The organism is Stenotrophomonas sp. 71799_Sma (assembly GCF_056482505.1).
In genome coordinates this window covers 1,229,644-1,680,173 of sequence record NZ_CM151202.1, presented here as the reverse complement: position 1 = coordinate 1,680,173, position 450,530 = coordinate 1,229,644, and the positions used below count along the sequence as shown (strand labels likewise).

Genomic DNA, 450,530 nt, shown 5'->3' with positions numbered 1-450,530 from the left:
AAGCTGACCGACGAGGCCACCGGTGAAGTCGATACCTGGTACTACGAAGACGGCCTGCGCGATTACCTGAAGCTGGAGCTGGGCGATCGCGAGATGCTGCCGGCCGAGCTGTTCGTCGGCAACCTGAAGAAAGACACCGAGATCGTGGACTGGGCCGTGGCCTGGCTGCCGGAAGGCGAGCTGGTGCAGGAAAGCTACGTCAACCTGATCCCCACTGCCCAGCACGGCACCCACGTCAACGGCCTGCGCACCGGCCTGACCGAGGCGCTGCGCGAGTTCTGCGACTTCCGCAACCTGCTGCCGCGTGGCGTCAAGCTGGCCCCGGAAGACGTGTGGGACCGCGTGTCGTTCGTGCTGTCGCTGAAGATGACCGACCCGCAGTTCAGCGGCCAGACCAAGGAACGCCTGTCCTCGCGCCAGGCCGCCGGCTTCATCGAAGGCGCCGCCCACGATGCGTTCAGCCTGCTGCTGAACCAGAACGTGGAGCTGGGCGAGAAGATCGCACAGATCGCCATCGAGCGCGCCAGCGCGCGCCTGAAGACCGAAAAGCTGGTCGTCCGCAAGAAAGTCACCCAGGGCCCGGCCCTGCCCGGCAAGCTGGCCGACTGCATCAGCCAGGACCTGTCGCGCACCGAGCTGTTCCTGGTGGAGGGTGACTCGGCAGGCGGCAGTGCCAAGCAGGCGCGTGACAAGGACTTCCAGGCGATCCTGCCGCTGCGCGGCAAGATCCTCAACACCTGGGAAGTGTCCTCCAACAGCGTGCTGGCGTCGGAAGAAGTGCACAACCTGGCCGTGGCCATCGGCTGCGACCCCGGCAAGGACGACATTGCTGGCCTGCGCTACGGCAAGGTCATCATCCTGGCCGACGCGGACTCGGACGGCCTGCACATCGCCACCCTGCTCACCGCGCTGTTCCTCAAGCACTTCCCGGCGCTCGTCGATGCCGGCCACGTGTTCGTGGCGATGCCACCGCTGTTCCGCATCGATGTGGGCAAGCAGGTGTTCTATGCCCTGGACGAAGAAGAGAAGCGCTCGATGCTGGACAAGATCGAACGCGAGAAGATCAAGGGCGCGATCAACGTCACCCGCTTCAAGGGCCTGGGCGAGATGAATCCGCCACAGCTGCGTGAATCCACCATCCACCCCGACACCCGTCGCCTGGTGCAGCTGACCGTGGACGACGGCGAGCAGACCCGTTCGCTGATGGACATGCTGCTGGCCAAGAAGCGCGCCTCCGACCGCAAGGGCTGGCTGGAGAGCAAGGGCGATCTGGCTTCGCTGGAAGTCTGACCCGACGCGGGGCCTGATCCGTTTCCTGCAGGGAAACGGGTCTGGCCCCATCGCCCGGTAATGCCGGTTCATGTGCCCTTGGCATTACGCCCCCATCGGCAAACCCGGCGGCGCCATAATGCGCGTCCATCTGTGTGGACCATCGTATTGGCCAGCCACTCGCTGCTGTTCCCGGGCCTGCCGCTGCACAGCGCGCGCCTGGTCCTGAGCCCGATCCGCCGCGACGATGCGGCCGCCCTGTTCGCGATCCAGTCCGATCCGGACGTGATGCGGTTCTGGAACCACCCGGCGTGGACACGACCGGCCGAAGCGCGCGCGCAGATCGACGATGACCTGGCGGCACAGGCCACCGGCACCCAGCTCAAGCTGGCCGTGCGCGAAACGCTGGACGGCCCGTTGCTGGGCATCTGCGTGGTGTTCGCCCTGGATCGCGATGCCGCTCGTGCCGAGATCGGCTACCTGCTGGCCCCCGACAGGCAAGGCCAGGGCTACATGCACGAAGCGCTGCAGCATCTGCTGGACTACCTGTTCCAGACTCTGCGCCTGCATCGCGTGGAAGCCGAAGTCGACCCGCGCAACCGGCCCTCGGCACACGTGCTTGAACGGCTGGGCTTCCACCTGGAGGGCGTGCTGCGGCAGCGCTGGCGCATCCAGGGCGAACTGTCCGATTCGGCGGTATACGGCCTGCTGGCTGACGACGACGTGCGCACACCCCTGCCCGCTTGACCCAATCTGGCCAGTGGCGGCCTCGACGCGCGGCCATGCCTTTGGACACATACGACATGCCCTCCACCGGCCTAGCATCGGAACCCCCTTCCGCTGCCAATCCGGTGCCATGAAGTCCCTGCTGCATACTGCCGCGCTCTGCGTCGGCCTGCTCATCGCCCCTGCCAGCGTGCTGGCCGCGCCTGACGCCGAGGCCACGCCCGACCCGAAAGACGACAAGACCGAAGCGCCCGCGCTGCCCGCCGATGCGTCGGCCCGCCAGAGCATGCGCCTGGCCGGCCGCACCCTGGACTACACCGCCACCGTCGGCACCCTGCCGGTACGCGATGCCAAGGGCAAGGTGATCGCCGACGTGGTGTTCACCGCCTACACGATGCCGGGCAAGGACCGGCCGGTGACCTTCGCGCTCAATGGCGGCCCGGGTGCATCGTCGGTCTACCTCAACATGGGCGCGATCGGGCCCAAGGTGGTCACCTTTGGTTCGGAGGGTGACAGCGCATCGGCGCCGGCCACCCTGCACGACAACCCCGGCACCTGGCTGGACTTCACCGACCTGGTGTTCATCGACCCGGTCGGCACTGGCTTCAGCCGTGCACGCATCGGCGATGACGAGGCGAAGAAGCAGCTGTACAACCCCAGCGCCGACATCGAATACCTGTCGCGCTCGATCTACGACTGGCTGCTGCGCAACCAGCGCATGGGTGCACGCAAGTACCTGACCGGCGAGAGCTACGGCGGCTACCGCGGCCCGCGCATCACCCACTTCCTGCAGACCCGCCTGGGCGTGGCGATGAACGGCCTGGTGCTGGTGTCGCCCTACCTGAGCCCGACCCTGGAAGACAACGCCGATGTCTCACCGATGGCGTGGATGCAGACGCTGCCGTCGATCGCTGCAGCGCACCTGGAGCGCCAGGGCAAACTGACCGATGCGGCGATGCGCGACGTGGTGGAATACACCCGGGGCGACTACGCCACTGCGCTGATGAAGGGCCGCAGCGATCCGCAGGCGACCGAGGCGATGCTGCGCCGGGTGACCGAGCTGACCGGGCTGGACCCGCAGTTCGTGCGCCGCGCCGGTGGCCGACTGGAGACGCAGGCCTATCTGCGTGAGGTGTTCCGCGACAAGGGCACGCTGGGCAGCCGCTACGACTCCAACGTGACCGCGTTCGATCCGTTCCCGAATGATCCGGAACAGCGCGCCAACGATCCGCTGCTGGACAGCATCATCGCGCCGACCACCACGGCGATGGTCGACTTCGTCACGCGCGTGGTCGGCTGGAAGGTGGACTCCCGCTACCAGGCGCTGAACTACGAGGTGAACCGGTTGTGGGACCGCAACGGTGATCTGCGCCAGGGAGCGGTGACCCAGCTGCGGCAGGCGGTGGCGATCGATCCGCATCTGCAGGTGCTGATCGTGCATGGCTGGAATGATCTGTCGTGCCCGTTCATGGGGTCGATCCTGACGGTGGACCAGATGCCGGCGATGGGCAGCAATCCGGACCGGGTGCAGGTGCGCAGCTATCCGGGCGGGCACATGTTCTACAGCCGGGCGGACAGCCAGGCGGCGTTCCGCAGGGATGTGCAGGCGTTGTTCCAGCGTAACTGAGGGTGGTGGTGGCCGGGCCTGCGGCCCGGCACCCGCTGGGGATCAACTGCCACTGCAACAGCAAGAGCTGGCATTCCGTGGGTTGGCGGGGTGGGATGGGCAGGCGGGGGACGGCAAAAACTGCTCCTGCGTGCCTCGTAGAGCGCCATCCATGGCGCTCTGCGCCCCCGCCTGCCCATCCCACCCCGCCTTCGACAGTTTCCGTGCGCTGTTGGTGGGTGCCGACCGTTGGTCGGCACGAGGCCGGATCCCTGTTTCTGCTCTGGTAGGTGTCGACCTTGGTCGACACGATGTGTCCGGAAGAATTCTCTGCCCATGAAAAAAGCCCGCCGGTATCCGGCGGGCTTTTTCGTGTGCACCTTGGCGCGGCGATCAGGTCCAGCCGAACAGCTCGAACAGCTTCAGGATCAGGTACGCACAACCACCTGCGGCCGGGATTGTCAGGATCCAGGCCCAGACGATGCGTTCGATGACGCCGAACTTCAGCGAGCGCGGGTTCTTGGCGAAGCCGACGCCCATGATCGCGGTGGAGATGCTGTGCGTGGTCGAGACTGGCATGCCGAAGTGGGCGGCCAGGGTCAGGATGGTGGCCGAGCTGGTCTCCGCGGCGAAGCCGTGGATCGGGTGCAGCTTGACCATCTTGTGACCCAGGGTCTTGATGATCTTCCAGCCGCCCGAGGCAGTACCGGCCGCCATCACCACCGCACAGGTCAGCACGATCCACATCGCGATGCCGTCACCGGCGCTGGCGTCCGGGTGCATGAAGGCCAGCCACGACGGCAGGTCATCCAGCGCACCGGTGGCCTCGGCACCGATCAGTGTCATGGCGATGATGCCCATGGTCTTCTGCGCGTCGTTGTGGCCGTGGGCGAAGCCCATGTAGGCCGCCGAGGCGATCTGCGCCTTGCCGAAGAAGGCGTTGACGATGCGCGGGCGGGCCAGACGACCGATGGCGCCACCGATCCTGGCCAGCCCGGCGATCAGGCCCCACAGCAGCACCATCACCACGATGCCGAGCAGGAAGCCGGCGATCGGCGAGGTGATCATCGGCACGAACACCTTCCACAGCAGGCCCTTGTTCTGCGCCCAGCTGCCCAGGCGCTCGGACCAGATCAGGGCGTCCCAGTTGTTGTGGGCAGCGGCCAGGCCGGCGCCGCAGAGGCCACCGATCAGGGCGTGCGAGGACGAGGACGGCAGGCCCTTCCACCAGGTGATCAGGTTCCAGATGATGCCGCCCAGCAGGGCGCACAGGATCACCTGCGGGGTGACGTCGACCACGTTGGTGTTGAGCAGGCCCGAAGCGATGGTCAGCGCCACCGCGGTACCGGTCAGTGCACCGATGAGGTTCATGAAGGCGGCCAGCATCACCGCCCAGCCGGGCGAGAGCACCTTGGTCGCCACCACGGTGGCAATGGAGTTGGCGGTGTCGTGGAAGCCGTTGATGAACTCGAAGACGAGCGCGGCCAGGATCACCACCAGGACAAGGGTCAACATGCGGCGGCGTCCGTCAGCTGTTCTTCAACACGATCTGGTACGCCACCACGCCGGCCTCGCGGCAGCGGTCGATGGCCTTTTCCAGGATCTCGAAGAATTCCTTCAGCAGGAACATCTGCAGGTTGTCCAGGCGGCCCGAGTAGATGTCGCGGTACAGCTCGAGCATCAGGCGGTCGGCCTCGTTCTCCAGCGAACGCAGCTTCTCGTTGAGAGCGGTCATCCGGTCCAGGTTCATGTGGCGCAGGTCGGCCACCATCTCCACCACCACGCCGGCAGCCTGTTCCAGCATCGCCGCGCGCGGCGCGAAGTCGATGTGCTCCAGGTGGGTCGTGGCCAGCGAATAGCGATCGGCGAACTTCTCGATCTGCTTCGGAATCTTGTACAGCGCCGAGCCCAGCGCTTCGATGTCTTCGCGCTCGATCGGGGTCATGAAGCTGTCCACCAGCGCCTGGCTGATCTTGTCCGAGGCCGCGCGTTCGCGCAGGCGGGCCAGCTTGAACGCGTCCAGCGCGGGCTGGCGGTCGGCCTCGCGCAGCATGGAATGCAGCGCCTTGGCGGCGTCGGAAGCCGCGACGGCAGCCTCATCGAGCAGGGTGTAGAACTGTTTGCCGGAACCGAAAATGGTCTGCAGAGAGAACATTGAGAAACCTGTCAGCCGTCGCGGGAAGGACGGCACCAGACGGAATTATGACGGCTAGATGACCATCACGGGTATCCCTGCCCCCTTCCGGGGCTCTGGAAGCCCCAACCTGAACAGGCGGTTGCCACCCTGCCACGCCCCTTTGCTAAGATGCCAGCGCGCCTTCGGGCGCACCTTATGGACGACGACCCTTACCCCCCTGCGCCGCGCCGGACCCTGTTCCTGAGCGCCAGCCGCCATCGCAAGCACCCGCCCTCCCTGCCACCAACCGGGGACGACGCCCGTGTTTGAAATGATCCTGATTGTCTTCGCGCTCGTTCTGCTGAACGGCTTCTTCGCCATGTCCGAGATGTCGGTCATGACCTCGCGCAAGAGCCGCCTGAAGCAGATGGCCGCCACCTCCAAGCGTGCCGCCAAGGCGCTGGAGCTGTCGGAGAAGCCGGAGAGCTTCCTGTCCACTGTGCAGATCGGCATCACCGTGATCGGCGTGCTGACCGGCTACCTCGGTGGTGAAGCACTGGGTGAAGCCTTCGCCGGCTGGATCCAGGGCCTGATGCCGGGCTTTGCCTACGCCGGCAACGTCGGTACCACGCTGGCGGTCAGCCTGATCACCTTCATCACGCTGATCTTCGGCGAACTGGTGCCCAAGCGCCTGGCACTGACCCGCTCGGAGGCCATTGCCGGCCTGGTGGCGATGCCGATGAGCTGGCTGGCCAAGCTGGCCCTGCCCTTCGTCTGGCTGCTGTCCAAGACCACCCAGCTGGTGCTGCGCCTGTTCGGCCTGGGCAAGGATGAAGTCGCCTCGGTGACTGAAGAAGAGATCCGCATGCTGGTGGCCGAGAGCCACGAGGCCGGTGTGATCGACGCCCACGAGCGCGACATGATGAACCGCGTCATGCGCCTGGGCGACCGCACCGCCGACAGCCTGATGACCCCGCGCAACCGTATCGCCTGGCTGGATACTCAGGCTGGGCTGGAGCGCAACCTGGAAATCATGGCCGAGCACGAGTTCTCGCGCTACCCGGTGCTGCGCGACAACGACATGGACGTGGTCGGCGTGCTTGAACTGAAATCGCTGGCCACACGCATGGCGCGCGGCGACAACGCGCTGTTCCAGACCCTGCGCGAACCGCTGTACGTGTCTGAATCCACCCACGCGATGAAGCTGCTGGAGATCTTCCGCGAGGAACAGCAGTCGATGGCGCTGGTGGTGGACGAGTACGGCGAAATCCAGGGCCTGGTGACCATCAGCGACCTGATGGGCGCGGTGGTCGGCCGCCTGCAGGCGGTGGAGAACGCCGACGAAGATGCGTTGGTGGTGACCCGCGAAGACGGTTCGCTGCTGGTGGACGGCTCGCTGCCGATCGAGGACCTGCGCGAGCTGATCGGCAGCAACGATCTGCCCGATGCCGAGGATGGCGATTACTACACGCTGGCCGGCATGTGCATCCACTACTTCGGCCGCATCCCGCACGCGGGCGAGTACTTCGACTGGGCCGGCTGGCGCTTCGAGGTGGTCGACCTGGATGGTGCACGGGTGGACAAGCTGCTGCTGCGCACGTTGTCCGACGAGCAGGCCGATGAGCTCACCGCCTGAGGCCGGCAAGGGTCCGGGCGACGAACGCCCGGCCTACCGCAACGAGGGCATCCGTACCCTGCTGGAGATGTTCGCCTCTGGCGATCCCGCCGAGCACATGCCGCTGGGCCAGATCCTCGGCAACCTGCAGCAGAGCGCGTTCGGCGTGTTCCTGTTCGTGGCGATCCTGCCGTCGTTCATCCCGATCCCGGGCATGGGCGGCGCGGTCAGCGGCCCACTGGTGGTCCTGATCGGCCTGCAGATGCTGTTCTGCCTGCGCCGGCCCTGGCTGCCCGGCTTCATTGCCCGCCGCGGGCCGAAGCGCGGCACCATGCATCGTTTCCTGGACCGCATCGACCGCCCGCTGCGGCGCCTGGACAAGATGCTGAAACCCCGCCTGCCGCAACTGCTGACACCGCTGATGGCGCACGCCTTCACCGGCCTGCTGCTGGTGCTGCTGGGCCTGCTGCTGTCGTTGCCGATTCCCTTCACCAATTTCCTGTTCGGCTTCCAGCTGCTGCTGTTCTCGCTGGCGCTGCTGGAACGCGATGGCGCGCTGATGCTGTTCAACTGGATCGCCGCCGTGGCAGCGATCGCCTTCTTCGGTTTCAGTTCGGGGCAGCTGGTGGGTTATACGGTGGAGCTGTTCCAGCGCTGGTTCTGATCCGGAATCCGGTAGAGCCGGCCGCTGGCCGGCTGCCACGTTTCCAGGTTTGCCGGCCAGCAGCCGGCACTACCAATACCGGACATCGGCCATCATCGAAGGTCGATGAATCCGTTGTCGGCCAACGCCGCCGGTTCGTCCTGCACGGCTGACAGTACGAAACTCAGCGCTGTGCCCAGCAGCGTGCCCGGTCCATCCCAGTACTCGGCCGAGTCGGCGCGCACCTGGATCAGGCGCAGGTTCGGGTCGTCCTTGCCGCCCGGGAAGAACAGCTTCATCGCTGGCGACCACAGTTCCTCGATCTTCGCGCGATCATCAACCACGCGCGCGCGCCCGGCCAACGACACATAGGTGTTCTTCGATGGCGAGGCATAGGCCACGTTGACGCGCGGGTCGAGCGCAATCTCGGCCACCTTCGGGCTGTCGGCAGTGATGACGAACCACAGATCACCGTCGAAGGTGACCTGCTGGGTGGCCAGCGGCCGGCTGTAGAGGCGGCCGTCGACGCCGGTGGTGGTAAACATCGCCACCTCCACGTCCTTGATCAGTTCTGCCAGTTGGGCAATGTGTTCGGCGCGGGTGTCGGCCATGTGGGGGCTCCTTCGATATGAGCCCCCATCAGACGCGGTTCGGCCGCAATGGGCCGTGACGCAATTGTTCAGCCCGCGTGGCGGGCGTGCCAGGCCTGCATCGCCAGTTCGAACGAGCGCAGGCGCGCACGGTGGTCATACAGGTTGGCGGTGAGCATCAGCTCGTCCGGCTTGTGGCGCTCGACAAACGCGGCGATGCCTTCCGCCACCTGCTGCGGATCCCCCAGCACGGTGCAGGCCAGTGCCCGCTCCACGCCCACTTTTTCGTGCGGCTCCCAGAAGGACTCGATGTCGTCGATGGGTGCCGGAATCTTGCCCGGTCGGCCACGACGCAGGTTCACGAAACTCTGCTGCTGGCTGGTGAACAGGCGCCGCGATTCAGCTTCGCTGTCGCTGGCAACGACGTTCAGGGCCAGCATCGCGTGCGGCTGCTTCAGCGTGGCCGAGGGGCGGAACTCGCGTCGGTATACCGCCAGCGCTTCGTCCATCACGTCCGGTGCGAAGTGCGAGGCGAACGCGTATGGCAGGCCCATCGACGCGGCCATGCGCGCACCGAACAGGCTGGAACCGAGGATCCAGGTCGGCACCCGCAGGCCACCACCCGGAACCGCCTGCACCGCCTGCCCGGGCTGTACCGGTTCGAAGTAATGCAGCAGCTCGCGCACGTCCTGCGGGAACTGGTCGGCGCTGTCGAAATAGCGGCGCAGTGCACGCGCGGTCGGCTGATCGGTGCCCGGTGCACGGCCCAGGCCGAGGTCGATGCGGTCCGGATACAGCGAGGCGAGCGTGCCGAACTGCTCGGCCACCTGCAGCGGCGCATGGTTGGGCAGCATGATGCCGCCGGCACCGACGCGGATGCGCTTTGTGCCACCTGCCACGTGACCGATCAGCACGGCGGTGGCCGCGCTGGCGATGCCGGGCATGTTGTGGTGTTCGGCCAGCCAGTAGCGGCGGTAGCCCAGCGCATCGGCGTGCTGGGCCAGTTCCAGCATGTTGGCGAAGGCAGCGGTGGTGTCACTGCCCTCGCAGACCGGGGCCAGGTCAAGGATCGACAACGGGATCATCAGCAGTTTTCCGTCACAGGATCCCCCATGCATGGGGTCGGTCGGGCGCGGCGGCCAGTGACGGTGGCGGGATGCTGATTCCCGTGGGACGGGTTCAGGGCTGACCGCGCTGATCCGGTAGTGCCGGCCGCTGGCCGGCAGGCAACCTGCCCTGGCAGCCGGCCAGCGGCCGGCTCTACCGGGGAATCGACGTCCCGGCTTAGAACGCGCTGGGGCGCGGCTCCGGCAGCGGCTGGTCGACCATAGGCTTCAGCTCGGCATCCAGCGCTACGCGCTCGTCGAACACGAAGCAGCGGCCTTCGTAACCTTCGCCGCCCACCTCCTCGAAGTAGCCGAGGATGCCGCCGTCGAGCTGCAGCACATTGTCCATGCCATCGTTGACCATCCACAGCGCGGCCTTCTCGCAGCGGATGCCGCCGGTGCAGAAACTGACCACGGTGCTGTCCTTCAGCGCTTCGCGGTGCGGCGCCAATGCCTCGGGCAGGTTGGTGAACTTGTGGATGGGCAGCACCAGCGCATCCTTGAAGGTGCCGTACTCCACTTCCTGCTGGTTGCGCGTATCAAGCATCACCACCGGCTTGCCGGCGTCATCATGCCCCTGCCGCAACCAGCGCTGCACGGTAGCCGGATCGACCGCCGGTGCACGCGGATACTCCAGCGGCTGGCCGTCATCACGGCGGAAGCTGATGATCTCGTCCTTCACCTTGGCCTTCAGCCGCGCGAACGGCTGATGCTCGCTCAGGCTGGTCTTGACCCGCATATCGGCAAAGCGCGCATCGGCATGCAGCGCGGCATAGAAACTTTCGACCGCCTCCGGCGCACCCGCCAGGAACAGGTTCAACCCCTCGCCCGCCACCAGGATCGTGCCGCGCAGCTGCGCCGCCTCGGCACGCGCCAGCAGCTGGTCGCACAGGGCCTGGGGGGCGTCGATGACGGCGAAATGGTAGGCAGCGGTATTGGCGATCATGCCGCCATTTTAGCGCCTCCCGCCCACACAGACAGATTCAGGGGGTCAGAGCCCTCTGCGCGGCAGAGGAATCCGACCCCCGGCAGGTACCCAGAACTTGTCAGAGGCAGGGCGGTGTGGGCAGGCGGGACCGTTGGCGCCATGGATGGCGCCATCGAGCCCCCATGGACGGGTTTACGGCGTGTCCCGCCTGCCCACACCGCCCTGCCCACCACGGATTGCCTGCTGTTGCTGTTGTAGTTGCTGTTGTAGTTGCCCTGGCATCGGCGGGTGCCGGGTGCAACCCGGCCAGAAGCCCCCCTTACCCCCGCAACAGCACGAACGGCAGCAGCACCAGCGCCGCCGCACCGGCCATCGCCAGCAGCACCAGCACCACATATGCCGGCCGGCGCCGGAACAGGCTGCCGAAGGTCTCCGCCGTCCCCTCGCGCAAGGCCTGCTCGCGCTCGGCACGGATGCGCGGCCCGCGTTCGGCCTGGTACTCCGCCATCAGCGCCTTTGCACGCGGATGATCGGCGTCCTCGCGCAGCCACAGGCCACCATTGGAGATGCCCCACGGGCTGGGTTCGGTGCGATACCAGGCGATGCCGTGCTGGTCGAGCAGCGTGCAGACATCGGCATATTCGTCGTCGCCGACATTGCGCAGATTGAGCAGGAGTTTTGCCATGCCCCCATGATACCCGGCGCCGATGCGCTACCCTTGCCGCCCTTGCCCTGCGCCCTTCCGGAGTCGCCCGATGCGCCGCCTGCTGCTTCCCCTGCTGCTGTCCCTCGCCGCCGTTGGCTGCTCGACCGAACCGTCCGGCCCACCGCCGGGTGGCACCCTGACCACCTTCGAGCGCATCGATACCGTCCCGGGCACCGGCACCGAAGCCATTGCCGGCAACAAGGTCACCGTGCACTACACCGGCTGGATCTACGACAACCGCACCGAAACCAAGCACGGCAAGACCTTCGACAGCTCGGTCAGCCGTGGCGAACCGTTCACCTTTGCGCTCGGCGCCGGCCAGGTCATCCGCGGCTGGGATGAGGGCGTGGCCGGCATGAAGGTCGGCGGCAAGCGCACGCTGATGATCCCGCCGGACTACGGCTACGGCGACCGCCGGGTTGGCCCGATCCCGGCCGGCTCGTCGCTGGTGTTCGATGTCGAGCTGCTCGATGTCAAACCGTAATACCGCAACGCCTCCACGGGTCGCCGTCATCGGCGGCGGCCCGGCCGGCCTGTTCGCCGCCGAGCGCCTGCGCGCCGCTGGGTTGCAGGTGGACCTGTACGAGGCCAAGGGTTCGCCCGGCCGCAAGTTCCTGATCGCCGGCAAGGGCGGGCTCAACCTCACCCATTCCGATCCGCGGCCGCTGTTCGACAGCCGCTACCGCGAGCAGGCCTCTACCGTGGGACGCTGGCTGGACGGCTTCGACGCGCAGGCGCTGCGCGACTGGGCTGCCGGCTTTGGCGTGGAGACCTATGTGGGCAGCTCCGGCCGCGTGTTCCCGGTCGACCGCAAGGCAGCCCCACTGCTGCGCGGCTGGGTGCGCCGCCTGAAAGAACAGGGTGTGCGCCTGCACGCCAACCACCGCTGGATCGGATGGAGCGACGACGGCGCCCTGCGATTTGAAACCGAAGACGGCGCCGTTGAAGTGCATGCCGATGCTGCCGTGCTGGCCATGGGCGGCGGCAGCTGGCCGCAGCTGGGCAGCGACGGCGCCTGGGTCTCGCCACTGCAGGCACGTGGCGTGGACATCGCACCGCTGCAGTCGGCCAACTGCGGTTTCGACGTGGACTGGACGCCGTTCTTCGCCGAGCGCAATGCCGGCGCACCGTTGAAGCCGGTGGTCGCGCACTGGCTGGACCTGGCGGGACAACCGCAGTCGCTGCAGGGCGAGTGCGTGGCCAGCGAGTACGGCATCGAAGGCAGCCTGATCTACGCATTGGCCGCAGACCTGCGCGAGACCATCAACCGCGATGGCCACGCGATGCTGTGGCTGGACCTGGTACCGGGCCGCGATGAAGCACGCCTGCTGGCCGACCTGTCACGCCCGCGCAAGGGTCGCAGCTTCGGCGAGCACCTGCGCCGCCAGGCCGGCCTGGATGCAGTGAAAGCCGCACTGGTGTTCGAGATGCTGGGCAAGGAAGCGGGCAACGACCTGCCTGCCGTGGCAGCTACGCTCAAGCGCCTGCCCCTGCGCCTGCTGCGCCCCCGGCCGATGGCCGAGGTGATCAGCACCGCCGGTGGCGTGCGCCTGGATGCGCTGGATGATGGCCTGATGCTGCGGGCAGTGCCCGGCGTGTTCTGTGCCGGCGAGATGCTGGACTGGGAGGCGCCGACAGGTGGCTACCTGCTGACCGCGTGCTACGCCAGTGGCCTGCGTGCTGCGGAAGGCGTGATCGGGTGGCTGGCAGCGCGGTGACACCTGCGTTGTAGAGTCGAGCCATGCTCGACTGCTTTTGATTCAGGCGATAGAGCAGTCGAGCATGGCTCGACTCTACAAAAACCATCGAGCAAGCCCGACGCTACATCACCACGGCCGGCGCATGCTCACCGAGGCCAGCGCCATGCCACTGGGATGCGGATAGGTCTCCTCGCGCACGCTGATGAACCCGTGCCGTTGATAGAACGGCACGGCGTTGAGCGAGGCCGACAGCACTACCTCACGATCACGATCGGCCATCGCCAGCAGGCGCTGCATCAGCGCCTGGCCGATGCCCTTGCCGCCGCGATCCGGATCGACGAACAACGCATCAACCTCGTTGGCATCGGTATCAAACACGCCGAACCCGAGCAGGACACCCTGCCCGTCCTCGGCCACCACGCAGCCCCCCTGCGACAACAGCCGCGCGTACTGCGACGGTGGCGGCGAGGCAGACCAGGGCGCGATGACCTCGGGAGGGTAATGGCTGCTGCAGATCTCGCGCACGCAGCGCGTACGCAGGGCCCACAGCCTGGCCACATCATCCATGGTGCCGGTCCTGAACTGCATGACGCCTCCTTGTAGGGTCGAGCTTGCTCGACTGCGTGGAAAAGCAGTCGAGCATGGCTCGACGCTACAGAATCGTTATCGCGACTTGCTGGCGCGCAGCGCCTGGATCTTCGGCGGCGGCTGGAACGAGTCGCTGCGTGCATCGGCCCAGAACGCATGGAACACCGCATGGTCGGGCACCTTGTGCAGCAGTTCGCCTGGTTCCAGGTAGCGGTACAGCGAGGCCAGCGAACGGATTTCCACCGGTGAGACGCGGCGCAGGATGTGCTCCGGCCCCAGCTCGGCAGGATCGTTCAGGCCCGCCGCACACAGCAGCTCCTTCAGGGCGTGCAGCGTGTGCTCGTGGTAGCTGTACACACGGGTGGCCTTGTCCGGTGCATCCAGATGCTTCCAGCGTGCAGGGTCCTGGGTCGCGATGCCGGTCGGGCACTTGTCGGTATGGCAGCTCAGTGATTGGATGCAGCCCAGCGCGAACATGAAGCCTCGGCCGGCATTGCACCAGTCAGCCCCCAGCGCGATGGTCCGCGCGATGTCGAACGCGCTGGTGATCTTGCCGGCCGCACCGATGCGGATGCGATCGCGCAGATCCAGGCCGACCAGGGTGTTGTGCACCAACAGCAGCGCTTCGTGCATCGGCACGCCGACATGGTCGACGAACTCCGCCGGTGCCGCACCCGTGCCACCCTCGGCGCCGTCGACCACGATGAAGTCCGGCAGCAGCCCGGTTTCCTGCATCGCCTTGGCAATGCCGAACCACTCCCATGGATGGCCGATGGCCAGCTTGAAACCGACCGGCTTGCCACCGGACAGCTCGCGCAGGCGTGCAACGAACTGCAGCAGCTCGACCGGCGTCGAGAACGCCGAGTGACGCGACGGTGACACGCAGTCCACACCCATCGGCACGCCACGCGTCACCGAGATCTCGGCGGTCACCTTCGGCGCCGGCAGCACGCCACCGTGGCCGGGCTTGGCGCCCTGCGACAGCTTGATCTCGATCATCTTGACCTGATCATGGGTGGCATTGGCAACGAAGCGTTCCTCGCTGAAACCGCCCTTCTCGTCACGGCAACCGAAGTAGCCCGAGCCGATCTCCCACACCAGGTCGCCGCCCATCTCGCGGTGGTAGGGCGAGATCGAACCTTCGCCGGTGTCGTGATAGAAGCCACCGCGGCGTGCGCCTTCGTTCAGCGCGCGGATGGCATTAGCCGACAGCGAACCGAAGCTCATCGCCGAGATGTTGAACACGCTGGCCGAATAAGGCTTGGCACAGTTCGGGCCGATCAACACACGGAAGTCATGCTTGGCGATGGCGGTCGGTGCCAGCGAATGGTTGATCCACTCGTAATCCACCGCATAGGTGCTGCGCAGGGTGCCGAACGGCACCGTGTCCATCTCGTTCTTGGCGCGCTGGTAGATCAGTGCACGCTGCTGGCGCGAGAACGGCACGTCTTCCAGGTCGCTCTGCACGAAGTACTGGCGGATCTCCGGGCCGATCGATTCCAGCCCGTAGCGGAAGTGCGCCATCACCGGATAGTTGCGGCGCAGCGTGCTGCGCTTCTGCAGCAGGTCCCAGGTCCCCAGCGCCACCATCGCGGCAGTCAGGCCGACGCCCCAATACCAGGCCGGCCAGATCGTGGCCAGCCACAGGCATATCGGGAACATCAGGATGGCGAGCAGGTAGACGATATACCGGTGCATGGCTTTCCTCGGTTGCAACTGCCCCCGAGTCTACCGCGCCACCCGCTGCCAAGGCTTACAAGCGATCGTCAATCACGTTGCGCGGCCAGGCCGATTTCACGTCGTAGACCAGGCCTCCCGGCGCCAGCAGGCCCCGGATTGCGGATTCATCCATCGCCTTGAAACGGGCGTGGGCCACTGCCAGCACCACCGCGTCATAGCACCCCGCCCCGGGATCGGCCAGCCAATCCAGGCCCTCGCCGGTCAGCGCCGCCGGGCCGACCCAGGGGTCGCTGACCTCCACCTGCGCACCGGCATCACGCAGGCGTTGCGCCAGTTCCAGCGCGCGGCTGTTGCGCAGGTCCGGGCAATCCTCCTTGAAGGTCACGCCCAGCACCAGGATGCGTGCGTCCGCCGGCGCACGGCCACGCTCGGCCAGCATCGCCAGCACCCGCGCCGCCACGTGCTCGCCGACGCGGTTGTTGACCTGTCGTGCGGTGTGGATCAGGTCCGGGTGATAGCCCACGCTCTCGGACTTGTGCAGCAGATAGTACGGGTCCACGCCGATGCAGTGGCCGCCGACCAGCCCCGGCCGGAACGGCAGGAAATTCCACTTGCTGCCGGCGGCGTCCAGTACGTCCTGGGTATCGATGCCCAGCCTGTCGAAGATCAGGGCCAGCTCGTTGACCAGCGCAATGTTGACGTCGCGCTGGATGTTCTCGACCACCTTGGCCGCTTCGGCCACCCGCATCGACGGTGCCGGGAAGGTACCGGCGGCGATGATGCGCTGGTACAGACCATCAATCACCGCAGCAACTTCCGGTGTCGAGCCGGAAGTGATCTTGCGGATGTCGGCCAGGCGCCGCTGGCGGTCGCCGGGGCTGACCCGTTCCGGGCTGTAGCCGCAATAGAAGTCTTCGTTGAAGCGCAGGCCCGAACCCTGCTCCAGCAGCGGCACGCACACTTCCTCGGTGGTACCGGGGTAGACCGTGGACTCGTAGATCACCAGGTCGCCGGCGCGAAGATGACTGGCAATCAGCCGTGTCGCCGAACGCAGGGGCTCCAGGTCGGGCTGCTCGTAAGCATCGATCGGGGTCGGCACGGTGACGATGTAGACGTTGCAGGCATCGAGCAGTGCCGGATCGCTGCCGTACTGCAGCAGCTGCGCACTGGCCAGCTCGTCGGATTCCATTTCCAGCGTGTGGTCCTGGCCGTTGCGCAGCTCGGCGATGCGACCGGCATCGATATCGAAACCCAACGTCGGCCACTGCCGGCCAAACGCCACCGCCAACGGCAGGCCGACGTAGCCCAGGCCGATCACCGCAAACCGGGGTGCGCTGGCCGCCGCTACCGGCGCACTCATCGGCACATCCCGCGCAACGGATGCGATCGCACATACGCTGCCATGGCCTCGGCCAACACACTCATCTGCTGCACCACTCCGGAAAACCTGCGCCAGAAAGGCTACAGCCTACCGGCCCCGGCGCCCTGCCGCCAAGGCGGGCTCAGGACCCCAACGCCACCGCGGCCGGTTCCAGTTCGCCGTCTGCGCCGGTCCAGGCCTGCAGCAGGCGCTCGAATCCACCGCTGCCAAGCAGGAAGCCGGGCCACGCGGCGTCGACGATCTGTGCCAGCAGCTCCGGTTCGATCCGCCGCGTGCCCATCGACCAGCGCGGAAATGCGCGCTGCACCACGGGGGCACGGCACAACACTTTCAGCTGCCCGTGGCTGCGCGCATTGAGGATGCGCTGGAACACCGAATCGATGCCGTCCTCCGGGCCCTCGAGATACTGCAGGAAGCGCGCTCCGTCGAACATCAGCACACCGGTGACACCGGCTACACGATTGAATGCCGTGGCGTCGGCCAGCAGGCGGTCAAGATCGGTTGTCTGCAGATCGGCGCGGGCCTCACTGGCATAGGCAATCGCGTGCAGCGACATCAGGTGGCTCCCCCCCTGGGAACGATGGCAGGGACTATGACATGAATGCGATCGACAGTTAAGCACGCCGCGGCCATGATGCAATCCGGTTGCGGAACCGCAGGTGGGCTACAATCGGCCCCGCGCTGCAGGCCCGGATGGCGAAACTGGTAGACGCATCGGACTTAAAATCCGCCGGGGGCAACCCCATGCCGGTTCGATTCCGGCTCCGGGCACCACACGCACGCAGCACGTCCCGCTTTCAGATCGCCCGCGAATAACGTGGTTGCTCGTGCGCGGCACGCAGATACGGGTCAAAGCACATCGCCAGCAGCCGCAGCAGCGGTCGCCCGGGTTCACTGGCGCGCACCACGCCATCGCGGTATTCGGCCAGGCCGTCTTCCTGCAGCCTCTGTACCGAACGCAGGTCCTCGGCGAAGTACTGCTCGAAATCCACGCCGTGACGCTGCCCCAGCAGCACGCCATCCACCTCGCCCTGGCACATCAGCTGCTGGATCAGTTCCGCGCGCAACCGGTCGTCGGCACTCAACGCCACGCCGCGCCAGACCGGCAACTGACCCTGGTCCACCGCGTCCTCCCACGACGGCAGGTCGCGCGGATTCTGGCTGTAGGTGGCACCGATGTGGCTGATCGCACTCACGCCCAGGCCGAGCAGATCGGTATCGGCGTGGGTGGTATAGCCCATGAAGTTGCGATGCAGCTGGCCGGCGCGTTGTGCGCGCGACAGATCCTCTTCCGGCAACGCAAAGTGATCCATGCCGATGTACTGGTAGCCCGCCGCGGAGAGCTTCTCCACTGCCAGGCCCAGCAGCGCCAGCTTGTCTTCCGGTGACGGCAAGCGGCTTTCGTCGATCTGCTTCTGCGCGCGGAACAGATGCGGCAGATGCGCGTAGCCGTAGACCGCCAGACGGTCCGGGCGCAGCGCCAGCACCAGCTCGAGGGTGCGACCGAAGCCTTCCAGGCTCTGTCCCGGCAACCCATAGATCAGATCGACGTTGACCGATCGCATGCCGCTGTCGCGGCAGGCGCGCAGGATGTCCAGCGTCTGCTGCACGCCCTGCACGCGGTTGATCGATTCCTGCACCTGCGGATCGAAATCCTGCACGCCCAGGCTGGCCCGGTTGAAGCCCAGCCGCGCCAGCATGGCGACGTCGCGGGTGTCGATGAAGCGCGGATCGAGTTCGATCGAGAAATCGCGCTGCGGCGAATCACTGAAATCGAAGCGCCGGCGCAATCCTTCCACCAGCGTGGTCATCGCTTCGGCATCGAGGAAGTTCGGCGTACCACCGCCCAGGTGCAGCTGGATCACTTCACGGCCGTCATCGAACTGCGGCGCCAGCAGGTCGGCCTCGGCCAGCACGCGTGAGACGTAGCTGTGGCCACGACCGCGATCACGGGTGATCACCCGGTTGCAGCCGCAGTAGAAGCAGGGGCTGGAACAGAACGGCACATGCACGTACAGCGACAGCGCGCGGGCCAGCTGGTTGCTGTCGGCGATCGCCTGGCGCAGCGCCGGCGCGTCGAAGCCATCATGGAAATGCGGCGCGGTCGGGTACGAGGTGTAGCGCGGGCCCGGCCGGTCGTGCCGGCGCAGAAGATCGGGGTCGAAGGTCCAGGCCAGGCCACCGGCGGCGGGAGAGAACGTGTCCATGCCGCCAGCATCGCGCCGGGCGGCCCGCGCCGCCTTGACCCAGATCAATCCTTGCCGGGGATCCCCAGCACCGGCAGGCCGACCTGCGGCCAGCGCAGCATCTGGTAGCGCTTCCAGAAGGTGTCACCGATGCGCGCGGCCACGTCGTTGGCCAGCTCCTGCATCGGCGGGTTGTTGCATTCGGCGGTGGTGATCCGGAACAGCACCAGCCAGCGGTCGAACAGGTCCTTGTCCAGCTCGATGGCCATGTGCTTGGACATCGGCGAGCCCTTGAACCGGCGGGTGCCGCGCAGCATCGCCGACCAGAAGTCGACCAGCTGCGCCAGGTGCTCGGGCCAATCGTGGACGTGCGCGCCGAACACCGGCCCCAGCCGCTCTTCCTCGCGCACGCGCGCATAGAAGTCGTGAACCAGGCGGGTCACTTCCTGCTCGGTGCACAACTCGGGCGAGGCGACGGGGAGGACAGGCGGCGGTGTTGCGTTCATCGGGGTACCCAAAGCGTGCCGGCAGTGTGCCGCAGCCGGCCATCACCACCGTTGATCCAGATCAATGTCGGCGCAGTCCGCTGCGCCTAGGCTGGCACGCTTGCAGGAAGCATGCCCTGCGGATGCGGCGCCGACCCTGGCGAAGTATACGCGCCGCCCACTTTTCGATCCGGGACAGCATGAACAGACCTTCTCCCAACCGCCGCCAGCGGCTGATCCAGCAGTGGGGCGCCATCCTCTGGCCCAGCTTCATCGCCGCCGGCGTGGCCAGCGTGGTGTTCTTCGCCTTCGTCGATCCATTGCGCCTGCAGGCCATCAGTTTCCCGGGCACCGCAATCAGCCGCGAACTGGGTTACACGGCGGGATTCTTCATGTTCTGGTCGGTGACGGCACTGTCCAGCGCGGTCACCTGGTACCTGCAGCGGCCCATGCCGAGCGATGACGACGACGAGCTGCCGCTGGGATGAGCACGTCATGTACCCGGACTCCCCGTCCCTGGCACTGGCGCGGCACGCTCAGCGCCGCCCTGCTGGCGCTGTTCTACGCACTGCCGTGGCTGCGCTGGGAGGGCCGCCAGGCGCTGCTGCTGGACATCAACGCGCGGCGATTCGACCTGTTCGGCTGGACCCTGTGGCCCGGAGACGTCGGCGTACTGATCGGCCTGCTGGCGGTACTGGCCGTCGGCCTGGCGCTGCTTACCCACCTCGCCGGACGCATCTGGTGCGGCCATGCCTGCCCGCAGACGCTGTGGCGGCGCGCCTTCGACTGGATCGCCCGCAGCGCGGCCCGCATGCTGCCGGCACCTGCTGTACGCCCGGTCACCCAGCTGGCCTGGGGACTGCTGTCAGTGTGGACCGGCATTACCTTCGTCGGCCTGTTCAGCCCGATCACCGGCTTGCTGGCCGCCGCGCCAAACGCTGGCTGGAGCGGCTGGGAAACGTTCTGGGTACTGTTCTATGCCGCTGCCACCTGGGGAAACGCCGGTTTCCTGCGCGAGCAGGTCTGCCGTTCGCTGTGCCCGTTCGCACGCATGCAGCCACTGCTGACCGATCCGCATACGCCGCGCATGCTGTACGACGCCCGTCGCGGTGAGCCGCGCGGGCCACGTCCATCCGGGCTCGGCGGGGTGCTGGGCCGTGGCCGCGGCCTGCTCGACCCGACCACTGCGCAGGACTACGTATTCCGCGCCGCGCATCCGCTGCTGGCTGGACCGATGCCGACCTTCAGCGCCGACCGTCTGGGTGATTGCACCGATTGCGCGGCCTGCGTCATTGCCTGCCCGATGCAACTGGACATCCGACAGGGACCGCACGCCGATTGCCTGGCCTGCGGTGCCTGCCTGGAGGCCTGCGCACAACAGCAGCACCGGGCCGGTTTCGGTCCGGCGCTGGTGCGCTACTGCAGTCCGCAGGCAATGGCCGGACAACCGAAGCGCCTGTGGCGACCCCGGACGTTGGCGCTGCTGTCCTTGTTGCTGGCGCTGCTTGCCTGCGGCGCCTGGCGCCTGCTCTGAATCAACGCGACCCGCTGGCGTGCGGCGGCACAAGCTGCGCACGCCGGACGATGCCCAGCTGTTCGATGATCAGCGCCATTTCGTTGGTGACTTCGGTACGCTCGGTCCCCTGCGGGACCAGACGGTCCAGCACCTGCTGGTAGGTATCCCAGAACGCCGGACCGCATCCGTGTTTGTGGTAACTGGCTTCCAGTTCGCGGCGTACCCGTTCAGCCAAGCCATGCATGCCGTATTCCATACGACCTCCGTTGGACTTGTTCTGCATTGTTGACGGTCTACCGACTCACTTGCGTGCTACTGAAAGACTCCCAGGCTTCACGCCTGGTTGACTCCAATTAGTCATAGATTTCACGACAGGTCAATTACATGCGGCGACTTTCGCGATTGAAATTATTAATCGTTCACGAAACCACATACGGGACCCCGGGGCCCCCGGATGGGGTGAAGCCGACAGGCCGCGGGAACCATGGACCGATGACTCCAGTAGATTGCGCCGATTGTGACCCTCAGATCGATCGATCTTGCCTATTTCGCTAAGCATACTTAGCAAATTGCGCTTAGCGTGCTAAATGCGACAAAAGGCGGCGCAAGTCAGATGGATTCGCCCGCCGACGCTTCTGTCGTGGGGAACAGGTTCGGATAGCGCTGATGCAGGATGTACTGCCGCAGGGCCGGAATCGGGAAATCCTTCGGCCATTGCGACACTGCGGAACGGCTGATGCCAAAGAAGCGGGCCAGTTCGGCATCGGTCTGGAATCCCAGCCGGGTGCGCACCTGCCGCTTGCTCCAGAATTCGGTCACGGTCGGTCCTTCTGTTAACCAGACTGATTCTTGCGACAAGGCTTCTTCGCAATCCACGCGTTAAGCTGGCTTGCATAGATGAATACTCTCGGCCAACGACTCGCGGCAGCCATGAAGAAGGCCGGGCACCCACGCCCGGCCGATCTGGCACGCGCCGCCAAATCAACGACAGCAACCATCAGCAACTGGCTCAACGACCACGTGAGCGCCTCGCACGTGAAAGCCGAACAGCTGTTCCGCATCGCCGATGCGGCCAAGCTGGACGCACGCGAGCTGCTGTACGGGGTCAGCGGGCTCGGCGTCGGTGAGCCTGGCAGTGCCTACATCCCCAGCCAGGCCCATCTGGATGTCTGGCAGGACGCCTACGAGCTGGTCAGTCACCTGGTGGCCGAGAACGGGCTGGAGATCGACCATCGCCGCCATGCAGCGTTGGATCTGCTCGCGTTCGAACTGCTGATGGATGGCTTCAGCCGCAGCAAGGTCGCCCGCGTGCTGACGACCTCGATGACGTGAATGCACCGCCGCTGGTAGCATGGACCGCGATGGGGATGGGGCTCCCCCGATAACCGCCTGAGAAGGCTGATGGCTCCTGCCAGGACGAACCCGGTGTTCGTCGACGGCAGGTCGTGCCTGCCCTCGGCGTTCGCCATTGACCCTGCGAACCCGCATTCGAGGCACGCCATGCAAACACTGAACAATTATTTCCTGGTCTTCGTCGGAGGCGGCATCGGTGCCTGCCTGCGCCATGCCTGCAACCTGATCGGCGCGCGGGTGGCCGTCGGCAGTCCCTGGCCCTGGTCGACCTTCCTGATCAACGTCAGCGGCGCCCTGCTGATGGGCGTGGTGGTCGAGGTCTTCGCGATGCGCAATGGCGCCTCGCCGCAGCTGCGCCTGCTGCTGGCCACCGGCATCCTCGGCGGCTACACCACGTTTTCCACCTATGCGCTGGAGATCGGCCTGCTGCTGCAGCGTGGCCAGCATGGGCTGGCGGCACTGTATGCCGGCGGCTCGGTGGCACTGGGCCTGGCCGGCCTGTTCGGTGGGATGAAGCTGGCCCGGCTGGTGCTCGGCTGACGCTCAGGCCGCACTGGCACGGGCCTGTCCCCGCCATTCCCGCGGCGACTGCCCGGTGTGCGCCTTGAACGCGCGCGACAGCGCCGCTTCGCTGCCATAGCCCACATCATCGGCAATCCGCTTCAGCGGCCGCCCCTGGCGCAGTGCCTGCTGCGCCAACCCCACCCGCCAGCCCTGCAGGTACTGGCCCGGCGTGGTGCCCATCGCCTCGCGGAAACTGGCGGCGAACACGCTGCGTGACATGCCGGCCACTTCGGCCAGGTCTTCCAGCGTCCACGCCTGCGCCGGCGCTTCATGCATCGCCACCAGCGCCAACCGCAGCCGCGGATGACCCAGCCCGGCGAACAGGCCGCCACGCATCTCGCCGCCTTCCATCAGCTGGCGCAGCACCTGGATCATCACCACCTCGAACAGCCGGTTGACCATCGCCGCCCGCCCGCAACGCTGCTCGAACGCTTCTTCGAACAGCAGTTCCAGCGCCGCGTTGCCGCCATACAGATCGGCCAGCGGCAGGCAGATGAAATCAGGCAGCGCGGCGCTGATCGGATTGAGCCGGCCGCCCTCGAAATGCAGGTTGGCGCAGGCCATGTCGGCGCCCTGCTGCGGGTCGGTGCTGAAGCGATGCGGCATCGGCCGCGGATACAGCAGCAGGCTCGGCACTTCGACCTGCACGGTCTGCTGCCCGTGGCTGACCTGCACCGGCCCGCGCCGCACCAGGTGCAGCTGACCCGCCTCGTCTTCGCCCTCCAGCGTGTTGATGCCGCACAGCGCACCGGCATGGAATACCGAAGCGGTCACCGCAAAGCGTTCAAGCAGTATGGCGAGACGGTCGACCATGACGGGACTCCGGGTCAAGCGAGGCGAGCTCAATGCGACAGATCGTATCGGAATCGCCACCGAGATGGTCGACTGAACGCCGCCCTCTCTGCGCCCTCAAGCCTCCTGTGAATGACGGATCACCACGAAGCCCTCTTCCTGCGCAGGTGCCACGAAGTGACGGGTGATCTGCTCGAAGGCTTCGTCGCTGGCCTGGAACGGGTGCTCGCCGCGCGCGTTGCGGGCATGCAGCCGCGCCTTGCAGATGGCGTCGGCAACATCGAGAAAATGCAGCTGGTGGGCAACACCGGCCGACTCGAACAGTTCGCGGCCCCATGCACGGGCGGCCCGCGTATTGAACGGAACGTCGAGCACGACCGAAACGCCGACCTGCAGGATTGCGCATACATGCTGCATCAGCGCTCCGCGCAGCGCGGCCGCGCGCTGCAGGTAATCGGCAACGGAATGGATCTGGTCGGGATACAGCGCGGCCAGCCAGGCGTCCTCGCTGATCAGCACGTGACGTGGCTGCGCCGCCAGCTGCTGCGACAGGGTGGATTTGCCGGCACCGATCTTGCCGCACACCAGGTGCAGGGTCGGCGCATTGTCGGTCGATGAAAGATGATGCATCTGCGTTCTCCTCGATGGATTCCAGTACCCGGGAGAGCGCCGCATGCAACCCGCCTTCCCGGGCGGGTTGCATGGCCGTGGCGACCGCGCGCTATCCCGCCTTCCCGTGGGGAATGCGGATAATCGACGCGGTGCTGTGCAGGACCATGCCGCCAGCGTAGAGCGCAGCCTGGCCGGCGGGCAATCCCCTGCGGCAGTGCAGCGCGCGCAAGGTTTTGCGGGGATCTATGCTCGGCGCCATTCCCGCATGGAATGACCACGATGCGACCCTTGCTTCGATGCGCCCTCGCCCTCGGCCTTCTGCTGCCTGCGGCATCGCTGCTGGCCGCGCCACCCACGGCACCACGCATGCTCAGCGGCGAGCTGCAGGGCGCCCCCTGGCGGCTGGACGTGCCGGCTGACTGGAACGGCGACCTGGTGATGCTGGCGCACGGCTACGAGCCGGTGGGCGTGCCACGCACTACGCCGATGACCGCCAATGACAGCACCGCAACGCTGCTGTCCGCAGGCTACGCAGTCGCGCAGAGTGCCTACGCCAGCCAGGGCTGGGCAGTGGCCGATGCGATCACCGACATGGAGCGCCTGCGCCAGCACGCGCTGGGCGAACTCAAGCGCGTGCGCCACACCTGGCTGCTCGGATTCTCGATGGGCGGAGCGGTGACACTCGCCAGCCTCGAACGCTTCCCGCAGCACTACACCGGTGGCGTCTCGCTGTGCGGTGCCAATCTCAGTGGCGAACAGATCGCCGCAGATCTGCTGACCACGCTGGTCGCCTTCGATTACTTCTTCCCCAACGCTGCAGGCCTGCCGGCCACCGGACTGGCTTCGCATGAAGCGGCCGTGCTGCCGCAGGGAGTGCTCTATCAGGGCATCGCCGACGCGCTGCAACGGAATCCCCAGCATGCCGACGTGCTCGCCAAGCGACTGCAGGTCGCTCCGGATGCACTGGCCGGGACAATCAGCCTGCACACGCTGGTCCTGCATGAACTGGCCACGCGCAGCGGCGGCATGCCGGCCGGCAACCTTGGTGTGGTGTACAGCGGATTCGGTGACGACGCCGCGTTCAATGCCGGCGTGCAGCGCATCGCTCCCGTGCCTGCGGCACAGGCCGATGTCCGCGCGAAGCTGGCACTTAGCGGCGCGTTGAAGCGACCGCTGGTGGTCCAGTTCAACAACAACGATCCCACCATCGTGCCGCACATGCAGGCGGTGTATCCGCAGATGGCCGCACAGGCCGGCGCGCGACCATTGCCGCGCGTGCTGCCGCCGGTGGGCGAAGGGCATTGTGGCTTCTCTGAAGCACAGGTTGTCGATGCCTTGAAGGCAATCCAGCGTTGAGCTCAACGTGTCGCAGCGCATCAGGGGCGCGCCATAAGGACTGCTATGGTGGCCGGGCCCATTGACGGGCACACAAAGGACTGACGTGATGATCAAGACGACCTTGAAGACCGTGATGTTCCTTGGCATGGCCGTGACCGGGCTGGCCTTCGCCGCAGGCCCCTGTGAATTCTGCAGCCAGCAGTACGAATATTGTCTGCGCGCAACCTCAGGCCCACTGGCCAAGACACCCGCAGAATGCCTGGCCCAGTACAAGATGTGCCGCGAAATGGATTGCCAGTCCTCCTGACCGGCATCCGGCCGGCTCCTGCGGGAGCCGGCTCAGCCGGCCACGCTGCCAAACGCTTACGATGCAGGGACCCGCGCAGCATCTGCCGCCTCCCCTCCCTGCTGACACAACGCATACGATGGCCTTCTTCGAACGACTGAGCGACACCCGCTACCTGCCGACCGAACACACGGGCGGCGCCTGGAACATCCGCGAACAACACATCGCACCTGCGATCGGGCTGCTGGCGCACCACCTGGAACGCGACGCCGCAGCGCGTGGGCACGGTTTTCTGATCGCGCGCCTGTCCTACGACATCCTCGGCACCATTCCGATCGAAGCGATGGAGGCCGACGTACAGGTGCTGCGCGGTGGTCGCACCATCGAACTGGTCGAAGCCACGCTGCGCCATGACGATCGCCCGGCGCTGCGCGTGCGTGCATGGCTGATGCGCCCGAACGATACGCAGGCCATCGCCGGCACGCCGATCGCCGGCATTGCTCCGCCGGAATCAATGCCCGCGTGGGACCCAGGTACGGTCTGGCCAGGCGGTTTCATCAAGAGCGTGGAGATCCGCCGACACGATCAGGGGCCCGGCCGTGCCACCTACTGGGCGCGCGCGAAGCACGCGCTGCTGGACGGCGAGCCGGTCAGTCCGCTGGCCCGTGCCGCCACCCTGTTCGATCTGTCCAATGGCATGGCCGTGCGCGCCGATCCGAAGGAGGTCGCCTTCCCCAACCTCGATCTGACCGCGCACCTGTTCGGCATGCCCGAAGGCGAGTGGCTGGGCTTCGACACGTCGGTGTCGTTTGGCCACCAGGGTCTCGGCTTGACCAGCACCGTGCTGCACGATGCGCGCGGTCCGATCGGCATGCTCGGCCAGGCACTGACCGTACGCCCGTAATCCCCAAAAGGGCGGCGTCAGCCGCCCAGCGTACCCATGGTGAAGGTGTAGCCGGAGCTCATCAGGAATTCGCGCATGCGCATCTCCGCGCGCCGCGGTGAAGCCAGGTTGGCCGGTGCATACAGCGCGTAGACCACGCCCGCGCCTTCGATGGCTTCACGCCGCACGCCACAGTGGCGGGTCTCCGAAGCAATCACCCATCCATCCTTCAGCCGATCCGGTCCGATCGACTGGCCGTTCATCAGCCGGAACGTCAGCCAACGTACTTCCACAGAAGATTTGTTCATTGCCGGCATACCGCCAGCGTGCCGCGATCGTTCATGTCCTTGCTCGCCATTGCAGCTCCCTAAGACTTGGAACTCGACCATAGCGCCTTGCCATGTCGTGGGCGAATGAGACTGGAGGGGCCCTTATGTCGCCAGGCCGAACCGCGTCCACAGCGCTTCGCGCCCCGGCTGCGTCAGGCGCAGTTCGCGTCGACCCTCAACCCGCCGAAGCCAATCGTTCTTCACGAAGCTGTCCAGCATCGCCTCGCCGACCAGCCCGGCCAGATGCGGGCGCCGCTCGGTGCAGTCCAGGCATCCTCGGCAGTAGCGCGCAGGCTTGACCGTCACGGGAAGCCGCAGCAGCTCAGCCAGCGGCTGGCCGAGCTCCTGCAGGAACGCTGCGCCCTCCACACTCACCTGCCAATGCGCCTGGTGCGGGACCAGGTGCCCTGCCTGCAACAAGCGGTCGGTAATCGCCACCGCATGCACACCGGCCAGATGCCGGTAGCAGGAACGCGCCTGGCGCAACGCCGGCATGCTGCGTGATGCCTCAGCGGTGCAGGACGGCGTGCGGTCCGCAACGCGCAGGATGCCCTCCAGCATGTCGGCGACTTCGTGCGAGGCCAGCCGGTGATAGCGATGGCGCCCCTGCGCGACAGCGACCAGCAGGTCGCCCTCGACCAGCCTGCGCAGATGCGTGCTCGCCGTCTGCGGTGTCACCCCAGCCACGCGTGCCAGCTCCGTCGCGGTATACGCACGCCCATCCATCAACTGCAGCAGCATGGATGCGCGCGCCTGGTCGCCAACCAGGGCACCGACGCTGACAAGGGAACCTGAGGTGTGGACCATGCCCGCATTGTGGCACGCCATTGCAGGCCGACAGTTCGATGCAGGCCGAAGCGTCGGCACCCGCTGCCACGGCACAGTGGCCACCCCGATAGTGCAAGGCCTGCCGTGAAAACCGCTCCGATTCCCCGCCGCCGCATCACCCCTTCGGTCCTGTACCCGGGCACGCCTGTGTTGCTGATGACCACGCTGAACGACGACGGCAGCAGCAACATCAGTCCGTTGTCTTCGTTCTGGGCCCTGGGCAACCGGGTAGTGCTGGGCCTCGGCGTGCAGGGTCAGGGCTATCGCAACCTGCAGCTGCGCAACGAGTGCGTACTGAACTTCCCATCCTCCGCGCAGGCCGCACAGGTCGAGGCCATCGCGCGCGCGACAGGCTGCGACCCGGTGCCCACTGCCAAACAGGCGATGGGCTACGTGCACGTCCGCGACAAGTTCGCGCTGGGGGGCTTCAGTGCGGTCGCCTCGACGCACGTCGCGCCAGAGGCGATTGCCGAGTGCCCGCTGCAGGTGGAAGTCAGCGTGATGGCGATGCACCCGCCCGGCGAGGATGACGGTCAGGGCTTCGTGATCGTCGAAGGACGGATCCGTTGCGTGCATGCGCACGAAGCGATCACCGTGGCTGGCACCCAGCACATCGATGTCGCCCACTGGAAACCGTTGATCTATCTGTTCCGCCACTACCTGAGCGTGGGTGAACCAGTCGGGCGCAACTTCCGCGCGCAGATGCCGGTCCACGATCCGGCGTAGAGCGGGTGATTCAAGGTGCCGGCGATGGTGGGTGGCTGGTCACTGAAATCCAGTACGACACCATGTCCACATAGCGGCCGTCGCGCTTCACCGCGCGCGGCTCGACGCCGGATTCGGTGAAACCCAGCGATTCATACAGCGCGCGCGCGGCGGCGTTGTCCGCCAGCACCGTGAGAGTGAGCGATTCGATGCCTTCCGCGCGCGCAGCCGCGAACGCGGCAAGAAGAAGCTGACGGGCGATACCCTGGCCTCGATGGCCAGCACCCACATGGACACTGTGCACTTCCGCCGTATGCCGTCGCGCCATCCGCACCGGGCGTACGTAACGCAGGAAACCCACCAGCATGCCGTCCACGAACGTGCCGAAGTAGCGCGTGCTGGGATCGCCAACCTGGGCGCGCATCACGTCCGCCGAGTCATTCTGCGCCTCGGCCAGCGTGGACAGGAACGCCGCAGGCGACTCGCGAAGGGCCTGCAACCGTGCTTGCCAGAGAATATCGGCGTCGTCAGCGCCGAGTTGCCGGAGAAGCATGCGACACACCTGTGAGCTTGCTGATGCACAGGTGCCCAGCCTAGCGCGGGTTCGCCTGATACGGCGTGCATGCAAGAATGAAGACAGCTCCTTCTTCACTCTCCGCCATTACTGAACTTCAGATTCCCCGCGTTGGATGCGGCGCCGTCGTCCGTGATGCCGACGGCCGCATCCTGCTGATCCAGCGCGGACGCGATCCGGAGCGCGGGCACTGGGGCCTGCCCGGCGGCAAAGTCGACTGGATGGAAACGGTGGAGGCTGCCGTGGTCCGCGAAACTCGCGAGGAGACGGCGTTGGAAGTGACGCTGCTGCGCCTGCTGTGCGTGGCCGATCATTTCGAGCCGACACTTGCGCAGCACTGGGTCGCGCCGATCTTCGAGGCTCGGGCACCTGCCGGTGCCGAGGCCTCCATCCAGGAGCCGGGTGTGCAGACAGGGCTGGGCTGGTTCGCGCTGGATGCCCTGCCCCAGCCGTTGACCCAAGCCACGGTGCAGGCGCTGGCCAAGCTGTAGCGGATATCGATCCGGACGCAGGTTAGCTGGCATCCAGACAAACAAAAAAGCCCTGACCGGAGTCAGGGCTTTTCAATTGGAGGCCTCAAGCGGAATCGAACCGCTGTAAACGGATTTGCAATCCGGTGCATAGCCACTCTGCCATGAGGCCAACGTACTGCGCGCCAGGAACGGAGCCCTGACAAGACAAAACCCCATGATGGGGCCTGTCGGAACATGGAGCGGGAAACGAGACTCGAACTCGCGACCTCAACCTTGGCAAGGTTGCGCTCTACCAACTGAGCTATTCCCGCGTAAGCCGCCATGGTACCGGAAATCCGGAACACACACCAGCGATTTCACTTTTCTGACTGCGCGTAAAGCCTTGTGGCCCAACGTGCCCCGCCTTGCCGTGGCGGGAGAAAAACAAGGCCCCTACCGGGGCCCTGTAGAATCTGGAGCGGGAAACGAGACTCGAACTCGCGACCTCAACCTTGGCAAGGTTGCGCTCTACCAACTGAGCTATTCCCGCAGATTCCGTTCGACCTGCGTCGAAGGAGCGCTATTGTGTCCAAATTCCTTCACGCCGTCAACAGTCTTCACATCATGCGGTCACGGGCGTCCGCACTGGGGTACGCTGCCCCGCCCAGCCCCGTGCGCCCATGTTCCTTCGCGGCAAGCCCCTGTTGATCGCCCTGGCGCTGCATCTGCTGGTAGCGCTGCTGTACTGGGCATTGATTCCGCTGGGAATGAACTGGTATCGCGACCATTTCGGCTTCACCTCCCATCGCGACATCGGCCTGGGCATCGCCCAGTTTTATCTGTTCTGGATGTTCATTGGCGCCCAGCCGCTGATCGCGGTGCTGCGGCCACTGTTTGCCAAGCTGCTGGTCCTGACGATTCCTTTGGCGTTCGCCAGCTGGACGCTGATGCACAACCATCCGCTGCGCCTGCTGTACTTCACCGCCGGGCCCGGCCTGCTGGCACTGGCCGCAATCGTCATCTCCGCATGGTATGCATCACGCAACCGCCTCCCCGCCGCCATGGACACCGCCGATGCCTAGACGCTACGTCCGCCTGTTCTGGTTGCTGGTCGCGCTGACCTGGCTGGCGCTGATCGTCGCGCTGGTCAATGCCGGCTTCACCCCGGACTACTGGTTGCTGCACCGCCTGGAAGGCGCCGAGCTGCCCTACCCGACCAGCACTGTCATCGTGTTCGCGTTGCTGGGCACGGTTGAACTGGTCATGGCCGCCTTGATCGTGCGGCCATGGAAACTGAAGCGACTGTGGCTGCGCCTGTTGATTGCCTTCGTGCTGCTGCTGGCCTGGTCGGTACCATGGCTGCTGTCGGCGATGCACCAACCACCGGTGCAGGGAATGCACCTGCTGTGGTTGCTGCTGTTGGACGTGGGACTGCTGCTGGCGCTGTGCGTGGTGTCGCTGGTCAGTGTCCTGGGACGCATTTCCGGCAGGAAGAAGACCCCGACTGCGGTTCCTTAAGGCGCTGGACCCGAGGGCTTCACCGCTTCATTTTCGGATCTCTTGCATGGATTGCGGCAGGCCGATGCAGGAAGGTTGAGGATCCGCCAGCGACGAACGCCTGCATCGTGCCCCTGCCCATCGCATTCCGTGCTCCCCCTTCCTTCTGGCTGCTGGCATCACTCATCTGGCTACTGCTGGTTGCCGCGCTCATCCATGCCGGCTTCAAGCCAGACTACTGGCAACTGCGTCACACCGAGTCCGGGACACTGCCCTATCCCATCGGCTCGGTGATCACGTTCGCGCTGATCGTCCTCGTGGAAATGACAGCGCTGGGCCTGGCTGTGCAGCCATGGCGGTTCCGCCGCCTGTGGCTGCGGATCCTGATCAGCCTCATTCCATGGCTGGGGTGGAACGTCCTATGGGGCTTGGCTGCCATGCATCAATCCCCCGTGCGCGACGTCCACTCGAACTGGCTGCTCGGCATGAGCGCCCTCCTGCTGCTTGCACTGCTCGTGGTTGTGCCGGCCTCACTCTGGCCTCGCCTGCGACGCTGGCTCGGGAACTGAGGCCCGCGCCTACTTCCGGAACTCCACCCGCACATGCTGGCCGAAGCGCGCCTTGGCCTCGCCGTCGAACTCCAGCACACACTCCACCACCTTGGCCACGCCGCGCCCCGCGTCTTCGGGCAAGCGCGCCTGCGCGAACACCGGACTGATGCGCACCACGCGTGCGGGTGGCAGTGAGCCGGTGTTCTCGGCGCCATCGCTGTCCGGTACGACGGTGGCCTTCATGCCCACCTGCACGGCATCGGCATAGGCGGCGCTCAGTTCTGCGCGCACCTGCAGCGGGCGTGCCGGCAGCAGCGAGATCGCCGGCTTGCCACCCTGCACGAATGCACCGAGGCCCGGCATCTGGCCGACCACGGTGCCGGCTTCCGGCGCGCTCAGCGACATCTGCTGCAGTTTCAGTCTGGCGTGTTCCAGCTTGTGCTGGGCCATGTCGACCTGCGCACCGGCCACATCGACATCGGCGCGCACACCTGCCAGCTGCTGCTTGGCCGCATCGGCCTGCTGGTTGGACGACACGCCTTCGCTGGCGCCGGTGGACAGACGGGTGGCGTTGCGCTCCAGTTCGCGCAACTGCGCCTGGCTGCCCTTCAGGCGGTCGTTGGCCAGGGCCAGATCGGCGGTGGCCATCGCCACTTCCTGCTGCAGCAGGGCGCCATCCAGCGACAGCAGCAACTGTCCCTTCTTCACCGTGGCACCCTCCTTCACCGGCGCGGCGGTGATCGAGCCATCCACCGGCGGTGCCAGCGCGATCAAACCGCCCTCGACGTCGATGATGCCGCGCGCGACCGCAACCTTGTCGGCGGCAGCAGTGCTGGCCTTACCGGCGGATGCTTGGGCCGGCGCCTCTTTGGAACAAGCGCCGAGCAGCAATGCCGCGGACAGGGCCAGGCTGAGGGGAAGCAGGTGCGACGTCTTGGTCATGGGGCGGACTCTACAGTTTCGTTCTGGCGGCGGTCATCACGGACCATGCCGTCTTCCATGGCGATCACCCGATCGGCATGCCGGATCAGGCGCGGATCGTGGCTCACGCACAGCACGGTGGCGCCATGCGCACGTGCGTAGCGATGCAGGATGTCGATCACGCGCTGGCCATTCTCGGCATCCAGCGCACTGGTCGGTTCGTCGGCGAAGATCAGCGTCGGCGACTTGGCGAAGGCGCGCGCAACGGCCACGCGCTGCTTCTCACCGCCGGACAGCTGCGCCGGTCGCATGTGGCTGCGGTGGCTGAGGCCCACCTCGTCCAATGCCTTGCGGGCCAGCGGTTCGCTTTCGCGATTGCTCATGCCGCGATAGCCCAGCGGCAGCTGCACCTGTTCCAGTGCGGTCAGTGCGGGGAACAGATTGAAGCCCTGGAACACGAAGCCGACATGGTGCAGGCGGAAGCGCTCCACTTCACTGCGCGTCATGTGGCCCACATCCTGCCCGAGTGCGTGCACGCGGCCGCCATCGGGCGCAGACAACCCAGACAGCAACGACAGCAGGGTGCTCTTGCCGCAGCCGGACGGGCCCGACACCAGCGTCAGCTCGCCGGGATAGATGTCCAGCGACAGGCCGCGCAGCACCGGCACCTGTACATCGCCGGACATGAAACCCTTTTCAAGTGCGTCGGCCTGCAGGGTCGGGGCGACGGCGCGTATGGAAGTCATCGGCCGGTCCTCAACGCAACAGCAACGATGGATCGGAGCGGACGACACTGCGTACCGCCATGATGCTCGACAGCATGGCCATCACCGCGACCAGTGCAACGCAACCGATGATCACCATCGGTGTCAGCTGCACCGGCACGCGCTGGGTCTGTGCGATCAACAGCACGACGGTACTGAACGCCGCCGCCAGCAACATGCCCACGCCGCCGATCAGCAGCGCCTGCTCGAACACCACCCGCGCCAGCGCATAGCGCCCGGCACCGAGTGCATTGAGCGTGGCGTACTCGCGCACCGAACCGGCCACCACCGAAGCAAACGACTGGTTGGTGATCACCGCGCCGACGAAGCAGACGATGACGGCCATGAACAACACTGCGATGCCGGCACCGGTATCGAACAGCCAGTATTGCTGCGAGCGGCTGGCGAACTCCGGTGCGGTCCAGAACTCGACCGGCGTGGCCTGCCCCATCGACGTGGCCAGGCGGTCGCGCACACGGTCGGCCAGGTCCGGCGAACGCAGGCCCGCCACGAAATAGGTACTGCCCTCGTGCGGATCGGTACTCGCGATGGCGCGCGCGGTATCCAGCGAGGCCAGCACGTTGACGCCACCAAGGCCACGCAGGCCCGGTTGTGCCGCGACCACGCGCACTGCCTTGCCATTGATCCACGCACGGTTGTTCTGCAGGTCCACGCCCAGCGTATCCAGATCGGCGCTATCGACGATCACCGCACCGGGTTCGCGCAGCTGCGCGCGCAGGTCGGCGGGCAGGATGCGCGCGAACATCATCGCGTCGCCTTGGGTGGAGATGCCGGACAGATACACAGAAACGTTACCGGTACCCTGCGCGCTGGAGCGCCATTCGCCATCGACCCACTCGTAGGGTTCGACGCGGGTGACATCCGGATCCATGCGCAGGTGGCTTTCCACATCCGCACTGATTGCATGGCCGTAGTTCACGCTCTGGGTGCCGGGGAAACCGGCCCAGATATCAGCCGACGATGCCTTCACGTAGATCGCGGCGGTACCGAAGATACCCAGCACCAGCGCCGCCTGCACGATCAGCAGCACGCCAGCGAAGCACATCGCCAGCACTACCGGCAGGAACCGGCGCCACTCATAGGCCAGGGTCTTTCGGGCCAGCGCAATCATTGCGACGCGTCCTCGGCTTCGACCGGCAGCGGTGCGCCACCGAGGGCGCGGTACAGCGAAGCAAACGCGAGCACGCGTGCGCCCTGCGCACCGATCAGATCAGCCTGCGAGGCGAGCGCGGCACGCTGCGTATCCAGTCCATCGAACTCGCTGGACAGGCCCAGCTGCACCTGCCGCGCTTGGCGCTTGACCTGCTGGCCGGCGGCATCATTGGCCGCACGCAGCGACTGGATGCTGCTGTCCTGGCGCGCCAGGCTGCCCAGCGCGCCCTCCACTTCGCTCACGCCTTCCAGTACCGCCTTGCGGTAACCGAGCAGTGCAGCATCCAGCTGCTTTTCGTCGGCATGGAAACGTGCACGGCGTTGGCCCCAATCCCACAGCGGGATATCGACGTACGGGCCGATCGACGGACTGGAATCGGAGTTGGAGCGGGCGTTCTGGGTGAGGTTGTAGGCGTACAGGATCGAGCCACCAAGACTGACCCGCGGATACATCGCGGCACGTGCGGAGCCCTTGCTCGCCGCGGCCTGCATCACTTCAGATTCGGCCAGCAGAATCTGTGGGCGGTGGCGCAGCAGATCGGCCGGTACCTGCTGCAGCGAGAACGTGCCCAGCTTCGGCGGCGAGCGATAGGCGCGCCAAGCCGGATCCGGGCCATCACGGCCCAGTAACAATGCCAGCGCACGGGCGGCGTTGTCGGCGTTTTCCCGGGCTTGTGCGATGGCGGCGTGGGTGGCGGCCTGGCGTGCACGCAGGCGATCAAGTTCGCCAGGCTCATCCAGGCGCAGGCGCTGGCGGACCAGGGCCAGGTGCTCGCCGCGGTCATCCACCGATTGCTGGCGGGCCAGCAGGTCCTGCTGGGCCTGTGCAACGGTCAGGTCCAGATAGCTGCGCACCACGTCGGCAATCACCGCCACCTGTGCGGCATTGCGCAGCGCCTCGGCATTGCCGGCCGAAGCCTGCGCGCTCAGCTGCGCGCTCTCGGCGGCGCCGAACAGGCCCAGGTCCCAGATCGCTTCGATACCGGCGTGGAAGTAGGTATCGACAGCGGCAGCATCCTGCACCTGCTTGGCGCTGGCCGAGATCTCCGGCAGGAAGCGCGAGTCCGATGTGCCTGCGACGATCCGCACGGCCTGCAGGCGCAGCGTGGCCTGCTGCAGGTCGAGGTTGCCGGCGATGGCCTGATCAACCAGGCCGTCCAGCGCCGGATCGGACAACACTTTCCACCACTGTTTCGCGTCCACGGCCACGCCCTGGCCCTGCGGAACCTGGGTCCAGGTGCTGGGCGTGCGGTCAGGCAGGTCCGGAACAGGCACCGACATGCAACCGGCCAGGGCCAGGCTTGCCAACAACGCACCAGGGCGCAGCAGTGCATGCAGGGAGAGTCCGTGCCCGGCCTTGGGCACTGCCACTGAAGTGATACGCCTGACCACCAGCCCGCCAACGTGTAGAAGGAGCATGAAGGCTACCGTGCGATTGTGGAGCGAACATGGAGAAATCGTCCGAAAAAGGTCACAGCACGCGTGCGGTTCAGGCAACGCCGACCCAGTCTTTCACTACGCTTTCAATGCGTTCTCGACACGGAACACTGGACGACTTTCACAGCGTATTGCACATTGCGGCATTGTCTTGCTTCGATGCTGCCCGACCGTGAAACACCCCCGCCGCTGGCTGCTGATTGGCTCGATCACGACAGCGACTGTCGGTGTGATCGTGCTCGTCCTGACCACCCCACTGGTCTCGAACGCCGTGCTGCTACTGATGGAGCGCAGCAACTTCATCCCCCGTGAATCTTCGATCTTCACGTTCGAGCCATATGCCATCAACCAGGGCTCGTCGAACTACTGGCTGTACGGAAAGGACCGGACCTACTACTACCACTTCACCTACGAAGATGACGCTCCCTACGTCTACATCCCGCAGGACAACCGCTGCCCCGGTTTCCACCGGCAGGATGCCCGGACCTGGTGCAGCGCCCTGCCCGGCAAGGCACGCTAGCGCGGCGGTGGTGCAACCGGTGTGACAAACGAAAAACGCCCCCTTGCGGGAGCGTTCTTCTTGAATCTGGAGCGGGAAACGAGACTCGAACTCGCGACCTCAACCTTGGCAAGGTTGCGCTCTACCAACTGAGCTATTCCCGCAGATTCCGTTCGACCTGCGTCGAAGGAGCGCTATTGTGTCGATATTGCTGCACGGCGTCAACAGGAATTTTCGCGTGCATTGTGGGGCGGCGTTCAGGCCCCCAGGACCGATACCTCAGGTTCGCAGGCCACGGCGATGGAAGTAGACCTGCTCAGCGATGCGCCGCGTGGTCGCCGTGTGCAGCAGTGCGTTGAGCGGCCAATCGGCCTGAAGGTGATCCATCGCCCAGCGCAGCAGGCGCTTGCCATGGAATGCCGGCGCCACCTGCCGCGCCACCCGTTCCGCTTCCGGCCCCTGGCCACGCAGATGACGGGCAATCGCCTCGCCGACCGCCCAGCCGTGCCGCCACGAGGAGTGGATGCCCCCGGCGGACAATGGCGAGACGATGCCCGCCGCGTCGCCGGTCAGGATCAGCCGTTGGCCAGTGATCGGCCCATCCGGCCGGCCGCAAGGCACCAGGCCGGCACGGGTAGCCGAGGGGCGCGCCGAAGGCGGAATGCCGATCACATCGCGCACGTGCTCAAGGAAGCCATCAATATCAGGCGGGCGTACCTGATTCGGGTCATGGCGCAGCGCCAATCCCACCTGCAGGCCGGTTGGATTCTGCGCGACCCAGCCGATGTAGCCCGGTGCAAAGCGCTTGCTGACGAAGCAATGGAGTGCGTCACCCTGCGGCAATTGCAGGCCGGCGAACTCACGTTCGACGCCGTAGAGATTGTCGCGCACCTGGCCTAGGCCAGTGCGCCGGGCCACGCGCGAACGTGCGCCATCGGCACCGACCAGGTAGGCGCAGCACCCTGCCCCTTCCACCTGCCAGCCGTCACCACTGCGATGGGCGTCGGTAAAGGACTGCTGCAGGCGAAGGTCGACACCGTTCGCGCGCAGCTCGCTGGCCAGCCAGCGCATCAGGTTCGGCGTATCGGTGGTGAGGAAGTAATAGCCCGGCGCGGCCAACAACACGCTGCGCAGGTTCGGCGCATACAGCCGCACATTGGCAACGCGTTGCACCAGGTATTCGGGCATGCGCCCCAGCCAGGTCTGCTCCATCGCTTCCTTCACCACGATGCCGGTGGTGTGCAGGCGTTCGCCGGGATCTGCCTTGCGCTCCAGCACGCAGACGCGCAGGCCGTATTGGGAAGCGGCCAGCGCGCAGGCGGCACCGGCGAAACTGGCACCGACGATGACCACGTCGTGATCGTAGGCGGAGGATTGATGAGGCATCGCGGCGTCACCCTTGGAACGAAGGATGCAGCATCCAACCTTCATGTGGTGGGGCGATGGGGCGACGGTGAAGTGGCAATGAAGCGCGTTGGACGCAAACGAAAAACGCCCCCTTTCGGGAGCGTTTTTCTTGAATCTGGAGCGGGAAACGAGACTCGAACTCGCGACCTCAACCTTGGCAAGGTTGCGCTCTACCAACTGAGCTATTCCCGCTTGGGAGGCGAAATTTTACCTATTCCAAGGATGGCGTCAAGCGCTTTTTTAGGGTCTGCGAGGCACCTTGCATTGCGTATCCACGCATGGCGTGGATCTACTATGGCATCCCCGCAAACCGATGGATCCGCATCATCCGTGGATGCGGCATTTCCAGTTGATCCACGCCATGCGTGGATGGGGCATCACCGTAGATCCGTCCAGCGTGTCGAGTAGATCCACGCCATGCGTGGATAAACGCACCGATGGGGTCAGAGCCCTTTCCTGCAGAAAGGGATCCAACCCCGGGGCTCAGTTGCCCAGCTTCTTCTGCCGCGCACGCTCGCGCGCCGCGCGCTCGTCATCACGCAGGCTCGGCCAGGCGGCGTGCAGGTACTGCAGGCCCGACCACAGGGTCAGCACCGCGGCAATGGCCAGGGTCCAGTCGCCGATATGGAACACCGGCCAGCCCATCCAGATGTCTTCCACCGGCACGTTCGGGGCCACCGAATACAGCAGGCACAGCAGCGCGACCATCTGCGCGGTGGTCTTGACCTTGCCGATCATCGCCACGCGCACCTTGGCACGCTGGCCCAGCTCGGCCATCCACTCGCGCAGCGCCGACACTGCGATCTCGCGGCCGACGATGACCGCCGCCCAGAATGCCATCCACGGCGTCGGATGGCCCTGCACGATCAGGAACAGTGCCACTGCCACCATCAGCTTGTCCGCGACCGGGTCGAGGAAGGCACCGAAGGCCGACTCCAGCTGGTAACGGCGCGCGATCCAGCCGTCGAGCCAGTCGGTGATCGCGGCCAGGCCGAAGATCGCCGCCGAAGCGAAGTTGGTCCAGGTGTAGGGCAGGTAGAACACCAGCACCAGCACCGGGATCATCACGATCCGCAACAACGTCAGCCAGGTGGGCAGGGTCAACTTCATGCTTGCGTGCTTCTCTCTCTACTCGGCCGCATCAGGCGTGGCCAACCCGTGCAGGTTAGCGTAGATACGTGCCGCGAGGGCGTCATTGATGCCTTCCACCTTGGCGATTTCCGCTTCGCCAGCGGCTTTCAGGCCCACCAGGCCGCCGAAATGCTTGAGCAGGCTGGCGCGGCGGCGCGGCCCGATACCAGGGATGTCCTCCAGCTTGCTGGTCATCCGCGCCTTCTGGCGGCGGCCGCGGTGGCCGGTGATGGCGAAGCGGTGCGCCTCATCGCGCACCTGCTGGATGAACTGCAGTGCCGGATTGGCCGCGCCCGGGCGCAGCTCGCGGCCATCAGGCATCACCAGCGCTTCGTGGCCGGCGCGGCGTTCCACGCCCTTGGCCACGCCCACCAGCAACACGCCTTCCACGCCCAGGTCGGCCAGCGCGGCCTGGGCCTGGGCCAACTGGCCGGCGCCGCCGTCGATCAGCAGCACGTCCGGCAGCACGCCCGGCTCTTCCACCGCACGGCGGAAACGGCGGTCGATGGCCTGGCGCATGGCGGCGTAGTCGTCGCCCGGCTCGATGCCGCTGATGTTGAAGCGGCGGTACTGCGCGCGCACCGGACCGGCGGCGTCGAACACCACGCATGAGGCCACGGTGGCCTCACCCATGGTGTGGCTGATATCGAAACATTCAACACGCTTGACCGGCTCGGCCAGGCCCAGCATGTCGCGCAGTGCATCGCTGCGCGCGTGCTGCGCGTTGCGGCTGTTGAGTTCGGTCGCCAGGGTCAGCTGCGCGTTGCGGCTGGCCAGCTCCACGTAGCCGGCACGCTCGCCGCGCACGTTCCACTTCAGCTGTACCTTGCGCTCGGCCGAGGCCGACAGCGCGGCCACCAGCAGGTCGGCATCGGGAATCTCGCGGTCCAACAGGATCTCGCGCGGCGGCTCGAATTCGATGTAGTACTGCGAGACGAACGCGGCCAGCACTTCCTCCGGGCTTTCTTCACCGTTGGTGCGTGGGAAGAACGGGCGGGTACCGAGGTTGCGGCCATCGCGGAAAGCCAGCAGCAGCACGCAGGCCTGCGAACCCTGCATGGCCACCGCCAGCACGTCCAGATCGGCGGCACGGCCATCCACGTACTGGCGGGTCTGCATGCTGCGCAGCGAGGAGATCAGGTCGCGCAGGCGCGCGGCCTGCTCGAACTCCAGTGCCTCGCTGGCGGCCTGCATCTGCTCGCCCAGTTCGCGGGTCAGCTCGTCGCTCTTGCCTTCCAGGAACAGCGCGGCGCGGCGCACCGATTCGGCGTAGTCCGGCGCCGGCACCAGCTCCACGCAGGGCGCGCTGCAGCGACCGATCTGGTACTGCAGGCACGGCCGCGAGCGGTTGCGGAACACGCTGTCCTCGCAGCTGCGCAGCTTGAACAGCTTGTGCATCAGGTTCAGCGTTTCACGCACCGCGGTGACGCCGGGATACGGCCCGAAATAGCGGCCAGGAATGGCGCGCGGGCCGCGATGCAGCGCGATGCGCGGCCAGTCCTCGCGGGTCAGCAGCACATGCGGATAGGTCTTGTCGTCGCGCAGCGAGACGTTGTAGCGCGGCGACAGCGACTTGATCAGCTGGTTTTCCAGCAGCAGCGCCTCGGCTTCCGAGCGCGTCACGGTCACGTCCATGCGCGCGATCTGCGAGATCATCGACATGATCCGCGCGTTCTTCGGGCTACCGTTGAAGTAGCTGCCCACACGGTTGCGCAGTGCGCGCGCCTTGCCGACATACAGCAGGGTGTCGTCGGCGGCGTACATGCGGTACACGCCAGGGGCGGTACTGAGCTGGGCCGCGAAGGCCTTGCCGTCGAAGGCCGGGGCGGGAACGTCTGTCATTCGCTGATCGGGACTTCGCTGAGCACGCCGCTGTCCGGGTCGAATCGCAGCACGGCATGGGCGTCGGTCTCGGCAATCCACACCGCACCGGCGCCTACCGCCAACCCCGCCGGGCCATGCAGGCGTCGTGGCAACGGCTGGGTGGTCAGTTCGCCACCGCCCAGGCGCAGCGTGCGCAGGTGGCCGTTGCCGGTATCGGCAATCCACAACAGCGGCGCATCCGGGCTCAGCGCGATGGCCTGTGGGAACTGCAGGCTGGCGTCCGAACGCGGACCGTCTTCGCTGCCGAAGCGCCAGGGCCCCTGCCCGACCAGCGTCTGCACCAGGTCGCCACGCAGCTGCAGTGCACGGATCGAGGATCCCAATGCGTCGGCGACGTACAGCACCTGCTGCACCACGGCCAGCGCAGTCGGCTGGGCAAAGGCAGCCAGATGCCCGCTGCCATCGCGCTCGTCGATGGAACCACTGCCGGCGCGCCATTGCAGGCTGCGCTGGCCCAGGTGGTAGCTCCAGATGCGGTTGTCGCCGGCCATGGCGATGTGCAGCTGGTTGTCGGCAATGGCCAGGCCGACAGGATGGTCCAGCGCAACCTGCCGCGCCTGCGCGACCGGGCCTTCCACCGGCGCACCGGGACGGCCGTTGCCGCACAGGGTGTCGACGATCCCGGTCAACAGGTTGATACGACGCACCGCGTGGTTGCCGGTGTCGGCGACGTACAGCGAATCGCGCTCCAGCACCAGCGCCTGCGGGCGGTGGAACGCGGCTTCGGCGAGGTTGCCGTCCATGAAATCGGCGGTGCCCAGCCCGAACTGGCGCAGGATGCGGCCACCGTGGCTGCATTCGAGGATGCGATGATGGCCGCTGTCGGCGATGTACAGGCGTTCGGTGCTGACCGCCAGGCCGAGCGGGAAGCGCAGCGCGTGGCGCGGCTCCAGATGCAGTTCGCTGCCACCGCGCGGCGGCGCCGACGGCGCGCTCTGGCACAGCGCGTTCAAGGCACGCTCCAGTTCGCCGGGTGCGCCCTGCCCGACCAGCCGTTGCTGTTCGCGGCCCTGCGCATCCAGCAGCACCAGGGTCGGCCAGGCGGTGATGCCGAAGCGGCGCCAGCCATCCCAGTCGGCATCAAGCAGCACCGGCATCGTCAGGCCCTGGCGACGCAGCAGCTTCAATGCGGCGCCGGCCTCGCGTTCGAAATCGAAGCGCGGCACCTGCAGCACCAGCGGCTGCAGCTTGCCGGGGTGGCGCGACAGCCATTGGCCGAACTCGGCCAGGCGTTGCGCGCTCCAGGCGGAGGCGGCGTTGACAAACAACAGCGCCACCGGCCGACCGCGCAGTTCGGTCAGGGTGCAGGGGGTGGCGTTGAGCCAGGTGGCGAACTCGGGCAGGTCCGGGACGGGCTGGACGTTCATGGCCCGATTATGCCGGAGTCGGCGTCATGCAACAGTCGTGCCACGGCACGTTTTGCTGCATCGTCGACCAATGTCCAGACCTGTTCGAAATGCTCACTGCCGCCGGTGTACGGGTCCGGGATCGCACCCCTGCCCTGCCAGCCAGACCACGGCAGGTACAACGCCAGGCGTTCGCGCTGGGCGGGTGTGGCCAGGCGGCCCGCATCGCGCAGATTGGCCTCATCGGCACACAGGATCCAGTCGAAACGGTCGAAATCCGCGACCTGCAGCTGGCGCGCGCGCAGGCCGCCGATGTCCACGCCATGCCCGGCCGCGCAGGCGATCGCTCGGCGGTCCGGTGGCTCGCCCACATGCCAGTCGCCGGTGCCGGCCGAATCGACCTGCACCCGACCAGCCAGCGGCGAAGCGTCCAGGCGCGCGCGCAGCGCACCTTCGGCCATCGGCGAACGGCAGATGTTGCCGAGGCAGACGACCAGCAGCTTCATCGGGCAGCCAGCGTCTGCAGCAATGCTTCGGCGCGTTCCAGGTCCTCGGGCGTGTCGATGCCCGGCGGGAACGGTTCGGGCGAGATCGCCACGCTGATCGGGAAACCCGCTTCCAGCACGCGCAGCTGTTCCAGCGATTCGACCTGCTCCAGCTGGCCCGGCGGCATCGCCGCGAACTGCTGCAGGAAACCGGCGCGATAGCCGTAGATGCCGATGTGGCGCAGCCAGTTGTGACCGGCCGGCAGCGTGTCACGGCTGCGGGCAAAGCCATCGCGGTGCCAGGCGATCGGGGCGCGGCTGAAGTACATCGCCTCGTTGCGCACGTTGCGCACCAGCTTCACCACGTTCGGGTCGAACAGGGTATGCGCGTCTTCTACGGTCGTGGCGAGGGTCGACATCGGCGCATTGCCTTCAACCAGTGCCTGGGCCACCGCGCGGATACCCGCCGCCGGCGCGAACGGCTCGTCGCCCTGCAGGTTGACCACGACGGTGTCATCGGCCCAGCCGGCGATGCGCGCGCACTCGGCCAGGCGGTCGGTACCGGAGGCATGCGAGGTGGCGGTCATCGCCACCTTCACTTCGGCCAGGCCGGACAGTGCGTCGGCAATGCGTTGATCGTCGGTAGCGACCCAGACCTCGCCGGCACCGGCCTGCAGCGCGCGACGCGCCACGTGCAGCACCAGCGGCTCACCGCCCAGCGGGCGCAGCGGCTTGCCCGGCAGCCGCGAGGCGGCATAGCGGGCCGGGATGGCGACGACGAATTCGGTCATGGGGCGGTACTCAGCAGGCTCGTTACAACGGGAATGCGGCCGGCGGCGCATGAATGCAAGCGCCGCCGCGCCACTCAGTTCGGTCGCAGCTTGTCCAGGCGGTCGGTCAGCGCCACCCAGAATGCGGCAGGCAGCTCGGCGCGCAGCGGGACCGCGTAGTGCCAGTCATTGCCGAACGCGCGGCATTTCACCGCGTCCTTTTCAGTCATCAGCACCGGCAGCTGGCTGCCAAAGGACAGGTCCTGCGGCTGATAGGCCTGATGGTCAGCGAAGGCGTGCGGCACGACGCCGATGCCACGCGCGCGCAGCATGTCGAAGAAGCGCTGCGGGTGGGCGATGCCGGCCACGGCGTGCACGCGCTGGCCCTTGAAATACGACAGCGGACGGGCACGGCCACCGGCCAGCGGTTGTGCGCTGTCGATGTGCAGGGCCATCGGCCACTGGCCGAAGCCGCAGGCCTGTGCTGCAGTCTCCTCATCGGCCTGGCCGAGGTTGACCACGCGGAAATCGCACTCGCTGGCGCGGCTGACCGGCTCACGCAGCGGCCCGGCCGGAATCATCCGGCCATTGCCGTAGCGGCGCTGCGCATCGACCACCTCGATCTCGATGTCGCGTGCCAGCCGGTAGTGCTGCAGGCCGTCGTCGCAGACGATCACATCGCAGCCGGCCTCGATCAGCGCCTTGCCGGCTGCAACACGATCACTGTCCACGCGCACCGGCACGCCGGTCTTCCAGGCAATCAGCACCGGCTCGTCGCCACCCTTGGCGGTCGGCGTATCGGCCTTTACCCACAGCGGCTTGTCGGCATCTTCGCGGCCGTAGCCACGACTGGCCACGCCCGGCTTCCAACCGGCGGCACGCAGGCGCTCCACCAGCGCGATGGTCAGCGGCGTCTTGCCAGTTCCACCGGCGGTGATGTTGCCAACCACGATGACCGGCACCGGCAGCGTGTAGCGCTTGCGCCAGCCACGCCGATAGGCGCGCCGGCGCAGCGCGGTGACGCCGGCATACAGCGGCGCCAGCAGGCGCATCGCCCACGGAACCGGGGTGCCGTCGTACCAGTACGGCGGGGTCTGGGTACCCTTGCCGGCCATCAGTCCTGCCTTTCGCGGAACTGCATGCTGTGCAGATGCTGGTACAGGCCACCCATGGTGAGCAGCTCCTTGTGGGTACCGCGCTCGACGATGCGACCGTGATCCATCACCAGCACCTGGTCTGCATGCTCGATGGTCGACAGGCGATGCGCGATGACCAGCGTGGTGCGCTCGGGCATCAATCGCTGCAGCGCGTCCTGCACCAGGCGCTCCGATTCGTTGTCCAGCGCTGCGGTGGCTTCATCGAGGATCAGGATCGGCGCGTCGCGCAGGATCGCACGGGCGATCGCCAGGCGCTGGCGCTGGCCACCGGACAGCAGCGCGCCGTTCTCGCCCACCGGGGTCTGCAGCTGCTGCGGCATGCGTGCGATGAACTCCCAGGCATTCGCGGCTTCAGCTGCCGCTCGGATCTGTTCATCGGTCGCGTCCATGCCATAGGCGATGTTGGCGCCGATGGTGTCGTCGAACAACATGACCTTCTGCCCGACCATCGCCACCTGGCGACGCAGGTCGGCCAGCGGATAGTCGTCCAGTGCCACCCCGTCGAGGGTGATGCGCCCGCCGCTGGGTTCGTAGAAGCGCGGCACCAGCCGGATCAGGCTGGTTTTGCCGCTGCCGGATCGACCAACGATGGCGGTGACCGTACCCGGCTTGGCCACGAAGCTGATGTCGTCCAGGGCGATGCCACTGTCTTCGCGGTAACGCAGCATGACGTGCTCGAAGGCCAGTTCGCCACGCACGCGCTGCACCGTGTTGCGGCCTTCGTCGCGCTCGACCGGCATGTCGAGGATGTCGAACAGGCGCTCGGCGGCGGACACACCGCGGGAGATCGAGGACTGCACGCTGGTCAGGCGGCGCAGCGACGGGATGATCGCCGTCATCGAGATCATCAGGCCCATGAACTGGCCGGCATTGAGGCGCCCTGCCAGTGCTTCACGAGTCGACACCCAGACGATCACCGCCAGCGCCAGCGCGGCCAGGAACTGGACCACGCTGGAGGCACCGGCACGGGTGATTTCCACCTTCATGTTCAGCGCCAGCATGCGGTTGGCCAGGCGCGAGTAGCGCGACATCTCATGCTGCTGGGTGCCGTGCACCTTCACTTCCTGCTGGGCCGCCAGTGACTGCTCGGCGGTCTGCGCCATCGTGCCCATGCCGTCCTGGATACCGCGGCTGATGCGCCGGTAGCGCTTGCCCACGTAAGACACGATCACGCCGATCATCGGCACCACCACCAGCATGGCCACGGTCACCTTGACGCTCATCTGCAGCATCACCGCCAGCATGGCGATGATGGTCAGGGTGTCGGCAACCACGGTCTTGAGCGCATCGGCGCTGGCCTGGGTGACCTGCTCGGTATCGAAGTTGAGGCGACTGACCATCACCGGCGTCGATTCGGTATCGAAATGCGAGGACGGCAGGTGCAGGTACTTGGCCAGCACCTGTTCACGCAGGTCGCGCACCACGCTGCGACCGGTCTTGGCCAGCGCGTAGTCGCTCACCCAGGTGGCGGCGCTGCGCATCAGGAACAGGCCAAGGATGGTCAGCGGCAGGATCACCGCCATTTTCGGTTCGGGATTGACGAAGCCACGGTTGACCAGCGGCTCCATCAGCTTGGTGAAGTGGTAGCCGGCTACCGACTCCACCGCCATGGCGATGACGGCGGCGACCATCATGCCCCAGTAGGCACGGGTGTATCCCAGCAGACGTTTGTAGATCGGCCACACCGGCGCGTGTTTGGAACTCATGGACGCACCTCGGGTGCTGTTGCAATGGCAATACGGCGGAAGCCGAGCTGACCAAGCGCATCCTGCGCGGTCACCACGGCCTGGTAGGGAGTGCGTGCATCGGCGCGTAACAGCACCGGCTGGGTACGGTCGCTGCCGGCAACGGCCGCGATGGTCTGCTTGACCGACTCGACGTCGCTGCGCAGCACTTCCTGGTCATTGATGAAGTAGCGGCCTTCGGCGTTGATCAGCACGCTCAACGAGCGCGGCGGCTCATTGCTGGGCTGCTGGCTGGCCGTAGGCAGCTCCACCTGGAGTGTCGAGCGCGCATCGAAGGTGGTGGTGACCACGAAGAAGATGATCAGCACCAGGATGACGTCGATCAGTGGCACCAGGTCGATATGCGGCTCATCCTGGGATCGGTCGTTGCCGATACGCATCGATCAGGCCTTCGCCGTGGCCGCGCCGGCCGGCCGCGTGGCAGCGGCAGGGTTCATCACGCCGGGGCGGCCATCCAGCGTATCCAGCAGCGCGCTGGCTTCCTGCTCCATCTCTACCACATAACCGTGGATGCGGCCCTTGAAGTAGCGGTGGAACATCAGTGCTGGAATGGCAACGATCATGCCGGTGGCGGTGCACACCAGCGCCTTGCCGATACCACCGGCCAGCTGGTTCACATCACCCACGCCATGGTCGAGGATGCCCAGGAACATCTGGATCATGCCGATCACAGTACCCAGCAGGCCCAGCAGCGGCCCGGCCGATGCGATGGTGCCCAGCGCGTTGAGGAAACGCTCCATGCGGTGCACCAGGTGGCGGCCGGTGTCTTCGATGCGCTCGCGGATCTGGTCACGCGGACGGTTGCGCGCTTCCAGCGCGGCGGCCAGCAGCGCGCCCAGCGGCGAGTTCGCCCGCAGGGTCTGCAGGTGGGCGGGGTCGAGCTTGCCGCGTGCCGCCCAGTTGCGCACTTCCTGGCCGAGGCCGGGCGGCAGCACTTCAGTACGTCGCAGGGACCAGAAACGCTCCAGGATGATCGCCAAAGCCAGTACGCCCAACAGCAGCAGCGGCACCATCGGCCAGCCACCGGCCTTGACCAGTTCCCACACGTTTCAACCCTCCGGCCCAACGGCCGCTTGTTCGATCGGCGATAGGATAGCAGCCGACCGCGCCCGCCCAGCGGCATCCCACCACCGGGATGCGTGGATGCGCTGTTCACGCAGCTGCAGCCCTTGTGCGCCAAGCCATATGCGGATCGCCCCGGAATCGGCCGTGGCCAGCACCTCGGCCCCTTGCGCCTGCCAGCGCTGGACCACGTCCTGGCGGGGGTGCCCGAAGCGGTTGCGGTGCCCGGCCGAGACCACCGCCAGCCGTGGCGCCACGGCCTCGACCCACGGCGCGCTGGAACTGCCACCGCTGCCATGGTGCGGCACAAGCACCACATCCGCCTTCAGCGCTGCCGGGTATGCCTTCAGCAGCGCCTGCTCGGCCGGGCGGCCGATATCGCCAGGCAGCAGGACCACGCCGTGACGGCTGGCGACGCGCAGCACGCAGCTGTCCTCGTTCTCGGCCTGGCGGCTGCCCGGTGCCGGGTGCAGGACCTGGAAATCAACTCCGTCCCACTGCCACTGCATCCCTTGCTGGCAGGGCGCAGCGCCGGCGATGGTGCTGCCCGGTGGCGCCAGCAGCTGCAGCCCGGGCAGCTGCCTTCGCAGGCTCGGCAGGCTGCCGGTGTGATCAAGATGGTCATGGCTGAGCATCGCCTGCTGGGGCGGCCCCTGTCCGAGCGCGCGCAGGGCCGGGACCAGAATGCGTTCGTTGCCGTCGCCGCCGGTCGGCGGCCCCACGTCGTACCAGAGCGCGTGCCTCGCCGTACGCACCAGCACCGCGGTGCCCTGCCCTACGTCGTGCACCAGCAGCTCCAGTTCGCCTTCAGCCGGTGCATGCCGGGCGGGCCACAGCAGCGGCAGGCACAGCAGCAGGCCTGCCAAGGTACCGCCAGCGCCGCGTGGCAGCAGCCACCAGAACACCCCCGCCACTGCCGCCGGCACCGCCCAGCGCGGCGCCTCGGCCAACCACCACATCGCCTGCGGGTGCAGCGCCAACGGCTGCAGGGCCTGCCAGCTGAGCTCGAACAGCCAGGCGGCGGCGCGCCATGCCCAGCGCCCGGCGCCATCATGCAACGCGTGCAGGCCGGTACCCAGCAGCGACAACGGCACCACCAGCAGGGTCCACCACGGAATGATCGGCAGATTGACCAGCGGCCCCAAGCGCGCGGTGCCGCCGAACAGGGCCACGCACAGCGGCAACAGGCCGAGGCTGGCCACGCCCTGGGCGGCCAGAAAGCCGCGCAGGCCCCCACCGACGCCGTCCGGCCCGGTTCGTGGAAGGCACCACAGCAGCCACAGCACGCCCCCGAAACTGAGCCAGAAGCCGGCCGACAGCACCGACAGCGGCGCCGGCAGCAGCATCACCATCGCGGCCAGGGCCAGTCCCTGCCCCGCACCCACCGGGCGACGCCCGGCACGGGCCAGTGCCACCAGCCCGATCATCAGCGCCGCACGCACTGTTGGAAGCGCGCCGCCGGCGGCCACGGCATAGACGGCTGCGGCCAGCGCCGCGCCCCATGCCGCCGCCTGCGGCCGAGGCCAGAACCGTCCCAGCACCGGGCACAGCCACCACGACACGCGGCACAGCAGTACGCCAAAGCCAGCCACCACGCCAACGTGGAAACCGGAAATGGCGACCAGATGGGTCAGGCCCAGCGCGCGCAGGTGCTCCCAGTCGGCATCGGACAGGCCGCGCGTGTCGCCCAGTGCCAGGGCCTGCACGAACCGCGCGGCAGGATGTGCCACCTGCGTTGCGATGGCGTCACTGCTGCGCTCGCGCCAGGCCGGCAGGCCCTGTGCAGGCGCGCGCTCACGCGCAGCGCCGGGGTCGCGCACCGTGCCATTGCCGGAAATACCGCGCAGCAATGCATGGCGTTCGCCGTCAAAGCCTCCAGGATTGATCCGCGAACGCGGTGCCCGCACCCGCAGCGACAGCTCCCAGTACGCGCCAGCTTGAACCGCATGGCGCCCACCATCGGTGCCGCTCGCAGGCGGTCCACGCCATGGATCGTTCCAGGTGATCTGCAGGCGCTTGCCACGCAACGAGGGCAGCGCATCGGCCTCGTTGACCTTCAACACGAAACGGGTATAGCCGGGGCTACTGTGTGGAAGATCAACCACTCGGCCAAGGACCTGCACGTCCTGCGCGGGCCCTCCGGGTGGAAGCTGGCCCTGCAGGACCCAGTGTCCGTGCAATGCCGCCCACGACAGGCCGAACAGCGCAGCCGTCCAGGCGCGGCCGCGCCAAGGCACGATCCAGCCTGTGGCGCTGGCAATGGCCAACGGCATGCACAGCCACAGCGGCGGCAGCACCGGCAGCTGCACGCAGGCCAGCGCACCCAGCACCAGACCGGCGGCACAACCACTGCCAAACAGCGGTGGAGCGGATCGTTCGGGAACCATTCCAGCAGCCTGCCGAGGGACGTGGCAGGTTGCCTATCGGGGATTTCCCCGCGTGGCTGTCAGCGCCGGACGGTGCCGCGATGGAAGTTGACACGGAAACTGGCGCCACCACCGGCCGCCTCGCCGACGCTGACCGATCCGCCATGGTGCTGCACGATTTCCTTCACCAGATGCAGGCCCAGGCCACTGCCGCTACCCGCTGCGCGCAGACGATGGAACGGCTCGAAGATCGCTTCACGGTCGCCCACCGGAATACCGGCGCCCTGGTCGCTGACCTCCAGCAGGCCACGTGCATCCAGGCGCACGCAGATGGTGCCGCGTCCGCCGCCGTGGACGATGGCGTTGTGCACCAGGTTGGCGATCACCCGCCCCAGCGCCAGGCTGTCGCCATGGATCCACACTGGCATCTCGGGTGCATCCACTTCGAAGCCGTAACCGGCACCCACCACCAGCGGCGCCAGATCGGCGGCCGCTTCGCGCACCAGCAACGCCAGATCCAGCCGCTGCAGTGCGCCGACATTACGATCAAGTCGCTGCAGGTCAAGCAGGTGCTCGGCAACGTTACCGAGCCGCGCCACGTCGGTCAGCAGCTGCGACTTCAGCTCGCCCTGCGGCAACTGCGACAGGCGCGCCTGCACCACTGCAATCGGCACCCGCAGTTCGTGCGCGGCATCGGCGAGGAACTTGTCACGCGCGGCATACCCCTGCTGCACCTTGTCGATCGCGTCGTTGAAGGCTTCCACCAGCGGTGCGACCTCGGTCGACACCAGCTGCGCATCCAGACGCGCCCCCGGCTGGCCGATATCCAGCTCCTTGGCCTGTTGTGCGGAGCGGCGCACGCCGCGCATCGCGCGGTGGATCACGGTCGGCATGACCAGCAGCGTGATCACGATCAGCGGCAGGAAAAACCACAGCCCGATCAGGCGCAGCACCATCAGCGCACCGTCCAGCAACCCGCCCTTCGGCGCCCCACCCACCATCACCGTGATGCGCCGCCCGTCCTCCTTGCGGATCATGACCCGCGCCACGTCCAGGTACGGCGGCACCAGCGAGCCGAGTTCGGTGGCACCCAGCGTCGGCAGGCGCGCGAGCAGCGGGGCGTGGATCGCCGGAATCGTGCCGCGTTCCAGCCAGACACCCTTGTCGTCGACCGCCGCGAACCAGAGGTTGCCCCCGGCCTCGGCGTCGAGCTTGTTCCAGCGCGCCTGGTCCAGCACCAACCGCCCGCCTTCACTGTGCACGGCCTTGGCCACGGCTTCGGCCATGAACATGTCCATGCCCCAGGTGTCCTTGTCGCCCCAGGTCAGGATCAGCGCAACAACGGCGAACAGCACGGTGAAGGCCTGCGCCAGGAACAACCGCCAGGCCAACCCCAGCGTGATGGAACGGATCGGACGTGTCGGACGTGCCATCTCAGGCCTCCGCCAGCAGGTAGCCGACGCCCCGGATCACATGGATTTCAACGCCCGCCCCGGCCTGCTGCAGCGCCTTGCGCAGCTTGGAAATGTGCGCATCGAGCGCATTGGACTGGATCTCATCGTCGAAGCCGTACACCGCGGCCTCCAGTGCCGTGCGGGTGACCGTGCGCCCCTGGCGCATCGCCAGTGCCTGCAGTACCAGCACCTGGCGCCGCGGCAGCGCCAGCGGTTGGCCCTCCACCTGTGCCTGCAGCGATTCGAAGTCGAATTCCAGCCGGCCCAGATGCAGGCTCGGTGTCACCATGGCAGAGGGCCGCCGCGAGACGGCACGGATCCGCGCCATCAGCTCCTCGATCGCCACCGGCTTCACCAGGTAGTCGTCGGCACCGACATCCAGGCCCTCGACCTTGTCTGACAACCTGCCCTTGGCCGTCAGCATGATCACCGCCAGGTTCGGGCGCAGCGCGCGTGCGGTGGCGACGAAAGCCACGCCATCGCCATCGGGCAGCTGACGGTCCAGCAGCATCAGCTGGTGCACCGGCTCGCGCAGCGCAACCGCGGCTTCGGCCAGGCTGCCGACCACGTCGGCGACCACGCCCTGCCGCTCCAGGCCCGACTGCAGGGCTCGGGACAGATCGGGATCGTCTTCGACCAGGAGAATGCGCATCAGGGGCTCGGCTACCGGAAACGGTGCCGATCATAGTGCCTGGCGCCAGGTTTGGGCGTCTTCGTGTGCCAGTTGCGAAGGCGCAATGTTCTGACAATGTTGTGCCCGCACCATGCACAGCCATCCCCCGCAAAGTGGTTGATCGATGCCGTCGCTGTCCCCGACCCTGCTGCGCCCGTTGCTGTTCTCGGCTGCCATCGGCCTGCCGTTGATCACCCACGCCGCCGACCGGAACCCGGGCGTGCAGGCCGGTATCAGTGCCGGCGCGACCTCGGGGGCGTACGCCCACTACGACGTCAAGCCGCTGGTCGTACCGTCCATTGCCTGGCAGGGCAAGCGCTTCTTCGCCAGCCCGGGCTCGCTGGGCATGTACCTGTACAAGCGCGAGGGCCTGCGCCTGTCGGCGGCAGTCACGCCCTACACGCTGCGCTTCAAGACCGACGACGTGAACGACCCGCAGCTGCGTCGCCTGCACAGCCGGCAGATGTCGGCCATGGTCGGCATCAACGGTGAGTACAGCGCCGACTGGGGCATCGTCGAGGCCAGCGTGATGCGCGAGGTCACCGGGCACGGAGGTGGCATGGAGTCGCGCCTGCACTACAGCTATCCGATCCAGGCCGGTCGCTTCACCTGGGTGCCCAAGGTCGGCGTGGTGCACTCCAGTGCGCGCCTGCTCGACTACTACTACGGCATCACCGACGAAGAAGCGCTGCGCTCGGGACTTGCCGCCTACAACCCGGGCAGCGCGACATCACCGAGCCTGCAGATCGCAGTCAGCACGCCCTTGGGCACGAAGTGGCGCGCGACCGGCGTCGTCGCCAACCAGTGGTTCGGCGATGCAGTAAAGGACAGCCCGATGGCCCGTCGCGGTACGCAGACGTCGGCCTTCGTTTCCCTGATGCGCTCGTTCTGATCGAGCGCCCGCAACGGACAAGGACCCCCCCATGGCCTCCGTCTCCCCTGCTGCTGAAGCGCACGCGATCCTGCGTGCCCCCGACCTGGACAGCGCCGAGCGCGTCTACCTGGGGCTGCTGCCCGACCTGGAACACGTGAACGCGCTGACGCGCCGCGCACTGGGCCTTTCGCGTGCTGCCGATGCGGCACGCGGCTACGCGTTGTCGATGACGCTGGTGGGATTGCGCCTGCAGGAACTGGAGATGGGCGAAGCGACCGCAAAGGAACATCGCCAGGCCACGCTGCGCAGCCTGCGCCAGGCCTTCAGCGCCTGAGCGCAGGCCTGCGACGCCGCCGCTGCCGCAGGCAGCGGGAAGACTCAGCGGAACGTGGTCCACGCCAGCACTGCCGCCAGCAGGGCCACCCAGATCACCGCCTTGAAGGTACCCTCCAGCATGTTGCCGCCGAACAGCAGTTCGATGATGGGATTGGGCCGGGAAACCGGAACGTGATCACTCATGCGGCAGCTCCTTGCAGTGACGGCGCGATTGCGCGGTAGACCGGAGTCTACGCCTGCGCGGCCCGGATTCATCGCCCCCCCGGCCGTCTTTGGCGGTTCAATTCCGGCCTTCGTCGCAGGCCGGCTGCAGCACCCCACATGTCATGCCAGCCTGCGTGCACTTTCCCGCTGGAGCACCGTGCCATGCCGATGCTTGCCCTGATGCTGCTGCTCTCCAGCCTGTTCGGCGCTGGCAACGGGCCCACTGAAGAGGCCCTTCGCAGCCAGATCCTGCGTGCCGAAACCCAGCAGCCGGACGTCGTACGACAGGATTGCGGTTCGCCCTCCCTGCTGCTTTACCGGCTGCGCCAGGACCGGGTCCTGAGGCTGGCCAACCAGCCCCTGCAACACGAACCCGGCGTTGCCCAGCCCACGCGTGGTGCGACGGTTCGCGTCGCCCAGCTCTGGGAGCGCGTGGACGGTCACTGGAAGCTGCAGCGGATGATCAGCGTCGAAGACCTGGTCGTGCAACGCTGACCATGTGGAACCGTGATCGATGCCTGAAACGAGAAAAGCCGGCACAAGGCCGGCTTCCGTCGTGATCCACCGCTGCACCGGCAATGCCGGGAGCCAGGTGGTGGGCGGTACAGGGTTCGAACCTGTGACCCCTACCATGTCAAGGTAGTGCTCTACCGCTGAGCTAACCGCCCATCTTGTTCTTGCCGCCCGAAAGCTGGCCTTGCTACGTAAAAACCCGGCGCCAGGGCCGGGCTTTGCAGTTCACGACAGCCCCCTTCCAGGGACTTCGTGGTGGGCGGTACAGGGTTCGAACCTGTGACCCCTACCATGTCAAGGTAGTGCTCTACCGCTGAGCTAACCGCCCGTTTTTGCTTCTGAACGTCCGCGATTGCGTCGGTGCAGGCCGCGTATATTACGGATGCCGGCCGTGAAGCGCAACACTTTTGTGAAGAAGATGCTGCACTGCCGCGTTCAGCCCAGACTCGCTTCCTTCAGCTGCCGGATCTGGTCACGCACGCGGGCGGCATCCTCGAATTCCAGGTCCTTGGCGTGCTGGTACATCTGCTGCTCCAGCGCCTTGAGACGGGACGCCAGCTGGGCCGGGCTGAGCGATCGATAGTCACTCCCCTCCTCGGCAACGCCGGGCCTGCCCTTGCCCTTCTTTGCTTCCTTCTCGGCCGCATCGGAGCGCGCGCCTTCCAGCACGTCGGTGATCGGACGCGCCACCGAGCGCGGCACGATGCCGTGCTGCTCGTTGTACTCGACCTGCTTGGCGCGACGGCGGTCGGTCTCGTCGATCGCTGCCTGCATCGAGCGGGTGATCTTGTCCGCATACAGGATCGCCTTGCCACGCACGTTGCGGGCGGCACGGCCGATGGTCTGGATCAGCGAGCCGGTCGAGCGCAGGAAGCCCTCCTTATCGGCATCCAGGATCGCCACCAGGGACACCTCGGGCATGTCCAGGCCCTCGCGCAGCAGGTTGATGCCCACCAGCACATCGAACTTGCCCAGGCGCAGGTCGCGGATGATCTCCACGCGCTCGACCGTGTCCACGTCCGAGTGCAGGTAACGCACGCGGATGCCGTGCTCGGTCAGGTACTCGGTGAGATTCTCGGCCATGCGCTTGGTCAGCGTCGTGACCAGCACCCGGTCACCGGCCTTGATGCGCGCGTTGGCCTCGCTCATCAGGTCGTCAACCTGGGTGCCGACCGGGCGGATCTCCACCACCGGGTCGATCAGCCCGGTGGGGCGTACGACCAGTTCGGTGATCTCGTCACCGGCCTCGCGGTACTCATAGGGGCCTGGCGTGGCCGACACATAGATGCTGCGGGGGCAGCGCTCTTCCCACTCCTCGAAGCGCAGCGGCCGGTTGTCCAGCGCCGAGGGCAGCCGGAACCCGAACTCGACCAGCGTCTCCTTGCGCGAACGGTCGCCCTTGAACATGGCACCGATCTGCGGAATGGTCACGTGCGATTCGTCAATCACCAGCAGCGCGTCGGCCGGCAGGTAGTCGAACAATGTCGGCGGCGGTTCGCCGGCGTTCTTGCCGGTCAGGTGCCGGGAGTAGTTCTCGATGCCGTTGCAGTAGCCGACCTCGGCCATCATTTCCAGATCGAACTGGGTGCGCTGCGCCAGGCGCTGCGCCTCTACCAGCTTGTTCTGCGCGTACAGCTGCTCCAGGCGCTCCTTCAGCTCGACCTTGATCGTCTCGATCGCCGCCAGCACACGCTCGCGCGTGGTGGCGTAATGGGTCTTCGGGTAGACCGTGAAGCGCTGCATGTTGCGCAGCGTCTCGCCGGTGAGCGGATCGAACAGGGTGATCTTCTCGACCTCGCCATCAAACAACTCCAGGCGCAGCGCCTCGCTGTCCGACTCGGCCGGGAACACGTCGATGACTTCACCACGCACGCGGAACGTACCGCGCTGCAGCTCGTATTCGTTGCGCGTGTACTGCAGCTGGGTCAGGTGGTTGATCAGGTCGCGCTGGTCGATGCGCTCGCCCTTGGACAGGATCAGGCGCAGCGACAGGTAGTCTTCCGGCGCGCCCAGGCCATAGATTGCCGACACCGTCGCCACCACGATCGCGTCCGGGCGCGACAACAGGGTCTTGGTCGCCGCCAGCCGCATCTGCTCGATGTGCTCGTTGATCGAACTGTCCTTCTCGATGAAGGTGTCCGACGACGGTACGTAGGCTTCCGGCTGGTAGTAGTCGTAGTAGCTGACGAAGTACTCCACCGCGTTGTGCGGGAAGAACGCCTTGAACTCACCATACAGCTGCGCCGCCAGCGTCTTGTTCGGCGCCATGATCAGCGTCGGCTTCTGCACGTTCTGGATGACGTTGGCGATGGTGTAGGTCTTGCCCGAGCCGGTGACGCCCAGCAGGGTCTGCTTGGCGATGCCCGCTTCGAAGTTGCTGGTCAGCTTCGCGATGGCATCAGGCTGGTCGCCCGCCGGCGAATACGGCGAGACGAGTTCAAAACGGTCGCTCATGGTGGTGCCAGTTCCCGGGAGTGATGAGTATACGGGGCATGGAGTGACGGCCCGCTGAGGGGTTTCCGGGCAGGTGAGCGCGGCGTTGGCTGATGGTGAATGCCCCGGCGTACGTCGAGGCTGGAGGCATGCCTCATCGTCTTCGCCCTGCCCGGCTCCACCGCGGGCTCCATCTGATCGAGCTGCTGGTCGCCGTCATGGTGCTGTCGGTCCTGCTGGCGTTGGCCTGGGGCCCCTGGCAACGCACGCTGCGGCACTTCCAGGCGGAAGCGCTGCGCGCCGAACTGGTCGCCAGCCTGTCGATGGCGCGCAGCGCCGCCATCACCGAACGCCGCCGCGTGACGGTCTGCGGATCGTCGGACGGCATGATGTGTGACCAGGCATGGAGCCAGGGCTGGCGGGTGCAGGTCGAACCGGCCAACAGCGCGACCGCCGCCGCAAGGGAACTGCGCGTGCACAGGACACGCCAGCGTCATGTCGACCTGCGCACCAGCGATCATCGGCCCGACGTGCGGTTCCGGCCCGACGGCCGCAATGCCGGTACCAACCAGTCCATCGTGTTGTGCGTGGATGGACAGGAGCACAGCCGCGTCATCATCAGCGTCCCCGGACGGGTCAGGAGCCAGCGCCCGCGCAGGTCCACCCCCTGCTGATACCTGCAATGCCATCGTGGAAACGAAAAAAGCCGCGATTTCTCGCGGCTTTTTCGAATCTGGCGCCCGAAGTTGGACTCGAACCAACGACCCCCTGATTAACAGTCAAGTGCTCTAACCGGCTGAGCTATTCGGGCGGGGTGCGCATTTTAGCCAGCGTTTGGCGACCAGCGCAAGCCCTTTTTCCACGTGCGATGCCCAACCGTTACCAGCACTCTGCATTGGTCTTCTTGTCCGGCGTCTTGCGCCCGGCCTGATCGAGTGTCAGCGTGCCGCACACATCCTTGTCCTGGCCGGTTTCCGGCACCGCCTGCAGCGTGTAGGTGCTGGCCGTGGCCTTGCCGTTCAGGGACAGCGTGTAGCGCTTGTTGCCCTGTCGCGGTGACTGGTTGAACGGCAGCGAGAAACCGTCATAGCTGTTCTGCACCGTATGGTAGCGCTCGAGCAACTGTGCAATCTCGACCAGATCGGCCTTGGCCAGGGCCCGGTTCGTCTTCAGCACGTGCCGCTGATAGGACGGCAGGGCCACGGCCGCCAGGACGGCGATCACCGCCACGGTGATCATCAGCTCGATCAGGGTGAAACCAGCTGCAAAACGACGGGTTGAGGATGCGTGCATGGGCGATCTCATGTTCATGGTCATCAGCGGATCTGGCGCCATGACTGGCGACCGCAGGCCCGCTGGCCGTATGCAGTATCCGCGCCCGGAGTGTTCAGCGCCACGATGCACCGGTCAATCGAACCATCGACCGAGCACTTCGGGTCGCTGGGATCGCAGCCCTTCAATGTCGTACTGTTGACGTTGGTGCCCAGTACGGGCGCCCCGGAAGCAACGTCACCACCACGGGTCAGCGCGCCGGCACCACAGTTCGCGCCGCACAGCGCATTGCCACCAACCTCATCGGTAAGGCCCCCCATCGCCGGCTGTCCTGTCAGCATGTTCAGTCGGTAGCGCCAGTTGACACCACCGCCCGTACCGCAGACCGCCTGCCCGGGCACGTAGGTTGTGAACATCACATTGCCGCCCTGCAGGGTCGGATAGCCGAAGAAGCGCTCACCTTCCACGCCTGTACCGACCACCAGGTCCACATACCAGCCTCGCTTGGACGCGTAGTCCACGGCGTAGCCGGAGATGTCACGGAAGCCGGTTCCGTTGGCACTGATGGTTTGTCCGACCAGCACGTCGCGGCCGCTGATCGCACTGGAAAGATCGTCCCATATGCCGTACAGCGTCTGCACCGGCGAATTGCGGGTGACCGCGTTGTCGTCGGCAGTGAAGTAGCGGCCGGTACCAAAGAACAGGCTGACGCCACCGCCCGGGCCGGCCGACACTTCGATCGATCCGGTGATCGGCTGCGCGACGGCGCTGCGAACAGCGGTGAACAATGGTGTTCCACTGAGCGAGACATTCCAAGCGGCGGGATCGCCACCGGTCAGATCGAAGCGCCAGATGTTGCCCTGCATGTCACCACCATACACCGTGTCGGCCAGTCCACTGCTGTTGTGCAATGCCACGGCGGTGACGTGATTGAGGCCGTTGGCAATCGCGTACTTGGTGCCGGTCGGATAAAGCCGCTTGAGCACCTGGCCGTTCTGGATGTCGACCACGTACAGCACTGGCCGACCGGTACTGGAATTGACTCCATTGCCGAACAGGGCGACAAATCGCGGCGGGCCGTCCGGATCAGTGCCAGCGACAGGCACCACGACTGGCTTGCCGAAGGCAAAACCCATGTCCGATTCGGTCTTGCCGGATATCTCCCATAACACCTTGCTGGTATCGAAGCTGGTGGGCGTGCCGATATCCAGACCGAACACCGAACCATTGCCGACCGAGGTCGCCGAAGGGCCGCGCGAGGCACCACCGCCGCCGGTCGAACCAACCAGCACGGTATGCCATGCATCACCGTAGTAGACGTCAGACGAAGTTAGCCCGCCATCCACATAGTAGCGATGCCCATACGTGGGGTTGGCCAGTTCAGCCATGTGCTGCAGCGATGCCGACGGAATGAAGGCGAACTGCTCACTGCCAGCTGCCGTACCCGTACTGGCGTTGAAGCCATGTAGCATTCCGTCATTGGCGCCGACATAGACCATCGAAGGCATGCCTCCTGAGGCCGTCTTCGCGGTCAGATACGCGCGATAACGCGTACCGAGGGTGGTCTTCCAGCCCACTCCACCCTGCGCCTGCCACGCGGTGTAGCCGTAATCGTCCTTATTGGAGACAATCTCGACACCTGAGTTGACGATGTCACCGAGCAGTACGCTGCGGGGACGGAAACCGCTGACCGGGGACCCACGCAGGTAGCTGACCAGGTCGGCCACTGTGTGCGAGCCGAACCAGTTGGGGATGGTGTTGAGCCCCAGGTTGCCCAGCTTCTCGGCGCGATCCCTCCCCGGCACGTTGTCAGCGTTGAAATCGGCTGCCGCAGCGGCCACCAACTGGTTGGATTTGTTCACGTAGGTCGGTGCGGTCGACATCACGATCGTCCGCCCGGAGGCGCTCATCTTGCTTGACGCGCGCCACAGCTCCGCGCCGATGCCACCCGTTGCGGTGACCTGACTTGCAATGAGGTCACCTGTCCAGTCATTGGAGCCCGATGGCACGGTGTAGTGCGCGGCGACAGTGAAGGATCCCGCGTTCACTCGCGCGCCGGTCGCGCTGCCGCCCACCGGCGCCTCGCCTGCAGCGGCACTGTCGAAGATTGATTCCAGTGCCGACTTGAGCTTGGCCGGATTACGCGCCAGGAAATAATTGTCCGGCACGCCAGGCACCTTGCTGTCCCACTTCTTGCCAGCAGGCACGCCGTACTTGGCGGCGTACCACAACGGGCTTTCCAACTGATTGGCCTGGCCACTCCCCAGGCGGTAACGCAAGACAATGGCGCCTGTCCATTCTGCCGGCGGAGCGGAACTGGTCGTCAGTACCGAACCGTTCTTATCGCCAGGCCGCAGCACCAGACGTTGCACGTTGTCGGCCGCATTCGAACCCACGATCGTGTAACCGGTCAGCATCGCGTTGCCGGCATAGGCGGAGAGATTCTCAATGCGGACCAGCACCTCATCGCTGCCCACGGTATTGCGTACGGCGTTGTTGCTGCACTCTGCACTGCTGGAACGCCAGCAGATGTTGCGGAAGTTGGTGTTGTCGCCGTCGCTGCAGGTAGCGCCCACGCAGTAGCTGAGCATGGAGACCACGTCGTTGTCGTGGTCATTGCCCCACAACGAGTCCTCCCATACCAGCGAGAAACTGCCAGCCTTGCCGTCTGCACGGTAAGTACGTCCGTAGACGAAATTCGGCGAGACCGTCGACTGTTTGGTGCCGATGCCGACAGAACCGAGGAAGCAACTGCGCCAGCCATTGCTGGTGATTTTTGCCGAACCGGTGTTGTTGGCCTGGCACAGTGGGGCCAGGGTGATCTTGCCGTTGCCCACCGGAATCTCAAACTTGGGCAGGCTCTCAGCCATCGCCACGGTATAGGTGGTCGCCGTGAGCTTGTAGGTATCCGGCTTGTCCTGCACACGCGGACGCAGATCCGTCTCGGCAGCGGCCTTGGCCAGGCCGGCCATCAGGTAGCTGCCTTCCGTGGACGGGACATCCGGACAGATGCCGCGCACCAGCGACAGGCCCGTAACCTTGGCCGCACGGCAGATATCCTCGTGGGTATTGATCGAAGCATAGCGCTCGGTCAGGCCAACACGACCGGCCATGTAACTGCCGCCAGTGATGCCCTCAAGGTTGCCGATCGCATCCGTTGCCGACGTCGCAGTCGCCAGGCCATTAATCGACCCGATGTTGTCGCTATCGAACGACGGCAGGCCTGAGGACATCACCAGGATGTTACAGGTGGCGCAGTATGAATTGCCGCCATCGTTCGGGGAACGGTAAGGGTCCTTCCAGGCAACCGAATTGGGCAGACCGCTCAGGTCTCCGGACGCACTGTAGATGCCCTTGGTTTCACCCTTGATGTAGCGCACAGCTTCGGCATACATCTCAGCCAGAGGATTGCCCCACGCACTGCATTTCTTCGAAGCATTGCCCGGATCGGTCAGATTGCCTCTGTCACCGAAGCCCTGTCGGTTGAGGATGCTGTAGTCGTTACAGTCATTCCAGTTATTGCTCCAGTTCCACTGGTCGATACGGAAGTTGGAGATGGTGTTGATGATGCCTTCCGCACCACCGGACAAGCTGTTGCAGAACTGACCGTTGGACAGGTTGATTTCGTCGCCGGCCGCACAGAAGCCGGTGCCGTTACCTGCGATCTTTCCGATGTTCCGCCGCACTACGCCACCATCGCGCGGATTGACATAGGTGCCCGTGACCAGACCGAAGCGAAGACGGCCGCTTTCGCCATACGACTGCAGCAGGCCAGCCGGTTTCAGGTAGTCCCTGGTGCCATCGTTGTACTTGCGGCAGAACGCCTCCGGGAAAGCTCCGCTGCCACTGGCGCAGACCTCAACCCGGACATTGAAGTTGGTGGCAGAGCCAGGTGAATCGGCCTTGCCTTCATCGCTTCGGCCAGTGATGCACTGGCGGCTGGCGGTGGCCGCCCACTCGCCCCAGTTGCCCGACGCAGCGCGCATCAGCGGTGCACCACCGGATTCGATGGTAGCGTTGCAGAAGGACATGGTGGTCTTGTACGGGGTGAAACTGTTGATATCGCTACCGCTGTAAACCTTCACCCACGCGTGCAGATCATTGGGGATCTGCGCGCGCTCCAGCACGGTGCTGGCGGCGCTGTCGGTGATGCGATGACCGCCGTACAGCACGTAGCGCATCACGTCCAGGCGGCTCATCGTTGCCCAGTTCAGGAAATTGCCGGACCAGTTTCCACCGCAGCTGTGCTTCCAGGTGCCGCTGGCCTGTGCACTGGCCTTGAACTGGCCGCTGGCATAGGTGTAGCAGAGGTTGGAATCGAAGTAGCCGGAGTAATCGAACTTGTCCTGGTAAGTGGTGTCGAGGGTGCCATCCTCGTCCAGGTCGCTGTAATCGCTGTAAGCCTTGTTGAACAGCTGCTCGTCGCGCGACATCACCATCATCATCAGCGGCGGCTGGGTCTTCTTGCTATACAGCGGCTCCTGCGCGATGTCGTAGTCACCGAGCGCAGCAAACAGCGGGTAGACCAACGCACCCACGCCAGCCAGCACGGCAACAGCAGCGCCCGCGCGCAGCCAGGGAGTCGAGACGATGCGGGAGAAGCGGCGCGAAGTGTTCATGGAATGAAGATCGTGTCGATGACAGCGCTGGAAGAAGGATTGGCCGGATCATCACTGGCCAGGACGGTGATCTGGTAGATGTTCTCGGTCTCTTCGTTCTTGCGGCGCCCGAGCCCCAAAGGTCCGACCGGCACGCATTTATCCAGACGACGGGTATTGATCGCCGTTGCCGCGGTCTTGCCATCGGCCCAGGTTGCCGGATCGAACACCGGGCTGCACTCCTCCTGGTTGGCCTCGAAGATCTTGCCGCTGTTGATGGCGGCCTGGATCGCCGCTTCCTGCACACGCACATCGGATTCGGCGTTCTGGAAGGCCTGATTGGAGCGCAGGTAGTTGGCCGCCATGCGCTCCTGCATGCTGGTGACCTGCATGCCTGCAATACCGATCAGCGCCAGCAGGATCAACATGATCAAGGCGACGTACAGCACGGCTCCGTGCTGGTGGCGGGACGATGCGAACGAAGGAATGCGTCGACGAGGATGCATGGTGGCCTCAGTTGCCAAAGAGGCGGTTGCGAAGGGCGATGGTGGTTTGATAGACGGCGCGCATGCGGCCGTCCGTGGGTGCGGTGTACGTCACACCCATCGACGTCAGAACGGCCTTCTGGTCAGCCTGAGGGGCCGCCGACGGGTCGGGACTCACCATCACCAGCCCCATCTGCACCGCCCCCACGCGACGCCAAGCGTTTGCGGCAGGATTGGCCGACGCCTCCACTGTTTCCGCGGTGCCTTGACGATCGATGAAACCGGTCGGATACACGCTGGTCAGTCCGCGATCCTGGCCATACAACAGCTGCATGTTCTCCACACCCTCGACCAGCGCCTCCGGCGCGCCAGCAACCAGTGCGCCGTTGGGGACCGCACTGAAGCGGACACGATACAACGAGGAGCGGGCGCTAGCCGCATCGTAGCCGACGTAGTAGAGCGCACTCTCGGCACGGTGCAGCATCGCCTGGCCAGCAGTGACCGGCCGGGTGAAGTTGCCGGTGTTGTTCGGCGCGGCTCCGAAGGTGATGGTGCCAGCAGCTTTGTCCACAGCGCGCGCCTGGAAGATGGTGGCGCTCGCACAGTCGGCTGCACCGTACAGGCCCGGATCAGAGAGGCCGCTCTGCAGTACGGCCAGCCGCGCCTTGTCGAAGCTGAAGACCGGCTGCCCGGTGGTGCCTGCGCTGGCGGTGACCGGCACGCCATCCGGCATCAGGTAGCGCAACGCAACGATGTCGCTGCCATTGACACGATTGGTCATCGCCGCCGCGAATTCAGCGGGGAGTGCCGGTTTGTAGTCTGTACCCCCGGTTGCTGGTGTGGCGGTCAAGGTCAGCGCGTCACCCGGCGCAGTCGCAGTCGCCTCGTAGCCTTGGATGGAGGTCTGGAAGTCCAGTGCCGGATGCGGTGCGGCGGCGAACGTGGTGAACAGAGAGGCGTTGTCGGGCGAGTTCCGCGCCTGATCGTTGACACAACCAAAATGTCCGGCCATGCGCAGCTCGCGTTGCAACATATCCATCGCGAAACGGCTGTTTTCCTGTACCCGCGCCAGCCCGTCGGACAACTGGTAGGCCGCACGTGACGCGGCAAACACCTGGACCACACCAAGCATGACGATCACGCCAATGGTCAGCGCGATCATCAGTTCGACCATGGACAAGCCGGCCATGTACCGGCCAGAAGACGGTGCGCGCATCAGAGGCCACTCCTGGCAGTGAACGTGGTGTCGCCAGCATCCGCATTCCAGCGCTCATCCCCCCAGCTCACACTGACCGAGTACTGGTTGCCGTTGCGCGCCACCTTGCCGGTAGCTCCCTCCCCGAGCGCTTTGCCGAGACGACAGCGCCAATCCAGGGTGAAGGCATCCCTGCTGATATCCTTGCCGGTAGGAGGAACGCAGTTCTTGGCCGCCGTCGTTGCTGCGTAGTCACCGACGTAAGCCGGAGCCATTGATCTGTTCACCCGCAGCTGATCCAGCATCTCGTAGGTCAGATTGGTCGCCTGGGTACGGTAGTTGGCACTCTGGACGAAGCGTACGTTCATGGTCTGCATCAGCGCGAAACCGAGCAGGCCAACGCCAAGCACGAGAATGGCGATCAGCACTTCGATCAGGCTGAAGCCCCCTTGCACGCCGCGCGGGGAACGGGATCGGGACGCACTCACTTGCAATCCTCCTTCAACAGCCGGACCTGTCCGGTCGGCGAAATGCGTAACGTTCGTTGCAGCGGTTGCTTGCCGCAGGTGTCCGGGCGCAGGGTCAGGTCCAGCGACGCATTGGCGCGGTTGCGGCCACGCGGGTCAAAACCCACGGACAGATCCGGCGTCCCGATCGTAGTCAGTCCAGGTCGGCCGGCGCTGTAGCGGAGCACGGTCTCCCCAGCGCTCAGCGCACCATCCCCATTGGTGTCCGCCCAGACCAGCCAGCCGTCAGCCCAGCTTTTGCCATCACATGTACTGCCCGCAGACGACGCACAGACACCCGCACCACGACGATTCTTTACCGCCTCGCTGCGAGCCAATGCCAGTGAAGCGATCAACTCGTTGCTCGCGGTAGCGATGCGATTGGATCGCAGGGTGCTCTGGAAACTGGGAAAGGCGATCGTGGCGAGCACGGCCAGGACCATGATCGTGACCATCAACTCAACCAGCGTAAAGCCGTTTTGCCGGCGCAAAGACATTGGACGCTCCCCAGCGTGTTGATGGCCACGATGGGCCATCGCCCTGCCACCGGCAAGCGGCGGCAGGATGAACGGTCATTCCGGGGCGACGGGCGTCAACGCCTTGACGGCCCGCCCTCCCCTGCCTGTCCCGGCGCGATCCCCATCGCGCCGGCGCAGGCTCAGGCCAGCACCTGGTAGCAGGGCTGGTATTCGCCGGAGATCTTCATCCGGCGCTGTTCGACGAAGGCGCGCAGCAGCGCGTCCAGGGCCTGCATCATGTCCGGGTCACCGTGGATCTGGAACGGCCCGAACTGCTCGATGCGGCGCATGCCGTCTTCCTTCACGTTGCCGGCAACGATGCCCGAGAACGCCCGGCGCAGGTCGGCCGCCAGCGCGTGCGGGGCACGTCCGTGGTGCAGGTCCAGCGCGGCCATTGCCTCGTGGGTCGGCACGAACGGCTGCTGGTACTCCCACGGAATCTCGATCGACCAGTTGAAGAAGAACGAGTCCTTCTGTGCCAGGCGGTGCTCACGCACGCGCTTGATGCCGTTGGCCATCTTCTTTGCCACCGCCACCGGGTCGCCGATGACGATCTCGTAGCGCTCGGCGGCTGCATCGCCCAGGGTCAGGCGGATGAAGCGATCGATCTGCTCGAAGTACGGCGCTGCCACCGTCGGGCCGGTCAGGATCAGCGGGAACGGCAGGTCCTTGTTTTCCTCGCGCAGCAGGATGCCGAGCAGGTACAGGATTTCCTCGGCGGTGCCGACGCCACCGGCGAACACGATGATGCCGTGGCCGATGCGGACGAAGGCCTCCAGGCGCTTCTCGATGTCCGGCATGATCACCAGGTGGTTGACGATCGGGTTCGGCGACTCGGCCGCGATGATGCCCGGCTCGGTCAGGCCGATGTAGCGCGTCACGGTGCGGCGCTGCTTGGCGTGGGCAATGGTGGCGCCCTTCATCGGGCCCTTCATCGCGCCCGGTCCGCAGCCGGTGCAGATGTCCAGGCCGCGCAGGCCCAGCTCATAACCCACCTGCTTGGTGTACAGGTACTCGTCGCGCGAGATCGAATGGCCACCCCAGCACACGACCAGGTTCGGGTCGCCCGGGTTGAGGATGCGCGCATTGCGCAGCAGGCCGAACACCGCGTTGGTGATGCCCTCGGACGACTCCAGCTCGGCCGCGTAGGCCGGGCCCATCTCGATGGCCATGTAGGCCAGGTCACGCACCACGGCGAACAGCAGTTCGGCGACGCCGCGGATGATCTCGCCATCGACGAAGGCCATCGCCGGTGCATTGACCAGATCGATGCGCACGCCGCGATCCTGCTGCGCCACCTGGATGTCGAAATCAGGATACAGATCGCGCGCCGCGCGCGGATCGTCAGAGGCGCTTCCGCTAGTCAGCACGGCCAGCGCGCAGCGGCGCAGCAGCTCGTGCATACCGCCGGCAGACGCATCGCGCAGGCGGGCCACTTCGGCCCGCGACAGCACATCCAGCCCACCGCGCGGGTAGATCCGCGCGTCCTGCACCGGCAGTGCACGGGCTGATTTTTCGTTCGTGGTCATGTCCAATTTTTCGCTTCCTTCAAGGTTTCCGACTGTACTGCCGCCCCCTTAAAAAGCAAAACGGCCGGGAAGCCCGACCGTTGGATGTGTGCTTCCCGCGTTCGCCTTTCCGGGACCGCATCGGCGGCGTTGGCACCGCGCACATTTCCGGATGCTACGCCGATGCCAGGTGACCTGCAAGGACTTTCGCATGAACGGAAAACGGCCGGGTTTCCCCGGCCGTTTCCACTTACTGCTTCAGGCTCTGACGGATCAGAACTTGTACTTCACGGTCAGCTGCATCGACCAGCGCGACACGGCGGTGTTGCCCTTGTCGTTGTTGTTTTCCTGGATCGACGAGTTGTCGGTACGGCCGGTGAAGTTGTAGAGGTACTTGCCGGTAGCCGGGTCGATACCCGAGTAGTTGGCAACGCGACGGGTGGCGTAGAAGCCGTAATCGTCGATCAGACCCCACTTCTTGTTGAGCAGATTGCCGACATTCATGATGTCCAGCGCGATCTCGCCCTTGTGGGTCTTCGCAAAGCCCGGGAACTCCTGGCTGATGCGGACATCGAAGCTGTTGACCCACTTGGCGCGGTGCGCGTTGGCCGGGACCACGCTGCCACGGTAGGCATCAAGCTCCGGATTCTGCGCCAGCCATTCGAAGAACTTCTTCTCCATGTCGGCGCCGCCGGTGAAGATCACGTCACCCGGGCCCTTCGGCACGTAGAACAGATCGTTGGTGCCTGCGCCGTCGCCGTTCACGTCGTTATAGAACACGTAGCTGTACGGACGACCCGAACGGCCTTCATAGAACAGGCCGACGCGGGTGGCATTGTCACCGAAGAAGTTGTGCTTCCACTCCAGGGTACCGGTAATGCGGTCCTTGATCGCATAGCGCGAGTTGTACGCAACGTTGTCGTTGGCGTTCAGGCTCAGCGTGTTGTTCCAGTTCGAGGTGTTCTGCGAGCTGGACAGCGGGCTCACCTCCTTCGCCTGAGTGTAGGTATAACCCAGCGACCAGCCCCAGTTCTCGGTCAGCGGCTTGGCCAGCGAGAACGTAGCCTGGGAACCACGACCCTTGTCGGTGTTGCGCAGCAGGATCACGTCACCGATATCGCTCGGACGGTTGACACGGTCACTCGGGCAGGTCTGATCGGTGGCCGAGCAGGCACGACCGTTCTTCTGGCCAGCCTGCATGCCGTTCGAGCCAGCATTGGCACCGTTCATGCCGTAGTCGTTCCAGTACAGCGCACGACCGTCCTGACCAACCGAGCGGTTGGCGTTCGGGGTCATGACGTCCAGACGATCGAAGTACAGACCATCCTTGACCTTGGTGACCAGCAGCTCGGCCGACGCCACGATGCCGTACCACGGCAGTTCGTGATCGAAGGCCAGGTTGGCCTTCCAGACCGACGGCAGGCGGGTACCGGGAGCGATCAGGTCGACGTTCTGACGTGCCGAAGCAAGCGACGGGTCCGGGATGAACGGATTGTCAGCATCGAAGCTGAAACCACCCGGATTGCGGGTCAGGTTGTACTCGGCGTAGTTCAGGCCGGTGTTCTGGTAGGCACCCGCCAGCCACACGTTCGGGGCAGCACCGCCGAACAGGCCCACGCCACCGCGCAGCTGGGTCGGACGGTCGCTATCGAAGGTGTAGTTGAAGCCGACGCGCGGCTGGAACAGCTTCTTGTCGACCAGCTTGGTGTTGTTGAAGCCGTACAGCTGCTCGATGCGCGGGTTGTACAGGCGCTGGGTGCTGAAGTCCGGCATGTCAACGCGGACACCGAACATCAGGCTCAGGTTGTAGTTGATCGCCCAGGTATCCTGGATGAACAGACCCGTGTTCTTCAGGTGGAACTTCGCCGGAATGTCATCCAGGCTGCCACCAGCACGCGGCACGCGCACCTGGTACGCGGACGGGGTGCCGGCTTCAAACGCAGCCAGGTTGGCGAACTCATACGCGCCGTACAGGTTGCGACCGTAGAAGTTCATCAGGTCGTTGTCGGTGTAGTCAAAGCCGAACTTGACGGTGTGGTCACCGACATACCAGGTACCGGCACCGAAGGCGCTCAGTTCCTTCGACTCCACCAGGTTGGTGTGGGTGTTCTGCTCGGTACCCAGGTACAGCGAATTGTTGTTGTCGAAGCGGACGCGGATCTGCGGCAGGTGCGAAGCGGCAACGCGGTTGGACGAGTAGTCCTTGTGCGAGACCTTGAACTCGGTCGAGAAGTTCTCGGACCAGTCACTGAACAGTTCACCCATCCAGGTTTCATACTCGGTCGGCTGGGTGTACCAGAAGTCACTCAGCGAAATTTCGCTGTTGCTGACCTTCGGGAAACGCACCACGTCCTGCTTCATCTTGTTGTAGCGCAAGGCCGCACGGTGGTTCTCGTTGATGTTCCAGTCCAGCTTGACCGCGTACTCTTCGATCTCGGTCTTGTTGTTCAGCGCACCGACGCCGCCGACCTGATAGCCAAGATCGGACATGCGCTTCTGGACGCGGGCGATATCAGCATCGCTGATGCCGCCAGCCTTGTTGTAGGGGCTTTCGCCAAGGCTGACGCCGCCACCGCTACGCTCGTACTTTTCGTAGTTGGTGAAGAAGAACAGCTTGTCCTTGACGATCGGGCCGCCGAAGGTCATGCCGTAGGTCTTCTCGTCCTTGAAGCCGTTGAAGTCCTGCTTGTCACCTTCCAGGCGCGAACGGACCATGTCCTTGTCGCGGTACGAACCGTACACGGTGCCGTGGAATTCATTGGTACCCGACTTGGTCACGGCGTTGATCACCGCACCGGTACCACCAGCGATGGTGGTGTCGTAGTTGGCCAGGTCGATGTTGATTTCCTGGATGGCGTCCATCGACACCGGCTGACGCTCGGTCGGCAGGTTGTTGGAGCCCAGGCCGAACGGATCGGAGGCGCTGATGCCGTCGATGCGGATGGCGTTGTAACGGGTGTTCTGGCCACCGGCCGAGATCGCGCCGTCAGCCTTGCTGACCTGCGAGATGCGCGGGTCCAGGCGGATGTAGTCCTGGATGTTGCGGTTGGCCGACGGCAGCGCGTCCATCGTTTCGCGCGTCACGTTGGTGCCGCTGCCCATCTTGGTGGCGCTGAACAGGTCCAGGCCGCCGGCGGTGGCGACAACGTTCACGGCGTCCAGGTTGGTGGCGGCCAGATCGCCGCCGAGGCTGGCGTTGACCGTGTTGACCTGGTTCAGGTTCAGGTAGACACCTTCTTCGGTCTTGGTGCCTTCACCGGACTTGGTGATGGTGATGGTGTACGGGCCACCCACGCGCAGGCCGCGCGCGTTGTAACGACCCGACGCGTCGGTGGTGGCACGCGAAACGGTGCCCGACTCGGTGTGGGTGATGGTGACTTCAGCGCCAGCGACAGGCTGGCCTGCAGAGGACATCACCTGGCCGCCGACACCGGCAGAGGTGCTCTGGGCGAAGGCGGGAGCGGCGGCGAGCGCAGCCACGAGACCAAGGGTGAGCTTGGACATCCGGAGTGGGTGGGTCATTTTTCGGTAGCCTCGATGCGAGTTGGCGATGGCGGAAAAAAAGCGCATCCAAACAGCCCTGCGGGTGGCTGGTCGGACATTTATCTGGGGTTCCCTACCGCTTGGCTGAAGAAAGCCACAACGGTTAACACTAGATTAACACGCTACGCCATCAATGTGACGGTTGTGCGACAAACGGCACCCGATCGCAACGCAATCGTGACGGGTTCTTCACTCCGCCTTTCCCTAGCACTCACTCGGCCGGGGACGCCCCGCTGGCATCGAGAATCCGGCCGCGCCAGGTGGCGCCAGCACCGGACAACAGGGTCACGGCCGCAGCGGCGGCGGCCTCCGGGCCTTGGGCGGCCGGGTCCTGGTCGACGGAATACGCCCGGGCCCGCAGGGCTGTGCGCAGCGGGCCGGGGTACAGGCCACTGACCCGTATCGGGCTGCGGCCGAGTTCGTCATGCAGGCTGGCGATCAGGCCACGCAGGCCATGCTGGGCCACACCGTAACCGCCCCAGTAAGCCTGCCCGACCCGGTCGGGGGCATCGACCGCAAACACCAGCGCCGCATCTTCGCGCTGCCGCAGCAGTGGCAGGCAGGCCTGGGCCAGCCAGGCCGGCGCGGTCAAGGTAACGTGCACCGCACGGGCGAAACTGGCCGGGTCGGCCAGCTCGAACAGGGGTCAGGCCCGGGAAGTGGGCGGCACAGACCAGCAGGCCGTCCAGCCGCCCCAGCTCGCGCTGCAGGGCCTGGGCCAGCTCGGCATAGTCATCGGGGCCGGCGCCTTCCAGGTCCAGCGGGTACAGCAGGGGTTCCGGGCCGACCGCCTGGACCTGGGCGTAGACACGGTCCAGGCGGCGCGGCTTGCGGCCCAACAGGACCACGGTGGCACCGGCCGCTGCGGCCGCAACGGCCGCCGCACTGCCCAAGCCACCGCCGGCGCCTGCAACCAGTACCACGCGATCCTGCAACGGGCGGCCATCGAGCGCCCCGTCGGTCGGTGACGTCGATGGCCAGGCACTCATCCCTGGGTCGCCTCTTCGACGATGCGCTTGAGCTCGCCGGCTTCGAACAGCTCCAGCACGATGTCGCAGCCGCCGATCAACTCACCGTTGATGAACAGCTGCGGGAAGGTCGGGAGGTTGGAAAAGCGCGGCAGGTTGGCGCGGATCTCGGGCTCTTCCAGCACGTTGACGGTGCGCAGGGTGACCGCGCCGGCCGCCATCAACGCCTGTACGGCGCGGCTGGAGAAGCCGCACATCGGGTATTGCGGGGTGCCCTTCATGAACAGCACGAGCGGGTAACGATCGACCTCGGCCTGGATTTGCTGCATTACCGCCACAACCACACTCCTTGCTTCGCCGGACAAACCGACCGTGATGGTCGGCTAGACTGCCCACGGTAGCCGCCATTGTAAGCGGATGGAACCGGCTGCCGCCGCCCCCTGGCAACGAACCTGTCCATGCCTGTCGAATTGCCTGCCCTGCCCTACCTCTCCGGCTCCCTGCAGCCGCACCTGTCCGCACAGACCGTGGAACTGCATCACGGCCGCCACCATCGCGCCTATGTGGATGCGGTCAATGCCGGCATCCTCGGCACCGAGTGGGAGGAAGCGTCGCTGGAGGAGATCGTCCGCCACGCCCAGGGCACGCTGTTCGATGCCGCTGCACAGGCCTGGAATCACAGCTTCTACTGGCAGTGCCTGCGCCCGCGCGGCGGCGGTGAGCCGCAGGGGCGGCTGGGCGAGCTGGTCAAGCGCCAGTTCGGCGACGTGCAGCGCCTGCGCGAGGAATTCAACCGCACCGCACTGGGCCTGTTCGGCTCGGGCTGGGTGTGGCTGGTGCAGCATCCGGGCGGGCAGCTGGGCCTGCAGGCCACCCGCAACGCCGGCACGCCATTGACCGGCGAAAGCACCCCACTGCTGTGCTGCGACGTCTGGGAGCACGCCTACTACACCGACTACCAGAATGATCGCGCGCGCTACCTGGACGCGTTCTGGCAGATGGTCAACTGGGAATTCGCCGAAAGCCAGCTGCGCTGAGGCAGCGGCTCCGCCACGGGGTAGTGCCGGCCGCTGGCCGGCATCCCCATACGCGCACGGACATACCCGATCTGCCGGCCAGCGGCCGGCACTACCGGGAAACAGTACGGAGCTTCACGCGCTCTCGTGCGCGGCCACCGCGTCCATGACCCGCGCCGAGTACACCAGCGCCGCGCCTGCATTGAGCGACACTGCCACGCCCAGCGCCTCGGCGATTTCCTCGCGGCTGGCGCCGTGCTTCAGCGCTGCATCCACATGCACGGTGATGCAGCCGTCGCAGCGGGTGGTCACTGCCACGGCCAGCGCGATCAGCTCGCGGGTCTTGGCATCCAGGTGGTTGGTCTGCGCGCCGGCATTGGCCAGGGTGGCATAGCCCTTGACCGTATCCGGCGAGAGCTTGCCGATCTCGCCGATGCGGCCCTTCAGTTCCTTGCGGTAGGCATTCCAGTCGAGCATGGTCGTGACTCCTGTGAAAGGAGCTCCACGCTACCACCGGGAATGTTGCGCCGATGCCTGCACCGGCGCGTCACAGCGTTGCATTGCCGGCCAGCGGCCGGCACTACCGGGTTCAGCAGTTGCGCAGCGCGTGTACCGCCGGCGCCACCTGGGCCTGACGACCCAGCTCCAGACCCACCTGGTCCAGTGCATCGGCCAGTGCATCAGCAGCATCATCGCGCAGCGTGGCATGACCGACCTTGCGGCCCTCACGCGGCTCCTTGCCGTAGTCGTGCCAGTGGCCGCTGGCCTGGGCCAGCACCGGCGCCGGGTCCGGCATCGCGCCCAGCCAGTTCAGCATGCAGGCATGGCCGAGCATGCGGGTGCTGCCCAGCGGCAGGCCCAGCACAGCGCGCAGGTGATTCTCGAACTGCGAGGTCTCGCTGCCTTCGATGGTCCAGTGGCCGGAGTTGTGCACGCGCGGCGCCATCTCGTTGGCCAACAGCTCGCCATCGCGGCAGAACAGCTCCAGCGCGAACACGCCGACATACTGCAGGTGCTCGGCGACGCGACGGGCATAGCCGATCGCGGCCTCGTGCTCGGCGGCCGACAACACGGCCGGCGCCACGCTGGCCGACAGCACGCCGTCGACGTGCCAGTTGCCGGTGACCGGCCAGGCCTCGAAGCTGCCATCGCGGCCACGCACGGCAACCACGCTGACCTCCCGCTGGAAGGCCACGAAGCCTTCCAGGATCAGACCGGCACGCTCGACCTGCGCACCCAGCGCATCCCACGCAGCATCGATGTCGGCCTCGCTGCGCAGGCGGAACTGACCCTTGCCGTCGTAACCGAGGCGGCGGGTCTTGAGGATGCACGGCAGACCGAACTCGGCAGCCTTCGCGGCCAACTCGTCACGGCTGCGGATGTCAGCGAAGGCCGGCAGCGGAATGCCCAGCTGCTGGAACAAGGTCTTCTCGCTCAACCGGTCCTGGGCCACGGCCAGTGCGGCCGGCGGCGGGTAGACCGGCACGCGGTCGGCCAGGAACTGCGCGCTGTCGGCCGGCACGTTCTCGAAATCGAACGTGACCACGTCGACCTTGGCCGCGAAATCCGCCAGCGCCTGGCGGTCATCGAAGGCACCGACGGTGAGCGGCGCCAGCGGGCCGCTGCAGGCGTCGGCTGCGGGGTCGTACAGTTCGAAGCGCAATCCCAGCGGCGCACCGGCCAGTACCATCATGCGGGCGAGCTGGCCGCCACCCAGGATGCCTACGGTCAGGCTCATTGGCGCGGATCGTCGTGGGCCATCACGTCTTCGGTCTGGCGTGCGCGGAACGCGTCGAGCGCCTGGCCGATCGCCGGCTGGTCACTGGCCAGCATTGCGGCGGCGAACAGCGCGGCGTTGGAGGCGCCGGCATTGCCGATGGCGAAGGTGGCGACCGGGATGCCGGCTGGCATCTGCACGATCGACAGCAGCGAATCCATGCCGTTGAGGGCCTTGGACTGCACCGGCACGCCCAGCACCGGCACGGCGGTCTTGGCGGCGATCATGCCCGGCAGGTGCGCGGCCCCGCCGGCACCGGCGATGATCGCGCGCAGGCCACGCGGGCCCGCCTGCTCGGCGTAACTGAACAACACATCCGGCGTCCGATGCGCGGACACTACCTTCACTTCGAACGGAACACCCAGGGCTTCAAGCTTCTGGGCGGCGTGCTGCATGGTTTCCCAGTCGGAACGGGAACCCATGACGATGCCGACAAGCGGCGCGATCGGGTTGGGGGTCATTGGCCGTCACCTGCCTTAAAGACGTATTCTAGCCATCTTCCACGCAAGACGAAGAACCATGGATCGCAAGCTGCTCGACCTGCTGGTGTCACCGGACACCCGCCAGCCCCTGTCCCTGCTGGATGGCAAGGGCCTGGAAGCCCTCAACAAGGCCATTTCCACCGGCGCGGTGAACAAGGCCGATGGCAACCCGCTGGCGCAGCCGCTGCGCGAAGCGCTGGTCACCCGCGACCGCAAGCAGGTGTTCCGCGTTGACGACGGCATCCCGGTGCTGCTGGCCGAGGAAGCCATCCCGACCGCCCAGATCGCCGACTTCCCGGCCGCATGAGCGCGCTGCCGACGCCGGATGCGGCCGTTGTCGCCGCCGATGTCGCGCGTGCGCTGGCCGAGGACCTGGGCAGCGGCGACGTCACCGCCGCCCTGCTGCCCGACCAGGCCGACAGCGCCTACCTGCTGTGCAAGCAGGACGGGGTGATCGCCGGCCGCCCCTGGTTCGACGCCACCCACCGCGCGCTCGATCCGGACGTGCGCATCGAATGGCATGTCTCCGAGGGCGACACGGTCACCGCCGGCACCGTACTGGCGCTGCTGCACGGACGCAGCCGCAGCCTGGTGAGCGCCGAGCGCACTTCGCTGAACTTCCTGCAGACGCTGTCCGGCACCGCCACGACCACCGCGCGTTACGTGGCGGCGGTGGCCGGCACCGGCACGCGCATCCTCGACACCCGCAAGACCCTGCCCGGCCTGCGCCTGGCGCAGAAGTACGCGGTGCGCTGCGGCGGTGGAGAGAACCATCGTTTCGGCCTGTACGACACGGTGATGCTGAAGGAAAACCACATCCGCGCTGCCGGTTCACTGGCCGCAGCCGTGGCTGCCGCACGCCGGCAATGGCCTGGGTTGCCGCTGGTGGTCGAGGTCGAGGATCTTGCGCAGCTGCGCCAGGCGCTGGAAGCTGGTTGCGAACGCATCCTGCTGGATGACTTCAGCCCCGACCTGCGCCGCGAGGCGGTGCGCATCACGGCGGGCCGCATTCCGCTGGAAGTGTCCGGCAGCGTGGGCCTGGGTGGCCTGCGTTCGATCGCCGAGGACGGCGTGGACTGCATCTCCATTGGCGGCCTGACCAAGCACGTGCAGGCGATTGATCTGTCGCTGAAGCTGGGCCCGCCGCCGGGCTGAGGCCTGACCCGGTTCTCACACCCGGCGTTCACGACAGCGCTGCGACGCTGCGGTCATCCCCCACAGGAGCCGCGCATGCGCCGGATGCTCTTGCCTGCCTGCCTGCTGCTGGCCGCAGCCCCCTTGTCCGCAGCGGCCGCCGAAGCCTGCGATGTGCCGCCCCGCTTCGGCCTGAGCCCGTTGGCGGTGGCCATCCGCAATACCGCCTGCAACGAGCACCGGCTGTGGTTCCGGCCCTTCATTGATCGCGATGGCCGCGCCGCCAGCCTCAGTGTCACCGAGGCCGAAAGCGATCACCTGGCCGACAACGGCCTGATCGCCTGGCAGCGCGTGGCCGGCTACTGGCGCAACAGCGGCACGCTCAACGCAATGGGCAGCATCGCCGGCGCCAGCAGCTGCCTGGCACCGCTGGGTACGCGCTACACCGACAGCGACTGCCGCGCCTTCCTGGTCGACAACCCGTGGTCAGCCGCGTTCATTTCCTGGGTGATGGTGCAATCCGGCGTTCCTGGCTTCAACACCTCGCCACGCCACATCGACTACATCCGTGGCGCGTACCAGGGCGGCCCCTCGGGCGTGCCGTACCGGTTGGTCGATCCCGCGTCCGCAAAACCCGCACCGGGCGACCTGCTGTGCTTCCTGCGCGACCGCAGCACCACGCTCAGCTACAGCGGGCTGGTGCAGGCACTGGGCAATGGCTCGGTGGGCCACTGGAAATCACATTGCGAAGTGGTGGTAGCGGCCAATCTTGGCGGCGACCAGACCCTGTACCTGGTCGGTGGCAACGTGATGAACACCGTGGCGATGCGGTTGCTGCCGCTGGACCGCACCGGGCTGATCAAGCTGCCGCCCGCGCGCGAACGCAACAGCACCGGCATCGACCCCAGCTGCACGCCGGGCCGCGAGGACGAATGCAGCTTCAACCGGCAGGACTGGGCAGCGCTGCTGCAGTTGATCGCCACATCACCGCTGGTGATGCCCTCTCCCACTGCGACGCCGATGCAGCCCGCCCCGACACCGCAACCGGTCATCGTGCCCGCGCAACCGGTATCCAGCGAACCGCAGCCGCGGCGGTGAATCCAGCGCTTGATCCAGCGCACGTTCGCCGCCATCTTTGCGGAATCGACCTCTGACGGCTGACGCCATGCCCACCCTGCTGCTGTTGCTGATTGCCGGCGGAATCATCTACTTCTTCTGGAACGCTGCGCGTTCGGCCGCCGAGCGCGCGGTCGAGCTGGGACGCAATGCCTGCCGCGCAGCCGACGTGCAATGGCTGGACCAGGCGGTGCATGCCACCGGCCTGCGCCTGTCGCGCGGCGAGGATGGCCGGCTCGGTTTCGAGCGCACGTTCAAGTTCGAGTATTCCTACGATGGCATCGATCGCCACGTGGGCCGCATGGTGCTGCGCGGCGACCAGTTGATCTCGTTCACTGGCCCGGGCGCGGCGCGGATCAGCCAGATCCGGCCGGATGCGGAGGATGCCGAGGATGTCTAAGGGCTTTGAGTGCCGACCAACGGTCGGCACCCGCCGGTAAATCCTGTAAAGGAAAACGCCGCCCATCGGGGCGGCGTCAGAGGGATTACTTGACCACGCGCAGGTTCGGGCGACCCTTGGGCGGCGGACTGGCCGGCGGGGTATCGTCCGGCGGCGTGCCTTCCTCGTGCAGCAGTTCGTCGCTGGTCGGCGCAGTTTCGCTGCCCGGAATGTCATCCGGCAGTGCCATGCCCTGCCCGGTCTCGCGGGCGTAGACGGCCAGCACGGCGCTGATCGGCACCTGCACCGGGTAGCTGGTGCCGGAGAAGCGCGCCGAGAAGCTCACCATCTCGTTGTCGATCATCAGCCGCACGACAGCGCGTTCGGCGATGTTGAGCACAACCCGGCCATCCTTGACCGCCGAAGGCGGGACCTGCACGCCGGGGACGCCGGCGTCGACCAGGATGTGCGGAGTCAGCTGGTTGTCGTTGATCCATTCCACCAGCGCCCGCAGCAGGTACGGGCGGTGGCTGGTCATGTGGAAGAAGTCTTCGGTCATGCGTGAAGTGTACGCGCCCGGCGCCCCGCCGGGGCAGATCGTCTGCACGCCGGTCGGCGTGCAGACGGGTAAAGCAAGACGGGATCAGCCCGGCAGATCGCGCAGCTTCTTTTCCTGGTCGGTCAGGCTGCGGACAAAACCCGGATGGCGGAAGATGCGGTTGCCGTAGTCTTCAATCGCCTTGCCGTCCTTCGGCAGCGGCACATCCAGCGACTGCAGGCGCCAGATGATCGGCGCCATCGCGCAGTCGGCCAGGCTCATTTCCGGGTTGAGGAAGAACTTGCTGGCCTTGAACAGCGGCAGCGAGGCCGTCAGCAGTTCTTTCAGGCGCTTGCGACCGGCCTCGGCCTGGGTCTTGTTGCCCAGCTGGATGGCCTGCACCTGCGGCACCCAGTCGTGCTCGATGCGCAGCATGGCCAACCGGATGCGGGCACGCGACAGCGGATCGACCGGCATCAGCGGCGGATGCGGATAGCGCTCATCGAGGTATTCGCTGACCACCGACGCGGCGTAAAGCACCAGTTCGCGTTCGACCAGGGTCGGCACCGAGTGGTACGGATTGAGGTCGATCAGGTCTTCAGGCGGGTTCTGTGGATCGACCGGAACGAAGTCGAAGGTCACACCCTTGGCCGCCAGCACCAGGCGTACACGGTGGCACAGTACGTCGTCGTTCGAGGAAAACAGCGTCAGTGTATTGCGCATGCGTACGCTCGCCGCCATCAAAGGCTCTCCCACGACAGGAGACCGCCTGCCGCATCGGCGCCGCCGGCACCGTGCCAGCGATCGACTCCTCCCCGAGTGTGCAACCGACCATCACAAAAGCCAATAGGCCCGTGTGATGGTCGGCGGCAGATTCAGTGAACGTCCTTCCAGTATTCCTTCTTCAGCAGGTACAGCAGGAAGGTCAGCAGGGCCAGGAACAGGATCACCCACACGCCCAGCTGCTGGCGCTTGAGCGCGGCCGGTTCGCCGGCGTATTCGAGGAAGTTGGTGATGTCACGCACGGCCTGGTCGTACTGTCCGGCATCGACGTTGCCTGGCGTTTCCAGGCGCAGGCCGGTCACCGGCGGGTCCATGCCCGGCGCCTCCGGCTTGCCATGCACGGCATGCTGCAGGCCCTGCATTTCCCACAGCGGGTTGGGCATGGACGCGTTGGCGAACAGCGCGTTGTTCCAGCCCAGCGGCCGGCTGCTGTCCAGGTAGAACGACTTGAGGTAGGTGTAGACCCAGTCATTGCCGCGCACACGCGCAATCAGGCTGAGGTCCGGCGGCATCTTGCCGAACCACTTCTCTGCGTTCTCCTTGGGCATCGCCACCGGGATCGGATCGCCGATCGCCGAGCCGGTGAAGTTGAGGTTGTTCATCACCTCCTCTTCGGTCAGGCCCAGGTCCTGCGCCATCCGCGAATAGCGCAGGTATTTCAGCGCGTGGCAGCCGGAGCAGTAGTTCATGTACAGCTGCGCGCCGCGCTGCAGCGAAGCGCGGTCTCCGAGGTCGTTGCCGGCCTGCAGCAGCTTGGTGCCGCCCTCGGCGGCGGAGGCCAGGAAACTGCCCAGCATCAGGGCGGCCGTCAGGGCCAGCCGGACCATCCAGCGTTCAGTCATGGGTGGTCACCCTCTCCGGTACCGGCTTGGTCCTGTCCAATCGTGTCCATAGCGGCATGGTGATGAAGAACGCGAAGTACAGGAAGGTCAGCACCCGCCCGATGTAGGTCTCGTGCACATCGGTGCCTGGGCCGGAACCGATCACGCCCAGCCAGACGAAGCACACCGCCAGTACGCCCAGCATCACCTTCGAGATCCAGCCGCGGTAGCGCACCGATTTCACCTTCGCCTTGTCCAGCCACGGCACCAGGAACAGGATCGCGATGGCCGAGAACATCACGAGCACGCCGCCCAGCTTGTTCGGCACCACGCGCAACATCGCGTAGTACGGCGTGTAGTACCAGACCGGCTTGATGTGCTCCGGGGTCACCAGGCGGTTGGCCTCGGTGAAGTTGTCGTGCTCCAGGAACAGGCCGCCGAAACCGGGCGCGAAGAAGATGATGAAGGCGGCGATGATCAGCAGGAAGCCGGCGCCGACACCATCCTTGAGCGTGTAGTACGGGTGGAACGGAATGCCGTCGGCCGGTGCGTTCGGCGACCAGCGGTTGCCCTTGGGCCCCTTCTTGATCTCCACCCCGTCCGGGTTGTTCGACCCCACTTCATGCAGCGCACCCAGGTGCAGCACCACCAGCAGCAACAGCACCAGCGGCAAAGCGATGACATGCAGCGCGAAGAAGCGGTTGAGCGTGGCGTCACTGGGCAGGTAGTCGCCCATGATCCACTCGGTCAGGCCGTTGCCGATCACCGGTATGGCGCCGAACAGCGAGATGATCACCTTGGCGCCCCAGAACGACATCTGGCCCCACGGCAGCACGTAGCCCATGAACGCTTCGGCCATCAGCACCAGGTAGATCAGCATGCCCAGGATCCACACCAGCTCGCGCGGCTTCTGGTAACTGCCGTACAGCAGGCCGCGGAACATGTGCAGGTAGACCACGATGAAGAACAGCGAGGCCCCGGTGGAGTGCATGTAGCGGATCAGCCAGCCCCACTCCACATCGCGCATGATGTATTCGATGGAACCGAACGCCTCGGCGGCGTTGGTCTTGTAGTGCATCGTCAGGAAGATGCCGGTGACGATCTGGTTGACCAGCACCAGCAGCGCCAGCGAACCGAAGTAGTACCAGATGTTGAAGTTCTTCGGCGCGTAGTACTCGCTGACGTGCTTGCGGTACACCGGCATCAGGCCCGGTGCCCGGGCATTGACCCAGTCGGCCACGCCGCTGGCGGTACGGCTGAGGATATTGGCCATCAGGCAGCCCCCTGCGGATCGACACCGATGATGATGGTGTTGTCGTCCTGGTAGTGGTGCGCGGGCACCTTCAGGTTGATCGGCGCCGGCACGTCCTTGAAGACGCGGCCGGACATGTCGAAGCGCGACTTGTGGCAGGGGCAGAAGTAACCGCCCTTCCACTGCGGGTCGTAGGGTTCAGGCCGGATCTCGGCGACCATTTCCGGCGAGCAGCCCAGGTGCGTGCACAGGCCGACCAGCACGGAGATGTCCGGCTTGATCGAGCGCAGCTCGGGGTTCTGCTTCAGCACGTACTCCGGCTGCTGGTCCTTCTCGCCGGACTCGGGGTCCTTGAGACGGCCGTCCAGCCCGTGCAGCGCATCGAGGATCGCCTTGGACCGTTTGACGATCCAGATCGGCTGGCCACGCCATTCCACGATCAGGCGTTGGCCTTCCTGCAGGGCGCTGATGTCGGCCACCACCGGTGCGCCGGCAAGCTTGGCGCGGGCACTGGGGTTCCAGGATTTGATGAAAGGAACTGCGGTGAATCCGACGCCGACGGCGCCCACCACGGCTGTGGTGGCAGAAAGAAAACGCCGACGTCCGGTGTTGACTGGATCGTGTACCCCATCGTTGGCCATCCGGCACTCCGATATTGATTAGGTAGCTTTAAGGCTGCCAGCGGATCCGGTGGGGGCCAGAGCCGCATTGAATCACGGTCGAGTGTAGCGGAACCGTCGCGCGCCACACAACGCATTGCAACAACATTGATTGCGGGGTTGCCGGCCAGCGGCCGGTCGGTACCGGCCATTGCCCAGGGGTTGCCGGCCAGCGGCCGGCACTACTGGTGCGTCAATGCGGTGCGGTAACGCTCGGCCAGCTGCCCGACCCGGCGCACGTAGTACTGGGTTTCGCTGTAGGGCGGTACGCCACCATGGCGGTCGACCGCGCCTTCGCCGGCGTTGTAGCCCGCCGCCGCCAGAGTCAGATCGCCATTGAAGCGCTTCAGCAGCCATGCAAGATACTGCACGCCGCCACGGATGTTCTGCCCGGCATCGTAGGAATCACTGACCCCGAAGCGGGCAGCGGTTGGCGGCATCAGCTGCATCAGGCCCTGCGCACCCGCGCGGCTGAGCGCGGTCGGGTTGTAGGCCGACTCGGCGTGGATGATCGCGCGCACCACAGCCTCTTCCACGCCGAACTCGCGCGCGGCCGAGGTGATCTCGGCCTGGAAGGCCGAGGTGTTCAGGCGCACGGTGCCGAAGTCCACGCGTGGATTGACCCCGCACGCGTAGCAGCGCTCCATGAAGCTGTAGCGGATGGTCCGCACCGGGCCGAGGTTGGCGACCTGGGTCGGGCGCGCACTGGTGTAGTGGCGCACGCCGTCCTTCATGAAGGAATAGACCTGGCCGCTGACCATGCGTCCGGCGCGCAGGGCGACCGGCTGTGCTGGAGCAGCTGCGGGTGCGGATGCGGGTACGGACGCAGGTGCGACCGTTGCCGGCGTTGCGGCGCTGGCGGCAACGGCCACCGGCTTGCGTTCGATGCTGGCCACTGCGGTCGGCGTCGGCCTTGGCGCGGCCACCACCGGGCGCGGCGCCGGACGGGGGTCGCGGCTGTAGCTGATGGTACTGCAGCGCGCACCCGCCACCCGCTTGCTCACATAACTGGTGACGCCGTCAGGGCCCTGGCACTTGTACAGGGTTCCGGCGCTGGCCGGCGCAGCGGTCAGCGCAGCGATGATGATCGCCGTTGTCCCCAGTATCCCCTTCATGGCGGCGAGTGTCCCAGCTTCGCCGGGGCTTGCCAAGCGATGTGGCTCAGCCTGTGACCGGCGGCACAGCCAGCACCTGGCCCAGCCCGGCCAGGCGCTGGGCCAGTTCGTCGCGCAGGCCCGGCGGCGTGGTCCACAGCGCCACCGGCACGCGGTCCAGGCTCAGGATCTGCGCCAGCATCATGCCCCGGCTCTCAGCACCCATGCGCAGCAGGCAGTGCTCGGCGCCGTCCGCCTCCAGCACCCCGCACCAGGGCGGAATGCGCCCTTCCAGCTCGGCGCGGCTGCCGGCCAGGCGCAGGATCGCCTGCAGCGCGAACGGGGCCTGGCTGACTGCCTGCCGCACCATTACATCCGGCGGTGCCGGGGTGCGTCGGTGCATGCCCGGCTCGGAGCATTCGCGTACCGCGCCCATCCGGTCCACGCGCAGGGTGCGCCAGTCCTGGCGGCCCAGATCCCAGGCCAGCAGGTACCAGCGCCGCCCGTAATTGACCAGGTGCTGGGCCTCGACCTCGCGCTGGGTCACCGCGTCCTGCGCACTGCGGTACTCGAAGGCCAGCCGCGCCGCCTGCCGGCAATGCAGGGCCAGCCGGCCCAGCAGGCGTGCATCGGTTGACGGAAGATCGGACAGGGTAGCCGTCGCTGCATGCACCTCGCCTGCCTGCTGGCGACGGCGGGCCGGCACCAGCGGGTCGAGCTTGGACAGCAGGCCACGCGCGGTGTCGTCGATCCCGGCGACGGTGGCCGAGGCCGCACGCAGCGCGATGGCCAGGGTGGTCGCCTCCTCCTCGTCCAGCAGCATCGGCAACACCGGCGCGCCGGACCCCAGCTGGTAGCCGCCACCAACGCCGGCCGAGGCCTGTACCGGGTAACCCAGCTCGCGCAGGCGCTCGATGTCACGGCGGATGCTGCGCCGGTCCACACCCATGCGCTCGGCCAGTTCGGCCCCGGACCACTGGCGGCGGGCCTGCAGCAGGGCGATCAGGCGCAACAGTCGATGGGCGGTATGGCGCATGAAGGATCGAGGACAGAAGTCGTCCGCAATAGTGCCCCAGGATGAGCTCCAGTTCACCACCCACCGCAAGGAGCAATGCCATGACATCCCGCCAGATCACCCTGTACCACGCCGCCCGTTCACGCTCGAGCGGCGCCGTGGCCCTGCTCGAAGCGCTGGGTGCCGACTACCGCATGCAGGTGCTGGACCTGAAGGCCGGCGCCAACCTGGCCCCGGCCTACCTGGCCATCAACCCGATGGGCAAGGTGCCGGCCATCGTCCACAACGGCGCACTGGTGACCGAACAGGTGGCGATCTACCTGTACCTGGCCGACCTGTACCCGGAAGCCGGGCTGGCCCCGCCGATCGGCGACGCCCTGCGCGGCCCCTACCTGCGCTGGATGGCCTTCTACGGCGCCTGTTTCGAGCCGGCGATGATCGACAAGGCGATGCATCGCGAGCCGCCGCCGCGCCTGATGTCGCCCTACAACGACGCGGAGACGGTGCTGCAGGTGATCGAAGCCCAGCTGGCGCAGGGGCCGTACCTGCTCGGCGAGACGATGAGCGCCGCCGACGTGCTGTGGGGCAATGCGCTGGCCTGGACCACCGCCTTTGGCCTGGTGCAGCCGGCGCCGGCCACGGCTGATTACATTGCACGGATGAGTGCGATGACCGCTTTCGACCGTTCGCGGCAGATCGATGCGGAGCTGGCAGCGGCCTGAGGCATGCCGACGGGCGCGGCCGGGCGCTACCGGGGGGGACCCGGAATTCCAGTAGATCCACGCCATGCGTGCATGACCCGCCCGCCGTGCCTGCGGGACGGAAAGCAGCCAGGCATGGCCTGGCTCTACTGGGCCGGCGCGCGCGCTGGGATGCGGGTAGAATTGCCCGCTTTCCCGCCACCCGAATGGATTAAGCGCCATGACCGGGACGCCAGACGTCTTTCCGCCCGCCACGCCGGGCGGTACCCCGCTCGTTGCCCTGCCCGCCGGTCCGCGCAAGCCCGACCAGGTGAAAGGCAAGCTGTACATCAAGACCCACGGTTGCCAGATGAACGAGTACGACTCGGCCAAGATGGCCGACGTGCTTGCCGCCAGCGATGGGCTGGAACTGACCGACAGCCCGGACGACGCCGACGTCATCCTGGTCAATACCTGCTCCATCCGCGAGAAAGCGCAGGAGAAGGTATTCAGCCAGCTGGGCGTATGGAAGAGCCTGAAGAACAAGGGCCGCGAGGTCATCATCGGCGTGGGCGGCTGCGTCGCTTCGCAGGAAGGCGAGGCAATCATCAAGCGCGCGCCGTTCGTCGACCTGGTGTTCGGCCCGCAGACCCTGCACCGCCTGCCGGAATTGATCCGTGCACGGCGCGAGCAGAAGCGCCCGCAGGTGGACATCAGCTTCCCTGAGATCGAGAAGTTCGACCGCCTGCCCGAGCCACGCGCCGAAGGTGCTTCGGCCTTCGTCTCGATCATGGAAGGTTGTTCCAAGTACTGCTCGTTCTGCGTGGTGCCCTACACCCGCGGTACCGAAGTCAGCCGCCCGTTCGAGGACGTGGTGGTGGAGGTGGCGCAGCTGGCTGCACAGGGCGTGCGTGAGATCAACCTGCTCGGCCAGAACGTCAACGCCTACCGTGGGCCCTATGGGGACGGCGAGTTCGCCGACCTCGGCCTGCTGATCCGCACCATCGCCGAGATCGATGGCGTCGGCCGCATCCGCTTCACCACCTCGCATCCGCTGGAGTTCAGCGATTCGCTGATCGACGCGTTCCGCGACGTGCCGCAGCTGGCCAACTTCCTGCACCTGCCGGTACAAGCAGGCAGCGACCGCGTGCTGTCGGCGATGAAGCGTGGCTACACCGCACTGGAATTCAAGTCGAAGATCCGCAAGCTGCGCGCGGTGCGCCCGGACATCTCGATCAGCTCGGACTTCATCGTCGGTTTCCCCGGCGAGACCGATGCCGACTTCGAGAAGACCATGAAGCTGATCGAGGACATCGGCTTCGACCACAGCTTCTCCTTCATCTATTCGCGTCGCCCGGGTACACCGGCTGCGGATCTGGAGGACACGATCAGCGATGCCGAGAAGCACGCGCGCCTGTCGCGCCTGCAGGAACGCATCAATGCGCATGCCGCCGGCATCTCCGAGAAGATGGTCGGTACCGTGCAGACCGTGCTGGTGGAAGGCCCTTCGCGCAAGAACCCGAACGAGCTGACCGGCAAGACCGAGAACATGCGTTCGGTGAACTTCCCGGCGCCGGCACGATTGATCGGCCAGTTCGTGGACGTGGTGATCACCGAAGCGCTGACCAATTCGCTGCGCGCGCGCGTGGTGGCGGAATAAGGTTAGGGTGTGCCGACCAACGGTCGGCACCCACCGGAGTTGATGCCGGCCAGCGGCCGGCACTACCGGATGGCATGCCCTAATCCAACCGTTTGCGGAAGCGCAGGATCGCCAGGGTCATCATCACCACGATGAAGGCCAGCAGCGCCAGTGCATCGTGCCACAGCTCCCACAGCGAGGCGCCGCGCAGCATGATGCCGCGCACCAGGCGCAGGAAGTGGGTCAGCGGCAGCACTTCGGCCAGCCACTGCACCGGCCGTGGCATGCCGGCGAACGGGAACATGAAGCCCGACAGCAGGATCGACGGCAGGAACAGGAACAACGTCATCTGCATCGCCTGGAACTGCGAGCGCGCGCGCGTTGAGATCAGCAGGCCCAGCGCCAGGTTGGCCAGCACCAGCAGCACCGCGGCCAGATAGATGTCCAGCAGGCTGCCGCGGATCGGCACCTGGAACAGCCAGGTGCCCAGCACCAATACCAGCGTGGTCTGCAGCAGACCGATGGCCGCATAGGGCAGCACCTTGCCGACCATCAGTTCGCTGCGCGACACCGGTGTGGCGATCAGCAGTTCCATGTTGCCGCGCTCGCGTTCGCGCACCACCGCTACGGCCGTGAACATCACCAGGGTCATGGTCAGGATCACCCCGATCAGGCCCGGCACGATGTTCACCGCCGAACGCCGCTGCGGGTTGTAGAAGCTGGTCACGCTGATCGGACCACCAGCGATGCTGCCTTCGCGCAGCGGCCGCGTGTTGCTGGTCGGGCGCGTATCCAGCGGCACCTGCGCCAGCTGGATCGCCGCGCTCTGCACCACGGTGTCGCTGCCATCGACCAGCACCTGCACCGCCTCGCGTCCATCGAAGCGACGACGCTCGAAGTCGGCCGGCACCACGATGCCGACACTGATTTCGCCACGGCGCAGCGCCTGCATCAGTTGATCGGGCGTGTACGCCTCGCTGCGCGGCGTGATCACGCCGGTGGCGACCATGTCCTGCACCAGCGCGCGTGACGCCGCGCTGTTGGCCTGGTCGGCGACACCGGCGTTGAGATGGCGCAGGTTGAGATTGATCGCGTAGCCGAACAGCAGCAGCTGCATCACCGGAATGCCGACGATCATCGCCAGCGTGATGCGGTCGCGGCGCAGCTGCCGCAGCTCCTTGAGCATGATCGCCCACAGGCGGCGCAGGTTCATGCCGCCGGCTCCCGGCCACGGCCGCGGGTGGCCGCCACGAACACGTCTTCCAGGTTCGGTGCCACCGCCTCGATGCGGGCCTGAGGATCGGCGCTGGCCAGCGCGCGCCGCAATGCGGCGGCGTCCGCGACATCCTCGCTGCACAATACCCGCAGCTGGGTGCCGATCTGCGCCACGCTCAGCACGCCGGGCAGCTCAGACAGTGCGCGGCTGGCCTGGCGCGGCTGCGTCGAGGTGACCTGCAGCGTGCGGCCGTCCAGCCGTGCACACAGTTCGGCCGGCGTGCCATCGGCCACCAGCGCGCCTCGATCGAGGATCGCCAGCCGGTGGCAACGCTCGGCCTCGTCCATGTAGTGGGTCGACACCAGCACCGTCGTACCGGCATCGGCCAGCTCGAACAGGGCTTCCCAGAAATCGCGGCGCGATTCGGGATCGACCGCACTGGTCGGCTCGTCCAGGAACAGCAGTTCGGGCGAATGCACCACGGCACCGGCCAGGGCCAGGCGCTGCTTCTGGCCACCACTGAGCGTGCCAGCCAGTTGTGGCTGGCGGTCCTGCAGCCGGTATTGCTGCAGCAGTTCGTCGACCCGCTGCCGGGCCTGTGCGCGCGGCAGGTCCTGGATGGCGGCGAGGAACTCCAGGTTCTCGCGCACCGACAGATCTTCGTACAACGAGAAGCGCTGGGTCATGTAGCCGATGCGTCGGCGCAGCGCTTCGGCCTGCTCGGGAACCGCCAACCCCAGCACCTCGATCTGCCCTGCGCTGGGTTCCAGCAGGCCGCACAGCATGCGGATGGTGGTCGACTTGCCAGACCCGTTCGGGCCCAGAAAACCGTATACCTGTCCGCGCGGTACGGTCAGGTCGACGTTGTCCACGGCCAGCAGCTCGCCGAAGCGGCGGGTCAGGCCCTGCGCATGCACCGCGATGTCCGCACCGGTGTTCAGAAGCGCACCTGTACCGGAAGACCCGCTGGCAGTTTCTGCATGTCGCTGTTCCCGTCCACTTCAATCTCGGCCAGATAGCTCAGCCGTTCGACGTCATCGCCGGTCAGTGCGTAGTACGGCGTGAACGATGGTTCGCTACGGATCGCACGTACATGCCCCTTCAGCACGGTGTTGCCGCCTTCCAGCTGTATCTGCGCGGCCTGCCCGACGGTGACCTGCAGACGCAGCGGTTGCGGCAGGTAGACACGCGCATAGGGGCGCTCGCCGACCAGCATCACCGCCAGCGGTGCGCCGATGGGGGCCTGGTCACCCTGCCGGTACGGCAAGGCATCGACCACGCCATCGCGTGGCGCGCGCAGCTGCAGTTTCTGCAGGTTGACCCCCTGCACTACCTGTTGTGCCTGTGCGGCTTCGGCGGCGGCCTGGCCCTGGGCGATGTCCTGCGCGCGGCTGCCATGCACCAGCTCCAGCCAGGCCTGTTCGGCGGCACGCACGCTGGCCTCGGCATTGCCGGCGGCGGCACGTGCGCGATCCAGTTCGGCGGCGGCGATCAGGCGCTGCTGCGCCAACGGCTGGACCCGTCGGTAATAGGCACTTGCTTCGGCAGCCTGTGCGCGCAACGCGGCCAGTTGTGCCTGGGCCTGAGCGATCTGCTCCTGGCGTGGGCCGATCTGCAGTTCTTCCAGCTGCGCCTGCGCACGCGCCGTATCAGCCTGCGCTGCGGCGAACTGCGCGTCTCCCCGCGCCGGGTCCAGCTGCATCAGCACGGTCCCGGCCTTGACCTGCTGGCCCTCGCGCACCTCCACCGTGGCGATCACTTCGGCCGCCGGTGCCGGCACCGTGATCCGGTCCCACTCCAGCGTGCCCAGCGCAGTCGGCGTTGACTGCCCACACCCCACCAGCAGGCCGATGCCCGCCAGTCCGATTCCACGCATCCCGTTGCCGATGCCCATGCCATCCCCTCCTGCGACGGCGACACGGTGCCATGTGCCCCGTGCACCCTCAATGATTCCAATCAGCCCTGACGGTTTTTTCACCACGCGTGGGCAAGCCTTTTGCTGCAAGGCTCCGCACCACCTATCCACAGGTTGATTCGGCATCATTCCACAACCGTTGTGGAAATCCGGCAGGACCCGGCGCTGTTGCTCGCCCGGCAACGAAACCTGCACTGCCATCACGATGAATGCCCCCCGTGCAGGCGCCCCGTGGCAGTGCTGCCGTAGCGACCGGCGACCATGACGCTTTTTTCACCAGGACCTCATGGGCCTTGTGGCACAAGCATTGCGAAGGTCTATCCACAGGTTTCCGCGTGCCCCGTCCACACCGGGTGTGGAAAACGCTGTATCGACCGTCTGCTGGCCGTGTGCCCCGCACGCGCGCTACCCTTGTCCTCCCTGAATACACTGCGGTGGAAGGCGTCCGCCCCACCCCAAGCAATGAAAAGCATCGATCATCGAGACTTCACCCTGTCGCCGGAAGACAACGAGCGACTGGCCAACCTGTGCGGCCCCTTCGACGGGCACCTGCGCCAGATCGAGCTGAAGCTCGGCGTGGAGATCGCAAATCGTGGCTTCGTGTTCCGCATCAGCGGCCCCAACGAAGCCATCGTCGAGGCGCAGAAGCTGGTTGAAGCGCTGTACGCCGAAGCCGGCGAAACGACCTTCGACAACCACGCCATCCACCTGCGCCTGGCGCAGGCCAATGTCGAGCAGATCGCCGAGCGCTCCTACGAAGCGCAGGAGGTTGCGATCAAGGTCAAGCGCGGCACAGTGCGCGGCCGCGGCGCCAACCAGGGCCGTTACCTGCACCAGATCGCCACCCACGACATCAACTTCGGCATCGGCCCGGCCGGCACCGGCAAGACTTTCCTGGCCGTGGCCAGCGCGGTCGAAGCCCTGAATGAATCGCGGGTGCAGCGCCTGATCCTGGTGCGCCCGGCGGTGGAGGCCGGCGAGAAGCTTGGCTTCCTGCCCGGCGACCTGAGCCAGAAGGTCGATCCCTACCTGCGACCGCTGTACGACGCCCTGTACGAGATGATGGGCGTGGAAAAGGTGGTCAAGCTGCTGGAGAAGAACGTCATCGAGATCGCGCCGCTGGCCTATATGCGCGGCCGCACGCTCAACGATGCGTTCGTGATCCTGGACGAAGCACAGAACACCACCATCGAGCAGATGAAGATGTTCCTGACCCGCCTGGGCTACGGTTCCACTGCGGTGGTCACCGGTGACCTGACCCAGACCGACCTGCCCAAGCACGTGAAGTCCGGCCTGCGCGACGCCATCGACGTGCTGCGTGAGGTCGAGGGCGTCAGCTTCACCTTCTTCGAATCCCGTGACGTGGTCCGCCACCCGCTGGTCGCGCGCATCGTGAGCGCGTACGACCGCCGCGACCTGCATCAGATCCAACCTGGAGCAACTCCATGACCCGTGGTCCCGTGCGATTGGACGTCGCCGTCAGCTATGCCCTGCCGCGCGCCGGCCTGCCGGCGGCAGTGAGCTTCCGCAAGTGGGTGGCCGCCGCGTTGAAGGGCCGCATCCGCGAGGCCGATCTGGCCATCCGCGTGGTCGATGCCAAGGAAGGACAGTCACTGAACCGCCATTACCGCGGCAAGGACTACGCCACCAACGTGCTCAGCTTCCCGGCCGAAGTGCCCGAAGGCCTGCCCAAGGGCGTCAAATTCCCGCTGCTGGGTGACCTGGTGATCTGTGCTCCGGTCGTGGCACGGGAGGCCGATGAACAGAGCAAGGCGCTCAATGCCCATTACGCGCATCTGACCGTGCACGGCGTGCTGCACCTGCTCGGCTGGGACCACGAGGACGACAAGGAAGCCGAGGCGATGGAGCAGCTGGAGCGGGAAATCCTGGCCGAGCTGGGCATCGACGATCCATACGCGGGCGAGCGCTGAGCGGGCCACCGCCCGTCGCCAGGAACACGAGAGGAACAAGGATGACCTCGGGAAACGGCTCAATGATGTTTGTGATCGGCGCCACCTTGTTCGCCATGCTGCTGGTGCTGGGCGCGTATGCCGTGCGCCGCATCAGCGCCCACGAACCCAGCGGCAGGCACTGGCTGCTGCGCAGCCTGGCCCTGCTCTCGCCCTTGTGCCTGCTGGCCGGGCTGGCGATCGGCATGATCGGCCCGCACCTCAGCGGACGGTTGGAACCGGCCCATCTCCCCGGTCTGCTTGAAACGTCGATGGTGCTGACGCTGGTGGGTGCACTGACCCTTCCGCTCCTGTGGCGGATGATCGTGCACCGCCGCCTGGGCCGCTCCGTGAACGCACTCCCGTTCTTCCACGCCAGCCGTACCTCGCTGCTGGTGCTGTTCGTGCTGGCTGTGATCTACATGAAAGTGGCCAGGACCGCGGCAGTGGAACTGATGCCCTGGCTGACCAGCCCGGGCCTGTGGCCGGCGGTGGCGCGCATCGCGGGGCAATCGATGCAGGTCGCCATGCTTGCGGTCATGTTGACGCTCTCACTGATGGTCGTACGGCGGGCGATGACCGGTTTCCTGCGCCTTCTCAACGGGCTGTTCCGGCGCTCGCCGGGGCTATGATGGCGGCCCTTCGCCTGCGGAAACCGACCGTGTCACTGCGCTGCTGCCTGCCCCTGCTCTGTGCCCTCGCCGCTCCCTCCGCCTTCGCCACCCGCCTGGACCTGCCGGCCCTGATCGAATGCCGCCAGGGCGTGGCCGAGCAGGCCGCGCTGGCGCCGCTGCTGGCCGATCCGCTGAAGGCCGTGGCCCAGGGCCTGCAACCGCTGCCGCAGGGCAACCAGTTCATGAGCGAGTTCCGGCTGGCCAGCCCGATCACCGTCTTCGGCCAACAGACCGAGCGGGTGGCGGTGGCCGGCGCCAGCATCATGGCGGTGCTCGACCAGGCCGACCCACGCCCGCTGGCCAAACGGCTGGAATTGGAGACCGGCTACGACCAGGACGGCAAGTTCATGGCCGGCCGCGAACTGGTCAGCCGCGACGTGACCGACCCGAAGACCGGCGAGGCCCAGATCGAGTCGATCATCCTCAGCGTCTCCACCGTGGCCTCCCACCCCGGCAAGACCCTGGCCGGCTGCACCTACAGCCTGGACCTGCCCGAGGAGGAGCCGGCCCCGGCCGCCCCAACCCCGGCCACCGGCAGTCACTGACAGGCCGTCACATCCTGCTAGACTTGGGTCAACGCCCGGCCTGCCGGGTGCCTTTTTTCCAGAGATGTCAGAAGACGACAGTAGTAGCTCCCCTGCGGAGCACAGTGAAAAGAAGCGCGGCTGGCTTGAACGCCTGACCTCCGCCTTCTCCGGCGAACCCCATACCCGCGACGAGCTGGTCGCTGTCCTGCACACTGCGCAGGAAGAGGGTCTGATCGCCGCCGATACCCTGAAGATGATGGAAGGCGCCATTTCAGTGGCCGAGCTGACCGTGGGCGACGTGATGATTTCGCGCTCGCAGATGGTCTCGCTGCCGGTTGAAGCGCCCTTCCTGGAACTGATGAAGCAGGTGGTCGAATCCGGCCATTCGCGCTTCCCGGTACACGGCGAGAACAAGGACGACATCCTTGGCATCCTGTTGGCAAAGGACCTGCTGCGCGGCGTGGTTGCCGACAACGGCCCGGCCAACGTGCGCGAGCTGCTGCGCCCGGCGGTGCTGATCCCGGAAGCGAAGAAGCTCAACGTGCTGCTGAAGGAATTCCGCCTGTCGCGCAACCACATGGCCATCGTGGTGGACGAGTACGGCGGTGTCGCCGGCCTGGTCACCATCGAGGACGTGCTGGAACAGATCGTCGGCGAGATCGACGATGAGCATGACGAGGCCGAGGATCCCTCGGCGCAGATCGCGATCCAGTCCGACGGCCAGTACGTGGTCGACGCGCTGACCCCGATCGGCGACTTCAACGAGCGTTTCGGCGCGACGTTCTCCGACGAGGACTACGACACCATCGGCGGCCTGGTCACCGAGGCCGTGGGCCACCTGCCGGAAGTCGGTGACGAGCTGGCGCTGGACCGCTTCATGTTCCGCGTGGCCCGCGCCGATGCGCGCCGGGTACAGGCCTTCCACGTGACCGTGCTGCCGCCGGACGCGCAGGACGACGCTTGAAGCGCCGCGGCCTGATCCTCATGGTGTGGCTGGCACTCTACGTGCTCGCCATGGCCCTGCCGCTGGCCGCCGTCGCGCAGGCGGCGCCGGCCACACCTGCCGTGCCCGCGGCCAGCGCTGAAGCCCCTGCTCCGCGCATCGGCGTGGTGACCATGCAGCCGGGCACGGTGTTCTTCGAACGCTTCGGCCATGACGCCATCGTGGTGGTCGATCCGCTCAGCGGTGAAGCGACCTCGTACAACTTCGGCTACTTCGATCCGTCCGAGGACGATTTCATCAGCCGCTTCGCGCGCGGCGACATGATGTACTACCTGGTGGCGCTGCCGCTGCAGCAGGACCTGTCGTACTACGACGAGACCGGCCGTGGCGCCAGCGTGCAATGGCTGGACCTGCGCCCGGACCAGGCGCGCTCGCTGGCCGCCGGCCTGGCCGAGCGGGCCAAGCCGGAAAACGCGCGTTACCACTACGATTACTACACCGCCAACTGCGCGACGATGGTGCGCGACACGCTGGACAAGGCGCTCGGCGGCGGCCTGCAGTCGCAGCTGTCGGGACGCTCGCGTGGCAACACCTATCGCAGTGAATCGGTCCGTCTGGCCTCGCCGGCACCATGGATGTGGCTGGGCTTCGATGTGGGCCTCGGACCGTTCGCCGACCAGCCGCTGTCGCGCTGGCAGGAAGCGTTCGTCCCGATGCGCCTGGCCGATGCCCTGCGCCAGGCACGCAACAGCGATGGCCGGCCGCTGGTGCAGTCCGAACAGGAACTGTTGCCGCACCGCATCGATCCGGAGCCGAAGGAGTTCGCACGCCGCTGGTGGCCGTGGCTGCTGTGCGGCCTGGTGATCGCCGCTGGCGTGCTGGCACTGCGCAACCGCCCGCGCCTGCTGGCCGGGCTGGCCCTGCCGTTCTGGCTGCTGTGCGCCCTGTTCGGTGGCGTGCTGGTGTTCCTGTGGGGCTTCAGCATCCACTACGCCGCATGGGCCAACCGCAACCTGCTGCTGCTTTCGCCACTGGCCGTGCTGCTGCTGCCGGGCGCGATCGCACTGCTGCGCCGGCGCGTGCCGGGACGCATGTTCAGGATCGTGCTGTGGCTGCTGGCGGTACAGGCGGTGGCCGCGCTGGTGCTGCACTGGCTGAGCCTGCAGGCGCAGTACAACGTGCAGTGGATCGTGCTGCTGCTGCCGGTGCACGTGGCACTGGCGTGGGTGCTGGCGCGTCGTCCTCACTTGTCCGAAACACGGCCCTGACGCACGATGGCGGGCATGTCATTGCCCGCCTCCGCTTCCGCCCCCGCTTCGGCCAACCCTACCTGCGTCATCAACTGCGTCCACTACGATGACGAGGGCAAGCGCCACGACATCAGCCTGGATGCCATCAGCGATGTCATTGCCAGCGGCAACGGCTTCGTCTGGGTCGGCCTGTACGACCCCAACGAAGACGTGCTGCTGAAACTGCAGGAAGAATTCTGCCTGCACGACCTGGCCATCGAGGATGCGCGCAACGCGCACCAACGGCCCAAGGTCGAGACCTATGGCAACTCGTTGTTCGTGGTGGTGACCACCGCGCAGATGGTCGACGAACGCATCCAGTATGGCGAAACCCATGCCTTCCTCGGCCCGCGCTTCCTGGTGACGGTCCGCCACGGCGCCTCGCTGTCCTACGCGCCGGTGCGCGCACGCGTCGAGCGCGAGCCGCAGCTGCTGAAGATGGGCCCGTCGTACTGCCTGTACGCGGTGACCGACTTCGTGGTCGACAACTACCTGCCGATCGTGCACCGCTTCCGCGACACCCTGGACCTGCTGGAAAAGGACATCTTCGCCGACACCTACAAGCGCAGCACGGTGGTGCGGCTGTACGAGCTCAAGCGCGAACTGAACAAGATGCGGATGGCGGTGGCGCCGCTGCAGGATGTGCTGGCGCAGCTGCGCCGCTACCAGGGCGAGCTGATCCCCGACGAAGTGAAGCTGTACATCCGCGACGTCCACGACCACGCAGTACGCATCAGCGATGTGATCGACACCCTGCGTGAGATGCTGGGCACCGCGCTGAGCGTGAACCTGTCGCTGGTGACGCTGGCGCAGGGCGAGACGGTCAAGCGCCTGGGCGCATGGGCCGCGCTGCTGGCGGCGCCGACGCTGATCACCAGCTGGTACGGCATGAACTTCAGCCACATGCCGGAGTTGAGCGAGCCGTGGTCGTACCCGCTGATGATCGTGGGCGTGGGCGGTGTGTGCGTGGGGCTGTACCGGTTGTTCAAGCGCGCGAAGTGGTTGTGAGGGGTATCGACCAACGGTCGATACCCACCGCGCAGGTAGGCCACGACCGTTGGCCGTGGCGCATGACCCGCTTCTGGTAGTGCCGGCCGCTGGCCGGCAACCAGGCAATGCCGGCCAGCGGCCGGCACTACCGTTCGGCATCAAGCCACGTAGACGGTCTTGATGTTCATGAACTCATGGATGCCGTGGTCGGCCAGCTCCCGGCCGAAACCGGACTGTTTGCTGCCGCCGAACGGAAGCCGCGCGTCGCTCTTGACGATGGCGTTGACGAACGCGGCACCGCATTCCATGCGCTGCGCGAAACGTTCGCCGCGCACCGGATCGCGCGTCCACACGCTGCCGCCCAGGCCGAAGCGGGTGTCGTTGGCCACGCGCAGTGCCTCGGCCTCGTCAGCGACACGGATCACCGCAGCCACCGGCCCGAACAGCTCCTCGTCGTAGGCCGGCATGCCCGGGCCGACCTGATCGAGCACGGTGGCCGGATAGCCGGCATGTGTACCCGCAATCGGCTCACCACCCAGCAGTACCCGCGCGCCCTTGGCCACGCTGGCCTGCACCTGCTTGTGCAGTTCGTCACGCAGATCGGCACGGGCCATCGGCGCCAGCGTGGTACCGCGCTCGTCCGGATCACCGTACTGGCGCTCGGCCGCGGCTTCCACGAAGCGCCGGGTGAACTCATCGGCCACCGCCTCGACCACGATGAAGCGCTTGGCCGCGATGCAGGTCTGCCCGCTGTTATCGAAGCGCGACTTCACCGCAGCCGCCACGGTCTTGTCGAGGTCGGCATCGTCGAGCACCACGAAGGCATCGCTGCCACCCAGCTCCATCACCGACTTCTTCAGCTGGCTGCCCGCGTTGGACGCGATCGAGCGCCCTGCCCGCTCGCTGCCGGTCAGTGTCACCGCCTTCACCCGTGCGTCGCGCAGCACCTCGGCCGCCTGGTCGTTGTCGATGTGCAGCACATCGAACACGCCGTCAGGCAGGCCACCGTCACGGCATACCGCCAGGATCAGGTCGGCGCACTGCGGCACGTTGCTGGCGTGTTTGAGCAGGGCCACGTTGCCTGCCATGAACGCCGGGGCGAGGAAACGGAACACCTGCCAGATCGGGAAATTCCACGGCATCACCGCGAACACGCAGCCGATCGGCTCGTAGCGCACATAGCTGCGCTGGGCTTCGGTGTCGATCAGCTGCGGCTTGAGATAATCAGCTGCGTGGTCGGCGTAGAACTCGCAGGCCGCCGCGCACTTGTCGACCTCGGCCAACGCCTCTGCCTTGAGCTTGCCCATCTCGTGGGTCATCGCCTGCTGCAGATCATCGCGGCGCGCACGCAGTTGGCCAGCGATCTGCTTGAGGATCGCCCCCCGCTCCTGCAGCGAGCGCTCGGCCCAGCCGGGGAAGGCATCGGCAGCAGCCTGCAGGCGCTGCTCGATGTCGGCAGCACCCATCAGTTCATGGCGGTAGGTCACCTGGCCGGTGGCCGGGTCGACAATCTCGACGGTCATGGGGGATCTCCATCTGGAAGACCCCCATTGTGCGCCGCCGGCCGTGAGCCGGATGTTGCCGACGCTGTCGACAAACCGTGTGCTCAGCCGTTTTCCTGCCGCGCCAGCTGCAGGTCGCGCTGGCGCCGTTTCTCGGCGCGGGCGTTGATGTACCAGCCGATCACCGCGGCGATCGATACCGCCGACACCAGCAGCGTGGCCAGTGCATTGATCTTCGGGCTGATACCCATGCGCACCGAGGCGAACACCTTCATCGGCAGCGTGGTCGAGCCCGGCGTGGCGACGAAGCTGGCCACCACCACGTCATCCAGCGACAGGGTGAACGCCAGCAGCCAACCGGCCACCAGCGCCGGCGCGATGATCGGCAGGGTGATGCGCCCGAACACGGTCAGCCGGCTCGCGCCCAGGTCCATCGCGGCTTCTTCCAGCGACAGGTCCATTTCCTGCAGCCGCGAGGACACCACCACGGTGACGAAGCACAGGGTGAAGGTGACGTGGGCGATCCAGATGGTGGTCAGGCCGCGCGCCGGGAAGCCGGGAATCGCGCCCATCGAGGCCAGCAGCGCCATCAGCGAGAAGCCCAGGATCACATCCGGCATCACCAGCGGCGCGGTCACCAGCGCGCCGAACAGCGGCTTGCCACGGAAGCGCTTGAAGCGCGTCAACACCATTGCCGCCAGCGTGCCCAGCACGGTGGCGGTACAGGCGGTCCAGAACGCGACCACCAGGCTGGTCCACATCGCATCCATCAGCGCGCGGTCGGCGAACAGGTCGCTGTAGGCGCGGGTAGAGAACCCGGCCCAGACCATCGCCAGCCGCGAGCTGTTGAACGAATAGAACATCAACAACAGGATCGGCAGGTACAGGAAGGCGAAGCCGAGCAGCAGCACACCCAGCCCGAGGCCCTTTGCGCTACGCGGGCTCATGCCTGCTTCCCTTCCAGCAGGCGCTGCTGGGAACGGTTGAACAGCAGGATCGGCACCAGCAGCAACAGGATCATTGCCACCGCCATCGCCGAGGCGCCCGGCCAGTTGCGGTTGTTGAAGAACTCGTTCCACAGCTGGCGGCCCACCATCAGCGTCTCCGAGCCACCCAGCATTTCCGGGATTACGAATTCACCGATCGCCGGGATCATCACCAGCATGCAACCGGCGATGATGCCGGCCTTGGACAACGGCAGGGTGATGCGCAGGAACGCCTGCCACGGCTTGGCACCAAGGTCGTAGGCGGCTTCCAGCAGGCGGTGGTCATGCTTGACCAGGTTGGCGTACAGCGGCAGCACCATGAACGGCAGGTAGCAGTAGACGATGCCGATGTAGGCGGCGGTCGGGGTGTCGATCAGCTGCAGTTTCGGCAGGCCCATCGACGTCATCAGCGTCTGCAGGCCGGTGAACTGCAGGAACTGGTCGAGCAGGCCGTTGCGGTCCAGGATCGCCTTCCATGCATACACGCGGATCAGGAACGAGGTCCACGACGGCAGCACCACCAGCATCATCGCCACGTTACGCGCGGCCGGCGACAGGCGGGCGATGGCGTAGGCCATCGGGTAGCCGATCAGCAGGGTCAGGAAGGTCGAGATCGCCGCGATCTTGATCGAGCTCAGGAACGCCTGCGCATAGATCGAGTCGCGGAACAGCGCCAGGTAGTTTTCCAGGTTCAGCTTCAGCGAGAAGCCGCCATCGGCGTACTGCAGCAGCCAGGTGTACGGCGGCGAGCCGACCCGGCTGAGCGAGAAGCTGATCATCAGCACGATCAGGAACGGCACTGCGAAGAACAGCAGCAGCCACAGATACGGAATGCCGATCACCGTGCCACGCAGCCCCGGCAACCAGCGCTTCAGGCCGGCGACGCTCATGAGGTCAGCACCACGCCGTCGTTGTCGCGCCAGTGCACCCACACCTCGTCGCCCCAGGTGAGGCCATCACTGGCCCAGCGCTGCGAGTTGGCGAAGTTGGCCAGTACCTTGGCACCGCTGGGCAGGCGCACGTGGTACACCGAGTGGCTGCCGAAGTAGGCAATGTCCTCGATCACGCCCTGCGCCTTGTTGGTGTGCCCTTCCGGCTCGTCCTTGCCGATCATCACCTTCTCCGGGCGCAGCGCGAACGCGACCGGCTGCCCTTCATAGCCGGTGATGCCATGGGCGATGTAGATCGGCGCCGGGAACAGCGGCGAGCGCACGGTCACGTACTCGGGAAGGTCCTCGTCGATCACCCCGTCGAACAGGTTGACCGAACCGATGAACTCGGCGACGAAGCGGTTGGCCGGCTGCTCGTAGACCTCGTCCGGCTTGCCGACCTGCTGGATCCAGCCGGCATCCATCACCGCGATGCGGGTGGCCATGGTCATCGCTTCTTCCTGATCGTGGGTGACCATCACGCAGGTCACACCCGACGATTCGATGATGCTGACCAGTTCCAGCTGCATCTGCGAGCGCAGTTTCTTGTCCAGCGCGCCCATCGGCTCGTCCAGCAACAGCAGCTTCGGCCCTTTGGCCAGCGACCGCGCCAGCGCCACGCGCTGCTGCTGGCCGCCGGACAGCTGATGCGGCTTGCGCTCGCCCAGGTGGCCCATCTGCACCAGGTCGAGCATCTCGCCGACGCGCTTGCTGATCGCGTCCTTACCCAGGCCATCCTGCTTCAGGCCGAAGGCAATGTTCTGCTCGACCGTCATGTGCGGGAACAGGGCATAGGACTGAAACATCATGTTGACCGGCCGCTGATACGGCGGCAGCGCGTCCAGGCGCTGGCCGTCGAGGGTGATGCTGCCCTTGGTGGGCGTCTCGAAGCCACCCAGACAGCGCAGCAGGGTCGATTTGCCACTGCCGGAGCCACCGAGCAGGGCAAAGATTTCGCCCTTGCGCACGTCCAGATTGACGTCGTCAACGGCGACGAAACCGTCGAATTCCTTGCGCAGGTCACGAATGGAGAGATAGCCGGGCGCACCGGTCGTGTCGACGACGGTGGCTACCGGCTGGGCTTCAACGGGCATGGGGGCTCCGGGAGCGGGCGGTGGACAGCGGCCGCCATTCTAACGGCCGGGGGCCGCAGGGGATATGACGGGAGCTGGCAAGAGGACGCCGAGGCATTGCCCGCGGCCCCGTCATTCCCGCCCGCTCCCCCACGCACCAGTACAATTGTTACAAAGTAACACCACCCTTCACGCGCCGCCGATCAGTTCTCATTGCCATGATTGTCAGCAAAGTACTCGTATCCGTATGAGTGCTCAGATGCCAGATCACGCGCCGTCCTAGCGACGTAGCGCGCGTCTTCCGGGCTTGGAAACTGCTCGTCCAAATCGGTCGTTCCAAGTGCGAAGGTATCGGAAAAATGAGTTACCTCATGGTAGATGGTCGCCGCCTTTGACCCAGAGGGCACATTGGGACCTACCGGGAGATCGAAAAAACGTGGGCAATAATTCACAACATAGGGAACTGCAGTGGAGATCCAGGCATTAGTGTCTCCAACCATCTCTTCCGGGCAATCGCAAGAAGGTTGCTTGAGCAATGCGAACCGGGTAGCGACTCCCGAGACTGTCTTTCTGATCCGGTCATTGACCGGATTTGCGATGTTAGGATCACCATGCTCACCGAACCACGACCTGTAGCGAGCAGTCTCTTTGAACGTCACGATAATGGATGATTCTCCAAACTCATATCCATAAAGCGACTCCAGATAGTTCTTCGAACTGCGGGCGATACCCGCCGCAGCGGCAATTCCCGCCGTTACCTCCTTTAATCGGGCTGGCGGGCAGGATGCCACTCGGGATGCCTCCTGCGGCGCAGTTTCGGCGCGCTGGCCTGCACGAGGCAGCGGAGCGACGATCAGCATCGAGACGGGAGATGTGGAAGCCTCCTTGTCGATCGCGGCCGCTCCTGCGGCCGCCGTACCGTCAAGAATCCGGTATCTAAGAATCGGAGCGGAAATCTTGTATGTCTGACCTGGACGAAGCTCATAGTTAAGGGAAAGATTGACCTGTCGAACAAGCCGCTGCCCAGGCTCCAGCGTCAGCGTCTTCTCTCGAGCTGCGGCACTCAAGTGGGCAATGATTCCGCGATATGCAGCTGCATCTCCATCTTGCGAAACGACAAGAAACGCATCATTCCACAGCCTTCCATCCTGCAGGACTCTGGGCAGCCCCCTCTCGGGAATGCTGAGCGCCTCTGCGCCGGAATTGATGTAGGTGACGTGGACCACGACGTCAGCCATGGCGGCTCCTGCTGCCTGCTTCATCTGCACGGACAACTGCGCATTTGCGGAAGCAGCCCCAGCCAGAAATATGATTGCGGAACCAATCCAGGATATGGCTTTCATTGTTCACTTCCTTGAGATGTATGGACGACGAGATGCATGGACGACAAGCATCCGTGACATGAGGATGAAAATGCAAGAAGTCGACGAACGAATACTGATCCACTCGCCATTTTCCCGCGTTTTCTGACACTGCGCCCCTGCTCCACGGAATTCTCAGCGGGGGAAAAGCGGCTGCACCCGCTTCACCCCTGCGCCCCCGCAGCGCTTTTCATCGTGGCTGCTTCCATCGCTGATGGACTGCACGGCATTCGCCTTCACTTAAAGGCGCGCTGACCAACGATCGGCAACCACCCGGGCGGTGGATAGCGGCCGTCCCGCCATGCCCATCGGGGCCATCAGCGGATGGCCACCGGCGGCGCCTCCTGCCAGCCCAGGCCCAGGCTCTTCTGCAGGGCCACATAGCGCACCAGCAGCTGCAGGCGCGCCTGTGCGGCGGCATCCTGGGCCTGCAGGCGCTGGCGCTGCACGTCCAGCAGGTCGATCTGCGAGGTCGCCCCAGCCTGCCGACGCTGGCTCATCAGGCCCAGCGAGCGGTCGGCCGAAGCCTCGGCACGGACACTGGCCTGCAACTGCTGCCGCGCAGCGCCGAACCGCGCCAGCGCGGTGTTCGCATCCTGCAGCGCCGCCAGCACCGTGCCCTCGTAGGCCGCCAGCCTGGCCTCGTTACCCGCCCGGGCCTGCGCTACACGGGCCTTGTTCACGCCGAAATCCAACAGCGACCAGCGCAGGAACGGAGCAACGATCGTGGCCGCCGAATCCCGCCCCAGGTCGGACAGCGAAGTGGCTCCGGCGCCGATGCTGCCCAACAGCGTCACCTGCGGAAAGTACGCCGAGAGGGCCTGGCCGATCTGCGCCGACGAAGCTGCCAGCTCGCGCTCGGCCTTGCGTACATCCGGCCGGCGCTGGATAAGCGCGCCCGCATCATCCACCGGCACGCGGGCCGGCAGCGCTGGCAGCGGCTGGTCCGCCGCCAGCCGCGCATCCAGTGCACCGGGCTCGCGGCCAACCATCAGGGCCAGCACATCGCGCGCCTCATCGGCCTGTGCCTGCAGTGGCGGCAGCGCGGCCTGCTGCTGTTGCAGCTGGGCCTGCGCACGTTCCACCTGAAGGTCCGAATCTGCACCGCGCTGGCGGCGCTGGCGGATCAGCTGCAGGCTTTCATCGGCGGCGCGGAGGTTGTGTTCGGCCAGGGCGATACGCTCGCGGCTGCTGCGGTAGCCCAGGTAGACCTGGGTCAGCTCGGCGGCCAGCTGCACCTGTGCGTCGGCCAGTGCTGCCGCATTGGCCTCGGCCTCGGCGGCTGCCTGCTCGGCTGCGCGGCGTCGGCGCCCGAACAGATCCAGTTCCCAGCTGGCGTCGAAACCGGCCACGTACAGTTCGGTGTCAAGATCGATATCAGCGAACTGCTCGCGCAGCTGCGTAGCTTCCTGAGGGCGGCCGTTGGCTTCGGCCACGCCGGCGATGTTCTCGCCAAGGCCGCGCACGCTGTCTTCCAGGGAATCGGGCGCCGTGACGTTGGCGTAGCCGGCGACTGCCCCCACCTTGGGCAGCTGCTCGGCGCGGCGCTGGCGCTGCAGCGCGCGCGAGGCCAGCAGCTTGGCCTGAGCCGCACGCAGGTTGGGGCTGTTGCGCAGCGCCTCGTCCACCAGCTGGTCCAGCAGCGGGTCATTCAGCGCGCGCCACCATTGGCTGGGTGGCGTGGCCGGCTGCACGTCGGCCTGCACGGCGCGTGGCAGCCGTGCCTGTGCGGTGGCATCGCCGGCAACGTCCGGCTTCACGTAATCCGGCCCCAGCATGCAGCCGGCCAGCAGCAGCGGCACCGTGGCAGGCCACAGGCGGCGCAGGCGAAGGGACAGGGCCGGGGAAACAGGCAAGGTCGTCGAAGTCATCAGTGCATCGCCAATGGAACGCCCTTGGGCAGGGGCTTGAGCAGGAAAACCAGTGGCAGGGTCGCCACCACGATCAGGCCGAAGATCCAGAACAGGTCGTTGTAGGCCATCACCATCGCCTGCATCTGCACGGTCTGGGCCAGCACCGCCAGCGCCTGCGTGGCGTCGCCCAGCTGTTGGCCGTAAGCATGCAGCGCATCCTGGGCCACGGTCGAATTGGCGGTGACGCTGCTGCCGATGGCATCCACGTGCAATGTGGTACGGCGCTCCTGGAAGGTGGAGATGATGGCCAGGCCGATCGAACCGCCCAGATTGCGCGCGGCGTTGAACAGGCCCGAGGCATCGCTGGTGTATTCGCGCGGCACCGAGGTGATGGCGGCCTGGTTCAGCGCCATCATCGCCAGCGCCAGCCCGCAGCCCTGCAACAGCTGGCCGATGACAAAGTGCGGGCCGATGCTGTCCGGGGTCAGGCCCAGATTGACGAAGCAGGCGGCGGCAAAGCACAGCATCCCGCCAAACACCATGATGCGCACGTCCACCGTTTCGAGCATCTTCGGCATCAACGGCATCAGCAGGATGGTCGGCAGGCCGGCCAGCAGCAGCACGTAACCGGCCTGTTCGGTGTTGTAGCCGGCGATGATCGCCAGGAACTGCGGGATCATGTACATGACACCGAACAGGATCATGCCCACCGCCATCACCATCACGAACACTGCGCCGAAACTGCGCTGGAACAGGATGTTGAGGCGGATGACCGGCTCCTTGCTGATGAACTGCGAGAGCGCCAGCAGTGCGAACCCCAGCAGCGAGACGATGCTGAGCACCACGATCATGCTCGATTCGAACCAGCGCTCGCGCTGGCCGTCTTCCAGCACCACGGTAAGCGCGGACAGGCCGGCGGTCATGCCGACGATGCCCAGCCAGTCGGCCCGCAGCAGCCCGACCCAGTTCGATTTCTCATGCGGCAGCCCCAGCAGCAGCAAGGCAATCAGGCCAGCGCAGATGGGCACATTGATGAAGAAGGCGTAGTGCCAGCTGACGTTCTCGGTCAGCCAGCCGCCCAGCAGCGGGCCGATCACCGGGCCGAGGATGACGGTCATGCCGAACAGCGCGGTGCCCAGCGGCTGCTGTTTCGGCGGCAAGCGCGTGCCGACGATGGTTAGCGCAGTAGGGATCAACGCTCCGCCGGCAAAGCCCTGCCCTACCCGGCCGGCGATCATCATCGGCAGCGAATCGGCCAGGCCGCACATCACCGAGAACGCGGTGAACAGCGTGGCGCAGATCAGCAGGAACGTGCGCAGGCCCAAGGTTCGAACGAACCAGCCGGTCAAAGGAATCATCACGATTTCCGAGACCAGGAAGGCAGTGGAGATCCAGGTGCCTTCGGTGCCGCTGGCGCCGACCTCGCCCTGGATGGTGGGCAGTGCCGCGTTGACGATGGAGATGTCCAGCGTGGCCATGAACGAGCCGATGGTGCCGGCCGCCACGGCCAGCCACGCACCGGCATCGGCCTTGCCTTCGGCGGCGGGCCCTGCGGAGGCAGTGGTGGCATTCATCGCGCCGACGTGGCCGTGGCCTCGGCCTCGTCCTGGGTGCGCTTGCGCGCGTCCTTGGCGTTGCGGGTGTCCACGGTCACTTCCACCGACATGCCCGGCACCAGCACCTTGCGCGCCTCGGCACCGGCGTCCACCCAGATGCGCACCGGCACGCGCTGCACGACCTTGGTGAAGTTGCCGGTGGCGTTCTGCGGCGGCAGCAGCGCGAACTGCGAGCCGGTGCCGGGCGAGATGCTTTCCACCGTGCCGTGCAGGGTCGTGCCCGGCAGCGCATCGACCTTGATCTCGGCCGGCTGTCCGGCACGCATCAGACCCACCTGGGTTTCCTTGAAGTTGGCACTCAAGTACAGCGACTCGACCGGCACGATGGTCATGGTGCGCGTGCCGGCGGCGACGAACTGTCCCACCTGTACGGTCTTGTTGCCGACACGGCCATCGATGCGCGCGCGAAGCTCGGTGTCCTCGAAGGCGACACGCGCTTGTGCGGCATCGGCCTGGGCCTGCTTCAGACCGGCCTGAGCCTGTTCCAGCTGCGCCTGGCTGGCTTCGATCTGGCTCTGCGCGCCCTGGATCTGCGCCCTGGCCGCATCGTACTGTGCCTGTGCGCGTTCGACGTCGTGACGCAGGCTTTCCACGTGTTCGTGGGTGTCAGCACCGCTGGCAGCCAACGGGGTGAAGCGGGCCAGCTCGGCCTTGCCGAAGCGCAGCGAGGCGGTGGCAGCGGTGAGTTGGGTGCGGGCCTGGAGCAGGCTGGACTGCTGGCCCTGTACGCCGGCGGTGGCCGCCGCGATATCGGCCTCGCGCACGGCGATCACCGCCTCGGCCTGGTCCAGGGTGGCGCGATAGGTGCGCGGGTCAATGCGCAGCAGCGGTTCGCCGGCCTTGACCCACTGGTTGTCCTGCACCAGCACCTCGGTGACGTAGCCGTTGATGCGCGGGGCGACCGCCACGGCGTCGGCCTGCAGGTAGGCATTGTTTGTGTCCTGCAGGTAGCGGCCGACCAGAAGGTGATAGGCCAGCCAAGCGATCAGCACCAGCACGACGAGGATGCCGATGATCGCCAGCATCCACCGCACCTTGGGGTTCTTCAGCGGTGAGGGCTTGGCGTACTCCTTCTGCCGCTCGTTTTCATCGTCGTGGGCGGTGTCGTCGCGCTGGGGCTGTTCGGTCATCGTCTCGTGGCTGTGGTCAGTGCCGTACGGGAAGGTAGGGCAGACGGCGCCGACGCGGAGTGAACGTGGCCATCGCATCAGCGTGAGAACCGACCATCGTCATGTCGCCAATGGCCCGTTGGCAGAACGATACCGACGCCCGGCGACCAACGCCTCCGCCTTGGCCCGTGGCCAATCCATGCAGATGCAACGTTTTTCAGAGCGGAAATCATTGACCCGGCACGCGCTGTCATTGGGGAATCACATCGACCCTCCAGGGAATCCGACATGGCCCAATCCGAATCATCACCGGTTCTCCCCTGCTGCCCGCCCGCATCTACGCCGCTTGACGTCGTGATCATCGGCGCCGGCCAGGCCGGGCTGTCCCTCAGCGCGCTCCTGCAGGAAGCCGGCGTCGAGCATCGCGTGCTGGAGGCCGAAACCGTGGGCGCCAGCTGGCAGCGGCGCTGGGATTCGTTCCAGACCAACACCGCCAACGCGACGATGGCCCTGCACGGCCATGCCTATGCAGGTGACGACCCGGAAGGTTTCATGGGGGCCCCGGAGGTGATCCGGCGGCTGCGCGACTATGCCGACGAACGTTCGTTGCCGATCAGCGAAGGTTGTGCGGTTCAGCGGGTCACGCCCGAATCGGGCGGCTATGCCATCGAAACCAGCCACGGATTGATCCGGGCTGGGGCGGTTGTGGTCGCTACCGGCGAATACCGGCGCGCGCGGATGCCCCGGGTCCCCTTCGCGCCCGCACCGGGTCTGACGGTGCTGCACTCCGGCGACTACCGCAGCCCCCGCCAGCTGCCCGACGGCGGCGTGCTGGTCATCGGCGGTGGCCAGTCCGGCGCGCAGATCGCCCAGGACCTGCGCGACAGCGGTCGCAGCGTGCACTGGTCACTGGCCCAGCGGCATTCGCATACCCGCCGGCTGCGCGGCAAAGACTCGATGACCTGGTGGGACATGGCCGGGCGCATCCACCAGCACGTGAGTGAAGCGGCCGCCGTCCTGGCCGGAGAACCGGATGCGCTGCGCAAGGCCCGCACCGCGGAGTTTCCGCTGATTTCCGGCAAGGGACGTGCCGGCCTGGGCAGCTCGATCAGCCTGCTGGCGATGCACCGCGCAGGCATCAGGTTGCTGGGCCGGTTGCAGGGCTTCGATGGAAACGTCGCCCGCTTCGCCGATGTGCGCCCGCAGCTGCGCACCGCGATCGAGGCGACACGGACCGAATATGCCTATCTCGATTCGCTGGCCAGCGCGTACTACGCCACGCGCCCCGAACCACGCACCGACGATGCCCGCTACATTCCCGACGAGGTCTATCTGCACTGGGAGCCGGACGCCGCCCCGCGTGAACTGGATCTGCAGGCCGCAGGCATCCGCTCGGTGGTGCTGGCCACCGGCTTCGTCGCCGAATGGCCCTGGCTCGACGTGCAGGGCGTGCTGGACGCACATGGCTATCCGCTCGGCGAGTTCGGCGTTTCACCGCATCCGGGGCTGTTCTTCATCGGCATGCACAACCTGCAGCGGATGAGTTCGTCGTTCCTGTGCAACGGCGGTCGCGATGCACGTGACCTGTTGCCGGCGATCCTGCGGCACCTTGACCAGGGCGGCGGTACCGCGCCCGGCCAAGGATGAAGCAATCCGCCGGGCATGGCCCGGCGGCGCCAGACCGGCTTAACGGCCGGTCTTCACCTCGGTCCACAGCCGGGTGTAGAGCTTGTCGGTTTCCGGCGTGTTGATCGAATAGGTGAACATCTTGTCGGCCACGTCGGCCGGCGGGTAGATGGTCGGGTCGGTACGGATCGCCTCATCCACCAGCGGGGTCGCGGTCGGCACCGGATTGGCGTAGTGGATGAAGTTGGTGTTGGCCGCGGCAACCTTCGGCTGCAGCAGGTAGTTGATGAACGCGTACGCGGCTTCCGGATGCTTGGCATCCTTCGGGATCGCCAGCATGTCGAACCACTGCGGGGCGCCTTCCTTCGGGATCGAGTAGGCCACGTGCACGCCATTGCTGGCTTCCTCGGCGCGATCGCGGGCCTGGATGATGTCACCCGACCAGCCGACCACCAGGCAGGTACCGCCGTTGGCCAGCGAGCCCACGTACTGCGAGGAGTGGAAGTTCTGCACGTACGGGCGGATCGACTTCAGCAGGTCGGCCGCCTTCTGCAGCTCGGCCGGGTCGCCGCTGTGCGGGTCCAGGCCCAGGTAATGCAGCGCGATCGGGATCATGTCCGCCGGCGTGTCCAGGATGGTCACGCCGCAGTCCTTCATCTTGCTGATGTTCTCCGGCTTGAACACCAGGTCCCAGCTGTTGGCGATGTCGGTGCTGCCGCCGAAGCGCTGCTTCAGCATCTCCACGTTGTAGCCGATGCCGGTGGTGCCGATCATGTACGGCACGCCGTACTGGTTGCCCGGGTCCTGGGTGGCGATGCGCTTCATCACCGCCGGATCGAGGTTGGCCAGGTTCGGGATCTTGCTCTTGTCCAGCGGCAGGAACACGCCGGCCTGGATCTGGCGACCGAAGAAGTTCAGGGTCGGCACCACCACGTCGTAGCCGCTGTTTCCGGCCAGCAGCTTGGTCTCGACCATCTCATCACTGTCGAACACATCGTAGGTCACCTTGATGCCGCTCTCCTTCTCGAAGGTCGGGATGGTGTCCTCGGCGATGTAATCGCTGTAGTTGTAGACGTTCAGGACCTGGCTGTCCTGCGCGCCGCCGTTGCCACCGCTGCAGGCGGCGAGCATGGCGGAGGCCAGGCCGAGCGTGAGGATACGCAGCTTCATCGGGTGCTCCAGAATGCGGAAAGGGGGGCCGGCGGGGCCGGCGACGGGTGCCAGCCTACCCCCCGGCGGCGGATTTTTCTATTCCAGATGCTCAGACGTTCAGCAGCAGGAACTCGCGCTCCCACGAGCTGATGACGCGGAAGAAGGTCTCATATTCCTTGCGCTTGACCGAGATGTAGGCGCGGCAGAAGCGCTCGCCCAGCAGCGCCTGCAGCTCGCTGCACTGCTCCAGCCCGTCCAGCGCTTCGCCCAGCGAGCGCGGCAGGTTGTAGCCCAGTTCCTTGGCGCTGCCGGTCACCGGCGCATCCGGTGCCAGCCGCTCGCGAATGCCCAGCAGGCCGCAGGCCAGGGTCGCCGCCATCGCCAGATAGGGATTGGCGTCAGACCCGGCGAAACGGCTTTCCACGCGCATGTTCTCCGGCGTGTCCAGCGGCACACGCAGCCCGCAGGTGCGGTTGTCATAGCCCCAGTGCACGTTGCTCGGCGAGACCTCGCCGAACACCAGCCGGCGATAGGAATTCACGTTCGGCGCAAAGAAGGCCATCGCCTGCGGCACGTACTTCTGCAGGCCGCCCAGGTAGTGGCCGAACACCGGGCTGAACTCGCCCTCAGCATGGGTCTCACCGGCGAACACATTGCTGCCATCGCTCACCCGCACCAGGCTCTGGTGGATGTGCATGGCACTGCCCGGCTCGTTTTCCATCGGCTTGGCCAGGAACGTGGCATACACCCCGTGGCGCATCGCCGCCTCGCGCATGGTGCGCTTGAACAGGAATACCTGGTCGGCCAGGTCCATCGCATCGGCGTGGGTGAAGTTGACCTCCAGCTGCGCGGCGCCGGATTCGTGGATCAGCGTGTCCACGTCCAGCTTCATCGCATCGGCGTAGTCGTACATCAGGTCGAGAATCGGGTCGAATTCGTTGACCGCATCGATCGAGTACGACTGCCGCGCGGTTTCCGGACGCCCGGAGCGGCCGGCCGGTGGCAGCAGCGGGAAGTCCGGGTCGGTGTTCTTCTGCACCAGGAAGAACTCCAGCTCCGGCGCCACCACCGGGCGCAGGCCCAGCTCGGCGTAGGCCGCCAGCACGCGGCGCAGCACGTTGCGCGGTGCCAGCTCGTGCGGCTCACCGCTCTTGGTGTAGCAATCGTGGATGACCTGCGCGGTGGCATCGGCCGCCCACGGCACCATGCGCACCGTGTCCGGATCGGGGCGCAGCATCATGTCCGAGTCCGACGGCGAGGTCAGGTCGTAGTAATCGTCAGGGAACTCGCCGGTGACGGTGGTGGCGAAGATGCCTTCGGGCAGCCGCGTGCCGTAGTCGTGCGAGAACTTGTCAGCCGGAATGATCTTGCCGCGCGCGTTGCCGGTGATGTCCGGCACCAGGCACTCGACCTCGGTGATGCGCCGCTCCTTCAGCCAACGCAGCAGACTGCTTTCCTGCGGTGCGGGGGGCGTAGCCGTCTTGCGCGGGCGCGTTCGGGAACTCATCGGGAATCCAGTCGGTTCTGTTGGTGCTGCCGGCAAGCTTGGCCGAACGCACGGAAAATAGCGTGATAGAACGGCGAATCCATGACACGCCACTCCGGGTGCCACTGTACGCCGAGCACGAAATCATGGTGCAGGCTGCGTGCCGCCTCGACCAGGCCATCATCGGCCACGGCTTCGACCTGGAGCCCCTGCGCCAGACGAGCGATACCCTGCCCGTGTACCGAATTGACCTGCGTCCGGTCACTGCCGCTCCACCGCGCCAACCAGCCATCAGCGGCCAGGGTGACCGTGTGGGCCGGCCCGTACTGCACCTCCACCGGCGCCTGCGGGTCTTCGCGATGGTCGGCCAGACCAGGCACCGCGTGCACCTGCGGATGCAGGTTGCCACCCAGCGCGACGTTCAGCTCCTGGAAGCCGCGGCAGATCGCCAGCACCGGCAGGTCCAACGCCAGCGCTTCGCGCAGCAGCCCGAAGGCATTGGCATCGCGGGCCGGGTCGTGCGGATTGCCTGGCCAGCTGCGGCCGCCCTCGTAGTGCTGCGGTTCGATGTTGCTGACCGCGCCGGTCAACAGCAGGCCATCGAGCCCCTGCAGCCATTCGCCAGCCGGCAAAGGAGGCTGCAGGCTCGGCAACACAACCGGGGTCACCTCGGCCGCCTCGGCCAGCGCGCGCACGTACTTCTCGCCGGCCACCGCGAAGCGGTGATGGCCGAGCACGGTGCTGTCGGTGGGCAGGCCCACCCAGGGCAGGCGGCGCATGGGAAAACTCCTTGGCGTGCCGACACGTTACCCGTCGCCCGGCGAACGCGGCAAGTCGTCGCCGTCACACCATGGCCGTCACGCATCGGCGAAACTAAGCGCGTGAACGCTGATCGCCCTCCCCGCGCTCCGCCCGTCCGTACTGCGCCCGCAAGGCCTGCGATGAGCGCCGCCTTCCCGCCCAGCTGGTACGCCGCCAGCTTGCCCGAGCCGCCCGCACTTCCCTCGCTGCAGGGGAATGTGCAGGCCGATGTCGCAGTGCTTGGCGCGGGCTACACCGGCCTGACCGCAGCACTGGAACTGGCTACGCGTGGCCAGCGCGTGGTGGTGCTGGACGCGCAGCGGATCGGTTGGGGCGCGTCCGGTCGCAACGGTGGCCAGGCGCTGGTGGGCTATGGCTGCGAGGTGGACGAGCTGGAGCGCCAGCTCGGCCGCGACGATGCACGCCACCTGTTCGACTGGTCGCGTGACGCGGTGCAGGCGATGCGCACCCGCATCGATCGCCACGGCATCGACTGCCATTGGGTGGAAGGCCATGCCAGCGTCGCCATCCGCGAACGGCATGAGCGTGAACTACTGGCCAACTGCGAGCACCTGCAGCGCCACTACGACTACCCGATGCAATGGTGGAACCGTGATGCCCTGCGCGCGCAGCTGGACAGCCCACGCTACCGCGCCGCGATGTTCGACCCGCTCAGCGCGCACCTGCAACCGCTGGCGTATGCACGCGGGTTGGCCGACGCGGCGCGCGCCGCCGGCGTGGTGATCCACGAGAACTCCGCGGTGACCCGCGTGCAGCGGGGACCACAGCCTTCCCTGCATACCGCTCAGGGCAGCGTGCGCGCTGCGCATCTGGTGGTGGCCGGCAACGCCTGGCTGCAGGGCCTGCTGCCCGTGCTGGAGCGGCGGATCATGCCGGTCGGCACCTATATCGGCGCCAGCGAACCGCTGGGTGCTGAACGCGCCCGGGCGCTGATCGGCAACAACATGGCCGTGGCCGACACCGCATGGGCTCTGGACTACTTCCGCCTCAGCCACGACCACCGGCTGCTGTTCGGCGGCCGCGCCAGCTACTCGGCCCTGCCCCCACCCGGCCTGCGCGGGGTGATGCAGCGGCGCATGCATCAGGTGTTCCCGCAGCTGGCCGACGTGGCACTGGACCAGGTCTGGGGTGGTTATGTGGACATTACCCGCAACCGCGCCCCGCATTGGGGTCGGCTGGACGGCAACCTGTACTTCGCGCAGGGGTTCTCCGGCCATGGGGTGGCCGCCGCCGGGCTGGCCGGCGAGGTGATCGCCGCCGCCATTGCCGGCCAGAGCGAGCGTCTGGACGTGTTCCAGCGCCTGCGGCACGCGCCCTTCCCTGGTGGGCGGCTGCTGCGGATGCCGCTGCTGGTGGCAGCGATGTCGTGGTACAAGCTGCGGGATGCGTTGTGGTAGCGGAACCCTTCCCGCCCACATAATCGGTGCAGGAGCTGGGGGAGCACGTGGATGCAGTGGTGGAAAGACGGCCTGCTGGTGAGGATACGGGTCAGCCCCGAGGGGCTGGTGCTCGCACTCGTCTATGCCGTCGCCTGCTGGGGTGCGCGCAAGCTGTCATTGGACCAGTTCTTCCTGCCTGCCGGCGTACGGGTGGCCGCATTGCTGTTGTGCCCGCCTCGACTGTGGCCCTACCTGCTGATTGGTGAATACGCCTACTTCGCGCATCTGCGCATCCCCCTGATCAGCAAATACAACCTGACCTGGGTGATCCTGGCCTCGGTGTTCCTGATGCCCGCCGTGATGCTGATCGTGCGCCTGCACCGGAAGCTGCTTGCGCGCACCACGATCCTCGGCGTGATCTCCATTGCGGTATGCGCCGCGACGGTCATCAGCCTGCTCAACCTGGGAATCTCGTACCTGCTCTGGGAGCCGTTGCAGAACGCATCATTCATCACCAACGTGTTGCGCTATGCGCTGGGCGACTTCACCGGCATCCTCATCCTGGCGCCACTCGCACTGCTCTGGATCCGTCGCGCCGAGGAGCAATGGACGCCCCGGTCAGTTGCTGCTGTGGCAGGAGCACTCGCAGCCATGCTGGTCGTTGGCCTGCAGGCGACTCCGGTACCTGCCTCGATCACGGCGCCTGGCTCGCTGCAGTTGTTGTTGATCCTGCCTATTCCCGCAATCGCCCTGACCTGCCTGCTGGGATGGCGCGGTGCGGCCATCGGTGTCGCCGCCGTTAACATGATTCTTGGCGTCAGCACCCCCGCCGACCATCCGACGGCATTCGACCCGGCCACTTTCGCTACCCAGCAGGCCATGGCCATCGCCAGCATCGCCCTCCTGCTGCTTGGCGCACGCATCACCCACTTCCAGAACCAGCACCGGTTGCGCGAGGAAGATGGCAGAGCGGCCCTGCAGCTCGCACGGAATTCACATCTGGCCAGCGAGATGGACCTGCGTGAGCGCGCGGCCCATCTGCGCCAGTTGGGCGATGGCATGGACCTGTCGCTGAACGAAATGGTGAACTGGCTGCATGCGCAGGGCCATCACGCCGTGGCCGACAGCCTGCGGCATACCTCGGAGGTGCATTCACGCCTGTTCCGGGCCCAGGCCAGCATGATCTATCCCGCCGCCCTGGAACGGCTGGGCTTGTACGTGGCCTTGCAGGCGGGTGGAGTGCGTGAGGCGTGGAATGCCACGCATCGAATCGGGCAACCCAGGTTGGTGGGTGATCCGTGTCAGCTCAGCCCCGGCTTGCAGCTGGCAGCCTATCGCTCGATCGTCGAAGCAGTTTCGATCCTCCTGGGCAGCGAGAAAGGCCAGCTCATGGTCCAGGCCCGCTGCGGGCAACGTGCCGGCCACCGCGGCATCGTCGTTGTGGTTGCGGCGATGGATCCGCATCAGACGCTGTCAACGGCAACCCTCGATCTTGCAACGTCCCAATTATCTGCTCGGATAACCGCCTATCGTGGTGCGCTGCATTGTGGCCGTAGGAGAATCAGGCTGATGCTGGTTGAAGCAGCCGATGCATCACAGGGCGAAGAGGCCTCGGTCTGGGGAACCGGTGTACCTGCCGGACTGCAGCCGCCCGGGACAGCCCCCCACTCTTTGTAGCCCGGTGAAAAATGCGATGAATATCACAACCTTGTCGTGACATTCTCCAAGTCTCCTTTTCGTATGTCCGCATCACGGATAGTAGGGTGAGATTGCGCCCATCTGAATCTATCGATACTGTCGCGCTGAAGGGAGTGCGTCATGTATCGACTGGACAGCGATAGTGTTCGACGAGCAGGGGAGGCTTGCGTTTGAAGTGGCTGAGAAATGGGTTTGAGCTGAGTTTCCGTATCCGCCCGGCAGGCCTTGCGCTGGCGGTACTCTACGCTGTCGCGTGCTGGACCACCTGGCACCTTTCCGTCGATCAGTTCTTCCTTCCGGCTGGAATCCGTGTTGCGGCGCTCTTGCTGACCCCGAAGCGAATGTGGGCCTATCTGGTACTTGGCGAGTATGCCTACTTCGCCCACATGCGCTATCCGATGATTGAAGATTACGGAATGGCCTGGGTCATTTTCGGATCCGCATGCCTCATACCAGCAGTGGCGCTGATCGTTCATCTTCATCACAAGCTGATTGCTTCCACTACCGAAAGCTGGTTGCTTTCGATCGCGGCATCCGCTGCGCTGGTGGCCACTGCTCTCAAGCTCGGTCTGATTCACATGCTGTGGCCAGTTCCGCCGAGCATGCCGTTCTACACGAACGCGATGCTCTACGTGCTCAGCGACTACATTGCAATCCTTACGGTCGCGCCCCTGGCGCTGCTCTGGATACGCCGACACAGCGGCTATGACTGGACGACCTGGCGACGCCGACCGACCATCGCAGCCCTCACTTCGCTGGGCATGCTGGGCGCCCTGCTGCTCCAGGTCAGCACGGAGGATCACTCGGCACGAGCAACGCTGCAGTTGTTGCTGGTGCTGCCAGTCATCGCACTGACTTGCATGCACGGTTGGCGAGGGGCGGCTGTGGGTGTTCCTCTGATGAACATCATCCTCAGCCAGACCATGCCAACCACAGGTCTGCCCGGGTCATTCGACGAGACCACTTTCTTCACCCAGCAGATCATTGCCATCACTAGTACAGCGCTTATCGCGCTGGGACCGCGCATCACCCATCATTACAATCAGCGCACACCTGTAGCGATGTCAGCATCGCGGGTCAATGCACTCTCGCGCTCGGCGCATCTTGCCAACGAGCAGGACCTGCGCGAACGCGCGCTGGGCCTGCGCCAGATTGCAGATGACATCGAAGAGGCTCTGGGAGAGACAGTGCAACAACTCAAGGCCGATGGCCATGAAGTTCCTGCGTCTGATTTGCTCCGCACCTTCTCGCAACGCTCACGACGATTCCGTGAACTGACCAGTATGGTCTATCCCACGGAGCTCGAGCATGCAGGCCTCTATGTCGCCTTGCGTGCCGGGGGACTCAGCGAAACCTGGAACGCCAGCCATCGCATCGTCCGTCCGATACTTGGCGGGGATCCATGCCAGCTGAGCATGGGCCTGCAGCTTGCCGCGTATCGCACCTTTGCCGAAGCCGTATCCCTTTTCCTGAAGGACGAATCCGGCCAGATCCAGATCAGCGCTCGCTGCGGTCGCTATAGAGGCGTGCACGGTATCGTGCTGAGGGTCGCGCTGCTGGACCGACATCGCACACTCGCCTCGCGAACCATGGAGAGCGCCATTGATCGCCTCTCTGCACGCGTGCACGCCTATTCCGGACGCGTGCAATGCCGGGGCCACCGCATCACCATGGTGTTGCTGGACACTGCAGGCGAGGCCGAGCGCGGAACACTTCCATACAAGCGAAACGACATTTGCGAGACGCCCGCGCGCCAGTGATCGCAGACGGACGATCGATAGCCCAGGCGACGCCTGTGGCTCGCCCCCCGCAGAGGTGTTTCCTCGCTCTGCGAAGCAAGCCACAGGCAGGCCACCTGTATTCAGCCCGTCATTTGCTACTGACCTCGCGCTCGACGGACCAGACTGCCCCACGGCCCTCTCCATAGACGACCAGAGAAAAATCAGGCCCGCGGAAGACAACGCTGCGGCGAGCATTCTTCGGTATCGCCAAAGGTTTGGACGGCAACGACACGCGAGCTACGGTCTTGCCGGCCGGCAATGCCCAGAACGTCGATTCGATGTTGGCAACGATCAGATTGACCTGGCCGGTCAGATCATTGACCTGGTAGTACGACACTCCATCCCGCTCGAATGCGTAGACAAGCCATGCGGGATCTGAACTCAGATCAAGCGCCGCAGGCTGGCTCTCTCCCAACCCAGCCGTTGCCAGTGGTACACCCTGCCCTCCGCCGGGACAGCATGCAAACGACAGCGCAGGAACGACCAGCAGCGCAGCAGCGGCGCTCAACTTCGACAACCGGGAAAATCTCACAGGCATCTCCATGATTGAAAGGTGGACAACATCAAGGCAACACAGGCGCGGCCTTGGTAGATAGTGCAATATCCCCTGAGTGCCCCCCTGGCGACGTGAACAATCTCAGGACACGCTTCCCTGTCAGCATACTTGCGCCGCTCACAACCCCGCCGTTCGCATCACTCGCCCTACGTGGATACGGACAACGGCGGAGTTTCTGCCAATACCGTTGCACACCCCGCGAAGTACCGCTACTTTCGCCGCTGGACCGTTACCGCCCCGAGGGAATGTGAGCGTTGCTCGCGTACCAGCCCATCCGAGATGGAGCGCCGTGAAGAACATGGCACTAGCCGGCATTCCAGTGCACCCGGCCGGGCTTCTCTTGGCTGCCGCGTACGCTATTGCCTGCGTTTCCGCCCGACAGTTTTCCCTGGACCAGTTTTTCCTTCCCGCCGGTATCCGCGTGGCAGCGCTTTTGATCGTTCCACAACGCCGATGGCCTTATGTATTGCTGGGAGAATTGGGCTACTTCGCATATCTGCGCATCCCTACGATCGACGAGTACGGTCTGGAATGGGTCATCCTGGCGTCCACGCTGCTGATGCCGATGGCGATGCTGGTAGTTCACCTCCATCTGAGAAAAACCATATCCGAGGCAGCCACCGGATTCTGGCTGCTGTCCCTTTCAATCTCGGCAGCGGTTGCGGTTACCGGCCTCAACCTGAGCCTTTCTCGCCTGCTGTGGCCAGTTCCTCCCCCGGACACCCTGCTGGATGCTGCCGAAAGAGTCGTATTTGGTCATTTTGCCGCGATCATTACCATGGCCCCCCTGGCCCTTCTTTGGGCCCGGCGGCGCTCCGGTTCTCCATGGCAGAAGAGGTTGCTCGTTCCATCCCTCGTGGCCATTGCTCTGATGCTGGCCCTGGGGCTGTGCATGCAGCTGATTTCGACGGATGCCCATTCGACCCGTACCCACCTTGTGCTATTGGCGGCACTCCCAGCCATCACCCTGACCTTCATGCATGGATGGCGTGGCGCTGCCATCGCGATTCCACTGTTGAACCTTCCACTTCATTTCGCCACCCCCAGCACCGGCCTGCCGGCCTCGTTTGATCTGGGCACGTTTTCCACCCAACAGAACATGGCGGTGATGAGTGTCGCGCTGCTTGCGCTCGGTTCCAGCATCAGCTATCACCATCAGCGCGCCCGATCCCGCGGTCTGGCCGAGGAAACGACGCTGCGCCTGACACGCAGTTCTCACCAGACCAGCGAACGTGAGCTGCGTGAACGGGCCGCCCATCTGAAGCGTCTGGGCGACGGCATGGACAGCTCGCTCGTTGAAATGGTCAGCTGGCTCAAATCGCAGGGCCATCATGCCGTGGCGAACAGCCTGCAACACGCGTCATCCGTGCACTCACGTCTGTTCCGCGAGCAGGCCAGCATGGTCTACCCCACTGGATTGGAACAGGTCGGGTTGTACATCGCGCTGCAAGCAGGCGGCGCATGCGAGATCTGGAACAACACGCATCGCGTCATTCCGCCCAGGCTGGCGGGTAACCCCTGCCTGCTGACTGTGGATCTGCAACTGGCCATCTACCGCTCCTTGATCGAGGCGGTGTCACTGCTGCTGGAGCTGGAGACTGGGCAGGTCTGCGTGCGTGCCCGAAGTGGCCAGGCGGGCGGACGTCGCGGCATCGTTGCTATCGTGAGCCTGCTCGACCGTGACTGCACGCTGTCGACACGCACCACCCAACAGGCCGTCGAGCGTCTGGCCGGACGGATGCTTGCCTACGGCGGAACGGTCCACTGCCGGGGCAATCGCCTGCGACTGGTCCTGCATGAATCGATCACCCACACCTCGCCAGCGGCGGCCTGACACGGGATCTGGCCCGGCGCGCAACGTTCGCCGCTAAAGTTACACCCGAAACCGCCGCTATCCGTGCCGAGCCCTCCTTCGTGAGCCACCGCATCATGCCCGTCCTGCCGCAGGCCGCCGTCGATGGCGACCTGGCCGATCCGCTGCCGCAGCGGATCCTGCTGGTCGAAAATTCCCGTGCCTTTACCGGCATGCTGCGCGAAGCCATCGAGCAGCGCCTGGAACTGCCGGTGGTGATCGCCTCCACCCTGGCCGAGGCCGATCGCCTGCTGAGCGAGGGTGGCGGCTGGTTCCTGGTGCTGACCGGGTTGGTGCTGGCCGACGGCGACCGCGATGCGGTGGTCGAGTTCTTCCTCAAGCGCGACCTGCCGACCGTGGTGGTCAGCGGCGTGTACGACGAGGACCTGCGCAAGCGCGTGCTGCAGCAGCAGATCATCGACTACGTACTGAAGAATACCCCCGGCAGCATCGACTACCTGGTGTGGCTGGTGCAGCGGCTGGAACGCAACCGCCGCATCGCGGCGCTGGTGGTGGACGATTCCCCGTCCGCGCGCGGCTATGCCGCCGCCCTGCTGCGCATGTATGGCCATGAGGTGCACGAAGCGGCCGATGGCAACGAGGGCCTGGCCGCGATCGAGGCGCATCCGGCGATCCGCCTGGCGGTGGTCGACCAGGAGATGCCCGGCATGCAGGGCGTGGAATTCACCCGCCGCCTGCGCACCCTGCGCTCACGCGACAAGGTGGCGGTGATCGGCATCTCCGGCAACACCGACGCATCGCTGATCCCGCGCTTCCTGAAGAACGGTGCCAACGACTTCCTGCGCAAGCCATTCTCGCGCGAGGAATTCTTCTGCCGGGTCTCGCAGAACGTGGACCAGCTGGAACTGATCGGCACCCTGCAGGATCTGGCCACCCGAGACTTCCTTACCGGCCTGCCCAACCGCCGCTGCTTCCTGGAACAGAGCCAGCGCCAGCTGCCGCAGCTGCAGCTGCATGGCCAGTGCGTGGCGGTGGCGATGATCGACATCGACCACTTCAAGCACATCAACGACACCCACGGCCACGAGGCCGGCGACGATGCGCTGCGTGCGGTGGCCGGTGCGGTGGCCGCGCATGCACGCAGCCAGGACCTGATCGCACGCTTCGGTGGCGAGGAGTTCTGCCTGCTGGTGCCGGACATGGAACAGGACGAGGCACTGCAGTACTTCGAGGAACTGCGACAGCGCATCGCCGCACTGGAAGTGGACATTGGCACCGCGACGCTTCGCATGACGGTCAGCATTGGCCTGTGCTGCCTGCGCCCGCAGCGTGATGCGCTGCATCGGCTGATCTCCGAGGCCGACCGCCAGCTGTACCTGGCCAAGGCCGGTGGCCGCAACCGGGTCAGCTGCACCACGGTGGCCAGCCCGCTGCGCCCGCGCGAGCCGGCCCTGCCCTGACCGGCCCGCTTTGATCCAGATCAACGCCGCACCCGCGCGGCGGCTCTACAGTCGGCCCCGACATACGCACGAAGGGGAGCCGGGGATGGCACTACTGGTCTGGCAGGACGATCTGAACATCGGCATCGATGTGATCGACCAACAACACCGCCGCATCATCGAGATGCTCAACCACCTGCACGTGGCCCAGGCCAGCATGCAGCGTGCGGCGGTGGGTGAAGTGATCGACGAGGTCGTGGACTACACCATGTCGCACTTCGCATTTGAAGAAGAGTTGATGGAAGAAGCGGGCTACCCGTTCTGTGCCGCGCACAAGCGCGTGCATGAGGTCTTCATCAAGCGGGTATCGGAATACCGCATGCGCTTCCAGGCCGGCGAGGACATCAGCGACGAACTGCGCACCATGCTCTCACGCTGGCTGTTCAATCACATACGCGGTGATGACCAGGCCTATGCCGAACAGGTCAAGGCGCACCTGAACCAGTTCGCCCGCGAGCACCAAGGGGGCGGTTGGCTGGGGCGTACGCTCAAGCGCTTCTTTGGTTGAGCCTCAGGGCGCGCCGGTGCAATGCCACCAGCGCGCACAGGGTCGCCACCGCAGTCAGGCACAGGTAGTAACCCACCGCGACCAGGCCGAAGCGTTCGGCCAGCCAGGTGGCCAGGTACGGCGCCGGTGCCGCGCCAAGGATGCCGGCCAGGTTGAAAGACAGCGACGCGCCGGTATAGCGCACCTCCACCGGGTAGATCTCGGCCAGGAAGGTGCCGCAGGGGCCGTAGGTCAGGCCCATCAGGAACAGGCCCAGGCACAGGAAGCCAGTGACCAGCCACGGGCTGTGCGGCTGGAACAGCGGCGCGAACAGCACACCGAAACCGACGATCAGTACGCTGGCGACGATCATCGTGCGTCGCGTGCCCCAACGGTCGCCATAGCGCGCCGACAGCGGGATACCCAGCGCGAAGAACAGCATGCCGGCCATCTGCATCAGCAGGAACTGCTCGCGGCTGTAGCCCAGCACCGCGGTGCCATGGCCGAGACTGAACACCGTCATCAGGTAGAACAGCACGAAGGTGGCGAACGCGCCCAGGGTGCCCAGCAACATCGGCACCGGATGGTCACGCAGTACCGTCCACATCGGCAGCCGCACCGGCGCCTTGCGCTCCAGCGCCTTTTTGAAATCGGGCGTCTCGTGGATGTTCAGGCGCACCCACAGGCCAAGGCCGACCAGCAGTGCGCTGGCCACGAACGGGATACGCCAGCCCCACTGCAGGAAGTCATCCTGGCTCAGGCAGCGGCCGAGCACCAGGAAAATGCCGGCCGACAGCAGGAAGCCGAGCGGCGCACCCAGCTGCGGGAACATGCCGTACCAGGCACGTTTGCCCGGCGGTGCGTTCTCGGTGGCCAGCAGCACTGCCCCACCCCACTCGCCGCCCAGCCCCAGGCCCTGGCCAAAGCGGCACAGCGCCAGCAACGCGGGGGCCCACAAGCCAATCTGCGCGTGGGTCGGCAGCAAACCGATCAGCACCGTGGACAGGCCCATGGTCAGCAGCGCGGCCACCAGCGTGGCCTTGCGGCCGATACGGTCACCGAAGTGGCCGAACACTGCCGAGCCCACCGGACGCGCGATGAACGCGACCGCGAACGTTGCCAGTGACTGCAGCAGCGCCGCCTGCTCACTACTGTCCGGAAAGAACAGGTGCGGGAACACCAGCACGGCGGCCGTGGCGTAGATATAGAAATCGAAGAATTCGATGGTGGTGCCGATCAGGCTGGCCAGCAGGACTCGACTGGGGGAATTCACGGACGGCGCGGCAGCGGTGATCGTCGACATCGGCAACACGGGTAACGGCGGATCGCCCGATTCTGCCACGGGCCGGTGGCCGCACGGGGCGATGGTTTCAGCCGACACCGATGCCAACGGAATTTTTCGGGCCACCCGCTAGGCTGCGCCACCGGTCCCTGCATGGATGCTTTGCCGATGACTGCAGTCGCGCTGTCGTGGTCCGATTCGCCGAAGCTGCCGCGCATGGCGGCATGGCTGGTGGTGCTGCTGGTGCATGGATTGATGGCAGTGTGGCTGCTGGGCAGCGGCAGGATCATGCTGCGCAGTAACGACGACGCAAGGATCTCGCTGCGCTGGCTGCCGCCGGAACCGCCGACGCTGGCGCCTCAACAGCCTACCCTGCGCTCCGCACAGGTGACGCGTCCGGCCGCTTCGGCGATGCCACGTCCTGCCCCGGCTGCCCAGACAGATTCCACCCTACCAGCCGCAGAGGAAACGGCCGTTGCGGCGCCGCTGATCCTGGGCCTCCCGGCGGGCAGCATCGACGGTGGCGACGGCATCAGCGCTGCGGGTGTCGCTCCGCGCCTTATTGGTCGCCGCGAGATACACCCGGCATTCGCGCCGCGCCGCAATTACTTCCGGATCCGCCGGCAGATGACGCCGGAGCAGATCGTGCATGGCGTAGCGCAACTGCTGGGTTTGTGGCCACCGGGGTACATTGTCGACCCCTGCGAGCTGGGCAAGCAGGACATGGAGTATTTCCAGAACGCCGTCGAAGAAGCCGACCGCGACATGCTGCGTGCGGCAGTGCTGCAGGTGAGTACCCGCTGCCGGTAGCTCGACAGCTGTCTGCCTTCTGTAGAGTCGAGCCATGCTCGACTGCTCTTCGCGAGAAGCAGCCGAGCATGGCTCGGCTCTACCGAAGAACGAAAAGTAGTCGAGCAAGGCTCGACTCTACAAAGAGCGAACAGCGGTCAAGCAGCCACGTCGTTACAACTGGATCCAGGTGGCCTTGATCTCGCTGTACTTATCGAAGGCGTGCAGCGATTTGTCCCGGCCGTTGCCGGACTGCTTGTAACCACCAAACGGTGCGGTCATGTCGCCGCCATCCCAGCCGTTCACCCATACGCTGCCGGCGCGCAGCTGGCGCGCAACCCGATGCGCGCGGCCCAGATCGCGTGTCCAGAGACCGGCGGCCAGTCCGTAGCGGCTGTCGTTGGCCAGGCGCACCGCTTCGGCCTCGTCGTCAAAGCCAAGCACCGCCAGCACCGGCCCGAACACTTCCTCGCGTGCCAAGGCCTGCTCCGGGCGCACCTGGTCGAACACCGTGGGCTGCACATAGCTGCCACCCGCCTCCACCTCGGCACGATGCCCCCCCAGCAGCAGGCGGGCACCTTCAGCTTCGGCGCGTGCGATATCCCGCATCACCTTGTCCAGATGCGCGGCGTCCACCAGCGCGCCCATCGGCGCGTCGGCGTCCAGCGGATGCTGCGGCTGCATGTGCTGGCCATAAGCAACCACCTGGTGCACGAAATCCTCACGGATCGAGCGCTGCACCAGCAAGCGCGACCCGGCGGTACAGACTTCGCCCTGGTTGAAGAAGATGCCCTGCGCCACGGCCTTGGCCGCCGCGTCCAGATCGGGAGCGTCGGCGAACACCACGTGCGGGCTCTTGCCGCCGCATTCCAGCCAGACCCGCTTGAGGTTGGATCGCCCGGAATACTCAAGCAACTTCGCGCCGGTGGCAGTGGAACCGGTGAACGCCAACACATCCACGTCCATGTGCAGGGCCAGCGGTTCGCCAACGCGCGCGCCATGGCCCGGCAGCACGTTCAGCACGCCCTCCGGCAGGCCCGCCTCGGCGGCCAGCGCCGCCAGCCGCAGCGCACTCAGCGGCGACCGCTCCGAAGGCTTGAGCACCACCGAGTTGCCCATCGCCAGCGCCGGTGCGATCTTCCAACAGGCCATCAGCAACGGGAAATTCCACGGCACGATGGCCGCCACCACGCCAGCGGCTTCGCGGGTGACCAGTCCGAGTTCGTGCGGGCCAGTCGGCGCGATCTCGCCATACAGCTTGTCCACCGCTTCGGCGGTCCAGGTCAGGCACCGCACCACACCGGGCAGGTCGATACGGCGTGCGTCACGAACCGGCTTGCCCATGTCCAGGGTTTCCAGCAGCGCCAGTTCATCGACGTGCGCTTCCACCAGCGCGGCCAGCGCCAGCAACACGCGCTTGCGATGCGCCGGGCTCGCCTGCGACCAGTGGCCCGCCTCGAAGCTGCGCCGCGCGGCCAGTACCGCGCGTTCGACATCCTGCGCGTCGCAGTCGGCAACCGCGCCCAGCACGCGACCATCGATCGGGCTGATGCAGTCGAAGCGGGCGCCGCTGGCGGCATCGACATATCGGCCATCGATGAAGGCCTGGCCCGGCATCGAGAGCTGAAGGGACAGCGCCTGCCAGTGGCTGCGGTTGGGGAAATCGGCCATGGGAAGCTCCAGCGGTCAACGAGCTTTGGTTATACCGGGACCGCCGCGACTCCACCGTGACGCGGCTGCGCTACATTCGTCGCATCGGACCCGATGGAGCTGGCATGAAGCGTCCCGAAAGCGACCTGCACGACCTGGCCACCCAGCGCCCCGAGTCACTGGACGCGTACTGGATGCCGTTCACCGCCAACCGCCAGTACAAGGCCGCGCCGCGCATGCTGGTACGCGCCGAAGGCATGCACTACGAGGACGTCGACGGCCGCCAGATCCTCGACGGCACTGCCGGCCTGTGGTGCTGCAACGCCGGCCACGCCCGCCCACGCATCGTCGACGCCATCGTCGAGCAGGCACGTACCCTCGACTACTCGCCGGCCTTCCAGATGGGCTCGCCGCCGGCCTTCGCGCTGGCGCAGCGGCTGGCCGCACTGGCGCCTGCCCCGCTCAACCATGTGTTCTTCACCAGCTCCGGCTCCGAGGCGGTGGATACCGCGATGAAGATCGCGCTGGCCTATCACCGCCAGCGTGGCGAGGGCCAGCGCACCCGCTTCATCAGCCGCGAGAAGGCTTACCACGGGGTCGGTTTCGGCGGCATGGCGCTGGGTGGGCTGCCCAACAACCGCAGGGCGTTCGGCCTGCAGCTGGGCGGCGTGGACTACCTGCGGCATACCCTGGACCTGCCGCGCAATGCGTTCAGCAAGGGCCTGCCACGCCAGGGCGCGGAGCTGGCCGACGACCTGGAACGGCTGATCGCGCTGCACGATGCCTCGACCATCGCGGCGGTGTTCGTCGAGCCCATTGCCGGTTCGGCCGGGGTGATCCTGCCCGCGCCCGGCTACCTCCAGCGCCTGCGCGAGCTGTGCGACCACCACGGCATCCTGCTGGTGTTCGACGAGGTCATCACCGGTTTCGGCCGGGTCGGCATGCCCTTCGCCGCGCAGCGCTTCGGGGTCACCCCGGACCTGCTGACCTTCGCCAAGGCGGTCAGCAACGGCGCGGTACCGCTGGGTGGCGTGCTGGCCAGCGACGCCGTGCATGCAACCCTGATGCAGGCACCGCCGCAGGCCATCGAGCTGTTCCATGGCTATACCCATTCCGGCCATCCGCTGGCCTGCGCCGCAGCGCTGGCCACGCTGGAGGTCTATGCCGAGGAGCGCCTGTTCGAGCGTGCCATCGAACTGGGCGAATATTGGCAGGAACGGCTGCACGCGCTGCAGGGCCTGCCCAACGTGATCGACATCCGCAACTTCGGGCTGGTCGGCGCGGTCGAGCTGGCGCCGCGCCGCGATGCCCCCGGCAGCCGTGGCTACGAGGTGTTCCGGCGCTGCTTCCAGGACGGCCGGCTGCTGGTGCGCTGTACCGGCGACATCATCGCGCTGTCGCCACCTCTGATCGTGGACAAGGCACAGATCGACCAGATCACCGGCACCCTGGGCGAGATGATCAGGGCCACCGCCTGAGCCCGGGCCGGCGGTGGCGAGCGGGTACAATGGGCGGTTCCGCTCCTGCTCGCTGCCGTGCCCATGGATATCGTCGTCAAAGAAGAACTCAAGGCCTACATCGACCCGCTGACCGCGGACGAACATGACGCGCTGGAGCGCAGCATCCTGGCCGAAGGCTGCCGCGATGCGCTGGTGCTGTGGGGTGATGTGCTGGTCGATGGCCACAACCGTTTCGGCATCTGCCAGAAGCATGGCCTGCCCTTCAATACCGTGCAGAACACCCGCTTCCAGAGCATGGAAGACGTGCACCTGTGGATGATCGAGCAGCACCTGGGCCGCCGCAGCGTGTCCGACTTCCAGCGCGGCGTGCTGGCGCTGCGCAAGCGCGACATCCTGGCCGCCCGCAAGCAGATCGAGCAGGCGCAGCTGCAGCGCGAGAGCGACGGCACCGCCGAAGCCATCGAGGACGCGGGTGAGGACAGCCCGCCGTGGGAACCGGCACCGAAGATCAGCCGCGCCGAGCTGGCCCGCGAGGCCAAGCTGAGCACCAGCCAGGTCGGCATGATCGAACGCATCCACGCCCAGGCCGCGGCCGAGGTGGTGGAAGCGGTGAAGGCCGGCGTGATCTCGATCAGCGCTGCTGCTGCCGTGGCCGACCTGCCGGAAGACGAGCAGCGCGCCGCTGCCGCCGGTGGCAAGGATGAGCTGAAGCAGGCCGCCAAGCGCGTGCGCGAGTCCAAGCGCAAGCCGCGTGCACCGAAGCCGGAAGCAGCCGAGATGGACTTCGAGGAAGCGGACGAAGAGCAGATCGCCAGCCGCGACGCCGAGGTGCTGTCGGCACTGGAGCAGCTGGGCGAGGATGCCCCGGCGCTGCGCCGCCGCGTGGTCGCGCTGACCCGCGAGAACGACACCCTGCGCGCGCAGCTGGCTGCGTTGCGCAAGCAGCTCGAAGCGCTCTGAACCAACGGGTAGTGCCGGCCGCGGGCCGGCAACCCCATGAACGTTCCGGGTGCGTTGCGGATGCCGGCCAGCGGCCGGCACTACCAGATGCTCATGCCGTGCCGGTTAGACTTCCGGCATGACGTCTGCCAACGATCCGCGCCGCGCACAGCTGCGGCGCCTGAAAGCCCTAGCGCTGGGACTGCTGCTGTTGATGCTGGCCGGTTTCGCGGTCAGCCACTGGCAGGGCGAGCGCGGCATCTGGGCCTGGGTCTCGGCCTTCTGCGAAGCAGCGGCCGTCGGCGCACTGGCCGACTGGTTCGCGGTCGTCGCGCTGTTCCGGCGGCCGATGGGCCTGCCGATCCCGCATACGGCAATCATCCCACGCAGCAAGGAACGCATCGGCGACAGCCTGGCCCTGTTCGTGCGCGACCAGTTCCTTGAACCACAGGTCCTCTTGGCAAAGCTGCAGGTATTCGACCCGGCCAGCCGTCTCGGCAGTTGGCTGGCCGACCCTGCACGCTCACGGATGCTGGCCGACATGGCCCGCGGCTGGGCCTTGCAGGCACTGGACTTCTTCGACGAAACCGCGGTGCGCCGGCAGCTGCACGCCTTCGTGGTGCAGCAACTGCGGCAGTGGAATGCCGCCGCCACCGCCGGTGAGCTGCTGGCCCTGCTGACCGCCGATGGGCGCCACCAGCGCGTGCTGGACGAGGGCCTGCAGCGCTTGGGGCGCTGGCTGGAGCAGCCGGAAGTGAAGGAGCGCGCCTCGCAGCTGATCGTGCGTTACATCCAGCGCGAGTGGCCGACGCTGTCGAGCACGGTGAACTGGGTCAAGCCGATCGACGAGATCGGCGACAGCCTGGCCGAGCGACTGGCGCGGGCGGTGCTGGAAGAACTGCAGCAGGTGCTGGCCGAGCCGCAGCATCCGCTGCGCCAGGACTACGAGAGCTGGCTGCAGAACTACGTGCAGCGCCTGCGCGAGGACCCGGCCCTGGCCGAGCGCATCGAACAGCTCAAACAGGAAATGATCGATCACCCCGCCCTGCAGGAGTACGTGCAGGGGCTGTGGGCGCGCATCCATGCCAGCCTGCGTGCCGACCTGCAGCGTGAGGATTCGGCGCTAGTCGGGCACCTGCAGCGCAGCCTCGCGTCACTGGGCAGCAGCCTGCAGGCCGACCCGGCCCTGCGCGACGCGCTGAACCAGCATCTTCTGGAGGGCGCCCAGCGCCTCACCGGCCGCCTGCGCGAAGGCGTGACCACGCATATCGCGCAGACCGTGAAGAGCTGGGACGAACGGCATCTGGTCGAGCAACTGGAACTGAGCGTGGGCCGCGACCTGCAGTTCATCCGCTTCAACGGCACCCTGGTGGGTGGACTGATCGGCCTGCTGCTGCACGCCGCGACGGTGGTGTTCAGGTTCTAGGACCCCATCCGGCAGTCGATCCATGCCCTGCGTGGAGACGGAATTCGTCACGCTTGATTAACGAAATGCGAATGCCTATCATTTGCCGATCGGTTGTACGCTTAGCCAAGCGGGGCACGGAAGCACGCACCCACCCGCCCCTTCGCCCGTGTACATCCCCCGACTACCGGGTCGCCCGCACCAAGCGGGTGGCGCACCGTCGATGGGACTCGCTGGGCGACGTGCGCGAAGCGCATGGCTGCTGCGTCTGCGCATTCCATCGCTTGTTTCGTCCTGCATGGAATCGCACCGATGGCAATGCCGCTGAACCCCCCTCGTCCCACTCTGCTGGCCCTGGCCGTGACCGCACTGATGATCGCCCCGCTGGCCCACGCCGACGGCACTGCCGATCCTTCCGCGCGCACGCTGGATACGGTCCAGGTCACCGCTGACGGCGATATCGTCGACAGCTATACGGTCAAGCGTGCCAGCACGGCCACCAAGCTCGGCCTGTCGCTGCGCCAGACACCGCAGTCGATGACCGTGGTCACCCGCCAGCGCCTGGATGACATGGGCTTGTTCTCGCTGTCCGATGTGATGGGCCAGGTCACCGGCGTGGCGGTATCGGTCACCGACAGCGAGCGCATCAACTACGTCTCGCGCGGCTACAACATCACCAATTTCCAGGTCGATGGGATGCTCAACACCTTCGGTGGGTACATCAAGACCAACACCGACAGCGTGATCTATGACCGCATCGAAGTGGTACGCGGCGCAACCGGCCTGACCACCGGTGCCGGCGATCCCTCGGGCACCATCAACTTCGTGCGCAAGCGTCCTACCGACAGCTTCCAGATGAGCGCCAACCTGACCCTCGGGCGTTGGGGCAACCAGCGCCTGGAGGCCGATCTCGGTGGCCCGGTTGCGCTCGACGGCCGCATCCGCGCGCGCGTGGTGGCGGCCAAACAACAGAGTGACTCGTTCCGCGATGTCTACAAACTGGACAAGGACGTGTTCTACGGCATCGTCCAGGCCGACATCACCGACACGACCCTGCTCGAGGCCGGCTACGAATACCAGTCGCCGCGCACTACAGGCGTGACCTGGGGCGTGGTGCCGTACTGGGGGTCCGATGGCCAGCCCGCCAAACTGCCGCGCTCGACCAACCTGTCCGCCCGCTGGAGCAGTTGGCCGATCATCGAAAAGAGCGCATTCGCACGCCTTGAGCAGCAGTTGGGCAACGGCTGGACCGCCAAGGCCGCCTATACCCGCTCCAAGCGCGAAACCGACGGTGCGGTGTGGTACGGGGCCTCCGGCTACCCGAATGCCGATGGCAGCGGCATCAGCGCCTTCGTCGGCAGCTTCGGCGAGAACGGCGACATGCAGGTGTTCGACTTCAACGTTGGCGGTCCGTTCCGGCTGTTCGGCCGGGAACACGAGCTGGTGCTCGGTTTCGGCCAATCCGTGCGCAAGGGTGACGTGCCTGCCACCGACACTGCTGCCTACCCGGACAGCTACACCCGTGTACCGGATTGGCATCGCTGGAACGGCGACGTCGCGCCGCTGCAGGTCACCCGCCTGGGCTATCTGGCTTCTGAAGACGAACTGCGCCAGCGCGCGGCCTATCTGGCGACGCGCCTGCAGCTGGCCGATCCGTTGACCGCGGTGCTCGGCGCGCGCTACGGCAGCTGGGAAACGCGCACCTGGAACTACACCCATGACGCCGCCGGTCGCCTGACCGATACGCGTCGTGGCGGCTACAAGCCGGACGACTCGCTCACTCCGTATGCCGGCTTCATCTACGACTTCAACCGCTACTTCAGCGGCTACGTCAGCTACACCGACATTTTCCAGCCGCAGAACTACCGTGACCGGGACAACAACTACCTCGAACCGGTGGTCGGTGACATGTGGGAGGCCGGCGTCAAGGCCGAGTTCTTCGACGGTCTGCTGAATGCTTCCGCGGCCGTGTTCAAGGGCCAGAAGGACAACGTTGCCGAGCTCGACGACTCGGTGCCGGAAAACTCGCTGCCGGGTGGGGTCAGTGCCTACCGCTCCACCGGCAAGGGCAACAAGGTCAAGGGCTGGGAGATCGAAGCACAAGGCAGCCTTGGTGAGAACTGGAACCTGGCGGCCGGCTTCACCCACACCGTCAGCCGCAATGCGCAGGGCGTGCGCCAGAACACCGTCATCCCGGTCGATCTGTTCCGCCTCAACGCCAGCTGGCGACCGGGCGGCGCTGAAGGCCGTTTCTGGCTGGGCGGTGGCGCCACCTGGCAGAGCGGTATCTGGAGCCTGAGCAACAAGCCGCGTGCGGATTTCCTGACCAGCGGCAAGCGCGACCGCGTGGCAATCGAACAGGGCGACATCTACCTGCTCAACCTGTCGGCGGGCTATCGCTTCAACGAGAACTTCACCGCGCAGGTAAACGTGAACAACCTGCTCGACAAGAAGTATTACAACCGCGTCGGTTTCTATGACGGCGTGTTCTGGGGCGAACCGCGCAATGTGACGATGACACTGCGCTGGAAGCTCTGACCCTCGATGGATGGCACCGGTTCTGCGACCGGTGCCCGGCCACGGATGGCCAACCCCGGCGCGCTGCGGTGCGCCGGTTCCTTTTCACTGAAACCTGCAGGAACGCCGTGGACCGCTCGCCCGCAACCGCCAGCCCCCGCACCTTCTTCTCCAACCCGCGCTGGGGCGTGCTGTCACGCTCGCTGGCGGCGATCTTCGGCGGCTACGCGCTGGCTTCCGTGACCAGCGTGTTCTGCGCGGTGGCGCTGCCCGGCGCTCGAGGCCAGACCGTGCTGACCGGCATGCTGCTGGCCATTCTGGTGGCCGCCTGCGCGGCGCTGTGGGCGTTCGCCACGCGCAGTGCGCTGCGTGCGTGGGTCGGCATCCTCGCCCCCACCCTGCTGATGGCAGTCATCGCGCGCATGCTGGGGGCCTGGGCATGAAGAACGGATTCCGCCAGTCGATGGCCTGGCTGCACACCTGGACCGGCCTGCTGGTCGGCTGGCTGCTGTTGCTGATTTTCATGGCCGGCACGGCCAGCTACTACCGCGAGGAAATCAGCCGCTGGATGCGCCCGGAACTGCCCTCCAGCAACGTCAGCATCGATGTGGCCGCGCAGCGTGCCGTGGACTACCTGCAGGCCAACGCCGCGCAGGCCGAGAACTGGTTCGTCACCCTGCCACAACCGCGCAACCCCGCCATGCAGATGTTCTGGCGGCTGCCGCCGGAGCTGGTCGACCCCAGCCGTGGCCGTCGAGGGGGCTTCGGCGACGCAACACTGGACCCGAACACCGGGCAGGCACTGAAGGCCCGCGAGACCCGCGGCGGTGATTTCTTCTACCGCCTGCATTTCGACCTGCACTACATCCCGGTGCTGTGGGCGCGCTATCTGGTCGGCTTCTGCGCGATGTTCATGCTGGTGGCAATCATCACCGGCGTCATCACCCACAAGAAAATCTTCAAGGACTTCTTCACCTTCCGCAAGGACAAGGGCCTGCGTTCCTGGCTCGATTTCCACAACGTCAGCGCGGTGATGGCCCTGCCCTACCACGCGATGATCACTTACACCGGCATCGTCACCCTGATGATCATGTACCTGCCGTGGGGCGTGAAGGTGGCTTACCCTCAGGACGAGGACAAGTTCTTCAGCGAAGCATTCGGCGGCATGCCGGAGGTGACCGCGCCGGCCGAAGGCCGCGCCACGCCGCTGCCGATCGCGCAGCTGCTGGACAGCGCGCGAGCGCATTGGCACGGCGTGGAAGTGGCCGGCTTCACCGTGTCCAACCCTGGCGCGGCCAATGCAGTGATCGACATCCGCCAGCGTGACGGCAAGCGCCTGTCCACCGACACCCCGGCCGTGCGCTACGACATGGTCAACGGCACGCTGCTGGAAGAAACACCGCCTTCCGGTGGCGCCACCGCCACCCGCGGCGTGCTGTACGGCCTGCACCTGGCGCGCTTCGCCGACTGGGGCCTGCGTGCACTGTTCTTCCTGTCCGGACTGGTCGGCTGCCTGATGGTGGCCAGCGGCGTGGTGCTGTGGGCGGTGAAGGAACGGCCCAAGCACGCCAAGAGTGGCCGCACAGGCTTCGGCCTGCGCCTGGTCGATGCGTTGAACATCGGTACCGTGGCCGGCCTGCCGATCGCCTTTGCAGCGTACTTCTGGGGCAACCGCCTGCTGCCGCTGGACATCGCCGAGCGCTCCAGCGCCGAGGCCAACATGTTCTTCTACGCCTGGGGCGCGGCACTGCTGGCCGCCTTCATCTGGCCGAAGCGGATGATGTGGGCCTGGCAGCTGTACCTGGGCGCAGCCGCGTTCGCGCTGGTGCCGGTGGTCAATGCGCTGACCACGCATGCGCATCTGGGCAACACCCTGCGCAACGGGGACTGGGTGCTGGCTGGCTTTGATCTGTCGATGATCGCGTTCGGCGCGATGCTGGCGCTGTGCGGCTGGCGCATGCAGCGCTGGACACCACCGCTGAGCGCGGCCGAGAAGAAGAAGCGTGCAGCGGCGGCGGCGGCGCCCAAGGCCCCGGTGGACGCTGCAGAAACCGCCGAAGCGGAGGCCAGCGCATGATGCTGCTCGCGTTGACCCTGTCGTTCTCTGCGTTCACCGCGCTGTCGCTGGCGATGGAGAAGCACCAGCACGACCTGCACGGCAAGGCTGCAGCCACCCCGGCACAGCGCACGCAGTGGCGGGTGCTGGGTTGGGTGCTGCTGACGGTAGCGTTTGCACTGTGCGTGGTCGACCACGGCTGGGCGATGGGCCCGGTGCTGTGGCTGGGCGTGATGACCGTGGGCGGCGTGGTGCTGTCGTTCGGGTTGTACCCGTACCGGCCGAAATGGATCGCGCCGCTGGCGATCGCGCTGCCCGTGGCCGGGCTGCTGGTGGCGTTGCTGTAACCGCCATCCACGCATGGCGTAGATCTACTGAACAATCCTCCACGCATGGCATGGATGTACCGGCCAGAGATGGGGAGTGCCGGCCGCTGGCCGGCATCCCATGAACCCTCTGCGGATCTGACACCGTTGCCGGCCAGCGGCCGGCATTACCGGACTTACCCCAACCGCTTCAGTTCCCACGCGCGGTGGATGCGCGCGTTGCGCTCGAAATCCGGGCCGATGGTGCGTGCGGTGATCTCGCGGCACTGGGCAAATTCGGCGATGGCGTTCTCTTCCAGCTTGAAGCGGCGGAAGTTGTTGGAGAAGTACAGCACGCCGCCCGGTGCCAGCCGCGCAACCGCCGCGCGCAGCAGCTTCAACTGCTCGCGCTGCACGTCGAAGTCATCGGCGCGTGCGGAGTTGGAGAACGTCGGCGGATCGCAGAAGATCACGTCGTACTGGCCACGGTCGCCTTCCAACCACGCCATCGCATCGGCCTGCACCAGCAGGTGCTGGTTGCCGCCCTGCCCGTTCAACGCCAGGTTGTCGTAGCACCACTGCAGGTAAGTGGCCGACAGGTCGACGCTGGTAGTGCTGGCGGCACCGGCCACCGCCGCCTGCACGCTGGCCACGCCGGTGTAGCAGAACAGGTTGAGGAAACGCTTGCCACGCGCCTGTTCGGCCATCATCCGGCGCAGCGGGCGGTGGTCGAGGAACAGGCCGGTGTCCAGGTAGTCGAACAGATTCACCTGCAGCAGCGCGTTGTTCTCGCGCACCACGATGAATTCGTCACGCTGCTCGAAACGGCCGTACTTGCTGCCGCCCTTGCCGCGCTCGCGCGACTTCATCGAGACCTGCTCCGGCGGCACGCCGAATACTTCGCGCGCGGCCGCCAGCAGCTCGTTGCGGCGGCGGCGCACGTCGTTCTCCGGAATCGCCGCCGGTGCGGCGTATTCCTGCACATGCAGGAAGGTGCGGCGCTTGCCACCGTCTTCCTCGTAGACATCGATGGCCGCCGCGTACTCCGGCAGATCGGCATCGTAGGCGCGGAAGCAGGTGATGTCCTCGCGGGCACGCCAGCTCTTGAACTTCTTCAGGTTCTTGCGCAGGCGGTTGGCCACCATCTGCGCACCTTCGCTGAGTTCGCGCGGCTGCGCCGGGTCACGGCCCGGCACGGCGATCGGGTCGCAGACGATCAGCGCGCATTCCAGCGCACCGTTGAACATCTGGTACTTCTTGCCCGCACGCAGGCCGGTGGCAAAGGCCAGTTCGTCGTTGCCGCACAGCAGGCTGGCGCGCCACTGCGGCACCGCTTTCTGCAGGGCATTGCCGAGTGCGCGGTACAGCGCCGGGTCGGCGGCCAGGCGTTCGTCATACGGCGGGTTGCAGACCACCGCACCGATCTCCTGCTCCGGTGCGGCCAGGTCGGCGACGTCGGCGCGGGTGAAGCGGATCGCGTGGGCGACACCGGCCACCTCGGCATTCTCGCGTGCCGCCTGGATCGCGGTCGGGTCGATGTCGCTGCCGTGGATGACCGGCTTCAGCGCGGCCAGGCCAGCCGCTTCGCGGTCACGCGCCTCGCTCTGGATGCTCTTCCAGGCGGCCTTGTCGAAGCCCAGCCAGCGGCTCGGCGGCAGGCTGCCGTGGCGCATCAGGCCGGGAGCAACGTCGGCGGCCATCAGCGCGCCTTCGATCAGCAGCGTGCCGCTGCCGCACATCGGGTCCAGCAGGCCGCCACCGGCGGCGTGCAGCCGCGGCCACTGCGCGCGCAGCAGCAGCGCGGCGGCCAGATTTTCCTTCAGCGGTGCCTCGTGAGCGGCGCCGCGCCAGCCACGGCGATGCAACGGGCCGCCGCCGAGGTCGATCGACAGCGAGGCACGGCCTTTGCGCAGTGACAGGTTGACGCGCACATCCGGCAGGTCGGTGTTGACCGACGGGCGCTCCAGGCCTTCATCACGCATGCGGTCGACGATGGCGTCCTTGATCCGCTGCGCGGCAAAGCGGGCATGGGTGATCTTGTCGCCCGACACGTGCGCGTCCACCGCCAGGGTCATCTCCGGCTTGAGGTGCTCGTGCCACGGCAGCGCACGCACGCCGTCATACAGGGCCTGCTCGTCCGGGCACTCGAACTCGTCGATCGGCCACAGCACGCGGCTGGCCAGGCGCGACCACATCACGATCCGCAGCGCCTGCTCCAGTTCGCCCTCGGCGTTGACGCCGGCAATGGTGGCAGTGGCCTTGCCAAGGCCCAGGGCCGACAGTTCATCGGCAAGCAGGTATTCCAGGCCCTTGGCGCAGGAGACGAAGAATTTCACAGGATCGGTTCGCAGGTGGTCGGGCGCGGCACTGGGGCCGGGCCAGTCGGAAAGGAGGGCCGTAGGCACGGCCGGCAAGCCCGCGCCGGGGGCGGCGGGGCTGCCATTGTAGTCAATGCGGGCGGGCGCGCCGTGCGCCCGGGCTTCACAGTTGCCGCAGCAGGCGCTCGAAGGCCTGCGCGGAGGCCTCCACGTGGTGCTCCAGGCGGTGGCCGTCGTCGACCAGCAGCAGCTGCGCGGAGCGCGCCTGGGCCCAGGCGATCACTCCAGCGGCCGGCACCACGTCGTCATGCCAGGCCTGGACCACGGTGGTCGGCACGGCGGCGGCGTCCAGCGCCGGCATCGGGCCCATCGTGGTCGGCGGCACCATCAGGAACAGGCCGGCGACCGGGACCTGCAACGAGGCGATGGCGGAGATGTAGGCGCCCAGGCTGGAACCGGCCAGCACCACCGGACCCTGCCGGGCGGCGATGGCGGTGCGTTCAACCAGGCGGCGCAGGCGGGTCGGCACGTCACCTACGCGGCTGACCTCGCTCATCGCGTCCAGGTCTGTATAGTCCGGGCGCTCATGAGTCCAGCCCAGGCGCTGCGCCACGTCGGCCAGCGCGGTGACCTTGGTCGCCTCCGGGCCGCTCTCGAAGCCATGGGACAGGATGCAGTGGCCGCGGCTCATGCGCGTGCTCCGTGGGCGCGGGCCAACGAGGAAAGGGAAGGCAGGTTCATGCCGCAATGCTAGCATCGCCGGATGCCCAACCCGCTCCTGCCCGGCCTGCAACTGCAGCCCCTGCCCTACGAAGACCGTCTGCCACTGCGCGACCCGGCCACGCTGGAGATGGTGGTGATCCACTGCACCGAGCTGCCCGACCTGGCGATGGCCCGTGAGTACGGCGAGCGCGTGCTGTATGACAGCGGCGCCGGCAACAGCGGCCACTTCTACATCGACCGCGACGGCAGCGTGGTGCAGTACGTGGCGCCGGAGCGCGTGGCGCATCACGTGCGCGGCATGAACGCGCATACGCTGGGCATCGAGCTGGTCAACACCGGGCGCTACCCGCACTGGTTCGACAGCCGCCAGCAGGCGATGGACGAGCCCTACACCGAGGCACAGCTGCAGGCGCTGGAAGGCCTGCTGCAGGCGCTGGTGGCGCACTATCCGTCGCTGCGGCGGATTGCCGGGCATGACCAGCTGGACCTGGAGCAGATGCCGGCCAGCGATGACCCGGCGCTGATGGTGGCACGCAAGCGTGATCCGGGGCCGTTGTTCCCGTGGGCGCGGGTGCTGGCGAAGGTGCCGTTGCAGGGGTTGGAGTAAGCAGCAGGGCTGCGCCCTGCACCTGCAGAAGCCGAAGCCAGAGCAACAGCAGAGGCTGACTTCCTGAGGGGAGGCGGGGTGGGTCCGGTTGCGGGGGACGCTGCAAGTACGTCCATGTAAGCTCGGTCGCCGCATCCATGCGGCTCACGCCCCCGCAACCGGACCCACCCCGCCTTCGACAGATTCCGGCTGCTGTTGGTGGGTGCCGACCGTTGGTCGGCACGGGATCGAATCGATCGGAGGGTGCCTTTGTAGAGTCGAGCCACGCTCGACTGCTCTTTGCGTGCGAATCGGGCACGAGGGGGGTCAGAGCCGTTTTCCGTTGGAAAACGGATCCGACCCCGCGCGCCTCAGGCGCCGGTCGCAACCGGGCGGGTGCTGTCGCTGACCCAGCCGCTCCAGGAATCGGCGTAGATGCGTGCGCCGGACAGACCGGCCGCTTCCATCGCCAGCAACAGGTGGCAGGCGGTGACGCCGGAGCCGCACATCAGCACCACCTGCTGCGGATCACGGTTGCCGATCACGCCCTGCAGTTCGGCGCGCAGTTCCTGTGCATCACGCAGGCGGCCGTCGGCGACGTTCAACGCAAACGGACGGTTGACCGCGCCGGGCACGTGGCCGGCGACTGGGTCCAGCGGCTCCACTTCGCCGCGGAAGCGCTCACCTGCGCGTGCGTCGACCAACCAGCCCGGCGCGTGCTTCAGGCGTGCGCTGATTTCCTCGGCATTGGCGATCTGGGTGGTGTCGAAACGGCCCGGGTAAACCGGCAGCGCGGTCACCTCATCCTGCCCCGTCGCCAAGGGATGCCCTGCGCCCTGCCATGCGGCGATACCACCATCAAGCACGGCCACCTTGCTGTGCCCGATCAGGCGCAGCAGCCACCACAGGCGCGAGGCGGCCATGCTGCCATCGCTGCCGTCGTAGACCACCACCTGGGTGTCGGGACCGATGCCCCACTGGCCCAGTTTCGCGGCGAAGGCATCGCTGTCCGGCAGCGGGTGACGGCCGTGGCCGCTGCGGGTCAGATCCGACAGGTCCCGATTGAGGTCGGCATACACCGCGCCCGGAACATGCCCCGCCAGATACTGGCCGTTACCCGCCTGCGGATCGGCCAGCGAGGAACGTGCATCGACCACGCGTACGGCGGTACTGGCGGTGGCACGTGCGTCGACCACACGCACACCTTCGCCCAACACTGCGGCCAGGGTGGTGACATCGACCAGGGTGGTCCACGGCGGATCGATCGGCTTCATTGCACTTGCTCCAGTCGGCGACGCAGGTTGTAGAGAATGGCGGCGGTTGCGCCCCATATACGCTGGCCGGGCCAGCCGTACTCGAGGACGTGGCGGATGCGGCCGCGGTGATTGATTTCGACCTGGCGCAGATTGTCTGCGGCCATCAGGTAGGCCAGCGGCACTTCGAACACTTCGGCCACTTCGCTGGGCTGCGGCACCGGCACGAAGTCCGGATCGACCACGGCCACCACCGGCGTGACCCGGTAGCCGGTGATCGTCACGAAGGGATCGAGATAGCCCAGCGCCTGCACCTGGCCGGGCGCCAATGCGATTTCCTCCTGGCTCTCGCGCAGTGCAGCGGCCAACGCATCGCGGTCATCGGGTTCGGTGCGGCCACCGGGGAAGCCGACCTGGCCACCATGCTGGCGCAGGGTTTCGGTGCGACGGGTGAGGATGACCTGTGCGCCGTTGGCGCGTGGCACGATGCCGGCCAGTACGGCAGCTTCCACGGGTGGCCCCGGCGGCAGCAGGTCACTCAGTTCGCTGCGGTTCCAGCCGTCGCCGGCCGGCGGCTCGGCCAGTGGATGCAGCGCGCGCATCAGGCGCTCGTGATCAGCCAGCGAGCCGCGCAGTGATTGCTGCAGCTGTTCACGCAGAGGTTGCACGCGATGCAGGATGCGGCTGCGTTCCTCGTTGCTCATCGACGACCACCGCGCGATCTCATCGATATGCCGCCCGCAGCCGGTGCATTGCCGGTGCGGATCCAGCGTGCACACTCCGATGCAGGGACTTGCGACAACACGCGCCGTTTTTTCCATTGTTTGCACCCGACAACAGTAGCGCGATCGGGCTGAATTTGCGCGGGGTCAATATGCAGTGCACGGCAGCGTCGCGCTCCGCGCAAACAAAAACGCGCCGGTGGGATCACCGGCGCGTTTCGTTTACCGCTTCGATTTACTTGACGCTGACCAGCTTGATCTCGAACTGCACAGCCACGTTCGGCGGGAACGGGGTGCGCGGGTCGGCACCGTAGGCCTGGTCCGGCGGCAGGGTGACTTCCCACTTCGAGCCAGCCGGCATCTGCAGCAGGGTCTCGCGCATGGCCTTCATTTCGACTTCGCTGACCTTGATCGACGGAATCTGCTGGGCCGGGCGGGCTTCAGTCGGGCGCTGGCCGTACGGGAACGGACCGGCCACTTCCAGCTGCACGGTGCTGGCCTGGGTCGGCTTGGCGCCCTTGCCGGCTTCAATCACGCGGTACTGGACGCCGCTCGGCAGGGACTGCACGCCGGCCTTGGCCTTGTTCGCCGCGATGAACTGATCGCTCTTGGTCTTGTTTTCGGCAGCAGCCTTTTCGTACTCGGCCTTGGCAGCCTGGGCACGGCCCTGCTCGCGCTTCTGGAACGCTTCAACGGCCGGCTTCAGCTGGTCGGCGGTGATCGCCGGCTGCTTCTTGGCGTAGGCGTCCTGCAGACCCTTCACCACCGAGTTGATGTCCAGCTGCTCACCACGACCAGTCAGCTCCGCCAGGTTGTTGCCGTAGTCGTAACCGAAGTAGTAGCTCAGCTTGCCCTTTTCGGACGAGACGTCCTGGGCGAAGGCATTGCCCGTCAGGGCCAGGGCCGCGACGGCGACCGCGATAGAACGCAACTTCATCAAACAGTTCTCCAGGGGTGGTAACTCAGGGACGTTCTGCGCCGCCCTGAGGCGACGGGTTAGGATAACGGGCACAACGTGTAACCGCTACTCACGATGCAGGCTAAGACCCGTCTGCGTTGGCGGAGTTCAATCTCACTTTTTTTTAACGTTTCAGGAGTTTCCCCGTGGCCGATGCCCTGATCGCTGTCGCCGACGACGGCGCCATCCGCACCGTGACCGTCCAGCGCCCGGACAAGCTCAACGCCTTGAATGCCGCGACCCTGCAGGCGCTGACCGAGGCGTTCAGCGCCGCCGCCGCCGACCCGGACGTGCGCGTGGTGGTGCTGACCGGTGCCGGTCCGAAGGCTTTCGTGGCCGGGGCCGACATCGCCGAGATGAACACACTCAGTGCGGTTCAGGGACGTGATTTCTCCCTGCTCGGCCAGGCCCTGATGCGCCAGATCGAGCGCATGCCCAAGCCGGTGATCGCACGCGTGAACGGCTTCGCCCTGGGCGGCGGGCTGGAGCTGGCCATGGCCTGCCACCTGCGCATCGCTGCCGATACGGCCAAGGTCGGGCAGCCGGAGATCAATCTCGGCCTGATTCCCGGCTTCGGCGGCAGCCAGCGCCTGCTGCGCCTGTGCGGCCGCGCCGCCACCCTGGAGCTGTGCCTGCTGGGTGCACCGATCAACGCCGCGCGTGCGCTGGAACTGGGCATCGTCAACGAGGTGGTGCCCGCCGATGCGCTGGACAACCGCGTGCAGGACATCGCGCGCCAGCTGGCACGCTCGGCCCCGCTGGCCCTGCGTGGCCTGCTCGACGCGGTACACGTGGGTGGCGAATGCAGCCTGGAGGCTGGGCTGGAGTACGAAAGCGCGCAGTTCGGCCTGCTGTTCGCCACCGAAGACATGCGCGAAGGCACCAGCGCCTTCCTGCAGCGCCGCCCGCCGGCCTTCCAGAACCGCTGACGCCATGGCATCCCGACCCAACCCCGCGCAGCTGTTCGCCCGGGTCCAGGCAGACGATCTCGATGGCGCCCTGCAGGCCGGTCTCATGGACTACGTTGCCCGTGCCGGCGACGAACAGCTGCTGCCCGGCCACCCGGACCTTCCACGACGCCTGCAGCAGGCCCAGCAGCAGCTGCACGCGGCCTGGGCCGCACGCGAACGCTACCGTGCCCGTGCCGTGCGCCTGGCGCGCCGCGAGGCCGAACGCGATGCGCGACGCACGCCAGCCCCGGCGCCGGACGTGAAGCCCGCCCTGCCCCCGGCCGCCGCCGCGATTCTCGCCCGGGCCAAGGCCCGCGCCACCGGCAAGGAGCAGTAATGGCCGCTGCGAAGAAGACCCCGCGCGCGCCGGCGCGACGCGGTGGCAGCATGCCGCGCGCCGATGTGGTGGAAATGTTCACCCGCCTGCGCGAACTCAATCCGCACCCGAAGACCCAACTGGAGTACAGCTCGCCGTTCGAACTGCTGGTGGCGGTCGCGCTGTCGGCGCAGGCCACCGACGTGGGCGTCAACAAGGCCACGCGCCGCCTGTTCCCGGTGGCCAATACCCCGGCAAAGATCCTCGCGCTTGGCGAGGACGGGCTGAAGCAGTACATCGCCACCATCGGTCTGTTCAACGCCAAGGCGAAGAACGTGATCGCCACCTGCGCGATCCTGCTGGAGAAGCACGGCGGTGAAGTGCCGCGCGATCGCGATGAACTGGAAGCGCTGCCGGGCGTGGGCCGCAAGACCGCCAACGTGGTGCTCAACACTGCGTTCGGTGAGCCGGTGATGGCGGTGGACACGCATATCTTCCGCGTCTCCAACCGTACCGGCCTGGCCCCGGGCAAGAACGTGCGCGAAGTGGAAGACAAACTGGTGAAGGTGATTCCGGCCGAGTTCCTGCTCGACGCGCATCACTGGCTGATCCTGCACGGACGTTATGTGTGCAAGGCGCGCAAGCCGGATTGCCCGGGCTGCGTGATCGCCGACCTGTGCCGGTTCAAGGAAAAGACCACGGCCGAGGCGTGACGCGGATCGTGTTGTGACGAAACGAAGACGGCGGGCACAAGGCCCGCCGTCTCCCTTTCAGAACCGTGCTTCAGGTGATCAGAACGACAGGTCGCCCCAGACGCCGAATTCCTTGGTCTTGTCGTTCTTCTTGTCGCCGGCGTTGGCCAGGTGCGTGTACTTGTACACGGTCGACAGCTTGAGGTTCTTCATGACCGGGAACTCGACACCGACGTTCCAGTACTTGTCACTCAGGGTCGGGTCCAGGGTCTTGCTGACGTCGGTGTCATCGTAACGACCGAACACGTTGATGCCGCCGTCGGTGACACGCACGCTGCCCCAGACCGACCAGCCGCTGGTCTTGTCGGTGGCAACGGTCATCACGTTGTTGAGGTTCTTGGCCTGGAAGTACTCGCCACCGACGCGGAAGTCGCTGCTGGCGTAGGCGACCATCGCGTTGGCGCGGGTGTAGGTGTTCTCGGCGCTCTGGATGTCGGTTTCCTTGCCCAGCTTGCCGCTGTAGCCACCGACGGCAACCACGAAGTTCTCGTTCGGGGTATAGGCCGCGCGGCCTTCCACGTCCATGCCCTTGCTGCGGGTCGGGTTCTTGTAACCGGCGCCGGACACGACCGAGACCGCGTAGTTGAAGTTGTTGCCCAGGTTGCCGAAGCCATGCAGGCCCCAGTCGGACGAGTTGCCGTACTTCAGGCGGTCGGTCAGGGTGTTCTCGACATAACGCATGCCGTAGAACTTCTCGACGTACGGAATCCACGGCATGTCGGCGGCACCGACGCGCAGGTTGAAGGCCGGGTCGAAGCTACCCTGCACGTAGGCCTTCTTGACGAACAGTTCGGTGTTGCCGATGGCCGAGCTGTACTGGAAGTCGGTGGTCAGGTTGGCCGACCAGATGTCGTTGAACTTGTGGTCGACGGTCAGGTAGAAGCGCTTGACGTCCAGACCGGTGCCGCTGGCGGCGGTGTCCTTGCCGTTGCTGGTCTTGTCGATGTTGGTCAGGTCGAAGAACATGCGACCGCCGATCTTGTTGTCATTGACCAGCTTGGCCAGCTTGTCGACGCTGGTCTGGGTCTTCTGCGCACCTTCCAGGGCCTGGGCCTGGGTGATGTTCACTTCGGACTGCGCATCGGACTGTGCCTGCAGCGCCTGCGAATCGTTCTGCAACTGCTGGACCTGGGCCTGCAGGGCAGCGATCTGCGCCTGCAGCTGCTGCAGCTGTGCCTGGGATACGCCCGTGCTGGCGGGAGCTGCGAAGGCGTCGGCGGAAACCAGACCGAGGCTTGCAACGACCGCGGCGGCGAGCAAATGGGAACGCATTTTGGATTTCTCCAGAGGGTTGGAATGGCTTGGGCAGAACGCCACGCCGGCGGGCCGGTCAAGCGTTTTGCGAACATTCCGTTAAAACCATGACAGCCGAATGACAACCTGAGCACCAACCACAGATTTCTTCGTGCGGTCATGCGTACGACTCATTTGCCGCCACATGCTTGTCGATCCCTTGCGGCATATGGCGTCACGTATCAGCGTCCCGGGCCGACCGCCGCGCAGCGCTCACCTGCATTGATGGTTTCGTGTGGATGACGCGGCATCACTGCGGAATGCCAGGCCGGGATGGCATTGACGACCACACCGGGCAGTCCATCAGCGACATATAGAACGTGATCGCAACCGGGCCACGTCCGTCTCCGGCGCATGGTCATCACGTTGCCCGCAGCACTCAGAACCTTCACGCCCCTGGCTGTGCGGGCGCCGGGTAGCGCTGTAACGGTTGCGTCATACAACGGTCCCTGCGCTGTCATCGAACCGTTATGGAATGTGCGCCGGGCGGGTAACCCCGCATCCCAATCAACCCAGGAGCCACCCCGTGATCCACGCCTTCAAGTCGCGCGTTGCCGTTGCCGTCTTCGCAGCGTCGTCCGTGTTCGCCGCCAACGCCGCTGAAATCACCGGCGCGGGCGCCTCGTTCATCTACCCGGTGATGTCGAAGTGGTCGGCCGACTACAACGCCGCCACCAGCAACAAGGTCAACTACCAGTCGATCGGTTCCGGCGGTGGTATCGCCCAGATCAAGGCCAAGACCGTTGATTTCGGCTCCTCCGATGCTCCGCTGAAGCCGGAAGAACTGGCCGCTGCGGGCCTGGCGCAGTTCCCGTCGGTGATCGGCGGCGTGGTGCCGGTGGTGAACGTGGCCGGCATCGCCCCGGGCGCGCTGAAGCTGGACGGCACCGTGCTGGCCAACATCTTCCTGGGCAAGATCAAGACCTGGAACGACCCGGCCATCGCCGCACTGAACCCGGGCGTGACCCTGCCGAGCGCCAAGATCACCGTCGTGCACCGTTCGGATGGCTCGGGCACCACCTTCAACTTCGTCAACTACCTGTCCAAGGTCAGCCCGGAGTGGAAGAGCTCGGTCGGTGAAGGGACCTCGGTCCAGTGGCCGGCCGGCATCGGCGGCAAGGGCAACGAAGGCGTTGCCGCTTACGTGAAGCAGATCAAGGGCGGCATCGGCTACGTCGAACTGTCCTATGCGCTGCAGAACAAGCTGTCGTACACCGCGATGAAGAATGCCGCCGGCCGCTTCGTGCAGCCGAGCGACGCGTCGTTCGCTGCCGCCGCTGCCAGCGCCGACTGGGCCAGCGCCAAGGACTTCTACCTGGTGATGACCAATGCCCCGGGCGCCGAGTCCTGGCCGATCACCGCCACCAACTTCATCCTGGTGCACAAGAAGCCGAAGAACCCTGCCAACGGCAAGGCCACCCAGGAGTTCTTCCGCTGGGTCTACAAGAGCGGCGACGCCCAGGCCCGCCAGCTGGACTACGTGCCGCTGCCGGACAGCCTGGTCCGCCAGATCGAGACCTACTGGTCGCAGAACCTGAAGTAAGCAAGCGCGTTCCCCCGCAGGAACGGGATCGGCGGGTCCTCTCTCCCCCGCCGATCCCACCCCGGGCGCGAGATCCTCGAGATCTCGCGCCTTTCTCGTTTGCGGTGCACGGGCGTGTAGAGTCGAGCTTGCTCGACTGCTCGCGGCGGACATCAGTCGAGCAAGCTCGACTCTACGAAGGGCCAAAGGCAGTCGAGCAAGCTCGACGCTGCACGGCCAACCGGCGGTCATGCCGGTGCGCAGATCCGGGGTCTCCGGGGGTCTCCCGGACCGTGGCCAACTCCGTGAAACCCTTGTCAGAACGTGATCCAGGACACCTCTGTCATGGTCGTAATACGGCTGTAACAAAAACATCATTTCATAGCCGCATCCGCCGACGACGTCGGCTCTTCCCCGCTATGGAGTGACCATGAAACTGCACTCGGCCGGCCTTGCCGCCCTTTCCCTGGCCATCGCCCTGGGCCTGTCGGCCTGCGGTGGCGACAAGCAGGCCGCGCAGCAGCCGGCTGCCGACGGTGCCGCCGCCCCGGCCGCTGCCGGTGCCAAGGTGACCGCCGAAGTGTCCGGCGCGGGCGCGTCCTTCATCTTCCCGCTGGTCTCCAAGTGGTCGGCTGACTACAACGCCAGCACCGGTGCCAAGATCAACTACCAGTCGATCGGCTCCGGTGGCGGTATCGCCCAGATCAAGGCCGGCACCGTCGACTTCGGTTCCTCCGACAAGCCGCTGAGCAGCGAAGAGCTGGCCCAGGCCGGCCTGGCCCAGTTCCCGTCCGCCATCGGCGGCGTGGTGCCGGTGGTCAACATCGAAGGCCTGGAAACCGGCAAGCTGCGCCTGAGCGGCGCCCTGCTGGCCGACATCTTCCTGGGCAAGGTCAAGACCTGGAACGACCCGGCCATCGTCGCCGCCAACCCGGGCGTGAAGCTGCCGGACGGCAAGATCACCCTGGTCCACCGTTCGGACGGTTCGGGCACCACCTTCAACTTCTCCAACTACCTGTCCAAGGTCAGCCCGGAGTGGAAGACCAAGGTCGGCGAAGGCACCTCGGTGCAGTGGCCGGACGGCGTCGGTGGAAAGGGCAATGAAGGCGTCGCCTCGTACGTGAAGCAGATCAAGGGCTCGATCGGCTACGTCGAACTGGCCTACGCGCTGCAGAACGGCATGCCGTACACCGCCATGCAGAACGCCGCCGGCAACTGGGTCGAGCCGAGCGCGGAAACCTTCGCCGCTGCGGCCGCCAGCGCCGACTGGGCCAGCGCCAAGGACTTCAACCTGGTCATCACCAACGCCCCGGGCGAGCAGGCGTGGCCGATCACCGCCACCAACTTCATGCTGATGCAGAAGCAGCCGAAGGATGCCAAGCGCAACCAGGACACCCTGGCCTTCTTCAAGTGGGCCTTCGAGAACGGCCAGGCCCAGGCCAACGAGCTGCACTACGTGCCGCTGCCGGCCGAACTGGTCAAGCAGATCGAGGCCTACTGGGCGACCGACCTGAAGTGATGGACACGACGGTGCCCGCCCCGCGCGGGCACCGCTTCTTCCACGCCGTGCCGCCCCGCCCCTTCCTGGCCCTGCCGTCCCCATGAATGCCATCGCCCAGCCTGTAGCCGCCCCGTCCACGCGTGATGCGCGTGATGCCCGCAACGACAAACTGTTCCGATGGGTGCTGGTCGGCACCGTCATCTTCGTCCTGATCGCCCTGGCCTGCGCCGCGCTGTCCATGCTGTGGGGCGGCCGCCATGCCCTGCAGATGCAGGGCCTGAGCTTCTTCTTCTCCGCCGACTGGAATCCGGTCGAAAACAAGTTCGGCGCCCTCGCTCCGATCTACGGCACCCTGGTCACCGCGCTCATCGCGATGGTCATCGCCGTGCCGGTCAGCTTCGGCATCGCCTTCTTCCTCACCGAAGTCGCGCCGCGCTGGCTGCGTGGCCCGGTCGGTACCGCCATCGAACTGCTGGCGGGCATTCCTTCGATCATCTACGGCATGTGGGGCCTGTTCGTGCTGGTGCCGGTGATGACCGAGTACGTCACTCCGTTCCTCAACGAAACCCTGGGCGAGATGCCGATCATCGGCCCGCTGTTCCAGGGCCCGCCGCTGGGCATCGGCATGCTCACTGCCGGTTTCGTGCTGGCCATCATGGTCATACCGTTCATCTCCTCGGTGATGCGCGAAGTGTTCCTGACCGTGCCGACCCGCCTGAAGGAATCGGCCTATGCACTGGGCTCCACCAAGTGGGAAGTGAGCTGGGACATCGTCCTGCCCTACACCCGCTCGGCGGTGATCGGTGGCATCTTCCTCGGCCTCGGCCGCGCCTTGGGCGAGACGATGGCGGTGGCCTTCGTGATCGGCAACAGCGTGCGCCTGTCGCCGTCGCTGCTGGAACCGGGCACCACCATCGCCGCGCTGATCGCCAACGATTTCGGCGAAGCCACTGAAACCTACCGCTCGGCCCTGCTGCTGCTCGGCTTCGTCCTCTTCATCGTCACCTTCGTGGTGCTGGCCATCGCCCGCCTGATGCTGATGCGCCTGTCCCGCAAGGAGGGCAACTGATGTCCACCACCGCTGATTCGCTGTACCTGCGCCGTCGCATCGGCAATGTCGTTGCGATCACCGCCTCCTGCGCCACCGCCCTGTTCGGCCTGTTCTTCCTGGGCTGGATCCTGTTCACCCTGGCCTCCAAGGGCCTGGCCGGCATCAACTGGGATCTGTTCACCAAGATGACGCCGCCGCCGATGCAGGAAGGCGGTCTCGCCAACGCCTTCTTCGGCAGTGCGGTGATGTGTGCGCTGGCGATCGGCATCGGCACCCCGCTGGGCGTGCTGGCCGGCACCTGGCTGGCCGAGTACGGCAACGCCCGCAAGGCCGGCACCGTGGTCCGCTTCGTCAACGACATCCTGCTGTCGGCCCCATCCATCGTGCTTGGCCTGTTCGTCTACACGCTGTACGTGATGCAGACCGGCGGCAACTTCTCGGCGTTCGCCGGTGCACTGTCGCTGGCCTTCATCGTGCTGCCGGTGGTGGTGCGCACCACCGACGAAATGCTGCGCCTGGTGCCCTCGCAGATGCGCGAAGCGGCCCTGTCGCTGGGCATCCCGCAGTGGAAGGTGATCGTGCAGGTGCTGTATCGCAGTGCGTCGGCCGGCATCATCACCGGCATCCTGCTGGCGCTGGCCCGCATCTCCGGCGAGACCGCACCGCTGCTGTTCACTGCCTTCGGCAACCAGTACTGGAACAACAACATCTTCCAGCCGATGGCCTCGGTGCCGGTGGTGATGAACCAGTTCGCCGGCAGCCCGTATGAATCCTGGCAGGTGCTGGCCTGGGCCGGTGCCCTGGTGCTGACTGTCTTCGTGTTGCTGGTCAGCCTTGCCGCCCGCGGCATCCTGCTGCGCAACCGTATCTCCCATGACTGACCTTTCCGTGGATAACGCCATGAACGACCTTTCCAACGCCGTGCCGATGCAGCGCATCGCCGTGCCGTCCTCGCACGAGAGCCTGCACACGCCGTCGCCGGTGAAGCTGGCTGCGCGTGGACTGGACTTCTACTACGACAAGTTCCATGCCCTGAAGGGCATCAACCTGGAGATCCCGGAAAAGCGCGTGACCGCGCTGATCGGTCCCTCCGGCTGCGGCAAGTCGACCCTGCTGCGCATCTTCAACCGCATCTACGCGCTGTACCCGAAGCTGGAGGCGCGTGGTGAAGTGCTGCTGGACGGCGAGAACATCCTGTCGCCGAAGTACCCGATGAACCGCCTGCGCAGCAAGGTCGGCATGGTGTTCCAGAAGCCGGTGCCGTTCCCGATGACCATCTTCGAGAACGTGGCCTACGGTATCCGCCACCACGAGAAGCTGAGCAAGGCCGACATGGCCGACCGCGTCGAGCAGGCACTGCGCCAGGGCGCACTGTGGGACGAAGTGAAGGACAAGCTGGGGCAGAGCGCACTGGGCCTGTCCGGTGGCCAGCAGCAGCGTCTGTGCATCGCCCGCGCCGTGGCCCTGCGCCCGTCGGTGCTGCTGTTGGACGAGCCGACCTCGGCGCTGGATCCGATCTCGACCAGCCGCATCGAGCAGCTGGTGGAAGAGCTCAAGCACGAGTACACCATCGTCATCGTCACCCACAACATGCAGCAGGCCGCGCGCGTGTCCGACTACACCGCCTTCATGTACCTGGGCGACCTGATCGAGCACGACCGCACCGAAGTGATCTTCTCGCAGCCGTCGCAGCGGCAGACCGAGGATTACATCACCGGTCGCTTCGGCTGAAGCGTCAGTCGAGTTACAGCTAACGTCAGTCGAGCGTGGCTCGACTCTACGGATAACGTCAGTCGAGCATGGCTCGACTCTACAGAGTGGAATGAACATGAATCTTCCCAACGACCACATCGTCAAGAGCTACGACGAAGAGCAGCAGCGCCTGGTGGCCGAAATCGTGCGCATGGGCGAGATGGCCGTCGCCCAGCTCGAAGCGGCGATGGACGTGATCGAGAAGCGCGACGAGAACGCTGCCCATCGCATCATTGCCAACGACGAAGCGATCGATGCGCTGGAGCAGCAGATCAGCCACGACGTGATGCGCCTGGCGCTGCGTGGCCCGATGGCGCGTGACCTGCGCGAGATCCTGGCCGGCCTGCGCATTCCGGCCGACATCGAACGCATTGGCGACTATGCGGCCAATGTCGCCAAGCGCTCGATCGCGCTGGGCAAGGTACCGCCACTGCCGCAGATCCAGGGCCTGCGGGCGCTCGGCCGCCTGGCCGCGCAGCAGGTCCGTCGTGCCATTGCCGCCTACCGCGACAACGATGCCGATGCCGCGCTGGCGTTGCGCGAGGACGACGCCCGCCTGGACGCGCAGTACACCGCGCTGTTCCGCGAGCTGCTGACCTACATGATGGAAGACCCGCGCAACATCACCCCCTGCACACACCTGCTGTTCATGGCCAAGAATCTGGAGCGCGTGGGCGACCACGCCACCAACATCGCCGAGAACGTGTGGTTCCTGGTGCACGGTGAGCAGCCGCTGCCGCCGCGTGAAAAGCGCGACGAGACCTCCAGCACCGGCCAGCCCTGACGCTGCACTGCAACACCGGAGTTGACTCCAAGGTGGCCGCTGTCCTGGTGACAGCGGCCTTCTTGTTTCTGGACATTCCGGCAATTCATCCACGCATGGCGTGGATCTACCGGAAACCGTGTTCCTCTTCTGTAACAAACCTCACGAAAATTTGAGGTCTTGGCGAGGATTCGTTGAGTAGGATCGCTGCACCATCGCTTCCACCGGCATCCCTGCCGGCGACCCGGGCAGCCGCCCACACCACCCAGGAGCACCACCGATGAGCAGTTCCAACAAGACCCTGTCCCTGCTGACTGCTACCGCCCTGGCCGCCGGCCTGGGCATGACCGCCAGTGCCTCGGCCCTGAGCATGAGCGACCTGGCCCAGGGCTATCTGGTCGCCGGCCAGGCTGCCAAGACCAGCACCGATGCCAAGGCAGCGGACACCAAGATGGCCGCGGACGCGACCAAGCACGCCGAAGGCAAATGTGGTGCCGACGGCAAGAGTGCCGAAGGCAAGTGCGGCGCCGACAAGGGCAAGGCCGCCGGTGCTGCGGCAGGCGCCAAGGCCAAGAGCGGCGACAAGAAGTCGGCCGAGGGCAAGTGTGGCGAAGGCAAGTGCGGTGGCAAGCACTGACGTCCGCGCCAGCGTTGTCCACCTGCGGTCGCCGCTTCGCGCGGCGGCCGCCGGGTTGGGCCTGCGCCGGGCGCTGCTGCAGGATCTGCGTGATGCACCGGCCGGCGACTTCGACTTCCTCGAATGCGCACCGGAGAACTGGATCAACGTCGGTGGTCCCGCCGGTGACGCGCTGGCCGAACTGGCACAGCGCCATCCACTGAGCTGCCATGGCCTGTCACTGTCACTGGGCGGCAGCGCACCACTGGACATCGAGCTGCTGGAGCAGGTCGGCCAGTTCCTCGAAAAGCACCGCGTGCCGCTGTACAGCGAGCACCTGAGCTACTGCAGCGACGATGGCCACCTGTACGACCTGCTGCCGATTCCGTTCACCGACGAAGCGGTGCGCCATACCGCCGCGCGCATCACCCGTGTGCAGGACCTGCTGGGTCGCCGCATCGCGGTGGAAAACGTGTCCTACTACCTGGCACCGGAACCGGCGATGGACGAACTGGCCTTCACCAATGCGGTGCTTGCCGAAGCCGACTGCGATCTGCTGCTGGACGTCAACAACGTCTACGTCAACGCCTGCAACCACGGCTACGATGCCGACAGCTTCATCGCCGGACTACCCGCAGAGCGCATCGTCTGCCTGCACGTTGCCGGGCACCTGGACGAGGCACCGGACCTGAAGATCGACACCCATGGCAGCGCGGTGATCGATCCGGTCTGGGCGCTGCTGGCGCGCACCTATGCGCGCATCGGCGCGCGTCCGACCCTGCTCGAGCGCGATTTCAACTTCCCCCCGTACGCCGAACTGCAGGGCGAACTGCAGACCATCCGCCGCCTGCAGGCGACGCACGCGGGGACTGCACATGACTGACGCTCCCGGCACCCTGCGCGCGCAGCAGCATGCATTCACCGCACATCTGCGCGATCCGCAGGCGGTGGCCGCACCCGCCGGGCTGGAACCACGCCGGGTGGCGGTGTACCAGCGGCTGCTGTTCAACAACCTGCTCGGCCTGTTGAGCAACGGCTTCCCGGTCTGCGTGCGCCTGCTCGGCGAGCCCGCCTGGAGCGCGCTGGTACGCCACTACTTCGCCACCCATCGCTGCCAGACACCGCTGTTCACCGAACTGGCCGCCGAATTCGTGCAGTGGCTGCAGGCGCAGCCACAGCTGCCGCATCCGGCGTTGGCCGAACTTGCTCATTACGAGTGGGTGGAAACCGCGCTGTACCAGCTTCCTGCCGAGCCGCTGCCGGTGCGGGGTGAGATCGATCCGCTGCGGGTGCCACTGCAACGCTCGCCGCTGGCGTGGCCGCTGCTGTACCAGTGGCCGGTGCACCGGCTGGGCGCCGAGGATGCACCGACGCAGCCGCCCACCGAACCGACCGGCCTGCTGGTGCGCCGTGAGGCTGACGGCGAAGTGCGCTTCGCCGTGCTCAGCCCTCTGGCGGTCTACCTGCTGTCCAGCATCGGCGAACAGCCTGGGCTGGAAGGACATACCTACCTGCAGCAGCTGGCCAGTGCACACGGGCTGGCCGAGGATGCGCTGGCCGAACCCGGTGCCGCGCTGCTGCGGCAGTTCCTGCAGGCCGGCGTGATCGGCCCGCTCACCGCCCCTCCCTGACACCTCATTCGCGGAGATCCCCTGATGAACCTTCCGACCCTGGCCACCGCGCGTGGCCAGCTGGACCGCCTCGCCCCCTGGTTGGCGCCGCTTGGCCTGCGCCTGCTGCTGGCCTGGGAGTACTTCGAATCCGGCCGCGAAAAGCTGCACGGCCAGAACTGGTTCGCCGACCTGCAGGACGCCTTCCCGTTCCCGTTCGACCAGCTGCCAGCGGCGCTGAACTGGCAGCTTGCCACCTGGTTCGAGCTGATCGGCGCGGCCTGCCTGCTGGTCGGGTTCGGCACCCGTTTCGCCGCCGCCAGCCTGCTGGTGCTGACCGTGGTGGCCACCTATGCGGTGCATTGGCCGATGGAGTGGAACTCGCTGGCCGACCTGGCCATGGGCTACGCGATCAGCGACCAGGGCTTCGGCAACTTCAAGCTGCCGGTGCTGTTCATGGCCATGCTGCTGCCGCTGATCTTCACCGGCGCCGGCAAGCTGAGTGTGGATGCGTGGTTGACGCGGTGGTCTCCCTCGGCCACGCCTGCGCGGCCAGCAGTCCGGTAGATGCCGACCTTGGTCGGCGCGCACCGTGCCAACCAAGGTGGGCACCTACCGGAATCCTGAGCGCGCGGTGCCCCGGCAGGCTGAGCGTGGATGCGTGGTTGGCGCGGTGGTCTCCCTCGGCCACGCCTGCACGGCGAGCAGGCCGGTAATCGCCAAACCTGGTCGGCGCACCGTGTGCCAACCAAGGTTGGCACCTACCGGAATCCTGAGCGCGCGGTGCCCCGGTAGGTGTCGACCTTGGTCGACACACGCCCGCGCAGGGAACGCATGCACCGAGGGCTGGCCGGGCGCTCAGGGTCGCTCTGCTAGAATTCACGCATGACTGACCCCACCCCCGCACCTGCCGCCGCTCCCGATTCCGCAGTCCCCCAGGCGCAGCGCGCGATGTCACAACGCTTCCGCGGCTTCCTGCCGGTGGTGGTGGACGTGGAAACCGGCGGCTTCGACAGCCAGCGCAACGCGCTGCTGGAAATCGCCGCCGTGCCGATCGAGATGGACGAGAACGGCCTGCTCTACCCCGGCCAGACCGCCAGTGCCCACGTGGTGCCGGCCGAGGGCCTGGAGATCGACCCGAAGTCGCTGGAAGTGACCGGCATCATCCTCGACCACCCGTTCCGGCTGGCCAAGGAAGAGAAGGCGGCACTGGACCACATCTTCACCCCGGTACGCGCGGCCATGAAGAAGTACGGCTGCCAGCGCGCGATCCTGGTCGGCCACAACGCGCATTTCGACCTCGGCTTCGTCAATGCCGCCGTGGCGCGCACCGGCCACAAGCGCAATCCGTTCCATCCCTTCAGCGTGTTCGATACGGTGACCCTGGCCGGCATCGCCTACGGGCAGACCGTGCTGGCGCGTGCGGCCACCGCCGCCGGGCTGGGCTGGGATGCCAACGAGGCGCACAGCGCGGTGTATGACACCGAGCAGACCGCGCGGCTGTTCTGCACCATCGCCAACGCCTGGCCGCGGTAAGCCAGCCAACGGCGCAACCGCATCCACGCAGTGCGGACCAACGGTCCGCACCCACCACTCACCGGACGGTAGATCCACGCCATGCGTGGATGCGATCAACCAATGCTCGTTCGGTCGCGGCCGTCGCTCTTGGCGCGGTACAACGCGCGGTCTGCGCGCTGGTACAGCAGTGCCGGGGTGCGGTCGTCGGCATCCAGTTCCACCAGGCCCGCGCTGAAGGTCACGCGCAGGCCGTCCACGCCGGCCCAGTCGGGGTGGTCATGGAACAGACCGCGCAGGCGCGCGCACAGCTGTGCGGCTTCCTCCAGACGGGTGTCGTTGAGCAGCAGCGCGAACTCTTCGCCGCCAGTCCGCGCCGGCAGGTCCGAGTCGCGGCTGGCGGCGGCGATCAACCGCGCCACCTGCACCAGCACGGCATCGCCGATGCTGTGGCTGTGGCGGTCGTTGACGTCCTTGAAGTGGTCGATATCCAGCACCACCAGGCACAGCGGATGACCGCTGCGCTGCGAACGCGCGAAGTCACGCGCCAGCGTTTCATCGAAAGCACGGCGGTTGGCCAGGCCAGTCAGTGCATCCTCGCGGGCCTGCCGTTCGAATGCCTCGGCCTGGCGTGCGAGGCGCTCGGCCAGTTCGGTCTTTTCCTGGTTCAGCGCCTGCAGGTGCACGGTCTTGGCCTGCAGGTCGAAGGTCGCCTCGTCCACGCGCCGTGCCAGGCGCAGGTTGCTGGCCTTCAGCTGCTGCAGCAGCAGCCGGTACAGCGCCACCAGCCCGGCCAGCAGCAACAGGCCACCCAGCACCTGCACGCTGCGTCGCTGCCACCAGAACGGCTCCACGGTGAAGCTCCATACCGCTTCCTGCTGGCCCCAGCTGCCACTCGGATGGGCAGCGGCCACGTGCAGGGTGTAGTCGCCCGGCGGCAGGCCAACGAACTCCACGCTACGCTGCGGGCCGCGTTCGACCCACCCCGTATCCAGGCCGTCCAACCGCGTGCGGTAGCGGATCCGGTCAGACATCAGGTAGCTCAGGCCGACATAACTCACCGCCAAGCGGCGGCCGCCGGGAATGTAGTTGCGGTCCGGGCCTTCCCAATGCACCGGTGCGCCATCCACCTGCACGCTTTCAATCGCTGCCGGCGGTGAAAGACGCTCGCGGAAACGCTGCAGGCGTTGCGGATCGACGGTGCTCAGGCCTCCGGCGGTGACCACCCAGAACGTGCCGTCCTGGCGCAGGATCGCCGATGGCCCGGAGCTGCCGTTGGCCTGCGCGTTGGCCATGCCATCAATCTCGTTGTAGCGCTCCACCACCACCCGCGGCGCGCGCCCGTCGGCAACCGCATTGAGCGTGGCCATGTCGGTGCGCAGCACGCCGCGGTTGCTGCTGATCCACACGTTGCCAAGGCGATCCGGCACCAGTTGGAACACCGCATCCACCGGCATGCCCTGCTCCAGCCCCACCCGTGCCAGCCTGCCGTTGCGCCAGCGGTACAGGCCACGGTCGCTGCTGATCCACATCGCGTCACCCAGCTGATGGAAGCCGAACACGCTGCGGCCACCGCCCATCGGCGCGAGGTCGATCGACTGCACGTGATCGCTGCGCAGTACGCGGATGCCCTCGATGGTGCCGATCCACAGGTTGCCCTGGTGATCGTGCTCAAGCGCGGTGATCAGGCCGCTGGGCATACCCGCAACGCTTGATACCTGCACGCGGTCGCCGTCGATGCGGACCACGCCCTTCTGGGTGCCGGCCCAGACCACACCCTGCGGGTCCACGCTGATCGCGCGGATGTTGCCGCCCGGCATGCCATCGGCGGCGGCATAGTTGTGCCGCAGCCGGCCATCGGGGCCAAGACGGTAGACGCCATCACCGAACGTTCCGACCCACAGGTCACCGTCCGGGCCCTGCGCCAGGCTGAGCACCGAAGGTGCCTTGCCGCCGCGGTTGTGCAGCGGCATCGCGCGGAAGCGGCCATCAGCAGCCTGCAGGTCGAGGCCGCTGGCACTGCCGACCCACAGCTGGCGATCGCGGTCCTCGAACACGGTGCGCACATAGTCGCCACTGAGGCCATCGCGCTCGGTGTAGCTGCTGAACAGTGTTTCGCGCAGGCGGTACAGGCCACCGTTGGCACCCACCCAGATGCTGCCCTCGGCATCCTCGCGCAGGCTGACCACGCGCCCACCCGGCAGGTTCAGGCCCGCCGGCAGGCGCTCCAGGCCATGCGCTGAGATCCGCAGCAGGCCCTGGTTCTCGGTGCCCAGCCACAGGTCGCCATGGCGATCCTGCAGCATCGAGGTCAGGTGCAGCTGCCCCGGCAGGCGGTGCATCAGCACCAGCTGATCATCCTCCACCCGGTACAGGCGCTCGCCGGCGACGATCCACAGCGCGCCATCCGGAGCGCGGTACGGCCACGACAGGCCACTGCCGGCGCCCAGCCCCCACGCCGCGGGCGCCCGCTTGAGCACCCCGTCCTTGTCGCGCAGCACCAGTCCATCCAACGTGCCGACCCAGACCCGGTCCTGCGCGTCGACCACCAGCTTGGTGAAGCTCATCGCCATCGGCAGGTCGGCGGCCGGAGCCTGGTAGACGATGCCGGTGTCCGGCGTCAGATAGCCGATGCCCTTGCCTTCATACAGCAGCCACAGGCGGCCCTGGCTGTCCATCTGCATGGACTGGATCAGGACCTGCGGGGTATCGGCCTGGTGCTCCCAGACACGCCACTGGCCATCGTTGCCGCGATGGCTGACATTGCCCCGCGAATCACTGATCCACAGCCCACCCTGGCGGTCGACGAACAGCGCGCCGATGCCGTTGTCGCGCAGGCCCGGGCGGGTACTGCGGTCGAACACGGTGAAATCCAACCCGTTGTAACGCACCAGGCCTTCCCAGGTGGCGAACCAGAGGTGGCCTTCGGGGGTCTGCGCGATGTCGCGCAGCGAGTTGTGCGGCAGGCCGTTGCGCGACGTCCATACATCAATGGCGTAGTCGCGCAGTGGCGGAGCCCCCTCCTGCGCTGCCACCGGCAGTGCAAGGGCCAGCAGCAGCCACAGCAGGCCCTGTCGCAGCCATCGACCGATATCTGATCCGCGGCGCTCCACCCAGCGCCCGATGTCCCCCTGTCCGGCCATCAGTGCAGCGGCGGCGGCCAGGCAGGGCTGCCGGGCCTGGCAGCATGCGGGAACTGCCGGGCAGCGCGGGACGGCATGCCGGCGGGAACGGGCTGGCTCATCGGGGGGGAACTGGGAAGATGCGCAGATGATAGGCCAAACCCGGCCCAGGGCGTCACCATCGCCAGCCGCGAAGGCTCAGCCCGCGCGGCCCGGCGGCGTCACCTGTGCACTGGCCGGCCACTGCACTACCGCCTCCAGCCCGCCTTCGACGCGGTTGCGCAGCCACAGCCGCGCCCCGTCTTTCTCAGCCAGGGCGCGGGCGATGGTCAGGCCCAGACCGGCGCCGCCGGTTTCGCGCGAACGCGAGGTTTCCACCCGCACGAACGGGTCGAACACGGCTTCCAGCTGATCCTCGGCCAGGCCCGGGCCGTCATCGGCCACCACCACGGTGATCGCGCCACCACTACGCTCGACCCGTACCCGCACCCGGTAGGCATACATCACCGCGTTGTCCACCAGGTTGGAAAACAGGCGATGCATGGCCAGCGGACGCAACATCAACACCGCTCCGCTGCCACCTTCGAAGACGACATCACCGCCGCCCTCGGCCGTGTCTTCAACGATGCTCTCCAGCAGCGAATCCAGGTCCAGTGCGGCGCGCTGCTCGGCGCTCTCCGCGCTGCGCGCCAGCTCCAGGCCTTCGCGCACCAACGCCTGCATCGCGGCCAGATCGCCGATCAGGCGCTCGCGCAGCACCTCGTCGCTGACATTCTCCAGGCGCAGGCGCAGCCGGGTCAGCGGGGTCTGCAGGTCATGGGTGATCGCCGCCAGCATCTGCGTGCGCTCGGCCAGGTGCCGCTGCAGGCGATGCTGCATGGCGTTGAAGGCTTCGGCGGCGCGCTGCACTTCGCGCGGGCCGCGCAGCGGCAGTGGATCGCGCTGCAGGTCGTCGCCCAGGTCTTCGGCGGCTGCGGCCAGTTCCTGCAGCGGCGCGCTGGCCATGCGCGCGACGATATAGGCCAGCACCGCGATCGCCAGCACCAGCAGGGTCAGAAACCACGGGTCCACGGCGAGGATGCCGTTGTGTGCCACCGCCGGCGAATCCAGCGCCAGCTTCAGCAGCGTGCCGTCGTTGAGGGTCACGTCGACCGCACGGCACTTGGGCGGGATGAACGCCGGATCACGTTCGCGCGGATGCTTGCGATGCCCCGGTGGCGGCGGGGGCAGCAGGTCCTGCAGCTTGGGAATGCAGGAGCGGAACGAAGCGAAGTGCACATGCGCGCGTGCGACCGGGCCGGGCCGGTCATCGAGTACTTCCATCAACGCGGTATCGGCCCGCCCCAGGCGTGCGCCTGGTTGCAGCGCACGTACGCTCGGCCCACCGATTTCGAGCAGGCGCTCGCGCAGTTCGGGGTTGCCGTCGAGCAGGTTGACGTAGCCCTGGAGGCGGTCGGCGATGCGGTTCAGGTTCTGCCGCTCGAACTCCTGCTGGCGCTTGGAGGTGGCCAGCATGGTCGCGCCGATCGCGGCCACGCTCATGCCCAGCAGCAGGATCACGAACAACCGCCCGACCATCGAGGACAGGAAATGGCGCAGGCGCTTCATCGCGGCTTATTCCAGGTTCACCGAGGAGGCCAGTACATAGCCTTCGTTGCGAACGGTCTTGATCAGTCCGTCCGGGCCACCGTCGTCGCCCAGCTTGTTGCGCAGCCGGCTGACCTGCAGATCAATGGCGCGGTCCTGTGCCTCGTAGTTGCGGCCGCTGCTGAGCGCGACCAGCTGCTCGCGCGACAGCACCTTGTTGGCGTGGGCGATGAACACCCGCAGCAGGCGGAACTCGGCGCCGGACAGCACCACCACGCGATCGTCCGGATCGACCAGGTGGCGATGCTCCAGATCGAACACCCAGCGCGAGAAGCGCGCACGGCGCACCGCCAGCGGCTCCAGGTTCGCCGGCAGCGCCTCGGTCCGGCGCAGCACGTTGCGGATGCGTGCCAGCAGCTCGCGCGGTTCGAACGGCTTGGCCAGGTAGTCGTCGGCGCCCATTTCCAGGCCCAGCACGCGGTCGATCGGCTCGGCACGCGCGGTCAGCATGATCACCGGTGTGTTCGAGCGCGCGCGCAGGTCGCGGCACAGGGTCAGGCCATCCTCGCGCGGCAGGTTGAGGTCGAGCACGATCAGGTCCACGTGTTCGCGGTCCAGCAGCTGGCGCATGGCGGTGCCGTCTGCGGCCGTGCTCACCTGGTAGCCGGCCCGGCCGAGCTGTTCGGCCAGCAGGGTGCGGATGTCGTTGTCGTCGTCGACGATCAGCAGTCGATGCATCGTGTTTTCAGTCTCCATGTCGCGATCATCCCGTGTCGGCAGCTGAACCGCATCCGGGGCAATGCGTACCAGTGTATCCAGCCATGGGCGGGATACCTGTGGTTACGCGTATTCACCGACAGTGTTACATAGAGACATACCCCGAGGATTGAGCCGCCCATCGCCCGGTCTTCACAATGCCCATCAACGCCGCCACCGCGGCCCCGAGAGTGAAGCCACGACGTGACGTTCCGCCTGCTGCCCGCGACCCGCCGGGGTCGCCTGATACTGATCGCCCTGCTCGCCCTTGCCGTTGCCGCAGCCGCCTGGTGGCTGCTGCGCAAGCCCGCCGCCCCGGCGGTGGCCACCTCGCCGGTCAGCCGTGGTGACATCGAGCAGACGGTGGACGCCACCGGCGTGATCGACGCCTACAAGCTGGTCAGCGTCGGTGCCCAGGCCTCGGGCCAGATCAAGTCGCTGAAGGTGCAGCTGGGCGACACCGTGAAGGAAGGCGACCTGATCGCCGAGATCGACGCCACCACCCAGCAGAACCAGGTGCTCAATGCGCAGGCCTCGCTGGACCAGGTCACCGCCCAGCGCGCCGTGCAGCAGGCCACCCTGCGCCAGGCCGAACTGGAATTCGCGCGCCAGCAGCAGATGCTGGCCGCCGAGGCCACCTCGCGCCAGGAATACGATGCCGCCGAGGCGCAGCTGAAGACCGCCCGCGCCCAGCTGCAGTCCTACGAGGCGCAGATCAAGGGCCGCGAAACCGAGCTGGGCACCGCCCGCGCCAACCTGGCCTACACCCGCATTACCGCGCCGATGGATGGCACCGTGGTGGCGGTGGTGGCCGAGGAAGGTCGCACCGTGAACGCCAACCAGACCGCACCGACCATCGTCATGCTGGCGCGGCTGGACGTGGTCACCGTCAATGCCGAAATTTCCGAAGCCGACGTGGTCAAGATCAAGGCCGGCATGCCGGTGTACTTCACCACGCTGGGCGACCCGGATCGCAAGTACCACGCCACGCTGCGCCAGATCAATCCGGCGCCGGCCTCGATCGCCAACGAGAGTTCGTCCAGTTCCAGCAGCTCGTCCAGTTCCAGCTCCAGCAGCGCGGTGTACTACAACGCGCTGTTCGACGTGGAAAACCCGGATGGCACCCTGCGCATCGACATGACCGCGCAGGTCTCGGTACTGCTGAAGCAGGCCAAGGGCGTGCTGATGGTGCCGGCGGTGGCACTGGGGCCGAAGCGCCGTGGCGACGAGCGCATGGTGCGGGTGCTGGACGACAAGGGCCAGCCGCAGCCGCGCAAGGTTACCGTGGGCATCAACAACGGCGCCTCGGCCGAGATCCTGTCGGGACTGAAGGAAGGCGAGCGCGTGGTGGTCGGCGAAGCCGGTGCGGCCGGTGCCAGCGCCGGCGGCGGCAACCGCGGCGGCATGCAGATGCGGGTCGGCGGCCCGGGCATGGGGCGCCGATGAGCACGACGGCGCCGCTGCTGCGCCTGCGTGACCTGCGACGCGAATTCCCGGCCGGCGACGATGTGATCGCCGTGCTGCGTGACGTCAACCTCGACATCCACGCCGGTGAGATGGTGGCCATCGTCGGCCAGTCCGGCTCAGGCAAGTCGACGCTGATGAACATCCTCGGCTGCCTCGATCGTCCCACCCGTGGCAGCTACCAGGTGGCCGGCCGCGAAACCGGGAAGATGGAGCCGGACGAGCTGGCCGAACTGCGCCGCGAGCATTTCGGCTTCATCTTCCAGCGCTACCACCTGTTGGGCGACCTCGATGCGCGCGGCAACGTGGAAGTGCCGGCGGTGTACGCCGGCAGCCCCGGCCCGGTGCGCAACGCGCGTGCCGAGCAGCTGCTGCAGCGGCTGGGCCTGAGCGACCGCATGCACCACAAGCCGGGCCAGCTGTCCGGCGGCCAGCAGCAGCGCGTGTCGATCGCACGTGCCCTGATGAACGGCGGCGAGGTGATCCTGGCCGACGAACCGACCGGCGCGCTCGACACGAAATCCGGCGAGGAAGTGATGGCGATCCTCGGCGAGCTGCACGCCGAAGGCCACACCATCATCATCGTCACCCACGACATGAGCGTGGCCGAACACGCGCAGCGCATCATCGAGATCCGCGACGGCGAGATCATCGCCGACCGCGCCAACCCGAATGCACCGACCTACCGCGCGCAGCGCGAGGCCAGCACCGGCGTTGCCCGCGGCAACAGCTGGCGGGCCGCGCGCGACCGCTTCACCGAAGCATTCCGCATGGCGTTGCTGGCGATGAACGCACATCGGCTGCGCACCTTCCTGACCATGCTCGGCATCATCATCGGCATCGCCTCGGTGGTCTCGGTGGTGGCGCTGGGCAACGGCTCGCAGCAGCAGATCCTGCAGAACATCAGCGCGCTCGGCACCAACACCATCGATGTCTACCCCGGCCGTGGTTTCGGCGACATGCGCTCGGCCCGCGTGCAGACGCTCAAAGCCAGTGATGCCGATGCGCTGGCCCGGCAGAGCTACGTCGACAGCTCCACGCCCAGCGTGTCGACCTCGGTCACCGCGCGTTACCGCAACCAGTCCTCCACCGCCCAGGTCAGCGGCGTCGGCGAGCAGTTCTTCCGGGTCAAGGGCGTGACCCTGCTCAGCGGCAGCTTCTTCGATGCCGATGCAGTGAAGGGCCTCGGCCAGGTGGCGGTGATCGACGAGAACACCCAGGCCCAGTTCTTCCCCGATGTCGATCCGATCGGCCAGGTGATCCTGCTGGGCAACGTGCCGGCGCGCGTGGTCGGCGTGGCCAAGCGCCAGAGCTTCGGGTTCGGTGGCAGCACCAGCCTGAGCGTGTGGCTGCCGTACACCACGGTGATGTCGCGCATGCTCGGCCAGAGCCACGTGTCCAGCATTACCGTGCGCGTGGACGACGCCACGCCGATGGACGCCGCACAGGAAGCGATCACCCGACTGTTGACGATGCGCCATGGCACCGAGGACTTCTTCCTCAGCAACAGCGCCGAGATCCGCCAGACCATCGAGCAGACCACGCGCACGATGACCCTGCTGATCGGCGCCATCGCCGCCATCGCACTGCTGGTCGGTGGTATCGGCGTGATGAACATCATGCTGGTGTCGGTGACCGAGCGTACCCGCGAGATCGGCGTGCGCATGGCCGTCGGTGCACGGCAGAGTGATATCCGCCAGCAGTTCCTGATCGAAGCAGTGCTGGTGTGCCTGCTCGGCGGCGTGCTCGGCATCGGCCTGGCCCTGCTGCTGGGCTCGATGATCGGCCGCTTCGCCAGCGACTTCCAGGTGCTGTTCTCCACTGCCTCGATCGTTGCCGCGTTCGCCTGCTCGACCCTGATCGGCGTGGCGTTCGGCTTCCTGCCCGCGCGTAACGCCGCGCAGCTCGACCCGGTGGAGGCCCTGGCCCGCGAATGAAGATGATGACCCGACTGCCCTTCCCTGCCCCCTCGCGCCTGTTGCTGGCGGGCGCTGTACTGCTCGCTCTGTCAGGCTGCGCATCGATGGGCCGCTATCCGGTGCAGGCCCCCGACGTGGCGGCGACCTACGGTCGTGGCGATGCCACCCTCAATGCGCCGGCCGACGATCCGCGCAGCAGCCTGGATACTCCGGGCCGCGACATCCGCCAGGACACCTGGTGGACCGGTTTCGGCGATGAACGTCTCGACCGTCTGGTGGCGCAGGCGCTGGCCGCCAACAGCGATCTTGCCGCCGCTGGCCTGGCCGTGCAGCGTTCGCGCCTGCAGGCCGGCCTGGCCAGCAACGCGTTGTGGCCGCAGCCTTCGTCTTCGGGTGTGAGTGGTAGCGCCAGCCGCGCCACCGACCAGGCCGACGACTGGCGCCGCAGCTATTCCACCGGCGTCTCGCTGGGCTGGGAAGTGGACCTGTGGGGCCGCCTGCGCACCCAGCGCGACATCGCCCGCTGGGAAGCCGAGGCCAGCGAGGAAGACCGGCAGAACACCGCGCTGCTGGTGATCAGCGACACCATCAACCAATACTGGAACCTGGCCTATCTCAACCAGTCCATCGCCACCGGCCAGGCCAACCTGGAGCGGCTGGAACGTACCCGCGAACTGGTCCAGGCCCGCTTCGACGCCGGTGCAGTATCGCGCCTGGAAGTACGCCAGGCACTGCAGAACCTGCAGTCGCAGCGTTCCTCGCAGAGTGCGCTGGAACAGCAGCGGGTGGAGGCCCGCAATGCACTGACCGTGCTGCTGGACGGCACGCCCTGGCCGCAGCAGGACGAACCGCAGGACCTGCTCGGCGCACGCAGCCCCAGCATCGCGGAGGGCCTGCCGACCGACCTGCTCGGTCGCCGTCCCGACCTGCGCGCGGCCGAACTGCGCCTGCGCAACAGCCTGAAGACCATCAAGGTGACCGCTACCCAGTACTACCCGGCGCTGAGCCTGACCGGCAGCCTCGGCTCCAGTGCAACGTCGCTGGGTGACGTGCTGCGCAACCCGGTGGCCACGCTGGGCGCCGGCCTGTCGCTTCCGTTCCTCAACCTGCAGCGCGCGCAGCTGGATACCGATATCGCCGGCACCGCCTACCAGATCGCCGCGACCAATTTCCGCAAGACGCTGTATACCGCGCTCTCGGAAGTGGACAACGCGCTGTCGGCACGCGAGCAGCTGGCGCGCCAGGTGGCGGCCTCGCAGGCTTCGTACGACGAAGCGGTGGAAGTGGAACGGGCGCAGGAAGTGCGCTACCGCGTGGGTGCCACCGACCTGCGCACCTGGCTGGAAGCGCAGCAGACCCGGCGCGATGCCGAGCTGTCGCTGGCGCGCGTGCGCCAGGGCCAGCTGAACAACGACGTCACCTTGTTCAAGGCACTGGGCGGCAGCGCGGGGTGAGGCGGCAAGAGCGCCAACCAAGGTTGGCGACTACCGGTAGGTGTCGACCTTGGTCGACACGGCCGATCCACGCCATGCGTGAATCGGATCGCCGGTAGCGCCGGGCCATGCCCGGCGAAGCAATCCGCCGGGCATGGCCCGGCGCTACCGGAAAGCCGATCAACCGCGCTGGCGCACGGCCTCGAACAGGCTGACGCCGGCAGCGACGGAGACGTTCAGGCTCTCGATCTCGCCCGGCATCGGGATCTTGACCAGGCCATCGCAGTTCTCGCGGGTCAGGCGGCGCAGGCCATCGGCTTCACCGCCCAGCACCAGCGCGATGTTGCCCTTCAGGTCCAGCTGGTACAGCGAGGCGGTGGCTTCGCCGGCGAGGCCGTAGATCCACACGCCCTGCTTCTGCAGGTCCTTCAGGCAGCGCGACAGGTTGGTCACCGCCACCACCGGGATCAGATCGGCGGCACCGGCCGAGGTCTTGCGCACGGTAGCATTGACCGTGGCCGACTTGTCCTTGGGGATGATCACGGCAGTCGCGCCGGCGGCAGCCGCCGAGCGCAGGCAGGCACCGAGATTGTGCGGGTCCTGCACCTCGTCCAGCACCAGCAGCAGGGCCTTGCCCTCGGCTGCAGTGACCAGGCCTTCCAGCTCGTTCTCGCTGTAGGTGCGGGCGGCGGCATAGCGCGCGGCCACGCCCTGGTGGCGTACCGAACCGCCGACACCGTCCAGCGCCTGGCTGTTCACCTTGCGCACGTCGATGCCCTTGCGGCGGGCGTTTTCCTCGATCTCGGTCAGGCGCGGGTTCTTCGCACCGGCCTCGACCAGCACTTCGCGGACGTTCTCGGCGTCGTTCTCGATGGAGGAGGCGACGGCGTTGACGCCGACAATCCACTGGCTGTTCTTGCTCATGCGGGCGGGGACCGGAAAGGGGGTGGCTATGGTAGAGCATCGGCGCCGACCGCGCTGCGCGCTCGCCGGGCACGGCCCGGCGCTACCCGCAGCTCAGCCTTCGGCGGAGCGGCTGCGCGGCGGCCAGTGCGGGGTGTCGTGGTCGGGGTGCTGGTGGGACACGATGGTGGCCAGGAACTCCAGCGCCGCGACGTCTTCCTCGGTACGTCGCGCCGGCTGGCTGGACAAACTGTCGACGAACGGCAGCTTGCGCTCCACCCCGTACTGGATGGTCGGTGGCAGGCGTTCCGGCTCGTCGAAGGCACCGGCGGCCACGGCCACGCCATCCGGGGCTTCGTAGGTCAGGGGCGTTCCGCAGTCGGCGCAGAAGCCACGCCGCACCACGTTGGACGACTGGAAATAGCGTGGCTGGCCGCGGGTCCAGCTGAACTGCACGCCGCGCACCGACACCAGCGGCGCATAGTAGGCACCGAAGGCCTTCTGGCACATCCGGCAATGGCAGATCGAGCTGTCGGTCAGCTCGCCTCGCGCCTGGAAGCGGATCGCGCCGCACTGGCAGCCGCCGCTGTATTCGGGTTGGCCCTGCATTGTGAGTTCCTCCGAAACGTCGTGCCAACCAACGGTTGGCACCTATCGGGTGAGGTGGGTGCCGACCGGGTGAGGTGGATACCTACCGGGTGAGGTGGGTGCCGACCGTTGGTCGGCACACCTTTCAATACTGCTTCTTGGCGCGCTTGGCCGGCTTGCCACGCTCGGGCAGCGGCGGCAGGCCATCGCCTTCATCCTCACCCTTGTGCTCGACCAGGCGGAAGTCGATCTTGCGCTCTTCCATGCTGGCCTTCAGCACCAGGATGCGCACGCGATCACCCAGCCGGTAGCTGCTGCCACGGCGCTCGCCGGTCAGCGTCTTGCGGGTCGCGTCGAACTTGTAATAGTCCTGCGGCAGCTGGGTCACATGGACCAGGCCCTGCACCTTTGACTCGTCCAGTTCCACGAACAGGCCGAAGCTGGTCACGCCGCTGATCACGCCATCGAACTGGCCGCCTACGTGCTTTTCCATCCACGCGGCGCGGTAGCGCTCGTCGACCTCGCGCTCGGCCTCATCGGCACGGCGCTCACGCTCGGAGCACTGCAGCGCCAGCGCAGCCATCTCGCGTGCGTTGTAGGTGAACTTGTCCAGCGGCTTGCCGGACAACGCGTGCTTGATCGCGCGGTGCACCAGCAGGTCAGGGTAGCGACGGATCGGCGAGGTGAAGTGCGCGTACGCCTCCAGCGCCAGGCCGAAGTGACCGTGATTCTCCGGGCTGTAGATCGCCAGACTCTGGCTGCGCAGCAGCACCGATTCCAGCAGCGTGGCATCGGGGCGATCCCGGATCTTCTTCAGCAGCTTGGTGTAATCGCCCGGACGCACCTTGGACCACGGCGGCAGGCTCAGCTTGAACTCCTTGAGGAATTCCAGCAGGTCGGCGTACTTGGTTTCCGGCGGCTTCTCGTGGATGCGGTACGGGGCCGGCACATGGCGCGACAGCAGGTACCTGGCCGCCTCGACGTTGGCCGCGATCATGCATTCCTCGATCAGCTTGTGCGCGTCATTGCGCACCAGCATGCCGGCCTGGGTGACTTCACCGCGGTTGTCCAGCACGAAGCGCACTTCGCTGCTTTCGAACTCGATGGCGCCGCGCTTGGCACGTGCCTTGGACAGCACCTTGTACAGCTGGTGCAGGCGCTGCACCTGCGGCAGCAGGTCGCCCATCCAGGCCTTGGTATCGGCATCGTCCTCGCCCACCGCCTTCCACACCTGGGTGTAGGTCAGGCGCGCGTGCGAGTTCATCACCGCTTCGTAGAAGCGCGAATGCGTGACCAGGCCGTCGCGGTCGATCTGCATGTCGCAGACAAAGCACATGCGGTCGACCTTCGGCATCAGCGAGCAGATGCCGTTGGACAGCGTCTCCGGCAGCATCGGCACCACGAAGCCCGGGAAGTACACCGAGGTGGCGCGCTTCTGCGCCTCCTCATCCAGGGGCGTGCCGGGGCGCACGTAGTTCGAGACATCGGCAATCGCCACCACCAGGCGGAAACCCTCGGCATTCGGTTCGCAGTACACCGCGTCGTCGAAGTCCTTGGCATCCTCGCCATCGATGGTGACCAGCGGCGTGCTGCGCAGGTCGACGCGGTCGCCGATCATCGCCGGTTCGACCACCAGCGGTACCGAGGCGGCTTCGTCCAACACTTCCTGCGGGAACTCGAACGGCAGCTCATGACCGTGGATGGCGGTTTCCACCACCAGCGAGGCGGTCAGCTTGTCGCCGAGCACGGCGATGATGCGGCCGATCGGCGGGCGGCGGCTGTCCGGCGCCTGGGTCAGTTCACAGACCACCAGCTGGCCATCGCGCGCACCACCGGTCTGGTCCGGCGGCACCTGCACGTTGCGCTGCACGCGCTTGTCGTCGGGCACCACGTAGTTGATGCCCATCTCGATGCTGAAGCGGCCGATCAGGCGGGTCATGCCGCGCTCGAGCACGCGGGCGATGCTGCCTTCGCGACGGCCACGATGGTCGATGCCGGTCACACGGGCCAGCACCTTGTCGCCGTGCATGACCTTGCGCATCTCATACGGCGGCAGGAACAGGTCGTCACCGCCCTCGACCGGGCGCAGGAAACCGAACCCTTCCGGGTTGGCGATCACCACGCCAGTGACCAGATTCAGGGTCTGGATCGGGGCGAAACCGCCGCGACGGTTCTGCACCAACTGGCCGTCGCGGACCATGGCACCGAGCCGGCGCGACAGCGCCTCGGCCCGGTCCGGCGCGGTCAGGCCCAGGCGCGCGCCCAGTTCTTCGGCGGTCTGCGGCCCTTCGCAGCGCTCCAGCAGGGCCAGGATGGCCTCGCGGCTGGCGATGGGCTGTTCGTACTTCTCGGCTTCGCGGGCGGCATAGGGATCGTCGATCACCTTGCCGGTCGGCGGCAGCTTGCGGCCCGGGGCCGGGCCCGGAGCGGCGGCATCGGCGCTGCGGACCTTGCGACCACGCGGTGGTGCGCCGCCTTCATTCAATTCGGGGAACCAGCCCGGCAACGGCTTGCCCGGCTTGGTGGTGCGGGCCGTGCCCGCCTTGGCGCCCTTCTTCGGGGCCTGGCTGCGGGAGGTGCTCCCGCCCTTGCTTGGTTTTTTGGTAGTCATCGCCCTACATGGTAGCCGCTGACGGCGTGCAGAACGGGTCAGCGGCTGTCTTGAAGGCCTTGCATGAAAAATATTCAGGAAGTCGTTGACAGCCTGCGGATTCATCTTCACAATTGCGCCTCTGGAACGCCCAGGTGGCGGAATTGGTAGACGCACTAGTTTCAGGTACTAGCGGGTAAAACCGTGGAGGTTCGAGTCCTCTCCTGGGCACCAACGAAAAAACTCCTCGCTTCGGCGGGGATTTTTTTTGCCTGTAATCCGGCCCTGAGGCTCGACTCTTTCTCCTCCAGGAAGGAACTCCGACCCGGTATCGGCAATGATCTTCACAAGCGTGTTGACACCCCCGTAACAACACCCCATAATCTCGCTCCTCGACGCCCAGGTGGCGGAATTGGTAGACGCACTAGTTTCAGGTACTAGCGGGTAAAACCGTGGAGGTTCGAGTCCTCTCCTGGGCACCACGTCGAGAATGAGAAAAACCCGCGAAAGCGGGTTTTTTCATGCCCGTGATTCGGCATCGCCGCGACCGGCGGCCGGCATCACAACAGCGGCCGCAGCACCAGCTCCAGCCCGAGCAGCAGCAGGAAACCCAGGAAGCAGGCGCGGAACACCCGCGCACTGATGCGCTGCCGGATCACCTGCCCCAGCCACATGCCCAGCAATGCCGGCAGCACCGCCAGCGTACTCAGCCCCAGCTGCTGGATGCCGAATGCGCCGTGCAGCACCAGGCCAGTGGTCAGCGAAATCGTCGACACAGTGAACGCCAGTCCCAGCGCCTGCACCAGCTCCTCGCGCTGCAACCCCAGCGACTGCAGGTACGGCACCGCCGGCATCACGAACACGCCGGTGGCGCCGGTCACCACACCCGACAACGCCCCCACCAGCGGCCCCAGCCATCGCTCGCGCCGCTGCGGCACGCGGAACACCGGCGCAAGCAGGGCATAGGCCGCATAAACCACCAGCGCAACGCCCAGCGCAACACGCGACCAGGTGCGATCGACCCGCACCAGCAGCGCTGCCGAACCCAGCGTCACCACCACCACGGCCAGCATCATCGGCCACAGGCGCCGCACGATGTGGCCCAGTGAGGGGCCGGACAACAGCTGCCACGCATTGGTGACGAAGGTGGGGATGAACAGCATCGATGCCGCCGCCACCGGCGACAGCGCGCCACCGAGCAGACCCATCGCCACTGTCGGCAAGCCCATGCCGGTCACGCCCTTGACCACACCGGCCAGCACGAACACCACCACCAGCAGCACGTAGAAGTACATCGATTCATTCATGCCTTCATTGGATCGGCCGGCCGCTCGGCGCACAATGCGGTCTTCCCGGCCTCGCCTTCGGCTGATCCGAAGGCGCAGGCGTTGCGATGAGGGCATCACATGCGGATGGATATCGCCGACCTGCGCCTGTTCCTGGCCATTGCCGAGGCGGGCAGCATCACGGCCGGTGCCGCGCAGGCAAACCTGGCACTGGGCTCAGCCAGTGAGCGCCTGCGCACGATCGAAGCCGATGCCGGTACCCCGCTGTTGAACCGGCACCCACGCGGCGTCAGCCTGACCGAAGCCGGTGCCGCGCTCGCCCACCATGCACGCTTGATCCTGCAGCAGCAGGCACAGCTGCGCGGTGAACTGCAGGCGTTCGCGCACGGTGCGCGCGGCACCCTGCATCTGTATGCCAACACCGCAGCGCTGACCAACTACCTGCCTTCGCGGCTCGCACCATGGCTGGCCGAACGCCCGCGCCTGCACGTGGAACTGCTGGAGCGCACCAGCCCTGAAGTCGTGCGTGCGATCAGTGCTGGCCAGGCCGAGGCCGGCATCATCAGCGATGCCGTCGACGCTGCCGGCCTGCAGCAGCATGTGGTCGCCGAAGATCCGCTGGTGATGCTGCTGCCCGAAGACCACCGCTTCGCATCGCGGCGCAGCGTGGCCTTCACCGATGTTGCCGGCGAGACCTTCGTCGCACTGGCCGATGGCAATGCACTGCAGACCTACATCGAGGACCAGGCGCGCGACATCGGGCGGCGCCTGGATGTACGCATCCGCATGAAGACCTTCGAAGGCGTATGCATCATGGTCGGCCACGGCATTGGTGTCGGCATCGTGCCGCGGACCATCGCCCGCCAGCATCGGCGCAACACGCATACCGTCGCCGTACCGCTCGCCGATGCATGGGCACAGCGCCGCCTGTGTGCCTGTTTTGCCGAGTGGGCGCAGTTGTCATCGGCGATGCGCAGCCTGCTGCTTCACCTGGGCGTACAGCCGCAGAAAAAGGTGTGAAATGTTGTTGACACATCTTCTGTCGCTCCCCATAATTCATCTCCTGAGTCGCCCAGGTGGCGGAATTGGTAGACGCACTAGTTTCAGGTACTAGCGGGTAAAACCGTGGAGGTTCGAGTCCTCTCCTGGGCACCATGACTCAAGATGATCAAACCCGCGAAAGCGGGTTTTTTCGTTTCCGGGGTTTGGCGAGCCTGGCATCGCATCTACCGCTGGAACTGTCGTATCTAGCACCACCCGGCAGTCGCCTGCTGCTGCATACCGCCTCCCGGCGCGTCGTTACCAGACCTTGAACGGCCTCCTTTTGGGGCGCATTTCACGTCAGCCGTTCATTTCGTACTTTTCCTAGTCGAGATTTACCCGATTCCTTTTCGGTGGAAGGCAGATTTACAGAAGCCGGTTGCAGGTGTATCGCCACGACCTGACCAGCGCCCTCCCCCTTCCCCAAAGGACGCACCCATGCAGCGCAGCATCATCTGCCCTCACTGCCATACCGGCTCGAACCACGGCGTACGCGTATGCGTGGGATGCCAGGCCGAGGTCCACTACGGCGCATCGAAGGAGGCCGTAATGCTGGTCTTTGTTGCCGCCATCATCTGCGGCGCACTGGTCGGCAGCCGATTGCAGGCCACGGCTGGCTGGCTCACATGCGGCGCCGTACTTGTGGCGGGAATGTGGGCCATCTCCCGATTGTTCTGCGATCGGGTGGAGTTCAAGCGCGTCTATCGCACGCGCTGAACCTGCGCCACGGCAGGACCCCAAGGGCAGGGCCTGTGCGACCCGCGGTGCACAAACAAAAACCCCGCCTTGCGGCGGGGTCAAAATACAGCACGTGTTTCCAGGGAGTTTCAGTGTCCGCCACCGGCGGCCGCACCTGCGCCTGCGCCAAACGGCGGTTTGGCCAGCCACAGGAACGCGATGATCGCCAGGAAGATCCAGCCCAGCAGGAAGAAGATGTCGTTGAAGCCCATCTGCGATGCCTGGTGGTTGATCATGTTGTTCAGTACCGCTGCGCCATGTTGCAGGTCGCCCTGCCCCATCGCTGTCACCTGGTCCTGCATGCCCGGCTGATAGACCGAGATGTGCTCGGTCAGGTCGGCGTGGTGCACCTGGGTGCGCCGCGCCCACAGCCACGTCGTCAGCGACGCCGCGAAGCTGCCACCCAGCGTGCGCAGGAAGGTGGCCAGGCCTGAGCCCGCCGCGATCTCGCGTCCATCCAGGTCCGACAGCAGGATCTGCAGCACCGGCATGAAGAACAGCGCGACGCCGATGCCCATGATCAGCTGCACGCCCGCCACATGGTTGTAGTCCACCTGCAGGTTGAAGTTCGAACGCAGGAAGCTGGTCATCGACAACACAATGAACGCAATCGTAGCCAGCATGCGCATGTCGAAGCGCGATGCATACTTGCCCACGAACGGGGTCATGATCACCGGCAGGATGCCGATCGGCGCTGTCGCCAGGCCCGCCCAGATCGCGGTGTAGCCCATGTCACGCTGCAACCACTGTGGAATCAGCAACGCCACGCTGAAGAACGCCGCGTAGGCCACCACCATCGCCAGCGTACCGGCGCGGAAGTTCCGATGCCGGAACAGCTTCAGGTCGACGATCGGATCCTTGTCGGTCAGTTCCCAGATCAGGAACACCGTCAGCGTGACCACGGCCACACACGCCAGCACCACGATCTTCATCGACGAGAACCAGTCCTCGTCGTTGCCCAGGTCGAGCACCAGCTGCAGCGCACCGACACCGATCACCAAGGTGACCAGGCCGACGTAGTCCATCTTCGGCTTCTCGATGTGCTCCGGGCGCCCCTTCAGCTGGTTGCCCACAACGAGCGCAGCGAAGATGCCCAGCGGCACATTGATCAGGAAGATCCATTCCCAGCTGTAGTTGTCGGTGATCCAGCCACCGAGAATCGGGCCGCAGATCGGCGCCACCACCGTGATCATCGCCAGCAGCGCCAGTGCCTGCCCGCGTTTCTCCCGTGGATAGATCGAGACCAGCAACGACTGCGTGATCGGGTACATCGGGCCGGCCACGAAACCCTGCAGCGCACGCGACAGCACCAGCATGCCCATGCTCTGCGCCAGGCCGCACAGCAGCGAGGTGATGACGAAGGCCAGCGTGGCCCAGACGAACAGCTTGCGTTCGCCGAAGCGGCGGCTGAGCCAGCCGGTCAGCGGCAGCGCGATGGCTGTGCTGACCGCGAACGAGGTGATGACCCAGGTCGCCTGCTGCGAACTGGCGCCGAGGTTACCGGCGATGGTCGGCAGCGAGACGTTGGCGATGGTGGTGTCGAGCACCTGCATGAACGACGCCATCGCCAGGCCGACGGTGCACAGGGCGACGCTGGGCGGCAGGAACCCGGAGGCCGCACCCGGCGCCGCCGGGGCGCCCGGAGCACCGGGCGCGGCTGGAGCTTGTGCGGACATGGCGACCTCAGCCCACCTTCGCCTGCTGCGGCAGGTTGCCCTGGATGATCGTGTGGATCACCTCGTCGGCATCATGCAGCTGCTTGGCATACACGTCGGTGTCGAACACCGTGCCCTTGGCCGGGGTGCTCGGCAGCACTTCGCCCTTCTGGTCGCGCAGGCTCACTTCGGCCTTCATCGACAGGCCGATGCGCAGCGGGTGTTCGGCCAGCTGCTTGGCATCGATGGCGATGCGTACCGGCACGCGCTGAACGATCTTGATCCAGTTGCCGCTGGCATTCTGCGCCGGCAGCAGCGAGAACGCCGAGCCGGTGCCCAGGCCCAGGCTCTGGACGCGGCCCTTGTACTTCACGTCACCGGCATACAGGTCCGACTTCAGCTCCACTTCCTGGCCCAGGCGCATGTGGCGCAGCTGGGTTTCCTTGAAGTTGGCCTCGACCCACATCTGCTCGGTCGGCACCACCGCCATCAGGGCATTGCCCGGCTGCACGCGCTGGCCGACCTGCACCGAACGACGGGCGACGTAGCCGGTGACCGGCGCAACGATGCCGGCGCGGGCGTTGTTGAGGAAGGCCTGGCGCAGCTGCGCGGCGGCGGCCTGCACATCCGGCTGGGTGGCGATCACGGTATCGTCGACCAGCGCGCGGTTGCGCTCGACCGTCTCGCGCGAACCGGCCACGGCCGCTTCGGCAGCGGCCAGCTCATCGCGGGCGTGGGCCAGTTCTTCGTTGGAGATGGCGCCGGTGGCGGCCAGATCCTTGCGGCGGGCGAAGTCGTCGCGCACGCGCTTCAGGGTCACCTGGCGGGCGTTCAAGTCCGCCTGCGCACCTTCCACGCTGCGGTACAGGCCGCGGGTCTGGCGCACGGTCTTGGCCAGGTTGGCTTCGGCCTGCTGCAGGGCTACTGCGGTGTCGGACGGATCCAGCTGCACCAGCAGCTGGCCGCGCTCCACGCGCATGCCGTCATCGGCGTTGATGGCGACTACGGTACCGGCCACCAGCGGGGTGATCTGCACCTGGTTGCCCTGCACGTAGGCGTCGTCGGTCTCTTCGAACCAACGGCCGAACATGAAGTACCACAGCGCCAGTGCGGCAAGCAGCAGCACGACGATCACGAACAGGCCGCGCAGCAGGTTGCCGCGGCGGTTGGGGGCGGCCGGGGCCGCAGTGTCTTGGGTCTGGCTCATGGCGGAAGTCTTCAGGAATGCGAGGAATCGGAATGGGAGGCGATCGGTGCGCGGTCGGCGTCAGAGGGCTGGAAACCACCGCCCAGCGCCTTGCTCAGGCGCACCGAGGTCTGCACCTGCTGCGACTGCAGGCCGGCCAGCTGCTGCTGCGACTGCAGCAGGGTGGACTGCGCGGTCAGCACGTCCAGGTAGCTGCCGATGCCGGCGCGGTAGCGCTGCTGGGCCAGGTCGAAGGCCGAACGTGCGGTATCCACCGCCTGCTGCTGCGAATGCGCCTGCTGTGCCAGCGAACGCACCGCGTTGACCTGGTCGGCCACGTCGCGCAGTGCATCGAGCACGGTCTGGTTGTAGTTGGCCACCGCCAGGTCGTACTGCGCATCGGTGTTGGCCAGGTTGGCGCGCAGCTTGCCGCCTTCGAAGATCGGCAGGCTCAGCGCCGGTCCGATGTAGGCGAAGGTCGAACTGCTTTTCAGCAGATCGCCCACGTTCGGTGCGACGACGCCAGCCAGTGCGGTCAGGTTGAAGCTCGGGTAGAACTTGGTCCTGGCGACCTTGATCTGCTTGTCGGCCGCTTCCACGCGCCAGCGCGCGGCAACGATGTCCGGGCGACGACCCAACAGTTCGCTGGGCAGCACGCCCGGCAGCTGCAGCGCCATCGGATTCAACGCCTGCGGGCGCTGGATCGACAGGCCACGGTCCGGACCCTTGCCGACCAGCGCGGCCAGCGCGGTGCGGGCCGCATCGATGCGCTGCTGCGCGGCCTGCACCTGCTGCTGCGCGGCGGGCACGCGGGCCTCGGCCTGGCGCACCTGCAGATCACTGTCGATGCCGGCGCTGCGGCGTTGGCGGGTCAATTCCAGCGACTTCTGCGAGCGGCCCAGCTCTTCTTCGGCCACGTCATTGAGCTGCCATGCATACGCCAGGTCGGCATAGGCCTGGGTGATGCCGGTGGACAGGTTCAGGCGTGCAGCCTGGGCTTCGACAGTGGCGGCATGGGCGCCGTCCACGGCCGCTTCCCAGGCAGCGCGCTTGCCGCCCCACAGGTCCACGCCATAGCTGAAATCAAACGCGACCTGGCTGCTGCCAGCGTAATGGCCACCCATCTCGCTGCCGGCCATCGACTCGGGCAGGCGCAGACCGGTGTAACCACCGGACACCGACAGGCTCGGCAGGCGATCGGCACGCGCGGTACCGACCTGCGACTGCGCCTGGCGCAGGCGCGCATCGGCAGCGTCCAGGCTCGGGTGGCCAGCCAGGCCCTCGGCGACCAGCGCGTCCAGCTGCGCATCGCCCAGGGCCTTCCACCAGTCCTGCGCCGGGAAGCCGGTGGCGCTCAGGTCGGTGTCGGCCAGGGTGCGTTCGCTGTGCAGGCTGTCCACGTCGAGCACGTGGCCCTGCGGGTTGAGGCCACGACTGCTGGCGCAGGCGGCCAGGGCCAGGGCCAGCGCTGATACCAGCAGCGCGCGCCCGGACCGGCGGAGAGTGGATTGCGGGATCGGGTTCATGGGGTCGTCAGGGAATCGCGGATTCGGGTGAGGAGGGACAGCAGCTGCGTGCGCTCGTCGGCGGAAAGATCACGCAGGGCGTAATCCATCACCGCGTCGCCACGCAGCTTCAGCCGCGCCCACAGTGCGCGGCCTTCATCGGTCAGCACGATCTGCAGCGCACGCCGGTCCTGGGCATGCGGTTCGCGGCGGACGCAGCCCAGCGACTCCAGCTTGTCCAGCAGGCGGGTCACCGCACTGGGCACCTGGTCGATGGCCTGGGACAGCTCGTTGGCCGTGCACGGAGCCATGTTGGAAAGCACCTTCAACCCGATGTAATGGGTGAAGCCGATACCCAGGTCTTCTTCAGCCATGGACGCGTCGAGTTGACGGACCAGGCCATCGCGCACCTGGCGCAGCAGCAGGCCGAAGCTGGGGGGAGTGGTTGCAGGACAGATCATGGGGGAGCATTCTCTTCCAAAAAAAATATTTCTCAATGGAAATATTCGATCTGGCATCGAATGCTGTGTTGCAGCAGCGGGCTGGATCAACGAAGGCGCCTACCTTAATGATCTGGTCAGGTGGCCCGGTAGTACAATTCAGCCAATGGATGACACATTTCAGCCAGCGGATATGATGAACAAGGCAGAAATCCCCCCTCCCAAGCGGTTGCTGCGCGACGACGCCCTGGATTGGTTCGAGCGCAATGACGGGCCACCGGTTGTCGCCTTCCGCTTCGACAGCCCCTTGGGCCTGGTCCGTGAAGTGGACTGGCACCACCATCAGCGCGCGCAGCTGATCTGCGTCGAACGCGGCCTGTTGACCACCCGCACCTCGCACGGAACGTGGTCACTGGCGCCGGGCTCGGCCGGCTGGATGCCGCCGCTGGAGCCGCATACGGTCACCCTCGACGGCCCGCTGCGTGGCTGGGGCATGGCGCTGGCCGCACCGGCCTGCGCCACCCTGCCCGCCGATCCCTGCGTACTGGGCCTGTCCAAGCTGGCGCAGGCGCTGGCCGACCGCATCTGCGAATGGCCGCTGGGCTACGACACCACGCCCGAGCGCCAGCACATCATCGAGGTGCTGCTGGACGAGATCCGTACCGCGCCGCGCCAGCGCATGCACCTGCCGATGCCGCATGACCGGCGCCTGCTGAAGATCGCCTCGCAGCTGCTGGCCGACCCGTCCGACGAGCGCAGCCTGGCCGAATGGGCGCACTGGGCCGGACTGTCGCCGCGCAGCCTGACCCGCCACTTCCGCGACGAGACCACGCTCAGCTTCGCCCAGTGGCGGCAGCAGGCCCGGCTGTCCGAAGCCCTGCGCCAGCTGACCGACGGCCGCAGCGTGGCCGATATCGCCCACGCGCTGGGCTTCAGCAGCGCCAGCGCCTTCGTCACCGTGTTCCGCCGCCACTTCGGGCTGCCACCGGGGCGCTACCTGGCACGGGCCGGACACGGCCTGGAAACCGGGCTGGACCCTGCGCGCGGCTTGGCATCCCCCGCCGCATCCGGATAATCACAGGATTGCGAGCGGCGACCGCCGTCGCCGCCTCCCGACAACAGGTAACAACGCCGCATGACCGAACTTGCCCGCCCCGTGTTCCACGGATTCGAACAACTGCCGCTGCGCGAGTACGCCGAACGCGCCTACCTCGACTACTCGATGTACGTGGTCCTGGACCGCGCCCTGCCGTTCATCGGCGACGGCCTGAAGCCGGTGCAGCGCCGCATCATCTATTCGATGAGCGAGCTGGGCCTGAATGCCGCGTCCAAGCCGAAGAAGTCCGCGCGCACCGTCGGTGACGTCATCGGTAAGTACCACCCGCATGGCGACAGCGCGTGCTACGAGGCGCTGGTGCTGATGGCGCAGCCGTTCTCGTACCGCTACCCGCTGATCGAGGGCCAGGGCAACTTCGGCTCCAGCGACGACCCGAAGTCGTTCGCGGCGATGCGTTACACCGAATCCAAGCTGACCCCGATTGCCGAAGTGCTGCTGGGCGAACTGGGCCAGGGCACCACTGACTGGGCACCGAACTTCGACGGCACCCTGCAGGAACCGACCTGGATGCCGGCACGGCTGCCGCACCTGCTGCTGAACGGCACCACCGGCATCGCCGTGGGCATGGCCACCGACGTGCCGCCGCACAATCTCAACGAGATCGTCAGCGCACTGCTGCACCTGCTGGACAACCCCGATGCCAGCGTGCGCGACCTGTGCGAGCACGTGCAGGGCCCGGACTATCCGTCCAGCGCCGAGATCATCACCGCGGCCAACGATCTGCGGAACATCTACGAAACCGGCAACGGCAGCGTGCGCGCACGTGCGACCTTCACCAAGGAAGCACACAACATCGTGGTCACCGCGCTGCCGTTCCAGGTGTCGCCGTCGAAGGTGATCGAGCAGATCGCCGCGCAGATGCGCGCCAAGAAGCTGCCGTGGCTGGAAGACATCCGCGATGAGTCCGACCACGCCAACCCGGTGCGCGTGGTGCTGGTGCCGCGTTCCAACCGCGTCGACGCCGAGCAGCTGATGGGCCACCTGTTCGCGACCACGGACATGGAACGCAGCTACCGCGTCAACCTCAACGTGATCGGGCTGGACGGCCGTCCGCAGGTGAAGAACCTGAAGATGCTGCTCAGCGAATGGCTGACCTTCCGCAGCAACACCGTCACCCGCCGCCTGCAGCACCGCCTGCAGAAGGTCGAGCGCCGCCTGCACCTGTTGGAAGGCCTGCTGGTCGCGTTCCTCAACCTGGACGAGGTGATCCACATCATCCGTACCGAGGACGAACCGAAGGCCGCGCTGATCGCGCGCTTCGGCCTGTCCGACGACCAGGCCGAGTACATCCTGGAAACCAAGCTGAAGCAGCTGGCCCGCCTGGAGGAGATGAAGATCCGTGGCGAGCAGGACGAGCTGGCCAAGGAGCGCGAGAAGATCCTCGGCATCCTCGACAGCAAGGCCAAGCTGAAGAAGCTGATCCGCGACGAACTGACCGCCGATGCCAAGAAATTCGGCGACGCGCGCCGTTCGCCGCTGGTGCAGCGCCAGGCCGCGCAGGCCATCGACGAGACCGAGCTGGTGCCGAGCGAGCCGATGACCGTCGTGCTATCGGAGAAGGGCTGGATCCGCGCCGCCAAGGGCCACGACGTCGATGCGTCCGCCCTGTCCTACCGTGATGGTGACGCCCTGCAGGGCGCGGTGCGTGCGCGCAGTACGCAGCAGGTCGCGTTCCTCGACAGCGAGGGCCGCGCCTACTCGACGCCGGTGCACACCCTGCCCTCCGCGCGTGGCAACGGTGAACCGCTGACCGGCCGCTTCTCGCCGGCACCGGGCACCAGCTTCGTGACCCTGGCCAGCGCCGAGCCGGACACCCGCTTCGTGCTGGCCTCCACCCACGGCTACGGCTTCGTCACCCGCTTCGAGAACCTGATCGGCCGCAACAAGGCCGGCAAGGCGATGCTGAACCTGTCAACCGGTTCGACCGTGCTGACCCCGTCGGTAGTGGCCAACGTCGCCACCGACCGCATCGTGGCGGTGACCAGTTCGGGCAACCTGCTGGCGATCGCCGCCAACGACCTGCCGGAACTGGACAAGGGCAAGGGCAACAAGATCATCGAGATCCCCAAGGCCAAGCTCGCCACCGAACGCGTGGTCGCCATCGTAGCGATCAGCCCGGGGCAGACCCTGCAGGTGCGCAGTGGGCAGCGCACGATGGGCCTGAAGTTCAACGAGCTCGACGCCTACCTCGGCGCCCGCGCCACCCGCGGCCACCTGCTGCCGCGCGGCTGGCAGAAGGTCGAAGGCCTGTCGGTGGAATGAGGGCTGGGGGTCGGATCCCGTTCCGTCGGAACGGGCTCTGACCCCGGGCAACGTCCCTGGTAGGTGTCAACCTTGGTTGACACGCCTTGCCGGAGACCAGACACGAAAAAGCCGGGGCATTCCCCGGCTTTTTCGTTGTCGGCTGGCGGGCGGTGGAGCGGCTGGCTGGCGAAAGCTGGCTGGCGATGCTCCGGTGCTGGCGGGCGACAGAACGCTGTGCTTCTTCTGGTAGAGCCGACCGCTGGTCGGCTGCTTTTTGCCTCTGGTAGAGCCGACTGTTAGTCGGCTGCCGTTTGGAGAGCGGCCGACTAACAGTCGGCCCTACCGGATCGCGGTGCCGGCTCAGTGCGCCGGGGCGCCGTTGCCGTCGATCTTGCTCAGCTGGTACAGCTCCAGGCCGATGCGCTTGATCAGGCCCAGCTGCTGCTCCAGCCACCAGGCGTGGTCTTCCTCGGTGTCCTTCAGCTGCGCCAGCAGCATGTCGCGGCTCACGTAGTCACCCTTCTCTTCGCACAGCTTCATGCCGGCGGCGAGATTGTTCCGAACCGCGTATTCAGTGTCGAGATCCTTCTGCAGCATCTCTTCCACGGTCTTGCCCGGCTCGGTGGCATGCGGGCGCATGTCCGGGTCGCCGCCGAGGAACAGGATGCGGCGCAGCAGCGCGTCGGCGTGCTGGGTTTCCTCTTCCATCTCGTGGTTCAAGCGTTCGTACAGCGCGAACAGGCCCTGGTCCTCGTAGCGGCGGGAATGGATGAAGTACTGGTCGCGGGCAGCAAGCTCGCCGCGCAGCAGTTCCTTCAGGCAGGCGATGACGTCCGGGTTGCCTTTCATGGGGGGCTCCTGTGAATCGATGTGGCATAGGGTGCCGCATTTCAAAATACGGTGATCTAATCGGAATCAGTCGCAGTTGCGCCTGCGGCTACAATCGGCCCACGAGTTCGGAAAGGACGTGCGATGCGACGTACATGGCGTTGGGTGCTGGGTGTGTTGGTCGCCATCGTGCTGGTCACCGCACTGGCCCTGTGGCTGCTGCTGCGCGGCAGCCTGGCCGACCTGGACGGCGAGCATGCGCTGCCGGGCCTGGCCAAGCCGGTCACCATCGAGCGCGATGCGCTGGGGGTGGTCACCATCACTGCCGGCAGCCAGGCCGACGCGATGCGCGCACTCGGCCATGTGCATGCGCAGGAACGCTATTTCGAGATGGACCTGATGCGCCGCAGTGCCGCCGGCGAGCTGTCGGCGCTGTTCGGACCGAAGGCCATCGACGCCGACAAGCGCATGCGCGTGCACCGCCTGCGCGCCCGCACCGAGGCGCATCTGGATACCGCGCTGGGCGACAACGGCGCGGTCGTGCGCGCCTATGTGGATGGCGTCAACGAAGGCCTTACCGATCTCTCCGTGCGGCCATGGGCCTACCTGCTGCTGCGGCAGTCACCGCAACCGTGGCAGGCCAGCGACAGCGTGCTGGCCGGGCTGGCCATGTACGCCGACCTGCAGGACCCGAACAACCAGACCGAGCTTGCCCTCAGCCGCATCCGTGCGGTGGTGCCGCCGGCGCTGTACGCGCTGATTGCCCACGACGGCACCGAATGGGATGCACCGCTGTTTGGCGAAGCCACCGGCAATGCGATTCTGCCCGATGCCAGCCAGCTCGATCTGCGCACATTGAAGGGAAAGCCGGGCACCGAGCAGGAGGAGGCGGACGTCATCGGCAGCAACAACTTCGCGGTGGCCGGCGCACTCACCGCCGACGGCCGCGCGATCGTTGCCGACGACATGCACCTGGGCCTGCGTGCGCCGGGGCTGTGGTTCCGGGTGCGCCTGCGCTATCCGGACCCGCAGGCCGCCGGCGGCCAGGTCGACGTCACTGGCTTCTCGCTGCCTGGCCTGCCGGCGGTGATCGTCGGCAGCAACGGCCACGTCGCCTGGGGCTTCACCAACAGCTACATCGACACGGCGGACTACCGCACGGAACCGGCCAACGCCACGGTGACCGTGCACGAAGAACGCATCGCGGTGGCCGGCCAGGCCGACGTGCTGTTCCCGGTACGCGAAACCGCCTGGGGGCCGATCCTGCACACCCATGCCGATGGCAGTGGCGATGCCCTGCGCTGGGTCGCACACCTGCCCGGCGCCGTACGCCTGGATTTCGCTGATCTGGCCCGCGCCGGTGACCTTGACGGTGCACTGCACTTCGCCGACCGCGCCGGCATTCCCGCGCAGAACCTGGTGGTCGGCGACCGCAGCGGCCGCATTGCCTGGCGGCTGATCGGCGCCCGCCCTGACCGCGGCCCCGGCTGTGCGCCGGCCGGCTTCAATGCCGCCAGCAACCAGGACTGCGCGCCGTGGCCGATCCGCAGCGATGCCTCGCCTGCATTGATCGATCCCCCCAACCATCGCCTGTGGACCGCCAACGGACGCGTCCTCGACGGCGAGGCGCTGGCTACTGTTGGCAACGGTGGCTATGACCTCGGCGCGCGTGCGCAGCAGATCCGCGACCTGCTCGCCATCCAGGACCGCTTCGACGAACACGACCTGCTGGCGATCCAGCTCGATGATCGCGCCGTGTTTCTGCAGCGCTGGTGGGCGTTGCTGCATGACGTCATCGAACGCAGTGACGACCCTGCTCTGAAGCGCTTGAAGGCGGTCAGCCATCAATGGGGCGGCCGGGCCTCGGCCGGCTCGGTCAGCTACCGGGTGGTGCGCGCGTTCCGCACGCAGGTGATGGATACCCTGTCCGAAGCACTGCTGGCACCGGCCAACGCGCAGCTGGGCGATGACTATCTGGACCCGCGCCTGGCACAACTGGAAGGCGTGGCCTGGCCGATGCTGCAGCAACGCCCCGCCAACCTGCTGCCACCGGCCTACGACAGCTGGGACGCGCTGCTGCTTGATGCCGCACGCCGCACCGAGAGCGAGCTGGCCAAGCAGGGCCCGCTGGCCCAGCGCACCTGGGGAGAGCGCAACACCGCGGCGCTCTGCCATCCCATCGCGCGTGCATTGCCGGACATCGCCAAGCGCTGGCTGTGCATGCCCGCCGACCCGCTGCCCGGCGACCGTGACATACCGCGCGTGCAGACGCCGAACTTCGGCGCCTCCGAACGCATGGTGGTTTCGCCCGGACATGAGGCCGACGGAATCGTGCACATGCCCGGCGGCCAGAGCGGGCACCCGCTGTCGCCGTACTGGGGCGCCGGCCACGAAGACTGGGTGCATGGGCGGCCGACACCGTTCCTGCCCGGCAAGGCGCAGCACACGATGACGCTGGTACCGGCGCGGTAGTGCCGGCCGCTGGCCGGCAACCTCATGATGCTGGACACACCAGCCTGGATGCCGGCCAGCGGCCGGCACTACCGTCCAGCGCTCAGCCCCGGCGTCGCTCGATCAGGTTCAGCAGCGGCCCGGTCATCGCCGTGGTCACCAACGCCATGATCACCAGCACCGCGAACAGCCGATCGCCGAGCAGGCCCAGCTCGTAGCCCAGGTTGAGCACGATCAGCTCCATCAGACCACGGGTGTTCATCAGCGCCCCCAACCGCCACGCTTCGCGCGTGGGCATGCCCGCACTGCGCGCGGCACTGAAGGTGCCCAGCAGCTTGCCGGCCGTGGCCACCGCGATCACCACCACGCACAACACGATATCGCTGGCCTGCAGCGCATCGGCGCGCATGCGCAGGCCGGTCATGGCGAAGAACAGTGGCAGCAGCAGGGTCACCGCGAACGGTTCGACGCGGGCCATCAACAGGTCGCGCAGCTGCGCGTTGGACGATACCGCGACGCCCGCAGCGAATGCACCGAACAACGCGTGGATGCCCAGCATCTCGGTGACCAGCGCACTCGCCAGTGACAGCAGCAGGATACCCAGCAACCAACGTCCCTCACGGCCCGGCGCAATCTGCTGGCGGGCAAACCACGGCTTCACCAGCCCCAGCATCAGCGCCACGAACACGACCACGCACAGCAGGTTGAGGCTGGCCGGCAACCAGCCGCTGGCCTGGGCGGCGGCGACGATCAAGGCCAGCAGGCACCAGGCGGTGGCATCGCCCAATGCCGCGCAGGCGATCGCGGTCTGGCCCAATGGCGTTTGTGTGATCCCACGATCGGCAAGGATGCGCAGCAACACGGGGAACGCGGTGATGCTCATGGAGATGCCGACGAACAATGCGAAAGCAGTAAAGCCCACACCCTGCGGACCGTGCTGCGGATACAGCCAGATCGCCAGCGCCACGCCGAGCACGAACGGCACTGCAATACCGGCATGGCTGACCGTGAAGGCGAAGCGCCGGCGGCCACGCAGCGCCGCCAGGTCCAGCTCGGCACCGGCTACCAGCAGGAACATCAGCACGCCCAGCTGGCTGAGCATGCCCAGCGGACCCAGCGAGCTGGCCGGGAACAACGCACCATGCAGCTGCGGCAGCAGGCTGCCGAGCACCAGCGGCCCCATCATCAGGCCAGCGGCCATCTCGCCGATCACCGCCGGTTGTCCAAAGCGCTTGAGCAGCGCGCCCGCGCCCTTGGCCACCAGCAGCAGCACCAGCAGCTGCAGCAGGAACAGGCCCAGCGGTGAGGCAAGGTGCTGCGCCCAGCTGCCTTCGGCGGCTACCGAGGCACGGGCGACCGCCGCAGGCGCTGCCGGCCCGGCATACCGCGCCAGTAGCACCCCGGCCAGCAATGGCACGCCGGCCCAGGCCAGATAACGCCATCCCCATTTCATCGGCGGCGCCTGGCCCCCGGTCTGTACGCCCATGAACATTCCCCAATGTGCAGGGGGCGATGATACGAAAAAAGGGGACGGAGGGGATTAAGTCGTTTGTGGCAAAAACGACTTAATCCCCTCCGTCCCCTTTTTGGGACTTAGGCCAGTGCCTGCTCGTGCACGCCGGCGATCGCGCGGCCCGAGGGGTCCGCCGCCGCGGCGAAGCTGGCGTCCCAGGCAATGGCGGCCGGCGACGAACAGGCGATCGACTTGCCGCCCGGCACGGTCTCGGCCGCCGCGCGGCTCGGGAAGAACTGCTCGAACAGGTGGCGGTAGTAGTACGCCTCCTTGGTCTGCGGCGGGTTGTGCGGGAAGCGCTTGTCGGCCGCCGCCAGTACACGGTCGCTCACCTGTGCTTCGGCATGCGCCTTCAGCCCGTCGATCCAGCCGTAGCCGACGCCATCGCTGAACTGTTCCTTCTGCCGCCACAGGATGCTGTCCGGCAGGTAGCCCTCGAATGCTTCGCGCAGCACCGCCTTCTCGATGCGGCGCCCACCGAAGCCGGCACCGACCATCTTGTGCGCGGCATCGAAGCGCATCGCCACATCAAGGAACTCACGATCGAGGAACGGCACGCGCGGCTCCACGCCCCAGGCCATCATCGACTTGTTGGCGCGCAGGCAGTCGTAGTTGTGCAGCGCGTCCAGCTTGCGCACCAGCTCGTCGTGGAATTCACGTGCATCCGGCGCCTTGTGGAAGTACAGGTAGCCACCAAAGATCTCATCGCTGCCCTCGCCGGACAGCACCATTTTCACGCCCATCGCCTTGATCCGCCGTGCCAGCAGGAACATCGGCGTCGAGGCGCGGATGGTGGTGACGTCGTAGGTTTCGATGTGGCGGATCACTTCCGGCAGCGCGTCGAGGCCTTCCTCGAAGGTGTATTCGAAGCCGTGATGCACGGTGCCAAGAGCCTCGGCAGCGATCGCCGCAGCAGCAAGATCCGGCGAACCCTTCAAGCCGATCGCGAACGAATGCAGGCGCGGCCACCAGGCTTCGGTCTGCCCGCCATCCTCGATGCGGCGACGCGCATAGCGCGCGGCAACGGCCGCCACCAGCGACGAGTCCAGGCCACCGGACAGCAGCACCCCATACGGCACGTCGCTCATCAGCTGGCGCTCCACCGCATGCTCGAAGGCCTGGCGCAGTTCGGCCAGGTCGGCCTGGCGGCCCTGCACGTCGGCATAGTCGCGCCACGGTTGCTGGTAGTAGCGCACCAGCTCACCGCTGGCACTGTCGAAGTAGTGACCCGGCGGGAACTGTGCGACGTCGGCACAGGTATCGACCAGCGCCTTCATTTCCGAGGCCACGCGCAGGCGCCCCTGGGTATCGTGGCCCCAGTACAGCGGCACCACACCGACCGGGTCACGCGCCACCAGCACGCGCCCGCTGTCGCGGTCCCACAGCGCGAAGGCGAAGATGCCGTTGAGCTGTTCCAGCCACTGCGCCGGCGAACTGCCCTGGCGATACAGCGCATTGATCACCTCGCAGTCCGAGCCGGTCTGGAAGTCGTAGGCGGTGGTCAGCGCCGCCTTCAATGCCTGGTGGTTGTAGATCTCGCCGTTCACCGCCAGCGCCAGCTGGCCATCGGCCGACAGCAGCGGCTGCGAACCACCGGCCGGGTCGACGATGGCCAGCCGCTCATGGACCAGCAGCGCACCTTCGTCGAGGTACACGCCGCTCCAGTCCGGGCCACGGTGGCGCTGGCGCTGCGACAGTTCCAGCGCATGGCGGCGCAGGGCGGGAAGATCGTCACCGGCCTGCAGGCCGAAGATTCCGAAGATCGAACACATGGGAGAGCTCCTGTTGGGGGATTTCACGGGTGGGAGGGTGTTCGACCGGCCATCCAGGCCCGGGTGGGGCTGCGCCCGGGCACAAAAAAACCCGCATCGGCTGATGCGGGTTTTCTGGTGTCCGGGCGTGTGTTGCCGTCTATCTACCCAGGGCGCAGTCCCGCATCGGCCGCGCACGATTATTCGCGCGCAGATTATTGCGGTTGTTGTTATTGACGGCGGTGACCAGACGGATCGACATGGCATCGACCCTACCCCGGTTTCCGGCACGGCGCAACCGTTGCGTTGGCAACCACTCCCCGGCGCGCATAATGGCCCGCCGTGAAACGTGTAATGGAAATGCAACACCGCACTGGACGCAACGCGGCGCTGGCCGCCCTGCTCTGCCTGGGCCTGGCCGCCTGCCAGACCCTGCCTCCGCCCTCCACGTTGCCGCTGGCGCAGCAACAGGCACTGGAGCAACGCGGCACCGACGGCAGCTTCGACGGAGCCTGGGACACCGCGCAGACCTTCGAACGTTTCAACGATCCGCGCGCCGTTACCTACTACGAGCGTGCTGCCGCGATCACGCCCTGGACCTTCCACAACACCAAAGCGGAAGAAGCACTGGGCCGGATCTGGATCTCCGGCAGGCTGCAGCATGCCGACAGCCCCCATATCAACCCTGCACCTGTCCTGCGCGCGTCCTGGCGACGTGGCGAACGCGCCTATCTGGCGGCTGCCAACCACGGCAATCCCTATGCGTTCTACGGGCTCGCCAAGGCCTACCGCCAGCGAGGCGACGCGCAGCAGGCGCTGCGCTGGGACCTGCGCGGAATGATCTACGAGCGCTACCCGAGTTCGTCGTCGCGACTGCCGGATGCGGTGGCCGCACAGGGTGACACCGTGCATCCGCTGGTGGCGCAGATCCAGCGTCGTGCCGAGCACGGCGACGCCGAAGCGCAGGTCGACCTGGGCGCGCTGCTGGAGAAAGGCATGGGACTGCCGCGCGATCCGGCGCGTGCGCTGCAGCTGTACCAGCGCGCCGGTGAGAAGGGCAATGTGTTCGGCCAGTACTTCGCCGGTCTGCTGCTGGGCCGCAGTGCGCCGGGTGTGGAGAAAGACACCGACGCGGCGGCGCGCTGGTTCGCCAGAGCCGAGGCGCAACACTTCTACATGGCCGCGCCAAGTTACTGGAAGAAAGCGGTCGAGCCGCCGTTCTTCATTTTTTCAGAGTAGAGAAGCGGCCCCGGCGGGAGGCGTGCCGACCAACGGTCGGCACCCACCCTCGCGGGATTCATTCCGTCATGGGGTTCCCACCAGCAGCCGTTCCACCAGGCGCTGGTACAGCCCCGGCAACGCTTCCAGATCGTCCACGCGCACGTTCTCATCCACCTGGTGGATGCTGGCGTTGACCGGCCCCACTTCGATGCACTGCGCACCCAGTGGCGCGATGAAGCGTGCATCTGACGTGCCGCCGCCGGTGCTTTCTTCCGGCGCACGGCCGATGTGCTCGGCCAGCACCGCACGCGCGGTGGCGCGCAGCGTGCCTTCCGGGGTGTAGAACGGCTCGCCGCTTCGGTGCCACTTCAGCGTGTACTGCAGGCCATGGCGGCCCAGCAATGCGGTGATCTCCGCCTCCAGCTTCGGTGCATCCCAGTGCGGGTTGTAGCGGATGTTGAAATCCACCTCCAGCTCGCCGGGAATCACGTTGTTGGCACCGGTGCCGGCATGGATGTTGGAGATCTGCAGGCTGGTCGGCGGGAAGCTCTCATAACCTTCATCCCAGCGCCTTGCGCTCAGGTCGGACAGTGCCGGTGCCGCCTGATGGATCGGATTGCGCGCCTTTTCCGGGTACGCCACATGCCCCTGCACGCCCTGCACGCGCAGCTTGGCCGACAGGCTGCCACGACGGCCTACGCGCAGCAGGTCACCCAGCGTCGAGGTAGACGATGGCTCTCCGGTAATGCACCAGTCGATGCGTTGGCCGCGCTCGGCGAACAGCCGTGCAACGTGACGCACACCATCGATGGCATCGCCTTCCTCGTCGCTGGTCAGCAGTACCGCCAGCGTGCCAGGGTGATCGGGATGCGCAGCGACAAACTGCTCGGCGGCGACCACGAACGCCGCCACGCTGCCCTTCATGTCGGCGGCGCCACGGCCGTACAGCACGCCGTCACGGATCTGCGGCGTGAACGGGTCGCTGGCCCAGGCCTCGCACGGGCCCGTCGGCACCACGTCGGTGTGGCCCAGCAGCACCAGCACCGGCGCGCCCTGGCCGTGGGTCGCCCACAGGTTGTCGACCTCGCCCAGGCGCAGGTGATCGCACTGGAACCCGGCCTGCTTCAGGCGTGCCGCCAGCAGTGTCTGGCAGCCAGCATCATCCGGCGTCACCGAGGGTCGTGCGATCAGTTCGCAGGTCAGGTCGAGGACCGCACTCATGCGTCACCCACGCCGAAGCGGGCCTTGAAACCGTTGTCGCTGAAGCCTTGGCTGACCGTGCCATCGGCCGTGACCACCAGCGGACGCTTGATCAGCTGCGGGTATTCACGCAGCAGCAGCTTCCATTCGGCCTCGGAGTCGGCGGCCTTGCGGTTGTCCGGCAACTGCCGCCAGGTGGTGGACGACTTGTTCACCATCGCGGCCAGGCCCCCCAGCTGCCCAGCCCACGCCAGCAGTGTTTCCGGGCTCGGCTTGTTCTCGCGGTAATCGACGAAGGTGTAAGGCACGCCGAAGCGGTCCAGCCACTTGGTCGCCTTCTTGCAGGTATCGCAGTTCTTCAAACCGTAGACAGTGGTGCTCATGGCCATCTGTGATGCTGGAAAACAGAGGGCCAGAATCTCACAACAGGCGCTCGGACACGACCCGGAACGGCACCCGTGGCAGCCGGAAGGCCAGCCCTTCCTGCAGCGCCAAGTCCATCGCCTGCAGCCGCGGACACTGCTGCTCACCGATCAGGCGCAGGGGCTGCAGGCTGTCGATCTCCACCGGCAGCGCGATGCGGGTGCTGGCCCAGCGGCCGTCGCAGGTACGGGCGACGGCCTCGTCCTGGCAGGTCAGGAAACGCAGCAGGGCCTGATGGCTGCCGAAGGCCGCCGCCCACCCGGCATCGTCCCAGCCCGCGGCGGCCTGCCACTGCAGGTGCAGCGCCGGGGCACTGCCCTGCCCGCCCTCGATCCGTGTGTGGCCACTCCCTTCGGCATCCAGCGCATGCGTGAAGCGCACCGACAGATGCGGCTGCATGGCATCGCTGAAAACGCGCGCGCCGGCGACGAAGGCCAGCTGGTCCATCACGTTGCGGTCGAACAGCACCACCGGCGTCCCGTCCGGATCGTCGTCACGACGCAGGTACCAGCGCCAGTTGCTCTGCCGTGGTGACGGCATCAGGGAACGCAGCGGCCCAGCCAGCGCGGGCCCGAAGTGGCCGTGACGGTAGCTGAGGATGGTGTAAGGCGTGCGTCCGGCATGGACCACGTAATGATGGCCCGGCGGTGGCATTGGTGCGTGACGCACGTCGACCCACCAGCTCACGTAGACCACATCGCGCACGTCACTGACCAGCGCCGGCATCGGCCAGCGCCGCGACAGTGCACGGCGCAGCCGGGTCCAGCGCGGGGCGTGCAGCAGGCGCGGCAGCATCCGCCCGACCAGGGTGTCGGACGGATGCCGGTAGATCGCGGACTGCGCCAGATCCTCCGGCGCAGTCACCTTCAGTCGGCCAGGCCGCGCAGCAGGTCGTTGACGCTGGTCTTGCTGCGGGTCTTGGCATCAACCTGCTTGACGATCACCGCGCAGTACAGCGAATGGGTACCGTCCTTGCTCGGCAGCGAGCCGGACACCACCACGCTGTACGGCGGGATGTAGCCGTAGGTGATTTCGCCGGTGGCACGGTTGTAGATGCGGGTGCTCTGGCTGAGGAACACGCCCATGCCGATCACGCTGTGGTGGCCGACCACCACGCCTTCCACCACTTCCGAGCGCGCACCGACGAAGCAGTGGTCCTCGATGATGGTCGGGCTGGCCTGCAGCGGTTCCAGCACGCCACCGATACCGGCGCCGCCGGACAGATGGCAGTGCTGGCCGATCTGCGCGCAGGAGCCGACGGTGGCCCAGGTATCGACCATGGTGCCTTCGCCGACGTAGGCGCCGATGTTGGTGAAGCTCGGCATCAGCACCACGTCCTTGCCGAAGTAGGTGCCGCGGCGGGCGATCGCGCCCGGCACCACGCGCACGCCGCCACGGCGGAACTTCGCCTCGTCATAGCCGGCGAAGCGCGATTCGACCTTGTCCCAGAACGGCGCCGGACGGGCGTCGACCACGGCCATGTCATTGACACGGAAGTACAACAGCACGGCCTTCTTCAGCCACTCGTTGACCTTCCAGCCACCCTGGCCGTCCGGCTCGGCAACACGGAACTCACCGCTCTCCAGGCCGTCAATCACGCGGTTGACCAGCGGCTTGGTCGAGCCTTCCAGCTCGTGCAGGGTCAAGGTAGCGCGGCGCTCGAAGGCACTCTCGATGCCGAACTTCAGCTCTTCCACGCCCGGGGCTGAAGGCTTGCGCAGCGACTTGCGGGCGATGGTTTCGGCGCGGACCGCTTCGGCACTCTTGGACGGCGCCGGCTTCTTCACAGCACGCTTCACCGCAGCCGCTTTCTTCGCCGGGGCCTTCACCGCAGCGGCCTTCTTCGGCGCTGGGGTCTTCTTCGCGGCCGGTGCGGCAGCAGCAGGTTTCCGGGCCGCTGCGCTCTTGGGGGTCGCGGCGGTCTTCTTGGCGGGCTTGGTGGCCATCAGGCGGGGTCTCCGGCGTTTCGATCAGGGTCCAGGCAGGCCAGCATCGCGTCATGCAGCTGCTGCCGGGCAGGTTCAGTCAGGGGGAGGTCGTGTTCGTCACTGATCACGAAGGTGTCTTCGGCGCGTTCGCCGAACGTGGCAATGCGCGCATCATGCACGCGCAGGCCCTGATTGCGCAGCACGAACGCCACATCGGCCAGCAGGCCGGGGCGGTCGGGGGCGACCAGGGCGAAACGGGTTGCGCCCGGCTCATCGCGGAATTCGATGCGCGGGGCGAAGCGGAAGTGCCGCAGCTGCCGTGGCACCACCCGGCGTGACGGCCGCAGGCGCGACAGGTCACCACTGAGTGCCTCGCGCAGCGCCGCTTCCAGGTTGGCACTGCTGCCATCGGCGAAGGTATCGGCCGGGTTCACTTCGAAGGTATCGAAGATGGTATCGGCCGGACCGTCCAGCACGCGTGCGCGGTGGATGCCGTAGCCCTTGCGGTCCAGCGTCATCACGATCGCGGCGAACAGCCCGTCGCGGTCCGGCGAATGCACGAAGACTTCCAGCGCGGGATCGTCGACACTGATCCGGCGTACCTTCACCAGCGCCTGGCCCTGCTTCACCGGCACCAGCGCGGCAGCCTGCCAGGCCAGCTGCTCCGGGCGCAGGCGGATGAAGCCTTCGTCGGGCATCACCGCGAACTGGCGATCGATGGTGGCATCGTCGTAACCCCGCTCGCGCACCAGCGCGCGCACGCTGTCACGCGCTTCGGCCACGCGCTCGGCCGCCGGCACCGGGTGTTCCAGCCCCTCGCGCAGCGCGCGCCGGGTGGCGAAGTACAGGTCGGCCAGCAGGCGGTCCTTCCATGCATTCCACAGCTTGGGGCTGGTGCCGGCGATGTCGGCGCAGGTCAGCAGGTACAGGTAATCCAGGCGGTCGCGGCTGCCGACCAGGGTGGCGAAGCGATGGATCACCTCCGGATCGGCGATGTCCTGCTTCTGCGCGGTCACCGACATGCGCAGGTGCTGTTCGACCAGCCACGCCACCAGTTCGGTGTCGGACGTGCTCAGCGCATGCGCCTGGCAGAACGCGCGCGCGTCCACCGCGCCCAGCTCCGAATGGTCGCCGCCACGGCCCTTGGCGATGTCATGGAACAGGCCGGCCAGCAGCAGCAGCTCGGGCTTGCGCAGGCGCGGCCACACTTCGTGCGCGATCGAGAAGCGCTCGTCGGCACGACTGCTGGCGAACAGGCCGATATTGCGCAGGACCATCAGCGTGTGCTGGTCGACGGTGTAGACATGGAACAGGTCGAACTGCATGCGCCCGCTGACCTGGGCGAACGCGGGAATCCACTGGCCAAGCACGCCCAGCCGCGCCATGCGCGAGAGCGTATCGACCGGGCGCTGGCCGCGCAGCAGCGCCAGGAACTGCTCGCGTGCATCGGCATCAGCCTGGTCGTAGGCCGGCAGCAGTGGCAGCGCTTCGGCCAGCGCACGCGCGGTCAGAGAATGCAGGCCGCGCACCTGCGGGTTGTTGGCCCAGCTGGCAAACAGCGCGAACACCTGGCCGATGTCGCCGCGCGGCCAGTCGGCTTCGTTGGCCGCCAGGTAACCACGGCGCAGGGAAAAACCCACGGTCAGCGGCTCCGGCTGCGCCTCGCCATCGAACTGTTCCTCGAAGCGCTGCAGCAGGCGGTCGCTGATCCGGCGCACGACCAGCGCGGCGCGGTAGAACCCCTGCATCATCTTCTCGACACCGAGATTCTCGGCATCGTCTTCAAAGCCCAGGCGTGCCGCCAGGGTCTTCTGGTAATCAAAACGCAGGCGCTCTTCCGGGCGACGCGCGACCAGATGCAGGCCAAAGCGCAGCCGCGCCAGCACCGCACGTTCGCGCTTCAGCGCTGCGGCTTCGTCTGCGCCCAGATGGCCGAGCCCGACCAGCGCCTCCAGGTCACGCACACCGAACGCACGCAGTGCCATCCAGCCCAGCGTGTTGAGATCGCGCAGGCCACCGGGGCCATCCTTCAGATCCGGCTCCAGGTTGTCGGCGGTGTCGCCGAAGCGCTGGTGTCGGTTGCGCAGCTCTTCCAGCTTGGCCAGAAAGAAGGTGCGCGCCGGCCACAGTTCACGATCGTCGACGGCCTCGCGCAGCGCGCGGCGCGCCACATCATCGGCCAGGATCGGGCGCGCCTCGATCAGCGCGGTCAGCACGGTCTGGTCCGCTGCCGCCTCGCGGCACTGCGATGCAGAACGCACCGCATGGCTGACGGCCAGCCCGCAGTCCCATAGCAGCGCGAACAGGCGCGCCAGCGCCGCCTCATGGGCCAGCTGTGCCGGCGGATCGCCGAACACCAGCAGGTCGATGTCCGAACGCGGAAACAGTTCACCGCGGCCATAGCCGCCGACCGCGAACAGCGACAGCCCGCTGTCGGCCGGCAGGCAGCGCTGCCAGGCCAGGCGGATCAGATGGTCGGCAGCGCGCGCCCGCAGCGCCAGCAGGCGCTCGATGTTGTCGCCCTGGTCGAAGCGGCGGTACAGGCGCGCGTCGGCCTGCTGCAGCGCCTGGCGCGCGGCAGCAGCCCAGTCCGGGTCGTTGAGCGACGCGGCCGGCGTGTCCAGCAGCGAACTCGCCGGCAGCATCCTCAGGAGACCTGCGACTCGCCCGGCGACAGGGTCAGCACGTCCACGCCGGTCTCGGTGACCGCGATCATGTGCTCCCACTGTGCCGACAGCTTGCGGTCCTTGGTCACCACGGTCCAGCCATCCGGCAGCACCTTGTTGTAGCGGGTGCCCTCGTTGATCATCGGCTCGATGGTGAAGGTCATGCCAGGCTGCAGCACCAGGCCCTGGCCCGGGCGGCCGTAATGCACCACCTGCGGCTCATCGTGGTAGACCTTGCCGATGCCGTGGCCGCAGTACTCGCGCACCACGCTGAAACGCTCGCCTTCGGCATAGCTCTGGATGGCATGGCCGATGTCGCCCAGGGTCGCGCCCGGACGCACCGCACGGATGCCGCGCCACATGGCTTCGTAGGTGGTTTCCACCAGGCGGCGGGCCATCACCGACGGGGTGCCGACGAAGTACATGCGGCTGGTGTCGCCGTGCCAGCCATCCTTGATGACGGTGACGTCGATGTTGATGATGTCGCCATCCTTGAGCACCTTCCCTTCGCTGGGGATGCCATGGCAGATGACGTTGTTGACCGAGGTGCACACGGTCTTCGGGAAGCCGCGGTAGCCGACGTTGGCCGGAACGGCGCCCTGCACGTTCACGATGTGGTCGTGGCAGATGCGGTCCAGTTCCTCGGTGGTGACACCGGGCTTGACGTGGGGGGTGACGATGTCGAGCACTTCGCTGGCCATGCGGCCGGCGATTCGCATCATCTCGATTTCCTGCGGGGTTTTCAGATTCACGCTCATGGCCCCCATTATCGCCGATCCGGCCGCAATCTGAACGAACGCCACCCAACTGGCGATCCGGGCCATGCACGGTTCCGGCAAGGAAAGTGAAAGCGTGATCGTCGCCACCCTTTCGCCTCACTGTTTATCACGGAATACAGACACTTACGCCTCCTAAGCTGGGGTCACCGTCGCCGAAGCGGTGCCGAACGTGCCGCCTTCGCCTTGTTCAACGGACCTTCGGGTCAGGGAGGTTGTCCATGCGATCCGCGCTTCGTTCCCCGCTTGCCTGGGCCTTGGCCGGGGTCCTGCTGTCCGGCCCGGCCTTGGCCGCAGACACCACCACCTTCAATGTCACCCTGGTGGTGACCAAGGCCTGCACGATCACGGCTGCTGCCGCCACCAACGTTGACTTCGGCACGGCGGCCTCGACCACCGCGACCCCCACCCTGGGCCAGGGCACGGTGACCGCCCAGTGCTCGGCACTGACCCCTTACACGATTTCACTGAATGCGGGTGCCAATGCCAGCACCGCCAATGACGTCACCACTCGCCGGATGAAGAACACCAACGCCGCGGTGACCGCCAACAACTACGTCGGCTACCAGCTCTACCAGGACGCCGCGCACACCCTGGTCTGGGGTGCCACCTCCGGCACCAACACCCAGGCTGGCATCGGCACCGGCCTGGCCGTGCCCTACATCGTGTACGGCCAGATCCTGAACCTGAGCACCAACAACCCGGCGACCGGCAACTACCTGGATACGGTTACCGCCACGATCACCTATTGATGGAGCACGCCCGCATGGCCGGACCCCGCCCGTGGCGCGCCACCGGCGTGGCGCTGCTCGTCCTGAGCCTGGTATTCGCCGCCCCGGTCGAAGCCACCAGCCTGCAGGTCGCCCCGACCAGCCTGCAGCTGGAAGCGCGCCAGCGTGCCGGCGAGCTTTGGCTGACCAACAGTGGCACCTCGCCGGTGAAGCTGCAGGTTCGGGTGTTCCGCTGGGTGCAGCAGGACGGCCAGGAGCAACTGTTGCCCACCGATGAACTGGTGGTCACCCCGCCGATGCAGGAACTGGCTGCCGGGCAGCAGCAGCTGGTCCGGGTGATGCGTCCGGACAGGACGCCACCGCCGGCACAGCAGTACTACAGGCTGATTGTTGACGAGGTGCCCGACCTGGCCACCCGCGCCGACGGCATGCAGTTCGTGCTGCGCTATTCGATACCGGTGTTCGTGCAGCCCGCCGCCGGCAAGCTTGCGCCGCAGCTGCAGGCCCGCCTGGTGCAGTTGCCCGATGGCCGCAACGGCGTCGAGGTGGCCAACGCAGGCAACAGCTATGCGCAGATCGCCGATCTTGCGCTGGGCAGCCCCACGCGCCCACGCATCGTGCATCCCGGACTGCTGGGTTACGTGCTGCCCGGGCAGGTGATGCGCTGGCCGATCGAGCGCACGGCGATCGACCGCGACAACGACCAGATCACGGCCAAGCTCAATGGCGAGTCGGAACAGACGCCGCTGTCGCCCCCATCGGCTCGCTGAGGCGTTGATGGGCGCGCTGCTTGCTGCCCTGGCTCCTGCGGCGACCCAAGCCGCCGATGTGTCCGGTGCAGCGGCTACCGCCACCGCCGATGTATCAGGCATCTCCGCCGATGCGATGCTGCCACCGCCCACACCGTTGACCGCCAACCAGACGCTGTACCTGGACGTTTCGCTCAACAGCACCCCACGCGGACTGCTGCCTTTCATCGAGAACCGTGGCCGCCTGCAGGCCAGCCCCGACGTACTGCGCCAGCTCGGCTTCAACGCCCACGGCGATGCACCGGTGTACCTGGACCAGATCAGCGGCGCGGTGGTGCGCTATGACGCACGCCTGCAGACCCTGGCGCTGGACGTGCCACTGGACCAGCTGACCCTGCCAACCACCGTGCTCAGCCGCCCGCAGACACACGCGCCCGCAGGTAGTGCCTCACCCGGACTGCTGCTCAACTACGACGTGTATGGCAGCCGGGTGGATACGCTGGGCAACCTCAGCCTGAGCTCCGAACTGCGCCTGTTCGGCGTCGGCAACGGCACCTTCGAAAACACCGCGGTCAGCAGGCGCTACCAGCAGCCTGGCGACCGTCGCTGGCGAGGGGAGAGCGTGCGCCTGGATACGCGCTGGAGCCTGGATTTCCCCGACCAGGCGATGACGCTGGAGGTCGGCGATTTCTACAGCGGCTTCGTCGACTGGACCCGTCCGGTGCGCCTGGGTGGCCTGCAGATCGGTCGCAACTACGGCCTGCAGCCCTATCGCGTGCTGACCCCCACGCCCAGTTTCCTCGGCCAGGCGGTGGTGCCGTCCACGGTCGAGCTGTACGTCGATGGCCTGCGCCAGTACAGCGGCCAGGTCCCGGTCGGCCCGTTCCAGCTGGCCGCACAGCCGGGCATCAGCGGCACCGGCAGCGCACAGGTGGTGGTCACCGACGCATTCGGCCGCATGCAGACACTGGATTTCAGCTTCTATGGCACCCAGCAACTGCTGGCCAAGGGCCTGTCGGACTGGTCGGTCGGTGTTGGCCAACTGCGCGAGGACTTCGGCCAGCGCTCCTTCGCCTACGACGACCGCACCGTGGCCAGTGCCAGCTGGCGCGGCGGCATCAGCGATACCTTCACCGGTGAAGCGCATGCCGAAGGCGGTGGTGGCCTGGCCCAGGCCGGCATCGGCGGCGGGTGGCTGCTGGGTGGCGCGGGCGTGTTCAACGCCGCCTATGCGCACAGTGACTATCACGGCCTGCAGGGCGGGCAATGGGCACTGGGCTACAGCTGGAACAACCGCCGACTCAACGTCAATCTGCGCACCGTGCGCAGCCATGGTGATTACCGCGACCTGGGCGCACTGCAGGGCAACCTGCCGCCGAGCATCAGCGAACAGGCCACGGTCGGCGCCGACCTGCTGCGGCTGGGCACGCTCAGCGCCAGCTACCTGCGCCTGCGCTACCCCGATGGCGAAGACAACCGCTACGCCAGCCTGTTCTGGTCGCGGACCTGGAGCCAGCGCTGGTCAGCCTACCTCTCGGTGAACCAGAACCTGGACCAGAGTGATGACCGCAGCATCTATCTGTCGGTAACCGCCAGCCTGGGCAACAACCGCCAGGCCAGCCTGTCCAGCCAGCGCAATGGCGACAGCCAGACCTGGGTGGCCGACGTTACCCAGCCGGTGCCCGGCGATGGCAGTGCAGGCGGCATCGGTTGGCGCGCGCAGGTGCGCCACGGCGAGGACGGCAGTGGCGGCCTGGCCGAAGTCGGCATCCTCAATGACGTCGGCCGCTACTCCTTCGGCGCCTCGCGCCAGGGCGGGCTCAACTATGCCTACGGCAGCGCCAGTGGCAGCCTGGTCTGGATGGGCGGGCACGCGTTCGCCACCCGCGAGGTCTCCGATGCATTCGCGGTGATCAGCACCAATGGTGTCGGTGGCGTGCCGGTGCGGCTGGAGAACCGCCTGATCGGCGTCACCGATGATCGTGGCCTGTTGCTGGTCAGCCCGCTGCTGTCCTGGCAGCGCAACCGGGTCTCGATCGACACCCTGGACCTGCCCGAGGACATGCGTGCCGACCGCATCGAGGACTGGGTGACGCCGCGCCAGCGCGCTGGGACCCACGTGACATTCCAGTTGCGCTCGCGGCCCTCTCTGAGCCTGACGCTGCAGAGCATGGACGGGCAGCCGCTGGAAGTGGGCAGCGAAGTGCAGTTGCCCGGCGGACGCCAGGCCACGGTGGGCTATGACGGCCTGCTGTATCTGGAAGACGTCGCTGCCGGCAGCGTGCTGTACATCACCACCAGCCGCGGCCAGTGCCGGGTGAAGGTACCCGAGCAGCCCAAGGTAGTGGCGTCCGGCGCCCGGCCGAAGCCGGCACCGCTGCCGTGCATCCCGGAGGTGGCGCAATGAGAGTGCTGCTGCTCGGCATGCTGCTGTTCGCCGGCCTGCTCGTGGCACTACCGGCCCAGGCGACAGCGGTCTGCACGGCAACCGCGAACCCGACTCTGCCGTTCGGCAACATCAACAGCAACGCTCCCGGCCCTACGGCGGCGACGCTGAACATCACGGTGACCTGCACCACCGCCGCACTGAGCCTGCTGGCCACCACCGGCGTCCGCGTCTGCGTGGGTATCGGCGCAGGCAGTGGCGGCGGCAGCACCTCCACCTTCCGCACGATGTCCACTTCCAGCAGCGACACCATGAATTTCCAGCTCTACAACAACGCCAGCTACGGCCAGGTCACCGGCCTGGTGCCACGCGGTACGCCGCCGGCACAGGAACTGACCATGAGCTACAACGTGCCACTACTGACCGGCGGCAGCGGTGCGCAGTCCGTGCAGCTGTTCGCGCAGATCCCCGCCAACCAGATCCTCGCTTCGGGTGCTTACAGCAGCACCTTCAGTGGCGCCAACGTGGTGCTCACCTGGGCCTGGAACGAAGTCCTGCTCGGCAACGCCACCGTGCCGGCCGCCTGCAACGGCGGCGCAACCGGCACCAACAGCACCAGTGCGGCCTTCAGCTTCACTGCCACTGCCAACGTGCTGCCGCAATGCGGCAGCTACGTCACCACCAACATGGACTTCGGCAACGTCACCGGCAGCATTTCCGCCAACATCGACCGGACCGCCACGCTCACGCTGACCTGCCTGAAGAACACCGCCTACCAGATCAGCCTCAACAACGGCCAGAACAACCCCGCCGCCTCCACCACCCGGCGCATGGCCACCACCATTGGCAGCGGCACCTACTACCTCCCCTATGAGCTGTACCGCGACGCCGCGCGCAGCCTGCGCTGGGGCAATACCCTCAATGTCGATACCGTTGGCGGCACCGGAAATGGCAGCGCGCAGCAGCTGACCATCCATGGCCGGGTGCCGCCGGTCACCGGCCAGCCCCCGGCCGGTACCTACAACGATCTGGTGCAGGTGACGATCACTTACTGACCTGTGTGCCGACCAACGGTCGGCATCCACCGGGATGGATTGGAATGGTCGGCATCCACCGGGATGGATTGGAATGGTCGGCACCCACCGGGGTGGGTTTGGAATCGTCGGCACCCACCGGGGTGGGTTCCGGTAGATCCACGCCGTGCGTGGATGTGCGCATCCCTCCTGCGCCAGGACCAGTCGACTGGCAGTCGAGCCTACAGATTCGGCCGATCCGGCCGATACCGCGCAACGGGTCCTACAGTACGGTGGATGGCAGGTGGTTCGCGCACTTCTGATCGGGGCGATGCTGGTCGCCAGTACGCCCGCGTGGGCCGATCCCGGCAGCACCTCCCTGCAGATCCGGCTGACTGTGGTCGAGGGCTGCAGCAGTGATGCCGGCAACACCCGATGCACGGCACCGCACCGGCGCAGCGACGCGCCCGAGCTTCCGCAACAGATCCGCGACCTCGCGCCGCCGGCCGACAGCGACGACGCGGCGCCTGCCGTGACCCTCATCTACTGATGCGCATCCTGCTGAGCCTGCTGGCACTGCTGCTGGCACTGCCCGCTGCGGCGCTGGACCTGGTGCCCACCACCCTGCAGCTGCCCGCCGAAGGGGGGCACGGCGAGCTGTGGCTGTACAACCCCGGGCCCGGCCGCTGGCAGGGCGAGGTTCGGATCCTGGCCTGGGAACAGCAGGTCGATGCGGAAAAGCTGCGGCCCAGCGACCAGATCCTGGCCAGCCCCGCCCGGCTCGACCTCCCGCCCGGCACCCGTCAACGCATCTGGCTGCTGCCTCGGGAGACGTCGCCCGTTGCCGTCGAGCAGGCCTACCGGGTGATCCTGAGCCCCAGCGGACCGGGCCTGCCACGCTACTCGCTGCCCTTGTTCCGGGGGCATGCGGCGCCCCTGGCGCGGCCGGACCTGCATGCCGGAATCGAATCCGGCACGTCGCAGCCTCTTCTGCGACTGCGCAACGCAGGTTCCGTTCACGCCCGCCTGCACGATCTTGCGTTCGTCGCCGGCGATGGACGCCGCACCCTGCTGCTGCCGGGACTGGCCGGCTACCTGCTGGCGGGCCGGGAACGCCGCTGGGCCCTCCCCGTCCATGCCGACAGCTATGCCGGTGGCCATTTCCAGGCCCGGCTGCAGGACGGCCGCGTGGTCGATCTGACCGCGCCGGACCCGGCAATTGCAGCGAGCGCTCCCAGCGGGCTATAATCGACCGGATTCCTGCCGCCTGCGTGCGCGGGAGACCGTCCACACCGGACGTCACCGGTGAATCCACACCTGCTGCCCCCATCCGTGCCGGGGTGCTCCGCAAGGAGTTCGGCCACGGAGGCAACAGGGAAGCCCAACCCCGGAACCATCCGCGCTTCCACGCGTCCCGCATACCTATCCCCGCGGGCGGAATCGCCGGTTCCATATCAGGAGTATTGCAATGCCCCAGGTCACCATGCGTCAGATGCTGGAAGCCGGCGTCCACTTCGGCCACCAGACCCGCTACTGGAACCCGAAGATGGCTCCGTACATCTTCGGCGCCCGCGGCAAGATCCACATCATCAACCTGGAAAAGACCGTCCCGCTGTTCAACGATGCGATGAACTTCATCTCGTCGGTTGCCCAGAAGCGCGGCACCGTCCTGTTCCTGGGCACCAAGCGCAGCGCCCGCGAAACCATCAAGGAAGAAGCCGAGCGTTGCGGCATGCCGTTCATGAACCAGCGTTGGCTGGGCGGCACCCTGACCAACTTCCGTACCGTCAAGCAGTCTGTTGCCCGCCTGAAGGAACTGGAAGCCGGTGAAACCGACGGCACCTTCGAGAAGCTGGTCAAGCACGAAGTGCTGGGCCTGCGTCGCGAGCGCGACAAGCTGGAAGCCTCGCTGGGCGGCATCAAGGACATGAACCGTCTGCCGGACGCCATCTTCGTGATCGACATCGGCCACGAAGACATCGCGATCAAGGAAGCCAAGAAGCTGGGCATCCCGGTCATCGCCGTGGTCGACACCAACTACAACCCGGAACTGGTGGACTACGCCATCCCGGGCAACGACGACGCCATCCGCGCTGTGCAGCTGTACGCCCGCGCCGCTGCCGACGCCGTGCTGGAAGGCAAGGCTGCTGCGCCGCACGCTGCTTCGGTGCGTGAGGAAGAGTTCGCCGAAGCTGCTGCCGAAGGCGAAGAGAAGCCGGCCCGCCGCGCTCCGGCCAAGAAGGCTGCCAAGAAGGGCGACGACGCCCAGGCCTGATCCAGGCCCCGGGGTGGACGCCCGGCGTCCACCCTCCCTGCGCGCAGCCTTTGGCGCGTGACAGGACCGTGTCACACGGGCCGGCCACCATGCCGGCCCAACCCCTTTCTTTCGTGAGGTAATCCCGTGGAAATCACTGCTTCCCTGGTCAAGGAACTGCGCGAGCGCACCGGCGCCGGCATGATGGAATGCAAGAAGGCTCTCACCGAAGCCAACGGCGACATCAACGCTGCTGCTGAAGCCATGCGCAAGTCCGGCGCTGCCAAGGCCGACAAGAAGGCTGACCGCGTGGCCGCCGAAGGCCGTCTGGGCCTGGCCCAGGATGGCGGCAAGGCCGTGCTGGTCGAAGTCAACTCGGAAACCGACTTCGTCGCCAACGATGACAACTTCAAGTCCTTCGTCAATGCCGTCGCCGCTGCCGCCCTGGCATCGGGCGCCAACGACGTCGAAGCCGTGAAGGCTGCCAAGCTGGCCGATGGCCGCACCGTTGAAGAAGCCCGCGCCACCGCCGTGCAGACCCTGGGTGAAAACATCCAGATCCGTCGCATGGTGAAGGTTGATGGCAACAACACCATCGGCGCCTACGTCCACACCAACGGCAAGGTTGGCGTGCTGGTCGACCTGGTCGGCGGCGACGTCGAGCTGGCCCGTGGCCTGGCCATGCACGTGGCAGCCCTGAAGCCGCCGCACAACAAGGCTGCGGACGTCCCGGCCGAGTTCGTCGAGAAGGAAAAGGAAATCGAGCTGGCCAAGATGTCCGAAAAGGACAAGGCCAAGCCGGCCGAGATCCTGGAAAAGATCATCAGCGGCAAGATCAACAAGATCGTCAGCGACGTGACCCTGTACGGCCAGACCTACGTGCTGGGCGACACCACCGTCGAGCAGGTGGTCAAGGCCGCTGGCGCCGACGTGGCTGGCTTCAAGCTGCTGATCGTCGGCGAAGGCATCGAGAAGGTGGTGGAAGACTACGCCGCTGAAGTTGCCAAGGCGATGCAGGTCTGATTCCAGCCTTCCGGCTGTGAAGCGACCAGAAGGAGCCGCGGGAAACCGCGGCTCTTTTTTTATGTATGGGCCAAGGGATGAACTCATGCCCCATCGGCCGGTGCGCACCGTTGGTGCGCACAACCGGCACCTTTGCGTTGCGCGCGAATCAAGCCGATACTCGGCGCAGGGAATCCACAGTCACATAGCAGGAACGAAAATCGCGGACTGTGATGCATTCCTAGGTATTCTTGTCCCAATGGAATTGAACGACCCGACATGCCTCCCGAGCTGACAGCTGCCCTGGCGCTCTGCCGCAACCTGCCCTCGCCACCCGGTATTGCCCTGCGCATCATCGAGTTGGCCCAGGACCCGGAAGCGGACATCGCCACCGCCGCCGACATCATCGCCATCGACATGGCGCTGAGCGCTCGCATGCTGCGCATCGCCAATTCGCCACTGTACGCCAGCCGCCGCCGCATCGAGAACCTCGGCCAGGCGCTGACCATGCTCGGCCTGAATGCCACGATCAGCCTCGCCCTCGGCTTCACCGTGACCCAGGGCTTGACCGGTGGCGGCGGTGCCGACCACGACCTGCGCCAGCGCGCGTGGAAGCGCAGCATTCTCAGCGCCCTGGCCGCCAGCCAGCTGGGCCAGGCGCGCGGCCTGCGCCGGCTGGAGGAACTGATGCTGGCCGGGCTGCTGCAGGACCTGGGTGTGCTGTGCCTGGCCCAGGCCGAATCGGAGCGCTACCTGCCACTGCTGCGCGAAGCCCGTGACAATACCGATCTGGTCGCACGCGAGCGCGAGGAACTGGGCTGCAGCCACGCCGATGTCGGCGCCTGGGTGGCCGAGCAATGGGGCCTGCCGCGCTACCTGGTGGAAAGCATCAGCCACAGCGAGGACGACGACGCTGCCGATTCGCCGTTCCAGGCCTGCGTGCAGCTGTCCGGCGCTGTCGCTGACATCTGGCTGGACGAAGACGCCGATGCCGCCCGCGAACGCGCTCTGCACCAGGTGCATGACCGGCTGGAGCTCGACAGCGCCCGTTTCGATCAGGTACTGACCCGCATCAGCGATGCCCTTCCAGATATCGCCAGCCTGTTCGAGGCCGGCCTGAACTCGCCCTCGCGGGTCCGGGAGCTGATCGACCACGCGCAGGAGCTGGCCACCCTGCGCAACCTGCGCGAGCTGCAGGATGCCGATCAGGCACGCCGCCGCGCCGACGAATTCGAGGCGCGGGCCAAGCGCCTGGCCGACCAGGCCCACCGCGACGCCCTGACCGGCGTGCTCAACCGCCGCCAGCTGGAGGCGGTGCTGGAACAGGAGTTCCTGCGCGCCGGGCGCCAGGGCTGGCCGCTGTCGGTGGCCTTCATCGACCTGGACGACTTCAAGAAAATCAATGATGCCCACGGCCACCTGACCGGCGACGAGGTGCTGCGCGCCTTTGCCGGCAAGCTGCAGGGCCAGCTGCGCAACAGCGACACCGTGGCCCGCTTCGGTGGCGAGGAATTCGTCGCGCTGCTGCCCAACACCAGTGAATCGGTGGCGCTGGACGTGATCCGGCGTGTGCTGGCCAACATCGTCGCCACGCCGATGGCCGAGCTGGAAGGAGGCCCGCTGTTCGTCACCTTCTCCGCCGGCGTGGCCACCCAGGGCGGCTACGAACGCTTTGCCGACGTGCAGGACCTGCTGCGCGCAGCCGACGATGTGCTGTACCGCTCGAAGAACCTGGGCCGCAACCGGGTGATCGCCCGCTCCCCCGGCGCCCTCGGCCACGACGAGCTTTCAGCCACCGCCGGCGCCGAGCTGGGCTGAACGGGACGCCCCGCGTGAGCGGGGCGGACGGCAGGATTTCGCGCCGCAGTGCACAAAACACTTTGGCCCAACGCCGCATGCGCGTAGAATCGCCCGCGATTTCCACGCACCCGAGGTCCCCATGTCCAAGCTCGCCTATCGTCGCATCCTTCTGAAACTGTCCGGGGAGGCGCTGATGGGAGATGAGGACTACGGCATCGACCCGAAGGTCATCAATCGCCTGGCCCGTGAGGTCATCGAAGCCCAGCAGGCCGGTGCCGAAGTGGCGCTGGTGATCGGCGGCGGCAACATCTTCCGCGGCGCCGGCCTGGCCGCTGGCGGCATGGACCGGGTCACCGGCGACCAGATGGGCATGCTGGCCACGGTCATCAACGCCCTGGCCATGCAGGACGCCCTGGAAAAGCTGGGCGCCAAGGCCCGCGTGATGAGCGCGATCAAGATCAACGACGTGTGCGAGGACTACATCCGCCGCCGCGCCATCCGCCACCTGGAAAAGGGCCGCCTGGTGATTTTCGCCGCCGGCGTCGGCAGCCCGTTCTTCACCACCGACTCCGGCGCCGCGCTGCGTGCGATCGAGATCGGTGCCGACCTGCTGCTGAAGGCCACCAAGGTCGATGGCGTGTACGACAAGGACCCGAACAAGCACAGCGACGCGGTCCGTTTCGACAGCCTGAGCTACGACGAAGTGATCCGCCGCGGCCTGGAAGTGATGGATACCGCGGCCTTCGCACTGGCCCGCGACAGCGACCTGCCGATGCGCGTGTTCGACATGGGCCAGCCGGGCGAGCTGCTGAAGATCCTCAGCGGCGCGAACATCGGCACCCTGGTCCAGGGCCGCGACCCGGCCTGAGCCTGAGCGCCAGGCGAGCTCCGGGCCGATTCTGGCCCGGCAGCGTCCCGTATTCGCCTATAATCGCCCGATTCCAGTTACACCCAGGACCGGGCGATGCTCAACGACATCAAGAACAACGCGCAGACGCGCATGGCCAAGAGCATCGACGCTCTGAAGCACACCCTCACCTCGATCCGCACCGGCCGCGCCACCCCGGCCCTGCTGGACCGCGTCACGGTCAGCGCCTATGGCAACGCCAGCACCCCGCTGAACCAGGTCGCATCGATCTCCAACGCCGACGCCCACTCGCTGCTGGTCACGCCGTTCGACAAGAGCATGATCAAGGAGATCGAAAAGGGTCTCTACAACGCCGAGTTCACCCCGAACACCCTGGGCACCGCGATCCGCATCAACATGCCGCCGCCGACCGAAGAGCGCCGCAAGGAGCTGGCCAAGCAGGTGCAGAAGGAAGGCGAAGGCGCCAAGATCGCGATCCGCAACATCCGTCAGGACGCAAACAAGGAAATCGCCAAGCTGGTCAAGGACAAGGCGATCAGCGAAGACGAGAAGAAGCGCGGTGAGGACGACATCCAGAAGTTGACCGACACCAACATCAAGGACGTCGACAAGGTCGTTGCCGACAAGGAAAAAGAACTCCTGTCGGTCTGAAGTCGATGCCTTCAGTCCCGCCTCCGTTGCCGGCCGCCCTGCCCCGCCACATTGCCATCATCATGGATGGCAATGGGCGCTGGGCACAGCAGCGCCGTCGTCCGCGCGTGATCGGCCACCGGGCCGGCGCGCGTGCGGTCAACCGCACCATCGAGCGCTGCCTTGAGCTGGGCATTCCGGCGCTGACCCTGTTCGCGTTTTCCAGCGAGAACTGGGGCCGGCCGCAGGAAGAAGTCGATGCGTTGATGAAGCTGTTCCTCGGCGCGCTCGACCGCGAAGTGGACGAGCTGCATCGGCGTGGCGTGCGCGTGCGCTTCATCGGCGAGCGCGAACGCTTCGGTGCCGGGCTGGTCAGCCGCATGCAGCTGGCCGAGCAGCGCACCGCAGACAACACCACCCTGACCCTGTCGATCGCCGCCAGCTACGGTGGCCGCCAGGACATCGCCCGTGCCGCGCGCGCGCTGGCCGCTGAAGTCGCCGCCGGCCGCCTGCTGCCCGAACAGATCGACGAATCGCTGCTGGGCAGCCAGGTCGCCCTGGCCGACCTGCCGCCACCGGACCTGTTCATCCGCACCGGTGGCGACACCCGCATCAGCAACTTCCTGCTGTGGCAGCTGGCGTACACCGAGCTGTGGTTCACCGAGGCGCTGTGGCCAGACTTCGATCCCGCCCTGCTGCAGCAGGCGCTGGACGCCTACGGCAGCCGTGAGCGTCGTTTCGGCCTGACCAGCGCCCAGATCGCCGCACTGGCCACCGAGACTTCCAGCCCATGACCAAGACCCGAGTCCTTGCCGCGCTGATCATGGCGCCGGTCGCCATTGCCGCGATCCTGCTGCTGCCGACCCAATGGCTGGCAGCGGCGGCCGCTGCGGTGCTGCTGATCGGCCTGTGGGAGTGGCTGAAGCTGGCCGGCATCGAAGACACCCTGGCGCGCACCGTGCTGCTGGTACTGAACCTGCTGCTGATGGTGCTGCTGGTGTGGGCCGATGGCAGCACGCTGGTGCTGTTCCAGATCACCACATTGGCCGGTGTTGCCTGGTGGCTGGCGGCGCTGGTCTGGCTGCGCTTCTTCAATTTCGGCGCGCAGCCGTCGGCACCCTCGCGCATCGTGAAGATGCTGGCCGGTACGCTGGCCATCGTTCCGGCCTGGGCCGCGCTGGTGCTGATCCATGCCGGCGGCGATCCGCCGGGCAAGCAGGGCCACCTGTGGCTGCTGGCTGCGCTGGCACTGGTCTGGGCGGCCGATTCGGGCGCCTATTTCGCCGGCCGTCACTTCGGCAAGCACAAACTGGCCCCGCGCATCAGCCCCAACAAGACCTGGGAAGGCCTGTTCGGCGGCCTGCTGGCCGGTGTCGCCGTGGCCGTCGGCCTGGGCTGGCTGGCCGGCATCGATACCGCACACCTGCCGGGCCTGCTGATCACTTCGGTGGTGGCGGTGTTCGCCTCGGTGCTGGGTGATCTGTTCGAAAGCCTGATCAAGCGCCACGCGGGCGCCAAGGACTCGGGCCACCTGATTCCGGGCCATGGTGGCGTACTCGACCGTGTCGACGGCGTCCTGGCTGCAGTGCCGGTGTTCGCACTCGGCAAGGAAATCTTCGGGTTCTGACCATGAATGCTGTCGCAGACCTGCGCCGGGTCGCCGTATTCGGCGCCACCGGCTCGATCGGTGCCTCCACGCTGGACGTGATCGCCCGCCACCCGCAGCGCTACCAGGCCACCGTGCTGGCCGCCGGTCGTCAGGTGCAGGCGTTGCTGGCACTGTGCCGCCAGCACCGGCCCGCGCACGCGGTGATCGCCGACGAATCGCTGTTCGCTGAGCTGCGCGATGGCCTGCGCGATGCCGGACTGGCCACCGAGGCGCATGCCGGCCATGCCGCGCTGGACCAGCTGGCCGCCAGCGATGCCTGCGACACCGTGGTCGCCGCCATCGTCGGTGCGGCCGGGCTGTCTTCCACCCTGGCCGCCGCCGCCGCGGGCAAGCGCATCCTGCTGGCCAACAAGGAATCGCTGGTGCTGGCCGGTGAGCTGCTGACCCGCACCGCAGAACGCGCCGGCGCCGAGATCATCCCGATCGACAGCGAACACAGCGCGATCTTCCAGTGCCTGCGCTCGCGCGATGCCAGCGTCGATGGCGCCGGCGTGCGCCGCATCCTGCTGACCGCCTCCGGCGGCCCGTTCCGTGGCCGCAGCCGCGCCGAGCTGGCCCAGGTCACCCCGGCCCAGGCCGTTGCCCACCCGAAGTGGTCGATGGGGCCGAAGATCTCGGTCGATTCGGCGACGTTGATGAACAAGGGCCTGGAAGTGATCGAGGCCCACCACCTGTTCGGCATCCCCGGTGAGCGCATCGAAGTGCTGGTGCACCCGCAGAGCCTGGTCCACTCGCTGGTCGAGTTCGTGGACGGCTCGACTCTGGCGCAGATGGGCCTGCCGGACATGCGCACCACACTGGCCGTTGGCCTGGGCTGGCCACAACGCATTGAATCGGGCGTATCCGGGCTGGATCTGCTGGCCCAGGGCCGGCTCGATTTCGAGGCCCCGGACACCGACGCCTTCCCCTGCCTGGCCCTGGCCTGGCAGGCGATGCAGGCCGGCGGCACCGCCCCGGCGGTGCTGAACGCTGCCAATGAAGAGGCGGTTTCAGCGTTTCTTCAGGGCCGGATCGGTTTCCTGACCATCCCGGAGCTGGTTGCTAACGCTCTTTCAACACTGCCGACCCAGCCAGCCGATACACTGGAGGTCCTGTTGTCCGCCGACCAGCGGGCACGCCAGCTGACCCTGAACGCCATCGACGCCGCCTGAACGACCGCCTCGCCCAGCATGACGACGCCGCCCCTGCCCGCCACTGTGAGCCTGCATGACTGACTTCATCGGATCGGTCTGGTGGATGATTGTCAGCCTCGGGCTGCTGGTCACGTTCCACGAGTTCGGGCATTACTGGGTCGGGCGCCTGTGCGGGGTAAAGATCCTGCGCTTCTCGGTCGGCTTCGGCCGGCCGCTGTGGTCGCGCCGGGACAGGCACGGCACCGAGTTCGCCATCGCCGCCATCCCGCTGGGCGGTTATGTGAAGTTCCTGGACGAGCGCGAGGTCGAAGTGCACCCGCACGAGCGCGGTCAGGCCTTCAACCACAAGACCGTCTGGCAGCGCATCGCCATCGTCGCCGCCGGACCGATCGCCAACCTGCTGCTGTGCATCCTGCTGCTGTGGGCGATGTTCGTGATCGGCAAGCAGGATTATTCGCCGACCATCGGCCGTGTCAGCGGCATCGCCGCCAGCGCCGGCCTGACCAGCGGCGACCGCGTGCTGCGCGTGGACGAGCGCCCGGTGGTCACCCTCGGCGAGGCCAGCATGGCGCTGACCGCCGCCGCGATGGACCGCCGCGACGTGAAGCTGGAAGTGCTGGACCCGGCCGACCAGGTGCGCGTGCGCAGCCTGCCGCTGTCGCAGCTGCCCCCCGGCTTCGATGAACGGCGCGTGCCGATCCTGGCTGGCCTGTACTGGCAGTCGTGGCTGCAACCGGCGCTGGTCGAGTCGCTCACCGCGGACTCCGTGGTGGCCGGGCAGCTGCAGCCGGGCGATCTGATCGTAGCGATCGACGGCCAGCGCATCGACGGCGCCGACCAGGTCATCGGCGAGATCCAGACGCTGGGCCGCGCCGGCGGCCCGGGCATGATCGAGGTCCTGCGGGGCGGCGAGCGCCTGGCGCTGGAAGTCACCCCGCGCCAGGGCAAGGATTCAAAGGGCGAGCCGATCTGGCAGATCGGCGTGCAGTTCCCGACCTCGTTCAGCCCTCCCTACGACACCCTGCTGCGCTATGGCCCGCTCGACGCGGTCACCGTGGCCGTGCGCGAAACCGGCCGCCTGGCGGCCGATTCGCTGGGCATGATGGGCCGCATCGTCACCGGCAAAGCCTCGCTGCAGAACGTTTCCGGGCCCGTCACCATCGCCCGGGTAGCCAACATCTCGGCCAAACGCGGCCTGGACTGGTTCCTGCAGTTCCTTGCCCTGCTGTCACTCAGCCTGTGCATCATCAACCTGTTGCCGATCCCGATCTTGGACGGCGGCCACCTGCTGTATTACCTTATCGAGTTGGTCAAGGGCAGCCCGCTGAGCGAGCGTGCCATCGCCGCCGGCCAGTACATCGGCCTGGCGTTGCTGGCCGGGCTGATGGGGTTGGCGTTCTACAACGACATCCTCGGCCTGGTCCCGCGATGAACTTTTCCACGTTGTTGCCGTCTACAGCGTCGGCATCCCGCACCAATGAAATCGACCTTCCTACCGGACGTGACATGACGCGACTCCCCAATCGCCGCCTGCTGGCCCTCGCCCTCGCCGCCGTCACCGGCGCTCCCGCCCTGGCCCAGGCAGCCGAGCCCTTCACTGTCAGCGACATCCGCGTGGATGGCCTGCAGCGCATCAGCTCGGGCACGGTATTCACCTACCTGCCGGTGGAGCGTGGCGAGACGGTCACCGACAACAAGGTCGGCGAGACCATCCGCGCCCTGTACAAGACCGGCTTCTTCGAAGACGTGCAGCTGGACCGCCAGGGCAGCATCCTGGTGGTGACCGTCAAGGAACGCCCGGCGATCAACAAGCTGACCGTGACCGGCAACAAGGACATCAAGTCCGAGCAGCTGCTCAAGGGGCTGTCCGACATCGGCCTGACCGAGGGCGGCACCTTCGATCGCCTGAGCCTGGACCGCGTGACCCAGGAACTGCGCCGCCAGTACAACGACCGCGGCAAGTACAACGTCGAGATCACCCCGACGGTGAGCCCGCTGGACCGCAACCGCGTGGACATCGCGATCGCCATCAAGGAAGGCAAGGCGGCCAAGATCCGTCACGTCAACCTGGTCGGCACCGAGAAGTTCGAGAGCAAGGACATCCTGGAGACCTGGGAGTCCAAGGAGCACAACTGGGCATCGTGGTACCGCCGTGACGACCAGTACTCCAAGGAAAAGCTGTCCGGCGACCTGGAAAAGCTCAATTCCTGGTACCTCGACCGCGGCTATGTCGACTTCAGCATTGATTCGACCCAGGTGTCGATCAGCCCCGACAAGCGCGACATGTTCCTCACCGCCGGCGTGACCGAAGGTGCGCAGTACAAGATCTCCGAGATCAAGGTCAGCGGCGACACGATCCTTCCGCAGGAGGACGTCGAGCGCATGGTGATCCAGAAGTCCGGCGACACGTTCTCGCGTGCGCTGCTGGAATTCAGCTCGGACACCATCACCAACTCGCTGTCCAACATCGGCTACGCGTTCGCCAAGGTGAATCCGATCCCGACCACCAACCGCCCCGAGCAGACCGTGGCGATCAACATGCAGGTCGTGCCCGGCCCGCGCGTATCGGTGCGTCGCATCCTGTTCCGTGGCAACACGCGTACGTCCGACGAAGTGATGCGTCGCGAAATGCGCCAGTTCGAGAACAGCTGGTACTCGCAGGCCGCGATCGACCGCTCCAAGATCCGCCTGCAGCGCCTGGGCTACTTCGAGTCGGTGGACGTTGAAACCCCGGCCGTGAGCGGCAGCAACGACCAGGTCGACGTCGTCTACAACGTCAAGGAAACCACGTCCGGCAGCTTCGTGTTCGGCCTGGGCTACTCGCAGTCCTACGGCATGACCACCTCGGTGCAGCTGTCGCAGAACAACTTCCTCGGCGGCGGCAACCGCGTGTCGGTCGAAGCCTCGCGCAGCAGCTACCTGCAGCGCTACGGCTTCAGCTACACCAACCCGTACTTCACCGATGACGGCGTGTCGCTGGGCTACAACCTGTCCTGGCGCGAGCTGGACTACTCCGACTTCAACACCGCGCAGTACAACAGCACCAATGGTTCGGCGCAGGTGGTGTTCGGCGTGCCGATCACCGAGACCGATACCGTCTCGCTGATGTTCGGCATCGACAGCAACCAGATCACCACCTACCAGGGCTCGACCCCGCAGTCGATCATCGACTACATCAACGCCGTCGGTAAGCGCACGTTCCATGCCTGGCGCACCGAGCTGGGCTGGGCGCGTGACTCGCGCAACGACTACTTCATGCCGACCCGCGGTACCTACCAGCGCATCGGCCTGGAAACCACGCTGCCGGGTTCGACCATCGAGTACTACAAGCTGAACTACCAGATCAGCAAGTACTGGCCGATCATGCCGTCGCTGGTGATCAACACCCGTGCCGAAGTGGGCTACGGCGATGCCTATGGCAACGACTACACCCGCACGCTGACCAACCCGGACGGCACCACCCGTACGGTGACCGCCAGCGGCCTGCCGTTCTTCGAGAACTTCTACGCCGGCGGTACCAACTCGGTGCGTGGCTTCGAAGACAACACCCTCGGCCCGCGCGAAGTCACCAACGGCTATCCGGAAGGCCAGCCGCTGGGTGGTTCGCTGAAGACCGTTGGTTCGGTCGAAGCCTACTTCCCGCGCCTGTTCGACAGCCCGTCGGCACGTGTGTCAGCCTTCGTCGACTTCGGCAACGTTTACAACGGCGTGGACAACTTCAAGGCCAACGAACTGCGCGTGTCCACCGGTGTGGCCCTGCTGTGGCGCGCCCCGGTCGGCCCGATCTCGATCAGCTACGCCTTCCCGCTGAAGAAGAAAGACGATGACAAGATCGAACGGCTGCAATTCACGTTCGGTGGCCAGTTCTGAGGAACGTTGTTCCCCAGAACTGATCCACCTCCGGTGAATTGCCCGCGCATTTCACCTATCCCCCGCGCCGCTGGCGCGCCCCCTTAACAAAGGGGGGCTCTCCACCAGACGGGATGCGAAGCGCCGGGCTCTGCCCGGCGTTTTCGTTTGGCCTGGATGCCGGAAGCGCCCGCTCTGCTTTTGATCTTTTCTGTTTTTCCGTGGCTGGCACTCGCGCCACGCCCTCGGAGGTCGGACGGGGTGGGGCTGCGGGGGTGTGAGCCGCATGGATGCGGCGACCAAGGCTACATGGACGTACTTGCGCCGCCCCCCGCAGCCCCGCCCCGTCCGACCCAGCCCATGACACTGGCTCTGCCGGCCGCGAGGGGCCCTGCCGTTGGCTGCATGACCGCCCCGCATGACCGCAATGCCGTCACACGTTAAACTCCCGCCGTGAATACTCCCACCTACACCGCCCAGCAACTCGCCGAGCAGTTCGGCCTGCAGGTCCACGGCGACCCCGCCACCGCCATCCATGGCGTGGCCACCCTCGCCCATGCCGGTCCTGGCCAGCTGACCTTCCTCGCCAACCCGCGCTACCGCGCCCAGCTGGCCGACAGCCAGGCCTCGCTGGTGGTCCTGCGTGCCGACGACGCCGAGGCCGCCCCCGGCGCCGCGCTCGTGGCCAAGGACCCGTACACCACCTTCGCCAAGATCGCCGCGCTGTTCGACATCGCGCCGACGCGCCCGCCGGGCATCCACCCCAGCGCCGTCATCGATCCCAGCGCGCAGGTCGCCGCCAGCGCGCATATCGGCCCGTTCGTCTCCGTCGGCGCACGCAGCGTGGTCGGCGAAAACTGCATCATCGGCACCGGCAGCGTGATCGGCGAAGACTGCAGCCTGGACAACGGCTGCGAGCTGATCGCGCGGGTCACCCTGGTCACCCGGGTCAAGCTCGGCAAGCGGGTTCGTGTGCACCCCGGTGCCGTGCTCGGCGCCGATGGCTTCGGCCTGGCCATGGACGCCGGCAAATGGATCAAGGTGCCGCAGCTCGGCGGCGTGCGCATCGGCGATGACTGCGAGATCGGCGCCAACACCTGCGTCGACCGTGGTGCGCTGGAAGACACCGTGCTGGACGAAGACGTGCGCCTGGACAACCTGGTGCAGATCGCGCACAACGTGCAGATCGGTGCGCACTCGGCCATCGCCGGCTGCACCGGCATCGCCGGCAGCGCCAAGATCGGCCGCTACTGCCTGCTCGGCGGCCACGTTGGCGTGGTCGGCCACCTCGAGATCTGCGACAAGGTCGTGATCACCGGCAAGTCGGTGGTCCGCAATTCCATCCATGAGCCGGGCGAGTACTCGTCCGGCACCCCGTTGACCGACAACCGCACGTGGCGCAAGAACGCCGCGCGCTTCAAGCAGCTGGACGCATTGGCTCGCCGCGTCCTGGCTGCTGGCAAGGAGAAAGAATGAACGACACGCTGCAGCTTCCGATCGACGTCTGCCAGATCCAGGAACTGCTCCCGCACCGCTACCCGTTCCTGCTGGTGGACCGGGTGCTTGAGCTCGACATCGACGCCAAGCGCATCCTTGCGCAGAAGAACGTCAGCATCAACGAGCCGTTCTTCCAGGGCCACTTCCCGGGCCGCCCGATCATGCCCGGCGTACTGATCATCGAAGCGCTGGCGCAGGCCGGTGGCGTGATGACCCAGCTCACGCTCGGCCGTGACTCGCAGTCCAAGCTGTTCTACATGGTCAAGGTGGAAAACGCTCGCTTCAACAAGCAGGTCGTTCCCGGCGACGTGCTGATGCTGGATGTGCAGATGAAGCGCCTGATCCGCAACATGGGCTGGTACTACGGCGAAGCCAAGGTCAACGGTGAAGTCGTTGCCTCGGCCGAAGTCATGTGCGCCGGCGCCAAGGGCTGATCCACTGGAGGCAGGAATGACTGACAACGCACCGCGGATCCACCCGACCGCCGTCATCGACCCGGCCGCGCGCCTGGCCGATGACGTCCAGGTGGGCGCGTTCACCCTGATCGGGGCCGATGTGGAAATCGGTGCCGGCACGGTGATCGGCCCCCACTGCAGCATCCACGGCCCGACGAAGATCGGCCGCGACAACCGCTTCATCGGCCACGCAGCCGTCGGTGGCGAACCGCAGGACAAGAAGTATGCAGGGGAGCGCACCGAGCTGGTGATCGGCGACCGCAATGTGTTCCGCGAGTTCGTCACGCTGAACCGTGGCACCGGCGGCGGCGGCGGCATCACCACCATCGGCGACGACAACTGGATGCTGGCCTACACGCACGTGGCGCATGACTGCCATGTCGGCAACTTCTGCGTGTTCTCCAACAACACCACCCTGGCCGGCCACGTGACCGTGGGTGACTACGTGATCATCAGCGGCTTCGCCGGGGCCCACCAGTTCTGCCGGATCGGCGCGCATGCCTTCCTCGGCATGGGCGCGCTGACCAATGGCGATGTTCCGCCGTTCACCATGGTCGGCACCGATTCGTTGGGCCGCCCGCGCGGCATCAACAGCGAAGGCCTGAAGCGCCGCGGCTTCGACGCCGAGCGCATTTCCGCCATCAAGCGTGCCTACCGCACGCTGTACGTGGCGGGCCTGCCACTGGCCGAAGCCAAGGTGCAGCTGACCGAACAGGCGCGCGACAGCGGTGACGTGAAGGCCATGCTGGACTTCATCGAGCACGCCGAGAGGCCCTTGCTGCGATGAGCAGCACGACCGGCCAGGCGCCGGCCGGCGCCGCCGTGATTCCGCTGGCCTCGATGGCCGGCAGCGTCCCCGCGCAGCGGGTGCTCAGCGAGCGCCCGTTGCGGATCGCGCTGGTGGCCGGTGAGGCCTCCGGTGATCTGCTGGGTGCGGGCCTGGTGCGCGAACTGAAGGCACGCTTTCCGAATGCCGAGTTCGCCGGCATCGGTGGCGATGCCATGCGCAGCGCCGGCTGCCTGACCTGGCACGATGCCAGCGAGCTGGCGGTGATGGGCCTGACCGAAGTACTGCGCCATCTGCCACGCCTGCTCAAACTGCGTTCCGCGTTCCGCCAGCGTGCGCTGGAATGGCAGCCGGACGTGTTCATCGGCATCGACGCGCCCGACTTCAACCTGGGCATCGAACGCTGGCTGAAGCAGCGCGGCGTGCGCACCGTGCATTACGTGAGCCCCTCGGTCTGGGCCTGGCGCGAGAAGCGCGCCGAGAAGATCGGCAGCAGCGCCGACCTGGTGCTGTGCCTGTTCCCGATGGAACCGCCCATCTATGCCAAGCACGGCATCGACGCGCGTTTCGTTGGCCATCCGATGGCCGATGACATCCCCCTGCAGGGCAACCGCGAGGAAGCGCGCGCCGCGCTTGGCCTGCCGACGTCGGCCAAGGTGCTGGCGGTGTTGCCAGGCAGCCGCCTGGGCGAAATCTCGCGCCTCGGTGAACCCTTCTTCGAAGCCGCCTGGCAGGTCTCCGAGCGCATCCCCGGCCTGCACGTGGTGGTGCCTGCCGCCAACCCCGCATGCAAGCGGCTGATCGAAGAGCAGCTGTCGCGCTCGGCGCTGCCGGTCGCGTACTCGCATGTGCTCGACGGCCAGGCGCGCAACGCCATGATCGCGGCCGACGTGGTGGTGTTGGCGTCCGGTACCGCGACCCTGGAGGCGATGCTGGTGAAGCGGCCGATGGTGGTCGGCTACCGTGTCAACGAGCTGACCTATCGTCTGGTCAAGGCATTCGGCCTGATCAAGGTCGACCGCTTTGCCCTGCCCAACATCCTGGCCGGCCAGGACCTGGCACCGGAGCTGATGCAGCATGACTGCACGCCGGACAAGCTGGCTGCGGCCATCCAGCAATGGTTCGACCACCCGCAGCGGGTGACCGACCTGCAGGACACCTATGCCCGCCTGCATGAGCGCCTGCGCCGCAATGCGTCGGCACGTGCCGCCGACGCCGTCGGCGAGCTGCTGATGCGCGACCAGGCCCAGGCATGAGCCGCCGCTACGCCGCAGCGGCCAGCCTGACCCTGTTCGATGGCGCGGCGGTGGTCGAGCCGGAGCGCCTGGTCGCCGGCGTCGACGAAGCCGGTCGTGGCCCGCTGGCCGGGCCGGTCGCGGTGGCGGCCGTGGTGTTCGACCCGGCACGGCCGCGCATCAACGGCCTGGACGATTCCAAGCAGCTGACCGCGGCGCGCCGCGAGCAGCTGCATGACCGCATCATCGAGCGCGCCCTGGCCTGGCATGTGGTGCTGGTGGACGTGGACACCATCGACCGTCTGAACATCTACCAGGCCACCCTGCAGGGCATGCGCGACGTGGTCGCAGCGGTCGCCCACGTGGCCGGCTTCGCGCGCATCGATGGCAACGTGGTGCCCAAGGGGCTGGTACTGCCGGCGCAGGCGCTGGTCGGCGGCGATGGCATCGACCGCGCGATCATGGCCGCCTCGATCCTGGCCAAGGTCTCGCGCGACCGCTACATGCAGGAGGTGCATGCCCGCCATCCGCAGTACGGCTTCGAGCAGCACAAGGGCTACGGCACCCCGGCCCACCTGGCCGCCCTGCGCGAGCACGGCCCCTGCGTGGAGCACCGGCGCAGCTTCGCCCCGGTGCGCGAGTGCCTGGAAACAGCGCCAGCCCCCGCGATCACAGCCATCGCTTGAACAACGGCTGCCGGGTATCGTCCGGCGCTTTCACGGCAATGTGAACGCCTCCGCTGGCGCCGGGCCATGCCCGGCGACATTCGCGCAATCGGCGCACCGTCAAGTCCTTGTCGCTTCCCCCTGCCCTCGCTACCCTGACCGGGCACTCCAGCGCATCCCGACCCCGGCGACGATCTTCCGTCAGCACCCGGGGCCCGCGCGCTCCAACCTGGTCCGGCATGTCCAACTCCCGCTTCGTACATCTCCACGTCCACACCGAGTTCTCGCTGGCGGACTCGACCATCCGCGTGCCGGCCAAGCCCGACCAGGCGGACCCGAAGAAGGCCAAGCAGGCCAACCTGCTGTCGCGCTCGGTCGAGCTCGGCCTGCCCGCGCTGGCGGTGACCGACCTCAACAACCTGTTCGCGCTGGTCAAGTTCTACAAGGCCGCCGAAGGCGTGGGCATCAAGCCGATCGCCGGCGCCGACGTGCTGATCGCCGAGGAAGGCCAGGACCCGTGGCGGATGACCCTGCTGTGCCGCGACCGTGAGGGCTACCTGAGCCTGTCGCGCCTGCTGACCCGCGCCTGGATGGAAGGCCATCGCCCGGAAGGCGGCGTGGCAATCCACCCGGACTGGCTGAAGGCCGGCAACGCCAACCTGTTCGCACTCGCTGGCCGGCAGAGCCTGGCCGGGCGCCTGGCGTTGGACGGCAAGCATGAACTGGCCGAGCAGCAGCTGGCCGACTGGCAACGCGTGTTCGGCGACGGCCTGCACCTGGAGCTGACCCGCACCGGCCGCGAGGGCGAAGAAACCTTCAACCAGTTCGCGCTGATGGCCGCAGGCCAGCGTGGCCTGCCGGTGGTGGCCAGCAACGACGTACGCTTCCTGTCGCCGACGGATTTCAGCGCGCACGAAGCGCGCGTATGCATTTCCACCGGCCGCGTGCTGGACGATCCCAAGCGCCCGCGCGAGTACAGCGACCAGCAGTACCTGAAGTCGGCCGAGGAGATGTGTGCGCTGTTCGCCGACATCCCCGATGCGATCGACAACACGCTGGCGCTGGCCGAACGCTGCAACATCGAGATGCGGCTGGGCACCTACTTCCTGCCCAACTACCCGGTGCCCGACGACGAGACCCTGGACACCTGGATCCAGAAGATGTCGCGCGATGGCCTGGAAGAGCGCCTGGAGAAGAATCCACTGGCGCCGGGCAAGACCCGCGAAGAGTATTTCGAGCGCCTGGAGTTCGAGCTCAACACCATCATCAAGATGGGCTTCCCGGGCTACTTCCTGATCGTGGCCGACTTCATCCAATGGGGCAAGAACCAGGGCATCCCGATCGGTCCCGGCCGTGGTTCGGGTGCCGGCTCGCTGGTGGCGTGGGCGCTGAAGATCACCGACCTGGACCCGCTGCCGTACAACCTGCTGTTCGAGCGATTCCTCAATCCCGAACGCGTGTCGATGCCCGACTTCGACATCGACTTCTGCATGGACCGCCGCGACGAGGTGATCGACTACGTCGCGCGCAAGTACGGGCGCGAGCGCGTCAGCCAGATCATCACCTACGGCACCATGGCCGCCAAGGCGGTGGTGCGCGACTCCGGCCGCGTGCTCGGTTTCCCGTATGGCCTGGTCGACGGTGTCTCCAAGCTGATCCCGAACATCCTCGGCATCCACCTGAAGGATGCGCTGGGCAAGGGCAAGGAAGGCCCGAGCTCGGAAATGGCGTCGGCCGAACTGATCCAGCGTTACGAGACCGAGGACGATGTCCGCGACCTGATCGACCTGGCGCTGCAGCTGGAAGACCTGACCCGCAACGCCGGCAAGCATGCCGGTGGCGTGGTGATCGGGCCCGAGCCGCTGAGCGAGTTCTGCCCGCTGTACGCCGAACACGACGAGAACGGCCTCGGCAAGAACCCGGTCACCCAGTTCGACAAGAACGACGTGGAAGAAGTCGGCCTGGTGAAGTTCGACTTCCTGGGCCTGCGCACGCTGACCATCATCGACTGGGCGGTGAAGGCGATCAACAAGCGCCATGAGCGCGCCGGCATCCCGCCGGTGGACATCGCCGCGATCCCGCTCGACGACACGCCCACCTACAAGGACATCTTCGCCAACGGCAACACCGGCGCGGTGTTCCAGTTCGAATCCTCGGGCATGCGCCGCCTGCTGAAGGACGCGCGCCCCGACCGTTTCGAAGACCTGATCGCGCTGGTGTCGCTGTACCGTCCCGGCCCGATGGACCTGATTCCCTCCTTCAACGCGCGTAAGCACGGCCAGGAAGAAATCATCTATCCCGATCCGCGCACCGAAGCGATCCTGAAGGACACCTACGGCATCATGGTGTACCAGGAGCAGGTGATGCAGATGGCGCAGATCGTCGGCGGCTACTCGCTGGGCGGCGCCGACCTGCTGCGCCGCGCGATGGGCAAGAAGGTGCCGGCCGAAATGGCCAAGCACCGTGAGATCTTCCGCGAAGGCGCGGCCAAGGACGGCGTGGACGAGGCCAAGGCCGACGCGATCTTCGACCTGATGGAGAAGTTCGCCGGCTACGGCTTCAACAAGTCGCACGCCGCTGCCTACGCGCTGGTCAGCTACCAGACCGCATGGCTGAAGCGCCATTACCCGGCCGAGTTCATGGCGGCCACGCTGTCCTCGGACCTGGACAACACCGAGAAGGTGGTCGGCTTCCTCGACGAGGTGCGCAACCTCGGCCTGACCGTGCTGCCGCCGAAGGTGAACCACTCCGCCTTCATGTTCGAAGCCGTGACCCCGGACACCATCCAGTACGGGCTTGGCGCGATCAAGGGCGTCGGCCAGGGTGCCTGCGAGGCCGTCGTGGACGAGCGCCTGAAGGGTGGCGACTACAAGGACCTGCTCGACTTCTGCACCCGCGTCGGATCGGCCAAGCTCAACCGGCGCACGCTGGAAGCGATGATCAACTGCGGCGCACTGGATGAGCTCGGGCATAACCGCGCCTCGCTGATGCTGCAGCTGCCGGAAGTGATCAAGGCCACCGACCAGATGGCGCGCGAACGTGCGTCCGGGCAGAACTCGCTGTTCGGCGGCCCCGACCCGAGCGCGACCACGATCCAGCTGGACCTGCCCGAAGCCGAGGAATGGCCGCTGCTGCAGCGCCTCAATGGCGAGCGCGACACGCTGGGTTTCTATCTCAGTGGCCACCCGTTCGATCCCTGGCGCGACGACGTGCGCGACCTGGTCGGCAACGACCTGGGCTCGGTGGAGAAGATCTGGAGCGCCAACAGCGGTGGCGGCGGCGGCGGCGAGAAGCGCTGGCGCCCGGAAGTACAGACCGTGCTGGCCGGCCAGGTGGTCGGCGTGCGCCGCAAGGGTGAGAGCCAGATCTTCATCCAGCTCGAGGACGGCCGTGGCCGCGTCGAGTGCAGCGCGTTCTCCGACGCGATGGCCGAGTTCGGCCACCTGATGACCAAGGACCGCATCCTGGTGGTCAAGGGTGGCCTGCGCGAGGACGAATTCAACGGTGGCTTCGCGCTGCGCATCCGCCAGTGCTGGGACTTCGACGAAGTCTGCGCCAACTACGCCACCCGGCTCTCGCTGCGCCTGGACCTGCGCCAGCAGCGCCCGGTCTGGGAACGCATTGATGCGCTGCTCGACCGCCATCGCCCTGGCCGCACGCCGCTGCGCCTGGACCTGCTGCTGAAGGGGCCGCACGGCGGCGTCGCCGGCATGCTCGATGTGTCCGGGCAGAGCGCGGTACGCATCGATTCCAAGCTGATGGAGGCGCTGCGCGCCGACCCCGCCGTGCGCACCCTGAAGGTGCGCTACAGCCCGCCGTGGGCCAGCTGAAGCTGGCTCCCTGGTTTTTGCTGAAATCCCTGCTTTCCCGTTCCATGTATCAAGGACGATTGCCGATGAAGACCCTGCTGTTCCCGTTCGCCGCCGCGCTGGCCCTGGCCGCCTGTTCGCCCTCGAAGGTCGAGTTCCAGATCGACAACCCGACCGACACGCCGCTGGCACTGAGCATCGATGGCAAGGACCTGCCGGTGGCCGCACAGGGCTCGCGCCCGATTTCGCTGGCCGTCGGCGAGCATCGCCTGCATACCGACAAGCTCGGTGATGTGCGCTTCATCGTCTACGTCGATGGCCGTGGCGGCCTGATCAACCCGACCCTGAGCGAGTACGTGGTCGCCCGCGAGATCTACGTCACCGACGAGAGCAAGCTGAAGAACTTCGGCACCGGCAAGGCCGGCATCGAGCTGGGTGGCGTCGACTTCGAAGGCCCGTTCGAGAAGCACCACGAACTGTTCATCGACAAGACCTGGACCTACGGCGTGCGCGAGCCCTTCCCGAAGGAAAAGGTGGTGGCCCACGTCGACGCCAGTGGTGGCCAGATCGTGGCCAAGGTGTTCACCGCCCCCGCCTTCATCGCCTACGTCGAAGAAGGCATGGGCGAGCCGGGTGCGTTCAAGCGCGAGCAGCCGGCCGGCTACGTGGCCCCGGCGTTCAGCCTGGAACCGGCCCCGGCCAGCCTGCCGGCGCTGGTGCCGGCCTTCGAGGCGCATGCCGCGCCGCTGCGTGAGGTCTATGCGCGCTGGCTGAAGGCCACCACCGCCGATGAACAGAAGGCCCTGCGCAAGCAGGACTTCGCCGCGCAGATGGCCTTCACCTCGGCCACCGCCACCCTGGGCAGCGGGCTGGGCCGGGAGGCCAACGAGGCCTACAACGACTTCGTTTCCCAGCGCAGCCAGCTGATGGGCCGCAGCGCCCTGGTGGTGCCCTGAGCTGACTGGCGCCCCCTGCCCGGCTGCGCTACCGTCGCCTTCCAGACGAAGGCGTACGGGTGGTTTGCACGCATTCGGCTAGAATTCCCCTCTTCTTTACACGACGGCTTCCGATGAATCCGAACTACCTCGACTTCGAGCAACCCATCGCCGACCTGGAAGCCAAGATCCAGGAACTGCGCAACGCCAGTGCCGGGCCGGCGGTCAATGTCGAGGCGGAAGTGCACGCGCTGCAGGACAAGCTGCGCATGCGCACCGCGCAGATCTTCCGCAACCTGACCTCGTGGCAGGTACTGCAGCTGGCCCGTCATCCGTCGCGCCCGTACACCGCCGACTACCTACGCGTCATGTTCGATGAGTTCCAGGAGCTGGCCGGCGACCGTGCCTTCGCCGACGACAAGGCGATCATGGGCGGCCTGGCACGCATCAACGGCCGTGCAGTGATGGTGATCGGCCACCAGAAGGGCCGTGACACCAAGGAAAAGATCAAGCGCAACTTCGGCATGCCCAAGCCGGAGGGCTACCGCAAGGCCCTGCGCCTGATGAAGATGGCCGAGCGCTTCGGCCTGCCGGTGCTGACCCTGATCGACACCGCCGGCGCCTGGCCGGGCATCGATGCCGAATCGCGCGGCCAGTCCGAAGCGATCGCACGCAACCTGATCGAGATGGCCGAACTGAAGGTGCCGATCATCTGCACCGTGATCGGTGAAGGTGGCTCCGGCGGCGCGCTGGCGCTGGGCGTGGGCGACCGCACCGTGATGCTGGAGTACTCGGTGTACTCGACCATCACCCCGGAAGGCTGCGCCTCGATCCTGTGGAAGGATGCCGGCAAGGCCAAGGATGCCGCCGAACAGCTGGGCCTGACCGCCCCGCGCCTGAAGAGCCTGGGCCTGGTCGACAAGGTCGTGCGCGAGCCGACCGGCGGCGCCCACCGCAACCCGACGCAGATGGCCAAGCGCCTGAAGGCGGTGCTGCTGAACGAGCTGGACGCGCTGGACAAGCTGTCCACCGAGCAGCTGCTGGAACAGCGCTACGCCCGCCTGCGCAGCTACGGCACGTACGAAGCGGCCTAAGCCCGGTAGTGCCGGCCGCTGGCCGGCAACACGCAGGTGATTGCAGAAACGAAAGAGCCGGGCAATCGCCCGGCTCTTTCGTTTGCGCCCTGGCGGCATCCACGCATGGCGTGGATCTACCGGGTGCAGATGACCCCGCGTCAGAATGGCTTGGCCAGCACCAGCCACACGATCGGGATGAAGGCCAGCAGCGGGATCTCGTTGATCCAGCGCAGCGCGCGCGACGACGGCAGCGCCCTGCCCTTGGCCACGCCCTTGAGCAGGCGCCCGATCCAGATGAAATACGCCAGCAGCAGCACCACCAGCCCCAGCTTGGCATGCAGCCAACCGGCGCCGCCCGAGGCAACCATCGTCGGGAAATCCGGAATGACCTTGTAGCCCAGCCACAGCACCAGACCCAGCAGGAATGCCAGACCGAACATCGAGTGGCCGAAGCGGTACAGGCGCAGGCCCATCAGCTGCAGGCGCTCGGTCACCGCCGGCTGGCCAGCGGTCTCGGCCAGGTTCACCAGGATGCGCGGCAGATAGAACACCGTCGCCATCCACGCCACCACGAACACGATGTGGAAGGTCTTGACCCAGTAGTAGCTCTGCATGCGCTCGCTCCGGCGGCTGGCGTAGGTTGGCGGCCATTCTCGCATGCCGTGGCCGGGCCACCCCACGCCCCAGCGCCGCGACACATCGACGCATGGCACGCCGCAACGCCGTACGATAAGCGCCGTTTTCACCACTGCGACCGCCCCATGGACAAGACCTACGACGCCGCCTACTTCCAACGCTGGTACCGCAGCGCCGACATCGGTGGCAGCGCCCGCCTGGCACGCAAGGTGGCATTGGCTGTGGCCAGCGCCGAGTACTACCTGGAGCGACCGATCCGCAGCGTGCTGGATATCGGCTGCGGCGAAGGCGCCTGGCGCGCGCCGCTGCTGAAGCTGCGTCCGAAGGTCGAATACCTCGGCTTCGACAGCAGCGAGTACGCTGTGCGCCGCTACGGCCGCACCCGCAACCTGCACCTGGCCCGCTTCGGTGATTTCGCCTGGCTGCGGCCCTGCGCCCCGGTCGACCTGCTGATCTGCTCGGACGTGATGCACTACGTGCCCGACCGTGAGCTGCGTGCCGGACTGGCCGGCGTGGCGGAGCTGACCGGCGGCGTGGCCTTCCTGGAGACCTTCGCCGCCGAGGACGCGTTCGAGGGCGACCACGAGGGTTTCCAGGCCCGCCCGGCGCGCTGGTACCGGCGGACGCTGGCCCGGCACGGTCTGCAGCCGGTAGGGTCGCATTGCTGGCTCGGCCCCGCCCCGGCAGGCGATGCGGCCGCGCTGGAACGGATGTGAATCCGGATTCATTATTTTCAGCCAACTTAACCTGCGGGACACCCGGATGGGATATGCTGCGCGGCAACATATGACCATACATATTCGGTCGTCATGCTCTATCAACTGCACGAACTGACCCGCAACCTGCTCGCCCCCTGGGTGCACCAGGCCCAGGCCAACGCCAGGTTCTTCGCCAACCAGGGCCACTGGTGGTCGCAGATGCCCGGCGCTGATCGCCTGGCGGCGGTCAATGAACTCTTCCATCGCATCGGCAAGGATTACGAGAAGCCCGAGTGGGGCATCAACGAAATCGACGTCGATGGCGAGCGCGTGCCGATCGTCGTGCACGAGGAAGTGAGCAAGCCGTTCTGCAAGCTGCTGCGCTTCAAGCGCCACAGCAATGAAGCCGACCAGCTGCACACCATGCTCAACCAGCCGTTCGTGCTGGTGGTGGCGCCGCTGTCCGGCCACCACGCCACGCTGCTGCGCGACACCGTGCGCACGCTGCTGCGCGACCACCGCGTGTATGTGACCGACTGGGTCGACGCGCGCATGGTGCCGGCCAGCGAAGGCGAGTTCGGCCTGGACGACTACATCGCCTACATCCAGGAGTTCATCCGCCACCTCGGCGTGGAGCGCCTGCACGTGGTCAGCGTGTGCCAGCCGACCGTACCGGTGCTGGCGGCGGTTTCGCTGATGGCCAGCCGTGGCGAGCCGACGCCGCGCACGCTGGTGATGATGGGTGGCCCGATCGACGCGCGCTGCAGCCCGACTGCAGTGAACAACCTGGCCACGCAGAACCCGCTGTCGTGGTTCGAGAACAACGTCATCCACACCGTGCCGGCCAGCTATCCCGGCGCCGGCCGCCGCGTGTACCCGGGCTTCCTGCAGCACGCCGGGTTCCTGTCGATGAACCCGAGCCGCCACTTCAGCTCGCACTGGGATTTCTACACCGACCTGGTCAAGGGCGACCTGGAAGACGCCGACGCGCACCGTCGTTTCTACGACGAGTACAACGCGGTGCTGGACATGCCGGCCAAGTACTACCTGGATACCATCCGCGTGGTGTTCCAGGACTTCCTGCTGCCGCGTGGCGAGTGGGTGGTCAACGGTGAGAAGGTCGATCCGTCGGCGATCCGCGACACCGCGCTGCTGAGCATCGAGGGTGAGCTGGACGACATCGCCGGCCTCGGCCAGACCGAAGCCGCGCAGGCGCTGTGCACCGGCATCGACGCTGGCCGCCGTGAGCATTTCATCGTCGAAGGTGCCGGCCACTACGGCATCTTCAGCGGCCGTCGCTGGCGCGAAGTCGTGTACCCGAAGGTGCGCGACTTCTTCGCCGCGCATGCCGAAGCACCGGCGGCGAAGGTCACGAAGAAGAAGAGCAACGTCACCCCGTTGCGGCGAAAGGCGGGGTAACTCGCCCAGGGTGGGTGCCGACCTTGGTCGGTACGCCCTGATAGATGCCAACCTTGGTTGGCGCTCTACCCTGAATCCCGGTATCTGAAGGATTGTGCCGACCAAGGTTGGCACCTACCAAAGCGAATTCCGCCAAGCGCCCCTGCACTGATGGATCGTGCCAACCAAGGTTGGCACCTACCGGAGCGTCCGCACCCGCTTACAGCCGCACGAGCAGGTTCTTGGCGATCAGCCCATGCAGCTTGCCGATGCCGCGTGCCAGATGCATCGTCAGCAGCAGCAGCAGCGCCCCCGCCGCGGCAACCGCGATTGCCACCAGCGGCGAGGCCGCCATCGGCAGTACGTTCACGTCGTTGATGTACACGCCGGGGATGTCGCCACTGAAGATCGCCGCGACCGGCGCCCAGATCAGGCTCAGCGACAGCGACAGCAGCGTCACCGCGATGGTGAAGTAGATGACGCCCAGCGGCAGCATCAGCACGAAGTACAGCAGCGTCAGCCAGGTGCGGCCATCGGTGAACATGTCGCCGATGCGCTGCAGCCAGGTGCGGCTGCGGTCGGTGTAACGCGGACGACGTGGCATGCGCTCGCCCAGCAGCGCTTCCACCAGCCGCCCTTCCAGCAGCGCCAGCCCGCGCACCGAACCGAAGAACAGCACGGTCAGCGGGATGCCGATGATCAGGATCAGCAGGCCCAGCGACAGCGACAGGCCAGTCACCACCCAGGTGAAGAAGAAGATGCCGGTGGCCAGCGACAGCAGCATGTAGAACAGCGCACCGTAGGTATGCGGATCCGTCACCACGCCGAAGAAGCGCGCCAGCAGCGAACGCGGCACCGGTACCGGCGGGGGTGCGGCCGGCTCGACGCCACTGGCTTCCGCCGCCGCACGCAGCACCGGTGCGGTATCCGCACGCGGTGTACGCAGCGCGCGATTCACCGTCACTTCGGTCTCGCGGTAGATTTCGGCTACCTCGTCCGGCGCACCGTAGCTGCCGGCAACGTCGGCGATCACCTCGGCCTCGCTGCGGCCGGGCTGCGCCGCCAGCTCCGAGCGCAGGTATTCCTCGGCGTCGTACAGCGCGTCCTGCACCATCGCCGGGTCGGCGCCTTCCAATGACGCGCGCAGCTGCGCCAGGTACTGCGGGATGGTCGTGGGCAGGGCTCGGCCTGCCAGGCTCGGGTCGTTCATTGCGGTACCCCCTCCAACACGGAATCGACGGAATCGCGTGTGGCCTGCCAGGCCCGGCGCCATTGCGCCAGCACCTCGCGGCCACGTTCATTGATGCGGTAGTAGCGCCGCGGCGGCCCGCTGCTGGACGGCTCCACATGGCTTTCCAGCAGGCCGGCGCCCTCCAGATTGCGCAGCACCGGGTACAGCGCGCTCTGCTTGCCGCTCAGCACGCCCTCGCCCACCCGCTCCAGCTCCTTGGCAATGAGGTAGCCGTACAGCGGCTCCCCGGCCCGGGCCAGCACCGCCAGCAGGGCCAGCGACACCGTTCCGGCGCTGAGCTCCTTCTGGAACTTCTTCAGCTGGACATCGTCCTCGGACATGACCGGCCCTCCACTACGTTGAAGTCCACAGTAGTGCGAAGTTCGGTATAGCGAGTGTGTCGTTAGTCACTCTGCCGGTTGGCGTGGCCGGGCCGCTCACGCAGAATCGAAGCCTCGTTCATGTTCCGGGGTTCCCATGCCGCACCGCCGTCGCCTTGCCCTGACCGCCCTCGCCCTGTCCTGCCTGCTGCCCGTCCTGGCCGGCGCGGCCACGCCCTACCGCAGTCCGCAGCAGATTCTTGATGCTTCGGCGGCCAGCGACTGGCGCACCCCGGACCCGGCCAACCTGCTGTACATGGACCTGCCGGCCGGGCGGGTGATCATCGAGCTGGCGCCGCAGTTCGCCCCGCGCCATGTCGCCAACATCCAGACCTTCGCCCGCGAGCACTTCTGGGACGGCACCAGCATCTACCGCTCGCAGGACAACTTCGTGGTGCAGTTCGGCGATGCCGACGCCGATGACGCCGCCAAGGCCAAGCCGTTCGGCAGCGCCGCGCGCAAGCTGCCGGCCGAATTCGAACGCGCCAGCGCCGGCCTGAAGGTCAGCGTGCTGCCGGATCGCGATGGCTGGGCCGCGCAGACCGGTTTCGTCGACGGCTTCCCGGTCGGCCAGGACCCGCAGGCCGGCAAGGCCTGGCTGGCGCATTGCTACGGCATGCTCGGCGCTGGCCGCAGCAACGAGGAAGACAGCAGCATCGGTGCCGAACTGTACGTGGTGACCGGCCAGTCGCCGCGCCAGCTGGACCGCAACATCACCCTGGTCGGCCGCGTGCTGAAGGGCATGGAGCTGCTCAGCGCGACCCCGCGCGGCCCGGCGCCGATGGGCTTCTACACCGACCCGAAGCTGCGTACGCCGATCGTGTCGATCCGCCGTGCCAGCGATGTGCCGGTGGCCGAGCGCACGCCGATCCAGGTACTGCGTACCGACTCGAAGACCTTCGCCGATACGGTGGAAGCGCGGCGGAATCGCGTGGATGATTTCTACAAGCGCCCGGCGGGGCATATCGATCTTTGCAATGTTCCGGTGCCGGTGCGGTGATGGTTTCCGCACGTTACGCGTGCTGAAGGCGCTTCATCGTTCATGGGCGTTACTTTTCTTTGTACGCAAAGAAAAGTAACCAAAAGAAACGTTCCGCCGGCCGCGAGCCGGTGCTACGCACCGGTGCCCTGCGCTCCTCGGCCCGTCGAGGGACGGCGCGGGAACTCGCTGCGCTCAGACACCCGCGCCTCTTCGCCCTCGCCGGACCTGCGGTGCTCGGCTCGCTCAAGGCGGACTGGAAGGTCAAGATCAACGGCAAAGGCATCCACGCATGGCGTGGATCTACTGGGTGCAGCTGCGGTCTTTGATCTGGGTCCGCCTTGAGTGAGCCGAGCATCGCAGGGGAATCAGGGGCGAAGAGGTGCCGATGTCTGAGCGCAGCGAGTTCGGCACCGTCCCCTGATTCACGAGAAGCGCAGGGGACCGACGTGCGAAGCACGGCGGCTCGCGACCTGGCGGCGCGTTTCTTTTGGTTACTTTTCTTTTCGCGCGAAAAGAAAAGTGACGCCCATGAACGATGAAGCACCTTCAGCACGCGCCACGCGCAAAACGCCAACGCATCAGCCCTTCTGACTCACCGCCACACTACCCAGGATCAACGCACCGGCAATCAACATCTGCACCGTCACCGCTTCCCCCAGGAACAACCACGCGAACGCAGCGCCGAACAGCGGAATCAGATAGGTCACGGTCGACGCACGCGACGGGCCGATACGGCCGATCAAACGATAGAACATCAGGAACGCCAGGCCGGTACAGGCCACGCCCAGGGCAATCGCCGCGCCCCACGCCTTGGCCGGAATCACCGCCTGCGGCCAGTGGCTGACCGCCATCGGCAGCATCCACATCGAAGCGCAGGACAGCGTTGCTGCCGCAGCGGCCGCCGACGGCAGCCCGGTCATGTGTCGCTTCACCAGGTTCACGCCCAGGCCGTACAGCAGCGAGGCCGCCGCACCGGCCAGCACCGCGGTGCCGATGCTCAGGCCAGAGACCTTGGCGGTGGCCAGCACCACCACGCCGGCGAAGCCGACCAGCAGCGCACCGGCACGGCGCATGCCGATCTTTTCACCGAAGAACAGGAAAGCGATCAGCGCGGCGAACAGCACGGTCATCGCATTGCAGATCGCACCGATCGCGGCCGGTGCCTGTTCGGCGGCATAGGCGAACAGCACGAACGGCAGCGCCGAGTTGATCAGGCCGATCGGTGCCAGCCACAGCCAGCGCCGCGGCGGGAACTGCGCGCGGGCGCGCCACAGGAACGGCAGCAGCACCAGCGCGCCCAGCACCAGCCGCACCTCGACCAGCGCGAACGGGCCGAACGACGGCACCGCCACCCGCATGAACAGGAACGAGCAGCCCCAGATGGCGCCCAGCAGGGTCAATTCCAGCGGCGTGCGCCAGTCGCGCTCGGCCGCCTGTGGGACCGCATTCATGCCCTGCCTCCGTCCATCGTCTGTTCCTCGCCAAGGCAGACAGGATCGGGCGCAGACGCCCGCCGTACAAGCGCGTAGTATCGCTGCCAGCCACAAATATGGTTTGAGGCTGGACATGCAGCTACGCCCTTCCCTGCTCCCCGCACTGGCCGTGTTCGCGGTTGCAGCGCGCCACCAGAACTTCGCCCAGGCCGCCCAGGAGCTGCACCTGACCGCCAGCGCGGTCAGCCACCATGTGCGCCGGCTGGAGGAGGTGCTGGAAACCCGGCTGTTCCTGCGCCACGCCCGCGGCGTGCGCCTGACTGCCGAGGGCCGGCAGCTGGCCGACGCCGCCAGCGCCGCCTTCTCCGATGTCGCGGCCGTCGCCCATCATCTGCAGCCGGATGCCGACAGCGTGCCGCTGCGGATCACCACGCTGCGCTCGCTGTCCTACTGCTGGCTGTTGCCACGGCTGCCACGCTTCACCCAGGCCCATCCGCACATCCGCATCGAACTGCACACGGGCAGCGGTCTGGACCGCTACGACGACAACGGTCCGGAGGTCGGCATACGCTATGGCCTGGGCCAGTGGCCAGGCCTGCGTGCACAGCACCTGATGGATGACTACCTGTTCCCGGTGGCCTCGCCGGCGCTGGCCGGGGTCGAAACGCTGGTCGATCCGGCGCGCATCGCCGACCTGCCGCTGCTGACCGATCTGTCGCCGCAGGGCTGGCGTGACTGGTTCCGCCATGCCGGCGTGCGCCCACCCTCGCCACTGCCGCCGATGCACACCTTCGCCGACAGTACCGATGCGATGCGTGCCGCGGTGTACGGCATGGGCACGGTGCTGGCACGTACCCATATCGCGCAGCCCTACCTGCAGCGCTACGAGGTGGTACGCCTGCCTGGCCCGGCGCTGAAGGCGCGCTACGCGTATCACGTGGTGCATGCCGAAGGGCAACCGCCGAGCCACGCCGCGCGCCTGTTCATCGACTGGTTGCTGGAGCAGGCGCAGGACGAACGCACGCCGATTCCCGCGTTGCCGGAAAGCCTGCTCGGGCGCCCGGCCACGCACGGCTGACTGCGCCCTCACCCGTTCTTTGCTTCACGCTGGCTAGGCTGCAGGCAACCCCACACCGTATCGACGCCATGGCCATGCTGCGACTGCGCATCACCGGAACCGAAGACGACGCCCGTGCCATCAGCGACCTGCTGCTCGGCCTGGACGGCATCGAACATGTCGAGGAAACCGACGACCTGATGCCGCACATGGACGACGACGATTCCAGTTCTGCCGGGCTGTCCGATGACATCGGCCCGGGCATCCACGAACTGGAGGTGGAAGTCGGCAACGAAAGCACCGCGCAGAAGGTGCGCGATGCGGTGCAGGAACTGGCGCTGGAGCTGGATGTGTTCGTCGAGTACGAGACCGACGAGGGCTGATGCCGGCTGGCTGCCGGCATCAACCTTGTCCTCAAAGGGTGGGCGGCAGCGTGCGACGGCGGCGACGCCACCACGCCCGCACCCCCCAGGCCGCGATCAACGCCAGCACCGCTACCGGCAGCAACGCGGCCGCGGCGCGGATCAGGAACGCAATACTGGTGCTGAGGATGCTGCCCGATTCGCTCAGCGCCTCACCGATCTCGCTGCGGCTGCGCTGGCCCGAGGTGGTGTCGAAGTGCATCGTCACCAGCTGGGTATCGATGCGCCGGCGCTGCTGGGCGGCATCCTTGTTGGCCTGCTCGACGCCCGCTTCGATCTCCGACAGGCGCGTGGTGATCGCCATCAGGTCTTCGATCTTCAGGTCCTTGCGGTCCTGGTAGGACAGCAGCCGCGCATGTTCCTTCTCCAGCCGCGCCTTGGTCAGTGCGGTGTCTGCTACCTCCTGCGCCAGGTCCTCGGCGCGCGTATTGCGCGACTGCAGCGTGCCCCCCTCACCGGCCAGAGCGATCAACGGCTCGGTGCCCTTCGGCGCAATGCGCACCTTGACCTCGCCGCTGGGCTGCTCGCCACTGCGCTGGTCGACCTGCAGCACCGCGCAGTCACCGAACTTCGCGCTCTGGCAGGCCTGCGCCACCTGCTGGATGCGCGGTGCAATCTGCGCCGCTTCCAGCTGGATCTGCACGTCATGCTCGTAGGCCAGGAACGCACCTTCCGGCGAAGCGACAGCAGCATCGGCAGCGGCCGCACCCGCCTCCTGCGCCCTCTCGCCGTTCTTGGCACAGGCCGCCAGCGCCAGCAGCAGCACCGGCATTGCCACCACACGCGTCCACGCGCGCAGCGGCGTCACAGTGCCGCTCCGTCGTAGGACATCACCGCCAGCGTGGCCAGGTCTACCTGCGGTACGCAGCGCACGTTCACCGCCACCATCGGCGTACCGGTGCGCGGGTCCACCGCTTCGCTGTAGGGGGCAACGCCGCACTCGCGGCAGTGGTGATGATCGATGTGGGCTTTGTTGAAGTGGTAGGTGGCCACGTCCGCGGGATTGGTGCTCAGCTGGAACGCCTCGCGCGGGGCAAACCACAGCAGGCTGCCGCGGCGACGGCACATCGAGCAGTTGCAGTCGATGACGTCGCTGATCGGCGCCTCGGCCTGTACGGTGAATGCGATCCTGCCGCAATGGCAGCTTCCCTGGTATTCCATGTCCTGCGCTCCGCTGGAGGGTCCTTGTCAGTGCCCATGGTAATCCTATGGCACGGGGACAAAGCAGCCCCGGAGGCCTATGCTCGGGAATTGACCCCAGTACAGGAACGCCGATGCGCCCGCATCTTCTTGCCCTCGCCCTGGTCGCCGCCCTTGCCGGTTGCCAGCCGGCCGACGCCCCGACCAACGGTTCCACCCCGGCCGCCAGCCAGCAGGCCGGTGACGCGGCGGTTGATGCCGCCTTCGCCGACCTGTCCAAGCGCGCCCTGGACACCTGGATGCAGCTCTCGCCGGTCAGCGCCACCCAGATCGGTGACCACCGCTACGACAGCGAGATCGACGACCTGAGCGCCGCCGGCCAGCAGAAGACCCTGGCCGCCTACAAGGCGCTGCTGGGCGAGCTGGACAAGATCGAGGTGGCCAAGCTCGGCCGCGAAAACCAGGTGGACGCGGCGATCCTGCGCAACCAGCTGCAGTCCGAGATCTGGAATGCCGAGGTCATGCAGTCCGGCAAGTGGGACCCGCAGCTGTACAACGGCGTGGCCGGCAGCGCGATCTACGGCCTGATGGCCCGTGAGTTCGCACCGCTGCCCGAGCGCCTGAAGTCGGCCACCGCGCGCATGGAGAAGCTGCCGGCGATCTTCGCCCAGGCCCGCGAGAACCTGGATCCGGCCCGCGTGCCGAAGATCCATGCCGAGACGGTGGCCAAGCAGAACAAGGGCATCCTCAGCATCGTCGATACCTTCATCACCCCGCACATCGGCGAACTGCCGCAGGCCGACCAGCAGCGCCTGCAGGCCGCCATCGATGGCCTGAAGAAGGCGGTGGACGAACAGCAGACCTGGCTGGACAAGACCCTGGTGCCGAACGCCAAGGGCGACTTCCGCATCGGTGCGGAAAAGTACGACCAGAAGCTGAAATTCGCGCTGAACTCGTCGCTGTCGCGCCAGGAGATCGGTGAGCGAGCACGCGCCGAACTCAAGCGCGTGCGCGAAGACATGTACGGCATCGCGCAGACCGTGCTGAAGGACAAGCCGGGCGCACCGGAGATGCCGTCACAGCCGACCGACGAGCAGCAGCAGAAGGCGATCGAGGCCGCGCTGGAGCTGGCCTATGCCGACAAGCCGGCGCGCGACAAGGTGGTCGACGATGCCAAGGCCGCACTGGAGCAGTCCACCGCATTCGTGCGCGAGCACGATCTGATGACCCTGCCCGACGCGCCGGTGGACATCATCCTGATGCCGGAATTCCAGCGTGGCGTGGCCGTGGCCTACTGCGATTCGCCGGGCCCGCTGGACAAGAACCTGAAGACCTTCTACGCCGTGTCGCCGATTCCGGACGACTGGAACGACAAGCAGGTCGACTCGTTCCTGCGTGAGTACAACTCGCGCATGATCCACCTGCTGAGCATCCACGAAGGTACTCCGGGCCATTACCTGGAAGGCTGGCATTCGGCCAAGTTCCCCTCCACCCTGCGTGCGGTGCTGCGTTCTGGCCTGTTCGCCGAAGGCTGGGCGGTCTACACCGAGCGGATGATGCAGGAGCAGGGTTACCTCAACAACGACCCGCTGTTCCACCTGGTGCAGCTGAAGTTCTACCTGCGCACGATCTCCAACGCGATCCTCGACCAGGGCGTACACGTGGACAACTGGGATCGCGAGAAGGCGATGCACCTGATGACCCACGACGCCTTCCAGCAGGAGAGCGAAGCCTCGGGCAAGTGGGTGCGCGCGCAGCTGACCTCGGCACAGCTGCCGACCTACTTCGTCGGTGCGCAGGAACACTTCGACACCCGCAAGGCGATGCAGGACAAGCTGGGCGACAAGTTCAACCTCAAGGCCTATCACGACCAGATGCTGTCCTACGGCGCGCCGCCGGTGCGTTTCGCACGCCAGCTGATGCTGGACCAGCCGATCGAGTGATCGCGCAGGTGTGAGTTGGAAACGGAACGGCCCGGGGAAACCCGGGCCGTTTTCTGTTCGGCGTCCCGGGATGGACCCATCCACGCATGGCGTGGATCTACTACCCGCCTGCCAGTAGATCCACGCCATGCGTGGATGGCATTCAATTCACCGCGCGATGCAGCACGCGCTCGAACTGCACGTCACTGCATCCATTCTGCCCACACCCGGGAAGCGCGAGCTCCACCCGACCGGGTGGCTGTACATCGCTCAACGGCAGCGCATCTCGCAGTTGCGCGGTGGTCGGGTAGACGTAGGCCAGGCGGAAACGCACTTCGCCGGCCCCACGATCACGCCAGCGTTCAAACTGCAGCAGGCCGCCGATCGGTGTCTTCTCATACTGGCCCGGCAACGTGTAGTCCGTGATTCCCAGCGCCGCCAGCACGGAACCGATGTTGGAATCGTGGCCGACCAGCAGGCTCACCTTCGGTGACGCCGGATCTTCGAACAGCCCGTTTATTCTTGCCAAAAGCGGCGCAGCCACGTCACGCGCCACCTCGGGTGTTCCGAACAGGATGTCCTGGTAGCGGTTGCGGACCTGCGCCAGCGCCTGCCATTGGTCCTCCGTGTTCAATCGGCCCCAGCCTTCGCCGGGAATGCCACTTCCCTGGTAGTGCTCCATCAACAAGGCATCGACCAACCCGCTTGCCAGGGCCAGCGAACCGGAAGTACGCGGTTCTTTGCCCGGCTCTGCGCTGAAAATGGAATCGGCCGGCGTCAGGTGGCATTCGCTGCGGCCTGCGCATGCAGCCGACTGCGGGTAGCGGGTGATCGCCTCCACCGCCGCCAGCGCCGGTGCCAGATCCGATGCGGCCTGCGCCTGTTGCATCGCCGACAGCGCACGCTCGCGGAAGAGCGTGTCTCTGTTGTGGATCACCGGATTGAACAATGGATCCATCGTGCCCAGCGGCATGCGCTGTTCCACCGTCACGTGGCAGCCCGGGAAGGCACCTGCAACGAAGAACTGTGCGGTCGCCTGGGTGCGCTGCAGGCTGTTGGCGTGCGCGTGGAAGTCGCTCGGCTGCGGACAGCCCGTTGCCGGCATCAACTTTGCCTGCCGCAGCCATTGGCCGATGTAGCGGCCCATGTAGACCTCCAGCACGCCGCCCTTGGTGGTCAGCTCGCCGGCGCCTACGTCCCAGCTCGGCCAGCGCTCCGGAGTCGCATTGGCCAACGCACCCGATGCCACCACCGGTGCGCGCAGGTTGTGGCGGCTGAGAAGGATGACCTGCTCGAGGGCTTCGCCTTCCACTGATGGCGATGCAGCGGCTGCGGCAGTGGCGACCAGTGCCAGCACCAGCGCCAGCAGCAGGGGGCGTAGAGAACGAATCATGCGGGCCTCCGACCCCAGGGAATGCATCCACGCATGGCGTGGGTCTACTGGTCTGCAGCCACAAAACCACCGGTCTGCCGCGCCCACAAGCGCGCGTACAGGCCACCGGCCGTAATGAGCTCGGCATGGGTGCCGGTCTCGACAATGCGGCCCTGGTCCATCACCACCAGCCGGTCCATGCGTGCGATGGTCGACAGCCGGTGCGCGATCGCGATCACCGTCTTGCCGCCCATCAGCTGGTCCAGGCTGTCCTGGATCGCCGCTTCCACTTCCGAGTCCAGTGCCGAGGTCGCCTCATCCAGCACCAGGATCGGTGCGTCCTTCAGCAGCACGCGGGCGATGGCGATGCGCTGGCGCTGACCACCGGACAGCTTCACGCCGCGCTCGCCCACGTGCGCGTCGTAGCCACGCCGGCCCTGCCCGTCCACCAGCGTATCGATGAAGGCTGCGGCGCGCGCCTTGGCCACGGCGGCATGCAGCTGCTCGTCAGTGGCATCGGGGCGGCCATACAGCAGGTTGTCGCGGATCGAGCGATGCAGCAGCGAGGTGTCCTGGGTGACCACGCCGATCTGCTGGCGCAGGCTCTCCTGGGTGACATGGGCGATGTCCTGATCGTCGATCAGGATGCGGCCGCTTTCCAGGTCGTACAGGCGCAGCAGCACGTTGACCAGGGTCGACTTGCCGGCACCGGAAGGACCGACCAGGCCGATCTTCTCGCCCGGCTTCACCACCAGATCGAGGCCGGCAATCACACCGCCCTTCTTGCCGTAGTGGAAGTGGATGTCCTGGAAGTGCACGCCACCACGGGTCACCTGCAACGGCACTGCATCCTCGCGGTCCTGCACGGTCAGCGGCTGGGCGATGGTAGTGATGCCATCCTGCACCGTACCGATGTCCTCGAAGATGCCGTTGATGGTCCACATGATCCAGCCGGACATGTTGTGGATGCGGATCACCAGGCCGGTCGCCAGCGTGATCGCGCCAACAGTGATGTGGCCACCGTTCCACAGCCACAGCGCGAGCCCACAGGTACCGGCAATCAGGAAACCGTTGACGATGGCGATGGTCAGGTCCATGCCGGTGGTGATGCGGGTCTGCGCACGGTGCTTGACCGCCAGTTCCTGGATCGACTCGGCCACATAGGCCTGCTCGCGTCCGCCATGGGCGAACAGCTTCAACGTGGGAATGTTGGTGTAGCCATCAACGATGCGGCCCATCGCCTTGGAACGCGCTTCGGAGGCGATCCATGCGCGTTCCTTCGCGCGCGGAACGAAGTAGGCCAGGATCACTGCATAGGCCAGCAGCCACAGGATCAACGGCACCATCAGGCGCCAGTCGGCCTGCGCGAACAGGTACAGCGCGGTGCCGGTGTAGACCACGATGTACCAGAGCGAGTCGACCATCTGCACTGCCGATTCGCGCAGCGAGGTACCGGTCTGCATCACCCGGTTGGCCACGCTGCCGGCGAAGTCGTTCTGGAAGAAGTTCAGGCTCTGCCGCACCACGTAGTTGTGCATCAGCCAGCGCGAGCGGTTGCTCAGGCCAGGCACGATGGCCTGGTTGACCAGCAGGTTGTGCAGGCCGACCAGGATCGGCCGCGCGATGACCGTGATGAACAGCATCCAGCCCAGCTCATTGGCATGGCGCTTGAAGAAATCGCCCCCCGGCTGCTCGGCGACCATGTCGACGATGCGGCCCAGGTAATCGAACATTGCCACTTCCACCAGCGCCAGCAGCAGGCCGGCGATCAGGGTGGCCAGCAGCACCGGCCACACCGGGCGCAGGTAGTGCAGGTAGAACGGCACCACCTTGCGCGGCGGCATGCGCCCGTCCACGGGCGGGAACACCGGAATCAGGGATTCAAACCAACGGAACATCGCATTCCCTCGCCATCAATAGCCGGCGGAGTATCCCACGCCGCGTGTGTACGCCAGCCGATGATCGCCGCGGTTCCGGTAGTGCCGGACGCTGGCCGGCCCCCTCGCGACGCTTCCGGGGATCATCAGGTTGCAGGCCAGCGGCCGGCACTACCGATGGGATTCGTCAAACGGCAGCGCCGGGCCACGCCCGGCGACGTCATTTCACCGGGGCGAACAGCAGGTCCTGGAAATCGAAGCTGAAATCGGTCAGGTCGGAGATCGACTGCATGCGCACCTCGCGCACCTTGCCGTCCGGATCCAGGCTGAAGTTCACGAACGCGTCGGCGTTGAGCGAACGGTCGTCCCAGCGCACGATGAAGGTGTCGTGCTGCCAGTGCTCCAGCCGACCGCTCAGCTGTGCAGTCTTCATGAAGCGCAGGCGCAGGCCCTTGCCCTGGGCGCTGATCTGCATGTCGCCATACCAGCGGTCGCGGAACGTGCCGGTGTAGCCGGCCAGTGCCAGCGATGGCTTGCTGCCCTTGTCGCGCGCGTTCTGGTGCTTGGCCCAGGCCTCGTCAGCCTTGTCCTGGCCCTTGGCCACGGCCTTGGCATAGGCATCCACCCAGTCGTGCTTCTCGCCGCCCAGATAGGCATCAAGCACGCTCAGGGTGATCGCGTTGAACGCCGCGCCCACTTCCTGGTTGGTCAGCACCACCACGCCCAGCTTCTCGCCCGGCACCAGGGTCAGCCGCGAAACCATGCCCGGCCAGCCACCGGTGTGCCAGACCAGCTTCCGGCCACGGTAGTCGCTCAGGCTCCAGCCTTCGCCGTAGCCGGCAAAGTTGGCCCGCGCCGGCGCCAGCTCCGGCACGCTCGGCGCCGGAATCGACTGCGGCGTGATCATCCGCCACATCTGCTGCTGGCTCTTGTCGCTGAACAGCGCGGTGCCATCGGCCAGCTTGCCTTCGTCCAGCTGCACCTGCATCCAGCGCGCCATGTCGTGCGCACTGGAATAGATGCCACCGGCGCCGGCATTGTTCGACCAGGTCAGCGGTGCAACGGTACGCAGGTCCTTGAAATCGTACTTGGCGTGGCCGACCGCGGCCTTGTCGCCCGGCTTCAGGTGATCGGCGTTGTAGCGTGTGCCGGCCATGCCCACCTTGTCGAAGATGCGGGTCTGCAGGAACTGCTGGTAGCTCATGCCGGAGACATGCTCGATCACCTGCTGGGCAACCGCGTACAGGATGTTGTCGTACGCATAGCTCTCGCGGAAACCGCCCTTCAGCGGCACCTTGCCCAGCCGCTCCACCACTTCGGCATTGCTGTAGGAGGTGGTCGGCCAGAACAGCAGGTCACCTGCGCCCAGGCTCAGCCCGCTGCGATGCGACAGCAGGTCGCGGATCGTCATCTGCCCGGTCACGAACGGATCGGACATGCGGAACGACGGCAGGTGGTCGATCACCTTGTCGTCCATCTTCAGTTTGCCGTCCTCGGCCAGCAGGTTCAGCGAGGTGGCGGTGAACGCCTTGGTGTTGGAAGCAATGGCGAACAGCGTATCGGCCTGCACCGGTTCCGGCTTGCCCTGCTCGCGCACGCCCCAGCCGCGTTCCAGCACCACCTGGCCATCCTTGACCACGGCCACGGCAATGCCGGGCACGTCGAACTGTGCGCGCACGCGCTCGACGGTGGCATCCAGGTCCTGCAGCTGCGCCGGGGTGGCAGCATTCGCCATGGTCGTGCACGCCAGCAGCACGGCTCCTCCAATCCAGGTTTTCATCCAGCACGATCTCCGAACAGGGGTGGCGGCCATGTGCAGGCCGTCACCAGGGTTTCGCGCGATGGTAACGGCCCCGGGTGCAGCCTGCCCTGTGCCATAGGAGGGGTGTCATGGGCGAGAACGGACAACCGAGCAACGGGTCGACCATCATTCCGTGCCTGCGCTACCGCGACGCGCAGGCCGCCATCGAGTGGTTGCAACGCGCCTTCGGTTTTCACGTCCAGGCGGTGTATGCCGACGGCGATACGGTGTTCCATGCGCAGCTGACATACGGCAACGGCATGATCATGCTCGGCTCGAGCAGCAGTAGCGGCGAATGGTCCAAGCTGGCGGTGATGCCGGACGAGGTCGGCGGCCGCCAGACGCAGAACGCCTGCGTGATCGTCACCGATGCCGATGCGCACTATGCACGGGCCAAGGCCGCCGGTGCCCGCATTGTCATCGACATCGCCGACCAGGACTATGGCGGACGCGGCTACGCCTGCGCCGACCCGGAAGGCTATCTGTGGTGGTTCGGCAGCTACGACCCGTGGCGCGCGGACCACGGCCAGTGACCGCGACCGCCCGTCCGGCGGAGATCCGCTGCGGCATCGGTGGCTGGGTGTTTCCCGAATGGCGCGGCGGCATGTTCTATCCGCCAGGCCTGCCGCAGCGCGAAGAACTGGCCCATGCCAGCCGGGCCCTGCGCTGCATCGAAATCAACGGCACCTTCTACCGCACGCCCACCGCAGCGCAGTGCGCGCAGTGGGCCGCACAGACACCCCACGGTTTCCGGTTTTCGATGAAGGCGCCACGCTACCTGGTACAGCGCCGTGACCTGTCCAGCACCGTGGAGGCCGCCGCACCGTTCCTTGAGGCGGCGTTGGCACTCGGTGACCGGCTCGGCCCGTTGCTGTGGCAGTTCGATCCGCGCCATCCGGCCGATGCCGATGCATTGGGTGCCCTGATGGCGCAGCTGCCGAAGCAACTGGAAGGGGTGACGCTGCAGCATGCGCTGGAGGTCCGCAACGCCGAGGTACATGGCCCCGCACTGGTTGCTGCCGCCCGTCGACACGGCGTGGCGCTGGTGATCGAGGACAGCGACGAAGCGCCACTACACGGTGATGTCAGTGCCGGCTTCGTCTACGCCAGGATCAAGCGCAGCCAGGCCCGCTTGAACGAGGGTCTGCCGGCACCCGTGCAGCAGCGCTGGGCCGAACGCGCGCTCCACTGGTCACGCGGCGAACCGGTGGACGACCTGCCCTGCCTGGCCGCGCCGGCACCGTCAGAGCCGCGCGAGGTCTACCTGCTGTGCATTGGTGCGGGCAAGGCACGCAACCCGGCGGCGGCGATGGCCCTGCAGCGGCGGGTGGATGGGGCCAGCAATTCCTCACGCGGATAGCGCTGCGGTCATCGCCTTGCCTCACAATAGGCGGATGAGCACACCCGACACCCGCAAAGCGCTGTGGCAGATCCACTTCTGTGTCCTGCTGTGGGGCGTCACCGCCATCCTCGGCAAGTTGATCACCCTGCCCGCACTGCCGCTGGTGTGGTGGCGCATGCTGCTGGTAACGGCAATGTTGGCGCTGCTGCCGCGGGTCTGGCGCGGATTGCGCACCCTGCCACTGCGCCTGGTGGCGGGCTACGCCGGCATCGGCGCGCTGGTCGCCCTGCACTGGCTGACGTTCTACGGCGCGGTGAAGCTGGCCAACGCCTCGGTGGCCGCCACCTGCATCGCGCTGGCGCCGGTATTCACCTCGATCATCGAACCGTGGGTAGCCAAGCGACCGTTCCAGCTGCGTGAACTCGCCTTCGGCCTGGCCGTGCTGCCGGGTGTTGCACTGGTGGTCGGTGGCGTGCCCGATGGCATGCGCCTGGGTGTACTGATCGGCGCGATCTCGGCGCTGCTGGTGGCGGTGTTCGGCTCGCTCAACAAGCGCATGGTCAGCCACGCCGATCCGCTTACGGTCACCGCACTGGAGCTGGGCGCCGGCACCCTCACCCTGACCCTGCTGGCACCGCTGATGCCCTACCTGCTGCCGGCGCTGGCCAGCCCACTATGGGTGGTTCCGGACCTGCACGACGGCATCCTGCTACTGGTACTGGCCGGGTTCTGCACGCTGCTGCCGTTCGCCCTGGCCTTGGTCGCGCTACGCCACCTGAGCGCCTACACCGTGCAGCTGGTGACCAACCTGGAACCGGTCTACGCGGTGGTGCTGGCAGTGGTGCTGCTGCGCGAGCAGCACGAGGTCACGCCGTGGTTCTACCTGGGCGTGGCGATCATCGTCGGCGCGGTGTTCCTGCATCCGTTGTTGAACCGCCGCAAGCCGGTGCAGCACCCGGAGATTCTCGGTACGTCGGAAGCACGCAACATCGCCGATTGAGCGTATCCGCGCAGGGTGCGAATCGCCTTGTCAGCGCTGCGGCCAGTGCCATGCCGGGGCATCCAGCAGGCCCTGCCCGCTCAACAGCGTGCGCCCCTGTTCCTTGTGCAGATGCAGCGAATGACAGCCGGGCGCCTGCTCCAGTGCTGCGATCAGTCGGCTGGCGTGTGAGACCACCCACACCTGGCTGCGCGCACTGGCCGCGATGATCAGCCGCGCCAGCGCCGGCAGCAGGTCCGGATGCAGGCTGGTCTCCGGTTCGTTGAGCACCAGCAGCGGCGGCGGGCGCGGCGTGTGCAGTGCCGCGGCCAGCAGCAGGAAGCGCAGCGTGCCGTCGGACAGCTCGGCCATCGACAACGGCCGCAGCAGCCCCGGCTGGTGGAAGCGCAGGGCCAGCCGGCCATCCAGTTCCTCGAACCCCACCGTGGCGCCCGGGAACGCATCCTCCACGCTGCGCGCCAGTGCGCCCGGATCACCGATCTCGAGGATGGTCACCCAGGCCGCCGCCAGATCGCGACCGTCGTGATGCAGCACCGGCGTGCGCGTGGCCATCGCCGGTTGCCGTGCCGGGGCATCGGCGTCGCTGCGGAAATGGTCGTAGAAGCGCCAGCGACGGATGTACTCGCGCAGGGCGATGGTTTCCGGCATGCGCTGCGGATCGCCAACCTGGGTGAACAGACTGTCGAACAGCGACAACCGGTCATCGACCAGATCCCAACCGCGCGCATGGCGTTGCCGCACCATTGCCCCACGTCGGTCGACCAGCAGGTTGGCGCTGCGCAGGAACGGCCCGGCCCAGATCGCCTCGGCCTTGATCTGCGGGTCCAGTGCGAAGGCCGAACGGCTGGGCGGTGGGTAGCCCAGGTCAATGGCATAGCCGAACTCGTCGGTGGTGAAGCCCAGCTTCAATCCCACCGATTCCTGACGTGGGCCGCCCTGCAAGGGGATTTCGCCGGCAGCAACCCGACGGTCCATTTTTCCGGCCCCGCCCACAGCGCCGAACCGAGCCCACCTTCGCGGGCCAGAACCGCCGCGACGCCGCCCTGCGCGGTCTCTGCCAGCAGGCGCAGCGCGCGGTACAGGCTGGACTTGCCACTGCCATTGTCGCCGGTCACCACATTCAACTGCTGCAGCGGCAGTATCAGCCCGTGCAGCGAGCGATAGTGGGCGATGGCCAGGGTCTGCAGCATGGTTGTGTCCGTGGGAACAGGGACGTCATGCTGGCCGGTTCTGATCGCAGGAGCTGCGACGCGACGTGAATCGGGAAGAGCATCCACGCATGGCGTGGATCTACTGGAACGGCATCGAATCATCCACACGTCGCATGCGTTCAGCGCGCGAGTCGCCGGTGTCTCAGCCCGCCCGTTCCACCCGGTTGCGACCATTGCCCTTGGCCCGGTACAGCGCCTTGTCGGCGCGCGCCAGCATGTCATCCACGCTTTCACCTGGCTGGTGCTGGGCAACACCGATGCTGATCGTGACCGGGAATCCAAGCGGCAGGTCAGCCACGGCCAGGCGCAGGAACTCGCATTGCAGTTCGGCCGTGTGCAGGTCGGTGCCCGGCATTACCGCCACGAACTCCTCGCCGCCGTAGCGCGCGGCCATGCCGCGGCCGGCGAAGTGCGAGCGCAGCAGCACGCCCAGCTCGGCCAGCACCCGGTCGCCTGTAGCGTGGCCCTGGAAATCATTGATGTGCTTGAAATGATCGATGTCGAGCAACGCAACGCAGGCGACGCCCGGTTGCCCATCGATCTCCACCACCGCCTCTTCCAGTGCCGCCGCCATTGCGCGGCGGTTGGGCAGGCCGGTCAGCGCATCGGTGCGGCTCTGCTCGGCCAGGTCGGCATTCTGCGCCAGCAGCACGTCCTGGTACTCCGCCAACAGGCGCTCGTAGTCATCGCGCTCCAGCATGTGCTTCTGGATGTCGAGCGCGAAACGGCGCAGCTCCATCACCAGCATCACCTGCCGTGACAGCGCGGCCAGTGCCTCGGCCTTGTCGCTGGGCAGGTGCTGCGGATGTGCATCGAACACGCACAGCGTGCCCAGAGGCAGGCCATCGGAACTGATCAGTGGCGCACCGGCGTAGAAGCGGATGTGCGGGTCGCCGGTCACTACCGGATTATCGTGGAAGCGGATGTCCTGCAACGCGTCCTCGACCACCATGATTTCCTGCGGCTGCAGGATGGCGTGGCCACACATCGATTCGCTGCGCAGGTTTTCCGCCGCGTCGATGCCCTGGATCGACTTGAACCACTGCCGTTCGACGTCGATCAGGGTCACCGCCGCCATCGAGGTACCGCAGACCGCCTTGGCGATCGCGACCAGGTCGTCGAAGGATTTCTCACGCTGCGAATCCAGGATCCGGTAGCGGTACAGCGCCTCGAGCCGAAGGGCTTCGTTGGCAGGCTTGTCGGGCTTGATCATGCAGCGTCACATTCCGGCAGGTCACTGCGGAGTCTAGCTGATGCCGGTGCGCAATCCGCACAACGGGGAGTGCCGGCCGCTGGCCGGCATCCCGCGCTCATTCGATGCCTGGTGCAGCCGGCCAGCGGCCGGCACTACCGCGCGTTACCAGTCCAGCTGCTTCGGCAGCAGGCCCTGCAGTTCCTGCTCGGTCAGGTTGCGCCACTGGCCCGGCTTCAGCGCGCCGATCTTGATGTTGTCGATGCGCACGCGGCGCAGCTGGGTCACGCGATAGCCGAACTCGGCGGCCATCAGGCGGATCTGCCGGTTCAGTCCCTGCTGCAGGGTGATGCGGAATCCGAACTTGGCGATGCGCGAGGTCTTGCACGGCAGCGTCATCTGGTCGTGGATGCGCACGCCGCGCGCCATGCCACGCAGGAACTCGTCGGTGACCGGCTTGTTCACCGCCACCAGGTACTCCTTCTGGTGGCCGTTCTCGGCACGCAGGATCTGGTTGACGATGTCGCCGTTGCTGGTCATCAGGATCAGGCCTTCGGACTCCTTGTCCAGGCGGCCGACCGGAAAGATGCGCTGTTCATGGCCGACGAAGTCGACGATGTTGCCCTTGACCGAGGTTTCGGTCGTGCAGGTCACGCCCACCGGCTTGTTCAGCGCGATGTAGACGTGGCGGCGGGCGCCGGGCTTGCGTGCCACGCGCGCGCGCAGCGGCTGGCCGTCGACCAGCACCTGGTCTTCCTCGCCCACCACCGCACCGGTGCCGGCCGCGTGGCCGTTGACGGTGACGCGGCGGGCGGCGATCAGGCGATCGGCCTCGCGGCGGGAGCAGAAGCCGGTGTCGGCGATATGTTTGTTGAGTCGGGTGGTCATCGGTCCATTATCCGGCATCGCCGCCCGCTGCGCTTCATGCCGGGGCCGGCGGATCGAGCTCTTCGCCGTCGAACACCCGGTTGCGACCCGCCCGCTTGGCCACGTACATGGCATGGTCGGCCCGCCGCAGCAGCCCGGCCAGGTCATCCTCACCCGGCCGCCACTGCGCCAGTCCGATGCTGGCGGTCACTTCCAGGCCCGGCACCTGCAGGGCCTGGCCGGCTTCGGTGATGCGCTGGCGCAGGCGGTCCAGGCGCGCCGACGCCGCCTCGCGCGGCATGCCCGGCATCAGCAGCAGGAACTCCTCGCCGCCCATCCGCACCACTTCGTCCTGGCTGCGGACTGCCGTGCGCAGGGCACGCGCTACCGCCACCAGCACCTGGTCGCCCACCGCGTGGCCATGGCGGTCGTTGATGTCCTTGAACAGGTCGATGTCGAGAAAACCGATCACCAGCGGGCCGCGCTCACGGTCGACCTGTGCCAGGTGACGGGCCAGCTGCTGCAGGCCGGCCCGGCGGTTGGGCAGCCCGGTCAGGCCATCGGTTTCGGCCAGCTGGCGCAGTTCATCGCGCTGCTGGCGCAGCCGGCCCAGCCGCTGGTTCATGGCATAGGCGGCCATCATCAGCAGCCAGGTCACCGACAGCTGCAGTGCTTCCACCCGGTACTCCAGCAGCCACCCCGCACTGCTGGCATCGGCTGCGATCATCACCAGCAGTGGCACCAGCGCCGCCAGGCCCGCCAACGCCCAGCAGTCACCGCGCAACCAGGCACGCATGCCAGCGGCCAGTGACAACAGGCAACCGAGGATGAAGGTCAGCTGCAGGCTCTGCGCGACCAGCGCCAGGGTGTCCCAGCGCAGCCACGGCACCAGCGCGGCCAGTCCCATCAGGCCCCACAGCACAGCCTGCTGTGCCGGCCGCGAGCGCGGCAGCAAGCGGTCCCCACCGTTGAGGCGCCACAGAGCGGGCAGTACCAGCGCCTGGGTCGCGGCGGTCAGCGCCAGCAGCCACCATGCGCCGCGCTCGCCCACCGGCAGCCACGGTTCGGGGTAGCCGCTCAAGCCGCCAAGAACCGCCTGCCACACCACCACCACGATCGTCGCGCCGATGTAGACCAGGAAGCTGCGGTCACGGGTGGTCAGGTAGGCCATCAATGCCGACAGCGCCAGCGCGATCGCCACCGCGATGCAGGCCGCGCGCACCAGCAGGCGGGCGGTATCGTTCTGCTGGACCGGACTGGGCGCCCCCAGCCGCAAGGTCGGCACCCAGCGCGCTTTCAGCGGCGCCTGCCACGACACCAGGAACGGCTCATGGCTGCCTGCCGCTGGCACCGCCACCAGGCCGATGCCGGCGCGGAAGCGCGAATCACGGGTGCGCGCATCGTGCATGTTGCCGCAGATCTCGCGGTCACCATGCTGTACGCGGACTTCGCCAGCGAACACGTTGAACACATCCAGCGCCTGGGGTTGCCCCGACCAGCCCCCGGGCGGCGCCGGTACCTCTACCTGCTCGCGCGGCCCGGCCAGCATCGCGGGCGTACAGCCACGATGGGGTGTCGGTTCGTCCGTCGGTGCGCCAACCAGCAGGAAATCCCGGCCGGCCTCGGCCAGGCGCGCGTGCACCAGACCGGGAAGCAACACTCCCATCAGCAGGACGACCAGCAGCGCCCCTGTTTCGTACCGCCACTGCCTGACGCCCACGCCACATCCTGTTCCTGCTTACGTCCGCGCCCACTGCGCGTCGCCCCTGGCGCGCATTATCGCAGCCGGGCACGCCACGCATGTGTAGACCAAAGTCGCCGTGCGCCGTTCAGCCAGCGGCCGGAGGCCCCTTCACCGCCACCAGGCGGACCGGCCTCAGGTCACTCAGGGTCATCCGTTCCAGCGGCTGCGGCCGCTCGATCGCGTAGCCCTGCAGGCCCTGCACGCCGAGCCGGGTCAGTGCGCCAGCCACCTCGGCGGTTTCCACCCATTCGGCCACCACCTCCATCTGCAGTTCCCGCCCGAGCTCGCTGATCGCCCGCACCGTGGCGTGGCTGACCGGGTCGGTGTCCATGTCACGCACGAAGGTGCCGTCGATCTTCAGGATGTCCGCAGGCAGCTGGCGCAGATAGCCGAACGAGGACAGGCCGGAGCCGAAGTCATCCAGTGCCATCCGGCAGCCACGCGCTTTGACCGCATCGATGAAAGCGCGTGCCTGGCTGAGGTTGCTGATCGCCGCGGTCTCGGTGATCTCGAAACACAGTTTCGAGGCCAGCGCGCGGTTGCGCTCGAGCAGGTCGCAGACGAAGGCGAGGAATCCCGGCTCGGCGATCGACTGCGCCGAAACGTTGACGTTGCACAGGCCCAGCTGGCGCACGTGTGCCGGGCAGACCTGCAGGTGGCGGAACAACAGCCCGAGCACGTGCCGATCCAGCGCCACCGCCATGCCGTATCGCTCCACCGCCGGCATGAACTGACCGGGCAGATGCAGGCTGCCATCGGTACCACGCATGCGCACCAGCACCTCGTAATGCAGGTAGGACGGATCGCCCACGCGGGCGATGCGCTGCGCGTACAGCAGCATGCGATTCTCCGCCATGGCCAGGCTGACACCCTGCAGACGCTCGGCCTCCTGCCGCCGCTCCTCCAGCGCCATGCGGTTCTCGTTGAAGCAGTGCACACGGTTGCGACCGGCCTGCTTGGCCGCATAGCAGGCGCTGTCGGCGGCGCTCATCAACCAGTTCGCGTCCGGCGCCTCGGCACTGACCTCGACCACGCCGATGCTGCAGCTCAACTGCGGGCTGCCCTCGCTGATCGGGAACGTGGCCTGGCCCAGGTTGCGGATCACCCGCTGCAGTACCCGCTTGGCTTCATCCTGGCCGGCGTGGGCGAGAAACACCGCGAACTCATCGGCCCCCAGGCGGCCGACCCAATCGCCATCACGCACCGCCGCCACCAGATAGTCGGCGAAACCGCGCAGCATCTGGTCGCCGGCGGCATGACCGAAGCTGTCGTTGACCAGCTTGAAGTGGTCCAGATTGATGTAGCACAGCGCATGCGTACCACCGTCGGTCCGGACCTGCAGCAGCGCGCGTTCCAGCAGGCGTTCGATCTCGCGGCGGTTGATCAGGCCGGTCAGCGGATCGTGGCTGGCGTGATGCTCGATCTCGCGCGCCAGTGCATGGTTCTGGCTGACATCCTCGATGATCGCGAACACCGACAATCCACCGCCCGAGCTGCGAACCGCGGTACCGCTCCAGCGTCCCCAGACGAGGCTGCCATCGCGCCGCCGGAAACGCAGCTCGCTCGGCCGCAGCTGCCGGTCCCAGTCGATGCGGCCGACACCGTCGAGGACCAGTTCCCCCTCCATCAGCAGGTCACCCAGCAGCATCTGCAGCAGCACATCGCGCCGGTAGTCGAGGATATCCGCCATCGCCTGGTTGGCCTCGACCACGCGGCCATCGGTGTCGAGCTTCAGCATGCCGACATTGGCCTGGTAGAACGCCGCGCGGAAGCGGCTCTCGTGCTCGGTCAGATCCTTGCCGACACGACGCGCCAGCGCCACTGCCATCAGGCTGATCACCAGCACCGACAGGCCGCCAACCATCAGCGTGGCGATCCGGACCATGGTGGCCATCCTCAGCAGCGCCTGCGAGAACGCCTGGGCCTGCACCTGCAGGCGGCGGTCGAGATCCCGCAGCTGCTGCAGGTAGCGATTGCGGTCGGCCACGGGCAGTTCACCTGCCGCATGCCTCCGTTGCAGCTCGGCGACCAGGGCCTGCACAGCCTCCAGATCACCATCGGTCTGCCGCCACAGTGCAGTGGCTTCGCGGAATGCTCCCAGGTCACGGGCGTAGCGGAACGAGAACACCAGGCGTGGAATATCGGCGCGCGCGTTGCCGCCCTGCAGGAAACCCTGCCGGGCCTTCTCCTCGTCCGGTACCGCCTGTTCCAGCGCCAGCCGGGCCTGCAGATCCCCCAACGGAATCCGCAGGGCCTGGCGCGCGTCATCCAGGTCCTGCGCATCGCCACGCGCCAGGTAGCGGCTCAGCGCAGCGGTCGCATCCTGCTGCCCCCGCGACCAGTAGCCCTGGCCGGCAATCCAGGCCGTCGAGGCCGCCTGCAGTTCCTGGATCAACGCGGACAGCGCGACCAACCCGATCGCCATGCCCGTCAACAACGCAAAGCGCAATCCCAGGCCACGGGTCATCGGCACCCGCCGGCTCTGCTGGTCCGTGCCACTTCTACCCATCCCGGATCCCCCCGAATGTGCTGCGGTGACAACCTCCCTTGGAACCGGCCCAGCCTATGACCGGCAATGTGTTTGCCATGCGAAAAGGGGACGGAGGGGATTAAGTCGTTTTCGGCATAAGCGCACTGCCGGGCATAAACGACTTAATCCCCTCCGTCCCCTTTTCCAGGCCCATAACGGACAACGCCAACCCGGAGGCTGGCGTTGTTCAGGACCGCAGGTGCGGCTTAGAAGCTGCGCGGGCCGCGCGGCTTGAAGCCGTCACGACGCGGCGGGCGGCTGTCGCGGTCACCGCCGCGGTCGCCACCGTGGCCACCCGGACCGCCCGGGCCACCGCGACGCGGGCCACCCGGGCCGCCCGGACCACGCTTGTCGAAGCGCGGCTTGAACGGACGCGGGGCCGGGTTGGTGTCTTCACCCGGAGCCAGCGCACGCATCTGCAGCTGCTGGCCGGACACCCACACCTTCTGCAGGTGCGACAGCACGTCCGGCGGCATCTGTGCCGGCAGGTCCAGCAGCGAGAAGTCGTCGTGGATGTCGATGCGGCCGATGAAGCGGCTTTCCAGGCCAGCTTCGTTGGCAATGGCGCCAACGATGTTGGCCGGCTTCACGCCGTGCTGGTGGCCGACCGAAATGCGGTAGGTCTCCATGCCCTGCTCAGGCGCACCACGTGGCGGAACCTCACGGCGCGGACGCTGCTCGAAGCCACCTTCGGCGTCGTCGCGGCGCGGGCCACGCTCGAAGCGCGGACCACGCTCGTTGCGGTCGAAGCGATCGCCACGTTCCGGGCGGTCACCACGGTCGAAGCGTTCGCGCGGTGCGCGCTCTTCACGCGGGGCACGCACCGGCGGCTGCAGCAGGAACGGGGTGTCACCCTGCAGCATCTTGGCCAGCGCGGCAGCCACTTCGATGGCCGGCACGTTCTGCTCGTTCTCGAAACGCTCCAGCAGCTGGCGGTAGAAGTCCAGGCCACCGGCGCCGAGGGTTTCGCTGATGCGCGAGGTGAACTTGTTGATGCGGGTGTCGTTGACCGCTTCCACGCTCGGCAGCTGCATCTCTTCGATCGGCTGGCGGGTGGCGCGCTCGATCTGGCGCAGCATGCCCTTCTCGCGCGGGGTGGCGAACAGGATCGCCTCGCCGCTGCGGCCGGCACGACCGGTACGGCCGATGCGGTGCACGTAGCTTTCGGTGTCGTACGGGATGTCGTAGTTCAGCACGTGGCTGATGCGCTCCACGTCCAGGCCGCGGGCAGCCACGTCGGTGGCGACCAGGATGTCCAGCTTGCCTTCCTTCAGCATGGCGATGGTGCGCTCACGCTGGGCCTGCTGCATGTCACCGTTGATGGCGGCAGCGGCCAGGCCACGGGCCTGCAGCTTGCTGGCCAGTTCTTCGGTGCCGGCCTTGGTGCGCGCGAAGATGATCATCGCGTCGAACGGCTCGACTTCCAGGATGCGGGTCAGCGCGTCCAGCTTGTGCATGCCGCTCACCCACCAGTAACGCTGGCGGATGTTGGCCGAGGTGGTGGTCTTGGCCGCGATGGTCACTTCCACCGGGTCCTGCAGGTAGGTCTGCGCGATGCGGCGGATCTGCGGCGGCATGGTGGCCGAGAACAGGGCCACCTGGCGCTGCTCCGGCAGCTTCTTCAGCACGGCTTCGACGTCGTCGATGAAGCCCATGCGCAGCATTTCATCGGCTTCGTCCAGCACCAGCGTCTTCAGCTCTGACAGGTCCAGGGTGCTGCGGTCCAGGTGGTCGATCACGCGGCCGGGGGTACCGACCACGATGTGCACGCCGCGGCGCAGGGCCGACAGCTGCTGGCCGTACGGCTGGCCGCCGTACACCGGCAGCACGCGGAAGCCCGGGATCTTCGACGAATAGGACTGGAACGCCTCGGCAACCTGGATGGCCAGTTCGCGGGTCGGTGCCAGGATCAGGGCCTGCGGCTTGATCTGCTGCAGGTCGATGTTGGACAGTACCGGCAGCGCGAACGCTGCGGTCTTGCCGGTGCCGGTCTGGGCCTGGCCCAGCACGTCGCGGCCTTCCAGCATCGCCGGGATGGTGGCGGCCTGGATCGGCGACGGGGTTTCGTAGCCGATGGCGGTGACCGCCTGCATCACGGGCTCGGACAGGCCGAGCTGCGCAAACTGCAGCGGCGCTTGGGAATCTTGGGACATGGGGAACTCCGAAGACACTGCCGTCTTCCTGGCAGTGCGATAAAAAAGGTGATGGTCCGCGCTTTGGGCGCCCTTCTTATCGCGTGCCCTGGCGCTGCTCGGTTGGAGGAGATTTCACTCGCTCAGAGCGGAATCATACCGCATTGATCCTGAACAAGGCGTACAGCTTGCCGTGCGCGTACCGTCATGCCCCAAGCTGGCGCACAATACGCGCCCTCTTCACCGGCCCGGCCGCTGCTGCGCCCTTCCCCAGGAACCCCGCTCCATGCAGATTCTCGAATTCGACCTCGACGGTGACTACGTCGAACTCAAGCAGCTGCTCAAGCTGGCCGACCTGGTCACCAGCGGCGGCGAGGCCAAGATGGTCATCAGCGACGGCCAGGTGCGGGTCGACGGCGAGGTCGAACTGCGCAAGGCCTGCAAGATCCGCGCAGGCCAGGTGGTTGAATTCGCCGACAGCCAGATCCGCGTGCTGGCCGCCGGCTGATCTGAACGGGCTGATCTGAACCGGTTCAGGCCACGCGCTGGGTCAGGTGCGAGGCGATCAGCTGCCTGAACGGCGCAACGCCCTGCGCCAGGCGCAGGCCGGCCGCGCGCAGCAGCCGCGCCGGGCGGCGATCGTCGGTATACAGGCTGGCGATCGCGTTGGTGGCCTCGTACAGCGGCCTCGATGCCAGCCGATGACCGCGCTGGTAGCTGGCCAGCATGCCGGCGGCGGCGATGTCGGCACCGCGACGCTGCTGTTCGACGATGCCCCGCGCCAGCCGCTGCGCACTGGCCAGGCCCAGATTGAAGCCATGTGCGGTGACCGGATGCATTCCCACCGCGGCATCGCCGATCAGCGCCGAACGCTCGCCGATGAAGCGATGCGCGTACACCCCAACCAGCGGATACGCCTGCGGCGTGGCCACCGGCTGCATCCGGCCCAGGCGGTGTTCGAAGCAGGCACCGATGGCCTCACCGAAGGCCACCTCGTCCATCGCCAGCAGTTCTTCAATCTGCCGCGGTGGCAGCGTGATCACTGCTGATGCCTGGCCTTCGTTGAGCGGCAGCAACGCCATCGTGCGGCCGTAGCCGAACCATTCCCAGGCAGTGTGGTGATGATCACGCTCAACCTGCATGCGGCACACCAGCATCGACTTGCCGAAGTCGCGCATCTGCGCGCCGATGCCGAGCATGCGGCGGGTTGCGGAGAAGCGGCTGTCAGCGGCGACCAGCAGGCGCGCATGAAGTTGGCTGCCGTCATCGAGTTTGACCACGTGGCCCTGCGCATCGGCCTGCACGCCCAGCACCTTGCGCCCGTCGAACAGCTCCAGGCCGTCCTGCCCCTGCACGGCATCCCATGCAGCGCGGCGGATCAGATGGTTGGGCACCAGCCAACCCAGCGGCTGACCGTCCACCTGGCTGCTGGCGAAGGTCAGCGCGAACGGCGAGCCGCCGTTCATCACCTTGGCATCGCGCAGTTCAGCGACTTCGGCCTGCGGCAGGCGCTGCCACAGCCCCAGCTGCTCCATGCTCTGCCGCGAGGCATGGGTCAGCGCGATCTCACGGCCATCGAAGGCGGCCTCGGCAAGGGCCTGGCGCGGTTGAACTTCGACCAGCCCGACCTGCAGGCCGCTACCGGCCAGCGCACGCGCGAAACACAGCCCCGCCGGTCCGGCGCCGACCACCACCACGTCCATCCTGCGCATGCGCGCCTCCTGCCGTTGATTCAGTCCGCGCCAGCATAGCGCCGCGCACCTGACCGGCCTTGATCTGGATCAGGCCGGGATCACAACAACGCGAACACCAGCGCCAGGATCGACAGCAGCGACACTGCCCAGACCAGGCTGCGCACGTAGGGCACGCCCGCGGCATACAGCGGCAGGTAGACCACGCGCGCCCAGAAGTAGGCCTGCGCCGCCAGCGCCGTGGTGTCGTTGCCGCGCCCGGCCACGACCACTGCGATGGCGGCGGCAGCGAAGAACGGGAACGTCTCCAGGAAGTTGGCCTGCGCACGTTGCAGGCGCCCGGCCAGCGGGCTGAGTGGCCTGGCTTCGCCATCACGCGCCGAGGCATTCCACTTCATCCCGCGCTCGCGGGTGACCACGGTGGAGGTAGCGAAGATGTAGACAAAGCCCAGCAGCACCGACCAGGCCAGCATCGTCAGTTCAGTTGCCATCGATCATCTCCTCAGGGTGCCGACGCACGCAGGCTGTAACCGGCCAGGCGCCACACCTGGTCCTCGTCGAAACGGAACGAGACGAGCTCGCGTACCGGCTGCGCGCTGTTGGCGAAACGGGTCGGGAAGCTGACGTTGATGTACAGCCCCTCCGGCACCGCGGCACCGGCGCTGTACTTGACCCGGGTGATGGTCGGCTGGCCACGCCCGGCCAGCGCACCCAGGCGCGTGCGCTCGGCGGTCAACTGGCTGACGAAGGCGGCCTTCGGTACTGCGCGGCGCGCGACGGCCGAAGCGCCATCCCACAACTCGCCTGCGCGGTTGGCATCGACCAGCTGCGCCGCCTTCACTGCGGCCGCGCCCATTTCCGCATCCTGCTTCTGCACCTGCGCCTGCTGCGCGGCAGTCAACGCCGGAGCGCCGGCCGTGGCCGGTTTCGCAGCCGCCGGCGATGCCGGTGCGGGGCGCGCGGGTGCCGGTGCAGGCGTGGCCGGCGCGGGTGCCTGCGCCAATGCGGTCAGGGGCAGCAGGGACAGCAGCAGGAGCACGCGCTTCATGGACACCGCCGGTTCTCGGGAAACAACCGCAGTCTACGCCAGCGCGGTGAGCTGTTCGTCAGCGCGCGTGGGCGCTGCCTTCCACCGCTGCGGCATCGGCCTGCGCGGCAGGCGTGCCGGTGTCTGCTGGCGCCTGTTCGGCCACCGGCGGCGGCTCCGACGGTGCCGGCGGCAACGTTGCCACATCGATTTCCGACAGCGGGCTTTCTTCCGGGCACACCGCATCCGGGAAACCGAAGCGCTGCTTCAGTGCCTGGCCGCAGCTGTTGATCGATTCCATGTCGGCGCCTTCGCGCTTGCACTGCTGGTCGAAGGCGATCAGGAACGCATCCTTGCGCTGCACGAAGTCATCGCCGCAGGCGCGCATCTGCTTGATCCGTTCCAGATCGTCCTGCACCGCGTTGGTGCCATCCAGACCGTACTGGCGTAGTTCGTCCGGCGTCAGCAGGCGCAGGCTGCGGTTGGGCACCGTCATCATCAGATCGGCCACGCCCACCGCCACGCCGTTGCGCTGCAGGTAGTCCTTTACGTTGTCGTAGACCTCGTGCAGCTCGCGGTTGAGCTCAGCGCGCGAAGTGGCCTTGGAACTGATGCGCATCATGCGGTGGATGCCGACCTTGCCCGACAGCAGGCGGTTGTCACCGGCGGCCAGCACGAACACGCACGCGCTGTGGCAGATCGAGCCCTCGCGCACCCAGATGGTCCAGCCCGATTCACCGATGCTGTCACCGGCGACGATCGCCGATTCCACCTGGCCGCCGCTGGAGTCCAGATCGAGGATGCGCTTGTGGATCTTCTGTTCATCGGCGACCACGGCAAGTCGCCACATCATTTCGGCGAAGCCCGGATTGATCTTGCCGGCGTAACGCACCCGCATCAGACCACGCTCGGCACACGGCGCCAGGGCCTGGGCAATCTGCTCGCGCTGCAGGCCCTCCAGCTCGACGCCATCGCCCGCCTCACCGGCGTACTCGGTACTGCAGCTGACCCAGGCGCGGCCATTCTCCAACTGCGCCTGCGGCCACGGCCGATCCGCCCGGCTGCGCGGCGGCGCCGGCGGTGGCGGTGCGTCAGCCGCATTGATCGACACCATGTTCTCGCCATCGCTGGCCGGCGCCCGCGCCGCCTTGTCGGCAGCCGTCACATTGCCCGGATTCTCCAACTGACTGCAGCCCGCCAGGGCCAGGCACAACAGGGGCAACCAGCGGAATTTGGCGGACATCGGGCAACCGGGATTCATGGGAGCAAGAACCACAGTCTACCCGTCCAGGCCGCGCATTCAGCGCGTGGCACTGAACCCCCTCTGACCCTTGGGAAAGTGTGTGGGCCAAGGTCGACACCCACCAACAGCATTGCGGAACGCCGTACCAACAGCTCGCAGGAACCTGTCGAAGGCGGGGTGGGTCCGGTTGCAGGGGCGTGAGCGCCATGGATGGCGCGACCGAGCTTACAGGGACGTACTTGCAGCGCCCCCTGCAACCGGACCCACCCCGCCCACCCGCAGGAAGCCCGCTGTTGCTGTTGCTCTGGCCTCGGCGGGTGCAGGGCTGCAAGCCCTGCCAGCCCCCCCCTCCAGCATCCATGTCCGAATCCGGCGAGTATCCCCGCCCGCACACGCCTAGACTGGCGCCATGGACACCGCCCTCGCCCTCGACACCGCCGCCTGCGACCGCGCCCGCCTGGCCCGCGACGCACGCTTCGACGGCGTGTTCTTCACCGCCGTGCGCAGCACCGGCATCTATTGCCGCCCCATGTGCCCGGCACCGCCGCCGAAGCCGCGCAACATCACTTACTACCCGACTGCGGCCGCTGCCGCGGCAGCCGGTTACCGCCCGTGCCTGCGGTGCCGCCCCGAGCTGGCACCGCAGGCGCAGCAGGCATTGGCCGGGCAGACCGTACAGCGCGCCTTGGCCCTGATCCATGGTGGCTTCCTGCAGGAACAGCCGGTAGCCGACCTCGCAGAGAAGATCGGACTCAGCGCGCGCCAGCTGCAGCGCCTGTTCGTCGAACATCTGGGCGCAACGCCAGGGCAGATCCACGCCACCCATCGCCTGCTGCTGGCCAAGCAGCTGCTGACCGAGACCACGCTACCGGTGACCGACGTCGCGCTGGCCGCCGGCTACAACAGCCTGCGCCGTTTCAATACCGCCTTCCTGCAGGGCTGTGGCATGGCACCGACGGCACTGCGTCGCCAGCACCAGCCGCTGGCCGCCGACGATGGCTGCCTGGTACTGCGTCTGGCATACCGGCCACCACTGGATTTCCCACGCATGCTGGCCTTCCTGCGCAAGCGCAGCCTGCCCGGCATCGAGCTGATCGGCGAAGACAGCTACCAGCGCGTGCTCGGCACACCCGAGCGCCCCACCCTGCTGCGCGTCACTGCCGACCCCAAGCGCCCGGAACTGCGCCTGCAGCTGGGCGCGGTCGATCCGCGCCTGATCCCGGACATCGTGCGCCGCGTACGTCGCGTGTTCGATCTGGACGCCGACCTGCAGCAGGTACACGCCGCGCTCGGCGAAGAGCCGCTGCTGGCGCGCGGCATTGCCGAGCGTCCCGGGCTGCGCGTCCCGGGCGGCTGGGATGGCTTCGAAGTGGGCGTGCGCGCGGTGCTCGGCCAACAGGTCAGCGTGGCCGCGGCCACCACCTTCGCGCGGCGGCTGGTGGATGCCTATGGCGCGCACCTGCCGGGCATGCGGTCGGAATTCGATCGCCAGTTTCCGGCGCCCGAGGTACTGGCCGAGGCGCCACTGGAATCAATCGGCCTGCCGCGCAGCCGCGCCGCCACCGTGCGTGCGCTTGCCGCCGCCTGTGCCAGTGGCGCGCTCGACTTCGGCCCGGGCCAGGCGCTGGAAGAGTTCGTTTCCCGCTGCGTGGCACTACCCGGCATCGGTCCGTGGACCGCGCAGTACATCGCCTTGCGCGGGCTCGGCCAGCCCGATGCCTTCCCGGCCGGTGACCTGGTACTGCAGCAGGTGCTCGGCCATGCGCAGGGCCAGCGCCTGAGCGAACGCGCGACCGAAGCGCGCTCGCAACCGTGGCGCCCCTGGCGTGCCTATGCCGTGCTGCACCTGTGGCACCTGTCCGGCACTTTCGTTGGAGAACCGACATGACCTTGTTGTTCGACCGTTTCGACAGCCCGATCGGCGTGCTGACCATCGCCGGTGACGAGCGTGGCCTGTCCCACGTGCTGTTCCCGGAAAACCGCCACCCGGCACGCGGGCGCGACGACTGGCACTACGCGCCGGATGCGCTGCCGGAAGCACGCGAGCAGCTGCTGCAGTTCCTGCACGGCGAACGCAGCAGCTTTGACCTGGAGCTTGCGCCACGCGGCACGCCGTTCCAGCTGCGCGTGTGGCAGGCGCTGGCGTTGATCCCGTTCGGCCAGACCTGGAGCTACCTGCAGCTGGCGCAGCACCTGGGCCAGCCCAGTGCGACCCGCGCCGTCGGCGCTGCCAATGGGCGCAATCCGCTGCCGATCATCCTGCCCTGCCATCGTGTAATCGGCAGCAACGGGGCACTGACCGGCTTCGGTGGCGGCCTGGAAACCAAGGCCGCACTGCTGCGACTGGAACAACGCCAGGCCCCGCTGTTCGCCTGAGGGGCAGGTTTTCCGGCAGGGCTGCGCCCTGCACCCGCCGAATCACCGTCAACGTCAACGTCAAAAGCGGGCTATCCGTGGGTTGGCGGGGCGGTGTCGGATTGCGGGGACGCCGCAAGTACGTCCTTGTAGCAACTGTGTTGCTGGAGAGTCTCAGGCCCTCCAGGTAAACGGGCACGGTAGTGCCGGCCGCTGGCCGGCAGCCTTTGGTCTTTCGCCCTGGCTCGCCTCAGGCGGGGACTAGCCCGCTTTCAGCGTCGCGCACACGGGCGTTGAGGATGACCAGCATCTTCCGCATCACTGCCACGATGGCCACCTTGCCTTCCTTGCCGCGGGCTCGTAGCGACTGGTAAAAATCGCGCAGCCGAGGTTCATGCCGCATGGCCGACATTGCCGCCATGTAGAGCACTTGCCGGATTTCGGCTCTTCCACCGTGGATGCTTCGTTTTCCTCTCATCGTGCCGCTGTCGTGGGACATCGGGGCTACCCCGACCAGGCTGGCGATGCGCTTGCCAGTGATCCTGCCAAGCTCTGGCAGATAGCTGGCTAGAACTGCCTGCAGCACAGGCCCTACGCCCTTCATCGACTTCAGCATCTTCAGTTGAGGCTGCTGACCAACCTGCTCGACGATCTGCTTGCCCAGACGCTCAACCAACGTTTGTAGGCGGGTGATGTTGCCCTGCAGTAGTCGGCGCAGTTCACGATCAAGCACCATTTCCTGCTGTTGCCGCGCGATGGTCAGGGCGTCCATCGCCTGCCGACGTGCCCGAACGAACTCCCGCATCTTCTGCTGCCAAGACTGCAGCGGCTGATAGGGAGGCAGCTTCACCAGGGCGGCCATCTGCGCCAACGCGTAGGCATCCAAACGGTCGGTTTTGGCAGTCTGACCCAACCCCTGAGCCAGTTTCCGGGCGCGCAAGGCATTGGCACGGGCCACCGGATGACCGGCCTTGTGCAGGAAATCCAGCACCGGCTGCTCATAGCCACCCGTGGCTTCAAGCACGATCTGGCGGGTCGGACGCTTCTTCAGCCAAACATCCAGCTCAGAAAACCCGGAGCGGTTGTTGCTGACCTGCAGGGTTTCTCCGTCCGTCGTACCGATATCCAGCTGACGCTTGCTGACATCAATCCCGATCCCGTTCATCACCTGACTCCGTATAGTCTGGAAGGGTCGAGAGCTCCCCCGCTTGCCCAGTCTTATCGCTTCGAGTGGTCGCTCCAGCAACTGTTCGGGCGGATCAAGGGAGATTCCGGCGTGGGCGCCAAGCTACATGGCGATCGTCGCGATCCTGGTTACGGATCGTCGAGATCTAGGCTCGCACGGCGGCCCACGCCGGCTCTCGACGCCTACGCTGCCAGATTCCGATCAGATAAGGCTTGGCCGCGGCATCCATGCCGCGGACACCCCGCAATCCGACACCGCCCCGCCTGCGACAGGTTCACGCGGCTGCTGGTAACGGCGATTATTGGTACGCGCGGCTGTGGGTAGGTGTCGACCTTGGTCGACACGCTCCGGCCGCATCAGGGGTGGAATGCAATCGACGGGGTATGTCTGGTGAGGAGCCCCCTTGTTGTTCAAGGGCGCGCGTCGATGGCGCAGGGATAAGGAAAAATGCGCGGACACGCTGCGCCCTTCGGCGCAACGTGTCTTGGGGTGGTCATTGCACCGGCTTATCATGGGCGGATGACTTCCGTACGCCTGACCTGCGCGCTGGCGCTGCTGCTGCCATTGGCCGCCTGCACCACCGCGCCCGCCCCTTCCGCCTCCGCTCCCACCGCTGTCGCTGCGGCTGCGCCGCCGAAGCTGCTGCTGATCTCGATCGACGGCCTGCGCGCCGATGCTCTGGACCGCGGCCTGACCCCGAACCTGCAGCGCCTGATCGACGGCGGCGTGCGTGCACGCTGGATGACCCCGTCCTATCCGTCGCTGACCTTCCCCAACCACTACACCATCGTCACCGGCCTGCGCCCGGACCACCACGGCATCGTCAACAACAGCATGGACGATGAAGCACTGGGCCGGTTCGAGCTGAGCAACCGTGAGGCGGTCACCACCAGCGGCTGGTGGGGCGGCGAACCGATCTGGGTCGGCGCCGAGAACGCCGGGGTGCGTTCGGCCACCACCTCGTGGCCGGGCAGTGAATCGGAAATCCGTGGTGTGCGCCCAAGCCAATGGCGCGTGTACGACGGCAAGGAACCACTGGAGCAGCGCGCCGGCATCGTGCTGGACTGGCTTGCACAGACCGATGCCGATGCCCCCCGCCTGACCACGCTGTACATGGAGCACGTGGACAAGGCCGGCCACAACTACGGCCCCGAATCGAAGCAGTACGCCGACGCCATCGTGCGCGCCGACCAGATCATCGGCCAGGTACTCGACGGCCTGCAGCAGCGCGGCCTGGCCGCGACCACCAACGTGATCGTGGTCTCCGACCATGGCATGGCCAGCGTCCCGGTCGGCCAGGTGATCTCCACCGAATCAATGGTCGACCCGGCCATCGCGCGCAACGTCAACCAGGGCCAGTCGGTGGGTTTTGCGCCGTTGGCCGGTCACGAAGCCGCCGCCGAGCGCGCCCTGCTCGGTCGTCACGACCGGTATGAGTGCTGGAAGAAAGAGAATCTGCCGGCGCGCCTGCACTACGGCACCCACCCGCGCATTCCCGCCATTGTCTGCATGATGGATGAAGGCTGGGATGCCCTGCACCAGGAGAAGATCGCCAAGCGAGACCATCAGGATCGTGGCTCGCATGGCTACGACAATGCCCTGCCCTCCATGCGCGCGGTATTCGTGGCCAGCGGCCCGTCGTTCCGCCAAGGCCTGGTGATCGATGGCTTCGACAATGTCGACGTCTACCCGCTGCTGGCCGACCTGCTGCAGGTGCCGGCTGCACCGAACGACGGCAATCCGGAAACGCTGAAGAAAACCCTGCGCTGATCCGGTTGTAGAGCCGAGCCCACGCTCGGCTCGCCGGACAGGCATAAAAAAACGCGGCGCCAGGCGCCGCGTTTTTCGTTGAACCGGTCCAGGCCGGATCAGGCCTTGGCGACGGCCTTCTTCGCCACAGCCTTCTTCGCCGGAGCCTTGGCCACGGTCTTCTTGGCAACCGGAGCGGCGGCGCCTACGGCGACCTTGCTCGCGGTGTGCGAACGGGCGTTGCCGTAGCTGGCGTTGTAGCGCTTGCCCTTGGCGGTCTTGCGGTCACCCTTACCCATGTCTTCAACTCCTCAAATGTGAAATCTGGTTACCCCGTACTGACACGGGTTCGGCGGGGCCGCCTTGCTGGGCGCCCCCGCGCACGATCGAAAATCCTATCACGGAGCGCCTAGTGCGCGCAGCTGGCGTCGTGCACGTGACCGTGGTTGAGGCGCAGGTTGACCAGATGGGCGACCCCCACCAGCAGGCCGCCGATGGTCATCACCACCGCGTGTGGCACCGCATTGTGGTGCAGCGGGTCGTACAGCACGCCGGCCCACAACGCGACCAGGCCGGGAATCAGGAAGCCCAGCGCACGCAGCGCACCGTGCCGGCGGTAGCCCCAGACCAGGCTGAACAATCCGAGCAGGGTGACGAACACCACCAGCGCCTGTTCCACCCCATCGCTCAGCCAGAACGACAGGCCCAGCGACGGCGCCGCCGCCAGCAGCACGGGGATCACCGCGCAGTGCACCGCGCACAGCATCGAACCGGTGGCGCCGAAACGGTCTAGCAGGTGGCGCAGGCGTGAGGACAGGGACATGACTTCCAGCAGGGTCGGCGAATCGTTATGGAATAATATAACATCTGTTCCCGACCCGCACGGTTTCCCTCCCCCTGTCCCGCTGACGGGATACGTGCGCCCAGCGATTGATACACTGTAACAAAGGACCCGCTCCATGCCCGCCCACACCCCGCGGTTGAAGCCGCATTCCCTCGCTCTGGCCCTCGCCGCCCTGCTGCCTTCGGTTGCCTTTGCCGCCGGCGATGACAGCGCTCATCGTGACCGCCACCTGACCGAACTGTCGTCGGTGCAGGTGACTGCGTCGCCGCTGCAGGGCGATGCCGAATCGCTGGCGCGCCCGGTAGAGGTGCTGGCCGGCGAACGCCTGGACGAGCAGAAGGCCGGCACCCTCGGCGATACCGTGGCCAAGCTGCCGGGCGTGCAGAGCACGTTCTTCGGCCCCGGCGTCGGCCGCCCGATCATCCGCGGCCAGGAAGGCCCGCGCGTGGCCGTGCTGTCCAATGGCATGGGCAACATGGATGCCTCCACCGTCAGCGCCGACCATGCGACCAGCATCGAGCCGTTCCTGGCCGACCAGATCGAAGTACTGAAGGGCCCGGCCACGCTGCTGTTCGGCAGTGGCGCCATCGGTGGCGCGGTCAATGTGGTGGATGGCCGCATCGCCCGCGAGCTGCCGGAGCGCCCGCTCAGCGGCCGCGCCGAGCTGCGCGGCAATTCGGTGAACAACGAGCGCAGCGGCATGTTCCGCCTCGATGGCGTCAGCGGCAATGTCGTGCTGCATATGGACGGCCTGGTGCGCAATGGGGACGACTACCGCATTCCCGGCTATGCAGTGATCGACAGCCTTGAAGACCATCACGATCACGACCATGACCACGCGGGCGAAGAAGGCGAAGAACCGCGCCGCGGCCGCCTCGACAACAGCTCCATCCGCACCCGCGCCGGCGGCGTCGGCGCGACCTGGCTGGGCGACGGCGGCTACTTCGGCGTATCGGCCAGCACCTACCGCACCAACTACGGCATTCCCAATGGCGCGCACGTGCATGCCGATGGCGATGATCATGGCCATGACCACGGCCACGACCATGGTGATGAAGAGGAAGGCGGCGACGAGCATGACGTGCGCATCGACATGGTGCAGAACCGCTTCGAGACCAAGGCCGGCATCTACAACCCGGTCTCGTTCCTGAAGAACATCAATGCACGCGTGGCCTACACCGACTACGAGCACGTGGAGCTGGAAGCCGGCACGCCGTCCACCCGCTTCACCAACCGTGGCATCGAGGCGCGCCTGGAAGCGGTGCAGCAGCAGATCGGTGGCTGGGACGGCGCGTTCGGCCTGCAGTTCGGCAACAGTGATTTCGGTGCCAAGGGCGAAGAGGCGTTCGTTCCGGATACCGGCACCAAGAACATCGGACTGTTCGTACTGCAGGAAAAGCAGTTCGGCCCGTTCAAGCTGGAGCTGGGCGGCCGCCACGACCAGGTCAAGCTGGACCCGACCGGTGACTATCGCCGCCGCACCTTCGGCGCCACCAACCTGTCTGCGGCCGGCATCTGGAAGCTCAACGATGCCGTTGACCTGCGCATCGGCGTGGACAGCTCCGAGCGTGCACCGACCAACGAAGAGCTGTATGCCGCCGGCGCGCACATCGCCACCCGCTCGCTGGAAATCGGCGACGCCAACCTGAAGACCGAGCGCGGCCAGCGCGTGGAACTGGGTATCCACACCCACAGCGAACGCCTGGACTTCTCCGCGTCGGTCTACCAGACCAGGTTCAAGGACTTCATCTACCTGGCCGACACCGGCGTTACCGAGGGTCTGCCGGTCCGCGCCTGGACGCAGCAGGATGCGGTGTTCCGCGGTGCCGAAGCCGAAGCGCTGGTGCACCTGTTCGAAGGCGGCGCCGGTGATTGGGATCTGCGCGTGTTCGGCGACTACGTGAAGGCCAAGCTGGATGGCAGCGGCAGCCGCAACCTGGACATCGCCGTGCCGCATGGCGACCACAACCACAACTACAGCGTGGAGCTGGCCAACACCGGCTACCTGCCGCGCATCGCCCCGGCCCGCGTCGGCGCCGACCTGCGCTGGTCGAAGGACGGCTGGCGCGCCTCGGTCGGTGCGGTCCGCTACAGCCGCCAGAAGGATGTCGCCCAGAACGAAGCGCCGAGCGACGGCTACACCCTGGTCGACGCGCATCTGGCCTACCGCTGGGATCGCAACGCGAGCAACAGCTACGAAGTGTTCCTGGATGGCAGCAACCTGACCAACCGCGAAGTGCGCCCGCATACCTCGCTGCTGCGTGATTACTCGCCGCTGCCGGGCCGTGGTGTCGCATTCGGCATCCGCGCGTTCTTCTGATCGCGTAGTGGAGTCGGATCCCATTCCAGAGGAATGGGTTCTGACCCCAGCCTCAGCCCACGCATGGCGTGGATCCAATGCAAGCAGATCCGATGGGGGCCTTCTGGCCCCCATCTCTTTATGGAGCATCCATCACGCATTCGTCACAAAGATGTGCGTACCACAACAAGCGGACAATCCCGTCACTCAAAGTCTCGCCAATCGGACACTTTTGTCCGAAAATAATTCCATGACTGCCCAACGTGCCGATGCTGCTGCCCGCCGTGCCCTCATCCTCGACGCCGCCGATCATGTGTTCGGCCAACACGGTGTCACCGCCCCGCTGGACCTGGTGGTCGAACGCGCCCAGGTGGGCCGCGCCACCCTGTACCGCAACTTCCCCGACCGCACCGCGCTGATCCAGGCACTGCTGCAACGTACGGTCGACCGTATCCGGCGCCAGATCGAGCAGCTCGGCGACCGCGACGATGCCCTTTTCGAAGTGTTCGAGGGTATGGCCCAGCGCATCATCGATTCGCCGGCACTGGCCGATTACTGGCGTGCAGTCGATTCGGACGTGCCAGCCATGCGCACCGCGCGCGAGACCGTGCGCGATCTGCTGGAAGCACCGATCGCCCGTGCCAAGGCCGCCGGCCTGTGCCGTGCCGACCTGGAGAAGACGGACATTTCACTGATCTCGGGCATGCTGGGCGCAGCCCTGCGCGGCAAGACCCGCGACGAGCGTGCCCACCTGGCCGGGCGTGCCCTGCAGCTGCTGCGCGGGGGTCTCCAGGGAGCAACCAGCGAGGCCCGCTGATGGTCCAGCCGTATCTGAAGCCGGTTCCGGATTGGGAGGAGCACGAGAAGCCGACCATGCCCGGTTCGGCGTCGATGCCTTGGCACCCACCGTATCGACGTGTGGCCTATGCACTGGTGTCGCTGCTGGTGGCGATCACCGGTGGCCTCGGCAATGCGCTGGTCACCGCCAACCTGCCCTTCCTGCAGGGCCAGCTGGCACTGACCCCGACCCAGGGCAGCTGGCTGGTGGCGGCCTATGCAATGGTCAACGTCACGGCCAACCTGCTGGCCTTCAAGTTCCGCCAGCAGTACGGCATCCGCCTGTTCGCCGAGATCGGCCTGGGTCTGTACGCAGCACTGGCGGTGCTGCACCTGTTCGTTGGCAGCTTCGAGACCACGATGCTGACCCGTGCCGCCAGCGGCTTCGCTGGCGCCGCCTGTTCGACACTGGGCACGCTGTACATGCTGCAGGCGCTGCCACGCCGCTTCACCGGCAACCTGCTGGTGGTTGGCGTGGGCCTCTCGCAGCTGGCGGTGCCGATTGCCTGGATCGTCTCGCCAGGCCTGGTCGATACCGGCCAGTGGCACCAGCTGTATTCGTTCGAAGCCGGGCTCGCCCTGTGCGCGTTCGCGGCAGTGGTGGTGCTGAAGCTGCCGCCCGGCATCCAGGTGAAAGCCTTCGAGCCACTGGACTTCCTCACCTTCGCCCTGCTCGCACCGGCTGTCGCGCTGCTGGTGATCGTACTGGCGCAGGGCTACACGCGCTGGTGGCTCAACACACAGTGGCTGGGCTGGGCGCTGATCGCCTCCATCGCGCTGACCACCGTCGCACTGATCATCGAACACTACCGGCGCAATCCGCTGCTGCAGATCCGTTGGCTGTCGACACTGCCGGTACTGCATTTCATCGTCGGTGCCTTCCTGATCCGCTTCCTCACCACCGAGCAGTCCTACGGCGTGGTCAACCTGATGCGCACGCTGGGCATGGGACCTGACCAGATGCGGCCGCTGTTCGTGGTGATCCTGGCCGGGGTGATCGTCGGCATCGCCGGCGCTTCGCTGACCTTCGGCCCGAAACGGCTGATCGCCCAGCTGCTGATGGCGATCCTGCTGCTGGGCGCCGCCGCGTTCTTCGACCAGCACCGCACCAGCCTGGACCGGCCGCACGACTTCTACGCCAGCCAGTTCCTGGCCTCGATCGGTGCCGGCATGTTCATGGGCCCGTTGATCATGCTCGGCATTTCCGCGGCGCTGAAGCAGGGTGTGGACCACATGATCACCTTCCTGGTGACGCTGTCGATCACACAGACGCTGGGCGGCCTGGCCGGTTCGGCGGTGCTGGGTACCTTCCAGCTGCACCGCGAGCAGCTGTACTCCAGTGCATTGACCAGCCAGCTCGACCCGGCCGACCCGGTGGTGGCACAACGCCTGCGCCTCCAGCAGCAGCTGTACAGCGCACAGATCACCGACCCGGTGCTGCGCAGCGCGCAGGGCAGCGCGCAGCTGGCGCAGACCACGCGCCGCGAAGCCAACGTGCGAGGCTTCAATGACGTGTTCACGCTGAGCGGATGGCTGGCGATCGGCTTCCTGTGCTGGTTGCTGCTGCTGTCGCTGCGCACCGCCGTGCTCAAGCAATGGCGCAAGCGCCACCCCACTTCCCCCGCTGCGGTCACGCCGGCCGCGCCCCGCTGAGTCCTCCTCCATGCCTCCCGTCCCGCCCCGCCCCGACGACATCGACGCCGACAACGTCACTCCACCGCCGCCGACCGATGCGGCGCCTGCGCCCACGCCCGCGACACCGGCTGCCGCGCCGAAGTACCTCAAGCCCAGCGCGCGCAGCGTGGTGGTGATGGTGGTGGTGGCCTTGCTGGGCATTGCGCTGATCCTGCGCGCCTGGCACCTGTGGCCGTTCACCAGCAGCGTGATGGTGACCGACAACGCCTATGTGCGCGGGCAGATCACAGTGATGGCGCCACAGGTGAACGGCTACGTGACCGAAGTGCTGGTGAAGGACTTCCAGCACGTAAGGGAGGGCGATCCGCTGCTGCGCATCGATGACCGCATCTACACGCAGCGTGTCGCCCAGGCGCAGGCAACGCTGGACAGCGCACGTGCGGCACTGGCCAACTCGGACCAGTCGCAGGCACAGAATCGTGCGCAGATCGCTTCGGCGCACGCCACGCTGTCGGCCGGCCAGGCCGAGCTGCAGCGTTCGCGCAATGAATTGAAACGCTACGAGGAACTGGCTGCGCAGCAACTGGTGTCGGTCAACGACCGCGACAAGTTCCGCACCACCCAGGCCTCGGCACAGGCCAGCGTGCAGCAGTCGCAGGCGCAGATCCGCATCGCCGAGGAAACGCTGGTGTCGACCCAGGTGGCGCGCAAGAGCCTGGAGGCCCAGGTGGAAAGTGCACAGGCACAACTGGAACTGGCGCGCATCGACCTGGCCAACACGGTGATCCACGCACCGCGCGACGGCCAGATCAGCGAAGCCAGCGTGCGCGTGGGCCAGTACGTCGCCGCCGGTTCGCAGCTGCTGTTCCTGGTGCCTGACACGCTATGGGTGGTGGCCAACTACAAGGAAGGCCAGACCTGGGGCATGGCGATCGGTCAGCCGGCCACGTTCTCGGTGGACGCGTTCCAGGGCCAGGTGCTGCGCGGCCGCGTGCAGGAGATCGCACCCGCCACAGGTTCGGAGTTCAGCGTACTGCGCCCGGACAACGCCAGCGGCAACTTCACCAAGGTGGTGCAACGGCTGCCGGTGCGGATATCGATCAATGAAGGTCAGACGCTGGCCGCGCAGCTGCGGCCCGGCATGTCGGTGATCGTGCGGGTGGATACCCGGTCCAAGCCGATGGACTAGGGTGCAGGCTGCTGACTGCCTTCACCCCATTGATCCGCTACCGTTGCGGATCTGGATCAGGATCGCTGGAAGACGATGAAATTCGAGACACTGGCCAGGCGGGCGGCCAAGGACATGCTGGAAGCGGAAGATCTGATCGCCTTCGTGCAGGAGCACGGCGCCGAAGGTGGCGAGGAGATTGAGCGGCTGCGGATACTGCACGGTTGGCCGGATGATGGCCTGCTGGGCGATGGTAGCCGGGTCGTACCGTTCGGCGGCTGGGCCAAGGCCTGCACCGCCTGGGGACGCCAGGGCATTGAGGGCCTGCGCGATATGCTGGGTGACCCCCAGCTGGCAGTGTTCGCGCTCGGCACACTGGCCGATGTGGGTGGCCCCGCCGCCATTGCCATCCTGCTGGACTTTGCCGAACGCGCTGACTGGTCGCGTGCGGGCACACCGCGTGATCTGCCCTGCCAGGCGCTTTACTGCCTCAATACCGCGCTTTCGGGGAAGACCGGCGTTGAGGTTACACCCGGCATGCAGGCGTCGATGCTGCGTATCGCCAAGCTCATCTGGGACGCCAGGGTGCCCAATGTGCATTTCCTGGCGCAGGCACTGTATTTCGTGCGCCATGCCGACCCGGTACCAGCGCTCGCCTGGGTCGAGCAGTTGCGGGTGGACGACCCTGTACTGGTCGACGCACAGCGCAGCGCCCTGAAGCGTCTGAAAGAGCACGCCGCCCGGGACTGAGCGTGCAGCTCAGTCCGGGTACGCGCCGCGACTCAGCCCGCGCAGCGCGCGCAGAGGCCGTGCACTTCCAGGGTCTGCGCCTGCGGCTGGAAGCCCAGCTCCTTGGCGCGCTTCTCCAGCTGGGTGACGATCTCGCGGTCTTCCAGCTCCACAGCACTGTGGCAGCTGTTGCAGATCAGGAACGGCACCGAGTGCGCGGCACTGCTGGGATGGTGGCAGGCCACGAAGGCATTGACCGATTCCAGCTTGTGCACGAAGCCATTGGCCATCAGGAAGTCGAGCGCGCGGTAGACGGTGGGCGGGGCGTCAGCGCCCACGCCCTTGCCGTTGCGCACCCATTCCAGCAGCTCGTAGGCCTTGACCGGCTTGCCGGCCTCGGCGATCAGCTTCAGCACATTGGCGCGGATCGGGGTCAGGCGCAGCCCGCGTTCGCGCGAGACACGCTCGACCACCGCCACGAAATCCGATGCGTCGTGGACGTGGTGGTGCGGGGCGGTACAGGCAGTGGCGGTCTTGGCGGGCATGCGTGTTCTCCGGTTCGGGCCTGGCAAGGATGCCTCAGGCCGTTGCTACCTTGGTGATGGCCACATCAATGCGTTTCAAGGCCTGCTCGCGGCCGGCCAGGTAAACGGTATGGGAAATGTCAGGACTGACTTGGGTGCCGGTGATGGCCACGCGCAGCGGCTGGGCCACCTTGCCCATGCCGATTTCCAACGCTGCGGCCGCGTCGTGCAGGGCGACGCCCACCGACTCGGCGGTCCATTCCGGCAAGGCGGCCAGCAGCTCGCGGGCCTTGCCCAGCGCCACTTCGGCACCGGCCTTGAAGTGCTTGGCCACCGCCGCTTCGTCGTACTCGGTCAGCGGCTGGTACCAGACCACCGCCTTCTCGGCCATTTCCTTCAGGGTCTGCACGCGTTCACGCAGGGCGATCACCACATCCTCCGGGGCGGGGCCGGCGGCCACGTCCAGGCCCAGCTTCTGCAGCTGGTAGACCAGGTGCGGCACGATCGCGGCCACGTCCTCGGTCTTCAGGAAGTGCTGGTTGACCCAGCCCAGCTTGGCCATGTCCAGACGCGAGGCCTTGGAATTGCAGTCCTTCACGTCGAACAGGTCGATCAGCTCCTGGCGGCTGAACAGCTCCTGGTCACCGTGCGACCAGCCCAGGCGGGCCAGGTAGCTCAGCAGCGCGTCCGGCAGGTAGCCGGCGTCCTTGTACTGCATCACGTCGGCCGCGCCGGTGCGCTTGGACAGCTTGGCGCCCTGCTCGTCGAGGATCATCGGCATGTGGCCGAACTTCGGCACCGGCGCGCCGATGCTTTCGTACAGGTTGATCTGGCGCGGGGTGTTGTTGATGTGGTCGTCGCCGCGGATGACCTCGGTGATGCCCATGTCCCAGTCGTCCACCACCACCGCGAAGTTATAGGTGGGGTAGCCGTCCGGGCGGAAGATGACCATGTCATCCAGCTCGCTGTTGGCGATCTCGATGCGGCCCTTGATCAGGTCGTCGAACACCACCGTGCCTTGCAGCGGGTTCTTGAAGCGGATGACGCGGTTCGGGTCGTCCTTGCGCGGCAGGCCCAGTTCGCGTGCAGCGCCGTTGTAGCGCGGCTTCTCCTGCCTGGCCATGGCGGCCTCGCGCATCGCGTCCAGCTCTTCGCGGGTCTCATAGGCGTAGTACGCCTTGCCGTCGGCCACCAGCTGCTCGGCCACTTCCAGGTAACGGGCGACGCGGTCGGTCTGGTAGATCGGGCCTTCGTCATAGTCCAGGCCCAGCCACTCCATCGCCTCCAGGATCGCGTCGATCGCGCCCTGGGTGCTGCGTTCACGGTCGGTGTCCTCGATGCGCAGCACGAACTCGCCGCCACGGTGGCGGGCCTCCAGCCAGCAGTACAGCGCGGTGCGGGCACCGCCGATGTGCAGGTAACCGGTGGGGCTGGGGGCGAAGCGGGTGCGGCAGGTCATGGACGGCTCGAGGAACGGGAATCCCCCGATTTTACCAGCCCACCGCCCCCGACGGAAAAAGGGGACGGAGGGGATTAAGTCGCGATTGCCCAGCTCCTGGGGCTGCGACCGGGAAACGGAGGGGAGAAACGACTTAATCCCCTCCGTCCCCTTTTACGGTTCTACCTTGCGCGGGAAGGACTGCTCGCGCATCGCGGCGTTGTAGGCGAACGAGGCGACGATGGCCGCGGCCTGCTTCAGGTCTTCCGGTTCGGCGTGGTCCCAGGTGTCCAGGTGGCTGTGGTGGACGTTGGTGAAGTAGTCCAGCCGGTCCTGGATGAACTGGAAGCCCGGCAGGCCGATGCGGTCGAAGCTGATGTGGTCGGTGCTGCCGGTGTTGCGGGTGGCCACGGTGGTGGCGCCGACGTCATGGAACGGGGCCAGCCAGGCTTCGAAGATCGGCATCGCCGCCAGGTTTTCCTGTGCATAGATGCCACGGAAGCGGCCCGAGCCGTTGTCCATGTTGAAGTAGACCTGGAACTTGCCGTAGTCGCGGGTCTTCTGCAGCGCGCCGGTCGGCTCGCGCAGCGAGGCCGGCAGCGCCTTCTGCGCCGGATCGGTGGGTTCCGGGAAACGGCCGAAGTGCTTGGCCACATAGGCCTGCGAGCCGATCAGGCCCTGCTCCTCGCCGCTCCACAGCGCCACGCGGATGGTGCGCTTGGGCTTGGCGCCGGTGGCCTTGAGGATGCGCATCGCTTCCATCATCACCGCCACGCCGGCCGCGTTGTCGGCCGCACCGGTACCACTGTGCCAGGAATCCAGGTGCGCGCCGATCATCACCACTTCATCGGGCCTGCTGCTGCCGCGGATCTCGGCCAGCGTGTTGTAACCCGGCTGGTCGGCCTCGTCGGTGAAGCGCGCAGCCACATCCACGCGCAGGCGCACGGTCTGCTTGGCCTCCAGCGCGCGCACCAGCGGATTGAAGTGTTCGCTGATCATCGCCAGTTCGGGGATGCCCACCGATTCACCGGCCTTGCGCGAGCCGCCACCGGCAACGCGGATGATGCCGTTGTCCCAGCTGCTGATGCTGATCGAGGCCAGCGCGCCTTCTTCCACGAAGAACGCATTGACCTTGGTCGCCAGCTGCTGGCGTTCCTGGTATTCCTTGACCCGCTTCGCACGCTCGGCGGTGGCGTCCTTGTCCTTGGGCAGGGTGAACTCCTGCAGGCCCTCCAGCGAGGTGGCGTCGTGGCGGTGCGAATCCGCCTCGGTGCCGCGCTTGTACTCGCGCGCCTCGCCCAGCAGCAGGATCTTGCCGCGCAGCTTGCCGCGGTACTTCTCGATGTCCTCGGGCTTCTTGATCTCGACCTGCACCAGCTCGCCTTCAACCGGGCCCTTGGTACCAGGGGTCCAGGCCTTGGGCAGCGCATGCAGCGGCTGCACGCGGTCACCGAGCATCTCTACGCTGGCCGAAGTGAACTCCCAGCCACGCCCGAAGTCGTCGAAGGCTTCGTCGTGGACGTTGTCCAGCTTCCATTCGTTGAACTTGCCACGCGTCCACGCATTGGCGCGGCCCATCGCCGGCGAGTTGGTCAGGCGCGGACCGATGCGTTCGGTGAGGTAGCTGAAGGTGTCCATCACCTGCGAACGGTGGAAGGCCTCCTGGCGGATGCGGCTGACCATGTCCAGGTCCACCGGCTCGCGCTGCTGCGCGCCTGCATTGCCACCCATCGCCAGCGCTGCGGCCAGCATGCCCCACTTCAACACATCGCACCCCTGCCCTTCGGCTCGATCATCAACCCATCGAGTCTAGCCAGCAGGGGCGCGCGGATACCGTCCCATCGGTCATGGACAGCGACAGTAGATCCACGCCATGCGTGGATGAACAACCGAATCATCCACTCCATCCCAGCCACAACTGCGCCCGCTCGGGCAGCAGCAGCAACCAGTGCCGCCGGTCGATGCTGCTGCAGCCGTACACCGCCGCGTGTGCCGGCCAGCCATCCGGAAGGCCGCCGATACCTATCTCGGCCAGCGCCTCCGCCCCGGCCTTCCATGGCCGGTAGCGCGGCACCCTGCCGGCCAGCGCACCGCGTCCCTGCCGTGCGCCCTGCAGCCAGGCCAGTCCCTGGCCCTGCAGTCCCTCGCAGGTCGCCGCCGCCAGCTGGAAGCGGACCAGGCCGGGGGCGATCCGTGCCCCCGGCAGGGCCGCCAGCACGCCATGTGCCTGCAGCAGCGCATCCACTTCCAGCAGGGCCGGAATGCCCTGCCGTGCCCGTTGCCGCAATCCCTGGCGCCAGCTCATGGCGTGCTCCTTACTTCAGTTCCGCGCCAAGCGCGTACCAGTCCACCCGGCGGGTCACCCACATCGCCAGCGCCAGGATCACGAACAGCAGCAGTGAACCCATCAGCAGCGCGTTGTTCTCCGACACCAGCAGGCCATACAGCGCGCCATACAACACGGTCAGCAGCGCAGCGAAGCCGAGGCCGCGCTTCCAGTGGCCCAGCACGTTGGCCAGGTACACCGCCTGTAGGCCGATACAGGCCACCGCCGAGACCAGGTAGGCCTTCCAGAACGCGATGTGCTCGGACAGGCTGATCAGCAGCAGGAAGAAGATCGCCAGCGCCAGGCCCACCATGAGGTACTGCAGCGGGTGGATGCGCAGCGACCTGATCAGCTCGAACAGGATGAAGCCGACGAAGGTGAGCAGCACGAACAGCACGCCGTATTTCGAGGCACGGTCGGCCTGGGTGTAGGCATCGACCGGATCAACCAGTGACACCGTCACCGCCTGCGACTCGACCGCACCATCATTGCGCAGCTGTCGCTGTGCATCGGAGGCCAGCGAAGACACCGCCCAGCGCGCATCGAAGCCCTGTGCGTCGACGCGACGCTCGTTGGGCAGGAACGCACCGCTGAATGACGGATGCGGCCAGCTCGAACGCAGTGCGATCTTGGTGTCATCGCCCACCGGCACCACCGACAGCATGCGGCTGCCATCCAGGCGCAGCTCGAGTTCGACGGTGCTGGCAGCCAGCGTGCCGCCATGGTCTTCGGCGAATCCGGCCACCGGTGCGTGCAGGCCTCGCCCCACCTCGCTGGCCGCACCAACGCCAGGCAGCAGGCGCAGCTGCTTGCCATCCACGCGCAGGTTCGGCGTACCGACCAGGCCACGCACATCGGAAATGCCCACCGCCACATACGGCTGGCCATAGCTGCGGCCGGCCTTCACCGGATAGTCGTCTGCAGCGAACGTCGCCTTCATCTGGCCGTTCCAGCTGTACACCGGCACCTTGAACAGGCCGACCTCACGCTGGCTCGGCAGCATCTCGCCGCCCACCTCCAGCGACGCCGGCATCTGCAGCCAGTGCCCCTCGGTGACCTGCACCTCGGTCTTCTTGACGCCCAGCGGGTCGACCAGTTCAACCTGCTTGCGTTCCACCCACGGCACCACCCGCACCGGGCCCACCAGCTGCTGTGCACCGGCGCGGCTGTCGGCCACCCGTGAGAAGGCCTCGTCGCGGTACGCGCTACGTTCGTTGATGACCCCGCGGATCATCGTCAGCGGCACCAGCAGCAGCAGGATCAGCCCGCCGACAATGGCGAACCGCAGCAGCATCTTCAGGGATTTCATGGTCCATCCTCGTTGGAGAGGGCTGCAGGATGGACCGCCGCGGTGAGCAGGGTTTGTGGCGAATTTGAAGCGAGTGTGAAGTCAGCGGCGCGGGCGCTGGCCTGGCACACCCAAAGGCAGCCACAGGCTGGCCACGGTGCCGCCGCCCTCGCGGATATCCACGCTGGCACGCCCATCATGCAGGCGCGCGACCTCCTGCACGAACGGCAGGCCCAGGCCGGAGCTGCGCCGCCCGCTGCCGGGGCGGGCCAACGAATAGAAGCGCTCGAACACCCGCTCACGCGCGTAGTCGGGAATGCCGGCGCCACGGTCGGCCACCTGCAGGCGCACGCCCTGCCCGTCCACCTCGGCCTGCAGCGCGATCTCCGCGCCGGCCGGCGAGAAGGCAATCGCGTTGTCGATCAGGTTGTGCAGTGCCTGCCGCAGCAGGTAGGCGTCGCCCTGCACCCGCAGGTCGGGCACGCTGCCGATGCGGACCTGCACGCCGGCCGCCTGCGCGCGCACCTGCGCGGCCGCCGCCGCATCGGCCAGCAATGCCGGCAGCGCGATCGGGTCACGCGTCTGCAGCCAGCCGTGCTGTTCCACTTCGGCCAGCGCCAGCAGCTTGTCGATGGTCTCGGTCAGCCGCTCCTGCTGGTCGACGATGCTGCGGGCGAAATGCACGCGATCGGCCTCCGGCAATGGCTCCTGCAGCAGCTCGGCGGCACCGCGGATCGCCGCCAGCGGGCTCTTCATCTCGTGCGTCAGCGACTGCACGTACTGCTCGACGTAGGCCTTGCCTTCGAGCTTCTGGCGCATCGTTTCCAGCGCCTGGCCGAGATCGCCGATCTCGTCGCGGCGGCGCCGTGGTGGTGGCACCGGTTCGCCCGCGCTGACCGCGCGTGCATAGCGGCTGAGCTGGCCGAGGCCGGTGGTCAGCCACATCGTCACCAGCACGCCGACCAGCGCCGACAGCCCGATCAGCCACGCACCACGCTCGATGATGGCGCGCTGGCTGGCAGCGATGAACGGATCGATGCTGCGGTTCGGCTGGGCCAGGCTGAGCACGCCGATCAGCGTGCGGCCGTCGGCCGGGTCATATACCGGCGCCGCCACATGCATCACCGTATCGCCCTCTTCGCCGGCAATCTCGGGGCTGGAACGCGCGCCGTACTCACCGCGCAGGGTGCGGTAGACATCGTTCCAGCGCGAATTGTCGCGGCCCAGGTCACGACCCAGCGAGTCGTAAATGACGATGCCCTTGGCATCGGTGATGGTCACCCGGTAATCCAGCGAGCGCTTGGGGAAACGCCAGACCATTGCCTTCAGGTCGCGCTGCCGCGCCTTGGCCAGGTTGCGGGTGAAGCTGCCGCTGCGGATGGTGCCGTCCTTGACGTCGGCGGCGGCCATCTCGGCCAGCACGTTGGCCGCATCGACCAGGGTCGATTCCATCGCCTGGCGCACACCGGGCTTCACCTCGTTGACGAACACGCGCATCACGAAGAACGCGGCGATGCCGGTGATCAGGAAGAAGCCGAGGAACAGCTTCAGTACCAGGCGCATCGGCTAGACCTCCAGCGCGTAGCCGAGGCCACGGTGGGTGCGGATCGGGTCGTCGCTGGCACCGGCCGCGCGCAGCTTGGCGCGCAGCGTCTTGACGTGGGTGTCGACGGTGCGGTCGGCACTGTCGGCACTGCTGTCCCAGCCCCGGTCCATCAGCTGCGCGCGGCTGAGGATGGCACCCGGGCGCTGCAGCAGCGCTTCCAGCAGTGCGTACTCATAGCGGGTCAGGTCCAGCGCATGGCCGCGGAAGCGGATGCGCCGGCCCTCGCGGTCAATGGCGAACGCGCCATGCTCCTGCCAGCCCGCATCGGCGCTGGGCGCTGCGACGACCGGCGCCGCACGGCGCAGGCGTGCACGCACCCGTGCGACCAGCTCGCGCGGCGAGAACGGCTTGGTCATGTAGTCGTCGGCGCCCAGCTCCAGGCCGAGCACGCGGTCCACTTCGTCGTTGCGCGCGGTCAGGAAGATCACCGGCAGCTGCGCCGCCGGCCCCGGCTGCGCACGCAGCCGCCGGCAGACCTCGAAGCCGCCAAGATCGGGCAGGCCCACGTCCAGCACCAGCACATCGATATCGCCGGCCTGCAGCCGCTGCAGGGCCTCACCGCCCAACAGGCAGTGACTGGCGGCATAGCCCTCGCTGCGCAGCGCATAGAGCACGGTTTCGGCGATGGCGGCTTCGTCCTCGACCACCAGGACATGGGCAACAGGAGCTGTCATGGCGCGCAGCATAGCCGCTGCGGCCGCCGCCCCGTACACTGCCGCCCATGAACTATCGCCACGCCTTCCATGCCGGCAACCACGCCGATGTGCTCAAGCACATCGTGCAGCTGGCCCTGATCGACAGCTTCAAGCGCAAGGACAGCCCGTTCTTTGTGCTCGACACCCACGGCGGCGCCGGCCGCTACCTGCTGGCCAGCGAAGAGAGCCGCAAGACCCTCGAGGCTGAATCCGGGATCATGCGGCTGATGGCCCAGCCCAAGCTGCCGGAGGTGGTCGAGCGCTATCTGAAGGCGGTGCAGGCCGATAATCCGGTGGGCGCCCTGACCAACTACCCGGGCTCGCCGCTGCTGAGCGCGCAGGCGATGCGCGCGCAGGACCGCATGGCGGTCTGTGAGCTGCAGGAAGCCGAAACGGCCACGCTGAAGGCCCTGTTCGCCCATGACAGCCGCGTCGACGTGCGGGCGGGCGATGGCTATGCGCTGCTGCGCTCGCTGCTGCCGCCGAAGTTCAACGGCAGCAAGATCGGCCGCGGCCTGGTGCTGATCGACCCGCCCTACGAGGCCCAGGACGCCGAATACCAGGCCGTCCTGGCCGCGCTGGCCGAGACCCTGGCGCGCTGGCCGCAGGCTACCTGCGCGGTGTGGTTCCCGATCAAGCAGCGCCGCACCATCCTGCACTTCCTGCGCAAGGCCACCGCCCTGCCGGTGAAATCGGCGATGACGATCGAGTTCCTGGTGCGGCCGGACGACTCGCCGCTGCGCCTCAACGGCAGCGGCATGCTGCTGCTCAACCCGCCCTGGCAGTTCGACCGGGTGGTCGGCCCGGCCCTGCCGGCGCTGCGCCAGCACCTGGGTGAACCCGGTGCCAGCACCCGCCTGGATTGGCTCAAAGCCCCCGAATAACGGCCTTCACGAGGCTGTACCGCTGTGAGCCTTTCGTTCACGGAATGCAGCCCCGGTGATGCCACAATCGATGGACCACCAAGGAATCACCCGGTATGGCCACTCGCAACCGCATGCCGCCCTGGCATGAGATCTTCAAGGCTCCCAGCGGCCACGAGCTGCTGATCCGCCCCATCCGCCCGGAAGATGGCGCGCCGCTGCAAGCGGCGTTCAGCCTGTTCGGGCCGGAAGAAATCCGTGATCGTTTCCTGCAGGCGGTGACCGAGCTGTCGCCGGAAACCACCCAGCGCCTGACCCACCCGAATCCCAAGACCGAGATCACCCTGGTCGCAGCCGAATCCCTGCCCGCTGGCGAAGCGGTGGTCGGCGCGGTCGCCCGGGCCTCGATCATCCCCGGTACCCGTGAAGCCGAGTACGCGATCCTGATCAGCCGCTTCCTCATTGGCCAGGGCCTCGGCCGGCAGCTGATGCGCAAGCTGGTGAAGTGGGGCCGCGGCAAGTACCTGGACCGTCTTTACGGCGACGTTGCCGCCGAGAACGAGCCGATGAAGCAGCTGGCCGCCTCGCTGGGCTTCAAGCCGGTCCCGCACCCGACCGGTGCCGAAGGCCTGGTGCGGATGGTGCTGGAGCTGGACAACTGATGGATGCGCCGGGCATCGCCCGGCGCGTCATTCCGGTAGTGCCGGCCGCTGGCCGGCATTGCGTTCCCCCAACCGCACATGAGGCGGCCGGCCAACGGCCGGCACGACTCGCCGGGCTTCGATCGGGCTTCTGCTAAAATCCGGGGTCCATGTCGCGTACCTCATACCCCGCCCCGCCGCTGCCGCGCGCCGGCCAGCTCCGCGCCTGGTGGCGCGCCCCCGCATCGCCGACCGCCCTGGCCTGGTATCTGGCCCAGGCCGCGCGTGCGCACGACGCCCCGCTGCTGGTGATCGCCCGTGACAACCACGGAGCCAACCAGCTTGAAGCCGACCTGCAGACCCTGCTCGGCGGCGATCCGGCCCTGCCGGTGGTGGCCTTCCCGGACTGGGAAACCCTGCCCTACGACCGCTTCAGCCCGCATCCGGACATCATTTCGCAGCGCCTGTCCGCCCTGCACCGCCTGCCCACGCTGAAGCGCGGCCTGGTGATCGTGCCGGTGCAGACCCTGCTGCAGCAGCTGGCCCCGCGCAGCTACGTGATCGGTGGCAGCTTCGACCTGAAGGTCGGCCAGCGCCTGGATCTGGAAGCCGAGAAGCGTCGCCTGGAAAGTGCTGGTTACCGCAACGTGCCGCAGGTGATGGACCCGGGTGACTTCGCCGTGCGCGGCGGCCTGCTCGATGTGTTCCCGATGGGCGCCGACGAGCCGCTGCGGGTGGAGCTGCTGGACGAGGACATCGACTCGATCCGTGCCTTCGACCCGGAAAGCCAGCGCTCGCTCGACAAGGTCGAGGCGGTGCACATGCTGCCGGGCCGCGAAGTACCGATGGACGAAGCCAGCATCGCCCGCGTGCTGGCCACGCTGCGCGAACGCTTCGATGTCGATACCCGGCGCAGCGCGCTGTACCAGGATCTGAAGTCCGGGCTGGCCCCGGCCGGCGTCGAGTACTACCTGCCGCTGTTCTTCGAACGCACCGCGACCCTGTTCGACTACCTGCCCGACGGCAGCCTGCCGGTGGTCTGCGCCGGTGCCGGCGAAGCCGCCGAGGCGTTCTGGGCGCAGACCGGCGAGCGTTACGAGCAGCGCCGCCACGATGTGGAACGGCCGCTGCTGCCGCCGTCGGCGCTGTATCTGTCGCCGGAACTACTGCGCGAGCGTCTGAACGATGCCCCGCGCATCGAAGTGTGGTCGGCTGACCACGCGCGCATCGCCGATGCCCATGCGTTGGGCGACCAGCCGCTGCCGCCGCTGCCGGTGGCCGCGCGCGAGGCCCCCACTGGCGACGCGCTGAAATCCTTCCTCGGCCATTATCCGGGCCGGGTGCTGATTGCCGCCGATTCGCCCGGGCGTCGCGAGGCGCTGCTGGAAGTGTTGCAGGCCGCCGAGCTGAAGCCGCCGGTGGTGGCCGACTTGCCCAGCTTCCTCGCCGACGATGCGCGCTTCGCGATCGCGGTGGCGCCGCTGGAGGATGGCTTCGCACTGGACGATCCGCGCATCGCGGTGCTGACCGAGCGCCAGCTGTTCCCCGAGCGCGCCGGCAGCACCCGCCGCACGCGCCGTGCCGGCCGCGAGCCGGAAGCGATCATCCGCGACCTCGGTGAACTGACCGAGGGTGCGCCGATCGTGCACGAGGATCATGGCGTCGGCCGCTACCGCGGCCTGATTGCGATGGACGTCGGCGGCATGCCCGGCGAGTTCCTGGAAATCGAATACGCCAAGGGCGACCGCCTGTATGTGCCGGTCGCCCAGCTGCACCTGATCAGCCGCTACTCCGGTGCTTCGGCGGAAACCGCGCCGCTGCATTCGCTGGGCGGCGAACAGTGGAGCAAGGCCAAGCGCAAGGCCGCCGAGAAGGTGCGCGACGTGGCTGCAGAGCTGCTGGAGATCCAGGCCCGCCGCCAGGCCCGTGCTGGCCTGGCGCTGCAGGTAGACCGCGCGATGTACGAACCGTTCGCGGCCGGTTTCCCGTTCGAGGAAACCCCGGACCAGCTGGCCGCGATCGACGCCACCCTGCGCGACCTGGCCAGCAGCCAGCCGATGGACCGCGTGGTCTGCGGCGACGTAGGCTTCGGCAAGACCGAGGTGGCGGTGCGTGCGGCATTCGCCGCCGCCAGTGCCGGCAAGCAGGTGGCCGTGCTGGTGCCGACCACGCTGCTGGCCGAACAGCATTACCGCAACTTCCGCGACCGTTTCGCCGATTACCCGCTGAAGGTCGAGGTGCTGTCGCGCTTCAAGACCACCAAGGAAATCAAGGCCGAGCTGGAAAAGGTCGCCGCCGGCACCATCGACGTCATCGTCGGTACCCATCGCCTGCTGCAGCCGGACGTGAAGTTCAAGGACCTGGGCATGGTCATCGTCGACGAGGAGCAGCGTTTCGGCGTACGCCAGAAGGAAGCACTGAAGGCGCTGCGCGCCAACGTGCACCTGCTCACACTGACCGCCACGCCGATTCCGCGCACGCTGAACATGGCCATGGCCGGCCTGCGCGACCTGTCGATCATCGCCACGCCGCCGCCGAACCGGCTGGCGGTGCAGACCTTCATCACCCAGTGGGACAATGCGCTGCTGCGCGAAGCCTTCCAGCGCGAGCTGGCGCGTGGTGGCCAGCTGTACTTCCTGCACAACGACGTGGAAAGCATCGGCCGCATGCAGCGCGAGCTGTCCGAGCTGGTGCCGGAGGCGCGCATCGGCATCGCCCACGGGCAGATGCCCGAGCGCGAGCTGGAAAAGGTGATGCTTGATTTCCAGAAGCAGCGCTTCAACGTACTGCTGTCGACCACGATCATCGAATCGGGCATCGACATCCCCAACGCCAACACCATCATCATCAACCGCGCCGACCGCTTCGGCCTGGCCCAGCTGCACCAGCTGCGTGGCCGCGTCGGTCGTTCGCACCACCGCGCCTACGCCTACCTGGTGGCGCCCGACCGCCGCTCGATCACCCCGGATGCGGAAAAGCGCCTGGAAGCGATCGCGTCGATGGACGAGCTCGGTGCCGGCTTCACCCTGGCCACGCACGATCTGGAAATCCGCGGTGCCGGTGAACTGCTGGGCGAGGACCAGAGCGGGCAGATGGCCGAGGTCGGCTTCAGCCTCTACACCGAGCTGCTGGAGCGCGCGGTGCGCAGCATCAAGCAGGGCAAACTGCCCGACCTGGATGCCGGCGAGGAAGTGCGCGGTGCCGAGGTCGAGCTGCATGTGCCGGCGCTGATTCCGGAAGACTACCTGCCGGACGTGCACACCCGCCTGACCCTGTACAAGCGCATTTCCAGCGCGCGCGACAGTGATGCGCTGCGCGAACTGCAGGTGGAGATGATCGACCGCTTCGGCCTGCTGCCGGATGCGGCCAAGCACCTGTTCGCCATCGCCGAGCTGAAGCTGAAGGCCAATACGCTGGGCATCCGCAAGCTGGACCTGGGCGAGAACGGTGGCCGCATCGTGTTCGAGTCCAAGCCGAACATCGATCCGATGGCGGTGTTCCAGCTGATCCAGAAACAACCCAATCTCTACGCCATGGAAGGGCCTGACAAGCTGCGCATCAAGCACCCGCTGCCGTTGCCGGAAGACCGCTTCAATGCGGCCCGCGCCCTTCTGACCACCCTCGCCCCGGGTTGATCGCCCCCGAATACCCCGCACCGGTCCCCACCCGGTGCGGGCGGATGACCATGTTTCCTGACGCCGTACCCGCCCCCGACCTGCTGCACGCGCAGGCCTGCCTGATCGATGCCCTCTCGATGTCGCTGCAGATGCGCGACGCCTACACCCGCCACCACTGCGATCGCGTCGGACTGCTCGCGCAGCGCCTGGCCGCACGCTGCGATCTCGACGATGAAGCCTGCGCGCAGATCGGCCTGGCCGCCCGTTTCCACGACATCGGCAAGATCGGCATTCCCGACGATGTGCTGCTGGCCCCACGCCGGCATACCGACGAGGAGCGCGCGATCATGCGCGAGCATCCGGTGCGTGGCGAGCACATTTTCATGGCCACCGGCCGCAGCGATGCCGTACCGGTGGCACGGCTGATCCGCACCCATCACGAGGCCTTCGATGGCAGTGGCTATCCCGATGGCCTGCGCGGCGAAGACATTCCACTCGGTGCACGCATCGTCACCATCGCCGATGCCTACGACGCGATGACCAGCGTGCGTCCCTACCGCACCGCGATGGAGCACGAAAAGGTGCTGCGGATCATTGACGAGCAATCCGGCGGCCTGATCGATCCCTACGTGCTGCAGCGCTTCCATCGCATGCTGGCGCAGGAGCCGGCGCTGGCCTGAGACGGGCATGGCCCGGCGCTACCGATCAGACAAACAAAAGGCCCGGCGTTCGCCGGGCCTTCTGCATCACGCATCACCTGCGATCGGTTACCAGATCACCACGCGCTTGTCGTCGGCACGCACCATCGCGTCGCCGGCCTTGCACTGGAACGCAGCGGCATACGACGGCATGTTCGACGGCGCGCCGTTGGCACGGAAGTTGGCCGGCGCGTGCGGGTCGGTGTTCAGGCGGACGCGCAGCTCACCGTCGGTGAAGTTGCGGCGCCACACGGTAGCCCAGTTCATGAAGAAGCGCTGGTCCTGGCTGTGACCATCGACTTCGACATTCGCCTTCGGATCTTCCTTCAGCGCCATCTGCAACGCGTCGTAGGCCACGGTCAAGCCGCCCAGGTCGCCGATGTTCTCGCCCAGGGTCAGCTTGCCCTTCACGAACACGCCCGGCACCGATTCATAGCCATCGAACTGCGCGACCAGCTGGTCGGTACGTTCGGTGAAGGCCTTGCGGTCGGCGTCGGTCCACCAGTTGTCGAAGTTGCCGTTGGCAGCGAACTGGCTGCCCGAGTCGTCGTAGCCGTGCATCATCTCGTGGCCGATGACCGCACCGATGCCGCCGTAGTTCAGCGCCGGATCGGCCTTGGCGTCGAAGAACGGTGCCTGCAGGATCGCCGCCGGGAACACGATCTCGTTCTTGGTGGCGTTGTAGTAGGCATTGACGGTCTGCGGGGTCATGCCCCACTCGGTCTTGTCCACCGGCTTGCCGATCTTGTCCAGCATGTAGCGGTAATTGAACGCACGCGCCGCCTGCATGTTGCCCAGGTAGCTGTCGCCGTTGGTCTGCAGGCCCGCCCAGTCACGCCACTTGTCCGGGTAACCGATCTTCGGGGTGAAGCTGGCCCACTTCTCCAGGGCCTTCTTCTTGGTTTCTTCGCCCATCCACGGCAGCTGCTCCAGGCGCGCCTTCAGCGCCTGCGACAGGTTTTCCACCAGGTGCTGCATGGCCACCTTGGATTCGGCTGGGAACACGGCGTCGACGTACAGCTGGCCCAGGGCTTCGCCCATGCCACCGTTGACCGACTCCAGCACACGCTTCCAGCGCGGCTGCATTTCCTTCTGGCCACGCAGGGTGGTGCCGTAGAAATCGAAGTTGGCCTTCTCGAACTGGCTGCTCAGGTACGGCGAGGCGTCGTCGATGGTGTGGAAGCGCAGGTAGGCCTGCCAGGTGCTGGGCATGGTATCGGCCAGCATCTTGTCCATTTCACTGAAGAAGCCCGGCTGGGCCAGCGAGAACTTCTGCGCGGCCGGCACCTTCAGGGTGTCGAACAGCGCGGTCCAGCTGAAGTTCGGGGTCAGCTTGTCGGCGTCGGCGGCGCTGAGCGGGTTGTAGCGCTTGGCCGGGTCACGCATTTCGATGCGCGACATCGAGGCCTTGGCCAGGCGGGTTTCAAAGGCCATCACGGCCTTGGCCTGCTCGGCGGCCCGTGCCGCGTCCACGCCGGACAGGGTCAGCACCTGTGCGATGTAGGCCACGTAGGCATCGCGGATCTTGGCCTGCGCATCGTCGAAGTAGTAGCCCTTCTCCGGCAGGCCCAGGCCGCCCTGGCCGACGTAGGCGATGACGTTGGCCGAATCCTTGTAGTCGGCATTGGCGAACAGCGAGAACAGCACGCCCTTGCCCTCGGCCTGGCTGTCGCGCAGGTACTGGGTGATGGCGGCGGTGTCGTTCAGCGCGGTGATCTTGTCCAGCTGCGGCTGCAGCGGCGCCAGGCCGGCGGCTTCAATCTTGGCCTCGTCGTTACCGGTCTTCCAGATGTCACCGATCTTGGCTTCCACCGAGCCGGCCTTGGCCTGGCTGGCGGCGGCCTGCTGCACCAGCGTGTGCTGCACTTCCAGCGAACGCTCGCGCAGGATCTCGAAGCTGCCCCAGGTGGTCTGGTCGCCCGGCACCGGGTTGGCCTTCAGCCACTTGCTGTTGACGAAGCCATTGAGGTCGGTACAGGCCGAAATGGCCGGATCCAGGTCGGCGCTGTTGAGCGAGATCAGCGGCGTCTTGATCTGCGACAGGTCGAAGGCCGGCTTGGCGTCGGCGCTGGCCGCCGGCGCGGTTTCATTCTTGCCACAGGCCGCCAGTGAGGCAGCGATGGCGATGGTCAGGCCCAGCGGGACCAGGTTGCGGACGTTCATGAGGCTCTCCTGCGGGTAATTTCACAGGGTAGCCGGGGAGGCCTGCGGTGGGACCGGCCAAAGGTCACAGGACGCGCTTATGTAGAGTCGAGCCATGCTCGACTGCTCTCCGTTCCGGGTTTATTGTCCTTGCGGCAAGAGGCCAACAGCAGTCGAGCATGGCTCGACTCTACAAAAAGCGAAGGCCGGCTTGCGCCGGCCTTCTGTTTTATTTCGCCTTGCCCTGGTTGGCCACGGCTTCAGCGGCCTTGCGCGCTGCTTCCGGGTCGCCCAGGTAGCGGAACGACTTCACCGTCAGGTCGTCGTTCAGTTCGAACAGCAGCGGGATGCCGGTCGGGATGTTCAGCTCGAGGATTTCCTCGCGCGAGACGTTGTTGAGGTACTTGTACAGCGCGCGCAGCGAATTGCCGTGGGCGGTGACCAGCACGGTCTTGCCGTCCTTCAGCTGCGGCGCGATGGCGTCGTGCCAGTACGGCAGCACGCGGTCCAGCGTGGTGGCCAGCGATTCGGTGCCCGGCAGTGCGTTGCGGTCCAGGCCAGCGTAGCGGCGGTCATGGATCGGGTGGCCCGGATCTTCCAGGTCCATCGCCGGCGGCGGGATATCGTACGAACGACGCCACACCTTGACCTGGTCCTCGCCGTGCTTGGCGGCGGTCTCGGCCTTGTCCAGGCCCTGCAGGCCGCCGTAATGGCGTTCGTTGAGGCGCCAGGACTTGTTCACCGGCAGCCAGTCCTGTTCCAGCTCGGCCAGTGCACCCTGCAGGGTGTGGATGGCACGCTTGAGTACGGAAGTGTGGGCAACGTCGAACTGCAGGCCTTCCTCGCGCATCAGGCGACCCGCGGCAGCCGCTTCCCGGCGCCCCTGCTCGGTCAGGTCGACATCGACCCAGCCGGTGAAGCGGTTGTCCAGGTTCCACTGGCTCTGGCCATGGCGCAACAGTACGAGTTTACGGGTCACTGCAGGGTCTCCAACGCGAGGAAAGGCAGGCCGCCATTGTAGCCCCGGGCGCCGCTCACCGGGCCGTGGCACCGCGCATGCGATGCTGTGACCAATGAATACGGTGATCGACCCCGGGCGCTGGGAAGGCAGCGTCGCCGCGGCACGCAAGCAGCAGATCCAGCTGGCTGGCCGCGTGGAGCGCCAGGACCGCCTGCCACGCAACGTGCGCTGGCTGGCCGGGCTGGATGTCGGCTTCGAGGACGATGGCGCCATCACCCGCGCCGCGGCGGTACTGCTGGACGCAGAGACGCTGCAGCCCGTGGCGCAGGAGATCGCGCGCATCCCCACGGTGATGCCCTATATCCCCGGACTGCTCAGCTTCCGCGAGCTGCCGGCACTGCTGGCCGCGCTGGCGCTGCTGCCGCATACGCCGGACCTGGTGTTCGTCGATGGCCATGGCATCAGCCACCCGCGACGATTGGGCGTGGCCGCGCATCTGGGCGTGGTCACCGACCTGCCGAGCATCGGCGTGGCCAAGTCGAAGCTGGTGGGCAGGTTCGTCGAACCGGGCGCCGAGGCCGGTGCGCATACGCCGCTGCTGGATGGCGATGAACAGTTGGGCTGGGTGCTGCGCAGCAAGATTCGCTGCAAGCCGCTGTTCGTGGCCGGTGGCCATCGGGTCAGTGCGGATACCGCGCTGGACTGGGTACAGCGCACCCTGCGCGGGTACCGGCTGCCGGAACCGACCCGGCTGGCGGATCGGCTGGCCTCGCGACGGGACGAATGACCGCACCGGGCATCACCCGGCGCGGTCGCCATCCTCGTTCAGCGATGCACGTGGCCGCGGTGGCCCTGCGCGTCCTCGCCGTGGTCATGGCCTTCATGGCCCTCGTGCTCGCCGGCCTTGGCCGGCGCCGGCTCACCACAGGCTTCGCCGCAGTGGTCCGCTTCGATCTGCAGTGTCACGTGCTCGATGCCGAAGTCATCGTGCAGGCGCCCGCCCAGATCACGACGCAGCGCATCGGCATCGGTGCCGTCGCGCATCACGATGTGCGCGGTCAGCGCCGGGGTGCTGGAGGCCAGCGCCCACACATGCAGGTCATGCACGTCCAGTACCGCAGCGTGGCCGGACAGGCTGTCGCGCACCTTGGCCACGTCCATGCCCTTGGGCACGCCTTCCAGCAGCACGTTGATCGCCTCGCGCATCAGCACATAGGTGCGCGGCAACACCCACAGGCCGATCAGCACCGCCAGGATCGGGTCGATCGGCTTCCAGCCGGTCCACTTGATCAACAGCGCGCCAGCAATCACGGCCACCGAGCCGAGCATGTCTGCCCACACTTCCAGGTAGGCGCCCTTCACGTTGAGGCTCTCGCCGCTGCCGGCCTGCAGCAGGCGCATCGAGATCAGATTGATGACCAGGCCCGCCGCGGCAATCACCAGCATGCCCGACGAGGCAATCTCCTGCGGCTCGCGGAAACGTCCAATGGCCTCCCACAGGATATAGCCGGCAACCACGAACAGCATCGCGCCGTTGATCATCGCGCCCAGCGCTTCCAGGCGCGCATAGCCGTAGGTGCGGCGCGCGTCCGGCGGGCGCCGGCTCAGCCGCACCGCGACCAGTGCGATCATCAGCGCCAGCGCATCGGTGGCCATGTGCGCCGCATCGGACAACAGTGCCAGGCTGTTGGTCCAGAACGCGCCCACCACCTCGACGACGAGGAAGGTGGAGGTCAGGCCGAGTGCCCACCACAAGGGTTTCTCGTGGCGGATCTCGGATGGCAGGTGATCGTGGTCGTGGCCCATGGCAACAGCTCCTTTGCGATGGGAGGCAGGCTACGCCGGAGGGCGTTGGGAAACTATCACGGTGTTTATAACATTGCAGGCCACGCGGTCCCTCACCGGGCATGGCCCGGTGCTACCGGAGCGCGGCCGGCAACGCCAGGCCACGCCTGGCGAACGCAGCGGACCGACGTCCGCCTGCGGTCAGAACCCGAAGCGCAGGCTGGCCCAGTACGCGCGGCCCGGCTCGTTGTAGGTCGCCGCGCCGGCATCGCTGCTGTTGGCCTCGCGGAACAGGCGCTTGTCGGCCAGGTTGTTGACGCCGAAACCGAAGCTGACCGTCTCGGTCACCTTGTAGCGCGCGCTCACGCCCCAGATGTTGTACGCACCACGGTCCTGCAGCGCGATCGACGGATCGCAGGTGCCGGTGCAGCGCGGATCATTGTTGATGTTGGTGGTGGCCGGCTTCTGCTTGCCGTAGAAGGTGCCGGTCAGCAGCAGCGACAACTTGTCGGTGGCCTGCCAGTCCAGCATCGTGTTGACGGTGTACTTCGGAATCACCGACAGCGGCTGGCCGGTGCTCTTGTTCTCGTTCTCCACCATGTAGGTGAAGTTGTTGCTCCACTTCAGGCGGTTGCCCTGCTCGCCCAGCAGCGGGACCACCAGGTTGCCTTCCAGACCCTGCACGATCGCCTTGGGTGCGTTCTCCCAGCGGAAGATGCGGCCCTTGGTGTCGGCGGTCAGCCCGATCTGGTTGTACCCGGCCTGGATCTTGTCCTTGTAGTCGTTGTGGAAGTAGGTCAACGACGCTTGCCAGCCGCTCTGCGGTGCCCACTCGATACCCAGTTCCTTGTTCAGGCTGGTTTCCGCCTTCAGGTCCGAGTTGCCGCGCATGTAGCAGCCGGCGCCCAGGCTCGGCAGTGCATTCGGGCAGCCATTGCCCCGGGTGTAATACAGATAGTCCGGATTCGACTGGTACAGGTTCGGCGCCTTGAATGCACGGGCGATACCGCCCTTCACCACCCAGTCGCTGTTGATGCGGAACTGCGCGTTGAGGCTGGGGCTGGTGTTGTTGCCGAACTGACTGTGGTGGTCGAAGCGCAGGCCCGGGGTGACGATCCAGCGCTCGCCCAGGTAGATGTTGTCTTCCACGAACACGGCGGTGGTCTGCGCGTCGGACTTGCCGCGTGCGCGATCGGCCGACAGCCCCGGGATGCCGCCGCCGCTGCTGCTGGACTGGCTCATCGAGTACGGGTCGGTCAGGCGGCTGTCCAGGTATTCAAAGCCCAGCGTCCAGATGTTCTCGGCACCACCCAGCGTGGTCGGGAAACTGACTTCGCCGTCCAGCTGGTAGTTGCGCAGGCGCGAGGTCGACCAGTCGGTGCCGTTGAAGCTGCCCTCCGGGCCACCGGCCAGGCCTTCGTTGATGCGCGAGTTGTTCACCGCCTCCACTGCAGCCGTTACCCGCGAGGTCACATCACCCCAGCGGCCGCGATGGGTGATCGCGCCGGTGTTGCGGTACATGCGGTTGGTCTCGGCCTGCTGCTCGGCCAACGCCCCCAGATCGATCGGTGTCGAGGTACCGGTGGTGCTGACCGCGCGGTCGCCAGCATAGATGTTGCCCTGGCGACTGGTGCCGGCTTCGAATTCGACCACCTGGTTGGCGGTCACGTCCCAGCGCAGCAGCGCGTTGACATCGCGGTTCTTGACGCCCTCGCGACCGGCCGGCGGCACCGCGTTCGGATTCGTCGCGAAGTCACGATTGAGTTCCAGCGAATCGGCGTCGGTCTTGTTGAGATTGCCGTACAGGCGGAACGACAGGGTGTCGGTCATCGGCCCGCTCAGCTGCAGGCCGACGCGCTCGCTGCCGCCTTCGGCGCTGTGCTCGGGCACCAGGCCATACAGGTCGACCGCGCCGGTCAGGTCGCCGGTCGGGCGCTTGGTGATGATGTTGACCACGCCACCGGAAGCACCCGAGCCATAACGTGCCGCTGCAGGGCCACGCAGCACTTCGATGCGCTCGATCATTTCCGCCGGCACCCAGTTGGTATCGCCGCGGGTATTGCGCTCACCGCTGCGGCCCATGCGCACGGCATCACGCGCACCGATGCGCTTGCCGTCGACCAGGATCAGGGTGTTTTCCGGGCCCATGCCACGCAGATCGATCTGGCGGTTGTTGCCGTACTGGCCCGAGGCACTGTTGCCGGTCAGGTTGACGCCGGGCATGGTGCGCAGCAGCTCGGCGATGTCGTTGGCCGGCGGGCGCCTGGCGATGTCCTCTGCGGTGATGGTCGAGGTACCCAGGGCCTGGCGCGCGATCTGCGAGGCGGTGACGTGCACCGTGTCGATATCGGTGGCGTCGGTTTCGGCGTGGGCGGTCAGGGCGCTGCCGGCCAGCAGGGCGGCAACGGCAAGCGCCAGCGGGCGCGGCGAAAGGACAACGGCAGGGGACATGATCAGGACCTTCTGGCAGGGCTACGGGGCCTCTGGCAAAGGGCTTGAGGCAACGACGAGGGGGAGGCGGAGCAGTCCTGCAGCAGGCACCTGCAGCCCGTTCCGTGCGCGCATTCTCCCATCAATGCGATTGATTCTCAAATGCGTTCACTCATTGCCGCAGCGGCGCCGATGTGGTTTGCGCACCGTGCAACCCTGCACCGCGCGTAAACTGGCCGGCTAACCCGCCATCAACCGTATGCCGCCGCGGCCGATACCCGTGGTTTGCCGTACGCAGTCAGAGATCGACGTGGAACCACCCCAATTGGACGATGCCAGCCAGCCGCTGGCCGAGGCCTGGCAGCAGTGTCTGCTGCAGGCCGGCCCTGCCGCCACCGCGCTGCTCACGGCCGCTGCTACCGATGCCCCACCCGCGCTGGCCCAGCGCTTTTACGAAGTACTGCTGCAGGACACCCGTGCGCGCCGTTTCCTGTCCCACGACCAGGTCAAGCAGCGCCTGCAGCCGGCCATGCAGCGCTGGCTGGCGCAGCTGCTGACCACTGATGCCAGCGGCATCGCCAACACCGTGGCCTCGCAGCGGATCATCGGCGACGTGCACGCCCGCGTCGGCATTCCGGTCGACCTGGTTACCCGCGGTGCGCGTGTGCTCAAGCACGAACTGTTCGTGCGCCTGCGCGACGATGCACCGGACAGCGACACCGCATTTGCCGCCATCGACTGCCTCAGCGCGATCATGGATATCGCCATGGAAGGCATGACCCTGGCCTACACCCACGCGCGCGAGCGCTCCACCCGTGCCGACGCCGCCTACCGGCTGTTCTCGCTGGTACAGAACGTCGGTACCGAACGCGAGCGCCAGCGCGCACTGCTGCTGGACTGGGAAAACGCCCTGCTCTACGCGTTGGCCGGCCACGTGCAGGCCAGCGACAACGCCAGCCTGGCTACCTCGGAGTTCGGCCTGTGGTTCACCCACAAGGGCATCCCCAGCTTCGGCGAAAGCAGCGAAACGCAGCAGGTGGGCCAGTTGATGGCCCGCATTGATGGCCACCTGCAGCGCGCGAGCGGCGATGCTCCGGCGCAGCGACTGGCGGTGCTGCCGGCCATCCGCGAGGACCTGGCCGCCATCCGCACCCTGATGACACTGCTGTTCGAGCGCATCGGCGAACTGGATGCCGGCAGCGACGCGCTGACCAACCTGCTCAACCGTCGCTTCCTGCCCACCGTGCTGCGCCGGGAAATCGAGCTGGCCACACGCAACCGCACACCATTCTCGCTGCTGCTGCTCGACCTGGATCACTTCAAGGCAATCAACGACGGCCACGGCCACGATGCCGGCGACCGCGCGTTGCAGCACGTCGCCGGCCTGCTCGGCCAGCTCACGCGCGGCAGCGACTACCTGTTCCGCTATGGCGGCGAAGAATTCGTGGTGGTACTGGTGGCTGCCAGCGAATCGCAGGCGACCGTGATCGCCGAGAGCCTGCGGCGGCAGATCGCACAGTCGCCGGTGGCACTGGCCAACGGCCAGGTGCTGGCACTGACCGCCAGCATCGGCGTGGCCGGCCACGACGGTCATCCGGACTACGAGCGGCTGATGGCCCGTGCCGACGCGGCAATGTACGAGGCCAAGCGCAGCGGCCGCAACCGCGTGGTGGTGGCCAGTGCGGACCTGCAGGAAGCGCCGGGACGGCGCGCACTGCAGCGATGACGGCAGGACAGGTAGAGTCGACCGCGGGTCGACTATCGCGCGCACCGCGGGGTTTTTCGCGCGCAGGGCGAAGAGCAATCGGCTGACAGTCGACTCTACTGACAGCCGGCACTACCGATACGGCCGCCGGCCGCTGCTTTCACCGCCACCACCCACCACGCTGCCCACCAGAGCAGCGCCAGCAACGCGATGCCCGCCCCCAACAGGCATACCGCCGGCCAGCCATGGCGCGCCTGCATCCACGGCCCGGCCGCTGCACCGGCACCACTGCCCACCGCATAGAACAGCATGTACAAAGCCACCAGGCGTCCATGCTGTTCAGCCGGCGCGCGCAGCAGCAATGCCTGGTTAGATACGTGCAGTGCCTGCCCACCCAGGTCGAGCACAATCACGCCCAACAGCAGCAACGACAGCGACTGCGGCAGGCCCAGCAAGGGCCACCACGCAACCAGCATCAACAACAGCGCACCGACGCTGACCGGATGCGCGAAACCACGGTCCATCCAGTGCCCTACCCGCGCCGCCAGCAGCGCACCGATCACCCCGGCCAGGCCCAGTGCACCGATGGCGGCGGTCGACCAATGCAGCGGTGGCGCCGAGAGCGGCAAGGGTGCCGCCGCCCAGAACACATTGAGGCCGGCAAACAGCAGCAGTGCCAGCGGCCCACGCTCGCGCAGCGTTCGATCGCGGCGCAGCATGCCCAGCATCGAGCCCAGCAGCTCGCGCCAGCGTGGGGGAACCGACGGCACCGGCACTGGGGGCAGGCGCCGCCACAGCAGCGCCGCCAACCCCGCCATCACCATCGCTGACAACAGGTAGACCATCTGCCAGCCAAAGGCCGCCGCCACCGTACCGGACACCACGCGCGCCAGCAGCAGGCCGATGAACACGCCACCCTGCACCACACCGACCACGCGACCGCGCTGCTCGGGCGGTGCCAGCATGGCGGTATAGGCGATCAGGCCCTGGGTCAGCGCCGTGCCCAGCAAGCCGGCCAGCAGCATGCCCGACAACAGCCAGCCCGCCGTGCGTGACGCTGCCAGCCACAGCAGCGCCAGCACCAATGCGATCAACTGCAGCCGCAGCAGGCGTCGCCGGTCACCACGGTCCGCCAGCGGCAGCAGGCCAAGCAACGCCAGCACGCTACCGGCCTGGGTAGCAGCCAGCACCGCGCCAGCCACGGCCCGGTCCAGCGCAAAGGCGCGTGCAAGCTGATCCAGCAGCGGCTGCGCGTAATAGACGTTGGCAACGCTGGCACCTGCGGCAACCGCGAGCAGGACCAGCAGCGGGCGGGGAAGCGATATGGCACTCATGATGTGGTTGCAATTTGAAACTTGATGCAGGCTACTGCCATTGGTTTTAAACTGCAACCACATCAGAGAGGTCCACCATGCACGCCGACAGCCCCTGCCCCGTCGCCCGCAGCGCCGATCTGCTCGGTGACCGTTGGGCGCTGCTGGTCATCCGTGATGCCTTCGATGGCGTCACCCGTTTCGGTGATTTCCAGCGCAGCCTCGGCGCGGCCCGCAACATCCTCAGCGACCGCCTGCGCCGGCTGGTAGAGGCCGGCGTCCTGCAGCTGCAGCCGGCCTCCGATGGATCGGCCTACCAGGAATACGTGCTCACCGCCGCTGGCCAGGAACTGTTCCCGCTGCTGGTCGCGCTGCGCCAATGGGGTGAACGCCATCGCTTCGAGGCCGGTGAAGCCCATTCACAGCTGATCGAATCGGCGACGCGGCGGCCGCTGCCCTACATGCAGCCGCGCGGGCGCGACGGCCAGCCACTTCAGCCCACCGCCACCCGCGTGCGCAAGCTCAGGGACGGCGGGCGCGACACCTGATCCGCCCATTCGCGCACACCGACGAACACCCGCGCCGGTTAGCATCGGGTCTTTCCGCCACTGGATGCCGCCGATGTCGCGCGATCGCCCTTCCCTGCTGACCGCCCTGCTGTTGCCGCTGCTGGCCTGCGCCACAGCAACCACGCAGGCCCGCGAGGTTGCCGCGCCCGCCGACCACGTGCAGGCCGATGGACCCTATGTGTTCCGCCAGGGCGACCAGCTGCAGGCCAAGTGGATCTGCGACGACAAGGTCGAGTCGCACACGCTTGCCACGCAGGCCGCAGGTACCGACATCGCCCCGCGCTGCGGCTACGAGCACACGGTGCACGTGGCTGCCCCGAATGCGCCTTCGGTTTCCGTGCTGCCGGCCGTGCCGCGCATCGTTGCGCTGTCCGACATCCATGGCCAGTACGGGTTGCTGGTGCGCCTGCTGCGCGCCCACCAGGTCATCGATGCCCAGGATCGCTGGGCGCTGGGCAAGGACACGCTGGTCATCGCCGGCGATGTGTTCGACCGCGGCCCGCAGGTGACCGAGGCCTTCTGGCTGCTGTATGGCCTGCAGCAGCAGGCGGCCGCCGCCGGCGGCGCGGTGCACTTCGTGCTCGGCAACCACGAAACCATGGTGCTGTACGACGACCTGCGCTACGTCAACCCGAAGTACCTGCGCAGCGCGCAGCTGCTCGGCCGCAGCTACCCGCAGCTGTACGGTGCCGATTCGGTGATCGGGCAGTGGCTGCGCACCCGCCCGGTGCTGCTGAAGATCGGCGACACCCTGTTCCTGCACGGCGGCATTTCGCCCGAGGCAGTGCAGCTGGCGCTGGACCCGGCGCGCACCAATGCGGCCTACCAGGCGTCACTGGGCCTGCCCAAGGCCGAAGTAAAGGCCGACCCGGCCACCGCACCGCTGTATGACGGCAAGACCAGCCCGATCTGGTACCGCGGCTACTTTGATGGCCGCCTCGACACCGCGGGGGTGCAGACCGTACTCGACCGCCTGCAGCTCAAACGCATCGTGGTCGGCCACACCTCGATGCCACACGTCAGCAGCTTCCATGGCGACCGCGTGATCGCCATCGACAGCAGCATCAAGAACGGCGAGAACGGCGAACTGCTGTTCATCGAAAATGGCAGGCTCAGCCGTGGCCTGCTGGATGGCTCGCGGGTGCCGTTGGCGCCAGGTGAGCCGGGCCTGCAGGACTGAATGAAGGGACAGCGCGACGGCACCGGGCGGCGGCGGCGCGCTCCACCTTCACCCGGTTTGCGGCTACCCTCGGCAGCCGAGAGAGGCCCACCCCATCCATCCGGTGGGCCTGACCGTTACAGGAGCCCCCGCGCATGCGCGTTCTGATTGCTGAAGACGACCCGGATATCGCCTCCGGCCTGTGCGCCTCGCTGCGCCGGCAGGGGCACGTGGTTGACCACGTCGACAACGGTGCGCACGCCGACGCGGCACTGGGCTCGACCCAGTACGCATTGCTGGTGCTGGACCTGGGCCTGCCTCAGCTGGATGGCCGCGATGTGCTGCAGCGCCTGCGTCAGCGCGGCGATGGCCTGGCGGTGCTGGTGGTGACCGCCCGCGACGGCCTGGCCGAGCGCGTGCGCGTGCTCGACCTCGGTGCCGACGATTACCTGGTCAAGCCGTTCGCGCTGGACGAGTTCGAAGCACGCGTGCGTGCGCAGCTGCGGCGGGTCACCAGCAATGGCAACCCGGACCTGCGCATCGGCCGCCTGCGTATCGATCTGGCCGGGCACCGGGTGTGGATCGACGACCAGTCGCTGGAACTGACCGCGCGCGAGTTCGGCCTGCTATCGGCACTGGCGGTACGCGCCGAGCGCATCGTGTCGCGCGCGCAACTGGTGGAAGCGCTGTGCGACTGGGGCCAGGACCTCACAGACAACGGCCTGGACATCGCCCTGCACCGCCTGCGCCGCAAGCTGCAGCCCGGCGGCATGGGCATCCGCACCGTGCGCGGGCTGGGCTACATGCTGGAAGACGCGCAGGACGACAGCGCCCCGTGATCAGTGGACCACCCAGCCTGCGCCGGCGCCTGCTCGCCTTCCTGGCGTTGCCGATGCTGGGCCTGCTCACCTTCAACACGATCCTGGCCTACTACGTTGCGCTGGACTATTCCAACCGCATCCACGACCGCAACCTGATCGACGACACGCATTCGTTCGCGCAGATGCTGAGCACCATGCCGGTGACCAGCGACCTGTCTCCGCAGGCGCGCTTCCTGATCGAGTACGACCCCGACGGCCATCGCTACTTCAACGTCGACAGCAGCCGCATGGGTACGCTCAGCGGCAATGCAGACTTCAGCCCGTACGCCCCTTCGCAGGACTGCACCGGCGTGCATCCGGCGCTGTACGACGGCAACCTCAATGGCCAGCAGGTGCGCATGGCCACCGTCTGCACGCAGGCGATGAACGATCCGCAGGACCAGCTGGCGGTGACCGTGGCCGAGAGCATGGCCGACCGCCGGCAGCGTGCGCGCGAGATCCTGATGATCATCATCCCGCTGATGACCATGCTGGCGCTGGGTACCGCAGCGCTGGTCTGGTTCGGCGTGACCTATGGCCTGCGTATCCTGACCCCGCTGAGGACCCGCCTGGCCCAGCGCCGCGGCGAACTGGCGCCGATCTCCGATGCCGACGTGCCCGAGGAGATCCAGCCACTGATCAGCACCATCGATGATCTGTTTGCCCGCCAGGCGGAAATGATCACCCTGCAGAACCGTTTCATCGCCGATGCCGCGCACCAGCTGCGTTCGCCGCTGGCGGGCATGGCCCTGCATGTGGACCAGGCACTGGCACATGGCGACCCCGATACAGTGCGCGAGGCGCTGCAGCACATCCGCCGGCTCAACCAGCGCACCGCCCGGGTCAGCACCCAGCTGCTGGCACTGAGCCGGGCGCAGACCGTGCCCGATACCGTGGAGGCACTGGACCTGTGCGAGCTGGTACCGCAGTGGGTCGGCATGCGCGTACCGGAGGCGATCCGCGATGGCATCGATCTGGGCTACCGCGGCAGTCCCCATCCGCTGCGTGTACTGGGCAACGGCGCCATGCTGCAGGAAGCGCTGGACAACCTGATCGACAACGCCCTGCGTTATGCCGGCCGCAATGCAACCGTCACGGTGGGCGTGCACGCGCTGGACGACAATGATGTCGAACTGTATGTGGAAGACAACGGCCCTGGCGTGCCCGACGACGTGATGCCACGGCTGGGCGAGCGCTTCTTCCGGGCGCCGGGCACCGCTGCCAGCGGCACCGGCCTCGGCCTGGCCATCGCGCACGAGGCGGTGGAGCACTTCGGCGGCCACCTGAGCTTCCTGAACCGCCCAGGTGGCGGACTGAAGGTCGCCATCACGCTGCCGCTGCTGAAGGCGCCCTGACCCGGCCCGGGGCGCTGAAAGGCTGGCGAAAATCGCGCTTGCGATCCTGCCATCCCCACTGCCGTCCCGGAGCCGCCAGGTGACCGAATCGCACGACTTCTTCCTCCCCGGTGGCCCACAGGGCGTGCTGCTGGTCCATGGCCTGACCGGCACCCCGGCGGAAATGCGCATGCTGGGCAAAGGGCTGAACAACGCCGGTTTCACCGTGCACGGTGTGCAGCTGCCCGGCCATTGCGGCAGCGTGGATGACCTGCTGGCGACCACCTGGGAACAGTGGTACCAGGGCGTGGAAGATGCGGCGGCAACCCTGCGCGGCAAGGTCGACCAGCTGTTCGTCGGCGGCCTGTCGATGGGCGCGGTGCTGTCGCTGGCACTGGCTGCACGTCGCCCCGAGTGGGTGTCCGGGGTTGGCGTGTACGGCGCCACCTTCCGCTATGACGGCTGGAACATCCCCGCCGTGGCCCGCTTCTCGTTCCTGCTGCCGTGGTTCAAGCGCTTCAACATCGGCCGCGACCGCATGTTCATGGAAGAACCGCCGTACGGCCTGCGTGACGAGCGCCTGCGTGCACAGGTCAGTGCCGCCATGCTGTCCGGCGACAGCGCCGCCGCCGGCCTGCCGGGCAACCCCTGGCACGCCCTGGCCGAAATGCGCGCCCTGAGCAACTGGACCCGCCGCCACCTGCACCAGGTCACCGCGCCGTGCCTGGTGATGCACGCCCGCGAGGACGACGTGGCCAGCATGGGCAACGCCGAGCTGGTGATGTCGCGGGTCAGCGGCCCGAAGGAACTGGTGGTGCTGGAAGACAGTTACCACATGATCACCATCGACCGCGAACGCCGCGATGTGATCCGCCGCAGCGCGCGCTTCTTCACCGAAATCGGTGAACGCACTGGCGTGCTCAAGGCGGTGGCCTGACATGGGGGCACTTGCCACGCTGCTGTGGCTGGCCAATGTCGTGCTCGATACCGGTGGCCAGCTCGCCTTCAAGGCCGCCGCCAGCGATCCGCAGGAGGGCGAAGGACTGCAGCGCTGGAAACACATGCTCAGCCGTCCCTGGCTGTGGATCGGCATCGCCTGCTACGTGCTTGAGTTCGTCGCCTGGATCGCGTTCCTGTCGCTGGTGCCGCTGTCCAAGGGCGTGCTGCTGGGCTCGATCAACATCGTCGCGCTGATGATCGCCGGCCGTTTCCTGTTCCGCGAGAAACTCACGCCGCTGCGGGTGACCGGCATGCTGCTGGTCACCGCCGGCGTAGCCGTGGTGGGGGCCGGCTCATGAGGCGCCTGTATGTGATCGGCTTCCCGCTGCTGATGGCGTTCGACACGCTGGCCCAGCTGTGCTTCAAGTACGCCGGTGACGCCGCGTTGCCGGTCGAGGCCAACACCGCCTGGCTGCTGCGCGTGCTGTCGCAGCCGTGGGTTTACGGCGCCATCCTCGGCTACGTGGGTGCATTCTTCACCTGGATGAGCCTGCTGCGCCATGCGCCGATCGGTCCCGCCTTTGCTGCCTCGCACCTGGAAGTGATCAGCGTGCTGCTGCTGTCGGCGTGGCTGTTGAACGAGCCGCTGACCCTGCACCATCTGCTCGGTGCGGTACTGATCGTGGCCGGCATCGTCTGCCTCGGCCGCGCCGAGGCGCACGACCCGCACAGCCCTGCCGAAAGCACCCCGTGAGCGCGCTGCGATGAGCCTGTTCGCGCGCGAACTGCCACCAACCGCCGGCCTGCCGATGCAGGCCAGCGATTTCCTTCCCGGTGGCGGCGACCTGCGTGACATCCTTGCCAGCCAGCTCGGCACACCGCCGCTGCAGCTGACCTGTTCCGGCACGCACGCGCTGCTGATCGCCCTGCGCACGCTGCGCAAGCGTGCGCCAAAGCGCGACACCGTGATCATGCCGGCCTATACCTGCCCGCTGGTGCCGATCGCGGTGCACAGCCTGGGCCTGCGCGTGCAGTTGTGCGATACCCGGCGCGGTCATTTCGACTTCGACCCCGGCCAGCTCAAGCGGCTGGCCGATGCGCGCACGCTGGCGATCCTGCCCACCCACCTGGGCGGGCGCATTGCCGATGTCGAGCTGGCCTGCGAAGTCGCCCGCAACGCCGGCGCCTGGGTGATCGAAGATGCCGCGCAGGCACTCGGCGCACGGGTCGGCAACAGCAGTGTCGGCCTGCGCGGCGATATCGGATTCTTCAGCCTGGCCGCCGGCAAGGGCCTGAGCCTGCATGAAGGCGGCCTGCTGGTCAGCCGCGATGACGAACTGCGTGCTGCGCTGGCCGAACATGCCGTCCAGCACGTTCGCTCCAGCCTGCGCTGGGAGCTGCTGCGGAGCCTGCAGTTGCTGGGCCTTGCTGCCTGCTATCGCCCTTCGCTGCTGTCACTGGTGTATGGCAATCCACTGCGCAATGCGCTTCAGCGTGGCGATCTGGAAGATGCGGTCGGTGACATTTTCCCGCTGGATATCCCGCAGCACCGGGTCAGCCAGTGGCGGCAGAACATCGGCGCGCATGCCGCGCGGCGCTTGCCGGCATTCCTTCAGGCCGGTCGGCTGCGTGCGTTGCAGCTGCGGGTGCAGCTGGCACAGCTGCCCGCCGTTGAGGTGGTCGATGGGCTGGCCGGTAGCGGTGGCACCTGGCCACTATTAATGCTGCTGCTGCCCAGCCAACGCGCCCGCGATGCGGTACTGAAGGACTTGTGGCCACGCGGGCTTGGCGCCAGCCGCATGTTCATCCATGCCCTGCCCGGCTATGCCTACCTGCGCGGCATCGTGCCGCAGGACGACATGCCCAACGCACGCGACTTCGCCGCACGCATGCTGACCCTCGGCAACAGCGCCTGGCAGACCCGTGAAGAGACCGCCGAAATACTGCGGGCACTGGCCCGCGCGTGACGCCAGGACGCACGGATGGAGTGCGCCTCACGCATTCATCCATGCACCTTCCTGAACGCTTTCCGCGCCCTGCAATGCAGGCTTTCAACAGGAAAGGAACGAGAAAGGCTGCCTGCCTACATTGAGCCTGGCCCGGCATCGCGCCGGACGTTCCTTTCATCGACGGACCTGCCCATGCACTGGAGCATCCTGTGTGACTTCGACGGCACCATCAGCCTAGAAGATGTCATTGACTCGCTGCTGGAGAAATACGGCCAGCCGGGCTGGCAGGAACTGGAAGACCAGTGGAAAGCGGGAAAGATCGGCTCGCGCGAATGCATGCAGGGCCAGGTCAGGCTGCTGAAGCTGGACCCGGCCACGCTCGACGCCCACCTGGACCAGGTGCAGATCGATCCGGGCTTTGCCGCCTTTGTCAGCCGTGCCGAACAGCTGGGCGTGCCGCTGCGCATCGTCAGCGACGGCCTGGACCATGCGATCCACCGCATCCTCGCCAACCACGGCCTGTCGCGACTGCCGGTGGTGGCCAACCACCTGCGCTGGTGCGATGACCACTGGGAACTGGAATCGCCCTACCAGGCCGAAGGCTGCCGCAGCGGCACCTGCAAGTGCACCTGCGCTGCGCAGGCGCGCGCCAACGAAGCACCGCGTGTGCTGATGATCGGCGATGGCAGTTCGGATTTCTGCGTCTCCGAAGATGCCGACTTCGTGTTCGCCAAGCGTCGCCTGATCACCCATTGCACCCATGCCGGCATCGAGCATGCCGCCATCGATACCTTCCACGATGCAATCGCACTGCTGCCGCGCTTGCTCGATGGCAGCCTGCTGCAGCCACGTCGTATCGACGCCAGCCCGCAGCCCGCCGTACTGCCCCTGCTGCTGGCCACCGCCTGAGCACTCCCTTCCAAGCACGCCCCCGCTACCTCTTTCGAACGTCCTTCACGGAACCGAACTGCATGAACATTTTTGACAAGAACGCCGACGCCGCTGCCTCCGACGCGCAGCTGCTGGCCGACGAAGCCCGTTACAGCTCCTTCGGCGATACCGTCCACTACGTCGACCCGCCGAAGATCTTCCAGCGCGGCGAAGGCAGCTACATGTTCGACGGTGCGGGCGTGCCCTACCTCGACCTGCAGATGTGGTACTCGGCCTGCAACTTCGGCTACAGCAACAAGCGCCTGAACGACGCGCTGAAGGACCAGATCGACACCCTGCCGCAGGTCGCCAGCCAGTACCTGCACCCGACCCGCGTGCAGCTGGCCAAGACCATTGCCGTGGACATGCACGAGAAGTTCGGCCTCGACGGCCGCGTGCATTTCAACGTCGGCGGCGCGCAGGCCATCGAAGACTCGCTGAAGATCGTGCGCAACGCACGCGGCGGCAAGAGCCTGATGTTCGCCTTCGAAGGTGGTTACCACGGCCGTACCCTGGGTGCGTCGTCGATCACCTCCAGCTACCGCTACCGCCGCCGCTACGGCCACTTCGGCGAGCGCGCGATGTTCATCCCGTTCCCGTACCCGTTCCGTCGCCCGAAGGGCATGACCCCGGAAGAGTATTCCGACCACTGCGTGTGGCAGTTCGAGCGCCTGTTCGAAAGCGAATACAACGGCGTGTGGGATCCCAAGGTCGGCCAGGCGGAGTACGCCGCGTTCTATGTCGAGCCGATCCAGGGCACCGGCGGCTACGTCATCCCGCCGCGCAACTTCTTCACCGGCCTCAAGCGCGTGCTGGACAAGTACGGCATCCTGATGGTCGTCGATGAAATCCAGATGGGCTTCTGGCGCACCGGCAAGCTGTGGGCCATCGAGCACTTCGGCGTGACCCCGGACGTGCTGGTGTTCGGCAAGGCGCTGACCAACGGCCTGAACCCGCTGTCGGGCCTGTGGGCGCGCGAAGAGCTGATCAACCCGACCGTGTTCCCGCCGGGCTCCACCCACTCCACTTTCAACTCCAACCCGCTGGGCACCCGCCTGGGCCTGGAAGTGCTGAAGCTGGGCAAGGAAATGGATTACGAGCGCACCGTGCCGGAAAAGGGCGCGTACTTCCTCGACGGCCTGCGTGGCCTGCAGAAGCGCCACCCGGAAATCGGCGATGTCGACGGCCTGGGCCTGGCCCTGCGTGCGGAAATCTGCCAGACCGACGGCTACACCCCGAACAAGGAACTGCTGGACCGCATGGTCGACATCGGCCTGGCCGGTGACCTGCTGCACGACGGCAAGCGCATGGGCCTCGTGCTCGACGTGGGTGGCTGGTACAAGAACGTGATCACCTTCGCGCCGTCGCTGGACATCAGCTACGAAGAGATCGACCTGGCGATCACCCTGCTCGACCAGGCGCTGACCAAGGCCAAGGGCTGAGGTCGGATGCGCTGCCGGTTCCCGTGCCGATGGAGATGACGTCACTTGCGTCCAGCACTGCGCTGGAACCGGCCGCGCTGCTGGAGGGCTTCCTGGCCCACCCGCCGCTCGGATTCGAGGCAAGCCGCCTGCCCAGCGGCCTGCCGACCTTCCGTGCGCCGCTGGACCTGACCACCACCATGGACGACGCACTGCGCGGCAAGCTGCTTGGCCTGCCGCTGTCGCGCCTGTGGCGGCCATGGATCACCTGGCAAACCCGCTTCGTCGGTGCCACCAGCACCGAGTACACCCCGCTGCCAGCGCACGTCGCGCCTGAGGCGCTGGCCGAGGACGTGACGCGTCACGCGATCGGCGATACCCGGCTGCTGGTGGTCAAGGACCTGGCGATCGATTCGCCGCTGCTGGACGACGCCGCCAACGCACACAGCGGTGCCTTCCTGCAGGCGCTGCTGGCACGCGGCTTCGTCGAACTGGAAGGCATGCCGCTGGCCTGGGTGGCCATCGATTTCGATTCGATCGATGGCTATCTCGGCCGCCTGTCGTCTTCGCGCCGCAAGAACATCCGGCGCAAGCTGCGCTCGCGCGACGACCTGCAGATCGACTGCATCGCCACCGGCGATCCGGCCCTGGCCGACCCGCAGCTCCAGGCCGAACTGTATGCCTTGTACCTGGGCGTGTACGCGCAGAGCGCGGTGCATTTCGACCAGCTCGACCTGCCCTACTTCCAGCATCTTCTGGCCGACAGCCAGGGCCAGGGACGGATGTTCCTGTACCGCCACCAGGGCCAGCTGATCGGCTGGAACCTGTGTTACGTGCATGCGGGCAAGCTGGTGGACAAGTACATCGGCCTGGCCTATCCGCAGTCCCGCGAGCACAACCTGTACGCGGTGAGCTGGATGCACAACCTCGAATACGCGCTGCAGCACAGCCTGAGCCACTACGTGGCCGGCTGGACCGATTCGCGGATCAAGGCCGAACTGGGTGCCAGCTTCACCTCCACCCGGCATGCGATCCACGCCCGTTCCCCGCTGCTGCGTGCAGCCCTGCGCAGGCTGGCCCCGTACCTGCAGGGCGAACCGGACGGAGGCGGCTGAGCGATGCCATTGCGTTCCCCGCTGATCCTGGACCTGGACGGTGGCGTGCTGCCGCTGCCCCAGGCGCAGACGCTGGCCCTGCCGCAATGGCACGGTCCACTGCGCTTCGCCTGCAGCAATGCCACCCTCGACCGTTTCGCCGCTGAAGTGCTGGCACCGCTGCCGGCCCAGCTCGGCACGGTGATGCTCGGCAGTGGCGACTTCCACCACCTCAGCCTGCCGCTGCTGCAGCGCATGCGCACGCAGGCGCCGTTCCAGCTGGTGGTGCTGGACAACCATCCGGACAACATGCGCTTCCCGTTCGGCATGCACTGCGGTTCGTGGGTGAACGCCGCCAGCAAGCTGCCGCAGATCTCGCACATCCACGTGCTCGGCATCACCTCCAGCGACATCGGCCTCGGCCATGCCTGGGAGAACCACTGGCGCCCGCTGATCGGCAGTCGCCTGACCTACTGGTGCATGGATGTGGACGTGGGCTGGGGGCATCGTCTCGGCATGGGCCACGCCTTCCGCCGTTTCGAGCATCCCGAAGCGCTGGTGGCCGCGTTCGCCGCCGAGCAGGCCAAGTCGCCGCAGCCGACCTACCTGTCGATCGACAAGGATGTGTTTGCCGAGGACGTCGCCCGCAGCAACTGGGACCAGGGCCGCTTCCAGCTGGAACACGCGCTGGTGGTGATTGAAGCACTGCGTGCCGGCGGCCTGGTCGGCAGTGACATCACCGGCGAAGTGTCGCTGGCCAACTACCAGAGCCGCTTCAAGCGCTGGTTGTCGTCGCTGGATGGCCAGCCTGACGTCAGCGCCGGGGATCTACCGCTGTGGCAGGCGCGGCACCAGCAGGTGAACCGCGAACTGCTGGCGGCGATGGCCGCGGTGCCGACCGCCTGTTGAGCGCCTCGGTAGTGCCGGGCCCATGCTCGGCTATCGCTATCGCTTTCTGTAGAGTCGAGCCATGCTCGACTCAGCGGACGGCAAACAGCAGTCGAGCATGGCTCGACTCTACAGGGGGCGATGGCCGAGCATGGCTCGGCACTACACTGGGTTCCCGCCCCAGGAGCCGCCACCATGGCCCAGACCGTCATCCCGCAGCTGCGCATGCGCCACGCCGACACCACCCTGCCGTTCTACGTGCAGGGGCTGGGCTTCGTGGTCGACTGGGAACAGCGCTTCGAACCCGGCTTCCCGCTGTTCGCCCAGCTCACCCGCGATGGCCAGACGATCTTCCTCACCGAACACAGCGGCGACTGCGAGGTCGGCGGCGCGGTGTACTTCATCGTCGAGGACGTCGACGCCCTGCACCGCGCCTTCAGCGCCGCAGGCGTCCCCATCGAACAGCCGCCGCATGACACCGAATGGGGCAGCCGCGAGATGCTGCTGCGTGACCCCGACGGCAACCGCCTGCGCTTCGCCACCGACGCGAGCTGAACCGGGCGGCCTTGAGCCGGATATACGAAACATATACGCTTCGTATACCCCCTCCTTCAGGACCGCCCATGGGCATCGTCAACATCGATGACACCCTGCACGACCAGCTGCGCCGTGCCTGTACCGTCTCCAGCCGCTCGATCAACGCCCAGGCCAACTTCTGGATCCGGGTCGGCATGCTGTGCGAGCTGAACCCCACGCTGAGCTTCCAGGACATCGTCGCCAGCGAGCTGCGCGCGGCCGGTGTGCAGCCGCCGCTGCTGCCGCCGGGACAGGTCTGAGCCGATGGGCATCATCAAGCGCCCCGACGAGATCGCGCTGATGGCCGAATCCGGCCGCCTGCTGGCGGAGGTGTTCGCCGCACTCGACCAGCTGCCGCTGCAGGGCCGAAGCACCATGGAGATCAACGATTTCGTCGAACGCATGATCGTTGATGAGCTGCAGGCGAGGCCGGCCAGCAAGGGCCAGTACGGCTTCCCGTACGTGCTCAACACCTCGATCGACAACGTTGTCTGCCACGGCGTACCCAGCACCACCGACGTGCTGCGCAACGGCCAGATCGTCAACCTCGACATCACCCTGGAGAAGAAGGGCTACATCGCCGACTCCAGCACCACCTATCTGGTCGGTGAGGTCGACTATGCCGCGCGCAGGCTGGTGCAGACCACCTACCAGGCGATGTGGAAAGGCATTGCCGCCGTGCGTCCTGGTGCGCGGCTGGGCGACATCGGCCACGCCATCGCCCGCCACGCGCGCAGCCACGGCTACAGCGTGGTGAAGGAATACTGCGGCCACGGCATCGGCCAGGAGATGCACGAGGAACCGCAGATCCTGCACTACGGCCATCCCAACACCGGCATGGTGCTGGAAGAAGGCATGGTGTTCACCATCGAACCGATGCTCAACCAGGGCAAGCCGGCCATCCGCCAGCAGCCGGACGAATGGCCGGTGTACACCCGCGACGGCAAGCTGTCGGCGCAGTTCGAGCATACGGTGGCGGTCACCCGCACCGGCGTGCGGGTACTGACCCTGCGCCCCGGAGAGACGCCGTTGTGCTCGGTGGATGCCGCCTAGAGTGGCCGTTGCTGCATCCCGGCACCCTCGTGCACGGCGCGCTTCCGTGCCGTCAGCGGTTCGCGTACCCGCTGTGCCACATAGCCGACGCTGGCTGCGAGAATGAAGGTGTAACCAAGGAGTTCGGTGGTCTCCTCGATGGTGTTCTTGAACACGCGGATGTACTGGTCACCCAGCAGTCCGGTCCACAACGACGTCATGCCGATCAGACGCGAATAGAACAGCAGCAGAACCAGGCCGATCGTCATCACGGTACCCGGCCGGGATACGAGAAAACGCACCAGCGCCGGCATGGCCCGGCGCCAGTCGCGGCTGGCCCAGGCCAGTGAACCGATGATCAGCACGGCCACCGGGTACTTCCAGAAGCCGTGTGCGATCAGGTCCAGCGCCTCATCCATTTCACGCAGGAGCATGCAGGCGAACAGCGCGGCCGCCAGAACGGCAAAGGCCCGATCATCGGCACGTCGCAATGCAAGCCGGACGAAGGCAGCCACGCTGGCGACCAGGAAGCCTTCCTGGGTCAGTTCGACCAGCGACCACTCGCCGACTGCATTGCCCAGCCAATGGATGTCGAGCCAGGCCAACGCAGGCGGAAGCGCCATCATCAGGCCGAACAGGAAGGTGCGCCCCAGGTGGGACAGGAGCAGCTGTAGATTGTCTTTCATGCAACACCGATGCCGCGCCGTGGCGGTCGTACAACGAGAACACAGGCGACCGGGGGGCTGCCGAACGACGGCATGCGCGGCGGGGTCGCGACCAGGCGCGCATTATCCGCGCTGTATCCGGCCACGTGAACCGTACCGGTGGAACACACACGCAACACCGGCGTACGTCACGCACTCATGGCGATAAAGGACGCAACAGCAACAACGTCGCAAGGCAGAACATGAAGATCGCCACGCCTGCATCCAGCACACGCCAGGCAACCGGCCTGTGGAACACCGGCTGCAACAGGCGCGCGCCATAGCCCAACGTGCAGAACCAGGCCACACTGGCAATGCAGGCACCGGCGGCGAAGGCCCAGCGCAGATCGCCCGGGTAGCGCGTGGACAGGCTGCCCAGCAGCACCACGGTATCCAGATAGACGTGCGGGTTGAGCAGGGTGAAGGCCAGGCAGGTCAGCAGTACCTGCCGTCCGCTGCCGCCCTGCGCCTCGGCGGCGGCCAGCGCACTGCCACCGCGCCATGCGCGCAGCCCCGCCTGCAGGCCATACCAGAGCAGGAAGCCCGCACCACCGAAGCGCAGCACCTGCAGCAGCAGCGGCCACTGCAGCACCAGCGCGCCCATGCCGCCGACGCCGGCCAGGATCAGCACGATGTCCGCGCCGGCACAGGCCAGCACCACCCTGCCCACATGGCGCTGCTGCAGGCCCTGGCGCAGCACGAAGGCGTTCTGCGCACCGATGGCGATGATCAGGCCGGCACCTGCGAACAGGCCGGCGGCGGTAGCGGCGATCCACATCAGGACAGGCCAGGCAGCGAGAGGACGCGCAGGGTGCGGCCGCTGACCCTGTTTAGACAATCTGATTTTTCTTTATCCTGTGCAGGAAAACTGAAGAGGCACCGGCATGGATCTGGTACATCCGCAACTGGCCGCGTTTGCTGCGGTGCTGGAAGAAGGCAGCTTCGACGCCGCGGCACGCCGCCTGTCGATCAGCCCGTCGGCCCTGTCGCAACGGATCAAGGCGCTGGAGGACAGGCTCGGCCAGGTACTGGTGGTACGTCAGGCACCGTGCCGGCCCACCGCCGCAGGCGAAGCGCTGCTGCGCCGGGTCCGGCCGATGCAGGCGCTGGAGGCCGAGGCATTGGCCGAACTGCTGCCCGAACGCGGCAGCGATGCCGCGCGCACGCCGATCCCGTTGGCGGTCAACGATGACTCGCTCGATACCTGGTTCGTACCGGCCATCGCCGACCTGCACCAGCGCCATGGCTACCTGTTCGACCTGCGCATGGATGACCAGGACCATACCCTGCAGCTGCTGCGCGATGGCAGCGTGCTCGGCGCGGTCACTGCCGAAAGCCAACCGGTGAAGGGCTGCAACGTGCATCCGCTCGGCGCCATGCGCTACCACGCTGTCGCCTCGCCCGGCTTCGCCCGCCAGTACTTCCGCGACGGCATGCAGGCCACGGCCCTGGCGAGCGCACCGATGCTGGTGTTCAACCGCAAGGATGAACTGCAGTGGCGCTTCGTGCGGCGGCTGACCCGCGCGCGACTGCAGCCGCCGCTACACTACCTGCCCTCCTCCACCGGTTTCGTCGAAGCCGCTGCGTGCGGACTCGGCTGGGGCATGGCCCCGGAAACCCTGGTCGCGCCCGCCGTGCGCGCCGGCCGCGTGGTGGTACTGGAACCCCGCCGCTGGCTCGACGTGCCGCTGTACTGGCAGCATGCTGCCGTGCGTTCAAGCACGCTGCAGCACATCACCCAGGCGCTGCGCACTGCAGCCAGCGGCACCCTTCGTTGAGGACAATCCAATGACCGCAGACCCGGGCTTCACGCCGCGCGCACTACCGTTTGCGCACTTCTTCACCATTGGGACGGCATGAGCGTGATCGGCCGACGTACAAGGATGCACTGCGCGAAGGCCGCGCTGGCGCTGGCGCTGACGACCTGCCTGCCACTGGCTGCGCAGGCGCAGACCCTCACCGATGCACCCGCATTGGACTGGGAGCAGGCACGGCAGCGCCTGGAGCAGGTCTCCGATGCACTGGCCGCCGCCGATGCAGCGGTACGCAACAAGCAGGACCTGCAGGACGCCACCCGCCTGCTGCGCCTGCCGGAGATCACCGGCGAAGTGCGCCGCCTGCAGTTCCAGAAGACCCTCACCCTGCCACTGGGTTCGCTGGCACCGGTGGCCGAGGCCTATGGCATCGACTCACCGCTGTCATTCACCGAACGCGACTGGCGTACCCGGCCCGTGGTTACCGCGGTGCTGCCGTTGTACACCGGCGGCGTGATTCCGGCCGCGCAACGCGCGGCCAGCGCCGCCCACGAACAGGCCAGTGCCGAACGCGAAGCACAACGCCAATCGCTGACCGTGCAGCTGGCCCAGGCCTATTTCGGCCAGCGCCTGGCCGAGCAGGCAGTGGATGTGCGCCGCGACGTACGCGATGGCCTCAACCGCCACCTGTCCGACGCGGAGAAGCTGGAACGCGAGGGCTTCGCCACCCGCGCCCAGCGCCTGCAGGCCACCGTGGCCCGCGACAAGGCCGAGCGCGAATACCAGAAAACGGTGAACGACCTGGCCACGCTGAAGGCGGCGCTGGCCACGCTGCTGCGCAGTGGTGGCGAGGTACAGCCGGTGTCGCCGCTGTTCGTGCAGCGCGTGCCATTGGAACCGGTCGCCAGCTTCGAGCGCACTGCGCAGGCGCGCCAGCCGCAGATCGCACGCCTGCGGGCGATGGTGGCGCAGGCCGAACAGGGCGTGCGCGTGCAGCAGGCCAAGCTGAAGCCGCAGATCTTCGCCTTCGGCCAGTACGACTTCCGCCGCCGCGATGAGATGCTGACCGATCCGGACTGGGCGTTCGGCATCGGCCTGAAGTACACCTTCCTGTCGCCGAACTCGCGGCCGGCGCAGATCAGCGCCGCGCGTGCGCAGCAGGACCAGGCTGAAGCGGGCCTGCGCGAGGCCGAGAACCAGGTCGCACTGGGCGTGCGCAAGGCCTGGAACGAGCTGGAAACCGCGCGCCAGCAGTACGTGCTGCTCGACAGCAGCATTGCCCAGGCACAGGAAAACCTGCGCCTGCAGGAGCTGGCGTTCCGCGAAGGCCAGGCCACCTCGCTGGATGTGATCGACGCGCGGCTCGGCCTCGGCGGCGCCCGTGTCGAGCGCGCACAGGCCGCCTACCAATACGATATTGCGCTGGCACAGTTGCTGGAGGTCAGTGGACAGATGGACCGTTTCGAAGAGTTCCGGCGGCGTGCGGACGAGGTGATCGACCATGAGTGATGTGCTGCACGACGATGCGACGACGCCCCCGGGCAAGCGCCGGTTGGGCCCGATCCTGATAGTGGTGCTGCTGGTCGTGGTGGTGCTCGGCCTGTGGCTGGCCTGGCGCAGCCCGGCCGACCAGATCCAGGGGATGGCCGACGCCGATACCATCAACGTGGCCGCCAAGATCACCGCGCGCGTGGCCGAACTGAAGGTGCGCGAGGGCGACCGCGTGCAGCCCGGGCAGGTGCTGTTCCTGCTCGACAGCCCCGAAGTGGCCGCCAAGGAACAGCAGGCGCACGGCGCATTGGCCGCCGCACAGGCGGTGGCCGACAAGGCCGACGAAGGTGCGCGCAGCGAAGACATCCGCGCCGCTGAAGCGAACTGGAAGCGGGCTGAAGCCGGTGCGACGCTGGCTGAAGCCACCTACCAGCGCGTGCAGAACCTGTTCAACGAAGGGGTGATGACCCGGCAGAAGCGCGATGAAGCGCATGCCCAGGCCACCAGTTCGCGCGAACTGGCGCGTGCCGCCCGCGCGCAGTACGACATGGCCTTGGCCGGCGCACGCGAGCAGGACAAGCGTGCCGCGCAGGGCCAGGTGCAGCAGGCACAGGGCGCGGTGGCCGAAGTCAACGCCGCGCGTGTCGAAGTGGAAGGGCGCGCGCCGGTGGCCGGCGAGATCAACAAGCGCATGGCCGACCCGGGTGAACTGGTGCCGGCCGGCTACCCGGTGTTCACCCTGGTCGACATCGACCGCATGTGGGTGGCGATGAACCTGCGCGAATCGCAGATGCAGGGCCTGAAGGTCGGCAGCAAGCTGCAGGGCAGCGTGCCGGCGCTTGGCCAGGACGGCGAGTTCGAGGTCTATTTCATCAATCCGGCCGGTGACTATGCGACCTGGCGGACCACCCGCCAGTCGTCCGGCTACGACGTCCGCAGCTTCGAGGTGCGGGTGCGCCCGGTACGCCGCATCGAGGGCTTCCGCCCCGGCATGAGCGTGCTGTTCGCATGGCCCCAGCACTGAGCCCCGACAGCAGCAGCTTCGCCGCCAGCTGGCGGCGCGAGCTGCGGTCGCTGCGCGGCAACCGCGCCGACCTGCTGCTGGTCACCCTGCTGCCGCTGCTGATGCTGGCCGTGATGGCGTGGATGTTCACGCCCTCGGTGATGCGCGACATCCCGATCGCCGTGGTCGACCTCGACCACAGCAGCGACAGCCGCCTGCTGCTGCGCATGCTCGATGCCAGCCCCGGCGTGCGCATCGCCAGCCAGCCTGCGGACATGCAAGATGCACGTTCGCAGCTGCGTCGGCTGGATGTGTTCGCCATCGTACTGGTGCCGCGCGATGTCACCCGGCAGGCGTTGCGTGGGCGCCAGGGCACGGTGTTCGCCTATTACAACGCCACCTACATGACCACCGGCCAGTCCGCGGCGCGCGATATCGGCGACGCGGTCTCGGCCTGGAACGCACGCCTGCTGCGCGAGCGCATCGGCCTGCAGGTCGGCCCGGGCAAGCTGCGTGCGGCACCGATCGCGGTGCAGTCGGACATCCTGTACAACCCGGCGCGCAGCTACGAGCTGTTCCTGCTGCCGCTGATCTTCCCGGCGGTGTTGTCGCTGGTGCTGGCACTTGCGGTGGCCGGCAGCCTCGGCCGCGAGATTCGCGACGGCAGCCTGCCCGCCTGGCTCGGCCGCACACCGTGGCCGGCGATTGCCGGCAAGATCGCGCCGTACGTCCTGCTGTTCTCGCTGTATGGCGCGCTCGGCATCGGTTACCTGGCCTGGCTGCGCGGCGATGGCGTGGCGGGCAGCGTGCTCATGCTGCTGCTCGCACAACCCTTGTTCTATCTGGCTACCGCCGCCTACGCGCTGTTCTTCGTCGGCGTCACCCGCGACATGGGCACCGCACTGTCTGCGGTCGGCCTCAGTATCGGCACCGCGCTGGCGTTCTCCAGCGCCACCTTCCCGGTGCTGGACGGCCCGTTGTTCACCCGCATCTGGCACCAGCTGCTGCCATTGAGCGCCTACATCAAGCTGCAGACCCAGCAACAGTTCATCGGTTCGCCGCTGCAGGTTTCGGTATGGCCGCTGGCCACGTTGCTGCTGATGTCAGTGGTGGCTGGCGGCATCGGTGGCCTGCGCCTGATTGCCTTCGCGCGCACGCCCGAAGCCGCACAACCGGCAGGAGCCGACGCATGAGCGCACTGTGGCGCAGTCTGCGGCAGACCCTGATGGCGGTGCTGTGCGACCGCTATGCGATCGTGGTGATGGTCGGCGCGGTGATCCTGTACTCGTTCTTCTACCCGGCCGCGTATCGCCACCAGGTGGCCGGCAACCTGCCGGTACTGGTGGTGGACGAAGACCACAGCGCGACCAGCCGCGAGCTGCTGCGGAAGCTCGACGCGTTGCGGGTCGCACGCGTGGTCGGGCAGCCTGCGGACATCAACAGCGCGCGCCAGCAGCTGGAAGCCGGTCATGCCGAAGGCATCGTGCTGATCCCGGCCAACCTGGAGCGCGACATCCTGCGCGGCCACCCGGCCAAGCTGGTGCTGCTCGGCAACGGCGCCTACCTGGGCCGCGCCAGCTGGGTGCTGGGCAGCGTGGCCGATGCACTGGGTGCGTTCGGACGTGAGGCGGTGGTCGGCCAGGCCGCCTTCATGGGCGCGCCGCAGGCACCACCGGTGACCCTGGTGCAGCGCCCGCTGTACAACACCCAGGAAGGCTACGGCAGCGCCATCGTGCCCGGCGTGGCCGAGCTGATCGTGCACCAGACGCTGCTGATGGGCATCGGCGTCCTGCTCGGCGGCCGTCGTCTCGCGCTCGGCCGGCGCCTGCGCTTCGACCTGCCGACGCTGGCCGGCATGGCACTGGGCTTCGGCCTGATCGGCCTGTTCGGCCTGTTCTACTACGCCGGCTTCACCGCCTGGGTGCAGGACTATCCGCGCGGCGGCAACCCATTGGGCCAGCTGCTCGGCGGCACCTTGTTCATCGCCGCCACCGTGGCCTTCGGCCTGTTCGTCGGCAGCTTCTTCCGAACCCGCGAACGCGCCTTCCAGTACATCATCGCCACCTCGATCCCGCTGTTCTTCCTGGCCAACCTGTCGTGGCCGGCGGTGATGACGCCACAACCGCTGGTCTGGCTTGCGCAGCTTCTGCCGACCACCTCGGGCATCAACCTGATGGTGCGCCTGAACCAGATGGACGCCCGCCTGACCGAAGTCAGCCACGAACTGATCACCCTCACCGCCCTGCTGCTGCTCTACGGCAGCCTCGCCAGCTGGCGCCTCCTCGCAAAAAAGGGGACGGAGGGGATTAAGTCGTAAGCGGCCGGTTTGGGGAATTACGACTTAATCCCCTCCGTCCCCTTTTCCTGCAACGAAGAACGCCGGCGCGAGGCCGGCGTTCGGATACTGCATCGTGGAAGGGCCAACCAGGTCGGTCAATCAGCGGTAGACGCGTTCGCAGCGACGTTCCACCACGCGGTCGCCGTTCTTCTGCTGGCTGTTGCCCTGGATCTGGCGACCGGCCGCACCACCTGCAACGGCGCCTGCCACGGTGGCCAGCTTCTTGCCGTTGCCGCCACCTACCTGGTTGCCGAGCAGGCCGCCGATCACCGCGCCGGTAGCGGTACCCGTGATGCGGTTCGGATCGCGCGAGTTGCGCTGCACTTCCACGTTCTTGCAGACCACGCGGCTGCCGTCGTTGAACTTGCGTCCCTCATCGCGCGGGCCATAGGTCTGCGCGCCGGCCACCGACGAAGCTGCCAGCAGGGTGCCCAGCACAAGCAATCGGGTCGAGGTCTTCATGGCCATCTCCTGAGTTCCGGTATGGCGCCAGTGTCCTCCCGCGGTTGGCAACCGGAAGTGAAATGCGCGTGTCCGCCACTTCATCGGCCATCGCACGTTCAGGAAGAAAATCCGCGCCCATCGCGACCAGCCGTCGCGATGGGCGCCGTCTCCCTGCCGGCCTTGCTCTCTTCTAGAACTCTTCCCAACCACCCGCATTGGCGGCCAGCGTCGGCTCGATCCGCGGCGACAGCACCGCGGGCCGGCGCACCGGCGCAACCGATGCCGCCACGGCTGCCAGCGCCGGGCGCACCGCGGCGGCAGCGGTCACCGCCCCCGTGCGGAACACCGAAACCGCCTCGGCCAGCAGGTTGGCCTGCTCCTCCATCGAGCGTGCCGCCGCACTGGCCTCTTCTACAAGCGCCGCATTCTGCTGCGTGGTCTCATCCATCTGCACCACCGCCTGGTTGACCTGTTCGATGCCCGAGCTCTGCTCCTGGGAGGCAGCAGAGATATCGGCCATGATGTCGGTCACGCGCTGCACCGAGGCCACGATCTCGCCCATCGTGGTGCCCGCCTGGCGGACCAGCGCCGAGCCGTCGGCGACCTTGCCGACCGAATCCTCGATCAGCCCCTTGATCTCCTTGGCCGCCCCCGCCGAGCGCTGCGCCAGCGTACGCACTTCGCTGGCCACCACTGCAAAGCCCCTGCCCTGCTCGCCGGCACGCGCAGCTTCGACCGCCGCGTTCAGCGCGAGGATATTGGTCTGGAAGGCGATGCCGTCGATGACGCTGATGATCTCGGCGATTTTCTTCGACGATGCCTCGATGGCCGACATCGTGGTGACCACCTGGCCCACCACTTCACCGCCCTGGGAGGCAACACCATGCGCGCCGATGGCCAATTGGTTGGCCTGCCGTGCATGCTCGGCATTCTGCTTCACGGTGGAGGTCAGTTCCTCCATCGATGCTGCCGTTTCTTCCAGGTTTGCCGCCTGCTGTTCGGTACGCCGCGACAGGTCGGTGTTGCCCGAAGCGATTTCACCTGCGGCCAGATTGATGCTGGAGGCGCTGGACTGGATGCGGCCGACGATCTGCTTGAGCTGGTCGACGGTGGCATTGCAGTCATCACGCATGCGCGCGAACACGCCATGGAAATCACCCTGCATGCGCACGGTCAGGTCGCCGCGCGAGATGGCCTGCAGCAGGGTCGAGACCTGCACCAGGTTCTCGTCGGTGGTCTGCATCAGGCGATTGAGCCCAGCCACCATGTCGCGGAAATCATAGGCGAAGCGATCTTCGTCGCCGCGCAGGCTGAAGTCGCCTGCCGCAGCCGCTGTCGCCAACCGGCGGATCTCGCTGTTGATCGCCGACAGGCTGGACTTGGTTTCGTCCATCGCCTGGGTGATCGCCGCCTTCTCGCCGGGCAGCGGGTCCATGTCCACCGACAGATCGCCGCGTGCGTAGTGTTTCATCACCTCGATCAGCCGGTTCTGTACCTGCACGTGCGATCCAACCAGCGCATTGGTCTCATGCACCATGCGCCCGTAGTCACCGGGGAACGCGCTCTCGTCCATGCGGTAGCTGAGGCTGCCGGCATCGTGCTGGCGGGCCAGCTCCCCCTGTGCCGCCATCACCGACTGCAGCTGTGCCTGCATGCGCTGCATCGACTTCAGCAGCTGGGTCACCTCATCGTTGCCGGTGGCGTCGATGCTGCTGTCCAGGCGGCCACTGGCGATGCCGTCGGCCAGCTTCACCGCTCCTTCCAGCGGGCGGGTCAGGCTGCGGGTGATCGCCCAGGCCGCCAACGTCCCCAGCAACAGGCTCAGTGCCCCGAACGCGATCGACAGCGTGCCGGTCCACGATTCGGTTGCGCGGTACTCTTCGCGGCTGCGTTCGGTCAGTGCTTCCTGGTGGCGCAGCAGGGCCGAAATGGATTCATTCCAGGCCGTTGCCAATCCGTGCTCGGCCAGCAGCTCCTTCGCTGCACCATCGAAATCCCCCGCCTTCATGCGCTCATGCAATTGCTGGGTTGATGCATCGGTGGCCTTGCGGGCCGCCTCGATGCGCGCGACCAGGGTATCGCCGGTAGCGTCACGCGGAATCTTGATGTACTTGGCCCAGATACCGTCATAGGTCCGCGACAACTCCTGGGCACGCTGGTAATCCTTGTCGAACTCGTCACCCCGCTTGATCACCATCAGGCGACGATGCATCAGCACCGCGTTGTTGGTATCAAGCATGTCATTCAACAGGCGCATCTTCACCATGTTGACGTCCACCACTTTCTCGAACTGGGCGGATTTCAGCTGATTCCCATACAGCACCAGGCCGACGATGGCCATGATGAACAGCAGCAGCAGACCGAAGCCGGCGCCAAGCCGGGATCCCACACGGAGATTACGTAAGGCAAGCATCTCAATTCCCTTGATCGTGGCCGTACGTTCGATGGCGGCGCAGCGGAGGGAAACTTTACGGGACTTTATATATGGACCGATCCAAATATATGGAACTGTGCAGGCAGTCAGAAAATGCGGCGACCGATAATGGCGCCATATCCTTATCGAATAGCGCTGACACGCCAGCGTCCGATGAAAATCACGCAGGATTAACACCATAATAACGCCCCCCCATCCAGCGCGGCCCGGATTATCTGCGCCGGACACAACCGTCGCCCCGGAGGGCTACAGTCTGCAGATGACACGGATCCTGCACATCGAAGGCGCGTCCATCAACGACATCGCCAGCCTCTACGTGGAAATCAATCGTGTGTTCATGGCCGACGAAGACTGGCAGCTGGGCGCAAGCCTGGACGCGCTTGATGACCTGCTGCACGGGGGCTACGGCGCGCTCGCCGGTCATGCCACCGCCACGGTGGTGTGGCGCGACATCGCCCACAGCCGCGAGGCACTGGGCCGCGAGACCACACGCGCCTGGCTGCAGTCGAAACTCGATCAGGGCGGCAGGTTCAACGGTCCAGCCATCCACGCTCAGTTGACGGCACTGTCACTTGGCCAGGGACAGACCTACTTCGAGATCGTCATGGAGATCTTCGGCAGCCATCCGCAGATCACCCTGGTGCCAGGCTGAGCACTCTGCAGCAACCAGCCGCATCAACTCAAAGCTTGGCCAGGGCCTCGCCCAGCCGGCGTGGGAACGCCACTTCGCTGGCCAGGTGCCATGCGCGTGCATTGGCGCCCAGCCGGGTCCACTCGGCCTCATCCATCGCCAGCGCACGCTCGACGGCCTGTTCCAGCGCCTTCTCATCCACATGCCAGGTCCTGGACAGATGACAGGGCTCGCCCTCGTGCGCGTCAACCAGGATGCCGCGGCTGTCGTCGATCATCTGGTTCATCGGCGCGCCATCGCAGGTGATCACCACCGCCCCGCAGCTCATCGCTTCCACCAGGTAATGGCCCCAGCCTTCGGTCTGCGACAGGCACAGGTGGAACGCATGTTCGTTCTGCAGGCGCTGCACCTCCTGGTCGGGCAGCCGCTCGCGGACGATCCGCAGGTTCGCGGCCCCGCCCTCATCTTCGTCCGAAGGGCCGCCGCGCAGGATGGTCAGCAAGGGCCACTCCGGATGGCGCTTCCAGACCTCGACCAGCGTTGCCGTCCCCTTCATGCGGCTGGTACCGGCCGCATGCAGGAAAGTGCGCGGCCTGCGCGGCACCGCCGGGTCGTAGCGGTCACGGCTGCAGAAACCGACTTCCAGCGCGCGCATGCCCAGTGCGTTGAAGATGCGCGTGGCGTCTTCGGTCTTGGTCAACAACGCATCGAACCGCGGCAGGATCCGCAGGCTGCGTGCGGACACCCATTCCGGATTCGGAATCAACAGATTGACCTCGGCCAGTCCGAAGCTTGCCGGCCGGACATGCTCCAGCGAGATGTTGATGTCGAACCGGGCCGGCGTGCGCCCCAGGCTCAGCCACGAGGCCAGCAGCCTGCGCAGGCGCATCCCGCGGAGCTTCCAGGCCCCCCCATTGCGCACCGCGTCCAGACGGCTGACCGTCACCGTGTGCCCGAGCTGCTGCAACGAGCGCTCGATCACCTGGATGTCATGGGACAGGCCACGCTGGTTGTCGGCGGCCAGCAGGTGGATATGCGCCATCAGGAGGGACTCCCTGGCCGGCGCAGGTCGCGCGCAGGCAAGGCGGTCGCCAGCATGAAGCCCAGCACCAGGTAGAAATAGAACGAATGGGGCATCGCCCGGTAGAACACGTTGTCCGTGAACGCCGACAGCGCATAGACGATGACCACGGCAAGTCCGGCGGTGGCGATCATCGCGGTGATGTCGTCGGCGTGGCCGAGGCGCCGCACGAAATGAATGCCGGGCAGGATGAAGACCAGCAGCATGATCAGCAGCAACGGCACGCCACCGGTCACCGCCGCTTCCAGGTACTCGTTGTGCGGGTGGTTGTAGCGGAAGATCGACTCGGACACCTCGCCGCGGGCGATGCCCTCACGTGCATAGGTACCGAACTGGTTCAGGCCCACCCCCGCCACGGGATGCTCGGCGAAGGCGTCGACCGCCACGCCCCACATGGCGATGCGCTCACGGACCGAGCCGACCTCGTTTTCCTGGTTGAAACCGGAGATCTCGCCACTGACCTCACCGAAGCGCTGGATCACCTCATGGTTCAGCACCGAGGTGGCACCGACCACGCCAATGACCAGGGCACCGACGAAGACCAGTGCCCCCCGCCAGCGCCGGGTGCGCCGGACGTGCACCGCAATCACCATCAGCATGGCGGGAATGAACGCCAGGATCGGTCCGCGGCTCTGCGCCAGGATCGAACCGTAGACGCCGACGGCGATGGCCACGCCGTGCAGCCAGCGTTCGGCCGGATGCACATTGGGCTGGATCAACCGGATGACCGAGAACAACGCCATGCACAGCGTCACCATGGTGAACTCGATGGCCGTCCATTCGCCGCCACTGAAACCGTGCGCGCGTTCAAGGCCCATCACGTGGTGCTGCACGATGCACGACCCGCCGAAGACCAGGGTGGACACGGCGAAGATCTTCCAGATCAGGCGCCAGTCCAGCGCAGTGGCGAACACGGCAGCGGTACCCAGGTAGAGCAGTGTCTGCGCCGGCAGATCCAGCTCGTTCCAGCGCAGCCCGTGCCAGAGGATGCTGTAGAAGGCATAGGCCAGGCGCAGGAAGCAGACGATCACGATGAACCGGGCGATGCGGTAGCGCAGGCGGACATCGGGCTGGCGGCGGATCAGAACCACGCCGGTGACCAGCAGGGCCAGCAGCAGCACCGCCTTCAGCAAGGTGTAGGGTGCGGAGCCGGCAAGCGGAACGATGGCGACCAGGATGCTCAGCAGGACGGTACGCCAGGTGTAACGAGGTTCGGCGGCCATGCAGGCTGCAGTCATGCTTGTTCTTTCCATCAACGCCCGCCCGGGGGATAAGTCGCCCCGGTTTCCATGGAGGCCGCTTGGCGGAAATCGCCGGGGCTGACACTACCGTGGGCCCCTGGGGAAATCAACCAAAGTGCCGGCGCAGGGGCGCAGGCGTTGGCACACGGACAGCCCCCGGGCCCAGCGCGGGTGCCGCGGATCATCGACCGCCCCAGGTCGCTACACTAATGTCCTCTCCGGCCATGCCTGCGCGTAGCCACGCCCCGACGCCCTGCCAAGACGCGAAACGCCCCAAGTGACTGATACAAAAGACAACACCAGCAACGCCAAGGCGTCCAAGGAACACACCCCGCTGATGAAGCAGTTCTTCGCGGCCAAGTCCGATTACCCGGACCTGCTGCTGTTCTTCCGCATGGGTGACTTCTACGAACTGTTCTATGACGACGCCCGCAAGGCGGCGCGCCTGCTCGACATCACCCTGACCCAGCGCGGCAGCTCCGGCGGCGCACCGATCCCGATGGCCGGCGTGCCGGTACATGCCTATGAAGGCTACCTGGCACGGCTGGTGGCGCTGGGCGAGTCGGTGGCGATCTGCGAGCAGATCGGCGACCCGGCGCTGGCCAAGGGCCTGGTCGAGCGCAAGGTGGTGCGCATCGTCACCCCCGGCACGGTCACCGACGAGGCGCTGCTGGATGAACGCCGCGACACCCTGCTGATGGCCCTGTCGCGCAGCAAGCAGGGCTACGGCCTGGCCTGGGCCGACCTGGCCGGCGGCCGCTTCCTGGTCAACGAGGTGGAAACCGACGACGCGCTGGAAGCCGAACTGGCACGGCTGGAACCGGCCGAGCTGCTGGTGCCCGATGAAGAGAACTGGCCGGAGTTCCTGCGCCAGCGCACCGGCGTACGTCGCCGCGCGCCGTGGCTGTTCGATGCCGACAGCGGCCGCCGCCAGCTGCTGAATTTCTTCAAGCTGCATGACCTGAGCGGCTTCGGCATCGACGACAAGCCGCGCGCCACCGCTGCGGCCGGTGCCCTGCTTGGCTATGTCGAGGAAACCCAGAAGCAGCGCCTGCCGCACCTGACCTCGATCGCGATGGAAACCGCCGGCGAGGCGATCGCGATGAACGCCGCTACCCGCCGCCATCTGGAACTGGATACGCGTGTTGATGGCGACACCCGCAATACGCTGCTGGGTGTGCTCGACAGCACGGTTACGCCGATGGGGGGGCGCCTGCTGCGGCGCTGGCTGCACCGCCCGCTGCGCCTGCGCGAGGTGCTCGTACAGCGCCACCATGCGGTGGAAACCCTGATCGATCGCGGCAGCGATGCGGACATCCGCGAGCAGTTCCGCCGCCTCGGTGACCTGGAACGCATTCTCACCCGCGTCGCGCTGCGTTCGGCGCGGCCGCGCGATTTCTCCACCCTGCGCGACGGCCTGGGCCTGCTGCCTGCGGTGCGCGAGGTGCTGGCACCACTGGATTCGCCGCGCCTGCAGACGCTGCACGCCGCGCTGGGCGAACACGACGAGTGCGCGCAGCTGCTGGCCAGCGCCATCGCCGAAATGCCGCCGCTGAAGCTGAGCGATGGCGGCGTGCTGGCCGATGGCTTCGATGAAGAGCTGGACGAGCTGCGCCGCCTGTCCACCCACGCCGACCAGTTCCTGGTCGACCTGGAACAGCGCGAGCGCGAAAGCAGCGGCATTCCCACCCTGAAGGTGGGCTACAACCGCGTGCACGGCTACTACATCGAGATCAGCAAGGGCCAGTCCGACCGCGCGCCGGTGCACTACACCCGCCGCCAGACGCTGACCAATGCCGAGCGCTACATCACCGAAGAACTGAAGGCGTTCGAAGGCAAGGTGCTGTCCGCGCGTGACCGCTCGCTGTCGCGCGAGAAGTACCTGTACGAGCAGCTGCTGGACACCCTCGGCGGCCAACTGGAACCGCTGAAGCAATGCGCCGCCGCGCTGAGCGAACTGGACGTACTGGCGGCCTTCGCCGAACGCGCGCAGGCGCTGGACTGGGCGCGCCCGGAGCTGCAGGCCGAGCCGTGCCTGAAGATCGAGCGTGGCCGCCACCCGGTGGTCGAGGCGGTGCGCGAGCAGCCGTTCGAACCCAATGATCTGGATCTGCATCCGGACCGTCGCATGCTGGTCATCACCGGCCCGAACATGGGCGGTAAATCGACCTACATGCGGCAGAACGCGCTGATCGTACTGCTGGCCCACATCGGCAGCTTCGTGCCGGCCAGCCGTGCGCTGATCGGCCCGATCGACCGCATCCTGACCCGCATCGGCGCCGGTGACGACCTTGCCCGCGGGCAGTCGACCTTCATGGTCGAGATGGCCGAAACCAGCTACATCCTGCATCACGCCACCGCCCATTCGCTGGTGCTGATGGACGAGATCGGCCGTGGCACGTCCACCTACGATGGCCTGGCACTGGCCGACGCGGTGGCCCGTCACCTGGCCTACCAGAACCGCTGCTACACGCTGTTCGCCACCCACTACTTCGAGCTGACCGCGCTGGCCGACGAGCAGCACGAGGGTGGCCGCAGCGGCATCGCCAACGTGCACCTGGATGCCGTCGAGCACGGTGAGGCGCTGGTGTTCATGCACGCGGTAAAGGATGGCCCGGCGAACCGCAGCTTCGGCCTGCAGGTGGCGGCACTGGCCGGCCTGCCGCGCGCCACCGTGGCACAGGCACGGCGTCGCCTGGCCGAGCTGGAACAGCGCGGTGGTGAAAGCCATGCCGCCGAGTTGGCGCCGCAGGCGTTGGATGCGCCGCAGCAGTTCGGCCTGTTCGCAGCACCGTCGAGCAAGGCGCAGGACGCGCTGGCCGCGATCGACCCGGACGAACTGACGCCGAAGCAGGCGCTGGAAGCCCTGTACCGGTTGAAGGCACTGCTGTAGCCGCAGCGCACGCCCATGGCCTCCCGCTCGCCTTGCGGGAGGCCTGTTGAAAGACTGTTCAAATCCGATTCTGCGTTTCAATTGACAGAGCCTATCAATCTGAACGGATCATTCGATTATTCATTTCATCTGGCCATAGCTAAGGTCGAGTGAAGATGTTTCTCCCACGTCTTCACCGCCACCAGGAGCCAGCCGATGAGCCAGTCCGACAACAACAACGCCAAGTGCCCGTATCACACCGCCCCGTCGCCGGAGCAGGGCGCCGAGCAGCAGCGCGAGCTCAGCACCACGCCCAAGCAGAAGCACGGCGATGATCCGGTCACGCCGATGACCACGGCCTTCGGCGCACCGGTGGTGGACAACCAGAACAGCAAGACCGCCGGCCCGCGTGGCCCGCTGCTGATGGAAGACGTGTGGCTGCTGGAAAAGCTGGCCAACCTCAACCGCGAGATCATTCCCGAGCGCCGCATGCATGCCAAGGGCTCGGGCGCGTTCGGCACCTTCACCGTCACCCACGACATCAGCAAGTACACCCGCGCCAAGCTGTTCGAGAAGGTCGGCAAGCAGACCGAGATGTTCGCCCGCTTCACCACGGTGGCCGGCGAGCGTGGCGCCGCCGACGCCGAGCGTGACATCCGCGGCTTCGCGCTGAAGTTCTACACCGAAGAAGGCAACTGGGACCTGGTCGGCAACAACACGCCGGTGTTCTTCCTGCGCGACCCGCGCAAGTTCGCCGACCTCAACAAGGCGGTCAAGCGCGACCCGCATACCAACCTGCGCAGCGCGCGCAACAACTGGGACTTCTGGACGCTGCTGCCCGAAGCCCTGTTGCAGGTGACCGTGGTGATGAGCGACCGCGGCATTCCGCGCAGCTTCCGCCACATGCACGGTTTCGGCTCGCACACCTACAGCTTCACCAACGCCGACAGCGAACGCTTCTGGGTGAAGTTCCACTTCGTCAGCCAGCAGGGCATCGAATCGCTGACCGACGCGCAAGCGCAGATCCTGGTCGGCCATGACCGCGAAAGCCACGGCCGCGACCTGTTCGCCGCGATCGAGAAGGGCGACTTCCCGAAGTGGAAGCTGTTCATCCAGGTCATGCCGGAGCTGGACGCGGAAACCTACCGCGTGCATCCGTTCGACCTGACCAAGGTGTGGCCGAAGAGCGACTACCCGCTGATCGAAGTGGGCCAGTTCGAACTGAACCGCAACCCGGTCAACTGGTACCAGGACGTGGAGCAGTCGGCGTTCGCACCGAGCAACCTGGTGCCGGGCATCGGCCCGTCGCCGGACAAGATGCTGCAGGCGCGCCTGTTCGCCTATTCCGATGCGCAGCGCTACCGCCTGGGCGTGAACCATCACCAGATTCCGGTGAACGCAGCGCGCTGCCCGGTACACAGCAACCACCGCGACGGTGCGATGCGCGTGGACGGCAACTACGGCGGCCTGCCGCACTACGAGCCGAACAGCTACGGCCAGTGGCAGGAGCAGCCGCAGTACCGCGAGCCGCCGATGAAGATCCGCGGCGACGCCGACTTCTGGAATTTCCGCGAGGACGACGCCGACTATTTCAGCCAGCCCGGTGCGCTGTTCCGCAGCTACAACCAGGCACAGAAGGACCGCCTGTTCGCCAACACCGCCCGTGCCCTGGGCGATGCGCCGGACTTCATCAAGCAGCGTCACATCGACAACTGCAGCAAGGCCGACCCGGCCTACGGTGCCGGTGTTGCCGCGGCGCTGAAGGCGCTGGCCAGCCAGCCGTCGGATCCGTTCAAGCCGGCGCAGCCGGAAGCGGACTTCCCCACCGCCACCCCGGGCGCCGAAGACATCGAGCTCTGATCGCCCTGCCCCGTGTACGGCACGCCGCCTCCCAGTGAGGCGGCGTCGCCGTTTTAACGGTCCGCGTCGTACCTTCTGCACGCCCAACCCCAATCAAGGATTCCGCAGATGAGCCTGACCGATGAACTTCTCGCCAAATTGCAGGGCGCCCCGCTGCAGCAGGTGTCGCAGCAGCTCGGCATCAGCGATACCCAGGCTTCCGGCGCGATCAGTGCCGCGCTGCCGGTGCTGATGGGCGCGCTGGGCAACAACGCCTCGCAGCCGCAGGGCGCGCAGGCCCTGCTCGGCGCCTTGCAGAACAACCACAGCGGCCTGGACCTGGGCAGCGTGCTCGGCTCGGTACTGGGTGGTGGTGGCGGTGGTGCCGCCAGCGACGGTGCCGGCATCCTCGGCCACATCTTCGGCGGCAGCCAGCAGAAGGTGGAGACCGGCCTGGCCCAGGCCACCCAGCTCGACAGCGGCCGCACCAGCCAGCTGCTGCAGATTCTTGCCCCGATCGTGATGGCCTTCCTCGCCCAGCGTCTCGGCGGCGGCCAGGCCGATGCCGGCTCGCTCAGCCAGGCCCTGGGCCAGGAAAAGCAGCAGGTGCAGCAACAGGGCGGTCTTGCCGGTGGCCTGCTCGGCAGCCTGCTGGACCAGGATGGTGATGGTCAGCTGGGCGTGGGCGATCTGCTCAAGCTGGGCGGCAATCTGCTCGGCGGCAAGCGCTGAGGGAAAGCCTGGCCGGACATGGGCCGGCGCTACCGGCATCGCCATGGGTAGCGCCGGGCCATGCCCGGCGGCTTACCGGTTGCCCGCCTTCAAACGCTGCAGGATCGGTGCGAACAGGGGCGCCTGCATCGAACGCGGCGGCTCGACATGGCCGCCCTTTTCCTGCGCCTGCCAGTACGACCACGGCAGCGGCTTGTCGCCCAGTTCGTAGTCCATGCCGTCCCAGCCATCCTCGCGGAAGGCGTAGAAGGCCCAGTGCACCTTGTCCTGCTCCAGCACCTGCAGCACATCCTGCAGGTAGCGGCTGCAGTCCGGCCACCGCCGCATGCAGCCGAATTCGGCCACCACCATGCGGTTGGCACCGACGCCATGCGAGGCGGCCCACGTCATCGGCTGCTGCAGGTAACGGCGTACACGCGCCGCATCCCAATGCTCGCTGCCTGCACCGAACGGCACCTGCGCCGGATAGCGCCAGGGTTTGGCACGCGTCTGGTTCGGTGCACTGGTTGCTGCATACGGCTCGTACATGTGCACGCTGTACAGCAGCTTCGAATCCGCCAGCGGTGCCGGCCAGTAGTTGAAACCGTCGGCGGCGGCATACCAGCCCGCATCCAGCATCAGCGGCATCGCGGTGTCGACCTCGCGGATGCTGGCGATCAGTTCCGAGTAGAAGCGGCGCAGATCGCGTGGGCCGTCCTGCACACCGGCATACCACCGCTGCATCGCCTCAGTGGACGCATGCTCGGCCAGGCCTGCACCGTACTCGGGCACCGGCTCATTGATGAGGTTGTAGGCGGCCAAGGCAGGATGACCCTTCAGCGCCGTGGCCAGGTCATGCCAGAAGCGACGGGCCGGCACATGGTTGTCGAAGGACTGCCACAGGCGCTGGTCGACCACATCGCCGTTGTGCTGCTTCCAGCGCAGCAACGGCAGCGACAGCGGCGTCAGCACCACTTTCAGTCCGGCCGCATCGGCGTCATCCAGCACCCGCCGCAGCGTGGCCAGATCGGCCGGAACCAGTCCGCGATAGTCATCGGCGTTGCCGATCAGGAAGTCACGACCGCCCTGCCCCTTCCACTTGTCCGGCACCAGCCGCACCCAGGTCGCACCGGTCGCACGCAGCGCCTCGAAGTATTTCCGGTCCGGAGGCGACATGTTCATGCTGTTGCCACCGCGTTGCGGAACGTCCCAGAAGGTGATGTCGGCAGCGTGCAGTGGCGCAGCAGCAAGCAGGGACAGGCATAACAGCAGACGACGCATGGGCAGGCCTTCGATAGGTGAAAAACCAGCCTGCCCAGCGCAATCCGAACGTACCGTGACCGGCGCCTTGTTTCGCACCGCGATAGGAACAATCCGTTGGAATCAGGATTTCGCTAGAGCGCGTCGATGTCACCCAAGGCCCGGATCAAACGCCGCGCGCGCTTGTCCGGCTTGTGTTCCGGCGGCTGGAAACCATCGCGTGCGGCAATGCGCAGTGCACGCTGTTCGGCACGGCGCGCCTTCGAAGCCTCGCTCTCGGCGTACAGCTGCTGTGCCGTTGGCGCCGGCCCGCGCTGGTCGCTCAGGCCCAGCACCTGGATCTCGAAATGCTCCTCGCCGCGGTCGACCTGCAGCTGCTCACCCACGCGCACCGCGCGCGAGGACTTCGGGCGCTGCCCGGCCACGCTGACCTTGCCGGTCTCGATGGCCTGCTTGGCCAGGCTGCGGGTCTTGAAGAAACGGGCCGCCCACAGCCAGATGTCCAGGCGGACACTGGGCGACAGCGGGGAAAGCTCGGTCATCGGCAGGGACTACTCCGTTCGCTTGTTCAGGGGACGCGGGTTGTCGGGGTCGGTGCGGCAGCCGCTGCCCCCGATCAGGGTGGGAACGCCGGCGGAAAGATCCTGGCGCTGGCTGCCGACCAGGCACTCGGCGCGGTCGGTTGGCCGCACCTGGGTATCGCCCAGCCGGTCACTTGTCGAACATGCGGCCAGCGCGGCGCCGATCAAGGCCAGCGCCAGCCTTCGCTTCACCTGCAGTCGTTGATGCATTGCCACATCCTGCAAACCGGCTTGGTGCTAGTGTGCGCCTCCCGGGATTCGATCACCACTCCATGGCCAAAGCGCCGCTTGACCTGACCTCCGGCCCGATCGGCCGCAATCTCCTGTTGTTTTCCCTGCCGATCCTGGCCGGCAACATCGCGCAGTCGCTGAACGGTTCGGTGAATGCGGTCTGGGTCGGGCGCTTCCTCGGCGAGGCGGCACTGACCGCCACCGCGAACGCCAACAACATCATGTTCTTCCTGATCGGCTCGGTGTTCGGCTTCGGCATGGCCTCGACCATCCTGATCGGCCAGGCGATCGGTGCGCGCGACATCGCGCAGGCACGGCGCGTGGTCGGTACCAGCGCCACCTTCTTCATCGGCCTGTCGGTGATCATCGCCATCGCCGGCTGGTTCATGGCCCATCCGCTGCTGGCGGCGATGGGCACGCCGGCCGCCTCGCTGCCGCTGGCCGAGGCCTACCTGCAGATCATCTTCCTGGCGATGCCGACGCTGTACGCGTTCGCCTTCCTCACCGCCGCGCTGCGCGGTGCCGGTGATTCACGCACGCCGTTCCGTTTCCTGATGGTGTCGGTGGCGCTGGACATCGTGCTGAACCCGGTGCTGATCTTCGGCATGGGGCCGTTCCCGGCGCTGGGCATTGCCGGTTCGGCCTGGGCCACGCTGGTCGCGCAGACGCTGTCGCTGGCCGGCCTGCTGCTGTACATGCGGCACAAGCGCCACACCCTGTGGCTGGGCCGCGCCGACATGCGCCTGTTCAAGCTCGACCTGACCATCCTCAAGGCGCTGGTCATCAAGGGCGTGCCGATGGGCCTGCAGATGGTGCTGATCTCGCTGTCGGTGATCCTGCTGATGACCATGGTCAACCAGTACGGCACCGACACCGGCGCCGGTTACGGCGCTGCCCTGCAGCTGTGGAACTACCTGCAGATGCCGGCGATGGCGATCGGTGCGGCGTGTTCTTCGATGGCGGCACAGAACGTCGGTGCGCAGCGCTGGGATCGCGTGCGCGGCACCGCGCGCCAGGGCGTGCTGTTCAACTTCCTGTTGACCGGCGCGCTGATCCTGCCGCTGGTGGTGTTCGATCGCCAGCTGCTGGCACTGTTCCTGCCACCGGCCAGCCAGGCGCTGGACATCGCCCGCCACCTCAACCACGTGGTGATCGGCTCGTTCCTGTTCTTCGGCGTCAGCTTCGTGATCTCCGGCGTGGTTCGCTCCACCGGCGCAGTGATTCCGCCGCTGCTGATCCTGGCCGGTTCGCTGTGGGGCGTACGCGTGCCGTTCGCCGAACTGCTGCAGCCGTACTGGGGCGCCGATGCGATCTGGTGGAGCTTCCCGGTCAGCTCGCTGGTGTCGATGCTGCTGTCGCTGGCCTATTACCGCTGGGGCGGCTGGCGCAAGGCGAAGATGATGGGCAAGCCCTCGCACGCCGAGGAACTGGCCACGCCGTCGGAGATTCCGGCCTGCCCGCCGTCGCCGGTGGCCGACCCGGATACCGCGCCACTGCGGTAGTGCCGGCCGCTGGCCGGCAACCTCATGGGCCGTTCAATGCGCGGTACTGCCGGCCGCTGGCCGGCAACCTCAAACTCCTCCGGAAGCATCGCGCAACAGCCGACCAGCGGCCGGCTCTACCGTTTCTTCTTTTTGGCAACGTTGAACGTGGCCGCCGCGCGCAGCAGTGCCTTCAACGCGGCGGCATCCGGCATCGCGCCTTCATGGATGTCGATCGCACGTCGCGTGTTGCCGTCCAGGCTGGCGTTGAACAGACCCTTCGGATCGGCCAACGCCGCACCGTTGGCAAAGGTCAGCTTCACCGCCTGTTTGTAGGTTTCGCCGGTGCACAGGATGCCGTTGTGCTCCCACACCGGTGTACCGCGCCACTTCCAGGTTTCCTGCACGTCCGGCAGCGCCTCGTGGATCAAGGCACGCACGCGTGCCAGCGCCTCGCCACGCCAGTCGCCCAGCTCGGCGATGCGTGCATCGATCAGTTCAGCGGCCGGGGTTCCGGCATCGGCAGGGTTCGGTGCATGCGTGGCCATCAGCGGTTCTCGTCGGCAGGGAGATCGGAACGATGCACTTACATGCGCTCGCCGGGCAATGCCGCGGCCTGGCGCACCCAGTCGAGGAACTGCGCCTCATCCAACGCACCCTCCTGCTGGATGTGCAGGTAGCGCGTATCGGCACTCCTGGACGGCTCGGGCGGCACCGGCTTCAGCGCAGCGCCGCGGAAGAACGCCACCTTGATGTAGCGGGTGAAGCAGTGGAAGCTGAGAAACCAGCCTTCGCCCGGCGCAACCGCATACATCGGCGAATTCCACTTCACTGCCTTGTGCACACCGGGTACAGCCTGTTCGATCAGCGCGTCCAGCTGTGCTCCGATCGGCCGCTTCCAGTCCGGCATCGCCGCGATATAGGCCTGCACCGGCGCATCGCCTTCGCCCTTGGCGATCTGCGGGTTGCCGCCTGACAACAGCGCGGGCGCGGTGGAAGGTGCGGTTCGCTTGGCAGGCATCGCACGGCACGTCCATCGGGATGAAACCGCAGCCTAGCGCGGCCTGTCCCCAACGGTCACGGCGCAGTGCGCCATCGGCTCAGTCCGCTTGCCGCGCCCGGAACTGCTGCCAGTCCGGCAGCTTGCGGTGGCGGCGCAGCGAGCGCATCAAGGCCGCCATCACCACGCCGAACAGCGCACCGGCCACCAGGCCGGCCGCCAGCAGCAGGGCCAGCGGGCGTTCACTGCCCTGCCACAGCATCAGCCACATCAGCGCGGTCCAGAACAGCCCGAACAGCAGGCCCTGCACCAGCGCATTGGTGCCGAAGCCGGCCAGGATCGGCGGTGGCAGTGCGATGCCCATGCGCCACAGAAGGCGATGCAGCAGCGGTGCCGACTGCACGCGCGCCAGCCCTTTTCCGTCGAGGAAGCGCAGCGCCGACTGGATCACGGCGGGGTAGCGCGGGTTGATGTCGTTCATCACCTGATCGTGGCCGATGCGATACCGGAAACGCAAACGGCCACCCGAAGGTGGCCGTCGCGGCAACAACCGAAGTTGTTTATCAGGCCTTTTCGGCCAGACGGGCAGCCTTGGCGGCAGCAGCGGCAGCCAGGTCTTCCTTGATGCGGGCAGCCTTGCCTTCCAGGCCACGCAGGTAGTACAGCTTGCCGGCGCGGACCTTACCACGACGCTTCACTTCGACCGAGTCGATGATGGCGCTGTGGGTCTGGAAAACGCGCTCGACGCCGTAGCCGTGCGAGATCTTGCGGACGGTGAACGAGGAGTTCAGGCCGGCGTTCTTGGTGGCGATGACAACGCCTTCGTAGGCCTGCACGCGCTCGCGGCTGCCTTCCTTCACCTTCACGTTGACGACAACGGTGTCGCCCTGGCTGAACTTCGGCAGTTCACGGGTGATCTGGGCGGATTCGAATTCCGCGACGATGGACTTGTTCAGCTTGCTCATGGGTTACACCGATTCTTGTTCGGGTGGGCGTGTCGTATCGACAACGTAGGCTCATGCAGTCACCGGACTGTGCTGCACGTTTGTTTTGGGTACTGCGCGCGCCGGCCGGGGCCGACGGGAATTGGCCATGATAGCCGATAACGCCAGCCCTGCGCTAGGGGCTGGCCTTGTGTTTCTGGGCCTGACGGCCCTGCTCCAGCAGCTTGCGGTCGGCCTTGCCCAGCGCCTGTTCATCCAGCAGGTCCGGGCGCCGCTGGGCGGTACGGACCAGCGACTGCTGGCGGCGCCAGGCCGCGATGGCCGCGTGGTTGCCCGAGCGCAGCACGTCCGGCACATCACCCAGCGGGTGCTGGGCCGGCTGGCTGTAATGCGGGCAGTCGAGCAGGCCGAGGTCGCCCTCGAAGCTGTCCTGCGCCGCCGATTCCGCGTCGTTCAGGGCACCGTCCTGCAGGCGGGCCACGGCGTCGATGATCACCGCCGCGCCCAGCTCGCCACCGGACAGCACGTAGTCGCCGAGGGAAATCTCCTCGTCGACATTGGCCTCCAGGAAACGCTCGTCGATGCCTTCGTAGCGGCCACAGAGCAGGACCATGCGCGGCAGTGCCGCCAGTTCCCGCACCTTGGCCTGGGTCAACGGCGCCCCCTGCGGGCTGAGGTAGATCACCCGCGTCGGGGTCGGATCAGCATCACGGATCGCCTGCAGGCAGGCCTGCAGCGGCTCGATCAGCATCACCATGCCCGGGCCACCACCGAACGGACGGTCGTCCACCCGGCGGTAGTTGCCTTCGGCGTAATCACGGGGATTCCAGCCATGCAGGCTGAACAGGCCCTTCTCCTGCGCGCGCCCGACCACGCCCAGTCCAGCGGACTGGGCGAGGAACTCGGGGAACAGGGTGATGACGTCGAAACGCATGCTCACACTCAGAACTCGGGATCCCAGTCGACCACGACCAGGTTGGCCTCGAAATCGACCGACTTGACGAAGTCCGGCTGCACGAACGGGATCATCCGCTCGCGGTCACCCCGGACCACCACCACGTCGTTGGCGCCGGTGCTGAACAGGTGCGAGACCTGGCCCAGGGCAACGCCCTCGGTGGTCTTCACGTCCAGGCCTTCCAGGTCCACCCAGTAATACTCATCGGGCTTCGGCGGTGGCAGGGCACTGCGGGCCACGTAGATCTCGGTGCCGCGCATCGCTTCGACGGTATCGCGGTCCTCGACGCCGGGGAACCGGGCGACCAGGTGCTTGCCACTGTCGCGGCCACGCACACCTTCAATCGTGGTTTCCACGCCGGACGGGCTGCGCACGATCCACGGCTGGTAACGGAAAATGGCGGAACGTGGCTCGGTCCAGGACTCGAGCTTGATCTCGCCGCGCACACCAAAAGCGCCGACAACCCTGCCCAGCAGGATGCGGCGCTCGATATCTTTCATCTGCTTCAACCAAGAGGGCCACGCCGAAGCGTGGCCCGTCAGGATCAGGCCGCAGCGGCCTGGGACTTGGTCGCTTCCTTGATCAGGTTGCGGACCTTGTCGGTCGGCTGGGCGCCGTTCTTGACCCAATGGTCAACGCGGGCCAGGTCCAGCTCGATGCGCTTCTCGGCGCCCTGGGCGACCGGGTTGTAGAAGCCAACGCGCTCGATGTTGCGGCCGTCGCGCGCGCTGCGCACGTCGGTGACGATGATGTGGTAGAACGGACGCTTCTTGGCGCCGCCGCGGGTCAGTCGAATCTTGACCATGGTGTTTTTCCTATTGCCCAGTCGCCAGGATGGCGAGGTAAGCGGGCGATTATAGCGGCAGAGCCCGGCCGAGCCAACCCCAAGGATGGCCTACCTTCACGGTAGCGCCGGGCCATGCCCGGCGGCATTCGTTCAGCAACGTGATGAATCTCCAGCTGACCCCGCCGACGTCCCCAAGGCAATAACGTCAGAGTGCTCCAGTGACAGGCTCCCGATGCAAGTCCAGCACGTCCATCTCCTGCTGCTGCAGCAGGTCATCAAATGCTTCGCTGCCAATCCGCTCGACAAGTTGTCGCTCGGATTCGTGGATGGCGATGCACTGCAGCCAGTTGATTGCCACCGGCGGGAACTGCAGTCCCGGGAACCTGGCGTCATTCCAGAAGAAGGGCGGCACCAGATAGACGTGCGGCATCCGGGTCGATGGGAAGTAGTCCTGCAGGATGTCCGGAATCACGCTACCAGGCCGCACCGCCGTACGATCACGCATGATCGCGAAAGCCGTCGAGGCGGCGACGTTGTCCCAATGCAGCGCGTCCTGTTCTGCACACGCGCACAGCTCGACGCGGGTTTCCAGTTCGTGACCCTCCGCATGACGTAGAACAAAATCCGACAGGCCGATGGAGGAGATGGACTTCAGCCCTGTTTCCGGAGAGCTGAACGTCGTGAGGATATCGACCGAACGCTGGCGATGATCATCGTGAAAGGCCTGGACCATGGGCCGCCCCTCACCGCCCATGATCTTGATTGCGTGCATCGCTACCGCGCGATGCTGCTCGGTGACCGTGCCCATATCTGATTGGAACTCCTGAGTGTTGTTCGCTGCGGAAGCATCCGCCGGGCATGGCCCGGCGCTGCCCGCTACAACGCTTCAAGGTAGCGCCGCGTCATGCCGAAGGACCGGCAGCCCGCGCGCCTCGTTCAGGAAAGCGGCTGCCACGGCACGCCCGCCAGCACCGCCCTGCCCTGTTCAGCCAGCGCCTGCGAGCCGGGCAGGACATGCCCGTCGATAGCTTCCAGCGCCCACAAGCCACTGGCATTGCACGCAAAAGCGGCCTTCACGCTATCCAGTTCAGCCAGTGCCAACGGCCGCGTCAGCTGTACCCCCGGCCAATGCTGCTTCAACAACGTCTCGGCAGTACCGCGCAGGGCCGGTGCCTGCGGCCAGAGCAGGCGCTCACCATCGTGAACGGCCAGGTTCCAGGTGCTGCCTTCGCTCACGTCGCCATCGGCGGTCACGAACAGCACATCGTCGAACCCTTCCGCCATCGCCGCACGGCGCTCGGCAAACAGTCCAAACGTACCGACGTGCTTGATCTGCGGCAGCTCGCGCTGCCACACCACGCTGCGCACCCGCTTTGGTGCGGTCAGCGCCACCGGCGCGGACACCGCCACCAGCACGTCCACCGGTACGGCCGCCAGCGGATTGCGGAAATCGAAGCGGCGCGAGTACACCGTCACCCGCAGCGAGGCATCGGCCAGGCCGGCCTGCTGCAGCGCCTGCGCCATCCAGCCCCGCACCTGCGCCGCGTCCAGTTCGCTGCCGAACAGTTCGCGCGTGGCCTGCGACAGCCGCGCCAGATGCAGGTCCAGTCCCTGCACGGCGTGACCGCGCACCTGCAGCGAGGTGAAGTGGCCGTAGTTGACCAGCGCAGGCAGCAGATCCTCCACCTGCGCCGGTTGGCCGTTGCAGGTCACGGTCATCGCAACAGCGCCTGCGCTTGGCTCCACATGCCGCGCAGCACGTCGGCGGCCGGTTGTGCTGGCGCCATCCACGCCGACTGCCCGGCCCAGGCCTGCATCGCGGCCAGCCGGTTTTCCTGCACGGCCTGCTTGCGCATCGGCGCGGTCAGGCCACGCTGCACCGGGTACGGGCGTGGCGCCGGTGCGCCTTCTGCAGCGGCGGCGCGCACATAGGGGGTCGCCAGGCCACGCCCCAGGCGGCCGCTGAAGGCGCGGGTCGGCCAGGTATCTTCGGGTTCGCTGGCCGCCAATCCATCGGCCCACGCCGAAGCGATCGCCGCTTCGGGCGTGCGCAGGAAGGCAGTGCCGATCTGCACGGCGCTGGCCCCCAAGGTGAGTGCGGCAGCAATGCCACGGCCGTCGGCGATACCGCCGGCGGCGATCACCGGAATCTGCAGGTGATCGGCCAGGCGTGGCAACAACGCAAACAGGCCGACCAGCTGGCGCTCGGCCATCGCCGGATCGAACGCACCGCGATGGCCACCGGCCTCCACGCCCTGTGCGACCACCGCGTCGGCACCGGCGTCCTGTGCCGCACGCGCTTCGGACAAGGTGGTCGCACAGGCGATCCAGGCAATGCCGGCATCCTTCAACTGCTGTACGTGGCGCGGCAGCAGCACGCCCATGATGGTCGAGGCCACCGCCGGGCGCGCCGCCAGCAGTGCGGCGAACTGTTCTTCGAAGTCGGCGGGCGTGGCATCGGCGGCGCTGGCCGGCACGTCCGGACCCCACTGCGCGAGGAAGGCGCGGCTGGCGGCTTCAGCGGCGACATCACGGGTCGGTGCCGGGTCCGGCACCCATAGGTTCACCTGTGCGGGGCCCGTCGAGGCAGCGCGGAAGTCATCCATCCAGTGGCCGATATCGGCCGATGACGACAGCACCGCGCCCATCGCCCCCATGCTGCCGGCATTGGCCAGCGCAGCCGACAACGGCACCGGGCAGGCGCCGGCCATCGGGGCCAGCAGGATCGGAACGGAAACGCCAAAGCGCCGGCAGAACGCCTCGACGCGGGAAGATACAGCGGAACTCTGCATGACGGCCCATCGTTTCGGACAGGCCCCCATGGTGCGCGCAGGACGGGGGTAGAGTCGAGCTTGCTCGACTCTACCTCGACCGGGGCACCGACAGAAAAGCAGTCGAGCATGGCTCGACTCTACAAAAAAAGCCGGTGTTCAACGCATCAACGGAACGGCATGCCGCGGCCGCCCATGGCGCCCATCATGCCCTTCATGCTGCGCAACATGCCCTTCATGCCGCCGCCGGCCATCTTGCTCATCATCTTTTCCATCTGCATGTACTGCTTCATCAGCTTGTTGACGTCGGCCGGGGTCACGCCCGAGCCCTTGGCGATGCGCGCGCGGCGCGAGCCGTTGAGCAGGTTCGGGTTGCGCCGTTCCTTCTTGGTCATCGAGCTGATGATGGCGATCATGCGCGGCACTTCCTTGCCCTGGCTGACCTGCTGCTTCAGATGGTCGGGGATGTTGCCCAGGCCCGGCAGCTTGTCCATCAGGCCGCCGATGCCGCCCATGTTCTGCATCTGCTCCAGCTGGTCACGCATGTCGTTCAGGTCGAACTTCTTGCCCTTGGCGACCTTCTCGGCCAGCTTGGCCGCCTTGTCCTTGTCAACCTGCTGCTCGACCTGCTCGACCAGCGACAGCACGTCGCCCATGTCGAGGATGCGGCTGGCGATACGGTCCGGGTGGAACACGTCCAGGCCTTCCGGCTTCTCGCTGACACCGACGAACTTGATCGGCTTGCCGGTGATGTAGCGCACGCTCAGCGCGGCACCGCCACGGGCGTCACCGTCGGTCTTGGTCAGCACCACGCCGGTCAGCGGCAGGGCGTCGCCGAAGGCCTTGGCGGTGTTGGCCGCGTCCTGGCCGGTCATGGCGTCGACCACGAACAGGGTTTCGGCCGGATTCACCGCCGCGTGCAGGGCCTTGATCTCGGCCATCATTGCTTCGTCGATGGCCAGGCGGCCGGCGGTATCGACCAGCAGCACGTCGACGAACGACTTGCGTGCATCGTCGATGGCGGCGCGGACGATGGCTTCCGGCTTCTGGTCGGCGCTGGACGGGAAGAACAGCACGCCGACCTGCTCGGCCAGGGTCTTCAGCTGCTCGATCGCGGCCGGACGGTAGACGTCGGCCGAGACCACCATCACCTTCTTCTTGCGCTTTTCCTTCAGGTGCTTGGCCAGCTTGCCCACCGTGGTGGTCTTGCCGGCGCCCTGCAGGCCCGCCATCAGGATGATGGCCGGAGCGGGCACATTGAGGTTCAGGTCGCTGGCTTCGGCGCCCATCACCGCGGTCAGCTCGTCGCGCACGACCTTGATCAGGGCCTGGCCCGGGGTCAGCGACTTCAGCACTTCCTGGCCGACCGCCCGCACCTTGATGCGTTCGATCAGGGCCTGCACCACCGGCAGCGCAACGTCGGCTTCGAGCAGCGCGATGCGGACCTCACGGGTGGCCTCGCGGATGTTCTCCTCGGTCAGGCGGCCGCGGCCACGCAGGCGCTCGATGGTGCCGGAAAGGCGCTGGGTCAGGGACTCGAACATGCGGTACGACCTGTCTGAAAACGGGGGACAATAAGGCAGACAGTATAACGGGTCCGCTCCCCTCTCCGGACTGCGACCACGGGGCCGTCGCCAGCATCACGGGGGTATGCGAAACTGCAACGATGTTAATCGTTCTCATCGCCGCCCTGCTCTACCTGGCCGCCAGCGCCCTGCTGGTGCGTGCGCTTGGCCGCGATGAAAGCACCGGCTCCCCCGCCTGGCTGTGGCCCGCCCTGCCGGCGATGCTGCTGCACGGCGGCTACCACGTGATGGTGGCCATGCGCACCAACGGCGGGCCGGACATGCACTTCTTCGCCGCACTGTCGCTGGTCGGCCTGGGCATGGCCTGGCTGACCTCGCTGGTCGGTGCGCGCGGGCGCATGTCGGCACTGGGCGTGGTGGTGTTCCCGCTGGCCGCGGTACTGCTGCTGGCTTACCACGGCTACGGCCACGAACCGAGCAAGGTGCTGGGCTGGCGCCTGGCCAGCCACGCCTGGCTGGCGCTGCTGGCCTACGCCACGCTGAGCATCGCCGCGCTGCTGGCGATCATGCTGTGGCTGCAGGAACGCGCCCTGCGCCGCCGCGAGTTCCGCCCGTGGCTGCGCGCCCTGCCGCCGCTGGCCGACCTGGAATCGCTGCTGTTCCGGGTGATCACCGTCGGCTTCGCGCTGCTGACCCTGACCCTGGTCACCGGTGTGCTGTTCGTCGACGACCTGCTGGCGCAGAAGCTGGTGCACAAGACCGTGCTGAGCGTGCTGTCGTGGATCGTGTTCGGCGTGCTGCTGATCGGCCGTCGCCGCTACGGCTGGCGCGGCATGAAGGCGGTGCACTGGACGCTGGCAGCGATGCTGTTGCTGCTGCTGGCCTTCTTCGGCAGCCAGTTCGCGATCGAACTGGTGTTCGGGCATTCGCGATAGCGGTGTGCCGGCCAACGGTCGGCACCCACCCCGGTAGTGCCGGCCGCTGGCCGGCAACAGGACCGCACCCTGCGTGGATGCCGCAGACGGTCAAGGCAGCGGCTGGGCCAGGATCTTCCGTACCGAGCGACCGCTGTTGGTGAGGATGTCGTCCACCTGCCAGCAACCCTGGCCCTGGCGCACCATCGGCAGCCGGGTCACGTAGGCCGTGTTCCATACCGAATAGCGCATCTCGACCTGGCCGGACGTCGCCGAGGCCTCTTTCCAGATGTAGCGCACCGGACTCTCGATGTCGCCATCCTGCGCATCCAGCCACGGGTCCGAATCGACGGTGCAGATGCCTTCCTCGCGCGTCTGGCAGGCGCGCTCGCCACGCAGGGCCTTGCCGAAGGCCGGGCTGACCAGCGCCGGCGGCGGTTCCAGCAGATCGCCATTGCCGGTGGTTGCCTCGTAGAAGGCACGGGCGACAGCCACTGGTTCCTGGCAGGCCGGTGCGGCCTGCACGGCGGGGGCCAGCAGCAGCCCGGCGATCATGAACATCCCTGTCTTCCGCATGTATTTCTCCTTGAGGTAGTGCCGGCCGCTGGCCGGCAACACAGGATATCCCGGCGCTGCCGGCCAGCGGCCGGCACTACCCGATACCCGGCTTACAAGCCGTAACGCTCGATCACGTCCAGGTGCGGCTGGCGATCCTGGTCGCAGGCTTCGGCCAGGCGCAGCCAGCAATGCGGATGCGGCCACTTCGCGGTTTCCTGCTGCAGGAAGCGGTGCAGCGCCAGCGGCGCATGGTCCTGCGGCTGGGCGACCGTGAACAGCAGGCCCGGCAGCGTGCCCTCCTCCTCGCCCGGATCGGTCACGGTGTAATCCGGGCGGCTGTGCGACCACACCTGCCAGCCCTGCGCCTCGGCCGCTGCGACGAAAGCATTCCACGCCTCTTCGCCCGGGTGTGCGCCGTCAATCAGCCAACTGCGGGCGAAGCCGCCGCGCTCCAGCACATGCACCTGCGCATAGGTCGGGATGAAGTGCTCGCGCGCTTCTTCCTCCTCCGGCGCCGGGTGCACCAGCGCAGCATCGAACACCACCCAGTCGCCCACCTGCTGGGCGCGGTTGGCCGGTGCGTTCTCGACGATACGCGCGGTGACCGGGCCACTGCGGCGCGCGTAGTACTCCATCGGCTCGCCGTTCTCTTCGCTGCGGATGATCACCCAGCCCCACGGCTCCTCGACCACGCCGTCCTGGCTGGACAGCTCCATGCCGATCGCCGCCGCCGAGCGGCGCACCGCATCCCAGTCGCGTGCCGCGCTGGCCGCGCTCATGTGGTCCCAGTGTGCGGCGTTGGGTTCTTCCAGCAGCTCCACCAGCTGCGCATAGCAGGCCTGCGCCTCGCTGAAGCGACCGGTTTCCATGTACATCCGCGCCAGCGTACCGCGTGCGCCATGCGAGCCCGGCGAGGCCGCCAGCAGCGCCTGCGCGGCCTGCTCCAGTGCCGGCCAGTCGGACACGCGACGGGCGCGCTGCACCTCGCACCAGTGCGCGAACACCGGCACGCTGCCACGATAGAGATCAGCCAACTGGCGCAGGCCTGCATCGTCGCCCTGCTCGGTCAGCCAGCGCATCAGCGTGTAGGCGGCCGGGCCATCATCCTGCGTGTGTGCGCGCACGAAGCGCCACAGCAATGCGCGCGCTTCCGTCTGCGCCCCACAGGCGCTCAGCGCGGAGGCAGCCATCTCGGCCAGCGCCTCGTCATCTGGCAGCTGCGCCTGTGCCTGCAGCAGCCACTGCGCCTCACGTTCGGGATCGCGCGACTGGTTCTGCTCTCCCTGCTCGTTCAGCCAAACCAGTAGTTCAGCGGCTGGCACCGGCAGCGGCGCCACATCCGGCAATGCATCGATGCGTGCCGCCAGGCCGGCCACCAGCGCAGCCGCCCCACGGTCCTGGCGCAGCTGTGCCAGATGGGTACGCGCCAGTTCCAGCTGGCGCATCGCCACCCAGCGTGCGCCACGCTGCAGGGCCAGCTCCAGGCTCAGCGCAGCGACTTCGATCAGCAGGCGGTGCGAGCCAACCTCGGCAAAGTGTTCGATGATGGTGTTGAAGCGCGTACCCAGGTCCCAGGTATTGCGTGCGGGATCACGCCGGCACAGCGCTGCGGCGGTGTTCGCCCACAGCCGCCAGTAGGTAGGCGTCAGCTCGCTCCACGGCACCAGCTGCTGCAAGGCCTCTTCGTCGCGGTCCAGCTGGGCCAGCGCCCACGCCTTGGACAGGCGGCGCGGCACCGTGCAGTTGGCCGGCTCGTACTCGCCGGACGCGGCCACTTCGGCCTCGCGCTTCTCGATCAGCAGCAGCGCTTCTTCGGCGCGGCCCATGCCCAGCAGGATCTTGATCTGCATCTCCGGGAAGCTGTCGAACACTTCCTTGCCGCAGGCCTCGATCGCGTCGGACTGCACCTGCAGGTAATCCAGTGCCTCCTGGCCGCGGCCATCATCAAGCAGTGCATCGGCCTTTTCGCAGCTCAGGCACTGGAAGCAGGCCCAGCTCGGGTCGATGCGGCCCAGCGTCTCGTCGCACACCTCGATGCGCTCCGGCACCCAGCCGGGGCCATCGATGTTGCCGTAGCAGGCGGCAAGATCCTGGGTCACGCAGATCGACTGCGGGCATTCCAGGGTGTCCTCGCGATGCGCACGCTCGAACAGCGCCACGGCTTCGCCCAGCGCGCTCTCGCCTTCGACGCGGTTGCCGACGCGGTTGCGCAGCGCCCAGTGGCCGACGTAGACGTCGACCCACGGGTTGTCCAGCGCCTTGCCCAGCGCTCGCGCTTCGGGCAGCAGCGCGTCGACGCGGTCGACACGCAGTTCACTCACCTCGTCGGCGAGGCGGTTCAGCAGGTGCGCATTCTGCGCCTGGCCGGCCTGGCGCAGGTCACCCTGCAGTTTTTCGACCCAGTTCCAGATGTCCATGGGGTAAGTACTCCTGTCTAGCGAAGGCTGGATGAGAGGATGCGGTGCTCAGCGCAGCATCTGCTGCAGGGCACCGGCGATATCGGTGAAGGCGCCGTTGAGATCCGGGCCGGGCGTGGCGGTCGCGCGGGCCAGTGGACGGCCCTGCGCGGCGACGATGATCTTCAGTGAGCGCAGCAGGCGCGCTGCGGCTTCGGCCTGCGGGTGGCCGTCGCGCTGGGCGCGCAGCAGCGCCTGCACCGCCGGGTTGTCGAGGTTGAGGTACAGCCGCGATGGCGCACGCGATTCGATGCGCGCGGTGAACTGACGCGCCAGGCGCAGCGCCGCCATTGAAACGCGCTTGTCGTTCTCATCGTCTTCCAGGCGCTGCTTCAGCTCGGCTTCGCGGTCGGGCACCACCACCACCGGCAGCGACTCGGGACTGAAGCGTGCCGGCAGCAATTGTTCGCCGTCACCCAGCTGCTCGCGCAGCCATGCCAGCTGCGCCTCGTCGAGGCTGTCATCGCTGCGGAACAGCGCGCGGTTGCCCTGCTCGGTGCCGAGCTCGACCAGACGCAGTCCCTTGGCCTGGGCCCAGCGGCGCAGGAATGGCACCACCGCATAGCGATGGCCATGCGCGACCGGCACGCCCATCGCACGGAACAGCATTTCCTCGAAGCCGCCGCCGTTGTCGAGGATCACGTGCACGGCACCGCGTGCGGGCAGCGCACTGGCCGGCAGGTCACCCTGCGAAGTCGGCACGCGCACGTGCTCCAGCAACAGGTCGAACAGGCGGTCATCGCACAGCGCCGCGCCCAGCAGGGCCTCGTTGTGGCGGCTCAATACGCGTCGCCACGCCTCTGGCTGCTGCCGCGCAACGTCGGCCAAGCCGTCGATCAGCGCCTCCAGCAACGCATGCTGCACGGCGCGGTACTGGTCATCGCGCTGCAGGTCTTCGCGGCTGGCGGTGGGCGTGAGCCGCGAGGATTCGATCACCCCGCCGATGAAGCCCGCCCACGGCGGCAGCAGGTCGCGGGCGTCGTCGTCCAGCAGCATGCCGCGCACGAACACCGACAGGTTGCGGTTATCGCTGGTGCCGTAGGTAGCACCGTCCTGCACCCACAGCAGGCCGGTGGCATCACTGCTGCTATCAGCGCGCAACGGCACGGTGACGATCGGCTCGAAATCATGTTCGAAACGCGCCGCGAACTGCAGCGCCTGGCGACGCGCCTGCACCGGATGCAGGGCCACATCGCCCTGGCCGCGCCACGGCGGCGGCTCGGGGTTGAGCGCCTCGCCTGCAGCACCGATGAAGATCGGCTCGGACAGCAGCGCGCAGTAGCGACCCAGCACTTCGTGCAGGCGCGCCTCGTTGGCCAGCGGCAGGAAGTCCGGATGCAGCTCCAGTTCCACCTCGGTGCCGACCGCGCGTGCCGGCACTTCGCTGACGGTGTACTGCTCGGCGTTGCTGGACACGTACAGATGGCCCAGTTCCGGCGTCTGGTACGAGGTGGTGCGCACGCTGACCCGGCGCGCCAGCACGAAGGCCGACAGGAAGCCGAGGCCGAACATGCCGATCAGGCCCTCATCGTCCTCGCCACCCTGGCGCAGGCCGCGGGTGTAGCCGACGCCGACGGTGGCCAGGTAGTCATGGATCTCCTGGCGGGTCAGGCCGGCGCCGGTATCGATGATGCGCAGCACGCCGGCAGCGGCATCGACCTGCACCGAAATGCGCGATGGCACTTCGATGCCGGGCTGTTCGATGCGGCGGCGGATGATCGAGTCGTGCGCGTTCTGCACCAGCTCACGCAGCGCCACCACCGGGGTGGAATAGAGGTGCTTGCCCAGCACCGTCATCAGTCCATTGAGATCGACCCCGGCGCGACGGATTTCGGCGTTGGGGGCGGTGAGCGCGGTGTCCTGCATGTAATCGTTTACTCCTGGGCACGGAAAGACGCCAGAGGGCGTCTTCGTCGAGCGGGAAAAACTAGCACAGGGAGGCTGACCGTTACCGTGTCGGCCGCCGTATTCCACGTGCGCGGTGGTGACGCCGGGCCATGCCCGGCGCGATCACGCCGCGTCGATAGCCTCGGACAGGCGCTCCACCGCGATCACTTCCATGCCCTTCACCGAGCCGCCCTTGGGCGCATTGGCCTTGGGCACGATGGCGCGCTTGAAACCATGGGTGGCGGCCTCGCGCAGGCGGTCTTCGCCATTGGGTACCGGTCGGATCTCGCCGGACAGGCCAACCTCGCCAAACGCAATCGTCTTTTCCGCCAGCGGCCGGTCCTGCAGCGAGGACAGCACCGCCAGCAGCACCGGCAGGTCGGCTGCGGTCTCCTGTACGCGGATACCCCCGACCACATTGACGAACACGTCCTGGTCGCCGACCAGCACGCCACCATGACGGTGCAGCACGGCCAGCAGCATGGCCAGGCGGTTCTGCTCCAGGCCGACTGCGACACGGCGCGGGTTCGACAGCGGCGAGGCATCCACCAGCGCCTGCACTTCAACCAGCAGCGGCCGGGTGCCCTCGCGGGTGACCATCACGCAGCTGCCGGGTTGGTGGGTACTGCCGCCGGACAGGAAGATCGCCGACGGATTGGAGACTTCCTTCAGGCCCTTGTCGCCCATCGCGAACACGCCCAGCTCGTTGACCGCACCGAAGCGGTTCTTGAACGCGCGCAGCAGGCGGAAGCGGCTGCCGCTCTCGCCTTCGAAGTACAGCACCGCATCGACCATGTGTTCGAGCACGCGCGGGCCGGCGATACCGCCCTCCTTGGTCACGTGGCCGACCAGGAACACGGCGGTGCCGGTCTCCTTGGCGAAACGCACCAGCCGCGCCGCGCTCTCGCGCACCTGGCTGACCGAGCCGGGCGCGGCGGTCAGGCTCTCGGTCCACAGGGTCTGCACGGAGTCGGCCACGATCAGCCGTGGGCCGGCCTTGGACGCATGCTGCAGGATCGACTCGACGCCGGTCTCGGCCAGCGCGTTGACACCATCCAGCGGCAATTCCAGCCGGTGTGCGCGGCCGGCCACCTGGGCCAGCGACTCCTCGCCCGTGACGTACAGCACCGGCAGCTCGGCCGCCATCTTCGCCACCGCCTGCAGCAGCAGGGTCGACTTGCCGATGCCCGGGTCGCCACCAACCAGTACCACCGCGCCCTCGACCAGGCCACCGCCCAGCACGCGATCGAACTCGCCGATGCCGGTCGAGACACGGCGATGCTCGGTCTGCTCCACGTCCTTCAGAGCGGTGATCTTCGGCGGGTCGATCTTGCCGGCCCAGCCGGCCCGGCGCGACGCGGGCGCCTTGGCCGCCGCCGCGCTCTCCAGCACGATTTCCGACAGCGAGTTCCAGGCGTTGCACTCGGTGCACTGGCCCTGCCACTTGCTGAATTCGGCGCCGCAATCATTGCAGACGTAGGCGGTGCGGGCTTTTGCCATTGGATGATTTCCAGCAACGGGAACAGGCGTGGCAGGATAGCCGAGCCGGGTCGCAGGTGCTGCGACCGCTCAAGTCCCGCCCACCCGCGCCGATAGCTGTCGCGGGCGTGCGCCTTGCGGGCGCCCCTCCCTCCCCCTCTGGATTCAACATGACTGGCAGTTACAGTCAGAGCCTGGTCGCCATCTCCCTGCTGGTGGCCATTCTTGCTTCGTACACGGCGCTGGACATGGCCGGCCGCCTGGCCACGGCCGAGGGCCGCGTGGCCCGCTGGTGGCTGGCCGGCGGCGCGGCGGCGATGGGCCTGGGTATCTGGTCGATGCATTTCATCGGCATGCTGGCCTTCGACCTGCCGATCCCGGTCGGCTACGACCTCGGCATCACCCTGTATTCGCTTGCAGTGTCGATCGGCGCTTCGGCCTATGCGCTGTGGCTGGTGTCGCGACCCAGCCTGCCCTGGCGACGACTGCTGGCCGGCGCCGTGCTGATGGGCCTGGGCATTGCCACCATGCACTACCTCGGCATGGCCGCGATGCGCATGCAGCCGGGTATCGACTATCACCCGGGCTGGTTCGCCGCCTCCATTGCAGTAGCCATCGGTGCCGCCGGCGCGGCGCTGTGGATCGCCTTCCGCCTGCGTTCCGAGCAGCGCCACACCACGCGCCTGCGCGCACTGGCCTCGCTGGTGATGGGCCTGGCCATCGTCGGCATGCATTACACCGGCATGGCCGCCGCACGCTTCCCCGAAGGCAGCATCTGCGGCGCGGTCGGCAGCGGCGGCATCGACACGCGCTGGCTGGCAGTGCTGGTGATCGTCACCACTGTAGCCACGCTGGGTATCGCCCTGGTCGCCTCGCTGTTCGATCGGCAGATGCGCGTGCGCACCGGGCTGCTGGCCGATTCACTGGCACACGCCAACGACAAGCTGATCCAGGCCGCCCTGCATGACCCGCTGACCCAGCTGCCCAACCGCATGCTGCTGCAGGACCGCATCGAGCAGGCCATCGAAAAGGCGCGCCGCCGCGGCCGCGCAGTGGCGGTGATGTTCTGCGACCTGGACGGCTTCAAGGCGGTCAACGATGCCTACGGCCACCAATTGGGCGACCGCCTGCTGGTGGCGGTGGCACAGCGCATCGGCGGCCTGCTGCGGCCGCAGGACACGTTCGCGCGCCTCGGCGGCGACGAGTTCGTGATCGTGCTGGCCATCGACACCCCGGACGATGCGGTGGTGGTGGCCGAACGCATCATCGCCGCTGCCGGCGAACCATTCACCCTGGATGCCGCCGAACTGCAGGTCAGCGCCAGTCTCGGCATCGCCCTGTACCCGGATGACGCCAGCAACGAGCGCGAACTGATGGCGCACGCCGATGCGGCGATGTACCACACCAAGGAAACCGGCCGGAACGGCTATACCTTCTTCACCCCGTCGATGCAGCTCAGCGCCAACCGCCAACTGCGCCTGCTGCAGGACCTGCGCAAGGCGATCGCGCGTGACGAGCTGCTGCTGCACTACCAGCCGAAGTTCCCGGCCGCTGGCGCACCAGCTACCGGCGCCGAGGCGCTGCTGCGCTGGCAGCACCCGGAACTGGGCCTGCTGGCGCCGGATGTGTTCATTCCCATCGCCGAGCGCAGTGGCCTGATCCTGCCGATCGGTGACTGGGTACTGGACCGTGCCTGTGCACAGCTGCGTGCATGGCACGAGGCCGGGCATACCGGATGGTCGATGGCGGTGAACCTGTCGCCGCTGCAGTTCTCCTCGCCGGCCCTGCTGGACAGCGTGCGCGAGGTGCTGCAGCGGCACCGGATCGAGCCGGCGCGGTTGACCCTGGAGATCACCGAGACCACGGCGATGAAGGATGTCGACGCCAGCCTGGCGATTCTCAACGATCTGACCGCGATGGGCGTGCATATCGCCATCGACGATTTCGGCACCGGCTATTCCAGCCTGCTGTACCTGAAGCGGATGCCGGCCACCGAACTGAAGATCGACCGTGCGTTCGTGCATGACCTGGAACGCAACGACGAGGATGCCGCCATCGTGTCGTCGATCATCGCGCTGGGCCGCACCCTGCAGCTGCAGGTGGTAGCCGAAGGCGTGGAGACGCAGGCGCAGCGCGAATACCTGAGCGAACTGGGCTGCGACCAGCTGCAGGGCTATCACCTGGGCCGGCCTATGGATGCCGAAGAGTTCCTGCGCCGGGTGGCGGGGTAGAGCCGGCCGCCGGCCGGCTTCCCGCGATTGCCGGCCAGCGGCCGGCACTACCCATATCCGCAGACAAACAAAAAGGCCGCCCGAAGGCGGCCTTTCTGCGTGGCAACGTCGCGTGGACGTCAGTGCATCATGTGCACGTTCATGTTGTGCATGACCCACAGGGTACCGACCACGATGATGCCGATCACCACCACGGTGAAGGCCGCAGCGTTGACGTTCCAGCGGCTTTCCGAAGAGCGGTCCAGGTGCAGGAAGAACACCAGGTGGACCAGCATCTGCAGCACCGCGGTGATCGCGATCACCACACCGTTGACGGTGCGCGAGAAGTCGCCCGACATCACCATCCAGAACGGGATGACGGTCAGCACCACCGCCAGCACGAAGCCGATCAGGTACGACTTCACGGTGCCATGGCTTTCGCCGCCGGTGCCGTGGTCGTGTGCATGGTTGTCATGTGCCATTACAGGGCTCCATTGAGGTAGACGACGGAGAACACGCCGATCCAGATCAGGTCCAGGAAGTGCCAGAACAGGCTCAGGCACGCCATGCGGGTCTTGTTGGTCGGGGTCAGGCCGTACTTCTTCAGCTGCACGAACATCACCAGCAGCCACAGCAGGCCGACGCTGACGTGCAGGCCGTGGGTACCGACCAGGGCGAAGAACGCCGACAGGAAGGCACTGCGGTCCGGACCGTAGCCCTGATGGATCAGGTGCTGGAACTCCCACACTTCCATGCACATGAAGCCGAAGCCCAGCAGCCAGGTGATGCCCAGCCACAGGTACATCTGGCCCATCTGCTTGCGGTGCATGGCAATCATGCCCAGGCCGAAGGTCAGCGAGGAGGTCAGCAGCAGCGCGGTTTCCCATGCCACGAACGGCAGTTCGAACAGGTCCTTCGCGGTCGGGCCACCATCGGTACCGCCGGCCAGCACCACGTAGGTGGCGAACAGCGAGGCGAAGATGAGGCAGTCGCTCATCAGGTACACCCAGAAACCGAAGACGGTGTTGCCGCCGGTGTCGTGGTGCTCGTGGTCGTCATGGCCATGGGCCGCCGCTTGCGCGGCGTGCCCGTGGCTCAGGGTCGAGGTATTGGTGCTCATGCCTTCAGCTCCGACTTCACCAGGCCCTGGTTTTCCAGGTGCTTGCGGTGTTCGTTCTCGATGCGTTCCACCTCGGCGGCCGGGACCCAGTAGTCCACGTCCTGGTCGAAGGTGCGGTAGATGAACGTGGCGATCATGCCGACGAAGCCGACGATGGCCAGCCACCAGATGTGCCAGATCATCGCGAAGCCGAACACCAGGCTGAAGGCACCGATGACCACGCCCGTGCCGGTGTTGCGCGGCATGTGGATGTCGGTGTACTTGGCCGGCTTCGGCCAGGCTTCACCACGCTGCTTGCGCTCCCAGAAATCGTCCAGCTCGGTGACTTCCGGCAGGCTGCCGAAGTTGTAGAAGGCCGGCGGCGAAGAGGTTTCCCACTCCAGCGTACGGGCATCCCACGGGTCGCCGGTCAGGTCGGCGGTCTTCTTGCGGTCGCGGATCGACACGGCCACCTGGATGATCTGGCACAGGATGCCGGCACCCACGATGAAGGCACCTGCGGCAGCGACCAGCAGCAGCGGCTCGTAGGCCGGGTTGACGGTGCTCTGCAGACGACGGGTCATGCCCATGAAGCCCAGCACGTACATCGGCATGAAGGTCACGTAGAAGCCGATGAACCAGCACCAGAACGCGCACTTGCCCCAGAACTCATTGAGGCGGAAGCCGAACATCTTCGGCCACCAGTAGGTGATGCCGGCGAACATGCCGAACACCACGCCGCCGATGATGACGTTGTGGAAGTGGGCGATCAGGAACAGGCTGTTGTGCAGCACGAAGTCGATGGCCGGGATCGCCAGCATCACGCCGGTCATGCCGCCGATGGTGAAGGTGACCATGAAGCCGATGGTCCACAGCACGGGCGTGGTGAACTGCACGCGACCGCGGAACATGGTGAACAGCCAGTTGAAGATCTTCACGCCGGTCGGGATCGAGATGATCATCGTCGTGATGCCGAAGAAGGCATTGACGTTGGCACCCGAGCCCATGGTGAAGAAGTGGTGCAGCCACACGATGAACGACAGCACGCCGATGCAGGCGGTGGCGTAGACCATGCCCTTGTAGCCGAACAGCGCCTTGCGCGAGAAGGTCGCGATGACTTCGGAGAACACACCGAACGCCGGCAGGACCAGGATGTACACCTCCGGGTGACCCCAGATCCAGATCAGGTTGATGTACAGCATGGCGTTGCCGCCACCGTCATTGGTGAAGAAATGCGTACCCAGGTAGCGGTCCAGGGTCAGCAGCACCAGGGTGATGGTCAGCACCGGGAAGGCAGCGACGATCAGCACGTTGGTCACCAGGGCGGTCCAGGTGAACACCGGCATCTGCATCAGCTTCATGCTGGGGGTACGCATCTTCAGGATGGTGATGAAGAAGTTGATACCGCTCAGCGTGGTACCCAGGCCTGCGACCTGTAGACCCCATATGTAGTAATCCATGCCGACGCTTGGACTGTATTCGATGCCCGACAACGGCGGGAACGCCAGCCAGCCGGTGGCAGCGAACTCACCGATCCACAGCGACAGCATGATCAGCACCGCGCCGGACACGAACAGCCAGAAGCTGAGCGAGTTGACGAACGGGAACGCGACGTCGCGCGCACCGATCTGCAGCGGCACGGCCAGGTTCATCAGGCCGGTGATCAGCGGCATCGCCACGAAGAAGATCATGATCACGCCGTGGGCGGTGAAGATCTGGTCGTAGTGGTGCGGCGGCAGGTAACCCTCGGACCCGCCGACGGCGAGCGCCTGCTGGGTACGCATCATGATGGCGTCGGAGAAACCGCGCAGCAGCATGACGAAGGCGACGATGAGGTACATCACGCCGATCTTCTTGTGATCCACCGAAGTGAACCACTCCTTCCACAGATAGCCCCACAGCTTGAACTTGGTGATCAGGGCCATGACGCCCAGGCCACCCAGCACCGCGCCGACCAGGGTGGTCAGCACGATCGGATCGTGGGGGATCGACTCAATTGAGAGTTTACCCAACATGTTCATTCTCCCGAGCCCGCATGGCCGGCGTGGCCTGCGTGTTCGTGTTCGTTGGCATCCAGGTTTTCACCCGATTCCTTGGAATCATGCGCGTCACTGGGGGCATGGCCCTCGTGCGCTTCATGGCTGGCGGCATCGGCAGCGGCGGCACCGGCGTGTTCGTGCTTCATGCCGTAATGCTTGTTGTCGCCCATGTGCTTGGCGATGACCCAGTCGAACAGGCCTTCTTCGGTCTTGCCGAAGTAGGTGACCGGATACCACTCGGCGTTGCGTGCTTCACCCAGCGCCTTGAACGAGGCCTTGTCCAGGGTCTGCTCGCCGGCGCGGACCTGGTCCAGCCACTGGCGGTATTCGGCATCGGTGACCGAGTAGGCGGTGAAGTGCATCTTGGCGAAGCCCGCGCCGCTGTAGTGCGAGGACATGCCCGGGAATTCACCGGTCTCGTTGGCGATCAGATGGAGCTTGGTCTCCATCGCAGCCATCGAGTAGATCATGCTGCCCAGGTGCGGGATGAAGAACGCATTCATCACCGAATCGGACGTGATCTTGAAGTTCAGCGGCGTGTTGACCGGGAACTTGATTTCGTTGACGACCGCCACCTTCTCTTCCGGATAGATGAACAGCCACTTCCAGTCCAGCGAGATCGCCTCGATGGTGACCGGCTTGACGTCCGAATCCAGCGGCTTGTACGGGTCCAGTGCGTGCGACGAGCGCCAGGTCAGGACCGCCAGCACCAGCACGATCATGCAGGGAATGGACCACACCACCACCTCGATCGCCGTCGAGTGGGACCACTTCGGCTCGTAGCGGGCCTTGGTGTTGGAGGCGCGATACTTCCACGCGAAGGTCAGGGTCATGATGATGACCGGGATGACGACCAGCAGCATGAGCACGGTGGCCGTGATCAGCAGGGTCTTCTCATCCTGGCCGATCTGGCCCTTCGGACTGAGGATGGCCACCGCATCGCAGCCAGTGAGCATCACCAGCAACGACAGCAGCAGGCCCGGGCGCAACCAGCGCCCAAGGGTTTTCAACGGAATCATCGGTCGATCCAATTGCGAGGGAATGCCGTTCCCCGTCCTGCCTGTTCCGGCCAAAGCCGGTCCCACCGGTCCGGAAGACAGGTAGGGAGGTGGGGTCGAGTCAGCCTTTCAATTTTAGGCCGTCACCCACCATTTAAGAAAGGCATTGACAATGATCGAGCGCAGGAAAGGCCCGTTTCTGGCTGCGACACGTTGTCGCACCGCGCAACCGCGGCGGGCAGAACACCCGGGGGCGGCATCCTAGCATCGGGCGATGGCGGCTGCTCCGCCCGTGTTCGGCAAAGTCGCCTGAACATGTTCAGGCATGCCTGCGAAAGCAAGGCGTGGGATGCTCGGCACAGGAGGAAGGTGCATGGACAAGATCGACTTCAAGAAACGCGACCGGGCGCTGTACCAGCCACCGGCAGGCCAGTTCGTTCCGGTGCAGGTGCCGCCCCTGCCCTACCTGATGGTCGACGGCCACGGCGATCCGAATATCGCGCCAGCCTATCTGGAGGCGGTGCAGTGGCTGTACGCGGTGAGCTATGCACTGAAGTTCGCACTGAAGGCCGGGGGCCAGGACTACGTGGTGCCACCGCTGGAAGCCCTGTGGACCGCCGAGGATCCGTCGAGCTTTGTGGCTCGCCGCAAGGATGAGTGGAAGTGGACGGTGATGATCCGCACGCCGGACGGGATCAGTCCAGCGCAGTTGGAGGCTGCCATCGCCAAGGCGGCGGAGAAACTGGGCGACGTTCCGGCCAGCCTTCGCCACGAAGTTCTTGAAGAAGGCCTCTGCCTGCAGACCCTGCATGTAGGCGCCTACGATGACGAGGGTCCGGCCCTGGCCCATCTGCACAACGAACTGATGCCTTCGCTGGGCTACGCCTTCGCCGGCCCCCATCACGAGATCTACCTGAGCGATCCGCGCAAGACCGACGCGGCGCGGTTGAAGACCGTGCTGCGGCAGCCGGTGCGCGCGCTTGGACCTGATTGAGGTTCGCGCTCATGACACAAGGAATGCCATGCGCCTGATCAGCCGACTGCTGCACTGGACCACCCTGCCCGCCGGGCGCCGGCTATTGGCCACGCTTGGGGCTGCGCTGGTGATCGTGCTGGCCTGCAATCCGGCGCTGTCGCCGTTGCTGCCGGTGTTGGATGCGCTTGGGCTGGACGTGCTGATGCTGTTGCTGGGTGCGCAGGTGGTGGCGGTACTGCCTTGGGTGCGGGAGCGAGCCGCGCGCGGGACCAGAGTGCTCGCACGCCTGCTGATCGGCGCATCGGCGGGAGCAGCAGGTGGCTATCTCCGGCAGCTCGCGTGGTGGCTGGCACGAGGCGCAGGGATGACGAGGCGTTGATGAAGGCTTGCAGCCTTCGGTGAGGTGGTAATCCAATGATCACCGGCGGGCGCAAACAAAAAGCCCCGACCAAGGCCGGGGCTTTTCATTACAACTGGTGCCGGAAACAGGAGTCGAACCTGCGACCTACGCATTACGAATGCGCCGCTCTACCAACTGAGCTATTCCGGCGGAGCCCGCGATTTTACGGGCTGGGCGCCCCGGCGGTCAATCCATCCGGCTCAGCCCACCTCTACCCGGTTGGCGCACACCCGCCCGGCCACGAAATCCTGCAGGTTCCCCAGCGTGATCGCCGAGATCTCCTGCAGCGCCTCCACGGTGAAGAAGCCCTGGTGGCCGGTCACCAGCACATTCGGGAAGGTCATCAGGCGCTGGAAGGCCTCGTCGTCGATGATCTCGCCAGACAGGTCCTGGAAGAACAGCGCGCTTTCCTGCTCGTACACGTCGATGGCCAGATGACCCAGCCGGCGCGACTTCAGCGCGCGGATCACGGCATGGGTATCGACCAGTGCGCCGCGCGACGTATTGACCAGCATCGCGCCCGGCTTCATCCGCGCCAGTGATGCATCATTGATCAGGTGATGAGTCTCAGGCGTCAGCGGGCAATGCAGCGACACGATGTCGGCACGCGCCAGCAGTTCATCCAGCCCGACCATTTCGCCGATACCACCGAACGCGGGTGACGGATAAGGATCGTGCCCCAGCACGGTGCAGCCCATGCCGTTGAAGATGCGCGCGGTGGCCAGCCCGATCTTGCCGGTGCCGACGATGCCGACCGTGCGCCCATGCAGGGTGCGCCCGAGCAGGCCATCGAGCATGAAGTTGCCCTCGCGCACGCGGTTGTAGGCGCGATGGGTCTGCCGGTTGAGGGTCATCACCAGCGCCAACGCATGCTCGGCCACCGCCTCCGGGGAATAGGCCGGTACGCGTGCGACGAACAGATCCAGCCCTTTCGCGGCTGCCAGGTCCACATTGTTGAAGCCGGCGCAGCGCAGCAGTACGGCCCGCACGCCCAACGCATGCAGGGCGTGCAGCACCGGCGCATCCAGGCGGTCGTTGACGAACACGCATACGGCTGCGCAATCCTGCGCCAGCGCGGCCGTGTGCACGTCCAGCGCCACATCGAAGTACACGAACGCAAAGCCGTCCCCAGCCGCATCGCGCTGGTTCGCCTCATCAAGGAAACGACGGTCGTAGGGGCGGGCACTGAAGACGGCGATCTGCATGGACGGGCCTGGGTGGAATGGCATATCGACCATACCGCAGCAGCACCCGCGTTGGGATGGCACCGGCGATGCCTTCATCGCCGGTGCCGGGTGCCACTTAGAACTTGTAGCCCAGGCCCAGCATCACGCCGTTCTGGATCTGCCCGTCGCGGCGCTCACCCACGTAATCGGCCATGATCGACAGCCGCTCGCTGGCACGGCTGGTCACGCCCAGGTTCCAGGCCAGCACCTGCTCGCCCACCGCCTGGCTGCTGGCGCCGAACACCAGATCCGGGGCCGCGGCGAAGCCGGTGCTGTAGCGGGCCTGCGAATCGCCCAGTTCCTTCTGCCAGACCACCCGCGCGCGCGGGGTGATGCGCTCGCCGTTGTTGCCTTCGAAGGTCTTGAACAGCTGCAGGCCCGCACCCACGCGGATGCTCTCCAGGCTGCCGCTGCGGCCAACCAGCGCACCGGCGCCCTGCCCTTCGTTGAAGCGGGTGGCCGAGGTGCGCGCGTAGTCCACCACCGGCAGCAACGGCTGGATCACCAGGCCCTTGGCGGTGGTGAAGGAGAACGCATGTTCCACCCGTGCGGAGATCGCATCGTTGCTGTACTTGGCGCGCAGTGGCTGCTGCAGGCCATCGATGCCGTTGATGCTGCGACGCGTATCGTGGCGCAGATCGGTGTAGCGCACGGCCGCCGACAGATAGCCGCGCGCGTACGTCGCATCGAGGTAGCCGCCCACGTCCAGCGCACGCACGTCACCAGTGAAACCAGAGCCATCGCTGGCCTTGGTCGACATGTCCGCCGCGGCCACGCTGACACCCAGGGTCACGCGGTCATCGGCCACGCGGGTATCGGCACCGACCACGATGCCACCGATGGTGTGGCTCAGGCCGGCCACGCCACCGTCGCCATCGAGGCGGCCATGGCTGGCGAAACCACGCGCCCAGATGCCATGGCTGCGTCCAGCATCAGCGCTGCCCGCAACGCTGCCCGACGCCGGCTCGACCAGGTGCATCGCCAGCTGGTTGAACAGGCTGCCATGGCGCATGCCCGGCTGGGAGGAGACCGACTGCGCCACCTGCGAGGCCAGGCCATCGGCATCACCGCCGCTGCGCATGGCCGACTGGTGCTGCTGCACGACGTTGCCGATGCTGCCCACCAGCGCGGTGTCGGCCAGTCGCAGGCTGGCGTGCGCATCACCGCGCAGGGCACCGGCCTGTTGTGCGATCACATCGCGGTCGGCGAACTGCAGTGCGCCCAGCAGCGATCTCAGTCCCTTGTCCTGGCGATCGGAGGCGGTCGCCAGCGCGCGGCCCAGGCCGTCGCCGGACGTACCGTTGGCAAACAGGCCCAGCTGGTCAAAGCCCGGGTTGGCGGTCAGCCACAGGCCATCGGCGGTCTGGTTGACGTTGAAGCTGAGCAGCGAATTGTGGCGCGGGCGGAACACTTCACCGGCAGTGATGCTGGCACTGTATCCGGCGTCCCCCAGCCGCACGACATCCTGGAAGCCCCCCTGGTAGATCGGCCCTTCCACCAGATCGCGGCGGTAGGCACCGGCATAGAAGCCCTGGGCCACATTCAACGCAAGGTGTGCGCCCTGCGCGATCACCAGCGCGCCCTCCTCAGTGCCGCCGTCGTAGAAGCTGCCGACGCGCAGGCGGCCACTGCCGGTACCACCGGCTTCGGTAACATCGAACAGCACCTGCCCGCCGGGCATGATGTTGACATAGCCGTGGGTCACCAGATCCCCACCGCGCGGCATCAGCGTGCCGAACACGCGCAGGCGGTTGAAGCCATCTTCGCGGTAGGACGGGCCGGTGCCATCCAGCAGCGCATCGCTGTCGGTGCCGACCGATGCGATATCACCGTGGCCCACTACGATGCTGCCCGGCATCACCCGCAGCTCGGGGGTGCGCAGCGCACCACCCTCCAGTGCGATGGTGCCGTTGTCCACCAGAATGAAATCGGCGCCGGTGGTTTCAGCGGTGCGCCAGGTGGCGCCATTGCTGACACGGATCACGCCGGCGGAGTTGGCCAGGGTCGAGGCATCCAGATCGGCCAGCCGCAGCTGGCCGCGCAATTCATCCTGGAGGTCGGGGTCGGCGAGCAGCTGCTGCAACGACTGCGCGCCGATACCGTTCGCCCCCCGCGTGGAGAAGTTGTACAGGCTCACCGCATAGTTGATGTAGGTGCTGGCCCAGTCGGTATTCCAGCGCGCGAAATCGTCGTCGACGAAGGATTGCAGCTGGCGCGCGGTACGCAGGTAGCCCGGGTTGATGTCGCCGCTGACGTTGCTGGTGACACGAAGGGTGTCGCCCGGATCGCGATAGCCCGCCGTGTTGATGATGCTGTTGCTGCGGATGTCCTGGCCCGGGAATGACTCCAGCTTGCTCCCACTGCCATCCGGATCGAAGGTGACCGACGTACCCGTGGTACGCGCCGGGTCGCGGAATACCAGCAGGCCATTGGGCTGCACCACTTCATACATGGCCTTGTGCAACAGGCCCGCATCCATGCCACCGCCGTAGTTGCCTGTGTAGATCTGGGTCATGCGCGGCGACGGCGCATAGGTGATCCTGCCACCACTGCTGGCGGCATGGATCTGCACCGAGTCGACCAGCGGCAGATCGCCGCCGAGGTAACGGTTGACGCCACCGGACTGCATGATCGAGCAGGACGAAATGCAGTGGCCGGACACGATGGTGTCCAGGCCCTGGGTACGGATCACCGCCTGCAGCCACTCGCCGGCGATCAGCGCGCCACCGTTGGACGTTCGCAGCACGACTTCGCGGATCGGACGGCCTTCAGCCTGCGCCTTGGCCAGCAGTGCGGGCAGCGCCACCACATCGGCGACGGTGACGCCGCCGCTGAGGAAGACGCGATCGTCCTGCACGTGATAACTCATTGCCATGACGTCATCAGCTGCCGCGATGGCGCCAACGCCCATCAGCCCGGCCAGGGCCAGGCTCAACTTCGAATACTTCATGCGTTCTCTCTCTCCACCCGCAACACGCGGGTAGAACGATCAACGCCGCAGCGGGGCGATCTCCCCCAGTGGAACGGATCCTGAAAAATGAATACATTCACAATGAGAATCCGATCGATGCACACTCTTCCCCATCCGGTCATCGTCGCGTAAAACTCGATGACGCATTCGCCACCGACAGTCGAGGCCAGCCCTGTCCACCCCGTCTCCCCTGATCCATCACGCGCCGGAGCCGCCCGCACCTGCGGATGCCTTCATCGCGTTCGTACGCGAAGAGCGCGCACCGCTGTGCGCGTTCCTGCGCACGCGGGGGGTCGGGCCTGAGGATGCGGAGGATATCGCGCAGGACTGCATGGAGCGGCTGATCCGCTATCGCGCACAGGGCCCGGACGAACTGCGCCTGCTGCTGTATCGTATCGCCCGCAACCGCCTGGCAGACCGCGGCCGCTCGCCGCAGTCGCGGCCGCATCTGCCGCTGGCCGAACACGATGGCAGCGACGAACCGTCCAGTTCCTCGCCCGATCCATTGCGCCAGGCCGAGTCAGGGCAGATGCTGTCCCTGCTGCGGCAGGCCCTGTTCAAGCTGCCCGAACGCGCACGCGAGGTCTATCTGCTCAACCGCATCACCGGCATGAGCTACACGCAGATCGCGCGGCATTGTGGAATTACTGCCAAGACCGTGGAAAAACATATCGCCCGGGCCCTGCAGGGCCTGCGTCAGGAGTTGGGATCGGATCCGCTGCACAACGACAGGGACGGCCAATGAGTGGCACCCCGCACAGGGATGATGCACAGCTGTTTGAACGCGCCAGCGCCTGGGTAGCCCGCCTGGAAGCCCCGGACTGCACATCGGCCGAACGCGAAACGTTCGAGGACTGGCTGGCCGAAGATCCGGCCCACGTCAAAGCCTGGGTGCAGGCCGAAACCCTGTTCCAGCAGGGTGCGGAGCTTGCGGCTGACCCCTGGCTGCGCACCGCCGCGGCACGGGCGGCGCGTCCGCCGCGCCGGCGCTGGTTGCCGGGCGTGGCCGCTGCCGCCGGTGTCTGCATGGCGATCGGCATCGGCTGGATGGTTGCCGTCGACGGCAACCCGACGCCACAGGTCTACGCCAATGATTCGCACCAGGCACAGCAGCAGACGCTGGCCGATGGCAGCGTCGCCATGCTGGATGCCGGCACCACCCTCCGCGCCCGCTTCGGCTGGCGTCATCGTGATCTGGTGCTGGAGCGGGGTCGGCTGCAACTGCAGGTCGCTCCGTCGAACAAGGCGCTTCAGCTGCACGCCGGCGGCAGTACGATCCGCGACATCGGCACGACCTTCCAGGTGGAACGCCTGCGCGACGGCCTGGTCGAGGTCGCGCTGCTGGAAGGTGCCGTGGAAGTCAGCAACGGCGCAGCGCAGCACACGCTGGCACCCGGCCAACAGCTGCAGGTATTGCCCTCCGGCCGTATCCAGCCGGGCCCTGCCCTCTCGTCCAACGCAGCCGCTGAAGGCTGGCTGCGTGGGCAACTGGTGTTCGATGCCACGCCACTGTCGATCGTGGTCGAGCGCATGAACCGTTATGGCCGCACGCCACTGGTGATCGTCGATCCGGAGATCACCGACCTGGCTGTAAGCGGCACCTTCCGCGCCGGTGATGCACAGGAGCTGCTGTCGGCGCTGGAACTGGGTTGGTCCGTGGCTGGCCAGACGCGTCCGGATGGCGCGCTGGAACTGCGCCGCACCTACTGAGGAGACCGGCAGTGAAGGCAGGTCCGGGTGCGCTGCAGTGGGGGCTGCTCCGCGCCCTGCTATGCCTTGCACTGGGTGTTGCCGCACTACCGATGGCCGATGCCGGCGAGCCCGCCGGCACGCTGGAGATCGACGTGGGCGCCGGCCCACTGGTGCCGGCACTGCAGCAATGGGCCCGGCAGAGTGGCACCGCCCTGCTGTTCGACGCACGTGAACTGGATGATCTGCGCACCGGCGGCAGCCGTGGCCAACGCGATACCGGGGCCTCCCTGAAGCAGCTGGTCGCCGGCCTGCCGGTGAACATCCTGCGCACGTCATCCGGCGCCTTTGTCGTGCGGCGCGTCCATCCCGAGCCCCCTGCCACGCCGCCGAAAGCGGTCGCAGCCCCGCGCCTGCCGCGCCCGGCTCCCAAGTCCGCCGACACGCCACACCAGGTGGAACTGGCGCCCATCCATGTCACCGGCAGCCGGCTGCCGCGCTCTTCGGTGCAGACCACACTGCCGGTCACCACCATCGATCGCGACGATATCCTGCGCAGCGGCTACGGCAATCTGTTCGACCTGCTGCGGCACCTGCCCGGCATGAACGGCCATCCGGCCATGAGCACCTCGCGCGGCGGCGATTCGCAGTACCTGCCGGTGGGCGCAGCGGCCACCACCAGCCTCGACGGCATGGGCCCGCGGGCGACGCTGTTCCTGGTCAACGGCCGGCGCCTGCCGCGCTATCCGATGGTGTCGCTGGAACAGGGTGGGCTCACCGACCTCGGCGGCATTCCGCTGAGCTTCGTCGACCGCATCGAACTGGTACGCGGTGGTGCCTCGGCCATCTATGGGGCCGACGCCATGTCCGGCGTGGTCAACATCATCCTGCGTGACCAGGCCGATGGGCCCGAAGCCATGCTGCAGACCGGCCTGAGCAGCCGCGGCGATGCGGGCCAGTACCGCCTGCAGGCCGCCACGGGCGGCGCGCGTGGCAACGGGGACCGCTGGTTTGCCGGACTCGATCTGCACCGTGTCGAACATGTCGCCGGTGACCAGCGTGACTGGCACGCGGAAACCTCGCTGTATCCGATCGGCGCGATCTTCGGCAACTGGTACGTGCCCGCCCGGCGCTGCGAGCCGCCCCTGAAGCGGCGCGAGGATGGCTGCTGGTTTGACAGCGCGCGGCCGCGGTCGCTGCAGCCCGCCTCGGATACCGCGTCGGCCTTCCTGCACTACCGGCATGAACGTGGTGAGGGACGCTATACCTATGTCGAGGCGCGGGCCAGTCACAACCGCCAGCGCTTCGATCTGGGCCCGACCGCCGTTGCGGTGGTCTCGCGCGGAATCACCTTCAACAGTGTGCTGCGTGAGGCCGGCAACGTGCGCCCCAGCGTCCGCGCCACCGATGCCGACCTTACCTTCGGCATCGGCCGCGACCAGGGCCGGCGCAGCTGGGAGGCGGGCATCAGCGCGCAGCGCAGCGACGTGACCTTGTCCACTGCAGGCACCGTGCGCACGACACGCCTGCTTGAAGCAACGCAGGCGCGCAGGTTCACTCCCGGTTTCGACGCGCCGCCGGCGGCCGAGGCGGACACGCTGTTTCCGTCCATCCGCAACCGCGGCAGCACCGCACAATGGCAGGGCTGGTGGGGCGTGCAGCGTGAGCTGATGGCAATGCCCGGCGGCAATGCGCAGCTGGCCACCGGCATCGACCTGCGCCATGAACGCTGGACCTCGCGCCCGGACGCACTGCTGAGCCAGGGCGACCTTGCGCTGGGCCTGCCACAGCAGCGACGCCGCCTGTCGCGACAAAGCAGTGGCGTCTACGCCGAGCTGGGCCTGCCGCTGGCCCCCACGCTGCGCGCGGACCTGGCTGCACGCTGGGACCGCGACGGCGGCTTCATGGCGTTCTCGCCTCGTGCCGGGCTGCGCTGGAGCCCTACGCCGCACTGGTCGTTCCTGCTGGCCAGCGGGCGCGGCTATCGTGCACCGAGCCTGTTCGAGCAACGGCGGCCGCCCGGCTACTTCGGCTCGATCACGCTTCCGGTGTCCAGTGCCCTTCCGGAATGTGCGATCGCCACGCGTGGTGGCGGCTGCAGCGTCACGGCCAACGTGGTTGAGAACGATGCACTGAAGGCCGAACGATCACGCAGCCATTCGCTGGCAGCCACGTGGACGCCCGACGACACGTTCTCGCTGTCGCTGACCCACAACATCGTGGAACTGCGCAACGAGATCCTCGCCCTGCAGCCGAGCGATGCGGTGTGGAACCGCAGCACGTGGGAACTGGATGAAGACGGCCACCTGGGCAGCCTGCGCCTGTCGTTCGACAACATCGGCCGCACCACCTCCCGCAACTGGGTGCTGCGTGGCGAGTACCGCATCGACAGCGGCAGCAACGGCCAATGGTTGTTTTCGCTCGATGCGCTGAAGCAGCAGGAACTGCTTCGCCGCCGTGACCATGAGGCCGCCGTGGACCTGCGTGGCCATGTGACACCCGAGCTGGCTGCGGTGTTGAACGTGCAATGGCAGAACAGCAACTGGGACATCGCGCTGCGCGGCAACCAGATCGGGCGCACGCGTGCCTGGCTGCCGGGGGCGGAGTGCCCGCAGAAGCAGGTCGACCGGAACCACTGCATGAACCCACGGCAGCTGCGCTGGAACCTGCACCTCGCACGCCGGCTGGGGCCGCGCATCGTTGCAGCGCTGGACGTGCACAACGTGCTGGACACGCAACCGGTGAACTATCTGGTCGGCAACGGCGGGCAGATGCCCGGGCTGGACGATCCGCTCGGCCGCTACTACCTGCTTACCCTGCAGTTCCGCTGAAGCGTAGTAATCTACGCGCCCTGTTCCACCGCGGTCCCCTTCCCCCATGAAAGCCTATCTCTGGTTCTGGGGCGCGTTCCTGCTGTTCTTCGCGTTGCCTTTTCCCTGCATTCTCTATTTCGGCACTTCGTGGCCGGTGGCGCTGGTCGACCGCAGCGCACCGTGGCTGGCACTGTTGCTGCTCGCACTGTCGATGGTCCTGTGGCTGACGCTGCTGTTCGCCTTCCTGCACTACCTGTTGCTGGGGCCGCCACGCGCACTGCACCGGGTGCAGTCGATCCTGGCCGACGGTGAACCGCGCAGTGCGCTGATCGAACAGGCCGAACAGACCGGCGTGCAGGTGCGTGGGTTCGCGCAATGGAAACTGCAGTTGTCCTTCAAGAACCTGTCCGGTACGCCGGTCTGCGAACAGATGCTGGTGGTCGACAGCAAACCCCAGCTGCATCGCTTCGAGGCCGGCAGGCACATTGATGCACGCCTGGGGCGGACACCCGGGGCATTCCCCAACATCGTGCTGGACGGTGCCCAGCCCGAACTGAATGTCGCCAGCCTGTGGCGGCGCGGCATCGGTGCAGCACTCGGCATCGCCATCGTTGCCGCTGCCTATGTGTGGGCCTACCAGCTGCAGAGCGAGGGGCTGGGCTGGACCTTCCTGTCGTTCGGTCACCCGCTGCTGGTGTGCCCGCTGGTGCTGTGTGGCTATGCGCTGGGCCTGCGCCTGCTCGGCCGCCTGCTGCACGCCGATGCCCGCGGCGATGCACTGAAGTATCGCGGCATCGGCGTGGAGGCCAGGGTGTTGAAGGTGCGTCAGACCGGCACCTACCTCAACGAACAGCCACAGGTGGAGTTCCAGCTGGAATACATCGATCGCGAAGGCAACATGCAGCAGGCCCGCGTGCGCCGCTTCATCCCGCTGATTGAACTGGCCAACATCCCGCGCGAGCATGTGACGCTGCTGTACGACCCGGATGACCGCAGCAACGTGCGCCTGGAGGGAGTATGAAACAGCCGCCCTCAACCCGCACCGTGTTCCTGGTACTGCTGCTGGTTCTGGCGGGCGTGGCCGTTGCCGGAGGCGCCCTGCAGACCATCAGCGAAACGCTGGGGCATTCGGTACAGCCGGACCGGTTGCCTGCCTCCGTCTCGTCCCAGTCGCCGCGCGAGCAATCCGCATCGCTTGTGCCGTCCCCAGCGCCCTTCCCCGCCGCGGGCACCGCTGGAGCGCCCGAGCGCAACAACCGTCTGTTCGATGCGGACTACCTGCTGGCTGCCCGTCAGGCACTGGAGCAGATGCCAGCGCTGGCCGGCCAGCGGCTGACGGTCTTCCACAGCATCCACTTCTACGACGATGGCCGCATCAACCTCGATCTGGTCGATCCGCAACAGCCGGGCCACGTCGACAGCTATCACTTTGAACGTGGCCAATGGCGCAAGGGCAATCCGGTGAACCCGCAGCAGTTTGCGCCGACCATCAGCCTGCAGCGCAGCAGCACATCCCTGGCCAGCATCGATTTCGAGGCTGTTCCGCGCGTGGCGCAGGCGCTGCAGGAACAGCGCAATGCGCTGCAGAACCCCGCATCTGAAGTCGGCCACGTCTACGTGATCGTGCGCAAAGCCGGCAAGCTGGTATGGCTGCCGGACGAAGTCGCCGGTGACCGCGAATCCGTGCGCCTGCAGTTCGATGCGCAGGGCGCCCTGCGCGGCGTGAGCCGCCGGTAGGCCACACAAAAAAGGGGACGGAGGGGATTAAGTCGTATGTGCCTTGGTGCGCTTTGCGACTTAATCCCCTCCGTCCCCTTTTTCTATTTCACCGAGCGCGCGATGGCGTACTGCGCGGCGTAGTATGTGGACAGCACCAGCAGGCTGGCCAGCGGCAGGCCGCCGGCGAAGCGGTCCCAGGCCAGCAGTGAATCGCTGGCGACGAACAGCAACGCACCGGCGGCGGCCCAACGGGCACTGGCGGCCTCCATGGCGTCAGGCTGCGGGCGGCGCCACTGCCGTGCCAGGGCCAGCACCGCCATCGATGCCAGCACCACCACGTACGCCAGCACCGGAATACGCATCGGTGCAGGCAGGTGTGGCCACAGGCCCAGCACGTTGAGCACGGCAAACGCACCGAGCAGGACGCTGGCGCCGACCAGCCCACGCCCGGCACGCAGGCCTCCGCGGAAGGCGATGATGTAGCAGACATGCGCTAGCAGGAATGCGACCAGCCCCGGTACGAACGCATCCATTGGCAACATCAGCGCGATGTCACCCACGCACGAGAGCAGCATGCCGGCCAGCACCGCGCGGCGGTAGAACGGCTGCACCGGATCATGCACGCGCCAGACGATGGCAGCGATCAGCAGCGTGGTGGCCGGCTTGGCCAGCCAGTGCAGCCAACGCCCATCGCTGTGCAGGAATGCGCCCACGATGGCGAGGATCGCCATCAACAGGATCACGCCATCGCGGGCGCGCGGCTTCATCGCGCCTTCCACAGATCCGCCAGGCGGTCAGGCTTGCCGGCGATGCGCTCCAGCACCGGGTACTGCAGGCCACCGTGGTAGGCGATGCTCATCGTTTCGATGCGATCGAACTGCTTCACCAGCAACACGATCGGCGCCTTGTCCTTTGCTGCGGCGGCGACTGCATCCTTCAAGCGCTGGCTGCTGTATTCACGGCCGCCAACCGCGATCACCTTCATGCCCGGTGCAAGACCGGCGTTGAACGCCGGACTGTCCCAGATCACGTCACCGACCGTGCCGTTGTCGAGCACGGTCGCACCCAGTGAGTACGCCAGCAACGCTGCCTTGGCGCGCTTTTCCTGCGCCTTGTAGGCGTCGTTCGGGGTATCGCGGTAAACCAGCTTCCAGCCCGCCAGTTCCAGGCCACCGGTCAACGAACCATGGCCATCCAGGCGCCCGCGCAGGAACGTCGCCCAGTCGTACGGCGCGATACCGTTCAAGGTCGCGACCACGTCATCAAAGGTGTACGGATTGACGTCCCAGTCGCCATTGCCGACGCCGAAGAACGCACGCGCGAAGTCGTCCAGACTGCGACGGTTGCCACTCAGCTCGCGCAGCTTGCCCTCCACTTCCAGCCACAGCATCTGGCCGCCGGAGTAGTAGTCCTCGCTCATCTGGTAGTTGCGGTAAGGCAACGTGCGGCGCTGGGCGATGGTCGGGTCGTTGGTGGTGTCCTGCAGCGGCCGCCAGGCCAGGCCCGGGCGACCACGGTCATAGGTCGCGGCCACGTTGGCCAGCATGTCGCGCGCCTGTGTGGTCGACCACAGGCCCGACCGCGCCGCCAGCACCTGGCCCCAGAACTGGGTCTGGCCCTCGTACACCCACAGCAGGCTGTCGCCCATCGGCACGTTGAAGTTGGCGGTGGCCAGATCGGCGCCGCGACGGTACTTCCCGTTCCACGAATGGGTGTACTCATGTGGCAGCAGGTCGCGCATCCACGCGTTGCTGTCCCACTCTGTGAAGTAGCCTGGATCGGCACTGTTCTCGCTGGAGCGGTGATGCTCCAGGCCGATGCCGCCAAGGCGGTCGGTCAACGCCAGCAGGAATTCATAGTGGTTGTAGTGGCGCGCGCCATAGAGTTTGTCGGCCTGCTGCACCAGCGCGCGGTGCATCGTGATCTGTGCCTCGCTCGGCTTCAACGACTTGGCCTCGTCGGCGAACACATTGAGGTGCACCGGCACCTTCGCACCCGGGTCGAGATCGATGCGCTGGTAGTGCTCGCCGGCGAACAACGGCGAATCGACCAGATGGTCATACGAGATCGGCTTGAACACCACGGTGTCACCGTCGCGTCGCGCGGTTTCCAGGGCAGTGGCGAACGACCAGCCCTTGGGCAGGGTCACGCTGGCCTGCGCCTGCAGGTTGCGCGCATCGACGCCGGCCGGATACAGCGAATTGGCGTTCCACTGCAGGTTGAGCATTTCCGGGGTCATCACCACCCGGCCCTGGCTGCCGCCCTGCGAGGACAGGAAATCGAAGTGGGCGACGATCTCGCTCACGCCCTCGGGCACGTTCACCTTGAACGCATAGACGTTGAACTGGTCGCGCTGCCAGGCCAGCGGCTTGCCGTTGGCGGTCACGCGCAGGCCGGCCAGCTTGTCGATCGGGCCGGTGGGCGAATGGTTGCCGGGAATCCACTGCGGGTACAGCAGGGTCATCGGGCCAGGCTTGGCCGGCACGGTGGCGGTCACCTTGAAGATGCGCCGGGCCAGATCGCGCGCGTCCACGTCGATGCGCAGCAGGCCGGGAGCCGCCGCGTTCGCCGGTGGCGAGGTCTGCGCCAGTGCAGGCGTGGCCGCCAGCGCGAACAGCAACGACATCGCCAAGGCTCGGGTCTTCATCGGACAGCTTCCAACAACGGAGAATCTTCCGATGCTAGGCCTGTAAAGTGCCCCGCCCCATGGCCAAAGGTCATGGGCGCGCGCCCATCCGTGCATGCCCAGAAGCGTGCGAACCAAGGTTCGCACCCACCTTGTGCTGGTTTGCAGCCACCAGAGCAGTTTCAGTAGATCCACGCCATGCGTGGATGAGGCGCTTCGCGGTCAGTCGACCAGGCGCAGGCGCAGTTCCTTCGGCAGCGCGAACACCATCGATTCCGGTTCGCCGTCCAGCTCGCCCACGCCGCTGGCGCCCAGCTCGGCCAGGCGCGCCAGCACGCCATCGACCAGCACCTGCGGCGCCGAGGCACCTGCGGTCACGCCGATATGCTGCTTGCCTGCCACCCACGCCGGGTCGATCTCGTGCGCGCCGTCGATCAGGTACGACTCCACGCCCTCACGACGGGCCAGCTCGCTCAAGCGGTTGGAATTGGAACTGTTCGGCGAGCCGACCACCAGCACCAGGTCGCAGCGCTTGGCCAGATCGCGCACGGCGTCCTGGCGGTTCTGCGTGGCGTAGCAGATGTCGTCGTTCTTCGGGCCCTGCATCGCCGGGAAGCGCTCACGCAACGCATCGATGATGCCGCGCGTATCGTCCACCGACAGCGTGGTCTGGGTGGTATAGGCGAAGTTTTCCGGCTGGTTGATGTGCAGCGTGGCAACCTGCTCGACATCCTCGACCAGATAGATCTGGCCGGTGCCGGCTTCGCGGTTCCACTGGCCCATGGTGCCCTCCACTTCCGGGTGACCGGCGTGGCCGATCAGCACCACGTCACGGCCGGCACGGCAGTGGCGGGCCACTTCGAAGTGGACCTTGGTCACCAGCGGACAGGTGGCGTCGAACACCTTCAGGCCACGACGCTCGGCCTCCTGGCGCACGGCCTGGGACACGCCATGCGCGCTGAAAATGACCGTGTTGTTGTCCGGCACTTCATCGAGTTCCTCGACGAAGATCGCACCGCGCTGCTTCAGGTCGTCGACCACGAAGCGGTTGTGCACCACTTCATGGCGGACGTAGATGGGCGCGCCCAGCGTTTCGATCGCGCGCTTGACGATCTCGATCGCACGATCGACGCCGGCACAGAATCCACGCGGGTTGGCGAGCAGCACATCCATCAGTTCAGTCTCCCGGCAGCGGCCGGCTTACGGTTTCGGATTGGCATTATCCGCCTTTTTGGCGGACTTGCCGTCGAACAGGCCAAACAGGGCGATGCCGATGGCACCCACCACGATGGCCGAATCGGCGATGTTGAACGAGGGCCAGGTGTAGCTGCCCACGTACCACTGGATGAAGTCGACCACATGGCCATGCACCTGGCGGTCGATCACGTTGCCGATCGCGCCGCCGATGATCAGCGCGTACGGCACCGCGGCCTTCCAGTTGCCGCGGGCAGTGCTACGCAGCCACCAGGCCATCAGGCCGCTGATGACGATCGCCAACACGGTGAAGAAGTGTTTCTGCCAGCCACCGGCGTCGCTCAGGAAACTGAACGCGGCACCAGTGTTGTAGGTGCGGTACCAGTTCCAGAAGCCGTCGATGACCACCACCGGCTGGAACTCCGGCAGGCTCGACAGGACCCAGGCCTTGGACCACTGGTCCAGGCCGATGATGGCGGCCGACAGCAGCAGCCAGACCAGGGCGTTCGGATGCGGACGGGGCGCGGCCATCAGAACCAGCTCCGCACTTCACCGGCGCCGGTGATGTTGCTCACGCAGCGACCGCACAGTTCCGGGTGGTCGGCGTTGCTGCCGACGTCTGCGCGGTGGTGCCAGCAGCGCACGCACTTGGCCTTGGTGGTCGGCTGGGCGCTGACGAACACCTCGTCGGTGGTCGCCGGGCGCACCTGCACGTCGCCACTGATGAACAGGAAACGCAGTTCATCGGCCAGCGGCTGCCAGCGCGCGGCCTGCTCTTCGCTGGCGGCGATCGTGATTTCCGCTTCCAGCGCGGCACCGATCGCGCCGTTGGCACGCATCGGCTCGAGCACCTTGGCCACCTGCTCGCGCACGGCCAGCAGCTGGTCGAAGTCGGCGGCGTTGAGCTGGGCATCGGCCGGCAGCGGCGCCAGGCCGTCGTACCAGGTGGTGAACAGCACATGGCCGGCATGCTCGCCCGGCAGATAGCCCCACAGCTCGTCAGCGGTGAAGGTCAGGATCGGCGCCACCCAGCGGGTGAACGCTTCGGCGATGTGGTACATCGCGCTCTGTGCCGAACGGCGACCGTGCGAATCGGTCGGCATCGTGTACAGGCGGTCCTTGGTCACGTCCAGGTACAGCGAGCCCAGGTCCACGCTGCAGAAGTTCAGCAGCAGCTGCACGATCTCGGCCATGTTGTAGCCGTCGTAGGCCGCCTTGATCTTCTCCTGCAACTCCCACGCGCGATGCACGATCCAGCGGTCCAGCGCGACCATCTGGTCGAGCGGCTGCAGGTGCTGGGCCGGATCGAAACCGTCCAGGTTGCCGAGCAGGAAGCGTGCGGTGTTGCGCAGGCGACGGTAGGCGTCGGCGTTGCGCTTGAGGATCTCCTGCGACAGCGACATCTCGTTGCTGTAGTCGGCCGAGGCGATCCACAGGCGCAGGATGTCCGCGCCCAGCTTGTTCATGATGTCCTGCGGCTCGATGCCGTTGCCCAGCGACTTGGACATCTTGCGGCCGTGCTCGTCCACGGTGAAGCCGTGGGTCAGGCACTGCTTGTACGGCGCGCGCTTGTCGATCGCCACGCCGGTCAGCAGCGAGGACTGGAACCAGCCGCGGTGCTGGTCCGAACCTTCCAGGTACAGGTCGGCCGGCTTGCCGAAGCCACGCGCGGCGAGCACGCCTTCATGGGTCACGCCCGAATCGAACCAGACGTCGAGGATGTCGGTGACCTTCTCGTAGTCGGCCGCTTCGGCGCCCAGCAGTTCGGCGGCATCCAGCGAGTACCACACGTCGATGCCCTCGGCTTCGACGCGGTCGGCCACCTGCTGCATCAGCTCCACCGAGCGCGGATGGATCTCGCCGGTCTGGCGGTGGGTGAACAGTGCGATCGGCACGCCCCAGGTGCGCTGGCGCGAGATGGTCCAGTCCGGGCGACCGTCGACCATGCTCTGGATGCGCGCCTTGCCCCAGGTCGGGAACCAGCCGACGGTGTCGATGGCGGCCAGCGCATCGTTGCGCAGGTTGGCCTTGTCCATCGAGATGAACCACTGCGGGGTGGCGCGGAACACCACCGGCGTCTTGTGGCGCCAGCAGTGCGGGTAGCTGTGGCGGATCGGGTGGAAGGCCAGCAGCGAACCGTTGTCGCGCAGCACGCCGACGATGGCCTCCTGCGCCTTCCACAGGTGCTGGCCAGCCAGCACCACGTCACCGGCCGGCGGGGTCGATTCCAGGTACACGCCACGGCCGTCGATCGGGGTCACCTGGCCGGCGTTGTACTTGTCCAGCAGGCCGTACTTCTGGCTGACCACGAAGTCTTCCTGGCCGTGGCCGGGGGCGGTGTGCACCGCACCGGTACCGTCCTCGTCGGAGACGTGCTCGCCGTTGAGCACCAGGATCTCGCGCTCCGGGTAGAACGGGTGCGCCAGCAGCTGGTTCTCCAGCGCGGCACCGGTGGTTTCACCGTGCAGCACCACGTTTTCGACGCCATAGCGCTGCAGCGCGCGCTCGGCCAGGGCCGCGGCCAGCACCAGCCAACGGCGCTTGCCGTTGTGCGCCGGGCCTTCGGCCAGCACGTAGTTGATCTCCGCGCCCAGCGACACCGCCAGCGAAGCCGGCAGCGTCCACGGGGTGGTGGTCCAGATCGGCACGGCCACTTCCACATCGGCCGGCACGCTCACGCCGAACGCCTGGCCGATGGCCTGCGCATCGCGCGCGGCGTAGGCCACGTCGATCGCCGGCGATTCCTTTTCCTGGTATTCGATCTCGGCCTCGGCCAGCGCCGAGCCACAGTCGAAGCACCAGTACACCGGCTTGGCGCCACGCACCAGGTGGCCGTTGGCCACGACCTTGGCCAGCGCACGGATTTCGTTGGCTTCGAAGTCGAAGCTCAGGGTCTTGTACGGGTTGTCCCAGTCACCGGTCACGCCCAGGCGCTTGAAGTCCACGCGCTGGATGTTGATCTGCTCTTCGGCGAACTCGCGGCACTTCTGGCGGAATTCGACGGCGTCGAGCTTGGTGCCGACCTTGCCCCACTTCTTCTCGACCGCGATCTCGATCGGCAGGCCGTGGCAGTCCCAGCCCGGCACGTAGGGCGCGTCGAAGCCAGCCAGGTAGCGCGACTTGACGATGATGTCCTTCAGGATCTTGTTGACCGCGTGGCCGAGATGGATGCGGCCGTTGGCGTACGGCGGGCCGTCGTGCAGCACGAACAGCGGGCGGCCGGCGGCGTTGTCGCGCAGCTGCTGGTAGAGCCCCTGTTCTTCCCACCGCGCCAGAATGCCCGGCTCGCGCTTGGGCAGGTCGCCGCGCATCGGGAATTCGGTGGCTGGCAGGTTCAGGGTGGTCTTGTAGTCCTGGCTCACGCAGTGGCTCGCAATCTATGTTCGGAAAGGATGGCGCGCGCCTGTTCGGCATCGCGGTGCATCTGGTCGGTCAGTGCCGCCAGATCATTGAATTTCTCTTCGTCGCGCAACTTGGCGACGAACTCTACGTCGATGTGGCGCCCGTACAGGTCGCCCTGGAAATCAAACAGGTGCGCTTCCAGCAGCGGCTCCACGCCGTCCACCGTCGGCCGCGTGCCGAAGCTGGACACCGACGGCCACGGCTGGTCGAACACGCCGTGCACCCAGGTCGCGTAGATGCCCGACAGCGCCGGGGTCTTCGGGAAACGCAGGTTGGCGGTGGGGAAGCCCAGCGTGCGGCCGAGCTGGCGCCCACGCACCACCCGCCCGCTGATCGCGTAGGGACGGCCGAGCAGATCGCCGGCACGGGCGAAATCGCCGTCCTGCAGCAGCTGGCGGATGCGGGTGCTGGAGATGCGCTCGCCGTGCAGATCGACCGCTTCGATCTCGCCGGCGCTGAAGCCGAGCTCGGCGCCGAGCTGCTGCAGCAGGGCCAGGTCGCCGCGGCGGCGGTTGCCGAAGCAGAACTCCGGCCCGATCCAGACCTCACGCGCACTCAGGCGATTGACCAGCAACTGGCGCACGAAGGTCTCGGCCGGCATCGCCGCCATCGCCGCGTCGAAACGCAGCAGGCCGATCGCATCGACACCCAGCTCGCGCAGGATCTCGACCTTGCTGCGCGCCAGGGTCAGCCGCGGCGGCGGCGTGCCCTGGGCGAAGAATTCACGCGGCAGCGGCTCGAACGCCACGGCCACCGCGGCCACGCCCAAGGCGCGCGCGCGGGCAACCGCGTGGCGGACCAGCGCACGATGGCCCAGGTGGAGGCCGTCGAATGCACCGATACAGACCACGCTTCCGTTGGGGAACAGCTCCCCGCCCTCGACGCTTCTGAACAGCCTGCTCATCAACTCTCGTTCCGGCCCGACCGGGGCCGCTGCTTCAATGGTGTAACCCTGAAGTATAGCCGCCACGGGCCGCGATCAATGCCCACGCAGGTCGCGCGGGCGGAAGCCCATCGCCAGCATGGCCACCGCATAGGTCGCGCCACCGCCGCCGACCAGCAGCATCAGGCCACCGATACGGTGCCATTTGTCCATGACGGTGAAGTCGGGAACCCAATGCAGCAGGGCCAACAGCACGCCGACCATGGCCGCACAGGCCAGCAGCAGCCGCACCAGATAGCCGCCCCAGCCCGGCCGGCGCTGGTAGACATCGGTCTTGCCCAGCCAGTACCAGAGCAGGCCCAGGTTCAGGTAACTGGACAGTGCGCTGGCGATGCCCAGCGCCAGGTGCAGGCCCGGCTGCTTGCCGATGGCCGCCATCACGCCCTGCGCCTTCAGCTCGTCCGGCACCATGACCTGGTACAGCACGGCCAGCAGGGCGAAGTTGAACACCATGTTGGCCACCAGCGCGGCCACACCGGCACGGACCGGGGTCTTGGTGTCCTGGCGGGCATAGAACGCCGGCAGCACCACCTTCAGCAGGGCGAACGCCGGCAGGCCGAAACTCAGGCCGTACACCGACAGCGCGGTCATGCGGGTATCGAAGGCGGTGAACTGGCGGTACTGGAACAGAGTGGCGATCAGCGGCTCGGCCAGTAGCAGCAGGCCCAGCATGGCCGGCACCGAGATCAGCAGGGTCATCCGCAGGCCCCAGTCCAGCGAGCGCGAGAAACCCTCGCGGTCGGTGCTGACGTGATGGCGGGCCAGCGCCGGCAGGATCACCGTGCCCAGCGCCACGCCGAACACACCCAGCGGCAGCTCCAGGAAGCGATCGGCCAGCGACAGCCACGACTGCGAGCCGTCGGTCAGCTTGGCCGCGATGAGGGTATCCAGCAGCAGGTTGATCTGCGCCACCGACGAACCGAACAGGGTCGGCACCATCAGCGTCAGCACCTTGCGCACGCCCGGATGGCGCCAGCCCCAGCGCGGCAGGGTCAGCAGGTTGATGCCCTTCAGCGAGGGCAGCTGGAACAGCAGCTGCAGGATGCCGGCGGCGAGTACCGCCCAGCCCAGCGCCAGGATCTGTTTTTCCGGGGTGCCGCCCAGCTGCGGCGCCAGCCATAGCGCACCGGCGATCATGCACAGGTTGAGGATGACCGGGGTCAGCGCCGGCATCGCGAAACGCTGGAAGCTGTTCAGCGCGCCACCGGCCAGCGCGGTCAACGAGACGAACAACAGGAACGGGAAGGTCAGGCGGAACAGGTCGACCAGCAGGGTCTGCTTGACCGGGTCGGTATCAGCACCACTCGAGAATGCGACCGCCAGCTGCGGCGCGAAGATCAGCGCCAGCGCGGTAACCAGCATCAGCACCCCACCCAGGGTGCCGGCGGTGCGGGCCATCAGTTCACGCAGCTCGGCATGGCTGCGGGTTTCCTTCACTTCCGTGAACACCGGCACGAAAGCGGTGGCGAAAGAGCCTTCGGCGAACAACCGGCGCAGGAAATTGGGTACCCTGAAGGCAACCCAGAACGCATCGGTAACCGCATTGGTGCCGAACGTGGTGGTGATCACCTGGTCACGGACAAGTCCGAGCACCCGCGAGACCATGGTCATGCTGCTGAACGACAGCAGGCCTCGCAACATCTTCGGTGAACTCACTCAGCGTCCCTCTTGACAATCGACTTGACGTGCATTTCTCGGGCCATCATACTAGCTAGCTTGCTGTTCCCATAACACCGATTTTTTCAGGAAACCACCACCGTGGCCAATATCAAGTCCGCCAAGAAGCGCGCCAAGCAGACCGTCGTGCGCAACGCGCGCAACGTGGCTCAGCGCTCGATGCTGCGCACCGCTGTCAAGAAAGTGATCAAGGCGCTGGACGCCAACGATGCCGCCGGCGCCGAAGCCGCCTTCGCCGTTGCCCAGCCGATCCTGGATCGCTTCAGCGCGCGTGGCCTGATCCACAAGAACAAGGCTGCTCGCCACAAGAGCCGCCTGAACGACCGCATCAAGGCCCTCAAGGCCGCCTGATCCGGCGTTGCCGCCCTGCCCCTTCGGGGGTCGGGCAGCAGAAAAGAACCCGGCCCCGGCCGGGTTTTTTGTTGCCTGCGATCCACGCGATCCGGTAGTGCCGGCCGCTGGCCGGCAACCCCGAGGAATGCCGGCCCGCGGCCGGCACTAATGGAAAATGAAAAACCCGGCCGAAGCCGGGTTTTTCGCATGGAACCACAACAGCATTACTGCGCGTTGCGGGCTTCCAGCTCGTCTTCCTTCTGGCGATCGAAGAAGGCCATGATCCGGCTCATGATCGGGAAAGTACCTTCGCGGCCCAGCGCGGAGACCAGGAACCACGGCTCCTTCCAGCCCAGCTCGGCAACGATCTGTTCGGCCGCAGCCTTCGCTTCGTCTTCGAACATCAGGTCGGCCTTGTTCAGCACCAGCCAGCGCGGCTTCTGCAGCAGCTCCGGATCATGCTTTTCCAGTTCGCGCTCGATCGCGCGCACCTGCTCGACCGGGGAAATGCCTTCCACCCCGCCCTCCATCGGCGAGATGTCCACCAGGTGCAGCAGCAGGCGGGTGCGCTGCAGGTGGCGCAGGAACTGCGCACCCAGGCCGGCACCGTCGGCAGCGCCTTCGATCAGGCCGGGAATGTCGGCAATCACGAAGCTGCGGTAGTTCTCCACCTTCACCACACCCAGGTTCGGGTACAGCGTGGTGAACGGGTAATCGGCCACCTTCGGCGTCGCCGCCGAAACGGCACGGATCAGGGTGCTCTTGCCAGCGTTGGGGAAGCCCAGCAGGCCGACGTCGGCCAGCAGCTTCAGCTCCAGCTTCAGCGTGCGCTCTTCGCCCGGCTCGCCCGGCAGCGCCTGGCGCGGCGAGCGGTTGGTCGAGCTCTTGAAGTGCATGTTGCCGAGGCCACCACGACCGCCCTGCGCCACCAGCAGGCGATCACCATGCTGGGTCAGGTCGCCGATGATTTCATCGGTGGCGACGTTGATCACCACGGTGCCGACCGGCACGGTGATGGTCAGGTCTTCGCCGCCCTTGCCATAGGCCTGGCGGCCCATGCCGTTCTCGCCACGCTGCGCCTTGAAGATGCGGTCATGGCGGAAGTCGACCAGGGTGTTCAGGTTTTCGTCGGCGCGGATGTACACGCTGCCGCCCGCACCGCCGTCGCCGCCGTCCGGGCCGCCGAGCGGAATGAACTTCTCGCGACGGAAGCCAATGCAGCCGTTGCCGCCGTTGCCGGCGAACACTTCGATTTCTGCTTCGTCTACCAGTTTCATTGTTTCGATGCCTGCGATGGGCGCGGCCTGCCAGCCGTCGCCTTGAATGTTATGCCAGCCGCTGGCCGGCAACTCGGCCTGGCCGGTCTTGCTTTCACTCTAACGAAAAGCCCCGCCGAAGCGGGGCTCTTCATGCAGCACCCCCATGCCGAGGCACGGGTGCCGGCGATGCCTGGATCAGGCGTCGGCCGAGACGATGCTGACGGTGCGGCGCTTCTTGGCGCCCTTGACCGAGAACTCCACCTTGCCGTCCACGAGGGCGAACAGGGTGTGGTCACGGCCCAGGCCAACGCCCGAACCCGGGTGGAACTGGGTGCCGCGCTGACGCACGATGATGTTGCCGGCTTCGATGGCCTGGCCGCCGAAGATCTTGACGCCCAGGTACTTCGGGTTGGAGTCGCGACCGTTGCGCGAGGAGCCTACGCCCTTTTTATGTGCCATGACTGCTTCTCCTGATGCTTAGCCGGCGATGCCGGTGATCTCGATTTCGGTGTAGTACTGACGGTGACCCTGACGCTTCATGTGGTGCTTGCGGCGACGGAACTTGATGATCCGGACCTTGTCAGCACGACCCTGGGACAGGACCTTGGCGGTGACGGCAGCGCCCTTCAGCGCATCGCCCAGCTTCACGCCGTCGCTGTCACCCAGCATCAGGATGTTGTCAAACTTGATCTCGCTGCCGACTTCGACTTCGAGCTTTTCAATGCGGAGCTTTTCGCCCTGCGCCACGCGGTATTGCTTACCGCCGGTGACCAGTACTGCGTACATGACCAGGCCTTCCTCTGTAGTTATTGTGGTCTGAGCTGCCGCCATCGAGGGCGGACAGGAGCGGGATTGTACGCAGATCAGCGGGCGCGGGTCAAGTCAACCCCTGAACGGCCCGGGGGCCCGGCCGGAACGGGGTCAGATCCCTTTTCACGTTGTGAAAAGGGATCTGACCCCTGCCTGTCGGCCTGTCTCATCAGGTGAGACATCGGGCTGGCATTGTCGCCCATTGCCCCCATCTGGTCACCTCGGTAGGCTGACCGATTGCCGTTCCCTGCTGGCCCGGCACCCAGCCAACGCCCCCACAACCGGATCCCCCATGGCGATGGATTTCATCCGCATCCGCGGCGCGCGGACGCACAATCTGAAGAACCTCGACCTCGACCTGCCCCGCGACAAGCTGATCGTGATCACCGGCCTGTCCGGTTCGGGCAAGTCCTCGCTGGCGTTCGACACCATCTATGCAGAAGGCCAGCGCCGCTACGTCGAGTCGCTGTCGGCCTATGCGCGCCAGTTCCTGAGCGTGATGGAAAAGCCGGACCTGGACCACATCGAAGGCCTGTCCCCGGCCATCTCGATCGAGCAGAAGTCGACCTCGCACAACCCGCGTTCGACGGTCGGCACCATCACCGAGATCTACGACTACCTGCGCCTGCTGTACGCCCGCGTCGGCACCCCGCGCTGCCCGGACCACGGCTACCCGCTGGAAGCGCAGACGGTCAGCCAGATGGTCGACCAGGTGCTGACGCTGGACCCGGAACAGCGCTACATGCTGCTGGCGCCGGTCATCCGCGACCGCAAGGGCGAACACGCACAGGTGTTCGACCAGCTGCGTGCGCAGGGCTTCGTGCGTGTGCGCGTGGACGGCGAGCTGTATGAAATCGATGCGGTGCCGCCGCTGGCGCTGCGCCAGAAGCACACCATCGAGGCGGTGATCGACCGCTTCCGCCCGCGCGAGGACATCAAGCAGCGCCTGGCCGAGAGCTTCGAGACCGCACTGAAGCTGGGCGATGGCATGGCCTCGGTGCAGAGCCTGGACACCGCCGACGCCACGCCGGCGCTGTTCTCCTCCAAGTACTCCTGCCCGGTGTGCGACTACTCGCTGCCGGAACTGGAGCCGCGCCTGTTCTCGTTCAACGCACCGATGGGCGCCTGCCCCGGCTGCGATGGCCTGGGTATCGCCGAGTTCTTCGATCCCTCGCGCGTGGTGGTGCATCCGGAGCTGTCGCTGGCCGCCGGTGCGGTGCGCGGCTGGGACCGCCGCAACGCCTACTATTTCCAGCTGATCGCCTCGCTGGCCAAGCACTACAAGTTCGACGTGGACGCCGCCTGGAACTCGCTGCCGGCCAAGGTGCAGCAGGCCGTGCTGTACGGCAGCGGCGACGAAACGATCACCTTCACCTACTTCACCGAAGCTGGCGGCCGCACCCAGCGCAAGCACCGCTTCGAGGGCATCATTCCCAACCTCGAACGCCGCTACAAGGAAACCGAGTCGCCTGCGGTGCGCGAGGAGCTGTCCAAGTACATCAGCGAACAGCCGTGCCCGGAATGCAATGGCGCGCGCCTGAACAAGGCAGCACGCAACGTGTTCGTGGCCGATCGCCCGCTGCCGGAGCTGGTGGTGCTGCCGATCGACGAGGCACTGAAGTTCTTCAGTGAACTGAGCCTGCCGGGCTGGCGTGGCGAGATCGCCGCGAAGATCGTCAAGGAGATCGGCGAACGCCTCGGCTTCCTGGTCGATGTCGGCCTGGATTACCTGACCCTGGAGCGCAAGGCAGACACCCTGTCCGGTGGCGAGGCACAGCGCATCCGCCTGGCCAGCCAGATCGGCGCCGGCCTGGTCGGTGTGATGTACGTGCTCGACGAGCCGTCGATCGGCCTGCACCAGCGCGACAACGAACGCCTGCTCGGCACCCTCACCCGCCTGCGTGACCTGGGCAATACGGTGATCGTGGTCGAACATGACGAGGATGCGATCCGGCTGGCCGACTACGTTCTGGACATCGGCCCGGGCGCGGGCGTGCACGGCGGCGAGATCGTCGGCCAGGGCACCCTGCAGGACATCCTGGAGGCACCGCGTTCGCTGACCGGCCAGTATCTGTCGGGCAAGCGCGCGATCGAGATTCCGGCGCGCCGGCACACGCCGAACCCGAAGATGACCCTGCACCTGCGCGGGGCGACCGGCAACAACCTGAAGGGCGTGGACCTGGCGATTCCGTCGGGCCTGCTGACCTGCGTGACCGGCGTGTCCGGCTCGGGCAAGTCGACCCTGATCAACGACACCCTGTTCTCGCTGGCCGCCAACGAGATCAACGGCGCCTCGCACCCGATCGCTCCGTACAAGGAAATCGATGGCCTGGACCTGTTCGACAAGGTGGTGGACATCGACCAGTCGCCGATCGGCCGCACCCCGCGCTCGAACCCGGCCACCTACACCGGCCTGTTCACGCCGCTGCGCGAACTGTTCGCACAGGTGCCCGAAGCGCGTGCACGCGGCTATTCGCCGGGCCGCTTCAGCTTCAACGTGCGCGGCGGCCGCTGCGAAGCCTGCCAGGGTGACGGTCTGATCAAGGTCGAGATGCACTTCCTGCCGGACGTGTACGTGCCCTGCGACGTCTGCCATGGCAAGCGCTACAACCGCGAGACGCTGGAGATCCTGTACAAGGGCTTCAACATCAACGACGTGCTGGAAATGACCGTCGAGGATGCGCTGAAGCTGTTCGAACCGGTGCCGTCGATTGCGCGCAAGCTGGAAACACTGGTCGACGTCGGCCTGAGCTACATCAAGCTGGGCCAGAGCGCGACCACGCTGTCCGGTGGTGAAGCGCAGCGCGTGAAGCTGTCCAAGGAACTGTCGCGCCGCGATACCGGCCGCACCCTGTACATCCTCGACGAGCCGACCACCGGCCTGCACTTCCACGACATCGAAGCGTTGCTGGGCGTGCTGCACAAGCTGCGCGACGAGGGCAACACGGTGGTGGTGATCGAACACAACCTGGACGTGATCAAGACCGCCGACTGGATCGTTGATCTGGGTCCGGAAGGCGGCCATCGCGGCGGCACCATCCTGGTCACCGGCACGCCGGAAGACGTGGCGGCCTGCCCGCAGTCGTACACCGGCCAGTTCCTTGCGCGCATGCTGCCGTCCACCCACGCGCGCCCGGAGCAGCCGGCCGCCGTGGCCAACAAGCCCGACGCCCGCCCGCCGCGCAAGGTGAAGCCTGAAAAGGCCGAGAAGCCGGCGAAGAAGGCCGTGGCTGCCAAGAGCACCGGCAAGACCAGCAAGACCGCCACTGCCAGCAAGAAGAAAAAGGACGCCTGATGAGCAGCGAACACAAGATCCTGGCCCGCATCCCGATCAGCGTGCGCTGGCGTGACATGGACAGCATGGGCCATGTGAACAACGCCAAGTACATCTCCTACCTGGAAGAAGCGCGCGTGCGCTGGATGCTGGGCGTGGAGGGTGTGTCGATGACCGACCGCATCGCACCCGTGGTGGCCGCGACCAACGTCAACTACCGGCTGCCGATCGTGTGGCCCAACGACATCCTGGTCGAGCTGTTCGTCGAGCGCCTGGGCAACAGCAGCGTGACCATCGGCCACCGCATCGTCGACCAGCAGGACGAATCGAAGCTCTATTCGGACGGCAACGTGGTGGTGGTCTGGATGGACACCCAGACCGGCAAGAGCGCACCGCTGCCGGAGGCGATCCGCAGCGCGTCGACCTGACGCGCCTGTGGTAGTGCCGGCCGCTGGCCGGCAACCTCCAGATGTATCGCGGATGCCGGCCAGCGGCCGGCACTACCGATCCAATTCAAAGGACTGACATGATCCACCAGACTGAACTGCGCGACCTGCTGCCCGGCATGGTCGCCTTCCCCACCGATGTCTTCCCCTCCGACCAGGCCTGGCTCGGCCAGCACCTGCTGCCGCTGCTGAAGATCGACCTCGGCGTGCTGCGCCCGGAACTGGCCGGCCAGGTGGCAACGATGCTGTGCCCGATCGAGCCGTATGACGGCTGCATCGGCGAGACCACAGAAGAACACCACAACGATTTCACCGGCACCAACTGGATCGCCTTCGAACTGACCGCCGGCAACGAGATGCGCTTCCTCGGCAACGCGGGCTATTTCATCGGTGATGCGGTGCAGGACAAGGATGCGCAGGAACACATCGCGCAGATGCGCGAGAGCTACGCCAAGGCCCGCGATTACCATGCCACGCATGGCCGTCTCGCCTGCTACTCGCGCTATGGCAAGGGTGAGGCCAGCGAGCGCGATTATCTGGATACGCTGGGTGGCCCGATCAGTTTCGGCAACTGGACCGAAACCGCAGAGATTCCCGCGGCATTCGAGCTGGGTTTCACCGAAGCTGCCGATGACCCCAACGCTGCGGACGATGCCGAAACAGTGATCATCACCCGCAATGGCAACAAATTCTTCGCCGTGGCCGACGTGGCCGGCTACAACTGGTGCGCCACCGGTGCCGATGCGATCGTGATGCTGTACGAGCCGGAAAGCCGCACGGTGCTGTTCTCGTTCGACTGGTCGTAAGCCCCCTGGTAGTGCCGGCCGCTGGCCGGCATTTCGCGTCCTGCCGGCCAGCGGCCGGCACTACCGGATATTCCGTTCGCGCCCAGCGTCCTCAAAGCTACGGCAGCCATCCCAATCGTCGCTTCATCCGTAGAGTCGAGCTTGCTCGACTGCTGCAGGCCGGGGCCGTCGAGCAAGCTCGACGCTACGACGGCCATCCCAACCCCTTGCGTCAGCAGCAGCGTGCCGTTTCCCCGCGCGCTTACGGCGCGGCCTTGCGCACCACCAACGTCGCGCTCGCTTCGCCACCGCCTTCCAGCTGCAGCCGCAGCGGCAGCGCCTGGCCTTCCTTCAACGCGCCCTTGCCCTGCATCAGCATCAGGTGCAGACCACCGGGCTTGAGCTCGGCGCGCGCGCCCGGTGCCAGCGGCAGACGCTCGATCGCGCGCATGCGGCTGACCCCATCGACGATCGTGGTCTCGTGCAGCGACACATCATTGAAGCTGCTGCTGGTCGCGCCAGTGATCGCCACCGCCTTGCTGCAGCCGTTGTGGATCACGCCGTAGCCGGCGGTCATCGGCATCGCCGGATTCGGTGGCAACCGCGCCCAGCCCTGCTCCACCGTGACGCAGTCCGGTTCCGCCGCCGACGCCGATGCTGCGGCCGCACACAGAACCAACAGTACGCCAACGAATGGTTTGGTTATCATCGCCCAGGTTCCTTCTTCGCAACGAGACCGCAGCATGACGACGCTCATCGAGGTGATCAACCATGGCCCCATCCGCGAACTGCGCCTGGCGCGGCCGCCGGTCAACGCACTGGACACCGAACTGTGCCGGCAGTTGATCCATGCCATCGAGCTGGCCATGGCCGAAGACGCGCACGGCATCGTGCTGTCGGGCAGCGAGCGCATCTTCACCGGCGGTATGGACGTGCCGCACCTGCTCTCGCATGGTGATGACAAGCACAAGTTGCTGGACACCTGGAACGCCTTCTTTGGCGCCGTGCGCACGCTGGCCGAGAGCCGGATCCCGGTGGTCGCGGCGATCACCGGCCACGCACCGGCGGGCGGCTGCGTGCTGGCCCTGTGCTGCGACTACCGGGTGATGGCGCGCAGCGCCGATCCGTCGCGGCCGTATGCCATCGGCCTGAACGAAGTGCAGGTGGGCCTGATCGCGCCGGAGGGCATCCAGCGCCTGCTGCGCCGCGCGGTGGGCGTACACCGCGCCGGCGTCCTGCTGACCACCGGCTCGCTGGTGCCGGCCGAACAGGCGCTGCAGATCGGCCTGGTCGATGAACTGGCCGAAGGCGACCTGGTGGTGGCGCGCGCCATCGCCTGGCTGCAGAACCTGCTCAAGCAGCCGCGCCAGCCGATGCTGCTGACCCGCGCCATTGCCCGTGCCGACCTGCACGAAGCCCTGCACCCGGACCTGATTCAGCTCGACCGCTTCGTCGAGGCCTGGTTCGCCCCGGACGCGCAGAATGCCCTGCAGGCGCTGGTCGCCCGGCTGGGCAAGTAACCGGTAGTGCCGGCCGCTGGCCGGCAACCGCAGGTGCCCCAGGAGGATCATGAGGTTGCCGGCCAGCGGCCGGCACTACCAATGATGGACTGGCCTGCAACGGTATAATCGGGGCCTCTTCATTGCTGTGGCCGCCCCCTTGAACGACACGCCCGAACCCGTCGTCTCCGAGCTGATCGACCTGCTCACCCTGGAGCGGCTGGAGGACAACCTGTTCCGCGGGCAGAGCCGCGACATCGGCACCAAGTACGTGTTCGGCGGCCAGGTGCTGGGCCAGGCGCTGGCTGCGGCGCAGGCCACGGTCGACAATGGGCGCCACGTGCACTCGCTGCACGCCTACTTCCTGCGCGCCGGCAACATCGACCACCCCATCGTCTACGACGTGGACCGTACCCGCGACGGCGGCAGTTTCTCGGTGCGCCGCGTCACTGCGATCCAGCACGGCAAGGTGATCTTCTTCTGCGCGGCCTCGTTCCAGCAGGCCGAGACCGGCGCCGAGCACCAGCACAAGATGCCCGAAGTGCCGCAGCCGGAAGACATCGAACCGAACCGCCCGCTGCCGGCCGAAGTGCTGGAGCGGCTGCCAATCAAGGTGCAGCGCTGGCTGTCGCGCGGCGGCCCGTTCGAGTTCCGCCACGTCTACCCGCGCGATGAACTCAACCCGCCCAAGCGCCCGCCCTACCACCAGGTGTGGCTGCGCCTGAGCGAGCCGGTCGGCGATGCGCCCGAGCTGCACCAGGCGCTGCTGGCCTATGCCTCCGACTTCCACCTGTTGGGCACCGCCACGTTCCCGCATGGCATCAGCTACTACCACCCGCACGTGCAGATGGCCTCGCTCGACCACGCGATCTGGTTCCACCGCCCGTTCCGCGCCGACGACTGGCTGCTGTACTCGCTGGACAGCCCCAGCGCGCAGGATTCGCGCGGCCTGGCCCGCGGCCAGTTCTTCACCCGCAATGGCGTGCTGGTGGCCAGCACCGCGCAGGAAGGCCTGATCCGCGTGGTTCCCGACCAGGCCGCGGCCGCCGCCGTGCCGGCCAAGGACTGATCCGATGCGCCAGATCTTCAGCAGCCAGCGTGTGGAAACCGTTGAAGGCGTCGCCGAGCTCCTGCGCGGGCATGGCATCGACGTCAAGGTGACCAATGGGCGCTCGTACAAGACCCGTCGCCGCGGCCAGTTCAGCTATACCGACCTGGGCAACGCCAACGCCTACCCAGCGGTGTGGATCGTGCGCGCCGACGACCAGCCGCGCGCGCGTGAAATCCTGCGCGAGGCGCGACTGCTCGACACCACCCGCCGCGACCATCCGACCGCCGAATTCGCCTTCCGCGACACCGCAGAGACGACCGGCGGCGGCCGTGGCTGGGCCTGGCGCATCCGCATCGCCCTGCTGGTGGTGATCGCCGGCGTGGCGCTGGTGATCGGCCTGCGCCATCGTGGCGCCCCGGCGCCGGTCGCACCGGCCCCTGCCCCGCAGACCCAGCCGCAGCAGGCGCAACCGGCTCTGCAGGCCGCACCGGAAGAGGAAGAAATCCGGGTTCGCATCCAGCCCTCGAAGTGACGCACGGGTAGTGCCGGCCGCTGGCCGGCAGCCGAAAAAAGGGGACGGAGGGGATTAAGTCGTTTGTGGCACAAACGACTTAATCCCCTCCGTCCCCTTTTTTTGTCATGAGGTTGCCGGCCAGCGGCCGGCACTACCGTGCAGAAGGCCGGTCACATTCGGCGCGCGGCTCCGTCTTGGGACACAATCCCAGCAGGAGAGCCGCCGCCATGACGACGTTCGCCGCATCGATCGACCAGACACTGGAACGCGAACTGCCTGCCGCCGCCAGCGGTTGCCAGCACGCCTATGGCCGCATCGTGCTGGCCTGCCAGAACACGGTTACCGCCATCGCGCTGGCCATCACCCGCGATCGTCAGGCCAGCGAGGACATCGCCCAGGAGGCCTTCGTGAAGGGCTGGCAGCAGCTGCACCAGCTGCGCAGTTCGACCAGCTTCCTGCCGTGGCTGCGGCAGATCACCCGCAACCTGGCCCGCGACTGGCTGCGCGCGCAGCGCGGCCGGCCACTGACCGGCGAGGCCGCCGAGGTGGCAATGGGCATGGCGGCCGACCCGGCCCCGGGCGCGGCCGACCGGCTGCAACGGGTGGAAGAAGAGATCGCCGCCGAGGACATCATTTCCGCGTTGCCGGCCGACAGCCGCGAAGTACTGTTGCTGTACTACCGCGAAGGCCAGCGCTCGCAGCAGGTGGCCGACCTGCTTGGGCTCAGTGACGCCGCCGTGCGCAAGCGCCTGTCGCGTGCCCGCGCGCTGGTGCGCGACGGCCTGCTGCAGCGCTTCGGCGAGTTCGCGCGCAGCAGCGCGCCGAGCGCGGCATTCGCCACAGCCGTGGTGTCGATGGTGCTGGTGGCTGCGCCCGGCACGGCCAGTGCTGCGGTGCTGCTCGGCACCGGTGTCGGCATCGGCGGCAGCAAGCTTGGCCTCGGCGGCGCCAGCGCTGCGGGCGGAACCGCGATGGGCTCGTTGACCGCCACGCTGGGCCAACTGCACGTGCTGCCGGCCGAAAGCTGGGGGGCGGTCATTGGCGGCGTGGTCGGTGGTGCGATCGGCAGCTATCTGGGCGGACGCTTCCTGATGTCGTACACGGAAACGGCGTCCGAGCGCGCCGACGTGCGCCGCTTCCTCTACCTCAACATCATCACCGGCATGTTCTGGTGCCTGGCGATCCTGCTTGCGGTTCTGCTGCAGACACCGGTCTGGGCACAGCTGACGGTACTGGCCGTGGGCCTGGGGGTGGTCAACTACCAGTGCCTGGTGCCGCTGCAACGGGTGATGGCACCGATGATCGCGCGCGATTCGGCACGGCGCGGGCGCACCGGGACCAACTGGAAGTACGAATCGATGTACGGCCGCACCGGCATCATCGCCATGAACCTGATGGTCATCGCGCTGGTGGTGTACTCACTGATGCGCAGCGGCCGCCTGTAACGGACAACGCCGGCAGTGCGCCGGCGTTGTCGTCATTCACTGCGTTGAACCTCAGCGCTGCGGCTTCGGCGCCGCGCCATCGCGCGGACCGCCGTGGCGCGGGCCACCGTGCATCGGGCCCTTGGCCGCGTCGAACTCGGCCTTGCTCAGCTGGCCATCCTTGTTGGTGTCGGCGGCGGCGAACCAGGCATCACGACGCTGCTTCATGCGCAGCTCGCGGTCGGCCTTGTCCAGGTAACCGTCCTTGTTGGGGTCGAGCTCGTCGAAGCGCGCGGCCAGGCGCGGATCGGCCTTGGCTTCCTCGCGGCTGATGCGGCCGTCCTTGTTGACGTCCAGCTTGGCCCAGCGCTCACCGCCGTGGCCACCACGGCGACCGTGCTGCCAGCGCGGCAGCTCATCGCGCGAGAGCTTGCCGTCCTTGTTCTTGTCCAGCTCGTCGAACTTCGCGGCCAGGCGCGGGTTGGCAGCGGCTTCGCTGCGGTCGATGACGCCGTCGCCGTTGGTGTCCAGCTTGGCCGGGCGCTGCGCCGGCGCAGTCGGGGCATCGGCGGCCAGCGCGATACCGGTAGCGGATGTGCCGAGCAGCAGGGCCAGCAGCAGGGGGGTACGGATCATGAGGTCACTCCTGGGGATGGGAACAGTGTCGGGGTGATCACGTCACCCTCGGGGAACAACAACGCCCGGGCGCGACATCGGTTGACGCCACTGCCGGTTCCATTCATCCGGCGGACAGTCGCCACCACTGCGACAGGCTGGGGCTATGCTGTGCCCATGGCGATTCACGGCGACAGAGACGACGAACTGCGACTTTTCCAGACCGGCGAGCACCCCTGCGGGTACTGGTCGGACCGGGTGGCACGCGACCTGGTGCTGGATCCGCACGACCGTCGTCTCGGCGGCCTGTACCCGCTGGCATTGAGCTGGGGCTTCCGGCGCAGCGGCGACCTGGTCTACCGCCCGCACTGCGCACATTGCCAGGCCTGCGTGGCGGTGCGTATTCCGGTGGCCCGCTTCGCCCCGGACCGCAGCCAGCGCCGCTGTGCCGCCCGCAATGAAGACCTGGAAGTACGCATCACCGCGGCCACCGCCCGCGATGACCTGTTCGCGCTGTATCACCGCTATCTGGTGCATCGCCACGCCAACGGTGGCATGGACGACCATGGCCCGCACGAATTCGAGCAGTTCCTGATCGGCAGCTGGTCGCACACCCGCTTCATGGAGATGCGCCTGCCCGGCCACGACGGCCAGCCCAGCCAGCTGCTGGGTGTGGCGGTGACCGACGTCACCGAGCACGGCCTGTCGGCGGTCTACACCTTCTTCGACCCGGACCATGCCGCGCGCGGGCTGGGCACCTTCGCGATCCTGCAGCAGATCGAATGGGCCCGCCGCGAGGGCCTGCCGCACGTCTACCTGGGCTACTGGATCCGCGGGCATCAGAAGATGGACTACAAACGGCGCTATCGACCGCTGGAAGCCTATGACGGCCGCCGCTGGCACGATTTCGACGACGAACTGGACGGACGCTGACAAACCACTGACACCGGGCCGGGTGCACAATACGGCGCATGAACCTCCGACCCCAGATCCTCGCCCTGGCCCTGCTCTGCGGCGCCACCGCCCCCGCCTTCGCCACGTCACCTGCGATGACCGAAAAGCCGTCCGCTGCGCTGCGCCTGGCCACCTACAACACCTCGCTGTACTCCGATGAGACCGGTGGCCTGATCAAGGAACTGGAAGGCGACAGCGAGCACGCGCGCAAGATCGCCGCGGTGCTGCAGCAGGCGCGCCCGGACTTGGTGCTGCTGAACGAATTCGATTTCGACGACGCCCACCGCGCCGCCGACCTGTTCCAGAAGCGCTACCTGGAAGTGGCCCAGCCCGGCGGCGGCAAGCCGCTGCACTTCGCCTACCGCTACCTGGCCCCGGTCAACACCGGCGTGCCCAGCGGCCTGGACCTGGACAACAACGGCGTGGTCGGCGGCGAAGGCCGCAGCCGCGGCAACGATGCCTGGGGCTACGGCCTGCACCCGGGCCAGTACGGCATGCTGGTGCTGTCGCGCTACCCGATCGATGAAGCCAAGGTGCGCAGCTTTCAGCTGCTGAAGTGGAGCGCGATGCCGGGCGCGATCCGTCCGGTCGACCCGCGCACCGGCAAGAGCTTCTACAACGACCACGTGTGGTCGCAGCTGCGCCTGTCGTCGAAGTCGCATTGGGACGTGCCGGTGAAGACCCCGGTCGGCGTGGTCCACGCGCTGGTCTCGCACCCGACCCCGCCAGTGTTCGATGGCCCGGAAAAGCGCAACGCCGCGCGCAACCACGACGAACTGCGCCTGTGGCAGGAATACCTGTCCAAGGGAGACAAGCCGTGGCTGTGCGACGACAAGGGCCAGTGCGGCGGCCTGGCGCAGGACGCGCGCTTCGTGATCCTCGGCGACCTCAACAACGACCCGGTCGACGGCGATGGCCGCCATGAGGCGATCGTCGAACTGATCGAGAACGCCCGCGTGTTGCGCTACCCCACCCCGCGCAGCGTTGGTGGCGAGCAGACCAGCCTGGCCTATGCGGCCAAGGGCATCGAGCGCAAGGGCGCACCGTTCCATGCCACCGGCGATTTCGGCCCGAAGTCCGGCACCATGCGCCTGGACTACGTGCTGCCCTCGACCGGTTTCGAGTACATCGGCAGCGGCGTGTTCTGGCCGGCCAATGAAAGCCCGGAAGCGAAGATCGCCGATGGCAGCGACCACCACCTGGTGTGGGTGGATGTGAAATAACAAAAAGGGGACGGAGGGGATTAAGTCGTTTGTGCCACAAACGACTTAATCCCCTCCGTCCCCTTTTTGCTTTACGGGCGCAGTTCGACGCCGATTGCGTCGGCGGCATCACGCGCGATGGCGCGCGCTTCGTCGATGGTTTCCGCGCGCGCCAGGGTCACGCCCACGCGGCGATGGCCGTGCACGCTCGGCTTGCCGAACAGGCGCACGGCGGTGTCCGGCACCTGCAGGGCGGCGGCGACGTTGTTGAAGTACGGCACGCCCTCGCCATGCGCCAGCAGCGCGCACGAGGCCGACGGGCCGCTCTGGCGGATCACCGGGATCGGCAGGCCAAGGATGGCGCGCGCGTGCAGCGCGAACTCGCTCAGTTCCTGCGAAACAAGCGTCACCAGGCCGGTGTCGTGCGGGCGCGGCGACACTTCGCTGAACCACACCTCGTAGCCCTTCACGAACAGCTCGACACCGAACAGGCCCCAGCCGCCAAGGTCGTCGGTGATCGCGCGCGAAATCTCTTCGGCACGCGCCAGCGCGGCGCTCGACATCGGCTGCGGCTGCCAGCTTTCGCGGTAATCACCATCCTTCTGCAGATGGCCGATCGGCGCGCAGAACGAGGTGCCACCGGCATGGCGGACGGTCAGCAGGGTGATCTCGTAATCGAAGTCGATGAAACCTTCGACGATGCAGCGGCCGGCGCCAGCGCGGCCACCGGTCTGTGCGTACTCCCACGCCGGGGCGATGTCCGCCTCGCTGCGCAGTGTGCTCTGGCCCTTGCCCGAGGACGACATCACCGGCTTGACCACGCACGGCAGGCCGATGGCGGCCACGGCGGCGCGGTACTCGGCTTCGGTATCGACGAAGCGGTACGGCGAGGTCGGCAGGCCCAGGGTCTCGGCGGCCAGGCGGCGGATGCCTTCGCGGTCCATGGTCAGGCGTGCGGCGCGCGCGGTCGGGATCACCCGCAGGCCCTGCTCCTGCTCCAGCTGGACCAGGGTCTCGGTATGGATGGCCTCGATCTCCGGCACCACAAGGTGCGGCTGCTCCTGGGCGATCAGCGCGCGCAGGGCCATCGCATCCAGCATGTCGATCACATGCGAGCGGTGCGCGACCTGCATGGCCGGGGCATCGGCATAGCGGTCGGCGGCGATCACTTCCACGCCCAGCCGCTGCAGCTCGATGGCCACCTCCTTGCCGAGTTCGCCCGAGCCGAGCAGCAGCACGCGGGTGGCGGAGGGGGACAACGGAGTTCCAAGCTTGGCCATGGCGGTTCCAGCAGCGATGTGAAGGCGGGTGGGCATTCTAGCTGGCCGACCGTCCCGGCCACGGCATCCGACGAACGGTAGTCTATAAGTGATATCACTTTGATATCTTCATTCCGAACCCTCAAGGACGTACCGCCATGAAAGAGAAGTCGCTGTCTTCGCTCAACGGCCTCGGCACGCTGGCCGGCGCCCTGCTTGTCGCCCTCGCCGGCGGCGCCCTGTTCGTACTGGGGGTAGCAGCCAAGGCCAGCACCGGTTCCCCCAACCTGCTGCTGATGCTGGCCGGCATCCTGGTGGCGGCGCTGGCGATCTTCGCCCTGGCCGGCCTGTACACCGTCCAGCCCAACCAGGCGGCGGTGCTGAGCCTGTTCGGCAAATACGTGGGCACCGTGAAGGACAACGGCCTGCGCTGGAACAACCCCTTCTACGCCAAGCGCCGGGTCAGCCAGCGCGTGCGCAACTTCGAGAGCGGCAAGCTGAAGGTCAACGAGCTGGACGGCAGCCCGATCGAGATCGCCGCGGTCATCGTCTGGCAGGTGGTCGATGCCTCCGAGGCGGTCTACAACGTGGACGACTACGAGAGCTTCGTGCACATCCAGTCCGAATCGGCGCTGCGCGCGATGGCCACCAGCTACCCCTACGACCAGCATGAGGATGGCCAGCTGGCCCTGCGCAGTCATGCCAGCGAGATTTCCCAGCACCTGAAGAACGAACTGGCCGAGCGCCTGGCCGACGCCGGCGTGCAGGTGATCGATGCGCGCATCAGCCACCTCGCCTACGCCGCTGAAATCGCCCAGGCGATGCTGCAGCGGCAGCAGGCCAACGCGGTGATCGCCGCACGCACGCGCATCGTTGCCGGTGCGGTCGGCATGGTCGAGATGGCCCTGGTCGAACTGCAGAAGAACGGCGTGGTGCAGCTGGACGAGGAACGCAAGGCGCACATGGTCAGCAACCTGCTGACCGTGCTGTGCTCGGACCGCGGCACCCAGCCGATCGTCAATGCAGGCTCGCTGTACTGAGCCACCCTCGCAACGGGGCGCCCCACCGCCCCGCCAGGAGCCCCCATGAGTGAGAAGAAAGCCTATCCGCTGCGCATCAATGCCGAGGTCCTGGCCGCGGCGCAGCGCTGGGCTGATGACGAACTGCGCAGCCTCAACGCTCAGATCGAATACGTGCTGCGCGACGCGCTGCGCAAGGCAGGACGCCTGCCCAAACCCACGCCATCGTCGGAGGACAAGGAATGAGCAAGCGCTGGAGCTACCAGACCATCGAGGTCAAGACCTCCATGATGGGCGTACTCAAGGCCGAGGATGTCCAGGCCGAGCTGAGCCGGCAGGGCCAGCTGGGCTGGGAGCTGGTCAACATCATCATCCCGGCGCCGATGCGCCCGGCGATGCTGGTGTTCAAGAAGGAGGCCTGAACCATGGGCGGCAGTGACCCGAAACCCTTTGACGTGGCCGAGAGTTCGCCGCTGCGCGTGCTGTGGATCGTGCTGCCGCTGCTGGCTGCCTTCGTGGCCTGCCTGTATGCGCAGCTGTACAAGGCACCGGCGAACGCACCCTGGATCGAAGTAACGCTGTCGCCGCCCTGGTTCCGGATGGGCGGCAGTGCGGCATGGAGCCTGATCGTCATCGCTGTACTCGCTGTCGGGCTGGGGGCCGCCTTCTTCCGTCGCCGGGTGGAGCTGGCCGGCAACGTGCTGGACGTGCGCTCGACGATGTACCGGCGGCGCGTGCCGGTGGCGCAGCTGCGGCTGGACCAGGCCGAGGTGGTCGACCTGCAGCGTGACCGCCGCTATGGCATCCGTGTCAAAACCAATGGCTATTCAATGCCGGGCTTCTACTCGGGCCACTTCCGCCTGCAGGGTGGCGGCAAGGGCTTCGCGCTGGTCACCGACCGTGCGCGTGTCCTCGCCCTGCCGGTCAGTGATGGCAGCACGCTGCTGCTCAGCGTGGACCGGCCGCAGGCGCTGCTCGATGCGCTGCGCAAGGTGGCCGCGTCGGCACCACGGCAGTAAGCTGAGGCGATGCAACGACGCCCGCCCCTGCTGATCAATACCGAGGCCATCGAACTGTGGCCTGCCGACCTGCTGCGCGCGCGCAGCAACCAGGACGCACGCTTGCTGTCACAGGCGCGTTGGGTGCTGCGACGCAAGCGCGATGGCCGCTATCTGGCGGCGGTACTGGCGCAGGGTGTGCACGCCATGGTGCCGCACCTGCCGCGCGAACCCGGGGTCGAGGAAGCATTGGCGCTGCTGGATGCCGCGGCTGCACGGCCCTTCGGCGCCGGACTGGAAGATCAGTGGCTGCCGCTGACGGGGCTACAGCAGCGCCTGCAGCAGCTTGGCCTGGATGCACAGCGCTATGCCGACCACAGCGGCCTGCCGCTGGAACCCGAACCCTGCCTGCTGCATTTTGCCGGCCGCGATCGCTTCGCCCGCCCGCTGTGGCTGCGCCGTGGCGCCGCGCAGGGCTGGCGACGGATGCGACTGCATGCGGCACAGGATGGCATTGCGCTGGACGCCATCTCCGGCTTCCGCAGCCATGCCTACCAGTTGGGCATCTTCGAACGGAAGCTGGCGCGCGGCCTGAGCGTGGCGGAGATCCTGAAGGTGAATGCCGCACCGGGTTTCAGTGAACACCACAGCGGCCATGCGCTGGACATCGGTACACCGGGCGACGCCCCGGCTGAAGAATCGTTCGAAGCCACCGACGCGTTTGCGTGGCTGCAGGCGAATGCCGGTGGGCATGGCTTCCAGCTGAGCTACCCGCGCGACAACCCGCATGGGATCGTCTACGAACCCTGGCACTGGTGCTGGAGACCGGCCAACGGCTGAGCCCCTCGTGGCGGCTGCACGGCGAACTTCATGGAGCTGTCCGGGCGGATTCCGCGTGTGCCCGCCACGAAATGGGACAAGAAGGCAAAGGCAAAGCTCGAAGCCCCTGTAACGGATCAGCGCGCAGCTGTTGGGTCCGCCTTCAAGCGAGCCGAGCACCGCAGGTCCGACGAGGGCGAAGAGGTGCGGGTGTCTGAGCGCAGCGAGTTCCCGCACCGTCCCTCGACGGGCCGAGGAGCACAGGGGACCGGTGCGCAGCACCGGCTCGCGGCCGGCGGCGCGTTTCTTTTGGTTACTTTTCTTTTCGCGCGAAAAGAAAAGTAACGCCCATGGACCATCACGATCGCATCGGCATGGATCGGAGCGACAGCCCTGCGACCGTCACCGCCTCAACGCATTGATCGCCAGCAGCACCCATCCAGCCATCATGCTGGTGCCACCGATCGGTGCCATCCGTGTCGGCCACTGCCACAACGCACCGCCCACCAGGCTGCCGGAAAACAGCAGCACGCCCAGCAGCAGCACGTACAACGCCAGGTGCGCGATCGCGCCCTGCGCGCGCGGCCCGAGCGCCACCAGTACCGCGCCATGCGCGAACGCATAGAGCGCCGCCATGTTCAGATGCTGCTGCGCCAGCGGGTCGGCCACACCGTGCGAGGCATAGGCCGACAGGCCGATAGAGGCGGCGGCCAGCAGCGCCCCCAGGCAGGCCAGCAGTGATGGCTTACGTGCGCGACGTTCGAGATTGAACATGTGGGCTCCTTGCGCAGCGCCCTTGCCGGGCGCCAGATGAAAAAAAACGCGCCGCAATGAGCGGCGCGTTTTCGTGTCCAACACTACATGGGTCAGCCGAGGCTTACTTGACGGCCCAGTAGATGTCGTAGGTCGCTTCCGGGGTGAACGACTTGTCCAGACCGTCCTTCCAGGTTTCGTACGGGCGATCGACCACTTCCGAACCGTTGGTCACAGCCCAGGCACGCAGGCCGTTGCGGGCCACGTCCAGACCCGCCATGTGGCCGGTGTAGGCGGCATGCGCCGAACGGTGCGGGGCCACGTGCACGTACTTGACCGGAGCGCCGCCGTCGATCTTGACGGTCAGCTCTTCAGCGGTGGCACCTTCAGCACCCTTCTTCTTCACCGGCTGGGCGATGTCGAAGGCGTACTTCTCCTGACCGAAATCGGTGGTGATGATGCGGAACGGACCGGCGGCTTCAAGGCCGTTGGCCTCCATCACGCGCTTGATCCACTCCTGGTTGTCCTTGATGGACTTGGTGATCGTGTCCTGACCGCGGTCCACGTTACCGGCGTTGACGACCAGCAGGTCTTCAGCCGGCACATTGACGATGGCCAGATCGGTCAGCGGGGCTTCCGGGGTGCGGTAGTCCACGTTCGGAACGCTGGCCAGCATGTTGGCCATACGCGACAGACCCATCTTGATGTCGTCGCCGATCTGGCGGCTGACATACAGGCCTGCATAACGACCGAACAGGTCGAAGCCGTACTTCACCGAGTAGTCCTGGGTGATCTTGACGTTGCGGCCACCCTTGCCGGTCGGCTCCAGCGTGAAGGTGGTGATCTTGTCGTGACCCTTGGTGGCGTCATCGATGGCGATCGCAACACGCTTGTTCTCTTCGGCTTCGGTGATCTTCCAGGAACCGGTGCCCAGGTCCTTGGAGGTGAAGTCGAGGGTGGCACCGACGCCGGAGGCCGGGCCGGACAGCTTCAGTTCAACGGCGGGATCGCGCAGTACCAGCGGGTTCCAGTCCTTGAAGCGGCGCAGGCTGCTGACCGTGTCGTACACGATCGTCATCTTGCGGTTGGTCTCGATGCTTTCGGTGATGTGACGCTCGCCCGGCAGACATACGCCAATGATGACGAACAGGCCAGCCACGATCCCCAAGGCGATCAGGAACTCGATAATACGGGTCATTCAGAGAGTCTCCGGGGCCGATCCCACGGCCGGGTTGATTGAAGCGAAGCGCCAATCCTAGCAGGCTTCGCGGGCATTGTTTATCGGGATTGGCGCACCGGTTTCCCTGCCGGCTGCGTATTTGTATGGACAAAGAATTCGAAGGGTACCGCATACCGATACCCGTGAAGTAGGGGGCAACCCCACCCGAGGGCCATGACTGGAACTCAAGTCATTGTCCTGAAAAGGTTTTCCTCAGACCAGCTGGAGTTCGAACGCCTTCAGTACGGCGCGCGTACGGTCGCGCACGCCCAGCTTGGACAGGATGTTGGACACGTGGTTCTTGATGGTGCCTTCGGCCACACCCAGCGAGTTGGCGATCTCCTTGTTGGAGAAGCCACTGGCCATCAGGCGCAGGATCTCGGTCTCGCGGTCGGTCAACGGGTCCGGGCGGTCCAGGCTGACGAACTCGTTGCGCATGTGCTCCAGGCCGGACAGCAGGCGCTGGGTCACGGCCGGCTGCACCAGCGAACCGCCGTCGGCCACGGTGCGGATGGCACCGACCAGCTGCGCCAGGGTCACGTCCTTGAGCAGGTAGCCCTTGGCTCCGGCCTTGAGCCCGGCCAGCACCAGCTGGTCGTCATCGAAGGTGGTGAGGATGATGGTCGGTGGCAGCTGCTCCTGGCGCGACAGCACCTGCAGCGCCTCCAGCCCGGACATCACCGGCATGCGCATGTCCATCAGCACCACGTCGGGGCGCACCTGCGGTATCAGTTCGACCGCCTGCCGGCCATCGCCGGCCTCGGCCACCACCTCGATACCGTCGTCGAGCGCCAGCAGGGAGCGGATTCCCTGCCGCACCAGGGTTTGGTCGTCGACCAGGCAGACGCGAATCATCAACGCACTCCTTCAGGAACCTTGGTAAGGGCGGCCACCAGCACCGTTGCCGGCACCGTCGCCCGCAGCCGGAAGCCTTCACCGGGACGGGTTTCGACCTGCAGCTGGCCACCACATTGTTGCAGGCGCTCGCGCATGCCGCGCAAGCCATTGCCCACATTGACCATATCCGCGCCGACGCCGTCGTCGCGGGCCTCCACCACCACCCGGTCGGGGGCTTCACGGTACACCTTGATCCACAGGTGGCGGGCGCCGGCATGGCGCACCGCGTTGGTGATGATCTCCTGGGTACAGCGCAGCAGCACGTGGGCCCGCTGCGGGTCCTCCACGTTCAGCGGATCCTCGATCTCCAGCTGGATGTCCAGCGAGGGCACGTTCTCGGTCAGCGGGCGCAGCGCCGCCGCCAGATCGATGGCGCCGGTCTCGCGCAGCTGGCTGACCACCTCACGCACGTTGCCCAGCAGCAGCTTGGCCAAGGCATGCGAGCGCTTCACATGGTCCAGCGCCTGGCCCTCGGCCAGGTGACCGGCCACTTCGAGGTTCAGGGTCAGTGCGGTCAGCTGATGCCCCAGAAGATCGTGCAGCTCACGCGAAATGCGGGTTCGCTCGTTGACGCGGGCGCTTTCGGCCAGCAGGGCACGAGTGGCACGCAGCTCCGAATTGAGCCTGCGCTGCTCGTCGCGGGCCTGGGTCTGCTGTCTCGCGACAAGGCTGGTCACGAAGATGAACATGGAAAAGCCGCCATACAGCAGCGATTGCATCACGGCTTCGAACAGCGGGAAGTTCAGCAGTATGTAATAGACCGGGGCCACCGCCAGCTGGCTGACCAGCAGCCACAGCACGCACAGGCGCGCCGACAGCATCCACGGAATGACGCCGGCAGCCACCATCATCAGGATGCTGCCCAGGCCCGAACCACTGAGGAAACTGACGCCCAGCGCCGAAACCGTCAGCAGCAGCAGCAGGCCGCGGTCCAGCCAGGTGGTGTGACTGTCGCTGTCACTGCGCAGGAGGCGGGTCAGCCAGTAGTACGCGGCGCCGAAGGACAGGTAGGCGACGAACAACAGGATCGCCCAGCTGCCCATATCGCTGCGGCTGTGCAGGTTCTCGAATTGCGAGTACGCCAGTGGCAGGCCGACCATGACCCAGGTAAACAGGCCGGCCAGACGGAGGACGCGGGTATGGCTGAGGACTCCCAACATGCCAGCACTCTACGGGCCCGGCCCGCGTCGCGCACTCCCACGGAAGTCATGCATCCGAGGTCCCCTGTTCATGCCGCAGCCCACCCCGGGCATGCAATAATCGTGCGCAGGGTCCAATTTGACGGACCAACCGCGTTACCCCACGGAGTCACAATGTCGATTGTCATCCGCGACGTGCGCGAGCACGAGCTCGATTCCGTCCTGGCTTTGAACAACAACGCTGGCCTGGCCATCCTTCCCCTGGATGCGGCCCGCCTGCGCCTGTTCTACGAAACCGCTGAGTATTTCCGCGTCGCCGAGCGCGACGGCAACCTGGCCGGCTTCCTGATCGGCTTCGGCAGCGACAGCCAGCACGACAGCAGCAACTTCGCCTGGTTCAAGCAGCAGCTGGACACCCCGTTCTTCTATATCGACCGCATCGTGGTCGCCAGCCGCCGTCGTGGCGGTGGCGTCGGCCGTGCGTTCTATGCCGACGCGCAGAGCTTTGCCGAGCTGCGCTACCCGCAGATGACCTGCGAAGTCTTCCTCGACCATGGCGCCGATGCCGCCCTGCTCTTCCACGGCAGCTTCGGCTTCCGCGAGCTGGGCCAGAACACCATGCCGCAGGTCGACGTGCGCGCCAGCATGCTGGCCAAGGAACTGTGCAGCTACCCGTGGGTCCAGGAGACCTACGGCGGCAAGCTGCCGGATGTGGCATGGACACGTGCCCGGCATCTGCCGGCGCAGGCACAGCGGCCGACGGGGACCTGAGCGTGGCGGTGAATTTCGATTACGAACAGGCCGGTGAACTGAAGATCGGCCAGGTGGGCATCGCCAACCTGCGCATCCGTACCCTTGATGTCGAACGCCTCGTGCAGGAAATGCGCGAACGCGTCACCCGTGCGCCGAAACTGTTCGGCCGCGCCGCGGTGATCCTCGACTTCGGCGGCCTGAGCCAGGTGCCGGACGTGGCCACCGCGCAGGCGCTGGTCGATGGCCTGCGCAGTGCCGGCGTGCTGCCGGTGGCGCTGGCCTATGGCACCAGCGCGGTCGACCTGCTCTCGCAGCAGCTCGGGCTGCCACTGCTGGCCAAGTTCCGCGCCCAGTACGAGCGTGCCGAGGCCGAGCCGGCCCCGCCGCCGCCGCCCGCGCCGGAACCGCGTCGCGCAGCCCGTGCCGAACCGAAGCCGGCACCGGCCACGCCGGTGGCCAAGGTTGCCGACGCCGCCGCACCGCAGCCGGGCCGCATGCAGCTGGGCAACGTGCGTTCGGGCCAGCAGCTGTACGCAGAAAACTGCGACCTGACCGTGATGGCCACCGTCGGCGCCGGCGCCGAGGTCATCGCCGATGGCAGCATCCACATCTACGGCACCCTGCGCGGCCGCGCGCTGGCGGGGGCACAGGGCAACACCGCGGCACGCATCTTCTGCCGTGATTTCCATGCGGAACTGGTCGCCATTGCAGGCCACTACAAGGTACTGGACGATGTCCCGGACTCCCTGCGCGGCAAGGCCGTGCAGGTGTGGCTGGAACAGGACCAGATCAAGATCGCTGCGCTGGACTGACGCAGCACCCAAACAGAATCATCAGGAGAAGTCCTTTGGCTGAAATCATCGTAGTCACCTCCGGCAAGGGCGGCGTCGGCAAGACCACTTCCAGCGCGAGCCTGGCCTGCGGCCTGGCACGGCGCGGCAAGAAGGTGGCGGTGATCGACTTCGACGTCGGCCTGCGCAACCTCGACCTGATCATGGGCTGCGAACGCCGCGTGGTGTACGACTTCGTCAACGTCGTGCACGGCGAAGCGACCCTCAAGCAGGCCCTGATCAAGGACAAGCGCTTCGAGAACCTGTACGTGCTGGCCGCCTCGCAGACCCGCGACAAGGACGCACTGACCCAGGAAGGCGTGGGCAAGGTCCTGAAGGACCTGGCCGCCGACGGCTTCGACTACATCATCTGCGACTCCCCGGCCGGCATCGAGAAGGGCGCCTTCCTGGCGATGTACTTCGCCGACCGTGCGGTGGTGGTGGTGAACCCGGAAGTGTCGTCGGTGCGCGACTCGGACCGCATCATCGGCCTGCTCGACTCGAAGACCCACAAGGCCGAGTCCGGCCAGGACGTGCCGGCCTTCCTGCTGCTGACCCGCTACACCCCGCTGCGCGTGGAAAGCGGCGAGATGCTCAGCATCGCCGACGTCGAGGAAGTGCTCGGCCTGAAGGCGATTGGCGTGATCCCCGAGTCGGGTGACGTGCTCAACGCCTCCAACAAGGGCGAGCCGGTCATCCTGGATGTCGAGTCCGCAGCCGGCCAGGCCTACGACGACGCCGTCGCGCGCATCCTTGGCGAAGAACGCCCGATGCGCTTCACCAACGTCGAGAAGAAGGGCTTCTTCAGCAAGCTGTTCGGAGGGTAAGCATGGGCCTGTTTGATTTCCTCAAAGCGAAGAAGACCACCGCCGAAACCGCCAAGAACCGCCTGCAGATCATCATCGCGCAGGAGCGCAGCAACCGCGGCGGCCCCGATTACCTGCCGCTGCTGCAGCGCGAGCTGCTGGAAGTGATCAAGAAGTACGTGAACATCGACGTCGATGCAGTGAAGGTCGACCTGGTGAAGGATGGCCAGCACGATGTGCTGGACATCTCCGTGGCGCTGCCTGAAGGCCCGGACAAACCCTGAAGCTCTGCCCCGCCCGTGCCTGCACGGGCGGGGCTGCCTGACCCGCATGACCGATACAACAACCGCCGTGGACATCACCTGCGTGGGCGACATCGCCTTCGCTGATGCGCAGTGCCTGCTCGCCGCGCATGGCCTGCAGCTGCACCACGTCGCGGCCGGTGAACCGATTCCCGGCAGCTACTGGGGCGAGCCCGAGGCCGGCATCATCGCCAGCAACGTGTACGTGCGCGATGACACGCCCGTGCACTCGATGCTGCACGAAGCCTGCCACCTGATCGTGCTGCCGCCGGAGCGGCGTGCGCAGGTGCATACCGACGCCACCGACTCGGTGGCCGAGGAAGATGCCACCTGCTACCTGCAGATCGTGCTGGCCGGGCAGCTGCCTGGCGTTGGCTGTGCGCGGTTGATGGCCGACATGGATGCCTGGGGGTATACGTATCGGCTGGGGTCGACACAGGCGTGGTTTGAGCAGGATGCCGAAGACGCGAAGGCGTGGTTGATCGAACGCGGATTGCCGGTGGCGTAACGCATCGGTAATGCCGGCCGTTGGCCGGCAACCTCATGAACCCGTGCAGCATTACCTGGTTGCCGGCCAGCGGCCGGCACTACCCCATCAGCCCTGCCCTGCCAGCGCGCGCAGGGTAATGCCGACGATGTAGGCCAGGTAGGTGCCGGTGGCGTAGCCCATCGTGCCCAGCAACACGCCCACCGGCGCCAGGGCCGGATGGAACGCTGCAGCCACCACCGGCGCCGAAGCCGGGCCACCGATGTTCGACTGCGAACCGATCGCGAAATAGAAGAACGGCACCTTCAGCAGCTTGCCCAGGCACCACAGCAGCGCGATGTGCACGGCAATCCAGATCAGGCCGAGCAGGAACAGCCACGGGCGGTCCAGCAGCGCCAGCAGATCCATCTGCATGCCGATGCAGGCAATCAGGAAGTACAGCAGCAGCGAACCCAGCCGCGAGGCGCCCGCACCTTCCAGCGTGCGTGCACGGGTGAAGCTCAGGCTCAGGCCCAGCGTGGTCGACAGCACCACCACCCACACGAACGGCGCATCCAGGCTGAACTGCGAGGCCCAGCTGACATTGGCCTTGAACCATGCCGCCAGCGGCGCACCGATCGCGTGTGACAGACCCACGCCGCCGAAGGCCACCGCCACGATCAGCATCAGGTCGGTGAGGCTGGGAATACGCTCGTGCTCGGCCTGGAAGCGCGCGATGCGCTCCTTCAGCTCATCGATGGCCGACGTGTCGGCACCGCTGCGCGCGTCGATCTTCGCTGCGCGCCCGGCCAGGAAGATCAGCGCGGCCATCCACACGTAACCGACACCGACATCGACCACCGCGAACTGGCCGAACGTGGTGGCGTTGACGTCGAACACTTCGCGCATCGCCAGCATGTTGGCCCCGCCACCGATCCAGCTGCCGGCCAGTGCGGCCATGCCGGCCCAGGTGTCACCGGCCACCGTTTCCGGATGCAGCGCGCGCATCACCAGGAACGCCACCACCGCACCCAGCATGATGCTGGCGGACGCACCCAGGTACATCAGCACCAGCTTCGGGCCGAGCCGCAGGATGCCCTTGATGTCCACCGCCAGGGTCAGCAGGATCAGCGCTGCCGGCAGCAGGATGTCGCGTGCGATCGGGTTGTAGAGCTTGGTGTTCTGGCCGTCGATCAGGCCGACGGTGTTGTAGATGCCGGGAATCAGGTAGCACAGCAGCAGTGCCGGCACGAAGGTGTAGAAGCGTTTCCACAGGCCCTGCTCGCGCGAGGCGGTCCAGAACACGGCGCCCAGGGTGGCGGCGATCAAACCGAAGACGACGATGTCGTTCTGGATCAGGGCGGTCGAGGGCATGCAGGCGCTCTGGGTAGAGCCGGCCGCTGGCCGGCTGCTGTTGGCGGCAGATCAGGAAGGTGTGCCGACCAACGGTCGGCACCCACCGGTACAGCAGATGGCGAAACAAAAGCGCCGCCCCGAAGGGCGGCGCTGCCGTCATCAGTTGCCGATGTGCTGCTTCAGCCAGGCATTGACGGTGTCATGCCACAGGATGCTGTTGTTCGGCTTCAGCACCCAGTGGTTTTCATCCGGGAAGTACAGGAACTTCGATTCGATGCCCTGGCGCTGGGCAGCAGTGAACGCGGCCAGGCCCTGCTCGACCGGAATACGGAAGTCCTGCTGGCCGTGGATGACCAGGATCGGCTTCTTCCAGTCCGCCACGTGGTTGACCGGGTTGAACTTCTCGTAGTTCGCCGCCTTCTGGTACGGCGTACCGCCCTGCTCCCACTCGGTGAACCACAGTTCTTCGGTGGCGTAGCCCATCATGCGCTGGTCGAACACACCGTCATGGTTGACCAGGCACTTGAACGGGCCGTTCCAGTTGCCGGCGATCCAGTTGACCATGAAGCCGCCGTAGCTGGCGCCCAGCGCACAGGCCTTGTCACCGTTGAGGAAGGAATACTTCTTCAGCGCCGCATCCCATCCCTTCTGCAGGTCTTCCAGCGGGCGGTCGCCCCAGTGCTGGCTGATCGCATCGGTGAAGGCCTGGCCATAGCCGGTGGAGCCGTGGAAGTCGATCATCACCACGGCGTAGCCCTGGCCCGCATAGGTCTGCGGATTCCAGCGGTAGCTCCAGCCATTGCCGAAGCTGCCCTGCGGGCCGCCGTGGATCAGGAACGCGACCGGGTACGACTTGCCTTCCTGGTAGTTGTGCGGCTTGACCACATAGCCATGCACGGTGTCGTTGTTCCAGCCCTTGAACTCGAACTGTTCGTAGTCACCGAAGCTGACGTCCTTGAGCACGTCGCCAGCGGCCGGGGTCAGCGCGCGCAGCTCGCCGATGGCTTCGCCGGCGGCCGGCAGCAGGCCGACCAGCACCTGGTCGTTGCTCTTCAGGCTGTTGCGGGTGATCGCCACGCTGGTGCCGGCCACGTCCACCGAGGTCACGCTGCCGTCGCCGATCAGCTTGGTGGCCTTGCCGCTGGCCACGTCGATCTGGAACAGCGGGTGCTCGCCGAGGTCATCGGCAGTGGTGTAGATGCTGCTGCCATCCGCGGACAGGGTGATGCCGCCCGCCGAACGATCCCATTGCGGCGCGATCTCACGGCTCTTGCCGCTGGCCAGGTCCATCGCCATCAGGCCGAAACGGTCGGCCTCGAAGCCCGGGCGCTTCATCGCACGGTAGAACAGGGTCTTGCCGTCGGCACTGAACACCGGGCCGGCATCCCAGGCCGGATTGGAGGCGGTCAGGTTGACCGGCGCCTGCTTGCCCGCAGCGTCGAAGCGGTACAGGTCGAAGTTGGTCGACCACGGCTCCTGCTTGCCGGCCACGCGGATGCTGGCCACCACGCTGGCGCCATCCGGCGACCACGCGAAATCGTCATTGCCACCGAACGGCTTGGACGGTGCATCGCCGTCGATGGTCGCGCTCAGCGCCGAGGCGCCCTTGACCGCCCCGGCCTTGCCTGCCGGCAGCGGTGCCACGAACAGGGTGTTGCGGCGGCCGTCGTTCCAGGTATCCCAGTGGCGCACGAACAGCGAATCCCACACCTGGCCGCTGGCCTTGGCGTCCTTCTTTTCCTTCAGCTTCTTCTCGGTGCATGCCAGATCCGAGGCACAGGCCTGGAACACGCCGGCACTGAACAGCACGCGGTCGTCCTGCGGCGATACGTGGTAGCTGTCCACGTCCACCGGGAAGTCGGTCAGCTGACGCGGGGTGCCGCCGTTGATCGGCTGCGCGTACAGCTGCTGGCTGCCGTTCCTGGCGCTGAGGAAGTAGACGGTCTGGCCATCGGCCGACAGCGACGCGGAATTGACGTTCCAGCCGGCCGGGGTGATCTGCTTGGGCGGTGCCGCATCGCGGGTGCGCAGGTTGCGCGCGAACAGCGCGGTGGAGGCCTTCAGGTTGGCGTCCACGCTGCGCTTGGCGAACACCACAGTGCCACCGTCCGTGGTCAGTACCGGCGCGGAGACGCGGTCCATGGCCACCATGTCGCGGACTTCCAGGCCACGGGCAGCGGCAACGCTGGGCAGGGCAGCCAGCAGGCTCAGTGGCAGCAGGGCATGACGCAGTTTCATCGGGGTCTCCGCAGGACGGCAAAAAACCGATGGTAGGCCCGTGCGGCCGGGGCTGCCAAGGCCATCGGTCATGGCTGCCCGCGGGGTTGGCCCCGCCGCCAGAAAAAGCAAACCGCGCCGTAGCGCGGTTTGCGGTAGTGCCGGCCGCTGGCCGGCAACCAGGGGTATCACGGGATTCCGGGATTGCCGGCCAGCGGCCGGCACTACCCGTCCCTTACGCCTTGGTGTACTTGCCGGTGCGGTAGATCAGCCAGCCCACCAGGAACAGCACGGCCAGGCCGATCCACTGCGCGCCCGGCAGGTGGAACGGCACGGCCAGCACGTCGGCGCGGCTGCTGACCACGATCGGAATCGCGATGGCGATGCCCATCAGTGCCTCACCGGTGATCAGGCCCGCAGCGAACAGCACACCCGGCTTGTGCACGCGGTCGCGGCCTTCTTCGTCATCGGCGCGCACCTTGTGGAAGCGCTCGACCAGGTGGGCGATCAGGCCGCCGAGGAAGATCGGCACCATCAGCTCCAGCGGCAGGTAGATGCCGATGGCGGCGGCCAGCACCGGCACGCGGAAGCGTGCGTTGCGCGACTTCAGCCAGCTGTCGAAGGCAATGATGGCGGCACCGACCACGGCACCGATGCCGATGAAGGTCCACGGCAGTTCGCCACCGAACAGGCCCTTGGCCACCGAGGCCATCAGGTTGGCCTGCGGCGCAGCCAGCGCGTTCGGGTGCAGCTCGGACTTCACGCCGATGCCGTAGGCGGTGGCCAGCAGGTTCAGCACCGGGGCCATGATCAGCGCACACGAGAAGGCACCGATGCCCAGCATCAGCTGCTGCTTCCACGGGGTGGCGCCGACGATGTAGCCGGCCTTGAGGTCCTGCAGGTTGTCACCGCCAACCGCTGCGGCGCAGCACACCACCGCGCCGATCATGATCGCCGCCACCGCGCCCAGCGGCGCACCGCCGGCACCGACCGGCTTGAGGCCATCGGCGCCCAGCAGCACCACCAGCACGGCCGAGGCGAACAGGATGGTGGAGATGGTGATGCCCGACACCGGGTTGTTGGACGAACCGATCAAGCCGGCCAGGTAGGCCGACACCGACACGAACAGGAAGCCGGCAACGATCATGATGATGGTCATCGGGATCGACACGTGCCACTGGCCGACGATGGCCTGGTACAGGGCCAGCAGCGGCAGCACGAAGACCACCAGGGCCACCAGCATCCACTTCATCGGCAGGTCGCGCTCGGTGTGCGCCAGCACCGGCCCACCGCTCTTGCGGGCAGCGGCAAAGCCGCTCTTGACGCCGTTGAGCAGCGACTTGCGCAGCGAGATCAGGGTCCAGATGCCGCCAATCAGCATCGCGCCCACACCCAGGTAGCGCATCTTCGCGCCCCAGATGGCGAACGCCGCCTCGGTGGAGGATGCGGTAGCCACCGAGGCGGCCAGGCCCGGATCGGTGTTCATGAAGAACGCCTGGTAGATCGGAATGGCGATGTGCCAGGTCAGGATCGAACCGGACACCACCACGATGCCGACGTTGAGGCCGACGATGTAGCCCACGCCCAGCAGTGCCGGCGACAGGTTGGTACCGATGAAGGCGGTGACCTTGGAGCTGCCGACGTAGGCCGAGGTGGCCCAGGCGTCCGGGATCAGGCGCATGCCGCTTTCCGCGGCCAGCTTGACGAAGGCACCGATCACCGCCGACAGGCCGAGGATCTTCAGGCCCGGGCCCGGATTCTCACCGGCCTTGAGCACTTCCGCCGCAGCCTTGCCTTCCGGGAACGGAAGCGGGTCTTCGACGATCATCGAACGGCGCAGCGGCACCGAGAACAACACGCCCAGCAGGCCGCCGAGGCCGGCGATGCCCAGCACCCACCAGTACTTGAAGTCCGGCCAGTAGCCCATGATCACCAGCGCCGGGATGGTGAAGATCACACCGGCGGCGATCGACGAACCGGCCGAAGCACCGGTCTGCACGATGTTGTTTTCAAGGATGGAGCCACCGCCCAGCAGGCGCAGCACGCCCATGGAAATCACCGCGGCGGGAATGGCGGTGGCGATGGTCAGGCCTGCGAACAGACCGAGGTAGGCGTTTGCGGCCGACAGCACCACCGCCAGCACGATGGCCAGGGCCACTGCGCGGAAGGTGAGCTGCTTTGGCGCAGCGTCGTGGTTCATGGAAGCCCCTGCTGGCAAAAAATCCCTGCCACGCTAGCGTTCAGGGCAGATCAAGTCCAGCGTGCCAAAGGATGGGGGCGTGTGCTGCAGCGCAATGGGCCAGTACGTGGACCGGCAATCGACCGACCCGGCAAAGTCCGGCTGGGCGCACAGCAAATGATATGTTATATCTTAACGCTACCTTGCTGTTACTGCATCGCATGCCCCCTTCCCCCTCCTCTCGCCTGGCCTCCATCGACCAGCTGCGCGGCACCGTGATGCTGTTGATGTTGCTCGACCACGTGCGCGAGACCTTATTCCTGCAGCATCAGGTAAGCGACCCGATGGACGCAGCGACGGTCTCCCCTGCGCTGTTCGCCTGCCGTCTGCTGGCGCATCTGTGCGCACCCGTGTTCGTCCTGTTGACCGGCCTGTCGGCCTGGCTGTACGGCCAGCGCCAGGCGGATCCGCGCCGGGCCACGGCCGCGTTCCTGCTCAAGCGCGGGCTGTTCCTGGTCGTGCTGGAACTGACCCTGGTGAATTTCGCCTGGACCTTCCAGCTGCCGCCGGAAACCCTGTACCTGCAGGTGATCTGGGCCATCGGGCTGAGCATGATCGCGCTGGCCGGGCTGCTGTGGCTGCCACGCCCGGCCCTGCTGGTGCTGGCAATCGCGGTGGTGGCCGGGCACAACCTGTTCGACGGCTTACGGGTGCAAGGCAATGGCCTGCTGGCGGTGCTGTGGAAAGTGCTGCACCAGCGCGACTGGATCGAGGCCGGCGCGCTGCGCCTGCGCACCTCCTATCCGGTGCTGCCGTGGATCGGGGTGATCGCTCTGGGTTATCTGTTGGGACCGTGGTTCGCCCGCGAGCGCGACCCGACGCAGCGCCAGCACTGGCTGCTGTGGGCAGGCGTCGGTGCGCTGGCCATGTTCGCGCTGCTGCGGTTCGCCAACCAATATGGAGATGCACCGTGGCAGTACCAGACCAGCGCGCTGCGCACCTGGATGAGCGTGCTCAACATCACCAAGTACCCGCCGTCGCTGCAGTTCCTGCTGTTGACTCTGGGCGTAGGGCTGTTGCTGCTGCGCCTGTACGAATGGCCGCCACTGGCGCGTGCGCTGCGCCCGCTGGCCGATATCGGCGCCGCGCCGATGTTCTTCTACCTGCTGCACCTGTATGTGCTGAAGGCGCTGTACCTGGGCGCGCTGGCGGCCTGGGGGCCGACCCATGGCGAGTTGTATGCCCTGGACTCGGTCAGCGGCCTGCTGCTGGTGGCCTGCGCGCTGGCGGTGGTGCTGTACCCGCCGACCCGGGCATTCGCGCGGTTCAAGGCGCGAAGGCGTGACCTGGCGTGGTTGCGGTACCTGTGATCGCCCAGGCCAGTCCGGCAATCCACGCATGGCGTGGATCTACTGAAAGCGGATCGGGCCACAGGCCTATAATTCCGCGATGAATTCCACCGCTATCGCTTCCGACGACTTCCTGGGCCACCCCAAAGGCGTCTACGTCTGCTTCTTCACCGAAATGTGGGAGCGCTTCTCCTTCTACGGCATGAAGGCGCTGCTGCTGCTGTACCTGACCAAGTACCACCTGTTCGGCGACAAGGCCGGCCTGGACCTGCTCGGTGCCTATGGCGGCCTGGTGTACTGCATCCCGGTGTTCGGCGGCATGCTGGCCGACCGCTGGCTGGGCATGCGCCGGGCGGTGCTGTTCGGCGGCATCCTGCTGGTACTCGGCCACCTCGGCATGGCATTCGAAGGTCACGCGGCCTACCGGGTCAACGGTGAAGTGGTGCGCGATACCTCGGCACTGGCGGTGACCTACCTGTCGCTGGCGCTGATCATCATGGGCGTCGGCTTCCTCAAGCCGAACATCTCCACCATCGTCGGCAAGCTGTACGCCAAGGACGATCCGCGCCGCGATTCGGGCTTCTCGCTGTTCTACGCCGGCATCAACCTGGGCGCGCTGTTCTCGTCGCTCGTGTGCGGCTTCCTCGGCGAGGCCTATGGCTGGAAGTACGGTTTCGGTGCGGCCGGCATCGGCATGCTGGCCGGCCTGGCGATGTTCCTGTGGGGCCAGAAGTACCTGCAGGGCCACGCCGAGCCGCCGCAGCCGGCCGCGCTGAAGCAGAAGGTGCTGGGCCTGCCCCGCGAATGGCTCATCTATCTGTGCGCGGTGCTCGGTGTGTTGCCGGTGGCGTGGCTGATGTGGGCGGCCGGCAACGGCGCGTTCGCGCTGGGCGGTGAAATCAGCCTGGCACTGATGCTGATGGTGGCGGTGCTGGGCGGCGTGCTGGTCTGGTTCGCCTGGTTCACCGGCAGCAAGTGCACGCCGGTACAGCGCCAGCAGATGATCGCGCTGATGGTGCTGATCTTCATGGCGCTGGTGTTCTTCACCATGTACGAGCAGTCGTATGGCTCCTGGGTGACCTTCACCGACCGCCTGCTGACCAAGGACATCGTGCCCTCGCTGGTGATCACCGGCGGTACCCCGCTGCCGTGGTCGATCATCTCGCTGCTGCTGGCACCGCTGGGCTTCGTGGTCAGCGCGCGGCTGTCCGAGCGCCGTCCGGGCTCATCTGCGCCGCGAACATTCTTCGCCGCCATCGTCGTGCTGATGCTGGTGCTGCTGGTGCGCGACTGCCTGGTGATTCCGCAGACCGCCGGCTCGCTGACCTACCTCGGCGGCCTGTTCCTGGTGCTGCTGGCGCCGGCCTTCGCCGCACTGTGGACGTGGATGGACCGCCGCGGCTGGGAACCGGGCAAGCCGGTCAAATCGGCCTGGGGTCTGGTGATCGGCGCGCTGTCGTTCGTGCCGCTGGCATTGGCCGCACAGCAGGTCGGCGCCACCGGCGAGATGGCCAGCGTGTGGTGGCTGGTGCTGGCCTACTTCCTGCTGGCCAGCGGTGAGATGTGCCTGTCGCCGGTCGGCCTGTCGGCGGTGACCCAGCTGGCCGTGCCGCGGGTGATGAGCCTGATGATGGGCACCTGGTTCCTGGCAACCGCGTTCTCGGAAACGCTGGCCGCGCTGTTCGGCAAGCTGGCCGCGATCGAGGTACCGGAAGGCGAATCGCTGGACATGGTGGCCGCGGCCGGTGCCTATGCGCACCTGTTCTGGCTGCTGATGTGGATCGGCCTGGGCTGTGCGCTGGCCGCCTTCATCGCCGCGCCGCTGCTGAAGAAGATGATGCACGGGGTCAAGTAAGCACGATGCAGGCGAACTCCGGGGGCGGCGGATCGATCATCCGCCGCCCCCGGCTTGTTCAGGGCGCGCTGCTCTTCTCCGCAGGTGCGGCCTGCCCGGCCACCTGGCCCCCCAGGCTGCGCGAGAGGAAGGCCAGCAACCTGCTGTAGTACGCACGTTGGTTGGCAGGGGAATAGAAACCATGCCCTTCATTCTTGACGTACAGGGTTTCCACCGGCGTGCCGGCCTTCTTCAACGCAGCTTCCATGCGTTCGCTGTGCACGATCGGCGCACGTTGATCCTGACCACCCGCGGCCAGGAATACCGGCACCCGCACCTGCGCGGCCAGATTCACCGGGGAACGCTCTGCAAGATCCTTGGGCGATCCCAGCCAGTTCCGCAGGTAGGCCAGGCCTGACTCGTCGCTCTGGATGTCTCCGCGGGCGTACATCAACGGCAGGTCGTAGATGCCGACGTAGCCGGCCGCGCACTGGTACAGGCCCGGTTCGCGCACCGCCCCATCATCGCCGCATAGGCACCGTAACTGGCCCCATAGATGCAGATGCGGTTCTTGTCGGCCACGCCCTGTTCGATCGCCCAACGCGTGGCATCGGTGACGTCATCCTGCATCGACAGCCCCCATTGCTTTCGCGCGGCCTGCATGTGGGCCCGGCCATAGCCGGAAGAGCCGCGGAAATTCACCTGCAGTACCGCGTAACCTGCCGCCGCCAGCATCTGTGTCTCGGTGTCATAGGCGCCCTGGTCGGCAACACCGATCGGACCTCCGTGCGGCACCACCACCATCGGCAGCGCACGGGCCTCGCGGCCATGCGGGACGGTAAGGAAGCCATGCAGCGAACGCCCATCACGCGCCGTCAGGCTGATCGGACGCACCTCCGCCGCCAGCGCGGGGTCGATCCAGTCGCTGCGGCTGATCAGGTGCCGTGCACTCTTGCCAACCGTGTCATAGAGATAGAAATCGCCCGGATTGCTGCCTGACCAGGTTTCCACCAGCACCGTCTTGCCATCGCGCGTGCTGGAGGTGATGTAGACCGCTCCGCCAAGGCCGGCTTCGAGGCTGCGGTACAGGCGAGCGTCGTCCGAGGCGTCATCGAAGAATGCCGTTCGCGGCGCACTGCCAAGGAACAGGGCCCCGACCGGCACGCGGCTGCCGGGGCGCCGGATGATGCGCGCCGGGTCGGCACTCCCATCGCGCAGCACGGTGCGTCGTTCATTGCTCTGGGGGTCCCAGCTGACAATGGCATCAGGTCCATCTGCCTGCTCGACCTGCAGGTACGCCAGGCGACCATCGGCCGAGAAGCCGAGCGGCGCCTCGATGCGCTTGCTCAGGGATTCATCATTGAGCAGGACCCAGTCGCTGTTGCTGCCCGTGCGGTAGTAGAGCTTCTGCGTGCCATCGGTAACGACAGCGCGTGCGAAACGCACCTCGCCCTGCTCATCGGTCGTGAAGTCCGCATCGGGAATGGGAGCGCGCGCCACGGCGTTGCGGCGACCGGTGATCACGTCCATGCGCTCGACCTGCGCATGCGAACTGCCGACCAGCGGGATCACCGTCACCAGCGCGTTGCGGTCATCGTCCTTGAGCTCATCACTGAGGTAGGCGGCCACCAGGCCTGCCGGCTTGACCTTGATGTTGGTGCCCAGGCTCTGGTCGGCAACCCGGTACCCCACCAGCAGCTCGCCGCCCTTGCCGTTGGCATTGATACCGAACAGTTCACCGGTCGGCGTCGGCCGGTCCAGCACGCCGAACTTCTGTGCCATGCCCACCAGCAGCCGCTCGTTGCTGACCCAGTCGAAGGTGTGGGCGTGATCGTTGCGGGGCGGGCGGAAGCTGCCGACCATCTTCATGTCGGCAATGCGGTAGATCGCCAATGCGGTTCCCGCCTCCAGCGGAACCGTCGCGGCGATGTACTCGCCCCCTGGTGAAATCTTGATGTCGGTAAACGACTCCTGCCGCAGATAGCGATCCAGGTCCAGCGTTGCGGCCGATGCCCCACCCACAACCGCGCCCAGCAGTACAGCCAGCACAATCCTGCGCATCCTTCCCCCATGGAAAACCGGACACCCTGTCCGGATGTACGATTCTAGGCACGTGACCGTTTGCCGCGCCACATCGGCAGAAAAAACGACGGCACCGTTGCCGGTGCCGTCGTTACCACTACCTTGGAGAGAGAGTCAGGACGTGGGTTCGGGGGGCGTGCGCCGGGTCAGTGGACCCCGCGCACCGCCAACGTAAGGGCCAGGATGCTGAGGATCACGGCGATGGTGCCGTCGAGCACGCGCCAGGTACTGGGCTTGGTGAACAGCGGCGCCAGCAGGCGTGCGCCCAGGCCCTGCGCGGTCAGCCACAGGCAGCTGGCAGTCACCACACCGGCGGCGAAGGCCATGCGGGCGTTGCCGAAGTTCTCGGCGATCGAGCCGATCACCATCATGTCCAGCCAGAAGTGCGGGTTGATCAGCGAGAAGCCGACCGCGGCCATCAGCACCGCGCGGCGGCTGCCGTCGTCGCTGTCAGCCTCGCCCATGCCGCCGCCACCGGCAATCGCACGGCGTGCCGACTTCATGGCGTACCAGGCCAGGAACGCGACGCCGGTCCACAGCACGGCGGTGGTCAGCCACGGCAGCGCCGAAGTGAGCGTGCGCAGGCCAGCCACGCTGGCAAAGATGAAGATCGCATCGATGGCCGCACAGGTGGCAACCACCGGCACGATGTGCTTGCGCAGGATGCCCTGGCGCAGAATGAAGGCGCTCTGGGCCCCGACCACGGCGAACAGGCCGATGCCGGTAGCTGCACCAGAGAACCAGGCACCGAGGCCGGTGCTGGCGGAGATGACCGAGAACATGGGATTCACTGCCTTTACTTGCTTGGGGGGACGGTGCCTCGCGAAGGCGGACAGCACCGGAACGAGCGCCATTGTCGCGCCGCAACATGAAAAAGACGAGCTAAACTTCCTAAACCAACATTAGCGGAACTTAATTCGATGCGTATCGACCATGCCCAGCTGCGCGCCCTTGCCGCAGTGATCCGCGAAGGCAGCTTCGACCGCGCCGCGCAGTCGCTGAATGTCACCCCGTCCGCCATCTCGCAGCGGGTCAAGGCGCTGGAGGACCGGATCGGCCGGCTGCTGGTCAAGCGCGGCACCCCGGCCACCGCCACCGCCGAGGGGCAGTTGCTGGTGCAGCTGGCCGAGCAGACCGCCCTGCTCGAGCACGATGCGCTGCACCGGATGGGCCTGGCCGATGAGGACCTGCCGCAAGCCAGTATTCCGGTGGCGGTGAACCACGACAGCCTGGAAACCTGGTTCCCGCAGGCGGCCTACCAATTCGCGCAGACCACCGGCACTACGCTGGACCTGCGCGTGGAGGACCAGGACCACACCGTCGAACTGCTGCGCCAGGGCACGGTGCTGGGTGCGGTGACCACCCTGGACGAGCCGGTGCAGGGCTGCCAGATCCATGCGCTGGGCAGCATCCGCTACGCCGCCACCTGTACCCCCGAGTTCCGCGAGCGTCATTTCGCCAAGGGCGTGACCGCGCAGGCGCTGGCGCAGGCCCCGGTGCTGGTGTTCAACCGCAAGGACGACATGCAGTCGCGCTTCGCCCGGCGCATGGCCGGCGACGACCTGCCCAGCACCGCGCCGACCTGGTGGATTCCGTCCACGCGCGCCTTCGTGCAGGCCAACCTTGGCGGCATGGGCTGGACGATGAATCCGTTGCCGCTGGTCAAGCGGCACCTGGACGCGGGCCGCCTGGTCTACGTGCGCCAGCGCGCGTGGGAAGACGTGCCGCTGTACTGGCAGCACTGGAAGGGTGACGTCCAGACCATGGCCCTGCTGACCCGCGCCGTGCTGGACGCCTCATCAGCGCTGGTGCGGCGCAAGCGCTGAGGCAGCCCTGCAAAAAAGGGGACGGAGGGGATTAAGTCGTCTTTGCCCAGAATGTCGTATAGGCCTTAAACGACTTAATCCCCTCCGTCCCCTTTTTGCTCCATCCAATCTCCACGAAGTCTCCACACCAGGTCCATGCGCGATGCGGATACTGGTCGGCCGATCACTGCAAGGATGCCCTGCATGCCTGTATTCGTCCGCGATGCGCGCCCCGAAGATGCCGCCGCCTGCATCGACCTGCGCGGGCGCACCCGCGAAAACGCCTTCAGCGCCGCGCAGTTGGCAGAGCTGGGCATCACCGAGGACAGCTGGGCGGCCGGCATCGCCCAGGGCGATTCGATCGGCCGCGTCGCCTGGGAGGGCGAGCGCATGGCCGGTTACTGCTTCGCCGACCGCGACACCGGCGAAGTGCTGGTGCTGGCCCTGCTGCCGGACTACGAAGGCCGTGGCGTCGGTCGGCAGCTGCTGCAGGAAGTGGTCAGCCTGACCCGCGATGCGGGCCATACCCGGCTGTTCCTGGCGTGCTCGGCCGACCCGCGTTCGCGCTCGCATGGCTTCTACCGGCGCCTGGGCTGGCGCCCGACCGGGGAGATCGATGAGGCCGGTGACGAGATTCTGGAGCTGGTCTGATTGAAGGCGTCGCCAGGCATGGCCTGGCGCTACTGGGGCTACGATCGCCAGGCTTGGGCCCGCCGCTCACGTGACGGGGCCGCGAAACGTCGGATGCTGCGTTGCATCAAAAACGGACCGGATCCGGTTAGAATCGCGGATGGATGGCGCAAGGCGTTGTTTCTTCACGCCCTTTCCCTGCCCCACGCGCATCCTGACCCCTTCCCCTCCGCCAACGATCCCGCCCCCATGAAGAAATTTGGCAAGGCCCTGCTCGCCCTGCTCGTGCTGCTGTTGCTGGCCGCCGCGCTGTTCCTGTACTGGCCGCTGACCCAGCGCTCGGTGCCCGCCGCCAGCAACGACAAGCCCGTCGACGTTGTGCTGGTCGGCGCCGGCATCATGAGCATCACCCTGGCCACCTACCTGCAGGAACTGCAGCCGGACTGGAACATCCAGGTCTACGAACGCCTCGACGGCGTCGCCGGTGAAAGCTCCGACGGCTGGAACAACGCCGGCACGGGCCACTCGGCCTTCGCCGAACTGAACTACACCCCCGAACTGCCCGACGGCAGCATCGAGACCAAGCGCGCGGTCGGCATCGCCGAATCGTTCGAGGTCTCGCGCCAGTTCTGGTCGCACCAGGTGAAGGAAGGCCGGCTGAGCCAGCCCAGCGACTTCATCAACCCGACCCCGCACATGAGCTTCGTCTGGGGCGATGACAACATCGCCTACCTGCACAAGCGCCAGCAGGCCCTGGTGAAGAATCCGCTGTTCTACGGCATGCAGTACTCCGAGGATCCGGCCCAGATCAAGCAGTGGGCCCCGCTGCTGATGGAAGGCCGTGACCCGAAGCAGAAGGTTGCCGCAACCTGGATGCCGCTGGGCACCGACGTCAACTTCGGCGTGATCACCCGCCAGCTGACCGCCGGCCTGCAGCGCAGCCCGAACTTCAGCCTGCACCTCAACCACGAAGTGAGCGCGCTGCGGCAGAACGCCGACAAGAGCTGGAACGTGACGGTGAAGGACCTCAAGGCCGGCACCGAGTCCACCACCCACGCCCGCTTCGTGTTCATCGGTGCCGGTGGCGCTGCACTGAAGCTGCTGCAGATGTCCGGCATTCCGGAATCGAAGGACTACGCCGGCTTCCCGGTCGGTGGCCAGTTCCTCGCCTTCCAGGGCCAGGACGTGACCTCGCGCCACGGCGTGAAGGCCTACGGCATGGCCGAGACCGGTTCGCCGCCGATGTCGGTGCCGCACCTGGATGCGCGCAAGCTGGACGGCAAGCCGGTGGTCCTGTTCGGGCCGTTCGCGCTGTACAGCACCAAGTTCCTCAAGCACGGCTCGTGGTGGGACCTGTACTCGTCGGTGAACCACAACAACGTCGGCCCGATGCTGGAAGTGGGCAAGGACAACCTGGACCTGGTGCAGTACCTGATGGGCCAGGCGCGCCTGAACGATGCCGACCGCCAGGCCGAGCTGGTCAAGTACTTCCCCACTGCCAAGCCGGGTGACTGGAAGCTGGTCACCGCCGGCCAGCGCGTGCAGATCATCAAGCGTGATCCGCTGAAGGGCCCGGTGCTGCAGTTCGGTACCGAGATCGTGACCGACAAGGACCACACCCTCGCCGCCCTGCTCGGCGCTTCGCCGGGTGCGTCGACCTCGCCGCCGATCATGCTGGACCTGATGGCCAAGGCCTTCCCGGACCAGATGAAGGCCGGCTGGGAAGCCCGCCTGCGCGAGATCGTGCCGTCGTACGGGCGCAAGCTCAACGACAGCGCCGCGCTGGTCAACGAGATCCGTACGCTGACCAGCCAGACCCTGCGCCTGCCGTACCTGGAGGTGCCGGTGGACGCGGACGCGGGATCGCCCGCTCCTGCGGTGGTGCCGGCAGCGGTTCCGGCACCAGCCAAGGAAAAGCGCAACGCCAATGAGGAACTGCAGGCGCTGTAAGCCTGGCAGATTCCCTGTAGCAGACACGGACGGCCACCTTCGGGTGGCCGTTCGCGTTTGGGCCGCTCCCTGCTGCAGAAAGCGATGCCCGGCGCCGGGAATCCTATGCACAATGACGCGAATTGTAATGTTGTTAAGAATTATTTACATTTGCGTCCTACGCAGTGACCGCGCCCCTCCCAGATGGACCTGATGTGCCCGAAGCCGCCGCCCCGGGTGCTGGACGACTGTTGCCGCCCCCTTCCCGTCTCCGAGCTTCGAACCCACCATGTCCCTGACGTTCCGTAACCGCCTGCCCCGCCGTGCGCTGCTGCCGGCTGCCCTGCTCTCTTCGCTCGCGCTGGTCGCGTCTCCGGCGTTCGCCGAGGCCGCCGCCGATGCATCCGATGCCAAGACCCTGGACCGGGTCAGCGTCCGTGCCGAGCAGTCCGCTCCGCCATCCAGCACCACCCGCCTGCCGATCACACTGCAGGAAACCCCGCAGTCGGCCACTGCGATCAGCCTGAAGCGCCTGCAGGACGAGTCGCTGTTCAGCATCAACGACGTGATGCGCAACGTCACCGGCGTCAGCGTGTCCTTCTATGACACCCAGCGCCCGCTGTACTACGCACGCGGCTTCGCCATCACCGACTTCCAGGTCGATGGCATTCCCACCTACAGCGGTTCCACCAACCAGGAATACGACACCGCTTTCTACGACCGCATCGAAGTGATCCGCGGTGCCAACGGCCTGCTCAGCGGCGCCGGCGTGCCGTCGGCCACCGTCAACCTGCTGCGCAAGCGGCCGGGCAAGGAGTTCGATGCCTCGTTCGCGATCAGCGCCGGCAGCTGGGACTATCGACGCATGGAGGCGGACGTGACCGCGCCGCTGACCGATGACGGCCGTTTCCGCAGCCGCGTGGTCGCCGCCTATACCGATCGTGGCCTGTATTACGACCGCTACGACGAGAACAAGATGGCCGGCATGGCGGTGCTGGAAGGCGACGTCACCGACAGCACCACGATCACCCTCGGTTACCAGAGCCAGGACAACAATCCGACCGGCTCGACCTGGGGCACCGTGCCGTTCTTCGACAACCAGGGCAATTTCGCGCACCTGCCGCGCTCGACCAACCTGTCGCCGAAGTGGAGCTACTGGAAGCGCGAGAGCAACACTGCCTTCGCCAACCTGGAACAGCGCTTCGGCGACAACTGGCTGCTGAAGATCAACACCGCCTACACCCGTGGCAATGTGCAGAACGTGCGCCTGTACGGCACCGGCAACCCGGACCCGGTGACCGGCTCGGGCATCTTCCTGCGCGCGGCCGCCGGTGATTCGAGGGACACCCGGCGCAACGTCGATGCTTACCTGACCGGAAGCTTCGATCTGTTCGGCCGCGACCACGATGTGACCCTCGGCGCACAGTGGTCGGACCTGGAAGGCACCACCAACACCCTGGCGCTGAACTTCCCGAACGATTGGGCACGCTGCGGCGGCGAACGCTGCTACTACATTCCCAACGTGTACAGCTGGAACGGCGACATCTCCGAGGTCACCTACCGCCGTACCGGCGCGCGCCGCGTGGCCAAGACCACGCAGAGTGGCGTCTATCTGGCCACCCGCCTGCGCCTGGCCGATCCGCTGTCGCTGATTGCCGGCGCACGCCTGAGCCGCTGGGAAACCCTCAGCCGCTCCTACAACGCCGCAGGCGCCTACACCGGCACCAGCGGCGCGTACAAGGTGAGCGATGAAGTCACTCCCTACGTGGGCCTGGTCTACGACATCACCCCGAACGTCTCGGCGTACGCCAGCTACACCGAGATCTTCAACCCGCAGAACTTCAAGGACCGCAACGAGAACCTGCTGGCGCCAGTACAGGGCTCGAACCTGGAAGCGGGCATCAAGACGCAGTGGTTCGATGGCCGCCTGACCGCCAATGCCGCCGTGTTCGAAGCCAAGCAGGACAACTACGCGGTGCGTGACATGGGCGTGCCGGAGGGTTCGCTGAGCGATGGCACCTCCGCCTACGTCGGCGTCAACGGCACCAAGGCGCGCGGTTGGGAGATGGACGTCAACGGCGAGATCCTGCCGGGCTGGACGGTCAACGCCGGCTATACCCACGTCAAGGTCACCCGCGCCGCCACCGATCTGCTGTACGCCAACCCGCCGAAGGACCTGCTGCAGCTCAACACCCAGCTGCAGCTGCGCGGCGCGCTGGAGCGCCTGAGCATCGGCGGTGGCGTGCAGTGGCAGAGCAAGGTGCAGGGCTACAACATCGCCTACCCGCTGGGCGGCACGGTGACGGTGAACCAGCCGGCCTACATGCTGGTCCAGTTCAACGCCAACTACCGCATCAGCGACAACTGGACGGCAACGCTGAGCGTGCGCAACGCGCTGGACAAGACCTACTGGGCGAATCTGGACTACAACAACTACGGCGAACCGCGCTTCGTGTCGGCCAGCCTGCGCTGGAAGTTCTGAGCCACCAGAAACGGTAGTGCCGGCCGCTGGCCGGCTCCAAGCGATGCATCGATGACGCGGAGCCGGCCAGCGGCCGGCACTACCCCGATCGATGCGGGTCATCCTCCATTTCAATCTGAATGGGCCCGCCTTCGCGCGGGCCCTTCTTTTTGCTGCAGTGCGGGTTGCATGCCCGACTGTAATTATGCCGTAATTACATCGACACCAATCGGAAGCCGGTCGATGAACCCGAGCTGGGATACGTTGGAACGCAGCCGCCAGGCCCGCCTGGAACGTGCCGCGCCGTGGGCCCGGGGACGTGAGGTCGCCGCCACCGACGTGGGCGAGCTGCTGCACGCACTGCTGGAGCCAGGCGACAAGGTCTGCCTGGAGGGCAACAACCAGAAACAGGCCGATTTCCTCGCCCAGGCCCTGGCCGACCTTGACCCGGCCCGGGTGCACGACCTGCACATGGTGCAGTCGGTGCTGTCTCTGCCGTCGCACCTGGATGTATTCGAGCGTGGCATCGCGTCGAAACTGGACTTCTCGTTCTCCGGCCCGCAATCGGTGCGGCTGGCCAACCTGGTGGCCGAAGGGCGCATCCAGATCGGTGCCATCCACACCTACCTGGAACTGTTCGGCCGCTACTTCATCGACCTCACGCCCCGCGTAGCGCTGGTCGCCGCGCAGGCCGCCGATCGCCACGGCAATCTCTACACCGGCCCGAACACCGAAGACACCCCGGTCATCGTCGAGGCCACCGCGTTCGGTGGCGGCATCGTCATCGCCCAGGTCAACGAGATCGTCGACACCCTGCCCCGCGTCGATATCCCTGCTGACTGGGTCAACTTCGTAGTGCAGGCCCCGAAGCCGAACCACATCGAGCCGCTGTTCACCCGCGACCCGGCGCAGATCTCCGAGATCCAGGTGCTGATGGCGATGATGGCGATCAAGGGCATCTACGCCGAGTACGGCGTGAACCGCCTCAACCATGGCATCGGCTTCGACACCGCGGCCATCGAGCTGCTGCTGCCGACCTACGCCGAATCGCTCGGGCTGAAGGGAAAGATCTGCCAGCACTGGGCGCTCAATCCACACCCCGCACTGATTCCGGCGATCGAATCGGGCTTCGTCAAATCGGTGCATTCGTTCGGTTCCGAACTGGGCATGGAGAAGTACATCGCCGCACGCAGCGATGTGTTCTTCACCGGTGCCGACGGCTCGATGCGCTCCAACCGCGCGTTCTCGCAGACCGCGGGCCTGTATGCGTGTGACATGTTCATCGGTTCCACCCTGCAGATCGACCTGCAGGGCAACAGCTCCACTGCCACCCGCGACCGCATCGCCGGCTTCGGTGGCGCACCGAACATGGGCTCCGATGCACGTGGCCGCCGCCATGCCAGCGAGGCCTGGATCAAGGCCGGCCAGCAGGCCGCACGCCCCGGTGAGATGCCGCGTGGCCGCAAGCTGGTGGTGCAGATGGTGGAAACCTTCCGCGAACACATGGCACCGGCCTTCGTCGATCGGCTGGACGCCTGGGAGCTGGCCGAGCGCGCGGACATGCCGCTGCCACCGGTGATGATCTATGGCGACGACGTCAGCCATGTACTGACCGAAGAAGGCATCGCCAACCTGCTGCTGTGCCGCACCCCTGAAGAGCGCGAACAGGCGATCCGCGGCGTGTCCGGCTATACCGCCGTGGGCATGGGGCGCGACCGCGCGATGGTGGAGAACCTGCGCGACCGCGGCGTGATCCGCCGTCCCGATGACCTCGGCATCTCCGTGCGCGATGCCAGCCGTGACCTGCTTGCGGCGCGTTCGGTGAAGGACCTGGTGCGCTGGTCCGGCGGACTGTACGACCCGCCCAAGCGCTTCCGCAACTGGTAAGGGGCTGAGCATGGAAACCCTCGACTATCGATTCGAAGGACACACGGCGGTGCAGTTTCCGCGCGATGCAGTGCTGGTCGGCGTACTGGCCTCGGGCAACCTGGAAATCCTGCTGGAACCGGCCGCACTGGACGGCGCGATGACGGTGCGCATCATCACCGCCGCGCAGGGCTTTGGCCGCGTCTGGGAGGCGGTGATCGGTGATTTCGCACAGCGCCATCCACTGCGCGATGTACGCGTCTCGATCAACGATGCCGGTGCGACCCCGGCGGTGGTCAGCCTGCGCCTGGACCAGGCAGTGGAAACCCTGCTTGCTGGAGATCCACGATGAGCCGGACGCAGCGCCACAGTTACTACGAAGCCGATGCACGCGAGCGCATCGCCGGCCTGGCCGACGCCGGCTCGTTCCGTGAATTCCTCGGCCCGGCGCGGCGGATGATGAGCCCGCACCTGGCACAGCTCGACCAGCCCGCGGCGTTCGACGACGGCATCGTTGTCGGCGAAGCCACACTGCGCGGCCGACGCGTGCTGCTGGCTGCACAGCAGGGTGAATTCATGGGCGGCGGTGTGGGCGAGGTGCACGGCGCCAAGTTGACCGGGCTGCTGCACCGTGCAGCGGAAACCCGACCTGACGGTGTGCTGCTGCTGCTCGATACCGGTGGCGTGCGCCTGCACGAAGCCAATGCAGGGCTCATCGCCATTTCCGAGATCATGCGCGCCACGCTGGATGCGCGCGCTGCAGGCGTGCCGGTGGTGGCGCTGATCGGCAGCGGCAACGGCGCATTCGGTGGCATGGGCATCGTCGCCCGCTGCTGCAGCACAGTAGTCATGTCCGAGGAAGGCCGGCTGTCACTGTCCGGGCCGGAAGTAATCGAGACCGTGCGTGGTGTGGAAGAGTTCGATTCCCGCGATCGTGCGCTGGTCTGGCGCGTAACGGGAGGCAAGCACCGCTACCTGATCGACCAGGCACAGGTGCTGGTGCCCGATGCCATCGAGGCGTTCGCGCAGGCTGCCAGCAATGCGCTGCAGCCCGATACCAGCAGCACCGATCCAGATACTGCACTGGCCGCGCTGCAGGAACGCCATGCGGCACTGAAGGCGCGCGTGCAGGCCTGGGGCGATTGCCGCGATGGCCTGGAGATCTGGGCGCGGCTGGGTATCACTGCCCCCGAGCGACTGCCGCTGCTCGACACCGATGCGTTCCTCATCGCCACCGCCGACCGGAGCCTGCCATGAGCATGCCGCTGCAGACCCTGCTCGATGCCCTGTTCCCGCATGGGCATGCCATTGCCGTGAACGATTCGGTGCTGACCGGCAGCGCCACCACCGAGGATGGCGAGGTGACCGTGATCGGTACCGCCGACAAACTCGAAGTCGGCGTGGACCACGCATTGGCACTGGCCGAAACCGTGCTTGCCAGCACCGCCGCGCTTCCACAGCGACCGATCGTGATGCTGGTGGACACCGCTGGCCAGCGCCTGGCGCGGCGCGACGAACTGCTTGGCATCAACGGCTGTTTCGCGCATCTGGCACAGACGCTGGATCTCGCGCGTCGACGTGGCGCGCGGCTTGTCACGCTGGTCTATGGTGAATCCGTCAGTGGCGGCTTCCTATCATTCGGCCTGATGGCCGACCACATCCACGCCCTGCCCGATGCACAGGTGCGGGTGATGGACCTGCGCGCGATGGCACGGGTGACCAAGCAACCGCTGGAGAAACTGCAGGCACTCAGCCAGAGCTCGCCGGTGTTCGCGCCGGGCGTGGAGAACTACGTGGCGATGGGTGCGGTGGAATCGCTGTGGGAGGGGGATCTTGCCCAGCACTTGCTGCAGGCGCTGCGCACGCCCGCCGAAGGCGACCTGCGTGCCGCACGCGGCGCACAGCGCGGCGGTCGTGCCCTGGCGGCAGGGGTTTCGACTGCGGTGGCCCACGGCGATGCCTGAGCGGCCCGCCCGCCACACGCTGGCCTGGCTGTCGGCCGATGCCGACTGGCGGGCTGACGTAACTGCACACGAACCGCGCCTGGCAGCATGGTTCGCACAGGGCCTGCCAGGCATGGTGGCACGCAGTGCGGCGGATGATCCCGACCCGCGGCTGCGCCTGGGGGTGCCGCTGCCGCCAAGCGAAGGCAAGCAACGGCTGGCGCTGCGCGTGGCCCTGCAGGACATCCAGCACCTGCAGCCTCCCCCTGCCCTGGATGAGATTCTCGCCGGCGGCGTTCCGGCTGATTGGCAGGCGGCACTGCAGGCAATGCTGCGGCTTGCACCGGCCCGCGTGTTCGGCGCCTTCGCCTGGCGGCACCTCAGCGGCCTACCCTATGTGCACCCGCGCTCGGACATCGACCTGCTGTGGCAGGTGGATGACGCGCGCCAGGCCGACCTGCTGGTCGAACGCCTGCAGCACTGGGAAAGCGCCTACGGGCATCGCGTGGATGGCGAACTGTGCCTGGTGGATGGTGGCGCGGTGAACTGGCGCGAATACGCCGGTCGCAGCCGCGAAGTACTGGTCAAACGCATTGATGGTGCCGCTCTGGAACTGCGCGAGGCCTTGTTCAACGCCACTGGAGTTGTCGCATGAACGCTGTCGTGAAGCGCGTCGCCCGGTCCACTCCGGCGGTGGACAGCGCGCGCCTGGGGCGCCTTGCCATCGCCAGCCTGCACGCCGAACTGACCCTTGCCCCCAAACCGGGACTGGTTACACCGTTCGATCGCGGCAGCCACCACGACATGGATGCCGGCACCTTCCTGCGCAGCCTGTTCGCGTTGCGCCACTATTTCATCGCCGTGGCCGACGCCGGTGCCGGCGCGGCGCCGTTCCAGACGCTGCGCCGGCATGGCATCGCCGCCGAGATATCGATGCTGAACGCCACTGCGGGCATCAACACCCATCGCGGTGCGATCTTCAGCCTTGGCCTGCTGGTGGCCGCGTCCGCTGCCTGCTGGGGCCGCGCGGGCCGTGTCGCCGCAGCCGAGCAGGTCTGCCAGGAAGTGCGCCGTTGGGCGCCCGAGCTCGCCGACGCGCCTCTGGATGCGAACAGCCCTGGCCAGCGCGCGCGTGCACGACACGGCGTGCAAGGTGTGCGCGAACAAGCGGCCGCCGGCTACCCGCTGCTGCGCGAAGTGGCACTGCCTGCCCTGCGCCACGCACTGGCCAGCGGCCTGCCACGCGAGGCCGCGATGTGCCAGACCCTGATGCAGCTGATCGCGTGCGTGGATGACCTCAACCTGCTGCACCGCGGCGGCGCCGACGGCCTGCGCTGGGCCCAGCGGCAGGCACGCACCTTCCTGGACGCCGGTGGCACGTTCGCGCCGGACTGGCAGGTACATCTGCGTCGCATCGGTGACGGCTTCGTCATGCGCCGGCTGAGCCCGGGCGGCAGCGCAGACCTGTTGGCCTGCAGCGTGTTCCTGCTGCAGCAGGAGCAGGCATGAGCCTGGCCCTGCTCTGCCCCGGCCAAGGCGCGCAGCACGCGGCGATGTTCGATCGCGTGCGCGATCTGGCTGCCGCGCGGCCGGTGCTCGATGCCACGAGCGAACTGCTTGGCCGCGATGTATTCGCCGCTGCGGCGGCCGACGACCGCTTCGACAATGTGCGGGCGCAACCACTGCTGTGCGCAGCAAGCCTGGCGCATTGGCAGGGCCTGCGCGAGGTATTGCCAACGCCGACGGTGATCGCGGGTTACAGCATCGGCGAGCTGGCCGCACATGCCATCGCCGGCGGCGTCGATGCGGCCACCTGCCTTGCCCTGGCTGCGCAGCGCGCGCTGTTGATGGACAGCGCCAGCCCCGCCGATGCAGGCCTGCAGGCAGTGCTTGGCCTGGAACGCCATGTACTGCAGCCGCTGTGCGATCTGCACGGAGCGCACGTGGCCATCGCCAACGGGCAGGACCATTTCATCGTGGGCGGCACGCACGCCTCATTGCAGCGGCTGGCCGATGCCGCGCGGCCGCAGGGTGCGGACATCCGTCCACTGCCGGTGCACGTGCCTGCACACACACCGTTGCTGACAGCGGCGGTCGCACCGTTCGCTGCCGCACTCGACGCCTCGCCACTGCAGGCCCCACGCCTGCCGCTGCTGGCCGGCATCGATGCGCGACCGGTGCGGGATCGCGCAACGGCAGTCCACACGCTGTCGGCGCAGCTCGTGCAGACCATCGAATGGGCGCAGGTGATGCGCCAGGCCTTCGAGCGTGGCGCGCGGGTATTCCTGCAGCTGGGCCCGGGCAACGCATTGGCGCGCATGGTCGCGCCGGCCTATCCGTGCTGCGAGGTGCGCGCGGTGGAAGAGTTCCAGAGCCTTGAAGGCGCCGCGGCGTGGGTCCGCAGCGCGCTGGAGCGGCTGCAGTAACGGGTTCGAGCAGTACGTATCACGCAACACGTAGTACGTCGCCTTACCCCGGGATGGCGGGTCTCCATCCGCGCTGTACGTGAGTCACGTGTCTGGGAGGGCGCATGAGTCCACAAATCGCAACGATCATCGGTCTGGTGATCATGTTCATCGTCGCCACCGCGATGCCGATCAACATGGGCGCCGTCGCCTTCGCGCTGGCCTTCATCATCGGCGGGCTGTGGGTCGACATGGGCGGCAAGGAGGTCCTGGCCGGCTTTCCCGGCGATCTGTTCCTGACCCTGGTCGGCATTACCTATCTGTTCGCCATCGCGCAGAAGAACGGCACCATCGACCTGCTGGTGCACTGGGCAGTGAAAGCCGTGCGCGGCCATATCGTGGCCATTCCGTGGGTAATGTTCGTGATCACCGCGGTCCTCACTGCGTTCGGTGCACTGGGCCCGGCGGCGGTCGCGATCATCGGCCCGGTCGCGCTGCGCTTTGCCAAGCAGTACAACATCAATCCACTGATGATGGGCCTGCTGGTCATCCATGGTGCGCAGGCGGGCGGCTTCTCGCCGATCAGCGTGTACGGCAGCATCACCAATGGCGTGGTGCAGAAAGCCGGGCTGGAAGTGACCGAGATGGCGGTGTTCCTGACCAGTCTGGGCTTCAACTTCATGATGGCGACGATCTGCTTCTTCGCCTTTGGTGGCATCGCCCTGCTGCGCCGTGGCTCGATCACCGCAGCAGGAACACTCGGCAATGCCGAGCTGGCGATGGCCGGTGGCCCGCAGGCGTCGTCGCGCCAGTTCGCGATCGAAGGTCATGGCGCACTGGTGGCCGCTGGTGGTGGCACCCTGTCCAATGATCCGGTGGCACTGGATGCGGTGAACCTGACCCGCGAGCGGTTGTTCACCCTGATCGGCCTGCTCGGCCTGGGCGTGGCCGCGCTGATCTACAACCTCAACGTCGGCCTGGTCTCGATCACCGTGGCGGTGGCGCTGGCGCTGTTGTCCCCGCAGAGCCAGAAGGGTGCGGTCGATGGCATCAGCTGGTCCACCGTGCTGCTGATCTGCGGCGTGGTGACCTACATCGGCGTGCTGGAACATGCCGGCGCGGTGGACTTCATCGGCAACGGTGTCTCCGACATCGGCATCCCGCTGCTCGGAGCGCTGCTGGTCTGCTATGTCGGCGGCATCGTCTCCGCATTCGCTTCGTCGGCAGCGGTACTCGGCGCGACGATTCCATTGGCGGTGCCATTCCTGATGCAGGGTCACCTCAGCGCCGCCGGCGTGATCTGCGCGCTGGCGGTGTCATCCACCATCGTCGATGTCAGCCCGTTCTCGACCAATGGCGCACTGGTGGTGGCCTCGGCCGCGAAGGAAGAGCGCGAGACCCTGTTCCGCCGTTTCCTGGTCTACAGCGGCCTGGTGGTTGCGCTCGGACCGCTGCTGGCCTGGCTGGTGTTCGTGGTGCCGGGCTGGATGTAACCGCCCAGCGGTAGTGCCGACCGCTGGCCGGCACTCTCATGAAGCCATCCAGCGATCATGGGTTGCCGGCCAGCGGCCGGCACTACCTGGCGGTACACTTCCACCATGGCCATTGCCCCTGCCCCGCGGTCACCGAAGAAGCGCGCACCTCTGTACGAAGAGGTGGCCGAACACGTGCGCGAGCGCATCTACGATTACCGGCTGCCGCCGGGAGAATGGATCGACGAGCCCGCGCTGTGCGAGGAACTGGGCATCAGCCGCACGCCGCTGCGCGAGGCGCTGAAGCTGCTGGCCGCCGAAGGCCTGGTGCAGATCGATGCGGGTCGTGGCAGCCGGGTCACGCGACTGACGCTGGAAGACCTCAACCAGCTGTTCCCGGTGATGGCGATGCTGGAAGGCCGCTGCGCGCATGAGGCGGTGAAGCACATCGACGATGCAGGCGTGCAGCAGTTGGAAGACCTGCATGCAGCGATGGAAACCGCGGCGGCCGAGGGCAACATCGCCGAGTACTACCGCAACAACTACCTGATCCACGAAACCGTGCAGCATTACGCGGGCAACCCGTGGCTGATCCGCATCACCCACGACCTGCACCGCATCCTGAAGATGCATCGTGGCCGTCAGCTGCTGACCCCGGGTCGCACCGCGCAGTCGCTGGCCGAACACCGCGAGCTGATGGAATGCTTCCGCCGCCGCGACGCGCAGGCTGCCGAACGCACCATGGAACGCCATCTGCTGAGCCAGGGCCAGGCACTGGCCGCCTATGTGGCGGCGGGCGGGCTGTTGAACGTGCCGGCGCCGTTGCCGACCGAAGGCGGCGGCTGAGCTGTTGGGGTTGCCGGCCAGCGGCCGGCACTACCGGCCGCAGCCAACCGCTGTTCTGTAGAGTCGAGCCATGCTCGACTGCCTTTCGATCAGGCACCGCGGCGTTGGAGCGAAGTGCAGTCGAGCATGGCTCGACTCTACAGAGACCTCAATCGCTGCAGCTGCCACCACCACCGTCACCGCTGCCGCCGTCGCTTCCACAGTCGGAGCTGCTGTAGCTGTGATGACTGTGGCTGTCCCCGGAATAGCCACCGGAGAAATCGGCGGGCCCACCGCCACTGCCATCGCTCCGCGCGGGTGAGCCATCGGCCGTGGCCACTGCCATGCACAGGATCGCGCCGACCAGCGGCAGCAGCCAGACCAGCAGCAACTGCACTGTCCGGCCACCCGCCGACAGGCCATCGCGCCTGACGATCACCACGGTAGCCACCACGTTCAGGCCCAGCACCAGCAGGACCAGCAGAAGGGCAACGATCAGCATTCGGCGGTTCCGTGCCTGGACTGGGGGCATTATGGCCTGCCTCCCCGGCAATGGCCCTGCCTGTCATGAAGATGGGACAATGTAGGGCGCGCCGGCCTGCCCCGTGGCCGCCGGCGCCCCCCGCACCACACGGAAGAAGAAGAACAACAACATGCTGAAAGTCATTTTCGATACCGACCCGGGCGTCGACGACGCCCTGGCCCTGCTGTACCTGCACAAGCACGCCCAGATCGACCTGATCGGCGTCACCACCACCTTCGGCAACGCCTCGGTGGAGTCGACCACCCACAACGCGCTGTACCTGAAGCAGGCCTGGGGCTTTGCCGCTCCGGTCGCGCGCGGTGCCGGCGGCCCGCTGCAGCCGGAAGCCACCCCGGAAGCCTGGCCGGTGCACATCCATGGCCACAACGGCCTGGGCAACCACCCGGTGCCGGCCAGCCTGGACGTGGCCGCCGATGCGCGCCCGGCCCATCAGCTGATCATCGACCTGGTCCGCGCCCATCCGGGCGAGGTGACCCTGGTCGCGGTCGGCCGCATGACCAACCTGGCCCTGGCCCTGCAGCAGGCCCCGGACATCGCCGGCCTGGTGCGCGGCGTGGTGATCATGGGTGGCGCTTTCCACGTCAACGGCAACATCACCCCTGCCGCCGAGGCCAACATCTGGGGCGATGCCGAAGCCGCCGACGTGGTGTTCACCGCCAGCTGGCCGGTTACTGCGATCGGTCTGGACGTGACCACCCGCGTGGAAATGGACCGTGACGGCCTGGACAAGCTGGCTGCCATCGGCGGTGCCGACGCCGAGCTGGTGCGTGCGCTGTCGCAGGATTATGTGGACTTCTACCTGCAGGCCGGCCACAAGGGCATGGTCGTGCACGACTGCTGCGCGTGCATCGCGCTGACCCGCCCGGAGCTGTTCCAGTTCGAGCGCGCCAGCGTGCGCGTGGCCACCGACGGTGTCGCCCGCGGCATGACCATTCCCAAGCCGGAAGGCCTGGCGTTCGGTCCCAGCGTGTGGGATGGCCACGTGGTGCAGTCGATTGCCATCGGCGTGGATGCGGCCGCGGTACTGGCCGACATCGAGCAGACCCTGAAGGTCTGACCCGCTAGCGCCTGGCCCTGCCCGGGACCGTCTCGGGCAGGGTCCACAGCACCGGCAGCACCAGCACCGCCACCAGCGCGATCATCGCGCCCGGTGCCGCTGCCCAGCCGCTGCGCTCCACCCACCATTGCGCCAGCCATGGCGTTGCCCCGCCGAAGAAGGCGGTGGCCATGGTCACCCCCAGTGCCAACCCGCTGACCCGGCCCTCGCCCGGGAACTGCTCGGCCGTAGCCGGGGCCGCGACCGCGCTCACGCCACCGGCCACGCAGGCCAGCAGCACCGCCGCCAGCGCGATGCCCAGCGCCGTCGCCTCCGCCATCCACGCGAACAGGGACAACGGCAGCAGCGCCGCCAGCAGAGTCAGACCCAGCAGCATCGGGCGTCGCCCGACGCGGTCGGACAATGCGCCGCACAGCGGCGTGATCGCAATGACCGCCACTGCCGCAATCGTCGACAGCCACAGTGCATCACCTTCGTCATGACCCTGCGCATGCAGGAATGCCGGCACATAGGTGATGCCGACGTAATAAGTGATCGATCCCAGCGCCGAGATCGCAAACGTGCGCGCTACTGCCAGCGGGTGGTTACGCAATACGTGGCGAAGCGGCGTAGCCGGAATACTGCCCTCGCGACGCTGGCGTTCGAACTCCGGCGATTCGTGCATGCCCGAGCGCGCAACCAGGATCACCAGTGCCAGCGCGGCACCGAAGAAGAACGGAATGCGCCAGCCCCAGCTGTCCAGCTGCGCCGTGGGCAGCAGCGCAACCGTAAGCGCCGAGATCGCCACCGCCAGCAGCGCGCCCACCTCGCTGGCCGCCGATGCCAGCGAGGTCACCAGGCCGCGTCGCCGTGCTGGTGCGCTTTCCAGCAGGTACGCCACCACGCCGGTGTACTCACCGCCCACCGAAAATGCCATCACGCAGCGCAGTACCAGCAGCAGCACGCCCGCCGTAGTGCCCGCCGTGGCCGCTGTCGGCAGCAGCGCGGTGGCCAGCATCGCCGCTGCCATCAAGGCCATCGATGCCAGCAGCATCCAACGCCGGCCCAGCCGGTCCCCCAGGTGGCCGAAGCACAGTGCGCCCAGCGGACGCATCAGGTAGGACACCGCGAAGCCGGCCAGGGTGACCAGCAGCGCCTGTTCGCCGCCGCCGAAGAACACCCGCGACAACACCGTCGCGAAGTACAGGTACAGGGTGAAGTCGTACCACTCCACCACCGTGGACAGGCCCGCCACCCACATCGAGCGCTGCCGCGCCACGGTCATTGCGTATTCGCCTTCAACAGCCTCGATCCCGGATGTACAGGTTCCGCGCAGCGTGGCATGGACGGGGTGAAATGCCGGTCATCAGCTATCCACTGCCTGCATGTACTGGGTTTCATGGCCGGTGAAACGCTCACCGTCAAAGCCGAAACAGAAGCGCCCTTCCTCGAACACGCGGTACACCAGCAACGTGCCATCGAGGCAGAACTGCTGCTGGTCCACGCCCGTTTCCAGTGTCCCGTATCCGGTTGCATCACCGCCCTTCCCCGCCGGCCCGGTGAAGGCATCGAACGGCAGTGGCGTCGCCCTGCCCGTGCGGGTATCGACCAGCATCAGCGTGCGCTGGAAGTACTCTGGACGATCATCGACCTGTACCAGCAGGTAGTGCTGGTTGAAATTGGGCTCCTGGTGCTGGAGCGCATCGTCGATGGCTGCGCGGTGCCGCGCATCGCAGAAGTCGACCGGGCTGTAGCGGTAGCTGCAACCGTCGTGGTCGTAGGGCAGGTTCATGCCCGAGTAGCTGACGCCTGCCTGGCTGCCCACGTCGTCTCCCGGTTCCGGCGTGCTGCACAGCAGCCACGAACGCTGCGCATCCTCGGGGTCGGCCAGCAGCTTCGGCTCTCGGCCCTCCTCGTAAGCCGCACCACCCGGGAAGTCCTGGCCGAAACGCTGGCGGACGATGGGACGTGCCTTCTCCAGCGGCAGGCCGATCTTCACGCCACGGAACGAGACGAAGGTCATCGTCGGCAGGATCACCTCCTCCACCGGCAGCCCCTTCCACTGCCCCTGCACGCAGAACGTGGCGATCTCGCTCTCTTCGTCCACCTTGCAGGGTTTCGGCGCATTCGCGGCCAGCCAGGGATGTGCCGGGCGATCGGTCTGAACGTCGATGTACCAGCCGTCCAGCGCGCAGCTCGGCAGCGCATCGAGCAGCGGAGAGAGGTCTTCTGCCATGGCTGGGGCGGCAAGCGGTGTGCCCGCTGCGGGTGCTCCGGTCGGCGCATCCGTTGTGCGCTGGCATGCCGCCAGCGCGAGCAGACCAACCAGCAGCGCGACGTGGCGCGGACGCCGGATTGAATGATGCGCTCCCTGCATTGCGTGTTTCCTGGTTTCAGAACCCAGTGCAGATGATCGCCGATCCGGGGCCGGCTGGGACGCTGGGTGCTGCGCGACCTCCACGCATGGCGTGGAGCTACCCGGTGTGCTGGCTTGCCGCCCTGTAAGCGGCGTAGGCATCGAGGATCTTCTGCATCCGGGCCTGCTGCTTCACACCCATCGGTGCCCGTTGCACACGCTTCAGCAGCGTCTTCCACATATATCCGGAACGGAAGAAGTAGGGCCGCACCTCAAGGAAGGTCAGCACGACATCCACCGTATTCGGATCCTGCTCAGCCAGTTGCTTCAGTGCATTGGCGTAGCCACCCGGGAACGCGAGCTGTTCATAGCGCTGGTTGTATTCCGCGCAGGCTGCTGTGTGCCGCTGCATTTCTTCCGGGCCACGCCAGCGCGCGCCAGCGGCTTCGCGGATGGCTTGGCGCAGCCGATTGATCTCGTCCGCATTGGCGCGGATCAGACGTTCCATGGGTGCGCGGGGATGGGACATGGTTCCTTCCCTGTGGTTTGTCAGGGGTCACGGGGCGCGGCGCAGGGTGATCAGGGTGATCTCCGAAGGAACGCCGATGCGTGCCGGGAAACCGGCCCACAGGCCAGCACCATTGCTCACGTACAGTGTCATACCATCCACCTCGTAACGCCCGGACACATAACCGCCATTGGCGCGCTTCACCAGCTGGTCCATGCCGATGATCTGGCCGCCATGTGTATGCCCGGACAGCTGCAGCTTCACCCCGCGTGCGGCAGCCTCGCGCGCATTGCGCGGGCGATGGTCGAGCAGGATCACCGGCGCGCCCGGATCAGCACCGGCAAGCGCGGCCTCCAGATCCGGCAGAGGCAGGCCATAGCGCGCCGCCACCGGGTCGGTGACGCCGGCAATGGTCAGCGCCGCATCGCCCCGTCGTACCTGCAGGTGGCTGTTCTCCAGCACCTGCATGTGCAGCGCGCGAAACGCCTGCATCCACTCCTGGTACTGCGCGTAGTACTCGTGGTTGCCGGTGATGGCGATGACACCATCCGGTGCATGCAGGTCGGCCAGTGGCCGCGCGTCGTCGCGGCGGGCCTCGACGCTGCCATCGATCAGATCGCCGGTAATCACGATCAGGTCCGGCTTCAGCGCATTGCTCTCCTCCACCACCCTGCGCACCCAGTCGCCGGTCAGCAGGCGACTGGCATGGATGTCGGTCAGCTGCAGCACGCGATAGCCATCGAACGCGGCAGGCAAGCCGGCAATGCTCACCTCGATCTGCCGGGGCTTGGGTACCGCCATGCCCTGGCTGACGCCATAACCGCTCACGAGCAGGGCCAGCAGACCTGCCGTCGGCCGCAGCTTCGGCGCGCGCAGGACCGATACAGTACGCGGCCAGCGCAGCAGGTGCGACAGCAGCAGGCCGGCGTCCAGCACCAGCATCACCAGCGCCAGCAGCAACACGGCGGTGGAGCCGGTGGCCAGCGTGGCGATGGCCAGCTTCGGTATCTCCGGCGAGGCCATCGTGCCCCAGAAGGTGGCTACGATGCGCAGCTGCACGGCAACGCCCACCAGCAGCAGCGACAGCACGACCTTCATCCAGATGGGCATGCGCAGTGGCCAGAACAGGCGCCAGGCCACGTACAGGCCCATCAACAAACCGATCGTACTCAGCACTGCAACCATCCGGGAAAGAAAGCGGGCCCGCCATGGTGACGGTTGCCGGCAGTGTTGTGTAGAGCCGAGCCCATACCCGGCTGCTCAGGAAGCAGTCGAGCATGGCTCGACTCTACAGAGGGCCAGTCGGGCATGGCTCGACTCTACAGAGGGCCAGTCGAGCAGGCTCGACTCTACGAAAGCCCGATGCGTTCCACCCGCAGGCGGGCGATGCGACGCTTCTCCATTGCCAGTACGGTGATGCGTACATCCGCAATCTCCACCGTGTCACCGATGTCCGGCAGGCGCCCCAGACGCTCCAGCACCAGACCGGAGATGGTCATGTAGTCGGCACTGCGTGGCAGCGAGACGCCGGCCAGGCGCTGCAGGTCGTCCAGGGTCAGCGCACCGTCGGCCTCCCACTGGTTCTCGCCCTGCGCCTCCACGCCATAGCGCTCGTCCTGGGTGTCGACCAGGTCACCGGCAATGGCCGCCAGCAGGTCGTTGGCGGTCACCAGGCCTTCCACACTGCCGTACTCGTCCACCGCTACCGCCAACGGCACCGGGTGCTGGCGGATCAGTTCCAGCGCCTGCAGTGCGCTGGCGCTGGACAGCACGTACTGCGGCTCGCGCAGGTTGCCCTCCAGCTGCAGCGGCCTGCCCTGCAGCAGGTCGGCCAGAAGGTCGCGGCTCTGCACCACGCCGCGCAGGCTGTCCAGGTCGCCATCACCCACCAGCAGGCGGGTGTGCGGCGATGCTATCAGGCGCGCCACCACGTCCTCCTGCCCACGTGCCAGGTCGATCCACTGCACGTCGGCACGCACGGTCATCACGCTCGACACCGGCCGATCGGCCAGGCCCAGCACGCTGCGGATCATCTCGTGCTCGGCCGGCTGCAACCGCTCTTCCGCATCGACGTGTTCGTCAGCGTTTTCGTCGTCGTGGCCATTGGCCGGGCGCGCGCCCAGCATGCGCAGCACGGCGTCGGCGGTACGCTGGCGGAACGGCTGGCGGCGCTCGTTGCGCTCACGATTGAAGCGCACCCACTGGTTGAAGGCTTCAACCAGGATCGAGAAGGCGATCGCCGCGTACAGATAACCCTTCGGGATCTTGTAGCCCAGGCCTTCGGCCACCAGGCTGAAACCGATCATCAACAGGAAGCCCAGGCACAGCACGACCACCGTAGGATGCTTGTTGACGAAACGGGTCAGCGGCTTGCTGGCCACCAGCATCAGCACCATCGCGATGGTCACCGCGGCATACATCACGCCCAGGTTGTCGACCATACCAACTGCGGTGATCACCGAGTCCAGCGAGAACACCGCATCGAGCACCACGATCTGTGCCACCACCATCGCGAAGCTGGCGTAGACCTTCTTGCCATCCTCGTGATGCTCGCGGCCCTCCAACCGCTCGTGCAGTTCCATCGTGCCCTTGAACAGCAGGAACAGACCACCGCCCAGCAGGATCAGGTCACGCCCGGAGAAGCTGTGGTCGAACAGCGTGAGCAGCGGTTCGGTCAACTTCATGATCCATGCCAGCGCGGCCAGCAGCACCAGCCGCATCAGCAGGGCCAGCGCCAGGCCGATCACCCGCGCGCGGTCACGCTGGTGCGGCGGCAGTTTGTCGGCCAGGATCGCGATGAACACCAGATTGTCGATGCCGAGAACGATCTCCAGCACGACCAGGGTTGCAAGGCCCATCCATATCGAGGGGTCAGCCAACCATTCCATTTCAGGTCCGTTTCGTCAGTAGGTAAGGGAAAAGGGGAAACACTCAGTCAGCCTCCTGCGCCTGCGCCGGGTCATGCCCGAGCAGGTCACCGGGCGTGCACTGCAGCTCACGGCAGATCGCATCAAGTGTGGAAAAGCGGATGGCGCGCGCCTTGCCGGTTTTGAGGATCGACAGGTTGGCCAGGGTGATGTCGATGCGCCCGGCCAGCTCGGACAGGGTCATGCCCCGTTCCTGCAGCATGCGGTCCAGGGTGATGACAATCGCCATCAGATGACACCGTCGAGGTCATCGCGCATTGCCGCACCCACGACAAACACGCGTGCCAGCACGAACAGCATCAGCACCGCGACCAGGCCGGTGATCGACATGCCGCCGCCCACCTCCATCCAGGTGAAGTCCGGGCCCATCCAGGCGGCGTAGGCGCCGATCAGGATCGACAGCACCTCCATCGACAGCATCAGCCAGGCCATGCGCTGCAGGCGCTGTGCATTGGCGTGGGTGAACGGCCGCTCGCGCGCCGCCGACTTCAACAGCCGCAGCAGGTGGCGCAGGAACATCAGGCACAGCACCAGCAGCGCGACGATCGCGCCCAGGCCCAGGCAGAAATGCAGGAACAGGCCGCTGCCATGCACGGCAGCGGCATCAGCGTCGTGGATGCTGTCGAGCAGCCAGCTGCGGTCGTGGGCGACCAGCGGCACGGCCAGCAGTGCGGCCAGGATGCCCAGCCAGCACATCGCCCGCACCGCCTGTACGGCGGCCTGGGCCAGGGTGAACAAGCCTCGCGCGGGTCTGGCGCGGGCGGGACGAGCGGTCAAGCGGCCTCCGGCATTGGGGTGGCCTCGCCGCCCCGGGTGAATTTATCGATAAACGATATACCACTTGCCGCGTGAAAGGCTGAATCGCGAGCGTGGGCCCTTCAGGGCCCAGGCGCGCCCTGCGCCAGCATCGCTTCGCCCGGGGCCGCCGAGGCCATCGCCTGCACGCCGGCTTCGGCCGCCTGCCGTGTGACCAGGCGGAATCGCACCTGCAGCTTGCCCTGCCCCGGCGTGGCCCAGCCGTACTGGATGGCCACCTGATCGGCCGACAGCGGCCCACGCCCTGGCAGCGACCGCACCTGCAACGGCTTCGGTGCGGCCTGCACCAACCGGGCGAATCCCTTCTGCACGACCGCCGCGTCGGCCTTTTCGGCGTAGACAGTACACGTGCCATCGTCAGCCCAGCTCACCGCATAGCGGCCACTGGCCAGAGGCACCATCCAGGCCACGCCCGATTGCCCCTGCAACAGCGTCGCGGCTTCGGCGGGCTGCAACGGCGACAGCCCATTGGATTCCATCAGCGACTGCAACCGCGCCGGGGCACCGATGTGCTGCATGCAGGCGGTGTCGAACAGCTCGCTGAAGGGATCCTGCGCAGGGGCCTTGGCCTTTGCAGTACGCGCGGGTTGCGCCACCGCCAGGGTGGGCAGCAGGGCCAAAGCCAGCCAGAACACAGGACGCATCGGAATTCCACGCTACGGAAAACAGCAGGGAGGATGGCAAAGCCCGGGCGCCACGCGCAACGGGTCATGGCTTGACATGCGTAGATGACGCCCCCGGGTGCACCGATGATGCCGGCCAGCGGCCGGCACTACCGGGTGCTGTAGCGGTAGACCAGATCATCCGCATCGCTGCGCACGGCGTTCGCATCCAGCACCCCGCCCAGGCGCCGCGCGACGGCCTGCGATGCCAGGTTGTCCGGCGCCATGTAGCTGACCAACGTCGGCAGCCGCACAACCACGAATGCCCAATCGCGTAGTGCACCGGCCGCTTCAGTGGCAAAGCCCTGCCCTTCATGGCCGTCGTACAGCAGCCAGCCCAGTTCCTTTTCCGGGAACAACGGACCGTGGTTGATACCGACCTGGCCGATGCAGGCACCACTGTCGCCGCGCTCGATCATCAGCGCACCGTGGCCGAACAGCTGCCAGCTGGCCAGGTCGTGGCAGAACTGCCCCCACGCGGCGACCTCACCAAACGGACCGCCCATGCCGCACGCACGCGGCGACGCCAGGAATGCGGCGTAGACCTCGAAGTCATCGAGCCGTTGCGGGCGAAGCCGCAAGCGTTCGGTGTAAAGCGTGGGAATCTCGAGCATACCGTCGCGCGACCTCAATACACCGCCAGGTGGCCACAACCGCGGCGCTGTGGCTGCCCTTCCATCGTCACCTGCACGCTGGCCAGGGTGTCCACACCTTCGGCAGTGCGGCACGACTCACGCTTGATCTCGACGATGGCGGGCTGCTGGCCAAGCTCGCCGTTGAGCACGATCAGCGAGCTCGGTGCATCGGCCGGCTGCCCCGGATAGCGCAGCGTGCCCTTGAGGGTACGGCCGTCAGCGCTGAGGCTGGCATCGTGGTTGCCCTGGCCGGTGGAGGCGATCTCAATGCTCCAACCCGCACCGCCGCCGGTGAAAGCCGGCACCGGGCTCAGGTCGGCGGCAACCGAGGGGTGGCGTGGCGCATCCGCAGCGGTCTGCGACGAAGTGGAGGTACAGCCGGCCAGCATCCCGGCCAGCAGCGCTGCAGCAACGACGGGGCGAACGGTCATGATGCGCTCCTGCCAAATGGTCGAAGGTCCAGTCTAGGCGGCCATGCGTGCGCCAGCGATGAACATGATGTTTCAGCGTGGAATGCGCCCACCACCGGCGACCCGCACGCGGTCGCGGCCCTGCGCCTTGGCCTGGTACATGGCCGCATCGGCGGCACGCAGCAGGGTCCGCCAGCCCAAGGCGTCGGTAGCACCGCGGGCCACGCCGAAGCTGGCGGTCACCCGCAGCACGGTACCGCCGGCCACCACGATGTCCAGCTGCTGCAGCGCAAGCCGCAGCGATTCGGCCAGCTGTCGGCCAGCGGCCAGGTCACCGTCGGCCAGCAGCACCAGGAACTCCTCGCCACCATAGCGGGAAATGCTGTCGCTGCGGCGAAGATGGCGCTGCAGCAGTTGCGCCACCTGTACCAGCACTTCATCACCCGCATCGTGGCCATGACCATCATTGATCGATTTGAAGCGATCAACGTCCAGCAGGATCACCACTGCGCTCATCCGCCCCTCGTCGTGGCGCTGCTGCACCAGTTCCTCCAGCGCGCGACGGTTCAGCAGTCCGGTCAATTCATCGGTGCCGGCCAGCTGGCGCAGCTCGCTGGTCAGCGCCGAGCGTTCGCGCGACTTCTCGCGCAGCACTTCAATCGCATCGAACAGGCGCTGCATCTCGGCCAGCGGATGGGTGACATGCTGCTCGGGCCCCGGCGCTTCGGAGGCAATCTGGATCACCTGCCGTTGTGCCTGCAGCAGAGGCCGCAGGATCTGCAGATGCGCGATACGCAGCGCCACACCCAGTACCACCAGGGTTCCCAGCGCGGTGGCCAGAAGTACCGCCAGCCGCGTGGCCTCCCGGTTGCGGGTGTGCTCGAACCTGGCGATGGACACACTCAGGTAACCGTCACGCAGCGCCTCAAGCGACTGCAGGGTCGGCACGTAGCGCGTGGTGAACTCGGCAGCGGTCCACGGCGGCGGCAGGCCACGCCGTCCGTCGTCGATCAGCTGTTCGATCATCGGCAGTGACTCGCCGAAGAACTGCCGGCGCGCCATATCCCAATGCCAGGACAGCGTCGGATCACTGCGGAACACCGACTCGTGGCTGCCGGCCAGCCGCCACAGTTCCAGCAGGCGGCCCTCGGTCTGCAGCGCCGCGCGCACCTGTTCGTTGCGCCAGGCACCGGGTACCGCCACCGGCGCCATCACGTTGGAGGCCAGACGCCCGCCGTGCTCGCGCAGGTCGATCAGCACCTGGCCCTGCATGGCTGGAATCGCCGCTTCGCGGTCGGCCCTGACCAGTACGTTGATCTGTGCCGAGGTCAGCAGGTGCAGGCGGTCGACCACGGCAAACATGCCGCTGATCGCGCGCTCCACGTCTTCGACGCGTCGTGCGTCGCGCGGCTGCGCTGCCACCCGGTCCACGCCCGCGCGTGCCGACTGCAGGCGACGTTGCGCGTCCGCCAGCATCCCATGCTCATCCACCACGCCCGGATCAGCCGTGAACACGGCATCCAGCTGCTGCAGCGCGGTGTCCACACGCCTGCGCACCACCGCCAGCTGCAGCGTAAGCCGCGCATGCTCGCTGGCATCGGCCGGGTCGGCACCGAGCAGGCTGTTGGCCGGGCCGCGTTCGGCCGAGACCAGGTTGGCCAGGTCGAAGGTCTGGCGCAGCTGGCGCAGGCTGACCAGGTTGTCCTCGGCAGCGCTGTAGCGCAGCGTGCCCTGGACCAGCGCGATGGCCATCAACGGCAGCGTACAGACCACGAACGACCCCGCCAGGATCCAGACCCAGGTCCGCAGTCCGATGGGCGATGCCTTGCCGGCCATGCAAATTTCCCCTGAAGTGCGGATCACTGTAGCCGCCGGTCCCGGCAGCGCCAAGCCAGTGCCGCGCGAACCGTGACCATGGGTATACCGCAGCCACCGCGAACGCGCCGGCAAGGTCTCACCCCGCGCCGGGCTGGGGCGAATGCGTCACACCCTGCCGTACTAGATCCAGCGCTGGTCGACCAGTTCGCGCTTCACGTAGGCGTAGAACACCGGCGCCGCCACCAGGCCGGGCAGGCCGAACGCCGCTTCCATCACCAGCATCGCCAACAGCAGCTCCCAGGCGCGGGCCTGGATTTCGCCGCCAACGATGCGCGCATTGAGGAAGTACTCCAGCTTGTGGATCACGATCAGGTACAGCAGCGCCGCCACGGCCACGTAGAACGAGACCGACAGCGCGACGATGGTGATGATGGTGTTGGAAATGATGTTGCCCACCACCGGCAGCAGGCCGGCGATGAAGGTGATCAGTACCAGGGTCTTGGACAGTGGCAGGTGCACGCCGAACAACGGCAGCACGCCCAGCAGGAAGATGGCGGTGAACACGGTGTTGAGCAGCGAGATCTTCACCTGCGCGAACACCACCTGGCGGAACGCAGTGGCCAGGCGGCTGGTGCGGCCGATCAGCTCCTGCGCCAGCGGGCCCATCTTCGGCAGCGGCAGTTCGTCATACAGCGCGATCATCGCGCCCAGCACCATACCGATCAGTACGCGTACGCCCACCTGCACCACCGAGGTACCGGCCACGCCCAGCTGGCGCTGATGCTCGGCGGCCCAGTCGTTCAGTGCCGTGCGCAGCGCCGGCATGTCCTCGGGGATGTACGGCTGCAGCAGCGCCGGCACCTGGTGCCGCGACGAATTGAGGATCTCCATCAGCCGCGCCAGCAATGCGTCCGGTCCACCGGTCTCGTTGCGGAAAAATGACGCCACGCCGATCCCGGCCAGCACCAGCGCGCTGATGATCACCGCTGACAGCACGATCACCGCGATCGCCCGCGCCCGGCCTGGCGGCAGCTTGCCCTCCACGGTGGAGGCCAGCAGGTGGGTCAGCTGGAACACCAGCAGGCCCGACAGCAGGGTCACCACCAGGCCCAGCTTCAACGCCAGCCACATGCCCAGCAGCATCATCAGCCAGGCCGCGATCCTCGGGACGGGGGGCTTGGGCTGGGCAACGAGGGCGTCTTGCATGGGCGGCACGTCCGGGCAGGGTGGCCCATGGTAGAGGATTGGCGGCGATGATTCCGGGTGCAGGATGAACAGGCAACACACGCGGATTCCGCCGCCCCTTCTCCGTCCATCGGCACGTCCGCAATCACGCCCGGATCACACCCGGTCCAGTGCCAGATACCGCGCCGTGCGCACGATCGTCTCACGCTCGCCGAAGCTGGCCAGCTCGCCGGCAACACGCCCGCTGTCGCCAGTCGCTGCGATCTCCTGCAGGGTGCGCTGCATGGCCCGGATCGCAGCGCGCTGCAGGTCCGAGGGAATGATCACCAGCCGGTAATCGAGTTCGGCCAGCCGCGCCACGGGCACCAGCGGCGTCTTGCCGCTGTGGAACATGTTGATCAGCTTCGGCCCGGGAACCTGCTGCGAAATCACCTCGATCTGCTCCAGCGTTTCCGGTGCCTCGACGAAGATCATGTCCGCGCCCGCGTCCACATAGGCCTGCGCCCGTTCGATCGCCGCATCCAGGCCTTCGCAGGCGATGGCGTCGGTACGCGCGATGATCATCAGCTCCGGGTCGATCCGCGACTGGCAGGCGACACGGATCTTCGTGCACATCTCGCCCGCGTCGACCAGCGTCTTGTCATCCAGGTGTCCGCAGCGCTTGGGGAAGGCCTGGTCCTCGATATGCAGGGCGGCAACCCCTGCCCTTTCGAACGCGCGCACCGTGCGTTCAACATTCGCGGTGCCGCCGAAGCCGGTGTCAGCGTCGGCGATCACCGGCAGATCGCAGGCATCGACGATCCGTTCAACCTGCGCAAGCACTTCGCTGAGGCCGAGCAGGCCGATGTCCGGCACGCCGGCCGAACGCGCGATGGCGCCGCCGCTGGCATAGACCGCATCGAAGCCGGCCAGCTCCACCAGGCGTGCCGACAATCCATCGAATGCACCTGGCGCAATCACGCTGCCCTGGCGGAGCAGATCGCGCAGCCGACGTGTCTTTTTCATGGGGTCTCCCTTGTCGTTGGACATCTGCCGTGGGATACCGATGATGTTGCCGCCAGCGGCGACCGTCCAATACCGTGTTCGTACAGCACCAGAACGTTTGAGGTTCCAATGGAACTGCGGCACCTGCGCTACTTCGTCATGACTGCCCAGCTGCAGAGCTTCACCAAGGCCGCCGAGGCCCTGCATATCGCCCAGCCGCCGCTCGGGCAGCAGATCCGCGCCCTGGAGGAAGAGATCGGCACACCGCTGTTCCACCGGCAGGGACGCGGCATCGTGCTCAGCGATGCTGGCCAGGTATTCTGGAGAGCCGCGGAGGACATCCTCGCGCGCGTCGACCAGGCCAAGGAGGAGGCGTTGCGCGCCGCACGCGGCGAGGTCGGTACGTTGACATTGGGGCTGACCGAATCGGCGACCTACAACGAGGCGGTCACCGCGCTGATGCGCAGCTTCCAGCGGGCACATCCGGCGGTGCAGGTGCAGCTGGTCGAAGATGGCAGTGAATCGCTGGTCCGGCGCCTCGATGATGGCGAGCTCGATGCAGTGATCGTGCGCCCGCCGTTTTCCGATACCGGTGAACGGATGACACAGCAACTCAGTGCCGAGCCACTGGTGGCAGTACTGCCGGCCGATCACCCGTTGGCGTGCCGGACAAGCATCGCGCTGGCCGAGCTGCGCGACGAGCGCTTCATCCTGTTCTCGCGGAAATCGGGTCAGGGCCTGAGTGCAGACGTCGTCGCTGCCTGCCGCAGCCAGGGCTTTGCGCCTACCATCCAGCAGGAAGCGCCGCAGGTGGCTTCAGCGATCAACCTTGCGGCTGCCGGCCTGGGTATCGCCATCGTGCCGGCCTCGATGCAGAGCATGCACCGCAGCGGCCTGGCTTTTGTTGCGCTGGAACTGGGCATGCCGACCACTACGCTGCAGTTGGCGGTGCACTGCAAGCCTCCGGCAACGGCCGCCCAGCTGCTGGCCTGCGCCAGAGACCTGGCAACACCTCATTCGCCATAGCTGGCGTTGTTCTTGCCCTGGCGCTTGGCGTGGTACAGCGCGCGGTCGGCCAGTGCCAGCCAGTCCTCGACGCTGCCACCGCGCGGCGTCGCCGCGATTCCGATGCTGACGCTGAACTCGATGCCCGGGGTTGCCTGCCGTGCTGCCTCCAGAAGTTGCAGCCGAACCCGCTCTGCCACATGCATCGCATCGACGGGCGCACAGTCCTGCAGCAGCACGACGAACTCGTCGCCTCCCAGCCGCGCAGGGGTATCGCCAGGCCGGGCGAAGGCGCGCAAGGTGGAGGCGATATGGCGCAGCACTTCGTCCCCGGCGCGATGACCGTGCGAGTCATTGATGCGCTTGAAGTCATCCACATCAAGCATCAGCAGGCAGGCAAAACCACCCTGTCCCTGCGCCTTGTCCAGTGCCTGCTGCGCACGGACGATCAGGAAGCCGCGGTTGGCCAGCTCCACCAGCGGGTCCATGCGGCTCAGCCGCTTCAACTGGCGGTTCTGCGATTTCACCCGCCGCGCCAGCTGCCAGCTGAGGATGCTGAGGCCGATGCCGTAGACGAACAGGAACGGCACGCTGAGCACGATCGTGCGCTGCGATGACACCGGCTGGTAAGGAAACCCGAGCCCCCACCAGGTGAGCGCGAATCCCGCTACCAGTGCCAGTGTGGCCCGTACCGCCAGCTTCACCCCACCGGCGGCGATCTTGTCGGCGACCAGCAGCGCGGCGAACAACGCACTGGGTACCACGCTGAGCCCCATGAAGGCGATCCAGCCACCGCCAAAGAAGGAATCAACCACCATGCAACGGAACTGGACCACCGCAGGCTGCCGTGAGCGCTGGGTCAGCACCAGCGCGAGCGCCGGCCAGGCCAGCGCGTTGAGCAGCAGCAACACCCAGGCCCACGGGCCGTCCTGACGTTCAAGAATGATCGAGGCGATGGGAATCGCGCCCAGCCCATTGCCCACGAAGCGCATCCAGCCGATGCGACGTGCCGCGCCTATGCCTTCGACCGCGACTTCCGTCGAGTCCGTCAAGAACGGCATTGCCGACCCCCTTGCGCGATCGCACGCCCTTGCCGGGCGGCCTGTGGTGAGTCTGACAGCTCTGCGTCAATTCGGGATCAAGGATTCACGGCGGTTACCCTGCCTCACCCACGCCTGGGTGGCGCCGTTGAACCCCGCAGCATCAGGCTGAAATCCAGCGTCTGCTGCAGCGGCACATCCATGTGCTCGATGATGGCAAGCAGCAGGTTGACCGCGCGCTCACCGATCTCCCGCATCGGTTGCCGGATGGTGGTCAACGGCGGCGTGAGGTAGCGGGAAGATGCCAGATCATCGAAGCCGACGATGGACAGGTCCTCCGGCACGCGGATGCCCAGATCGCGGCAGGCCGCCAGGGTGCCCAGCGCCATCTGATCGCTGAAACAGAAGATCGCCGTTGGCGCAGACATGCCGTCCAGCAGCGCCATGGCAGCCGCGTGGCCGGATTCCACCGAAAAGTCACCCGGCACGATGTTCAGCTGGCGCAGGCGTCCACGCGCCTTGCCAGCCGCCCGCACCCCTTCCAGCCGTTGCTGGTGCAGCGGATTGTCCGGCGGTCCGCCGACCACGGCGATCCGCTCGTGTCCCAGCCCATACAGATGTTCCATCACCACGCGCGCGGCCGCGGCGTTATCGATATGGACGCTGGGAATGCCCAGTGCGGGGTCGAACTCGCAGCCGTTGATCACCGGCGCGGCGGCACCGCGCTGCTGGACGATCTCGCGCGCCGTGGGCGGCAGGCGGTGCCCCAGCACGATCATGCCGTCGGCCTCGTTGCGCCGGAGCATCTGCGCATAGCGCTCCTCGCGGTCGGGTTGATGCTGGGTATCGCCGAGCAGAACCGCATAGCCGACCGCCTGTGCGGCGTCCTCCGCCCCCTGCAGGATCTGCGCGAAGAACGGATTTGCGATGTCCGGGACGGTGACCAGGATCTTGCCGCTGCGCTGGGTCTTGAGCGTGCGGGCCACCGTGTTGGGCACATAGCCCAGTGCGGCGGCGGCCAGCTCGATGCGCGCGCGGGTAGCCGGCAGCACTTTGTCCGGCCGGGAAAGCGCCCGCGACACCGTGCCTGCGGAGACGCCGACGTGCTTCGCGATGTCGTAGATGGTGGCCATGGCGTTAGTTCTCCTGTCTGCTGTGCAGTGCACAACAGGTCCTGCGTGAGCCCCTGCTAGGATAATGCAATCGATTGCATCGAGGGCGAATCACGTTGAAGACGCTCAAGGGTCCAGCGCTGTTCCTGGCGCAGTTCATCGGCGACACGGCTCCTTTTGATCGGCTGGACACGCTGGCCGGATGGGCCGCGGGTCTGGGCTATTCTGGCGTACAAGTCCCCACCAGCGCGCCCCACCTGTTCGATCTGGCCGAGGCCGCGCGCAGCCAGGCGTACTGCGACGACGTCGCCGGCATGCTGGCCGGTCATGGCGTGCAGATCACCGAGCTGTCCACCCATCTGCAGGGGCAGCTGGTCGCGGTGCATCCGGCCTACGACAGCCTGTTCGACGGATTCGCGCCGGCGGACAAGCGCGGCGATCCGGCTGCCCGCCTGGCTTGGGCAGTCGAGCAGCTTCTGCTGGCCGCCAAAGCCAGTCAGCGCCTGGGGCTGACCGCGCATGCCACGTTCTCCGGCGCATTGGCCTGGCCCTATTTCTATCCCTGGCCGCAGCGTCCACCGGGACTGGTGGAAGAAGCCTTCGCCGAACTCGGCCGCCGCTGGCGCCCGATCCTCGATGCCTTCGATGCCTGCGGCGTGGATCTCTGCTTCGAGATCCACCCAGGTGAGGACCTGCACGATGGCGCGACCTTCGAACGCTTCCTCGACGTGGTGGATCATCACCCCCGCGCCAAGATCCTGTACGACCCCAGCCACCTGCTGCTGCAGCAGATGGACTACCTGGGCTTCATTGACCGCTACCACGCGCGCATCGGCATCTTCCACGTCAAGGACGCCGAGTATCGCGCCAGCGCGAGCAGCGGCGTGTATGGCGGCTACCAGGACTGGATCGATCGTCCGGGCCGGTTCCGTTCGCCCGGTGATGGCCAGATCGACTTCAAGGCGATCTTCTCCAAGTTCGCCCAGTACGACTTCCCCGGATGGGCGGTACTGGAATGGGAGTGCTGCCTGAAGCACCCGGAGGACGGCGCACGCGAAGGTGCCGCCTTCATCCGCGACCACATCATCCGGGTGACCGAGCGCGCCTTCGATGACTTTGCCGACAGTGGCACGGACGCCGCATCACTGCACCACATGCTGGGAATCTGAGCCATTACCGCCCCGGGAGGGCAAGCCATGTCGCACGCCATGTCGCGCTTGGGCGCGATGATGTTTCTGCAGTTCTTCATCTGGGGAGCGTGGTTCGTGACCCTCGGGACGTACCTGGTACAGGGCCCGCTGCAGGCCAGCGCCAGCCAGGTGGCCACCGCCTTCCTCAGCCAGTCGATCGGCGCGATCGTGGCGCCGTTCCTGGTCGGCCTGATCGCCGATCGCTACTTCGCCGCGCAGCGCATCCTAGCGGTGCTGCACCTGGCCGGCGCGGTGCTGATGTGGCTGGCGTCCACTGCTTCCAGCTTCAGCATGTTCTCGGCCTACGTGATGGGTTACATGCTGCTGTTCATGCCCACGCTGGCACTGGCCAACAGCGTGGCGATGCGGCACATGCAGTCACCGGAGAAACAGTTCCCGCTGGTGCGGGTGGCGGGCAGCATCGGCTGGATCGTGGCAGGCGTGCTGATCGGCTGGCTGGGCTGGGAGCAGGCCCATCGGCTTGAACTGACCTTCCGCATGGCCGCGCTGGCATCGCTGGTGCTGGGCCTGTATGCGTTCACTCTGCCGCACACGCCGCCACTGGCACAGCAGCGCGATGCCGGGCTGGGGCAGATCCTGGGTCTCGACTCGCTGCGGCTGCTGAAGTCGCGCGCCTACCTGGTGTTCTTCCTGGCCTCCATCGCCATCTGCATCCCGCTGTCGTTCTACTACAACTTCACCAATCCGTATCTCAACGACCTGGGCGTGCGCGGCGCAGCGGGCCTGCAGTCGCTGGGCCAGGTTTCCGAGGTACTGCTGATGCTGGCCATGCCGTTCCTGTTCGTGCGGCTGGGGGTGAAGACCATGCTGGCGGTCGGCATGGCGGCGTGGGTGGTGCGCTACGTCCTGTTCGCCTTCGGCGATGCAGGCAGCGGCTTCCCGCTACTGGTGATCGGCATCGTGCTGCACGGCATCTGCTACGACTTCTTCTTCGTCACCGGCCAGATCTACACCGATGCCCACGCCGGCCCCGCCGCGCGCAGCAGCGCGCAAGGCTTCATCACCCTGGCCACGTACGGCGTGGGCATGCTGATCGGCACCTTCCTGTCCGGCGCGGTGGTGGAGCACTTCACCACCGAGGCCGGCCCCGACTGGCAGCAGATATGGCTGTTCCCGGCTGGCGTCGCGCTGGTGGTTCTGATCGCCTTCCTGCTGCTGTTCCGCGACCGGCCCGCCGTGGCCGCCGCATCTTCCACACGCTGAGGACCACAGCCGATGCCAAAGCTTGGAATCGCCATCGTCGGCGCCGGCATGATCGGCGCCGTGCACCGCCGCGCGGCCTTGCTCGCCGGTGCCGAGGTACGCGGCGTTGCCGCTTCGTCAGCGCAGCGCGCGCGTGAGATGGCGCAGCTGTGGAATGTCCCGCGCGCCTATCGGGATATCGAAGAGGTGATCGCCGATCCGCAGGTGCAGGTCGTGCATGTCTGCACGCCCAACCATCTGCACCGCGCGATGGCGCAGGCCGCGCTGGAAGCCGGCAAGCACGTGATCTGCGAGAAACCGCTGGCGACCACGCTGGACGATGCGCAGGCGCTGGCGGCGTTGGCCGCCTCGACCGGCTTGGTTGCCACGGTCCCCTTCGTCTACCGCTACCACCCGGTGGTGCGCGAGGCGCGCGCACGCATCGCCCAGGGCGATCTCGGGCCGCTGCACCTGATCCATGGCAGCTACCTGCAGGACTGGCTGCTGGACCCGGCCAGCAACAACTGGCGCGTGGACCCGGCGTTGGGTGGCGCATCGCGCGTGTTCGCCGACATCGGCTCGCACTGGTGCGACCTGGTGGAATGGGTCAGCGGCGAACGCTTCGCCGAGGTCAGCGCGGCGTTCTCTACGGTCATCGCCGAGCGCGGCGCCGTCAGCGGGCAGAGCTTCAGCACGCCAACCGCAGCCAGCGCAATGCAGGCGGTAACGAGCGAGGACGTAGCGGCGGCGATGTTCAGGACCGGCGCCGGTACGCTGGCATCTCTGACGGTCAGCCAAGTCTCGGCCGGACGCCACAACCGCCTCTGGTTCGAGATCGACGGTGCCAACGCCAGTGTGGCCTTCAACCAGGAGGACGCCGAGCGCCTGTGGATCGGCCTGCCCGACCAGCGCGAGGAGGTCTTCGTGCGCGGACCAGGCGCCGGCAGTGCCGATCAACGCCGCCTTTCCGTGCTGCCGGCCGGCCACGCGCAGGGCTACGCCCAGTGCTTCGAAGCATTCGTCGCCGACAGCTATCGCGCCATCGACGACGAGCGGCCGCGGGGCCTGCCCACCTTCGAGGACGGCCTGCGCTCGGCGCAGATCGTCGATCGTGTCATTGCATCGGCCAGGTCGCGTACCTGGACCACCATCGGTTGAAACCCGGGAGGATCTGTTGATGAAAGCCCTTGTCCATGGAACTGCAAGCCTCATTCTGCTGCTCGCTGCCCTGCCCGCTTTTGCAGTCGAAGCTGTCAGCACGCAGAAGCCGATCGCGGTACAGATGTACACCCTGCGCGATGCCGGCTCGCTCGAGCAGCAGCTGAAGATCGTCCACGACGCTGGCGTCCATGCGGTGGAAACGGTCGGCACGCAGAACACCAGCGCCGCCGAGCTCAAGCAGCTGCTGGACCGGTATTCGATCAAGGCAATTTCATCGCATGTGCCGCTGGCCGAGCTGCGCAGCAACCTGGATGGGGTGGTGACCTTCAACCGGTCGATCGGCAACACGACGCTGGTGGTGCCGTACCTGGACAAGAAGGATCGCCCGGGCGATGCCGCCGGCTGGACCGCCCTGGGCCAGGAACTGGGCCGCATCGCAAAGCAGGTGCGCGGCAAGGGCATGCGCCTGGCCTACCACAACCACGACTTCGAACTGGCCGACTTCGACGGCAGGACCGGACTGGAGCTGCTGTTCGCCGCCGCCGGTCCAGACCTGCAGACCGAGCTGGACCTGGCCTGGGTCGCGCGTGCAGGCCTGGACCCGGCAGTGATGCTGGCAAAGTTCCGCGGCCACGTGTTCGCGGTACACGCCAAGGACAATGCACCGAAGGGCCAGGCCCAGGACGAAGGCGGATTCGCCGCGGTGGGCCAGGGCGTGCTGGACTGGAACGCGATCCTGCCTGCTGCGGCAGCCGCCGGCGTGCATTGGTACATCATCGAGCACGACCAGCCACGCGATCCGGCCAGGATCATCCAGACCGGTGCGGACTATCTGCGTGAACACCTGACCACCCGCGTGCCCGCCCGTGCGCGGCGCTGACGCATCAAGGAGCCCCACATGAAAATGATCCTGGCAATGGCGGTGGCCCTGGGCGGCATGAGCGTTGCGACAACCGCCTGGTGCAAGGACGACCCGGCTGCGGGTGCAAAGCTCTACACCGCGAACTGCGTGGCCTGCCACGGCGCCGATCGTGCGGGCATGCCGGGCGCGTTCCCGGCGCTCACCGATATCGGCAAGCGCATGGCACCCGCACAGATCAAGGAAAAGATCAGCAAGGGCGGCGGGCTGATGCCGCCCTTCTCCCAGCTGTCACAGCAGGAGATCAATGACATCGCCAGCTACCTGGCGAAGTAAGCGGCCGGCGACCACGCCGGCCGCGTGCCCCTACAGCTCGCGCGCCCAGATGTTGCGGTAGCTGACCCTGGAGTCATGTTCCTGCAGATAGAGCGGCGCACACCCATGCGGCGCGTAGGAAGGCGCACCGATGTATTCGGTCTTGCCGGCCAGCACAGTGTCGTCCTGCACCAGCACGCCGTTGTGCAGTACCGTGATGCGCGCGGGCGAGACAAGCCCACCGCCCGCCGAGAAGCGCGGTGCTTTCCAGAGGATGTCGTAGGCCTGCCACTGTCCCGGTGCGCGCGAGGCGTTCACCAACGGCATGGCCTGCTTGTAGATCGAACCCGCCTGGCCATTGGCATAGGTCGGGTTGTTGTAGCTGTCGAGCACCTGCAGTTCATACAGCTCCTGCAGGAAGATGCCGCTGTTGCCGCGGTTCTGTCCGTCGAAGCCCTTCGTGTCGGTGGGCGTACGCCACTCGACATGCAGCTGGACGTCGCAGAAGCGTTGCCTGGTGCGAATGCCCTTGCTGCCGGGCACGACGGTCATGGCGCCATCGGCAATCTTCCAGGGCACGCGCCCGCCCTGCTCCGACTCCCACGCGGAGACATCTTTGCCATCGAACAGCACGATTGCGTCGGACGGTGCCTTGCCTGGCGGCGTGGCAACGGTCGCAGGCACCGGCGTCCACACCTCGGTCTTCTTCGGATCGCGCGCGGCGTCGGCACCGTTCTGCGCGAACAGGGGTGCGGCGGCCAGCACGGTGGCCGCGATCAGCAGCGGCTTGATCATCCTGTTGCACTCCATCAGCTGGTCCCCCAGGCGGGCGTGCCGGGAACATAAGCAAGATCGCCGTCGTAGCGCCCCGGCACGGCAACGTACTGCAGCACCCCGGTGGCACCGACCTTGGAGGTGAAGAAGCCGAAGATGGCCAGCTGCTTGAGCATCGTGAAGTAGTGCGGCATCGCCTCGCCTTCTTCAGGCGTACCGGTTTCGGTCACATCGGCATGACGTGCCTTGGCTTCTGCATCGAGCGTGCGCAGCAATTCGGAGCGGGCGTGCGGCGTGAGCGACACGAAGCGGCCACCGGCCCGTTTGTCGATATCGGTCAGCCCTGCGCGGAACGCCGCCTGCTGCCGGGCGGTGTAGCAGTCAGTGACGAACGTCGCCATGAACAGGCCGGCGCCGGCATCCTTCGCCCCTGGTGTCCGGGTCCGCGGCAGGATGGTCTCGGCGATCTCGTCCAGCGTAGCGACGTCGGTATCGGAGAAATGAATCTTGGTGGCGCCCGCCGGTGCCTGACCCTGCACAAGGGCAGGCAACCCAACCATGGCCGCACCGGTGGCGGCGACGATCATCTTCAACAGCTCGCGGCGATCCATCAGAGATTCCCCGCTTTCAGTTCGCGCACCGCATGATCTGCGGCCCGAGCCGTCAGCGCCATGTAGGTCAGCGAAGGATTCACGCAGGCGCTGGAGGTCATGCAGGCCCCGTCGGTCACATAGACATTGGGTGCATCCCAGACCTGGTTGTGCTGGTTCAGCACCGAGCTCTTCCGATCACGTCCCATGCGCGCGGTCCCCATTTCGTGGATGCCCTTGCCCGGGGCGTAATCGTTGTCGTGCATCTTCACGTCCTTGACGCCGGCCGCCTCCAGCATCTCGGCGGCATCGGCGGCCATGTCCTTGCGCATCGCCAGTTCGTTGGCGCGCATGGCAACGTCCATCGCCAGCACCGGCAGACCCCACTTGTCCTTGCGGTCGCGGTCCAGGCGGATCGTGTTGTCGTGGTGCGGCAGCATTTCACCGAACCCGGTCATGCCGATGCGCCAGTCACCGGGCACGGTCAGCGCCTCCTTCAGATCGGCACCGATGTTCAGCTCGGCGATCTCGCGCGACCAGCCGGTGCGGCTGGCACCGCCCTGGTAGCCGAACCCGCGCAGATAGCCGCGCTTGTCGGCCGCAACGTTGCGGAAACGCGGAATGTAGAAGCCGCAGGGGCGACGCCCGAAGTAGTACTTGTCTTCGTAACCCTCGACCCGGCCGGAGGCGCCCGCACCGAAGTGATGGTCCATCACGTTGTGCCCGAGCTCGCCCGACGATGAGCCCAGCCCGCCCTCCCACACATCAGTGGCCGAGTTCATCAACAGCCACGTCGAGTTGAACGACGACGCGTTGAGGAAGATGACCTTGGCCGTGTACTGGTAGGTCTGGCCGGTTTCGGCATCGATGACCTCCACACCGCGGGCACGCTTGCGGTCCTTGTCGTAGAGCACTTCCTTGACGATCGAGAACGGCCGCAAGGTCAGGTTGCCGGTCTTCATCGCCGCCGGCAGTGTCGCTGCCTGGGTGGAAAAATAAGCGCCGAAAGGGCAACCCAGGATGCACTTGTTGCGGTACTGGCAGTTGACGCGGCCCTGTTCCGGCATGGGCTTTGTGATGTTGGCAGTGCGCGAGTGGATCATATGGCGCGTTCCGCCGAAGGCCTTCTTGATACGCGCGGCCACATCCTTCTCGACGATATTCAAGGGAATCGGCGGCAGGAACTCGCCGTCCGGCAACACGTCCAGTCCTTCGCGCGTGCCGGCGATGCCGGCGAACTTTTCCACATGGTCGTACCACGGCGCGATATCGGCGTAGCGGATGGGCCAATCGGCCGCGATGCCGTCCTTGAGGTTCGCCTCGAAATCCAGGTCGGAGAAGCGATAGCTCTGCCGGCCCCATAGCAATGAGCGGCCGCCGACGTGGTAGCCACGGAACCAGTCGAAACGTTTGGTCTCGATGTAGGGCGAGTCCTGTTCGTTGGCCCACATCCCTTCCAGATTCTCAGCCAGGCCGTAGTCGCGCATCAGCACCGGGAAGTCGGCCTTCATCGCCTGCGTTGGCCGGTTGCGATGCGGGAAGTCCCACGCTTCCTTCATCGCATTGACGTAGTCCTTGACGTGCTCGATGTTGCGTCCGCGTTCCAGCATCAGGACCTTCAGGCCCTTTTCGGTCAGCTCCTTCGCCGCCCAACCGCCACTGATTCCCGAGCCAACAACAATGGCGTCGTAATGATTATCTGCCATGGGTTTCTCACCTGGGTGGATATCGTTTCAGACGTCGCAGAGGCGGATCGCCTCGCGCAATGAGCCAACGGGATCGGGCGCTGCAGGCGTGAACTCCTGCGCCAGATACCCCTTGAAACCGGTGTCGCGGATCGCGCGGCAGATGGCCGGATAGTGGAGCTCCTGCTGGTCTCCGATCTCGTTCCGGCCGGGCACGCCTGCGGTGTGGTAATGCTTGAAGCAGGCGTGATGCTTGCCGATGGTGGCGATGATGTCGCCCTCCATGATCTGCATGTGGTAGATATCGTAGAGCAGGCCGAAGTTGTCCGAGCCGAGTCGCTGGCAAAGCTCCACGCCCCATGCCGAGTGGTCGCACAGGTAGTCGCGATGATCGACCCTGGAATTCAGCAGCTCCATCACCAGCACCACCCCGCGCTTCTCGGCGTGCCCGAGTATGCGCTTGAGGCCGGCCTCGGCATTGGCCATGCCTTCGGCGGGGTCCATGCCGTTGCGGTTGCCGGAGAAGCAGATCAGGTTGCGATAGCCGGCATCGGCCACCAGATCAATGTGCCGCGTGTAGCGCTCCACCAGCTGGTCATGGAACTGGCGGCCGGCAAAGCCCTTGGTCAGGCCCAGCTCCGCGCCGTTGCACATCGAGCTGTACACGCCATTCGCCTTCAGCGTGGACCAGTCTTCCGGGCCGACCAGGTCGATCGCGGCAAAGCCGATGTCCTTCACCGTCGCGCAAAGCTGGGCGACGGACAGCTGCGGGAAGGTCCAGCGGGCGACAGAATGCTTCAGGTTGCCCTTGAGCGGCGCCATGGCGGCGAATGCGGGCAGCGTACCCGCAGTACCCAGAGCTACGCCTCCAGCAACCGCCATGCGCAACGCATCGCGCCGCGTGAGGCCCGTCGCCGGGGCCGGTCTGATCGAATGGATGGACATCCACCTGCCGGCCTCCCAACCGGTATCAAACGCAACGATTCACAGCAATGCAATCGATTGCACCATAGGGGAGGAAATTGTCTGTTTGCAAGTCGCGGTGCACGAAAACTGATGCTGCGGGGCACAACTCCGAAGGGATTCCGGATAAAGAAAAGCCCCGCATGAGCGGGGCTTTCTTTTCTGCTGCGAACGAGCGTTCGATCAGAACGGAATATCGTCGTCAGCGAAGTCGTCCATCGGCGGCGCCTGCTGCGGCTGCGGGCGCTGGTTGCCACCCTGGTTGCCGTAACCGCCACCCTGGTTGCCGCCCTGGTTGCCATAGCCACCGCCCTGGCCGCCGCGCTGGCCACCGCCACCGCCGCCGTACTCCTGGCGCGGCGCCTGCTGGCGCTGCGGGCGATCGCCGCCGTAGTTGCCGCCACCGCCGCCACCGCCGCCTTCACCACGGCCGCCCAGCATCTGCATTTCATCGGCAACGATGTCGGTGGAGTACTTCTCCACGCCGTCCTGGCCGGTGTACTTGTCGTAGCGCAGGCTGCCTTCGACGTAGACCGAGCTGCCCTTGCGCAGGTACTCGCCGGCGATCTCGCCGAGCTTGCCGAAGAACACCACGCGGTGCCATTCGGTACGTTCCTGCTGGTTGCCATCCTTGTCCTTGCGGACGCTGGTGGTGGCCAGGCTGATGCGGGTGATCGCCATGCCGCTCTGGGTGTACTTCACGTCCGGGTCGTTGCCGAGGTTGCCGACCAGGATGACTTTGTTGATGCCGCGCGCCATAGGTAAGTGATTCCATTGTCCGGGGGCTGGTGCCTGTCATAGCACACAGCCGGAGTTGCCGATACCCGGCCGCCCATGGGTGGGCACTGCCAGAAACCCGGCATTCTATCATCGAGCCCCGGCCCACCGGGCTTGCCTCTACTCCCCCGACCGCCAGCGTGGCGACCGGGGCGGACGTTCACCTCTCCCGGATCAGGCCGCCTGCGACGGCACGCCGCCCAGGGTCACCTTGTCACGCCGGCCGGTGGCCGGATCGGTCCGGTGCATGGACAGACTGCGCCCCGCGAACGGCCCGGTCAGCAGATCTCCCAGCATGGCCTCGGCCAGGCCGTTGCCGGGCTGGGCGAAGGGAGTGATGAACTCGATCAGCCACAGGCGATCGCCGCTGTTCCAGTCGTCCAGTTCCAGCCGCTCGCCGGCTTCCAGCTTGCGCTCGGCCTCCTCTGACAAATTGGCCCAGATTGCAACTCCAAGCGGCAACTGTTCCAGCGCCTGCTGGGTCACCCCGGCGAAGGCCGCACCGGCCTCCTGCATGCCCGGCAACGGCGGCAGGGTGCCGAAACGGAACACCCGGAACTGCTCCTTCAGCAGCGGCGGCATGAATGACCATTCGAGGTCCTTCAACTGCATCTCACGGTGCAGCGGCGACTGTGAAAGCAGCCAGACGATCTGGCCGAGGGCCTCGGCAACGGTGCGCGGCGCCCCGTCGGGGGTGGTGGTGGTGGTGGCGGTGGCGGTCGTGGACGTGATCATGAACGGGAAATCCTGTAGTCGGGAATGGCGGTCAACAGTTCCATGGTGGCCGGATCGCGCGCCGCTGTGCTGATGCCCTGGGCATAGGGCTGGACGTCGAACGTGGACATCGCTTCGATCATCTGGAACCGCTTCTTCTGTGCCAGCGCCAGATTGTCATGCAAGGCTGAGCGCTGTGATGCCTGGCCGGAGGGAATGCTTTCGTCGATGGGAGCACGATGTTCCGAACGAGCCGATTGCTGCATCCGCTCGGCGGCTGTGGGCTCAACGCCACCGAAACGATCCCCCGGTTCCGTCACTGCTTGCGCCACCGGGGCCTGCGGCAGGTCAGCTGCAGGCGCGAAGCGTGGATCGCCGCCTCGACGGTTGACCCGGCCGGAGGCGGCATCACCGCTGCCCAGGTCGCGTCCGCCCTTGCCGGCGCCAGCATTCAGATTCAGGCCGTCACCGTTGCCCTCCTCATCGCGCTCGCCGAAAGCGAAGAACATGTCCGACAGCGCCGCCTGGGTGCCATCGGTACGGGTGTACTGACCGTTGGCATAGGTGGTGTTGTCCGCCGATGTACCCGGCATCTGCCCGGTACGGCGCGCATCGAGGTTGATCGACGCCACGCCGGCCTGCTGCAACGTCAACAGCTCACCCGCCTGGCTGATGCCATCGCGGTTGGCGTCACGCCAGACCTGGAACTCTCCGAAGCGGGCGTCATTGGCATCCAGACGCCGATCACCATTGCTGTCATAGGCAGCCAGACCTTCGAGGTCGGAATGGGCCCCCTCCAGATCCATCGTGAACGAGATTTCGGCGCCGGAATCAATCGTGCCGTTGCGGTTGCGGTCGAGCACCAGTAGACCGTCGTGCGGCCCGACCCAACCGGTCAGATCACGCACGCCATCACCGTCCATGTCAAAGCGCGTGGCGCTCTGCGCCCAGCCCACGGTCTCCACGCCGTCGCCATCCAAGTCAAGTACGACCGGACCGAGGCGCCCGCCCCATTGGTTGACGACAAACTTCAAAGGATCACTCCACTGCCCTGCAGAATCCACCGCCTGAACGACGATTTCATACCAGGTGTCGTAGTAGGTTTCCTGGTAGTAGCCCGCGCCGCTGCCTCGCGGATCGCCCCAGTTTCCAGATATCTCCGTTCGACGGCCGCCACGGCCCACGATGCGCGAATCGAAGATGTTGCTTCCGTAAGAAGTAAGGAAACCATCGCCCGAGATACCGCGCGTTGTAATACCTCCATCGAGCATTTCGGTTTCACCCGAGTAGGTATCCCAATACTGGCTGGAGATGCCAGTGAACTCCACTGCACTGGTGACATGCATGATGGCGTAGAAGTCCTCCTGGTCACTCGCTGAGAGCACCTGATAGAAATTCCCATCCTGCCAAGTCACGACCGTCGGCCGCTCATTGACGTTCTGCACATTGATCGTCACCCAGGTGCTGCTGGACAAGCCACCACGATCGGTGACCGTCACCTGTATCTGGTGGCTCTGCGCGGTTTCATAGTCCAGCTGCCCGTGCAGCGCGATCTGACCCGTGGTGGCGTTGATGCCGAACAGGTTGCTGGCACCACCTGTGATGGCAAACCGGTGGTCGCGGTTGTACCACTGGCTGTCGGGGTCGGACCAGTTGGTGAACTGGAACACGGTCTGGCCCGCGCCCGGCGCCGATTCGGCCAGCGTCAGACTCTGGCCCCAGGTCGTCGGTGCCTCGTTGACGTCTTCGATGCGTACCGTGATCTCGCGATTGCCCGACACCAGCGCACCATCCGTGGCACGGACCGTGACGTTGTAGTAAGCCTCCAGCTGGCCGTCGCCGTCGCCGTCGATCAGCTGCAGGTACGGTGCAACCGCTTCGAAATCGAAACTGCTGACGTTGTACTTGAGCTGGTTTCCGGAAATGACGAACCAGGCAAAGGGGTCGTTGATGATCTGATACGAGGGTACGGTCCCGTCCGGATCAGACGAGGACAGCGTGGCTACCACCTGCCCGGACACGCCGGTGTTCTCGGAGGTGAGCGCCACGTGCTGTACGACGTCCGGCGTTCGTGGTGCTTCGTTGACGTTGGACACGCCCACTTGGAACACCTGGTCGCGGGTCGCGCCGTGGGTGTCGGTCACCCTCACCGTGATTGCATGCGAAGTGGCGGCCTCGTAGTCCAGCAGCCCGCCATTGGCAACGCTCAGTACACCAGCCGCGGTGATGGCAAAGCGGCCGCCAGCGTTGTTGACCAGGGTGAAGGTCAGACCGTCGGTAACGTCCTGGTCCTGGCCGCTGAACCTGCCGACCTCGGTGCCGTTGCCCGAGTTCTCGGCAATGCTGAGCGAGCGGTCGGCAGTGATGCCATGAGGCGCGTCATTGACGTCCTCCAGGCGTACGGTAATGGTGCGCGCACCTGCCGAGGTCAATCCACCGGATACCGCCTTCACCGACACCGAGTACACCACTTCCTGGCGGCCATCGCTGTCAGCATCGCTCAGGGTCATGCCGGCGGCCTTCAGCGCCTCGAAATCCAGTACCAGGCCATCACGGAACTTCAGCTGGTTGCCGACCAGGGTGAACCAGCCGCGCGCGTCGCCCTCCAGCACATAGCTGTAGGTGCCATTGCCACCGCTGGAAGCCAAGTTGGCAATCACCACACCACCCAATGCTGCATTCTCCGCAGCAATCGCCACCGGCTGGCTGGAGACGGTCGGCGTGGCCGGGGCTTCATCGACGTTGGTCACCGCGACGGTGAAGGTCTTGTCGCGGGTCAACCCGCCCGAATCGGTCACCCGCACCACGATCTGGTGCGAGGTGTTGGCCTCGTAGTCGAGCAGGCTGGCATTGGCCACGGTCAGCACACCGGCTGCGGAAATCGCAAAGCGGCCGCCCGCGTTGTTGGTCAGGCTGAAGGTGAAGCCATCGTTGTCCGCATCGACGCGGGCGAAATTGCCGAGCACCGTGCCATTGGCCACCGGTGCATCCGCGGTTGACTCGACCGTACTCAACGCGCGGTCGACAGTGATGTCGGTCGGACGCGCATTGATGGTGACCGACAGCGTCTGCGTCTTGCTGCTGGTCTTGCCCGTCGCGGTCTCCTTGGCGATGGCAGTCACCGTCAGCGCCGCAGTGCCGGTCAGGTCGGCCGACCACGTGGCCGGACCGACCAGCGCCAGACCGGCCAGCTGCGCCGGCGTCAGCGACCACACGCCGTTGCCCAGGTTCGTGCCCTTGTTCAGGGTCAGCCCGGTCGGCAGGTTCGAGATGCGGATCTCCAGGGTC

Annotated in this window: 409 protein-coding genes, 13 tRNA genes, 3 pseudogenes and 1 riboswitch (2 of these 426 only partly in view); of the genes and pseudogenes, 206 read left to right on the top strand and 219 right to left on the bottom strand. The window is 66.7% G+C overall.

From position 1 onward, the window contains the following. The 3 genes from parE to ACZK4Z_RS07805 all read left to right on the top strand — a co-directional run. Positions 1-1,290: the 3' portion of a DNA topoisomerase IV subunit B gene (gene parE / locus ACZK4Z_RS07815; protein WP_019338185.1), read on the top strand. It extends 600 nt beyond the left edge of the window; 1,290 of the gene's 1,890 nt are visible here — the last part of the coding sequence; its start codon lies off the left edge, out of view; it ends in the stop codon at positions 1,288-1,290. Between the two features lie 147 nt (positions 1,291-1,437). Further along, positions 1,438-2,016: a GNAT family N-acetyltransferase gene (locus ACZK4Z_RS07810; protein ID WP_049421510.1), complete on the top strand. Its 579-nt coding sequence runs from the start codon at positions 1,438-1,440 to the stop codon at positions 2,014-2,016. A 109-nt stretch (positions 2,017-2,125) separates the two neighbouring features. Next, complete coding sequence (locus tag ACZK4Z_RS07805) at positions 2,126-3,622, top strand: S10 family peptidase (protein ID WP_329893765.1); 1,497 nt, start codon at positions 2,126-2,128, stop codon at positions 3,620-3,622. Between the two features lie 372 nt (positions 3,623-3,994). On the opposite strand, the gene ACZK4Z_RS07800 is transcribed toward ACZK4Z_RS07805, so the two are convergent. Continuing rightward, positions 3,995-5,116 (bottom strand): inorganic phosphate transporter, encoded by a 1,122-nt coding sequence (locus ACZK4Z_RS07800; protein WP_049421504.1) that lies wholly within the window; start codon positions 5,114-5,116, stop codon positions 3,995-3,997. A 13-nt stretch (positions 5,117-5,129) separates the two neighbouring features. After that, positions 5,130-5,756: a DUF47 domain-containing protein gene (locus ACZK4Z_RS07795; RefSeq protein ID WP_004152833.1), complete on the bottom strand. Its 627-nt coding sequence runs from the start codon at positions 5,754-5,756 to the stop codon at positions 5,130-5,132. Positions 5,757-6,048: 292 nt separating this feature from the next. On the opposite strand from ACZK4Z_RS07795, the gene ACZK4Z_RS07790 reads away from it, so the two are divergent. Continuing rightward, a complete protein-coding gene (locus tag ACZK4Z_RS07790) occupies positions 6,049-7,353 on the top strand; it encodes a hemolysin family protein (protein WP_049462710.1) in 1,305 nt (434 codons plus the stop codon). After that, positions 7,337-7,996, top strand: a complete 660-nt coding sequence (locus ACZK4Z_RS07785; protein WP_043034336.1) for an exopolysaccharide biosynthesis protein — start codon at positions 7,337-7,339, stop codon at positions 7,994-7,996. Before ACZK4Z_RS07790 ends, ACZK4Z_RS07785 begins: the two co-directional genes overlap by 17 nt. A 92-nt stretch (positions 7,997-8,088) precedes the next feature. On the opposite strand, the gene ACZK4Z_RS07780 is transcribed toward ACZK4Z_RS07785, so the two are convergent. The 4 genes from ACZK4Z_RS07780 to ACZK4Z_RS07765 form a co-directional block, all read right to left on the bottom strand. Beyond that, positions 8,089-8,586 (bottom strand): pyridoxamine 5'-phosphate oxidase family protein, encoded by a 498-nt coding sequence (locus ACZK4Z_RS07780; protein ID WP_478451317.1) that lies wholly within the window; start codon positions 8,584-8,586, stop codon positions 8,089-8,091. Positions 8,587-8,654: 68 nt separating this feature from the next. Continuing rightward, on the bottom strand, positions 8,655-9,650 hold the full coding sequence (locus ACZK4Z_RS07775) for an LLM class flavin-dependent oxidoreductase (RefSeq protein WP_049400370.1): 996 nt from the start codon (positions 9,648-9,650) through the stop codon (positions 8,655-8,657). Between the two features lie 199 nt (positions 9,651-9,849). After that, a complete protein-coding gene (locus ACZK4Z_RS07770) occupies positions 9,850-10,617 on the bottom strand; it encodes a sulfurtransferase (protein WP_478451316.1) in 768 nt (255 codons plus the stop codon). A gap of 301 nt (positions 10,618-10,918) precedes the next feature. Continuing rightward, positions 10,919-11,284, bottom strand: a complete 366-nt coding sequence (locus tag ACZK4Z_RS07765; RefSeq protein WP_094000077.1) for a DUF6164 family protein — start codon at positions 11,282-11,284, stop codon at positions 10,919-10,921. 70 nt (positions 11,285-11,354) lie between these two features. Between ACZK4Z_RS07765 and ACZK4Z_RS07760 the strand changes: the two genes are divergently transcribed. Next, entirely contained in the window at positions 11,355-11,789 is a 435-nt protein-coding gene (locus ACZK4Z_RS07760) for an FKBP-type peptidyl-prolyl cis-trans isomerase (protein ID WP_478451314.1), read from the top strand. Beyond that, positions 11,776-13,023, top strand: a complete 1,248-nt coding sequence (locus ACZK4Z_RS07755; RefSeq protein ID WP_478451313.1) for a TIGR03862 family flavoprotein — start codon at positions 11,776-11,778, stop codon at positions 13,021-13,023. The genes ACZK4Z_RS07760 and ACZK4Z_RS07755 overlap by 14 nt, the downstream gene beginning before the upstream one ends. 108 nt (positions 13,024-13,131) lie before the next feature. Here ACZK4Z_RS07755 and ACZK4Z_RS07750 read toward each other — a convergent pair whose 3' ends face one another. The 4 genes from ACZK4Z_RS07750 to ACZK4Z_RS07735 form a co-directional block, all read right to left on the bottom strand. Further along, a complete protein-coding gene (locus ACZK4Z_RS07750; protein ID WP_478451311.1) occupies positions 13,132-13,593 on the bottom strand; it encodes a GNAT family N-acetyltransferase in 462 nt (153 codons plus the stop codon). Between the two features lie 75 nt (positions 13,594-13,668). Next, positions 13,669-15,291, bottom strand: a complete 1,623-nt coding sequence (locus ACZK4Z_RS07745) for an FMN-binding glutamate synthase family protein (protein ID WP_049420983.1) — start codon at positions 15,289-15,291, stop codon at positions 13,669-13,671. 55 nt (positions 15,292-15,346) lie between these two features. Further along, positions 15,347-16,633 (bottom strand): nucleotide sugar dehydrogenase, encoded by a 1,287-nt coding sequence (locus tag ACZK4Z_RS07740; RefSeq protein ID WP_293792576.1) that lies wholly within the window; start codon positions 16,631-16,633, stop codon positions 15,347-15,349. A gap of 142 nt (positions 16,634-16,775) precedes the next feature. Beyond that, a complete protein-coding gene (locus ACZK4Z_RS07735; RefSeq protein WP_032128935.1) occupies positions 16,776-17,210 on the bottom strand; it encodes a BLUF domain-containing protein in 435 nt (144 codons plus the stop codon). Between the two features lie 131 nt (positions 17,211-17,341). Between ACZK4Z_RS07735 and ACZK4Z_RS07730 the strand changes: the two genes are divergently transcribed. Then, a tRNA-Leu gene (locus ACZK4Z_RS07730) sits at positions 17,342-17,428 on the top strand. 23 nt (positions 17,429-17,451) lie between these two features. Here ACZK4Z_RS07730 and hemN read toward each other — a convergent pair. Both hemN and ACZK4Z_RS07720 read right to left on the bottom strand, forming a co-directional pair. Beyond that, entirely contained in the window at positions 17,452-18,861 is a 1,410-nt protein-coding gene (hemN, locus tag ACZK4Z_RS07725; RefSeq protein ID WP_478451310.1) for an oxygen-independent coproporphyrinogen III oxidase, read from the bottom strand. Positions 18,862-18,905: 44 nt separating this feature from the next. Further along, positions 18,906-19,346 carry a group III truncated hemoglobin gene (locus tag ACZK4Z_RS07720; protein ID WP_049399954.1) on the bottom strand — a complete coding sequence of 147 codons (441 nt, stop codon included), beginning with the start codon at positions 19,344-19,346 and terminating at the stop codon, positions 18,906-18,908. Between the two features lie 179 nt (positions 19,347-19,525). On the opposite strand from ACZK4Z_RS07720, the gene ACZK4Z_RS07715 reads away from it, so the two are divergent. Further along, a complete protein-coding gene (locus tag ACZK4Z_RS07715) occupies positions 19,526-19,813 on the top strand; it encodes a hypothetical protein (RefSeq protein WP_010486039.1) in 288 nt (95 codons plus the stop codon). Beyond that, a complete protein-coding gene (locus ACZK4Z_RS07710) occupies positions 19,810-20,859 on the top strand; it encodes a 4Fe-4S dicluster domain-containing protein (RefSeq protein ID WP_164080509.1) in 1,050 nt (349 codons plus the stop codon). The genes ACZK4Z_RS07715 and ACZK4Z_RS07710 overlap by 4 nt, the downstream gene beginning before the upstream one ends. A gap of 1 nt (position 20,860) precedes the next feature. On the opposite strand, the gene ACZK4Z_RS07705 is transcribed toward ACZK4Z_RS07710, so the two are convergent. After that, a complete protein-coding gene (locus ACZK4Z_RS07705; RefSeq protein WP_032128931.1) occupies positions 20,861-21,097 on the bottom strand; it encodes a hypothetical protein in 237 nt (78 codons plus the stop codon). A gap of 353 nt (positions 21,098-21,450) precedes the next feature. Then, positions 21,451-21,660, bottom strand: coding sequence for a helix-turn-helix domain-containing protein (locus ACZK4Z_RS07700; protein ID WP_032128930.1), 210 nt, complete (start codon positions 21,658-21,660; stop codon positions 21,451-21,453). 111 nt (positions 21,661-21,771) lie between these two features. Here ACZK4Z_RS07700 and ACZK4Z_RS07695 point away from each other — a divergent pair, with 111 nt between their 5' ends. Together ACZK4Z_RS07695 and crcB are read left to right on the top strand one after the other, a co-directional pair. After that, a complete protein-coding gene (locus tag ACZK4Z_RS07695) occupies positions 21,772-22,173 on the top strand; it encodes a transcriptional regulator (RefSeq protein ID WP_010486043.1) in 402 nt (133 codons plus the stop codon). Between the two features lie 22 nt (positions 22,174-22,195). Then, positions 22,196-22,259: riboswitch (Fluoride riboswitch) on the top strand. 82 nt (positions 22,260-22,341) lie between these two features. Beyond that, positions 22,342-22,734, top strand: coding sequence for a fluoride efflux transporter CrcB (gene crcB, locus ACZK4Z_RS07690; RefSeq protein WP_032128929.1), 393 nt, complete (start codon positions 22,342-22,344; stop codon positions 22,732-22,734). A 3-nt stretch (positions 22,735-22,737) separates the two neighbouring features. On the opposite strand, the gene ACZK4Z_RS07685 is transcribed toward crcB, so the two are convergent. After that, the gene (locus ACZK4Z_RS07685; RefSeq protein ID WP_032128928.1) at positions 22,738-23,571 is read right to left on the bottom strand and encodes an AraC family transcriptional regulator; all 834 of its coding nucleotides are present in this window, start codon (positions 23,569-23,571) and stop codon (positions 22,738-22,740) included. Between the two features lie 96 nt (positions 23,572-23,667). Further along, positions 23,668-24,180, bottom strand: coding sequence for a P-loop nucleotide/nucleoside kinase family protein (locus ACZK4Z_RS07680; RefSeq protein ID WP_478451308.1), 513 nt, complete (start codon positions 24,178-24,180; stop codon positions 23,668-23,670). Positions 24,181-24,441: 261 nt separating this feature from the next. Between ACZK4Z_RS07680 and ACZK4Z_RS07675 the strand changes: the two genes are divergently transcribed. The 3 genes from ACZK4Z_RS07675 to ACZK4Z_RS07665 all read left to right on the top strand — a co-directional run bounded on the left by ACZK4Z_RS07675 (position 24,442) and on the right by ACZK4Z_RS07665 (position 26,690). Further along, entirely contained in the window at positions 24,442-25,518 is a 1,077-nt protein-coding gene (locus tag ACZK4Z_RS07675) for an alpha/beta hydrolase family protein (RefSeq protein ID WP_125894738.1), read from the top strand. 88 nt (positions 25,519-25,606) lie between these two features. Then, on the top strand, positions 25,607-25,807 hold the full coding sequence (locus ACZK4Z_RS07670) for a hypothetical protein (RefSeq protein WP_032128925.1): 201 nt from the start codon (positions 25,607-25,609) through the stop codon (positions 25,805-25,807). A gap of 118 nt (positions 25,808-25,925) precedes the next feature. After that, on the top strand, positions 25,926-26,690 hold the full coding sequence (locus tag ACZK4Z_RS07665) for a thioesterase family protein (RefSeq protein WP_293792561.1): 765 nt from the start codon (positions 25,926-25,928) through the stop codon (positions 26,688-26,690). Between the two features lie 17 nt (positions 26,691-26,707). On the opposite strand, the gene ACZK4Z_RS07660 is transcribed toward ACZK4Z_RS07665, so the two are convergent. Further along, positions 26,708-26,977 (bottom strand): hypothetical protein, encoded by a 270-nt coding sequence (locus ACZK4Z_RS07660; protein ID WP_478451305.1) that lies wholly within the window; start codon positions 26,975-26,977, stop codon positions 26,708-26,710. A gap of 123 nt (positions 26,978-27,100) precedes the next feature. After that, positions 27,101-27,805 (bottom strand): ArsR/SmtB family transcription factor, encoded by a 705-nt coding sequence (locus tag ACZK4Z_RS07655; RefSeq protein WP_049399948.1) that lies wholly within the window; start codon positions 27,803-27,805, stop codon positions 27,101-27,103. Between the two features lie 105 nt (positions 27,806-27,910). Here ACZK4Z_RS07655 and ACZK4Z_RS07650 point away from each other — a divergent pair, with 105 nt between their 5' ends. Beyond that, on the top strand, positions 27,911-28,552 hold the full coding sequence (locus ACZK4Z_RS07650) for a flavin reductase family protein (protein ID WP_478451303.1): 642 nt from the start codon (positions 27,911-27,913) through the stop codon (positions 28,550-28,552). Between the two features lie 10 nt (positions 28,553-28,562). Here ACZK4Z_RS07650 and ACZK4Z_RS07645 read toward each other — a convergent pair whose 3' ends face one another. After that, entirely contained in the window at positions 28,563-29,084 is a 522-nt protein-coding gene (locus tag ACZK4Z_RS07645; RefSeq protein WP_478451302.1) for an N-acetyltransferase family protein, read from the bottom strand. A 77-nt stretch (positions 29,085-29,161) separates the two neighbouring features. Here ACZK4Z_RS07645 and ACZK4Z_RS07640 point away from each other — a divergent pair, with 77 nt between their 5' ends. Next, the gene (locus ACZK4Z_RS07640) at positions 29,162-29,596 is read left to right on the top strand and encodes an NUDIX hydrolase (protein ID WP_478451300.1); all 435 of its coding nucleotides are present in this window, start codon (positions 29,162-29,164) and stop codon (positions 29,594-29,596) included. Positions 29,597-29,673: 77 nt separating this feature from the next. Here ACZK4Z_RS07640 and ACZK4Z_RS07635 read toward each other — a convergent pair. The 3 genes from ACZK4Z_RS07635 to ACZK4Z_RS07625 form a co-directional block, all read right to left on the bottom strand. Then, positions 29,674-29,747: transfer RNA gene (locus ACZK4Z_RS07635), tRNA-Cys, on the bottom strand. A 66-nt stretch (positions 29,748-29,813) separates the two neighbouring features. Next, positions 29,814-29,889: transfer RNA gene (locus ACZK4Z_RS07630), tRNA-Gly, on the bottom strand. A gap of 142 nt (positions 29,890-30,031) precedes the next feature. Next, positions 30,032-30,107, bottom strand: a tRNA-Gly gene (locus ACZK4Z_RS07625). A gap of 130 nt (positions 30,108-30,237) precedes the next feature. On the opposite strand from ACZK4Z_RS07625, the gene ACZK4Z_RS07620 reads away from it, so the two are divergent. From ACZK4Z_RS07620 to ACZK4Z_RS07610, 3 genes are all read left to right on the top strand, one after another. Next, complete coding sequence (locus ACZK4Z_RS07620) at positions 30,238-30,639, top strand: hypothetical protein (RefSeq protein ID WP_180837480.1); 402 nt, start codon at positions 30,238-30,240, stop codon at positions 30,637-30,639. Further along, entirely contained in the window at positions 30,632-31,075 is a 444-nt protein-coding gene (locus tag ACZK4Z_RS07615; RefSeq protein ID WP_478451298.1) for a hypothetical protein, read from the top strand. The genes ACZK4Z_RS07620 and ACZK4Z_RS07615 overlap by 8 nt, the downstream gene beginning before the upstream one ends. A gap of 107 nt (positions 31,076-31,182) precedes the next feature. Then, on the top strand, positions 31,183-31,623 hold the full coding sequence (locus tag ACZK4Z_RS07610; RefSeq protein ID WP_478451296.1) for a hypothetical protein: 441 nt from the start codon (positions 31,183-31,185) through the stop codon (positions 31,621-31,623). Positions 31,624-31,632: 9 nt separating this feature from the next. On the opposite strand, the gene ACZK4Z_RS07605 is transcribed toward ACZK4Z_RS07610, so the two are convergent. From ACZK4Z_RS07605 to ACZK4Z_RS07590, 4 genes are read right to left on the bottom strand one after another with little or no spacing between them, the layout of a single operon-like run. Next, a complete protein-coding gene (locus ACZK4Z_RS07605) occupies positions 31,633-32,547 on the bottom strand; it encodes an HlyD family secretion protein (protein WP_293794653.1) in 915 nt (304 codons plus the stop codon). Beyond that, the gene (locus tag ACZK4Z_RS07600; protein WP_032128913.1) at positions 32,544-33,272 is read right to left on the bottom strand and encodes an ABC transporter ATP-binding protein; all 729 of its coding nucleotides are present in this window, start codon (positions 33,270-33,272) and stop codon (positions 32,544-32,546) included. Before ACZK4Z_RS07600 ends, ACZK4Z_RS07605 begins: the two co-directional genes overlap by 4 nt. Positions 33,273-33,282: 10 nt before the next feature. Further along, positions 33,283-34,422, bottom strand: a complete 1,140-nt coding sequence (locus ACZK4Z_RS07595; RefSeq protein WP_253143279.1) for an ABC transporter permease — start codon at positions 34,420-34,422, stop codon at positions 33,283-33,285. Further along, a complete protein-coding gene (locus ACZK4Z_RS07590; protein WP_478451294.1) occupies positions 34,419-35,882 on the bottom strand; it encodes an efflux transporter outer membrane subunit in 1,464 nt (487 codons plus the stop codon). Before ACZK4Z_RS07590 ends, ACZK4Z_RS07595 begins: the two co-directional genes overlap by 4 nt. Positions 35,883-36,072: 190 nt before the next feature. Between ACZK4Z_RS07590 and ACZK4Z_RS07585 the strand changes: the two genes are divergently transcribed. Continuing rightward, on the top strand, positions 36,073-36,420 hold the full coding sequence (locus ACZK4Z_RS07585) for a hypothetical protein (RefSeq protein ID WP_253143281.1): 348 nt from the start codon (positions 36,073-36,075) through the stop codon (positions 36,418-36,420). Positions 36,421-36,487: 67 nt separating this feature from the next. On the opposite strand, the gene ACZK4Z_RS07580 is transcribed toward ACZK4Z_RS07585, so the two are convergent. From ACZK4Z_RS07580 to ACZK4Z_RS07510, 15 genes are all read right to left on the bottom strand, one after another. Then, positions 36,488-36,563, bottom strand: a tRNA-Gly gene (locus ACZK4Z_RS07580). A gap of 115 nt (positions 36,564-36,678) precedes the next feature. Next, positions 36,679-37,785 (bottom strand): NAD(P)/FAD-dependent oxidoreductase, encoded by a 1,107-nt coding sequence (locus tag ACZK4Z_RS07575; protein ID WP_478451292.1) that lies wholly within the window; start codon positions 37,783-37,785, stop codon positions 36,679-36,681. Positions 37,786-37,922: 137 nt separating this feature from the next. Then, positions 37,923-37,998 (bottom strand) — tRNA-Gly (locus tag ACZK4Z_RS07570). Between the two features lie 291 nt (positions 37,999-38,289). After that, positions 38,290-38,916, bottom strand: coding sequence for a CDP-diacylglycerol--glycerol-3-phosphate 3-phosphatidyltransferase (gene pgsA / locus ACZK4Z_RS07565; RefSeq protein WP_012510614.1), 627 nt, complete (start codon positions 38,914-38,916; stop codon positions 38,290-38,292). A gap of 18 nt (positions 38,917-38,934) precedes the next feature. After that, on the bottom strand, positions 38,935-40,779 hold the full coding sequence (uvrC, locus tag ACZK4Z_RS07560; RefSeq protein ID WP_478451291.1) for an excinuclease ABC subunit UvrC: 1,845 nt from the start codon (positions 40,777-40,779) through the stop codon (positions 38,935-38,937). Further along, positions 40,776-42,188 carry a hypothetical protein gene (locus tag ACZK4Z_RS07555; protein WP_478451290.1) on the bottom strand — a complete coding sequence of 471 codons (1,413 nt, stop codon included), beginning with the start codon at positions 42,186-42,188 and terminating at the stop codon, positions 40,776-40,778. Before ACZK4Z_RS07555 ends, uvrC begins: the two co-directional genes overlap by 4 nt. After that, the gene (locus tag ACZK4Z_RS07550) at positions 42,185-42,673 is read right to left on the bottom strand and encodes a low molecular weight protein-tyrosine-phosphatase (RefSeq protein ID WP_478451288.1); all 489 of its coding nucleotides are present in this window, start codon (positions 42,671-42,673) and stop codon (positions 42,185-42,187) included. Before ACZK4Z_RS07550 ends, ACZK4Z_RS07555 begins: the two co-directional genes overlap by 4 nt. After that, positions 42,670-43,443: a 3-deoxy-manno-octulosonate cytidylyltransferase gene (gene kdsB, locus ACZK4Z_RS07545; RefSeq protein WP_121503788.1), complete on the bottom strand. Its 774-nt coding sequence runs from the start codon at positions 43,441-43,443 to the stop codon at positions 42,670-42,672. The genes ACZK4Z_RS07550 and kdsB overlap by 4 nt, the downstream gene beginning before the upstream one ends. Before the next feature lie 74 nt (positions 43,444-43,517). Continuing rightward, complete coding sequence (gene lpxK, locus ACZK4Z_RS07540; RefSeq protein WP_032128905.1) at positions 43,518-44,537, bottom strand: tetraacyldisaccharide 4'-kinase; 1,020 nt, start codon at positions 44,535-44,537, stop codon at positions 43,518-43,520. Further along, the gene (gene msbA / locus ACZK4Z_RS07535) at positions 44,537-46,285 is read right to left on the bottom strand and encodes a lipid A export permease/ATP-binding protein MsbA (RefSeq protein ID WP_032128904.1); all 1,749 of its coding nucleotides are present in this window, start codon (positions 46,283-46,285) and stop codon (positions 44,537-44,539) included. Before msbA ends, lpxK begins: the two co-directional genes overlap by 1 nt. Then, positions 46,282-46,704, bottom strand: a complete 423-nt coding sequence (locus ACZK4Z_RS07530) for an ExbD/TolR family protein (protein WP_032128903.1) — start codon at positions 46,702-46,704, stop codon at positions 46,282-46,284. Before ACZK4Z_RS07530 ends, msbA begins: the two co-directional genes overlap by 4 nt. A 3-nt stretch (positions 46,705-46,707) precedes the next feature. Next, a complete protein-coding gene (locus tag ACZK4Z_RS07525) occupies positions 46,708-47,370 on the bottom strand; it encodes a MotA/TolQ/ExbB proton channel family protein (RefSeq protein WP_019337175.1) in 663 nt (220 codons plus the stop codon). Between the two features lie 3 nt (positions 47,371-47,373). Further along, positions 47,374-49,773, bottom strand: coding sequence for a DNA internalization-related competence protein ComEC/Rec2 (locus ACZK4Z_RS07520; protein WP_478451287.1), 2,400 nt, complete (start codon positions 49,771-49,773; stop codon positions 47,374-47,376). A 59-nt stretch (positions 49,774-49,832) separates the two neighbouring features. Beyond that, positions 49,833-51,185, bottom strand: a complete 1,353-nt coding sequence (locus ACZK4Z_RS07515; RefSeq protein ID WP_049399928.1) for a sensor histidine kinase — start codon at positions 51,183-51,185, stop codon at positions 49,833-49,835. 1 nt (position 51,186) lies between these two features. Then, positions 51,187-51,858 (bottom strand): response regulator transcription factor, encoded by a 672-nt coding sequence (locus ACZK4Z_RS07510; protein WP_032128900.1) that lies wholly within the window; start codon positions 51,856-51,858, stop codon positions 51,187-51,189. Positions 51,859-52,003: 145 nt separating this feature from the next. Between ACZK4Z_RS07510 and ACZK4Z_RS07505 the strand changes: the two genes are divergently transcribed. Together ACZK4Z_RS07505 and ACZK4Z_RS07500 are read left to right on the top strand one after the other, a co-directional pair. Beyond that, positions 52,004-52,771: a MipA/OmpV family protein gene (locus tag ACZK4Z_RS07505; RefSeq protein WP_478451286.1), complete on the top strand. Its 768-nt coding sequence runs from the start codon at positions 52,004-52,006 to the stop codon at positions 52,769-52,771. A 31-nt stretch (positions 52,772-52,802) separates the two neighbouring features. Beyond that, on the top strand, positions 52,803-53,087 hold the full coding sequence (locus ACZK4Z_RS07500; protein WP_032128898.1) for a hypothetical protein: 285 nt from the start codon (positions 52,803-52,805) through the stop codon (positions 53,085-53,087). Positions 53,088-53,131: 44 nt separating this feature from the next. Here ACZK4Z_RS07500 and ACZK4Z_RS07495 read toward each other — a convergent pair whose 3' ends face one another. Then, a complete protein-coding gene (locus ACZK4Z_RS07495) occupies positions 53,132-53,272 on the bottom strand; it encodes a hypothetical protein (RefSeq protein WP_165929929.1) in 141 nt (46 codons plus the stop codon). A 183-nt stretch (positions 53,273-53,455) separates the two neighbouring features. Here ACZK4Z_RS07495 and ACZK4Z_RS07490 point away from each other — a divergent pair, with 183 nt between their 5' ends. Continuing rightward, positions 53,456-53,788 (top strand): hypothetical protein, encoded by a 333-nt coding sequence (locus ACZK4Z_RS07490; RefSeq protein ID WP_049423238.1) that lies wholly within the window; start codon positions 53,456-53,458, stop codon positions 53,786-53,788. 98 nt (positions 53,789-53,886) lie between these two features. On the opposite strand, the gene ACZK4Z_RS07485 is transcribed toward ACZK4Z_RS07490, so the two are convergent. From ACZK4Z_RS07485 to uvrB, 3 genes are all read right to left on the bottom strand, one after another. Then, positions 53,887-53,961 (bottom strand) — tRNA-Val (locus ACZK4Z_RS07485). 98 nt (positions 53,962-54,059) lie between these two features. Further along, a tRNA-Val gene (locus tag ACZK4Z_RS07480) sits at positions 54,060-54,134 on the bottom strand. A 107-nt stretch (positions 54,135-54,241) separates the two neighbouring features. Next, positions 54,242-56,260 carry an excinuclease ABC subunit UvrB gene (gene uvrB, locus ACZK4Z_RS07475; protein ID WP_478451284.1) on the bottom strand — a complete coding sequence of 673 codons (2,019 nt, stop codon included), beginning with the start codon at positions 56,258-56,260 and terminating at the stop codon, positions 54,242-54,244. A gap of 92 nt (positions 56,261-56,352) precedes the next feature. On the opposite strand from uvrB, the gene ACZK4Z_RS07470 reads away from it, so the two are divergent. Beyond that, the gene (locus tag ACZK4Z_RS07470) at positions 56,353-56,913 is read left to right on the top strand and encodes a GspH/FimT family pseudopilin (RefSeq protein WP_239683425.1); all 561 of its coding nucleotides are present in this window, start codon (positions 56,353-56,355) and stop codon (positions 56,911-56,913) included. Positions 56,914-56,973: 60 nt separating this feature from the next. Here the strand turns inward: ACZK4Z_RS07470 and ACZK4Z_RS07465 are convergent. The 11 genes and pseudogenes from ACZK4Z_RS07465 to grxD form a co-directional block, all read right to left on the bottom strand. Further along, positions 56,974-57,050: transfer RNA gene (locus ACZK4Z_RS07465), tRNA-Asn, on the bottom strand. A 68-nt stretch (positions 57,051-57,118) separates the two neighbouring features. Then, the gene (locus ACZK4Z_RS07460) at positions 57,119-57,532 is read right to left on the bottom strand and encodes a type IV pilin protein (protein WP_197617153.1); all 414 of its coding nucleotides are present in this window, start codon (positions 57,530-57,532) and stop codon (positions 57,119-57,121) included. A gap of 23 nt (positions 57,533-57,555) precedes the next feature. Further along, on the bottom strand, positions 57,556-62,130 hold the full coding sequence (locus ACZK4Z_RS07455; RefSeq protein WP_478451282.1) for a pilus assembly protein: 4,575 nt from the start codon (positions 62,128-62,130) through the stop codon (positions 57,556-57,558). Then, complete coding sequence (locus tag ACZK4Z_RS07450; protein WP_197617149.1) at positions 62,127-62,615, bottom strand: pilus assembly PilX family protein; 489 nt, start codon at positions 62,613-62,615, stop codon at positions 62,127-62,129. The genes ACZK4Z_RS07455 and ACZK4Z_RS07450 overlap by 4 nt, the downstream gene beginning before the upstream one ends. A 7-nt stretch (positions 62,616-62,622) precedes the next feature. Then, the gene (locus ACZK4Z_RS07445; protein WP_236494410.1) at positions 62,623-63,810 is read right to left on the bottom strand and encodes a PilW family protein; all 1,188 of its coding nucleotides are present in this window, start codon (positions 63,808-63,810) and stop codon (positions 62,623-62,625) included. Beyond that, positions 63,810-64,277, bottom strand: coding sequence for a type IV pilus modification protein PilV (pilV, locus tag ACZK4Z_RS07440; RefSeq protein ID WP_478451281.1), 468 nt, complete (start codon positions 64,275-64,277; stop codon positions 63,810-63,812). Before pilV ends, ACZK4Z_RS07445 begins: the two co-directional genes overlap by 1 nt. After that, positions 64,274-64,792 (bottom strand): GspH/FimT family pseudopilin, encoded by a 519-nt coding sequence (locus ACZK4Z_RS07435; RefSeq protein WP_197617145.1) that lies wholly within the window; start codon positions 64,790-64,792, stop codon positions 64,274-64,276. The genes pilV and ACZK4Z_RS07435 overlap by 4 nt, the downstream gene beginning before the upstream one ends. 161 nt (positions 64,793-64,953) lie before the next feature. Next, positions 64,954-66,342 carry a nucleotide 5'-monophosphate nucleosidase PpnN gene (gene ppnN / locus ACZK4Z_RS07430; RefSeq protein ID WP_010486098.1) on the bottom strand — a complete coding sequence of 463 codons (1,389 nt, stop codon included), beginning with the start codon at positions 66,340-66,342 and terminating at the stop codon, positions 64,954-64,956. A 252-nt stretch (positions 66,343-66,594) separates the two neighbouring features. Next, positions 66,595-69,843, bottom strand: a complete 3,249-nt coding sequence (locus ACZK4Z_RS07425; protein ID WP_080355163.1) for a TonB-dependent receptor — start codon at positions 69,841-69,843, stop codon at positions 66,595-66,597. Positions 69,844-70,075: 232 nt separating this feature from the next. Next, a pseudogene (locus ACZK4Z_RS07420) lies at positions 70,076-70,853 on the bottom strand (SDR family NAD(P)-dependent oxidoreductase). Next, positions 70,850-71,170 carry a Grx4 family monothiol glutaredoxin gene (gene grxD / locus ACZK4Z_RS07415; protein ID WP_005408852.1) on the bottom strand — a complete coding sequence of 107 codons (321 nt, stop codon included), beginning with the start codon at positions 71,168-71,170 and terminating at the stop codon, positions 70,850-70,852. Before grxD ends, ACZK4Z_RS07420 begins: the two are co-directional and overlap by 4 nt. Positions 71,171-71,290: 120 nt before the next feature. On the opposite strand from grxD, the gene ACZK4Z_RS07410 reads away from it, so the two are divergent. After that, positions 71,291-71,869: a superoxide dismutase gene (locus ACZK4Z_RS07410; RefSeq protein ID WP_164079887.1), complete on the top strand. Its 579-nt coding sequence runs from the start codon at positions 71,291-71,293 to the stop codon at positions 71,867-71,869. A gap of 114 nt (positions 71,870-71,983) precedes the next feature. Here the strand turns inward: ACZK4Z_RS07410 and ACZK4Z_RS07405 are convergent, their stop codons facing one another. The 3 genes from ACZK4Z_RS07405 to purE all read right to left on the bottom strand — a co-directional run bounded on the left by ACZK4Z_RS07405 (position 71,984) and on the right by purE (position 74,086). Further along, positions 71,984-72,325 (bottom strand): carboxymuconolactone decarboxylase family protein, encoded by a 342-nt coding sequence (locus ACZK4Z_RS07405; protein WP_004152082.1) that lies wholly within the window; start codon positions 72,323-72,325, stop codon positions 71,984-71,986. 112 nt (positions 72,326-72,437) lie between these two features. Then, the gene (locus ACZK4Z_RS07400) at positions 72,438-73,586 is read right to left on the bottom strand and encodes a 5-(carboxyamino)imidazole ribonucleotide synthase (protein ID WP_478451279.1); all 1,149 of its coding nucleotides are present in this window, start codon (positions 73,584-73,586) and stop codon (positions 72,438-72,440) included. Beyond that, positions 73,583-74,086, bottom strand: a complete 504-nt coding sequence (gene purE, locus ACZK4Z_RS07395) for a 5-(carboxyamino)imidazole ribonucleotide mutase (protein WP_005412808.1) — start codon at positions 74,084-74,086, stop codon at positions 73,583-73,585. The genes ACZK4Z_RS07400 and purE overlap by 4 nt, the downstream gene beginning before the upstream one ends. A 58-nt stretch (positions 74,087-74,144) precedes the next feature. Between purE and ACZK4Z_RS07390 the strand changes: the two genes are divergently transcribed. The 4 genes from ACZK4Z_RS07390 (at position 74,145) to ACZK4Z_RS07375 (ending at position 76,757) form a co-directional block, all read left to right on the top strand. Continuing rightward, complete coding sequence (locus ACZK4Z_RS07390) at positions 74,145-74,414, top strand: Trm112 family protein (protein WP_032128883.1); 270 nt, start codon at positions 74,145-74,147, stop codon at positions 74,412-74,414. Beyond that, complete coding sequence (gene nadC / locus ACZK4Z_RS07385) at positions 74,411-75,262, top strand: carboxylating nicotinate-nucleotide diphosphorylase (protein WP_049463565.1); 852 nt, start codon at positions 74,411-74,413, stop codon at positions 75,260-75,262. Before ACZK4Z_RS07390 ends, nadC begins: the two co-directional genes overlap by 4 nt. Before the next feature lie 75 nt (positions 75,263-75,337). Next, the gene (locus tag ACZK4Z_RS07380) at positions 75,338-76,339 is read left to right on the top strand and encodes a DUF2272 domain-containing protein (RefSeq protein ID WP_180837470.1); all 1,002 of its coding nucleotides are present in this window, start codon (positions 75,338-75,340) and stop codon (positions 76,337-76,339) included. 67 nt (positions 76,340-76,406) lie between these two features. After that, positions 76,407-76,757: a DUF3301 domain-containing protein gene (locus ACZK4Z_RS07375; RefSeq protein ID WP_049423257.1), complete on the top strand. Its 351-nt coding sequence runs from the start codon at positions 76,407-76,409 to the stop codon at positions 76,755-76,757. Positions 76,758-76,842: 85 nt separating this feature from the next. On the opposite strand, the gene ACZK4Z_RS07370 is transcribed toward ACZK4Z_RS07375, so the two are convergent. The 7 genes from ACZK4Z_RS07370 to ACZK4Z_RS07340 all read right to left on the bottom strand — a co-directional run bounded on the left by ACZK4Z_RS07370 (position 76,843) and on the right by ACZK4Z_RS07340 (position 82,919). Further along, complete coding sequence (locus ACZK4Z_RS07370; RefSeq protein WP_019659028.1) at positions 76,843-77,295, bottom strand: ClpXP protease specificity-enhancing factor; 453 nt, start codon at positions 77,293-77,295, stop codon at positions 76,843-76,845. A gap of 84 nt (positions 77,296-77,379) precedes the next feature. Further along, positions 77,380-78,015 (bottom strand): glutathione S-transferase N-terminal domain-containing protein, encoded by a 636-nt coding sequence (locus tag ACZK4Z_RS07365; RefSeq protein WP_032128879.1) that lies wholly within the window; start codon positions 78,013-78,015, stop codon positions 77,380-77,382. 134 nt (positions 78,016-78,149) lie between these two features. Further along, a complete protein-coding gene (locus tag ACZK4Z_RS07360) occupies positions 78,150-78,899 on the bottom strand; it encodes a cytochrome c1 (RefSeq protein ID WP_317224131.1) in 750 nt (249 codons plus the stop codon). After that, a complete protein-coding gene (locus tag ACZK4Z_RS07355; protein ID WP_032128877.1) occupies positions 78,892-80,151 on the bottom strand; it encodes a cytochrome b in 1,260 nt (419 codons plus the stop codon). The genes ACZK4Z_RS07360 and ACZK4Z_RS07355 overlap by 8 nt, the downstream gene beginning before the upstream one ends. Beyond that, positions 80,151-80,771: a ubiquinol-cytochrome c reductase iron-sulfur subunit gene (petA, locus tag ACZK4Z_RS07350; protein WP_010486121.1), complete on the bottom strand. Its 621-nt coding sequence runs from the start codon at positions 80,769-80,771 to the stop codon at positions 80,151-80,153. The genes ACZK4Z_RS07355 and petA overlap by 1 nt, the downstream gene beginning before the upstream one ends. Before the next feature lie 200 nt (positions 80,772-80,971). Beyond that, positions 80,972-81,904 carry a lytic transglycosylase domain-containing protein gene (locus ACZK4Z_RS07345; protein ID WP_478451277.1) on the bottom strand — a complete coding sequence of 311 codons (933 nt, stop codon included), beginning with the start codon at positions 81,902-81,904 and terminating at the stop codon, positions 80,972-80,974. 46 nt (positions 81,905-81,950) lie between these two features. After that, positions 81,951-82,919, bottom strand: a complete 969-nt coding sequence (locus ACZK4Z_RS07340) for a helix-turn-helix transcriptional regulator (RefSeq protein WP_180837468.1) — start codon at positions 82,917-82,919, stop codon at positions 81,951-81,953. Between the two features lie 80 nt (positions 82,920-82,999). Between ACZK4Z_RS07340 and ACZK4Z_RS07335 the strand changes: the two genes are divergently transcribed. Beyond that, a complete protein-coding gene (locus tag ACZK4Z_RS07335) occupies positions 83,000-83,620 on the top strand; it encodes a glutathione S-transferase family protein (protein ID WP_012510589.1) in 621 nt (206 codons plus the stop codon). 199 nt (positions 83,621-83,819) lie between these two features. Continuing rightward, complete coding sequence (gene miaB, locus ACZK4Z_RS07330) at positions 83,820-85,238, top strand: tRNA (N6-isopentenyl adenosine(37)-C2)-methylthiotransferase MiaB (protein ID WP_125893521.1); 1,419 nt, start codon at positions 83,820-83,822, stop codon at positions 85,236-85,238. Positions 85,239-85,317: 79 nt separating this feature from the next. Here the strand turns inward: miaB and ACZK4Z_RS07325 are convergent, their stop codons facing one another. Genes ACZK4Z_RS07325 through ACZK4Z_RS07315 form a run of 3 tightly spaced genes read right to left on the bottom strand, consistent with a single transcriptional unit; the run spans position 85,318 to position 88,327 of the window. After that, entirely contained in the window at positions 85,318-86,430 is a 1,113-nt protein-coding gene (locus ACZK4Z_RS07325; protein WP_049399908.1) for an ABC transporter permease, read from the bottom strand. Continuing rightward, positions 86,427-87,350, bottom strand: coding sequence for an ABC transporter ATP-binding protein (locus ACZK4Z_RS07320; protein WP_049399907.1), 924 nt, complete (start codon positions 87,348-87,350; stop codon positions 86,427-86,429). The genes ACZK4Z_RS07325 and ACZK4Z_RS07320 overlap by 4 nt, the downstream gene beginning before the upstream one ends. A gap of 20 nt (positions 87,351-87,370) precedes the next feature. Further along, positions 87,371-88,327 (bottom strand): HlyD family secretion protein, encoded by a 957-nt coding sequence (locus tag ACZK4Z_RS07315; RefSeq protein WP_253143293.1) that lies wholly within the window; start codon positions 88,325-88,327, stop codon positions 87,371-87,373. Positions 88,328-88,810: 483 nt separating this feature from the next. Here ACZK4Z_RS07315 and ACZK4Z_RS07310 point away from each other — a divergent pair, with 483 nt between their 5' ends. From ACZK4Z_RS07310 to ACZK4Z_RS07280, 7 genes are all read left to right on the top strand, one after another. Further along, the gene (locus ACZK4Z_RS07310) at positions 88,811-89,797 is read left to right on the top strand and encodes a PhoH family protein (RefSeq protein ID WP_019337148.1); all 987 of its coding nucleotides are present in this window, start codon (positions 88,811-88,813) and stop codon (positions 89,795-89,797) included. Then, a complete protein-coding gene (gene ybeY, locus ACZK4Z_RS07305) occupies positions 89,794-90,279 on the top strand; it encodes an rRNA maturation RNase YbeY (protein ID WP_049399905.1) in 486 nt (161 codons plus the stop codon). Before ACZK4Z_RS07310 ends, ybeY begins: the two co-directional genes overlap by 4 nt. Positions 90,280-90,341: 62 nt before the next feature. Further along, complete coding sequence (locus tag ACZK4Z_RS07300; RefSeq protein ID WP_478451275.1) at positions 90,342-90,929, top strand: hypothetical protein; 588 nt, start codon at positions 90,342-90,344, stop codon at positions 90,927-90,929. Further along, the gene (locus tag ACZK4Z_RS07295) at positions 90,929-91,516 is read left to right on the top strand and encodes a hypothetical protein (protein ID WP_201118615.1); all 588 of its coding nucleotides are present in this window, start codon (positions 90,929-90,931) and stop codon (positions 91,514-91,516) included. The genes ACZK4Z_RS07300 and ACZK4Z_RS07295 overlap by 1 nt, the downstream gene beginning before the upstream one ends. A gap of 64 nt (positions 91,517-91,580) precedes the next feature. Further along, positions 91,581-92,462: an HlyC/CorC family transporter gene (locus ACZK4Z_RS07290; protein WP_005408827.1), complete on the top strand. Its 882-nt coding sequence runs from the start codon at positions 91,581-91,583 to the stop codon at positions 92,460-92,462. Positions 92,463-92,482: 20 nt separating this feature from the next. Further along, positions 92,483-93,709 (top strand): lipoprotein N-acyltransferase Lnb domain-containing protein, encoded by a 1,227-nt coding sequence (locus tag ACZK4Z_RS07285; protein WP_478451538.1) that lies wholly within the window; start codon positions 92,483-92,485, stop codon positions 93,707-93,709. A gap of 6 nt (positions 93,710-93,715) precedes the next feature. Next, positions 93,716-94,738: a magnesium and cobalt transport protein CorA gene (locus ACZK4Z_RS07280; protein ID WP_125893509.1), complete on the top strand. Its 1,023-nt coding sequence runs from the start codon at positions 93,716-93,718 to the stop codon at positions 94,736-94,738. Between the two features lie 140 nt (positions 94,739-94,878). Here ACZK4Z_RS07280 and ACZK4Z_RS07275 read toward each other — a convergent pair whose 3' ends face one another. The 8 genes from ACZK4Z_RS07275 to ACZK4Z_RS07240 all read right to left on the bottom strand — a co-directional run bounded on the left by ACZK4Z_RS07275 (position 94,879) and on the right by ACZK4Z_RS07240 (position 105,170). Continuing rightward, positions 94,879-96,243, bottom strand: a complete 1,365-nt coding sequence (locus tag ACZK4Z_RS07275; RefSeq protein ID WP_478451273.1) for an NAD-dependent succinate-semialdehyde dehydrogenase — start codon at positions 96,241-96,243, stop codon at positions 94,879-94,881. Positions 96,244-96,326: 83 nt separating this feature from the next. Then, positions 96,327-97,169, bottom strand: coding sequence for an ABC transporter permease subunit (locus tag ACZK4Z_RS07270; protein WP_478451272.1), 843 nt, complete (start codon positions 97,167-97,169; stop codon positions 96,327-96,329). Beyond that, positions 97,166-98,098, bottom strand: a complete 933-nt coding sequence (locus ACZK4Z_RS07265; protein ID WP_478451270.1) for an ABC transporter permease subunit — start codon at positions 98,096-98,098, stop codon at positions 97,166-97,168. The genes ACZK4Z_RS07270 and ACZK4Z_RS07265 overlap by 4 nt, the downstream gene beginning before the upstream one ends. Then, on the bottom strand, positions 98,095-99,231 hold the full coding sequence (locus tag ACZK4Z_RS07260) for an ABC transporter ATP-binding protein (protein ID WP_478451269.1): 1,137 nt from the start codon (positions 99,229-99,231) through the stop codon (positions 98,095-98,097). Before ACZK4Z_RS07260 ends, ACZK4Z_RS07265 begins: the two co-directional genes overlap by 4 nt. A gap of 182 nt (positions 99,232-99,413) precedes the next feature. Next, complete coding sequence (locus ACZK4Z_RS07255; protein WP_154262985.1) at positions 99,414-100,553, bottom strand: M35 family metallo-endopeptidase; 1,140 nt, start codon at positions 100,551-100,553, stop codon at positions 99,414-99,416. Positions 100,554-100,888: 335 nt separating this feature from the next. Next, the gene (locus tag ACZK4Z_RS07250) at positions 100,889-102,349 is read right to left on the bottom strand and encodes an efflux transporter outer membrane subunit (protein ID WP_478451537.1); all 1,461 of its coding nucleotides are present in this window, start codon (positions 102,347-102,349) and stop codon (positions 100,889-100,891) included. A 92-nt stretch (positions 102,350-102,441) separates the two neighbouring features. Next, on the bottom strand, positions 102,442-103,998 hold the full coding sequence (locus tag ACZK4Z_RS07245) for a DHA2 family efflux MFS transporter permease subunit (RefSeq protein ID WP_478451267.1): 1,557 nt from the start codon (positions 103,996-103,998) through the stop codon (positions 102,442-102,444). Continuing rightward, positions 103,995-105,170 (bottom strand): HlyD family secretion protein, encoded by a 1,176-nt coding sequence (locus ACZK4Z_RS07240; RefSeq protein WP_478451265.1) that lies wholly within the window; start codon positions 105,168-105,170, stop codon positions 103,995-103,997. Before ACZK4Z_RS07240 ends, ACZK4Z_RS07245 begins: the two co-directional genes overlap by 4 nt. 333 nt (positions 105,171-105,503) lie before the next feature. On the opposite strand from ACZK4Z_RS07240, the gene ACZK4Z_RS07235 reads away from it, so the two are divergent. Further along, entirely contained in the window at positions 105,504-106,796 is a 1,293-nt protein-coding gene (locus tag ACZK4Z_RS07235) for a flavin-containing monooxygenase (protein WP_478451264.1), read from the top strand. Between the two features lie 39 nt (positions 106,797-106,835). On the opposite strand, the gene ACZK4Z_RS07230 is transcribed toward ACZK4Z_RS07235, so the two are convergent. From ACZK4Z_RS07230 to ACZK4Z_RS07220, 3 genes are all read right to left on the bottom strand, one after another. Then, entirely contained in the window at positions 106,836-107,945 is a 1,110-nt protein-coding gene (locus ACZK4Z_RS07230; RefSeq protein ID WP_032127877.1) for a polyamine ABC transporter substrate-binding protein, read from the bottom strand. A 91-nt stretch (positions 107,946-108,036) separates the two neighbouring features. Then, positions 108,037-109,434 carry a glutamine synthetase family protein gene (locus ACZK4Z_RS07225; RefSeq protein WP_049423285.1) on the bottom strand — a complete coding sequence of 466 codons (1,398 nt, stop codon included), beginning with the start codon at positions 109,432-109,434 and terminating at the stop codon, positions 108,037-108,039. After that, complete coding sequence (locus ACZK4Z_RS07220; protein WP_125893499.1) at positions 109,431-110,192, bottom strand: gamma-glutamyl-gamma-aminobutyrate hydrolase family protein; 762 nt, start codon at positions 110,190-110,192, stop codon at positions 109,431-109,433. The genes ACZK4Z_RS07225 and ACZK4Z_RS07220 overlap by 4 nt, the downstream gene beginning before the upstream one ends. A 162-nt stretch (positions 110,193-110,354) precedes the next feature. Between ACZK4Z_RS07220 and ACZK4Z_RS07215 the strand changes: the two genes are divergently transcribed. The 3 genes from ACZK4Z_RS07215 (at position 110,355) to ACZK4Z_RS07205 (ending at position 115,072) form a co-directional block, all read left to right on the top strand. Then, positions 110,355-111,632, top strand: coding sequence for an NAD(P)/FAD-dependent oxidoreductase (locus ACZK4Z_RS07215; protein WP_125893497.1), 1,278 nt, complete (start codon positions 110,355-110,357; stop codon positions 111,630-111,632). Between the two features lie 51 nt (positions 111,633-111,683). Beyond that, positions 111,684-113,291 (top strand): MASE1 domain-containing protein, encoded by a 1,608-nt coding sequence (locus ACZK4Z_RS07210; RefSeq protein WP_125893495.1) that lies wholly within the window; start codon positions 111,684-111,686, stop codon positions 113,289-113,291. A gap of 185 nt (positions 113,292-113,476) precedes the next feature. Next, on the top strand, positions 113,477-115,072 hold the full coding sequence (locus ACZK4Z_RS07205) for an MASE1 domain-containing protein (RefSeq protein ID WP_260467284.1): 1,596 nt from the start codon (positions 113,477-113,479) through the stop codon (positions 115,070-115,072). Positions 115,073-115,181: 109 nt separating this feature from the next. Here the strand turns inward: ACZK4Z_RS07205 and ACZK4Z_RS07200 are convergent, their stop codons facing one another. Then, positions 115,182-115,601: a hypothetical protein gene (locus ACZK4Z_RS07200; RefSeq protein ID WP_260467283.1), complete on the bottom strand. Its 420-nt coding sequence runs from the start codon at positions 115,599-115,601 to the stop codon at positions 115,182-115,184. 346 nt (positions 115,602-115,947) lie between these two features. Here ACZK4Z_RS07200 and ACZK4Z_RS07195 point away from each other — a divergent pair, with 346 nt between their 5' ends. From ACZK4Z_RS07195 to ACZK4Z_RS07185, 3 genes are all read left to right on the top strand, one after another. Next, positions 115,948-117,483, top strand: coding sequence for an MASE1 domain-containing protein (locus ACZK4Z_RS07195; RefSeq protein WP_125893544.1), 1,536 nt, complete (start codon positions 115,948-115,950; stop codon positions 117,481-117,483). 95 nt (positions 117,484-117,578) lie between these two features. Then, positions 117,579-118,922, top strand: coding sequence for a diguanylate cyclase (locus ACZK4Z_RS07190; protein WP_032127881.1), 1,344 nt, complete (start codon positions 117,579-117,581; stop codon positions 118,920-118,922). 85 nt (positions 118,923-119,007) lie between these two features. Beyond that, on the top strand, positions 119,008-119,469 hold the full coding sequence (locus tag ACZK4Z_RS07185) for a bacteriohemerythrin (protein WP_004151683.1): 462 nt from the start codon (positions 119,008-119,010) through the stop codon (positions 119,467-119,469). Here the strand turns inward: ACZK4Z_RS07185 and ACZK4Z_RS07180 are convergent. Beyond that, on the bottom strand, positions 119,450-120,751 hold the full coding sequence (locus ACZK4Z_RS07180; RefSeq protein WP_032127882.1) for an MFS transporter: 1,302 nt from the start codon (positions 120,749-120,751) through the stop codon (positions 119,450-119,452). The two genes, ACZK4Z_RS07185 and ACZK4Z_RS07180, sit on opposite strands and share 20 nt — an antisense overlap. A 147-nt stretch (positions 120,752-120,898) precedes the next feature. Here ACZK4Z_RS07180 and ACZK4Z_RS07175 point away from each other — a divergent pair, with 147 nt between their 5' ends. Next, a complete protein-coding gene (locus ACZK4Z_RS07175; RefSeq protein ID WP_125893489.1) occupies positions 120,899-121,540 on the top strand; it encodes a hypothetical protein in 642 nt (213 codons plus the stop codon). A gap of 153 nt (positions 121,541-121,693) precedes the next feature. Here ACZK4Z_RS07175 and ACZK4Z_RS07170 read toward each other — a convergent pair whose 3' ends face one another. Beyond that, positions 121,694-123,190, bottom strand: a complete 1,497-nt coding sequence (locus tag ACZK4Z_RS07170; RefSeq protein ID WP_293798857.1) for an aldehyde dehydrogenase — start codon at positions 123,188-123,190, stop codon at positions 121,694-121,696. Positions 123,191-123,294: 104 nt separating this feature from the next. Between ACZK4Z_RS07170 and aptA the strand changes: the two genes are divergently transcribed. The 7 genes from aptA to ACZK4Z_RS07135 all read left to right on the top strand — a co-directional run bounded on the left by aptA (position 123,295) and on the right by ACZK4Z_RS07135 (position 131,893). Next, a complete protein-coding gene (gene aptA / locus ACZK4Z_RS07165) occupies positions 123,295-124,647 on the top strand; it encodes an omega-aminotransferase AptA (RefSeq protein ID WP_125893485.1) in 1,353 nt (450 codons plus the stop codon). Positions 124,648-124,710: 63 nt separating this feature from the next. Then, positions 124,711-125,589: a plasmid replication/partition related protein gene (locus ACZK4Z_RS07160; protein ID WP_032127886.1), complete on the top strand. Its 879-nt coding sequence runs from the start codon at positions 124,711-124,713 to the stop codon at positions 125,587-125,589. Between the two features lie 118 nt (positions 125,590-125,707). After that, on the top strand, positions 125,708-126,994 hold the full coding sequence (locus ACZK4Z_RS07155) for a DUF445 domain-containing protein (RefSeq protein WP_071228415.1): 1,287 nt from the start codon (positions 125,708-125,710) through the stop codon (positions 126,992-126,994). Positions 126,995-127,285: 291 nt separating this feature from the next. Beyond that, positions 127,286-129,511 carry a TonB-dependent siderophore receptor gene (locus ACZK4Z_RS07150; protein ID WP_478451263.1) on the top strand — a complete coding sequence of 742 codons (2,226 nt, stop codon included), beginning with the start codon at positions 127,286-127,288 and terminating at the stop codon, positions 129,509-129,511. 107 nt (positions 129,512-129,618) lie between these two features. Next, positions 129,619-129,933, top strand: a complete 315-nt coding sequence (locus ACZK4Z_RS07145) for a DUF3649 domain-containing protein (RefSeq protein WP_032127889.1) — start codon at positions 129,619-129,621, stop codon at positions 129,931-129,933. Continuing rightward, positions 129,930-131,567: a PepSY-associated TM helix domain-containing protein gene (locus ACZK4Z_RS07140; RefSeq protein WP_478451262.1), complete on the top strand. Its 1,638-nt coding sequence runs from the start codon at positions 129,930-129,932 to the stop codon at positions 131,565-131,567. The genes ACZK4Z_RS07145 and ACZK4Z_RS07140 overlap by 4 nt, the downstream gene beginning before the upstream one ends. Beyond that, on the top strand, positions 131,564-131,893 hold the full coding sequence (locus ACZK4Z_RS07135) for a DUF3325 domain-containing protein (protein WP_478451260.1): 330 nt from the start codon (positions 131,564-131,566) through the stop codon (positions 131,891-131,893). The genes ACZK4Z_RS07140 and ACZK4Z_RS07135 overlap by 4 nt, the downstream gene beginning before the upstream one ends. A gap of 155 nt (positions 131,894-132,048) precedes the next feature. Here ACZK4Z_RS07135 and rlmKL read toward each other — a convergent pair whose 3' ends face one another. Both rlmKL and ACZK4Z_RS07125 read right to left on the bottom strand, forming a co-directional pair. Next, on the bottom strand, positions 132,049-134,187 hold the full coding sequence (rlmKL, locus tag ACZK4Z_RS07130) for a bifunctional 23S rRNA (guanine(2069)-N(7))-methyltransferase RlmK/23S rRNA (guanine(2445)-N(2))-methyltransferase RlmL (protein WP_478451259.1): 2,139 nt from the start codon (positions 134,185-134,187) through the stop codon (positions 132,049-132,051). Between the two features lie 145 nt (positions 134,188-134,332). Then, on the bottom strand, positions 134,333-134,860 hold the full coding sequence (locus ACZK4Z_RS07125) for an alpha/beta hydrolase (protein ID WP_014036558.1): 528 nt from the start codon (positions 134,858-134,860) through the stop codon (positions 134,333-134,335). 72 nt (positions 134,861-134,932) lie between these two features. Here ACZK4Z_RS07125 and ACZK4Z_RS07120 point away from each other — a divergent pair, with 72 nt between their 5' ends. After that, positions 134,933-135,499 (top strand): N-acetylmuramoyl-L-alanine amidase, encoded by a 567-nt coding sequence (locus tag ACZK4Z_RS07120; RefSeq protein ID WP_478451257.1) that lies wholly within the window; start codon positions 134,933-134,935, stop codon positions 135,497-135,499. A 350-nt stretch (positions 135,500-135,849) separates the two neighbouring features. Here ACZK4Z_RS07120 and ACZK4Z_RS07115 read toward each other — a convergent pair whose 3' ends face one another. The 3 genes from ACZK4Z_RS07115 to ACZK4Z_RS07105 form a co-directional block, all read right to left on the bottom strand. Continuing rightward, on the bottom strand, positions 135,850-136,752 hold the full coding sequence (locus ACZK4Z_RS07115) for a sulfurtransferase (RefSeq protein WP_478451256.1): 903 nt from the start codon (positions 136,750-136,752) through the stop codon (positions 135,850-135,852). Continuing rightward, positions 136,749-137,552: a CoA pyrophosphatase gene (locus ACZK4Z_RS07110; protein WP_125893469.1), complete on the bottom strand. Its 804-nt coding sequence runs from the start codon at positions 137,550-137,552 to the stop codon at positions 136,749-136,751. The genes ACZK4Z_RS07115 and ACZK4Z_RS07110 overlap by 4 nt, the downstream gene beginning before the upstream one ends. Positions 137,553-137,688: 136 nt before the next feature. Continuing rightward, positions 137,689-138,390, bottom strand: coding sequence for an FKBP-type peptidyl-prolyl cis-trans isomerase N-terminal domain-containing protein (locus tag ACZK4Z_RS07105; RefSeq protein WP_032127896.1), 702 nt, complete (start codon positions 138,388-138,390; stop codon positions 137,689-137,691). A gap of 167 nt (positions 138,391-138,557) precedes the next feature. Between ACZK4Z_RS07105 and ACZK4Z_RS07100 the strand changes: the two genes are divergently transcribed. The 3 genes from ACZK4Z_RS07100 to nth are packed head-to-tail and all read left to right on the top strand — an operon-like array spanning position 138,558 to position 140,390. Next, a complete protein-coding gene (locus ACZK4Z_RS07100; RefSeq protein WP_032127897.1) occupies positions 138,558-139,340 on the top strand; it encodes an enoyl-CoA hydratase/isomerase family protein in 783 nt (260 codons plus the stop codon). A 4-nt stretch (positions 139,341-139,344) separates the two neighbouring features. Beyond that, positions 139,345-139,698 (top strand): hypothetical protein, encoded by a 354-nt coding sequence (locus ACZK4Z_RS07095; RefSeq protein ID WP_049399879.1) that lies wholly within the window; start codon positions 139,345-139,347, stop codon positions 139,696-139,698. Further along, complete coding sequence (gene nth / locus ACZK4Z_RS07090; protein WP_478451255.1) at positions 139,698-140,390, top strand: endonuclease III; 693 nt, start codon at positions 139,698-139,700, stop codon at positions 140,388-140,390. Before ACZK4Z_RS07095 ends, nth begins: the two co-directional genes overlap by 1 nt. A 78-nt stretch (positions 140,391-140,468) precedes the next feature. On the opposite strand, the gene ACZK4Z_RS07085 is transcribed toward nth, so the two are convergent. Next, on the bottom strand, positions 140,469-141,701 hold the full coding sequence (locus tag ACZK4Z_RS07085) for a porin (protein WP_004151438.1): 1,233 nt from the start codon (positions 141,699-141,701) through the stop codon (positions 140,469-140,471). Positions 141,702-142,248: 547 nt separating this feature from the next. Between ACZK4Z_RS07085 and pstS (ACZK4Z_RS07080) the strand changes: the two genes are divergently transcribed. The 11 genes from pstS (ACZK4Z_RS07080) (at position 142,249) to rnt (ending at position 152,073) form a co-directional block, all read left to right on the top strand. After that, positions 142,249-143,265, top strand: a complete 1,017-nt coding sequence (gene pstS / locus ACZK4Z_RS07080) for a phosphate ABC transporter substrate-binding protein PstS (RefSeq protein ID WP_049463600.1) — start codon at positions 142,249-142,251, stop codon at positions 143,263-143,265. 409 nt (positions 143,266-143,674) lie between these two features. Then, positions 143,675-144,763, top strand: coding sequence for a phosphate ABC transporter substrate-binding protein PstS (pstS, locus tag ACZK4Z_RS07075; protein ID WP_111204177.1), 1,089 nt, complete (start codon positions 143,675-143,677; stop codon positions 144,761-144,763). A gap of 82 nt (positions 144,764-144,845) precedes the next feature. Beyond that, positions 144,846-145,814, top strand: coding sequence for a phosphate ABC transporter permease subunit PstC (pstC, locus tag ACZK4Z_RS07070; RefSeq protein ID WP_049421601.1), 969 nt, complete (start codon positions 144,846-144,848; stop codon positions 145,812-145,814). Beyond that, entirely contained in the window at positions 145,814-146,677 is an 864-nt protein-coding gene (pstA, locus tag ACZK4Z_RS07065; protein WP_032127902.1) for a phosphate ABC transporter permease PstA, read from the top strand. The genes pstC and pstA overlap by 1 nt, the downstream gene beginning before the upstream one ends. 19 nt (positions 146,678-146,696) lie before the next feature. Continuing rightward, a complete protein-coding gene (pstB, locus tag ACZK4Z_RS07060) occupies positions 146,697-147,527 on the top strand; it encodes a phosphate ABC transporter ATP-binding protein PstB (RefSeq protein WP_005408788.1) in 831 nt (276 codons plus the stop codon). Positions 147,528-147,618: 91 nt separating this feature from the next. Next, positions 147,619-148,332 carry a phosphate signaling complex protein PhoU gene (gene phoU, locus ACZK4Z_RS07055; RefSeq protein ID WP_110711740.1) on the top strand — a complete coding sequence of 238 codons (714 nt, stop codon included), beginning with the start codon at positions 147,619-147,621 and terminating at the stop codon, positions 148,330-148,332. Between the two features lie 259 nt (positions 148,333-148,591). Beyond that, on the top strand, positions 148,592-148,948 hold the full coding sequence (locus tag ACZK4Z_RS07050) for a hypothetical protein (protein ID WP_197610418.1): 357 nt from the start codon (positions 148,592-148,594) through the stop codon (positions 148,946-148,948). Next, the gene (locus ACZK4Z_RS07045) at positions 148,935-149,810 is read left to right on the top strand and encodes an HvfB family MNIO-type RiPP peptide maturase (protein ID WP_478451253.1); all 876 of its coding nucleotides are present in this window, start codon (positions 148,935-148,937) and stop codon (positions 149,808-149,810) included. The genes ACZK4Z_RS07050 and ACZK4Z_RS07045 overlap by 14 nt, the downstream gene beginning before the upstream one ends. Continuing rightward, positions 149,803-150,558: an HvfC family RiPP maturation protein gene (locus tag ACZK4Z_RS07040; RefSeq protein ID WP_478451252.1), complete on the top strand. Its 756-nt coding sequence runs from the start codon at positions 149,803-149,805 to the stop codon at positions 150,556-150,558. Before ACZK4Z_RS07045 ends, ACZK4Z_RS07040 begins: the two co-directional genes overlap by 8 nt. 24 nt (positions 150,559-150,582) lie before the next feature. Next, positions 150,583-151,104: an HvfX family Cu-binding RiPP maturation protein gene (locus ACZK4Z_RS07035; protein WP_153856907.1), complete on the top strand. Its 522-nt coding sequence runs from the start codon at positions 150,583-150,585 to the stop codon at positions 151,102-151,104. Positions 151,105-151,422: 318 nt separating this feature from the next. Beyond that, the gene (rnt, locus tag ACZK4Z_RS07030) at positions 151,423-152,073 is read left to right on the top strand and encodes a ribonuclease T (protein ID WP_014036542.1); all 651 of its coding nucleotides are present in this window, start codon (positions 151,423-151,425) and stop codon (positions 152,071-152,073) included. A 95-nt stretch (positions 152,074-152,168) separates the two neighbouring features. Here rnt and ACZK4Z_RS07025 read toward each other — a convergent pair whose 3' ends face one another. The 3 genes from ACZK4Z_RS07025 to ACZK4Z_RS07015 all read right to left on the bottom strand — a co-directional run bounded on the left by ACZK4Z_RS07025 (position 152,169) and on the right by ACZK4Z_RS07015 (position 157,517). Next, entirely contained in the window at positions 152,169-155,195 is a 3,027-nt protein-coding gene (locus tag ACZK4Z_RS07025; RefSeq protein WP_478451251.1) for a two-component regulator propeller domain-containing protein, read from the bottom strand. A 177-nt stretch (positions 155,196-155,372) separates the two neighbouring features. Next, a complete protein-coding gene (locus ACZK4Z_RS07020) occupies positions 155,373-156,782 on the bottom strand; it encodes an ATP-binding protein (RefSeq protein WP_032127908.1) in 1,410 nt (469 codons plus the stop codon). A gap of 6 nt (positions 156,783-156,788) precedes the next feature. Continuing rightward, positions 156,789-157,517, bottom strand: a complete 729-nt coding sequence (locus ACZK4Z_RS07015) for a response regulator (protein WP_005408779.1) — start codon at positions 157,515-157,517, stop codon at positions 156,789-156,791. Positions 157,518-157,721: 204 nt separating this feature from the next. Here ACZK4Z_RS07015 and ACZK4Z_RS07010 point away from each other — a divergent pair, with 204 nt between their 5' ends. Genes ACZK4Z_RS07010 through ACZK4Z_RS07000 form a run of 3 tightly spaced genes read left to right on the top strand, consistent with a single transcriptional unit; the run spans position 157,722 to position 162,354 of the window. Next, on the top strand, positions 157,722-158,963 hold the full coding sequence (locus ACZK4Z_RS07010; RefSeq protein WP_478451250.1) for an efflux RND transporter periplasmic adaptor subunit: 1,242 nt from the start codon (positions 157,722-157,724) through the stop codon (positions 158,961-158,963). Next, complete coding sequence (locus tag ACZK4Z_RS07005; protein WP_180838436.1) at positions 158,960-160,918, top strand: MacB family efflux pump subunit; 1,959 nt, start codon at positions 158,960-158,962, stop codon at positions 160,916-160,918. Before ACZK4Z_RS07010 ends, ACZK4Z_RS07005 begins: the two co-directional genes overlap by 4 nt. Then, on the top strand, positions 160,915-162,354 hold the full coding sequence (locus ACZK4Z_RS07000; RefSeq protein WP_049463608.1) for an efflux transporter outer membrane subunit: 1,440 nt from the start codon (positions 160,915-160,917) through the stop codon (positions 162,352-162,354). The genes ACZK4Z_RS07005 and ACZK4Z_RS07000 overlap by 4 nt, the downstream gene beginning before the upstream one ends. A 159-nt stretch (positions 162,355-162,513) precedes the next feature. On the opposite strand, the gene rlmB is transcribed toward ACZK4Z_RS07000, so the two are convergent. From rlmB to rnr, 3 genes are all read right to left on the bottom strand, one after another. Next, positions 162,514-163,257 (bottom strand): 23S rRNA (guanosine(2251)-2'-O)-methyltransferase RlmB, encoded by a 744-nt coding sequence (gene rlmB / locus ACZK4Z_RS06995; protein WP_005408775.1) that lies wholly within the window; start codon positions 163,255-163,257, stop codon positions 162,514-162,516. Positions 163,258-163,350: 93 nt separating this feature from the next. Then, positions 163,351-163,845, bottom strand: coding sequence for a GFA family protein (locus tag ACZK4Z_RS06990; RefSeq protein ID WP_125893872.1), 495 nt, complete (start codon positions 163,843-163,845; stop codon positions 163,351-163,353). A 124-nt stretch (positions 163,846-163,969) separates the two neighbouring features. Then, the gene (gene rnr / locus ACZK4Z_RS06985; RefSeq protein ID WP_125893870.1) at positions 163,970-166,435 is read right to left on the bottom strand and encodes a ribonuclease R; all 2,466 of its coding nucleotides are present in this window, start codon (positions 166,433-166,435) and stop codon (positions 163,970-163,972) included. Between the two features lie 128 nt (positions 166,436-166,563). Here rnr and ACZK4Z_RS06980 point away from each other — a divergent pair. Both ACZK4Z_RS06980 and ACZK4Z_RS06975 read left to right on the top strand, forming a co-directional pair. Beyond that, positions 166,564-166,648 (top strand) — tRNA-Leu (locus tag ACZK4Z_RS06980). A gap of 163 nt (positions 166,649-166,811) precedes the next feature. Then, a tRNA-Leu gene (locus ACZK4Z_RS06975) sits at positions 166,812-166,896 on the top strand. Positions 166,897-166,974: 78 nt separating this feature from the next. Here ACZK4Z_RS06975 and ACZK4Z_RS06970 read toward each other — a convergent pair. Next, a complete protein-coding gene (locus tag ACZK4Z_RS06970) occupies positions 166,975-167,721 on the bottom strand; it encodes a sulfite exporter TauE/SafE family protein (protein WP_107433349.1) in 747 nt (248 codons plus the stop codon). 99 nt (positions 167,722-167,820) lie between these two features. Here ACZK4Z_RS06970 and ACZK4Z_RS06965 point away from each other — a divergent pair, with 99 nt between their 5' ends. The 3 genes from ACZK4Z_RS06965 to ACZK4Z_RS06955 all read left to right on the top strand — a co-directional run bounded on the left by ACZK4Z_RS06965 (position 167,821) and on the right by ACZK4Z_RS06955 (position 169,458). Further along, positions 167,821-168,720: a LysR family transcriptional regulator gene (locus tag ACZK4Z_RS06965; RefSeq protein ID WP_125893868.1), complete on the top strand. Its 900-nt coding sequence runs from the start codon at positions 167,821-167,823 to the stop codon at positions 168,718-168,720. 50 nt (positions 168,721-168,770) lie between these two features. After that, positions 168,771-168,855: transfer RNA gene (locus ACZK4Z_RS06960), tRNA-Leu, on the top strand. Between the two features lie 324 nt (positions 168,856-169,179). Then, a complete protein-coding gene (locus tag ACZK4Z_RS06955; protein ID WP_125893866.1) occupies positions 169,180-169,458 on the top strand; it encodes a hypothetical protein in 279 nt (92 codons plus the stop codon). Positions 169,459-169,568: 110 nt separating this feature from the next. Here ACZK4Z_RS06955 and emrB read toward each other — a convergent pair whose 3' ends face one another. The 4 genes from emrB to emrR are packed head-to-tail and all read right to left on the bottom strand — an operon-like array spanning position 169,569 to position 174,286. After that, entirely contained in the window at positions 169,569-171,155 is a 1,587-nt protein-coding gene (gene emrB, locus ACZK4Z_RS06950) for a multidrug efflux MFS transporter permease subunit EmrB (RefSeq protein WP_032127920.1), read from the bottom strand. Between the two features lie 7 nt (positions 171,156-171,162). After that, positions 171,163-172,341, bottom strand: a complete 1,179-nt coding sequence (emrA, locus tag ACZK4Z_RS06945) for a multidrug efflux MFS transporter periplasmic adaptor subunit EmrA (protein WP_125893864.1) — start codon at positions 172,339-172,341, stop codon at positions 171,163-171,165. Positions 172,342-172,352: 11 nt separating this feature from the next. Beyond that, positions 172,353-173,846: a multidrug efflux transporter outer membrane subunit EmrC gene (gene emrC, locus ACZK4Z_RS06940; protein WP_049463707.1), complete on the bottom strand. Its 1,494-nt coding sequence runs from the start codon at positions 173,844-173,846 to the stop codon at positions 172,353-172,355. Beyond that, the gene (emrR, locus tag ACZK4Z_RS06935; RefSeq protein ID WP_125893862.1) at positions 173,843-174,286 is read right to left on the bottom strand and encodes a multidrug efflux system transcriptional regulator EmrR; all 444 of its coding nucleotides are present in this window, start codon (positions 174,284-174,286) and stop codon (positions 173,843-173,845) included. Before emrR ends, emrC begins: the two co-directional genes overlap by 4 nt. A gap of 172 nt (positions 174,287-174,458) precedes the next feature. Between emrR and ACZK4Z_RS06930 the strand changes: the two genes are divergently transcribed. Together ACZK4Z_RS06930 and parC are read left to right on the top strand one after the other, a co-directional pair. Continuing rightward, on the top strand, positions 174,459-175,340 hold the full coding sequence (locus ACZK4Z_RS06930; protein ID WP_049399506.1) for a helix-turn-helix domain-containing protein: 882 nt from the start codon (positions 174,459-174,461) through the stop codon (positions 175,338-175,340). Positions 175,341-175,400: 60 nt separating this feature from the next. Further along, positions 175,401-177,644, top strand: coding sequence for a DNA topoisomerase IV subunit A (gene parC / locus ACZK4Z_RS06925; protein ID WP_125893858.1), 2,244 nt, complete (start codon positions 175,401-175,403; stop codon positions 177,642-177,644). A gap of 342 nt (positions 177,645-177,986) precedes the next feature. Here parC and bfr read toward each other — a convergent pair whose 3' ends face one another. Beyond that, positions 177,987-178,475, bottom strand: a complete 489-nt coding sequence (bfr, locus tag ACZK4Z_RS06920; protein ID WP_004151115.1) for a bacterioferritin — start codon at positions 178,473-178,475, stop codon at positions 177,987-177,989. Between the two features lie 123 nt (positions 178,476-178,598). Between bfr and ACZK4Z_RS06915 the strand changes: the two genes are divergently transcribed. Then, on the top strand, positions 178,599-180,926 hold the full coding sequence (locus ACZK4Z_RS06915; protein ID WP_478451249.1) for a penicillin acylase family protein: 2,328 nt from the start codon (positions 178,599-178,601) through the stop codon (positions 180,924-180,926). 82 nt (positions 180,927-181,008) lie between these two features. On the opposite strand, the gene ACZK4Z_RS06910 is transcribed toward ACZK4Z_RS06915, so the two are convergent. Continuing rightward, positions 181,009-182,397, bottom strand: coding sequence for a cation:proton antiporter domain-containing protein (locus ACZK4Z_RS06910; protein ID WP_041864491.1), 1,389 nt, complete (start codon positions 182,395-182,397; stop codon positions 181,009-181,011). Positions 182,398-182,498: 101 nt separating this feature from the next. Beyond that, complete coding sequence (gene asnB / locus ACZK4Z_RS06905) at positions 182,499-184,190, bottom strand: asparagine synthase B (protein WP_125893852.1); 1,692 nt, start codon at positions 184,188-184,190, stop codon at positions 182,499-182,501. A gap of 339 nt (positions 184,191-184,529) precedes the next feature. Here asnB and ACZK4Z_RS06900 point away from each other — a divergent pair, with 339 nt between their 5' ends. After that, positions 184,530-185,408, top strand: a complete 879-nt coding sequence (locus ACZK4Z_RS06900) for a tetratricopeptide repeat protein (RefSeq protein WP_125893850.1) — start codon at positions 184,530-184,532, stop codon at positions 185,406-185,408. A 66-nt stretch (positions 185,409-185,474) separates the two neighbouring features. Here ACZK4Z_RS06900 and dapE read toward each other — a convergent pair whose 3' ends face one another. From dapE to map (ACZK4Z_RS06870), 6 genes are read right to left on the bottom strand one after another with little or no spacing between them, the layout of a single operon-like run. Continuing rightward, positions 185,475-186,611, bottom strand: coding sequence for a succinyl-diaminopimelate desuccinylase (gene dapE / locus ACZK4Z_RS06895; protein WP_125893849.1), 1,137 nt, complete (start codon positions 186,609-186,611; stop codon positions 185,475-185,477). After that, entirely contained in the window at positions 186,608-186,979 is a 372-nt protein-coding gene (locus ACZK4Z_RS06890; RefSeq protein ID WP_180838119.1) for an arsenate reductase, read from the bottom strand. Before ACZK4Z_RS06890 ends, dapE begins: the two co-directional genes overlap by 4 nt. Positions 186,980-187,010: 31 nt before the next feature. Beyond that, positions 187,011-187,877, bottom strand: a complete 867-nt coding sequence (locus tag ACZK4Z_RS06885; protein WP_478451248.1) for a hypothetical protein — start codon at positions 187,875-187,877, stop codon at positions 187,011-187,013. 2 nt (positions 187,878-187,879) lie between these two features. Further along, the gene (dapD, locus tag ACZK4Z_RS06880; RefSeq protein WP_125893845.1) at positions 187,880-188,959 is read right to left on the bottom strand and encodes a 2,3,4,5-tetrahydropyridine-2,6-dicarboxylate N-succinyltransferase; all 1,080 of its coding nucleotides are present in this window, start codon (positions 188,957-188,959) and stop codon (positions 187,880-187,882) included. Next, positions 188,959-191,568 carry a [protein-PII] uridylyltransferase gene (locus ACZK4Z_RS06875; RefSeq protein ID WP_478057913.1) on the bottom strand — a complete coding sequence of 870 codons (2,610 nt, stop codon included), beginning with the start codon at positions 191,566-191,568 and terminating at the stop codon, positions 188,959-188,961. The genes dapD and ACZK4Z_RS06875 overlap by 1 nt, the downstream gene beginning before the upstream one ends. Before the next feature lie 20 nt (positions 191,569-191,588). Then, positions 191,589-192,431: a type I methionyl aminopeptidase gene (map, locus tag ACZK4Z_RS06870; RefSeq protein WP_080291753.1), complete on the bottom strand. Its 843-nt coding sequence runs from the start codon at positions 192,429-192,431 to the stop codon at positions 191,589-191,591. A 173-nt stretch (positions 192,432-192,604) separates the two neighbouring features. Here map (ACZK4Z_RS06870) and ACZK4Z_RS06865 point away from each other — a divergent pair, with 173 nt between their 5' ends. The 24 genes from ACZK4Z_RS06865 to ACZK4Z_RS06750 all read left to right on the top strand — a co-directional run bounded on the left by ACZK4Z_RS06865 (position 192,605) and on the right by ACZK4Z_RS06750 (position 220,944). Continuing rightward, the gene (locus ACZK4Z_RS06865) at positions 192,605-193,135 is read left to right on the top strand and encodes a Csu type fimbrial protein (RefSeq protein ID WP_032127934.1); all 531 of its coding nucleotides are present in this window, start codon (positions 192,605-192,607) and stop codon (positions 193,133-193,135) included. Further along, positions 193,135-193,884 (top strand): fimbrial biogenesis chaperone, encoded by a 750-nt coding sequence (locus ACZK4Z_RS06860; RefSeq protein ID WP_049399527.1) that lies wholly within the window; start codon positions 193,135-193,137, stop codon positions 193,882-193,884. The genes ACZK4Z_RS06865 and ACZK4Z_RS06860 overlap by 1 nt, the downstream gene beginning before the upstream one ends. Before the next feature lie 7 nt (positions 193,885-193,891). After that, positions 193,892-196,270 (top strand): fimbria/pilus outer membrane usher protein, encoded by a 2,379-nt coding sequence (locus tag ACZK4Z_RS06855; protein WP_293791277.1) that lies wholly within the window; start codon positions 193,892-193,894, stop codon positions 196,268-196,270. After that, the gene (locus tag ACZK4Z_RS06850) at positions 196,267-197,304 is read left to right on the top strand and encodes a Csu type fimbrial protein (RefSeq protein WP_293791274.1); all 1,038 of its coding nucleotides are present in this window, start codon (positions 196,267-196,269) and stop codon (positions 197,302-197,304) included. The genes ACZK4Z_RS06855 and ACZK4Z_RS06850 overlap by 4 nt, the downstream gene beginning before the upstream one ends. Before the next feature lie 289 nt (positions 197,305-197,593). Further along, on the top strand, positions 197,594-197,812 hold the full coding sequence (locus tag ACZK4Z_RS06845; protein ID WP_049399532.1) for a hypothetical protein: 219 nt from the start codon (positions 197,594-197,596) through the stop codon (positions 197,810-197,812). Further along, positions 197,812-198,510, top strand: coding sequence for a fimbrial biogenesis chaperone (locus ACZK4Z_RS06840; RefSeq protein WP_125893837.1), 699 nt, complete (start codon positions 197,812-197,814; stop codon positions 198,508-198,510). Before ACZK4Z_RS06845 ends, ACZK4Z_RS06840 begins: the two co-directional genes overlap by 1 nt. Positions 198,511-198,730: 220 nt before the next feature. Then, positions 198,731-199,537, top strand: a complete 807-nt coding sequence (gene rpsB / locus ACZK4Z_RS06835) for a 30S ribosomal protein S2 (protein WP_005408748.1) — start codon at positions 198,731-198,733, stop codon at positions 199,535-199,537. Between the two features lie 126 nt (positions 199,538-199,663). Beyond that, positions 199,664-200,539: a translation elongation factor Ts gene (gene tsf / locus ACZK4Z_RS06830; protein ID WP_032127939.1), complete on the top strand. Its 876-nt coding sequence runs from the start codon at positions 199,664-199,666 to the stop codon at positions 200,537-200,539. Between the two features lie 258 nt (positions 200,540-200,797). Continuing rightward, positions 200,798-202,336, top strand: coding sequence for a GGDEF domain-containing protein (locus ACZK4Z_RS06825; protein ID WP_049399536.1), 1,539 nt, complete (start codon positions 200,798-200,800; stop codon positions 202,334-202,336). A 121-nt stretch (positions 202,337-202,457) separates the two neighbouring features. After that, positions 202,458-203,186 carry a UMP kinase gene (gene pyrH, locus ACZK4Z_RS06820; RefSeq protein WP_019659122.1) on the top strand — a complete coding sequence of 243 codons (729 nt, stop codon included), beginning with the start codon at positions 202,458-202,460 and terminating at the stop codon, positions 203,184-203,186. 96 nt (positions 203,187-203,282) lie between these two features. Further along, positions 203,283-203,837 (top strand): ribosome recycling factor, encoded by a 555-nt coding sequence (gene frr / locus ACZK4Z_RS06815; protein WP_032127942.1) that lies wholly within the window; start codon positions 203,283-203,285, stop codon positions 203,835-203,837. A gap of 5 nt (positions 203,838-203,842) precedes the next feature. Continuing rightward, positions 203,843-204,610, top strand: coding sequence for a polyprenyl diphosphate synthase (uppS, locus tag ACZK4Z_RS06810; RefSeq protein ID WP_032127943.1), 768 nt, complete (start codon positions 203,843-203,845; stop codon positions 204,608-204,610). Next, positions 204,607-205,443, top strand: a complete 837-nt coding sequence (locus ACZK4Z_RS06805; RefSeq protein WP_010486331.1) for a phosphatidate cytidylyltransferase — start codon at positions 204,607-204,609, stop codon at positions 205,441-205,443. Before uppS ends, ACZK4Z_RS06805 begins: the two co-directional genes overlap by 4 nt. Positions 205,444-205,445: 2 nt before the next feature. Next, complete coding sequence (locus ACZK4Z_RS06800) at positions 205,446-206,636, top strand: 1-deoxy-D-xylulose-5-phosphate reductoisomerase (protein ID WP_049399539.1); 1,191 nt, start codon at positions 205,446-205,448, stop codon at positions 206,634-206,636. A gap of 55 nt (positions 206,637-206,691) precedes the next feature. Further along, positions 206,692-208,050, top strand: a complete 1,359-nt coding sequence (gene rseP, locus ACZK4Z_RS06795; RefSeq protein ID WP_032127946.1) for an RIP metalloprotease RseP — start codon at positions 206,692-206,694, stop codon at positions 208,048-208,050. A gap of 74 nt (positions 208,051-208,124) precedes the next feature. Continuing rightward, positions 208,125-210,488, top strand: coding sequence for an outer membrane protein assembly factor BamA (gene bamA / locus ACZK4Z_RS06790; RefSeq protein ID WP_010486337.1), 2,364 nt, complete (start codon positions 208,125-208,127; stop codon positions 210,486-210,488). Between the two features lie 432 nt (positions 210,489-210,920). After that, positions 210,921-211,943, top strand: a complete 1,023-nt coding sequence (lpxD, locus tag ACZK4Z_RS06785) for a UDP-3-O-(3-hydroxymyristoyl)glucosamine N-acyltransferase (RefSeq protein WP_010486339.1) — start codon at positions 210,921-210,923, stop codon at positions 211,941-211,943. After that, the gene (gene fabZ, locus ACZK4Z_RS06780; RefSeq protein ID WP_032128326.1) at positions 211,940-212,398 is read left to right on the top strand and encodes a 3-hydroxyacyl-ACP dehydratase FabZ; all 459 of its coding nucleotides are present in this window, start codon (positions 211,940-211,942) and stop codon (positions 212,396-212,398) included. Before lpxD ends, fabZ begins: the two co-directional genes overlap by 4 nt. A 16-nt stretch (positions 212,399-212,414) precedes the next feature. After that, positions 212,415-213,206 carry an acyl-ACP--UDP-N-acetylglucosamine O-acyltransferase gene (gene lpxA / locus ACZK4Z_RS06775; RefSeq protein WP_478451247.1) on the top strand — a complete coding sequence of 264 codons (792 nt, stop codon included), beginning with the start codon at positions 212,415-212,417 and terminating at the stop codon, positions 213,204-213,206. 53 nt (positions 213,207-213,259) lie between these two features. Beyond that, on the top strand, positions 213,260-214,462 hold the full coding sequence (gene lpxB / locus ACZK4Z_RS06770; RefSeq protein WP_100437555.1) for a lipid-A-disaccharide synthase: 1,203 nt from the start codon (positions 213,260-213,262) through the stop codon (positions 214,460-214,462). Beyond that, positions 214,459-215,127 carry a ribonuclease HII gene (locus ACZK4Z_RS06765; protein WP_049399552.1) on the top strand — a complete coding sequence of 223 codons (669 nt, stop codon included), beginning with the start codon at positions 214,459-214,461 and terminating at the stop codon, positions 215,125-215,127. Before lpxB ends, ACZK4Z_RS06765 begins: the two co-directional genes overlap by 4 nt. Before the next feature lie 218 nt (positions 215,128-215,345). After that, the gene (dnaE, locus tag ACZK4Z_RS06760; RefSeq protein WP_121503847.1) at positions 215,346-218,936 is read left to right on the top strand and encodes a DNA polymerase III subunit alpha; all 3,591 of its coding nucleotides are present in this window, start codon (positions 215,346-215,348) and stop codon (positions 218,934-218,936) included. 65 nt (positions 218,937-219,001) lie between these two features. After that, positions 219,002-219,871, top strand: a complete 870-nt coding sequence (locus ACZK4Z_RS06755) for a hypothetical protein (protein WP_180838112.1) — start codon at positions 219,002-219,004, stop codon at positions 219,869-219,871. A 113-nt stretch (positions 219,872-219,984) separates the two neighbouring features. Continuing rightward, positions 219,985-220,944 carry an acetyl-CoA carboxylase carboxyltransferase subunit alpha gene (locus ACZK4Z_RS06750; protein ID WP_032128332.1) on the top strand — a complete coding sequence of 320 codons (960 nt, stop codon included), beginning with the start codon at positions 219,985-219,987 and terminating at the stop codon, positions 220,942-220,944. Between the two features lie 140 nt (positions 220,945-221,084). Here the strand turns inward: ACZK4Z_RS06750 and ACZK4Z_RS06745 are convergent, their stop codons facing one another. Beyond that, entirely contained in the window at positions 221,085-221,540 is a 456-nt protein-coding gene (locus ACZK4Z_RS06745; protein WP_049399558.1) for a CopD family protein, read from the bottom strand. A gap of 147 nt (positions 221,541-221,687) precedes the next feature. Here ACZK4Z_RS06745 and ACZK4Z_RS06740 point away from each other — a divergent pair, with 147 nt between their 5' ends. Further along, entirely contained in the window at positions 221,688-222,278 is a 591-nt protein-coding gene (locus tag ACZK4Z_RS06740) for a class I SAM-dependent DNA methyltransferase (protein ID WP_293791161.1), read from the top strand. A gap of 93 nt (positions 222,279-222,371) precedes the next feature. Continuing rightward, the gene (locus ACZK4Z_RS06735; RefSeq protein ID WP_049461547.1) at positions 222,372-223,679 is read left to right on the top strand and encodes a polyhydroxyalkanoate depolymerase; all 1,308 of its coding nucleotides are present in this window, start codon (positions 222,372-222,374) and stop codon (positions 223,677-223,679) included. A gap of 199 nt (positions 223,680-223,878) precedes the next feature. Here the strand turns inward: ACZK4Z_RS06735 and ACZK4Z_RS06730 are convergent, their stop codons facing one another. Next, positions 223,879-224,868: a sensor domain-containing protein gene (locus ACZK4Z_RS06730; protein WP_121503851.1), complete on the bottom strand. Its 990-nt coding sequence runs from the start codon at positions 224,866-224,868 to the stop codon at positions 223,879-223,881. Next, positions 224,865-225,230: a PadR family transcriptional regulator gene (locus ACZK4Z_RS06725; protein ID WP_125893826.1), complete on the bottom strand. Its 366-nt coding sequence runs from the start codon at positions 225,228-225,230 to the stop codon at positions 224,865-224,867. The genes ACZK4Z_RS06730 and ACZK4Z_RS06725 overlap by 4 nt, the downstream gene beginning before the upstream one ends. 136 nt (positions 225,231-225,366) lie before the next feature. Between ACZK4Z_RS06725 and ACZK4Z_RS06720 the strand changes: the two genes are divergently transcribed. Continuing rightward, positions 225,367-226,269 carry a peptidylprolyl isomerase gene (locus tag ACZK4Z_RS06720; protein WP_125893823.1) on the top strand — a complete coding sequence of 301 codons (903 nt, stop codon included), beginning with the start codon at positions 225,367-225,369 and terminating at the stop codon, positions 226,267-226,269. A gap of 560 nt (positions 226,270-226,829) precedes the next feature. Here the strand turns inward: ACZK4Z_RS06720 and ACZK4Z_RS06715 are convergent. After that, the gene (locus ACZK4Z_RS06715) at positions 226,830-227,702 is read right to left on the bottom strand and encodes a DMT family transporter (protein WP_125893821.1); all 873 of its coding nucleotides are present in this window, start codon (positions 227,700-227,702) and stop codon (positions 226,830-226,832) included. A gap of 115 nt (positions 227,703-227,817) precedes the next feature. Here ACZK4Z_RS06715 and ACZK4Z_RS06710 point away from each other — a divergent pair, with 115 nt between their 5' ends. Further along, a complete protein-coding gene (locus ACZK4Z_RS06710) occupies positions 227,818-228,762 on the top strand; it encodes a LysR substrate-binding domain-containing protein (protein WP_125893819.1) in 945 nt (314 codons plus the stop codon). Positions 228,763-228,830: 68 nt separating this feature from the next. Further along, positions 228,831-229,124, top strand: a complete 294-nt coding sequence (locus ACZK4Z_RS06705; RefSeq protein ID WP_005415831.1) for a hypothetical protein — start codon at positions 228,831-228,833, stop codon at positions 229,122-229,124. A gap of 31 nt (positions 229,125-229,155) precedes the next feature. Here ACZK4Z_RS06705 and ACZK4Z_RS06700 read toward each other — a convergent pair whose 3' ends face one another. Beyond that, positions 229,156-229,935 carry a DUF4349 domain-containing protein gene (locus ACZK4Z_RS06700; RefSeq protein ID WP_293791430.1) on the bottom strand — a complete coding sequence of 260 codons (780 nt, stop codon included), beginning with the start codon at positions 229,933-229,935 and terminating at the stop codon, positions 229,156-229,158. A gap of 32 nt (positions 229,936-229,967) precedes the next feature. Continuing rightward, positions 229,968-230,324 carry a GFA family protein gene (locus ACZK4Z_RS06695; protein WP_046983156.1) on the bottom strand — a complete coding sequence of 119 codons (357 nt, stop codon included), beginning with the start codon at positions 230,322-230,324 and terminating at the stop codon, positions 229,968-229,970. A 113-nt stretch (positions 230,325-230,437) separates the two neighbouring features. Between ACZK4Z_RS06695 and ACZK4Z_RS06690 the strand changes: the two genes are divergently transcribed. Next, entirely contained in the window at positions 230,438-232,246 is a 1,809-nt protein-coding gene (locus ACZK4Z_RS06690; protein WP_180838106.1) for a DUF885 domain-containing protein, read from the top strand. Positions 232,247-232,388: 142 nt separating this feature from the next. On the opposite strand, the gene agp is transcribed toward ACZK4Z_RS06690, so the two are convergent. From agp to ACZK4Z_RS06675, 3 genes are all read right to left on the bottom strand, one after another. Next, positions 232,389-233,618: a bifunctional glucose-1-phosphatase/inositol phosphatase gene (gene agp / locus ACZK4Z_RS06685; RefSeq protein ID WP_125893815.1), complete on the bottom strand. Its 1,230-nt coding sequence runs from the start codon at positions 233,616-233,618 to the stop codon at positions 232,389-232,391. A 44-nt stretch (positions 233,619-233,662) separates the two neighbouring features. Continuing rightward, on the bottom strand, positions 233,663-235,495 hold the full coding sequence (smrA, locus tag ACZK4Z_RS06680; RefSeq protein WP_180838104.1) for a multidrug efflux ABC transporter SmrA: 1,833 nt from the start codon (positions 235,493-235,495) through the stop codon (positions 233,663-233,665). 199 nt (positions 235,496-235,694) lie between these two features. After that, positions 235,695-237,254, bottom strand: a complete 1,560-nt coding sequence (locus ACZK4Z_RS06675; RefSeq protein ID WP_180838103.1) for a serine hydrolase — start codon at positions 237,252-237,254, stop codon at positions 235,695-235,697. A gap of 110 nt (positions 237,255-237,364) precedes the next feature. Here ACZK4Z_RS06675 and ACZK4Z_RS06670 point away from each other — a divergent pair, with 110 nt between their 5' ends. From ACZK4Z_RS06670 to ACZK4Z_RS06660, 3 genes are read left to right on the top strand one after another with little or no spacing between them, the layout of a single operon-like run. Next, the gene (locus tag ACZK4Z_RS06670; protein WP_478451246.1) at positions 237,365-237,808 is read left to right on the top strand and encodes a VOC family protein; all 444 of its coding nucleotides are present in this window, start codon (positions 237,365-237,367) and stop codon (positions 237,806-237,808) included. After that, positions 237,805-238,635, top strand: a complete 831-nt coding sequence (locus ACZK4Z_RS06665; RefSeq protein ID WP_478451245.1) for a DUF72 domain-containing protein — start codon at positions 237,805-237,807, stop codon at positions 238,633-238,635. The genes ACZK4Z_RS06670 and ACZK4Z_RS06665 overlap by 4 nt, the downstream gene beginning before the upstream one ends. Before the next feature lie 34 nt (positions 238,636-238,669). Next, positions 238,670-239,617: a DMT family transporter gene (locus ACZK4Z_RS06660; RefSeq protein ID WP_049461762.1), complete on the top strand. Its 948-nt coding sequence runs from the start codon at positions 238,670-238,672 to the stop codon at positions 239,615-239,617. 30 nt (positions 239,618-239,647) lie between these two features. On the opposite strand, the pseudogene ACZK4Z_RS06655 reads toward ACZK4Z_RS06660, so the two are convergent. The 6 genes and pseudogenes from ACZK4Z_RS06655 to ACZK4Z_RS06630 form a co-directional block, all read right to left on the bottom strand. Beyond that, positions 239,648-240,807, bottom strand: a pseudogene (locus ACZK4Z_RS06655) (AAA family ATPase). Between the two features lie 163 nt (positions 240,808-240,970). Continuing rightward, a complete protein-coding gene (locus ACZK4Z_RS06650) occupies positions 240,971-242,041 on the bottom strand; it encodes a sensor domain-containing diguanylate cyclase (protein WP_125893804.1) in 1,071 nt (356 codons plus the stop codon). Between the two features lie 144 nt (positions 242,042-242,185). Further along, positions 242,186-242,908, bottom strand: a complete 723-nt coding sequence (locus ACZK4Z_RS06645; protein ID WP_032128352.1) for a pseudouridine synthase — start codon at positions 242,906-242,908, stop codon at positions 242,186-242,188. A gap of 34 nt (positions 242,909-242,942) precedes the next feature. Continuing rightward, complete coding sequence (locus tag ACZK4Z_RS06640; RefSeq protein ID WP_125893802.1) at positions 242,943-244,607, bottom strand: sensor domain-containing diguanylate cyclase; 1,665 nt, start codon at positions 244,605-244,607, stop codon at positions 242,943-242,945. A gap of 109 nt (positions 244,608-244,716) precedes the next feature. Beyond that, the gene (locus tag ACZK4Z_RS06635; RefSeq protein ID WP_049424576.1) at positions 244,717-247,140 is read right to left on the bottom strand and encodes a putative bifunctional diguanylate cyclase/phosphodiesterase; all 2,424 of its coding nucleotides are present in this window, start codon (positions 247,138-247,140) and stop codon (positions 244,717-244,719) included. Positions 247,141-247,367: 227 nt separating this feature from the next. Next, on the bottom strand, positions 247,368-249,314 hold the full coding sequence (locus ACZK4Z_RS06630; protein WP_032128355.1) for a DEAD/DEAH box helicase: 1,947 nt from the start codon (positions 249,312-249,314) through the stop codon (positions 247,368-247,370). Between the two features lie 265 nt (positions 249,315-249,579). Between ACZK4Z_RS06630 and ACZK4Z_RS06625 the strand changes: the two genes are divergently transcribed. Next, on the top strand, positions 249,580-249,801 hold the full coding sequence (locus tag ACZK4Z_RS06625) for an RNA-binding S4 domain-containing protein (protein WP_012479588.1): 222 nt from the start codon (positions 249,580-249,582) through the stop codon (positions 249,799-249,801). Positions 249,802-249,826: 25 nt separating this feature from the next. On the opposite strand, the gene ubiM is transcribed toward ACZK4Z_RS06625, so the two are convergent. The 4 genes from ubiM to ACZK4Z_RS06605 form a co-directional block, all read right to left on the bottom strand. Continuing rightward, positions 249,827-251,005, bottom strand: a complete 1,179-nt coding sequence (gene ubiM / locus ACZK4Z_RS06620; RefSeq protein ID WP_478451243.1) for a 5-demethoxyubiquinol-8 5-hydroxylase UbiM — start codon at positions 251,003-251,005, stop codon at positions 249,827-249,829. An 80-nt stretch (positions 251,006-251,085) separates the two neighbouring features. Continuing rightward, positions 251,086-251,475, bottom strand: coding sequence for an MAPEG family protein (locus ACZK4Z_RS06615; RefSeq protein ID WP_032128357.1), 390 nt, complete (start codon positions 251,473-251,475; stop codon positions 251,086-251,088). Between the two features lie 11 nt (positions 251,476-251,486). After that, positions 251,487-252,032, bottom strand: a complete 546-nt coding sequence (locus ACZK4Z_RS06610; protein WP_032128358.1) for a DUF4019 domain-containing protein — start codon at positions 252,030-252,032, stop codon at positions 251,487-251,489. 58 nt (positions 252,033-252,090) lie between these two features. Beyond that, positions 252,091-253,254, bottom strand: a complete 1,164-nt coding sequence (locus ACZK4Z_RS06605) for a COG3904 family protein (RefSeq protein ID WP_032128359.1) — start codon at positions 253,252-253,254, stop codon at positions 252,091-252,093. 409 nt (positions 253,255-253,663) lie between these two features. On the opposite strand from ACZK4Z_RS06605, the gene ACZK4Z_RS06600 reads away from it, so the two are divergent. Continuing rightward, positions 253,664-255,142, top strand: a complete 1,479-nt coding sequence (locus tag ACZK4Z_RS06600) for a DNA-3-methyladenine glycosylase 2 (protein ID WP_253143345.1) — start codon at positions 253,664-253,666, stop codon at positions 255,140-255,142. After that, complete coding sequence (locus tag ACZK4Z_RS06595) at positions 255,139-255,630, top strand: methylated-DNA--[protein]-cysteine S-methyltransferase (protein ID WP_012510484.1); 492 nt, start codon at positions 255,139-255,141, stop codon at positions 255,628-255,630. The genes ACZK4Z_RS06600 and ACZK4Z_RS06595 overlap by 4 nt, the downstream gene beginning before the upstream one ends. Before the next feature lie 229 nt (positions 255,631-255,859). On the opposite strand, the gene ACZK4Z_RS06590 is transcribed toward ACZK4Z_RS06595, so the two are convergent. Then, positions 255,860-256,774: an IS110 family RNA-guided transposase gene (locus ACZK4Z_RS06590; RefSeq protein WP_180838801.1), complete on the bottom strand. Its 915-nt coding sequence runs from the start codon at positions 256,772-256,774 to the stop codon at positions 255,860-255,862. 540 nt (positions 256,775-257,314) lie between these two features. On the opposite strand from ACZK4Z_RS06590, the gene ACZK4Z_RS06585 reads away from it, so the two are divergent. Next, positions 257,315-258,565: an alkaline phosphatase family protein gene (locus ACZK4Z_RS06585; protein ID WP_293799430.1), complete on the top strand. Its 1,251-nt coding sequence runs from the start codon at positions 257,315-257,317 to the stop codon at positions 258,563-258,565. A gap of 98 nt (positions 258,566-258,663) precedes the next feature. On the opposite strand, the gene ACZK4Z_RS06580 is transcribed toward ACZK4Z_RS06585, so the two are convergent. Both ACZK4Z_RS06580 and ACZK4Z_RS06575 read right to left on the bottom strand, forming a co-directional pair. Beyond that, positions 258,664-258,843: a 30S ribosomal protein THX gene (locus ACZK4Z_RS06580; RefSeq protein ID WP_004150462.1), complete on the bottom strand. Its 180-nt coding sequence runs from the start codon at positions 258,841-258,843 to the stop codon at positions 258,664-258,666. Between the two features lie 110 nt (positions 258,844-258,953). Next, positions 258,954-259,367 (bottom strand): MerC domain-containing protein, encoded by a 414-nt coding sequence (locus tag ACZK4Z_RS06575; RefSeq protein ID WP_008264835.1) that lies wholly within the window; start codon positions 259,365-259,367, stop codon positions 258,954-258,956. 136 nt (positions 259,368-259,503) lie between these two features. Between ACZK4Z_RS06575 and ACZK4Z_RS06570 the strand changes: the two genes are divergently transcribed. The 5 genes from ACZK4Z_RS06570 (at position 259,504) to ACZK4Z_RS06550 (ending at position 266,077) form a co-directional block, all read left to right on the top strand. Further along, positions 259,504-261,708: a TonB-dependent receptor gene (locus ACZK4Z_RS06570; RefSeq protein ID WP_293799427.1), complete on the top strand. Its 2,205-nt coding sequence runs from the start codon at positions 259,504-259,506 to the stop codon at positions 261,706-261,708. 229 nt (positions 261,709-261,937) lie between these two features. Further along, positions 261,938-262,504, top strand: coding sequence for a TetR/AcrR family transcriptional regulator (locus tag ACZK4Z_RS06565; protein WP_293799425.1), 567 nt, complete (start codon positions 261,938-261,940; stop codon positions 262,502-262,504). Beyond that, positions 262,504-264,177 (top strand): MFS transporter, encoded by a 1,674-nt coding sequence (locus ACZK4Z_RS06560; RefSeq protein WP_293799423.1) that lies wholly within the window; start codon positions 262,504-262,506, stop codon positions 264,175-264,177. Before ACZK4Z_RS06565 ends, ACZK4Z_RS06560 begins: the two co-directional genes overlap by 1 nt. Before the next feature lie 10 nt (positions 264,178-264,187). Beyond that, the gene (locus ACZK4Z_RS06555) at positions 264,188-265,348 is read left to right on the top strand and encodes an HlyD family secretion protein (protein WP_125895777.1); all 1,161 of its coding nucleotides are present in this window, start codon (positions 264,188-264,190) and stop codon (positions 265,346-265,348) included. Between the two features lie 114 nt (positions 265,349-265,462). Beyond that, positions 265,463-266,077, top strand: coding sequence for a hypothetical protein (locus ACZK4Z_RS06550; protein ID WP_125895778.1), 615 nt, complete (start codon positions 265,463-265,465; stop codon positions 266,075-266,077). Positions 266,078-266,109: 32 nt separating this feature from the next. On the opposite strand, the gene ACZK4Z_RS06545 is transcribed toward ACZK4Z_RS06550, so the two are convergent. From ACZK4Z_RS06545 to creB, 7 genes are all read right to left on the bottom strand, one after another. Then, positions 266,110-266,601: a Fur family transcriptional regulator gene (locus ACZK4Z_RS06545; protein ID WP_004150412.1), complete on the bottom strand. Its 492-nt coding sequence runs from the start codon at positions 266,599-266,601 to the stop codon at positions 266,110-266,112. Positions 266,602-266,635: 34 nt separating this feature from the next. Beyond that, positions 266,636-268,039 carry a glutamate--tRNA ligase gene (gltX, locus tag ACZK4Z_RS06540; RefSeq protein WP_478451241.1) on the bottom strand — a complete coding sequence of 468 codons (1,404 nt, stop codon included), beginning with the start codon at positions 268,037-268,039 and terminating at the stop codon, positions 266,636-266,638. A 153-nt stretch (positions 268,040-268,192) separates the two neighbouring features. Continuing rightward, a complete protein-coding gene (locus ACZK4Z_RS06535) occupies positions 268,193-269,770 on the bottom strand; it encodes a M20/M25/M40 family metallo-hydrolase (protein ID WP_121503870.1) in 1,578 nt (525 codons plus the stop codon). 142 nt (positions 269,771-269,912) lie between these two features. After that, positions 269,913-270,323, bottom strand: coding sequence for a hypothetical protein (locus tag ACZK4Z_RS06530; RefSeq protein WP_125895780.1), 411 nt, complete (start codon positions 270,321-270,323; stop codon positions 269,913-269,915). A gap of 10 nt (positions 270,324-270,333) precedes the next feature. After that, entirely contained in the window at positions 270,334-271,653 is a 1,320-nt protein-coding gene (creD, locus tag ACZK4Z_RS06525) for a cell envelope integrity protein CreD (RefSeq protein ID WP_110711667.1), read from the bottom strand. A gap of 81 nt (positions 271,654-271,734) precedes the next feature. Continuing rightward, the gene (gene creC / locus ACZK4Z_RS06520) at positions 271,735-273,195 is read right to left on the bottom strand and encodes a two-component system sensor histidine kinase CreC (RefSeq protein ID WP_125895781.1); all 1,461 of its coding nucleotides are present in this window, start codon (positions 273,193-273,195) and stop codon (positions 271,735-271,737) included. A gap of 3 nt (positions 273,196-273,198) precedes the next feature. Next, entirely contained in the window at positions 273,199-273,924 is a 726-nt protein-coding gene (gene creB, locus ACZK4Z_RS06515) for a two-component system response regulator CreB (protein WP_080355454.1), read from the bottom strand. A gap of 35 nt (positions 273,925-273,959) precedes the next feature. On the opposite strand from creB, the gene ACZK4Z_RS06510 reads away from it, so the two are divergent. The 4 genes from ACZK4Z_RS06510 (at position 273,960) to ACZK4Z_RS06495 (ending at position 279,734) form a co-directional block, all read left to right on the top strand. After that, positions 273,960-274,817 carry a 23S rRNA (adenine(2030)-N(6))-methyltransferase RlmJ gene (locus tag ACZK4Z_RS06510; protein ID WP_024958156.1) on the top strand — a complete coding sequence of 286 codons (858 nt, stop codon included), beginning with the start codon at positions 273,960-273,962 and terminating at the stop codon, positions 274,815-274,817. 95 nt (positions 274,818-274,912) lie between these two features. After that, positions 274,913-275,458, top strand: a complete 546-nt coding sequence (locus ACZK4Z_RS06505) for a GNAT family N-acetyltransferase (RefSeq protein WP_004150340.1) — start codon at positions 274,913-274,915, stop codon at positions 275,456-275,458. Between the two features lie 149 nt (positions 275,459-275,607). Then, entirely contained in the window at positions 275,608-279,072 is a 3,465-nt protein-coding gene (gene mfd, locus ACZK4Z_RS06500; protein WP_125894477.1) for a transcription-repair coupling factor, read from the top strand. 44 nt (positions 279,073-279,116) lie between these two features. Beyond that, entirely contained in the window at positions 279,117-279,734 is a 618-nt protein-coding gene (locus tag ACZK4Z_RS06495; protein WP_046983231.1) for an HD-GYP domain-containing protein, read from the top strand. Between the two features lie 87 nt (positions 279,735-279,821). Here the strand turns inward: ACZK4Z_RS06495 and ACZK4Z_RS06490 are convergent, their stop codons facing one another. Further along, the gene (locus tag ACZK4Z_RS06490; RefSeq protein ID WP_125894479.1) at positions 279,822-281,915 is read right to left on the bottom strand and encodes a M13 family metallopeptidase; all 2,094 of its coding nucleotides are present in this window, start codon (positions 281,913-281,915) and stop codon (positions 279,822-279,824) included. Positions 281,916-282,123: 208 nt separating this feature from the next. Beyond that, a complete protein-coding gene (gpmA, locus tag ACZK4Z_RS06485) occupies positions 282,124-282,873 on the bottom strand; it encodes a 2,3-diphosphoglycerate-dependent phosphoglycerate mutase (RefSeq protein ID WP_004150217.1) in 750 nt (249 codons plus the stop codon). A gap of 94 nt (positions 282,874-282,967) precedes the next feature. Here gpmA and nfi point away from each other — a divergent pair, with 94 nt between their 5' ends. After that, the gene (gene nfi, locus ACZK4Z_RS06480; RefSeq protein ID WP_125894481.1) at positions 282,968-283,642 is read left to right on the top strand and encodes a deoxyribonuclease V; all 675 of its coding nucleotides are present in this window, start codon (positions 282,968-282,970) and stop codon (positions 283,640-283,642) included. Positions 283,643-283,680: 38 nt separating this feature from the next. Here nfi and ACZK4Z_RS06475 read toward each other — a convergent pair whose 3' ends face one another. Continuing rightward, positions 283,681-284,661, bottom strand: a complete 981-nt coding sequence (locus tag ACZK4Z_RS06475; protein WP_107432646.1) for a cation diffusion facilitator family transporter — start codon at positions 284,659-284,661, stop codon at positions 283,681-283,683. A 180-nt stretch (positions 284,662-284,841) separates the two neighbouring features. Next, complete coding sequence (locus tag ACZK4Z_RS06470) at positions 284,842-287,091, bottom strand: TonB-dependent siderophore receptor (RefSeq protein WP_125894483.1); 2,250 nt, start codon at positions 287,089-287,091, stop codon at positions 284,842-284,844. Between the two features lie 289 nt (positions 287,092-287,380). Here ACZK4Z_RS06470 and ACZK4Z_RS06465 point away from each other — a divergent pair, with 289 nt between their 5' ends. Further along, positions 287,381-288,796 (top strand): GGDEF domain-containing protein, encoded by a 1,416-nt coding sequence (locus ACZK4Z_RS06465; protein ID WP_125894485.1) that lies wholly within the window; start codon positions 287,381-287,383, stop codon positions 288,794-288,796. Positions 288,797-288,891: 95 nt separating this feature from the next. Here ACZK4Z_RS06465 and ACZK4Z_RS06460 read toward each other — a convergent pair whose 3' ends face one another. After that, positions 288,892-290,109, bottom strand: a complete 1,218-nt coding sequence (locus ACZK4Z_RS06460; protein WP_125894487.1) for an MFS transporter — start codon at positions 290,107-290,109, stop codon at positions 288,892-288,894. Positions 290,110-290,186: 77 nt separating this feature from the next. On the opposite strand from ACZK4Z_RS06460, the gene ACZK4Z_RS06455 reads away from it, so the two are divergent. The 15 genes from ACZK4Z_RS06455 (at position 290,187) to map (ACZK4Z_RS06385) (ending at position 302,860) form a co-directional block, all read left to right on the top strand. Next, positions 290,187-290,636: a winged helix-turn-helix transcriptional regulator gene (locus tag ACZK4Z_RS06455; protein WP_049399611.1), complete on the top strand. Its 450-nt coding sequence runs from the start codon at positions 290,187-290,189 to the stop codon at positions 290,634-290,636. Between the two features lie 73 nt (positions 290,637-290,709). Next, on the top strand, positions 290,710-291,837 hold the full coding sequence (locus ACZK4Z_RS06450) for a metallophosphoesterase (RefSeq protein WP_071228483.1): 1,128 nt from the start codon (positions 290,710-290,712) through the stop codon (positions 291,835-291,837). A gap of 134 nt (positions 291,838-291,971) precedes the next feature. Next, complete coding sequence (locus ACZK4Z_RS06445) at positions 291,972-292,655, top strand: response regulator (protein ID WP_014646433.1); 684 nt, start codon at positions 291,972-291,974, stop codon at positions 292,653-292,655. Beyond that, positions 292,652-294,031: a sensor histidine kinase gene (locus ACZK4Z_RS06440; protein WP_125894489.1), complete on the top strand. Its 1,380-nt coding sequence runs from the start codon at positions 292,652-292,654 to the stop codon at positions 294,029-294,031. Before ACZK4Z_RS06445 ends, ACZK4Z_RS06440 begins: the two co-directional genes overlap by 4 nt. Positions 294,032-294,110: 79 nt before the next feature. Beyond that, positions 294,111-294,947, top strand: coding sequence for an alpha/beta hydrolase (locus ACZK4Z_RS06435; protein ID WP_010483180.1), 837 nt, complete (start codon positions 294,111-294,113; stop codon positions 294,945-294,947). A 1-nt stretch (position 294,948) separates the two neighbouring features. Further along, on the top strand, positions 294,949-295,308 hold the full coding sequence (locus ACZK4Z_RS06430) for an EamA family transporter (RefSeq protein ID WP_012479558.1): 360 nt from the start codon (positions 294,949-294,951) through the stop codon (positions 295,306-295,308). After that, positions 295,305-295,703, top strand: coding sequence for a DMT family transporter (locus ACZK4Z_RS06425; protein WP_125894491.1), 399 nt, complete (start codon positions 295,305-295,307; stop codon positions 295,701-295,703). The genes ACZK4Z_RS06430 and ACZK4Z_RS06425 overlap by 4 nt, the downstream gene beginning before the upstream one ends. A gap of 10 nt (positions 295,704-295,713) precedes the next feature. Next, entirely contained in the window at positions 295,714-296,916 is a 1,203-nt protein-coding gene (locus tag ACZK4Z_RS06420) for a DegT/DnrJ/EryC1/StrS family aminotransferase (protein ID WP_125894494.1), read from the top strand. Between the two features lie 174 nt (positions 296,917-297,090). Further along, positions 297,091-297,807, top strand: coding sequence for an MtnX-like HAD-IB family phosphatase (locus ACZK4Z_RS06415; RefSeq protein ID WP_032127528.1), 717 nt, complete (start codon positions 297,091-297,093; stop codon positions 297,805-297,807). A gap of 62 nt (positions 297,808-297,869) precedes the next feature. Continuing rightward, a complete protein-coding gene (locus ACZK4Z_RS06410; protein WP_032127529.1) occupies positions 297,870-299,270 on the top strand; it encodes an aspartate aminotransferase family protein in 1,401 nt (466 codons plus the stop codon). A 29-nt stretch (positions 299,271-299,299) separates the two neighbouring features. Then, a complete protein-coding gene (locus ACZK4Z_RS06405; protein ID WP_125894495.1) occupies positions 299,300-300,364 on the top strand; it encodes a GNAT family N-acetyltransferase in 1,065 nt (354 codons plus the stop codon). A 3-nt stretch (positions 300,365-300,367) separates the two neighbouring features. Then, positions 300,368-301,252, top strand: a complete 885-nt coding sequence (locus tag ACZK4Z_RS06400; RefSeq protein ID WP_125894497.1) for an arginase family protein — start codon at positions 300,368-300,370, stop codon at positions 301,250-301,252. Between the two features lie 174 nt (positions 301,253-301,426). Next, complete coding sequence (locus tag ACZK4Z_RS06395) at positions 301,427-301,786, top strand: bleomycin resistance protein (protein WP_478451240.1); 360 nt, start codon at positions 301,427-301,429, stop codon at positions 301,784-301,786. Positions 301,787-301,854: 68 nt separating this feature from the next. Continuing rightward, a complete protein-coding gene (locus ACZK4Z_RS06390) occupies positions 301,855-302,067 on the top strand; it encodes a ParD-like family protein (protein WP_005412680.1) in 213 nt (70 codons plus the stop codon). A 10-nt stretch (positions 302,068-302,077) separates the two neighbouring features. Next, positions 302,078-302,860, top strand: a complete 783-nt coding sequence (gene map / locus ACZK4Z_RS06385) for a type I methionyl aminopeptidase (RefSeq protein WP_185749962.1) — start codon at positions 302,078-302,080, stop codon at positions 302,858-302,860. On the opposite strand, the gene ACZK4Z_RS06380 is transcribed toward map (ACZK4Z_RS06385), so the two are convergent. Beyond that, complete coding sequence (locus tag ACZK4Z_RS06380; RefSeq protein ID WP_032127534.1) at positions 302,857-303,525, bottom strand: hypothetical protein; 669 nt, start codon at positions 303,523-303,525, stop codon at positions 302,857-302,859. The two genes, map (ACZK4Z_RS06385) and ACZK4Z_RS06380, sit on opposite strands and share 4 nt — an antisense overlap. Before the next feature lie 175 nt (positions 303,526-303,700). Continuing rightward, positions 303,701-304,321, bottom strand: a complete 621-nt coding sequence (locus tag ACZK4Z_RS06375; protein ID WP_125894503.1) for a LysE/ArgO family amino acid transporter — start codon at positions 304,319-304,321, stop codon at positions 303,701-303,703. A gap of 106 nt (positions 304,322-304,427) precedes the next feature. Here ACZK4Z_RS06375 and ACZK4Z_RS06370 point away from each other — a divergent pair, with 106 nt between their 5' ends. From ACZK4Z_RS06370 to ACZK4Z_RS06350, 5 genes are all read left to right on the top strand, one after another. Then, complete coding sequence (locus tag ACZK4Z_RS06370) at positions 304,428-305,321, top strand: LysR family transcriptional regulator ArgP (protein ID WP_125894504.1); 894 nt, start codon at positions 304,428-304,430, stop codon at positions 305,319-305,321. Positions 305,322-305,399: 78 nt separating this feature from the next. Beyond that, on the top strand, positions 305,400-306,806 hold the full coding sequence (locus ACZK4Z_RS06365; protein ID WP_125894505.1) for a TolC family protein: 1,407 nt from the start codon (positions 305,400-305,402) through the stop codon (positions 306,804-306,806). After that, a complete protein-coding gene (locus ACZK4Z_RS06360; RefSeq protein ID WP_125894507.1) occupies positions 306,799-307,812 on the top strand; it encodes an HlyD family secretion protein in 1,014 nt (337 codons plus the stop codon). The genes ACZK4Z_RS06365 and ACZK4Z_RS06360 overlap by 8 nt, the downstream gene beginning before the upstream one ends. Continuing rightward, positions 307,797-308,984, top strand: a complete 1,188-nt coding sequence (locus ACZK4Z_RS06355; protein ID WP_180837958.1) for an ABC transporter permease — start codon at positions 307,797-307,799, stop codon at positions 308,982-308,984. The genes ACZK4Z_RS06360 and ACZK4Z_RS06355 overlap by 16 nt, the downstream gene beginning before the upstream one ends. Next, positions 308,981-310,108 (top strand): ABC transporter permease, encoded by a 1,128-nt coding sequence (locus ACZK4Z_RS06350; protein ID WP_180837957.1) that lies wholly within the window; start codon positions 308,981-308,983, stop codon positions 310,106-310,108. Before ACZK4Z_RS06355 ends, ACZK4Z_RS06350 begins: the two co-directional genes overlap by 4 nt. 120 nt (positions 310,109-310,228) lie before the next feature. On the opposite strand, the gene ACZK4Z_RS06345 is transcribed toward ACZK4Z_RS06350, so the two are convergent. Then, positions 310,229-310,597 carry a glycine zipper 2TM domain-containing protein gene (locus tag ACZK4Z_RS06345; protein ID WP_032127541.1) on the bottom strand — a complete coding sequence of 123 codons (369 nt, stop codon included), beginning with the start codon at positions 310,595-310,597 and terminating at the stop codon, positions 310,229-310,231. A 166-nt stretch (positions 310,598-310,763) separates the two neighbouring features. After that, positions 310,764-312,986: a methyl-accepting chemotaxis protein gene (locus ACZK4Z_RS06340; RefSeq protein ID WP_032127542.1), complete on the bottom strand. Its 2,223-nt coding sequence runs from the start codon at positions 312,984-312,986 to the stop codon at positions 310,764-310,766. A gap of 280 nt (positions 312,987-313,266) precedes the next feature. Here ACZK4Z_RS06340 and ACZK4Z_RS06335 point away from each other — a divergent pair, with 280 nt between their 5' ends. Then, positions 313,267-313,659 (top strand): barstar family protein, encoded by a 393-nt coding sequence (locus ACZK4Z_RS06335; RefSeq protein WP_049462356.1) that lies wholly within the window; start codon positions 313,267-313,269, stop codon positions 313,657-313,659. Positions 313,660-313,687: 28 nt separating this feature from the next. Here ACZK4Z_RS06335 and ACZK4Z_RS06330 read toward each other — a convergent pair whose 3' ends face one another. Both ACZK4Z_RS06330 and ACZK4Z_RS06325 read right to left on the bottom strand, forming a co-directional pair. After that, positions 313,688-314,680, bottom strand: coding sequence for a glycosyltransferase (locus tag ACZK4Z_RS06330; RefSeq protein WP_049462355.1), 993 nt, complete (start codon positions 314,678-314,680; stop codon positions 313,688-313,690). Then, a complete protein-coding gene (locus tag ACZK4Z_RS06325) occupies positions 314,680-315,942 on the bottom strand; it encodes an O-antigen ligase family protein (protein WP_293793456.1) in 1,263 nt (420 codons plus the stop codon). Before ACZK4Z_RS06325 ends, ACZK4Z_RS06330 begins: the two co-directional genes overlap by 1 nt. A gap of 355 nt (positions 315,943-316,297) precedes the next feature. Between ACZK4Z_RS06325 and mutS the strand changes: the two genes are divergently transcribed. The 3 genes from mutS to ACZK4Z_RS06310 all read left to right on the top strand — a co-directional run bounded on the left by mutS (position 316,298) and on the right by ACZK4Z_RS06310 (position 321,403). Next, positions 316,298-318,853 carry a DNA mismatch repair protein MutS gene (gene mutS, locus ACZK4Z_RS06320; protein WP_478451536.1) on the top strand — a complete coding sequence of 852 codons (2,556 nt, stop codon included), beginning with the start codon at positions 316,298-316,300 and terminating at the stop codon, positions 318,851-318,853. Between the two features lie 195 nt (positions 318,854-319,048). Continuing rightward, positions 319,049-320,692: a catalase gene (locus ACZK4Z_RS06315; RefSeq protein WP_049399631.1), complete on the top strand. Its 1,644-nt coding sequence runs from the start codon at positions 319,049-319,051 to the stop codon at positions 320,690-320,692. Between the two features lie 108 nt (positions 320,693-320,800). Continuing rightward, a complete protein-coding gene (locus ACZK4Z_RS06310; protein WP_049424483.1) occupies positions 320,801-321,403 on the top strand; it encodes a DUF937 domain-containing protein in 603 nt (200 codons plus the stop codon). 72 nt (positions 321,404-321,475) lie between these two features. Here the strand turns inward: ACZK4Z_RS06310 and ACZK4Z_RS06305 are convergent, their stop codons facing one another. From ACZK4Z_RS06305 to ACZK4Z_RS06295, 3 genes are all read right to left on the bottom strand, one after another. Further along, positions 321,476-322,663 (bottom strand): glycoside hydrolase family 5 protein, encoded by a 1,188-nt coding sequence (locus ACZK4Z_RS06305; protein ID WP_032127549.1) that lies wholly within the window; start codon positions 322,661-322,663, stop codon positions 321,476-321,478. A 113-nt stretch (positions 322,664-322,776) separates the two neighbouring features. Continuing rightward, complete coding sequence (locus ACZK4Z_RS06300; RefSeq protein WP_005408603.1) at positions 322,777-323,184, bottom strand: RNA-binding S4 domain-containing protein; 408 nt, start codon at positions 323,182-323,184, stop codon at positions 322,777-322,779. A gap of 9 nt (positions 323,185-323,193) precedes the next feature. Beyond that, positions 323,194-323,433, bottom strand: a complete 240-nt coding sequence (locus ACZK4Z_RS06295; protein WP_125894513.1) for a hypothetical protein — start codon at positions 323,431-323,433, stop codon at positions 323,194-323,196. A 62-nt stretch (positions 323,434-323,495) separates the two neighbouring features. Here ACZK4Z_RS06295 and ACZK4Z_RS06290 point away from each other — a divergent pair, with 62 nt between their 5' ends. Then, on the top strand, positions 323,496-324,956 hold the full coding sequence (locus ACZK4Z_RS06290; protein ID WP_125894515.1) for an MATE family efflux transporter: 1,461 nt from the start codon (positions 323,496-323,498) through the stop codon (positions 324,954-324,956). A gap of 116 nt (positions 324,957-325,072) precedes the next feature. Here the strand turns inward: ACZK4Z_RS06290 and ACZK4Z_RS06285 are convergent, their stop codons facing one another. From ACZK4Z_RS06285 to ffh, 11 genes are all read right to left on the bottom strand, one after another. After that, positions 325,073-325,483, bottom strand: a complete 411-nt coding sequence (locus tag ACZK4Z_RS06285) for a DUF1801 domain-containing protein (protein ID WP_125894517.1) — start codon at positions 325,481-325,483, stop codon at positions 325,073-325,075. 38 nt (positions 325,484-325,521) lie between these two features. Next, a complete protein-coding gene (locus ACZK4Z_RS06280) occupies positions 325,522-325,956 on the bottom strand; it encodes a DUF1801 domain-containing protein (RefSeq protein WP_125894519.1) in 435 nt (144 codons plus the stop codon). 79 nt (positions 325,957-326,035) lie between these two features. Further along, positions 326,036-326,416, bottom strand: coding sequence for a DUF6404 family protein (locus ACZK4Z_RS06275; RefSeq protein WP_032127554.1), 381 nt, complete (start codon positions 326,414-326,416; stop codon positions 326,036-326,038). A gap of 82 nt (positions 326,417-326,498) precedes the next feature. After that, positions 326,499-326,900, bottom strand: coding sequence for a 50S ribosomal protein L19 (gene rplS / locus ACZK4Z_RS06270; protein ID WP_005408597.1), 402 nt, complete (start codon positions 326,898-326,900; stop codon positions 326,499-326,501). Between the two features lie 154 nt (positions 326,901-327,054). Further along, positions 327,055-327,813 carry a tRNA (guanosine(37)-N1)-methyltransferase TrmD gene (gene trmD / locus ACZK4Z_RS06265; protein ID WP_049424477.1) on the bottom strand — a complete coding sequence of 253 codons (759 nt, stop codon included), beginning with the start codon at positions 327,811-327,813 and terminating at the stop codon, positions 327,055-327,057. Between the two features lie 8 nt (positions 327,814-327,821). After that, positions 327,822-328,334, bottom strand: coding sequence for a ribosome maturation factor RimM (gene rimM, locus ACZK4Z_RS06260; RefSeq protein WP_005408595.1), 513 nt, complete (start codon positions 328,332-328,334; stop codon positions 327,822-327,824). A 44-nt stretch (positions 328,335-328,378) separates the two neighbouring features. Next, positions 328,379-328,639: a 30S ribosomal protein S16 gene (gene rpsP / locus ACZK4Z_RS06255; protein ID WP_005415733.1), complete on the bottom strand. Its 261-nt coding sequence runs from the start codon at positions 328,637-328,639 to the stop codon at positions 328,379-328,381. Between the two features lie 187 nt (positions 328,640-328,826). Next, positions 328,827-329,429: a suppressor of fused domain protein gene (locus tag ACZK4Z_RS06250; RefSeq protein WP_478451239.1), complete on the bottom strand. Its 603-nt coding sequence runs from the start codon at positions 329,427-329,429 to the stop codon at positions 328,827-328,829. Between the two features lie 128 nt (positions 329,430-329,557). Then, positions 329,558-330,340, bottom strand: coding sequence for an aminotransferase class IV family protein (locus tag ACZK4Z_RS06245; RefSeq protein ID WP_478451237.1), 783 nt, complete (start codon positions 330,338-330,340; stop codon positions 329,558-329,560). After that, a complete protein-coding gene (locus ACZK4Z_RS06240) occupies positions 330,337-331,413 on the bottom strand; it encodes an NAD(P)H-dependent flavin oxidoreductase (RefSeq protein ID WP_478451235.1) in 1,077 nt (358 codons plus the stop codon). Before ACZK4Z_RS06240 ends, ACZK4Z_RS06245 begins: the two co-directional genes overlap by 4 nt. Before the next feature lie 146 nt (positions 331,414-331,559). Next, on the bottom strand, positions 331,560-332,936 hold the full coding sequence (gene ffh / locus ACZK4Z_RS06235; protein WP_005408591.1) for a signal recognition particle protein: 1,377 nt from the start codon (positions 332,934-332,936) through the stop codon (positions 331,560-331,562). 122 nt (positions 332,937-333,058) lie between these two features. Here ffh and ACZK4Z_RS06230 point away from each other — a divergent pair, with 122 nt between their 5' ends. After that, entirely contained in the window at positions 333,059-333,853 is a 795-nt protein-coding gene (locus ACZK4Z_RS06230; RefSeq protein ID WP_012510433.1) for a cytochrome C assembly family protein, read from the top strand. 90 nt (positions 333,854-333,943) lie between these two features. Here ACZK4Z_RS06230 and ACZK4Z_RS06225 read toward each other — a convergent pair whose 3' ends face one another. The 4 genes from ACZK4Z_RS06225 to radA all read right to left on the bottom strand — a co-directional run bounded on the left by ACZK4Z_RS06225 (position 333,944) and on the right by radA (position 340,233). Further along, entirely contained in the window at positions 333,944-334,408 is a 465-nt protein-coding gene (locus ACZK4Z_RS06225; RefSeq protein WP_253143370.1) for a YbjP/YqhG family protein, read from the bottom strand. A 92-nt stretch (positions 334,409-334,500) separates the two neighbouring features. After that, positions 334,501-336,807, bottom strand: coding sequence for a tetratricopeptide repeat protein (locus ACZK4Z_RS06220; RefSeq protein ID WP_478451233.1), 2,307 nt, complete (start codon positions 336,805-336,807; stop codon positions 334,501-334,503). A 48-nt stretch (positions 336,808-336,855) separates the two neighbouring features. Further along, positions 336,856-338,712 carry an ATP-binding protein gene (locus ACZK4Z_RS06215; RefSeq protein WP_125894535.1) on the bottom strand — a complete coding sequence of 619 codons (1,857 nt, stop codon included), beginning with the start codon at positions 338,710-338,712 and terminating at the stop codon, positions 336,856-336,858. 144 nt (positions 338,713-338,856) lie between these two features. After that, positions 338,857-340,233 (bottom strand): DNA repair protein RadA, encoded by a 1,377-nt coding sequence (gene radA, locus ACZK4Z_RS06210; protein WP_125894537.1) that lies wholly within the window; start codon positions 340,231-340,233, stop codon positions 338,857-338,859. Positions 340,234-340,382: 149 nt separating this feature from the next. Here radA and ACZK4Z_RS06205 point away from each other — a divergent pair, with 149 nt between their 5' ends. Next, entirely contained in the window at positions 340,383-342,443 is a 2,061-nt protein-coding gene (locus ACZK4Z_RS06205) for a putative bifunctional diguanylate cyclase/phosphodiesterase (RefSeq protein WP_125894539.1), read from the top strand. 119 nt (positions 342,444-342,562) lie between these two features. Here ACZK4Z_RS06205 and cyoD read toward each other — a convergent pair whose 3' ends face one another. The 4 genes from cyoD to cyoA are packed head-to-tail and all read right to left on the bottom strand — an operon-like array spanning position 342,563 to position 346,579. Beyond that, on the bottom strand, positions 342,563-342,904 hold the full coding sequence (gene cyoD / locus ACZK4Z_RS06200) for a cytochrome o ubiquinol oxidase subunit IV (protein WP_005408584.1): 342 nt from the start codon (positions 342,902-342,904) through the stop codon (positions 342,563-342,565). Beyond that, a complete protein-coding gene (gene cyoC, locus ACZK4Z_RS06195) occupies positions 342,904-343,542 on the bottom strand; it encodes a cytochrome o ubiquinol oxidase subunit III (protein WP_125895442.1) in 639 nt (212 codons plus the stop codon). The genes cyoD and cyoC overlap by 1 nt, the downstream gene beginning before the upstream one ends. Further along, positions 343,539-345,536 carry a cytochrome o ubiquinol oxidase subunit I gene (gene cyoB / locus ACZK4Z_RS06190; protein WP_049462341.1) on the bottom strand — a complete coding sequence of 666 codons (1,998 nt, stop codon included), beginning with the start codon at positions 345,534-345,536 and terminating at the stop codon, positions 343,539-343,541. The genes cyoC and cyoB overlap by 4 nt, the downstream gene beginning before the upstream one ends. A gap of 2 nt (positions 345,537-345,538) precedes the next feature. After that, entirely contained in the window at positions 345,539-346,579 is a 1,041-nt protein-coding gene (gene cyoA / locus ACZK4Z_RS06185) for a ubiquinol oxidase subunit II (RefSeq protein ID WP_032127566.1), read from the bottom strand. 352 nt (positions 346,580-346,931) lie between these two features. Here cyoA and ACZK4Z_RS06180 point away from each other — a divergent pair, with 352 nt between their 5' ends. Together ACZK4Z_RS06180 and ACZK4Z_RS06175 are read left to right on the top strand one after the other, a co-directional pair. Then, positions 346,932-347,552, top strand: a complete 621-nt coding sequence (locus ACZK4Z_RS06180) for a GyrI-like domain-containing protein (RefSeq protein WP_125895441.1) — start codon at positions 346,932-346,934, stop codon at positions 347,550-347,552. A 28-nt stretch (positions 347,553-347,580) separates the two neighbouring features. Beyond that, complete coding sequence (locus ACZK4Z_RS06175) at positions 347,581-347,913, top strand: hypothetical protein (RefSeq protein ID WP_125895440.1); 333 nt, start codon at positions 347,581-347,583, stop codon at positions 347,911-347,913. Between the two features lie 95 nt (positions 347,914-348,008). Here ACZK4Z_RS06175 and ACZK4Z_RS06170 read toward each other — a convergent pair. From ACZK4Z_RS06170 to ACZK4Z_RS06160, 3 genes are all read right to left on the bottom strand, one after another. Further along, a tRNA-Thr gene (locus tag ACZK4Z_RS06170) sits at positions 348,009-348,084 on the bottom strand. A 50-nt stretch (positions 348,085-348,134) separates the two neighbouring features. Beyond that, positions 348,135-349,139: a 2-hydroxyacid dehydrogenase gene (locus tag ACZK4Z_RS06165; protein WP_329913943.1), complete on the bottom strand. Its 1,005-nt coding sequence runs from the start codon at positions 349,137-349,139 to the stop codon at positions 348,135-348,137. Between the two features lie 97 nt (positions 349,140-349,236). Continuing rightward, positions 349,237-352,110, bottom strand: a complete 2,874-nt coding sequence (locus ACZK4Z_RS06160) for an autotransporter domain-containing protein (protein ID WP_478451231.1) — start codon at positions 352,108-352,110, stop codon at positions 349,237-349,239. A gap of 286 nt (positions 352,111-352,396) precedes the next feature. Here ACZK4Z_RS06160 and ACZK4Z_RS06155 point away from each other — a divergent pair, with 286 nt between their 5' ends. From ACZK4Z_RS06155 to ACZK4Z_RS06135, 5 genes are read left to right on the top strand one after another with little or no spacing between them, the layout of a single operon-like run. After that, a complete protein-coding gene (locus ACZK4Z_RS06155) occupies positions 352,397-352,876 on the top strand; it encodes an RNA polymerase sigma factor (RefSeq protein WP_229301228.1) in 480 nt (159 codons plus the stop codon). Then, on the top strand, positions 352,873-353,841 hold the full coding sequence (locus ACZK4Z_RS06150; protein WP_032127573.1) for a FecR family protein: 969 nt from the start codon (positions 352,873-352,875) through the stop codon (positions 353,839-353,841). The genes ACZK4Z_RS06155 and ACZK4Z_RS06150 overlap by 4 nt, the downstream gene beginning before the upstream one ends. An 11-nt stretch (positions 353,842-353,852) precedes the next feature. Next, positions 353,853-356,651, top strand: coding sequence for a TonB-dependent receptor plug domain-containing protein (locus ACZK4Z_RS06145; protein ID WP_478451230.1), 2,799 nt, complete (start codon positions 353,853-353,855; stop codon positions 356,649-356,651). Positions 356,652-356,697: 46 nt separating this feature from the next. Next, the gene (locus ACZK4Z_RS06140; protein ID WP_478451229.1) at positions 356,698-357,654 is read left to right on the top strand and encodes a hypothetical protein; all 957 of its coding nucleotides are present in this window, start codon (positions 356,698-356,700) and stop codon (positions 357,652-357,654) included. Next, entirely contained in the window at positions 357,651-358,370 is a 720-nt protein-coding gene (locus tag ACZK4Z_RS06135; protein ID WP_125895435.1) for a hypothetical protein, read from the top strand. Before ACZK4Z_RS06140 ends, ACZK4Z_RS06135 begins: the two co-directional genes overlap by 4 nt. Before the next feature lie 83 nt (positions 358,371-358,453). On the opposite strand, the gene ACZK4Z_RS06130 is transcribed toward ACZK4Z_RS06135, so the two are convergent. The 7 genes from ACZK4Z_RS06130 to murJ form a co-directional block, all read right to left on the bottom strand. Continuing rightward, on the bottom strand, positions 358,454-359,119 hold the full coding sequence (locus ACZK4Z_RS06130; RefSeq protein ID WP_478451227.1) for a lysoplasmalogenase: 666 nt from the start codon (positions 359,117-359,119) through the stop codon (positions 358,454-358,456). Continuing rightward, positions 359,116-360,999: a M61 family metallopeptidase gene (locus ACZK4Z_RS06125; protein WP_478451226.1), complete on the bottom strand. Its 1,884-nt coding sequence runs from the start codon at positions 360,997-360,999 to the stop codon at positions 359,116-359,118. The genes ACZK4Z_RS06130 and ACZK4Z_RS06125 overlap by 4 nt, the downstream gene beginning before the upstream one ends. Before the next feature lie 201 nt (positions 361,000-361,200). Beyond that, positions 361,201-362,151: a 4-hydroxy-3-methylbut-2-enyl diphosphate reductase gene (gene ispH / locus ACZK4Z_RS06120; protein WP_019337505.1), complete on the bottom strand. Its 951-nt coding sequence runs from the start codon at positions 362,149-362,151 to the stop codon at positions 361,201-361,203. A gap of 27 nt (positions 362,152-362,178) precedes the next feature. Then, positions 362,179-362,703 carry a signal peptidase II gene (gene lspA, locus ACZK4Z_RS06115; RefSeq protein WP_049424357.1) on the bottom strand — a complete coding sequence of 175 codons (525 nt, stop codon included), beginning with the start codon at positions 362,701-362,703 and terminating at the stop codon, positions 362,179-362,181. Beyond that, entirely contained in the window at positions 362,703-365,534 is a 2,832-nt protein-coding gene (gene ileS / locus ACZK4Z_RS06110; protein WP_478451225.1) for an isoleucine--tRNA ligase, read from the bottom strand. Before ileS ends, lspA begins: the two co-directional genes overlap by 1 nt. Continuing rightward, positions 365,531-366,478 carry a bifunctional riboflavin kinase/FAD synthetase gene (locus ACZK4Z_RS06105; RefSeq protein ID WP_032127582.1) on the bottom strand — a complete coding sequence of 316 codons (948 nt, stop codon included), beginning with the start codon at positions 366,476-366,478 and terminating at the stop codon, positions 365,531-365,533. The genes ileS and ACZK4Z_RS06105 overlap by 4 nt, the downstream gene beginning before the upstream one ends. Before the next feature lie 75 nt (positions 366,479-366,553). Then, positions 366,554-368,158, bottom strand: coding sequence for a murein biosynthesis integral membrane protein MurJ (gene murJ, locus ACZK4Z_RS06100; RefSeq protein WP_125895443.1), 1,605 nt, complete (start codon positions 368,156-368,158; stop codon positions 366,554-366,556). Positions 368,159-368,275: 117 nt separating this feature from the next. On the opposite strand from murJ, the gene rpsT reads away from it, so the two are divergent. Beyond that, on the top strand, positions 368,276-368,545 hold the full coding sequence (rpsT, locus tag ACZK4Z_RS06095; protein ID WP_005408560.1) for a 30S ribosomal protein S20: 270 nt from the start codon (positions 368,276-368,278) through the stop codon (positions 368,543-368,545). A gap of 206 nt (positions 368,546-368,751) precedes the next feature. Here the strand turns inward: rpsT and cgtA are convergent, their stop codons facing one another. The 3 genes from cgtA to rplU all read right to left on the bottom strand — a co-directional run bounded on the left by cgtA (position 368,752) and on the right by rplU (position 370,572). Then, a complete protein-coding gene (cgtA, locus tag ACZK4Z_RS06090) occupies positions 368,752-369,804 on the bottom strand; it encodes an Obg family GTPase CgtA (protein ID WP_032127584.1) in 1,053 nt (350 codons plus the stop codon). A 177-nt stretch (positions 369,805-369,981) separates the two neighbouring features. Continuing rightward, entirely contained in the window at positions 369,982-370,245 is a 264-nt protein-coding gene (rpmA, locus tag ACZK4Z_RS06085) for a 50S ribosomal protein L27 (RefSeq protein ID WP_005415704.1), read from the bottom strand. A gap of 18 nt (positions 370,246-370,263) precedes the next feature. Further along, on the bottom strand, positions 370,264-370,572 hold the full coding sequence (gene rplU, locus ACZK4Z_RS06080) for a 50S ribosomal protein L21 (RefSeq protein WP_005408557.1): 309 nt from the start codon (positions 370,570-370,572) through the stop codon (positions 370,264-370,266). A 316-nt stretch (positions 370,573-370,888) separates the two neighbouring features. On the opposite strand from rplU, the gene uvrA reads away from it, so the two are divergent. The 3 genes from uvrA to ACZK4Z_RS06065 all read left to right on the top strand — a co-directional run bounded on the left by uvrA (position 370,889) and on the right by ACZK4Z_RS06065 (position 375,122). Beyond that, on the top strand, positions 370,889-373,891 hold the full coding sequence (gene uvrA, locus ACZK4Z_RS06075; protein ID WP_125895431.1) for an excinuclease ABC subunit UvrA: 3,003 nt from the start codon (positions 370,889-370,891) through the stop codon (positions 373,889-373,891). Beyond that, positions 373,891-374,298, top strand: a complete 408-nt coding sequence (locus tag ACZK4Z_RS06070) for an acyl-CoA thioesterase (protein ID WP_125895430.1) — start codon at positions 373,891-373,893, stop codon at positions 374,296-374,298. Before uvrA ends, ACZK4Z_RS06070 begins: the two co-directional genes overlap by 1 nt. Before the next feature lie 98 nt (positions 374,299-374,396). Next, a complete protein-coding gene (locus tag ACZK4Z_RS06065) occupies positions 374,397-375,122 on the top strand; it encodes an enolase (protein ID WP_125895429.1) in 726 nt (241 codons plus the stop codon). Positions 375,123-375,363: 241 nt separating this feature from the next. On the opposite strand, the gene ACZK4Z_RS06060 is transcribed toward ACZK4Z_RS06065, so the two are convergent. Next, positions 375,364-375,810: a copper chaperone PCu(A)C gene (locus ACZK4Z_RS06060; protein ID WP_125895428.1), complete on the bottom strand. Its 447-nt coding sequence runs from the start codon at positions 375,808-375,810 to the stop codon at positions 375,364-375,366. A gap of 34 nt (positions 375,811-375,844) precedes the next feature. Here ACZK4Z_RS06060 and ACZK4Z_RS06055 point away from each other — a divergent pair, with 34 nt between their 5' ends. The 4 genes from ACZK4Z_RS06055 (at position 375,845) to ACZK4Z_RS06040 (ending at position 379,610) form a co-directional block, all read left to right on the top strand. Continuing rightward, positions 375,845-376,621: an enoyl-CoA hydratase/isomerase family protein gene (locus ACZK4Z_RS06055; protein ID WP_032127589.1), complete on the top strand. Its 777-nt coding sequence runs from the start codon at positions 375,845-375,847 to the stop codon at positions 376,619-376,621. 127 nt (positions 376,622-376,748) lie between these two features. Then, positions 376,749-377,669, top strand: a complete 921-nt coding sequence (gene tesB / locus ACZK4Z_RS06050; RefSeq protein ID WP_004148214.1) for an acyl-CoA thioesterase II — start codon at positions 376,749-376,751, stop codon at positions 377,667-377,669. Positions 377,670-377,673: 4 nt separating this feature from the next. Continuing rightward, a complete protein-coding gene (locus tag ACZK4Z_RS06045) occupies positions 377,674-378,183 on the top strand; it encodes a pathogenicity-like protein (protein WP_125896000.1) in 510 nt (169 codons plus the stop codon). 209 nt (positions 378,184-378,392) lie between these two features. Continuing rightward, entirely contained in the window at positions 378,393-379,610 is a 1,218-nt protein-coding gene (locus ACZK4Z_RS06040) for an RNA polymerase sigma factor (RefSeq protein ID WP_125893792.1), read from the top strand. 51 nt (positions 379,611-379,661) lie between these two features. On the opposite strand, the gene ACZK4Z_RS06035 is transcribed toward ACZK4Z_RS06040, so the two are convergent. After that, complete coding sequence (locus tag ACZK4Z_RS06035; protein ID WP_125893789.1) at positions 379,662-380,225, bottom strand: EF-hand domain-containing protein; 564 nt, start codon at positions 380,223-380,225, stop codon at positions 379,662-379,664. A 156-nt stretch (positions 380,226-380,381) separates the two neighbouring features. On the opposite strand from ACZK4Z_RS06035, the gene ACZK4Z_RS06030 reads away from it, so the two are divergent. Together ACZK4Z_RS06030 and ACZK4Z_RS06025 are read left to right on the top strand one after the other, a co-directional pair. Further along, positions 380,382-381,137 carry an arginyltransferase gene (locus ACZK4Z_RS06030; protein WP_125893787.1) on the top strand — a complete coding sequence of 252 codons (756 nt, stop codon included), beginning with the start codon at positions 380,382-380,384 and terminating at the stop codon, positions 381,135-381,137. 38 nt (positions 381,138-381,175) lie between these two features. Then, a complete protein-coding gene (locus ACZK4Z_RS06025; protein WP_125893785.1) occupies positions 381,176-382,381 on the top strand; it encodes an endonuclease/exonuclease/phosphatase family protein in 1,206 nt (401 codons plus the stop codon). Between the two features lie 71 nt (positions 382,382-382,452). Here ACZK4Z_RS06025 and purT read toward each other — a convergent pair whose 3' ends face one another. After that, positions 382,453-383,640: a formate-dependent phosphoribosylglycinamide formyltransferase gene (gene purT / locus ACZK4Z_RS06020; RefSeq protein WP_125893783.1), complete on the bottom strand. Its 1,188-nt coding sequence runs from the start codon at positions 383,638-383,640 to the stop codon at positions 382,453-382,455. Between the two features lie 137 nt (positions 383,641-383,777). Here purT and ACZK4Z_RS06015 point away from each other — a divergent pair, with 137 nt between their 5' ends. Genes ACZK4Z_RS06015 through ACZK4Z_RS05990 form a run of 6 tightly spaced genes read left to right on the top strand, consistent with a single transcriptional unit; the run spans position 383,778 to position 386,800 of the window. After that, on the top strand, positions 383,778-384,659 hold the full coding sequence (locus tag ACZK4Z_RS06015; RefSeq protein WP_125893781.1) for an SPFH domain-containing protein: 882 nt from the start codon (positions 383,778-383,780) through the stop codon (positions 384,657-384,659). A gap of 45 nt (positions 384,660-384,704) precedes the next feature. Then, positions 384,705-384,884: a type II toxin-antitoxin system antitoxin gene (locus ACZK4Z_RS06010; protein ID WP_065178114.1), complete on the top strand. Its 180-nt coding sequence runs from the start codon at positions 384,705-384,707 to the stop codon at positions 384,882-384,884. After that, positions 384,881-385,060 carry a DUF4177 domain-containing protein gene (locus tag ACZK4Z_RS06005; RefSeq protein ID WP_032127598.1) on the top strand — a complete coding sequence of 60 codons (180 nt, stop codon included), beginning with the start codon at positions 384,881-384,883 and terminating at the stop codon, positions 385,058-385,060. The genes ACZK4Z_RS06010 and ACZK4Z_RS06005 overlap by 4 nt, the downstream gene beginning before the upstream one ends. A gap of 3 nt (positions 385,061-385,063) precedes the next feature. After that, positions 385,064-385,657 carry a PH domain-containing protein gene (locus ACZK4Z_RS06000; protein ID WP_032127599.1) on the top strand — a complete coding sequence of 198 codons (594 nt, stop codon included), beginning with the start codon at positions 385,064-385,066 and terminating at the stop codon, positions 385,655-385,657. Between the two features lie 9 nt (positions 385,658-385,666). Further along, positions 385,667-386,476 carry a M15 family metallopeptidase gene (locus ACZK4Z_RS05995; protein ID WP_478451223.1) on the top strand — a complete coding sequence of 270 codons (810 nt, stop codon included), beginning with the start codon at positions 385,667-385,669 and terminating at the stop codon, positions 386,474-386,476. A 30-nt stretch (positions 386,477-386,506) separates the two neighbouring features. Continuing rightward, a complete protein-coding gene (locus ACZK4Z_RS05990) occupies positions 386,507-386,800 on the top strand; it encodes a hypothetical protein (RefSeq protein WP_032127601.1) in 294 nt (97 codons plus the stop codon). 57 nt (positions 386,801-386,857) lie between these two features. On the opposite strand, the gene ACZK4Z_RS05985 is transcribed toward ACZK4Z_RS05990, so the two are convergent. The 4 genes from ACZK4Z_RS05985 to ACZK4Z_RS05970 form a co-directional block, all read right to left on the bottom strand. Then, positions 386,858-387,229, bottom strand: a complete 372-nt coding sequence (locus ACZK4Z_RS05985; RefSeq protein WP_019659313.1) for a DUF423 domain-containing protein — start codon at positions 387,227-387,229, stop codon at positions 386,858-386,860. Between the two features lie 103 nt (positions 387,230-387,332). Next, entirely contained in the window at positions 387,333-388,406 is a 1,074-nt protein-coding gene (locus ACZK4Z_RS05980) for a polyketide cyclase (protein WP_032127602.1), read from the bottom strand. A gap of 234 nt (positions 388,407-388,640) precedes the next feature. Continuing rightward, the gene (locus ACZK4Z_RS05975) at positions 388,641-389,282 is read right to left on the bottom strand and encodes a response regulator (protein WP_006424175.1); all 642 of its coding nucleotides are present in this window, start codon (positions 389,280-389,282) and stop codon (positions 388,641-388,643) included. After that, on the bottom strand, positions 389,282-390,484 hold the full coding sequence (locus ACZK4Z_RS05970; protein WP_049461775.1) for a sensor histidine kinase: 1,203 nt from the start codon (positions 390,482-390,484) through the stop codon (positions 389,282-389,284). Before ACZK4Z_RS05970 ends, ACZK4Z_RS05975 begins: the two co-directional genes overlap by 1 nt. A 153-nt stretch (positions 390,485-390,637) precedes the next feature. Between ACZK4Z_RS05970 and ACZK4Z_RS05965 the strand changes: the two genes are divergently transcribed. The 5 genes from ACZK4Z_RS05965 to ACZK4Z_RS05945 are packed head-to-tail and all read left to right on the top strand — an operon-like array spanning position 390,638 to position 393,662. Beyond that, positions 390,638-391,234 carry a GNAT family N-acetyltransferase gene (locus ACZK4Z_RS05965; RefSeq protein WP_032127604.1) on the top strand — a complete coding sequence of 199 codons (597 nt, stop codon included), beginning with the start codon at positions 390,638-390,640 and terminating at the stop codon, positions 391,232-391,234. After that, positions 391,180-392,028: a septum site-determining protein MinC gene (gene minC, locus ACZK4Z_RS05960; RefSeq protein WP_050509775.1), complete on the top strand. Its 849-nt coding sequence runs from the start codon at positions 391,180-391,182 to the stop codon at positions 392,026-392,028. Before ACZK4Z_RS05965 ends, minC begins: the two co-directional genes overlap by 55 nt. Before the next feature lie 35 nt (positions 392,029-392,063). After that, positions 392,064-392,873 carry a septum site-determining protein MinD gene (gene minD / locus ACZK4Z_RS05955; RefSeq protein ID WP_010483375.1) on the top strand — a complete coding sequence of 270 codons (810 nt, stop codon included), beginning with the start codon at positions 392,064-392,066 and terminating at the stop codon, positions 392,871-392,873. A 2-nt stretch (positions 392,874-392,875) separates the two neighbouring features. Further along, on the top strand, positions 392,876-393,136 hold the full coding sequence (gene minE / locus ACZK4Z_RS05950) for a cell division topological specificity factor MinE (RefSeq protein WP_004148073.1): 261 nt from the start codon (positions 392,876-392,878) through the stop codon (positions 393,134-393,136). A 46-nt stretch (positions 393,137-393,182) separates the two neighbouring features. After that, positions 393,183-393,662, top strand: a complete 480-nt coding sequence (locus ACZK4Z_RS05945; protein WP_125893775.1) for a hypothetical protein — start codon at positions 393,183-393,185, stop codon at positions 393,660-393,662. An 87-nt stretch (positions 393,663-393,749) separates the two neighbouring features. Here the strand turns inward: ACZK4Z_RS05945 and ACZK4Z_RS05940 are convergent, their stop codons facing one another. The 3 genes from ACZK4Z_RS05940 to ACZK4Z_RS05930 all read right to left on the bottom strand — a co-directional run bounded on the left by ACZK4Z_RS05940 (position 393,750) and on the right by ACZK4Z_RS05930 (position 399,393). Then, the gene (locus ACZK4Z_RS05940) at positions 393,750-394,994 is read right to left on the bottom strand and encodes a DUF819 family protein (protein ID WP_125893773.1); all 1,245 of its coding nucleotides are present in this window, start codon (positions 394,992-394,994) and stop codon (positions 393,750-393,752) included. 141 nt (positions 394,995-395,135) lie between these two features. After that, on the bottom strand, positions 395,136-397,214 hold the full coding sequence (locus ACZK4Z_RS05935; RefSeq protein WP_125893771.1) for an alpha/beta hydrolase family protein: 2,079 nt from the start codon (positions 397,212-397,214) through the stop codon (positions 395,136-395,138). Positions 397,215-397,428: 214 nt separating this feature from the next. Then, positions 397,429-399,393, bottom strand: a complete 1,965-nt coding sequence (locus ACZK4Z_RS05930) for an OPT family oligopeptide transporter (protein WP_125893769.1) — start codon at positions 399,391-399,393, stop codon at positions 397,429-397,431. A gap of 200 nt (positions 399,394-399,593) precedes the next feature. On the opposite strand from ACZK4Z_RS05930, the gene ACZK4Z_RS05925 reads away from it, so the two are divergent. Both ACZK4Z_RS05925 and ACZK4Z_RS05920 read left to right on the top strand, forming a co-directional pair. Continuing rightward, entirely contained in the window at positions 399,594-400,742 is a 1,149-nt protein-coding gene (locus ACZK4Z_RS05925) for an acetyltransferase domain-containing protein (protein WP_125893767.1), read from the top strand. Positions 400,743-400,821: 79 nt separating this feature from the next. Beyond that, a complete protein-coding gene (locus tag ACZK4Z_RS05920) occupies positions 400,822-402,576 on the top strand; it encodes a peptide MFS transporter (RefSeq protein WP_125893765.1) in 1,755 nt (584 codons plus the stop codon). 58 nt (positions 402,577-402,634) lie between these two features. Here the strand turns inward: ACZK4Z_RS05920 and ACZK4Z_RS05915 are convergent. Together ACZK4Z_RS05915 and ACZK4Z_RS05910 are read right to left on the bottom strand one after the other, a co-directional pair. Further along, positions 402,635-404,616: pseudogene (locus tag ACZK4Z_RS05915) on the bottom strand (alpha/beta hydrolase family protein). A gap of 167 nt (positions 404,617-404,783) precedes the next feature. Beyond that, positions 404,784-405,419 (bottom strand): LysE/ArgO family amino acid transporter, encoded by a 636-nt coding sequence (locus ACZK4Z_RS05910; protein WP_005408523.1) that lies wholly within the window; start codon positions 405,417-405,419, stop codon positions 404,784-404,786. Positions 405,420-405,557: 138 nt separating this feature from the next. Here ACZK4Z_RS05910 and ACZK4Z_RS05905 point away from each other — a divergent pair, with 138 nt between their 5' ends. The 13 genes from ACZK4Z_RS05905 (at position 405,558) to ACZK4Z_RS05845 (ending at position 419,994) form a co-directional block, all read left to right on the top strand. Then, positions 405,558-406,463, top strand: a complete 906-nt coding sequence (locus tag ACZK4Z_RS05905; protein WP_125893762.1) for a LysR family transcriptional regulator ArgP — start codon at positions 405,558-405,560, stop codon at positions 406,461-406,463. A 183-nt stretch (positions 406,464-406,646) separates the two neighbouring features. After that, positions 406,647-407,093, top strand: coding sequence for a GNAT family N-acetyltransferase (locus ACZK4Z_RS05900; RefSeq protein WP_125893760.1), 447 nt, complete (start codon positions 406,647-406,649; stop codon positions 407,091-407,093). Between the two features lie 228 nt (positions 407,094-407,321). Further along, positions 407,322-409,022: a malate dehydrogenase (quinone) gene (gene mqo / locus ACZK4Z_RS05895; RefSeq protein ID WP_125893758.1), complete on the top strand. Its 1,701-nt coding sequence runs from the start codon at positions 407,322-407,324 to the stop codon at positions 409,020-409,022. A gap of 268 nt (positions 409,023-409,290) precedes the next feature. Further along, the gene (locus ACZK4Z_RS05890) at positions 409,291-411,483 is read left to right on the top strand and encodes a TonB-dependent siderophore receptor (protein WP_125893756.1); all 2,193 of its coding nucleotides are present in this window, start codon (positions 409,291-409,293) and stop codon (positions 411,481-411,483) included. Between the two features lie 222 nt (positions 411,484-411,705). Continuing rightward, entirely contained in the window at positions 411,706-413,349 is a 1,644-nt protein-coding gene (gene mdcA / locus ACZK4Z_RS05885; protein WP_125893753.1) for a malonate decarboxylase subunit alpha, read from the top strand. 10 nt (positions 413,350-413,359) lie between these two features. Continuing rightward, positions 413,360-413,680 (top strand): malonate decarboxylase acyl carrier protein, encoded by a 321-nt coding sequence (gene mdcC, locus ACZK4Z_RS05880; protein WP_049398883.1) that lies wholly within the window; start codon positions 413,360-413,362, stop codon positions 413,678-413,680. Continuing rightward, positions 413,677-414,585, top strand: coding sequence for a biotin-independent malonate decarboxylase subunit beta (locus ACZK4Z_RS05875; RefSeq protein WP_049422772.1), 909 nt, complete (start codon positions 413,677-413,679; stop codon positions 414,583-414,585). Before mdcC ends, ACZK4Z_RS05875 begins: the two co-directional genes overlap by 4 nt. 2 nt (positions 414,586-414,587) lie before the next feature. Next, a complete protein-coding gene (gene mdcE, locus ACZK4Z_RS05870) occupies positions 414,588-415,292 on the top strand; it encodes a biotin-independent malonate decarboxylase subunit gamma (protein ID WP_125893798.1) in 705 nt (234 codons plus the stop codon). Next, positions 415,285-415,926: a malonate decarboxylase holo-[acyl-carrier-protein] synthase gene (mdcG, locus tag ACZK4Z_RS05865; protein ID WP_125893751.1), complete on the top strand. Its 642-nt coding sequence runs from the start codon at positions 415,285-415,287 to the stop codon at positions 415,924-415,926. The genes mdcE and mdcG overlap by 8 nt, the downstream gene beginning before the upstream one ends. Then, the gene (gene mdcB, locus ACZK4Z_RS05860; protein WP_185749950.1) at positions 415,923-416,780 is read left to right on the top strand and encodes a triphosphoribosyl-dephospho-CoA synthase MdcB; all 858 of its coding nucleotides are present in this window, start codon (positions 415,923-415,925) and stop codon (positions 416,778-416,780) included. The genes mdcG and mdcB overlap by 4 nt, the downstream gene beginning before the upstream one ends. After that, a complete protein-coding gene (mdcH, locus tag ACZK4Z_RS05855) occupies positions 416,777-417,697 on the top strand; it encodes a malonate decarboxylase subunit epsilon (RefSeq protein ID WP_125893749.1) in 921 nt (306 codons plus the stop codon). The genes mdcB and mdcH overlap by 4 nt, the downstream gene beginning before the upstream one ends. A gap of 104 nt (positions 417,698-417,801) precedes the next feature. Further along, on the top strand, positions 417,802-419,169 hold the full coding sequence (locus ACZK4Z_RS05850; protein ID WP_032127621.1) for an SLC13 family permease: 1,368 nt from the start codon (positions 417,802-417,804) through the stop codon (positions 419,167-419,169). Positions 419,170-419,274: 105 nt separating this feature from the next. Continuing rightward, positions 419,275-419,994: a GntR family transcriptional regulator gene (locus ACZK4Z_RS05845; RefSeq protein ID WP_057499721.1), complete on the top strand. Its 720-nt coding sequence runs from the start codon at positions 419,275-419,277 to the stop codon at positions 419,992-419,994. A gap of 148 nt (positions 419,995-420,142) precedes the next feature. Here ACZK4Z_RS05845 and ACZK4Z_RS05840 read toward each other — a convergent pair whose 3' ends face one another. Further along, complete coding sequence (locus ACZK4Z_RS05840; protein ID WP_125893745.1) at positions 420,143-420,475, bottom strand: hypothetical protein; 333 nt, start codon at positions 420,473-420,475, stop codon at positions 420,143-420,145. A gap of 151 nt (positions 420,476-420,626) precedes the next feature. Between ACZK4Z_RS05840 and ACZK4Z_RS05835 the strand changes: the two genes are divergently transcribed. Then, positions 420,627-421,574, top strand: a complete 948-nt coding sequence (locus tag ACZK4Z_RS05835) for a nucleoside hydrolase (protein ID WP_004147861.1) — start codon at positions 420,627-420,629, stop codon at positions 421,572-421,574. Positions 421,575-421,578: 4 nt separating this feature from the next. Here ACZK4Z_RS05835 and ACZK4Z_RS05830 read toward each other — a convergent pair whose 3' ends face one another. From ACZK4Z_RS05830 to ACZK4Z_RS05770, 13 genes are all read right to left on the bottom strand, one after another. Continuing rightward, positions 421,579-422,838 (bottom strand): MFS transporter, encoded by a 1,260-nt coding sequence (locus ACZK4Z_RS05830; RefSeq protein WP_125893743.1) that lies wholly within the window; start codon positions 422,836-422,838, stop codon positions 421,579-421,581. An 81-nt stretch (positions 422,839-422,919) separates the two neighbouring features. Beyond that, a complete protein-coding gene (locus ACZK4Z_RS05825) occupies positions 422,920-423,930 on the bottom strand; it encodes a hypothetical protein (RefSeq protein ID WP_125893741.1) in 1,011 nt (336 codons plus the stop codon). A gap of 97 nt (positions 423,931-424,027) precedes the next feature. Continuing rightward, positions 424,028-424,438 carry a hypothetical protein gene (locus ACZK4Z_RS05820; protein WP_125893739.1) on the bottom strand — a complete coding sequence of 137 codons (411 nt, stop codon included), beginning with the start codon at positions 424,436-424,438 and terminating at the stop codon, positions 424,028-424,030. Positions 424,439-424,465: 27 nt separating this feature from the next. Then, on the bottom strand, positions 424,466-425,602 hold the full coding sequence (locus ACZK4Z_RS05815) for a metallophosphoesterase (protein WP_125893737.1): 1,137 nt from the start codon (positions 425,600-425,602) through the stop codon (positions 424,466-424,468). 164 nt (positions 425,603-425,766) lie between these two features. Continuing rightward, positions 425,767-427,305 carry a TerC family protein gene (locus ACZK4Z_RS05810; RefSeq protein WP_125893735.1) on the bottom strand — a complete coding sequence of 513 codons (1,539 nt, stop codon included), beginning with the start codon at positions 427,303-427,305 and terminating at the stop codon, positions 425,767-425,769. Between the two features lie 43 nt (positions 427,306-427,348). Further along, positions 427,349-427,573, bottom strand: coding sequence for a helix-turn-helix domain-containing protein (locus ACZK4Z_RS05805; protein WP_032127628.1), 225 nt, complete (start codon positions 427,571-427,573; stop codon positions 427,349-427,351). Continuing rightward, complete coding sequence (locus ACZK4Z_RS05800; RefSeq protein WP_125893794.1) at positions 427,573-428,040, bottom strand: DUF2975 domain-containing protein; 468 nt, start codon at positions 428,038-428,040, stop codon at positions 427,573-427,575. The genes ACZK4Z_RS05805 and ACZK4Z_RS05800 overlap by 1 nt, the downstream gene beginning before the upstream one ends. 182 nt (positions 428,041-428,222) lie before the next feature. After that, positions 428,223-428,804, bottom strand: a complete 582-nt coding sequence (locus ACZK4Z_RS05795; RefSeq protein ID WP_049398870.1) for an NMCC_0638 family (lipo)protein — start codon at positions 428,802-428,804, stop codon at positions 428,223-428,225. Between the two features lie 128 nt (positions 428,805-428,932). After that, positions 428,933-429,436 (bottom strand): GNAT family N-acetyltransferase, encoded by a 504-nt coding sequence (locus ACZK4Z_RS05790; RefSeq protein WP_125893733.1) that lies wholly within the window; start codon positions 429,434-429,436, stop codon positions 428,933-428,935. 14 nt (positions 429,437-429,450) lie between these two features. Further along, positions 429,451-429,888, bottom strand: a complete 438-nt coding sequence (locus tag ACZK4Z_RS05785) for a hypothetical protein (protein ID WP_125893731.1) — start codon at positions 429,886-429,888, stop codon at positions 429,451-429,453. Positions 429,889-429,960: 72 nt separating this feature from the next. Continuing rightward, positions 429,961-431,703, bottom strand: a complete 1,743-nt coding sequence (locus ACZK4Z_RS05780) for a GGDEF domain-containing protein (protein ID WP_032127635.1) — start codon at positions 431,701-431,703, stop codon at positions 429,961-429,963. Positions 431,704-431,865: 162 nt separating this feature from the next. Next, complete coding sequence (locus ACZK4Z_RS05775) at positions 431,866-432,891, bottom strand: AI-2E family transporter (RefSeq protein WP_012510371.1); 1,026 nt, start codon at positions 432,889-432,891, stop codon at positions 431,866-431,868. Positions 432,892-433,026: 135 nt separating this feature from the next. Then, positions 433,027-433,875 carry an isocitrate lyase/PEP mutase family protein gene (locus tag ACZK4Z_RS05770; protein ID WP_125893729.1) on the bottom strand — a complete coding sequence of 283 codons (849 nt, stop codon included), beginning with the start codon at positions 433,873-433,875 and terminating at the stop codon, positions 433,027-433,029. Between the two features lie 108 nt (positions 433,876-433,983). Here ACZK4Z_RS05770 and ACZK4Z_RS05765 point away from each other — a divergent pair, with 108 nt between their 5' ends. Beyond that, entirely contained in the window at positions 433,984-434,880 is an 897-nt protein-coding gene (locus tag ACZK4Z_RS05765) for a LysR family transcriptional regulator (protein WP_125893727.1), read from the top strand. Here ACZK4Z_RS05765 and ACZK4Z_RS05760 read toward each other — a convergent pair. Both ACZK4Z_RS05760 and ACZK4Z_RS05755 read right to left on the bottom strand, forming a co-directional pair. Further along, entirely contained in the window at positions 434,868-435,920 is a 1,053-nt protein-coding gene (locus ACZK4Z_RS05760; protein WP_032127639.1) for a sensor domain-containing diguanylate cyclase, read from the bottom strand. The genes ACZK4Z_RS05765 and ACZK4Z_RS05760 overlap by 13 nt on opposite strands. A gap of 104 nt (positions 435,921-436,024) precedes the next feature. Then, the gene (locus ACZK4Z_RS05755; RefSeq protein WP_125893725.1) at positions 436,025-437,032 is read right to left on the bottom strand and encodes a LacI family DNA-binding transcriptional regulator; all 1,008 of its coding nucleotides are present in this window, start codon (positions 437,030-437,032) and stop codon (positions 436,025-436,027) included. Positions 437,033-437,127: 95 nt separating this feature from the next. On the opposite strand from ACZK4Z_RS05755, the gene ACZK4Z_RS05750 reads away from it, so the two are divergent. The 5 genes from ACZK4Z_RS05750 to ACZK4Z_RS05730 are packed head-to-tail and all read left to right on the top strand — an operon-like array spanning position 437,128 to position 441,760. Further along, positions 437,128-438,180, top strand: a complete 1,053-nt coding sequence (locus tag ACZK4Z_RS05750) for a sugar phosphate isomerase/epimerase family protein (protein WP_125893723.1) — start codon at positions 437,128-437,130, stop codon at positions 438,178-438,180. A 27-nt stretch (positions 438,181-438,207) separates the two neighbouring features. Then, positions 438,208-439,425: a nucleoside permease gene (locus tag ACZK4Z_RS05745; RefSeq protein ID WP_125893721.1), complete on the top strand. Its 1,218-nt coding sequence runs from the start codon at positions 438,208-438,210 to the stop codon at positions 439,423-439,425. Positions 439,426-439,437: 12 nt separating this feature from the next. Beyond that, positions 439,438-440,562 carry a Gfo/Idh/MocA family protein gene (locus tag ACZK4Z_RS05740; RefSeq protein ID WP_125893719.1) on the top strand — a complete coding sequence of 375 codons (1,125 nt, stop codon included), beginning with the start codon at positions 439,438-439,440 and terminating at the stop codon, positions 440,560-440,562. Positions 440,563-440,581: 19 nt separating this feature from the next. Continuing rightward, positions 440,582-441,445: a sugar phosphate isomerase/epimerase family protein gene (locus ACZK4Z_RS05735; RefSeq protein ID WP_125893717.1), complete on the top strand. Its 864-nt coding sequence runs from the start codon at positions 440,582-440,584 to the stop codon at positions 441,443-441,445. Between the two features lie 18 nt (positions 441,446-441,463). Continuing rightward, on the top strand, positions 441,464-441,760 hold the full coding sequence (locus ACZK4Z_RS05730) for a c-type cytochrome (protein ID WP_125893715.1): 297 nt from the start codon (positions 441,464-441,466) through the stop codon (positions 441,758-441,760). A 30-nt stretch (positions 441,761-441,790) separates the two neighbouring features. Here ACZK4Z_RS05730 and ACZK4Z_RS05725 read toward each other — a convergent pair whose 3' ends face one another. From ACZK4Z_RS05725 to ACZK4Z_RS05695, 7 genes are all read right to left on the bottom strand, one after another. Continuing rightward, positions 441,791-442,534 carry a 3-keto-disaccharide hydrolase gene (locus ACZK4Z_RS05725; RefSeq protein WP_253145364.1) on the bottom strand — a complete coding sequence of 248 codons (744 nt, stop codon included), beginning with the start codon at positions 442,532-442,534 and terminating at the stop codon, positions 441,791-441,793. Positions 442,535-442,548: 14 nt separating this feature from the next. Continuing rightward, positions 442,549-443,124, bottom strand: coding sequence for a gluconate 2-dehydrogenase subunit 3 family protein (locus ACZK4Z_RS05720; protein WP_125893711.1), 576 nt, complete (start codon positions 443,122-443,124; stop codon positions 442,549-442,551). Beyond that, on the bottom strand, positions 443,124-444,809 hold the full coding sequence (locus ACZK4Z_RS05715) for a GMC oxidoreductase (protein ID WP_125893709.1): 1,686 nt from the start codon (positions 444,807-444,809) through the stop codon (positions 443,124-443,126). Before ACZK4Z_RS05715 ends, ACZK4Z_RS05720 begins: the two co-directional genes overlap by 1 nt. Positions 444,810-444,836: 27 nt before the next feature. Continuing rightward, complete coding sequence (locus tag ACZK4Z_RS05710) at positions 444,837-445,733, bottom strand: hydroxypyruvate isomerase family protein (protein WP_125893707.1); 897 nt, start codon at positions 445,731-445,733, stop codon at positions 444,837-444,839. A gap of 201 nt (positions 445,734-445,934) precedes the next feature. Continuing rightward, complete coding sequence (locus tag ACZK4Z_RS05705) at positions 445,935-446,510, bottom strand: single-stranded DNA-binding protein (RefSeq protein ID WP_010483495.1); 576 nt, start codon at positions 446,508-446,510, stop codon at positions 445,935-445,937. A gap of 192 nt (positions 446,511-446,702) precedes the next feature. After that, complete coding sequence (locus tag ACZK4Z_RS05700; RefSeq protein WP_125893705.1) at positions 446,703-447,263, bottom strand: toxin-activating lysine-acyltransferase; 561 nt, start codon at positions 447,261-447,263, stop codon at positions 446,703-446,705. Next, a protein-coding gene (locus ACZK4Z_RS05695; protein WP_478451220.1) for a cadherin domain-containing protein crosses the window boundary here: on the bottom strand, positions 447,260-450,530 show its 3' end. Its footprint extends 9,254 nt past the window's final position; 3,271 of the gene's 12,525 nt are visible here — the last part of the coding sequence; its start codon lies beyond the right edge, outside the window — the gene reads right to left on this strand; its stop codon occupies positions 447,260-447,262. Before ACZK4Z_RS05695 ends, ACZK4Z_RS05700 begins: the two co-directional genes overlap by 4 nt.

Excerpts from the sequence above, each read along its gene's own strand:
- ACZK4Z_RS06305 (WP_032127549.1), bottom strand. The coding sequence starts at position 322,663 with ATGCGTCGTCTGCTGTTATGCCTGTCCCTGCTTGCTGCTGCGCCACTG.
- ACZK4Z_RS06355 (WP_180837958.1), top strand. The coding sequence starts at position 307,797 with ATGGCCCCAGCACTGAGCCCCGACAGCAGCAGCTTCGCCGCCAGCTGG.
- ACZK4Z_RS06175 (WP_125895440.1), top strand. The coding sequence starts at position 347,581 with ATGCGCCTGATCAGCCGACTGCTGCACTGGACCACCCTGCCCGCCGGG.
- ACZK4Z_RS06840 (WP_125893837.1), top strand. The coding sequence starts at position 197,812 with ATGCGCATCCTGCTGAGCCTGCTGGCACTGCTGCTGGCACTGCCCGCT.
- ACZK4Z_RS05875 (WP_049422772.1), top strand. The coding sequence starts at position 413,677 with ATGAGCCGGACGCAGCGCCACAGTTACTACGAAGCCGATGCACGCGAG.
- ACZK4Z_RS06425 (WP_125894491.1), top strand. The coding sequence starts at position 295,305 with ATGAGGCGCCTGTATGTGATCGGCTTCCCGCTGCTGATGGCGTTCGAC.
- bfr (WP_004151115.1), bottom strand. The coding sequence starts at position 178,475 with ATGAAAGGCAACCCGGACGTCATCGCCTGCCTGAAGGAACTGCTGCGC.
- ACZK4Z_RS05730 (WP_125893715.1), top strand. The coding sequence starts at position 441,464 with ATGAAAATGATCCTGGCAATGGCGGTGGCCCTGGGCGGCATGAGCGTT.
- ACZK4Z_RS07125 (WP_014036558.1), bottom strand. The coding sequence starts at position 134,860 with ATGAGCCGCGGCCACTGCATCCTGTCCCATGGCTTCGAGAGCGGCCCG.
- ACZK4Z_RS07615 (WP_478451298.1), top strand. The coding sequence starts at position 30,632 with ATGCCTAGACGCTACGTCCGCCTGTTCTGGTTGCTGGTCGCGCTGACC.
- ACZK4Z_RS06755 (WP_180838112.1), top strand. The coding sequence starts at position 219,002 with ATGAAGACCCTGCTGTTCCCGTTCGCCGCCGCGCTGGCCCTGGCCGCC.
- ACZK4Z_RS07445 (WP_236494410.1), bottom strand. The coding sequence starts at position 63,810 with ATGCGCGCACCGTCTTCTGGCCGGTACATGGCCGGCTTGTCCATGGTC.
- ACZK4Z_RS06225 (WP_253143370.1), bottom strand. The coding sequence starts at position 334,408 with ATGCGGAAGACAGGGATGTTCATGATCGCCGGGCTGCTGCTGGCCCCC.
- ACZK4Z_RS06030 (WP_125893787.1), top strand. The coding sequence starts at position 380,382 with ATGGCGATTCACGGCGACAGAGACGACGAACTGCGACTTTTCCAGACC.
- ACZK4Z_RS07640 (WP_478451300.1), top strand. The coding sequence starts at position 29,162 with ATGAAGACAGCTCCTTCTTCACTCTCCGCCATTACTGAACTTCAGATT.
- ACZK4Z_RS07705 (WP_032128931.1), bottom strand. The coding sequence starts at position 21,097 with ATGGAATACGGCATGCATGGCTTGGCTGAACGGGTACGCCGCGAACTG.
- ACZK4Z_RS06575 (WP_008264835.1), bottom strand. The coding sequence starts at position 259,367 with ATGTCCCTGTCCTCACGCCTGCGCCACCTGCTAGACCGTTTCGGCGCC.
- miaB (WP_125893521.1), top strand. The coding sequence starts at position 83,820 with ATGACCGGGACGCCAGACGTCTTTCCGCCCGCCACGCCGGGCGGTACC.
- ACZK4Z_RS06890 (WP_180838119.1), bottom strand. The coding sequence starts at position 186,979 with ATGGCCATGAGCACCACTGTCTACGGTTTGAAGAACTGCGATACCTGC.
- ACZK4Z_RS06650 (WP_125893804.1), bottom strand. The coding sequence starts at position 242,041 with ATGATCAAGCCCGACAAGCCTGCCAACGAAGCCCTTCGGCTCGAGGCG.
- ACZK4Z_RS07230 (WP_032127877.1), bottom strand. The coding sequence starts at position 107,945 with ATGAAGCTGCGTATCCTCACGCTCGGCCTGGCCTCCGCCATGCTCGCC.
- mdcG (WP_125893751.1), top strand. The coding sequence starts at position 415,285 with ATGCCTGAGCGGCCCGCCCGCCACACGCTGGCCTGGCTGTCGGCCGAT.
- ACZK4Z_RS06405 (WP_125894495.1), top strand. The coding sequence starts at position 299,300 with ATGGAGATGACGTCACTTGCGTCCAGCACTGCGCTGGAACCGGCCGCG.
- ACZK4Z_RS06915 (WP_478451249.1), top strand. The coding sequence starts at position 178,599 with ATGCGACGTACATGGCGTTGGGTGCTGGGTGTGTTGGTCGCCATCGTG.
- ACZK4Z_RS06070 (WP_125895430.1), top strand. The coding sequence starts at position 373,891 with ATGAGCAGCGAACACAAGATCCTGGCCCGCATCCCGATCAGCGTGCGC.
- ACZK4Z_RS06445 (WP_014646433.1), top strand. The coding sequence starts at position 291,972 with ATGCGCGTTCTGATTGCTGAAGACGACCCGGATATCGCCTCCGGCCTG.
- ACZK4Z_RS07400 (WP_478451279.1), bottom strand. The coding sequence starts at position 73,586 with ATGAGCCTGACCGTAGGCATCCTGGGTGGCGGCCAGCTCGCCCGCATG.
- dapE (WP_125893849.1), bottom strand. The coding sequence starts at position 186,611 with ATGAGTGCGGTCCTCGACCTGACCTGCGAACTGATCGCACGACCCTCG.
- ACZK4Z_RS06240 (WP_478451235.1), bottom strand. The coding sequence starts at position 331,413 with ATGCAGAGTTCCGCTGTATCTTCCCGCGTCGAGGCGTTCTGCCGGCGC.
- ACZK4Z_RS06125 (WP_478451226.1), bottom strand. The coding sequence starts at position 360,999 with ATGAAGACCCGAGCCTTGGCGATGTCGTTGCTGTTCGCGCTGGCGGCC.
- ACZK4Z_RS05825 (WP_125893741.1), bottom strand. The coding sequence starts at position 423,930 with ATGCAGGGAGCGCATCATTCAATCCGGCGTCCGCGCCACGTCGCGCTG.
- ACZK4Z_RS07435 (WP_197617145.1), bottom strand. The coding sequence starts at position 64,792 with ATGTCTTTGCGCCGGCAAAACGGCTTTACGCTGGTTGAGTTGATGGTC.
- lspA (WP_049424357.1), bottom strand. The coding sequence starts at position 362,703 with ATGGCCGCGCCCCGTCCGCATCCGAACGCCCTGGTCTGGCTGCTGCTG.
- ACZK4Z_RS06375 (WP_125894503.1), bottom strand. The coding sequence starts at position 304,321 with ATGTGGATCGCCGCTACCGCCGCCGGCCTGTTCGCAGGTGCCGGCCTG.
- ACZK4Z_RS06245 (WP_478451237.1), bottom strand. The coding sequence starts at position 330,340 with ATGACCGTGACCTGCAACGGCCAACCGGCGCAGGTGGAGGATCTGCTG.
- ACZK4Z_RS05805 (WP_032127628.1), bottom strand. The coding sequence starts at position 427,573 with ATGGCGATTGTCATCACCCTGGACCGCATGCTGCAGGAACGGGGCATG.
- creD (WP_110711667.1), bottom strand. The coding sequence starts at position 271,653 with ATGAAATCCCTGAAGATGCTGCTGCGGTTCGCCATTGTCGGCGGGCTG.
- ACZK4Z_RS06475 (WP_107432646.1), bottom strand. The coding sequence starts at position 284,661 with ATGGGCCACGACCACGATCACCTGCCATCCGAGATCCGCCACGAGAAA.
- ACZK4Z_RS06555 (WP_125895777.1), top strand. The coding sequence starts at position 264,188 with ATGCCTCCCGTCCCGCCCCGCCCCGACGACATCGACGCCGACAACGTC.
- ACZK4Z_RS06430 (WP_012479558.1), top strand. The coding sequence starts at position 294,949 with ATGGGGGCACTTGCCACGCTGCTGTGGCTGGCCAATGTCGTGCTCGAT.
- ACZK4Z_RS05970 (WP_049461775.1), bottom strand. The coding sequence starts at position 390,484 with ATGTTGGGAGTCCTCAGCCATACCCGCGTCCTCCGTCTGGCCGGCCTG.
- ACZK4Z_RS05930 (WP_125893769.1), bottom strand. The coding sequence starts at position 399,393 with ATGAACCACGACGCTGCGCCAAAGCAGCTCACCTTCCGCGCAGTGGCC.
- ACZK4Z_RS07135 (WP_478451260.1), top strand. The coding sequence starts at position 131,564 with ATGATGCTGCTCGCGTTGACCCTGTCGTTCTCTGCGTTCACCGCGCTG.
- ACZK4Z_RS06550 (WP_125895778.1), top strand. The coding sequence starts at position 265,463 with ATGCTGGAAGCGGAAGATCTGATCGCCTTCGTGCAGGAGCACGGCGCC.
- ACZK4Z_RS06345 (WP_032127541.1), bottom strand. The coding sequence starts at position 310,597 with ATGGCCATGAAGACCTCGACCCGATTGCTTGTGCTGGGCACCCTGCTG.
- pyrH (WP_019659122.1), top strand. The coding sequence starts at position 202,458 with ATGTCCAAGCTCGCCTATCGTCGCATCCTTCTGAAACTGTCCGGGGAG.
- ACZK4Z_RS06045 (WP_125896000.1), top strand. The coding sequence starts at position 377,674 with ATGCGCCAGATCTTCAGCAGCCAGCGTGTGGAAACCGTTGAAGGCGTC.
- ACZK4Z_RS06765 (WP_049399552.1), top strand. The coding sequence starts at position 214,459 with ATGAGCCGCCGCTACGCCGCAGCGGCCAGCCTGACCCTGTTCGATGGC.
- ACZK4Z_RS06990 (WP_125893872.1), bottom strand. The coding sequence starts at position 163,845 with ATGCAGGGCCAACCCGAATACAGCGGCGGCTGCCAGTGCGGCGCGATC.
- ACZK4Z_RS07035 (WP_153856907.1), top strand. The coding sequence starts at position 150,583 with ATGAACCTTCCGACCCTGGCCACCGCGCGTGGCCAGCTGGACCGCCTC.
- ACZK4Z_RS06165 (WP_329913943.1), bottom strand. The coding sequence starts at position 349,139 with ATGCAGATCGCCGTCTTCAGTGCCCGCCCCTACGACCGTCGTTTCCTT.
- ACZK4Z_RS05780 (WP_032127635.1), bottom strand. The coding sequence starts at position 431,703 with ATGGCCGGCAAGGCATCGCCCATCGGACTGCGGACCTGGGTCTGGATC.
- ACZK4Z_RS07280 (WP_125893509.1), top strand. The coding sequence starts at position 93,716 with ATGGCGGGCATGTCATTGCCCGCCTCCGCTTCCGCCCCCGCTTCGGCC.
- ACZK4Z_RS06160 (WP_478451231.1), bottom strand. The coding sequence starts at position 352,110 with ATGAAGTATTCGAAGTTGAGCCTGGCCCTGGCCGGGCTGATGGGCGTT.
- ACZK4Z_RS07085 (WP_004151438.1), bottom strand. The coding sequence starts at position 141,701 with ATGCGTTCCCATTTGCTCGCCGCCGCGGTCGTTGCAAGCCTCGGTCTG.
- ACZK4Z_RS06710 (WP_125893819.1), top strand. The coding sequence starts at position 227,818 with ATGCAGCTACGCCCTTCCCTGCTCCCCGCACTGGCCGTGTTCGCGGTT.
- ACZK4Z_RS06325 (WP_293793456.1), bottom strand. The coding sequence starts at position 315,942 with ATGGCCGCCGAACCTCGTTACACCTGGCGTACCGTCCTGCTGAGCATC.
- mdcA (WP_125893753.1), top strand. The coding sequence starts at position 411,706 with ATGAACCCGAGCTGGGATACGTTGGAACGCAGCCGCCAGGCCCGCCTG.
- ACZK4Z_RS07180 (WP_032127882.1), bottom strand. The coding sequence starts at position 120,751 with ATGTCGACGATCACCGCTGCCGCGCCGTCCGTGAATTCCCCCAGTCGA.
- ACZK4Z_RS07695 (WP_010486043.1), top strand. The coding sequence starts at position 21,772 with ATGAAGAAGGCCGGGCACCCACGCCCGGCCGATCTGGCACGCGCCGCC.
- ACZK4Z_RS06420 (WP_125894494.1), top strand. The coding sequence starts at position 295,714 with ATGAGCCTGTTCGCGCGCGAACTGCCACCAACCGCCGGCCTGCCGATG.
- ACZK4Z_RS07245 (WP_478451267.1), bottom strand. The coding sequence starts at position 103,998 with ATGAATGCCACCACTGCCTCCGCAGGGCCCGCCGCCGAAGGCAAGGCC.
- ACZK4Z_RS05905 (WP_125893762.1), top strand. The coding sequence starts at position 405,558 with ATGCGTATCGACCATGCCCAGCTGCGCGCCCTTGCCGCAGTGATCCGC.
- ACZK4Z_RS07360 (WP_317224131.1), bottom strand. The coding sequence starts at position 78,899 with ATGACTGAACGCTGGATGGTCCGGCTGGCCCTGACGGCCGCCCTGATG.
- ACZK4Z_RS07175 (WP_125893489.1), top strand. The coding sequence starts at position 120,899 with ATGACTGCAGTCGCGCTGTCGTGGTCCGATTCGCCGAAGCTGCCGCGC.
- ACZK4Z_RS06025 (WP_125893785.1), top strand. The coding sequence starts at position 381,176 with ATGAACCTCCGACCCCAGATCCTCGCCCTGGCCCTGCTCTGCGGCGCC.
- ACZK4Z_RS06740 (WP_293791161.1), top strand. The coding sequence starts at position 221,688 with ATGGACAAGACCTACGACGCCGCCTACTTCCAACGCTGGTACCGCAGC.
- ACZK4Z_RS05775 (WP_012510371.1), bottom strand. The coding sequence starts at position 432,891 with ATGCAAGACGCCCTCGTTGCCCAGCCCAAGCCCCCCGTCCCGAGGATC.
- ACZK4Z_RS07255 (WP_154262985.1), bottom strand. The coding sequence starts at position 100,553 with ATGAAAGCCATATCCTGGATTGGTTCCGCAATCATATTTCTGGCTGGG.
- ACZK4Z_RS05710 (WP_125893707.1), bottom strand. The coding sequence starts at position 445,733 with ATGTCCATCCATTCGATCAGACCGGCCCCGGCGACGGGCCTCACGCGG.
- ACZK4Z_RS06720 (WP_125893823.1), top strand. The coding sequence starts at position 225,367 with ATGCCGCACCGCCGTCGCCTTGCCCTGACCGCCCTCGCCCTGTCCTGC.
- mdcH (WP_125893749.1), top strand. The coding sequence starts at position 416,777 with ATGAGCCTGGCCCTGCTCTGCCCCGGCCAAGGCGCGCAGCACGCGGCG.
- ACZK4Z_RS05995 (WP_478451223.1), top strand. The coding sequence starts at position 385,667 with ATGCAACGACGCCCGCCCCTGCTGATCAATACCGAGGCCATCGAACTG.
- ACZK4Z_RS06005 (WP_032127598.1), top strand. The coding sequence starts at position 384,881 with ATGAGCAAGCGCTGGAGCTACCAGACCATCGAGGTCAAGACCTCCATG.
- ACZK4Z_RS07325 (WP_049399908.1), bottom strand. The coding sequence starts at position 86,430 with ATGAACCTGCGCCGCCTGTGGGCGATCATGCTCAAGGAGCTGCGGCAG.
- bamA (WP_010486337.1), top strand. The coding sequence starts at position 208,125 with ATGACGCGACTCCCCAATCGCCGCCTGCTGGCCCTCGCCCTCGCCGCC.
- ACZK4Z_RS07405 (WP_004152082.1), bottom strand. The coding sequence starts at position 72,325 with ATGCTCGACTGGAATGCCTACCGCAAGGAACTGAAGGGCCGCATCGGC.
- ACZK4Z_RS06105 (WP_032127582.1), bottom strand. The coding sequence starts at position 366,478 with ATGAGCAGGCTGTTCAGAAGCGTCGAGGGCGGGGAGCTGTTCCCCAAC.
- rnt (WP_014036542.1), top strand. The coding sequence starts at position 151,423 with ATGACTGACCCCACCCCCGCACCTGCCGCCGCTCCCGATTCCGCAGTC.
- ACZK4Z_RS06630 (WP_032128355.1), bottom strand. The coding sequence starts at position 249,314 with ATGTCCCAAGATTCCCAAGCGCCGCTGCAGTTTGCGCAGCTCGGCCTG.
- ACZK4Z_RS06495 (WP_046983231.1), top strand. The coding sequence starts at position 279,117 with ATGACCATGTTTCCTGACGCCGTACCCGCCCCCGACCTGCTGCACGCG.
- gltX (WP_478451241.1), bottom strand. The coding sequence starts at position 268,039 with ATGACCTGCCGCACCCGCTTCGCCCCCAGCCCCACCGGTTACCTGCAC.
- rseP (WP_032127946.1), top strand. The coding sequence starts at position 206,692 with ATGACTGACTTCATCGGATCGGTCTGGTGGATGATTGTCAGCCTCGGG.
- ACZK4Z_RS05965 (WP_032127604.1), top strand. The coding sequence starts at position 390,638 with ATGTCGATTGTCATCCGCGACGTGCGCGAGCACGAGCTCGATTCCGTC.
- ACZK4Z_RS07005 (WP_180838436.1), top strand. The coding sequence starts at position 158,960 with ATGAGCACGACGGCGCCGCTGCTGCGCCTGCGTGACCTGCGACGCGAA.
- ACZK4Z_RS06695 (WP_046983156.1), bottom strand. The coding sequence starts at position 230,324 with ATGGAATACCAGGGAAGCTGCCATTGCGGCAGGATCGCATTCACCGTA.
- ACZK4Z_RS06955 (WP_125893866.1), top strand. The coding sequence starts at position 169,180 with ATGCAGCGCAGCATCATCTGCCCTCACTGCCATACCGGCTCGAACCAC.
- ACZK4Z_RS06605 (WP_032128359.1), bottom strand. The coding sequence starts at position 253,254 with ATGTCCGCCAAATTCCGCTGGTTGCCCCTGTTGTGCCTGGCCCTGGCG.
- rnr (WP_125893870.1), bottom strand. The coding sequence starts at position 166,435 with ATGACTACCAAAAAACCAAGCAAGGGCGGGAGCACCTCCCGCAGCCAG.
- ACZK4Z_RS07620 (WP_180837480.1), top strand. The coding sequence starts at position 30,238 with ATGTTCCTTCGCGGCAAGCCCCTGTTGATCGCCCTGGCGCTGCATCTG.
- ACZK4Z_RS07300 (WP_478451275.1), top strand. The coding sequence starts at position 90,342 with ATGATGTTTGTGATCGGCGCCACCTTGTTCGCCATGCTGCTGGTGCTG.
- ACZK4Z_RS06300 (WP_005408603.1), bottom strand. The coding sequence starts at position 323,184 with ATGACCGAGCTTTCCCCGCTGTCGCCCAGTGTCCGCCTGGACATCTGG.
- ACZK4Z_RS06310 (WP_049424483.1), top strand. The coding sequence starts at position 320,801 with ATGAGCCTGACCGATGAACTTCTCGCCAAATTGCAGGGCGCCCCGCTG.
- nadC (WP_049463565.1), top strand. The coding sequence starts at position 74,411 with ATGAGCGCGCTGCCGACGCCGGATGCGGCCGTTGTCGCCGCCGATGTC.
- ACZK4Z_RS05735 (WP_125893717.1), top strand. The coding sequence starts at position 440,582 with ATGAAAGCCCTTGTCCATGGAACTGCAAGCCTCATTCTGCTGCTCGCT.
- ACZK4Z_RS05815 (WP_125893737.1), bottom strand. The coding sequence starts at position 425,602 with ATGGTTGCAGTGCTGAGTACGATCGGTTTGTTGATGGGCCTGTACGTG.
- ACZK4Z_RS07555 (WP_478451290.1), bottom strand. The coding sequence starts at position 42,188 with ATGAACGTCCAGCCCGTCCCGGACCTGCCCGAGTTCGCCACCTGGCTC.
- ACZK4Z_RS07505 (WP_478451286.1), top strand. The coding sequence starts at position 52,004 with ATGCCGTCGCTGTCCCCGACCCTGCTGCGCCCGTTGCTGTTCTCGGCT.
- ACZK4Z_RS06675 (WP_180838103.1), bottom strand. The coding sequence starts at position 237,254 with ATGAAAACCTGGATTGGAGGAGCCGTGCTGCTGGCGTGCACGACCATG.
- pstC (WP_049421601.1), top strand. The coding sequence starts at position 144,846 with ATGAATGCCATCGCCCAGCCTGTAGCCGCCCCGTCCACGCGTGATGCG.
- lpxA (WP_478451247.1), top strand. The coding sequence starts at position 212,415 with ATGACTGACAACGCACCGCGGATCCACCCGACCGCCGTCATCGACCCG.
- ACZK4Z_RS06530 (WP_125895780.1), bottom strand. The coding sequence starts at position 270,323 with ATGAGCTGGCGCCAGGGATTGCGGCAACGGGCACGGCAGGGCATTCCG.
- ACZK4Z_RS06825 (WP_049399536.1), top strand. The coding sequence starts at position 200,798 with ATGCCTCCCGAGCTGACAGCTGCCCTGGCGCTCTGCCGCAACCTGCCC.
- ACZK4Z_RS06380 (WP_032127534.1), bottom strand. The coding sequence starts at position 303,525 with ATGAAAGACAATCTACAGCTGCTCCTGTCCCACCTGGGGCGCACCTTC.
- ACZK4Z_RS07120 (WP_478451257.1), top strand. The coding sequence starts at position 134,933 with ATGCCCAACCCGCTCCTGCCCGGCCTGCAACTGCAGCCCCTGCCCTAC.
- ACZK4Z_RS05940 (WP_125893773.1), bottom strand. The coding sequence starts at position 394,994 with ATGCCCTCGACCGCCCTGATCCAGAACGACATCGTCGTCTTCGGTTTG.
- ACZK4Z_RS07410 (WP_164079887.1), top strand. The coding sequence starts at position 71,291 with ATGCCTGTCGAATTGCCTGCCCTGCCCTACCTCTCCGGCTCCCTGCAG.
- ACZK4Z_RS07770 (WP_478451316.1), bottom strand. The coding sequence starts at position 10,617 with ATGATCGCCAATACCGCTGCCTACCATTTCGCCGTCATCGACGCCCCC.
- ACZK4Z_RS05785 (WP_125893731.1), bottom strand. The coding sequence starts at position 429,888 with ATGACCGTTCGCCCCGTCGTTGCTGCAGCGCTGCTGGCCGGGATGCTG.
- ACZK4Z_RS06285 (WP_125894517.1), bottom strand. The coding sequence starts at position 325,483 with ATGGCCACGCATGCACCGAACCCTGCCGATGCCGGAACCCCGGCCGCT.
- phoU (WP_110711740.1), top strand. The coding sequence starts at position 147,619 with ATGAACATGAATCTTCCCAACGACCACATCGTCAAGAGCTACGACGAA.
- radA (WP_125894537.1), bottom strand. The coding sequence starts at position 340,233 with ATGGCAAAAGCCCGCACCGCCTACGTCTGCAATGATTGCGGCGCCGAA.
- ACZK4Z_RS05900 (WP_125893760.1), top strand. The coding sequence starts at position 406,647 with ATGCCTGTATTCGTCCGCGATGCGCGCCCCGAAGATGCCGCCGCCTGC.
- ACZK4Z_RS06660 (WP_049461762.1), top strand. The coding sequence starts at position 238,670 with ATGAGCACACCCGACACCCGCAAAGCGCTGTGGCAGATCCACTTCTGT.
- rimM (WP_005408595.1), bottom strand. The coding sequence starts at position 328,334 with ATGAAAGATATCGAGCGCCGCATCCTGCTGGGCAGGGTTGTCGGCGCT.
- uppS (WP_032127943.1), top strand. The coding sequence starts at position 203,843 with ATGCCTTCAGTCCCGCCTCCGTTGCCGGCCGCCCTGCCCCGCCACATT.
- ACZK4Z_RS06035 (WP_125893789.1), bottom strand. The coding sequence starts at position 380,225 with ATGATCCGTACCCCCCTGCTGCTGGCCCTGCTGCTCGGCACATCCGCT.
- ACZK4Z_RS07040 (WP_478451252.1), top strand. The coding sequence starts at position 149,803 with ATGACTGACGCTCCCGGCACCCTGCGCGCGCAGCAGCATGCATTCACC.
- ACZK4Z_RS07765 (WP_094000077.1), bottom strand. The coding sequence starts at position 11,284 with ATGGCAAAACTCCTGCTCAATCTGCGCAATGTCGGCGACGACGAATAT.
- ACZK4Z_RS06360 (WP_125894507.1), top strand. The coding sequence starts at position 306,799 with ATGAGTGATGTGCTGCACGACGATGCGACGACGCCCCCGGGCAAGCGC.
- ACZK4Z_RS06735 (WP_049461547.1), top strand. The coding sequence starts at position 222,372 with ATGCTCTATCAACTGCACGAACTGACCCGCAACCTGCTCGCCCCCTGG.
- ACZK4Z_RS06570 (WP_293799427.1), top strand. The coding sequence starts at position 259,504 with ATGCCCGCCCACACCCCGCGGTTGAAGCCGCATTCCCTCGCTCTGGCC.
- ubiM (WP_478451243.1), bottom strand. The coding sequence starts at position 251,005 with ATGCGCAGGATGGACGTGGTGGTGGTCGGCGCCGGACCGGCGGGGCTG.
- ACZK4Z_RS05795 (WP_049398870.1), bottom strand. The coding sequence starts at position 428,804 with ATGCGTCCTGTGTTCTGGCTGGCTTTGGCCCTGCTGCCCACCCTGGCG.
- ACZK4Z_RS07190 (WP_032127881.1), top strand. The coding sequence starts at position 117,579 with ATGCCCGTCCTGCCGCAGGCCGCCGTCGATGGCGACCTGGCCGATCCG.
- ACZK4Z_RS07270 (WP_478451272.1), bottom strand. The coding sequence starts at position 97,169 with ATGAGCCCGCGTAGCGCAAAGGGCCTCGGGCTGGGTGTGCTGCTGCTC.
- frr (WP_032127942.1), top strand. The coding sequence starts at position 203,283 with ATGCTCAACGACATCAAGAACAACGCGCAGACGCGCATGGCCAAGAGC.
- ACZK4Z_RS06215 (WP_125894535.1), bottom strand. The coding sequence starts at position 338,712 with ATGCAGGACACCGCGCTCACCGCCCCCAACGCCGAAATCCGTCGCGCC.
- crcB (WP_032128929.1), top strand. The coding sequence starts at position 22,342 with ATGCAAACACTGAACAATTATTTCCTGGTCTTCGTCGGAGGCGGCATC.
- ACZK4Z_RS05745 (WP_125893721.1), top strand. The coding sequence starts at position 438,208 with ATGTCGCACGCCATGTCGCGCTTGGGCGCGATGATGTTTCTGCAGTTC.
- ACZK4Z_RS06290 (WP_125894515.1), top strand. The coding sequence starts at position 323,496 with ATGGCCAAAGCGCCGCTTGACCTGACCTCCGGCCCGATCGGCCGCAAT.
- ACZK4Z_RS06595 (WP_012510484.1), top strand. The coding sequence starts at position 255,139 with ATGACCTTGTTGTTCGACCGTTTCGACAGCCCGATCGGCGTGCTGACC.
- mdcB (WP_185749950.1), top strand. The coding sequence starts at position 415,923 with ATGAACGCTGTCGTGAAGCGCGTCGCCCGGTCCACTCCGGCGGTGGAC.
- ACZK4Z_RS07355 (WP_032128877.1), bottom strand. The coding sequence starts at position 80,151 with ATGGCCAATATCCTCAGCCGTACCGCCAGCGGCGTGGCCGACTGGGTC.
- rplS (WP_005408597.1), bottom strand. The coding sequence starts at position 326,900 with ATGAGCAAGCTGAACAAGTCCATCGTCGCGGAATTCGAATCCGCCCAG.
- cgtA (WP_032127584.1), bottom strand. The coding sequence starts at position 369,804 with ATGAAACTGGTAGACGAAGCAGAAATCGAAGTGTTCGCCGGCAACGGC.
- ACZK4Z_RS05910 (WP_005408523.1), bottom strand. The coding sequence starts at position 405,419 with ATGTTCTCGGTCATCTCCGCCAGCACCGGCCTCGGTGCCTGGTTCTCT.
- cyoD (WP_005408584.1), bottom strand. The coding sequence starts at position 342,904 with ATGGCACATGACAACCATGCACACGACCACGGCACCGGCGGCGAAAGC.
- ACZK4Z_RS06580 (WP_004150462.1), bottom strand. The coding sequence starts at position 258,843 with ATGGGTAAGGGTGACCGCAAGACCGCCAAGGGCAAGCGCTACAACGCC.
- rpmA (WP_005415704.1), bottom strand. The coding sequence starts at position 370,245 with ATGGCACATAAAAAGGGCGTAGGCTCCTCGCGCAACGGTCGCGACTCC.
- ACZK4Z_RS06730 (WP_121503851.1), bottom strand. The coding sequence starts at position 224,868 with ATGAACGACCCGAGCCTGGCAGGCCGAGCCCTGCCCACGACCATCCCG.
- ACZK4Z_RS06670 (WP_478451246.1), top strand. The coding sequence starts at position 237,365 with ATGGGCGAGAACGGACAACCGAGCAACGGGTCGACCATCATTCCGTGC.
- ACZK4Z_RS06805 (WP_010486331.1), top strand. The coding sequence starts at position 204,607 with ATGACCAAGACCCGAGTCCTTGCCGCGCTGATCATGGCGCCGGTCGCC.
- kdsB (WP_121503788.1), bottom strand. The coding sequence starts at position 43,443 with ATGACCGAATTCGTCGTCGCCATCCCGGCCCGCTATGCCGCCTCGCGG.
- ppnN (WP_010486098.1), bottom strand. The coding sequence starts at position 66,342 with ATGACCACGAACGAAAAATCAGCCCGTGCACTGCCGGTGCAGGACGCG.
- ACZK4Z_RS07285 (WP_478451538.1), top strand. The coding sequence starts at position 92,483 with ATGGTGTGGCTGGCACTCTACGTGCTCGCCATGGCCCTGCCGCTGGCC.
- ACZK4Z_RS07185 (WP_004151683.1), top strand. The coding sequence starts at position 119,008 with ATGGCACTACTGGTCTGGCAGGACGATCTGAACATCGGCATCGATGTG.
- ACZK4Z_RS06205 (WP_125894539.1), top strand. The coding sequence starts at position 340,383 with ATGACTGGCAGTTACAGTCAGAGCCTGGTCGCCATCTCCCTGCTGGTG.
- lpxB (WP_100437555.1), top strand. The coding sequence starts at position 213,260 with ATGGCCGGCAGCGTCCCCGCGCAGCGGGTGCTCAGCGAGCGCCCGTTG.
- ACZK4Z_RS06230 (WP_012510433.1), top strand. The coding sequence starts at position 333,059 with ATGTTAATCGTTCTCATCGCCGCCCTGCTCTACCTGGCCGCCAGCGCC.
- ACZK4Z_RS06560 (WP_293799423.1), top strand. The coding sequence starts at position 262,504 with ATGGTCCAGCCGTATCTGAAGCCGGTTCCGGATTGGGAGGAGCACGAG.
- pstS (WP_111204177.1), top strand. The coding sequence starts at position 143,675 with ATGAAACTGCACTCGGCCGGCCTTGCCGCCCTTTCCCTGGCCATCGCC.
- ACZK4Z_RS05725 (WP_253145364.1), bottom strand. The coding sequence starts at position 442,534 with ATGATCAAGCCGCTGCTGATCGCGGCCACCGTGCTGGCCGCCGCACCC.
- ACZK4Z_RS07310 (WP_019337148.1), top strand. The coding sequence starts at position 88,811 with ATGAAAAGCATCGATCATCGAGACTTCACCCTGTCGCCGGAAGACAAC.
- ACZK4Z_RS07735 (WP_032128935.1), bottom strand. The coding sequence starts at position 17,210 with ATGTCGCTGCACGCGATTGCCTATGCCAGTGAGGCCCGCGCCGATCTG.
- ACZK4Z_RS07655 (WP_049399948.1), bottom strand. The coding sequence starts at position 27,805 with ATGGTCCACACCTCAGGTTCCCTTGTCAGCGTCGGTGCCCTGGTTGGC.
- ffh (WP_005408591.1), bottom strand. The coding sequence starts at position 332,936 with ATGTTCGAGTCCCTGACCCAGCGCCTTTCCGGCACCATCGAGCGCCTG.
- mdcC (WP_049398883.1), top strand. The coding sequence starts at position 413,360 with ATGGAAACCCTCGACTATCGATTCGAAGGACACACGGCGGTGCAGTTT.
- ACZK4Z_RS06505 (WP_004150340.1), top strand. The coding sequence starts at position 274,913 with ATGGCCACTCGCAACCGCATGCCGCCCTGGCATGAGATCTTCAAGGCT.
- ACZK4Z_RS07020 (WP_032127908.1), bottom strand. The coding sequence starts at position 156,782 with ATGAAGCGCCTGCGCCATTTCCTGTCCTCGATGGTCGGGCGGTTGTTC.
- ACZK4Z_RS07375 (WP_049423257.1), top strand. The coding sequence starts at position 76,407 with ATGCCCACCCTGCTGCTGTTGCTGATTGCCGGCGGAATCATCTACTTC.
- ACZK4Z_RS06365 (WP_125894505.1), top strand. The coding sequence starts at position 305,400 with ATGAGCGTGATCGGCCGACGTACAAGGATGCACTGCGCGAAGGCCGCG.
- ACZK4Z_RS05800 (WP_125893794.1), bottom strand. The coding sequence starts at position 428,040 with ATGTGCTGGCTGGGCATCCTGGCCGCACTGCTGGCCGTGCCGCTGGTC.
- ACZK4Z_RS07225 (WP_049423285.1), bottom strand. The coding sequence starts at position 109,434 with ATGAGTTCCCGAACGCGCCCGCGCAAGACGGCTACGCCCCCCGCACCG.
- ACZK4Z_RS07665 (WP_293792561.1), top strand. The coding sequence starts at position 25,926 with ATGGCCTTCTTCGAACGACTGAGCGACACCCGCTACCTGCCGACCGAA.
- ACZK4Z_RS06490 (WP_125894479.1), bottom strand. The coding sequence starts at position 281,915 with ATGAACGTCCGCAACCTGGTCCCGCTGGGCCTGACCATCGCCATCGCT.
- ACZK4Z_RS07775 (WP_049400370.1), bottom strand. The coding sequence starts at position 9,650 with ATGATCCCGTTGTCGATCCTTGACCTGGCCCCGGTCTGCGAGGGCAGT.
- ACZK4Z_RS06900 (WP_125893850.1), top strand. The coding sequence starts at position 184,530 with ATGCAACACCGCACTGGACGCAACGCGGCGCTGGCCGCCCTGCTCTGC.
- ACZK4Z_RS07340 (WP_180837468.1), bottom strand. The coding sequence starts at position 82,919 with ATGCGCCATACCGCCCATCGACTGTTGCGCCTGATCGCCCTGCTGCAG.
- emrA (WP_125893864.1), bottom strand. The coding sequence starts at position 172,341 with ATGAGCCAGACCCAAGACACTGCGGCCCCGGCCGCCCCCAACCGCCGC.
- ACZK4Z_RS06000 (WP_032127599.1), top strand. The coding sequence starts at position 385,064 with ATGGGCGGCAGTGACCCGAAACCCTTTGACGTGGCCGAGAGTTCGCCG.
- ACZK4Z_RS07095 (WP_049399879.1), top strand. The coding sequence starts at position 139,345 with ATGGCATCCCGACCCAACCCCGCGCAGCTGTTCGCCCGGGTCCAGGCA.
- ACZK4Z_RS07195 (WP_125893544.1), top strand. The coding sequence starts at position 115,948 with ATGGCACTAGCCGGCATTCCAGTGCACCCGGCCGGGCTTCTCTTGGCT.
- ACZK4Z_RS07785 (WP_043034336.1), top strand. The coding sequence starts at position 7,337 with ATGAGCTCACCGCCTGAGGCCGGCAAGGGTCCGGGCGACGAACGCCCG.
- ACZK4Z_RS06855 (WP_293791277.1), top strand. The coding sequence starts at position 193,892 with ATGGGCGCGCTGCTTGCTGCCCTGGCTCCTGCGGCGACCCAAGCCGCC.
- ACZK4Z_RS06645 (WP_032128352.1), bottom strand. The coding sequence starts at position 242,908 with ATGACCACCCGACTCAACAAACATATCGCCGACACCGGCTTCTGCTCC.
- ACZK4Z_RS07240 (WP_478451265.1), bottom strand. The coding sequence starts at position 105,170 with ATGACCGAACAGCCCCAGCGCGACGACACCGCCCACGACGATGAAAAC.
- ACZK4Z_RS07365 (WP_032128879.1), bottom strand. The coding sequence starts at position 78,015 with ATGGCGGCGAGCGTACGCATGCGCAATACACTGACGCTGTTTTCCTCG.
- ACZK4Z_RS07050 (WP_197610418.1), top strand. The coding sequence starts at position 148,592 with ATGAGCAGTTCCAACAAGACCCTGTCCCTGCTGACTGCTACCGCCCTG.
- ACZK4Z_RS05935 (WP_125893771.1), bottom strand. The coding sequence starts at position 397,214 with ATGAAACTGCGTCATGCCCTGCTGCCACTGAGCCTGCTGGCTGCCCTG.
- fabZ (WP_032128326.1), top strand. The coding sequence starts at position 211,940 with ATGAACGACACGCTGCAGCTTCCGATCGACGTCTGCCAGATCCAGGAA.
- ACZK4Z_RS07265 (WP_478451270.1), bottom strand. The coding sequence starts at position 98,098 with ATGAGCGTCGCCGGCCTGAAGCGCTGGTTGCCGGGGCTGCGTGGCACG.
- ACZK4Z_RS06845 (WP_049399532.1), top strand. The coding sequence starts at position 197,594 with ATGCTGGTCGCCAGTACGCCCGCGTGGGCCGATCCCGGCAGCACCTCC.
- nfi (WP_125894481.1), top strand. The coding sequence starts at position 282,968 with ATGAATACGGTGATCGACCCCGGGCGCTGGGAAGGCAGCGTCGCCGCG.
- cyoA (WP_032127566.1), bottom strand. The coding sequence starts at position 346,579 with ATGATTCCGTTGAAAACCCTTGGGCGCTGGTTGCGCCCGGGCCTGCTG.
- ACZK4Z_RS07000 (WP_049463608.1), top strand. The coding sequence starts at position 160,915 with ATGAAGATGATGACCCGACTGCCCTTCCCTGCCCCCTCGCGCCTGTTG.
- ACZK4Z_RS07500 (WP_032128898.1), top strand. The coding sequence starts at position 52,803 with ATGGCCTCCGTCTCCCCTGCTGCTGAAGCGCACGCGATCCTGCGTGCC.
- ACZK4Z_RS05985 (WP_019659313.1), bottom strand. The coding sequence starts at position 387,229 with ATGTTCAATCTCGAACGTCGCGCACGTAAGCCATCACTGCTGGCCTGC.
- rplU (WP_005408557.1), bottom strand. The coding sequence starts at position 370,572 with ATGTACGCAGTACTGGTCACCGGCGGTAAGCAATACCGCGTGGCGCAG.
- ACZK4Z_RS07315 (WP_253143293.1), bottom strand. The coding sequence starts at position 88,327 with ATGGGCATCGGCAACGGGATGCGTGGAATCGGACTGGCGGGCATCGGC.
- rlmB (WP_005408775.1), bottom strand. The coding sequence starts at position 163,257 with ATGAGCAAGAACAGCCAGTGGATTGTCGGCGTCAACGCCGTCGCCTCC.
- aptA (WP_125893485.1), top strand. The coding sequence starts at position 123,295 with ATGAAGCGTCCCGAAAGCGACCTGCACGACCTGGCCACCCAGCGCCCC.
- ACZK4Z_RS06340 (WP_032127542.1), bottom strand. The coding sequence starts at position 312,986 with ATGCTTGCCTTACGTAATCTCCGTGTGGGATCCCGGCTTGGCGCCGGC.
- ACZK4Z_RS06065 (WP_125895429.1), top strand. The coding sequence starts at position 374,397 with ATGATCCACCAGACTGAACTGCGCGACCTGCTGCCCGGCATGGTCGCC.
- ACZK4Z_RS05810 (WP_125893735.1), bottom strand. The coding sequence starts at position 427,305 with ATGGAATGGTTGGCTGACCCCTCGATATGGATGGGCCTTGCAACCCTG.
- asnB (WP_125893852.1), bottom strand. The coding sequence starts at position 184,190 with ATGTGTTCGATCTTCGGAATCTTCGGCCTGCAGGCCGGTGACGATCTT.
- ACZK4Z_RS07110 (WP_125893469.1), bottom strand. The coding sequence starts at position 137,552 with ATGGAAAAAACGGCGCGTGTTGTCGCAAGTCCCTGCATCGGAGTGTGC.
- ACZK4Z_RS07425 (WP_080355163.1), bottom strand. The coding sequence starts at position 69,843 with ATGACCCACCCACTCCGGATGTCCAAGCTCACCCTTGGTCTCGTGGCT.
- ACZK4Z_RS05835 (WP_004147861.1), top strand. The coding sequence starts at position 420,627 with ATGCTGAAAGTCATTTTCGATACCGACCCGGGCGTCGACGACGCCCTG.
- ACZK4Z_RS06615 (WP_032128357.1), bottom strand. The coding sequence starts at position 251,475 with ATGGCAACTGAACTGACGATGCTGGCCTGGTCGGTGCTGCTGGGCTTT.
- ACZK4Z_RS06800 (WP_049399539.1), top strand. The coding sequence starts at position 205,446 with ATGAATGCTGTCGCAGACCTGCGCCGGGTCGCCGTATTCGGCGCCACC.
- cyoC (WP_125895442.1), bottom strand. The coding sequence starts at position 343,542 with ATGAGCACCAATACCTCGACCCTGAGCCACGGGCACGCCGCGCAAGCG.
- ACZK4Z_RS05790 (WP_125893733.1), bottom strand. The coding sequence starts at position 429,436 with ATGCTCGAGATTCCCACGCTTTACACCGAACGCTTGCGGCTTCGCCCG.
- ACZK4Z_RS05770 (WP_125893729.1), bottom strand. The coding sequence starts at position 433,875 with ATGAAAAAGACACGTCGGCTGCGCGATCTGCTCCGCCAGGGCAGCGTG.
- agp (WP_125893815.1), bottom strand. The coding sequence starts at position 233,618 with ATGATTCGTTCTCTACGCCCCCTGCTGCTGGCGCTGGTGCTGGCACTG.
- ACZK4Z_RS07520 (WP_478451287.1), bottom strand. The coding sequence starts at position 49,773 with ATGGTTCCCGAACGATCCGCTCCACCGCTGTTTGGCAGTGGTTGTGCC.
- cyoB (WP_049462341.1), bottom strand. The coding sequence starts at position 345,536 with ATGTTGGGTAAACTCTCAATTGAGTCGATCCCCCACGATCCGATCGTG.
- msbA (WP_032128904.1), bottom strand. The coding sequence starts at position 46,285 with ATGAGTTCCAAACACGCGCCGGTGTGGCCGATCTACAAACGTCTGCTG.
- ACZK4Z_RS06625 (WP_012479588.1), top strand. The coding sequence starts at position 249,580 with ATGCAGATTCTCGAATTCGACCTCGACGGTGACTACGTCGAACTCAAG.
- ACZK4Z_RS07790 (WP_049462710.1), top strand. The coding sequence starts at position 6,049 with ATGATCCTGATTGTCTTCGCGCTCGTTCTGCTGAACGGCTTCTTCGCC.
- ACZK4Z_RS07760 (WP_478451314.1), top strand. The coding sequence starts at position 11,355 with ATGCGCCGCCTGCTGCTTCCCCTGCTGCTGTCCCTCGCCGCCGTTGGC.
- ACZK4Z_RS06015 (WP_125893781.1), top strand. The coding sequence starts at position 383,778 with ATGAAAGAGAAGTCGCTGTCTTCGCTCAACGGCCTCGGCACGCTGGCC.
- ACZK4Z_RS06390 (WP_005412680.1), top strand. The coding sequence starts at position 301,855 with ATGGGCATCGTCAACATCGATGACACCCTGCACGACCAGCTGCGCCGT.
- ACZK4Z_RS05850 (WP_032127621.1), top strand. The coding sequence starts at position 417,802 with ATGAGTCCACAAATCGCAACGATCATCGGTCTGGTGATCATGTTCATC.
- ACZK4Z_RS07605 (WP_293794653.1), bottom strand. The coding sequence starts at position 32,547 with ATGACCAAGACGTCGCACCTGCTTCCCCTCAGCCTGGCCCTGTCCGCG.
- ACZK4Z_RS07675 (WP_125894738.1), top strand. The coding sequence starts at position 24,442 with ATGCGACCCTTGCTTCGATGCGCCCTCGCCCTCGGCCTTCTGCTGCCT.
- ACZK4Z_RS07275 (WP_478451273.1), bottom strand. The coding sequence starts at position 96,243 with ATGACCGTCGAGATTGTCGACCCGGCCACCGGCCAGGTGACCTACCGC.
- ybeY (WP_049399905.1), top strand. The coding sequence starts at position 89,794 with ATGACCCGTGGTCCCGTGCGATTGGACGTCGCCGTCAGCTATGCCCTG.
- uvrB (WP_478451284.1), bottom strand. The coding sequence starts at position 56,260 with ATGAGCGACCGTTTTGAACTCGTCTCGCCGTATTCGCCGGCGGGCGAC.
- ACZK4Z_RS06850 (WP_293791274.1), top strand. The coding sequence starts at position 196,267 with ATGAGAGTGCTGCTGCTCGGCATGCTGCTGTTCGCCGGCCTGCTCGTG.
- ACZK4Z_RS05975 (WP_006424175.1), bottom strand. The coding sequence starts at position 389,282 with ATGATTCGCGTCTGCCTGGTCGACGACCAAACCCTGGTGCGGCAGGGA.
- ACZK4Z_RS06315 (WP_049399631.1), top strand. The coding sequence starts at position 319,049 with ATGAGCCAGTCCGACAACAACAACGCCAAGTGCCCGTATCACACCGCC.
- ACZK4Z_RS07515 (WP_049399928.1), bottom strand. The coding sequence starts at position 51,185 with ATGGCACGTCCGACACGTCCGATCCGTTCCATCACGCTGGGGTTGGCC.
- ACZK4Z_RS06370 (WP_125894504.1), top strand. The coding sequence starts at position 304,428 with ATGGATCTGGTACATCCGCAACTGGCCGCGTTTGCTGCGGTGCTGGAA.
- ACZK4Z_RS05925 (WP_125893767.1), top strand. The coding sequence starts at position 399,594 with ATGCCCCCTTCCCCCTCCTCTCGCCTGGCCTCCATCGACCAGCTGCGC.
- ACZK4Z_RS05980 (WP_032127602.1), bottom strand. The coding sequence starts at position 388,406 with ATGACCCGTATTATCGAGTTCCTGATCGCCTTGGGGATCGTGGCTGGC.
- ACZK4Z_RS06545 (WP_004150412.1), bottom strand. The coding sequence starts at position 266,601 with ATGCCCGCCAAGACCGCCACTGCCTGTACCGCCCCGCACCACCACGTC.
- ACZK4Z_RS07105 (WP_032127896.1), bottom strand. The coding sequence starts at position 138,390 with ATGAAGTTGCGTTCTATCGCGGTCGCCGTCGCGGCCCTGGCCCTGACG.
- ACZK4Z_RS07645 (WP_478451302.1), bottom strand. The coding sequence starts at position 29,084 with ATGCTTCTCCGGCAACTCGGCGCTGACGACGCCGATATTCTCTGGCAA.
- ACZK4Z_RS07115 (WP_478451256.1), bottom strand. The coding sequence starts at position 136,752 with ATGAAGCCGATCGATCCGCCGTGGACCACCCTGGTCGATGTCACCACC.
- ACZK4Z_RS07215 (WP_125893497.1), top strand. The coding sequence starts at position 110,355 with ATGAGCGCCGCCTTCCCGCCCAGCTGGTACGCCGCCAGCTTGCCCGAG.
- creC (WP_125895781.1), bottom strand. The coding sequence starts at position 273,195 with ATGCGCCTGGTACTGAAGCTGTTCCTCGGCTTCTTCCTGATCACCGGC.
- ACZK4Z_RS06725 (WP_125893826.1), bottom strand. The coding sequence starts at position 225,230 with ATGTCCGAGGACGATGTCCAGCTGAAGAAGTTCCAGAAGGAGCTCAGC.
- ACZK4Z_RS05765 (WP_125893727.1), top strand. The coding sequence starts at position 433,984 with ATGGAACTGCGGCACCTGCGCTACTTCGTCATGACTGCCCAGCTGCAG.
- ACZK4Z_RS05705 (WP_010483495.1), bottom strand. The coding sequence starts at position 446,510 with ATGGCGCGCGGCATCAACAAAGTCATCCTGGTCGGCAACCTCGGCAAC.
- ACZK4Z_RS06280 (WP_125894519.1), bottom strand. The coding sequence starts at position 325,956 with ATGCCTGCCAAGCGAACCGCACCTTCCACCGCGCCCGCGCTGTTGTCA.
- ACZK4Z_RS05890 (WP_125893756.1), top strand. The coding sequence starts at position 409,291 with ATGTCCCTGACGTTCCGTAACCGCCTGCCCCGCCGTGCGCTGCTGCCG.
- ACZK4Z_RS06970 (WP_107433349.1), bottom strand. The coding sequence starts at position 167,721 with ATGAATGAATCGATGTACTTCTACGTGCTGCTGGTGGTGGTGTTCGTG.
- pgsA (WP_012510614.1), bottom strand. The coding sequence starts at position 38,916 with ATGAAGTTGACCCTGCCCACCTGGCTGACGTTGTTGCGGATCGTGATG.
- ACZK4Z_RS07170 (WP_293798857.1), bottom strand. The coding sequence starts at position 123,190 with ATGGCCGATTTCCCCAACCGCAGCCACTGGCAGGCGCTGTCCCTTCAG.
- ACZK4Z_RS06460 (WP_125894487.1), bottom strand. The coding sequence starts at position 290,109 with ATGAGTGCCATATCGCTTCCCCGCCCGCTGCTGGTCCTGCTCGCGGTT.
- ACZK4Z_RS06610 (WP_032128358.1), bottom strand. The coding sequence starts at position 252,032 with ATGAAGCGCGTGCTCCTGCTGCTGTCCCTGCTGCCCCTGACCGCATTG.
- ACZK4Z_RS05700 (WP_125893705.1), bottom strand. The coding sequence starts at position 447,263 with ATGATCACGTCCACGACCGCCACCGCCACCACCACCACCACCCCCGAC.
- ACZK4Z_RS06860 (WP_049399527.1), top strand. The coding sequence starts at position 193,135 with ATGGAGCACGCCCGCATGGCCGGACCCCGCCCGTGGCGCGCCACCGGC.
- ACZK4Z_RS07685 (WP_032128928.1), bottom strand. The coding sequence starts at position 23,571 with ATGGTCGACCGTCTCGCCATACTGCTTGAACGCTTTGCGGTGACCGCT.
- ACZK4Z_RS06150 (WP_032127573.1), top strand. The coding sequence starts at position 352,873 with ATGAGTGGCACCCCGCACAGGGATGATGCACAGCTGTTTGAACGCGCC.
- ACZK4Z_RS07150 (WP_478451263.1), top strand. The coding sequence starts at position 127,286 with ATGGCAATGCCGCTGAACCCCCCTCGTCCCACTCTGCTGGCCCTGGCC.
- mqo (WP_125893758.1), top strand. The coding sequence starts at position 407,322 with ATGAAGAAATTTGGCAAGGCCCTGCTCGCCCTGCTCGTGCTGCTGTTG.
- ACZK4Z_RS06130 (WP_478451227.1), bottom strand. The coding sequence starts at position 359,119 with ATGAAGCCGCGCGCCCGCGATGGCGTGATCCTGTTGATGGCGATCCTC.
- ACZK4Z_RS06410 (WP_032127529.1), top strand. The coding sequence starts at position 297,870 with ATGAACATTTTTGACAAGAACGCCGACGCCGCTGCCTCCGACGCGCAG.
- ACZK4Z_RS06275 (WP_032127554.1), bottom strand. The coding sequence starts at position 326,416 with ATGAACGACATCAACCCGCGCTACCCCGCCGTGATCCAGTCGGCGCTG.
- ACZK4Z_RS06135 (WP_125895435.1), top strand. The coding sequence starts at position 357,651 with ATGAAACAGCCGCCCTCAACCCGCACCGTGTTCCTGGTACTGCTGCTG.
- ACZK4Z_RS06700 (WP_293791430.1), bottom strand. The coding sequence starts at position 229,935 with ATGCCGGTGCTGCTGCTGGCGCTGGCGGCCTGTGCCAAGAACGGCGAG.
- ACZK4Z_RS07220 (WP_125893499.1), bottom strand. The coding sequence starts at position 110,192 with ATGCGCCGCCTGCCCTGGGTGGGCCTGCCCACCGACAGCACCGTGCTC.
- ACZK4Z_RS06910 (WP_041864491.1), bottom strand. The coding sequence starts at position 182,397 with ATGTTCATGGGCGTACAGACCGGGGGCCAGGCGCCGCCGATGAAATGG.
- ACZK4Z_RS06040 (WP_125893792.1), top strand. The coding sequence starts at position 378,393 with ATGACGACGTTCGCCGCATCGATCGACCAGACACTGGAACGCGAACTG.
- ACZK4Z_RS06510 (WP_024958156.1), top strand. The coding sequence starts at position 273,960 with ATGAACTATCGCCACGCCTTCCATGCCGGCAACCACGCCGATGTGCTC.
- ACZK4Z_RS05820 (WP_125893739.1), bottom strand. The coding sequence starts at position 424,438 with ATGTCCCATCCCCGCGCACCCATGGAACGTCTGATCCGCGCCAATGCG.
- ACZK4Z_RS06220 (WP_478451233.1), bottom strand. The coding sequence starts at position 336,807 with ATGGACATCTGGAACTGGGTCGAAAAACTGCAGGGTGACCTGCGCCAG.
- rpsB (WP_005408748.1), top strand. The coding sequence starts at position 198,731 with ATGCCCCAGGTCACCATGCGTCAGATGCTGGAAGCCGGCGTCCACTTC.
- ACZK4Z_RS07660 (WP_478451305.1), bottom strand. The coding sequence starts at position 26,977 with ATGAACAAATCTTCTGTGGAAGTACGTTGGCTGACGTTCCGGCTGATG.
- ACZK4Z_RS07470 (WP_239683425.1), top strand. The coding sequence starts at position 56,353 with ATGGTGAATGCCCCGGCGTACGTCGAGGCTGGAGGCATGCCTCATCGT.
- ACZK4Z_RS07670 (WP_032128925.1), top strand. The coding sequence starts at position 25,607 with ATGATCAAGACGACCTTGAAGACCGTGATGTTCCTTGGCATGGCCGTG.
- mutS (WP_478451536.1), top strand. The coding sequence starts at position 316,298 with ATGAAGCAGTTCTTCGCGGCCAAGTCCGATTACCCGGACCTGCTGCTG.
- dnaE (WP_121503847.1), top strand. The coding sequence starts at position 215,346 with ATGTCCAACTCCCGCTTCGTACATCTCCACGTCCACACCGAGTTCTCG.
- ACZK4Z_RS07450 (WP_197617149.1), bottom strand. The coding sequence starts at position 62,615 with ATGCATCCTCGTCGACGCATTCCTTCGTTCGCATCGTCCCGCCACCAG.
- mfd (WP_125894477.1), top strand. The coding sequence starts at position 275,608 with ATGTCGCGTACCTCATACCCCGCCCCGCCGCTGCCGCGCGCCGGCCAG.
- ACZK4Z_RS06060 (WP_125895428.1), bottom strand. The coding sequence starts at position 375,810 with ATGATAACCAAACCATTCGTTGGCGTACTGTTGGTTCTGTGTGCGGCC.
- mdcE (WP_125893798.1), top strand. The coding sequence starts at position 414,588 with ATGCCGCTGCAGACCCTGCTCGATGCCCTGTTCCCGCATGGGCATGCC.
- minE (WP_004148073.1), top strand. The coding sequence starts at position 392,876 with ATGGGCCTGTTTGATTTCCTCAAAGCGAAGAAGACCACCGCCGAAACC.
- ACZK4Z_RS06470 (WP_125894483.1), bottom strand. The coding sequence starts at position 287,091 with ATGTCCCCTGCCGTTGTCCTTTCGCCGCGCCCGCTGGCGCTTGCCGTT.
- ACZK4Z_RS06335 (WP_049462356.1), top strand. The coding sequence starts at position 313,267 with ATGACACGGATCCTGCACATCGAAGGCGCGTCCATCAACGACATCGCC.
- ACZK4Z_RS07490 (WP_049423238.1), top strand. The coding sequence starts at position 53,456 with ATGCCGATGCTTGCCCTGATGCTGCTGCTCTCCAGCCTGTTCGGCGCT.
- ACZK4Z_RS06140 (WP_478451229.1), top strand. The coding sequence starts at position 356,698 with ATGAAAGCCTATCTCTGGTTCTGGGGCGCGTTCCTGCTGTTCTTCGCG.
- ACZK4Z_RS07795 (WP_004152833.1), bottom strand. The coding sequence starts at position 5,756 with ATGTTCTCTCTGCAGACCATTTTCGGTTCCGGCAAACAGTTCTACACC.
- ACZK4Z_RS07780 (WP_478451317.1), bottom strand. The coding sequence starts at position 8,586 with ATGGCCGACACCCGCGCCGAACACATTGCCCAACTGGCAGAACTGATC.
- ACZK4Z_RS07575 (WP_478451292.1), bottom strand. The coding sequence starts at position 37,785 with ATGCCTCATCAATCCTCCGCCTACGATCACGACGTGGTCATCGTCGGT.
- ACZK4Z_RS07740 (WP_293792576.1), bottom strand. The coding sequence starts at position 16,633 with ATGAGTGCGCCGGTAGCGGCGGCCAGCGCACCCCGGTTTGCGGTGATC.
- ACZK4Z_RS07530 (WP_032128903.1), bottom strand. The coding sequence starts at position 46,704 with ATGCGTATCGGCAACGACCGATCCCAGGATGAGCCGCATATCGACCTG.
- ACZK4Z_RS06010 (WP_065178114.1), top strand. The coding sequence starts at position 384,705 with ATGAGTGAGAAGAAAGCCTATCCGCTGCGCATCAATGCCGAGGTCCTG.
- ACZK4Z_RS06715 (WP_125893821.1), bottom strand. The coding sequence starts at position 227,702 with ATGAATGCGGTCCCACAGGCGGCCGAGCGCGACTGGCGCACGCCGCTG.
- ACZK4Z_RS07160 (WP_032127886.1), top strand. The coding sequence starts at position 124,711 with ATGGATATCGTCGTCAAAGAAGAACTCAAGGCCTACATCGACCCGCTG.
- dapD (WP_125893845.1), bottom strand. The coding sequence starts at position 188,959 with ATGGCCACCAAGCCCGCCAAGAAGACCGCCGCGACCCCCAAGAGCGCA.
- ACZK4Z_RS06180 (WP_125895441.1), top strand. The coding sequence starts at position 346,932 with ATGGACAAGATCGACTTCAAGAAACGCGACCGGGCGCTGTACCAGCCA.
- ACZK4Z_RS07015 (WP_005408779.1), bottom strand. The coding sequence starts at position 157,517 with ATGGAGACTGAAAACACGATGCATCGACTGCTGATCGTCGACGACGAC.
- ACZK4Z_RS06535 (WP_121503870.1), bottom strand. The coding sequence starts at position 269,770 with ATGCTGGCCGCAGCGCTGGCGATGGGTGGCAATGCAGGCGCGCAGCAG.
- petA (WP_010486121.1), bottom strand. The coding sequence starts at position 80,771 with ATGGCCAACGATGGGGTACACGATCCAGTCAACACCGGACGTCGGCGT.
- emrC (WP_049463707.1), bottom strand. The coding sequence starts at position 173,846 with ATGAACCCGATCCCGCAATCCACTCTCCGCCGGTCCGGGCGCGCGCTG.
- ACZK4Z_RS06565 (WP_293799425.1), top strand. The coding sequence starts at position 261,938 with ATGACTGCCCAACGTGCCGATGCTGCTGCCCGCCGTGCCCTCATCCTC.
- rpsP (WP_005415733.1), bottom strand. The coding sequence starts at position 328,639 with ATGGTCAAGATTCGACTGACCCGCGGCGGCGCCAAGAAGCGTCCGTTC.
- trmD (WP_049424477.1), bottom strand. The coding sequence starts at position 327,813 with ATGCGTTTCGACGTCATCACCCTGTTCCCCGAGTTCCTCGCCCAGTCC.
- smrA (WP_180838104.1), bottom strand. The coding sequence starts at position 235,495 with ATGTTCCGTTGGTTTGAATCCCTGATTCCGGTGTTCCCGCCCGTGGAC.
- ACZK4Z_RS07460 (WP_197617153.1), bottom strand. The coding sequence starts at position 57,532 with ATGCACGCATCCTCAACCCGTCGTTTTGCAGCTGGTTTCACCCTGATC.
- ACZK4Z_RS07295 (WP_201118615.1), top strand. The coding sequence starts at position 90,929 with ATGGCGGCCCTTCGCCTGCGGAAACCGACCGTGTCACTGCGCTGCTGC.
- ACZK4Z_RS06415 (WP_032127528.1), top strand. The coding sequence starts at position 297,091 with ATGCACTGGAGCATCCTGTGTGACTTCGACGGCACCATCAGCCTAGAA.
- purE (WP_005412808.1), bottom strand. The coding sequence starts at position 74,086 with ATGACCCCCAACCCGATCGCGCCGCTTGTCGGCATCGTCATGGGTTCC.
- ACZK4Z_RS05945 (WP_125893775.1), top strand. The coding sequence starts at position 393,183 with ATGACCGATACAACAACCGCCGTGGACATCACCTGCGTGGGCGACATC.
- ACZK4Z_RS07260 (WP_478451269.1), bottom strand. The coding sequence starts at position 99,231 with ATGCCCGTTGAAGCCCAGCCGGTAGCCACCGTCGTCGACACGACCGGT.
- ACZK4Z_RS05760 (WP_032127639.1), bottom strand. The coding sequence starts at position 435,920 with ATGCCGTTCTTGACGGACTCGACGGAAGTCGCGGTCGAAGGCATAGGC.
- ACZK4Z_RS06055 (WP_032127589.1), top strand. The coding sequence starts at position 375,845 with ATGACGACGCTCATCGAGGTGATCAACCATGGCCCCATCCGCGAACTG.
- ACZK4Z_RS06250 (WP_478451239.1), bottom strand. The coding sequence starts at position 329,429 with ATGGGCACGGTCACCGAGCAGCATCGCGCGGTAGCGATGCACGCAATC.
- emrB (WP_032127920.1), bottom strand. The coding sequence starts at position 171,155 with ATGTCCGCACAAGCTCCAGCCGCGCCCGGTGCTCCGGGCGCCCCGGCG.
- ACZK4Z_RS05715 (WP_125893709.1), bottom strand. The coding sequence starts at position 444,809 with ATGGCAGATAATCATTACGACGCCATTGTTGTTGGCTCGGGAATCAGT.
- ACZK4Z_RS06750 (WP_032128332.1), top strand. The coding sequence starts at position 219,985 with ATGAATCCGAACTACCTCGACTTCGAGCAACCCATCGCCGACCTGGAA.
- minC (WP_050509775.1), top strand. The coding sequence starts at position 391,180 with ATGGACACGTGCCCGGCATCTGCCGGCGCAGGCACAGCGGCCGACGGG.
- ACZK4Z_RS06965 (WP_125893868.1), top strand. The coding sequence starts at position 167,821 with ATGCGGATGGATATCGCCGACCTGCGCCTGTTCCTGGCCATTGCCGAG.
- murJ (WP_125895443.1), bottom strand. The coding sequence starts at position 368,158 with ATGTTGCGAGGCCTGCTGTCGTTCAGCAGCATGACCATGGTCTCGCGG.
- ACZK4Z_RS07495 (WP_165929929.1), bottom strand. The coding sequence starts at position 53,272 with ATGAGTGATCACGTTCCGGTTTCCCGGCCCAATCCCATCATCGAACTG.
- ACZK4Z_RS07805 (WP_329893765.1), top strand. The coding sequence starts at position 2,126 with ATGAAGTCCCTGCTGCATACTGCCGCGCTCTGCGTCGGCCTGCTCATC.
- ACZK4Z_RS07210 (WP_125893495.1), top strand. The coding sequence starts at position 111,684 with ATGCAGTGGTGGAAAGACGGCCTGCTGGTGAGGATACGGGTCAGCCCC.
- pstA (WP_032127902.1), top strand. The coding sequence starts at position 145,814 with ATGTCCACCACCGCTGATTCGCTGTACCTGCGCCGTCGCATCGGCAAT.
- emrR (WP_125893862.1), bottom strand. The coding sequence starts at position 174,286 with ATGATCTGTCCTGCAACCACTCCCCCCAGCTTCGGCCTGCTGCTGCGC.
- ACZK4Z_RS06745 (WP_049399558.1), bottom strand. The coding sequence starts at position 221,540 with ATGCAGAGCTACTACTGGGTCAAGACCTTCCACATCGTGTTCGTGGTG.
- ACZK4Z_RS07370 (WP_019659028.1), bottom strand. The coding sequence starts at position 77,295 with ATGACCGAAGACTTCTTCCACATGACCAGCCACCGCCCGTACCTGCTG.
- ACZK4Z_RS07720 (WP_049399954.1), bottom strand. The coding sequence starts at position 19,346 with ATGAACGCAACACCGCCGCCTGTCCTCCCCGTCGCCTCGCCCGAGTTG.
- ACZK4Z_RS07680 (WP_478451308.1), bottom strand. The coding sequence starts at position 24,180 with ATGCATCATCTTTCATCGACCGACAATGCGCCGACCCTGCACCTGGTG.
- ACZK4Z_RS07715 (WP_010486039.1), top strand. The coding sequence starts at position 19,526 with ATGAACAGACCTTCTCCCAACCGCCGCCAGCGGCTGATCCAGCAGTGG.
- ACZK4Z_RS06585 (WP_293799430.1), top strand. The coding sequence starts at position 257,315 with ATGACTTCCGTACGCCTGACCTGCGCGCTGGCGCTGCTGCTGCCATTG.
- ACZK4Z_RS07755 (WP_478451313.1), top strand. The coding sequence starts at position 11,776 with ATGTCAAACCGTAATACCGCAACGCCTCCACGGGTCGCCGTCATCGGC.
- ACZK4Z_RS06350 (WP_180837957.1), top strand. The coding sequence starts at position 308,981 with ATGAGCGCACTGTGGCGCAGTCTGCGGCAGACCCTGATGGCGGTGCTG.
- uvrA (WP_125895431.1), top strand. The coding sequence starts at position 370,889 with ATGGCGATGGATTTCATCCGCATCCGCGGCGCGCGGACGCACAATCTG.
- ACZK4Z_RS06330 (WP_049462355.1), bottom strand. The coding sequence starts at position 314,680 with ATGGCGCATATCCACCTGCTGGCCGCCGACAACCAGCGTGGCCTGTCC.
- ACZK4Z_RS05830 (WP_125893743.1), bottom strand. The coding sequence starts at position 422,838 with ATGACCGTGGCGCGGCAGCGCTCGATGTGGGTGGCGGGCCTGTCCACG.
- nth (WP_478451255.1), top strand. The coding sequence starts at position 139,698 with ATGGCCGCTGCGAAGAAGACCCCGCGCGCGCCGGCGCGACGCGGTGGC.
- ACZK4Z_RS06600 (WP_253143345.1), top strand. The coding sequence starts at position 253,664 with ATGGACACCGCCCTCGCCCTCGACACCGCCGCCTGCGACCGCGCCCGC.
- ACZK4Z_RS07345 (WP_478451277.1), bottom strand. The coding sequence starts at position 81,904 with ATGAAGGGGATACTGGGGACAACGGCGATCATCATCGCTGCGCTGACC.
- ACZK4Z_RS07590 (WP_478451294.1), bottom strand. The coding sequence starts at position 35,882 with ATGCTCCTTCTACACGTTGGCGGGCTGGTGGTCAGGCGTATCACTTCA.
- creB (WP_080355454.1), bottom strand. The coding sequence starts at position 273,924 with ATGCTGCGCGCCATGACAGCTCCTGTTGCCCATGTCCTGGTGGTCGAG.
- ACZK4Z_RS07155 (WP_071228415.1), top strand. The coding sequence starts at position 125,708 with ATGACGTCTGCCAACGATCCGCGCCGCGCACAGCTGCGGCGCCTGAAA.
- ACZK4Z_RS07510 (WP_032128900.1), bottom strand. The coding sequence starts at position 51,858 with ATGCGCATTCTCCTGGTCGAAGACGATCCCGATCTGTCCCGAGCCCTG.
- ACZK4Z_RS05755 (WP_125893725.1), bottom strand. The coding sequence starts at position 437,032 with ATGGCCACCATCTACGACATCGCGAAGCACGTCGGCGTCTCCGCAGGC.
- lpxK (WP_032128905.1), bottom strand. The coding sequence starts at position 44,537 with ATGGCCGGCAAGGGTACCCAGACCCCGCCGTACTGGTACGACGGCACC.
- ACZK4Z_RS06930 (WP_049399506.1), top strand. The coding sequence starts at position 174,459 with ATGATGAACAAGGCAGAAATCCCCCCTCCCAAGCGGTTGCTGCGCGAC.
- ACZK4Z_RS06395 (WP_478451240.1), top strand. The coding sequence starts at position 301,427 with ATGGCCCAGACCGTCATCCCGCAGCTGCGCATGCGCCACGCCGACACC.
- ACZK4Z_RS05840 (WP_125893745.1), bottom strand. The coding sequence starts at position 420,475 with ATGCTGATCGTTGCCCTTCTGCTGGTCCTGCTGGTGCTGGGCCTGAAC.
- ACZK4Z_RS07600 (WP_032128913.1), bottom strand. The coding sequence starts at position 33,272 with ATGACTTCCATACGCGCCGTCGCCCCGACCCTGCAGGCCGACGCACTT.
- ACZK4Z_RS06690 (WP_180838106.1), top strand. The coding sequence starts at position 230,438 with ATGCGCCCGCATCTTCTTGCCCTCGCCCTGGTCGCCGCCCTTGCCGGT.
- ACZK4Z_RS07455 (WP_478451282.1), bottom strand. The coding sequence starts at position 62,130 with ATGAACACTTCGCGCCGCTTCTCCCGCATCGTCTCGACTCCCTGGCTG.
- ACZK4Z_RS05740 (WP_125893719.1), top strand. The coding sequence starts at position 439,438 with ATGCCAAAGCTTGGAATCGCCATCGTCGGCGCCGGCATGATCGGCGCC.
- ACZK4Z_RS07710 (WP_164080509.1), top strand. The coding sequence starts at position 19,810 with ATGAGCACGTCATGTACCCGGACTCCCCGTCCCTGGCACTGGCGCGGC.
- ACZK4Z_RS07380 (WP_180837470.1), top strand. The coding sequence starts at position 75,338 with ATGCGCCGGATGCTCTTGCCTGCCTGCCTGCTGCTGGCCGCAGCCCCC.
- ACZK4Z_RS06455 (WP_049399611.1), top strand. The coding sequence starts at position 290,187 with ATGCACGCCGACAGCCCCTGCCCCGTCGCCCGCAGCGCCGATCTGCTC.
- ACZK4Z_RS07290 (WP_005408827.1), top strand. The coding sequence starts at position 91,581 with ATGTCAGAAGACGACAGTAGTAGCTCCCCTGCGGAGCACAGTGAAAAG.
- ACZK4Z_RS07550 (WP_478451288.1), bottom strand. The coding sequence starts at position 42,673 with ATGAAGCTGCTGGTCGTCTGCCTCGGCAACATCTGCCGTTCGCCGATG.
- ACZK4Z_RS06295 (WP_125894513.1), bottom strand. The coding sequence starts at position 323,433 with ATGCATCAACGACTGCAGGTGAAGCGAAGGCTGGCGCTGGCCTTGATC.
- ACZK4Z_RS06705 (WP_005415831.1), top strand. The coding sequence starts at position 228,831 with ATGGCCATGCTGCGACTGCGCATCACCGGAACCGAAGACGACGCCCGT.
- ACZK4Z_RS07595 (WP_253143279.1), bottom strand. The coding sequence starts at position 34,422 with ATGATTGCGCTGGCCCGAAAGACCCTGGCCTATGAGTGGCGCCGGTTC.
- ACZK4Z_RS07025 (WP_478451251.1), bottom strand. The coding sequence starts at position 155,195 with ATGGCCGGACAGGGGGACATCGGGCGCTGGGTGGAGCGCCGCGGATCA.
- ACZK4Z_RS05920 (WP_125893765.1), top strand. The coding sequence starts at position 400,822 with ATGAATTCCACCGCTATCGCTTCCGACGACTTCCTGGGCCACCCCAAA.
- uvrC (WP_478451291.1), bottom strand. The coding sequence starts at position 40,779 with ATGACAGACGTTCCCGCCCCGGCCTTCGACGGCAAGGCCTTCGCGGCC.
- ACZK4Z_RS07745 (WP_049420983.1), bottom strand. The coding sequence starts at position 15,291 with ATGCACCGGTATATCGTCTACCTGCTCGCCATCCTGATGTTCCCGATA.
- map (WP_080291753.1), bottom strand. The coding sequence starts at position 192,431 with ATGGCCCGGATCGCCAGTTGGGTGGCGTTCGTTCAGATTGCGGCCGGA.
- ACZK4Z_RS06635 (WP_049424576.1), bottom strand. The coding sequence starts at position 247,140 with ATGGGTAGAAGTGGCACGGACCAGCAGAGCCGGCGGGTGCCGATGACC.
- ACZK4Z_RS07250 (WP_478451537.1), bottom strand. The coding sequence starts at position 102,349 with ATGCTGGGGCCGGATTACGTGAAGCCGGACGTTGCCGGCGATGCCACC.
- ACZK4Z_RS06400 (WP_125894497.1), top strand. The coding sequence starts at position 300,368 with ATGCCATTGCGTTCCCCGCTGATCCTGGACCTGGACGGTGGCGTGCTG.
- ACZK4Z_RS05845 (WP_057499721.1), top strand. The coding sequence starts at position 419,275 with ATGGCCATTGCCCCTGCCCCGCGGTCACCGAAGAAGCGCGCACCTCTG.
- ACZK4Z_RS06865 (WP_032127934.1), top strand. The coding sequence starts at position 192,605 with ATGCGATCCGCGCTTCGTTCCCCGCTTGCCTGGGCCTTGGCCGGGGTC.
- pstB (WP_005408788.1), top strand. The coding sequence starts at position 146,697 with ATGAACGACCTTTCCAACGCCGTGCCGATGCAGCGCATCGCCGTGCCG.
- parC (WP_125893858.1), top strand. The coding sequence starts at position 175,401 with ATGACCGAACTTGCCCGCCCCGTGTTCCACGGATTCGAACAACTGCCG.
- ACZK4Z_RS07335 (WP_012510589.1), top strand. The coding sequence starts at position 83,000 with ATGACATCCCGCCAGATCACCCTGTACCACGCCGCCCGTTCACGCTCG.
- ispH (WP_019337505.1), bottom strand. The coding sequence starts at position 362,151 with ATGGATGTGCTGCTCGCCAACCCGCGTGGATTCTGTGCCGGCGTCGAT.
- ACZK4Z_RS06450 (WP_071228483.1), top strand. The coding sequence starts at position 290,710 with ATGTCGCGCGATCGCCCTTCCCTGCTGACCGCCCTGCTGTTGCCGCTG.
- hemN (WP_478451310.1), bottom strand. The coding sequence starts at position 18,861 with ATGGACACGTTCTCTCCCGCCGCCGGTGGCCTGGCCTGGACCTTCGAC.
- ACZK4Z_RS06590 (WP_180838801.1), bottom strand. The coding sequence starts at position 256,774 with ATGAACGGGATCGGGATTGATGTCAGCAAGCGTCAGCTGGATATCGGT.
- ACZK4Z_RS07140 (WP_478451262.1), top strand. The coding sequence starts at position 129,930 with ATGAAGAACGGATTCCGCCAGTCGATGGCCTGGCTGCACACCTGGACC.
- ACZK4Z_RS07800 (WP_049421504.1), bottom strand. The coding sequence starts at position 5,116 with ATGTTGACCCTTGTCCTGGTGGTGATCCTGGCCGCGCTCGTCTTCGAG.
- ACZK4Z_RS05990 (WP_032127601.1), top strand. The coding sequence starts at position 386,507 with ATGGAGCTGTCCGGGCGGATTCCGCGTGTGCCCGCCACGAAATGGGAC.
- ACZK4Z_RS07390 (WP_032128883.1), top strand. The coding sequence starts at position 74,145 with ATGGATCGCAAGCTGCTCGACCTGCTGGTGTCACCGGACACCCGCCAG.
- ACZK4Z_RS05720 (WP_125893711.1), bottom strand. The coding sequence starts at position 443,124 with ATGGATCGCCGCGAGCTGTTGAAGATGATCGTCGCCGCCACCGGTGCG.
- purT (WP_125893783.1), bottom strand. The coding sequence starts at position 383,640 with ATGGCCAAGCTTGGAACTCCGTTGTCCCCCTCCGCCACCCGCGTGCTG.
- ACZK4Z_RS07750 (WP_478451311.1), bottom strand. The coding sequence starts at position 13,593 with ATGCAGTTCAGGACCGGCACCATGGATGATGTGGCCAGGCTGTGGGCC.